The organism is Neobacillus rhizophilus, from assembly GCF_018343535.1.
GTDB classification, from domain to species: Bacteria; Bacillota; Bacilli; order Bacillales; family Cytobacillaceae; genus Neobacillus; species Neobacillus rhizophilus.
In genome coordinates, this window is record NZ_JAGYPF010000003.1 from 230,685 (window position 1) to 670,569 (window position 439,885).

Annotated in this window: 445 protein-coding genes, 6 pseudogenes, 1 riboswitch and 1 other annotated feature (1 of these 453 running past the window's edge); of the genes and pseudogenes, 159 read left to right on the top strand and 292 right to left on the bottom strand. The window is 40.0% G+C overall.

Annotated elements, in window-relative coordinates:
* Positions 1-245 carry the beginning of an asparaginase gene (locus KHA99_RS14580; RefSeq protein ID WP_213118207.1) on the bottom strand. It extends 781 nt beyond the left edge of the window, so the window shows 245 of its 1,026 coding nt (coding positions 1-245); the start codon lies at positions 243-245; its stop codon lies beyond the left edge, outside the window.
* 188 nt (positions 246-433) lie between these two features.
* Here KHA99_RS14580 and KHA99_RS14585 point away from each other — a divergent pair, with 188 nt between their 5' ends.
* Complete coding sequence (locus KHA99_RS14585; RefSeq protein ID WP_213118208.1) at positions 434-604, top strand: hypothetical protein; 171 nt, start codon at positions 434-436, stop codon at positions 602-604.
* Between the two features lie 119 nt (positions 605-723).
* On the opposite strand, the gene KHA99_RS14590 is transcribed toward KHA99_RS14585, so the two are convergent.
* Together KHA99_RS14590 and KHA99_RS14595 are read right to left on the bottom strand one after the other, a co-directional pair.
* Entirely contained in the window at positions 724-2,301 is a 1,578-nt protein-coding gene (locus tag KHA99_RS14590) for a fatty acid--CoA ligase (protein ID WP_213118209.1), read from the bottom strand.
* Between the two features lie 78 nt (positions 2,302-2,379).
* On the bottom strand, positions 2,380-3,525 hold the full coding sequence (locus tag KHA99_RS14595) for an acyl-CoA dehydrogenase family protein (protein ID WP_213118210.1): 1,146 nt from the start codon (positions 3,523-3,525) through the stop codon (positions 2,380-2,382).
* Between the two features lie 236 nt (positions 3,526-3,761).
* On the opposite strand from KHA99_RS14595, the gene KHA99_RS14600 reads away from it, so the two are divergent.
* Both KHA99_RS14600 and KHA99_RS14605 read left to right on the top strand, forming a co-directional pair.
* Complete coding sequence (locus KHA99_RS14600) at positions 3,762-5,033, top strand: GDSL-type esterase/lipase family protein (RefSeq protein WP_213118211.1); 1,272 nt, start codon at positions 3,762-3,764, stop codon at positions 5,031-5,033.
* Between the two features lie 130 nt (positions 5,034-5,163).
* On the top strand, positions 5,164-6,123 hold the full coding sequence (locus KHA99_RS14605) for a D-2-hydroxyacid dehydrogenase (protein ID WP_213118212.1): 960 nt from the start codon (positions 5,164-5,166) through the stop codon (positions 6,121-6,123).
* Positions 6,124-6,210: 87 nt separating this feature from the next.
* Here KHA99_RS14605 and KHA99_RS14610 read toward each other — a convergent pair whose 3' ends face one another.
* The 3 genes from KHA99_RS14610 to KHA99_RS14620 all read right to left on the bottom strand — a co-directional run bounded on the left by KHA99_RS14610 (position 6,211) and on the right by KHA99_RS14620 (position 12,839).
* Positions 6,211-7,440, bottom strand: coding sequence for an RtcB family protein (locus KHA99_RS14610; protein WP_213118213.1), 1,230 nt, complete (start codon positions 7,438-7,440; stop codon positions 6,211-6,213).
* Between the two features lie 765 nt (positions 7,441-8,205).
* Entirely contained in the window at positions 8,206-9,507 is a 1,302-nt protein-coding gene (gene ltrA / locus KHA99_RS14615; protein WP_213116059.1) for a group II intron reverse transcriptase/maturase, read from the bottom strand.
* A 578-nt stretch (positions 9,508-10,085) separates the two neighbouring features.
* Complete coding sequence (locus tag KHA99_RS14620) at positions 10,086-12,839, bottom strand: dynamin family protein (protein WP_213118214.1); 2,754 nt, start codon at positions 12,837-12,839, stop codon at positions 10,086-10,088.
* Positions 12,840-13,106: 267 nt separating this feature from the next.
* Here KHA99_RS14620 and KHA99_RS14625 point away from each other — a divergent pair, with 267 nt between their 5' ends.
* Positions 13,107-13,610 (top strand): hypothetical protein, encoded by a 504-nt coding sequence (locus KHA99_RS14625; RefSeq protein WP_213118215.1) that lies wholly within the window; start codon positions 13,107-13,109, stop codon positions 13,608-13,610.
* 70 nt (positions 13,611-13,680) lie between these two features.
* Here KHA99_RS14625 and KHA99_RS14630 read toward each other — a convergent pair whose 3' ends face one another.
* The 3 genes from KHA99_RS14630 to KHA99_RS14640 all read right to left on the bottom strand — a co-directional run bounded on the left by KHA99_RS14630 (position 13,681) and on the right by KHA99_RS14640 (position 15,971).
* On the bottom strand, positions 13,681-14,403 hold the full coding sequence (locus tag KHA99_RS14630) for an amino acid ABC transporter ATP-binding protein (protein ID WP_213118216.1): 723 nt from the start codon (positions 14,401-14,403) through the stop codon (positions 13,681-13,683).
* Positions 14,400-15,056, bottom strand: a complete 657-nt coding sequence (locus KHA99_RS14635) for an amino acid ABC transporter permease (protein WP_213118217.1) — start codon at positions 15,054-15,056, stop codon at positions 14,400-14,402. Before KHA99_RS14635 ends, KHA99_RS14630 begins: the two co-directional genes overlap by 4 nt.
* A gap of 102 nt (positions 15,057-15,158) precedes the next feature.
* Complete coding sequence (locus tag KHA99_RS14640) at positions 15,159-15,971, bottom strand: basic amino acid ABC transporter substrate-binding protein (protein WP_213118218.1); 813 nt, start codon at positions 15,969-15,971, stop codon at positions 15,159-15,161.
* A gap of 355 nt (positions 15,972-16,326) precedes the next feature.
* Between KHA99_RS14640 and KHA99_RS14645 the strand changes: the two genes are divergently transcribed.
* The 14 genes from KHA99_RS14645 (at position 16,327) to leuD (ending at position 31,588) form a co-directional block, all read left to right on the top strand.
* The gene (locus KHA99_RS14645; protein ID WP_213118219.1) at positions 16,327-16,623 is read left to right on the top strand and encodes a hypothetical protein; all 297 of its coding nucleotides are present in this window, start codon (positions 16,327-16,329) and stop codon (positions 16,621-16,623) included.
* Positions 16,624-16,793: 170 nt separating this feature from the next.
* The gene (gene ykzB / locus KHA99_RS31705; RefSeq protein WP_284037289.1) at positions 16,794-16,931 is read left to right on the top strand and encodes a protein YkzB; all 138 of its coding nucleotides are present in this window, start codon (positions 16,794-16,796) and stop codon (positions 16,929-16,931) included.
* A 150-nt stretch (positions 16,932-17,081) separates the two neighbouring features.
* Positions 17,082-17,420 carry a MerR family transcriptional regulator gene (locus KHA99_RS14650; protein ID WP_213118220.1) on the top strand — a complete coding sequence of 113 codons (339 nt, stop codon included), beginning with the start codon at positions 17,082-17,084 and terminating at the stop codon, positions 17,418-17,420.
* Positions 17,421-17,605: 185 nt separating this feature from the next.
* Positions 17,606-18,865, top strand: a complete 1,260-nt coding sequence (locus tag KHA99_RS14655; protein WP_213118221.1) for an ammonium transporter — start codon at positions 17,606-17,608, stop codon at positions 18,863-18,865.
* Between the two features lie 61 nt (positions 18,866-18,926).
* Positions 18,927-19,913, top strand: coding sequence for a DUF294 nucleotidyltransferase-like domain-containing protein (locus KHA99_RS14660; RefSeq protein ID WP_213118222.1), 987 nt, complete (start codon positions 18,927-18,929; stop codon positions 19,911-19,913).
* Entirely contained in the window at positions 19,900-20,634 is a 735-nt protein-coding gene (locus KHA99_RS14665) for an exonuclease domain-containing protein (RefSeq protein ID WP_213118223.1), read from the top strand. The genes KHA99_RS14660 and KHA99_RS14665 overlap by 14 nt, the downstream gene beginning before the upstream one ends.
* 410 nt (positions 20,635-21,044) lie before the next feature.
* Positions 21,045-22,715 carry a dihydroxy-acid dehydratase gene (ilvD, locus tag KHA99_RS14670; RefSeq protein ID WP_213118224.1) on the top strand — a complete coding sequence of 557 codons (1,671 nt, stop codon included), beginning with the start codon at positions 21,045-21,047 and terminating at the stop codon, positions 22,713-22,715.
* 491 nt (positions 22,716-23,206) lie between these two features.
* Positions 23,207-24,934 carry a biosynthetic-type acetolactate synthase large subunit gene (ilvB, locus tag KHA99_RS14675; RefSeq protein WP_213118225.1) on the top strand — a complete coding sequence of 576 codons (1,728 nt, stop codon included), beginning with the start codon at positions 23,207-23,209 and terminating at the stop codon, positions 24,932-24,934.
* On the top strand, positions 24,931-25,452 hold the full coding sequence (gene ilvN / locus KHA99_RS14680; RefSeq protein WP_213118226.1) for an acetolactate synthase small subunit: 522 nt from the start codon (positions 24,931-24,933) through the stop codon (positions 25,450-25,452). Before ilvB ends, ilvN begins: the two co-directional genes overlap by 4 nt.
* 26 nt (positions 25,453-25,478) lie before the next feature.
* Positions 25,479-26,510, top strand: a complete 1,032-nt coding sequence (ilvC, locus tag KHA99_RS14685; RefSeq protein ID WP_213118227.1) for a ketol-acid reductoisomerase — start codon at positions 25,479-25,481, stop codon at positions 26,508-26,510.
* Positions 26,497-28,041, top strand: a complete 1,545-nt coding sequence (locus KHA99_RS14690) for a 2-isopropylmalate synthase (protein ID WP_213118228.1) — start codon at positions 26,497-26,499, stop codon at positions 28,039-28,041. The genes ilvC and KHA99_RS14690 overlap by 14 nt, the downstream gene beginning before the upstream one ends.
* Positions 28,042-28,141: 100 nt before the next feature.
* Positions 28,142-29,248: a 3-isopropylmalate dehydrogenase gene (gene leuB, locus KHA99_RS14695; protein WP_213118229.1), complete on the top strand. Its 1,107-nt coding sequence runs from the start codon at positions 28,142-28,144 to the stop codon at positions 29,246-29,248.
* A 334-nt stretch (positions 29,249-29,582) separates the two neighbouring features.
* Complete coding sequence (leuC, locus tag KHA99_RS14700) at positions 29,583-31,001, top strand: 3-isopropylmalate dehydratase large subunit (RefSeq protein ID WP_213118230.1); 1,419 nt, start codon at positions 29,583-29,585, stop codon at positions 30,999-31,001.
* Between the two features lie 2 nt (positions 31,002-31,003).
* Positions 31,004-31,588 (top strand): 3-isopropylmalate dehydratase small subunit, encoded by a 585-nt coding sequence (gene leuD / locus KHA99_RS14705; RefSeq protein ID WP_213118231.1) that lies wholly within the window; start codon positions 31,004-31,006, stop codon positions 31,586-31,588.
* A gap of 108 nt (positions 31,589-31,696) precedes the next feature.
* Here the strand turns inward: leuD and KHA99_RS14710 are convergent, their stop codons facing one another.
* Complete coding sequence (locus KHA99_RS14710; protein ID WP_213118232.1) at positions 31,697-32,272, bottom strand: GNAT family N-acetyltransferase; 576 nt, start codon at positions 32,270-32,272, stop codon at positions 31,697-31,699.
* A 117-nt stretch (positions 32,273-32,389) separates the two neighbouring features.
* Positions 32,390-32,704, bottom strand: coding sequence for a DUF3892 domain-containing protein (locus KHA99_RS14715; protein WP_213118233.1), 315 nt, complete (start codon positions 32,702-32,704; stop codon positions 32,390-32,392).
* A gap of 265 nt (positions 32,705-32,969) precedes the next feature.
* On the opposite strand from KHA99_RS14715, the gene KHA99_RS14720 reads away from it, so the two are divergent.
* A complete protein-coding gene (locus tag KHA99_RS14720; RefSeq protein WP_213118234.1) occupies positions 32,970-34,535 on the top strand; it encodes a glycosyl hydrolase family 28-related protein in 1,566 nt (521 codons plus the stop codon).
* 61 nt (positions 34,536-34,596) lie between these two features.
* On the opposite strand, the gene KHA99_RS14725 is transcribed toward KHA99_RS14720, so the two are convergent.
* The 11 genes from KHA99_RS14725 to KHA99_RS14775 form a co-directional block, all read right to left on the bottom strand.
* Positions 34,597-35,451: a MurR/RpiR family transcriptional regulator gene (locus KHA99_RS14725; RefSeq protein WP_213118235.1), complete on the bottom strand. Its 855-nt coding sequence runs from the start codon at positions 35,449-35,451 to the stop codon at positions 34,597-34,599.
* A gap of 12 nt (positions 35,452-35,463) precedes the next feature.
* Complete coding sequence (locus KHA99_RS14730; RefSeq protein WP_213118236.1) at positions 35,464-36,351, bottom strand: ROK family protein; 888 nt, start codon at positions 36,349-36,351, stop codon at positions 35,464-35,466.
* Between the two features lie 87 nt (positions 36,352-36,438).
* On the bottom strand, positions 36,439-37,128 hold the full coding sequence (locus KHA99_RS14735) for an N-acetylmannosamine-6-phosphate 2-epimerase (RefSeq protein ID WP_213118237.1): 690 nt from the start codon (positions 37,126-37,128) through the stop codon (positions 36,439-36,441).
* 24 nt (positions 37,129-37,152) lie between these two features.
* The gene (locus KHA99_RS14740; protein ID WP_213118238.1) at positions 37,153-37,995 is read right to left on the bottom strand and encodes a carbohydrate ABC transporter permease; all 843 of its coding nucleotides are present in this window, start codon (positions 37,993-37,995) and stop codon (positions 37,153-37,155) included.
* An 11-nt stretch (positions 37,996-38,006) separates the two neighbouring features.
* Positions 38,007-38,882 carry a carbohydrate ABC transporter permease gene (locus KHA99_RS14745; protein WP_213118239.1) on the bottom strand — a complete coding sequence of 292 codons (876 nt, stop codon included), beginning with the start codon at positions 38,880-38,882 and terminating at the stop codon, positions 38,007-38,009.
* A 71-nt stretch (positions 38,883-38,953) separates the two neighbouring features.
* Positions 38,954-40,345: an ABC transporter substrate-binding protein gene (locus KHA99_RS14750; RefSeq protein ID WP_213118240.1), complete on the bottom strand. Its 1,392-nt coding sequence runs from the start codon at positions 40,343-40,345 to the stop codon at positions 38,954-38,956.
* A gap of 14 nt (positions 40,346-40,359) precedes the next feature.
* The gene (locus tag KHA99_RS14755; protein ID WP_213118241.1) at positions 40,360-40,998 is read right to left on the bottom strand and encodes an SGNH/GDSL hydrolase family protein; all 639 of its coding nucleotides are present in this window, start codon (positions 40,996-40,998) and stop codon (positions 40,360-40,362) included.
* A 4-nt stretch (positions 40,999-41,002) separates the two neighbouring features.
* The gene (locus tag KHA99_RS14760; protein ID WP_213118242.1) at positions 41,003-41,914 is read right to left on the bottom strand and encodes a dihydrodipicolinate synthase family protein; all 912 of its coding nucleotides are present in this window, start codon (positions 41,912-41,914) and stop codon (positions 41,003-41,005) included.
* Between the two features lie 127 nt (positions 41,915-42,041).
* Positions 42,042-43,724: an FAD-binding protein gene (locus KHA99_RS14765; protein WP_213118243.1), complete on the bottom strand. Its 1,683-nt coding sequence runs from the start codon at positions 43,722-43,724 to the stop codon at positions 42,042-42,044.
* Positions 43,725-43,738: 14 nt separating this feature from the next.
* Positions 43,739-44,191, bottom strand: a complete 453-nt coding sequence (locus KHA99_RS14770) for a NanQ anomerase/TabA/YiaL family protein (RefSeq protein WP_213118244.1) — start codon at positions 44,189-44,191, stop codon at positions 43,739-43,741.
* 153 nt (positions 44,192-44,344) lie between these two features.
* A complete protein-coding gene (locus KHA99_RS14775) occupies positions 44,345-44,938 on the bottom strand; it encodes a DUF1836 domain-containing protein (RefSeq protein WP_213118245.1) in 594 nt (197 codons plus the stop codon).
* A 131-nt stretch (positions 44,939-45,069) separates the two neighbouring features.
* Here KHA99_RS14775 and trhA point away from each other — a divergent pair, with 131 nt between their 5' ends.
* Complete coding sequence (trhA, locus tag KHA99_RS14780) at positions 45,070-45,717, top strand: PAQR family membrane homeostasis protein TrhA (protein ID WP_213118246.1); 648 nt, start codon at positions 45,070-45,072, stop codon at positions 45,715-45,717.
* 329 nt (positions 45,718-46,046) lie between these two features.
* A complete protein-coding gene (locus tag KHA99_RS14785) occupies positions 46,047-46,241 on the top strand; it encodes a hypothetical protein (RefSeq protein WP_213118247.1) in 195 nt (64 codons plus the stop codon).
* Positions 46,242-46,549: 308 nt separating this feature from the next.
* Here KHA99_RS14785 and modA read toward each other — a convergent pair whose 3' ends face one another.
* Genes modA through KHA99_RS14810 form a run of 5 tightly spaced genes read right to left on the bottom strand, consistent with a single transcriptional unit; the run spans position 46,550 to position 49,897 of the window.
* Complete coding sequence (modA, locus tag KHA99_RS14790) at positions 46,550-47,335, bottom strand: molybdate ABC transporter substrate-binding protein (protein WP_213118248.1); 786 nt, start codon at positions 47,333-47,335, stop codon at positions 46,550-46,552.
* Positions 47,332-47,703: a DUF488 domain-containing protein gene (locus KHA99_RS14795; RefSeq protein WP_213118249.1), complete on the bottom strand. Its 372-nt coding sequence runs from the start codon at positions 47,701-47,703 to the stop codon at positions 47,332-47,334. The genes modA and KHA99_RS14795 overlap by 4 nt, the downstream gene beginning before the upstream one ends.
* Positions 47,703-47,933 (bottom strand): excisionase family DNA-binding protein, encoded by a 231-nt coding sequence (locus KHA99_RS14800; protein WP_213118250.1) that lies wholly within the window; start codon positions 47,931-47,933, stop codon positions 47,703-47,705. Before KHA99_RS14800 ends, KHA99_RS14795 begins: the two co-directional genes overlap by 1 nt.
* Complete coding sequence (locus KHA99_RS14805; protein WP_213118251.1) at positions 47,934-48,965, bottom strand: DmpA family aminopeptidase; 1,032 nt, start codon at positions 48,963-48,965, stop codon at positions 47,934-47,936.
* Positions 48,962-49,897, bottom strand: a complete 936-nt coding sequence (locus tag KHA99_RS14810; RefSeq protein WP_213118252.1) for a dipeptidase — start codon at positions 49,895-49,897, stop codon at positions 48,962-48,964. The genes KHA99_RS14805 and KHA99_RS14810 overlap by 4 nt, the downstream gene beginning before the upstream one ends.
* A gap of 200 nt (positions 49,898-50,097) precedes the next feature.
* Here KHA99_RS14810 and ade point away from each other — a divergent pair, with 200 nt between their 5' ends.
* A complete protein-coding gene (gene ade / locus KHA99_RS14815; protein ID WP_372447612.1) occupies positions 50,098-51,843 on the top strand; it encodes an adenine deaminase in 1,746 nt (581 codons plus the stop codon).
* A gap of 592 nt (positions 51,844-52,435) precedes the next feature.
* On the opposite strand, the gene KHA99_RS14820 is transcribed toward ade, so the two are convergent.
* From KHA99_RS14820 to KHA99_RS14840, 5 genes are all read right to left on the bottom strand, one after another.
* Entirely contained in the window at positions 52,436-52,801 is a 366-nt protein-coding gene (locus KHA99_RS14820) for an ArsR/SmtB family transcription factor (protein ID WP_213118254.1), read from the bottom strand.
* Positions 52,802-53,221: an SRPBCC family protein gene (locus tag KHA99_RS14825; protein ID WP_249366688.1), complete on the bottom strand. Its 420-nt coding sequence runs from the start codon at positions 53,219-53,221 to the stop codon at positions 52,802-52,804.
* A 149-nt stretch (positions 53,222-53,370) separates the two neighbouring features.
* The gene (locus KHA99_RS14830) at positions 53,371-54,681 is read right to left on the bottom strand and encodes a purine/pyrimidine permease (protein ID WP_213118255.1); all 1,311 of its coding nucleotides are present in this window, start codon (positions 54,679-54,681) and stop codon (positions 53,371-53,373) included.
* A gap of 17 nt (positions 54,682-54,698) precedes the next feature.
* A complete protein-coding gene (locus KHA99_RS14835) occupies positions 54,699-55,667 on the bottom strand; it encodes a bile acid:sodium symporter family protein (RefSeq protein WP_213118256.1) in 969 nt (322 codons plus the stop codon).
* Between the two features lie 18 nt (positions 55,668-55,685).
* Complete coding sequence (locus KHA99_RS14840) at positions 55,686-56,030, bottom strand: rhodanese-like domain-containing protein (protein ID WP_213118257.1); 345 nt, start codon at positions 56,028-56,030, stop codon at positions 55,686-55,688.
* A gap of 150 nt (positions 56,031-56,180) precedes the next feature.
* Here KHA99_RS14840 and KHA99_RS14845 point away from each other — a divergent pair, with 150 nt between their 5' ends.
* Positions 56,181-57,137 carry a DMT family transporter gene (locus KHA99_RS14845; RefSeq protein ID WP_213118258.1) on the top strand — a complete coding sequence of 319 codons (957 nt, stop codon included), beginning with the start codon at positions 56,181-56,183 and terminating at the stop codon, positions 57,135-57,137.
* 57 nt (positions 57,138-57,194) lie between these two features.
* Here the strand turns inward: KHA99_RS14845 and KHA99_RS14850 are convergent, their stop codons facing one another.
* Complete coding sequence (locus KHA99_RS14850) at positions 57,195-57,410, bottom strand: hypothetical protein (protein ID WP_213118259.1); 216 nt, start codon at positions 57,408-57,410, stop codon at positions 57,195-57,197.
* Between KHA99_RS14850 and KHA99_RS14855 the strand changes: the two genes are divergently transcribed.
* Together KHA99_RS14855 and KHA99_RS14860 are read left to right on the top strand one after the other, a co-directional pair.
* A complete protein-coding gene (locus tag KHA99_RS14855; protein WP_213118260.1) occupies positions 57,401-57,601 on the top strand; it encodes a hypothetical protein in 201 nt (66 codons plus the stop codon). The genes KHA99_RS14850 and KHA99_RS14855 overlap by 10 nt on opposite strands.
* A gap of 217 nt (positions 57,602-57,818) precedes the next feature.
* Positions 57,819-58,208: a YuzC family spore coat inner layer protein gene (locus KHA99_RS14860; protein ID WP_213118261.1), complete on the top strand. Its 390-nt coding sequence runs from the start codon at positions 57,819-57,821 to the stop codon at positions 58,206-58,208.
* 194 nt (positions 58,209-58,402) lie between these two features.
* Here KHA99_RS14860 and KHA99_RS14865 read toward each other — a convergent pair whose 3' ends face one another.
* Positions 58,403-60,634 carry a bifunctional diguanylate cyclase/phosphodiesterase gene (locus tag KHA99_RS14865; protein WP_249366742.1) on the bottom strand — a complete coding sequence of 744 codons (2,232 nt, stop codon included), beginning with the start codon at positions 60,632-60,634 and terminating at the stop codon, positions 58,403-58,405.
* Between the two features lie 271 nt (positions 60,635-60,905).
* On the opposite strand from KHA99_RS14865, the gene KHA99_RS14870 reads away from it, so the two are divergent.
* Complete coding sequence (locus KHA99_RS14870; RefSeq protein WP_213118262.1) at positions 60,906-61,418, top strand: DoxX family membrane protein; 513 nt, start codon at positions 60,906-60,908, stop codon at positions 61,416-61,418.
* A 45-nt stretch (positions 61,419-61,463) separates the two neighbouring features.
* Here the strand turns inward: KHA99_RS14870 and KHA99_RS14875 are convergent, their stop codons facing one another.
* The 8 genes from KHA99_RS14875 to KHA99_RS14910 all read right to left on the bottom strand — a co-directional run bounded on the left by KHA99_RS14875 (position 61,464) and on the right by KHA99_RS14910 (position 70,505).
* Positions 61,464-63,122, bottom strand: a complete 1,659-nt coding sequence (locus tag KHA99_RS14875; protein ID WP_213118263.1) for a glycoside hydrolase family 13 protein — start codon at positions 63,120-63,122, stop codon at positions 61,464-61,466.
* A 43-nt stretch (positions 63,123-63,165) separates the two neighbouring features.
* A complete protein-coding gene (locus KHA99_RS14880; RefSeq protein WP_213118264.1) occupies positions 63,166-64,185 on the bottom strand; it encodes a LacI family DNA-binding transcriptional regulator in 1,020 nt (339 codons plus the stop codon).
* A gap of 51 nt (positions 64,186-64,236) precedes the next feature.
* Positions 64,237-65,049, bottom strand: a complete 813-nt coding sequence (locus KHA99_RS14885) for a carbohydrate ABC transporter permease (protein ID WP_213118265.1) — start codon at positions 65,047-65,049, stop codon at positions 64,237-64,239.
* On the bottom strand, positions 65,049-65,909 hold the full coding sequence (locus KHA99_RS14890; RefSeq protein WP_213118881.1) for a carbohydrate ABC transporter permease: 861 nt from the start codon (positions 65,907-65,909) through the stop codon (positions 65,049-65,051). Before KHA99_RS14890 ends, KHA99_RS14885 begins: the two co-directional genes overlap by 1 nt.
* A 184-nt stretch (positions 65,910-66,093) precedes the next feature.
* On the bottom strand, positions 66,094-67,398 hold the full coding sequence (locus KHA99_RS14895) for an ABC transporter substrate-binding protein (RefSeq protein WP_213118266.1): 1,305 nt from the start codon (positions 67,396-67,398) through the stop codon (positions 66,094-66,096).
* A 455-nt stretch (positions 67,399-67,853) separates the two neighbouring features.
* Positions 67,854-69,521, bottom strand: a complete 1,668-nt coding sequence (locus KHA99_RS14900) for a glycoside hydrolase family 13 protein (protein ID WP_213118267.1) — start codon at positions 69,519-69,521, stop codon at positions 67,854-67,856.
* Positions 69,522-69,856: 335 nt separating this feature from the next.
* Positions 69,857-70,003, bottom strand: coding sequence for a hypothetical protein (locus tag KHA99_RS14905; RefSeq protein ID WP_213118268.1), 147 nt, complete (start codon positions 70,001-70,003; stop codon positions 69,857-69,859).
* A gap of 109 nt (positions 70,004-70,112) precedes the next feature.
* A complete protein-coding gene (locus KHA99_RS14910; protein WP_213118269.1) occupies positions 70,113-70,505 on the bottom strand; it encodes a globin domain-containing protein in 393 nt (130 codons plus the stop codon).
* A gap of 221 nt (positions 70,506-70,726) precedes the next feature.
* Between KHA99_RS14910 and KHA99_RS14915 the strand changes: the two genes are divergently transcribed.
* Both KHA99_RS14915 and KHA99_RS14920 read left to right on the top strand, forming a co-directional pair.
* A complete protein-coding gene (locus KHA99_RS14915) occupies positions 70,727-71,077 on the top strand; it encodes a DMT family transporter (protein ID WP_213118270.1) in 351 nt (116 codons plus the stop codon).
* Position 71,078: 1 nt separating this feature from the next.
* Positions 71,079-71,393, top strand: a complete 315-nt coding sequence (locus tag KHA99_RS14920) for a DMT family transporter (protein ID WP_213118271.1) — start codon at positions 71,079-71,081, stop codon at positions 71,391-71,393.
* Positions 71,394-71,613: 220 nt separating this feature from the next.
* Here the strand turns inward: KHA99_RS14920 and KHA99_RS14925 are convergent, their stop codons facing one another.
* The 5 genes from KHA99_RS14925 to KHA99_RS14945 all read right to left on the bottom strand — a co-directional run bounded on the left by KHA99_RS14925 (position 71,614) and on the right by KHA99_RS14945 (position 78,184).
* Positions 71,614-73,056 carry a glycoside hydrolase family 1 protein gene (locus tag KHA99_RS14925; protein ID WP_213118272.1) on the bottom strand — a complete coding sequence of 481 codons (1,443 nt, stop codon included), beginning with the start codon at positions 73,054-73,056 and terminating at the stop codon, positions 71,614-71,616.
* 137 nt (positions 73,057-73,193) lie between these two features.
* Complete coding sequence (locus KHA99_RS14930; RefSeq protein WP_213118273.1) at positions 73,194-74,606, bottom strand: glycoside hydrolase family 1 protein; 1,413 nt, start codon at positions 74,604-74,606, stop codon at positions 73,194-73,196.
* A 100-nt stretch (positions 74,607-74,706) separates the two neighbouring features.
* Complete coding sequence (locus KHA99_RS14935; RefSeq protein ID WP_213118274.1) at positions 74,707-76,587, bottom strand: beta-glucoside-specific PTS transporter subunit IIABC; 1,881 nt, start codon at positions 76,585-76,587, stop codon at positions 74,707-74,709.
* A gap of 357 nt (positions 76,588-76,944) precedes the next feature.
* Positions 76,945-77,778 carry a BglG family transcription antiterminator LicT gene (gene licT / locus KHA99_RS14940; RefSeq protein WP_213118275.1) on the bottom strand — a complete coding sequence of 278 codons (834 nt, stop codon included), beginning with the start codon at positions 77,776-77,778 and terminating at the stop codon, positions 76,945-76,947.
* A gap of 217 nt (positions 77,779-77,995) precedes the next feature.
* Positions 77,996-78,184 carry a DUF4177 domain-containing protein gene (locus tag KHA99_RS14945; RefSeq protein WP_213118276.1) on the bottom strand — a complete coding sequence of 63 codons (189 nt, stop codon included), beginning with the start codon at positions 78,182-78,184 and terminating at the stop codon, positions 77,996-77,998.
* 102 nt (positions 78,185-78,286) lie between these two features.
* Positions 78,287-78,331, top strand: a riboswitch (PreQ1 riboswitch).
* Positions 78,332-78,355: 24 nt separating this feature from the next.
* Here KHA99_RS14945 and KHA99_RS14950 point away from each other — a divergent pair.
* Complete coding sequence (locus KHA99_RS14950; RefSeq protein ID WP_213118882.1) at positions 78,356-78,883, top strand: QueT transporter family protein; 528 nt, start codon at positions 78,356-78,358, stop codon at positions 78,881-78,883.
* Positions 78,884-79,002: 119 nt separating this feature from the next.
* Positions 79,003-79,527 carry a DinB family protein gene (locus tag KHA99_RS14955; protein ID WP_213118277.1) on the top strand — a complete coding sequence of 175 codons (525 nt, stop codon included), beginning with the start codon at positions 79,003-79,005 and terminating at the stop codon, positions 79,525-79,527.
* A gap of 56 nt (positions 79,528-79,583) precedes the next feature.
* On the opposite strand, the gene KHA99_RS14960 is transcribed toward KHA99_RS14955, so the two are convergent.
* Entirely contained in the window at positions 79,584-80,462 is an 879-nt protein-coding gene (locus KHA99_RS14960; protein ID WP_213118278.1) for a LysR family transcriptional regulator, read from the bottom strand.
* Between the two features lie 107 nt (positions 80,463-80,569).
* On the opposite strand from KHA99_RS14960, the gene KHA99_RS14965 reads away from it, so the two are divergent.
* The 3 genes from KHA99_RS14965 to KHA99_RS14975 all read left to right on the top strand — a co-directional run bounded on the left by KHA99_RS14965 (position 80,570) and on the right by KHA99_RS14975 (position 83,363).
* Positions 80,570-81,658 (top strand): citrate synthase/methylcitrate synthase, encoded by a 1,089-nt coding sequence (locus KHA99_RS14965; protein ID WP_213118279.1) that lies wholly within the window; start codon positions 80,570-80,572, stop codon positions 81,656-81,658.
* A gap of 210 nt (positions 81,659-81,868) precedes the next feature.
* On the top strand, positions 81,869-82,300 hold the full coding sequence (locus KHA99_RS14970) for a VOC family protein (protein WP_213118280.1): 432 nt from the start codon (positions 81,869-81,871) through the stop codon (positions 82,298-82,300).
* A gap of 190 nt (positions 82,301-82,490) precedes the next feature.
* A complete protein-coding gene (locus KHA99_RS14975; protein WP_213118281.1) occupies positions 82,491-83,363 on the top strand; it encodes an SDR family oxidoreductase in 873 nt (290 codons plus the stop codon).
* Positions 83,364-83,460: 97 nt separating this feature from the next.
* Here the strand turns inward: KHA99_RS14975 and KHA99_RS14980 are convergent, their stop codons facing one another.
* Positions 83,461-84,063: an exonuclease domain-containing protein gene (locus KHA99_RS14980; RefSeq protein WP_284037262.1), complete on the bottom strand. Its 603-nt coding sequence runs from the start codon at positions 84,061-84,063 to the stop codon at positions 83,461-83,463.
* Between the two features lie 177 nt (positions 84,064-84,240).
* Between KHA99_RS14980 and KHA99_RS14985 the strand changes: the two genes are divergently transcribed.
* Genes KHA99_RS14985 through KHA99_RS15000 form a run of 4 tightly spaced genes read left to right on the top strand, consistent with a single transcriptional unit; the run spans position 84,241 to position 88,021 of the window.
* A complete protein-coding gene (locus tag KHA99_RS14985; RefSeq protein ID WP_213118282.1) occupies positions 84,241-85,347 on the top strand; it encodes an ABC transporter ATP-binding protein in 1,107 nt (368 codons plus the stop codon).
* The gene (locus KHA99_RS14990; RefSeq protein ID WP_213118283.1) at positions 85,340-86,143 is read left to right on the top strand and encodes an ABC transporter permease; all 804 of its coding nucleotides are present in this window, start codon (positions 85,340-85,342) and stop codon (positions 86,141-86,143) included. Before KHA99_RS14985 ends, KHA99_RS14990 begins: the two co-directional genes overlap by 8 nt.
* Before the next feature lies 1 nt (position 86,144).
* Positions 86,145-86,951, top strand: coding sequence for an ABC transporter permease (locus KHA99_RS14995; RefSeq protein WP_213118284.1), 807 nt, complete (start codon positions 86,145-86,147; stop codon positions 86,949-86,951).
* Positions 86,948-88,021 carry an ABC transporter substrate-binding protein gene (locus tag KHA99_RS15000; protein WP_213118285.1) on the top strand — a complete coding sequence of 358 codons (1,074 nt, stop codon included), beginning with the start codon at positions 86,948-86,950 and terminating at the stop codon, positions 88,019-88,021. The genes KHA99_RS14995 and KHA99_RS15000 overlap by 4 nt, the downstream gene beginning before the upstream one ends.
* A gap of 74 nt (positions 88,022-88,095) precedes the next feature.
* Here the strand turns inward: KHA99_RS15000 and KHA99_RS15005 are convergent, their stop codons facing one another.
* Both KHA99_RS15005 and KHA99_RS15010 read right to left on the bottom strand, forming a co-directional pair.
* On the bottom strand, positions 88,096-88,665 hold the full coding sequence (locus KHA99_RS15005; protein ID WP_213118286.1) for a TetR/AcrR family transcriptional regulator: 570 nt from the start codon (positions 88,663-88,665) through the stop codon (positions 88,096-88,098).
* 1 nt (position 88,666) lies between these two features.
* Positions 88,667-89,386: an MBL fold metallo-hydrolase gene (locus KHA99_RS15010; protein WP_213118287.1), complete on the bottom strand. Its 720-nt coding sequence runs from the start codon at positions 89,384-89,386 to the stop codon at positions 88,667-88,669.
* Positions 89,387-89,630: 244 nt separating this feature from the next.
* On the opposite strand from KHA99_RS15010, the gene KHA99_RS15015 reads away from it, so the two are divergent.
* On the top strand, positions 89,631-90,140 hold the full coding sequence (locus KHA99_RS15015; RefSeq protein WP_213118288.1) for a DoxX family protein: 510 nt from the start codon (positions 89,631-89,633) through the stop codon (positions 90,138-90,140).
* Between the two features lie 152 nt (positions 90,141-90,292).
* On the top strand, positions 90,293-90,802 hold the full coding sequence (locus tag KHA99_RS15020) for a DoxX family membrane protein (RefSeq protein ID WP_213118289.1): 510 nt from the start codon (positions 90,293-90,295) through the stop codon (positions 90,800-90,802).
* Positions 90,803-90,854: 52 nt separating this feature from the next.
* Here the strand turns inward: KHA99_RS15020 and KHA99_RS15025 are convergent, their stop codons facing one another.
* The 5 genes from KHA99_RS15025 to pssA form a co-directional block, all read right to left on the bottom strand.
* Positions 90,855-91,076 (bottom strand): hypothetical protein, encoded by a 222-nt coding sequence (locus KHA99_RS15025; protein ID WP_213118290.1) that lies wholly within the window; start codon positions 91,074-91,076, stop codon positions 90,855-90,857.
* Positions 91,077-91,268: 192 nt separating this feature from the next.
* On the bottom strand, positions 91,269-92,627 hold the full coding sequence (locus KHA99_RS15030; RefSeq protein WP_213118291.1) for a sensor histidine kinase: 1,359 nt from the start codon (positions 92,625-92,627) through the stop codon (positions 91,269-91,271).
* Positions 92,605-93,306, bottom strand: coding sequence for a response regulator transcription factor (locus tag KHA99_RS15035; protein WP_213118292.1), 702 nt, complete (start codon positions 93,304-93,306; stop codon positions 92,605-92,607). Before KHA99_RS15035 ends, KHA99_RS15030 begins: the two co-directional genes overlap by 23 nt.
* A 34-nt stretch (positions 93,307-93,340) precedes the next feature.
* Entirely contained in the window at positions 93,341-94,618 is a 1,278-nt protein-coding gene (locus KHA99_RS15040) for a VTT domain-containing protein (RefSeq protein ID WP_213118293.1), read from the bottom strand.
* 198 nt (positions 94,619-94,816) lie between these two features.
* Entirely contained in the window at positions 94,817-95,308 is a 492-nt protein-coding gene (gene pssA / locus KHA99_RS15045; protein ID WP_213118294.1) for a CDP-diacylglycerol--serine O-phosphatidyltransferase, read from the bottom strand.
* 238 nt (positions 95,309-95,546) lie between these two features.
* On the opposite strand from pssA, the gene KHA99_RS15050 reads away from it, so the two are divergent.
* The gene (locus KHA99_RS15050; protein WP_213118295.1) at positions 95,547-98,666 is read left to right on the top strand and encodes an efflux RND transporter permease subunit; all 3,120 of its coding nucleotides are present in this window, start codon (positions 95,547-95,549) and stop codon (positions 98,664-98,666) included.
* 79 nt (positions 98,667-98,745) lie between these two features.
* Here KHA99_RS15050 and KHA99_RS15055 read toward each other — a convergent pair whose 3' ends face one another.
* Both KHA99_RS15055 and KHA99_RS15060 read right to left on the bottom strand, forming a co-directional pair.
* Complete coding sequence (locus tag KHA99_RS15055; RefSeq protein WP_213118296.1) at positions 98,746-99,234, bottom strand: GNAT family N-acetyltransferase; 489 nt, start codon at positions 99,232-99,234, stop codon at positions 98,746-98,748.
* Positions 99,231-99,893: an HAD family hydrolase gene (locus tag KHA99_RS15060; RefSeq protein ID WP_213118297.1), complete on the bottom strand. Its 663-nt coding sequence runs from the start codon at positions 99,891-99,893 to the stop codon at positions 99,231-99,233. The genes KHA99_RS15055 and KHA99_RS15060 overlap by 4 nt, the downstream gene beginning before the upstream one ends.
* A 284-nt stretch (positions 99,894-100,177) precedes the next feature.
* On the opposite strand from KHA99_RS15060, the gene KHA99_RS15065 reads away from it, so the two are divergent.
* Positions 100,178-100,690, top strand: a complete 513-nt coding sequence (locus KHA99_RS15065; protein WP_213118298.1) for a nucleotidyltransferase family protein — start codon at positions 100,178-100,180, stop codon at positions 100,688-100,690.
* Between the two features lie 216 nt (positions 100,691-100,906).
* Here the strand turns inward: KHA99_RS15065 and bioB are convergent, their stop codons facing one another.
* Positions 100,907-101,920, bottom strand: coding sequence for a biotin synthase BioB (gene bioB / locus KHA99_RS15070; RefSeq protein ID WP_213118299.1), 1,014 nt, complete (start codon positions 101,918-101,920; stop codon positions 100,907-100,909).
* A gap of 412 nt (positions 101,921-102,332) precedes the next feature.
* Here bioB and kynU point away from each other — a divergent pair, with 412 nt between their 5' ends.
* The 4 genes from kynU to metG all read left to right on the top strand — a co-directional run bounded on the left by kynU (position 102,333) and on the right by metG (position 108,065).
* A complete protein-coding gene (gene kynU, locus KHA99_RS15075) occupies positions 102,333-103,619 on the top strand; it encodes a kynureninase (protein WP_213118300.1) in 1,287 nt (428 codons plus the stop codon).
* 45 nt (positions 103,620-103,664) lie between these two features.
* On the top strand, positions 103,665-104,513 hold the full coding sequence (kynA, locus tag KHA99_RS15080) for a tryptophan 2,3-dioxygenase (RefSeq protein ID WP_213118301.1): 849 nt from the start codon (positions 103,665-103,667) through the stop codon (positions 104,511-104,513).
* Positions 104,514-104,551: 38 nt separating this feature from the next.
* Positions 104,552-105,178, top strand: a complete 627-nt coding sequence (gene kynB / locus KHA99_RS15085) for an arylformamidase (protein WP_213118302.1) — start codon at positions 104,552-104,554, stop codon at positions 105,176-105,178.
* A gap of 923 nt (positions 105,179-106,101) precedes the next feature.
* Positions 106,102-106,374, top strand: a binding site (T-box leader).
* Between the two features lie 56 nt (positions 106,375-106,430).
* On the top strand, positions 106,431-108,065 hold the full coding sequence (gene metG, locus KHA99_RS15090; RefSeq protein ID WP_213118303.1) for a methionine--tRNA ligase: 1,635 nt from the start codon (positions 106,431-106,433) through the stop codon (positions 108,063-108,065).
* Positions 108,066-108,090: 25 nt separating this feature from the next.
* On the opposite strand, the gene murG is transcribed toward metG, so the two are convergent.
* Positions 108,091-109,155 (bottom strand): undecaprenyldiphospho-muramoylpentapeptide beta-N-acetylglucosaminyltransferase, encoded by a 1,065-nt coding sequence (murG, locus tag KHA99_RS15095; protein ID WP_213118304.1) that lies wholly within the window; start codon positions 109,153-109,155, stop codon positions 108,091-108,093.
* 189 nt (positions 109,156-109,344) lie between these two features.
* On the opposite strand from murG, the gene KHA99_RS15100 reads away from it, so the two are divergent.
* Positions 109,345-109,422 (top strand): YjcZ family sporulation protein, encoded by a 78-nt coding sequence (locus KHA99_RS15100; protein ID WP_261363809.1) that lies wholly within the window; start codon positions 109,345-109,347, stop codon positions 109,420-109,422.
* A gap of 127 nt (positions 109,423-109,549) precedes the next feature.
* Here the strand turns inward: KHA99_RS15100 and KHA99_RS15105 are convergent, their stop codons facing one another.
* The 4 genes from KHA99_RS15105 to KHA99_RS15120 form a co-directional block, all read right to left on the bottom strand.
* Positions 109,550-109,960 (bottom strand): hypothetical protein, encoded by a 411-nt coding sequence (locus KHA99_RS15105; RefSeq protein WP_213118305.1) that lies wholly within the window; start codon positions 109,958-109,960, stop codon positions 109,550-109,552.
* 357 nt (positions 109,961-110,317) lie between these two features.
* The gene (locus tag KHA99_RS31385; RefSeq protein ID WP_213118306.1) at positions 110,318-110,476 is read right to left on the bottom strand and encodes a hypothetical protein; all 159 of its coding nucleotides are present in this window, start codon (positions 110,474-110,476) and stop codon (positions 110,318-110,320) included.
* 292 nt (positions 110,477-110,768) lie between these two features.
* Positions 110,769-112,016 carry a cation:dicarboxylate symporter family transporter gene (locus tag KHA99_RS15115; RefSeq protein ID WP_213118307.1) on the bottom strand — a complete coding sequence of 416 codons (1,248 nt, stop codon included), beginning with the start codon at positions 112,014-112,016 and terminating at the stop codon, positions 110,769-110,771.
* A 385-nt stretch (positions 112,017-112,401) separates the two neighbouring features.
* On the bottom strand, positions 112,402-113,376 hold the full coding sequence (locus tag KHA99_RS15120; protein ID WP_213118308.1) for an alpha/beta fold hydrolase: 975 nt from the start codon (positions 113,374-113,376) through the stop codon (positions 112,402-112,404).
* A gap of 196 nt (positions 113,377-113,572) precedes the next feature.
* Between KHA99_RS15120 and KHA99_RS15125 the strand changes: the two genes are divergently transcribed.
* Both KHA99_RS15125 and KHA99_RS15130 read left to right on the top strand, forming a co-directional pair.
* On the top strand, positions 113,573-114,304 hold the full coding sequence (locus tag KHA99_RS15125; RefSeq protein WP_249366689.1) for an alpha/beta hydrolase: 732 nt from the start codon (positions 113,573-113,575) through the stop codon (positions 114,302-114,304).
* 17 nt (positions 114,305-114,321) lie between these two features.
* Positions 114,322-114,723 carry a YbaN family protein gene (locus KHA99_RS15130; protein WP_249366690.1) on the top strand — a complete coding sequence of 134 codons (402 nt, stop codon included), beginning with the start codon at positions 114,322-114,324 and terminating at the stop codon, positions 114,721-114,723.
* 39 nt (positions 114,724-114,762) lie between these two features.
* Here KHA99_RS15130 and KHA99_RS15135 read toward each other — a convergent pair whose 3' ends face one another.
* Together KHA99_RS15135 and KHA99_RS15140 are read right to left on the bottom strand one after the other, a co-directional pair.
* The gene (locus KHA99_RS15135; protein WP_213118309.1) at positions 114,763-115,146 is read right to left on the bottom strand and encodes a MazG nucleotide pyrophosphohydrolase domain-containing protein; all 384 of its coding nucleotides are present in this window, start codon (positions 115,144-115,146) and stop codon (positions 114,763-114,765) included.
* Between the two features lie 33 nt (positions 115,147-115,179).
* Positions 115,180-115,620: an NUDIX domain-containing protein gene (locus KHA99_RS15140; RefSeq protein WP_213118310.1), complete on the bottom strand. Its 441-nt coding sequence runs from the start codon at positions 115,618-115,620 to the stop codon at positions 115,180-115,182.
* A gap of 250 nt (positions 115,621-115,870) precedes the next feature.
* Here KHA99_RS15140 and KHA99_RS15145 point away from each other — a divergent pair, with 250 nt between their 5' ends.
* Positions 115,871-117,208: a gluconate:H+ symporter gene (locus KHA99_RS15145; protein WP_213118311.1), complete on the top strand. Its 1,338-nt coding sequence runs from the start codon at positions 115,871-115,873 to the stop codon at positions 117,206-117,208.
* Between the two features lie 213 nt (positions 117,209-117,421).
* On the opposite strand, the gene KHA99_RS15150 is transcribed toward KHA99_RS15145, so the two are convergent.
* Both KHA99_RS15150 and KHA99_RS15155 read right to left on the bottom strand, forming a co-directional pair.
* Entirely contained in the window at positions 117,422-118,048 is a 627-nt protein-coding gene (locus tag KHA99_RS15150; protein ID WP_213118887.1) for a pyridoxamine 5'-phosphate oxidase family protein, read from the bottom strand.
* Between the two features lie 9 nt (positions 118,049-118,057).
* Positions 118,058-118,912: a LysR family transcriptional regulator gene (locus tag KHA99_RS15155; RefSeq protein WP_213118312.1), complete on the bottom strand. Its 855-nt coding sequence runs from the start codon at positions 118,910-118,912 to the stop codon at positions 118,058-118,060.
* A 134-nt stretch (positions 118,913-119,046) separates the two neighbouring features.
* Between KHA99_RS15155 and KHA99_RS15160 the strand changes: the two genes are divergently transcribed.
* Entirely contained in the window at positions 119,047-119,385 is a 339-nt protein-coding gene (locus KHA99_RS15160; RefSeq protein ID WP_213118313.1) for a cupin domain-containing protein, read from the top strand.
* A 35-nt stretch (positions 119,386-119,420) separates the two neighbouring features.
* Here the strand turns inward: KHA99_RS15160 and KHA99_RS15165 are convergent, their stop codons facing one another.
* Both KHA99_RS15165 and KHA99_RS15170 read right to left on the bottom strand, forming a co-directional pair.
* Positions 119,421-120,182, bottom strand: coding sequence for an MBL fold metallo-hydrolase (locus KHA99_RS15165; RefSeq protein WP_372447605.1), 762 nt, complete (start codon positions 120,180-120,182; stop codon positions 119,421-119,423).
* A 12-nt stretch (positions 120,183-120,194) separates the two neighbouring features.
* Positions 120,195-120,989, bottom strand: coding sequence for an MBL fold metallo-hydrolase (locus KHA99_RS15170; RefSeq protein WP_213118315.1), 795 nt, complete (start codon positions 120,987-120,989; stop codon positions 120,195-120,197).
* A gap of 213 nt (positions 120,990-121,202) precedes the next feature.
* Between KHA99_RS15170 and KHA99_RS15175 the strand changes: the two genes are divergently transcribed.
* On the top strand, positions 121,203-121,448 hold the full coding sequence (locus tag KHA99_RS15175; RefSeq protein WP_213118316.1) for a hypothetical protein: 246 nt from the start codon (positions 121,203-121,205) through the stop codon (positions 121,446-121,448).
* Positions 121,449-121,492: 44 nt separating this feature from the next.
* Here KHA99_RS15175 and KHA99_RS15180 read toward each other — a convergent pair whose 3' ends face one another.
* The 3 genes from KHA99_RS15180 to KHA99_RS15190 are packed head-to-tail and all read right to left on the bottom strand — an operon-like array spanning position 121,493 to position 123,096.
* Positions 121,493-121,858, bottom strand: a complete 366-nt coding sequence (locus KHA99_RS15180) for a VOC family protein (protein ID WP_213118317.1) — start codon at positions 121,856-121,858, stop codon at positions 121,493-121,495.
* A 22-nt stretch (positions 121,859-121,880) separates the two neighbouring features.
* Positions 121,881-122,588 (bottom strand): polysaccharide deacetylase family protein, encoded by a 708-nt coding sequence (locus KHA99_RS15185; RefSeq protein ID WP_213118318.1) that lies wholly within the window; start codon positions 122,586-122,588, stop codon positions 121,881-121,883.
* Between the two features lie 55 nt (positions 122,589-122,643).
* Positions 122,644-123,096 (bottom strand): DUF2269 family protein, encoded by a 453-nt coding sequence (locus tag KHA99_RS15190; RefSeq protein WP_213118319.1) that lies wholly within the window; start codon positions 123,094-123,096, stop codon positions 122,644-122,646.
* A 183-nt stretch (positions 123,097-123,279) separates the two neighbouring features.
* On the opposite strand from KHA99_RS15190, the gene KHA99_RS15195 reads away from it, so the two are divergent.
* Positions 123,280-123,483, top strand: a complete 204-nt coding sequence (locus tag KHA99_RS15195; RefSeq protein ID WP_213118320.1) for a hypothetical protein — start codon at positions 123,280-123,282, stop codon at positions 123,481-123,483.
* 57 nt (positions 123,484-123,540) lie between these two features.
* Here KHA99_RS15195 and KHA99_RS15200 read toward each other — a convergent pair whose 3' ends face one another.
* The 4 genes from KHA99_RS15200 to KHA99_RS15215 form a co-directional block, all read right to left on the bottom strand.
* Entirely contained in the window at positions 123,541-124,080 is a 540-nt protein-coding gene (locus KHA99_RS15200) for a GNAT family N-acetyltransferase (protein ID WP_213118321.1), read from the bottom strand.
* Positions 124,081-124,119: 39 nt separating this feature from the next.
* Positions 124,120-124,530, bottom strand: coding sequence for a GNAT family N-acetyltransferase (locus tag KHA99_RS15205; RefSeq protein WP_213118322.1), 411 nt, complete (start codon positions 124,528-124,530; stop codon positions 124,120-124,122).
* 34 nt (positions 124,531-124,564) lie between these two features.
* Positions 124,565-125,074, bottom strand: coding sequence for a GNAT family N-acetyltransferase (locus KHA99_RS15210; protein ID WP_213118323.1), 510 nt, complete (start codon positions 125,072-125,074; stop codon positions 124,565-124,567).
* Between the two features lie 385 nt (positions 125,075-125,459).
* Complete coding sequence (locus KHA99_RS15215; protein WP_213118324.1) at positions 125,460-125,999, bottom strand: HD domain-containing protein; 540 nt, start codon at positions 125,997-125,999, stop codon at positions 125,460-125,462.
* Positions 126,000-126,160: 161 nt separating this feature from the next.
* On the opposite strand from KHA99_RS15215, the gene KHA99_RS15220 reads away from it, so the two are divergent.
* Complete coding sequence (locus KHA99_RS15220) at positions 126,161-126,625, top strand: cupin domain-containing protein (RefSeq protein WP_213118325.1); 465 nt, start codon at positions 126,161-126,163, stop codon at positions 126,623-126,625.
* An 82-nt stretch (positions 126,626-126,707) separates the two neighbouring features.
* Here the strand turns inward: KHA99_RS15220 and KHA99_RS15225 are convergent, their stop codons facing one another.
* Both KHA99_RS15225 and KHA99_RS15230 read right to left on the bottom strand, forming a co-directional pair.
* Complete coding sequence (locus tag KHA99_RS15225) at positions 126,708-127,949, bottom strand: MFS transporter (protein WP_213118326.1); 1,242 nt, start codon at positions 127,947-127,949, stop codon at positions 126,708-126,710.
* A gap of 249 nt (positions 127,950-128,198) precedes the next feature.
* On the bottom strand, positions 128,199-128,663 hold the full coding sequence (locus KHA99_RS15230) for a GNAT family N-acetyltransferase (protein ID WP_213118327.1): 465 nt from the start codon (positions 128,661-128,663) through the stop codon (positions 128,199-128,201).
* 103 nt (positions 128,664-128,766) lie between these two features.
* On the opposite strand from KHA99_RS15230, the gene KHA99_RS15235 reads away from it, so the two are divergent.
* The 3 genes from KHA99_RS15235 to KHA99_RS15245 are packed head-to-tail and all read left to right on the top strand — an operon-like array spanning position 128,767 to position 130,037.
* The gene (locus tag KHA99_RS15235) at positions 128,767-129,126 is read left to right on the top strand and encodes a hypothetical protein (RefSeq protein ID WP_213118328.1); all 360 of its coding nucleotides are present in this window, start codon (positions 128,767-128,769) and stop codon (positions 129,124-129,126) included.
* The gene (locus KHA99_RS15240; RefSeq protein WP_213118329.1) at positions 129,113-129,286 is read left to right on the top strand and encodes an amino acid transporter; all 174 of its coding nucleotides are present in this window, start codon (positions 129,113-129,115) and stop codon (positions 129,284-129,286) included. The genes KHA99_RS15235 and KHA99_RS15240 overlap by 14 nt, the downstream gene beginning before the upstream one ends.
* A gap of 52 nt (positions 129,287-129,338) precedes the next feature.
* Positions 129,339-130,037, top strand: coding sequence for a Type 1 glutamine amidotransferase-like domain-containing protein (locus KHA99_RS15245; RefSeq protein WP_213118330.1), 699 nt, complete (start codon positions 129,339-129,341; stop codon positions 130,035-130,037).
* A 482-nt stretch (positions 130,038-130,519) separates the two neighbouring features.
* Here KHA99_RS15245 and KHA99_RS15250 read toward each other — a convergent pair whose 3' ends face one another.
* The gene (locus KHA99_RS15250) at positions 130,520-131,005 is read right to left on the bottom strand and encodes a hypothetical protein (protein ID WP_213118331.1); all 486 of its coding nucleotides are present in this window, start codon (positions 131,003-131,005) and stop codon (positions 130,520-130,522) included.
* Between the two features lie 127 nt (positions 131,006-131,132).
* Here KHA99_RS15250 and KHA99_RS15255 point away from each other — a divergent pair, with 127 nt between their 5' ends.
* The gene (locus tag KHA99_RS15255) at positions 131,133-131,366 is read left to right on the top strand and encodes a hypothetical protein (protein ID WP_213118332.1); all 234 of its coding nucleotides are present in this window, start codon (positions 131,133-131,135) and stop codon (positions 131,364-131,366) included.
* 23 nt (positions 131,367-131,389) lie between these two features.
* The gene (locus KHA99_RS31210) at positions 131,390-131,515 is read left to right on the top strand and encodes a hypothetical protein (protein ID WP_261363804.1); all 126 of its coding nucleotides are present in this window, start codon (positions 131,390-131,392) and stop codon (positions 131,513-131,515) included.
* A gap of 24 nt (positions 131,516-131,539) precedes the next feature.
* Here KHA99_RS31210 and KHA99_RS15260 read toward each other — a convergent pair whose 3' ends face one another.
* A complete protein-coding gene (locus tag KHA99_RS15260) occupies positions 131,540-132,040 on the bottom strand; it encodes a GNAT family N-acetyltransferase (RefSeq protein WP_213118333.1) in 501 nt (166 codons plus the stop codon).
* 88 nt (positions 132,041-132,128) lie between these two features.
* Here KHA99_RS15260 and KHA99_RS15265 point away from each other — a divergent pair, with 88 nt between their 5' ends.
* On the top strand, positions 132,129-132,470 hold the full coding sequence (locus KHA99_RS15265) for a YqzG/YhdC family protein (RefSeq protein WP_249366692.1): 342 nt from the start codon (positions 132,129-132,131) through the stop codon (positions 132,468-132,470).
* Positions 132,471-132,477: 7 nt separating this feature from the next.
* On the opposite strand, the gene KHA99_RS15270 is transcribed toward KHA99_RS15265, so the two are convergent.
* The 3 genes from KHA99_RS15270 to KHA99_RS15280 form a co-directional block, all read right to left on the bottom strand.
* Positions 132,478-132,690: a DNA-directed RNA polymerase subunit alpha C-terminal domain-containing protein gene (locus KHA99_RS15270; protein WP_213118334.1), complete on the bottom strand. Its 213-nt coding sequence runs from the start codon at positions 132,688-132,690 to the stop codon at positions 132,478-132,480.
* A gap of 19 nt (positions 132,691-132,709) precedes the next feature.
* Complete coding sequence (locus KHA99_RS15275; RefSeq protein WP_213118335.1) at positions 132,710-133,417, bottom strand: YjjG family noncanonical pyrimidine nucleotidase; 708 nt, start codon at positions 133,415-133,417, stop codon at positions 132,710-132,712.
* Between the two features lie 79 nt (positions 133,418-133,496).
* A complete protein-coding gene (locus KHA99_RS15280; RefSeq protein ID WP_213118336.1) occupies positions 133,497-133,790 on the bottom strand; it encodes an antibiotic biosynthesis monooxygenase family protein in 294 nt (97 codons plus the stop codon).
* Between the two features lie 303 nt (positions 133,791-134,093).
* Between KHA99_RS15280 and KHA99_RS15285 the strand changes: the two genes are divergently transcribed.
* Complete coding sequence (locus KHA99_RS15285) at positions 134,094-134,489, top strand: secondary thiamine-phosphate synthase enzyme YjbQ (RefSeq protein ID WP_213118337.1); 396 nt, start codon at positions 134,094-134,096, stop codon at positions 134,487-134,489.
* 7 nt (positions 134,490-134,496) lie between these two features.
* Here the strand turns inward: KHA99_RS15285 and KHA99_RS15290 are convergent, their stop codons facing one another.
* Positions 134,497-134,679: a hypothetical protein gene (locus tag KHA99_RS15290; RefSeq protein WP_213118338.1), complete on the bottom strand. Its 183-nt coding sequence runs from the start codon at positions 134,677-134,679 to the stop codon at positions 134,497-134,499.
* Between the two features lie 114 nt (positions 134,680-134,793).
* On the opposite strand from KHA99_RS15290, the gene KHA99_RS15295 reads away from it, so the two are divergent.
* A complete protein-coding gene (locus KHA99_RS15295; RefSeq protein ID WP_213118339.1) occupies positions 134,794-135,426 on the top strand; it encodes a LysE family translocator in 633 nt (210 codons plus the stop codon).
* A 45-nt stretch (positions 135,427-135,471) separates the two neighbouring features.
* On the opposite strand, the gene solA is transcribed toward KHA99_RS15295, so the two are convergent.
* From solA to KHA99_RS15325, 6 genes are all read right to left on the bottom strand, one after another.
* Complete coding sequence (solA, locus tag KHA99_RS15300; RefSeq protein ID WP_213118340.1) at positions 135,472-136,608, bottom strand: N-methyl-L-tryptophan oxidase; 1,137 nt, start codon at positions 136,606-136,608, stop codon at positions 135,472-135,474.
* 18 nt (positions 136,609-136,626) lie between these two features.
* Positions 136,627-137,244 carry a LysE/ArgO family amino acid transporter gene (locus KHA99_RS15305; protein WP_213118341.1) on the bottom strand — a complete coding sequence of 206 codons (618 nt, stop codon included), beginning with the start codon at positions 137,242-137,244 and terminating at the stop codon, positions 136,627-136,629.
* Positions 137,245-137,368: 124 nt separating this feature from the next.
* Positions 137,369-137,779 carry a VOC family protein gene (locus KHA99_RS15310; protein WP_213118342.1) on the bottom strand — a complete coding sequence of 137 codons (411 nt, stop codon included), beginning with the start codon at positions 137,777-137,779 and terminating at the stop codon, positions 137,369-137,371.
* 69 nt (positions 137,780-137,848) lie between these two features.
* Positions 137,849-138,202: a VOC family protein gene (locus KHA99_RS15315; RefSeq protein WP_213118343.1), complete on the bottom strand. Its 354-nt coding sequence runs from the start codon at positions 138,200-138,202 to the stop codon at positions 137,849-137,851.
* Between the two features lie 16 nt (positions 138,203-138,218).
* Positions 138,219-138,848 (bottom strand): NUDIX hydrolase, encoded by a 630-nt coding sequence (locus tag KHA99_RS15320; RefSeq protein WP_213118344.1) that lies wholly within the window; start codon positions 138,846-138,848, stop codon positions 138,219-138,221.
* A 134-nt stretch (positions 138,849-138,982) separates the two neighbouring features.
* Entirely contained in the window at positions 138,983-140,155 is a 1,173-nt protein-coding gene (locus tag KHA99_RS15325; protein ID WP_213118345.1) for an MFS transporter, read from the bottom strand.
* A 251-nt stretch (positions 140,156-140,406) separates the two neighbouring features.
* Here KHA99_RS15325 and KHA99_RS15330 point away from each other — a divergent pair, with 251 nt between their 5' ends.
* The gene (locus tag KHA99_RS15330; protein ID WP_213118346.1) at positions 140,407-141,156 is read left to right on the top strand and encodes a glucose 1-dehydrogenase; all 750 of its coding nucleotides are present in this window, start codon (positions 140,407-140,409) and stop codon (positions 141,154-141,156) included.
* A 40-nt stretch (positions 141,157-141,196) separates the two neighbouring features.
* On the opposite strand, the gene KHA99_RS15335 is transcribed toward KHA99_RS15330, so the two are convergent.
* The 5 genes from KHA99_RS15335 to KHA99_RS15355 form a co-directional block, all read right to left on the bottom strand.
* On the bottom strand, positions 141,197-142,024 hold the full coding sequence (locus KHA99_RS15335; RefSeq protein WP_213118347.1) for a DUF4362 domain-containing protein: 828 nt from the start codon (positions 142,022-142,024) through the stop codon (positions 141,197-141,199).
* Between the two features lie 25 nt (positions 142,025-142,049).
* Positions 142,050-142,427, bottom strand: a complete 378-nt coding sequence (locus tag KHA99_RS15340) for a YkvA family protein (protein WP_213118348.1) — start codon at positions 142,425-142,427, stop codon at positions 142,050-142,052.
* 32 nt (positions 142,428-142,459) lie between these two features.
* Positions 142,460-143,128: an alpha/beta family hydrolase gene (locus KHA99_RS15345; RefSeq protein WP_213118349.1), complete on the bottom strand. Its 669-nt coding sequence runs from the start codon at positions 143,126-143,128 to the stop codon at positions 142,460-142,462.
* A 32-nt stretch (positions 143,129-143,160) separates the two neighbouring features.
* Complete coding sequence (locus KHA99_RS15350) at positions 143,161-143,973, bottom strand: GNAT family N-acetyltransferase (RefSeq protein WP_213118350.1); 813 nt, start codon at positions 143,971-143,973, stop codon at positions 143,161-143,163.
* A gap of 738 nt (positions 143,974-144,711) precedes the next feature.
* Complete coding sequence (locus tag KHA99_RS15355; protein WP_213118351.1) at positions 144,712-145,419, bottom strand: MOSC domain-containing protein; 708 nt, start codon at positions 145,417-145,419, stop codon at positions 144,712-144,714.
* Positions 145,420-145,636: 217 nt separating this feature from the next.
* Here KHA99_RS15355 and KHA99_RS15360 point away from each other — a divergent pair, with 217 nt between their 5' ends.
* Positions 145,637-145,777, top strand: a complete 141-nt coding sequence (locus tag KHA99_RS15360; RefSeq protein WP_213118352.1) for a hypothetical protein — start codon at positions 145,637-145,639, stop codon at positions 145,775-145,777.
* 104 nt (positions 145,778-145,881) lie between these two features.
* Here KHA99_RS15360 and KHA99_RS15365 read toward each other — a convergent pair whose 3' ends face one another.
* From KHA99_RS15365 to KHA99_RS15390, 6 genes are all read right to left on the bottom strand, one after another.
* Positions 145,882-146,553 (bottom strand): hypothetical protein, encoded by a 672-nt coding sequence (locus KHA99_RS15365; protein WP_213118353.1) that lies wholly within the window; start codon positions 146,551-146,553, stop codon positions 145,882-145,884.
* 226 nt (positions 146,554-146,779) lie between these two features.
* Entirely contained in the window at positions 146,780-147,385 is a 606-nt protein-coding gene (locus KHA99_RS15370; RefSeq protein WP_213118354.1) for a class I SAM-dependent methyltransferase, read from the bottom strand.
* Positions 147,386-147,423: 38 nt separating this feature from the next.
* Entirely contained in the window at positions 147,424-147,924 is a 501-nt protein-coding gene (locus tag KHA99_RS15375) for a GNAT family N-acetyltransferase (protein ID WP_213118355.1), read from the bottom strand.
* Between the two features lie 14 nt (positions 147,925-147,938).
* On the bottom strand, positions 147,939-148,958 hold the full coding sequence (locus KHA99_RS15380; RefSeq protein WP_213118356.1) for a glutathione S-transferase family protein: 1,020 nt from the start codon (positions 148,956-148,958) through the stop codon (positions 147,939-147,941).
* Between the two features lie 173 nt (positions 148,959-149,131).
* Complete coding sequence (locus tag KHA99_RS15385) at positions 149,132-149,743, bottom strand: FMN-binding negative transcriptional regulator (protein ID WP_213118357.1); 612 nt, start codon at positions 149,741-149,743, stop codon at positions 149,132-149,134.
* 28 nt (positions 149,744-149,771) lie between these two features.
* Entirely contained in the window at positions 149,772-151,019 is a 1,248-nt protein-coding gene (locus KHA99_RS15390; protein WP_213118358.1) for an esterase/lipase family protein, read from the bottom strand.
* Between the two features lie 224 nt (positions 151,020-151,243).
* Between KHA99_RS15390 and KHA99_RS15395 the strand changes: the two genes are divergently transcribed.
* Positions 151,244-151,525 carry a YggT family protein gene (locus KHA99_RS15395; RefSeq protein WP_249366693.1) on the top strand — a complete coding sequence of 94 codons (282 nt, stop codon included), beginning with the start codon at positions 151,244-151,246 and terminating at the stop codon, positions 151,523-151,525.
* Positions 151,526-151,532: 7 nt separating this feature from the next.
* Positions 151,533-152,168 carry a pentapeptide repeat-containing protein gene (locus KHA99_RS15400; RefSeq protein ID WP_213118359.1) on the top strand — a complete coding sequence of 212 codons (636 nt, stop codon included), beginning with the start codon at positions 151,533-151,535 and terminating at the stop codon, positions 152,166-152,168.
* Positions 152,169-152,264: 96 nt separating this feature from the next.
* Here the strand turns inward: KHA99_RS15400 and yiaA are convergent, their stop codons facing one another.
* Entirely contained in the window at positions 152,265-152,735 is a 471-nt protein-coding gene (gene yiaA, locus KHA99_RS15405; RefSeq protein WP_213118360.1) for an inner membrane protein YiaA, read from the bottom strand.
* 241 nt (positions 152,736-152,976) lie between these two features.
* On the opposite strand from yiaA, the gene KHA99_RS15410 reads away from it, so the two are divergent.
* Positions 152,977-153,990 (top strand): S66 family peptidase, encoded by a 1,014-nt coding sequence (locus KHA99_RS15410; RefSeq protein WP_213118361.1) that lies wholly within the window; start codon positions 152,977-152,979, stop codon positions 153,988-153,990.
* A 77-nt stretch (positions 153,991-154,067) separates the two neighbouring features.
* On the opposite strand, the gene KHA99_RS15415 is transcribed toward KHA99_RS15410, so the two are convergent.
* The 11 genes from KHA99_RS15415 to KHA99_RS15465 form a co-directional block, all read right to left on the bottom strand.
* Positions 154,068-154,943, bottom strand: coding sequence for a 5-oxoprolinase subunit C family protein (locus tag KHA99_RS15415; protein ID WP_213118362.1), 876 nt, complete (start codon positions 154,941-154,943; stop codon positions 154,068-154,070).
* Positions 154,940-155,707 (bottom strand): LamB/YcsF family protein, encoded by a 768-nt coding sequence (locus tag KHA99_RS15420; protein ID WP_213118363.1) that lies wholly within the window; start codon positions 155,705-155,707, stop codon positions 154,940-154,942. The genes KHA99_RS15415 and KHA99_RS15420 overlap by 4 nt, the downstream gene beginning before the upstream one ends.
* Positions 155,708-155,738: 31 nt before the next feature.
* Entirely contained in the window at positions 155,739-156,482 is a 744-nt protein-coding gene (gene pxpB / locus KHA99_RS15425; RefSeq protein ID WP_213118364.1) for a 5-oxoprolinase subunit PxpB, read from the bottom strand.
* A complete protein-coding gene (gene pcp / locus KHA99_RS15430) occupies positions 156,475-157,086 on the bottom strand; it encodes a pyroglutamyl-peptidase I (protein WP_213118365.1) in 612 nt (203 codons plus the stop codon). The genes pxpB and pcp overlap by 8 nt, the downstream gene beginning before the upstream one ends.
* Positions 157,087-157,304: 218 nt before the next feature.
* The gene (locus tag KHA99_RS15435; RefSeq protein WP_213118366.1) at positions 157,305-160,289 is read right to left on the bottom strand and encodes a M14 family metallopeptidase; all 2,985 of its coding nucleotides are present in this window, start codon (positions 160,287-160,289) and stop codon (positions 157,305-157,307) included.
* Between the two features lie 9 nt (positions 160,290-160,298).
* Positions 160,299-161,213, bottom strand: coding sequence for an ABC transporter permease (locus KHA99_RS15440; protein WP_213118367.1), 915 nt, complete (start codon positions 161,211-161,213; stop codon positions 160,299-160,301).
* Positions 161,210-162,145: a nickel ABC transporter permease gene (gene nikB, locus KHA99_RS15445; protein WP_213118368.1), complete on the bottom strand. Its 936-nt coding sequence runs from the start codon at positions 162,143-162,145 to the stop codon at positions 161,210-161,212. The genes KHA99_RS15440 and nikB overlap by 4 nt, the downstream gene beginning before the upstream one ends.
* Positions 162,146-162,296: 151 nt before the next feature.
* Positions 162,297-163,880 (bottom strand): ABC transporter substrate-binding protein, encoded by a 1,584-nt coding sequence (locus KHA99_RS15450; RefSeq protein ID WP_213118369.1) that lies wholly within the window; start codon positions 163,878-163,880, stop codon positions 162,297-162,299.
* A 12-nt stretch (positions 163,881-163,892) separates the two neighbouring features.
* Positions 163,893-164,705 carry an IclR family transcriptional regulator gene (locus KHA99_RS15455; RefSeq protein WP_213118370.1) on the bottom strand — a complete coding sequence of 271 codons (813 nt, stop codon included), beginning with the start codon at positions 164,703-164,705 and terminating at the stop codon, positions 163,893-163,895.
* Positions 164,702-165,712, bottom strand: coding sequence for an ABC transporter ATP-binding protein (locus KHA99_RS15460; RefSeq protein WP_213118371.1), 1,011 nt, complete (start codon positions 165,710-165,712; stop codon positions 164,702-164,704). Before KHA99_RS15460 ends, KHA99_RS15455 begins: the two co-directional genes overlap by 4 nt.
* On the bottom strand, positions 165,709-166,692 hold the full coding sequence (locus KHA99_RS15465; RefSeq protein ID WP_213118372.1) for an ABC transporter ATP-binding protein: 984 nt from the start codon (positions 166,690-166,692) through the stop codon (positions 165,709-165,711). The genes KHA99_RS15460 and KHA99_RS15465 overlap by 4 nt, the downstream gene beginning before the upstream one ends.
* Positions 166,693-166,945: 253 nt before the next feature.
* Between KHA99_RS15465 and KHA99_RS15470 the strand changes: the two genes are divergently transcribed.
* The 8 genes from KHA99_RS15470 (at position 166,946) to KHA99_RS15505 (ending at position 173,772) form a co-directional block, all read left to right on the top strand.
* Complete coding sequence (locus KHA99_RS15470; protein ID WP_213118373.1) at positions 166,946-167,848, top strand: DMT family transporter; 903 nt, start codon at positions 166,946-166,948, stop codon at positions 167,846-167,848.
* A 42-nt stretch (positions 167,849-167,890) separates the two neighbouring features.
* Positions 167,891-168,805: a phosphotransferase gene (locus tag KHA99_RS15475; protein WP_213118374.1), complete on the top strand. Its 915-nt coding sequence runs from the start codon at positions 167,891-167,893 to the stop codon at positions 168,803-168,805.
* A 322-nt stretch (positions 168,806-169,127) separates the two neighbouring features.
* The gene (locus KHA99_RS15480; protein ID WP_213118375.1) at positions 169,128-169,583 is read left to right on the top strand and encodes an RrF2 family transcriptional regulator; all 456 of its coding nucleotides are present in this window, start codon (positions 169,128-169,130) and stop codon (positions 169,581-169,583) included.
* The gene (locus KHA99_RS15485; protein WP_213118376.1) at positions 169,561-169,755 is read left to right on the top strand and encodes a YezD family protein; all 195 of its coding nucleotides are present in this window, start codon (positions 169,561-169,563) and stop codon (positions 169,753-169,755) included. The genes KHA99_RS15480 and KHA99_RS15485 overlap by 23 nt, the downstream gene beginning before the upstream one ends.
* A 125-nt stretch (positions 169,756-169,880) precedes the next feature.
* Complete coding sequence (locus KHA99_RS15490; protein ID WP_213118377.1) at positions 169,881-170,936, top strand: sulfate ABC transporter substrate-binding protein; 1,056 nt, start codon at positions 169,881-169,883, stop codon at positions 170,934-170,936.
* A 17-nt stretch (positions 170,937-170,953) separates the two neighbouring features.
* Positions 170,954-171,790 (top strand): sulfate ABC transporter permease subunit CysT, encoded by an 837-nt coding sequence (gene cysT, locus KHA99_RS15495; RefSeq protein WP_372447606.1) that lies wholly within the window; start codon positions 170,954-170,956, stop codon positions 171,788-171,790.
* Between the two features lie 15 nt (positions 171,791-171,805).
* On the top strand, positions 171,806-172,657 hold the full coding sequence (gene cysW / locus KHA99_RS15500) for a sulfate ABC transporter permease subunit CysW (RefSeq protein WP_213118379.1): 852 nt from the start codon (positions 171,806-171,808) through the stop codon (positions 172,655-172,657).
* A gap of 20 nt (positions 172,658-172,677) precedes the next feature.
* Entirely contained in the window at positions 172,678-173,772 is a 1,095-nt protein-coding gene (locus tag KHA99_RS15505) for a sulfate/molybdate ABC transporter ATP-binding protein (protein ID WP_213118380.1), read from the top strand.
* A gap of 461 nt (positions 173,773-174,233) precedes the next feature.
* Here KHA99_RS15505 and KHA99_RS15510 read toward each other — a convergent pair whose 3' ends face one another.
* From KHA99_RS15510 to KHA99_RS15545, 8 genes are all read right to left on the bottom strand, one after another.
* Positions 174,234-177,383: a DEAD/DEAH box helicase gene (locus tag KHA99_RS15510; protein WP_213118381.1), complete on the bottom strand. Its 3,150-nt coding sequence runs from the start codon at positions 177,381-177,383 to the stop codon at positions 174,234-174,236.
* A 111-nt stretch (positions 177,384-177,494) separates the two neighbouring features.
* Complete coding sequence (locus tag KHA99_RS15515; RefSeq protein WP_213118382.1) at positions 177,495-178,091, bottom strand: hypothetical protein; 597 nt, start codon at positions 178,089-178,091, stop codon at positions 177,495-177,497.
* A 22-nt stretch (positions 178,092-178,113) separates the two neighbouring features.
* Positions 178,114-178,809, bottom strand: coding sequence for a CPBP family glutamic-type intramembrane protease (locus KHA99_RS15520; RefSeq protein WP_213118383.1), 696 nt, complete (start codon positions 178,807-178,809; stop codon positions 178,114-178,116).
* 365 nt (positions 178,810-179,174) lie between these two features.
* Positions 179,175-180,074 (bottom strand): DUF2971 domain-containing protein, encoded by a 900-nt coding sequence (locus KHA99_RS15525; protein WP_213118384.1) that lies wholly within the window; start codon positions 180,072-180,074, stop codon positions 179,175-179,177.
* 456 nt (positions 180,075-180,530) lie between these two features.
* Positions 180,531-180,989 (bottom strand): DinB family protein, encoded by a 459-nt coding sequence (locus tag KHA99_RS15530; RefSeq protein WP_213118385.1) that lies wholly within the window; start codon positions 180,987-180,989, stop codon positions 180,531-180,533.
* 280 nt (positions 180,990-181,269) lie between these two features.
* Positions 181,270-183,192, bottom strand: a complete 1,923-nt coding sequence (locus KHA99_RS15535) for an FUSC family protein (protein WP_213118386.1) — start codon at positions 183,190-183,192, stop codon at positions 181,270-181,272.
* 176 nt (positions 183,193-183,368) lie between these two features.
* Positions 183,369-183,680: an ABC transporter permease gene (locus KHA99_RS15540; RefSeq protein WP_213118387.1), complete on the bottom strand. Its 312-nt coding sequence runs from the start codon at positions 183,678-183,680 to the stop codon at positions 183,369-183,371.
* A gap of 29 nt (positions 183,681-183,709) precedes the next feature.
* The gene (locus KHA99_RS15545; protein ID WP_213118388.1) at positions 183,710-184,357 is read right to left on the bottom strand and encodes a hypothetical protein; all 648 of its coding nucleotides are present in this window, start codon (positions 184,355-184,357) and stop codon (positions 183,710-183,712) included.
* A gap of 182 nt (positions 184,358-184,539) precedes the next feature.
* Here KHA99_RS15545 and KHA99_RS15550 point away from each other — a divergent pair, with 182 nt between their 5' ends.
* On the top strand, positions 184,540-185,193 hold the full coding sequence (locus tag KHA99_RS15550) for a carboxymuconolactone decarboxylase family protein (protein WP_213118389.1): 654 nt from the start codon (positions 184,540-184,542) through the stop codon (positions 185,191-185,193).
* Positions 185,194-185,364: 171 nt separating this feature from the next.
* Here KHA99_RS15550 and KHA99_RS15555 read toward each other — a convergent pair whose 3' ends face one another.
* Both KHA99_RS15555 and guaD read right to left on the bottom strand, forming a co-directional pair.
* Positions 185,365-186,201 (bottom strand): pentapeptide repeat-containing protein, encoded by an 837-nt coding sequence (locus tag KHA99_RS15555; protein WP_213118390.1) that lies wholly within the window; start codon positions 186,199-186,201, stop codon positions 185,365-185,367.
* Between the two features lie 133 nt (positions 186,202-186,334).
* Positions 186,335-187,699, bottom strand: coding sequence for a guanine deaminase (gene guaD, locus KHA99_RS15560; RefSeq protein ID WP_213118391.1), 1,365 nt, complete (start codon positions 187,697-187,699; stop codon positions 186,335-186,337).
* A 110-nt stretch (positions 187,700-187,809) separates the two neighbouring features.
* Between guaD and KHA99_RS15565 the strand changes: the two genes are divergently transcribed.
* The 3 genes from KHA99_RS15565 (at position 187,810) to KHA99_RS15575 (ending at position 191,933) form a co-directional block, all read left to right on the top strand.
* The gene (locus KHA99_RS15565) at positions 187,810-189,387 is read left to right on the top strand and encodes a spore germination protein (RefSeq protein ID WP_213118392.1); all 1,578 of its coding nucleotides are present in this window, start codon (positions 187,810-187,812) and stop codon (positions 189,385-189,387) included.
* Positions 189,384-190,562: a Ger(x)C family spore germination protein gene (locus KHA99_RS15570; protein WP_213118393.1), complete on the top strand. Its 1,179-nt coding sequence runs from the start codon at positions 189,384-189,386 to the stop codon at positions 190,560-190,562. Before KHA99_RS15565 ends, KHA99_RS15570 begins: the two co-directional genes overlap by 4 nt.
* Before the next feature lie 270 nt (positions 190,563-190,832).
* The gene (locus tag KHA99_RS15575) at positions 190,833-191,933 is read left to right on the top strand and encodes a GerAB/ArcD/ProY family transporter (RefSeq protein ID WP_213118394.1); all 1,101 of its coding nucleotides are present in this window, start codon (positions 190,833-190,835) and stop codon (positions 191,931-191,933) included.
* Between the two features lie 647 nt (positions 191,934-192,580).
* Here KHA99_RS15575 and lsrB read toward each other — a convergent pair.
* Genes lsrB through KHA99_RS15595 form a run of 4 tightly spaced genes read right to left on the bottom strand, consistent with a single transcriptional unit; the run spans position 192,581 to position 197,155 of the window.
* The gene (lsrB, locus tag KHA99_RS15580; protein WP_213118395.1) at positions 192,581-193,654 is read right to left on the bottom strand and encodes an autoinducer 2 ABC transporter substrate-binding protein LsrB; all 1,074 of its coding nucleotides are present in this window, start codon (positions 193,652-193,654) and stop codon (positions 192,581-192,583) included.
* Between the two features lie 15 nt (positions 193,655-193,669).
* Positions 193,670-194,656, bottom strand: coding sequence for an ABC transporter permease (locus tag KHA99_RS15585; RefSeq protein ID WP_213118396.1), 987 nt, complete (start codon positions 194,654-194,656; stop codon positions 193,670-193,672).
* Complete coding sequence (locus tag KHA99_RS15590) at positions 194,640-195,653, bottom strand: ABC transporter permease subunit (RefSeq protein ID WP_213118397.1); 1,014 nt, start codon at positions 195,651-195,653, stop codon at positions 194,640-194,642. The genes KHA99_RS15585 and KHA99_RS15590 overlap by 17 nt, the downstream gene beginning before the upstream one ends.
* Positions 195,650-197,155, bottom strand: a complete 1,506-nt coding sequence (locus tag KHA99_RS15595) for a sugar ABC transporter ATP-binding protein (RefSeq protein ID WP_213118398.1) — start codon at positions 197,153-197,155, stop codon at positions 195,650-195,652. Before KHA99_RS15595 ends, KHA99_RS15590 begins: the two co-directional genes overlap by 4 nt.
* A 250-nt stretch (positions 197,156-197,405) precedes the next feature.
* Between KHA99_RS15595 and KHA99_RS15600 the strand changes: the two genes are divergently transcribed.
* The 5 genes from KHA99_RS15600 to KHA99_RS15620 all read left to right on the top strand — a co-directional run bounded on the left by KHA99_RS15600 (position 197,406) and on the right by KHA99_RS15620 (position 202,075).
* Positions 197,406-198,353: a sugar-binding transcriptional regulator gene (locus KHA99_RS15600; protein WP_213118399.1), complete on the top strand. Its 948-nt coding sequence runs from the start codon at positions 197,406-197,408 to the stop codon at positions 198,351-198,353.
* Entirely contained in the window at positions 198,354-199,919 is a 1,566-nt protein-coding gene (gene lsrK, locus KHA99_RS15605; RefSeq protein WP_213118400.1) for an autoinducer-2 kinase, read from the top strand. It begins immediately after the preceding gene.
* Between the two features lie 24 nt (positions 199,920-199,943).
* Positions 199,944-200,303: a cupin domain-containing protein gene (locus KHA99_RS15610; RefSeq protein WP_213118401.1), complete on the top strand. Its 360-nt coding sequence runs from the start codon at positions 199,944-199,946 to the stop codon at positions 200,301-200,303.
* Positions 200,304-200,311: 8 nt separating this feature from the next.
* Entirely contained in the window at positions 200,312-201,103 is a 792-nt protein-coding gene (lsrF, locus tag KHA99_RS15615; protein WP_213118402.1) for a 3-hydroxy-5-phosphonooxypentane-2,4-dione thiolase, read from the top strand.
* Between the two features lie 372 nt (positions 201,104-201,475).
* Entirely contained in the window at positions 201,476-202,075 is a 600-nt protein-coding gene (locus KHA99_RS15620; protein ID WP_249366694.1) for a M15 family metallopeptidase, read from the top strand.
* A 69-nt stretch (positions 202,076-202,144) separates the two neighbouring features.
* On the opposite strand, the gene KHA99_RS15625 is transcribed toward KHA99_RS15620, so the two are convergent.
* Both KHA99_RS15625 and KHA99_RS15630 read right to left on the bottom strand, forming a co-directional pair.
* On the bottom strand, positions 202,145-202,915 hold the full coding sequence (locus KHA99_RS15625; protein ID WP_213118403.1) for a hypothetical protein: 771 nt from the start codon (positions 202,913-202,915) through the stop codon (positions 202,145-202,147).
* The gene (locus tag KHA99_RS15630) at positions 202,912-203,412 is read right to left on the bottom strand and encodes an RNA polymerase sigma factor (protein WP_213118404.1); all 501 of its coding nucleotides are present in this window, start codon (positions 203,410-203,412) and stop codon (positions 202,912-202,914) included. The genes KHA99_RS15625 and KHA99_RS15630 overlap by 4 nt, the downstream gene beginning before the upstream one ends.
* A 341-nt stretch (positions 203,413-203,753) precedes the next feature.
* Here KHA99_RS15630 and KHA99_RS15635 point away from each other — a divergent pair, with 341 nt between their 5' ends.
* Entirely contained in the window at positions 203,754-205,241 is a 1,488-nt protein-coding gene (locus tag KHA99_RS15635; RefSeq protein WP_213118405.1) for a carboxylesterase/lipase family protein, read from the top strand.
* Between the two features lie 30 nt (positions 205,242-205,271).
* Here the strand turns inward: KHA99_RS15635 and KHA99_RS15640 are convergent, their stop codons facing one another.
* From KHA99_RS15640 to KHA99_RS15700, 13 genes are all read right to left on the bottom strand, one after another.
* Positions 205,272-205,637 carry a ribosomal maturation YjgA family protein gene (locus tag KHA99_RS15640; RefSeq protein ID WP_254124656.1) on the bottom strand — a complete coding sequence of 122 codons (366 nt, stop codon included), beginning with the start codon at positions 205,635-205,637 and terminating at the stop codon, positions 205,272-205,274.
* Positions 205,638-205,816: 179 nt separating this feature from the next.
* A complete protein-coding gene (locus KHA99_RS15645) occupies positions 205,817-207,001 on the bottom strand; it encodes an acyl-CoA dehydrogenase family protein (protein ID WP_213118406.1) in 1,185 nt (394 codons plus the stop codon).
* Positions 207,002-207,067: 66 nt separating this feature from the next.
* Positions 207,068-207,913: an alpha/beta fold hydrolase gene (locus tag KHA99_RS15650; RefSeq protein WP_213118407.1), complete on the bottom strand. Its 846-nt coding sequence runs from the start codon at positions 207,911-207,913 to the stop codon at positions 207,068-207,070.
* Positions 207,914-207,938: 25 nt separating this feature from the next.
* Positions 207,939-208,886, bottom strand: a complete 948-nt coding sequence (locus tag KHA99_RS15655) for a VOC family protein (RefSeq protein ID WP_213118408.1) — start codon at positions 208,884-208,886, stop codon at positions 207,939-207,941.
* Between the two features lie 203 nt (positions 208,887-209,089).
* The gene (locus tag KHA99_RS15660; RefSeq protein WP_213118409.1) at positions 209,090-210,967 is read right to left on the bottom strand and encodes a XylR N-terminal domain-containing protein; all 1,878 of its coding nucleotides are present in this window, start codon (positions 210,965-210,967) and stop codon (positions 209,090-209,092) included.
* A gap of 211 nt (positions 210,968-211,178) precedes the next feature.
* The gene (locus tag KHA99_RS15665) at positions 211,179-212,480 is read right to left on the bottom strand and encodes an MFS transporter (RefSeq protein ID WP_213118410.1); all 1,302 of its coding nucleotides are present in this window, start codon (positions 212,478-212,480) and stop codon (positions 211,179-211,181) included.
* 86 nt (positions 212,481-212,566) lie between these two features.
* The gene (locus KHA99_RS15670) at positions 212,567-213,358 is read right to left on the bottom strand and encodes a 2-keto-4-pentenoate hydratase (protein ID WP_213118411.1); all 792 of its coding nucleotides are present in this window, start codon (positions 213,356-213,358) and stop codon (positions 212,567-212,569) included.
* 99 nt (positions 213,359-213,457) lie between these two features.
* Entirely contained in the window at positions 213,458-214,348 is an 891-nt protein-coding gene (locus tag KHA99_RS15675) for an alpha/beta fold hydrolase (RefSeq protein ID WP_213118412.1), read from the bottom strand.
* A gap of 45 nt (positions 214,349-214,393) precedes the next feature.
* On the bottom strand, positions 214,394-215,377 hold the full coding sequence (locus KHA99_RS15680) for a DODA-type extradiol aromatic ring-opening family dioxygenase (protein ID WP_213118413.1): 984 nt from the start codon (positions 215,375-215,377) through the stop codon (positions 214,394-214,396).
* Positions 215,378-215,407: 30 nt separating this feature from the next.
* On the bottom strand, positions 215,408-216,223 hold the full coding sequence (locus tag KHA99_RS15685; RefSeq protein ID WP_213118414.1) for an FAD synthetase family protein: 816 nt from the start codon (positions 216,221-216,223) through the stop codon (positions 215,408-215,410).
* A 22-nt stretch (positions 216,224-216,245) separates the two neighbouring features.
* On the bottom strand, positions 216,246-216,725 hold the full coding sequence (locus KHA99_RS15690; RefSeq protein ID WP_213118415.1) for a flavin reductase family protein: 480 nt from the start codon (positions 216,723-216,725) through the stop codon (positions 216,246-216,248).
* A gap of 33 nt (positions 216,726-216,758) precedes the next feature.
* On the bottom strand, positions 216,759-217,943 hold the full coding sequence (locus KHA99_RS15695; RefSeq protein WP_213118416.1) for an acyl-CoA dehydrogenase family protein: 1,185 nt from the start codon (positions 217,941-217,943) through the stop codon (positions 216,759-216,761).
* A 912-nt stretch (positions 217,944-218,855) separates the two neighbouring features.
* Positions 218,856-220,724, bottom strand: a complete 1,869-nt coding sequence (locus KHA99_RS15700; RefSeq protein WP_213118417.1) for a V4R domain-containing protein — start codon at positions 220,722-220,724, stop codon at positions 218,856-218,858.
* A gap of 333 nt (positions 220,725-221,057) precedes the next feature.
* On the opposite strand from KHA99_RS15700, the gene KHA99_RS15705 reads away from it, so the two are divergent.
* Entirely contained in the window at positions 221,058-221,621 is a 564-nt protein-coding gene (locus KHA99_RS15705; protein ID WP_249366696.1) for an HAD-IA family hydrolase, read from the top strand.
* A gap of 385 nt (positions 221,622-222,006) precedes the next feature.
* Positions 222,007-223,806: an alpha-hydroxy-acid oxidizing protein gene (locus KHA99_RS15710; protein ID WP_213118418.1), complete on the top strand. Its 1,800-nt coding sequence runs from the start codon at positions 222,007-222,009 to the stop codon at positions 223,804-223,806.
* A gap of 17 nt (positions 223,807-223,823) precedes the next feature.
* On the opposite strand, the gene KHA99_RS15715 is transcribed toward KHA99_RS15710, so the two are convergent.
* Positions 223,824-224,357, bottom strand: a complete 534-nt coding sequence (locus tag KHA99_RS15715; protein WP_372447607.1) for a hypothetical protein — start codon at positions 224,355-224,357, stop codon at positions 223,824-223,826.
* A gap of 228 nt (positions 224,358-224,585) precedes the next feature.
* Between KHA99_RS15715 and KHA99_RS15720 the strand changes: the two genes are divergently transcribed.
* Both KHA99_RS15720 and KHA99_RS15725 read left to right on the top strand, forming a co-directional pair.
* Entirely contained in the window at positions 224,586-225,032 is a 447-nt protein-coding gene (locus KHA99_RS15720; RefSeq protein WP_213118419.1) for a GNAT family N-acetyltransferase, read from the top strand.
* Positions 225,033-225,110: 78 nt separating this feature from the next.
* Complete coding sequence (locus tag KHA99_RS15725; protein ID WP_213118420.1) at positions 225,111-225,992, top strand: PhzF family phenazine biosynthesis protein; 882 nt, start codon at positions 225,111-225,113, stop codon at positions 225,990-225,992.
* A gap of 51 nt (positions 225,993-226,043) precedes the next feature.
* Here KHA99_RS15725 and KHA99_RS15730 read toward each other — a convergent pair whose 3' ends face one another.
* Positions 226,044-227,069 (bottom strand): SDR family oxidoreductase, encoded by a 1,026-nt coding sequence (locus KHA99_RS15730; protein ID WP_213118421.1) that lies wholly within the window; start codon positions 227,067-227,069, stop codon positions 226,044-226,046.
* Positions 227,070-227,471: 402 nt separating this feature from the next.
* Between KHA99_RS15730 and acpP the strand changes: the two genes are divergently transcribed.
* Positions 227,472-227,702 carry an acyl carrier protein gene (gene acpP / locus KHA99_RS15735; RefSeq protein WP_213118422.1) on the top strand — a complete coding sequence of 77 codons (231 nt, stop codon included), beginning with the start codon at positions 227,472-227,474 and terminating at the stop codon, positions 227,700-227,702.
* A gap of 271 nt (positions 227,703-227,973) precedes the next feature.
* Here the strand turns inward: acpP and KHA99_RS15740 are convergent, their stop codons facing one another.
* A complete protein-coding gene (locus KHA99_RS15740) occupies positions 227,974-228,363 on the bottom strand; it encodes a YybH family protein (protein WP_213118423.1) in 390 nt (129 codons plus the stop codon).
* Between the two features lie 78 nt (positions 228,364-228,441).
* Positions 228,442-229,428, bottom strand: coding sequence for an NAD(P)-dependent alcohol dehydrogenase (locus tag KHA99_RS15745; RefSeq protein WP_213118424.1), 987 nt, complete (start codon positions 229,426-229,428; stop codon positions 228,442-228,444).
* Positions 229,429-229,788: 360 nt separating this feature from the next.
* On the opposite strand from KHA99_RS15745, the gene KHA99_RS15750 reads away from it, so the two are divergent.
* Complete coding sequence (locus tag KHA99_RS15750) at positions 229,789-231,147, top strand: Nramp family divalent metal transporter (RefSeq protein WP_249366697.1); 1,359 nt, start codon at positions 229,789-229,791, stop codon at positions 231,145-231,147.
* A gap of 132 nt (positions 231,148-231,279) precedes the next feature.
* On the opposite strand, the gene KHA99_RS15755 is transcribed toward KHA99_RS15750, so the two are convergent.
* The 12 genes from KHA99_RS15755 to KHA99_RS15810 form a co-directional block, all read right to left on the bottom strand.
* On the bottom strand, positions 231,280-231,516 hold the full coding sequence (locus KHA99_RS15755) for a spore germination protein (protein ID WP_213118425.1): 237 nt from the start codon (positions 231,514-231,516) through the stop codon (positions 231,280-231,282).
* A 67-nt stretch (positions 231,517-231,583) separates the two neighbouring features.
* The gene (locus KHA99_RS15760) at positions 231,584-231,817 is read right to left on the bottom strand and encodes a hypothetical protein (protein WP_213118426.1); all 234 of its coding nucleotides are present in this window, start codon (positions 231,815-231,817) and stop codon (positions 231,584-231,586) included.
* Positions 231,818-231,861: 44 nt separating this feature from the next.
* A complete protein-coding gene (locus KHA99_RS15765; protein WP_213118427.1) occupies positions 231,862-232,092 on the bottom strand; it encodes a hypothetical protein in 231 nt (76 codons plus the stop codon).
* A gap of 3 nt (positions 232,093-232,095) precedes the next feature.
* Entirely contained in the window at positions 232,096-232,377 is a 282-nt protein-coding gene (locus KHA99_RS15770) for a hypothetical protein (RefSeq protein ID WP_213118428.1), read from the bottom strand.
* Between the two features lie 207 nt (positions 232,378-232,584).
* Complete coding sequence (gene bacA, locus KHA99_RS15775; RefSeq protein ID WP_213118429.1) at positions 232,585-233,388, bottom strand: undecaprenyl-diphosphate phosphatase; 804 nt, start codon at positions 233,386-233,388, stop codon at positions 232,585-232,587.
* Between the two features lie 144 nt (positions 233,389-233,532).
* On the bottom strand, positions 233,533-234,477 hold the full coding sequence (locus KHA99_RS15780) for a metal ABC transporter substrate-binding protein (RefSeq protein ID WP_213118430.1): 945 nt from the start codon (positions 234,475-234,477) through the stop codon (positions 233,533-233,535).
* A 198-nt stretch (positions 234,478-234,675) separates the two neighbouring features.
* A complete protein-coding gene (locus tag KHA99_RS15785; RefSeq protein ID WP_213118431.1) occupies positions 234,676-235,875 on the bottom strand; it encodes a GTP-binding protein in 1,200 nt (399 codons plus the stop codon).
* 113 nt (positions 235,876-235,988) lie between these two features.
* Positions 235,989-236,138, bottom strand: coding sequence for a 50S ribosomal protein L33 (gene rpmG, locus KHA99_RS15790; RefSeq protein ID WP_213118432.1), 150 nt, complete (start codon positions 236,136-236,138; stop codon positions 235,989-235,991).
* Between the two features lie 135 nt (positions 236,139-236,273).
* Positions 236,274-237,137: a hypothetical protein gene (locus KHA99_RS15795; RefSeq protein ID WP_213118433.1), complete on the bottom strand. Its 864-nt coding sequence runs from the start codon at positions 237,135-237,137 to the stop codon at positions 236,274-236,276.
* 29 nt (positions 237,138-237,166) lie between these two features.
* Positions 237,167-238,111 carry a TIGR03943 family putative permease subunit gene (locus KHA99_RS15800; protein WP_213118434.1) on the bottom strand — a complete coding sequence of 315 codons (945 nt, stop codon included), beginning with the start codon at positions 238,109-238,111 and terminating at the stop codon, positions 237,167-237,169.
* 37 nt (positions 238,112-238,148) lie between these two features.
* Positions 238,149-239,180 carry a permease gene (locus tag KHA99_RS15805; RefSeq protein WP_249366698.1) on the bottom strand — a complete coding sequence of 344 codons (1,032 nt, stop codon included), beginning with the start codon at positions 239,178-239,180 and terminating at the stop codon, positions 238,149-238,151.
* Positions 239,181-239,198: 18 nt separating this feature from the next.
* A complete protein-coding gene (locus KHA99_RS15810; protein ID WP_213118435.1) occupies positions 239,199-240,431 on the bottom strand; it encodes a HupE/UreJ family protein in 1,233 nt (410 codons plus the stop codon).
* Between the two features lie 281 nt (positions 240,432-240,712).
* Here KHA99_RS15810 and KHA99_RS15815 point away from each other — a divergent pair, with 281 nt between their 5' ends.
* Positions 240,713-247,492, top strand: coding sequence for a CehA/McbA family metallohydrolase (locus KHA99_RS15815; RefSeq protein ID WP_213118436.1), 6,780 nt, complete (start codon positions 240,713-240,715; stop codon positions 247,490-247,492).
* An 81-nt stretch (positions 247,493-247,573) separates the two neighbouring features.
* Here KHA99_RS15815 and KHA99_RS15820 read toward each other — a convergent pair.
* From KHA99_RS15820 to KHA99_RS15885, 14 genes are all read right to left on the bottom strand, one after another.
* Positions 247,574-248,736, bottom strand: a protein-coding gene (locus KHA99_RS15820) for an IS3 family transposase (protein ID WP_213117572.1) whose coding sequence is annotated in 2 segments (ribosomal slippage) — positions 247,574-248,457 and positions 248,457-248,736 — 1,164 coding nt in all. Because the reading frame shifts where the segments join, the coding sequence is not laid out codon by codon here.
* A gap of 228 nt (positions 248,737-248,964) precedes the next feature.
* Positions 248,965-249,672 (bottom strand): ABC transporter ATP-binding protein, encoded by a 708-nt coding sequence (locus KHA99_RS15825; RefSeq protein WP_213118437.1) that lies wholly within the window; start codon positions 249,670-249,672, stop codon positions 248,965-248,967.
* Positions 249,665-250,444 (bottom strand): ABC transporter ATP-binding protein, encoded by a 780-nt coding sequence (locus KHA99_RS15830; RefSeq protein WP_213118438.1) that lies wholly within the window; start codon positions 250,442-250,444, stop codon positions 249,665-249,667. Before KHA99_RS15830 ends, KHA99_RS15825 begins: the two co-directional genes overlap by 8 nt.
* Position 250,445: 1 nt before the next feature.
* The gene (locus tag KHA99_RS15835) at positions 250,446-251,381 is read right to left on the bottom strand and encodes a branched-chain amino acid ABC transporter permease (protein WP_213118439.1); all 936 of its coding nucleotides are present in this window, start codon (positions 251,379-251,381) and stop codon (positions 250,446-250,448) included.
* A 10-nt stretch (positions 251,382-251,391) separates the two neighbouring features.
* Positions 251,392-252,270 (bottom strand): branched-chain amino acid ABC transporter permease, encoded by an 879-nt coding sequence (locus KHA99_RS15840; protein ID WP_213118440.1) that lies wholly within the window; start codon positions 252,268-252,270, stop codon positions 251,392-251,394.
* Positions 252,271-252,425: 155 nt separating this feature from the next.
* On the bottom strand, positions 252,426-253,610 hold the full coding sequence (locus tag KHA99_RS15845; RefSeq protein WP_213118441.1) for an ABC transporter substrate-binding protein: 1,185 nt from the start codon (positions 253,608-253,610) through the stop codon (positions 252,426-252,428).
* 360 nt (positions 253,611-253,970) lie between these two features.
* The gene (gene ftsZ / locus KHA99_RS15850) at positions 253,971-255,152 is read right to left on the bottom strand and encodes a cell division protein FtsZ (protein WP_213118442.1); all 1,182 of its coding nucleotides are present in this window, start codon (positions 255,150-255,152) and stop codon (positions 253,971-253,973) included.
* Between the two features lie 1,185 nt (positions 255,153-256,337).
* Entirely contained in the window at positions 256,338-257,123 is a 786-nt protein-coding gene (locus tag KHA99_RS15855) for an ABC transporter permease (RefSeq protein ID WP_213118443.1), read from the bottom strand.
* A complete protein-coding gene (locus tag KHA99_RS15860) occupies positions 257,123-258,055 on the bottom strand; it encodes an ABC transporter permease (RefSeq protein WP_213118444.1) in 933 nt (310 codons plus the stop codon). Before KHA99_RS15860 ends, KHA99_RS15855 begins: the two co-directional genes overlap by 1 nt.
* Positions 258,019-259,128, bottom strand: a complete 1,110-nt coding sequence (locus KHA99_RS15865) for an ABC transporter ATP-binding protein (protein WP_213118445.1) — start codon at positions 259,126-259,128, stop codon at positions 258,019-258,021. Before KHA99_RS15865 ends, KHA99_RS15860 begins: the two co-directional genes overlap by 37 nt.
* Positions 259,129-259,159: 31 nt before the next feature.
* Positions 259,160-260,266, bottom strand: coding sequence for an extracellular solute-binding protein (locus KHA99_RS15870; protein WP_213118446.1), 1,107 nt, complete (start codon positions 260,264-260,266; stop codon positions 259,160-259,162).
* Between the two features lie 104 nt (positions 260,267-260,370).
* Positions 260,371-261,339, bottom strand: coding sequence for an aminopeptidase (locus KHA99_RS15875; protein WP_213118447.1), 969 nt, complete (start codon positions 261,337-261,339; stop codon positions 260,371-260,373).
* Positions 261,340-261,483: 144 nt separating this feature from the next.
* Positions 261,484-262,182, bottom strand: a complete 699-nt coding sequence (locus tag KHA99_RS15880; RefSeq protein WP_213118448.1) for a GntR family transcriptional regulator — start codon at positions 262,180-262,182, stop codon at positions 261,484-261,486.
* A gap of 292 nt (positions 262,183-262,474) precedes the next feature.
* Complete coding sequence (locus tag KHA99_RS15885) at positions 262,475-263,032, bottom strand: DUF4240 domain-containing protein (RefSeq protein WP_213118449.1); 558 nt, start codon at positions 263,030-263,032, stop codon at positions 262,475-262,477.
* Between the two features lie 302 nt (positions 263,033-263,334).
* On the opposite strand from KHA99_RS15885, the gene KHA99_RS31390 reads away from it, so the two are divergent.
* Positions 263,335-264,195 (top strand): polysaccharide deacetylase family protein, encoded by an 861-nt coding sequence (locus KHA99_RS31390; protein ID WP_213118450.1) that lies wholly within the window; start codon positions 263,335-263,337, stop codon positions 264,193-264,195.
* A 468-nt stretch (positions 264,196-264,663) separates the two neighbouring features.
* On the opposite strand, the gene KHA99_RS15895 is transcribed toward KHA99_RS31390, so the two are convergent.
* Entirely contained in the window at positions 264,664-264,975 is a 312-nt protein-coding gene (locus KHA99_RS15895; protein ID WP_213118451.1) for a thioredoxin family protein, read from the bottom strand.
* 15 nt (positions 264,976-264,990) lie between these two features.
* Positions 264,991-265,362 (bottom strand): MerR family transcriptional regulator, encoded by a 372-nt coding sequence (locus KHA99_RS15900; RefSeq protein ID WP_213118452.1) that lies wholly within the window; start codon positions 265,360-265,362, stop codon positions 264,991-264,993.
* Positions 265,363-265,614: 252 nt separating this feature from the next.
* On the opposite strand from KHA99_RS15900, the gene KHA99_RS15905 reads away from it, so the two are divergent.
* Positions 265,615-266,403, top strand: coding sequence for an HAD family hydrolase (locus KHA99_RS15905; RefSeq protein ID WP_213118453.1), 789 nt, complete (start codon positions 265,615-265,617; stop codon positions 266,401-266,403).
* A 476-nt stretch (positions 266,404-266,879) separates the two neighbouring features.
* Here the strand turns inward: KHA99_RS15905 and KHA99_RS15910 are convergent, their stop codons facing one another.
* Positions 266,880-267,767, bottom strand: a complete 888-nt coding sequence (locus KHA99_RS15910) for a YitT family protein (protein ID WP_213118454.1) — start codon at positions 267,765-267,767, stop codon at positions 266,880-266,882.
* Between the two features lie 217 nt (positions 267,768-267,984).
* Here KHA99_RS15910 and KHA99_RS15915 point away from each other — a divergent pair, with 217 nt between their 5' ends.
* On the top strand, positions 267,985-268,200 hold the full coding sequence (locus KHA99_RS15915; RefSeq protein ID WP_213118455.1) for a spore germination protein: 216 nt from the start codon (positions 267,985-267,987) through the stop codon (positions 268,198-268,200).
* A gap of 139 nt (positions 268,201-268,339) precedes the next feature.
* Here the strand turns inward: KHA99_RS15915 and KHA99_RS15920 are convergent, their stop codons facing one another.
* The 5 genes from KHA99_RS15920 to KHA99_RS15940 all read right to left on the bottom strand — a co-directional run bounded on the left by KHA99_RS15920 (position 268,340) and on the right by KHA99_RS15940 (position 272,970).
* Positions 268,340-269,686: an amino acid permease gene (locus KHA99_RS15920; RefSeq protein WP_213118456.1), complete on the bottom strand. Its 1,347-nt coding sequence runs from the start codon at positions 269,684-269,686 to the stop codon at positions 268,340-268,342.
* 287 nt (positions 269,687-269,973) lie between these two features.
* Positions 269,974-270,573 (bottom strand): NADPH-dependent FMN reductase, encoded by a 600-nt coding sequence (locus KHA99_RS15925; protein ID WP_213118896.1) that lies wholly within the window; start codon positions 270,571-270,573, stop codon positions 269,974-269,976.
* Between the two features lie 25 nt (positions 270,574-270,598).
* Positions 270,599-271,663, bottom strand: coding sequence for an LLM class flavin-dependent oxidoreductase (locus KHA99_RS15930; RefSeq protein WP_213118457.1), 1,065 nt, complete (start codon positions 271,661-271,663; stop codon positions 270,599-270,601).
* 35 nt (positions 271,664-271,698) lie between these two features.
* Positions 271,699-272,547, bottom strand: coding sequence for a VOC family protein (locus KHA99_RS15935; RefSeq protein WP_213118458.1), 849 nt, complete (start codon positions 272,545-272,547; stop codon positions 271,699-271,701).
* A 15-nt stretch (positions 272,548-272,562) separates the two neighbouring features.
* A complete protein-coding gene (locus KHA99_RS15940; RefSeq protein WP_213118459.1) occupies positions 272,563-272,970 on the bottom strand; it encodes a DoxX family protein in 408 nt (135 codons plus the stop codon).
* 171 nt (positions 272,971-273,141) lie between these two features.
* Between KHA99_RS15940 and KHA99_RS15945 the strand changes: the two genes are divergently transcribed.
* On the top strand, positions 273,142-273,444 hold the full coding sequence (locus KHA99_RS15945; RefSeq protein WP_284037179.1) for a winged helix-turn-helix transcriptional regulator: 303 nt from the start codon (positions 273,142-273,144) through the stop codon (positions 273,442-273,444).
* A gap of 238 nt (positions 273,445-273,682) precedes the next feature.
* On the opposite strand, the gene KHA99_RS15950 is transcribed toward KHA99_RS15945, so the two are convergent.
* From KHA99_RS15950 to KHA99_RS15960, 3 genes are all read right to left on the bottom strand, one after another.
* Positions 273,683-274,600 carry a ketopantoate reductase family protein gene (locus KHA99_RS15950; RefSeq protein ID WP_213118897.1) on the bottom strand — a complete coding sequence of 306 codons (918 nt, stop codon included), beginning with the start codon at positions 274,598-274,600 and terminating at the stop codon, positions 273,683-273,685.
* A 153-nt stretch (positions 274,601-274,753) separates the two neighbouring features.
* Positions 274,754-275,431 (bottom strand): DUF1129 family protein, encoded by a 678-nt coding sequence (locus KHA99_RS15955; RefSeq protein ID WP_213118461.1) that lies wholly within the window; start codon positions 275,429-275,431, stop codon positions 274,754-274,756.
* Positions 275,421-275,759: a PadR family transcriptional regulator gene (locus KHA99_RS15960; RefSeq protein WP_213118462.1), complete on the bottom strand. Its 339-nt coding sequence runs from the start codon at positions 275,757-275,759 to the stop codon at positions 275,421-275,423. Before KHA99_RS15960 ends, KHA99_RS15955 begins: the two co-directional genes overlap by 11 nt.
* Positions 275,760-276,101: 342 nt before the next feature.
* On the opposite strand from KHA99_RS15960, the gene KHA99_RS15965 reads away from it, so the two are divergent.
* On the top strand, positions 276,102-276,671 hold the full coding sequence (locus tag KHA99_RS15965; protein ID WP_213118463.1) for a sigma-70 family RNA polymerase sigma factor: 570 nt from the start codon (positions 276,102-276,104) through the stop codon (positions 276,669-276,671).
* Positions 276,668-277,684, top strand: coding sequence for a DUF4179 domain-containing protein (locus KHA99_RS15970; protein ID WP_213118464.1), 1,017 nt, complete (start codon positions 276,668-276,670; stop codon positions 277,682-277,684). The genes KHA99_RS15965 and KHA99_RS15970 overlap by 4 nt, the downstream gene beginning before the upstream one ends.
* Positions 277,685-277,747: 63 nt before the next feature.
* Here the strand turns inward: KHA99_RS15970 and KHA99_RS15975 are convergent, their stop codons facing one another.
* Positions 277,748-278,737, bottom strand: a complete 990-nt coding sequence (locus KHA99_RS15975; protein ID WP_213118465.1) for a UCP032817 domain-containing protein — start codon at positions 278,735-278,737, stop codon at positions 277,748-277,750.
* Positions 278,738-279,004: 267 nt separating this feature from the next.
* Here KHA99_RS15975 and KHA99_RS15980 point away from each other — a divergent pair, with 267 nt between their 5' ends.
* Complete coding sequence (locus tag KHA99_RS15980) at positions 279,005-279,499, top strand: CBO0543 family protein (protein ID WP_213118466.1); 495 nt, start codon at positions 279,005-279,007, stop codon at positions 279,497-279,499.
* Positions 279,499-279,957: a CBO0543 family protein gene (locus KHA99_RS15985; RefSeq protein WP_213118467.1), complete on the top strand. Its 459-nt coding sequence runs from the start codon at positions 279,499-279,501 to the stop codon at positions 279,955-279,957. Before KHA99_RS15980 ends, KHA99_RS15985 begins: the two co-directional genes overlap by 1 nt.
* Positions 279,958-280,050: 93 nt before the next feature.
* On the opposite strand, the gene KHA99_RS15990 is transcribed toward KHA99_RS15985, so the two are convergent.
* The 3 genes from KHA99_RS15990 to KHA99_RS16000 all read right to left on the bottom strand — a co-directional run bounded on the left by KHA99_RS15990 (position 280,051) and on the right by KHA99_RS16000 (position 282,985).
* The gene (locus KHA99_RS15990; RefSeq protein WP_213118468.1) at positions 280,051-280,674 is read right to left on the bottom strand and encodes a DUF2306 domain-containing protein; all 624 of its coding nucleotides are present in this window, start codon (positions 280,672-280,674) and stop codon (positions 280,051-280,053) included.
* Positions 280,675-280,848: 174 nt separating this feature from the next.
* Positions 280,849-281,541 carry a response regulator transcription factor gene (locus tag KHA99_RS15995; protein WP_213118469.1) on the bottom strand — a complete coding sequence of 231 codons (693 nt, stop codon included), beginning with the start codon at positions 281,539-281,541 and terminating at the stop codon, positions 280,849-280,851.
* Complete coding sequence (locus KHA99_RS16000; RefSeq protein WP_213118470.1) at positions 281,519-282,985, bottom strand: sensor histidine kinase; 1,467 nt, start codon at positions 282,983-282,985, stop codon at positions 281,519-281,521. Before KHA99_RS16000 ends, KHA99_RS15995 begins: the two co-directional genes overlap by 23 nt.
* A gap of 382 nt (positions 282,986-283,367) precedes the next feature.
* Between KHA99_RS16000 and KHA99_RS16005 the strand changes: the two genes are divergently transcribed.
* From KHA99_RS16005 to KHA99_RS16015, 3 genes are all read left to right on the top strand, one after another.
* Positions 283,368-283,592 (top strand): SHOCT domain-containing protein, encoded by a 225-nt coding sequence (locus tag KHA99_RS16005; protein WP_213118471.1) that lies wholly within the window; start codon positions 283,368-283,370, stop codon positions 283,590-283,592.
* Positions 283,593-283,872: 280 nt separating this feature from the next.
* Positions 283,873-284,889, top strand: a complete 1,017-nt coding sequence (locus KHA99_RS16010) for a DUF3231 family protein (protein WP_213118472.1) — start codon at positions 283,873-283,875, stop codon at positions 284,887-284,889.
* Positions 284,890-285,076: 187 nt separating this feature from the next.
* A complete protein-coding gene (locus KHA99_RS16015; RefSeq protein ID WP_213118473.1) occupies positions 285,077-286,084 on the top strand; it encodes a DUF3231 family protein in 1,008 nt (335 codons plus the stop codon).
* A 189-nt stretch (positions 286,085-286,273) separates the two neighbouring features.
* Here the strand turns inward: KHA99_RS16015 and KHA99_RS16020 are convergent, their stop codons facing one another.
* The 5 genes from KHA99_RS16020 to KHA99_RS31525 form a co-directional block, all read right to left on the bottom strand.
* On the bottom strand, positions 286,274-286,828 hold the full coding sequence (locus KHA99_RS16020) for a GNAT family N-acetyltransferase (RefSeq protein ID WP_213118474.1): 555 nt from the start codon (positions 286,826-286,828) through the stop codon (positions 286,274-286,276).
* 192 nt (positions 286,829-287,020) lie between these two features.
* Positions 287,021-288,196: a GNAT family N-acetyltransferase gene (locus KHA99_RS16025; RefSeq protein WP_213118475.1), complete on the bottom strand. Its 1,176-nt coding sequence runs from the start codon at positions 288,194-288,196 to the stop codon at positions 287,021-287,023.
* 505 nt (positions 288,197-288,701) lie between these two features.
* Positions 288,702-296,051 (bottom strand): glycoside hydrolase family 2 TIM barrel-domain containing protein, encoded by a 7,350-nt coding sequence (locus tag KHA99_RS16030; RefSeq protein WP_213118476.1) that lies wholly within the window; start codon positions 296,049-296,051, stop codon positions 288,702-288,704.
* Between the two features lie 695 nt (positions 296,052-296,746).
* The gene (locus tag KHA99_RS16035) at positions 296,747-296,980 is read right to left on the bottom strand and encodes a hypothetical protein (RefSeq protein WP_213118477.1); all 234 of its coding nucleotides are present in this window, start codon (positions 296,978-296,980) and stop codon (positions 296,747-296,749) included.
* 14 nt (positions 296,981-296,994) lie between these two features.
* Complete coding sequence (locus KHA99_RS31525; protein WP_213118478.1) at positions 296,995-297,228, bottom strand: GNAT family N-acetyltransferase; 234 nt, start codon at positions 297,226-297,228, stop codon at positions 296,995-296,997.
* 320 nt (positions 297,229-297,548) lie between these two features.
* Here KHA99_RS31525 and KHA99_RS16045 point away from each other — a divergent pair, with 320 nt between their 5' ends.
* Positions 297,549-297,821, top strand: coding sequence for a DUF4190 domain-containing protein (locus KHA99_RS16045; protein WP_213118479.1), 273 nt, complete (start codon positions 297,549-297,551; stop codon positions 297,819-297,821).
* Between the two features lie 339 nt (positions 297,822-298,160).
* Positions 298,161-299,378 (top strand): IS110 family RNA-guided transposase, encoded by a 1,218-nt coding sequence (locus KHA99_RS16050; RefSeq protein WP_213118480.1) that lies wholly within the window; start codon positions 298,161-298,163, stop codon positions 299,376-299,378.
* 228 nt (positions 299,379-299,606) lie between these two features.
* Here KHA99_RS16050 and KHA99_RS16055 read toward each other — a convergent pair whose 3' ends face one another.
* Together KHA99_RS16055 and KHA99_RS16060 are read right to left on the bottom strand one after the other, a co-directional pair.
* Positions 299,607-300,392 carry an SDR family oxidoreductase gene (locus KHA99_RS16055; RefSeq protein ID WP_213118481.1) on the bottom strand — a complete coding sequence of 262 codons (786 nt, stop codon included), beginning with the start codon at positions 300,390-300,392 and terminating at the stop codon, positions 299,607-299,609.
* A 122-nt stretch (positions 300,393-300,514) separates the two neighbouring features.
* Entirely contained in the window at positions 300,515-301,252 is a 738-nt protein-coding gene (locus tag KHA99_RS16060; protein ID WP_213118482.1) for an SDR family NAD(P)-dependent oxidoreductase, read from the bottom strand.
* Positions 301,253-301,446: 194 nt separating this feature from the next.
* On the opposite strand from KHA99_RS16060, the gene KHA99_RS16065 reads away from it, so the two are divergent.
* From KHA99_RS16065 to KHA99_RS16080, 4 genes are all read left to right on the top strand, one after another.
* Positions 301,447-302,055 (top strand): TetR/AcrR family transcriptional regulator, encoded by a 609-nt coding sequence (locus KHA99_RS16065; protein ID WP_213118483.1) that lies wholly within the window; start codon positions 301,447-301,449, stop codon positions 302,053-302,055.
* Between the two features lie 151 nt (positions 302,056-302,206).
* Positions 302,207-302,776, top strand: a complete 570-nt coding sequence (locus KHA99_RS16070; protein ID WP_213118484.1) for a histidine phosphatase family protein — start codon at positions 302,207-302,209, stop codon at positions 302,774-302,776.
* 95 nt (positions 302,777-302,871) lie between these two features.
* Entirely contained in the window at positions 302,872-303,468 is a 597-nt protein-coding gene (locus tag KHA99_RS16075; RefSeq protein WP_213118485.1) for a dienelactone hydrolase family protein, read from the top strand.
* Positions 303,469-303,845: 377 nt separating this feature from the next.
* Positions 303,846-304,013 carry a hypothetical protein gene (locus KHA99_RS16080; RefSeq protein WP_213118486.1) on the top strand — a complete coding sequence of 56 codons (168 nt, stop codon included), beginning with the start codon at positions 303,846-303,848 and terminating at the stop codon, positions 304,011-304,013.
* A 161-nt stretch (positions 304,014-304,174) separates the two neighbouring features.
* On the opposite strand, the gene KHA99_RS16085 is transcribed toward KHA99_RS16080, so the two are convergent.
* Positions 304,175-304,354, bottom strand: a complete 180-nt coding sequence (locus KHA99_RS16085; RefSeq protein ID WP_213118487.1) for a hypothetical protein — start codon at positions 304,352-304,354, stop codon at positions 304,175-304,177.
* A 472-nt stretch (positions 304,355-304,826) separates the two neighbouring features.
* Here KHA99_RS16085 and KHA99_RS31710 point away from each other — a divergent pair, with 472 nt between their 5' ends.
* Positions 304,827-305,342, top strand: coding sequence for an alpha-helical endospore appendage domain-containing protein (locus tag KHA99_RS31710; protein WP_504740124.1), 516 nt, complete (start codon positions 304,827-304,829; stop codon positions 305,340-305,342).
* A 214-nt stretch (positions 305,343-305,556) separates the two neighbouring features.
* The gene (locus KHA99_RS16095) at positions 305,557-305,862 is read left to right on the top strand and encodes a heterocycloanthracin/sonorensin family bacteriocin (protein ID WP_213118488.1); all 306 of its coding nucleotides are present in this window, start codon (positions 305,557-305,559) and stop codon (positions 305,860-305,862) included.
* 885 nt (positions 305,863-306,747) lie between these two features.
* Here KHA99_RS16095 and KHA99_RS16100 read toward each other — a convergent pair.
* The 13 genes from KHA99_RS16100 to KHA99_RS31395 all read right to left on the bottom strand — a co-directional run bounded on the left by KHA99_RS16100 (position 306,748) and on the right by KHA99_RS31395 (position 316,936).
* On the bottom strand, positions 306,748-307,134 hold the full coding sequence (locus KHA99_RS16100) for a hypothetical protein (RefSeq protein ID WP_213118489.1): 387 nt from the start codon (positions 307,132-307,134) through the stop codon (positions 306,748-306,750).
* 285 nt (positions 307,135-307,419) lie between these two features.
* Complete coding sequence (locus KHA99_RS31530; RefSeq protein WP_372447608.1) at positions 307,420-307,632, bottom strand: YkvA family protein; 213 nt, start codon at positions 307,630-307,632, stop codon at positions 307,420-307,422.
* A gap of 264 nt (positions 307,633-307,896) precedes the next feature.
* Positions 307,897-308,037 (bottom strand): DUF3934 domain-containing protein, encoded by a 141-nt coding sequence (locus tag KHA99_RS16110; RefSeq protein WP_213118490.1) that lies wholly within the window; start codon positions 308,035-308,037, stop codon positions 307,897-307,899.
* A 290-nt stretch (positions 308,038-308,327) separates the two neighbouring features.
* Complete coding sequence (locus KHA99_RS16115) at positions 308,328-308,528, bottom strand: cold-shock protein (protein ID WP_027322326.1); 201 nt, start codon at positions 308,526-308,528, stop codon at positions 308,328-308,330.
* A 310-nt stretch (positions 308,529-308,838) separates the two neighbouring features.
* The gene (locus KHA99_RS16120; RefSeq protein ID WP_213118491.1) at positions 308,839-310,119 is read right to left on the bottom strand and encodes a TRAP transporter large permease; all 1,281 of its coding nucleotides are present in this window, start codon (positions 310,117-310,119) and stop codon (positions 308,839-308,841) included.
* Positions 310,116-310,622 carry a TRAP transporter small permease gene (locus tag KHA99_RS16125; protein ID WP_213118492.1) on the bottom strand — a complete coding sequence of 169 codons (507 nt, stop codon included), beginning with the start codon at positions 310,620-310,622 and terminating at the stop codon, positions 310,116-310,118. The genes KHA99_RS16120 and KHA99_RS16125 overlap by 4 nt, the downstream gene beginning before the upstream one ends.
* An 87-nt stretch (positions 310,623-310,709) precedes the next feature.
* Complete coding sequence (locus KHA99_RS16130) at positions 310,710-311,768, bottom strand: TRAP transporter substrate-binding protein (protein WP_213118493.1); 1,059 nt, start codon at positions 311,766-311,768, stop codon at positions 310,710-310,712.
* A gap of 144 nt (positions 311,769-311,912) precedes the next feature.
* Positions 311,913-312,812 (bottom strand): hydroxymethylglutaryl-CoA lyase, encoded by a 900-nt coding sequence (locus KHA99_RS16135; protein WP_213118494.1) that lies wholly within the window; start codon positions 312,810-312,812, stop codon positions 311,913-311,915.
* 65 nt (positions 312,813-312,877) lie between these two features.
* A complete protein-coding gene (locus tag KHA99_RS16140; RefSeq protein WP_213118495.1) occupies positions 312,878-314,077 on the bottom strand; it encodes a CaiB/BaiF CoA transferase family protein in 1,200 nt (399 codons plus the stop codon).
* Between the two features lie 49 nt (positions 314,078-314,126).
* Positions 314,127-314,771 carry a GntR family transcriptional regulator gene (locus KHA99_RS16145; RefSeq protein ID WP_213118496.1) on the bottom strand — a complete coding sequence of 215 codons (645 nt, stop codon included), beginning with the start codon at positions 314,769-314,771 and terminating at the stop codon, positions 314,127-314,129.
* A gap of 719 nt (positions 314,772-315,490) precedes the next feature.
* Positions 315,491-315,838, bottom strand: a complete 348-nt coding sequence (locus KHA99_RS16150; RefSeq protein WP_213118898.1) for a VOC family protein — start codon at positions 315,836-315,838, stop codon at positions 315,491-315,493.
* A gap of 223 nt (positions 315,839-316,061) precedes the next feature.
* The gene (locus KHA99_RS16155) at positions 316,062-316,493 is read right to left on the bottom strand and encodes a collagen-like protein (protein ID WP_213118497.1); all 432 of its coding nucleotides are present in this window, start codon (positions 316,491-316,493) and stop codon (positions 316,062-316,064) included.
* Between the two features lie 233 nt (positions 316,494-316,726).
* On the bottom strand, positions 316,727-316,936 hold the full coding sequence (locus tag KHA99_RS31395; RefSeq protein ID WP_213118498.1) for a YjcZ family sporulation protein: 210 nt from the start codon (positions 316,934-316,936) through the stop codon (positions 316,727-316,729).
* 347 nt (positions 316,937-317,283) lie between these two features.
* Between KHA99_RS31395 and KHA99_RS16165 the strand changes: the two genes are divergently transcribed.
* Positions 317,284-317,904 carry an NAD(P)-dependent oxidoreductase gene (locus KHA99_RS16165; RefSeq protein WP_213118499.1) on the top strand — a complete coding sequence of 207 codons (621 nt, stop codon included), beginning with the start codon at positions 317,284-317,286 and terminating at the stop codon, positions 317,902-317,904.
* Positions 317,905-318,169: 265 nt separating this feature from the next.
* Here the strand turns inward: KHA99_RS16165 and KHA99_RS16170 are convergent, their stop codons facing one another.
* Positions 318,170-318,328, bottom strand: coding sequence for a hypothetical protein (locus KHA99_RS16170; RefSeq protein ID WP_213118500.1), 159 nt, complete (start codon positions 318,326-318,328; stop codon positions 318,170-318,172).
* Between the two features lie 331 nt (positions 318,329-318,659).
* On the opposite strand from KHA99_RS16170, the gene KHA99_RS16175 reads away from it, so the two are divergent.
* Positions 318,660-320,726, top strand: coding sequence for a cation:proton antiporter (locus KHA99_RS16175; protein ID WP_213118501.1), 2,067 nt, complete (start codon positions 318,660-318,662; stop codon positions 320,724-320,726).
* Between the two features lie 190 nt (positions 320,727-320,916).
* Here KHA99_RS16175 and KHA99_RS16180 read toward each other — a convergent pair whose 3' ends face one another.
* The 11 genes and pseudogenes from KHA99_RS16180 to KHA99_RS16225 form a co-directional block, all read right to left on the bottom strand.
* Positions 320,917-321,423 (bottom strand): hypothetical protein, encoded by a 507-nt coding sequence (locus KHA99_RS16180; RefSeq protein WP_213118502.1) that lies wholly within the window; start codon positions 321,421-321,423, stop codon positions 320,917-320,919.
* Positions 321,424-321,545: 122 nt separating this feature from the next.
* The gene (locus KHA99_RS16185) at positions 321,546-322,916 is read right to left on the bottom strand and encodes a DJ-1/PfpI family protein (protein ID WP_213118503.1); all 1,371 of its coding nucleotides are present in this window, start codon (positions 322,914-322,916) and stop codon (positions 321,546-321,548) included.
* 286 nt (positions 322,917-323,202) lie between these two features.
* Positions 323,203-323,634 carry a MarR family winged helix-turn-helix transcriptional regulator gene (locus KHA99_RS16190; RefSeq protein WP_213118504.1) on the bottom strand — a complete coding sequence of 144 codons (432 nt, stop codon included), beginning with the start codon at positions 323,632-323,634 and terminating at the stop codon, positions 323,203-323,205.
* Positions 323,635-323,878: 244 nt separating this feature from the next.
* The gene (gene ltrA, locus KHA99_RS16195; RefSeq protein WP_213116059.1) at positions 323,879-325,180 is read right to left on the bottom strand and encodes a group II intron reverse transcriptase/maturase; all 1,302 of its coding nucleotides are present in this window, start codon (positions 325,178-325,180) and stop codon (positions 323,879-323,881) included.
* A 599-nt stretch (positions 325,181-325,779) separates the two neighbouring features.
* Complete coding sequence (locus tag KHA99_RS16200; protein WP_213118505.1) at positions 325,780-326,238, bottom strand: NUDIX hydrolase; 459 nt, start codon at positions 326,236-326,238, stop codon at positions 325,780-325,782.
* A gap of 71 nt (positions 326,239-326,309) precedes the next feature.
* A complete protein-coding gene (locus KHA99_RS16205; protein WP_213118506.1) occupies positions 326,310-326,615 on the bottom strand; it encodes a DUF4870 domain-containing protein in 306 nt (101 codons plus the stop codon).
* 303 nt (positions 326,616-326,918) lie between these two features.
* Positions 326,919-327,245: pseudogene (locus KHA99_RS30820) on the bottom strand (Tn3 family transposase); the annotation flags it as partial.
* Between the two features lie 5 nt (positions 327,246-327,250).
* Positions 327,251-327,475 carry a hypothetical protein gene (locus tag KHA99_RS16210; RefSeq protein ID WP_213118507.1) on the bottom strand — a complete coding sequence of 75 codons (225 nt, stop codon included), beginning with the start codon at positions 327,473-327,475 and terminating at the stop codon, positions 327,251-327,253.
* Positions 327,476-327,495: 20 nt separating this feature from the next.
* On the bottom strand, positions 327,496-328,668 hold the full coding sequence (locus tag KHA99_RS16215; RefSeq protein ID WP_213118508.1) for a Ger(x)C family spore germination protein: 1,173 nt from the start codon (positions 328,666-328,668) through the stop codon (positions 327,496-327,498).
* 35 nt (positions 328,669-328,703) lie between these two features.
* Positions 328,704-330,194 (bottom strand): spore germination protein, encoded by a 1,491-nt coding sequence (locus KHA99_RS16220; RefSeq protein ID WP_249366751.1) that lies wholly within the window; start codon positions 330,192-330,194, stop codon positions 328,704-328,706.
* Between the two features lie 188 nt (positions 330,195-330,382).
* Positions 330,383-331,501 carry a GerAB/ArcD/ProY family transporter gene (locus KHA99_RS16225; protein WP_213118510.1) on the bottom strand — a complete coding sequence of 373 codons (1,119 nt, stop codon included), beginning with the start codon at positions 331,499-331,501 and terminating at the stop codon, positions 330,383-330,385.
* Positions 331,502-331,827: 326 nt separating this feature from the next.
* Here KHA99_RS16225 and KHA99_RS16230 point away from each other — a divergent pair, with 326 nt between their 5' ends.
* Genes KHA99_RS16230 through KHA99_RS16250 form a run of 5 tightly spaced genes read left to right on the top strand, consistent with a single transcriptional unit; the run spans position 331,828 to position 334,143 of the window.
* The gene (locus KHA99_RS16230; protein ID WP_213118511.1) at positions 331,828-332,073 is read left to right on the top strand and encodes a spore gernimation protein GerQ; all 246 of its coding nucleotides are present in this window, start codon (positions 331,828-331,830) and stop codon (positions 332,071-332,073) included.
* Positions 332,074-332,089: 16 nt separating this feature from the next.
* Positions 332,090-332,458 (top strand): spore coat protein, encoded by a 369-nt coding sequence (locus tag KHA99_RS16235; protein WP_213118512.1) that lies wholly within the window; start codon positions 332,090-332,092, stop codon positions 332,456-332,458.
* A gap of 18 nt (positions 332,459-332,476) precedes the next feature.
* Positions 332,477-333,613, top strand: a complete 1,137-nt coding sequence (locus KHA99_RS16240; protein ID WP_213118513.1) for a zinc-dependent alcohol dehydrogenase — start codon at positions 332,477-332,479, stop codon at positions 333,611-333,613.
* A gap of 17 nt (positions 333,614-333,630) precedes the next feature.
* Positions 333,631-333,825, top strand: a complete 195-nt coding sequence (locus KHA99_RS16245) for a hypothetical protein (protein ID WP_213118514.1) — start codon at positions 333,631-333,633, stop codon at positions 333,823-333,825.
* An 18-nt stretch (positions 333,826-333,843) separates the two neighbouring features.
* Positions 333,844-334,143, top strand: coding sequence for a spore coat protein (locus KHA99_RS16250; RefSeq protein ID WP_213118515.1), 300 nt, complete (start codon positions 333,844-333,846; stop codon positions 334,141-334,143).
* Positions 334,144-334,285: 142 nt separating this feature from the next.
* Here the strand turns inward: KHA99_RS16250 and KHA99_RS16255 are convergent, their stop codons facing one another.
* Positions 334,286-335,383, bottom strand: coding sequence for an L-dopachrome tautomerase-related protein (locus KHA99_RS16255; RefSeq protein WP_213118899.1), 1,098 nt, complete (start codon positions 335,381-335,383; stop codon positions 334,286-334,288).
* Positions 335,384-335,564: 181 nt separating this feature from the next.
* Positions 335,565-335,903 (bottom strand): DUF5655 domain-containing protein, encoded by a 339-nt coding sequence (locus KHA99_RS16260; RefSeq protein WP_213118516.1) that lies wholly within the window; start codon positions 335,901-335,903, stop codon positions 335,565-335,567.
* A gap of 289 nt (positions 335,904-336,192) precedes the next feature.
* Between KHA99_RS16260 and KHA99_RS16265 the strand changes: the two genes are divergently transcribed.
* A complete protein-coding gene (locus tag KHA99_RS16265) occupies positions 336,193-336,771 on the top strand; it encodes a CBO0543 family protein (protein WP_213118517.1) in 579 nt (192 codons plus the stop codon).
* A 715-nt stretch (positions 336,772-337,486) separates the two neighbouring features.
* On the opposite strand, the gene KHA99_RS16270 is transcribed toward KHA99_RS16265, so the two are convergent.
* Positions 337,487-337,762: a group II intron maturase-specific domain-containing protein gene (locus KHA99_RS16270; protein WP_261363805.1), complete on the bottom strand. Its 276-nt coding sequence runs from the start codon at positions 337,760-337,762 to the stop codon at positions 337,487-337,489.
* 230 nt (positions 337,763-337,992) lie between these two features.
* Between KHA99_RS16270 and KHA99_RS16275 the strand changes: the two genes are divergently transcribed.
* The gene (locus KHA99_RS16275) at positions 337,993-339,453 is read left to right on the top strand and encodes a S8 family serine peptidase (RefSeq protein WP_213118518.1); all 1,461 of its coding nucleotides are present in this window, start codon (positions 337,993-337,995) and stop codon (positions 339,451-339,453) included.
* Positions 339,454-339,741: 288 nt separating this feature from the next.
* Positions 339,742-340,179 carry a signal peptidase II gene (lspA, locus tag KHA99_RS16280; protein WP_213118519.1) on the top strand — a complete coding sequence of 146 codons (438 nt, stop codon included), beginning with the start codon at positions 339,742-339,744 and terminating at the stop codon, positions 340,177-340,179.
* Positions 340,180-340,719: 540 nt separating this feature from the next.
* Here the strand turns inward: lspA and KHA99_RS16285 are convergent.
* Positions 340,720-341,055 carry a hypothetical protein gene (locus tag KHA99_RS16285; RefSeq protein WP_213118520.1) on the bottom strand — a complete coding sequence of 112 codons (336 nt, stop codon included), beginning with the start codon at positions 341,053-341,055 and terminating at the stop codon, positions 340,720-340,722.
* 229 nt (positions 341,056-341,284) lie between these two features.
* Between KHA99_RS16285 and KHA99_RS16290 the strand changes: the two genes are divergently transcribed.
* Together KHA99_RS16290 and KHA99_RS31215 are read left to right on the top strand one after the other, a co-directional pair.
* Entirely contained in the window at positions 341,285-342,076 is a 792-nt protein-coding gene (locus KHA99_RS16290) for a YwqG family protein (RefSeq protein WP_213118521.1), read from the top strand.
* 160 nt (positions 342,077-342,236) lie between these two features.
* On the top strand, positions 342,237-342,371 hold the full coding sequence (locus tag KHA99_RS31215) for a hypothetical protein (protein WP_261363806.1): 135 nt from the start codon (positions 342,237-342,239) through the stop codon (positions 342,369-342,371).
* A 253-nt stretch (positions 342,372-342,624) separates the two neighbouring features.
* Here KHA99_RS31215 and KHA99_RS16295 read toward each other — a convergent pair whose 3' ends face one another.
* From KHA99_RS16295 to KHA99_RS16310, 4 genes are all read right to left on the bottom strand, one after another.
* Complete coding sequence (locus tag KHA99_RS16295; protein ID WP_213118522.1) at positions 342,625-343,548, bottom strand: RNA polymerase sigma-70 factor; 924 nt, start codon at positions 343,546-343,548, stop codon at positions 342,625-342,627.
* A gap of 360 nt (positions 343,549-343,908) precedes the next feature.
* On the bottom strand, positions 343,909-344,472 hold the full coding sequence (locus tag KHA99_RS16300; RefSeq protein ID WP_213118523.1) for a glycine/sarcosine/betaine reductase selenoprotein B family protein: 564 nt from the start codon (positions 344,470-344,472) through the stop codon (positions 343,909-343,911).
* A 141-nt stretch (positions 344,473-344,613) separates the two neighbouring features.
* On the bottom strand, positions 344,614-345,078 hold the full coding sequence (locus KHA99_RS16305) for a DinB family protein (protein WP_213118524.1): 465 nt from the start codon (positions 345,076-345,078) through the stop codon (positions 344,614-344,616).
* A gap of 126 nt (positions 345,079-345,204) precedes the next feature.
* A complete protein-coding gene (locus KHA99_RS16310; RefSeq protein ID WP_213118525.1) occupies positions 345,205-346,413 on the bottom strand; it encodes an MFS transporter in 1,209 nt (402 codons plus the stop codon).
* Between the two features lie 237 nt (positions 346,414-346,650).
* Here KHA99_RS16310 and KHA99_RS16315 point away from each other — a divergent pair, with 237 nt between their 5' ends.
* The gene (locus KHA99_RS16315) at positions 346,651-347,568 is read left to right on the top strand and encodes a LysR family transcriptional regulator (RefSeq protein WP_213118526.1); all 918 of its coding nucleotides are present in this window, start codon (positions 346,651-346,653) and stop codon (positions 347,566-347,568) included.
* A 220-nt stretch (positions 347,569-347,788) separates the two neighbouring features.
* On the opposite strand, the gene KHA99_RS16320 is transcribed toward KHA99_RS16315, so the two are convergent.
* On the bottom strand, positions 347,789-348,268 hold the full coding sequence (locus KHA99_RS16320; protein ID WP_213118527.1) for a GyrI-like domain-containing protein: 480 nt from the start codon (positions 348,266-348,268) through the stop codon (positions 347,789-347,791).
* Positions 348,269-348,376: 108 nt separating this feature from the next.
* Between KHA99_RS16320 and KHA99_RS16325 the strand changes: the two genes are divergently transcribed.
* The 3 genes from KHA99_RS16325 to KHA99_RS16335 all read left to right on the top strand — a co-directional run bounded on the left by KHA99_RS16325 (position 348,377) and on the right by KHA99_RS16335 (position 351,712).
* Complete coding sequence (locus tag KHA99_RS16325; protein WP_213118528.1) at positions 348,377-349,339, top strand: helix-turn-helix transcriptional regulator; 963 nt, start codon at positions 348,377-348,379, stop codon at positions 349,337-349,339.
* 361 nt (positions 349,340-349,700) lie between these two features.
* Positions 349,701-350,375, top strand: coding sequence for a response regulator transcription factor (locus KHA99_RS16330; protein WP_213118529.1), 675 nt, complete (start codon positions 349,701-349,703; stop codon positions 350,373-350,375).
* Positions 350,372-351,712, top strand: coding sequence for a HAMP domain-containing sensor histidine kinase (locus tag KHA99_RS16335; RefSeq protein WP_213118530.1), 1,341 nt, complete (start codon positions 350,372-350,374; stop codon positions 351,710-351,712). Before KHA99_RS16330 ends, KHA99_RS16335 begins: the two co-directional genes overlap by 4 nt.
* Before the next feature lie 184 nt (positions 351,713-351,896).
* On the opposite strand, the gene KHA99_RS16340 is transcribed toward KHA99_RS16335, so the two are convergent.
* Together KHA99_RS16340 and KHA99_RS16345 are read right to left on the bottom strand one after the other, a co-directional pair.
* Positions 351,897-352,037 carry a YrzI family small protein gene (locus tag KHA99_RS16340; protein WP_213118531.1) on the bottom strand — a complete coding sequence of 47 codons (141 nt, stop codon included), beginning with the start codon at positions 352,035-352,037 and terminating at the stop codon, positions 351,897-351,899.
* 72 nt (positions 352,038-352,109) lie between these two features.
* On the bottom strand, positions 352,110-352,577 hold the full coding sequence (locus tag KHA99_RS16345) for a hypothetical protein (protein WP_213118532.1): 468 nt from the start codon (positions 352,575-352,577) through the stop codon (positions 352,110-352,112).
* A gap of 175 nt (positions 352,578-352,752) precedes the next feature.
* Here KHA99_RS16345 and KHA99_RS16350 point away from each other — a divergent pair, with 175 nt between their 5' ends.
* The 4 genes from KHA99_RS16350 to KHA99_RS16365 all read left to right on the top strand — a co-directional run bounded on the left by KHA99_RS16350 (position 352,753) and on the right by KHA99_RS16365 (position 356,020).
* Positions 352,753-353,376 carry a CGNR zinc finger domain-containing protein gene (locus tag KHA99_RS16350; protein ID WP_213118533.1) on the top strand — a complete coding sequence of 208 codons (624 nt, stop codon included), beginning with the start codon at positions 352,753-352,755 and terminating at the stop codon, positions 353,374-353,376.
* Positions 353,377-353,597: 221 nt separating this feature from the next.
* A complete protein-coding gene (locus KHA99_RS16355; RefSeq protein WP_213118534.1) occupies positions 353,598-354,041 on the top strand; it encodes a hypothetical protein in 444 nt (147 codons plus the stop codon).
* 208 nt (positions 354,042-354,249) lie between these two features.
* The gene (locus KHA99_RS16360; protein ID WP_213118535.1) at positions 354,250-355,338 is read left to right on the top strand and encodes a hypothetical protein; all 1,089 of its coding nucleotides are present in this window, start codon (positions 354,250-354,252) and stop codon (positions 355,336-355,338) included.
* A gap of 19 nt (positions 355,339-355,357) precedes the next feature.
* The gene (locus tag KHA99_RS16365) at positions 355,358-356,020 is read left to right on the top strand and encodes a DUF3995 domain-containing protein (protein WP_213118536.1); all 663 of its coding nucleotides are present in this window, start codon (positions 355,358-355,360) and stop codon (positions 356,018-356,020) included.
* Between the two features lie 315 nt (positions 356,021-356,335).
* Here KHA99_RS16365 and KHA99_RS16370 read toward each other — a convergent pair.
* Positions 356,336-356,661, bottom strand: a pseudogene (locus tag KHA99_RS16370) (GNAT family N-acetyltransferase); the annotation flags it as partial.
* Positions 356,662-357,130: 469 nt separating this feature from the next.
* Positions 357,131-358,015 carry a LysR family transcriptional regulator gene (locus tag KHA99_RS16375; RefSeq protein ID WP_213118537.1) on the bottom strand — a complete coding sequence of 295 codons (885 nt, stop codon included), beginning with the start codon at positions 358,013-358,015 and terminating at the stop codon, positions 357,131-357,133.
* 242 nt (positions 358,016-358,257) lie between these two features.
* Between KHA99_RS16375 and KHA99_RS16380 the strand changes: the two genes are divergently transcribed.
* Entirely contained in the window at positions 358,258-358,596 is a 339-nt protein-coding gene (locus tag KHA99_RS16380; protein ID WP_213118538.1) for a VOC family protein, read from the top strand.
* A gap of 102 nt (positions 358,597-358,698) precedes the next feature.
* Entirely contained in the window at positions 358,699-359,613 is a 915-nt protein-coding gene (locus KHA99_RS16385; RefSeq protein WP_213118901.1) for an NADP-dependent oxidoreductase, read from the top strand.
* 208 nt (positions 359,614-359,821) lie between these two features.
* On the opposite strand, the gene KHA99_RS16390 is transcribed toward KHA99_RS16385, so the two are convergent.
* Positions 359,822-360,043 (bottom strand): cyclase, encoded by a 222-nt coding sequence (locus tag KHA99_RS16390; protein ID WP_213118539.1) that lies wholly within the window; start codon positions 360,041-360,043, stop codon positions 359,822-359,824.
* A gap of 390 nt (positions 360,044-360,433) precedes the next feature.
* Positions 360,434-361,180: an alpha/beta fold hydrolase gene (locus KHA99_RS16395; RefSeq protein ID WP_213118540.1), complete on the bottom strand. Its 747-nt coding sequence runs from the start codon at positions 361,178-361,180 to the stop codon at positions 360,434-360,436.
* Positions 361,181-361,996: 816 nt separating this feature from the next.
* Between KHA99_RS16395 and KHA99_RS16400 the strand changes: the two genes are divergently transcribed.
* The gene (locus KHA99_RS16400; protein ID WP_213118541.1) at positions 361,997-362,176 is read left to right on the top strand and encodes an aspartyl-phosphate phosphatase Spo0E family protein; all 180 of its coding nucleotides are present in this window, start codon (positions 361,997-361,999) and stop codon (positions 362,174-362,176) included.
* Between the two features lie 92 nt (positions 362,177-362,268).
* Here the strand turns inward: KHA99_RS16400 and KHA99_RS16405 are convergent, their stop codons facing one another.
* Positions 362,269-362,640 carry a hypothetical protein gene (locus KHA99_RS16405; protein ID WP_213118542.1) on the bottom strand — a complete coding sequence of 124 codons (372 nt, stop codon included), beginning with the start codon at positions 362,638-362,640 and terminating at the stop codon, positions 362,269-362,271.
* 732 nt (positions 362,641-363,372) lie between these two features.
* Here KHA99_RS16405 and KHA99_RS16410 point away from each other — a divergent pair.
* A complete protein-coding gene (locus KHA99_RS16410; RefSeq protein ID WP_213118902.1) occupies positions 363,373-363,819 on the top strand; it encodes an exosporium protein C in 447 nt (148 codons plus the stop codon).
* Between the two features lie 280 nt (positions 363,820-364,099).
* On the opposite strand, the gene KHA99_RS30830 is transcribed toward KHA99_RS16410, so the two are convergent.
* The gene (locus KHA99_RS30830; RefSeq protein WP_307852077.1) at positions 364,100-364,270 is read right to left on the bottom strand and encodes a group II intron maturase-specific domain-containing protein; all 171 of its coding nucleotides are present in this window, start codon (positions 364,268-364,270) and stop codon (positions 364,100-364,102) included.
* 692 nt (positions 364,271-364,962) lie between these two features.
* On the opposite strand from KHA99_RS30830, the gene KHA99_RS16420 reads away from it, so the two are divergent.
* Positions 364,963-365,538, top strand: a complete 576-nt coding sequence (locus KHA99_RS16420; protein ID WP_213118903.1) for a dihydrofolate reductase family protein — start codon at positions 364,963-364,965, stop codon at positions 365,536-365,538.
* 415 nt (positions 365,539-365,953) lie between these two features.
* Here the strand turns inward: KHA99_RS16420 and KHA99_RS16425 are convergent, their stop codons facing one another.
* Positions 365,954-366,286: a hypothetical protein gene (locus tag KHA99_RS16425; protein ID WP_213118543.1), complete on the bottom strand. Its 333-nt coding sequence runs from the start codon at positions 366,284-366,286 to the stop codon at positions 365,954-365,956.
* Between the two features lie 466 nt (positions 366,287-366,752).
* Between KHA99_RS16425 and KHA99_RS16430 the strand changes: the two genes are divergently transcribed.
* Positions 366,753-368,681 carry a fructose-1,6-bisphosphatase gene (locus tag KHA99_RS16430; protein ID WP_213118544.1) on the top strand — a complete coding sequence of 643 codons (1,929 nt, stop codon included), beginning with the start codon at positions 366,753-366,755 and terminating at the stop codon, positions 368,679-368,681.
* Between the two features lie 422 nt (positions 368,682-369,103).
* On the opposite strand, the gene KHA99_RS16435 is transcribed toward KHA99_RS16430, so the two are convergent.
* On the bottom strand, positions 369,104-369,397 hold the full coding sequence (locus KHA99_RS16435) for a 3-isopropylmalate dehydrogenase (protein ID WP_213118545.1): 294 nt from the start codon (positions 369,395-369,397) through the stop codon (positions 369,104-369,106).
* 422 nt (positions 369,398-369,819) lie between these two features.
* Between KHA99_RS16435 and KHA99_RS16440 the strand changes: the two genes are divergently transcribed.
* Entirely contained in the window at positions 369,820-371,043 is a 1,224-nt protein-coding gene (locus KHA99_RS16440; protein ID WP_213118546.1) for an IS110 family RNA-guided transposase, read from the top strand.
* Between the two features lie 157 nt (positions 371,044-371,200).
* Here the strand turns inward: KHA99_RS16440 and KHA99_RS16445 are convergent, their stop codons facing one another.
* The gene (locus tag KHA99_RS16445; RefSeq protein ID WP_213118547.1) at positions 371,201-371,806 is read right to left on the bottom strand and encodes a hypothetical protein; all 606 of its coding nucleotides are present in this window, start codon (positions 371,804-371,806) and stop codon (positions 371,201-371,203) included.
* Between the two features lie 194 nt (positions 371,807-372,000).
* Positions 372,001-372,393: a hypothetical protein gene (locus KHA99_RS16450; protein WP_213118548.1), complete on the bottom strand. Its 393-nt coding sequence runs from the start codon at positions 372,391-372,393 to the stop codon at positions 372,001-372,003.
* 529 nt (positions 372,394-372,922) lie between these two features.
* On the opposite strand from KHA99_RS16450, the gene KHA99_RS16455 reads away from it, so the two are divergent.
* Positions 372,923-373,507: a DUF6241 domain-containing protein gene (locus KHA99_RS16455; protein ID WP_213118549.1), complete on the top strand. Its 585-nt coding sequence runs from the start codon at positions 372,923-372,925 to the stop codon at positions 373,505-373,507.
* Positions 373,508-373,731: 224 nt separating this feature from the next.
* Here the strand turns inward: KHA99_RS16455 and KHA99_RS16460 are convergent, their stop codons facing one another.
* Positions 373,732-374,136 (bottom strand): VOC family protein, encoded by a 405-nt coding sequence (locus KHA99_RS16460; protein ID WP_213118550.1) that lies wholly within the window; start codon positions 374,134-374,136, stop codon positions 373,732-373,734.
* 369 nt (positions 374,137-374,505) lie between these two features.
* Entirely contained in the window at positions 374,506-374,946 is a 441-nt protein-coding gene (locus tag KHA99_RS16465; RefSeq protein WP_213118551.1) for an SRPBCC family protein, read from the bottom strand.
* 389 nt (positions 374,947-375,335) lie between these two features.
* Here KHA99_RS16465 and KHA99_RS16470 point away from each other — a divergent pair, with 389 nt between their 5' ends.
* Positions 375,336-376,325 (top strand): DUF3231 family protein, encoded by a 990-nt coding sequence (locus KHA99_RS16470; RefSeq protein ID WP_213118552.1) that lies wholly within the window; start codon positions 375,336-375,338, stop codon positions 376,323-376,325.
* Between the two features lie 517 nt (positions 376,326-376,842).
* Here the strand turns inward: KHA99_RS16470 and KHA99_RS16475 are convergent.
* The 4 genes from KHA99_RS16475 to KHA99_RS16490 all read right to left on the bottom strand — a co-directional run bounded on the left by KHA99_RS16475 (position 376,843) and on the right by KHA99_RS16490 (position 379,749).
* Positions 376,843-377,181: a DUF5655 domain-containing protein gene (locus KHA99_RS16475; protein WP_213118553.1), complete on the bottom strand. Its 339-nt coding sequence runs from the start codon at positions 377,179-377,181 to the stop codon at positions 376,843-376,845.
* A 210-nt stretch (positions 377,182-377,391) separates the two neighbouring features.
* Complete coding sequence (locus KHA99_RS16480; protein WP_213118554.1) at positions 377,392-377,832, bottom strand: cell wall hydrolase; 441 nt, start codon at positions 377,830-377,832, stop codon at positions 377,392-377,394.
* Positions 377,833-378,158: 326 nt separating this feature from the next.
* Positions 378,159-378,863 (bottom strand): hypothetical protein, encoded by a 705-nt coding sequence (locus KHA99_RS16485; RefSeq protein WP_213118555.1) that lies wholly within the window; start codon positions 378,861-378,863, stop codon positions 378,159-378,161.
* A gap of 400 nt (positions 378,864-379,263) precedes the next feature.
* The gene (locus KHA99_RS16490) at positions 379,264-379,749 is read right to left on the bottom strand and encodes a DinB family protein (protein WP_213118556.1); all 486 of its coding nucleotides are present in this window, start codon (positions 379,747-379,749) and stop codon (positions 379,264-379,266) included.
* Between the two features lie 264 nt (positions 379,750-380,013).
* On the opposite strand from KHA99_RS16490, the gene KHA99_RS16495 reads away from it, so the two are divergent.
* Positions 380,014-380,346: a hypothetical protein gene (locus KHA99_RS16495; protein ID WP_213118557.1), complete on the top strand. Its 333-nt coding sequence runs from the start codon at positions 380,014-380,016 to the stop codon at positions 380,344-380,346.
* 328 nt (positions 380,347-380,674) lie between these two features.
* Here KHA99_RS16495 and KHA99_RS16500 read toward each other — a convergent pair whose 3' ends face one another.
* The 5 genes from KHA99_RS16500 to KHA99_RS16520 all read right to left on the bottom strand — a co-directional run bounded on the left by KHA99_RS16500 (position 380,675) and on the right by KHA99_RS16520 (position 385,136).
* Positions 380,675-381,838 carry an acyltransferase family protein gene (locus tag KHA99_RS16500; RefSeq protein ID WP_213118558.1) on the bottom strand — a complete coding sequence of 388 codons (1,164 nt, stop codon included), beginning with the start codon at positions 381,836-381,838 and terminating at the stop codon, positions 380,675-380,677.
* 327 nt (positions 381,839-382,165) lie between these two features.
* Entirely contained in the window at positions 382,166-382,762 is a 597-nt protein-coding gene (locus KHA99_RS16505; RefSeq protein ID WP_213118559.1) for a DJ-1/PfpI family protein, read from the bottom strand.
* A 207-nt stretch (positions 382,763-382,969) separates the two neighbouring features.
* Positions 382,970-383,503 (bottom strand): cysteine hydrolase family protein, encoded by a 534-nt coding sequence (locus KHA99_RS16510; protein ID WP_213118560.1) that lies wholly within the window; start codon positions 383,501-383,503, stop codon positions 382,970-382,972.
* A gap of 442 nt (positions 383,504-383,945) precedes the next feature.
* Complete coding sequence (locus KHA99_RS16515; RefSeq protein ID WP_213118561.1) at positions 383,946-384,464, bottom strand: YfiT family bacillithiol transferase; 519 nt, start codon at positions 384,462-384,464, stop codon at positions 383,946-383,948.
* 240 nt (positions 384,465-384,704) lie between these two features.
* Positions 384,705-385,136, bottom strand: coding sequence for an SRPBCC family protein (locus tag KHA99_RS16520; RefSeq protein WP_213118562.1), 432 nt, complete (start codon positions 385,134-385,136; stop codon positions 384,705-384,707).
* 329 nt (positions 385,137-385,465) lie between these two features.
* Here KHA99_RS16520 and KHA99_RS16525 point away from each other — a divergent pair, with 329 nt between their 5' ends.
* The gene (locus KHA99_RS16525; protein ID WP_213118563.1) at positions 385,466-385,933 is read left to right on the top strand and encodes a VOC family protein; all 468 of its coding nucleotides are present in this window, start codon (positions 385,466-385,468) and stop codon (positions 385,931-385,933) included.
* A gap of 280 nt (positions 385,934-386,213) precedes the next feature.
* Here KHA99_RS16525 and KHA99_RS16530 read toward each other — a convergent pair whose 3' ends face one another.
* The 3 genes from KHA99_RS16530 to KHA99_RS16540 all read right to left on the bottom strand — a co-directional run bounded on the left by KHA99_RS16530 (position 386,214) and on the right by KHA99_RS16540 (position 387,976).
* Positions 386,214-386,645: an ester cyclase gene (locus tag KHA99_RS16530; protein WP_213118564.1), complete on the bottom strand. Its 432-nt coding sequence runs from the start codon at positions 386,643-386,645 to the stop codon at positions 386,214-386,216.
* 151 nt (positions 386,646-386,796) lie between these two features.
* Positions 386,797-387,216, bottom strand: coding sequence for a VOC family protein (locus KHA99_RS16535; protein ID WP_213118565.1), 420 nt, complete (start codon positions 387,214-387,216; stop codon positions 386,797-386,799).
* A 259-nt stretch (positions 387,217-387,475) separates the two neighbouring features.
* Positions 387,476-387,976, bottom strand: a complete 501-nt coding sequence (locus tag KHA99_RS16540; RefSeq protein ID WP_213118566.1) for a DinB family protein — start codon at positions 387,974-387,976, stop codon at positions 387,476-387,478.
* 168 nt (positions 387,977-388,144) lie between these two features.
* On the opposite strand from KHA99_RS16540, the pseudogene KHA99_RS16545 reads away from it, so the two are divergent.
* A pseudogene (locus KHA99_RS16545) lies at positions 388,145-388,651 on the top strand (SDR family NAD(P)-dependent oxidoreductase); the annotation flags it as partial.
* A gap of 273 nt (positions 388,652-388,924) precedes the next feature.
* Here KHA99_RS16545 and KHA99_RS16550 read toward each other — a convergent pair.
* The 6 genes from KHA99_RS16550 to KHA99_RS16575 all read right to left on the bottom strand — a co-directional run bounded on the left by KHA99_RS16550 (position 388,925) and on the right by KHA99_RS16575 (position 394,890).
* Positions 388,925-389,257: a cupin domain-containing protein gene (locus KHA99_RS16550; protein ID WP_213118567.1), complete on the bottom strand. Its 333-nt coding sequence runs from the start codon at positions 389,255-389,257 to the stop codon at positions 388,925-388,927.
* A 201-nt stretch (positions 389,258-389,458) separates the two neighbouring features.
* Positions 389,459-389,968, bottom strand: a complete 510-nt coding sequence (locus tag KHA99_RS16555) for a GNAT family N-acetyltransferase (protein WP_213118568.1) — start codon at positions 389,966-389,968, stop codon at positions 389,459-389,461.
* Positions 389,969-390,154: 186 nt separating this feature from the next.
* The gene (locus KHA99_RS30835) at positions 390,155-390,466 is read right to left on the bottom strand and encodes a hypothetical protein (protein WP_249366701.1); all 312 of its coding nucleotides are present in this window, start codon (positions 390,464-390,466) and stop codon (positions 390,155-390,157) included.
* Positions 390,467-391,172: 706 nt separating this feature from the next.
* Entirely contained in the window at positions 391,173-391,823 is a 651-nt protein-coding gene (locus KHA99_RS16565) for a nitroreductase family protein (RefSeq protein ID WP_213118569.1), read from the bottom strand.
* Between the two features lie 68 nt (positions 391,824-391,891).
* A complete protein-coding gene (locus tag KHA99_RS16570) occupies positions 391,892-392,086 on the bottom strand; it encodes a hypothetical protein (protein ID WP_213118570.1) in 195 nt (64 codons plus the stop codon).
* Positions 392,087-392,307: 221 nt separating this feature from the next.
* On the bottom strand, positions 392,308-394,890 hold the full coding sequence (locus KHA99_RS16575) for a penicillin-binding protein 1A (RefSeq protein ID WP_213118571.1): 2,583 nt from the start codon (positions 394,888-394,890) through the stop codon (positions 392,308-392,310).
* Between the two features lie 674 nt (positions 394,891-395,564).
* Here KHA99_RS16575 and KHA99_RS16580 point away from each other — a divergent pair.
* Positions 395,565-395,663, top strand: a pseudogene (locus tag KHA99_RS16580) (transposase); the annotation flags it as partial.
* Between the two features lie 125 nt (positions 395,664-395,788).
* On the opposite strand, the pseudogene KHA99_RS16585 reads toward KHA99_RS16580, so the two are convergent.
* Positions 395,789-396,106: pseudogene (locus tag KHA99_RS16585) on the bottom strand (alcohol dehydrogenase catalytic domain-containing protein); the annotation flags it as partial.
* A 446-nt stretch (positions 396,107-396,552) separates the two neighbouring features.
* Here KHA99_RS16585 and sda point away from each other — a divergent pair.
* Together sda and KHA99_RS16595 are read left to right on the top strand one after the other, a co-directional pair.
* A complete protein-coding gene (sda, locus tag KHA99_RS16590) occupies positions 396,553-396,708 on the top strand; it encodes a sporulation histidine kinase inhibitor Sda (RefSeq protein ID WP_213118573.1) in 156 nt (51 codons plus the stop codon).
* 173 nt (positions 396,709-396,881) lie between these two features.
* Entirely contained in the window at positions 396,882-397,196 is a 315-nt protein-coding gene (locus tag KHA99_RS16595) for a hypothetical protein (RefSeq protein ID WP_213118574.1), read from the top strand.
* A gap of 205 nt (positions 397,197-397,401) precedes the next feature.
* On the opposite strand, the gene KHA99_RS16600 is transcribed toward KHA99_RS16595, so the two are convergent.
* The 5 genes from KHA99_RS16600 to KHA99_RS16620 all read right to left on the bottom strand — a co-directional run bounded on the left by KHA99_RS16600 (position 397,402) and on the right by KHA99_RS16620 (position 400,983).
* Entirely contained in the window at positions 397,402-397,635 is a 234-nt protein-coding gene (locus KHA99_RS16600; protein WP_249366702.1) for a hypothetical protein, read from the bottom strand.
* Between the two features lie 343 nt (positions 397,636-397,978).
* A complete protein-coding gene (locus KHA99_RS16605) occupies positions 397,979-398,752 on the bottom strand; it encodes an alpha/beta fold hydrolase (RefSeq protein ID WP_213118575.1) in 774 nt (257 codons plus the stop codon).
* Between the two features lie 190 nt (positions 398,753-398,942).
* Entirely contained in the window at positions 398,943-399,230 is a 288-nt protein-coding gene (locus KHA99_RS16610) for a DUF4440 domain-containing protein (protein WP_249366703.1), read from the bottom strand.
* Positions 399,231-399,426: 196 nt separating this feature from the next.
* Entirely contained in the window at positions 399,427-399,963 is a 537-nt protein-coding gene (locus tag KHA99_RS16615; protein ID WP_213118576.1) for a GNAT family N-acetyltransferase, read from the bottom strand.
* A 357-nt stretch (positions 399,964-400,320) separates the two neighbouring features.
* Complete coding sequence (locus tag KHA99_RS16620; RefSeq protein WP_213118577.1) at positions 400,321-400,983, bottom strand: MBL fold metallo-hydrolase; 663 nt, start codon at positions 400,981-400,983, stop codon at positions 400,321-400,323.
* A gap of 111 nt (positions 400,984-401,094) precedes the next feature.
* Between KHA99_RS16620 and KHA99_RS16625 the strand changes: the two genes are divergently transcribed.
* On the top strand, positions 401,095-401,439 hold the full coding sequence (locus KHA99_RS16625; RefSeq protein ID WP_302053436.1) for a winged helix-turn-helix transcriptional regulator: 345 nt from the start codon (positions 401,095-401,097) through the stop codon (positions 401,437-401,439).
* Positions 401,440-402,260: 821 nt separating this feature from the next.
* Positions 402,261-402,653: a hypothetical protein gene (locus KHA99_RS16630; RefSeq protein ID WP_213118578.1), complete on the top strand. Its 393-nt coding sequence runs from the start codon at positions 402,261-402,263 to the stop codon at positions 402,651-402,653.
* Positions 402,654-402,909: 256 nt separating this feature from the next.
* Here the strand turns inward: KHA99_RS16630 and KHA99_RS16635 are convergent, their stop codons facing one another.
* A complete protein-coding gene (locus KHA99_RS16635) occupies positions 402,910-403,473 on the bottom strand; it encodes a dihydrofolate reductase family protein (protein WP_213118579.1) in 564 nt (187 codons plus the stop codon).
* A gap of 603 nt (positions 403,474-404,076) precedes the next feature.
* On the opposite strand from KHA99_RS16635, the gene KHA99_RS16640 reads away from it, so the two are divergent.
* Together KHA99_RS16640 and hbs (KHA99_RS16645) are read left to right on the top strand one after the other, a co-directional pair.
* Positions 404,077-404,502, top strand: a complete 426-nt coding sequence (locus KHA99_RS16640; protein WP_213118580.1) for an SRPBCC family protein — start codon at positions 404,077-404,079, stop codon at positions 404,500-404,502.
* A gap of 244 nt (positions 404,503-404,746) precedes the next feature.
* The gene (gene hbs, locus KHA99_RS16645) at positions 404,747-405,025 is read left to right on the top strand and encodes a non-specific DNA-binding protein Hbs (RefSeq protein WP_213118581.1); all 279 of its coding nucleotides are present in this window, start codon (positions 404,747-404,749) and stop codon (positions 405,023-405,025) included.
* Positions 405,026-405,120: 95 nt separating this feature from the next.
* Here the strand turns inward: hbs (KHA99_RS16645) and KHA99_RS16650 are convergent, their stop codons facing one another.
* Positions 405,121-405,507 (bottom strand): VOC family protein, encoded by a 387-nt coding sequence (locus tag KHA99_RS16650; protein ID WP_213118582.1) that lies wholly within the window; start codon positions 405,505-405,507, stop codon positions 405,121-405,123.
* A 626-nt stretch (positions 405,508-406,133) separates the two neighbouring features.
* Here KHA99_RS16650 and KHA99_RS16655 point away from each other — a divergent pair.
* On the top strand, positions 406,134-407,225 hold the full coding sequence (locus tag KHA99_RS16655; protein ID WP_213118583.1) for an LLM class flavin-dependent oxidoreductase: 1,092 nt from the start codon (positions 406,134-406,136) through the stop codon (positions 407,223-407,225).
* Positions 407,226-407,395: 170 nt separating this feature from the next.
* Here KHA99_RS16655 and KHA99_RS16660 read toward each other — a convergent pair whose 3' ends face one another.
* On the bottom strand, positions 407,396-409,270 hold the full coding sequence (locus KHA99_RS16660) for a sigma-54-dependent Fis family transcriptional regulator (RefSeq protein ID WP_213118584.1): 1,875 nt from the start codon (positions 409,268-409,270) through the stop codon (positions 407,396-407,398).
* Positions 409,271-409,785: 515 nt separating this feature from the next.
* Between KHA99_RS16660 and hbs (KHA99_RS16665) the strand changes: the two genes are divergently transcribed.
* Positions 409,786-410,058 carry a non-specific DNA-binding protein Hbs gene (hbs, locus tag KHA99_RS16665; RefSeq protein ID WP_213118585.1) on the top strand — a complete coding sequence of 91 codons (273 nt, stop codon included), beginning with the start codon at positions 409,786-409,788 and terminating at the stop codon, positions 410,056-410,058.
* Positions 410,059-410,339: 281 nt separating this feature from the next.
* Here the strand turns inward: hbs (KHA99_RS16665) and KHA99_RS16670 are convergent, their stop codons facing one another.
* Together KHA99_RS16670 and KHA99_RS16675 are read right to left on the bottom strand one after the other, a co-directional pair.
* Complete coding sequence (locus KHA99_RS16670; RefSeq protein ID WP_213118586.1) at positions 410,340-410,543, bottom strand: cold-shock protein; 204 nt, start codon at positions 410,541-410,543, stop codon at positions 410,340-410,342.
* A gap of 331 nt (positions 410,544-410,874) precedes the next feature.
* A complete protein-coding gene (locus KHA99_RS16675) occupies positions 410,875-411,180 on the bottom strand; it encodes a hypothetical protein (protein WP_213118587.1) in 306 nt (101 codons plus the stop codon).
* A gap of 489 nt (positions 411,181-411,669) precedes the next feature.
* On the opposite strand from KHA99_RS16675, the gene KHA99_RS16680 reads away from it, so the two are divergent.
* Positions 411,670-412,509 (top strand): hypothetical protein, encoded by an 840-nt coding sequence (locus KHA99_RS16680; RefSeq protein WP_213118588.1) that lies wholly within the window; start codon positions 411,670-411,672, stop codon positions 412,507-412,509.
* 13 nt (positions 412,510-412,522) lie between these two features.
* Complete coding sequence (locus tag KHA99_RS16685; RefSeq protein ID WP_213118589.1) at positions 412,523-412,684, top strand: hypothetical protein; 162 nt, start codon at positions 412,523-412,525, stop codon at positions 412,682-412,684.
* A gap of 90 nt (positions 412,685-412,774) precedes the next feature.
* On the opposite strand, the gene KHA99_RS16690 is transcribed toward KHA99_RS16685, so the two are convergent.
* From KHA99_RS16690 to KHA99_RS30840, 7 genes are all read right to left on the bottom strand, one after another.
* On the bottom strand, positions 412,775-413,578 hold the full coding sequence (locus tag KHA99_RS16690) for an endonuclease I family protein (protein WP_213118590.1): 804 nt from the start codon (positions 413,576-413,578) through the stop codon (positions 412,775-412,777).
* Positions 413,575-414,537, bottom strand: a complete 963-nt coding sequence (locus tag KHA99_RS16695) for a S8 family peptidase (protein ID WP_213118591.1) — start codon at positions 414,535-414,537, stop codon at positions 413,575-413,577. The genes KHA99_RS16690 and KHA99_RS16695 overlap by 4 nt, the downstream gene beginning before the upstream one ends.
* Positions 414,538-414,583: 46 nt before the next feature.
* Positions 414,584-414,877 carry a hypothetical protein gene (locus tag KHA99_RS16700; protein ID WP_213118592.1) on the bottom strand — a complete coding sequence of 98 codons (294 nt, stop codon included), beginning with the start codon at positions 414,875-414,877 and terminating at the stop codon, positions 414,584-414,586.
* A gap of 507 nt (positions 414,878-415,384) precedes the next feature.
* Complete coding sequence (locus KHA99_RS16705) at positions 415,385-415,903, bottom strand: hypothetical protein (protein WP_213118593.1); 519 nt, start codon at positions 415,901-415,903, stop codon at positions 415,385-415,387.
* Entirely contained in the window at positions 415,896-418,646 is a 2,751-nt protein-coding gene (locus KHA99_RS16710) for a DUF3289 family protein (RefSeq protein WP_213118594.1), read from the bottom strand. The genes KHA99_RS16705 and KHA99_RS16710 overlap by 8 nt, the downstream gene beginning before the upstream one ends.
* 784 nt (positions 418,647-419,430) lie before the next feature.
* A complete protein-coding gene (locus KHA99_RS16715; protein ID WP_213118595.1) occupies positions 419,431-419,604 on the bottom strand; it encodes a GntR family transcriptional regulator in 174 nt (57 codons plus the stop codon).
* Positions 419,605-420,670: 1,066 nt separating this feature from the next.
* A complete protein-coding gene (locus KHA99_RS30840; RefSeq protein WP_213118907.1) occupies positions 420,671-420,841 on the bottom strand; it encodes a LysR family transcriptional regulator in 171 nt (56 codons plus the stop codon).
* 122 nt (positions 420,842-420,963) lie between these two features.
* Here KHA99_RS30840 and KHA99_RS16725 point away from each other — a divergent pair, with 122 nt between their 5' ends.
* The gene (locus KHA99_RS16725) at positions 420,964-421,809 is read left to right on the top strand and encodes a sulfurtransferase (protein ID WP_213118596.1); all 846 of its coding nucleotides are present in this window, start codon (positions 420,964-420,966) and stop codon (positions 421,807-421,809) included.
* A gap of 80 nt (positions 421,810-421,889) precedes the next feature.
* Here the strand turns inward: KHA99_RS16725 and KHA99_RS16730 are convergent, their stop codons facing one another.
* The 5 genes and pseudogenes from KHA99_RS16730 to KHA99_RS16750 form a co-directional block, all read right to left on the bottom strand.
* A complete protein-coding gene (locus KHA99_RS16730) occupies positions 421,890-422,795 on the bottom strand; it encodes an ABC transporter substrate-binding protein (RefSeq protein ID WP_213118597.1) in 906 nt (301 codons plus the stop codon).
* Positions 422,792-423,427, bottom strand: coding sequence for an ABC transporter permease (locus KHA99_RS16735; protein WP_249366704.1), 636 nt, complete (start codon positions 423,425-423,427; stop codon positions 422,792-422,794). The genes KHA99_RS16730 and KHA99_RS16735 overlap by 4 nt, the downstream gene beginning before the upstream one ends.
* Before the next feature lie 53 nt (positions 423,428-423,480).
* A pseudogene (locus KHA99_RS16740) lies at positions 423,481-424,224 on the bottom strand (ABC transporter ATP-binding protein); the annotation flags it as partial.
* A 279-nt stretch (positions 424,225-424,503) separates the two neighbouring features.
* Entirely contained in the window at positions 424,504-425,346 is an 843-nt protein-coding gene (locus KHA99_RS16745; protein ID WP_213118600.1) for a DUF427 domain-containing protein, read from the bottom strand.
* Positions 425,347-425,602: 256 nt separating this feature from the next.
* On the bottom strand, positions 425,603-426,457 hold the full coding sequence (locus tag KHA99_RS16750; RefSeq protein WP_213118601.1) for an alpha/beta fold hydrolase: 855 nt from the start codon (positions 426,455-426,457) through the stop codon (positions 425,603-425,605).
* A 187-nt stretch (positions 426,458-426,644) separates the two neighbouring features.
* Between KHA99_RS16750 and KHA99_RS16755 the strand changes: the two genes are divergently transcribed.
* Positions 426,645-427,094 carry a MarR family winged helix-turn-helix transcriptional regulator gene (locus KHA99_RS16755; RefSeq protein ID WP_213118602.1) on the top strand — a complete coding sequence of 150 codons (450 nt, stop codon included), beginning with the start codon at positions 426,645-426,647 and terminating at the stop codon, positions 427,092-427,094.
* Positions 427,095-427,304: 210 nt separating this feature from the next.
* Here KHA99_RS16755 and nagZ read toward each other — a convergent pair whose 3' ends face one another.
* The 3 genes from nagZ to KHA99_RS16770 form a co-directional block, all read right to left on the bottom strand.
* A complete protein-coding gene (gene nagZ, locus KHA99_RS16760; protein ID WP_213118603.1) occupies positions 427,305-429,086 on the bottom strand; it encodes a beta-N-acetylhexosaminidase in 1,782 nt (593 codons plus the stop codon).
* A 222-nt stretch (positions 429,087-429,308) separates the two neighbouring features.
* On the bottom strand, positions 429,309-431,093 hold the full coding sequence (locus tag KHA99_RS16765; protein ID WP_213118604.1) for a M56 family metallopeptidase: 1,785 nt from the start codon (positions 431,091-431,093) through the stop codon (positions 429,309-429,311).
* A 17-nt stretch (positions 431,094-431,110) separates the two neighbouring features.
* A complete protein-coding gene (locus KHA99_RS16770) occupies positions 431,111-431,497 on the bottom strand; it encodes a BlaI/MecI/CopY family transcriptional regulator (RefSeq protein WP_213118605.1) in 387 nt (128 codons plus the stop codon).
* A 459-nt stretch (positions 431,498-431,956) separates the two neighbouring features.
* On the opposite strand from KHA99_RS16770, the gene KHA99_RS16775 reads away from it, so the two are divergent.
* Together KHA99_RS16775 and KHA99_RS16780 are read left to right on the top strand one after the other, a co-directional pair.
* Entirely contained in the window at positions 431,957-432,418 is a 462-nt protein-coding gene (locus KHA99_RS16775) for an Rrf2 family transcriptional regulator (protein ID WP_213118606.1), read from the top strand.
* 40 nt (positions 432,419-432,458) lie between these two features.
* The gene (locus tag KHA99_RS16780) at positions 432,459-433,127 is read left to right on the top strand and encodes an NAD(P)H-dependent oxidoreductase (protein WP_213118607.1); all 669 of its coding nucleotides are present in this window, start codon (positions 432,459-432,461) and stop codon (positions 433,125-433,127) included.
* Between the two features lie 713 nt (positions 433,128-433,840).
* Here KHA99_RS16780 and KHA99_RS16785 read toward each other — a convergent pair.
* Positions 433,841-434,332 carry an SRPBCC family protein gene (locus tag KHA99_RS16785; RefSeq protein ID WP_213118608.1) on the bottom strand — a complete coding sequence of 164 codons (492 nt, stop codon included), beginning with the start codon at positions 434,330-434,332 and terminating at the stop codon, positions 433,841-433,843.
* Positions 434,333-435,682: 1,350 nt separating this feature from the next.
* Positions 435,683-436,252: a TetR/AcrR family transcriptional regulator gene (locus KHA99_RS16790; protein WP_213118609.1), complete on the bottom strand. Its 570-nt coding sequence runs from the start codon at positions 436,250-436,252 to the stop codon at positions 435,683-435,685.
* Between the two features lie 117 nt (positions 436,253-436,369).
* Here KHA99_RS16790 and KHA99_RS16795 point away from each other — a divergent pair, with 117 nt between their 5' ends.
* Positions 436,370-437,380 (top strand): NADP-dependent oxidoreductase, encoded by a 1,011-nt coding sequence (locus KHA99_RS16795; protein WP_213118610.1) that lies wholly within the window; start codon positions 436,370-436,372, stop codon positions 437,378-437,380.
* A gap of 132 nt (positions 437,381-437,512) precedes the next feature.
* Complete coding sequence (locus tag KHA99_RS16800; RefSeq protein WP_213118611.1) at positions 437,513-437,812, top strand: putative quinol monooxygenase; 300 nt, start codon at positions 437,513-437,515, stop codon at positions 437,810-437,812.
* Positions 437,813-438,082: 270 nt separating this feature from the next.
* Here KHA99_RS16800 and KHA99_RS30845 read toward each other — a convergent pair whose 3' ends face one another.
* Positions 438,083-438,454, bottom strand: a complete 372-nt coding sequence (locus KHA99_RS30845; RefSeq protein ID WP_249366705.1) for a group II intron maturase-specific domain-containing protein — start codon at positions 438,452-438,454, stop codon at positions 438,083-438,085.
* Between the two features lie 5 nt (positions 438,455-438,459).
* A complete protein-coding gene (gene ltrA / locus KHA99_RS16805) occupies positions 438,460-439,374 on the bottom strand; it encodes a group II intron reverse transcriptase/maturase (RefSeq protein ID WP_249366706.1) in 915 nt (304 codons plus the stop codon).
* Between the last annotated feature and the right edge of the window lie 511 nt (positions 439,375-439,885).

The window sequence follows — 439,885 nt, forward strand, 5'->3', positions numbered from 1 at the left end:
CCATTGTGCGAAGCACAGCATAACGAAAGATCGGCATCGCTGAAGCTATAATGATCAGCAGCTCCTGTTTCTACTACAGGAATTGCCTGAATCGGTTTCATGGAAGAACGGGCGAAGACCACTCCTTCAGGATTGCCTGCATAATAAAGTAAATTCCCCTTGGCATCCACCACTGCAATATGTCCATGGTGAACGCTTTCAATTAAATTACCCCTTGTTACGTTTACTAAGTTGGTAGACTCCAAGTACACTCATCCCTTAAAAAAATTTCTAAATCTTATAACAATTATGTGATAAAAATAGGACTTTCACAACCGATAAAAAAGTTTTAAAAATGTTCAAATTTCACCCCTATTTTATGTGACATACGTCACACAAAGCGAAGAAAACATTGTTTACAATTTAATTAAGTTATTAAAAGGAGGAATTAAGAATGGCAGTCGCTTGGTTAGTTACAATTGGTTCGTTTATTCTTTTTTATTATACAACATCCGTTATTATTGAAGGACTTAGAGAAAGAGAACAATATGAATTATCTATTTTAGATGCTCAAATTCAGAGTAACTTTGCAAATTATTCAGAGATTCAGAAACAAGCAAGTTAGTTTGTGTTTTTAATAAGCCTTACTATTATAAAAACAGACTGCCGGTACTAACACGGCAGTCTTTACTATTTTAATTAGGCTAAATCCCAAATTCCTTTGGTACCGCATCGCTCAAGCTATCACTTATTTGTTGAACCTGGGCTGAAAAGCTCCTCTAATTGTTTACGCAGAATGAATTTCTGGATTTTTCCGCTGGCGTTCCGCGGCAGCGCTTCACAGAAAATGTATTTGCGCGGACGTTTATAGTTTGCTAGGCTGTTGCTGTTTTTGCAATATTCGTCTAGGTCCTGCTCCGTGACATTCGGGTCTTTTTTCACCACGAAGGCCGTGACGGTTTCCCCCCAGCGGTCATCAGGCTGTCCGATGACAGCCACATCAAGCACACCATCATGTGCATGGAGCACGTCTTCCACTTCGCGTGGGTAAATATTTTCACCGCCGCTGATGATCATGTCATCAACCCGGTCATTTACAAAAAGGTAACCTTCTTCATCCATGTAGCCGATGTCGCCTGAATGATACCAGCCTTTATACATCGACTTTTCTGTAGCCTCTTCACGATTGTAATAGCCGAGCATCATACTTGGCCCTCTTACAATAATTTCGCCTGCTTCTCCAGCTAGACAAACATCATCTGGATCGGAAGGTCCATCCTCCCGGGTCCTGACAACTCGAATTTCATGGTTTAATCCCGCCTGTCCTGCAGACCCCGCTTTTCTCAGTTGGTCTTTTTCCGACAGGAAGGTTATGGCAGGGCCCATTTCTGTCATCCCGTAGGCTTGAATTAAGGAGATGCCCAAGCGGTCATGGAGAGCATGAACGAGTGATGGCGCCATCGGAGCCGCACCATATAGGCCCAGCTTTAGGCTTTCGGTATTGTACTTGCTTAAGTCTTCCTGCAGAAGCATATTCCACATTGTAGGTGCTGCAAAGAACTTTGTAATTTTTTCGCTTTCGATTAATGACAGTATTACTTTCGGATTAAATTGATGCAGGACGACGTTTTTCGCCCCTATTTGCACCCTTGGCAGGAAAGCACAGTGCAGTTCGGCACAATGGAACATCGGGGCTGTCACAAGGCCGACATCCTCTTTTTCAAGCTTTTGAGAGGCAATACAGAGCAGGCTTTGGTCGACCATATTACGGTGGCTATGCATGACCCCTTTAGGTCTTCCAGTTGTACCGCTCGTATAAATAAAGGCATAAACATCATTTTCGTTTACTTCGGCTTGGATTGTTTCTGCAGTGGCGGAGGTGAGTTTTTCTTGGTAGCTGGCGGCATAAGCTGGAGTCTCATCATCAATAAACCAGAACGAGATTTTGTCAAAGCGGCTGGCAATAGCCGTGATTACTGGCTCCAATGCCTTTTCAAAAATAACGACCTTAGGTGCGGCATCGGATAAAATAAACGCTACTTCCTCTGACATCAGGCGGAAGTTTATTGGGTTAAAGATGGCGCCAATTTTCGCACAGGCAAAAAAGGCGGTTCCTAGTTCTTCTGTATTAAACATGAATGTAGAGACGCGGTCTCCTTTTTTCACTCCTTGTTTAAGGAGGGCATTTGCCAAGCGATTAACCTGCTCATTCCACTCTTTATAAGAGTAGCGGACATTTTTGCGGACATCATAGAGGGCTTCCTTGTTGGGGTACTTTTGGACTGTTAATTCAAAAATTTTACCGATAGTCGTATTGCTCATTTACTCGCCTCCATTTTATTTGGATTTATAAGGAGGCAATCGGCCAGCGGCCAATTGCCATCATTATCATGAGGTTTTTTATAATCCTAAATTTTTCGCAATTATGGTTTTCATAATTTCGTTGGTACCTGCATAAATGGCTCCTACCTGAATATCACGGAACCGTCTAGCAATCTCGTATTCTTCCATGTAGCCGTAGCCGCCATGTAACTGCATACATTCAGACGCGACCTTTTTGGCAATATCGGTCAGCTTCCATTTTGCCATTGACACCTTGGTCACAACGTTTTTCCCTTCCATATGCTCGGCAATCAATTGATCCAAAAAGGCTCTGCCCATTTCAATATCGGTGGCCATTTCGACAATTTTGAATTGGGTATTTTGGAATTGGCTGACTGGTTTTCCGAACGCTTCACGGCTTTTTACATATTCAATCGTTTTTTGAAGCATTACTTCGGCAGCTGTTTGCGCTCCAATTGCCACTAGCAGGCGTTCCTGCTGGAGTTTTTCCATCAAATATAGGAAGCCTTTTCCCTCTTCTCCTAGAAGGTTTTCCTTTGGCACCCGGCAGTCTTCAAAAATTAATTCTGCCGTGTCCTGGGAATGGAGACCAACCTTGTTCAGCTTGCGGCCCCTCGAAAATCCAGGAGCGCCCCGCTCAATGACCAGCAGGCTGACGCCTTTATGCTTTGGAACTGCCTGCAGATCGGTCTTCACCGCCACCACAATGAGGTCCGATTGAATACCATTGGTGATAAAAGTTTTTTGTCCATTGACAATATAATGGTCCCCATCAAGCTTGGCTGTGGTTTTAATATTGGCAAGGTCAGAACCTGTCCCTGGCTCCGTCATCGCAATCGCGGTAATGATTTCACCGGTGACGCACTTCGGGAGCCAGCGCTGCTTTTGTTCCTCTGTTCCATAAGCGGATATGTAAGGAACGACTATGTCGCTATGAAGTCCAATTCCAATCGTTCCAGTTCCTACTCGTTCAAGTTCTTCATTAATTACAACTGAAAAGCCCCAATCAACTCCACTGCCGCCATATTTTTCATCGATGTCTGGACAAAGGAAGCCTTGCTCACCCATCTTCGTCCAAAAAGAACGGGGAATGAGTCGATTTTCCTCCCATTGCTCATAAAAGGGATATGCTTCCTTTTCTAAAAACTTTCTTAAGGACTGGCGAAAAATTTCATGATCTTCGTTTAAATAAGGGTGTTTCATTCTATAAACCTCTCTTTCTATAGAAAACGCTTTCTTTATATTCTATTTTAACAAATACTGTAACCTTTTTGAATTTTTAAACTGTTTATTTTTAATAAAACGATTAATTCATCTCCTGCTGCCACTATAAAAGACTTAGGTCTTTTGGCGTAATTTGTAGAAATATATTTATTGAATACTCTGGCAATTAAAAACATAATTGTATTTGTCAAATAATATATTGGGAGGGGATTTTTTTGCATTTTAAACGTTTTTCAGTGCTTTTTGCTATTATTCTAGCATTTAGTACGTTCTTTTCATCTTTTGCATTTGCCGAAAGTAACGTAAAACCTAATTTAGTAGCGTTGGGGGATTCTATTACATATGGATGGAACCTTGATGATACGAACGGGAATACAACACCATCCTCAAAAGCTTTTCCATACTTAATTGGAAACGGTAATTATGTTGTTGGGAAGAACATCAGCGGCGGCGGCTGGACCTCTGCTAGGCTATTAACTGAAATTAGCAAACCCGAAAATATTCTGGCAATTAAAAATGCTGATGTTATTACGTTAGATATTGGGAGTAATGATTATTTACAAAATGATTTAATTAAGAAACTTCGTGCTGGGGTGCCTGTTGACCCGACATTACTTCCTGAAGCAATCAAACAGGTTACAGAACAATTATCCCAAAACCTAGGATTAATTATTGGCGGTATTAGGAGCGTAAACACAGATGCCCCTATTATCCTATACAACATTTACAATCCGTTCTGGGATGTTAATGCTCCTTTATATCCTTTAGGCGAACAATTTCTCCCTATTGCTAACTGGGCAATTAAGCAAGTTGCTACAGTTTCCAAATCCTTCTTGGCTGACTCATATACAGCCTTTAATGGTAAACAATCAGATTATATTTTCCCAGGAGGAGATATCCATCCAAATGAAGCAGGCCAGCAAGTTTTAGCCGGGTTAGCTACAACATTATTATCTGCTCTCCCACAAGGGGAAGTAACAATTGGACTAACTGCATCGACGACTGAACCTGCAAAAGATCCGGTGACAATCGATGTCTTAATTAAACCAAGTAAGGTCCTGGTCATCCAATGGCTTAAAGGCGAAAAAACCATAGAGGATTTTGCAACAGTTGGAACTGGAACCGATATCGCTCAGAATCAATTCCAGGTAACGGAAAATGGAACATATACGGTTTACGTCAGAGATGCAAAAGGTGCAAAGGCTGTTAAGAGTATTACTGTCAGCAATATTCAAAAGGATACTCCGCCTGCCAATAACCCTGGCAACAGCAATAATAACCCTGCACCAACTCAGCCGACAACGACTACAACAACACCTACTACTACAACCCAGCCTGCAGCAGCTACTGTAACGAGGACTGCGACTGGACATACATTACCAAATACTGCATCGCCAATGTACAACTATCTTGCCATTGGTTTAGCCTTCATTTTTGCAGGGCTATTTGCAATGAAGCTTCAAAACAGAAAAAGAGAAAATAATTAATTAGCAAAGGCCAGATTCGTAAATTAAATTTACGTTTCTGGCTTTTGTTTTTGTTAAAATCAATTACTATTTTTTCAATATTCATATATCATTATATTAGATACATATTCTATGAACGGAGGTACAACCCATGACGGGAAAAATAGTAATTACTCATAATCTTGAAGAACATCAGCTTAGCCAAATAAAAGAGGTGGTCCCTGATTGGGAATTGATAGCCAGCAAGGAGAAAGAAATCTGGCAAGCTCATGCCAAGGATGCTGAAATCATTGCCGGTTGGAAAAAAGGTCTTGAAGAATATTGCCTTGCTCCAGATTCAAAACTGAAGTGGCTGCAAAGCTGGAGTGCCGGTGTCAATACCTTGCCGCTTGAAAAGCTGGAAGCCCATAATATTCTTTTAACAGGTGCAAGCGGAGTGCATGCCTATCCCATTTCTGAAACAATTTTCGCCTTAATGCTTGGTCTAACCCGAAAAATCCATACATATGTAAGAAACCAGCAAGCCAAAACCTGGCATCATGCCAATATGAAGCTCGAAATCCATGGAAAAACGATTGGCATTATTGGGGTCGGAACAATCGGAAAAGAAACCGCCAAAATTGCCAAAGCCTTTGGAATGAAGGTTCTCGGTGTACGGCATTCGGGCCAGCCGGCTGAGTTTGTCGATGAGATGTACACTACCGATCAATTGGACGCTCTTTTACCACAGTGCGATTATGTTGTAGTCACCTTGCCTTTGACGAAAGAAACACGACGTATGTTTGGCGCCGATCAGTTTAAACTCATGAAATCGACGGCCTTCTTTATCAATATCGGCCGCGGTGAAATTGTGGTTGAAGAGGAAATCGTCAAAGCCTTGCAGGAAGGTGAGATTGCCGGAGCAGGTCTTGATGTTTTCGAAAAAGAGCCATTAAGCCAGGACAGTCAGCTTTGGGAAATGGAAAATGTCATTATCACTCCGCACACCTCCGGCTCCACTGAGCATTATAATGATCGTGTCGTCGAAAATATCTTGATACCGAATTTAAAAAGCTACCTTTCTGGAGAAGCCCCTTCTATTAATCTTGTTGATTTTGCAAAAGGGTATTAACTTGAAAAGAACGGAGACTATCTCAACCATTACGAGATAGTCTCTTTCGTTTCTATTAAAAAAAAGAGACCACATTTGGACACTCTACTATGATTTTTTATATCTTCCTGGAGTGTATTTTTCACTCGCCTTAAAGTTATATACCGGTTTAATAAAGCTTACAATCTCTACGGTTTCTTCCACTTTTTCAAGAATTTCATTGATTGATTTGTAGGCCATTGGCGCTTCATCGAGGGTTTCTTCAGACACCGATGTCGTCCATATGCCCTTCATGGTGTTGTGGAAATCATCCATCCTTAAGGTCTTCATGGCCTGGGTTCGGCTCAAGACACGGCCCGCTCCGTGCGGTGCCGAGTAATTCCACTCGTCGTTACCCTTACCGACTGCTAAAATTGACCCGTCCCTCATATTGATAGGAATAATCAGCCGCTCTCCTTTTTGCGCAGATACTGCGCCCTTTCGCAAAATGAGGTTATCGGTATCGATATAGTTGTGTATTGTATCGAAACGGTCCGCTTCTTCGAACCCCATATTTTCAGTAATCGCTCTGGCGATTTCTTCACGGTTGGCTTTTGCGAATGCCTGGGCCAGTTTCATGTCGTGAATATAGTCATTAAAATCCTCGTACTCCAAATAGGCTAAATCATCCGGAATGATGGGATTTTTTTCTTTGTAGTTTTGAATCATAGCTTGAATTTCCCTTTGGCGCCCCTCAGCCTTTAGTTTTTCAATGATTTCGCTTAAATCATGCTTGCGGAGCTTAGAAATGGCCAGCTTTTGATAATATTGTGCAATCTTTGCCCCCACATAGCGGCTGCCGGTATGGATAGTTAAATAGTGAAATCCGTCAGAGTCAGTCGAAACCTCAATGAAATGATTGCCGCCACCAAGCGTTCCAAGACTATATAAGCTTTTATTCTGACTCAGAATGTGGGCTGCTTTAAATTCTTCCGTGGACGGAAAACTCGTGTTAACGAAACCGACGGTCTCATCCGTATGAATCTCCTGTCCACTAGGGACGTACGTCCGGATCACTTTATCCAGTTTATTAAAATCGACCTTTTTTTCTTGAAGTTTGACGGTTAGAACGCCGCAGCCGACATCAACGCCTACCAGGTTCGGGACCACTTTATCCTTCAACTGAATGGTCGTGCCTATCACGCAGCCTTTCCCAGCATGATAGTCTGGCATGATACTAATTTTGGTATCTTTTAAAAAAGCTTGATTACACAGCTCCTTGATTTGCTCAAGCGCTGATTCCTGCGGGTAATTGGAGAATACCTTTGCCTCCGTCTGTGTTCCCGTTATTTTAATCACGAGTTTTTTCGCCTCCTTTTACAGATATTAACAATAGGCTACCATCGATGACGTAATTAGGCAACGGATATTTGTGCGACAATTTTCATATATCAAGCAATAAGATATTTGAAGAACATTTCGCTACGGTGGTCATTCATTTTTGCCCTTCATCCGGCTTATCAAGGACATTTTGCTACGGACAGCACCGATTTTGTCCTCCATCCAGCTTATCTAGGACATTTCGCTTCTGCCGGCACCTGATTTTGTCCTTCATCCCACTTATCAAGGACATTTTGCTACGGACGGCACCCCATTTTGTCCTTCATCCCGCTTATCAAGGACATTTCGATGCGGGCGACACCTGTTTTTGTCCTTCATCCAGCTTATCAAGGACATTTTACTACGGACGACACCTGTTTTTGTCCTTCATCCGGCTTATCAAGGACATTTCGCTACTCACGGCACCCCATTTTGTCCTTCATCCCGCTTATCAAGGACATTTTGCTACTGCCGGCACTCGATTTTGTCCTTTATCCCGCTTATTAAGGACATTTCACTTCTGCCGGCACCTGTTTTTGTCCTTCATCAAGCTTATCAAGGACATGCCACAACTGCTGGCACCTGATTTTGTCCTTCATCCCCCCGCAGTAGAGTAAGAAACTGATTTCAGAGGGATAGCCTTTCGGCTATCTCTTTTACTTTCAGTTCCTCCTCATCAAACCGTACGTGAAGTTTTCCCTCATACGGCTTTCCGACGTTCTTCTTTCTTTGGCTTTACGGAGACTAACTAGCCAATTTCACTAATAAATGACCAATTTCTTTTCGTACGTCTATTAAATTCCCATGTTTCATACGACTATTTCTTTTCTTGTTATAGAATAATGTTAGGCGTTCTAACACATACCAATCAATCCGATTAAGCCATTTCTTTGCATTAAGTGATATGAGATAGTAATTTTTGAAACCTTGTAGTTTCTTGTTTAATCCGATCACCAAGTCATGAATATCCATGTACAATTTTGCCCTTGGCTCAGTGTATGCCTTAATTTTTGCACGCATTTTCTTCATTGCGTTCTTTTTCGGGATGTGTGACATCACAAATAATGTGTAACCGCCTTTCCGACGGATTGGAAACTTCCTATTATGAAATCCTAAGAAGTCAAAACCCTCTATATCATCCCAAAGATGAACCAATCTTGATTTATCTCGATTAATTGAAAGGTCCAGTTTTCCCATTATTGCTTGAATAACTTTAATGCTTTTAAGTGCATGTTGTTTAGTGTTGCACATGATGACGAAGTCATCCGCATACCTGACCAGTTCACCTAAATGATTAAATCGCTTCTCCCAAATTTTATCCATTGTGTTTAAATAGATATTCGCTAACAGCGGGGAGATAACACCACCTTGCGGTGTTCCAGAAATCGGATTTCTAATCTTACCTTCTTCCATGATGCCCGCCTTCAGCCACTTACGAATTAGCTTTAGAACTCTGCGGTCACTGATACGTTGTTCGACCAATTTCATCAATTTATCTTGGTTGATGTTATCAAAATATCCTTGGATATCGACGTCTACTACCCAAAAACATTTCTTACTCGCTTTTCGTATCTTTGCCATGGCTTGATGAGCATTACGTTTAGGACGAAAACCAAATGAGCAATCATGAAAGTCAGCCTCAAAAATAGGTTCAATAACCATCTTAGTAGCCATTTGTGCAACTCTATCTTTAATGGTTGGGATTCCTAATGGACGTTTCTTCCCGTCATCCTTTGGTATGTAGGTTCTTAGGACTGGATTGGGATGATATCTGTTCTCTTTCAACTCTAGGTAGAGTTCGTTCAAGAACTTCTTCTCTCCGTATTCCTCGACGATATTTACAATCGATTGTCCATCTACGCCCCCACTGCCTTTCTTTCGTTTCACACGTTGCCAGGCTTCCCATAGGATATCAGGACGATAAATTTTGTCATATAAAGCATGAAATCTACGGCTAGTGTTTTCCTTGGCACAAAGATATAACGTCTTCCAGAGTTCTTGAGCTTTTACTTTATTGGTGTAGTTAGCCATTTTCTTGGCATTCACTGACTCTTACCTCCTTCCAACATATGAACGAAGTAGGGTATTGGCTTTTGCCGTCCTTCCCTAGACAATGTTATGTTGTCATTGTCATCATTGGTACTATGACCCCCTCCGACTCCCTCTCATCCATTCACCACTTCGTTTACACTTATAGGTTTCTGCTTTACTTTCGTATGAAAGTGACGAGGAGGGTATCCCCAGTTCCGTTAATTACTTTCCTAACATGTCGCTCCCCTTACCCCGAGAGATTCCTTGGTGCTGCTTTCCCAAGTTCTTCACACCTTCCATGGTCTTCGCCCATATACTCAAGGCTCGACTTCTCTTTAGCCACCGACGGTGGGTTCCTTTGACGAGACGGCAGGATTCACTTAATGTTACAACCTGTTAGTTTGCTCGCACTCTGCTAGAGAGTTACTTTGTCACAGGGCTTCAACCTTAGAGTTTCTTCACCAGTTGCCTGTCAGCTACTGAGCGTCTTGGTACTTACTCAGATTGGACTTTCACCAATTAGCAATTAACGGCTTGCTGGGCACGCAATAAAAAAAGAGATGCCCACCACTGGACATCTCCCAACAAAACTATTAATATATCGTCTGCATTCCTTTCCCAGCCACTGTCATCCACTCGAACTGGCGCAGCCTTACTTCGAACAGCGTCAACGGGTCGCGGAACATTTCCGGATTGGCGTTCAACTTGTTCAGCATCTCGCGGTTTGATGCCGCTTCTCCGCGCGTTTCTTCCACTGCTGATTTTAAGACACCCAGCGGACTCTTGAAAAACCAAGCGACATCCCTCTCCAACGATTTTTCGAATAGCTCGAACGGCTGAAAAAACTGGCGGCAGACCTGTGCAGCAACCTCTGTATAATCCTCGTTTTCCACAAAGGACTTGTATTTGTTATATACCATCGTTTTGTTCTGCGACAAGGCCCCAAACAGCTTCCCGGCACTTTTCAATAAGAACTGCGAAGGTGTCCGCTTCAGCAAAATATTGACAGGCTCAAGCACGAATCGGCTCGTCATTCGGTCGATATCGCGGCGCCAATCATCAAGCACCTTAAAATCACAGTCAAGGGTAAGCCTCTCTTCGCCATACATTTGGTTGAAACCTGCGCCGAGCTCAATTAATAAATCCTGCCCTTGGTCAAATTCCTCCCGGCAGCCCTTAATCCATTCCTGAAGCCTTGTATAGTAATTCGGCATTATCTGCTGCTCCAGATAATCCTGAATGCGGTTGTTCATCTCATGATTAAGGTCCAAATGAATGGTACTGAAATTGCTATCCTCCTCGATCAAGTTCGAGCACTCTGACAGCATTTTGGGAATAGCTTCAAAAATATCCGCTTCAATCGATTCCTTTACAGAGCGGTACAGCTTGGTGATTGTCTTTGTTTTCTGCGAAACTTCATCATTCAATTGATGGACAGCACCACTTAACTTCGTATTCATTTCCTCGTTCCAATGAACCGTTTCAATTAAGCGGTTTTCAACGTCAAGTCGCTTTTGCAAAAGACCGGCAATCGTCGCGCGAATAAAATAAAGCAGTTTAGCAAGACGTTTATCTTCTATGTTTCTTGTATTCCGAATTGAGTCGATAAACACTTGGAGATCGCTTAACTGCTGTACACGGTCATATTGCGAAGAAAAGCCTAATAACTTGGCATCTGGCAAATAAGAATGAATCGCATGCTTCGTTTCCTCATAAACCTGAATGGCATCCTGTTCATTTACAATTGTGTCCAGCTTACTCAACAGAAAATGAATCGGCAGGTCAGGGGCAAGTCCCTGGATTTGCGCCACAACCGCACGCTCTTTTTCCGTAAACGGAGCATTCGCATCCAACACAAACAAAACAGAGTCAGCGAGGTTTAGATACTTCAATACCTCAAAACGGTCGTTTTGGTTCCCTTTTAACCCTGGTGTATCAATTATAGACAAACTATTTTCCAGTAAAAAAGGAGTTGGCTGCTTAAATTCAATGATGGACTCAAGCGCGTTCCGAAGACGATCCATGCGCTCTTGGAAGTCCGTAAATCCAGAAAGCAGCTTAACCTCTCCGTCAGTTATTTCGGTAATATCCACTTCCCCGCCGTTTTTAAACATCACAATGGATGAAGTCGGGCTATCCTGGACGTCCTCACCAAAGATGGTATTTATAAATGTAGACTTTCCGCTGCCTACGAGTCCGGTAACGAACAGATGCTGCGTATCGAAATCAACAAGCTGGTCAACAATCCAATTCACACGGTTGTTTTTCCCCATATCATTAACTTCGGCCCATTTAATAATCGATTCAAACAATGACAAGCACTCTTCCAGTTCATCCATGTCACACTCTATCTTGCTGATTAAATGTTCAGCCTCCTCCACAATGGAGACGCTGAGGCTTGCTGGAAATAGTTCGTTCCAGGACAAAACAGCAGCTGCCGCCGCAACAACATTCCCGCCATCAGCTAACCGAACCCAATTTGTCAGCAAGTCCGGAAGAAAATCGTCAATTTGTTTAATGTAGTACCTACCGCCAATATAGTGAAAATACGTTTCTTTATGCAGTTGTGTAAGATCGCGCAATTGATCTTGGCGATCCAACTCCAGATTCAACAATAATTGATTGATTTCCTTAATCCAAAGCAGATAGGAATTTTCATTCTTATAACTGTTCCATAACGATAAAACAAGCTGCTCAAATTTTTCCTTATTTAAGTCGTACAAAACAAATAGGGCATGTGAAAAATAACTTGGAGACAGTGCCCGCGTCACGCCTTTTTCCACATAGGCCTTCAGAATTTCAAACCACTCAAGCGATTCTGTCCGCTTTGCTTCGTTTACCGCTAGTTCAATGGCATTATCCCAATCCTCCCGCTCTTCAAAAAAAGCGCGGGCTACATTCGTGACATTTGGGTAATCCGGATAAGCAGCAACCGTTCTTTTGATGACCGCAACAGCGGCATCAATTTTGCCGCGCTCAATATAAAGAGCAAATAACTTTAACGCGACCTCAGCATTCAATGTAGGATGGTCGGTTTCAATCACCGTGTATATATCTTCCGCCGCCGACAACAGACCCAGTTCATAATAGGCATCGGCGGTATTTTTTCTGGCCCACGGTTCAAGCTCGTTAATAATATTTTCCCATTTGAAAATTGCAGCTTCGAAATCTTTATGGTGAAAATATACTTCCCCTTGGGCAAACCTTATCCGGGTTAAATCCGGGAGATCCTTTCGGGCTTCCTCCTGAAACGCTTCCCCCAGCACCTTAATGGGGTGTTCATCTTCATGTTCATTAATGAACATTTTATAATAGGTTTTATCCTTTAACTGATCTTCTAATGTCATTTCTATCCCCCCAATTGCCAACACTCTATTGTATATATGGTAAAGAGGCATAATTATTCCTCATACTATTCGAAGCTGATGTGGATTATAAGTCCCTTTTTACCGATTTTACCAAATGTTTTTATGTAAATTATTTCAGTTGTATTTCATTTTCGAGACAAACTGCATACCTTCATTCTGTTTTAAAAAATAAAAATTGGACCATACTTCCTTATTTACCTTCTCAAAAAGTATAATAAGACAAATATTCCAAAGGAGAACTCTATTATGGAAAGGGAGCAGGCTTTATTTTTATCAAAAAAAATCGAAAACTTGAGGTCCGCTGAATACGAGATAAAAAAATTAGAAACCGTTAATGGTACATTACCAAAGTTCCACCAATGGACGAACGGGAAGACTACTTTAGCTGCCTTAGAAGTAAATAGGCCAAGTACTGAAACAGGCTGTTACCTTTTATTTATTGATTGGCACCGGAAGGGCATCTATTACTTAGTTATATATGCTTATGACAAGTCTACTACCTTGGCAGAATTACGGCAGGTTCAGGATATTGACGGAACTCCTCATATTATTTGGAGCTATAAACCTTTTAAGCGGGACGGAAAAAACGATCAACGAAAAGCTTATTTTAAACAGATGTTCGGTTCCACTTCAGTTCAAATTCCCTTCCCGGCTTCCGAAACGGATGTTGATGACTTTTTAGCACAATTATTTAAGCTATGTCAAAATCGAATAAAAGCTGATCAAATTGTAAACGTATTCGAGCTTTAACCGATATTTTTCTTCTTGCGCCAAGCGATACCTAAAGAAAAGGGAGGCATAATCCGCCTCCTTCGTTTTTCTATAGAACTTTACTTAAAAACGCCTTTGTCCGTTCTTCTTGAGGATTTTCAAAAATATCCCTCGGTACCCCTTCTTCGACCACAAAGCCACCATCCATAAAAATCACCCGGTCGCCTACCTCGCGGGCAAAGCCCATTTCGTGGGTCACGACAACCATGGTCATCCCTTCCTTGGCCAGCTGTTTCATAACTTCAAGTACCTCGCCGACCATTTCCGGGTCCAACGCCGAGGTTGGCTCATCAAACAGCATGATTTTCGGCTCCATCGCTAGTGCTCTGGCAATAGCCACCCGCTGCTTCTGCCCGCCTGAAAGCGAATCCGGATAAGCATCTGCTTTTTCTGCCAATCCGACTTTGCGTAAAAGCTCCAATCCTTTTTCCCGTGCTTTTTCCGTTGGGACTTTTCTTACCTTCAGTGGCGCCAGCATGATATTTTCGATAACCGTTTTATGCGGGAACAGGTTAAATTGTTGAAACACCATGCCCACTTCAGTACGGATCGCGTTGATATCCGTTTTCTTATCGGTAATGTCAGTCCCTTCAATCCAAACATGGCCGTCTGTTATAGTTTCTAGCAAATTAAGACAGCGCAAAAAGGTGGATTTGCCAGATCCTGACGGGCCGATGACCACTACTACCTCCTGAGGCTTTACGGATACGTTAATTCCTTTCAATACCTCGTTCTGTCCAAATGTTTTTTTCAGATTCTTTACTTCTATCATTCTGTGGCCAACCTTCTTTCAAGTCGATTTAACAGTAAGCTGAGTGAAAAAGTTAAGACCAAATAAATGAGTGCTGCGGTAATATACGGTTCCCACGCACGATAATACTGTCCCTGCATCGCTTGTCCCCAATACATCAGTTCCTTTACAGCGATAATGGCTGCCAGCGACGAATCCTTGATTAAGACAATAAATTCATTTCCAAGTGGTGGAATCATCCTTTTAATAGCCTGTGGCAGGATGACGAAACGCATTGCCTGAACATGGTTCATCCCAAGCGAGCGGGCGGCTTCCATCTGCCCTTTATCGATCGATTGAATACCAGCGCGGAATATTTCTGCCACATAAGCAGCTGAGTTCAATGAAAGCGCTGTAATTGCAGCAGCAATACCATTTGTTTCACCCATAAAAAGCGGAATTAGTCCAAAGTGAACTAGTAAAATCTGCACTAATAATGGCGTTCCCCGGAAAAACGTAATATAAGCCTTAAACGGGAAAGCAAGCCACTTATTCTGCACCATTTTCCCAAGACCGATAGCTAGTCCGAGGACAGAGCCTATTAAAATACTTACAATGGAGAGGCCAATGGTAAGCAATGTTCCTTTTGCAAAAAATGGAGCATATTCAGCAAGTATGTCCCAACGAATATCCATTCATGAATCCCCCTATTTAAACCTTGTGCTTAACTGTGATGCGTTAAGACAAAAATTGCGTAACTGCTAGTTTGTAAGAGTTACGCAATTCTAGTTTAAAGATTATTTTTGTTTTGCTTTGACTTCGGTAAGGTCCGGATCTACCTTAAACCACTTCTTGTAGATTTTCGCATATTCTCCGTTTTCCATGACTTCTTTAACCGCCTTATCAAAATCAGCTTTTAACTTGCTTCCCTTAGGGAACAACAATCCATAAAACTCTTTATCAAAGGCAGCTTCATCTTCAATGATGACAAAATTTTCTTTCGGATTATTTTTTACATACTCTTCAATGACAGTGTTATCAGCAACAACTGCGTCCGCACCGCCGCCTTTTAACTCCATAATTGCCAGATTGTTATCCTTAAACTTTTTAAGATTTTTACTTTCTGCTCCAAGGAGCTTTTCAACTGCTTCCTGACCAGTTGTGCCATTTTGCACTGCCACGACCTTGTCCTTTAAATCCTCTGCGCTTTTAATCGGACTGTCTTTTGGAATCATGATTTTATTAGTAGATAAGAAGTAAGGCACTGAGAAATCATAGGTTTGTTTGCGTTTGTCGTTTATCGTAATAGCAGAAATTCCGATATCTGCTGTTTTTCCTTTAATTTCTACGAATAATGGATCCCAGCCAACATGTTCAACCTTTACCTTGTAGCCTGCCTGCTTTGCGACTGCGTTAATGAAGTCGATATCAAATCCGACCACTTCCCCTTTATCTTGATACTCGAACGGGGCATATGCGGCATCTGTCACGACTCTTAACGTCTTATCCTTGTCCCCATCGCCCCCGCTTGTTTTGCTTGTTCCGCATGCCGAGAGAATGAACACAAATGCAGCAGCTAAAATAGTTGTGAATAATTTTAATTTCTTCATTTTGGACCTCCCAATATTTTTTAATTTATACCATTTTTTTAATTCTAATAATATTTTGAATATACACTATTGCGTAGATTTTTAAAAGTAGTTTTTCAAAAATATTTATAATATTGAGATAATAAATTTTTATTCCTAATAACGTTTATCTATTCATAGATTTTAATTTATTACTTTATTAATAAGCTAAAATAATATTATTTATATAGTTTTTTAAAGTCTTACATGTCCCTAATTCACTTAGTTCACTTTTTTAGAATATTCAAAGCGGTATCCCCTGGGTATTAGCCGTTGCTCCTCCACTAATACCTACATATTGTATATCACATGCACATAAATAAAGGAGATCAGCCCAATGAATCCATACGGTTATTATCATATCCCGCAATCGCAAGTGGACCATAATGCCTATGTCCCACAAACCCTCCCTCATGGAACCCAAGTTCAGTTTGACCCGAATAGACAACCGCAGCAGCTTGAGCCCAGGGTAAACCAACTCGAAAGAGAAAATAATCGCCAGCAGCAGGAAATCGAGCGGCTTTCTCGTGAAGTTAACCAGCTTTCGCGCCGCCTGCAGCGTGTAAATCAACGCCTTCGTGCTGTTGAAAGAAGATTTAACTTTCCGTTTACTCCATTCGATGGGGAATTTTAATAAAAATGAACCAGGTCCAGCACCTGGTTCATTTTTATTCCCCCGTAAGGTCTCCTTTCAAGTTCTCAAACCTCGTTATAAAAAATATGTTACATAATCTCACAGAATCCCTGACAAAACTCAAAAATTCAGATAAATTTTTCCATATAAAACTTGAGAGGATGATTCATATGAATCAAAAAAATTCTGTTCGATTAGCTAAAACGATTCTTCTTTTAGATCAATTACGGGATGAGTTATATGAAGAACTCATGAAAAACCTGGGTTCAAGGGGACACGAATTATTAAGAAGACTTCAAAACCTTTAAGCGTGGAGGATGTTTCACTATATACCCTGTTAAATTTATTCCCAAATCAAAACAAAATAAATGTCAAATCCAATTACATGTGAGAAAATATAACATAAAAATATATTAAGATGTATTGGACCTTAGAATGGAGTGTGGTGAGAATAAAACATGGGAAATGAATCATCTTACAAAGATAAAAAGGTCATTACCATCGGCATCGTTAGAGAACTTACCGGTTTATCCGAAAGACAGATTCGTTACTATGAAGAGCGGAAACTCATTTTTCCGGAAAGAACCGCCGGCGGCAGCCGGAAATACTCGTTCGCAGACGTGGAACTATTAGTGGAAATCGCAAACAAAATTGAGGACGGTGTCCAGACACACGAAATCAGAAAGGAAATGTTGAAAGCACAAAAGAAACAAAACCAGGAAGAAATTCGCAGAAAGATGATACAAGGCCAGCTAAATGCCCAATTTGGGATACGAAAAGGCCCAGCTTCTCATTAAAGAAGCCGGGCTTTTTTGTTGTCTCTGGGCTGACTCTGATTCAAATTTCAACATCGATGACCTTCTAAGTAGCAAAAACCATGTAAGAATTCCTAACAAGATTGTAGAACTACTAACAAATTAATGTAAAAATACAACTACACCAAACGTTACAAATACTAACATACTTTAAAGGAGGAACAATCATGGATACTTTATTTTTAATGAACAGTCTGTGGGTGATGCTGGGAGCAGTCCTAGTCATCTTGATGATCGGTGGCTTCATCCTCTTGGAAACAGGATCAACTCGAATGAAAAATGCCGGTCATGTGGCCGGGAAAACCATTCTTACCTTTGGTATTGGCTCCATTGTATTTTGGGCCGTTGGCTATGGCCTCATTTTTGGTAAAGGAAATTCGCTTATTGGTTTCTCCGACTTCTTTTACTCAGGATATGAAATTGATGGTTTAGCGCTATCAGGTTCAGTATTCTTCCTATTCCAATTAGCATTTGCAGGCATTTCATTAACAATCGCCCTTGGGGGATTTGCCGAACGCGCTAAATTAGGCGCCTATCTCGTCTTCGCCCTCCTATTTTCCGTTATCGTCTATCCGCCGATTGCCCATTGGATCTGGGGTGGAGGCTGGCTCGCGGAGCATGGTAAACAAGATTTTGCTGGCTCCACTGTTGTTCATTTAACAGGAGCGATGGCGGCATTGGCAGCTACGATTATCTTAAAACCGAGGATCGGCAAATATAATAAGGATGGCTCCGCTAATAATCTTGCCGGTCATAACCAAGTATTTACCGCCCTTAGCGTGTTGCTTTTATGGGTAGGCTGGTTCGGCTTCAACGCCGGCAGCACGTTATCGGTTGACAAAGCCTTTTTCGGTTTTGTTGCCATCAATACCAACTTGGCCGCCGCAGCCGGTACCGTCGCGGCGATGATTATCTCTTGGATGGTTTTAGGAAAAGCCGATGTGCCGATGATGCTTAACGGGGCACTAGCAGGCCTTGTAGCAATTACCGCTTCTTGCGCATTTGTTGAAACTTGGGCTGCAGTGGTGATCGGATTTATTGCAGGAATCCTCGTCTTCTACAGCATTCGTTTTTTTGAAAAAAGAAAAATTGATGATCCGATTGCAGCATTATCCGTTCATGGTACAGCAGGAGTTTGGGGTACCCTGTCAACTGGATTCTTCGCCACAAAAGATTTAGCAACGGTTGGGCAGCCGGGATTATTTTATGGTGGCGGCCTGCACCAACTAGGTGTTCAAGCAATGGGGGTTTTGGTGTGCGGCGCCTTTGCCTTTATTGTCTCTTTTATCCTTCTTAAGATAATGAAAACAGCAATGAACGGACTGAGAGTAACTGAAGAGGAAGAAATTATCGGTCTTGATATGAGCGAACACGGCAGCTACGGCTACCCTGAATTACTGAAATCCGAACAACGGCTTAATGCTTAAATTATTTATTACAAAGAGGCTGTCGAGGACAGCCTCCTCTTTCTAAAAGGGGTGGAAGTTAATGGCGTACTCCTGCTATATGGAAATCCGTAAATTTCGCGATGACAAAATAAAGCAAGCATCTCACGACCACATTAAATTAAATCAACTCCACGATGAAATAATGAAAAAGGTCATCCATTTAGCCTTAAGTCAAACTGCTGAAAAGCTCGGACCTTTGCCCTGTCCATTCTCATTTTTTGTCATGGGTTCAGCCGGCCGGCTTGAACAGTCTATCTGGAGCGACCAAGATCATGGAATTATTTATCAGGATGATCGTGTTGAAACAAAGGTTTATTTCCTTGAACTAGGAAAAGAAATTTCAAAGGGGTTATTCCAAGCCGGATATTCTTATTGTGATGGCGGGGTGATGGCCAGCAATCCGTTGTGGTGCAAATCCTTATATGAATGGCATCATCAATTGATGAAGTGGATTTTTGAGTTCTCATGGGAGTCTGTTCGCTATCTATTAATCTTTATAGACGCGAGAACATTATTGGGAGATGAGGGATTTGTAGATACTTTAAAAAATCAAATCTATCAGACCGCAAATAAAGATCAGCTTGTTAAAAAAATGCTTAACAACACGAAGTATCTCAAAAATGGCATTAACGTATTCGGAAAGTTAGTGACTGAAACACACGGGCCATACGCTGGATTGCTAAACATCAAAGAAATCGGCATCTTACCTTACGTAAATGCCGTCCGTCTCATTGCAATCAAAGAGAATCTGCTCACAACACCAACACTTGAACGACTAGATACACTTTCAGAACTACATTTTTCCGATATCGATATAGATTTTTTCAAAGATCAGTTTATTAGATTATTAAACTTTCGGCTAATCTATTGTAATCAAACAAATTACGATTCTGGTCATTATTTGCCGGTCGCCCACTTATCGAGAGAGCAATCGAAAGAATTAAAAGATATGATCAAAAACGGCTCAGCCCTTTTTCACTCTGTCCGAAAGTTAATTGAAAAGGAAGATTCCCATGCCAATGAATGAAATGATTCAATTCTTCAGACAACTTTCCGGAAAAATCAATTCCAATCTTTACGCTGGCCTGCCGTGGAGCTCTTCACCGCAGCACCACGCATTCCTCAGGTGGCTGCAGAAAGAACTCAAGCAGACTAACACACTGCAAATCCCTCTCCATGAGCTGCCGGTAGTTGTATTTGATATAGAGACAACAGGTTTTTATCCAGAGAAGGGGGATCAGATGATTTCGATTGGAGCGGTCAAAATGATAGGAGCAGAAATGAAAGCGGAGGAAACTTTTTATACTCTCGTAAAGTCAGACCTTCCTCTATCAAAGGAGATTTCTGAACTAACCAGTATTCAAGAGATGGAATTACGTCATGCCCCTAATCCCGCAGATGTACTTGTGGATTTTTTCAAATTTATCAAAAGTAATATTCTTGTCGCCCATCACTCCAATCATGAGCTGAATTTTATGAGAAAGATGACAAGGGATTATCTGCGCTGTAGTTTTGACCACCGTATTGTCGATACATCCTTCCTGCTTCGGCTTGAAGACCCATCCGTTAATCCAAGGCCGCTCGAGGAAATCTGCCAGAACTGCGGCATTGAAATAAAGAACCGGCATCATGCTCTTGGAGATGCGCTTATGACAGCCAAGATTTGGAGTCATTATCTAAATGCTGCAGAAACAAAAGGCTTTAAAAATCTGCAGGAAATATATGAATATCTTTCAAAGCTTAAGTAACGATAACAGTCTGTTGAATAAATATACAAGCCGCTACATTTTTTCTACTATAATTAATGGAAGGAAAAATTAACTTTCTTTCCGTTTATTTCCTCCCCCCCCAATTTAAATTCCCACAATAAATCTGCAAATAAAAAAATTCACAAATTTTTTTATTTTCGTTATATCCCCATGATAAAAGGATTGTAAACGCTCCCAGTTTGTTTAACTAGTTTGAATTGTCAGATTTTTATGTTGACCATGTCTTTAATTGGTTGTATGATAATCGTCAATAAGTACTAAGAAATTTTTCTTGGCGCCTTTATTCAATTCTTTATAAATGAGAACGACAAAGGCTCTTCTTTTTAATAACGGAATGGCTTGTCAATATGAAGAAACAAACCATGACCTGTCAGTTAGGAGATCGTAAAATGAGAAGCGATATGATTAAAAAGGGGATTGATCGTGCTCCCCACCGCAGCTTACTATACGCAACAGGGGTCAAAACGAGTGACCTGGAAAAACCGTTTATCGGTGTTTGTAACTCGTACATTGATATTATCCCTGGTCATAAACACCTTAATCATTTCGGTGAAATAGTCAAGGAAGCCATCCGCGAAGCTGGCGGTATTCCTTTCGAATTTAATACAATCGGTGTCGATGACGGAATTGCTATGGGACATATCGGAATGCGTTATTCGCTTCCAAGCCGTGAAATTATCGCGGACAGTGCCGAAACAGTCATCAATGCCCATTGGTTCGATGGAGTCTTTTACATTCCGAACTGTGACAAGATCACGCCAGGAATGTTGATGGCAGCAGCCCGAACCAATGTACCATCAGTTTTTGTATCAGGCGGTCCGATGGAGGCTGGTGTTTCACCAACAACTGGAAAAAATCTTTCCCTTACTTCAGTTTTTGAAGGTGTTGGTGCTTACCACAATGGTACCATCAGCCAGCAGCAGCTACTTGAAATTGAAACCAATGCTTGCCCTACTTGCGGCTCATGTTCTGGAATGTTCACAGCGAACTCCATGAATTGTTTAATGGAAGTTTTAGGAATGACCGTACCTGGTAACGGTACGATGGTGGCTACTTCTGACGAACGTCATGAACTAATTAGGCAAGCTGCAAGACATTTAATTGAATTAGTAAAAAAAGATATTAAACCTCGTGACATTATAACAAGAGAAGCCATTGATAATGCATTTGCACTTGATATGGCTATGGGCGGATCAACTAATACTGTGTTACACACATTAGCTATCGCCCATGAAGCTGGTATTGAATATGATCTTCGCGACATTAATAAAATCGCTGAAAGAGTTCCATACCTAGCCAAAATTATGCCAGCATCTGATTATTCAATGGACGATGTTCATCGTGCCGGCGGCGTAAGTGCCATCATCAATGAGCTTTATAAAGTAGAAGGCGCATTGCATGATAACTGCCTAACGATTACAGGAAAAACTCTTCAGGAAAATGTGAAGGAAGCAACAATCACCAATGAAGCAGTCATCCGGACAAAAGATAATCCATATAGCCCAGTTGGTGGACTATCCATCCTATATGGAAATATTGCTCCAGATGGCGCAGTAATCAAGGTTGGCGCTGTAGATCCTTCGATTAAAACATTCTTAGGTGAAGCAATTGTGTTTGAATCCCAAGATGAGGCATTAGAAAGCATTCATAACGGGACAGTTAAAGCCGGCCATGTAGTGGTTATCCGCTATGAAGGTCCTAAAGGCGGTCCAGGAATGCCAGAAATGCTAGCTCCTACCTCCGCAATTATGGGCCGGGGCCTAGGTAAAGAAGTTGCCCTTATCACTGATGGACGTTTCTCCGGAGCAAGCCGAGGCATTTCTATCGGCCATATCTCACCGGAAGCAGCCGAAGGCGGTCCAATCGCTTTAGTACAAAATGGCGATAAAATCTTAATTGATCTTGAAGCCCGCTCTATTGAACTTCTTATCGATGATGAAGAGCTTGCTGAAAGACGCCGCAATTGGGTAAAGCCGGAGCCTAAAATCAAATCTGGCTATCTAGCAAAATATGCAAAACTCGTTACTTCAGCCAATACCGGCGGGGTAATGAAAATATAAATTTTAACAATTTCACTGGGAGCCAATTAGTACCCCTCCCCTTCACTCAAGAAGTTAAGGTACTAAAACAAAACCTTTGACAAAAAAATAGTCAAATCGATGACGGGAATAAAGGTGTAGGAATTTGTATTTTCAGAGAGCTGGGGTTGCTGGAAGCCCAGTAATACAACCTACACCGACATCATCCCTGAGTGTTATTCTGAACGGTTTTTAACTCAGTAGGTCTAACCGGGTGTCAACTTAGAGCACCTGTTACAAAAAGAAGCGTTTCTTTTAGATTAGTTGTCGCTTCATGAGGCAGTATTCGTAAGGATACTGTGAAAACCGGGTGGTACCGAGAAAATGAAAGGCCTTTTCTCCCCGAACATTCTGCTTTTGATGTACTTGACTGCAGTTTATTCGGAGAGAACAGGCCTTTTTTACTGTGTTTAAACACAGTTGAAGTTTTAGTTTTTTTAATATTCAATTACCCATAAGGAGGGAACTACGACGTGAAAGCAGAAGCAAAGCTGGAATTCCAAACCAGTACGGCACCAAAAACAGGTGCAGACCTTCTCATCGATCTTTTAATTAAAGAAGGTGTTGATACATTATTCGGGTATCCTGGAGGTGCCGTCCTGCCGATTTATGATGCGATTTATCGGGCACAAAAATCCATTAAGCACGTCCTCTTCCGCCACGAGCAAGGAATGATTCATGCCGCTGAAGGGTATGCCCGAATTACCGGAAAGCCTGGGGTTGTCATCGCTACTTCAGGTCCCGGGGCAACGAACTTGGTTACTGGAATTACAGATGCCATGATGGATTCCTTACCACTTGTGATTTTCACAGGGCAGGTAGCACGGACAGTCATCGGAACAGATGCCTTCCAAGAAGCAGATGTAATGGCGATTACCACGCCCATTACAAAACACAATTATCAAGTGCAATCTGTAACCGACCTGCCGAGAATTGTTAAGGAAGCTTTTCATATTGCTTCTACAGGAAGACCAGGCCCGGTTTTAGTTGATGTACCGAAGGATATCTCTTCTGAAATTTTAACGGTAATCCCAGGAAATGCTGCCATGGACCTGCCAGGCTATCAGCCAACCATCAAACCGAATCCATTGCAAATTCGTAAGCTTGCTGAGGCCCTTCCAAAAGCTAAAAAGCCTGTAATTCTTTCCGGCGCTGGCGTTCTCCATGCAAAAGCCTCCGCAGAATTAACGGCTTTTGCTGAAAAACATAAGATTCCAGTCGTAACCACCCTGCTTGGACTTGGAACCTTTCCAGCAGATAGCCCGCTCTCCTTGGGAATGGGCGGTATGCACGGAACTTATGCAGCTAACATGGCTTTATACGAATCCGATTTGCTCATCAATTTCGGTGCTCGTTTTGATGATAGATTAACAGGAAACTTGAAGCATTTTGCTCCATTTGCGAAAGTCGCGCACATCGACATCGACCCTGCGGAAATTGGCAAGAACGTTCCAACCCAAATTCCAATTGTGGCCGATGCCAAAGTAGCTTTAACACAATTGATTGAAGAAGCAGCGAATTCCCCTTCACATGAGGATTGGCTGGAAACTCTTAATCAAAATAAAAAGGACTTTCCGCTTTGGTATCAGCATGATCCAAACGGCATGAGCCCGCAATGGTTAATCGAAGCAGTTCATAAGGTTACAAATGGTAATGCGATTGTAGCCACAGATGTTGGTCAGCATCAAATGTGGGCTGCACAGTTTTATAACTTCAATCATCCGCACCGCTGGATTACTTCGGGCGGACTTGGAACAATGGGCTTCGGCTTCCCTGCTGCGATTGGGGCGCAGATGGCTGAACCAGACAGTACAGTAGTGGCAATTGTCGGCGATGCCGGGTTCCAAATGACACTGCAGGAATTATCGGTCATTTACGAACGCAACCTGCCAGTTAAAATCATTATTGTTAATAACGGCGCACTTGGGATGGTCCGTCAGTGGCAGGAGCTTCAATATGATAATCGCATTTCCGAATCCCTGCTTCATACTCAGCCTGATTTTGTCAAACTGGCTGAAAGCTATGGAATCCGCGGTGCAAAAATTGATAATCAGGAAGACCTTGTTGCCTCCCTGCCAGAGCTTATGGCCTATGATGGTCCGGTTCTGATTGATGCCCGAGTCCTTCAGAAGGAAAAAGTTTTTCCAATGGTTGCTCCTGGCAAAGGGCTTCATGAAATGATTGGGGTGAAACCAGAATGAAACGCATCATCACATTAACTGTTCAAGACCGCAGCGGTGTTCTAAATCGCGTGACAGGCCTGCTGCAAAGACGTCAATTTAACATTTCCAGCATTTCTGTTGGTCCTACTGAATCCGAAGGCATTTCAAAAATGACTCTTGTGGTTGAAGTGGAAGACGAACAGCGTCTTGAACAGGTGACAAAACAATTAAATAAGCAAATTGATGTTTTAAAAGTTTCTGATATTACCGATAAGGCTATTGTCGCCCGGGAACTTGCCCTGATCAAAGTATCATCTGGTTCACAGCTGCGCAGCGAAATTAACGGGCTCATCGACCCTTTCCGTGCCATTATTGTGGATGTATGTAAAGAAAGCATCACCGTTCAAGTTACAGGCAAACCTGAAAAAATTGATGCCTTAATTGAACTGCTTAAACCTTTTGGCATTAAAGAAATTGCCAGAACAGGCTTGACCGCCTTCTTACGCGGACACCAGCCACAAGTAAATGATTTAGCAGCATACTCACTAACAAAATAACACTTAATTTTGAAAGGATGATTGTAATGGTTAAAGTATTATATAACGGAGATATTCAAGAGGAAGTTTTACAAGGAAAGAAAATCGCAGTAATCGGCTACGGCTCTCAAGGCCATGCCCATGCCCTTAACTTAAAGGAAAGCGGCTTTGATGTAGTAGTTGGTTTACGCGGCGGAAAATCTTGGGATAAAGCTGTTGAAGATGGTGTAGAAGTAAAATCCGTTGCTGATGCAACTGCTGAAGCAGATGTTGTTATGATTCTTCTTCCAGACGAAATGCAGCCAAAAGTATATGAAGAAAGCATCAAGCCTAATCTTCAGGCTGGTAACTCTTTAGTATTTGCACATGGTTTCAATATTCATTTCAGCCAAATCGTTCCTCCTGCTGATGTTGACGTATTCTTAGTGGCACCAAAAGGTCCTGGACATTTAGTTCGCCGTACCTATACAGAAGGTGCTGGAGTTCCTGCACTGTATGCAGTTTACCAAGACTACACTGGCCAGGCTCGCGAGATCGCGCTCGCTTACGCAAAAGGTATCGGCGCTGCCCGTGCAGGTGTATTAGAAACAACATTCCAAGAAGAAACAGAAACTGACCTTTTCGGTGAGCAGGCTGTTCTTTGCGGCGGTACAACTGCTCTTATCAAAGCAGGCTTTGAAACACTTGTTGAAGCAGGTTATCAGCCTGAGGTTGCTTACTTCGAATGTTTACATGAATTGAAATTAATCGTTGACCTTCTATATGAAGGAGGACTTGAGAACATGCGTTACTCCATCTCTGACACTGCTCAATGGGGAGATTTCGTATCAGGTCCGCGCGTTGTAAACGAAGATACAAAAGCACGTATGAAAGAAGTACTAAAAGATATCCAAACAGGCGCATTTGCTAAGGGCTGGATCTTGGAAAACCAAGCTAACCGTCCACAATTCAATGCAATCAACCGTGCTGAAAATAACCATCAAATTGAAGTGGTTGGCCGCGAACTTCGTGCGTTAATGCCGTTTATTAAAAAGCCAGTAAATCAAAAGAAAGAAGTGGTGGTAAATGGTTCACGTTAACATCTTTGATACAACCTTACGCGATGGTGAACAGTCCCCTGGTGTAAATTTAAACCAACTTGAAAAATTGGAAATTGCCAGACAGCTCGAACGGTTTGGCGTTAACATTATGGAGGCCGGCTTCCCGGCTTCCTCTCAAGGAGATTTCGAAGCGGTAAGAGCCATCGCCAGAACGATTAAAAACTCTTCCGTCACAGGTCTGGCCCGTGCCACTAAATCGGACATTGACATTGCGTGGGATGCTTTAAAAGATGCTGCAGAACCAAGATTGCATGTATTCATTGCAACCTCCCCTATCCATATGCAGTACAAACTGATGAAAAAACCTGAGGAAGTCGTGCAGACCGCTGTTGATATGGTGAAATACGCACGGAAAAACTTCCCGCAGGTGGAATGGTCAGCAGAAGACGCTTCACGTTCAGATTTAGATTTTCTTGTCCAAATCATTACGAAGGTAATCGATGCCGGCGCTACCGTCATCAATCTTCCTGACACCGTTGGTTATACCACACCAGCCGAATATGGACGCATGTTCCGCTATATCCGCGAAAATGTGCCTAACATCCATAAAGTAGCATTATCTTGCCACTGTCATGATGACTTGGGGATGGCTGTTGCCAACTCATTGGCTGCTATCGAAAACGGCGTTACTCAGGTCGAGGGCACCATTAATGGAATCGGTGAACGAGCCGGAAACGCAGCGTTAGAAGAATTTGCTGTGGCATTAAATATTCGTCAGGACTTCTATCCGTACACAACGGATCTTGTGTTAAAAGAAATCAAGCGCACCAGTGACTTAGTCAGCCGCTTTACAGGAATGAAGGTCCCTGGCAACAAAGCCGTTGTCGGTAAAAATGCCTTCGCACATGAATCCGGAATTCATCAGGATGGCGTGTTAAAAAATACGTTAACCTATGAAATTATTACACCAGAGCTTGTTGGTGTCGGATCCAATGACCTTGTTCTTGGAAAACACTCAGGACGTCATGCTTTTAAAGACAAAATTGAGCAAATGGGCTTTGAATTAGAGCAGGATAAACTAAATGAAGCATTCCAGTCATTTAAGTCCTTAACAGATAAGAAAAAAGAAGTAACGGATGAAGATTTATTCACGATCCTAACAGACATTCAAACCTCGGGCTTCGATGTGAAAAAATATGAGTTAGTCGCATTCCAGGTTCAATATGCTTCAGCTAACCTGCCTACAGCTACTGTCGCATTAACCACTCCTGACGGTGAAAAAGTGGAAACAGCACGCACTGGCTCCGGAAGTGTAGAAGCACTTTTTAACACGTTAGATGCTCTTATTAAAGAAGAGATTCATCTTACAGATTATAGTTTAAGCTCAGTCGGCCGAGGACGTGATGCCCTGGCTGAAGCAAATGTCAAATTGACCGTAAATGGCGTCAATGTCAGCGGCCGTGGCTCTGCCCAAGACGTTCTTGAAGCATCTGGGAAAGCATTTATCAACGCGGTCAACCGAGTCTTCTTCAACCAAAAAGTCGGTGTTAAAGAACCGGCAGCACTATAAAACAGTTGTAATGCAGGTTTTGGTAATGGTACTGAACCCTGCATTATACAGAAATAAACTAGGAACTAAATTTTTAAAAATAATAAGGAGGTTGCTTCTAGTGAAAAAACGAATTGTCTTACTTCCCGGTGATGGTATCGGCAAGGAAGTTATGCATTCCGCGAAGGAAGTATTAACGGCGATTGCAGAAGAATATAATCATACTTTTAGCTTTGAAAACCATGAAATCGGAGGAGCAGCCATTGACCAATATGGCACTCCCCTGCCGGAAACAACAGTTGATGCCTGTAAGCAGGCTGATGCCGTTCTTTTAGGTGCTGTCGGCGGTCCGAAATGGGATAACAATCCTTCCCACCTGCGTCCTGAACGAGGCCTCTTGGGAATCAGAAAGGCCCTTGATTTATATGCCAACTTACGGCCAATCAAAGGCTTCAAGAATCTTCTTCACGCTTCGCCGCTTAAAGAAGAAATTGTTTCTGGAAGCGACCTCCTTATTGTCCGTGAATTAACTGGCGGTATTTACTTTGGTACTCCAAGTGAACGGCGTGATAACGGCGAATCGGTTGTCGATACTCTAGCTTATACTCGCCGCGAGATTGAAAGAATCGTAGATAAGGCATTCCAAGCAGCTCAAGGGCGCCGCGGCAAGCTTACTTCGGTTGACAAGGCGAATGTACTTGAATCCAGCAAGATGTGGCGTGAAATCGTCGAGGAGAAAAAAGCACAGTACCCTGAAGTGTCTGTTGAGCATGTATTGGTCGATGCTGCAGCAATGAAGCTAATCACCAACCCTGCTTCTTTCGATGTTGTTGTCACTGAGAACATGTTTGGCGACATCTTAAGCGATGAAGCATCTGTTTTAACAGGCTCCCTGGGTATGCTTCCTTCTGCCAGCTTAAATGAATCTGGCGTCGGACTTTATGAACCGGTTCACGGCTCAGCTCCTGACATTGCTGGAAAAGGCCTAGCCAACCCGGTTGCGATGATTTTATCCGCTGCCTTGATGCTTAGGTATTCCTTCGAACTGGAGGACGAAGCCAAAATTATCGAAGATGCTGTCCAGTCTGTACTCGATGCCGGCTATCATACTGCTGATTTGCAGATTCCAAACGGCCGCCAAGTGGGCACCGAAGAAATGACAAAATTAATCGTCGACTATATCCGTACATTAAACGCATCTAAGTGTATCGCAAGCTGTTACTATTAAATCTTTGGGCGCGCCAGGCCGTGGCAGGATTGGGCCTGGCGTTTTCTTCTAAAAAGAAGGTTCCTTTATCAATCGGCACGTCGAATTTGTTGGCTTTAGTATCGTATTTGTCCTATAAAGTGGATTCGCTGATATATTTTAAAATTCGCCGATATATTCCTAGAATTCGCTGATATATCTTAAAATTCGCCGATATCATGAGTAAATTCGCTGATATATTCCAAAAATCCGCTGATAAAATTTGTTTTATTAAAACCATACGAATTTTTCTTACCTATTTTCCTTGTTTACCAGCCATTTGAGGAAAAAATCTATTCAAGTGAGGAAGGAAGCTATGCAAACACCAAAAAATATCATTCAAAAAATTTGGGAACGGCATGTTGTCCATCAAGAAGAAGGAAAACCGGATTTACTTTATATTGATTTGCATCTCGTTCATGAAGTTACCTCTCCTCAGGCATTTGAGGGCTTACGCATGACCGGACGCAAGGTTCGCCGCACTGACCTTACTTATGCAACAATGGACCATAACATCCCAACCCGCCAGCGTCTTGTAATCAATGACCCTATTTCCAAAAAACAAGTCGATACATTACAGCAAAACTGTGAGGAATTCGGTATTACGCTTGCAGACCTTCACCACCCGGATAATGGAATCGTCCATGTTATCGGTCCTGAACTAGGTTTGACCCAGCCTGGAAAAACCATCGTCTGCGGCGACAGCCATACCTCCACACACGGTGCATTCGGTGCCCTTGCTTTTGGTATCGGTACAAGTGAAGTCGAGCATGTTCTAGCCACACAAACCCTTTGGCAGGCACCGCCGAAAACGATGAACGTCAAAGTCAATGGCAAGCTTGGGACAGGCGTCACCGCAAAGGACTTAATCCTTGCGATTATCGGAAAGTTCGGCGTCAAATTTGGAACTGGCTATGTCATCGAATATACCGGGGAAACCATCCGTGGATTTTCCATGGAAGAGCGCATGACCGTCTGCAACATGTCAATTGAGGGTGGTGCAAGAGCAGGACTTATCTCCCCAGATGATACAACGGTTGAATATTTACGCGGCAGAAGACACGTTCCGCAAGGTGAAGCTTTCGATGAAGCCGCTGCTGACTGGAAGTCCCTTGCAACAGACGAAGGCGCCACTTACGATACAGTTGTTGAAATCGAAGCTTCAGAAGTAGAACCTCAGGTAACTTGGGGAACGAATCCTGGGATGTGTATTCCGGTAACAGCAAATGTGCCAAGCCCGGATGACACAGATAAACCAAGTGATAAAGACGAAATTCAGCGTGCACTTGAGTATATGGGTCTTGAAGCTGGCCAGCCGATTTCCAGCGTAACAATCGACCATGTCTTCATTGGTTCTTGTACCAATTCACGTCTAAGCGACCTGCGTAAAGCAGCTAACATCGTCCGCGGCAAGAAGGTAAACCCTTCGGTTACTGCGATTGTCGTTCCAGGTTCCTTCAGCGTCAAGCTTGCAGCTGAAAAAGAAGGCTTGGATCAAGTCTTTAAAGAAGCAGGCTTTGAATGGCGCGAAGCGGGCTGCAGTATGTGTCTCGGAATGAACGACGATATCATTCCATCTGGTGAGCGCTGTGCTTCCACATCCAACCGGAACTTTGAAGGACGTCAAGGTAAAGGTGCCCGCACTCATCTTGTCAGCCCTGAAATGGCGGCTGCAGCAGCTATTGCTGGCCATTTCGTCGATGTCCGCAAGTTCACTGCTCAGGAGGTTATGTAGAAATGGAACCATTACGCATACATCAAGGTCTTGTCTGTCCAATTAACCGCTCAAACATTGATACAGACCAAATTATTCCGAAGCAATTTTTAAAGCGGATTGAACGCAGCGGCTTTGGCCAATTCCTATTTTATAACTGGCGTTTTGACGATGACGGTAATCCAAATCCGAATTTCGAATTAAATCAACCGCAATATAAGGGTGCTTCTATCCTGGTTGCCGGTGAAAACTTCGGCTGCGGCTCCTCCCGCGAGCATGCCCCTTGGTCAGTTCAGGACTTTGGCTTTAAGGTTATCATCGCTCCTAGCTATGCAGATATTTTTAAAAATAACTGTGTAAAGAACGGGATCCTTGCCATCGCTGCAACTGAAGAGCAAGTCCAAACTATTATGAAAAAAGCAGAAGCTGATGGCTATTCGCTTACAGTAAACCTTGAAGAACAAAAGGTTTATGACAACGATGGTTTTGAATTGACTTTCGAAATCGCTCCTTACCCAAAGGAAATGCTCCTAAATGGTTGGGACGAAATTGGCGTTACTTTAACCTATGAAGATAAGATTAATGAATATGAACTTGCCCATAAATAAACATAAAGAAATGAGCCTGAAAATCAGGCTCATTTCTTTATTTGGCTGCTTCTGCAACTTCGTTGTTTTTATTGCGGTTCTGAAAGACATTAGGAGTAAAGCTTACTCTTAAAGATGATCCAATATATTTTGACTATCTGGTTCTTCATTAAAGGTCAACACCTCATCAGCCGGCTGATAGGATTCCCCATAAAAATGTTCATCCTTATAGGTATGAATCAAATTATATGTTTTTTTCATAGCTTCAAAAATCATTTCCTCCGACTCTTGATGCGGCGCCCAATAGAGTATTTCCATCTTATTTACTTCATTTGTTGCCAAGGATCTTCGCTCGTACCCAATTGACTCCGCATGCTCAAAGCCTTCACGCTTATAATAGCGCAGTCTCTTTTCCGTATCGCTGTCCTTGTAATTAACCGGCTCCACTTCGAGGATAATTGGCTTCCCTTTTTGCTTCATTTTTTCCATTAGCTTATGTCCAAGTCCCTGGCCCCGAGCATTGCTTGAAACAAACAGATAATCAATAAAGACAAAATTATCAAATTCAGCATACATCAACACATGATTGGGTCCTTCATCCTTATGATATATATTGGGCCGCTCCCGAAGCAGGGTTTCCATATGTTCCCTCGACTTCATTTCCTCAACCGGAAAGTATTGATTCAACTTTTCATACCAATGCATTAACATGGCTCCTTTTTTAAAGTATATATTGATTTTCCGCATATCGTGACTGGTTTATTCCGAACTTTAAGAACGTAAAAAACTGCGCAGGAACTTCACTGCCCAGTTTTTCTAAAATTAAAACTCCGGTAAATTATCCAGATTATTTTCTTTAATACCATCTGGTTCGCTGCGGATAATGTCTCTCCCGTATTTATGAAAAACATCAATATGGGCGATTCTTCCTGACTTTGCTTCATCCAAGGCCTGCAGATAATCCAGTTCCCGGCCAGTGTTTGTCTTAAAAGCAATGATGTCTCCATCATCGTTTTTCTTAACAGCAACAAACTCTTCCCTTCCATCGGGATCAGTTTTCCCTGCCTCAGCCTGGGCTTGTTGCTCCCCTTGCTGCTTGTATTGTTCATAAACTTTTTCAAAATCCTTTTGTTCCATCGAAACCACCTCCGAACACTTGTTAGTATTTTTCCTTTCAAAGAAATTATCCCTTGATTTAATAATTGTCAAAAAAGCACTGCCAGAATGCTTGTTGTCAGCATAATCCCTATTGGATTATTAATAGCAGGATTGGTTATTTAGGACATTCCAGCAGGGCCCTGTTTGGTTTCACTTTTTTTAAAAATAATAGTCCAAAATGTGGTTTTTTTGGAAAAGGGCTATAATACTTATATCATGCCATCAATTCTCGGAGTGAACAACGATGTTATATTTAAAGAAAACTCATGATCCACGCAGCAATAATGAGCTACTTGCCCAAATTTCAGGAAGACGCTTAGACATTAAAAAGGTCCTTAATGAAACAGAACAGCTTTTTCAGCCGTTTTATAAAAAAAATAGCGCCTTCAAGCCTAGAAATCCCTCAATTCCTTTTAAGCAAAAAATCATAGAAAGGCTTTTTCGGCTTCTAGCAAAACCATCAGCACGCTTGGAACCAACAAGACTTTCTGTTGATTCAGAAGGGAATGTCATTCCTAACTGGAAGGATAGTTTGGATCAGGAATTTACTAAGCTGATGGGGTGCATAAAGTTGGAAGTCAATGTTGAAGATTTCGGGGCAGTTGGAGACGGATTCACTGATAATACTTCAGCTTTTAAAAAGGCAATTGGAAATGGCCGAGTAAAAGTCATCGTCCCGCCAGGCGTATACAACATAACAAAAGGAATTCGCATCCCATCATGGACATGCCTTATTGGGGCAGGTAAAGGGGTTACGACCATCCGGTTGCACGACTCTGCACCAAAAGGGATGAGGCTTGTAACCAATACAAACCATTGGCGAGGAAATCACCATATCTTCGTACAAGGCCTTAGCCTGGACTGGAATGTCGAAAGACTTGGGGATACTGCCAAAACAAGTACATGGGGGAACCATTCTAGCTGCCTAACCTATGCAAATGTAACCTATGGGTGGGTAAAGGACGTAGAAGCCATTAATCCTGGACTCCATTGCTTTGATATTACTTCCACCCTGTACAATTATGCTGGAGATGGCTTTCGGGCCCGCGGAGGCAGCAAGTATGTCTGGCTAGATAATTTAAACGGGCATGGCTTTGGTGATGACGGAATCACCACCCACCATAGTGATTATATTTGGATTTCAAATTCACATATGTGCGATCCGAGCGGTCGCGCCCACCAGATAGGATTTTCAAACTCGAATGGGATTGAGGTGGATGATGGGTCGAGGAATGTCCTCCTCGTCAATAATTCCACGGCCAGGTGCTTTGGAGGAGTGGAAATCAAGGCGCATCAAAATTCTTCGGCGGCATCCAACGTGCAAATCGTCGGGCACATTTCCCTGAACGATAACCGGTCCTTTAACTTCCGGCATATCGGCCATCACAAAAGCACGGACATGGAGTCGCAGTCTGCCTATAATATTCTCGCGATAAACCTGGCTAGCATCGCACCTATTTTTACAGATTTGTATAAAGAATCCACGCCGCGTGGCTTAGTGGTTTCCGCCTATAAGAATGTGGTGCTGAATTATGTAACTTTTATTGGCGATCCCGGCTATGACTATAAAGGAAATCCAATCGTTGCCATTCAATATCGGGCAAGAAATGTTGCCCTAAACAATGTTTCATTTAAAAATTTTAAAACTGCAGGTGCCGGAATAAAAGTGTTTGGGGGAGATAACCGGGCCGATGGAGTCCAGATTCGGGATGTCGTCATTCAGGATTCCACTGTAAAAGCAGTTCAAATAGGAGCCAGCATTCAAGACGTAAATCTGCATAATATTAAAGAACTCAAGCCGCAAACATAATAAAAGGCCTCCCAAAAAACATAAGTGCTTCATCACTTTATGGTTTTTGAAGGCCTCCCTATTAAAGCATTTTCTCAATGACAGCTTTAGCTGTACTGTCTTTATTAACAGTCGATTCTTTGTGGGTTCTTTTGAAATATTCAGCATAGAGCAAATCCAGCAAGTAAAGCTGAGAAAGCTTGGCCGAAAGGCTGCCGCCTTGAAGGGGTCCTTCATTTGCTCCGCAAAGCAGGGTAATATCCGCATAACTCGTTAAAGGGGACTTTGCAAAACGAGTTATCGCAATAATCTTTGCTCCTCTTTCTTTTACCACCCTTGCCACTTCAATCGTGTCCTTTGTTGAACCGGAGTAAGAGATCAGAACAGCGACATCTTTATCCGTCATCAAAGCAGCCGACATTATTTGCAGGTGAGTATCAATGGAACATTCTGTTTTATTGGTAACCCTCATAAACTTGTTCTTAGCTTCCATAGCAGTCATTAATGAGGCACCAACTCCAAAAAAGTGAACTCTATCTGCAGCTATGATGTAGTCTATCGCTGTTGAAATATCGCCCTCATTAATTAGGTTAAACGTGTCTGTAAGAGCACTTACATTCGTTGTCAAAATCTTGGAGGCAAGTTCCCCAATCGTATCCTGCATCGTAATTTGACCTGATATCTGAGGCGTTTCTTCTCCTTGTGAAATGCTATGGGCTAATGCAATCTTAAATTCTTGATACCCTTTAAGATTCATAGTTTTGCAAAACCGAAAAACGCTTGATTCGCCTACATCGCAGGCGTCAGCCAAGTCGGTAATCGACATATAGATGACATCCTTAATATTTTCAAGGACGTAATCCGCCACCTTTTTTTCAGTATTTGTAAATGAATTATATCTTGACCGTATAAGTGAAAAGATATCTACCGTTGTCATAAAGCACCCCTTCTATTTCCCGCTTGTTAAATGAAGTGAAACGGCACCCAGCATGCCCGCTTTATTTCCCAAAGAAGCCTTGATGATTTTCACATCAGAAAAGCTTTCCATAATCAACTCTTTTACTTTACCAGAAACCATTTCAACTAAAAATTCCTGCTCCATGACGCCGCCGCCGATAATAATGGCAGGAGGGTTGAATATATGGATTAATGAAGCCAAGCCAAGTCCAGCTTCATGAGCCCAAGATTCGACTATCTTCAACAACCGTTGTTCACCATGGTTTATTTTATCAAAAATAATCTTACCATTTACACATTCTTGGTCAATCCCAGATGCCATTCTTACTAACGCAGTAGTAGAAGCATATGTTTCATAACATCCTCTTCCACCGCAATTGCAATGATTTCCTCCAGGATGGGTAATAATATGGCCGAATTCAGCTGCAATTCCTTTATGACCCTTGTAAACCTTGGAATCAGCTATAATGGCACCGCCAATTCCTGTTCCATATGTCAAGCAAAGGAAATCATTAAACCCTCGGCCGGCACCAAAATATTTTTCACCTAATGCTGCCGAATTTACATCATTTTCTACTTTAACGGGAACTTTAAATTTTTCCTCAAAAATCTTTTTTAAATGTGTACCTGTATAATTCGGAATATTATCATTGGCAAAAATAATGTACCCTTCTTCACTGTTAACCTGCCCTGCCGTGCTGATGCCAATAGCATCAAAACCGGCAAATTCTGAAATAATCTGAATCAGTTTTTCAACTAAATATGGCCCGCCCTTTTTACCTTCCGAATCATATTCTCTAAATACCTTTATATTACCTTTTTCGTCGGAGAGGCCTAACTTGATGGATGTCCCTCCAATATCGACAGCTAATATTTCCACAATTCCCACTCCCCGTCAATATCTACCTAAGAAGACATTAATCCCGCGAGAAACTCGGGGGATTAATGTTGGAAAAAATTTTCTCCATTATTGAATAACGTGAACAAATCTTTTGGTAATTTCCATCGGTCTTGTGATAGCAGTTCCAACTACCGCGGTATGAATACCAAGCTCAAAAACAGTTTTTAATTGCTCAGGTGTCCAGATACCCCCCTCAGCAATTACCGGAATGGGCAGTTCACGAACTAAGTTCTCTATTAAATCCGTATCCGGCAGGCTCGTTCCTTTTGTATATTCTGTATACCCGCTTAAGGTGGTACCAACACAATCGAAACCTAATTTATAGGCTGTCATACCTTCCTCATAAGTAGAACAATCCGCCATAAAGAGTTGATCTTTATATTTTTCTCTTATTTTAGGAAATACCTCTTCAATGGTCATGCCATCAGGTCTGACTCTTTTTGTTGCATCTAAAGCAATGATGTCCACACCTTCCCGGTAAAGAAGGTCAATTTCCTCCATTGTGGGTGTGATAAATACATCAGACCCTTCGTAGTCCCGTTTAATAATTCCTATGATCGGCAAATCAACTGTTTTTTTAATTTCCTTAATATCCTCTACACTATTAGCGCGGATGCCGCACGCTCCACCTAGCTTGGCTGCATACGCCATTCTCCCCATAATGTATGGACTGTGCAGCGGCTCCTCCGGAAGAGCTTGACACGAAACGATTAATTTACCTTTAACTTGTTCAAAAATTTTATCCTTATTATCCATTTAAAAGCATCTCCAAGTTGAATTTTATCCCTTTTCTGCCCCAATTGCTAAGCCTTTGGTAAAGTATTTTTGGAAGAAAATAAAGATTAATAGCATTGGAACTGCAGCCACGGTAGCTCCCGCCATCTTGTAAGCAAAGTTTGGATTTAGGTCCTGCATTAATGAAGCAATACCAACCATTAATGTTTTCGATTCTTCACTCTGGCCAACCACCAGCTGCCATAGGTAATCGTTCCATACCTGAACAAAATTTAGAATAAATAATGCTCCAATACCCGGTTTTACAATTGGCAGAATAATTTTGTAGAAGGTATATAATTCACCAGCACCGTCAATTCTGGCTGCTTCGCGTAATGAGTCAGGTATCGAATCAAAGAATCCCTTTAACAGGAATACACCAAAAGCAGTTGCCACGTTCGGCCAAATCATGCCATTTAGCGAATTGACCATACCTAAGTCTTGAATAATTCTGAACAAAGGAACAATCATAACCTCTTTTGGAATCATTAAGCTTGAAATAAAGATAATGTAAATAACATTTTTTCCTTTAAATTGCAGCTTTGAAAAAGCATAGGCTGCCAGGGAACTGACTACGATAACCGCAATGGTTGAAATAAGTGATACAAAAATACTATTAAATGTCCATCTTAATGCCGGCTGATTTTGGAACACATCCACATAATTGTTGAAGGATATGGTTTTTGGAAACCAATCTGGCGGCATTTTGATTACATCTGAACTATTTTTTAAAGAACTGGTAAATAACCAGTAAAGCGGAAATAGATTTAGGATTGCGAAGAAAAGAATAATCACGTTTGCAACTACGTCAACGGTTTCTCTTTTTCTTTTATTTTTATTTTTCAACATACTCAGTCACCTCAATCCTTCTTAAACATTGCTCTTAATTGTGGAATCGACAACACTAATGTAATTAAGAACATAATGACACCAACAGCGGAAGCAATTCCAAGTTGATTGAACTTAAACGCGTTATTATATAAGAAATACATCAGCGTAGTAGAAGCATTATTTGGTCCGCCGCCCGTTAAGAGTTGGATGACAACGAATATTTTTAATACGGCAATTATATTCATGATAATAATGTAGATGGTAGTTGGCTTGACCATTGGAATTAGGATCTTAAAGATGATTGTCGTACGGCTGGCACCGTCAACCTCTGCCGCCTCGAATAAATCCTTTGGAACTCCAATCATCGACGCTATATAAAGTATGATCGCTTGACCAACGTTAGTTGCAAAGGTTACAAAAATGATGACCGGCAATACGGTTTTAGGGTTGCCCAAGAAATTGATTGATGACATTTCCATCTGTTTTGCAATATAAGGAATGAGACCGTTAGCTGGATTTAGTAAGAAGCTCCAAACCATACTCATGACGACCATTGAAACCATTACAGGGATGTAATAGCTTCCTCTAATAAAAGAAACATATTTCGCATTTTTATCAAAAACAGCCGCAGAAACGAATAGGGCAAAAATAACAGTTAAAGCAACGATAAAAATAACAAATACGACAGTATTTATAGTTGATTTTACAAAGACCGGATTCAGAAATAACTTTTGATAGTTTTCAAAACCAACAAAAACTTCATTCGTATAGTTAATCCGATATAAGCTTAAGCGAATTCCTTCAATAATTGGGTAAACGAGAAATACCAAGAAGAGTATAAGCTGTGGAGCAATAAACAGGTATCCCGTCAAATTCTCTTTTAAAGCATGCTTGTTGAAATTCATAAGAAGCCTCAACCTTTCTAAAACTTAAGCCCCAATATCGGGGCTTAAGCTTTTATTTATAACGCTGAAGGTTATTTAATCACCGAGTTTTCTTTTGCATCCTTAATTACTTGATTACCATTCTTCTGATAATCTTTGATTGCCTGTTCAGGTGATTTTTGACCAGTATAGAGGGCTTGAAGTTCAGGGAATAATACCTGTCTTAACTGGCTGTAACCTGGAACGCTTCCTGTAAAGTTGAATAAATACTGAGCGTTTTTGTCATATGCTGCGAATAATGGATTTTGTGATTTGAACTCATTTGCCACTGAAGTTCTAACAGGAACACCATTTTTAGATGCTTTTACTAGCTCAGGATCAGTTGAGAAGAATTTTACAAAATCCTTACTTACTTTAATTCTAGTTTCATCTTGTGTGTTAAATACGGCAGCACCTGATACATAAGTAAATGTTAATGGGTCGCCGCTTTCAGAAGGAATGTTTGCAAGTCTGATATCGAACTTAGGAGCCTTGCCTTGTTCCATTTCAGCTTTTGTGTTGTTAAATAGTACTGAGTTAGTGAAGGCAATAGCAATCTTTTGGTTCTTAAACATAGCTAGGACGTCGTTAGAAGAAACTGATTCGGCACCAGGGTTGGTTAAACCAGCATCATAGGTTTTCTTTAACCATTCTGCAGCTTTCACACCTTTAGCATCATCCAGCACGATATTTCCCTTTTTATCAAAGAACTGATTGCCAAACATTCTTAGATACGCTAGGTTCCAAGTATCCGCTTGGTTGTTAAGAGCATATAATCCCATTGGATAGGCATTTGGATATTTATCTTTTGGCAAGTCCTTCTTAAGGGAATTTAAAATTGTTTCATATTCTTCTAAAGTCCACGTTTTAATTTCATTCTCGCCGCCGATATATTTTTCAAGTCCGGCTGCCTTTAACATATCAGCGTTGTAAGCAAATGTCCCTGGCATATGGGAGAATGGATAGAAGTAAATATCTTTTCCAAATGTAACAGTATCCCAGTAGTTCTGATCAATATCTTTCTTTGCTGCATCATCGACAATATCATTTAATGGTACTAATGCACCGCGATGAGCGTAGTCACCCATAGCAAACGTATTTTCAAAGAAGATATCTGGCGGGGTGCCGCCGTTTAACTTAACGTTTAACAGTTCGTCCCGTTGTTCACTGGCAACGACTTCAACCTTAACCTTTACGTCATAGTCCTTATATTGCTTTGAAAATTTATCTGCTGCATACTTGAAGAAGCTGTCGTAATCAGCCCCTTGTTCAGTTGCATCCATAACACCCTTCCATTGCGGTGTTAACATCAGGGATAATTCTACGGTCTTTTTGTCTTTGGATCCTCCGGCCGGTTTGCTTGATTCTTTGTCCGAACAACCAGCTAATGCTGATAGGGCCAGTACACCTGATAAAGCAGTTGCAAGAAAACGCTTCTTGAACATATGTTTCTCCCCTTTTATACAAAAGTTTGTAATTTATTGAAGACAAGCTCTGCAAGAAGCCTGTGTCCTTCCTCATCGAGATGCATATAATCAATGTGATTCATAGGAACGATTCCTTTAGTATCAAGAAATTCAGTTTTCTGAATCCACATCAATTCTTCCAAATGGGCAGAAAGTTCCGTTGATTTGATGTCACAGTCTTTTCCCATGGATTTTCCTACTTCTGTTTCGTAGTACTCTATCCCAATTGGCGGCGGTGCAATTACTAATACTTCAGGGAAATCCCCCTTGACGCCAGCTGGTGAGCTTTTTGCCTTTTGTGAGAGTCTTGCTATGCCTTGGGCAATGTTATAAGAGGTTAAATGGAACCTCTCTTTCGTATCATTTGTCCCAAGCATTATGATTACTAGCTCTAGCGGAGAATGACTCATCAAACATGGATGAATATAATCGTATCCATTTAGCCCTTCAAATAGGGGGTCATCCACTACAGATGTCCTGCCTGATAGTCCTTCTTCGACCACTTGAAACTCTTCCCCCAAAAGGTCTGCCAGAATGCTGGTCCACCTGATACCTTCCGGGAATCTTCCCAATGTTTTGGCATCATAGCCCCATGTGTTGGAATCTCCAAAGCACACTATTCTTCTTTTCATCCTTCTACCTGCCGTATTTAAGGATAGCTTGATCAATCATATTCTTGATTTCTTCAACCTTGTTCAAATCCTCGCCGGTTACAGGCTCAAGCGGTCCTCTTACACTTCCAACATTGACCCCTCGTAATTTTAGAAGTTCCTTAATCGTAGAGTACATATGGCCATTTAGAGAACATAAAGCAATAATGATATCGTTAATATCCCGTTGAATATTTTTCGCTTGTTCAAAATTCCCTGATGACACGAACTCTTCCGCTTTTAAAAGCAGTTCAGGCATTGCCGCATACGTACCGCCGATTCCACTGTCAGCGCCAATTACTCTGCCAGAAACATACTGTTCATCAGGACCATTAAAGACGATGAAATCTTCTCCTGCTGCTGCCTTAAAGCGTTCGATATCCATTACCGGCATTGATGAATTCTTTACGCCGATTACCTTTTTATTTTCAATCAATTTCTTAAAGGCCTGCAGCGAAAGATTGTATCCTGTTGTTTGCGGAATGTTGTAGATAATAAACGGCAGTTTAGTAGATTCCATGATTTCTGTCCAATACTTAATAACAGAGCTGTCTGGAAGTTTAAAATAGATTGGCGGAATGGCAGAAAGTGCATCATAGCCAAGCTCTTCTGCGTATTTAGCCAAGGCGACGCTTTCCCGCGTTGATGGTGCGCCGACATGTGCGATTAATGTCAGCTTCCCTTTGACCGCTTCGGCAACATATTTTAAGGTTGCTTTTCTTTCCTCAAGATTTTGGTAAATGCATTCTCCTGAGCTCCCGCCGACATAAAGCCCCTTTACCCCTTTTTCATAAAGATAGTTGCAGAGGTCTTTTGTTCTCATTTCCGATACTTCACCTGCATCATCATAACAGGCATAAAATGCAGGAATGATCCCTTTAAACTTTTCTAAATTCATGTATATCCCCACCTGAGTGAAAGTAATGTTAGCGTTTACAGTCAAAATATATCATAAAATTTCTTGTGTGTAAATAATTTTCTTCACATTTTATTTTTTTGAAAAAAATCTCCACTTTTTTCTCGAACTAAACAGACATCCTATCTGCTTCAAAGTCCAGCTTAATATCATTATCTATTCGTGATATTACTAACCTTTTGCTATAGGCTTCATCCTCAAACGGATAGTCCTCGCGATAATGAGCGCCCCTGCTTTCCTTTCTTTGGAGCATTGCCTTTAGAAGCAGGTCGGAAAGAATCAGGAAGTTTCGTGCTTTAAAGGCACTTTTTCGCTCTTTTATAGTATTTGTAAAAATCCCCATATTAAAAGAAGCTTTCAATTCCTTAATTTCATTCAAGGCCGTTTGGAGATTTTTTTCATTGCGAATGACGTTACCCTGGAACCACATGATTTCTCTGACTGCGTCCATTACATCATGTGGAGTCATTGTATTTTGGGTATCTGCTGAAAAGGCATGAATCTCCTGTGTCAACTGCGTTGTCACCTGATGTGGATTGATTTCTAGCCGCTCGATGCTTTCTGCATATTCAAGGCAATTTTGGGCAGCGCGTTTTCCGAACACCATGCAAGCTCCGGTAGAATTCCCCCCCAAACGGTTGGCACCCTCAATCCCGCCGGCCAGCTCTCCTATTGCATATAGCCCGGGTACGCCTGTCCTGCCATAGCTGTCAATTTTGACGCCCCCGTTGCTGGCATGGGCAAACGGAGCAATCTTCATCTTATCCTTGATTAGGTTTATGCCGCGTTCTTCCAGCCAATTTAAATAGATCGTATAGAAATCACTTTTATTCTTGTAAATTTCCGGATCGTAAAGTAACTCAAAACCATCTTCACTTTTCGTTCTGAAAATTTCTTTCATCATCGCAATATCAAAATATTTGGATGGCAGGGAGTTTGTAAACGGACCATGGGTACTGCGGATTATAAGGCATTCTTGCTTGGAAAGACCTTCCGGGAGCACACTATCTAAAATGCTGTTCCCGTCCTCATCCACAAAATCCTTGCAATAATTTAACGTGTGTTCGCCCCATAATGTCTTGTATTTTGGTGAGGTAAAGCCCGGGATAAATTGAATAAACTCCATATTAACCAGACTCGCGCCTGCTTCAAGCGCCAGAATATGGCCCGAGCCATCAACATCATTTGGGTTCAAATTATGCTTATAGATATTCCCAAATCCCCCGGAAGCAAGGACAACGGCTTTACAATTAATCATGATAAAGTCATTATCCCGGTTCAACAGAATCGCCCCAGCCACTCTACCATCCTGCTTTACCAAGGAAATGACTGCAGTTCTCTCCATGAGGGTAATATTAGGGTAATGATCGATGATTTCAGTAACATTTTCCCTGATTTTATTCCAATCCTTCAGCATATAAATAGTTCTGCCATGGTTGGCAAAACAGGCCTTTCGGTCATCAGAAAGCTTATAAGGCTCAATTCCGATTTCGGGAAACTCCTCGACCCTGTCCCGAATCTCATCAATATAGATTCTTGCCATCTCCCGGTCTTGCATATGATGGCTGACGGCATCAATATCCTCCAAAAACACACCCTTATCTTCATCGTTTTTTGTCACTTGTGTCCCTAAAGAAGCCTTTAAGGGAAAAAAACTTGATCCGGAACAAAGCTGTGTTTTTGTCGACATGATGATGCTTTGTCCGGCTTTGGCTAGTTCCATGCTTACCTTAAGCCCGGCAATCCCGCTGCCAACGACCAAAACATCCGTTGTCATAAGCTCTTTAATCATCTGTTCCGCACATCCTAAATAAGAATTTTAAAAACTACTTTTCTGACCCTTTCCGCTCCGTCTACTTTGATACCCGTCATATGAACATCTTTCGGATATAGGAGCATGAAATTGCCCTGTTCTAGCTTCACTTTAGACTGTACTTTTCCTTCCAGCAGGAAAAAATCGTCCTGTTCATCGTAGTCCTGTTTTACCGACATTCTTTCAAATAGCTCATAAGCGACAAACTCTTTTCCCTCAAGTATATAGTGAAGGTCGATATATTTTTTATGGGATTCCCAGAACCGTTCCTCGGCTTCTTTCGTGTCATATTCTATTAAATTGAAAAAAAGTTCTTCCCCATAAACTTCATGCATGCCTGTTTGAAGACTTGAAAAATCGTGTGTTTGAATATAATGAATGGCACGATTCACTCTTTCGTTTATCCCTTTATATAACTCAGAGTTACTAATGTGATCGGCAATCATCTTTCTCGGCTCCTTCATAAATTGGATTCTTAGTGTTAAACGCTTTCAAACAAAATATAGCATAATCAAAAAGTTTCGTAAATTATTTTCTTTTTTAAAAGTAAAAACGGAAGAAATTTTCACCAAATAGGTATACAAAAAAAACAGAGACCGTTATGATCTCTGGCGCTTTCCTTCTTTATCAATCACGATGCCATCAACGAGCTTCTCAGCCGCTTTTCGATATAAGTTACTCATATGGACAAGGGACGAAATCATCAGGACCCGTTCCAGATAGGGCGACGTATCCTCCTGCCCTTCAGCGATTTCTTCCTTTACCTCCAACCCTCTTCTAGTCATTTCTTCTTTGAAATCGGAGACATTTTGGGCAGTCAAATTTAGATAACTGTTATAGAAAGAGTCTAAATCGATATCTTCCTTCATAATTCTTTTATTAAGCCCATCAAGAGTCGTTTTGATATCGTTAATTGATAGTGCACCTTTCAGTTGATAGATTAAACTAATAAGGATGAGATGCTCTTTGGAGTATTTTTTATTTTTAATAGGAAAAATAAGCTTTCCTTTGGCGTAATTGTTAATCATTGTTTTCGTAAGAATTTTTTCCTCATCGTTCCGCTTCGATTCCGCAAATTTATTTTCAAAAAGCTGGATGACCTGGTCCATATATAAATCTATCTTTGGAATCTCATCCAACGGCAAATTCGCTTCCAAATCAAGTTCTTCAATGATTTGATTGATTTTTTCCATTAATGTTAACCCCGTTCACTTCATAATATTTTTTATTATACCTGAAGATATAGTCATTGACTAGATTCTGATATACTTGTATCATTATATATAGTTATTAAAACTACGTGGTGGAATAGGAGTGTTACATAATGAATGCGTATATTCGGGAGCCCATTAACGGACTCACTCATTTGACGGGAGCGATTCTGTCTTTTGTCGGATTGTTGGCGATGGTGATCAAAGCCTCACTGACTTCCCATTCGCCCCTTGCCATTGCCGCTGTCATCATTTTTGGTATCAGCATGATTCTTCTTTATTCAGCCTCGGCAACCTACCATATGGTAATTGCGCGGGCTAAAGTGATTGCTTTTTTAAGAAAACTTGACCATTCGATGATTTTTATCCTGATTGCCGGTACGTACACTCCATTCTGTTTTATCAGCTTAAATGGAAAAACAGGTGCTGTTCTCTTTTCGATTATTGCAGCAGTGGCCATCTGCGGCGTTGTTTTTAAAATGGTTTGGTTTCACTGCCCGCGCTGGATTTCAACCGCGTTGTATATTGTGATGGGATGGATGGTGGTTTTTGTTTTCTCGCCGCTGGCAGGCAGCATCAATCCAAACGGCTTGTTTCTGCTCATACTTGGCGGTGTTTTCTACACGGTTGGCGGTGTCATTTATGGAGCAAAGCCTAAGTTTTTGCAAGTTAAAAATTGGGGTTTCCATGAAATTTTCCATATCTTCATTATGCTCGGAAGCTTAGCCCATTTTATGTGCGTGTTTTTATATGTCATCTAATAAAAAAAGTGCTTGGTCTTCCAAGCTTAGGCTGTCGAGAATCTTTCGATAGCCTTTATTTAATTATTCAATTTAGGGCTGTGCAACAAGTCTGTTGATTGGCGCTCCAGACACTTCGCGCACCTTAGGGCGTGCCGGGGAGCCTCCTCGTCGCTTCGCTCCTGCGGGGTCTCCCCTGCCCCGTACTCCCGCAGGAGTCTTCTTGCCTTCCGCGCCAATCAACAGGTGTATCAAAAAGACCATCAACTCCAATAAATAATGAAAATAAGTTGTAAATTCAATGTTTATGTCCGCTATCCAGCTCCATTATTAAGCTGATGAAGGACAAAATGAAAGGATTCCAAGAAGGAAATGTCCCTCATAAGGCTGATGAAGGACAAAAACGAAGAAATCGAGAAGAAAATGTCCCTCATAAAGCCGATGAAGGACAAAATGGAAGGATTCAAGAAGTAAATGTCCCTCATAAAGCCAATGAAGGACAAAATCGAAGAAATCGAGAAGGAAATGTCCCTAATACGAACTAGTTGGGTAAGAAAAAAGTGTGTTGCTATAATTAAGTGGATTTGCCTCCCTGTTGATTGGAGCGGAGGGCACTCGACTCCTGCGGGATATAGAGGTCACTGGAGACCCCGCAGGCGCCATAGCGCCGAGGAGGCTCTAGGACCTCCCCAACGGAAAGCAAGTGCCCGGAGTGGAAATCAACAGACCTATCAGCATAGCCATATCTAATAATAAAAATCGAAATTTTGGATCCTAACAAAAATTAAAAATTGCCGAGAAAAATACACCTTCTTGACAATCTGAGCTTGGTCTTCCAGGCTCTTTTTCATGCTTAATGTATTTTTTTAAATCCGTATTTTTTAAAAATGTCCATTGATGTTTGATTTTGAAGATATTCGAGAAACAGCTCGGCTTCTTTTGGATGTGCCGTTTCTTTTACAACACCTACCGGATAGATGATGGGGGTATGTGTGTTGTCCTCTGCCGTTGCTGCTATTTTAACCTTATTGGAGGTTAAAGCATCGGTTTTATAGACTACTCCCGCATCCACATTTCCGGTTTCAACATAGGTAAGGACTTGGCGGACGTCTTTTGCGTAGACTACTTTACCTTGAAGGGAATTCCAAATATTCAATGCATCGAATGTTTCCTGCGCATATTTTCCGGCAGGCACCGATTCCGGGGTACCAACCGAAATGGTTTCCGCGCGCGAAACATCTTTAAAATTATTAATACTTTTCCTATTATCCTTCGGAACAACTAACACCAGGTCATTTCCCACAAGATTAACACTTTTTTTCTGTTCAATGTCGCCTTTTTGGACCAATAAATTGAATTTATCCTCTGCAGCGGAAAAGAACAAATCTACAGGCGCTCCTTGGGAAATTTGCTGCTGCAGCGCTCCAGAAGCACCAAAGTTATAATTTATTTGTACATTGGGATGGGCTTTTTCAAAGCTTGCTTTAATATCATTCAAGGAATCTTGCAGACTTGCGGCAGCAGAAATGGTTAATTCCACTTTCGCGTCTTTCTTATCTGGTTTATTGGCTTGATCATTTGAAGAACATCCGGATAGGACTAACACTAACAGCAGTGCTGTGAAAAATATTTTTTTCACCCGATGTCCCCTCTTCCCATTAACTCCTCATACAAAACCACCGCATGGTTATAGACCGTGTCCTTCGCACCGTATAAAAGCGTTACGTTTTGAGAAGCTGCCATCTCGAATATTTGATTAGTTAATTGAAGTTTTTCCTCATTAGTACGGAGTTCTTGAATATAACGGCTTCGAAACTCATCAAACAGCTCCGGTTTATGGCAAAACCACTTTCTAAGATCTGGGCTTGGCGCGATCTCTTTATACCAATGATCGAGCCTTGCCGCATCCTTCGAAATCCCCCTCGGCCAGAGCCGATCCACCAAAATCCGGCACCCATCCGATTCATCGTAAGGCTCATATACTCGCTTTAAATAAATGTTTGCCATTAATCCTCATCCTTTACGTCCAAGTCTTCAGGTATGGGTTCACTCAAGATTTCTTCTACAAGCTGTTTGTATTTTTCCATTTGTTTTAAATGGGTGTTGAATTGTTCTTTGTTGATTAGGTAATCACTGCCGTCAAAAAGAGCGCGGATCTTTTTCTGCTGGATGAACTTTTTAACGTCAGCTTCTGAGATGGATAAAAACTCTGCTGTTTCTTTTATTGAAAGATACATTTAATTTCCTTCTTTCCTTAAGCAAATAGCTTCGACAACATGGCCTTCCCTTCCCTGTGTGGTTACGGCCTGGGTCAAGGAATTAAGAATCGCTTCCTCCGCCGCTTCAGCTGCTGCGGCAAATAGCTGATTCATAATGGGATGGTCTTCGCGAAGCTGTGTCCGTATTTCAGCCGTCTCATCTAAAAAATGAGGAATTTTATGAGCGGTTGAAAAGGCAATCACAATATCGCCGCTGCCGTGACTGAAATGACTACCAGTCCGCCCAAGACCAATCCCGCAACGCTTCGCCACCCGTTTTAGCTGCCGATCGCTCAACGGGGCATCTGTCGCCAAAACGATAATAATGGAACCGTCAGCAGTTTCAGAAAGTCCGCCTCCTGTTTCATATTGGAAGCCGCGGAAATCTTCTTTTCTGCCAAAATTACTGAGTACCATGCATCCCACTGTATAGTCTGTTGCTACTCGGGATGATGAGCCAATTCCGCCTTTGTAGCCAAAGCAGACCATGCCTTTTCCGGCACCAACGGCCCCTTCGTCAGCTTGTTGATTCGAGGCCTTTTTAATCGCTTCAATGGCATGCTTGGGTTTAACTGGAAACTTACGAATTGAGTTTAAATAGCTGTCATTGCATTCCCCAACCACAATATTGATGGTTCCGGTCGTATCACCGATTTCCGGATTTTCCTCTAGCATATATTCAAGCGTGCCTTGAGTCACCGCCGAGACCCCAAAGGTGTTTGTTAACATAATCGGCGATTCAAGAACACCTAATTCATTTACCTGTACTAGTCCGATTGTTTTGCCAAAACCATTCAGGACACAGCTTGCCGCCGTCACTTTTTCTTTAAACATGTTTCCGCTATGGGGTAAAATGGCGGTTACTCCCGTACAGGCATAGTCGGTGCCTGTTTCGTTTAAAGGATAATCTAGTGTCACGTGCCCAACCATTACTCCTGGGACATCTGTTAGGCAGTTTTTTTCGCCAGTGGTAAGCTTTCCAATGGCCATACCCATTTCGCGAATTTTCATCGTACTGCACCCGGCCGGTGGTCAAGGAAGTTTTGTGAGGCAAAGCCACTAACCTCTTCTTCACTGTAATGTTTTAAAAGTTCATTGATCAGGTTTTGCGATTTGGCAGCATTCTCTAAATCAATGATAAATTGGGAGATTCCATCAAAATCTGACCCTAGGCCAATTTGCTTTACCCCGCCAAGGGAGCAGAAATGGTCAATATGCTTGATGAGGTCACTTATGTGTGCATCCCCAGATTCATTAATAAATGGCGGATTATAGACGACATGGATCAGTCCGCCCTTTTGGAACATTGCCGCAGCTTGCTCATCAGTTAAATTGCGCGGGTGGTTACAAAGGGATTTGGCATTGGAGTGGCTCGCAATCGGGTAATCTGCGAGTTCCATGACATCCCAGAATGCTTTTTCGCACAAATGAGAAACATCCGTCAAGACTTGATTCTCATTGTTTAATTGCACGATTTCCTTACCAAATAGTGTAAGCCCCGCCCCGCGCGGCTCGCCGGCACCGTCAGCCGCCAAATTGGCGTTATTCCAGGTAAGGCCGACAGAACGGACACCTAATCGGAACAATGTACGCAACTTCATAAGGTCGTTGCCAATCGCGTCGACACCTTCAAGCGTCAGCATCGCACCAATCTGGCCAATTTTGAGCTGGTCAAAATCAGCCCAATTCTTTATATGAACCATGTCGGGATTTTCCCCCAAGACTTCCTTGTAAAAATAATCAACTTGCTCCAGCGCTGCCTGGAATTTTCGATCGGATGGGATATCCGGTTCGATAAAGATTGCAAAGCACTGAGCTTTGATTTTGCCTTGCTGCAGGCGAGCTTTGTTTGTCTCTAATTCCGGGGCATCGGCAAAACGCAGCTTACCTTTACCTTCCGAAAGCTTAAGTAATGCATCACAATGCAGGTCAATGATATTCATGTTGGCCGACTCCTTTTTTAAGAAAATTGTATCATAAAAAAGCTAGGGGGTTATAACCTAGCTTTTAATCGCTTATATTCAATTTTCAGCAAACCGCTTTATTTTTGGAAGGACTTATCCAAACCCTGTAATAATTACGTACACTTACAGAATACTAGTATGGAAAGAATATATGTCAGATATAGAGTTTAGGGGGGATGGTGCGCATGGAAAGACGACAATTGGCAAGAAGAATTTCGGTTGCATCCGGCAAAGAACCTGCGGATGCAGTTATTAAAAGCGCAAAAATTATCGATGTTTTTAATGGGGAAATTATTGAAGGGGACATTGCGATTGCAGATGGTTACTTTGCCGGCATTGGCACATATGAGGGGAAACAGGTGATTGATGCAAATGGGGCTTATTTAACTCCAGCCTTCATCGATGGTCATGTTCATATCGAGTCATCCATCGTCACACCTTCCGAATTTGCCAAAGTTCTTCTCCTGCATGGTGTAACGACTGTAATCGCAGATCCACATGAAATTGCCAACGTTCTAGGTACCGAAGGAATCCAATATATGCTTGATGCTTCCGAAAACCTACCGTTTGACTTTTACTTTATGCTCCCTTCCTGTGTCCCTGCGACTGAGTTCGAACATTCCGGTGCTGTTTTAAAAGCCGAACATTTAAAACAATTTTTTCAGCAGCCAAAAGTTCTAGGATTGGCTGAAGTCATGAATTTTCCTGCAGTTGTTAACTGTGACAAGGATATGCTCGAAAAGATTGCTGCTTCCAAAGCCTTTGGGAAAAAAATTGATGGCCATGCTGCAGGTCTTTCCGCAAATGATATAAATGTGTACATGGCTGCCGGCATCCGAACCGATCACGAGTGTACAAACGCAGTAGAAGCAAAAGAACGTCTCAATCGGGGGATGTATGTGATGATCCGCGAAGGGACTGTGGCCAAGGATTTACGTCAATTGATCCCCGTCGTAAATGAGCGTAATGCCCGCCGCTGCTTATTCGTGACAGATGATAAACATCTTGACGACCTGCTTCATGAAGGAAGCATTGATCACAATGTTAGGCTGGCGGTCGCATCGGGTATCTCCCCAATAACCGCTATTCAAATGGCAACGATCAACGCGGCAGAATGTTTTGGACTTGAGGAAAAGGGGGCTATCGCTCCCGGATATAAAGCAGATTTCATCATCATGGAAGATCTTGAAAGTTTTAAAATTGTCGATGTTTATAAGGACGGGACAGCTGTTGTCAAAAAAGGAGCCATTGTACACTTTCCAGAAAGCAGCCAGCCGGATATACCAAGCTCATTAACCCAAACCGTTCATTTCCTTGAAATTTCCGAGGATGAATTTCAAATTCCGGTTCAATCCCACAAGGCGAACATTATCGAAATCATTCCAAATAGCCTGGTGACACGCCATATCGTTGAACAGGTGGAAACAAATGAGTCCGGTTTCTTTCAATGCTCTTTGGATAAAGACCAGCTAAAACTGGCCGTGATTGAACGCCATCACCAGACTGGTTTTATCGGTTTGGGAATTGTCAATGGTCTAGGGCTTAAATCAGGTGCCATAGCGACTACAATCGCCCATGATTCCCATAATCTTGTTATCGCCGGCACAAACGATCATGATATGGTGATGGCCGCCAAAACAATTAAGGAGATGCAAGGCGGGATGGTGGTTATAAAAGACGGCAAGGTCCTTGCAGCATTGAAGCTTTCCATCGCGGGATTGATGTCGGACCGCTCCTATCAAGAGGTTTACGCCAATCTGAACAATATCCATGGTGCACTAAACCAGTTAAGAGCAAATCGCCAGTTCAACCCATTTTTAACTCTTTCCTTTTTAACACTGCCGGTGATACCTGAATTAAAGCTAACCGACAAAGGCTTGTTTCAGGTTTCCAAGTTTCAGCATATTTCTATTGATGCAGGGTAAAATTAGCTTTGTTCAAGTGTAAAAAAGACCCTTTTCATAAGATTGTTGCTTTGTCATTTAAAAAACGAGCTTTAAGAAGCAATGAATATCTTATTGCTTTGTATTGGTGCCCATAGCCAAGAATAATCCGCTAGTTGGGTAACCAATAAAGAGTATGGGTGCCCGAAACCCCAAAAATTCCGCTGGTTTGGTAACCAATAAAGAATATGGGTGCCCGAAACCGACAAAATTCCGCTGGTTCGGTAACCAATAAAGGATATGGGTGCCCGAAACCGACAAAATTCCGCCGGTTCGGTAACCAATAAAGGGTATGGGTGCCCGAAACCAAAAGAAATACCTCGGTTCGGTAACCAATAAAGAATATGGGTGCCCGAAACCGACAAAATTCCGATGGTTCGGTAACCAATAAAGGATATGGGTGCCCGAAACCGACAAAATTCCGCCGGTTCGGTAACCAATAAAGGATATGGGTGCCCGAAACCGACAAAATTCCGCTGGTTCGGTAACCAATAGGTACCCAAGGATAAAGGGAAATTTATCAAATTGGGAAGCAATCTTAAAGCCACAATATTTACGAAAAAAAAAGAACCGGTTAAGGTTCTTTTTTTTCTGTCTCTGATGGAATCAATTTCAGGCCGCTGTTTTCCCCGCCCGTTTCCACTATATGCTTTAGAACAGAAAGCCTATTGCTCCAGAATTGGTCATAAAACTGCTTTAGCTCAGATAGAGGTTCGGGATGGAGCCGGTATATTTTTTCCCGTCCTTCCTTTCGTCCGCTTACTAATTCCGCTTCAGAGAGAATTTTCAAATGCTTGGCAATAGCCGTCCTGCTGATTGAAAAATGTGATGTGATTTCCGAAATCGGCAATTCTCTTTCAGAGAGAAGCTTTAGCACTTCTCTCCTTGTGGGGTCTGCTATTGCTTGAAACACATCATGCTTTTGTGCTGAGGCTGACACTTAGCCCTCCACAATCCTTTTTAATTTTTCGATAATGCCATTCCAGCCGCCAGACATGTGTTCGCGAATGACACCAGACTTTTGACCGGCTTTACCGATGATTTCATCCGCAGGCTTCCAGCCGCCATGAATTAAAGTAAACTCCGTTTTCCCACCTAAATCTTTCAAAATAAAGGATGCAAACCATCCCTCTGTATCCCATTTGAAGGAAAGACGGTTTGGAGGGTCGAATTCGGTTACTTTGCAAGGAGATGGACCGAACGGAGATTGCAAGTGAAATTCATGGCCCACTTCCGGTTTGAAGTCGTTTGGCATGAACCATTCTCCAATCGCTTCAGCGGTAGAAACATGCTCCCAAACCTTTTCAATTGGTGCCTCGATGACGATCGATTTCTTGATATCTTCTAGAGTATTTACCATTATAATTCGCCTGCTTTCTCAAAAAGTATACAACCATTTGGTTTCACATTTTTGATTATATAAAACCTTTTGGTTTCATGTCAACATAAATTTCCTTTTTACTTTCCCCAAAAACGCAAATAAAAAATCCCTTCCATAAATAGAAGGGATTACGCAGTCTGCTCGATTTGCTTTTTTCGAAATACAACGTGCTCTAATATGAAACATAAAATGAGGCCTACGAGCAGTCCATTGGACACAATGTTCCGCAGCCAAGGAGCGATATTTTCAAAGGCTTCTGGCGGTAAAAACATGATGCCGATTCCTGTCATTAAGGAAATCCCTATCACCATCAGGTTCCGTCCCGTCGGCTCCTGCCCCATTAAATCGCGGATACCAAACCCAAGCAACTGTGTAAACATGGTAAAGAGGGAAGCATAAGCAACTTCTAATGGCAAGGTTGCCAAAAATCCGCCTATATATGGAAAAAATCCAGATACCGTGATTAAAACAGCCCCTATGATGAGCGGGAACAATTTTTTTATGCCAGTCGTCATGATGAATCCAGCGGAAATAGCTAACGGGATTACGCCCACAACAGAAAAGAGGCCAGAGAAGATTAAACCCACCCCATTACCAAAAATCCCCTTTTGATACTGATTAGGCTTTATCCTTTTTTCTAAAGCTATTCCAACTACCAGAACGCTGGAGATAACATTGGAAATAAGGACAATCGAGGTAAGGAGCGTGGTAACTGCAATCCCAATATCAAACTTCGGAGTTCCCCAAGCAAAAATCTTCGGAATGCTAAACCATCTGGAGGGCTCGTAGGATTGATTTGTATCAATCAAACCGAAAAAATGAAACATGGCCCAGCCAACAATTATCCCAGCTAGCGGCCCTAAACTTTTTAAAATGCCATTGGCTTTTAATGATATGAATAAAATGATGAAAATAACAAGAAAACAAATAAGAGCAATTTTCCCATTTAAATGGCCGGTGGCGGTGAAGCCTAGCATGCTTTTTAAAAACGAGCCGCTCAATTGACTGACCAGTAAAATTAAGTAAACGCCAGTAACTATCGGTGTAAATAGGAGGCGTATTTTTTCAATAATCGGCAAAAATCCGATGATGGCCAACAATATTCCGGCGATGATTAATCCCATTTCTAATTGCTGAAGCACATTTCCTTGATTGGCCGGGGTACTCATAGACCCAAGCAAAATAAAAATGGCCCACCACATTCCTGCTGCCCCTTCCACCAGTGGAAGACGGTGGCCGAAAAAAATCTGAATTAGGGTAGCAATTCCGGTTACAAAAAGCATGCGTTGCATAAAGTCCGCGATTTCTGCCGGGGCCATATGAAAGGCTGCTCCGACAACAACCGGTACTGCAATAACATTCGTCAACATAAAAACAGCCCACTGAATCCCCTGTATGCCAACAATCAGCCCGCTATCTTTGTTCGTTTGATTTTCCATGGTGAAATTCCTTCTTTCTACACAGCAACTGTATCCTGCTTTTCCTCGCCTTTTTGGTAGTATTTTGCGATAAAATGTCCATTTAAAGACGCTAATATTTGTTGGAAAAGCATCCCGACGACAACTGGCACCGCTACCGCCGGCGGGAAATAGGTAACACTAATGACAGCCCCGGCACTGATATTTCTCATTCCTCCAGAAAAAGTCAAGGTGATGGCCGTGTCCCGGTCGCCGATCAAAATCCTCCCAAGGAAAAAAGAAAGCAAATATCCGCACAATGCAATAATAAAGACTGTAACCATGATGCCGACTAGTTTAAGGTCAATATTTCTTAGATAGGGAGCAACAACCGCTCCATTCAGCATCACAACAAACCCCATACTGATTTTTGAAAATGGGGCAAGCTTTACCCCTAATTGTTGATTTATTTTTCCTTTTGTCCACTGATTTAACAGCATGCCGATAATGGATGGGATCACGACCATTCCGAATAAACCTTTCATTATATCGACATAATCCATTTCAATTTTTTGTCCCATAAAAACCGAGAGAGAATACGGAACAATAATCGGAGATAACAAGGTATCGAGTAAAATGATCGATAACACAAGCGGGATATTTCCTTTATAAATAGAAACCCAAACAAAGCTCGTAATGCCTGTTGGAATTACCATACCTAAAATTAAACCCGTAATGGTATAGGCATCATTTGGGAAAGTGATATGCCCCACTCCCCATGCAAACAGCGGCATGAGAAGATGGAGAATCAGCATTGCTATAAAAATCGGAAAAGGGTGAAGCATCGCGTCTTTCAACGATTTAAAATTAGAGTTTAAGCTTCCGGCAAAGGTCATAAAGGCGAAAATCCACGGGATTAAAAAGGAAAAATCCTTTATATAAGCACTTAAGATAACCCCGGTTATAACACTAACCGGGGTAATAAATGGCATAATTTTCTCTAGTTTTTTATTCAATTTTTGCAGCATAAAGGGTCTCTCCCTTTTTTAATCTTCAAGTGACTTTAAGAAGTCCTTCCAGGCTGTAACGCCGCCTTCCAATAGCGTGACCTGGTAATTTTTCCGGTCAAAGATATTCGCGCATTTTGCAGCCGAATTCCCGGTCGTGCAGGTAACGATGACCTCTCTGTCTTTCGGTAAGGTAAGCTGTTTGTCCATGTTTTCGTCAAGTTCAAATATTTCCGTTTTTGGAATATTGCGGCTTTCTACATGGGAATCTTCTATGTGAAACTTGTTATATTTCTCGTTTGCACGGACATCTAAAATCATAACATTTTCTCGTGCCTGCAATCTTTCATGAAGCTCTTTAGCTGTAATTTTTTTCACTGACATTACAAACACCCCCCAACCAAAAGAATAACACAATTTTATTACTTGGGGAGGTAATATCTTTCGTTAGCCGAAAAAAAGCTGAACAAAAATGACTGCCATTGTTGTATAATGTTGGCATTATATTTTATGGAAAAAGAAAGAAGTGGGGATATGGCAAAAGCGCAAAAATTCCAGATGTATGTTCTACTCGTTATGGTGATGGCAGCATGGGGTTTTAATGTTGTCGGCATCAAAGTGATTGTCTCGCATTTTCCTATCGTTACGATAACGTCATTACGGATTTTCAGCGCAGCAATATCTGTCTTTACTATTCTTGCCTTTTTAAAGAAGGTCCGGATACCGACTAGAAAGGAACTCCGTTATATCGCTGCGGCTGGATTTTTCAACGTGGTCTGTCACCATTTCTTTTTGTCGATTGGTTTAGCCAAAACCACTGCTTCAAACGGTGGACTTATTCTAGGGCTGGGACCGCTCTTGTCGGCCATTCTTGCATTTATTTTTTTAAAGAGCAGAGTAACGTTAGTAAAAGTTTTGGGAATCATCTTAGGCTTTACTGGGGTTGCCTTTATTGTTTTGGCAGGACATGGCGGTTTGTCCCTAAGCAGCATTTCACTTGGGGATCTGTACATCTTTTTATCGATTCTTACACAGGCATATAGTTTTGTGCTAATAAAGAAAGTTTCCGATACATTGGACCCCCGCTTATTGACGGGATACATGATGCTTTTCGGGTCGATTGTATTATTTTTTCTAAGTTTAGTTATGGAGCCAGGCGGGTTAAGGGAATTATCTAACGGGTCCTTCGGTATTTGGATGATTTTTCTCGCTTCCGCCGTAATCGCCACTGCGATTGGTCATATGATTTACAATTATGCGGTAAGCATGGTTGGCGTAACGGAAGCAGCCATCTTCATCAACTTCGAGCCCGTCTTTACCTTAGTCGGCGCGGTGACGTTTCTCGGAGAAAATATATCCGTGGCGCAAATCCTTGGGTTCCTCCTTATTTTATTTGGGGTGTTATTTGGCTCTGGGGCGCTCGAGGAATTCCTTCATCAGTCGCGGAGGAATAAGAAAACGGTGTATGGCGGAAAAGCAAAGCATTTATAGTTTCTAAAAAATCGTGGGCGCTTGAAAAGTCATTTTTCAAGCGCCTTCTGAATTGAATTAGTAAAAACTTTTCCTGTCTCCGTGCGGCCTAATCTCTTTAAGGCCGGAAACCGTCACAACTGCTCTTCCACCTAAATAAATCCTTGCCTCGCTGACAATCGCAAACAGGGCGGTTCCAATAGCAAGATGAAGGACTGCCCATGAGATGGCAATCGAATTTTCAATAACGGCCGCACCAATGACCAGTTGAAGCAGGACGGTTAATGTACCCAATCATAAGCGTTTCTGAAGACTCCCTGCCCAGTTTTTTGAAAAAGACCAGTATGTCAAAAATAGGATGTAAGCTGCGGAAATACCGGCAAGACCGCGGTGGAGAGTTTGCAGCAACTCAGGTGTGCTTGAAGGAAAAAATGTTTGTCGGCAGCCAAGCCACCCGCAAGCCATACCAAACGATTCATGTTTAATATAGGCTCCAAATGCAAGTGTACATGTCAGAAGAATGAGTAATATGTTCAAGTGGATAGTAGCGGTTTTAGTCTTTTCAGTAAATCTATTTACAATTTAACAAAAACGGACAATCATTTCGGTGATATGCATCACGATTCTGCCGCTAGGAACCAAATTTCTGCCTTAAACATACCGTATACTGCTATGCTGTTTTGCTATTAAAGGAGTGTTATGATGTATTACAACCCTTTTCATCATCCTGTAAATCCGCCAATGACGTATTATCCTGCCTACACCATACACTTTCCTCCGCCAAGGGCCTACCCGCCAGTGGATACGAAAATATTTGAACAATCCATCAAGACTTTCCGTGTTTTAATGAGGCAGGGCAGCATGTTGCTAGATCGGCTTAGTGATGTCGGATTTGCCCGTAAAATCATGAACGCCGCTCAGCAAGGGAAGCATGCCGAGGTTGACATCCTCATTAAATCGATTGGACTCACCATTCCTGTTAGCACAAGGTTTACGCCATCAGGTGTGGCTTTCATCCTCACTACACCAGCGACTCAGGCTCAGCCTGCAGACTGCTGCACTTTATCTATTAACATGAAATGGGGGCAATGAATTACCCTAATCGCCATCTTCATATAAATTCCTTCCGAGCAGCGGCCGGTGGTATTTTTCTAAAGAAAACTCGCCGACTGGCGAGCCCCTAAGGGCGGTTCATGAGGCGTAGTTGCACTTATGCGTTAAGAAAGTATAAAGCCTTCGACAGAAGGTTTATACTTTCTTATTAGCCAAATAAAAAGTGGTACCCATTAAAAACGGATACCACTTTTATTGCGTTCAAGATACCTTTCAATCTGGTCTGCCGGTAATGGTTTAGTGAATAAATAGCCTTGGCCGACAGCGCATTCATTTTGCCGCAGAAACTCCAATTGATGCTCGGTTTCAATGCCTTCTGCGATGACTATATAATTTAGGTTTAACCCCATATCAATAATTGTTTTTACCAGCATTTCTTGGCTTGCAAGGAAAGGTACTTCCTGAACAAAGGACTTATCGATTTTAATTTTTTGAATCGGTAATCGGTTCAAATAACTAAGCGAGGAATAGCCCGTCCCGAAATCGTCGATTGCTAAAAGCACCCCCATCCCTTCCAATTGATGAAGGATGTAAGACGATCTTTGCAGGTTCTGCATGATGCTTTCCGTGATTTCCAATTCAAGAAGCCCTGCATCGAGATCCATTTCTTCCAAAACCGCTGCAATATATTCGATAAAATGGTCATCTTCGAATTGGCGGACTGATACATTAACAGCGATTGGAAAATCCGCTATTCCCGCTTTGCTCCAATTCTTCCTTTGTCTGCAGGCTTCCCTTAGAACCCACTTGCCAATTGGTACAATCAGCCCCGTCTCCTCAGCAAGCGGAATAAATTCAGATGGTGGGACAAAGCCGTGTTCAGGGTGATCCCAACGGATTAACGCCTCCATTCCCACAATCTCCCCGGTTGTCAAGGAACATTGCGGCTGATAATAGAGCATCAGTTGATTGAATTCCAATGCTTTACGCAGACCATTTTCCAATTCCATCTTTCGGACGGATATTCCATTTAAGCTGGATGAATAAAATTGAAAGTTGTTGCCGCGCTCTTTTGCCTTATACATGGCAGTATCGGCATTTTTTATTAAGCTTTCCTCATCCGCGCCATCTTCTGGATAAAGACTAATTCCTATACTTGTTGAGACAAAGAATTCCTGATTATTTACGTAGAAGGGCTTGGAAAAGGCATTTAGGATTTTTTCGGCTATATAGGTCACTTGCTCCTTATTGGTGTTTTCTAGTAAAATGATAAATTCATCTCCACCCTGCCGTGAAACAATCCCATTCTGTTGCACTGCCCCTTGCAGTCTGCCTGCTGCCATTTGCAGGATTATATCCCCAATAGAATGGCCTTTCGTATCGTTAATAATCTTAAAGCGATCCAAGTCTAAAAATAACACAGCCGGTTTTTGGTGTTGGTGATTTGTTACTGCCTCTGTTAAGTGGGCCTTAAAGCTGTTTCGATTTGGCAAGCCAGTTAAGGCGTCATAATAAGCCATTGTTTTAATCGTTTGCTCTGCCCTTTTCCTTTCCGTAATATCCCTGCCGACAATTTGCACAGCAAATCTGCCTTCGAAAAGAATTGGAGTTGAAGCCATTTCGACATCTATTTTTTCACCATCGAGCCGTTTTACCTGGAATTCGAAACTTACTCTTTCCTGAATAGGGTTATCATAGGATCCAACCCTCCTTCGAATTGTCCGGATAATATTATTGGGAACATAATTTAATGGTGACTTGCCAATTAGTTCCTCCGGATGGGCTGCGCCCATCAGCCTCCATCCAGCCTCATTAATATATTCAATTTTCTCCTCACTAACTACAGCTATGATGTCAGGGGACATTTCTACTAAACTGCGATAGCGGTCCTCACTTTCTTTCCGATCGGTAATATCAAATAGTACACTACTAAAATAAACAAAGTTTCCTTTTGAATCCAAAGTCGGGAAACCTCTGTCATAAATCCAGCGCACCTCACCGTTGGGCCGGATAATTCGATACTCACTTGTAACTGTTTCCCCAAGTACTATTTTCTGCTCACGTTCAGATATGATGGGTAAATCATCCGAAAAAATGACCTTTTTCCATAAAGCATGGTCATGATAAAAGTCTTCTAACGATACTCCATACAATTTTTCAATCCCTTGGGTAATGAAAAGCTGATTGGTTTTGAGGTCATGGGACCAAATCGCTACATCTAGGGAATCATAAATATTTTTTAACTTTTCTTCATTTTTTTCATATTCTACTGATTTTTTCCCCATTTCCTTAAAAGTGACCAGGAGAAAAGGGATGGCACATACAATCACAGCAATTGTTGTAAAGTGAAATAGTTTAATAGATGGAAAATTGAAAGAAACAAATAAATCAAGTAGCTCTGAAAAAACAAGTAAACAAATGATGATAATCCACTTTATTCGAAAATTTGCCAATTTCATTCCCATCAACGTTCTTTCCCCTTTTTCGTTTCGAAAATCATTAATTTTAAAATAACAAAAAACATCTAACTTTACAATTGTTGTCACGGCAAGAATGGCAGTGTTTTCAACATTAAAAAATACGAGCATACGCTTTGAATTTTTCACCGTTCAAAGAACTGTCAAAACATTTCGAACAAACTTTGAACTTATTACTATATCCATGTTTTTTACAAAAAAATCCTATATATTGAAATTAGAAAGAGAAACAAATAAATGTTTGAAAGGGGAATGTAAGATGTTTAACAAATTTTTAAGAGAGAATAAAATTTCCGCTGCCATCCTACTGGTTATCCGTTTATACCTTGGTTATTCTTGGTTCACAGCAGGTTTTCATAAATTAACAGGCGGCTTTGATGCAGCAGGATTCCTAAAAGGAGTAACAGCAAATCCGGTCAAAGGTCCAGATGGCGCCGTTGTTTACGGCTGGTATGTAGAATTCTTAAAAGGTGTGGCCCTGCCAAATGTCGATCTTTTCAACTTTATCGTCCCTTGGGGTGAAACATTAATCGGTCTTGGCTTACTTCTCGGATGCTTAACAACAGCTGCCATGTTCTTTGGTCTCGTAATGAACTTCTCTTTCTTCTTAGCAGGAACTGTATCTCATAACCCTACTGACATCTTCCTTGGCTTCATCATCCTGGCAGCAGGCTACAACGCCGGCAGATTTGGCTTAGATTATTGGGTAGTACCTTTCCTTAGAAAGATTGGCAAAAAGAATGCAGCTGATAAACCAAAAGTAACAGTGTAACAACTCTAGCAAAAAGACGATTCGGTTTCCCCGAATCGTCTTTCTTTATTTCAGCCGGTATACTCTTGTTTCGTATGGTCTTAAAATCTGCTCTGACATCTTGGAAACTTCATAATTATGAAGCAGCAAAGAACTATTTTCAAAGCTCACACCTTTTACCTCAGCCTTTCGGTCTGAAAGATTCGCAATCACCAGCACTTTTTCTCCGTCAAGTGTTCTCGTGTAGGCAAAACCCTGCGGATCTTCCGGCAATAGTAAATCGTACGTACCGTACGTAAACACTTCATTCGCCTTTTTCAACCGAATCAGTTTTTTGTAGAAATTCAGGACGGAATCTGGGTCTTGTTCCTGTGCTTCGACATTGATTTGGCGATAGTTTGGGTTGACCTTTAACCATGGGATTCCCCTGGTAAACCCAGCATTCCCTTCATTTGACCACTGCATCGGCGTCCGGGAATTATCGCGGCCGCTCGCCCAGATCATCTCCATGATTTCCTCATGTGGGACACCATCCGCTCGTTTCAAGCGGTACATATTTTTTGCCGACACATCATCATAATCCTCAATGGAATCAAAGCGGACGTTGGTCATGCCGATTTCCTGCCCTTGATAAATAAATGGCGTCCCCTGCATCAAAAAATAAATCGCAGCAAAGGCAGTGGCGCTTTCCCGCCAGTATTCCTTATCATTTCCCCAGGTGGAGACTACGCGGGCCTTGTCGTGATTTTCAATAAAAAGGGCATTCCAGCCGTTCCCTTCCAGCCCTTTCTGCCAGCGCGATAGGACATCCTTAAATTCTACTATATCCAATTCTTTTTTTACCTCAGCATCCCAAAGGGCAAGGTGCTCGAATTGAAAAATCATGTTGAATTTGCCCTGCTGTTCCCCGACCCAAAGCTCAACGTCCTCTTCATCATCGGCGGTGACACCATTTGCTTCACCAACCGTCATAATGTCATACTTGGAGAACGTCTCTTCCTTTAATTCCTGAAGAAAATCGTGTATCCCGGTCACATTCATCATTTTTTCAAAGCATGGAACAAAGGGAAGCCCCTTTGGATTCGGCATGTCTGGGAGGCCAGTTTCCTTTTTGATATGGCTGATGGCATCAACACGGAAGCCGTCAATCCCTTTATCAAGCCACCAATTCACTGTTTGATAGAGGGCTTGGCGGACTTCTTCGTTTTCCCAATTAAGGTCAGGCTGTTTTTTTGAGAAAAGATGCATGTAATATTGGTCAGTTGATTCATCATATTCCCATGCTGGCCCAGAAAAAATGCTTTCCCAGTTATTAGGTTCCTTTCCGCCCTTACCGTCGCGCCAAATATACCAGTCGCGCTTCGGATGGTCCTTAGATGAGCGGGATTCAACAAACCATGGGTGTTCATCGCTCGTGTGGTTGATGACTAAATCAAGGATTAGCTTCATCCCTCGGCGGTGGGTTTCTTGTAAAAGAAAATCAAAATCCGCCATCGTTCCAAACTCTTTCATGATTTCCTGATAATTGCTGATATCGTACCCGTTATCATCATTCGGCGACTCGAACATTGGGCAGACCCAGATGACGTCGATTCCTAAATCCTTAAGGTAATCAAGCTTCGTGATGATCCCCTGGATATCGCCAATCCCGTCTCCATTCGAGTCCATAAAGCTGCGTGGGTATATTTGATAGGCCACCGCTTCTTTCCACCATAATTTACTCATATCTTCCTCACTGACTTTCTATTTGTTAGTCCATTGTTAGTACTTACCTTTTTGGGGCGCATGATTTTCGTTCAATCAGCTTCGTCGGGATCGTAATTCGTTTTGGCAGGGTGTCAAGATGCTCAATTTTTTCAATTAAACATTGCGTTGCCACCTGGCCTAGTTGAAAGGTACCGATATCCACTGATGTTAATGGAGGCTTCGAATGCTCCGATAATGAAAGGTTATTAAAGCTGACAATCGAAATATCCTCTGGAACTCTAATGTTCAAAGCATCCAAGTGGCTGATGATTTCATACGCCATTAAATCGTCCTGGGTGACAAATGCAGTTGGCGGCACTTCCAAATTGATCAAAGATTGGATGGCATCCCGTCCATTATCATTAACAAAGCTTTCATGAACCAAATAAGCTTCATTTACGGGAAGACCCGCTTCTGTTAAAGCCATCCGATAACCGTTTAAACGGTCATGGGCGACAACAAATTCCAAATTCCCGCCCACGAAGGCAATATTTTTATGACCAAGGTCAATCAAATATTTTGTCACCTGGTTGGTAATAAAAATATTATCGTTGTCAACATACGTAATTCTTTCTTCATATGTGCTTGGCCGGCCTACTACGGTAAATGGGAAGTCTATTTCCGCAAGGTACTGCATGGTGCGGTCATTGACCCGTGAATATAACATGACAATCCCATCGACACGTCTCCCATTTACCATCGACAGCACTTCCTCGTGAATCTCCTCCTCCGTTGAACCCGTGGAAAGGTAAATCCCGTATCTGCTGTCATGGGCATTCATACTGATTCCTCGTAAGACTTCAGGGAAGAACGGGTTGCGGAAAGCATGATAGGCTGAGTTCGGCATAATGACACCGATCGTTTGAGTGCTTTTGGCGGCCAGACTTCTTGCTTGTAAATTAGGATAGTATCCTAAATCCTCCATGACCTCTTTCACACGCCTCTTAGTCTTCTCACTGATTCTCGGATTGTTGGCAATCACCCGAGAAACCGTTGAGGGCGCCACATTAGCTGCCTTTGCTACATCCTTAATCGTTACCACATTGCTTCCCCCTAAGCCAATAAAGTTTGCTTCTATTATATAGTAAATTTGTTATTTAACTGCACCTTCGGAAATCCCTTTAATAATTTCACGCTGGGCAAAGAAATAAGCGATGATGACTGGAATAATCGCAATGGTAAGTCCAGCAAGGGCCAGATGCCACTGCTTCGTATACTCTCCAAAGAAGAAGAACATCTTGAGCGGAATCGTCTCCATTCCTTCTTGGTTAATAACCAGGGACGGCAATAGGTAGTCATTCCAAATCCAGATCGTATTTAAAATCGCAACGGTGACCGTAATCGGTTTTAACATCGGGAAGATGATATGCCAAAAGATTTGGAATCGGTTTGCCCCGTCAATGGTTGCCGCTTCATCCAAAGATTTTGGAATCCCATTTAATGTACCATGATATAAGAAGATCGATAAACTTGCGCCAAATCCGAGGTACATAAAGATAATGCCGGCGCTGTTCAACATTTCTAATTTACCAAATATCGTAACCAACGGAATCATCACCGATTGGAACGGAATTAGCATTGCTGCAACAAACAGGAAGAATATAAAACTACTGATTTTGCTTTTATTCCGCGATAAAGCATAAGCTGCCATCGATGAAAAAACAATGATAACAAGTACGCTGACCACGGTAATCAACACGGAATTCATGAAAGTTTGAAGAAAATTCAACTCTGTAAAGGCTTCGATATAGTTATCGAAGTTAAAGCCTGCCGGAAGCTTTAGTGTATCCTCAAACATTTCACGCTTTGTTTTAAAGGAGTTCACAATCATTAAGTAAAAGGGAGACAGCCATATTATTCCTAAAATAATACCTAGGATTTCAATGGGCCATTTATGTTTCCTCATTACATTTCAACCTCCCTTTTCTTATTGATATATACCTGCGTCAAAGAAATGACCGCCACAATCACAAAGAAAATAACTGCTTTGGCCTGTGCATATGCCATTTCACTTTCAGTAAAGGCCGTCTTAAAAATTTCCATTGCCACCATTTGCGTGGAGTTATACGGCCCCCCGCCTGTCAACGACAGGTTCTGGTCGTAAAGTTTAAATGTATTGGACAAAGTAAGGAACATGCTGACCGTAAAAGCTGGAGCAACCAATGGGAAAATGATATAGCGAAGACGCTGGAACGGACTTGCACCATCAATTTCTGCTGCCTCAATCAACTCACCAGGGACGCCTTCTAAATAGGCAATGTAGATGACCATAATGTATCCGGACATTTGCCAGCTCATCAAAATGACAAGTCCCCAGAATCCTGTTTGTGTAGTAGAAAGCCATCCTTCTAAACTTTGTATTCCAAACACTGAACCAATTCCGGCGAAAACTTTAATAAAAATAAACTGCCAGATAAAACCAAGAATCAACCCGCCAATTAAGTTTGGCATAAAGAAAATCGTTCTTAAGAACTTATTGGATTTAATTTTTGAAGTCACAATAAGGGCCAAAGATAAGCCAAAAAAGTTAATCAGAATAATGGAAACCACGGAAAATTTCACGGTAAACCACATGGAATCTAAAAATTCCTTATCATCCAAAATGGCTAAATAATTTTTAAGGCCGACAAAACTACCGACTTCAATTCCATTCCAGTTAGTAAAGGAATAATAAATACCAAATACCAGCGGGATGATCACAACCATGGATAAGGCTAAAAGAACCGGGGCCAAAAATAGCCAATAGGATAAATCCCGAGTACGCATCATGGTAAAAAACCTCCAAGCAATAATCTAGAGTCTCTCGTTTATGATGAGAGAAAAGGGGCTGATTGATAAGGTGAAGCTTCCTTACGAACCAGCCGCTTGCCTCTCTTAATAATAATGGGTCCTTTTTATTGAAAGGACCCATTATAAATTTGTATTAGGCCAACGCATTTGCCTTCATTGATTATTTATTTCTGGATTTCTCCCAGGCTGCTTGAGTAGTTTTCACAACATCTTCCCACTTAGCTTCTTTGCTCAAGTATTTCTGGATTTGCACTCCAAGCTCGTTCTGTCCCCAGCCAGTTGGGTAGCCCATGAAGGTCCAGCCGATAGTTTTGCCATCTTGAGCATATTGATAAATTTCTTTTGAAAGCGGGTCACTGATTTTTGATGCATCAAAGCCATCATAAGCAGGGATAAATTTAAAGTCGTTGATAACGGCTTCTTTACCTTCGTCAGAAGTATATAGCCAGTCTAAGAATTTCTTTGCTTCAGTAACAGTTGCTTTGTCCTTGTTGCTGTTTACGCCCCAGTACATTGGAATCCCTACAGGAATTGCATCTTCTTTATAGCCTTCAACAGGGATTGGCAGGATGCCGATGCCCTTTTGGGCAAATTCTTTGTCAATGCCTTCGATGGAGCCATATACCCAGTTACCTTGCTGGATCAACGCTACTTTTTGCAGTGAGAACAATTCTTCAACCTGCTTAGAGTAATCTAAGCTTACAGTTGGCTGAACAGAATAGTCGTTTTGCAGATCAAGCACTTTCTTGAATGCATCGCCATATTTGAAATCAACCTTCTTAGCGTTATAAGCGTTTAATACGTTGTTATCAAATTCCGGAGCAAGGAAGGCATTGGATAAGTGCAGTCCAGTTACCCATGTTTCCTTACCAGGAAGCGCGAATACTGCTTCAAGACCAAGATCTTTTTTCTTTGAGTCTAGAGTTTTAACTGCCTTTTCAAGGTCGGCATAGCTCTTGATAGATTTTGCATCAATGCCGGCTTTTTCAAAAACAGCCTTGTTGTAAATCAAACCATAACCTTCTTGGTTGTATGGCAATCCAAGAATTTTACCGTCCTTGCTTACCCCATCAAGAGTACCTTTTAGAGCAGCTTTTGATGCTTCTGTATCAGAAAGGTCAGCCAGTTTCTTTTGCCAATCTTCTACGTCCTGCGGACCGCCGATATTATAGATCGCTGGTTCTTTGCCGGAAGCAAATTTGGATTTTAGGGCCGCACCGTAATCTTCACCGCCGCCAACAGTCGTGATGTTGATTTTTACACCCTTGTGTTCTTGCTCATATTTCTTAGCAACTGTTTCAAATTGCTTTTTAAATTCAACCTTAAATTGGAAAACATCAATTGTCACATTGCCTTTTGAACTTTCGTTGGAAGAGCCCTTATCAGCGTTTCCACAGCCAGTTAAAAGAAGGCTTAGCGATAAAATCCCTGCACCTATGCCGGAAAATAACTTTTTCTTGTTCATCATTTACCCCCATGCTTTGCATAATAATTTTTGGTACACCATCTTTTGCGCAGCTACCATATTGACAGAGATGTAGGTAGTATTGACAGATACGACTTCTAATACTCTATTAAAGATTTGCGAAATCGTTTGCACAATTCCGTATAGTAAAAAATCTAACTATTTTGTTAAAGGAAAGTAGAAATTGTCTTCTATCAAAATACTATTTTGTGAAACCGTTTGCGCAAAAGTGCAAAAAAACATAATAAATCTAGCAGGCAACAATTCAATTTAACTGCGTTAACAGCCTTTGTCTATTTAGACCCCCTATCTCATTATGTAACAATTAGTGAAAACGTTTGCACTAATCGGTAGATTCATAGTAACACTTCTGGGCTAAATGTGCAAACATTTTTTTGCAGAGCCTGGATCCGCACTCTTTAATCAGGATAGTTCGGGTTCAGGCCCCTAGTTAATTAGCGTGTTAAAACGACTGCTTCAAATGGTCGGAGTTTTTCTATGCTTGAACTTGGGTAATTTGAAAGAATGGCGTTGTAATCAGAAATTCTAGTCAAAAGTTCATTATCCATATCCACGTCCTTATCCCCAAAATTGCAAATAACGATCAGGCTTTCTTCTTGCCATTTACGCTTATAAGCAAACAATTGAGGGTGGTCTTGAAGCAGCAACTGAAAATCACCTTCGACAATGATGTCCAGTTCCTTTCTTAAGGCGATCAATTTTTGATAAAAATAAAAAATAGAATTCTTATCTTCCAGAGCACTCTTCACATTTACTTCATGGTACCTCGGGTTCACTTTAATCCAAGGGGTTCCTGTGGTGAAACCTGCATGTTCCTCATCATCCCATTGCATCGGGGTTCGGGCATTGTCCCTTCCCTTTGCATAAATCGAGGCCATGATTTCCTCATGGGAATATCCTTGAGATTTTCGTTCTTTGTACATATTAATCGTTTCAATATCGCGATATTCGTCGAGCGCGCTAAATTTAACATTGGTCATGCCGATTTCTTCACCTTGGTAAATATACGGTGTTCCCTGCATGAAATGCAGGCAGGCTGCGAGCATTGTTGCAGATTCCACTCGGTACTCTTCGTCATTGCCAAAGCGTGAGACAATCCGAGGCTGATCGTGATTGTTCCAGTACAAGCTATTCCAGCCCTTGTTATGTAAAGCTGTTTGCCATTTAGCCAAGTTCTCTTTTAAATCGAGAAGATATAAAGGCTTTAGATTCCATTTTCCGCCAGGTGCGCTGTCAAGGTCCATATGCTCAAACGTAAAAATCATGTTCACTTCATGGCGTTCCGGATTTGTATAAAGAATGGCATCCTCCGGAGTGGTTCCAGGCATTTCCCCGACTGTGATGGTTGGGTACTGGGACAAAACTTCTTTATTCATTTCTTGTAAAAACTCATGTATTCTAGGGCCATTCATAAAATTAGGTGCACCGTCACCAAATAATTGCCCGCTATGCTGCTCTCCGTCCGGCAGCCCTGGAGCTTTGGAAATCATATTGATGACATCCATCCGGAAGCCGTCAACCCCCTTTTCCAGCCAAAATTTCATCATCTGATAAATCTCTTGGCGAACCTTTGGGTTTTCCCAATTCAGGTCGGGCTGTTTTTTCGAAAAAATGTGCAAATAATATTCATTCGTCGCCTCATCGTATTCCCAGGCCGGGCCGCTAAAAAAGGAACCCCAGTTATTCGGTGCTTTTCCGTCCTTGCCTTCCCGCCAAATATAGTAATCACGATAAGGATTGTCCTTAGATTGTTTCGATTGGACAAACCACTCATGTTCATCAGAAGTATGATTGACGACTAAGTCCATCATTAACTTCATATCCCGCTTATGAATTTCTTCAAGAAGCTGGTCAAAATCAGCCATAGTTCCAAATTCGTTCATGATTTCCTGATAGTTACGGATATCATAGCCGTTATCATCGTTTGGCGAATCATAGATCGGACTCAGCCAGATGATATCGACACCTAATAATTTTAGATAATCCAGTTTTTCAATAATCCCCGGAAGGTCCCCAATTCCATCCCCGTTCGAATCATGGAAGCTGCGCGGATAGATTTGATAAACGACGCTTTTTTTCCACCATTGGTCAGTTGTATTCATTTTTACTGCTCCTTCCCTTCAATAACACCTACATCATAACACAACGGCCACATTTTGAAAGGGCTGCCAAAATAAATGAAAACTCGCCGATTGGCGAGTCCGATAGGACGAAGACAGAGGCGTAGTTGAATTTATGCGTGAAGAAAGTATAAAGCTTTCGACAGAAAGTTTATACTTTCTTATTAGCTAAATGAAAACTCGCCGATTGGCGAGTCCGATAGGACGGTTCATGAGGCGTAGTTGAATTTATGCGTTAGGAAAGTATAAATTTGTGAAAGTTTATACTTTCCTATTAGCTAAAATAAAAGCAACCCGAAATGGTTGCTTTTACCCTGTTAATCCTGTTGCTCCGTTGATTTTTGTTCCGCAGTACTGCCTTTCATTGTTTCAGCAATTTTTTCGTTCATTTCTATTTGCTCATTATCTAATTTGGTATCCCAAATACTATATGGAATTGAATTGGGTGCGTTTTTCTTTGACATTTTTTCATACACCTCCAATTCATATCATTTCTTTTTAAAAATTAAAATATGCAGCAATGACGGTTGGGCATCAAAAAAGATCCTCAATTTTGGCTGAGGATCTTTTGCATTATTCACGGTCTGGGCTATTCACCATAATGCCGGCCACTTGTGTTAAGCGTTCATAGAATGCCTTTCCTGCCGGATTCTGGTCAAGGCCGATTTCTCGAAATGCTTCTTTCATGCAGCGAAGCCAGCATTTCGCCCGTTTTGGTGTCACTTCGAACGGGAGATGGCGGTGTTGCATTGCAGGTGGGCCAAATTCCTGGCTGTAGAGTGCCGGACCGCCTGTAAATTGCGGCAGGAACATTTTCTGCTTCCGTTTGATTTCTTCCATATCGCCTTCAAATAATGGAGCTAAATCAGGATCGGCATAGACGCGCGGATAGAAAGCTTCCACCAGCCTATCAATCGTCTCCTGGCCGCCGATTTCCGAATAAAGTGTTTTTAGTTGGTATTCCATACTTCTTCACCATCCTCTGCAAAGTTTTCCCTGTTTTAATCATTATACTGATTTACCTGATGGTGTTTCGTGATTTATATCACACTTTCCAAAGATTACACAATTTCCCATAGTGTTTAATTCAGGTTGAAACAATTTTTTTTGCGCTTGTGATATCCTAATATACTATAGGGTAAAGCTGGCTTGTTAAAATGGCTTGCCAGCATCATGAGGTGAGATAATTGAAAAAAGCTTGGTTATTTGTAGCTTTAACTTGTTTATTTGAATTAATGTGGGTATATGGATTTAATGTTGCTGAAACCTGGTGGCAGTGGGCCATCGTGATCGCGATTATCTTTACGGATTTTCACTTTCTGCCTGAAGCCTGCAAAGGGCTGCCAACCGGAACGGTTTATGCTGTTTTTTCAGGAGTTGGCACGATCGGCACCGTCTTGATGGATGTGTTCCTTTTTGGGGAAGGGTTCAATAGCGGCAAGCTTTTGTTTATTGCCATTATTGTATTAGGGGTCATCGGTTTAAATCTGGCAGACAACAAACACAGCAAAAAAGAAACGGCAAAGGAGGCTGCCTAGCATGGGCTGGTTATTTGTCCTATTGGCAAGTGTTAGTGAGATTATCGGGGCGGCAGGGCTGAAATTATACAGCCAAGGGAAAACCTTGAGAAATGGCGCACTCTATATTGGCGGTTTCAGTGCCTCCTTTGGCTTTTTATATACCTCTTTTCAATATTTGCAGGTCAGCATCGCTTATGCGGTTTGGATTGGGATTGGTACAGCTGGGGCGGTTTTGATAAATATGTTTTTGTTCGATGAATCGAAAAACATCGGGAGGTTTGTCAGTGTCGGTTTGATAATTGCGGGGGTTATCGGGCTTCGTTCGGTATCGTAATGCGGCTTGATACATGCATTTTTACATAGCGGAAAAATTTATCTGCGAATTTTTTGAAGTTATCTGCGGATTTTCATTTTATCTGCGAATTTCTGATTTTATCTGCGGATTTTTCAATATATCTGCGGATTTTCAATTATATCTGCGAATCCAAAAATAACGCCACTGCTACATACAAATAGAAAAATCGGTACCTAATAAGATACCGATTTTTTTATTGTTATAATTGCTCCCCATTGGTAGCAATGACATTTTTATACCAATAGAAGGACTTTTTTGGTTTGCGCTCTAATGTACCGCTGCCATCATCTTGTTTGTCCACGTAGATAAATCCATAACGCTTGGACATTTCGCCAGTAGACATACTGACTAAATCAATACAGCCCCAGCTCGTATAGCCCATTAGCTCAACACCATCTGCAATAGCCTCTTCCATAGCTTTGATATGTTCACGGAGGTAATCAATCCGATGATCATCGTTGATGGTACCGTCTTCCTCTACTTGGTCATATGCCCCTAACCCATTTTCCACCACAAAAAGCGGCACCTGATACCTGCCGTATAGCTTGTTTAAGCTGATCCGCAAACCGACAGGGTCGATTTCCCAGCCCCAATCACTTGCTTTCAGGAATGGGTTTTTCACTCCCCCAACAATATTGCCATTTGCCTTTTCCTCTTCGGCCTTAACTTTTTTATCTGTACGAGACATGTAATAGCTTAGGCCGATATAATCTACCGTTCCTTCTTTGATTAATTCCAAGTCCCCATCCTGAATCTCAAGTTCAACACTATGCTCTTTAAAGAAGCGCTGAATGAACGTTGGGTACACGCCGCGCACATGAACATCCGCGCAAAAGTAATTGAACAGTTCCTCTTCTTTTAAGGCATATAGGACGTTTTCCGGATTACTATCGTACGAATAAACAGGTGCAAACAGGATCATGCAGCCAATCTGTGCATCTGGAATGATTTGCTTACAGGTTTTTACGGCCATCGCACTGGCCACAAATTGATGGTGAAAAGCCTGGAAGGTCTGCTGGTATCGGACTTCTTCGTTTTGGGGTGAGAAGCCCATACTCATGATTGGCATCTTCAAGGCACCATTAATTTCATTAAAGGTCATCCAATACTTCACTTTATCCTTATAACGGTTAAAAATCGATGTAGCATATCTTTCAAAGAAAGTAACCACCTGACGGCTTCTCCAGCCGCCATATTCTTTCACCAAATGCAGCGGCATTTCATAGTGAGAGATGGTCACAACGGGCTCTATTCCGTACTTATGTAATTCATCAAAGACCCGGTCATAAAAAGCCAGACCTTCTTCATTCGGCTCTAACTCATCACCATTGGGAAAAATTCTTGTCCAAGCAATCGACATCCGAAATACTTTGAAGCCCATTTCCGCAAACAAGGCAATATCTTCCTTATAACGATGATAAAAATCAATCGCTTCATGGTTCGGGTACCTATATTTCTCATTGTCAATTTCAAAGTTAAAGCCAGGCGACATCAATATTTTAAGTCGCTCTTTCCCGCCCGGTAAAACATCTGAGATATTCAAACCTTTATTGCCTTCGCGAAATCCACCTTCTATTTGATTGGCAGCGGTTGCCCCGCCCCATAGAAATCCTTCGGGGAATCCATGTTGGTTATGTTCCATTCAAAAATCATCCTTTTCTTTAAATATCAATTATGTACTTTCTTTATTATTCTTTTTTTTGCCTGAAAGATGTCTATCAGAGGAAAATATAAGCAAAGGGCTGACACAAAGTTTCCACGTCAGCCCTATTAGTTTGATTACAATTTCTCTCCGTTGCTTGCAATGACTTCCTTATACCAATAGAAGCTTTGTTTTGGGATCCGGCGCAATTCTTTTAAGTCAAATTCCTCGCGATCCACAAAAATAAAGCCGTAGCGTTTCTTCGCACCCTGGTGTGTGGAAATCAAGTCAATCGCTGACCAAGGGCAGTAGCCAAACACCTCTACGCCATCCGTAATCGCGAGCTGCATTTGTTCAAGGTGCTTTTTCAAATAATCAATCCGGTACGGGTCACGAACGGTGCCGTCTTCTTCTACCTTATCAAAGGCACCAAGTCCGTTTTCGGTAATGATGATTGGCAACTGGTAGCGGTCATATACTTCACGAAGCGTTGTGCGGAAGCCAATCGGGTCAATTTCCCAGCCGAATTCGTTTTTCGGCAGATTCGGGTTGTTGTGCCCCTTATAAACACCTGCTTCACCAATGACAATTTCTTGGTCGCCAGTGTTATTTTTATCATTACCTTCCCCATTGCTTGCTTCTACCGTTTTAGATGTGTAATAGTTGAACGCAATAAAGTCAGGCTTAGCATTTTTTAAGATTTCCATATCACCTTCGACAATGGTTGGAACATAGCCCTTTTCTTCTAAGAAGCTCCAAGCTGTCTTATTGTAACGTCCATATACGGCTGCATCTAAGTACAGCCAGTTGCGGATCGAATTGAAGCTTTGCGCTGCCAAAATATCTTCCGGCTTCGAACTGGCAGGGTAAATATAGGAAATATTGGGAGCGGGTCCAATTAATGCTTGCGGCAGCATCTGGTGACAAACGTCCATAGCTTTTGCTTGCGCTACTAACATATGATGGTTCTGCTGATAAAGCTCACGGTCCGGGTCTTCTAAGTTTGGGTCCAGTGTGCCTAGCGCCTTCCCATGCATAATCATCATATTTTGTTCGTTAATCGTCAGCCAATATTTAACACGGTCACCATAGTTATCAAACAGCACTTTGGCATACTTCACAAAGGCATCAATCGTTTCACGATTCGACCAGCCTCCGCGAGCTTGAAGCGCATATGGCAAATCAAAGTGATACATCGTTACAATAGGCTCAATCTTATTTTCAATAAGCTCGTTAATTAAATTGTTGTAGAATTCAAGACCTTTTGGATTCACTTCACCTGTTCCGTTAGGGATAATTCGTGTCCAGGCGATGGAAAAGCGATAAGCTTTAAAACCCATCTCTGCCATTAATCTAACATCCTCTTGATAAAGGTGATAATGGTCGCTTGCTACCTTATAATCCGTCGTACGCTCTGGGTATTTCTCACGCATATCAATGACAGACGGACCTTTACCGTCCTCATTCCATGCTCCTTCTACTTGGTATGCAGAGGTCGAAGCCCCCCAAAAAAAATCCTTCGGAAATGGTTTTAGCTGTGTGTGTTTCATGATTTATTCCTCTCCTTCAAAAAAATATATGGTTTTAGCTATAGCCAAAACCATATATCTTATTAAGTTTTTAATCTATGAAGCAGTAAGTAGTGACTACCTACGCAATACTTTCTTTTGTATGGATATCCAGGATTAAGATTGGTTCCTTTTCGCCAATATCCCCTTGTCTTGCTGCTGTTACTTCTGTATAGATACTGGAGTTCGTAACAATCACAGGTGTTGTTACCTCGTAGCCAGCTTGTTTGATTTTTTCAATATCGAATTCTACTAATAAATCGCCAACTGAAACTTTATCGCCTTGTTTAACATGTGAGGTGAAGTATTTTCCATCCAATTGGACAGTATCGATCCCAACATGAATTAAGATTTCTGCACCTTGCTCGGAAACAAGGCCGATCGCATGCTTCGTCTTAAAAGCAACTGTTACAACTCCATTTACAGGCGATACAACTCGGCCAACAGATGGTTCAATCGCAATTCCTTTTCCCATCGATTCTGAAGCAAATACTGGGTCAGATACATCAGATAAGTTAACTACTTTACCTGTAATAGGACTGGCAATTTGTTCACTGCTAGCTGCTTTGCCTGTTTCTGGAGCAGTTATTTCTTCTTCAACTGGATCTTCAAAACCTAATACATAAGTAAGACCTGCAGATACTAAGAATGCCACTACAATACCGATAATTAGACCGGTGAACCCTTGGCCGCCTGGTCCGTAGAAGATTGGTAAAGTCAATAATCCAGGAGCACCAGAAGCAAATGCGTTCGTTCCAGCGTAACCAATGATTCCTCCACCGATTGCCGCACCAATGATTCCAGCAATGAATGGTTTTTTAAGCGGTAATGTTACGCCGTAAATTCCTGGTTCTGTAATACCAAAAAGACCTGTGATCGCAGCCGAACCTGCTAATGTTTTTAACTTTTTATTTTTCGTTTTTAACATAACCCCGACCATTGCACCAGTTTGAGCAAATACAGAAGCGGTTGCGGCCGGCTTTACACCGTCTTTTCCGTGAACGGCAATATTGTTAATGAATACTGGCACCAAGCCCCAGTGAATACCGAACATGACGAGTAACTGCCAGCTTGCCCCCATGATGGCGCCAGCTAAAATTGGGTTGAATGCGAATGCGGCGACCATCGCTTTTGCTACGGCATTACCTGCATTTACACCGATTGGACCAAATACCAACAATGTTAATGGAAGCATAATCACTAATAACAATAACGGAGTAACGAAGTTTTTAACGCTTTCGTGAATCTTTTTATTAAAGTAAATATCAAGCTTGCTCATGACGAAGATCGAAAGAATGATTGGAACAACCGTTGATGAGTAGCTCATCATGGTAACAGGAATGCTAAAGAAATGGATTCCGCCCTCAGGTGGAGTCGCTTTAAGCGCCACAATGGACGGATAGAGCAGCGCACCTGCAATGGTTACGGCGACAAAGATATTTCCGCCAAACTTACGTGCGGTTGTGATGGCTAACAATACTGGCAGGAAGTAGAACATCGCATCTGCAGCCGCGTATAAAATCGTATAAGTCGTATCAGTATTGACCAGCCAGCCGAAATTCACAGCAATTAACAATAACCCTTTAAGGATACCGGCCCCTGCCATTAAACCAAGGAGCGGTGCAAAAATACTGGAAACGACATCTACCGCTTTCCCCAAGAAATTTCCTTTTTCTCCACTATCTTTAGCGGCAGCATGTTTTGAATCTTTTGTGATGTTTGAGATTTTTCCGATTTCCGCATACACTTCCGGAACATTGTTTCCTACAACCACTTGGAACTGTCCGCCGCTTTCTTTAACAGTAATGACCCCATCGGTTTTTTCTAACTTCGCTTTATTGGCTTTTGATTTATCCTTTAATCCGAAACGCAGTCTCGTTGCACAGTGAACAAGTGAATTTACATTCTCTTCTCCGCCAACTAGCTGAAGAATTTCTTTAGCTAATCTTTCGTTTTTCGACATCTTTATCACCTCTAGTATTTTGGTAAAAAAAATACCTAAGCCATTAAGAAGCCGGAGACATAGCGTCCCTGAAACATTCTTTATGACTTAGGTTTTGCCTGCATGACCAGTAACAATCCTGTTTTTATATTTACTTTTTGATTTTACTTTTGCTGTGTTTCCTGTCCGGACCAGGATGGCACACCTTTAAGAAAATAAAAAAAACCTAAACTGCACGCCATAAACATAAGTATGGTTTGCAATTTAGGTTTTGCCTGCATAATCAGTAACAATCCTAATAAATTAATATTAATTTGTATTCACATAATAGCATTCGCTTTCATTAGGTGTCAACGCTTTCTTACCATAAAAAATTTACTAGTTTCGATTCACGACACGATGTATATGAATGGCAAGGTAGCCCATTTCTTCCTTTGTGATCTCATGCTGATGCGCTTTTTTAATATAATCTTTAATCTTTTGCGCACAAGCAAATGCTTCTTTATGTTTTTCCTTTACCAGGTTATAAAGAAAATCATCCTCGCTGTGTAAATGCGAACCGCTGAAAAGACGTTGCGCAAAAAATTTAAGATGGGTAAGGAACCGGAAATAATTTAAGGATTCCTCATCAAGTTCAATCTTGAAATGATACTTGACGATGTTTAAAATATCCTGAATGAGTTTGGTTATGTTGACAAGGTTTGGCATCTCATCGTTTAATTCCGCATTCACGATATGCATCGCAATAAAGCCCGCTTCATCCTCTGGAAGCGTAATACCAAGCTTGTTTTGAATCATTTTTAACGCTTCCCGACCAATGGAGAATTCGTCTTGATAAATCTTTTTAATCTCCCAAAGGAGCGCATTCGAGATATTGATTCCTTTTTGATGCCTTTCAATCGCAAAATGAATATGGTCGGTTAAGGAGACATAGATGCTGTCATTTAGCTTCTTCCCTAGTTTTACTTTCGCATAGTTGATGATTTCTTCGGAAACAGCCATATATTCTAATGGAATCTCATACAATAGCGTTTTAAACTTTTCGGAAACATCCTTGTTTTCGAGTCTAAAAACCTTTTCGATTTTACTCTCATCCACTACGTCACCCGGCCGTTTTTGAAACGCGATTCCTCTTCCCATAATGACCAATTCTTTATTTTGCTCGTCAATGACGCTGATTACATTGTTATTGATTACCTTTGCGATTTTCATATAAATCACCTATTTGTGGAATATTTGTGATAAAAAGGGAAATAAAAAAACCTAAAACTAATGCAATAAAAACATTAGTCATAGGTTTTGCCTGATTAGCCAGTAACAATCCTAAAAATTTGAAGTTATTTGGTTAGATTCTATCATTCTTTTAATTTTGGCGCAATTCTTATCGTGGGTCTTTGATGGATAATGTTCAGTTATTATTAGTATTTCTTTAATCTACTTTTCTTTCAAATATGGCTTCATAATAAGCTGCAGACCCATATGCCGCAATTCCCGGCGCAAAAATCTGGACCAGTCTCCAGCCGTTTTTGGCATTTTGTTGAATGATTTCATGGTAATCTTCCTTAGGTTTTCCGCTTAACTTGCTTAATTCAATTCTTTCAAATTTATATTCGTACATGGTTCCCCTCCGACATTATGTTTTGTATATTCTTATTATCCCAAAAACTGTAATTGACTGCCAATTTTTTATGTATTAATATAATAGTTTGTTAGTATATTACTTTAAGTGGTTCGAGAGCCTCCCACTTTAAAAAACTAAGGAGAAGTGAATATGGAAAAAACAACAAACATGCTGGACGCCCAGTACACCACGGGCACATCGAGCAGCAAGGTACGGGAAATTGTTGTAAACGGTATTGTCGCTGCTTTGTACATCGCGGTTTCGGCGCTAATTCAGCCATTTGGGTTTACACAGGTTCAATTCCGCGTTTCAGAGATGTTCAACCATCTCGTCGTTTTCAACAAGAAGTATCTATACGGGATTATTTTAGGGGTATTTTTAACGAATTTATTCTTCTCACCAATGAAGGCGTATGACCTTATTTTCGGTGTGGGGCAGTCATTGATTGCTTTAGCCATTACGATTTTATGCGCGCGGTTTATTAAAGGAATCTGGGCACGGATGATTGTGAATACGTTGGTGTTCACCTTTACGATGTTCCTCATTGCGATTGAACTGCATTTGGCGTTCGATCTGCCATTCCTGTTTACATGGTTAACAACGGCAGTTGGGGAATTCGTTGTGATGGCTGTCGGCATGCCAGTCATGTATTTCATTAACAAGCGCGTTCATTTTGATAAAATGTTTAAATTTTAAGAGCTGTTGCCTTTAGGGGACTACCCAAGGCGGCAGCTCTTTTTTTATGGTATTTAATTGAAAAAAATTCTAAAATGAAGATAGTTATTTTTTCAGAATCTTTGAAAGGGGTTTTTCGAATGTTGCAGCGTCCTAATAACAATGAGTTTCCAGATTATTATGTACCGTATGTTCAGTTAGTTCCAGAAGGAGATTTATTGCAGATTCTTAAGGAAAGTCTTGAAAAAGTGGTTACTCTTTTCGAAGGGATTTCAGAGGAAGATGCGCAATTCCGCTATGAACCTGGTAAATGGAGGATCAAAGAAGTACTTGGCCATATGGCAGATACCGAGAGGATCATGAGCTACCGCCTGCTTCGAGTTGGCCGCGGCGACAAAACTCCATTGGCAGGGTTTAACGAAAATGATTATGTGGCTGGAGCACAAATGGGCGAGTTGCCGCTGCAATCTATTCTTTCTGACTTCATTGCAGTCAGAAAAGCATCAATCACTCTGGTCGAGAACATGCCGGAGTCAGCCTGGACAAATGTCGGCAACGCCAATGGCATGGAGGTCACCGCCCGTGCCATCGCCTACATCATCGCCGGCCATGCAATCCACCACCGCAGCATCGTGACAGAACGATACTTATCTAAATTGAAATAACGAGCGGCGCCTGACACCAATCGTGGACAGTGTCTGCCTCAGGCGGACACTGTTTTTTAAATCCGATAGTTTGAGATAAACTCGAGAAATTCTTTTTGTTTGGAGTGGTCGTATTTCATGATTGCGTAAGTGTTGGCTTCGGGCAGGTGGATGGTTTGGCAGTCTACTTCTATAAGCCTCCCTTCTAGCAGTTCCCTTCTGACCGTTGATGTCGGAAGGAAAGAGACACCCAGCCCTTCAACGATGAATCTTTTTGTAATGTGTACCTGTGATACTTTCATCATTTTTACTTTTGGATATTTGGTTTTTACTGCATGACAAAGACCATCCCAGTAACCTGGGTGATTATGGGTTAACAAATAGTTCGATGTTAAAACCTCTTCTTCGTCTAACGGAGGTGCTGTTTCGGAATCTCTCCCATCATGAGGCGCTACCAGCATAACATTATCTTTATATAAGAGTTCACTAATTAATTGAGGGTGAAGACTATTTAAACATGACAGCCCGATATCAACTTCTTCCCTTAATACCGCATCTTCGATACCAACGGATTCGATAATTTTAACCGAAATCTCTACCTCAGGATGCTTGTTTGTATAGCTTTTTAAGACATATGGCAGGATGGTATCCGCGATCAAAGGCGAAATGGCAATAGAAAATTTGGTCGAGTATCCTTGACTAAAAGAGTGAATGTCCTCGAGCCCCCCTTGATAAACCTCTAACAATCTCTTTGCATGAACTAAATATCTTCTCCCCGCTTCGGTCAGTTTTACTTTTTTCCCTTCCCGATCAAATAACTGAATTCCAAGTTCTTGTTCTAATTGTTTTATATGAACGGTAACAGAAGGCTGTGAAATATAAAGGATTTCCGCCGTTCTGCGGAAATTCCCACAATCAGCAGCCGTAATAAATGTGTTGAGCCATTGGAATTCCATATTCTCCTCCTTATTAAAAATATTAATCATTTCATTTAAAATTATTTAATTTCATTAATCGAACTCATTATATACACTATTAGTAAATAAAGGAAGGAGAGATTTTTATGATCCAAAAGGGTTTAAAAGGAATTGTCGCTGCCGAAACATTAATCAGTCATATTGATGGTGAAAAGGGAGAGCTTATTTACCGGGGATATGAAATTGGGAAGCTTACTAATCGATACTCTTTTGAAGAAGTTGCCTACTTGCTCTGGCATGGCTATTTACCTGATGAAGTACAGTTACGAGCTTTGAAAAATGAGTTAATGAGCAACCGTGATCTACCGGAAAATATGAAAAAATTAATCGACCTGCTCCCTTCTGGTATGGATCTAATGAGTGTGATGAGAACAGCCATTTCAGCTGAAGGCGGGAATTTCAATTATGGCTGGAAGCCGACTGTGTCACAGGCTATTCGTATCACCGCCCTCGCCCCGACAATCATTGCTTACCGGAAAAGACAGCTGGAGAGTAAAGAATTTGTTCCACCGTTGAATGAATTGGATCATGTGGCAAATTACCTTTATATGCTTAATGGTTCGGTCCCATTAGATGCCCATGTAGAGGTACTCGAAACCTATATGATTTTAACTCTTGAACATGGCATGAATGCCTCAACCTTTTCAGCAAGGGTTACGGCATCTACTGAATCTGATTTAGTATCAGCCGTTTCATCAGCTATTGGAACGATGAAAGGACCGCTTCATGGCGGCGCCCCTTCAGGAGTAATTGAACTTTTGGATGAGATTGCGGCGGTTGGAGATGCTGAAAAGGTGATGCGTGATAAAATATCGAAGGGTGAAAGATTAATGGGATTTGGGCATCGGGTGTACAAAACCCACGACCCGCGTGCCATTGCCTTAAAGGCCAAATTATGGGAGCTAGTTGGTCAAGATGCATGGCTTGATCTTGCTATGGACGCAGAAAAAACCGCAGTAAGGGTGTTAGAGGAGTTAAAACCCGGCCGCTCCCTTTATACAAATGTAGAATTCTATGCCGCAGCTATCATGAAAGCCATTAACATGGAGGCAGACCTTTTCACACCAACCTTCACCGCTAGCAGAATCGTTGGCTGGACAGCCCACATCCTGGAACAATCAGAAAACAACACCATCTACCGGCCGCAATCCAAATACATTGGAACACTCAAATAAACCATAACACACTAATTATGGCTGTTTTCCCTTTCTCGCAGGCGGCATCACTTTTTTAAAAATAATTGACGAACGTTTGTTCCGTGTCTTATAATGAAATTATTGGTTAATAATAGAAATTGTGTTGTTTTCAATGGCTATTGGCCAATGGAGGCCTCATTACTAAAATGTTAACTAATAAATTTTGATGGATTCGAGGAGTGAATGTTCATGTCAGTAAAATTAATTCCCTATTTCGTGATGAACGGTACAGCTAAGGAAGCGATCCAGTTCTATCAACAGGCATTGGATGCACAGGTTTTATTCTCTCAAAGTTTTGGTGAAATGCCTGAAAACCCGGAATACCCTCTTCCTGCTGAAGCCAAGGATTTGGTAAGTCATGCGACCATTAAAATTGGTGAGTCAGAAGTTATGTTTTCCGACACCTTCCCTGGACAGGAGCATCATAGTGGAAATCAAGTGACGATTTGTATTTCAACCAATGATGCAGACCAAGCAAGAAAAATGTTTGAGGGACTTTCCCAAGGCGGTCAAGTTGGATTGCCTTTACAGGAAACTTTCTTTAGCCCTGCCTATGGCCAAGTAACAGATAAATTCGGCATAACCTTCCAAATTTTCACAGAAGGAAAACCACACCAATAATATCCTTTCTTAAAACAAAATGGCTCTGTTCGCAGCAATGGAACAGAGCCTTTATTTGTTTGTTTGATTTTCAATATCTTCAATGAAGCCCCAATCAACAACCCTATTACATTCGTTCCCTTTTCCCATCATAAATTTTCCTCATTTTTCTAAAACTAACGAGAGATGAAAATTAATGGAGGGTTAGAAAATGAGCAGCAATAAAAGCAAAAAAAAGCAGACGTTTCCGCCACAGCATCAGAACCATCAGCCGGGAACTGAGAGTGAAATGAACCCAAAGCCGATTTCCATTGATTCCAACTATAAGCCAGCCGGAAAATTATCCGGAAAAACTGCGATTATTACTGGCGGTGACAGCGGAATTGGAAAATCAGTTGCGATTTATTTTGCTAAAGAGGGTGCAGATGTAGCAATTGTATACCTAGAAGAACATCAGGATGCTGAGGAAACCAAAGGAATCATAGAAGCTGAAGGACGAAGATGCCTTCTCTTTTCTGGCGATATTGGCAATGAGGACTATTGCAAAGAGGTTGTGAAGAAAACAATTGATGAGTTCGGGAGATTGGATATTTTGGTTAACAACGCGGCGGAGCAGCACCCGCAGCCAAGTATTTTAAATATCACTTCAGCACAGCTGGAAAAAACATTCAGGACCAATATTTTCTCCTATTTTTATATGACGAAAATGGCTCTTCCTTTTTTAAAGAAAGGGGCATCAATCATAAATACGGCTTCCATAACAGCCTACCATGGAAATGAACAATTGCTCGATTACTCGGCCACAAAAGGAGCGATAGTCACCTATACTCGTTCGTTGTCCCTTTCATTAGCGAAGCAGGGAATCCGAGTAAACGGGGTTGCCCCTGGTCCAATCTGGACTCCGCTCATTCCATCGACCTTTACGGCAGACCAGGTCGCCACTTTCGGATCAGATACTCCAATGGGACGTGCGGGACAGCCTTATGAACTGGCGGCAAGCTATGTTTTCTTAGCCTCAGAGGATTCGTCTTATATGAGTGGACAAATGATTCATGTTAATGGAGGGACGATTATTAATGGGTAGAAAAAACGCACCGGATTACCGATGCGTTTTTTCTAAAGCTCTGGCGCCTGACCGTTACACTTGATTTTTTTATAGTTTGGGCGCCAATAGGATACAACTACCCCATCTTCGCTCTTGATGCAGCCGGCTGATACTTTCTCATCGGTCCGAATTCAAGAACTTCTTGAAGATATAGATTGCCTTTTGGACTTGTCCGCTTAAGCAGTTCCATTAGGTATGTAATATCATCCATCGCTCTATGTGTTTGATAGTTTGTGATTTCATGGGCTTCCAAAAGGGTAAGCAGCTTACCATTTGGAAAGCCGTACTGTTTCCAAGGCACATTCCTCATTGTGCAAAACCACTGCAAGTCATTCACTTCCGGATACATGTGGTAAAGGAAACTGCGGTCAAAGGAAGCATTATGTGCAAAAACAGAATCAGCACGATGAAAATATGTTTTAATCTTCACATCATAAAAGCTCTTTCCCTGAACCATGTCAAATGGGATGCCATGAACCCGGAATGCCCTGTCATAGTTCCGGCGAGCCGAACCTGAAAGGGGTTCTCTTAAAAAGGAATCTTCCTCCAAAACCTCGATTATTTCACCGGTTTCGGTTGAATAGGAAAATAACTTTAGAGCCAGTTCAATAACCTCATCCGTTGTTGGCCCTAAACCTGTCGTTTCTACATCCAGCACCAATCCTAATTGTTTTTGCACAGCAATCTCATCCTTTTAATCAAATATTGATTTCATTATAACAAAGGCTTGACCATTAACGCACATCAAAAAGCATCCAACTTCTTCCACACAGACATAAAATCAAACTAACATTGAATTTTTACCCATTAACGGTATAATTGTTCCCAAAACCTACTTTCTAAGGGGGTGTCTACCATGACAAATACTTCCATTATCCAATTCAAAAATGTAACAAAGCAATATGATCAGGATCCGCCTGTACTTGATGATGTAAGTTTCGAGATTGAGCAGGGGAAATTTTATACACTTCTTGGCCCATCCGGCTGCGGTAAAACAACCATATTAAGATTAATAGCTGGATTTATTGAGCCAAGCAAAGGTGAGATCTATTTTAAAGAAAAAAAAATCAATAATATTCCTGCCAATAAACGGCAGGTTAATACCGTATTTCAGGATTATGCTCTGTTCCCTCATTTAAATGTGTTTGAAAATGTGGCATTTGGTCTGCGCATCAAGAAACTAAAAAAGGAGGTAATCCAAGCCAAAGTAAAGGAAGCGCTGAGCTTTGTCAATCTCAGCGGGTTCGAAAACCGGGAGATACGTGAGATGTCCGGGGGACAAAAGCAGCGTGTTGCCATCGCTCGGGCGATTGTTAACGAACCGGAAGTCATCTTGCTTGATGAGCCTCTTTCTGCCCTCGATTTAAAGCTGCGCACCGAAATGCAATATGAGCTCCGCGAACTGCAGCAGCGATTGGGGATTACGTTTATATTTGTCACCCACGACCAGGAAGAAGCACTGGCCATGTCCGATGAAATCTTTGTTCTTAACAAAGGGAAAATTCAACAAAGCGGAACGCCGACAGATATTTATGATGAACCGGTTAATCGCTTTGTTGCCGACTTTATCGGGGAGTCTAATATTGTAACCGGAAAAATGATTAGAGATTATCTGGTAGAATTCGGGGGCACTGAATTTGACTGTGTCGACAAGGGCTTTCGTGAGGGAGAGCAGGTGGAAATAGTCATTCGGCCTGAGGACCTTGAGATTACGACCGTCGAGCGAGGCAAACTGAAGGTCCTAGTCGATTCCCAGCTGTTCCGCGGCGTTCATTATGAGATTAGCTGCTATGATAAAGACAAGAATGAGTGGCTTGTCCATTCGACGAAAAAGGCGATGGTCGGAGCTGAAATTGGACTCCATTTTGACCCGGAAGCCATTCATATCATGAAGCCGGGCGAAACGGAGGAAGAGTTCGACAGGCGCTTGGAAACTTATACGGGTGGGAACCGCCATGGATAGGAAGCTGACCGGCAATTTATTTAAAATCCCTTATTATCTTTGGATTATTCTGTTTGTCGTTGGTCCTATTTTGTTAGTCCTTTACTATTCATTTTTTGATATTGAAGGTCATTTTTCACTCACGAACTATCAGAAATTTTTTACGCCCGTCTATTTAAAAATGACCTTTAGTTCATTTTGGTATGCATTTTTAATTACGGCCATTACACTGTTGATTTCGTATCCGGTCGCTTACCTTTTGACGAAAACAAAGCACAAGCAATTGTGGCTGCTGTTAATCATTGTGCCGTCCTGGATCAACCTTTTATTAAAAGCTTATGCCTTTCTTGGCATTTTTGGGACATACGGTGCGGCCAACAGCTTTTTAAAAATCATCGGGATTGGCCAGAAGCAAATTTTATTTACCGACTTCAGCTTTGTGTTTGTATCGGTTTATATCTTTATTCCTTTTATGATATTGCCCATTTTTAACGCTCTAGACGAATTGAACCCTGCCTTGATTGATGCTGCCAATGACTTGGGAGCCTCAAAGTGGACAACCTTTCGAAGGGTTATTTTCCCATTAACGATTGACGGGGTGAAATCCGGCTGTCAGGTGACGTTTATACCGGCACTTTCCCTGTTTATGCTGACCAGATTAATCGCAGGGAATCGTGTCATCACACTTGGCACAGCCATTGAGCAGCACTTTCTGGTCACCCAGGACTGGGGGATGGGCTCAACAATCGCAGTCTTTTTAATCATTGCTATGTTTTTGATTATGGTTATGACCAATACTCGAAAGCGAGGTGTGTAACTTGGAAAGAAGAATATCGCCATTTTCTAAGCTATTTTTGGCCATCATTTTTTTCGTCCTTTATGCACCCATCTTTTTTCTCGTCTTTTACTCCTTTAACAGCGGAGAAACGATGTATAACTTTGAAGGCTTTACCTTGGATTGGTACCGGGAACTGTTTGGTGATACAAGACTGTTAATTATTGTGCTGAATACTGTTGTCGTTGCCCTATTGTCGGCATTATTTTCGACCATCATCGGCATAATCGGAGCTTTGGCCATTTATATGGCAAAAAGAAAGCAAACGAAACATACATTATTGGCAATGAACAATGTCCTGATTGTCAGCCCGGATGTAATTATTGGAGCCTCTTTTTTAATTTTATTTACCACTGCAGGAATCAAGCTAGGTTTTTATTCGGTACTTTTATCGCATATCGCCTTTTGCATTCCGATTGTGGTTTTAATGGTGCTGCCAAAATTAATGGAAATGAGCCCGTCTTTGATTGATGCGGCGCGCGACCTTGGGGCAAATCACTGGGATGTCATGACAAAGGTAATCATCCCTTATATTTCTCCTGGCATTTTGGCAGGTTTTTTCATGGCGCTAACGTATTCCTTCGACGACTTTGCTGTGACATTTTTTGTTACCGGCAATGGGTTCTCAACGCTGTCGGTTGAAATTTATTCATTGGCCCGCCGCGGAATTTCCTTAAGCATCAATGCGTTGTCGGCTTTGCTATTCCTATTTACGATGATACTGGTAGTCATCTATTACTTTATTGTCCAAAACAATAAAGTAAACGGAGCGGGGGTGCGTAAACGATGAAAAATCTGGTTAGATTTTTCCTGGTTATCGCCGTTTCCTCCGCCCTGATTTTAATTGCCATATCCAGCTTGAATTCCTCACAAGGCTATTCAGGCGGGAACACTTTAACTGTCTATAACTGGGGGGATTATATTGACCCCGCGCTGATTAAGAAATTCGAAAAAGAAACAGGCATTAAAGTCATCTATGAAACGTTTGATTCAAATGAGGCGATGATGACCAAAATCCAGCAGGGCGGCACTACTTATGATGTTGCTGTTCCTTCTGAGTATACGATTGACAAAATGCGCCATGAGAATTTGCTGATTCCATTAGATTATACCAAGCTTCCAAATTTAAAGAATATTGATAAACGGTTTATGGACCTCCCATTTGATCCCGACAATCAATATTCAGTTCCATATTTTTGGGGAACCGTCGGAATCGTCTATAATCCAAGCAAGCTTAACGGAAAGAAAATAACCAGCTGGAATGACCTTTGGGCCCCCGATTTAAAAAATGAAATCCTATTAATTGACGGTGCCCGCGAGGTAATGGGGATGGGGCTGAACAGCCTGGGATATTCTCTTAATGACACGAACAAGGAACACCTGCTGGAAGCAAAAAATAAACTTGATACATTAACCCCTAATGTCAAGGCGATTGTCGGTGATGAAATCAAGATGCTCATGGCCAATGAAGAAGCCTCGATTGGGTTGGTATGGTCTGGAGACGCTTCAGAAATTATGTCAGAAAATGAGCACTTGGATTATGTTGTCCCAAAGGAAGGGTCCAACTTGTGGTTTGATAACATGGTCATTCCAAAAACAGCAAAAAATATCGATGGTGCGCAAAAGTTCATTAATTTCATGCTTGACCCAAAAGTTGCCGCGCAAAACACCGAATATGTCGGCTACTCGACGCCAAATAAAGCGGCCCTTAAATTTCTGCCAAAAGATGTTGTCAATGATAAACGGTTCTACCCGTCACCTGAACTGACAAAGAAGCTGGAAGTCTATGAAAACCTGGGCAAGAAGAACTTGGCCTACTATAATGAGCTATTTTTGCAATTCAAAATGCATCGGAAATGAAAGCCATGCGGCTTCATAAACGAAAAAACTCCCCAAAACAGCAGAGTAATCGTGTTTTGATGAGTTTTTTCTGTTTATCGGCCCTTCCGGATTCCCTCGATAAACGCCGTTATGATGATCTCCAAACTCTTATCCAAGTCCAAAGCCATTTTGAATCCACCTCTTTGCTCAAGGGAGGAGAATCCATGGAGGATGCTGCGCAGCCCCCTCACGGCATGCAGAGCCATGTCGCCCTCTAGCTTATAGGCCTGCAAAACCCGGACGGAAAGATCGACTATTTTGGCACCCGCCTGCTGAACGTCAACATCCTCCGGGTCCGGTGCCATTAAGGTGGCCTCATAGATTCCTGGATGCGTTCTGGCAAACCCCACATAAGCCTTGCTAATCGCTAGCAGCGCTTCTGCTCCAGACACCCCGATAGCCGCTGGGGCTAATTCGTCATACAACAGATTGAGCCCATATATGGCTAGCTTTTTCCTTAGTCCCGGGAGGCCATCAAAATGATTATAAAGAGACGGCGGGCGGATATTTAGCTCTTTCGCCAGGTTTGCCAAGGTAACTTCCTGAAGACCATATTGGTCGGCAAGCTCCCCCGCCACTTCCAGAATTTCGGTTAATTCAAGTCCAACTTTCGGTCTAGCCATTTTATTTCTCCTTTTTGCGTAATTTCTTTTCCATTTTATTGATAGCCATCTTCATAGCCTCTGCAGGGTTTTCCACCATTTCCCCATGGCCGATGGCAAGCAAACTTGGATTCACTGCGGCTAATTTCCTGGCGCTTGTTAAAGCGGTTTGTTTGCTCCATGTCCCGAAGGCCGGGAATGGAAAAAATGGTCTGAAATCCCCCGCAATCGCTATGCCGCCTCTTGTTTGGAATGCATCCCCTGCCACTAAGGCTTGGGTCCTCATATCTAAAAAGGACATAGACCCAGGAGTGTGACCTGGCGATTCGAAGGCTTTTAACGATCCAACGATATCCCCTTCCTTCAATAAAACATTGGCTCTTGTTTTCAATTTCTTAGGGACACCGCCTTTTATCGGGGTCTGATCCTCATGAGAATCCAGGGAGCGGTCGCCGTTCATTAATCGGTTATCCCTCACCGAAATATAAACAGATACATCTGGCAGTCTTTCCTTTAACAAATCCAGTGCTCCAACATGATCCTCATGGGCATGGGTTAAGACAATCTTTGTAATAGGTTTTCCAATTCTCTCGGCTGCCTGCAATATTCCCTTTGCAACAAACCCTAAAGCCGCATCAATTAGTGTTAAACCGTCCTCTTCTTCCACCAAATAGCAATTTACTGGAAACACATTCGCCATAAACGTTACCTGATACAAATATCCCTTTTGGATCATTCTCATTATGACCAACCCCTTAACTATTATCGTTAGTTTTATTTTAACTAATAACATTAGTTTTATCAAGTGGTTTTTTGAAAAAATTTCCTACAGTATCTTCCCTTCCAGTATGTAACAAATTGTTCAAAGCTTTTTTACGAATATGTGAATTAGTGAACAAAAAGCCCTCGATTCAAACTAAATTTGCTATATTTACAGTGTAGTAATTATTTAAAACTTATATAAATCTTTTAAGGAGATGTTTCAAATGTTTGCTCGTTGGTTAAGAGAAAACAAAATTGCTGCTGGTATTTTAACTGTCTTACGTTTATATCTTGGGTATTCTTGGTTTACCGCAGGTTTTCATAAATTGACTGGAGGCTTTGATGCTGCTGGATTTTTAAAAGGAGTAACTGCGAACCCTGTAAAAGGTCCGGATGGCGCCGTTGTGTATGGCTGGTATGTTGAATTCTTAAAAGGCTTCGCCATTCCAAACGTCGATATCTTTAACTTTATCGTTCCTTGGGGAGAAACTTTAGTCGGCTTAGGATTAATTTTAGGCTGCTTAACAACTGCCGCTGCATTCTTTGCTTTAGTCATGAACTTTGCGTTCTTCCTTGTTGGAACTGTATCTCACATTCCGACTGACATTTTCCTTGGCATGATTATTCTTATTGCAGGCTACAATGCAGGACACTTTGGTTTAGACCGCTGGGTTGTTCCTTTCTTCCGTAAGGCTGTTTTCAAAGGAAAAGAACCCATTAGACAAAATGCTTAACTAAATAAAATGTCATGTAACAAATTGTTCAAAGCTTTTTTACGAATATGTGAATTAGCGAACAAAGAGCTCTCAGTTCAAATTAAATTTGCTATATTTACAGTGTAGAAATTATTTAAAACTTATATAAACCTTTTAAGGAGATGTTTCAAATGTTTGCAAATTGGTTGAGAGAAAACAAGATCGCCGCTGGAATTTTAACCGTCTTACGTTTATATCTCGGATATTCTTGGTTCACTGCCGGTTTTCATAAATTAACTGGAGGATTTGATGCAGCAGGATTTTTAAAAGGAGTTACTGCCAATCCTGTAAAAGGTCCAGATGGGGCGGTTGTTTATGGCTGGTATGTTGAATTCTTAAAAGGCTTCGCCCTTCCTAACGTTGATATCTTTAACTTTATTGTTCCTTGGGGAGAAGTTTTAGTCGGCTTAGGATTAATGTTAGGCTGCTTGACAACTGCCGCTGCATTCTTTGCCTTAGTCATGAACTTTGCGTTCTTCCTTGCTGGAACCGTATCTCACATTCCTACTGACATTTTCCTTGGCGTGATTATCTTAGCCGCAGGCTACAACGCAGGCCGCATCGGTTTAGACCGCTGGGTTGTTCCTTTCTTCCGCAAAACAGTTTTAAAAGCAAATGATCCGGTGAAACGCACTGCATAACCAAAAAACACCTCTATCTCAGCCTTGAGATGGAGGTGTTTGTTTTTGCAGATTAATAGCTGTTATCTTCCTTGAAACTCTGTCTGTTAACGTACCAATTTGTAACCTGTGTCAGGATGGCAAAAACAACGAAGAAATTCATCGCCCAAACGTTAATGAACGGTTTAAGGCCGCCGAATTCAATCGTAGCGTAGCCTTTAAACTTCATGACAATCATGGACTCTATAAAAATTAAAATGAAACCAACAACACCCGCAACTGCCGCCCTAATCATTTCTAATCCCCCCGATAAATTTTTGCTATATACTCAAATGGAATTTTGACAATTTCGTGAACATGTTACTCCCATTATATAGCAAGTCGGAAAGATTCAAAAGCAAAACTACCTCGTCTTTTAAAAAATAATCTTTCGGAAATAATGATTTCCACAGTGTTAATATTAGTGTTAGTTGCGTGAAATTCTGCTTCATTTAGGCAAAAGTAATTTTACAGTAGTCCCCGATCCTTCATTGCACTCTATTTCTATTTCACCTTTGTGCAATTTCATAATACTTTTGGCGATATGCAGACCTAATCCAGTCCCCCCGGTTTCTCTGCTCCTCGCTTTATCAACACGATAAAACCGCTCAAAAATATTATGGATCTCCTCCTGCGGGATTCCAATCCCATAATCTTTTACACGAATAATGGCAAATTGTTCTTTCTGCTCTAAGAAAACCTCAATTTTTTCCTGACTGTATTTCATGGCATTGTCCAGCAAAATGATAATAACCTGTTTAAGCTTTAATTCATCTGCATGAACAATGAGAGAAGACGTGTCATATTCCAAGGTTATTTCTCGTTTATATACTTGTTTTAGTTGCTTCAAAATATTTTGGCAAAAAGAAACCAGGTTTACTTCATGGATTTCTAATTCTGATTCTCGTTCAAGAGTGGCTAAGTCTAAAAAAGTATCTGTCATTTTTTGTATCCTAGTTGCCTCAGAATGAATAGCTTGAATGGCTTCGTCAGCCATTTCTTTATTTTCAAGCCCGTGCCTTCTCAGCAGATTTGCATAGCTTTTAATGACCGTTAACGGGGTTTTTAATTCATGAGAGGCATCCGAAATAAACTGCGATTGCTTTGCTAAGTTCTCTTGAAGTCTATCTATCATTCGATTAAATGTTTTAGCCAAAGTTTGCAGCTCATCTTTTGCCCTATTTTGAATGGTGATAGTCTTCGGAACACCACTCTTTTCAATTTCCTCCATGGTAGTAATCATATTGGAAATCGGCCTCATGATCATATTCGACAGCCATCTTCCTCCGAGTAAGGATATTATAGCAGCTAGGATAGTACTAAATATTAAAATGGCTCTAAGAATCTCTTTCCTTGCTTCTAAACCCTGTAATCGTTCTCCAATTTCCAGACTTTCTTTAAATTGTTTACCAGTATGAATTGGATCATGCACAACCAATACTTGCTCTTCTCCATTTTTCCCAGAAATTAAATAAGTTTGGGACTGTTGATTTTCTGCATATCTCCCTTTAATCTTTGTGGATAATACCTTATCATTCGAAACTTCGTAGATGATTTTGTTCCCGGGACCGATGATTCGGATATAGGAGTATTCTGATAAAAACCCTTTTAATTTATCCTCAACGTTACGAGAGGATTGACTGTTATCAATCTGTTTTTCGATATCTGCAGCCTTTTTAAAAAGCATATCCTTTTCCATATTGATGGTTGTTTTCATGAATAAGAAGAAGACGACAACATTAACGAGTATTAAAATGCAAAGCATCCAGGCTGTGGTTAAAAGGTTAATTTTTGTCGTGATCTTCATCCGTTTTCTCCTTTATCGTAAAACCAATCCCTCTGACTGTTGTAATTAACGGGACAGAAAAGCCCTCGTCAACCTTTTTTCGCAGATGTCTGATAAAAACATCGATTACGTTGGTCTCTCCCTCGTATTCATAGCCCCATACATTAAGGATGATGTTCTCACGTGTGACGACCTTATTTTTATTCATGACTAAATAGACCAAGAAGTCATATTCCTTCGGTGTTAATGAAATGGGTTTTCCGTCCCTTTTCACTTCTCTTGATTCCTTATTAATAATAAGATCCTCTACAATCAATTGAGATTTTTCCCCATTCGGGCGATTCCGCAGACACGCGCGAATACGGGCAAGGAGTTCTTCAATTTCAAAAGGCTTTGTGACATAATCATTAGCACCATGATCTAGCCCTGATACTTTGTCAAAAGTTGAATTCCGTGCTGTCAAAAGAATGACAGGAGTGACTGTGTTTTCCCTTCTAAATCTCCTTAATACTTCCATTCCGCTGAGCTCTGGCAGCATGACATCCAATAAAATTAAATCCGTTTCTGTTTGTAAGGCCGTTTCTAATCCTGCCTTCCCAGTGTGTTCAACTGTTACCTGATACCCTTCATACTCAAGCTCCATCTTTAAGACACGAGCAATTTGCGTCTCATCCTCAATGACTAAAATATGTGTTTTCACGAAACCTTCGCCCTTCCAAAGACATTTTATTAACTTAATTTTTTTCCAATACAAGCCGGAACATTTCAAACATCAAGAAGTTAAAAAAGATCCAGACTGCACCATATACATATCCTCCAGCAATGTCGCTTGGAAGTACTTCCGTTGAAGCTATATTTGCTATCGCAATTACTATTAATAAGATTACACCAAATAGAGAACCAAAGAGATGTATAAAATTATTTTTCGAATGTCGGACTAACAAAAATAAGCAAGTCCCATAAATGATAATTGTTAAAGTACTCAGTAAATCAGGAAAATTACTTGAATGAATTTTCCCTACAAACCCGATTGATTCAAGGAAGGAAAAAAGCTGAAGGACTGATTCATGAAACAACCTTGCCCCCAAAATAGGAACAAAAAGTAATAGAAACTCAAGTACCCTGTTCTTTCCTTTTCTCCAAATGCGGATGATGGTAATTCCGATCATAGCACCGAAGGCATATGGAAATTGGAAAACAAGAAAAGCTTTCATCCAGTTCCTATAAATTGCAGATTCAACCATATATTCAGTAATTTCATTGAACTGACTAAACTCACCATATAAATAGTCTTGAGCCATTCCCAGCATCAAGGTCACCATACCTATTAAAACGAAAGTGAGGAAAATAAGAAAGATTTCCGTCTTTCTAACGGTTTTTAGATAACTCAATAACCCCTGTATGAAATGAATAAGAAAGTCCTTAATTTGATTTTTATAATAACGATATACCAAATAGCCTGCTAACAATACAGCCAAAACAATTATAAAGATAACGAAGTATTTACTTGCCGCGTGATGAAAAACCTCCCAGCGGGGCCCCAAGACCTTTCCTAAAGTAATAAAGCAAAGACCCCATAAAAAAGATCCTAAGTAAGCAGGAATGATGAATTTTTTAAACGGCATTTTTGAAATCCCGGATATATAACCAGTGAAATGCCTAATTCCAGGTATAAAATAGGCAAAAATCAACAATTTACTACCATACCGTTCAAACCAAGCAGCTGTTTTTTTATACCGCTCAGGTCCAAGATGAATATATTTCCCGTATTTTTCTATAAGTTTATATCCTCCCGCTTTTCCAATCCAGTACGTTGCGGTTATTCCTGCGCCACCCGATAAAAAAACTGTCAGAAGTGCTAAAATATAATTCATTTTTCCCTGATAGACAAAATAGCCAGCATAGCTCATTAAAAATTCGCCTGAAATAGGCAGAGCCATTAATTCTAGAAAAATCCCCATAAATAGTATCAGATAACTATGCTGTTCAAATAAAGTAATTAAATGTGACATATACATGCCTCCAAAATTTATAAAAAGAAAAACAAAAGGATCAACTATCGTTCTAAAAACAATGTAGCACGATAAATCCATATATTTACTATTTTAATGAATTCTTAATCCTTTATTAAGAAAACAAAAAGGCGAATGGATAAAATAAAAAAGCTATGAATATGAAGGTTCCTAGCTTTTTTAAAAAGGAAAATTTAATTAAATTTTTTTAACTCTAATTGGACTTACCATTAAGAGGGCTAGGATTAACGTAATCCATGCATTGCTATATGAGAAGAATCCCATACCAGCCAGTGGCAGGCCGGCCGCTGGAATGGGCAGTCCTTTAAAATAGCCGATCGTTGGCTTGACGCTAAACCTGGCTAATCTTAATGCCCCCATCATCGGAAAAAGGATAAATGCCAAAGAAGTTAATATAGATGGTGCAGCAATTGAATGGAATAAAAGAGCAGGGGCAACCCCAAAACTCACAATATCGGCCAAGGAGTCCAGTTCTACGCCCAATTCACTGTTCACTTTTAATTTCCTCGCAATCCTTCCGTCAAGAAGATCAAAAACAGCTGAAAAAAAGATAAAAATGGCGGCAGCTTCGATAAAGCCACTCATATTCAAGGTTATAGAAAGAACACCGCACAATAAATTTCCTAGTGTAAATAAATTAGGAATCGCTTTTATTAAATGTTTGAACAAGGTTGTCCCCCCTGACTTTTAAATCCCCCATTTATTTAGCTTTTTCTATATATTCTTCCGTTATTCTTAAAATGATTTTTCCATCTTAATGAAATATTAATCTTTTATTAAGTGAACAAACAGGTTCGTTTTATATACTTTGAAGTGCCCAATTTTATTGTAAGTCCATTCATGAATTCACAGCAGAAACGATCATGTTTTGGGTTATATCATATATGGAGTAATGGGAGGAAAAACAATGAAAAAGTTAGTAGAGGCAACCATGCAAAGAGCCATTCTTATGATTGTGTGTGTTGCCATAATCTTGTCCTGGGGAGGTATTTCTGCTTACCAGATGCAAAGAGATTATTTACCTGGGATTAATAACACCACCCTTTCAGTTAGTATGAGAGTACCTGGTTATCAAGCGGCTCAGGTGAAACAACAGGTTACTGATAACCTTGCAAGTGCCGTCAAAACCGTGGATGGTTTGTCCAATGTCGAAACCACTTCATATGACGGCGGCTTATTTATGAGTTTGTATTTTCCGATGAATACAGATATGAAGCTAGCCGAGGACCAAGTAAATAAAGCCTTGGCCAATGCCGACCTTCCGTCAACGCTTACAAGCACTCCTTCCGTGACTCGATTAACAACAAGCTCATTTCCAATTTTGACTTACAGTGTAACAAGTTCAAAATTGGATGAACAAACACTTCGTTCCACTGCAACACAGGAAATAATCAAACAATTAAAATCCGTTCCTGGAGTAGCGGATGTATCCGCAATCGGGGGAGCAAAAGATGGATATGTATTAACTGTCCGCATGAAAGACCTTGTGAAAAATGGATTAACATTAGATGATGTGAATAAATCGTTTGCTATGGCTGTTCCATCGATGCCGCAAGGGAATATTGTAAACAACCAATTATCAATTCCAGTTTCCTTTGATGGTTTACCATTAACCGAGCAGCAAATGGAAAACGCAACAATTAAGAATAAGGAAGGAAAAGTCATTCCTGTATCGGCATTCGGTACCATTACACATTCCTTAAATGACGTAAAGACTGTCTCAAGAACAAATGGAGCGCCAAGTGTTACTTTAAATGTGATTAAAACACCATCGGCCAATATTACTGATGTTGCTGAACAAGTTAAAGACCGTGTTTCTCATCTTCACTTGGATACAGTAAATCCAAAAGATGTTTCATTCCAAGTTTTACTTGATAGGGAAAAAGAATTAAACAGTTCTCTTTTCGGTTTAATTCGAGAAGGTTTGCTTGGCTGTTTATTCTCGATGATCTGTGTGTTCTTCTTTTTCCGAAATGTAAGATCAACTTTATTAATAGCTATTTCACTACCAATTTCCTTATTAGCGACAACGGCTTTTTTAAAGTCAATGGGTATCACGTTAAACATCCTAACGGTTTCCGGTTTGATCGTAGCGATGGGACGTATTGTCGATGATTCGATTGTTATCTTAGACAACATGTATCGGAAACGGGAAGAATCGAAAGATAAACCGCTGCTTTCCATTCTTGCTTCATCTGTTGTTGAAATGATTCCAGCGATTTTAGGCTCTACCTTAACGACTATTGCAGTCTATATACCAATCGCCTTTGTTGGCGGCGTCATTAGTGCATCATACAGCGGATTCGCTTGGTCTGTCGTGATTGCACTCGTCATTTCATTCTTTGTTGCCATGCTTGTCATTCCTGCTCTTGCGTTTATGGGATGGAAAGGCGGAAACGGAGAAAAACAAACGGTCAAACTCGATTCGAAAATGAAACCAATTTTACAATCTGCATTCAAGCACAAAAAAGCGATGATTATTGTTTCGATCTTAGTCTTTTTAGGTGCCGGCATCTATTCTGCGTTCCTTCCGGTAAGTCTATTGCCTAGTGGAAAAATCGGACAAATTGCCATAAAAGCAGAATTACCTAAAGGAAGCACCTTAATCCAGGTAGATTCTGAAGTGCAAAAAATTGAAAAAACATTAAAAGAAAATCCAAAGGTGGATGCCTATTCTGCCAATTTTGGTTCAACCATGACACCTCAAAGTGACGACGTGTTTGACCAAGGCGGCGGCTTTATCACCTATCCGAATGTTGCTAACCTTTCAGTTGTTTTGAAGAACGACAAGGATGCAGATTCCGTCATTAAAGAGCTGCAAAAACAGCTTCCGACCTTAGCGAAAGATGTAACTTATACAGTAACAAGCCAGAACATTTCTGGTGATGATTCACAAATGCGTATTTTGTTCACTGGTTCCGACCAAGCGACATTGGATCAGGTAGCGCAGGAAGCACGAACAAACCTATCGAAAATTGCAGACTTGAGTGTCGATGGAAAAGTTGATTTAACAAACGGTGCTCCTAAGTACAAGGTGACGTTTGACCAAAAGGCAATTCAGGATAAGGGGGTTAAAGTGGCGGACATTTTGACCGTTGTAAATCGTTATATGTCTGCATCGAAGGATGCTACAATTATGGTGGATCATAAGGCCCTTCCTGTGGACCAATTTTTAGATCAAATTGCTTCAGGTGACAACTCAAATATTACATTAGAGGCTTCTGCTGATGATGTTTTAGCATCTCTTGCTGCTGAAACGTTTAGCGGGAATAATGGTGAAGTGGTCCGATTTGACCAAATCGCTAAAATCTCGAAAGACCAGTCCCCATCAACTATTAGCGAACGGGATGGTCAGCCATTCTCTCTGGTGACAGCACAGATTACATCCAATGATATTGGTAAAGTGTCAAGCCAAGCAGAGAAAGCTCTAAGCAGCATGAAACTTCCTAGCGATGTAACGTACTCATTGGGAGGAATCTCTGAGCAAGTAAAAGACATGATTTTTGATATGTCTGTTGCAGTAGCATTTTCTATCCTTTTAGTATTACTGATTACTTCATCCATTTTCAAAGGCTGGAGAGCTCCATTATCAGTGCTATTAAGCATTCCGCTGGCATTAAGCGGCGTGGTTATCGCGTTAATTTTATTCCATGGTGAATGGAATCTAGCAGCATTGATTGGAATTCTCATGCTTACAGGTATAGTGGTAACCAATGGTATTGTGTTAATTGACAAAATCGAAAGAAATCGAAAAGAAGGCATGCCTGTTGAGGAAGCGGTATTGAATGGCAGCCTTTCAAGGATTAGACCAATCTTGATGACAGCAGCAGCAACTGTACTTACATTATTGCCATTGGCATTTTCTCATAATGCCGATACCGTTATATCGCAGACACTCGGCATTGTCGTGATTGGCGGTATGGTCACTTCGACCATCAACAGCTTTATTATCATTCCGATTATTTATGAATGGCTGCATAAAAAGGCTTCAAAAAATATATCGATGAATGCAAAAAGTATCAGCTAAAAAGCTTATAGAAATGGCTTGGAGTAATGATAAAAAAGGTGATTGACACATTTTGTGCCATCACCTTTTCTTTTTTACATTAGAATGTCACCAGCATATCCCAAGATGTTCCATCAACACCTATCTTTTTAAAGCCAAATCTTTTGTATAACTGCAGGGCAGGATTAGTTGGGTCGACGCTTAAAGAAATCCCTTTATATCCGAATTCTTTTGTGGTTCTTAGTATTTCGCCAAGCAAAACAGTCCCTATCCCCTTTCCCCGATATTCCGGCATAAGCGCCATACCCAATAGAGGGGTTTGACTATCGACAAAGCCGTAGGTTTTATTGGATTCATCGAACAATCGAACCCAAACCGCCCCGATAGGTTGATGATCATGATCCTCCGCAATAATGGCCGTGTCCCCGTTTCTGCCCCAGTCAATTAGAGATTTTTCAATATGCGGTTCGTTCAAAATATCCCTGGTTGGCCGCGGCTGACCTTCTGGTATATAGATAGCTTGATATAGCATTTCCCATAAAAATTGTTCATCTTTGGTGGTACCGAGCCTAATATTATATCCGTTCATTCGTTTCCCCCCTTAATTTTTTGCAATAATTGCTTCAAGTTTATCTCTTCCATTGAAGACAGCCTGTGGCTATGGCCATGAAACTCTAAATGCGATGTAACTTGGTTTGGCACTACTACGCAATGAATTCCTGCTTCTCTTGCCGCTCTGAGACCATTCAAAGAATCTTCAAAGGCAACCGCTTCGGATGGTTTGATGCCTAGTGCTTTGACAGCTTGAATATATAATTCTGGGTTCGGTTTCACTTTAGAAACATCGTCCCGTGTTTTTATGACATTAAAGTACTTGAAAATATGGAGCTTTTTTAAAAAACCTTCCACCCACTCACGGCTTGAGCTGGTGGCCAAGCCAATTTTCAATCCTAATTCTTTTGCTTCTTTAAGGTACTCCTCCACGCCTTCCCGTGCGGCAGGCTCCTTCATTTTTTCTAAAACTATTTGTTTGACAGAGTTTTCAATGACTTCGGAATTTATTGGTGTCGACAGGTTTTCTTGGATATAAGCAAATAGTTCGGTGTCGTCCGTTCCTATGACTTTGGAAAACTGCTGCAGCGTAAGGTTTATTCCATAGCCTTTTTCTAGGACTTCCTTATAAGCCTCGAACCAGATGGTTTCCGTATCCACAATTAATCCATCAAAATCAAATATGATTGCCTTCAATTATGTATCACCTCTTTTAATTTAGACGAAAGTTTTTGGAAAAGGTTTTACCGGGTCGGAATGTTTTGCTGGGGTGAAAATTCATAACGATCGGGGCATCGGTTTTTTATGCTGTCCAGGTGTTATAGATTTTCAAAGAATTACGGGACCCTATAGGAAAAATATGTTAGATTTTATTTAAGCCGTACTTCATATGGACTACATTATTTAAAAATAGCTAAGGAGTGTTAAAAATTATTAAAAATCAGGAAGATATTATTCAAGTTATCAGAGAAGATATCTGGATGATGGAAATTTTAAAAATAGCAAAAACCATGAATCTGCCTGATTGGTGGATATGCGCAGGGTTTGTCCGCTCAAAAATATGGGATGTATTGCATGGATTTACCACCAGGACCCCTCTTCAGGATATCGATGTAATTTATTTTAATCCGGAAAATATAGATGAGTATGATGAAAAGAAGCGTGAAGAAAAACTAAAAATCCTGAGGCCTGACATTCCATGGTCGATAAAAAATCAGGCCAGAATGCATGTTATTAACAAACTTGCTCCCTACTCTTCGGCTGTGGATGGTATTTCGAAATTTCCCGAAACAGCAACAGCGGTTGGAGTGAAACTCGATGAAAAAGACAACTTAGTAATTTCTTCCCCATGGGGAATCGAGGATTTGATTCATATGGAAGTTAAACCGACCCCATTATTTTTGGCAAATATGGAGCTTAATAAAGTTTATTTTAATCGGGTTAAAACAAAGAAATGGGAAGAAACATGGAATCAATTAAAGATATCAACCTAATTTTCGGATAACAAAAATCTTCATAACTTCCACGTAAGTTCTCTATAAGTTCTACACAAGAATCTAATAATATAAAAGTAACTTAATTAGGAAATAAGTTCATTGAACTCATTTCTTAAAACTTCCCATAATTTTGATTGGTGCTTACACCAATCTATTTTTTTGCCATTTAAAAATTATCCCCCCACCATTCAGCGAGCAGTGAGGGGGCTTTCTTTAATAGGTTTCCGCAAATGTCTGGCTTTCTGTTTCAAATGGGTTATCTTCAATTTCGAAGCCCAGGTCTTTAATGAGTTGATAGTCTTCCTCTGCTCCTTGGCCTGCGGTTGTCAGGTAATCGCCGACGAAAATGGAGTTGGCCATAAACAGCCCCAGATTCTGAAGTGAACGAAGGTTGAATTCACGGCCGCCCGAGATGCGGATTTCTTTTGTCGGATTGATGAAGCGGAACAGCGCCAAAATTTTGAGGCAACGGATTGGTGTCAATTCGTTTAGATCCTCTAGCTTCGTTCCTTTGACCGGATGAAGGAAATTAACCGGAATGGAATCAGCATCCAGTTCCCTTAAGGCAAATGCCATCTCAACGATATCATCATCGGTTTCCCCCATTCCGCAAATGACGCCGGAACAAGGAGAAATCCCCGCTTTCTTCACATTTTCAATCGTTTCGACACGGTCGTCATAATCATGTGTGGTGGTGATATTAGCATGGTGATTGGCACTTGTATTGATATTGTGATTGAAGCGGTCTACTCCTGCTGCTTTCAATTTGTAAGCTTGCTCCTCACTGACCAATCCCATACAAGCGCAAATCTTGATTTGCTCGACCTCGCTCTTAATCTCTTGAACTGCAGAAATGACGGTATCAACTTCGTTATTGGTCGGTTTCCGTCCGCTCATGACGATACAGTATGTACCGATTTTGTTTTTCTTTGCTTCCTTGGCGCCCTCCACAATGGTCTGCTTGCTGATGAGGGTATACCGATCGATTTCCGTTTTTGCTTTAATGGACTGCGCACAATATCCGCAATCCTCTGGACATAGACCGCTTTTGGCGTTAATGATTAAATTTAACTTTACCTTCTTACCATAATAATGTCTGCGGATTTCATAGGCGGCATTGACTAGAGACAAGATATCGTCGTCTTTAGAGTGCAAAATTTCCTTGGCTTGTTCTTTTGTTAGAACGTATCCTTCGAGCACTTCATTTGCTAGTTTTGACCAACTCACATTATCACCTCAATTTTATTTGTTAACTAAAACAACAAATAGGTTAACATATAAAATTATAAAACAAGTAAACTGTAAATTAAACCATTTTGTACCAAAGTTTTTGGAAAGGCGATTTACGAATTAGCAGACGGCTTCTTAAAATAAGGTGCCAAGTATAATCTTCACAACTTCCACACATCTTCCCCCTAACTTCTACATAACTTTTCCCTATTATAAAGGTAACTTAATTAAGAAATAAGTTCGTCGAACTCATTTCTTAAAACTTCCCATAATCTTGATTGGTGCTGTCACCAATCTATTTTTTTTGCCTCCTTTTCACAAGTGTCCACGAGCGGTGCCTGACACCCATTTCCTATACATTGTTACGTTGCAGTTGGAATATATATTTTATAAGAAAAGGAGGAGACCGATGAACGTAGAAGATTTTGTGCCAACGCTGGATTTTGCCAGAAAATTGGACAATGAAGATGCTCTTTCGGGATTTCGTGATGAGTTTTTCATCAAGCCGGATTCCATTTATATGGACGGAAACTCTCTAGGTTTGCTTTCCAAACGGGCGGAACGGGCCCTTCTCGATACTATCGAAGCTTGGAAGGAATATGGAATCGATGGCTGGACAAAAGGAAAGCAGCCATGGTTTTTCCTATCAGAAAAATTGGGAGAAATGACGGCACCCCTTATTGGAGCAGCTCGGGAGGAGGTAATTGCCTGCAGTTCCACAACTACTAATCTCCATCAGCTCATTGCTACTTTTTATAAACCAACAGGATCCCGCACGAAAATATTAGCCGATGGATTAAACTTTCCTAGTGATATTTATGCATTAAAAAGCCAGCTACAGCTTCATGGTCATGATCCGGATGCCCACCTTATATGCGTGAGGAGCCGCGATGGTAGATTCATAGAAGAGGACGATATTATCGAAGCGATGACCGATGACGTTGCCTTGGTCATCCTTCCGACAGTATTGTACCGGAGCGGGCAAGTACTGGATATGAAACGGTTAACGGCGGAAGCACATAAGAGGAATATTTTAATAGGTTTTGATGCCTGCCATTCAATTGGCGCCATCCCTCATTCCTTCAGCGAATGGGATGTTGATTTTGCCTATTGGTGCAATTACAAATATTTAAACGGCGGGCCTGGGGCAGTCGGTGGTTTGTATGTGAATCGGAAACATTTTGAGGTATCCCCTGGTTTAGCTGGATGGTTTGGCTCGAACAAAGAGAAGCAATTTGATTTGGAGCATACCTTTACACCGGCGGAAACAGCGGCCGCTTATCAAATTGGCACACCACATGTTTTGAGCCTCGCCCCTCTTATTGGCTCCCTGGAGATGTTCGCTGAAGCCGGGATTGAGAATATTCGATTAAAATCCCTTCAACTTACCCGCTATTTGATGAAATTAATTGAACATGAGTTGACTGATTTAGATTTCGTGGTTGGAAATCCTCAAGAGGATTCTCGCCGCGGTGGACATGTCAGTCTTGAGCATGATGAGGCGGCCCGCATTTGCAAAGCATTAAAAGAAAATGGGATCGTTCCAGATTTCCGAGCTCCTAATATCATCCGGCTGGCTCCGGTTGCTCTTTACAACACCTTTGAAGAAGTTTGGAAGGTTGTTCAAGTTCTGAAGGTGATTATGTCGGAGAAGCAGTATGAGAAGTTTGCCAATGAGCGGGATATCGTCGCGTAGCATTAGGTCTTTTTTAAAAAAAATTTAATAAAGGAGCCTAAATGTATGGAAAGCGATGCGCAAGACCAAAACTTTGGTTTAGATAAGGAAATTCAGACTGACTTTCAAAAAGAAATGTCCTACGGGGATTATCTTCATCTCGATAACATCCTATCGAGCCAGCGGCTGTTATCCGACCACCACGATGAAATGCTGTTTATCATCATCCACCAGACGAGCGAGCTATGGATGAAGCTAATTCTGCACGAAGTGAACGCAGCCATCCAATGTATTCTCCGAAACGATTTGGAGCCCTCGTTTAAGATGCTGTCTCGTGTTTCCAAGATTCAGCAGCAGTTAATCCAGTCGTGGAATGTTCTCACGACCTTGACGCCTGCTGATTACATGCAATTTCGCCATAAACTTGGACGTTCTTCCGGGTTCCAATCGTATCAAAATAGGTTGATTGAGTTTGCGTTAGGTCAGAAAAACCCAGGGAAATTGGCTGTTTATCGGCATCAGGCTGATCTATATAAAAAGATGTGCGATGCTCTTGGCGAGCCTAGCATTTATGATGCAGCCATCTCCGCCCTTGCAGCTAATGGATTACCTGTTGATGGAGTTGTGCTGAAACGAGATTGGTCGGTGTGTTATGAGCCAAATAACAGTGTCGAGGAGGCGTGGCTGGCTGTATACCGCAATACTGATAAATACTGGGACCTCTACGAACTGGCTGAAAAGCTGGTCGACATCGGCAATCAGCAGCAGCTCTGGCGGTTTCATCACTTGACGACCGTGGAGAGAATTATTGGCCATAAAAAAGGAACTGGCGGATCTTCCGGTGTCCCATATTTAAAAAAGGTCATTGACCACCAATTCTTCCCGGAGCTCTTGAGCCTAAGGACAAAGCTGTAATACACTTAGGCTATAAATGTGTTGGAGGCGGTATTTGAATGAATAAATGGATAGATATTTCGCAGCGGCTGGATAACAATATTGTCGTTTGGCCGGGGGATACCCCTTTCTCATATAAGGTAAGCTGGAGCATGGAGGAAAGCGGCTCCTGCAATGTCGGCGAAATCACAATGAGTGCCCACACCGGCACCCACATTGATGCTCCATTCCATTTTGATAATGATGGAAAAAGGGTTATTGATTTGGATATTAATTTGTATATTGGCCCGGCGCGGGTTGTTCATTTGCCGAATGTGGCGAAAATAGGAGGTAAGGAGCTTAATGGTGTGGATTTGGGAGGCGTTGAGCGACTTTTAATTCGGACTGATGCTTGGTCAGATCGTCGTGCGTTTCCTAGTTCAATTCCCCCGGTAGAGCCTGGGTTGGCGGCGTATCTTTCTGAGCGGGGTGTACGACTGCTTGGACTCGATTTACCATCCGTGGACGCTATTGATAGTAAAGAGCTTTCCGCTCACCATGAGCTTACTCGCTGCGGGATTCATATTTTAGAGGGATTGGTCTTGGATGAGGTGGAGCCAGGGGATTATGAGTTGGCTGCTCTGCCGCTGCCATTGGTGGAGGCAGATGGAAGTCCGGTGCGGGCTGTGATTCGGAAATTAAGATAAGAAGAATCCCTGCCGTTTGGCAGGGTCTTTTCTTTTATGTGAGCAGGGTTGCGGTATTTTTACCCGTAACAGTCTTATTTTTGTTAAAAGGTAAAAATAGAAGGTTTATTTTTACCGTTCCATCCTCCATTTTCAAGGTTCGGGCAAAATACCGGGCTTATTCTTCCCGTTCTAGCCTCTATTTTCAAGGTTCGGGCAAAATACCGGGCTTTATTTTCCTGTTCCATCATCCATTTTCAGGTTTTGGGCAAAATAGCAGGCTATATTTTTACCGTTCTACTCAAAATTTTCATGTTTCGGGCAAAATAGCGGCCTTATTTTTACCGTTCCACTCAAAATTTTCATGTTTCGGGCAAAATAGCGGCCTTATTTTTACCGTTCTACTCAAAATTTTCATGTTTCGGTCAAAATAGCGGCCTTATTTTTACCGTTCCACTCAAAATTTTCATGCTTCGGGCAAAATAGATGCCTTATTTTTACCGTTCCACTCAAAATTTTCATGTTTCGGGCAAAATAGCGGCCTTATTTTTACCGTTCTACTCAAAATTTTCATGTTTCGGGCAAAATAGATGCCTTATTTTTACCGTTCCACTCAAAATTTCATGCTTCGGGCAAAATAGATGCCTTATTTTTACCGTTCCACTCAAAATTTTCATGTTTCGGGCAAAATAGCGGCCTTATTTTTACCGTTCTACTCAAAATTTTCATGTTTCGGGCAAAATAGCGGCCTTATTTTTACCGTTCCACTCAAAATTTTCATGCTTCGGGCAAAATAGAGGCCTTATTTTTACCGTTCCACTCAAAAATTTCACGTTTCGGGCAAAATAGCAGGCTTTGTTTTTCCCGTTCAATACTTAAAGCCCATTTTCAAATATTCATTGATTTTGAAAAATTTACCCTTTATAATAAATCCAATATATTCATCATAAGCGATGATGAGGAAAAGTAAAATGACGATACTTTCACCAGAGAGCTTCGGGAGCTGAAAAGAAGCAAAGTGACTCATTTGAACAATGGCCTCTGAGCTCCGTCCTGAACGTTACTCCCTGTAACTAGTAGGCTACGGCGAGAGTTGGTACTCGTTATCAAAACCACAGTATCGAACATCAACGTTCCGTACTTGCAGAGACTGATTGCGTGAGCAGTTAGTAAATTAAGGTGGTACCACGGGATATTAATATAACCCCGTCCTTATCTATTTTCTATGGATAAGGGCGGGGTTTTTTGTTTTTCAAAAAAGGAGGTAATTGAAATGAATGTATTTATTGGAGGAGCATGGCCGTATGCGAATGGATCGCTGCATCTCGGTCATATCGCAAGCCTTTTGCCGGGCGATATTTTGGCCCGTTACTATCGGCAACGAGGAGAAAATGTATTGTACGTTTCTGGAAGTGACTGCAACGGGACACCGATTGCTATCCGCGCCAAACAGGAAGGTGTTTCCCCAAAGGAAATTGCCGACCGCTACCATAACGAGTTCGACGACAATTTTAAAAGGCTAGGATTTTCATACGATTGCTACACGAGAACAGATTCAGAGCACCACCATAAAACGGTTCAGCAAATTTTCTTGGATCTCATCAACAATGGCTATATTTATAAAAAAGAAATCGAGCAAACGTATTGTGAATCCTGCGAGCAGTTTCTTCCTGACCGATACGTCGAGGGGATTTGTCCCAATTGCGGTCAGCCATCACGCGGCGACCAATGTGATTATTGCTCCACCATGCTGGACCCAATCGACCTATTAGAGAAAAAGTGCAAGCTATGCGGGAATACTCCGGCCATCAGGCAAACGGAGCACTTCTATTTTTCATTAACAAAATTCAAAGAACCGCTCACAAACTTGGTTTCCAGAGCTAAAAAGAATGCTGCCTGGCGGCAGAATGCTATCCAATTAACAGAAAGATATATCAACGAAGGACTGCAAGACCGGGCTGTATCCAGAGATTTACCTGTGGGAATCAGCGTACCCGTAAAAGGATATGAAGAGAAAAAAATCTATGTTTGGATTGAGGCAGTCTCGGGGTATTATTCCGCCAGCAAAAAATGGGCCTTGGATTCCGGAAAAAACGATTCAAAATTTTGGAGTGAGGACGCCATTTCTTATTATGTGCACGGAAAAGATAATATTCCTTTTCATAGCATCATTTGGCCAGCGATTTTACTAGGCATTCAAAACAAAAAGCTTCCTGACCATATTGTTTCGAATGAATATTTAACGCTTGAAAAGAAAAAGATTTCGACCAGCCGCAATTGGGCTGTTTGGGTGCCGGACATATTGGAAAAATACCATCCCGATTCGCTTCGTTATTTTTTAACAATAAACGCCCCTGAGAATCGGGATACTGATTTTTCTTGGAGGGAATTTATTTATAGCCACAACTCCGAGTTGCTTGGCGGGTATGGGAACCTGGTCAATAGGACGTTGAAGTTTATTGAAAAATATTACGGAGGCCATATACCAATTGGTTCTATTAAACCTGATATTCACGCCAAAATAAAAAAGGCCTATCAGACGGTTGGTAAGAGTATTGAAGGCGGGCATTTCAAACAGGCATTAGAAGAGGTTTTCAGTCTCGTCCGATTAACGAATAAATATTTTGACGAACAAAAGCCATGGAAACAAATTGCTGAAAATAAAAGCGAATGCGACCAAACCATTTTCAATTGTACGATCGTCATATTGAATTTAGCGCAATTATTAGCACCGTTTTTGCCGTTCTCCAGCAAAGAGATCAATCAGATGTTTGCTCGTTCCGAGTTTACATGGGAATCTACCGACTCTGTCCCGGACAAAATTACTGGAGTGAAGCCATTATTTGAACGAATTGACGTGAAGGCAATTCAAGATGAATTAGAAAAATTAAATACCCAATCCAATTAAAAAAGCTAGCCTTCGCTAGCTTTTTTTATCTATATTTATTGATTTCCGTAACCAGCGTCTGCAGGGCTTCCCCTTGCTGTGAACGCTTCATATTCTGGCGGATCTCCGCACTTTTTTGGTCAAGCTCTTCCAGATGTTTCAAAAGCGATTCACTAGTTAATTGTTCTTCTTCAAGGGTGAATGAGAATCCTTTTTGCGCAAAGGCTTTTGCATTTAAAATCTGGTCGCCCCTGCTTTGCTGCAGACCGAGTGGAATAATTAACATCGGGATATTTAATGCCAAAAATTCAAAAATGGCATTGGAGCCTCCCCTTGTAATTACCAGGTCTGTTGCTGCTAAAATATCCGAGAGCTCTTCATGTACATATTCAAATTGCTTGTACCCTGGAACGCCTTCAAGGCTGGGATCAAGATTATTTTTCCCACACAAATGAGCAATTTGGTACTTTACCGTCAGCTCTTTTAGCGAGCCTCTTACTGCCTCATTGATCTTTCTTGCCCCCAGGCTTCCACCCATAATGGTCAGAATCGGCCGGCCGCTATGGAATCCTAGGGAGCGTTTCCCCTTGTCCGCCGAGCCCTCTAAAATTTCCTTCCTTATTGGTGAGCCAATGGCCTTCACTTTACCTTTCGGAAAATATTTTTCCGTCTCTTCAAAGGATGTAAAGATTTTGTTCGCAAACCGTTGGGAAATCTTATTCGCCAGACCCGGAGTCATATCACTTTCATGGATAAAGATCGGGATTTTTAAAGAACTGGCTGCAATTATGACCGGAACAGACACAAATCCACCTTTCGAAAACACCAAATCGGGCTTTAATTTTTTCAAAACCCTTCTTGCCTCTAGGCAGCCCTTCAACACTCGGAAGATATCCTTAACATTTTCAAAATCAATATACCTTCTCAGCTTCCCGCTGCTTATTCCATAATACGGGACTCCGATTTTTTCAATTAATTCCTTTTCAATGCCCTTTTTGGAGCCAATATATTTTATATCCCAGTCATCTCTTATCTCACTGATGATGGCGAGATTTGGTGTAACATGGCCTGCGGTACCCCCGCCTGTAAAAACAATCGTCTTTTTCGACATTTCTGCCTCCTACAATCTTTGCATAATAGAATAATTATATGAAATTGTTGAAGGCAATACCATCTTTTAGAATTTTATTTTTTCAACAGATAAAGATATTTCGGTATAATTCCATACTTGTCCAGTTCAAAAAATAAACCCTTTGAATACATTGTAGTACCTGAAAAAGGAGGTGAGGTTATGTACGGCATGGGCAACAGTTTCGTATTGATTGTCGTTCTGTTCATCCTTTTGATTATTGTAGGAACAAGCTTCATGGGATACTAATTCTGTTTGGACAACCCTCCTAAACATCCAACCGTTTTGAAGCGTGGCAGCCACCACGCTCCTTTTTTCATTTTATTAGGATAAGGACGAAAAAGACCAAACCTGGGATTTGGTCTTTTTAACGATTTTAGGCCACTTTAATTGCTTTGCCAAACGGCACTCTTGGAAGGAATACGCCCGGTACAAGCCAAAACATTTCATAATCGAACTTTTCTATGTCTTCGGAAAAAAAGCCGGTGACATCGGTAATATAAAACAGCGTATCAATTTGTTCTTGCTTCGCCCACTCAAGAACTAATGTATAGGAGGATTTCCCGTGAGAATACCATTTAATCGTGTCGCTCTTCACCGGAGAAATGCTCCTTATTTTAAAATCTGCTTGAACCAAAATCGTATCGGGTTTGACTGTTTCAAACAGTTTGACTATGTTATTGATGAGAATCGTTGGGGCATCATTACTGGAAGTGTCCACTGCCAAGGCCACCTTTTTATCCTGACGCTCCTGAATCATCGAAAGAATCCGCTTATGCCATTTCATACCGTTTCCCCCTTTGCAATATTCAAGCGACCGCTATTATTTTCGGTAATCGAGAATCGGTTTATGATTGGATAAATACGGCAGTAACTTGCATAATGGCGCAGATTTCAGGCGAAAAATTATACCCATCATTTAAATTTTTTTGTCGATTATTTGAGAGGCTTAATGGCGAAAATACTTCATGAACATGTTTTCAATCTCGAGATTCATACCGTTCGCGACAGGTAAATGAGGTTTTCATCTTCATAAAATCATACATTAGCGCCGCTTTTCTTCCTTTATCTGTATGTCGATTTCGTTTGTGGCGCAGGCAATCCATGAATCCAAAATCACAGTGACATGGGTCAATTCCACGTTTTAGGCAATTGTCATGCCACTGACAACATTCATCAACATCATTAATGGGGGCACCCGGCCCGCTGCAACCTGGACCTCACCAGCGGTAACCAGGGAATATACATAAGCCAAATGGATTTCTTCGTCCGCCGTTATGCAAAAAATTTGCACCTCCCTCAAAAGGTTGTCCTATAATACTAAAATATGTGTAACCATTGAAAAGGTATTGGCGCATTTACTACTATTTTACATTTTCAGAGATTGCAAAAAAACGCCTGGAGCTTCTTCCAGGCGATTTTTTGTCAAAATATTAACAATGTTTTACAAACCTCACAATTGTAGTTTTACCTTAATTCTTGGTAATTTTTTCAGACTAATCTAATTAAACAAGGACCTATTTTTTCAAAGTTCGCCATAATAAAAAGGCGCCTGACACCATAAAAGTATCAGACACCTTGATTTATTATTACCACTATGCCACTAATTCTTTTACCTCGTCATCAACCTTATGGCCTTCCCATCTTGAGATTACGATGGCAGCCAAAGAGTTGCCGACGATATTGACGCAAGTCCGTGCCATGTCTAGAATACGGTCAATCCCGGCGATGAAGGCAAGACCTTCTACTGGGATACCCACCGTTCCCAAAGTGGCAAGAAGAACAACGAATGATACACCTGGAACCCCGGCAATCCCTTTAGAGGTAATCATCAATACCAGCACCAACGTAATTTGGTGGCCGATGCTCATATGGATTCCGTACATTTGTGCAATAAACAACGCCGCAATAGCTTGGTACAAGGTAGAACCATCGAGATTAAAGGAATAGCCCGTTGGTATAACGAAGGAGGTAATCGCCTTTGGACAGCCGAGTTTCTCCATTTTTTCCATAATTTTTGGAAGAACCGTTTCCGAGCTTGCTGTAGAATAACCTAATAATAGTTCGTCTTTCAAATATTTCAATAGCTTAAAGATATTAAAACCGACTATTTTAGCTGTTAATCCTAAGACCACTAAAATAAAGAACGCCATGGCACCGTACACAACGATGACCAATTTCCCTAAAGGAATTAGCGAAGATAACCCAAATTTTGAAACCGTTACACCAATTAAGGCAAATACACCAATTGGAGCAACCTTCATAATTTGATTGGTCACATAGAACATAGCATCAGCTGTTCCCTTGAAGAAATTGATTATCGGGGTTCCTTTTTCCCCAATAGCGGCAACGCCCAATCCGAACATGACGGAGAAGAAGATGATCGCTAACATATCACCGTTCGCTAATGACTGCATGATATTGGTCGGAACAATATTGACAAAAGTATCAACCATTGAATGGGTTTCTGTTGTTTTGGCAGTTTCCACATACGTGTTAATGTCAGTTTTAGTTAAGTGAGAACGGTCAACGCCAGTCCCTGGATGGAAGATGTTACCGGCCAAAAGACCAACAACAATGGCAATTGTCGTAATGATTTCAAAATATAGCAGCGTTTTGCCGCCGAGTTTCCCTAAAGATTTCATATCACCGGTACCGGCAACCCCTACTATGATACTCGAAACCACAATTGGTACAACAATCATTTTAATTAACCGAATAAAAACGTTTCCAATTGGCTGTAAGTAATCAGCAATATGCGGGTTTCCATAGAAAATGGCACCAACAATAATACCAAGCACTAAACCAATGAAGATTTGCCAAGCCAAGCTAATTCTTTTCATAACATGCACCTCTCCTTGTTGAAATTAAAACTGCATAGAGGAATTTTTCATTTTACCTCTTTACTTTCAAAAAACAAATGAAGATAATCACAATTCCTTCGCCTAATATAATTTTATTTTTAAATTGTATTTAAATCAATGGCAAAGTGATACCATTTTTATCTAAACCATTTGGACTATTTTGAAAATATAACTATTTCACAATATCAATTAACTATGTAAATTGAACTATAACATAAATGAAAACTCGCCGATTGGCGAGTCCGATAGGACGAAGACAGAGGCGTAGTTGAATTTATGCGTTAGTAAAGTATAAATTTGTGAAAATTTATACTTTACTATTAGCCAAAAAAGAACTCTGTTGCCAGAGTTCCGTTCAGTTTATTTATGACAGCCTTTGTTTAATATTTATACATTCCTGAAAAAATTTTTCAGGCTCTTCAAAGTTCAGCAGATGGGCCGAGTTTTCAAACCAAACGAATTCTTTCTGCGGGCATTGCAGTACATCAAAATATTGCTTGGCCAGCTGCGATGGTGTTTGATAATCCTGCCTGCCGGCAAAAATGTAAACCGGCACCTCCAACTTCGCCGCATTCGTTATGAAATCTACCGCCAAAAGCTCTTCCCACATGGTCTCCAAACAAAATCTTCCCGCTTTTATATAAGAAAACCAGTCCTTCAGTGTATATTCCTTGGCAAACAGCATGTTGGAATAAATCAAATTAAATTCATTGACCCCGATATAGGAGCCCCCAAACTTTGTCAGCCATTTCCTTTGGACATTTAAGTAGTCCATGTCAGCAGGATTATAAACAAGCCCTTCTAGTTCCTTAAGAGCTTTCACATTTTTTAGTTCACGGGCCTTGTTCAATGTATATTCATATGATAGCTTTTCCCCCGCACGCATATCGGCCACCTGGCCAATGCCGATATAGCTAGAGATATATTGCGAACACTTCTGAACAGCCAATATACCAAGGACCGTACCCCATGAATGTCCTACGAGGATCAGCTTTTCCTTTTTGAAACGTTTGAGGAGATATTCGATTAATTGAATAGTGTCGCTTAAAATGATATCAACGGTCAGTTCCTCTTTTCTGACATCGGGAGAGTAAGATAATCCTGCCCCTCTTTGGTCCCAATTGACGATTAAGAACTCCTTTTCAAGGTCATTTTGAAATTTGGGAGCGAATCCAATTTGCGCTGTGCCCGGTCCGCCGTGCAAAAACAGCATAATAGGCTGGTCAACATTTTCCCCTCTGAATAGGACCCATTGCTTTCTGCCGCCAATCATCACCTCTTCCAAGGATGCAATGGATTCCGTTTGGCTCTGTATCTTTTTCGTTTTCCTTGCGAGCATTTCGCACCACTCCAATAGTCTGGAATTTTTTCCATATCAAACCATATTATAAATCCTGTTAACTTCTTTTTATATAAAAATTTAGGCAAAAATTGGTGTTTATGATAAATTTAAGTTTAGGAGATTGCATGATTGGAAGTGGTTCATTGTGTTGGAAAAATTCACCCTTTATATGACATCATTTCAGCAGGATAGAATGATTCGTGTTTTTTTGCCAGAATCCTATCAGAACGGACTGAAACGGTATCCCGTTCTCTATATGCACGACGGGCAGAATGTGTTTGAGGATGAAGGTGCTATTAACGGAACTTCATTAGGTTTGAAAAAGTTTTTAGAGGAATCTGATCTTGAAATTATCGTGGTTGGGATGGATTTGAATACTGAGGGCGAGGGTCGGATAGACGAATACTGCCCGTGGAAACAAGGAAAGTTAAGTGAGGAAATATTAGGCTATGCCAGTCCTTCAGGCGGGAAGGGCGAGGACTATTTGGATTTTATTGTCCACGAATTGAAGCCTTTCATCGACCGTAAATACCGGACACTTGAGCATGAATCAGCGATGGCTGGGATTTCGTTAGGAGCGATCATTTCCACTTATGCAGCCTGTTGTTATCCGCAGATATTCAGAAAAATCGCCGTACTTTCGCCGGGCTTTTATCGGAACCAAGAAACCTTGGAGGAATTTATTAAACACAGTGACTTATCTGGAATTGAGAAGTTTTACATGGATATTGGTACGAAAGAAGTTCCGGATGATCCACAGGCAAGCAAGATGTTCTTCGGCCTTGCCAGACAGGTCTATGACCTTTTAAGCAGCCAGATTGGCGATACACGCTTTGTAAGTGTGGAAGATGCCGAACACCATTATCGTTTCTTCCGGGAGAGAATGCCGGAGATTCTAGCTTACCTATTTTCTGATAGGGTATAATGAAGGAAAAACTAGATTTGAGTTCGAGGACAATGATTAGTCAAAACCGTATTATTAAGTTTATTTTCATAGTGATTGGCTTTATTTCGCTTGGCTTGGGGATTATAGGGATTGTTTTACCCGTGGTGCCAACAACACCTTTGCTGCTCTTGGCATCCTTTTGCTTCATGAAAGGGTCAGCACGGTTTGAGCGCTGGTTTAAGGGGACAAACCTCTATAAACGCCATTTGGAAAGCTTCGTCCGGGAACGGTCGATGACCCTAAAGCAGAAGCTGTCGATTTTGTTGTTTGCGGATGCGATGATTGCGATTCCTTTTTTCCTTCATCCTAGCTATATCGTGAAAAGCGTGCTGCTGTTAATTGTCATTTATAAGTATTATTATTTTATTTTTAAAATAAAAACCGTTCGGTCAGATTAAGGCTTAAACGAAGAAAGACAGGAATGCGCTTCCTGTCTTTTATTTTTTTGCTGGCACAACATCCTTGTTACGCCGGTTCTTGACTTCCTCCATTTTTGCGTAAAAGGTTTCCTCAAGGTCGAGGCCGAAATAATTATAAAATTTGAGCATGTAGGCTAGGCAGTCAGCCAATTCTTTGCCGATGTCTTCTTTTATAAAATCCTTAGACATTTCGAAGGCCTTCCCTTCCTCCATGCCTTCATGGACTAGAGTCCTTGTCATGTTAAAGGCTTTTCTCAGTTCCTCCGCGACCTCCGCCACTTCTGTTGTCAGCAGCATGTAGTTATTTAAAAGAGAAGCCCTAGCTTCCTCAAAGCTTTCATTGCTGATTTCCCAGTTCATTTCTTTATGGAATTGTTTGGCGAATTCCTGGATTTCTTTCATGGCTGCGTCCTCCGATTTCATTTTTTCTACTGTTTAAAACGAGGCAATTCCCTTATATTCGTTTTGAGCAAATTGTAGGAAATAAGCGATATTCCCGTCCCCTGCCATTTTCGGGTTGGAGGCATCCAGTAAATGGTTGTTTTTTATATGCAGCCATTCTAACGTGCCTTCATCCATTGTTTTCTTTGTGGAATAGGGTTCAATGTTCCTGTTCAATACGAAGTAATAGACATGTAGTTTTACTCCTGCCTTAAATTCCAGCGTGGTTAAATGACTAGATATTTGAATATCAGACTTTTTTAAACCCGTTTCCTCCTGAAGTTCCTGAAACATGGCTTGCACCGGATCCTCGCCAATTTCTATTTTTCCACCTACACCATTGTAAAGATATTGGTAAGGCGGCTTGCTTCTTTTTAACATTAAGACGCGATCCATTGTGTAATTAAATGCAAAGCCGACTACGTACTGCTTCATTTTTGATAACTTCCTTTAACATTTATATATGCTTGCTTAACTTTATCAGAAAAAGGTTCTTCTTTCATTTATTCTATACCCAAATTAAGCCAAGAAAGCGTTTGACAAGGATGGAAAATTTATCTTATTATAAGATAGTTAATTTGTTTAGTGAACTAATTAATTTGTAATTTGAAAAGGATTACACCTTGTAGTGGGAAGTATCAACATTAGTTGATTCTATATAAATGTTTTAAGGAGGAAGTTAATTTTGGAATGGTTACAAAATTCACTGCCGATTATCTGGGTAGCGGTGGGAGTAGCATTGCTTTTAGTTTTAAATATGAAATTTAAGCTGAACGGCGCTCTTGCCCTGTTAATTGCGGCAATATTTGTCGGCATCATGAATGGCTTATCACTACCTGAAGTAGTAGATACCATTAAAAAAGGCCTTGGCGGCACACTTGGAAGCTTAACTCTTATCATTGGATTTGGGGCCGTGCTAGGTAAATTGATGGTAGACTCTGGTGCTGCCCAGCGGGTTGCATCGACACTGCTAAACAAATTTGGTGTAAAAAATGTTCAGTGGGCTATTTTGCTTGTTGGTGCCATTTTCGGTGTTTCTGTTTTCTATGAGGTAGCCTTCATCATCCTGGCTCCGCTTGTTATTAGTATCGCTGTTGAGGCAAAAACGCCTTACTTACGTCTTGGAGTCACAATGGTTGCAGCCGCTACAATGGCTCATAGCATCTTCCCGCCGCAGCCTGGTCCGGTTGCCCTGATTTCTGCTTATGGTGCGGATATGGGAATGGTTTATCTTTTAGGACTTGTAGTGGTCATTCCAGCTGTTATTTGCTCTGGTATCATTTTTCCGAAATTAATGAAAAATGTGGATCGTCCTGTTCCTCCTTTATTGAAAAAAACAAAAGAGTTTACGGATGATGAAATGCCAGGATTTGCTGTAAGTTTGATTGTACCGTTAATTCCTGCAATCATTATTACTGCCGCAACCATTCTTAATTTCTTTATTAAAAAGGACTCAACCGCCTATCAAATTATCAACTTCTTCGGAAGTGCGGAAATCAGTATGATGGTTGCGGTTTTAATAGCGATTTATGTATTTGGAATCCGCGTCGGCCGCACAATGCCGGAAATTATGAAATCGTTCTCGGGCGCCATCGAAGGCATTGCGATGATTATCTTTATTGTGGGTGCGGGCGGTGCGTTTAAACAGATTATTCTTGACTCTGGTGTCGGCGATTATATTGCCAAAATGATGGAACACACAAGCATTTCTCCGCTTATCATGGCATGGTTTATTACAGCACTGATTCGCCTTGCTACCGGTACAGGCGTGGTGTCCGCGATTACAGCTGCGGGGATTGTCGGGCCACTAATGCATCAGTTTGATGTTAACCCAGCTTTAATGGTATTGGCTACGGCTGCCGGAAGTAACACGATTACACACGTGAACGATGCATCGTTCTGGTTGTTTAAGGAATATTTTAATCTTTCCATTAAGGATACTTTGAAATCATGGGGGCTTTTATTGTTCATTAACTCCATTGTTGGTCTTGCGATTGTTTTAATTTTGGATATCTTTATTTAGTAGTGTAATAGATTTTTTAGTTTTCTGTCCTCATAGGTTGCTATGAGGACAGTTTTTTTATAGTGTTGGCAGCGCCAGTCCTCAGACGGCTCCCAACGAGGACACTTTTGAGGTTTTTCTGCGTCGTCTTTGCCTTTGGAATCCTCTCTTCGGACAGTTCTCCTATTCTGCATAGCAGTTTTGTCCCCTAATCCCATCCCAAATTTCTATTAATCAATACATCCTCTTAGCATAGCTTTCCTCGAGACTTTTTTGAATGGTATCAACACTGGAGCCAGGGAGTTTAGCGTGTTCAAACAGAATATTTGCCGCAGATGGGAGATTTTCTTTTTCAAGCCAGGACTCTGTATCCCATAGCCCTGAGCGTTTTAGGGCTTTTGCGCAATGAATGAAACACTCTTCTACTTCCACCCCAATCCCTAAAAGAGGCTTCCGCCCGGCAACCGCCATCTTCTCAAGCAGCTCGTCATCTCTGACTATACAAGCTTTCCCATTTACCCTTAGTGTCTCTCCCAACCCCGGTATGAAAAACTGCAGTCCAACTCTGGGATTGGATAAAATATTTCGCAAAGAATCTACCCTTTTGTTGCCTGGCCGCTCCGGTATCACGAACTGTTTTTCATTTAAGACATGGACAAACCCGTGCCGGTCTCCACGTGGGGAAACATCACAAAACCCCTCCTTGTCAGCAGTAGCCATCACCAAAAATGGCGATTTTGAAAGAAATTCCACGCAATGATAGTCTAGATGGTGAATGACCTTTTTGGAAGCCAGTTCACTCGGTGTTCCCAGTAATGACCGCAGTTCTGCCTCAGTTTCTATAATATCTTTAAACAAAATTTCATCCCCTTAACGTTTTTTAAAAAATGGATATAATGCTTTTCCAGTTGTGATCGAATTTGCAATCAGCGAAATTGTCCGTTTGGCTAAAGAGTGGTTTAAGGGTATGGCTTTAACAAATGAGTTCCCCAGATTCTTGATACTCATTTCTGGTACCACAGTAATCCCAGACCCTGCCGCAACGTATCCGATTAAAAAATCACCAAAATCTATCTCTCTAATAATCTTAAGCTCCTTCTCCTGTTCATGGAACATCCTGCTGACACTCTCCCTAATCGTGCAAAACGGAGGATACAATACAAACTCTTCGTCACTAATCTCTTCAATTTGAACGGACTGTTTTCCAGAAAGTTGATGAGAAGTGCGCAGGATCGCATATAAAGGCTCTTCAAAAATTTCCTTTTGCCAATAAGATTTATTGACCGGCATTTCTTCAATGATGGCGGCATCGATTTCCCCATTTTTTAGGAGTTCAAATACTTCTTGAGAGGCATTCTTTATAACAACCTCCACTTGAATCCCATTCTCCTTCAATTTTAAGATTCGGGACGGGATATAATTGCCGGCCAAACTTGGCAAGGTTCCAATTCTATAACTTCTTATTTCCTTCAAACAGTTAAGATCATTTTGAAGAATCGATAGATCACCAAGAATTTGCGGCAGCCTTTTGTAAACTAACTCTCCTGCCTCGGTAAGAACGACTCCTGATGTGGACCGCACTAATAACGGCGCATCAAAGAAATCTTCTAATTTTCGAATTTGCTTGCTTAATGCCGGCTGCGATATATTAAGACGCTCACTTGCCTTGGATAGACTTTTTTGATTGACCGTTTCTACAAAACTTCGAAAGTAATCAATATTCATATAGCGCGCTCATCCTTTTTTAGCCCTTTTGAACATTTTACCATTTTAGATAAACATCGGAAATTATCAAACTATCTGTCTAATGAAAGGTAGTATAATGTATGTACAAGTAGTGGTGAATGGAGGTAGAAACAATGAAACGAAGCAAATCTAATGCGGAACACTACATTTGGGGACAAAAATGTGACGGCTGGCATTTGGTGAAGGATGCAAATTTGAGTATTATTCATGAACGCATGCCTCCCAATACTGCTGAAGAAAGACATTACCATGTTCATGCTTGGCAATTCTTTTTCATTTTGTCCGGAACCGCCACCCTTGAAGTTGATGGAAAACGAGTGATTCTCGAACAAATGGAAGGTTATGAGGTGCCGCCAATGGTGCCTCATCAAATTTTCAACGAGACAGACAATGACATTGAATTTCTAGTCACTTCCCAGCCCAATAGCCGGGGAGACAGAATTTCATTGTAAAAAAAGTCACGAGTGATTTACTCGTGACTTTACCTTTAAAACCCAAAAATCTCTCCGTTAGACGGGACCGTTACATTAGCTAAGCCATTTTTTGCAATATATCCCCTCAATTCTTCCCTGCTCAACAGGCAATGGTTCCACGACTCCATGTGAACCACAATAATTTTGGAGGACGGGGCCTCTTTACTTACTCTTTCAATATCATTGATTCCCATAGTAATCGGATCACCTGTCAAAAACTGCGCCTCCCCGCCATTTAAAATGATGATTTCAGGCGAGCGTTCCTTCAAGGCCTCCTGAACTTCATCGCACCAAATGGTGTCTCCGGCAATATACAGGGAAGGCTCTCCCGCAGACTCCATAATAAACCCGGATACAGGTCCCATCTGATTGCCTAATTCACCAGTTCCGTGCTGCCCTCCCGTTCTAGTAAAGCGGATCCCGTTCCAGTTCTCTTCTTCCTTAATGTTTGTTACGTTGGAAAAACCAAACCCACGCAGCTTTTCTTCATCTTCGGGCTGGCAAAAAATCTTTAAATCCTTCGGAATGGTTTTGATTGCGGCATCATCAAAGTGGTCGCGATGGGAATGAGTCAGTATGACCGCATCAATGCCTTCAAGGATGTTTTCGATGGGGAACGGTAATTCTACTAAGGGATTTTTGCAAGTATTGGCTGCATTCGCTACCGGGTCCATTTCTCCTTTAGAACTGAACATCGGGTCCACTAAGAAATGATATTCATTCATGTTGATTTTAACCGTCGCATGCCTGATTAATTGAATTTTCAAAGGTATCACTCCTGTTTGTTTTTATTTGGCAGATTGTTTTATCGTGTCTCCAAGAAAATGGGATTCATTTGGACGTAATATTTTTATATTAACACCTAGTTCATTGCCTCGTTGTATTAACCTTTCCACCACATTTTCTGCTTCGATATAAAATGGAGGATTATTAAACGTCCCATAATGAATCGGAACCAGATATTCAGCACTTAATATTTTTGCTGCTTCAACTGCCTCCTCAGGCGTCAAACAGGCTGGCAAACTGCTTTGTGCTTTCAAACCAGCAACATGGAGGATGGGGCCGTTTACCGGAAGGCATGCAACATGGATTGGTCCATATTGCTGCTCCATCCGCCACCAAAACCCATGCCACTGTGTATCCCCGCAGTGGACAATCGTATGGACTCCGTCATTTACAATCCACGAAACCTGCGGGGAACCAAACCCATCAACTGAATAAAAGGCCGAAACCTTTACATGATTTACGATAAAATCCTCATTTGGACTGACTCCGATTACGTTTTTAAATCCACATTTAGCAGCATAACTCTCAGATTCCTTTGGAAGATAAAGTTGAACATCATCACCAAAGCTATCCAAGACCGATTGATAATCAAAATGATCCGGATGGAAATGGGTAACCAAAATAGCATCGGGCCTTTTGATGGTCCATAGTGAAACTAAAGGCTCTAATGGTTCGCCTAATTTAGCAGCGAGCGGCCGGTCCTGTCCCTTAATTGGCGCCCCTAGCGGATCAAAAAGGATTGAAGTTCCATTTGATTCCATTACCACCGTTGCCCATGACAGTTTTTTTAACTCCATAAAAGTAACCCCCTAAATCTATATTATCTTTATGTTACACCGTTGCATTATCTGGAAGAAAATACAAATCTGTTATAGGGTTATAACTTTTCATTATTGGGTTTAATTGTATAGAACGGACTAAATAGGGCTTTTTCTTTAGATGGCACGGTGAATCTTTCTTTTATCTTTAGAACAGAATGATACGAGAGGCATTCCAAGGGAGGTGGTCATTTGAACAAGATTATCTTACCATTAATAACCATTATCATCTTTTGGTTTTTCCTGTTCGGAATACGGCTGCTTGGTTATTTTGCGTCCATCTCTGAAAAAGGATTTCGCGCTACGGAATGCGGATCCGACGGCTGTAGTGATGCGGTTTTCTTACTTGGTACCATTTGGACCTTTTCATTTTTTATTGTCATTCCTCTTATCCTTCCAGTTGCTCTTGTTATTTATTGGGGTTATAAAAAGCATTAAAAAATGCTTTACCTCATTTAGAAGTAAAGCATTTTCACGCGTCCTTATTTCTGATAGTTCAGCAGCCAGCCAATTCCAAATCGGTCAACCAGATTGGCATGCAACGCACCCCAGAACGTTTCTTGTAAAGCAAAGGTAACTCTTCCTTCGTTGCTAAGGGAGTCATATACTCTTCTAATTTCCTCTTCACTCTCACACTCCAACGTAATTCTCACGTTATCTCCTACATGTACTTTACTAAAGGTATCAGAGAAGTGGATGATGCTATCACCTAAATGAAGCTCAGCATGCAGACACTTGCCATCTTCCGTTTGTTGGATGTTTTTAATGTCTCCACCAAACAAACCTTGATAATACTCCATTACGTTCAGGCAATTATCAACAAAAACATATGGATTTGCACTTTTCAAAACGAATTCCTCCCTAAATAGATTACTTACCTGCTGATTCTTGCAGCTCATTAACGGTTACAAATTTATAGCCTTTGTCAGTTAAGGATTGTAAGATTCCCTCCACCGCCTTTAGCTCTTCAGCGGATCCGCTGTACCAAGGGTGCAGCAATATGATGGACCCAGGCTCTATGTTTTTCCTGACATACTCCACTTTGTCTGAAGCGGTGGTGTAATAACTGTCCGGCTCTAGGTTCCAGGTAATCGTGTCTCTATCATGTTTGCTCAGGTAATAGGGCAGACCGACCAGCTTTTTTCCATTTGGCGGGCGGACATCGATTTCACCTTGGTAGCCCGCTTCATGTATTAACTGATCGGTGGATTCAATTTCCTTTTTAATATAAGACGGTGATTTAAAAATCATTCGCTCATGGGAATATGTATGGTTGCCAAGCTGGTGGCCGGCCTCCGCCAGCTCCTTCGCTACCTCCGGATTTTTCTTAATTTCATTGCCGATAAGAAAAAAGGTTGCCTTTGCATTGTATTTATCCAATAACGGCAAAAGCTCCGGAATATTTTCCGAAGGGCCATCGTCAAACGTCAACGCCACGAGCTTCTGATTTGTATCTACCTTATACGTTAGGTCCCCAAATAACTGGTACGTTCGTGAATTCATTAATTTGTAGGTGCCAAATAGCAGTAGAAAAACAAGCAGAACTCCAGTGCCTGTATAGGCTAATTTCTTTTTCATAAAACACTCCTACATAACAAAGCGCAAAACCGCAGGGCTTTGCACTTTTTTTTTCCTAAAAAGGTTTAAGTATCATAAGAGTAATGATAATGATAAAAATAAAGTTTTCCAAGTTTTCACAGAAGAAGAGTTCTTTAGATAACTTCCAGTACTCCTCCGGTATATCGTCGCCTTTATGAGACTTCAACATCTCTTTAATCGGTCTTGACCTTGGCGACAAGACAAGCGGGCCGATTGCCAGGGCAGCCAAAAAGAGAATGAGACTTATGAGATACCATCCTTGACGGAACAGTGCAGTATTAAACAAACCAAGTCCCAATCCTGTCACGAGTAGTAACACACCGCCAATCATGACATAGATATGCAGCTTGTTTCGAATGGCATAGGAATGGCGCAATTCGGTCATTGTTTTCCCTGATTTAACTACCGTTGTTAAAATAAACCCCGGTCCCATTCCGATTATGGCAGAAAAAATGTGTATGAAAACTAGAGCTTTGTAGAAAGTCATCGTCAGCTACCTCCATTCTCTACAGGACAATTTTATCATAAACAAGATTATTAATATAAGGAGGTTTGTTACATATTTTCGTAGATTTCAACTGATACAGTTTTAATAATAAGAATGTTTGTCCAAGCCTTTTTTTGATAATAGCATATTTTAATAAATAAAGGTGGAAAGGGGGAGGTCTGCTTGTATAGTGGTTGGAGAGATGATGAAAAAGTAGAAATTGAAGTAGAAGGCTTAACGAGCCGCCATCGTAATAACAGGAGAAAGTTTGTGATTGATGCCGACCAAGTCATTATCCGTGCTAATAAGGTGACCATCATCAAGGAAGAAGAAAAAGAGAAACATCATGATCTTTTCGATGATTTTAGGAAGTTTTTTTGGATTTAGTGACAGCGGGAGCTGCTTGAAACCGGCATAGCCAATCGAGGCTAGCCGGTTTTTAATCTATTCATCTTTGGGATTTATGATCGCCAGCACCTGGTGGTCTTCCCATTTTCCGTTGATTTTGACATTTTTAATAGCGATTCCTTCCTTATGGAAGCCCGCTTTTTCCAACACACGGATAGAGCCAATATTATGCGGCATCACGCCGGCTTCGATGCGGTGCAGATTTAACTCTTTAAATGCATATTCGACGATGAGTTTGGCAGCCTCAGTGGTGTAGCCTTGCCCGTTATGCTTTTGATCTAAAAAGTATCCGATGAAGGCACTTTGAAGGGAGCTTCTGAGAACCTGGAATAGATTGATTGTGCCGATTAAAGCGTCATCCTTTGTAAAAATTCCGAAGGTATACGCCTGATCAGCTTGCCAATCCTTTGCAAACTCTTTGATTCTGTTTTGCTGGACCTCTAATGTGTAAAAATCGTTGGTGCGCTCATAGGAGAACTTTTCGAAAAAACGTCGGTTCTCTTTTTGCAATTTGAGCAGGGATGCTGCATCGTCTTCAGTAAAGGGTCTTATGTAGATGTTTTTGCTTTTGAGCATTCGGGCCTCCCCCTTTTAATATGACTCGATAAACTGTATCTAGTACATCTTATACATTCCATGAGATTTTGGATAGGTATATTGAAATCCAAACTTTTCATAGAGTCTATTAGCCGGATCATCCGCAATTAGACTTACATACGAGCCCGGATAAGTGTTCTTTTCTAGATAATTCATTATTTCCTTCATGATTACTTTTCCGAGTCCTTGACCTTGGTAACTAGGTTTGACAACAATGTCCACGATATGAAAAACAGTACCTCCGTCGCCGACTACCCGGCCTAATCCTATTAAGGTGCTTTGATCATAAATACAAACAGAAAACAAAGTGTTGTTTAGGCCGATTGTTGCAGCCTCAAGCGACTTTCTGCTAAGGCCTCCCTCAACTCTCAACTCAATGTATTCTATTGGGGAAGGCGAGGCATGGTTTATTTTAAAACTAATATTCATTTTTCAAAAACCTACCTTTTTCTAATTTTCTTATTTAAGGTTTTAGGTGTAAAACCATATACTCCTCATCGAAATATTCACCATTCACAATTAATGCCTTTTCTTCATAACCAAATGATTTAAAACCTAGTTTGGTATAAAGCTTCTTGGCTTTTTCATTGCTTGCTGTGACGGTTAGATTGATTTTCTCAATAGTTTGGATTGTTTTTGCTTTTTCAATGGCGGCTGTAAGTAAGGCAGTCCCGACTCCGGAAACACGTTTATTAGACGTCACGAACATTGCAAAAATGTTGGCTCTGTGGCGGATTTTGCTTGGTTTCTCGTGCATTAAGGTGACGACACCAATGAGGTCTTGATTATGGAAGGCCCCGAATGTATAGGTTCCTTCTGCTGATAGATTTTGCGCGGTCTGTTCCACTGGGTTTTCTCGTTTGATGGAATCTTCGTAGCTTGTTAAAAATGCCTCCGGATTTTGCTGCAAGGCTTCTAGCCTTAGCTGCCAATAGCTGGCGGCATCATTCGAGTTTAATAGTCTTATTTCCATACTTATCTCCCTTGTTAAAATTTTTGGGTTATACTGGGGTGGTTTGTCTATTGGACGGATTATATGTGCCCCCCGTTTTTTGATGAAGGACATAATCGGGTGGGTATCGGTTCAAAATGTCCTTCATAAGCTTGATGAAGACCAAATCCGTGGGGTCCTTGGTTCAAAATGTCCTTCATTGGCTTGATGAAGACCAAATTCATGCTGTCCTCGGTTCAAAATGTCCTTCATAGACTCGATGAAGACCAAATCCATGCGGCTCATCGTTTAAAATGTCCTTCATTGGCTTGATGAAGACCAAATTCATGCTGTCCTCATTTCAAAATGTCCTTCATTCTCTATTAAAGTAATGCCCGAAGACTAAAAATTTGGAGCGTCAAAAATTCTAACGCTTAAACAACCTGATTACCTCTTTCTCAAGTTCCTCTACCAAACTAAACGACCCCTGGTGTCTGAGGCTCTCGACCAAATTGGTATAATACCACTCCTGCTGCTCCTTGCCTCGGTTAAACCTTTGCCAGACCTCATCGCCATCCCGCTCATAATCTTTAATAATCGACCGGATATTGTGAAGTTTATCGGCACAGGCAACTGCACGGATATCGCTGGAGGCGTTTTTCAAAAATTCGATTGTGTGCTCCTTCCGATCCTCCCAAGAAAGCGACTTATCTGGTTCGGAACATCCCGCCACGATTTCAGCTATCTCTTCACCAAAGTCATGTTTGATGTCTTTTAGTTTGTAATCGGTATCTTCATCAGTATCATGTAGAATTCCCGCTGCTACGACTTCATCGCGATAACCGGCCTTCATCAATAGCATTCCTACAGCAACCGGATGTGCGATATACGGGATGTCCGTTCCTTTCCGATACTGGCGTTGATGCGCTTTACTGGCAATTTGAAGTGCTTTTTCAATTACATCCATCATTGAATTCCTCCAAAATCTTAGTATGATTATTTTACCATTTTTATCCTCGAGCATAAAAAATATATTTTTAACCAGTCATAATAACAAGAATGTACAACAGACATAATTCGTGGGTCGAATTGCATATTATTATGTGGTAAAAGATTGGGGGCGAGATTTTGGATAAGCCATTTATTCGTCAATCTTCTAAGGATAACACTTTCATGTTTTTGGGAAATATAGTTTCTTTTTTAGTAAATGGGGATGATACAAAAGGTCGATACGCTACTATTTTGACAGAGGAACGAAGAGGTTTTGAACCTCCTCCACATATTCATACGAGAGAAGACGAAACTTTTTTCATTCTTGAAGGGGAAATTACCTACTACGTAGGCGATACAATGATCAAAGCCACGCCTGGAACGTATGTTTATGCTCCAAGAGGAGTTTCACATACCTTCAAAGTGAACACGGAAACGGCTAGAGTATTATTATCTGTATATCCCTCTGGATTTGAGCAATTCATGAAGGAACTAAGTGTACCTGTTCCCAATAAATTGCCGACACCACCAGATGGTCCTCCCAGCCCGCAAGATGTTCAAAAGCTGGTTTCTACTGCTTTGAAATATGGAATAAAGATATAGGTTGATTAACATTTGTTATAGAGTTTTTGTTAAAGATTGATAATAATAGGCCCAGTTCAACATGAACTGAGCCTTATTTTAATTAAACCTCTTCACTTTTTTTCAATACAGCCGCCCCTTTGAAAAGCGGAACTAGGAATAACACCCCGATGATAAATAACAGCGCAGTCGTTTCATACATCGCCACAAGCGAAAACTTTTCCTTGAGCCAGCCGCTTGCCGTCATGGTAATGACCATCGTTCCCATAAACATCGGATTCAAAATCCCGTTTACCCTGCCGATAAAGTCTGCCTCTGTATTTTTCAAAATCATCGTATTGATTCCAATATGGATACATGGCATAAATAAACCAGCGATAAATTGAACCGTTAAAGTCAGCCAGAACACCTCGGAAAATCCCAGCATCATAAAAACAATTGCATTTATGGCCATTCCTAGTGCTAGCAGAATTTGCGGCGGGGTCTTTTTGGCCAATCCTACAGTAAGGCCGCCACCTAAAATCATCCCTGCTCCAAATGCTGCCATCAGCCACTGCAGCTGCTCTTTTGGCAGGCCGAGCTTTTCTGTAACAAGAAATACTGCCAGCGGCTGCGTCAGTCCCAGCGCCAACCCGGCCGCCGCGAAACATCCGCCAAGCATCGTCAATGGACGACTGTTCAAAACGTAACTGAACCCTGCTTTCATTTCCTGCGTGATGGTTGTTTTTTCAGCCTTCTCCTCCACCTCATAATCGGCTGGAAGTAAAAATAGAATTCCCGCCGACAGTAAAAAGGCAACACCCATGATAGCAATCGCGGCATCAATTCCGTAGCGTTGATACACAAACGTCCCAATAACAGGACCGAGAATCATGAACAACGCAAACAAGGTTTGGTAGATAGACATCCCCATTTGGATGAGTTCTTCCCTCACATGCAACTTGAACAACTTCATCCCCGACGGCTGTGAAAACTGGGAAAGAATAGAGGATACGAGAGTCGCAAAGAAAATAGCTTTCCAGCTTCCAAAAACAAGTGCCAACAGCACAACAAAGATCGATATAGCACTAAGGAAATCACACCATATCATCGTCCTTTTTGGCCGCCAGCGGTCGGCAAATGTTCCGCCAATAAAGGAAAATAGAAAGATTGGGGCAAATTCCGCCACCGAAATGAGCGACACGGCTACTGCATTTTCATTTGTTTTTTCTACTACGAATAGTAAAATCGAGTAATTTCGGACCCAAATCCCGATTTGCAGGAAAAAAGTTGAAAGCAGGATTGTTTGAATCACCCGATTTCGAAACAATGCTCCAAGGGTCATGTCTGATTTTGTTGTTTCCATAAAAAAACCTCCTTATCCGATCAATGGATAGGAGGTTTTTCAGGCGCAAAAAGTCATAGTACACCAAGTACCATTTAAACCTTTTTATAAAAAAGCCCATACCAATCCTATCCAGAATTATGTTCGTTATTACGAATTATTTCTAAAAATAGGATTAGTTATTCATTGGCTTAATGTTCACCCTTCCGAATTTGAGTAATTTTCATTTTACTGGATTTGTTTTTAAGTTTCAAGCAAAATTATGTTAGTTTATGGTAAATTTTTCTCGAACAACACCATATCCAAAGCCCTAATGCCATTTTCATATATTGGATCAGGGTATTTTTTGAAAAAATCCTTTTTAATTTCCGACATTCGAAAACCGGCTTTTTGATAAAAGGCGAGGTTGGCAATGCTGGAATTGGCGGTGCCGACAATCATTTTGTTGAATCCTCTAGACCGATAAACTTCAAAGGACTTCTTTATGGCCATTTTGCCAATTCCCATTCCCTGATACTTTTCTGATATAGCCATGTTCTTAATTTCCACAACGTGGTCCGGATGGAAGGTGAATAACATAACGCCAGCAGTGGCCCCTTCATATTTGATGGAGTACATTTCACCTTCAAGTATATATTTGTTAACGATTTCTTCGCTTTCATCTGCTAAAAGAAGCAAATCAAAAAAAGACAATCTTTGATCCCATTCAACGGGCTTTAAAACAACCTTTTTCATAAAAATAACCCCTGCTTATGTTTTCTTTATTTTATCAAAGATTTGGAAAAAGAAGGTTATTTGGGTCTAATATTCGAATATAAAGAAATGAGGGGGGATGGCCTTGAATATAGCAAGACTTTTGGGGGTGCTTGGCTCTTTAGGCGGACTTCTTTTCTGCATATACTTTTTATTTAATAATCCTTACGTTGGAGGTCCTCCGCCTGAAGATGTTCTTGCATCCTTTTCACTTTCGTATTTTCTTCCAATGATTATAGGTCTTTATGCAAGCCGCTCTTTTAAACCTATCTTATTATTGATTTGCGCAATCTGGTCCTTCCCGTTAACTTTATATTTGGCGGCAACACCTGGAGTGTTTAAATGGCTAGTTATTTCCCCGGTTTTATTAATGGCAGCTGCTATTATCATGTTTAGAAAAAGAAAACATTCTCATAACGAGGTGAGTCTGAATGACGAAAAATAAACCATTTAATGATGTCATTGATCATTATGATAAAATCGAAGGCAATGCCGCAAACGGAAGTTTAAAGAAACTGCCAAAGTTAAGATATTTCGGATACTTTTTTATTAGTTTTTTTGCTTTAGGGATTATGTTGTTGATTATTTTAAATATATTGCTATAGTTTTTTTAAAAAAGCAAAAGGATATCAATAATTTTGGAAAGGACTGAATCGAATGAAGCAAATTATTGCGCTGGGCGGCGGCGGATTCTCGATGGAACCGGAGAACCCGTTATTAGATACATATATCCTGCAACAATCTAGGAAAACCAATCCAAAAATCTGTTTTGTCCCGACTGCCAGCGGGGATTCAGACAGTTATGTAAGCGATTTTTATCGTTTTTTTGAAAAAATGCCTTGTGAACCTTCGCATCTATCATTGTTCAGACCTCCGACTAGAGATTTGGAAAGCTTTGTTTTAGAAAAAGACATCATTTATGTCGGCGGTGGCAACACCAAAAACTTATTGGTGCTTTGGAAAGAATGGGGCTTGGATAAAATTTTGAAAAAGGCTTGGAATCAAAGCATCGTTTTGGCAGGAATCAGTGCTGGTTCGATTTGCTGGTTTGAAGAAGGTGTCACTGATTCCTTTGGCGGCGGCCTTGAACCAATTAAAGCCTTGGGATTTTTGAAAGGCAGCAATTGTCCGCATTATGATGGCGAAGAGGACAGACGACCGGCTTACCATCGGCTTGTTGGTACGGGAGCACTTGGAGGCGGGATTGCCGCAGATGATGGGGTGGCGATTCATTTCATTGATCAGGATGTTCATAAAATTGTTAGTTCCAGGCCGAATGCAAAGGCCTACTCCCTCTCTTTTGATAATAAGGTAATTGAGACGGAGCTTAGGACGGAGTATTTGGGGGATATTTAGCTGTTATTGGTCTGTTATAACGCTAGGGGTGCGGATTTTGGATGTCTTCGGTGTTATAAGCCTTTCATAACTACCCAGGCGCTGTTTCTTTCTTCGGTTTGGGTGTTATAAGCCTTTCATAACTACCCAGGCACCGACTCTTTCTTCGGATCGGGCGTTATAACCCTTTCATAACGACCCGGGCACTGTTTTTTTCTATGGATCGGGTGTTATGAGACCTTTCATAACGACCGGACCACCGACTCTCTCTACAGTTCGGGTGTTATAAGCCCCTTCATAACGACCGGGACACTGACTCTTACTACGGATCGGGCGTTATAAGCCTTTCATAACGACCGGGACACTGGCTCTTACTATGGATCGGGCGTTATAAGCCTTTCATAACGACCGGGACACTGACTCTTACTACGGATCGGGTGTTATAAGCCTTTCATAACGACCCGCCCACTTATATTCCAGACGGTTCGGGCGTTATGACCTCTTCAATTACCAATTTCCCTTTGCCCGCAATTTTTATAAATTTCCCTCAATGTTATGTATCGTCCACGAACTTTACTTTTTTCAACCACTTCCCACTTTTCAGGACCACGCTTTATTTTTATAAGGACATTTAACCCATTAATCTCTTTATAAAAAATGTACCCAGTAAATGAGTTCCCCCATTTTTCACTATATTTTCCGCTTGTTATGATTAACCTTTTTTCACCAATGTTCGTTCCGCTAAATAAGGAAATCATGGAATCCAAATGGGAGTCTTTTTTGCCAATTGGCAGCCCCATCTTAATTAGGTCTTCATAATCATAATTCCAGGCATTATCCTTTTTCATTAGATTCTTTAAAAATGGATAACTGGTTTGAATGTCCTCCTGCACTTTTTTGTTAAGCAAATCATAACAAGCCGAATTGGCCGTAACAGGAAAACATGTTGCCTGAAATACCAAAAGCAGGACAAAGAATTTTTTAATCATGACTCCCTCCTATTGCTATCTTCCCAATTTATATAGGTATTTACTCCAAAAATTGAAATGAATACAGACAGAGTGCGATTGGAAATCTAAATTTGTAGCCAAGTATGCAAAAAACGGGGTGTTTTTTATGGCAGATAGTTTGGACTCAAAGGATTACGAAACAGGGTCAGCCATTCGGACATTTAATATTATTGAGACGAGTGTTGGGCCCGAAGGATATGAGGTTCTTTTAGAGATGGATTTGGACAGTGGATATGATCTGGAAAGCGTAAGAATGAAAATTTCCCATGAGGAAATGGTGGCATACGAAACAAGCGATATTCATGAAGCTGTAAAGTATGCTTTAGGATTCTTTGAATAGACTCTTATCGGGAGGCAATCGATTTGAAAAAACAAAATAAAAAACGCCAGCCTGCACAGGGGAATACTCAAAGCCAGGAAGTTAAAACACTAAAAACAAATGATAATATAAAGGATTACAGCCGTGCATGGGAGGACGACCGCCTATAAACGGCGTCTTCCCCTTTCTTCCGTTCACTGCAGCAGTTTGGCCATGTAGTATTCATCAACGAATTCACCTGCAATTAGCAGGGAACGTTTCTTTGTTCCTTCAATCTCGAAGCCCATTTTTTTATATAGGGCTACTCCGACTTCGTTACGGGTGACAACCGTTAATTCCAAACGGTGAATCTTATGTCTAACCGCCCACTGATTAAGTCTTTCAAACAGTTTAGTCCCGATACCTTGCCCACGATAATCCTTTAAAATACCGACAACAAGATAGACAGAGTGTTTGGTTCTTCTTGCTGTCCCGCCGATTACAAACATATAACCGACCAATGTCCCGCTATTCTCTGCAACTAATATTGTTGAGTTTTCGCTCGTCTTCATCGATTCAATTCTTTTGCGATGCTGTTCGGCCGTCGTTCTTCTTTCGCCCGCTTCCATCAGCATAAACGCAGATTCAGCTTCGACCTGTTGGATAAGACTCGCAAGGTTTTCCGCTTCGTTAACTTCTATCTCTCTTATAACCATTCAATAACATCCTTTTACTTCCACAGATTTGTTAACATAATTCCGTTTCAAAATCGCCATCCTAATCGTAAACAAAGGGGGAATTAAGTTGAGAAAGATACTAGTCAGCTTCCTAACCGCAACAGCTCTTGTGTCTGTCAGCAGCCTTCCAACGGTTTTAACACATTATACGAATGCGCAGCAGAAACCCATTCCACCCTATGCCAAATGGGGAAGGATTGCAATGGAAAGAACACATAAGAAGTATCCGAATGCCCAAATTGTCGATTATCTCCACATTGGAAGAACGACTGGTGCTAATTCCTCAGTAGAAAAATTCAAGCTGTGGTTAAAAGAAGGACAAAGAGAATTTGGTGTATTTATCGATATTCAATTTGAAAACAAAACGGAAAAGATTCAAAAAGTGACGTTCAAAGAATCCACATGGTAAGCCAAAATTAATCGGCGAAGGAAAGTCCCTTTGCAGCTAACGCTTCCCGTATTTGTTCCACCGCTTTTGGACCCATGCCATGCAATTTTAATATCTCTGCCTCACTTAACTTTGATAACTGGTCCAGCCGGAAAATACCCGCTCCTGTTAGCGCCCTAAGTGCAGGCTTGGCCAATTTCTCCGGCAGGTCACTTTTTTCAATGTCCAAATTCTTTCCCATTTCCTCTCACCCCGATGGCTTATTTAATCAGCATTGCTTGTTTGTGCTCAACAATTTTAAAAAGGTCCGTCAGTTCACAAATTTCATAAGTCGGCTTGATACCAATATTGTTATCTTTAAAATTGGGATTAAACCAGCAAGTATGAATCCCGTAATTAATTCCGCCCTGGATATCTGAAGTCAGGGAATCGCCCACCATTAAAACCCGCTCTTTGTCTGTTATTTGAAGTTTGGAAAAAGCATAATCAAAGATTCCTTTGTGAGGCTTTTGGTATCCTGCTTCTTCAGAAATTATGATCTCCTCAAATGCATGAGAGAGTGGCGAGCCTGCGATTCTAGACTTCTGAACCTGGCCAAATCCGTTTGTGATGACAGCAAGCTTACAGCCAGTCAAATTGCTGCACACTTCAAATGCACCTGGAACTAGATGACTTCCTTCTCCCAAATACTCTAGATAAGTACGATTAAAGCGCTCTGCATCTATCTCGAGGTTATATTCCACAAACAAGCGTCTAAACCTCTCCACGCCCAATTCGGCTAATGTTGTACGTCCTTGTTCTAAATCTCCCCACAAAACTTTGCTTATCTCTTTATAGCGCGGACGATAATCCTGCACTCCTGACGGCAGACCGAAGTCTGAAAATACCTTATGAAGTGCATTCTGTTCTGTTTTCCCAAAATCAAACAAGGTGTCATCTATATCAAAAAAAATCGTATCGTATCTCATCGCTGCCTCCATTAATCTATTAAGCTAGTTTTCTCTATTTTATCATTTTTCACAATGGACAGCTGATAAAGACGACCGTTTAAAGTTCCACTTTTTTGAAATGCTCCACCGTTGGGAATGGATCATAGAAATGATGCAGCAGCTTTTTCCAATCTTGGTATTCCAGTGACTCTCTAAAGCCAACTGTATGGTCTTCTAATGTTTCCCATTGTACCAGCAGCAAGTATTTCCCCTCCACTTCCAGACAGCGCTGCAGTTCGTGGATGATATAGCCTTTCATTGATGAAATAATCGTGGATGCTTTTCGGAATGCTCCCTCAAATTCCTGTTCCATTCCTGGTTTTACTTGGAGCATAGCGGCTTCTAAAATCATAATATTTTCTCCTTTTCTTTAACATAAGTTGGTTACTTTAGAGAAAACCTGTTCTCTCCGAATATACTCATATTGTTAAGATTTATCTGCCATTTGACGGAATCACCTTAAATGGAAAAACAGAAATAAAGGCAGTTGATACAATCGTTCTTGCTGTTAATACTGATTTTATTGCTTTTGCAAATAGCAACAATCCTCACTTAATTGTAAAATCCGTTAAACTGATTGATTATTATCATAAGGATATGAAAAATTAACAGCTCAATCTTTGTTGGGCTTTTATTTTTTGAAAGGAAGAGGAGCATGCTCAAAAAATTCACTTTGAAAACCGGCAAACGGGATGAAATGATTGAAGTCACCAAACAGGTGCAGGATTTTGTAATTGAACAAGGGCTTGTTGATGGAGCGGTAATTATTTATTGCCCTCATACAACGGCTGGAATCACCATTAATGAAAATGCTGACCCGGACGTAAAACTGGATATGATGCGTCGCTTTGATGAGGTGTATCCTTGGAACCATAAACTGGATCGCCACATGGAAGGCAATACTGCTGCACATATGAAAGCAAGTACAGTTGGTGCCTCACAGCATGTTATTGTTTCTGATGGCCGGCTGCTTCTTGGCATATGGCAGGGCATCTATTTTTGCGAGTTTGATGGGCCTAGGACGCGGACGTTTTATGTAAAGGCATTATAGATTGTCGCTATTCACAAGATACAGTCCAATTAATACCTAATAATCCTTGTTCGACTTCAGGTGTCTTATTGTTTTCAACACAAGTTCTTTTTGTATTATCAAGAGAGTAATAATTGGAAACAACAGCCACTGCAAAAAACGATAAAACAATTCCTGCGGAAATAATAAATTTATTTCTTTTTATTATCATCTGACAAACTCCTTAAGTTCGAAATGTATAAGCATCATTTATTAAGAATATCCCACTATTCAGAAAATTTATGGTAAATTTATTTTAACAGTTTTTCAGCAAGGGGGATAATACATGGAGAACTTTTATTTGTTCGTGATTATGTGTGTTTTGCTCATTATTTTGCCTGGACCGGATACAGCGATTGCCACTAAAAACACCTTAACAGTTGGCCGGGCAGGTGGTTATAAAACAGTTTTCGGTACTTGCTGTGCTCTTTTCATCCACACAACAGCTGCCGTAGTTGGACTTTCCGCCATTATTGTAAAATCGGCTTTATTGTTCTCTATCTTCAAATACGTCGGTGCAGTGTACCTTGTGTATCTGGGCGCCAAAACATTATGGGCCCTAAAGAACAAGGAAGCAGCTGCCGCTGCCGAAATCCCGGTTGAGAGCAAGTTTGAAAGCAAATCCTGCTTTAAACAAGGCTTCCTTACCAACCTACTCAATCCGAAGGTGGCGGTATTTTTCCTAACGTTCTTGCCTCAATTCGTTCATTCCGGAACCAAGACCTTTATTCCCTTTCTCATCATGGGAATTACGTATACTGTATTAACGGCTATTTGGTTTTTGTTCTACATTTATTTGTTGAATCAGATAAGCGCCTTTATGAAAAAACCACGGACCCAGAGAGTTTTTGAAGGACTTACAGGTACAGTGCTGATTGGGTTTGGGATAAAGCTCGCTCTTGAAAAAGCGCATCATTAGACTCATGTTTAACCCCTTGGATTAGATTCTAAGGGGCTTTGTCTTCTAGTTAAATCGATTGATGGAAAAGAGAGAAATATCCTGTTCTGTCTTCCCTAATATAATTAATTCGGCTAAATTCTTTCCAACCGCACTGCTAAATTTAAAGCCATGGCCAGAAAAACCTGATGCGATGGCTATATTTGAATATTTTGGGTGCAAATCAATAATAAAGTTTTCATCAGGTGTCAGCGTATAGATACATGTTTTACCGTACTTCAATTGCTGGCTATGCGGCATAAACGCATTCAAAAATTGTATCAAATCAGCTTCATCTTCAGGCAGCTCTCCAAATCCGGGGATTTGATTATCTGGGTTTATTTTTTCCCCGCCATCATGCCGGCCCACTTTCAAACCTGATCCATCGATACTCGGAAATCCGTAATATAGTCCTTGAATTGTCTCAAATGCAAAGGCTGGAAAATCTTTATGGTTATACAATTTTTCAGCGGCATCAAACCAGGCAAAAGTTTTTCTGACCGGCTCGAGAGGAAGATTCAAATCCAACTGTGAAAGGAGCTCTTTTGACCATGCTCCCGCCGAAACAATTAAGGACTCGGACTGAAACGTCTGATCATCTGTCTTGATTGTTACTCGGTTATCATGAATATTGATTTCTTTAACTCTACTATTTGTTAAAATTTCAGCCCCATGCTTAATGGCGAGTACTCGGTAAGCCTCGATGCACTCCTCACATTTCAGGACACCTGATGTTGGTTCAAAGCAGCCTATGTATTCGTTAGATAATGAGATTCCTGGCCAACGGCTGTTTACCTCTCTTGAATATAAAACATCCAGCGGCAAAGAGTAAGTCTCTGAACTAGAAATGATATTTTGGATAAAGTCCGATTGTTCTGGACCAACATTGAGAACCCCGGTTTGAAGAAACAATTGTTTTCCCGTTGCTTTCTCTAAATCATTCCATAATTCTTGGGCTTTAAGGGCAAACGGAACGTATTCCGCACCTTCCCCATACGCATATCGTATAATTCTCGTATCTTCGTGATGGCTGCCCTTGTTATGCGGCGGGTTGAAGGAATCTAATAACAGCGTACTTTTTCCGCTCTTTGCTAAAAAATAGCCCGCTGCCATTCCCATTGAACCTGCTCCAATGACAATGACATCATAAATTTTCTGTTCCATAATTTTTCCACCGCCAACCTAAAATTTTTGAAAAAGCTGAATGGCTATGTAAATGGCTACTCCCCAGATAATGAGAGCGGATAGTTTATTTATCATTTTTAGGAATTTGCCTTGAGAGTCGACATTCCCTACTATTCTACCGGCTACAGCAAGCCCGGAGAACCAAATCCATGATACGATGATACAGGCAGCCGTGAATGCCGCTTTTTCTGTACCGGAATAGCTTAGTGAACTCGTTCCAATCACGCCAATTGTGTCAAGGATAGCGTGAGGATTCAACAGTGAAACCGACATCGCGAACATGATTTGTTTTTTGGGCGGCATAGAGGCTTCCTTGCGGGATAGGTCTGATGGATCACTTTTCCAAATGGACCAGCCCATATAAATTAAGAATAATATTCCAATAGAAAATAGAACGGTTTGCAATACTGGCACTGTTAATACAATGACTGAAACCCCTAATACGGCTAATAAAATTAGCAGTGTATCACAAAGTGATGCTGTAATAATGACTGGAATAGTCCCTCTAAACTTTGGCTGTGACGCCCCCTGATTAAAGACAAATACGTTTTGGGCACCAAGAGGAAGAATTAACCCAAAGGCTAATACAATTCCATGAAGTAGTGCTGCTAGCATTGATGTTCCCCCTCATTTTGTAAAAATATTAAACTATTAGTATTCTGTATAGGGAGCCCTGTTTCCTTCTCACCTAATGAAAATAGACGTCCCTACCTACTGTAGTGACGCCCTAAAATGGAATTTAAGCTTTCGGCATTTTGCTCATATCCATATACAACGCATTCCAGCGATGACCATCCGGATCCGCGATTCCGCAGCCATACAGCCAGCCCTGGTTCTCCCCAGGCTCAGCAAAGACTGTACCTCCTGACGCAACTGCCTTTTTTGCCATGTCATCGACTTCTTCTCTGCTCTCTGCACCAATGGAAAACAAAACTTCGGCAGACTGCTTTGTATCGGTTATTGTCGACCTGGTGAAATTTTTAAAAATAGAATCTTGAAAGAGCATGACGTTGACCTGATTATCCCCAACGATGACTTTGGCTTGATTGCTATTGGGTTGTGTGTCGACGGGAAATCCAAGACCTTTATAAAACTCAACTGCTCTATTCATGTCTTTTACTGGGAGGTTGACCCACAGGTAATTTGGCATGTGCATTCTCCTCTTCATTGGGTATATTCATGATTCACTTTAATTTCAAGAATAATACATTACGTTTCCCTACTTCTTTTGAATAAGCCCAAATCCAATTCCGGTTGGATCAACTAAGTATGCTAGAAAAAACTCATCAAATTCCATTTTGTCCCGGACTATCATTGCTCCACCTTGTTTTGCTTTTGCAATGGCTTCTTCAATAGAAACAACCTCAATTTGAATACGTGTTCCATGCGGATAATCACTCGGTCCTTTGCTAATTCCGCCATTCATTCCGGGCTCCCCGCTTCCTTTATCCGTGGTAACCGGCCAATAATCCCAGTGTGGTTCGGAAATCTTCCATCCAAAAACTTCTGAATAAAATTTTGCCGCTTTTTCCGGCTCCTGGCTATTTAATTCAAAACTAATAACCTTCCCCATCGCGAAACCTCTCATCCTAATTTGATTTAATTTTTTCAGCAATCCTTTCAATAACTGTTTCATAATATGAAAGTTGATGCATGACAAATTGATCCTTTCCTGCCATTTGTTCAATATGAATTTTATTGCCCTCATCGTCCATTTTAAAACCTTCAATATGGATGGTTTCCTTTCCCCCCAGCCAAAAGTCAGCAAAGTCATCAAACTTAACTTTTATGATTCCAGAAACCTCGTCCTCTTGAAGTTTGAAATCTTCAAATCCGCCCGACATTTTATATAAAAATATGTTTGCAATTTCTTTATCTATGAAATTTCCTTTGGTCACGCAGTAATCAATTACAACCAACGGCTCCAGTTCATCAAAAGAAACATCGATGCCCAGCTCTTCGCTTACCTCTCTGACGCCATCCATAACAGATTCATCTGCCAGCAAATGTCCCGCGGCGGTAATATCAAATAGACCAGGATAGTCCATTTTCGCTTCACTGCGGAGCTGCAGATAAATATAGTCGGTATCCTCTTCCTTAAGAACAAACCAACAATGAAAAACTTCATGCCAATAACCGGCTTTATGTACTTCTTCCCTGGTTGCAATACCTATTTGATTTCTGTCATCATCAAAAATTTTTAAATGTTCACTTTCCATCAATCTTCTCCTATTAAACGACTTTGTCAATTTATTTTACCATGAAATCCCATTAGCAAGTTTAATCAAAAGAGGAATTGCCCCGATGCAATTCCTCTTTTGATTTAAAAATTTATCTCTTTCTTCATGAATAACTATCTTTTTTTATAGGCCAGCATTCCCACACCTAAAAGCAGGGCACCCGAAAGAAGGAAGACACTTTGCACTCCAAAGTAATCTGAAACCAACCCCATTATTAATGAGGAGACCCCAAAGACTCCCGTAGAAATGGTGCCAATAGCCGCGTAAACCGTGGCCAATTGTTCTTTTGGGACGCTAGTCTGGAGCACCGTCTGCTGGGGAATATTTTTTAACTGGCCGAAGAAACCAATCAATCCAGATAAAACCAAGGCTATCAGCGGTAAACTTGTTAAACCGAAAAGCATGGTTAATAGGCAAGTTGAAAAGACTCCGAAAACAATGAATCTATTGCGATTGCCATCAACGAACGTGGAAAACCGCACACATAATAGACTTCCTACAACTAAACCGATGAAATAGGCACTGTTGATGAAGCCCCACCATTGCTCTCCCACATGTAATACCTGTTTAACATAAACTAGCAATATCGCGGCAATCCAAACCGAACCTGCAATCGTTTCTAAAAATTCCATTTTTACGAGGATTTTTAAAACAGGTGTCACCTTAATGGTTTGCCAGCCTTTGGTCAACTTTGACCAGGTGTTTCCCTGTTTTTTCGATCGGTGTTCCACTTTTTCCAAAAGGCACAAAAGGAGGCTGGAAATGACAAACAGTGCGGCAACCAGCCAGATAAGCTGGATTGGAGTAAATACCATCAACAGCAAACTGCCAATAAGCCACGTTCCTATTTGAATAGATTGCGTAATCGTTTCGGCGATGCCATTCGCCTTTAACAGCCGCTCCTCCGCTGCGTAATACGGAACCAATGCCTGCCTGACCGGGTTGGCGCAGCCGTCAAACAGAGCAATAACGGCTATGACGATAAAAATCAAATACAGGTTTTGTTCCAGCGTTAACATCGCACCTAATCCGAACATTAAAACAGTTTTAGCCGCTTGTGACCATGTCAATAATTGTTTTAATGGAAACCGTTCAATGAAGATTGGTGTAAAAGTTCCTGAAATAAACATCGAAGAAGTAATGGTAAACGGAACGAAGGCTGATGCTGCGGCAGAGTTGGTCGCATCATAAATAACGCTGATGACAGCCACGATGTACAAGACATCGCCAATATTGGCAAGCGACTGCCCCAGCATCAGATATAAAAAATTCCGATTATTTTTCAAAAATTCTCCCCCACTTTTTGATTTAATTCTCGAAGTGTGGGTGAGTTTAAATTGGAGTATAGGACATTTTGCTTTGCTCCTTGTAAGAATGCATCTTGATAAAGCCTTCGGGGGAGCCAGACTTAATCTTATTGCATCCAATTTTTTCATCTTTTATTTGAAATGGTATATTTAATTTAATTTAATTTATAACTTTAGAATACCATAGCCACTGATGTTCGTGGATTTTTAAAAATAGGGGTGTGAATTTCATGGATTTTTCTAATAAAACAGTGATTGTTACGGGAGCAGGTAACGGAATTGGGAAAGGTATCGCGCTGCTTTATGCCGAAAAAGGCGCCAATATCGTTTTGGCAGATATGGATGAGAAAGCAGGTTCTCAAACAGCCAGAGAGATAAATGAGCAAGGCGGCGAAGCTCTTTTTGTAAAAACTGACGTGAGACTGGAATCAGACATTGTCCGGTTAATGGAAACTGCCCATCAAACCTACGGCCAAATTGATATATTAATCAATAACGCCGGAAAAGGATTATTCAAGTCCCCTTTTGATGTATCGGTCGAAGAATGGGAAGATGTCATCAACACGAACTTAAGAAGCGTGTTCTTGGGCTCGCGGGAAGCAGCTAAATATATGCGGCAGAACAAGGAAGGCGGTTCAATTGTGAATATGGCCTCCACAAGAGCCATCATGTCCGAGCCGAATTCAGAAGGCTATGCTGCCACAAAAGGAGGAATCCTCGCCATAACGCATGCGCTTGCAGCATCCCTTAGTGAATATAGGATCACAGTCAACGCCATTTCCCCAGGCTGGATTGAAACAGGAGATTATTCAGCGTTGAGCAAGGTTGATCATGAACAGCATTTTTCAAAGCGAGTCGGAATGCCGGATGACATTGCCCGGGCCTGCCTTTATTTAACCGCCAATGAAAATAATTTTGTGACAGGAATCAACCTTGTCGTCGACGGTGGTATGACGCGGAAAATGATTTATGAGGAATAACGGAAAGAGGGCGGTTTCCCCTGTAGGGACCGCTCTCATTTTATTCGAAACTGCCTTTCACTTCTGGAAGCGACTGGTAGGTGTGGTTGTTTTTTAAGATAGCAACAATATCCTGAACAAGCCTGGTCATTACTTCGCCATCCTTGCTTTTATCACATTCAGACCAGTTATATTGGCGTTCAGCACTGTTAATCCAAACCTTCAATTCGTAGCTTTCGTAAGTTTTCTTGTTACATTCAGCAAATAGTTTTTTTTCATTAAGATAGTTGGATAAAATCATTAGTTTATAAATTTGATTTATTTCTTGTTTGGTAAATTGAAAGTCGCTTACCTGTACTGTCTCCCCATTTTGCAAATCCTTAATAAGCTTTTGATCTTTTGTATTGATGGCATTTTTCAGTCCCACCCCGTATTTTAACTCAAAGGCAAAAAAGTCCTCTTTATCGACGTCATGGGAAATAACTAACAGCTCGTTCATATCCTGCTGCGGGCACCCCGTTAACATGTATTTCGTTTCTGTCTCGGATTCTTGTTTCTGGATACTTTCACAAGTAGTTGTGGTGACTTCTCCCTGACCAAACTTATCCCCGGTTGTATCCAAGGTAAACTTTAAATTAGAGCCATCATAGGCTAGATCATGAAAAATCCGATCCCCTTCAATGGTGTAACGGATAAGCCGAACTTTATCTTTCTTGTTATTCTGGACATGTTTCACAAACTGGTCCAGTCTTTGAAAATTTTCCAAGCCACCATGTGTCTCAACCACATCATTTTTTCCGGGTTTCACTTTAGTTGGTGGAGCACTGGTGGATTGGCAGCCTGACAGCAATAAACAAATCAATAGGAACAGAACGGTTCTGTTTAACACAATATTCACGCCTTTTTAGGAATTGTTATCGAAAATAAATCATTTTCAATATCCAAATAAGGATCAAGAACCAGATAACCAAAATAATAGAACCCGCAATCCAGTTCTTAGGCTTTCCTTTGCTCATCATTTCCTGCGCTTTCATTTCACATTCTGCAATAACATCCTTCGGGATCATTTTTAATGCTAGCATGATTCCTAATGGGACAAGGATGATATCGTCAAGGTAGCCAAGGATGGGGATAAAGTCGGGAATGAGGTCGATGGGACTGAAGGCATACGCGACTACACAAATCGTAAATACTTTGGCATACCAAGGTACTCTTGGGTCTTTATATGCCAAATACAGGACGTATATATTTTTTTTCAAACCTTTTGCCCAAGTTTTTATTTGATTAAACATGCTATTTCTCCAGTTTGAGAGTGTCTTTTCTTCTATTCCTTATGTTTTTTCACAAATTCATGAATCTGTTTCATAGCTATCTTCAAGGCATCTATCGTGGCAAAAACATCCCCTTTTACTTCTATGCTGTGTTCAGTATTTGGTATTACAACTGTATCTACCAGATGATTAGTTGTAATGACTGAAATCCGTTCCTCGTTATAATGATGGTCCTGGTCTCCGATTACACAAAGTGAAGGAAGTTCGGTGTTTAAAAGAGCCTGATAAACATTATCCATTTTGATAAGCGGTGTTAACCAAATGCCCATAGCATTACGGATGAAATTCCTTTGTGTCCACTCTATCGCCATTGGAATCGTGCCAATCGATTTGCTTAACAGAAAACATTGATCGTAGGAACGTTCCTTTAATACTTCATCCACAACTGCGTTTACATCGTCATACATCCATTGCTCTTGCTCTGGCTTAGGAAGTTTTTTAAAATGTTCATTATTTGCAAACTGGTAGTTTATGTGAAGAACATCTATGTTTTGATTTAAACAAATTCCAGTTGTATAATGGAATAGCGGCCGCTGTGTGGTGTAACCAAGCCCCGGCAGCATGATACAGATGCTTTTTGTTGGTTCTTTGCTGCGAATCCATGTGTAGGGGACCGCGGAAAATTCAGCTCTTACCACTTGCCCTTCTACTAGCTCATACATTATTCATTTCACCTCAATAGTTGTTTTATCGACTAGAAAAACTTGATTTCCTCAATCAGCCCGCATTTTTGGAATCCGATATTTTGATACACCTTATTGGAGTCAGGATTCTTAACATCTGCATAGAGCATCGGAATTCGATTCTCTGACTCTATTATTTTACAAAGTTCTGCAACCAGTGCACTAGCATAGCCGTGTTTTCGGTGTTGGGTAGGGGTAAACACGGCGTTGATTCTGGCATGTCTTGGGGAACGATGGGAAATGTTTGCCTGCGCTACTGGGTGTCCGTTGACGATCCAAAGATACAACCCGCCAGCAGCAATCATCGTCGCCGCCCTCGTCTGCTGGGATGATGGTTCTACCTGTGTCCCAAATGCATCCCTCATAAAGCCCGCGAGATAGTCTGCTACAACGTCAACATGCTCATCCGTTGCTTTAAGAATTTCACCTTTTACCCCTTGAGGCTTTATGAGCGTTGGGCAATGGTAGGCTTCCATGGTCATTTCAGTTTCGTATCGAAGGTTATTTATTTTTGAAAAAATTCCAGCAAACATCTGTGCCGTCTGGGGATCCCCAGTAATTCCTGGCAAGGATACTCGTGTGAGGTGATTTATAAGTTCATGTATTAAGGATGTTTGTTCTGTGGCTAGGATATCGTTCGAAATCCATAGCCAGCCCTTATGCCCGGGTGTCTGGGCAAAAATCACTTTTTCGTCTGGTGTTTTGAGACATAGGGAGTTACGGTCTTCACTGATTCGATGGATTAGATTGTATTGGACTTCATCTATGGTAAATGGACTTCCTGCGGCGATTGCCGGATCATTGGGAACAAGCTTGGAAAACATCTCTTAGCCTCCTAAATACATATTTGTATATAGGTCTATTCTAGACTCGTTCTACGTGACCATGAACTGCATTTTTTCTCCTTTTCGGTCACGTAGACTCGTTCTACGTGACCATGAACTGCACTTTTTCTTTTTTTCGGGCACGTAGACTCGTTCTACGTGACCATGAACTGCATTTTTTCTTTTTTTCGGTCACGTAGACTCCCTCTTCGTGACCTTGAACAGCATTTTTTCTCCTTTTCGATCACGTAGACTCGTTCTACGTGACCATGAACTGCATTTTTTCTCCTTTTCTATCACGTAGACTCGTTCTACGTGACCATGAACTGCACTTTTTCTTTTTTTCGGGCACGTAGACTCGTTCTACGTGACCATGAACTGCATTTTTTCTTTTTTTCGGTCACGTAGACTCCCTCTTCGTGAGCTTGAACAGCATTTTTTCTCCTTTTCGATCACGTAGACTCGTTCTACGTGACCATGAACTGCATTTTTTCTTTTTTTCGGTCACGTAGACTCCCTCTTCGTGACCTTGAATACAGTTTTTTCTCCTTTTCGGGCACGTAGACTCGTTCTACATGACCATGAATTGCATTTTTTCTCCTTTTCGGTCACGTAGACTCCCTCTTCGTGACCATGAATACAGTTTTTTCTTTTTTTCGGGCACGTAGACTCCCTCTTCGTGACCATGAACTGCATTTTTTCTCTTTTTCGTGTAAGTAGACTCGTTTTCCAAATGTATCACTCATTCCGTCCGTAGACCCTTTTTGTAATATCCGGTATTTCCCTTTTCTTAATTCTTTCCCCTAAAGTGGTTCTCAGACCAGGCGCTAACAGTTCACAGTGAGCAAGTTCACGCATTTCTTCAAAATTCGGCTTCCTTGCATGGATAATCTCATTGCATTTCTGAATAGTCCACTGCGGATAAGGGCGCTCCAAAAGAGTAAAGCTTTGCCCAGCTTCAACGAAACCCTCTTTTAGCACCCGAAAATACCAGCCGGTCCGTCCGGTATTTTGGATAAGCAGCGCGAGGGTTTTGATTTTAAAACGGCGGGCCGGCTTCCAGCATGGCTGCCGTGGCTGGGATACCTGAACCACAGCCCCGCCAATTTGATAAACATCGCCAATTGAAATCAGATCCTCTGTTACATTTTCCATAAGAAAGTTCTCACCCATAGCCCCTGCACCAATATGACTGTTACCCAATTCCTTCTGCCAATCCAAATAATGTTCCGAAGCATAGGCAAACACAGCTTTCTCCGGGCCGCCGTGGTGTTCAGTATCAAATACACCGTCTCCAGTCATACCTGTTTTACCAGCCCAGACCGAACCTTCAACGAGTTCTTTAAAAATCGCACTCGTCCACTCCCGGTCCATTAAATTGGCAGCGTCTTTTTCCCCAACTGTTTTCGGCTGACCGACAAAAATTTTATTTAATAGAAACTCCATCCTGACCCCTCCTAATTCCGAAATCATCATCTGATAAACATCCTTTTTATTTATATGCTCTCGTGGTATGAATTTATTTTTTTAAACTTTTGTGTTTACGATATTCAAATTCTATCACAGCAATTTGCCAATATTAACAAAAATCCGAATAAGGACTATTTATTTTGAAACCTTCATAAGGTATAGACGTAATAAAATCTACAGGGGGGATATTTAAATGGAATTTAAGATGAAAGAGAAAAAGAAGAAAAAGAAGGGGGAGCGCTGGGAATTCATTGATTTGGGCTTTGATCTTATAGAACCTATATACCTGCTTATCAGATGGGGTGTCCGGGTCATAATAAAAATCTGGAATTAACCAGGTATGTTTTTTCATGGGCGTATTAGATGGGCCGTCCAGGAAACTCTGAACTTTAAGTTGGAATAAAAATAGCCCGGTATATTAACCAGGCTAACTAAATCCTATTCTTTCCTTGTTATTCCGCGCCTTACTTCCCCATAACTCCGTACCGCATTCCTCCACATCAGGAAGCCAGTTTCCATTAACGACATTGTCAGCCCCGTCCAGAAAAACAAACAGGAAAGGGGATAGCTTTCCAATTCCTTTGAAAAATCATCGTCTTTCACGGGAGCCGCCGGTTTAGAAGCTTCAAAGGGTTCTTTCTTGACTTCCTCTACTTTTGGAGATGTTTCTTTTTCCGGAGCTTGTATTTTGCTTTCAACAGGTTTCCGTTTTGCATCCTTGACTGCCTTAATACTGACTACTTTTTTCCTCGGCGTCGTCCTAACAGTTTTCAATGGACCCTGTGCCTGTAAAAACGCATCTACTTCGATGGCCAGCCCGGACATGGACTTCATGGCCTCAACAATGACAGTTATTAACTCAGCCTTGGTAAAATCTCTTACCGAAATCCAGCCGCGCGGGTCAACCGTGTAGTTGTTTTTCCTAATGACTTCTTCAGACATGTACTTGCCCAGCACATAGCCATTGCCGCTTTGCTGCAATTCCCTTGCCAAAACCAGCCCTCTTTGCTTGCTCTCGGGATAGTTAAAGTTCACCCGGCCGTTGCTGATTTCCTTCTCCTCCAATTTGAAAGTGCGGAAAATCTCCTTTTTTTCCTCAAATGATAACATTCGTTTTAGACTCCCCTTCCCCCATAAATTTTCTATCATGTATTCATATTTCAATGTTGCTTTCCGAATATACTTTTCTAGTAATAGACTTCTCGATTTATGCCTTTTTTCCTGCAAGGGTTTTCAAGAGTTGCAAAAAAAGCACTTCCCAGGTTTGCCTATTGGCAAAGAAAAAAGGTATTGGGTTTATGCTATGACCAATACCTTTTATCACTAATTTTCCATTTTATTTTTTCGGCTTTGCCCAAATCAGATGAACCATGTTTACCCAGTAGCTTTCTGATTTTTCAACAGTCATTCCGGACTCCCTGATTATTTCTAAGATGTTCCGTGTGTGATGGCATCCATAAAATCGGTATAAAAGCGGGTTCAGTGTTTTTTGGAGAATAGAGACTGCAAAGTTTGTACTGATGCCATGCTCCATCAGCAGGATCTTTCCGCTCGGTTTGCACCAGTGATTGATTTTTTCCAGTACCGCTAAGGGGTTGTTGTAACTGCAAAAGGATAATGTCGAAACAATGGTATCAAAGGAATCATTCGGAAATTCCATCTTTTCAATATCCCCGCTGACAAAATCAGCCTGAATGCCATAGTTTTTTGCCGCCTGCTTTGCTTTCTCAAGCATTGCGCTGCTAAAATCCGTGGCAGTCACTTTAACACCGGGAGTATAGTAGGGGAAATTTGCTCCAGCTCCAACCGCCAGTTCCAGCACTTCGCCCTCTGCATGGCTTAAAAGTTTTTGCCGCCATCGTTTTTGGCTCAGGTCTTCTCGTCTTTTGTCATATTTTCCTGCCTGCTTATTAAAAATCTTTATTAGCTTCTGCTTCTCCACTGAATTCACCGCCTTTTACCTATTTAGGGGTCTTTTTTTTAAAAACTCATCCGGTAGGCCCTTACGATTATGCCATCATTGGCTGGTTCAAAATCAAATTGGGGCAGCCGTTCGAAGCCGAGGCGTTCGTACAATCGCATCGCACTCTCCATAAATTGGCCGGTATGAAGACCTATCGAAGAGTACCCCTGCACCTTTGCCCGTTGGATGCATTCCGCGACCAAGGAGGCAGCGACACCTTTTCCCCTCGCTGCCGGTGCGACGGCAAGCATGCGGATTTCCGGATAGTCCAGTTCCTCTACTTCTCCCTCATAGGCATCCGACTTTGCCGGAAACAAGATCACACTACCGACGATATCTCCATTTATTTCAGCTACAATCCGTTCCACTCCCTGCTGTAAGTCCGCCTCCGAAGAAATAGCTTTTTTCAATGCTTCCCAATGCCCAGCGGGAATTTTTAGGGCATGCTCTTCGTACGCACTGACTCGCTGCTCACGAATAAACGGTAATTCCTCCAAATTCGCATCTCGTATCAACACAGCTTGCTCAACTCCTACTTTTTCAAAAATTTCTCCGCTCGATTGCTTAATCGCTCTCGGTGATGTTCGCTAGTAAGGCCAGATAAATCCGGGCCCTTTGGTAAAATATGAAAGCTCTTCTGATCATCGCTGGCGATATGATTCGATAAATGATAATGCACTTTGATGGCATGGAAATCCGTTGTATCACCAAAGCCAGGCGTCTGGTATAGGTCACGCAAATAGCCCCAAAGATTCGGAAAATCAACAATCCGGTTTCGATTGGCTTTGAAGGCGGAGTAATACGCTGCATCAAATCTGATGAGTGTCGCATAAAGTCGGACATCCGAATCCGTAATATAATCGCCGAATAAAAAGCGATTAGTTGAAAGCCGATCCTCCAATTCATCCAATCTGGCGAACAGCGTGTCATAGGCCTTTTCGTAGGCTTCCTGCGACTGGGCAAAGCCGCATTTATAGACCCCATTGTTCACATCGTGGAAGATGACGTCGTTTAAGTCATCAATCTCATCCCGTAATCGTTCAGGATACAAATCCGGAGCATTTTCCTTATGAAACGGCGCCCAAACTGTTTCAAGATAGTTTGTTAGTTTAAAATAATCGTTGTTGACGACCTTTTGTTCCTTTATATCCACCAATGCCGGCACTGTCGGACGACCTGAATAATCGGAATCGGACTTTTTATAAATTTCGCTCATATAGCGAATGCCCAGAACAGGGTCGACGCCATTCTCGTCTAAGGAAAACTCCCAATCGACATGGGGGAGTTTGGGACGCATTGGACTGGCGGTGCCCAGGCTGATGACCTTTTCTAATCCTAGAATTCTACGAACGATTACGGAGCGATGTGCCCAGGGACAAACAGCCGACCATAGGAGTCGATATCTTCCTGCCTCCACCGGAAGTTCGCCTTCCTTGCTTCCAAATGGAGTAGTAAATCTATTGGTCTGGCGTTTAAATGACCCGTCTGTTGTAATTTCGGCAAAGGCTTTTGGAGCTTTTAAGTTGTTATTTTGTTGTTCACTTTGCTGCATTAAAAACACCTCTTAAAAGTTTTTTTAAAATAAATCCTATTAATACTATGGAAATTCTCTATTTATTTGCAGTAAGTGATCCTTTAAACGAATCGGTTGCAATAACAATCTTCAATGTGTTTTCCCCTTTTTTCTACAATATTCCACTTGTCCTTTTAAGTCAGCTTTAAAAGTTATTTTTTAAGGTTATTTCTCATCAGGTCAGCTATAAGTCTATCATTTTGGTCGGATGAGCTTTCTAGCTGATTGATAACCAATTCTTGACGTTCAACTGGGTGGTTTTGACTAAGTTTTGCTTTTCCCTCAATTTTAGTAATATTGATCCGAAAACCTACAATACCTTTCGCCATTCCTTCAATGAAACCAGGATCAACATCCTTTAACTGATAGGAACTATCGGGCTTTTCATATGTACTTACCATTTCTACTAGCGAGTCGTATAATTCCTGAGGATCTTCAACAATCTCCAATTGGCCATATACATGAACGGCAATATAATTCCAGGTTGGCACAGCCTTATTGGTTTCATACCATGAAGGGGAGATGTAACAGTGCGGGCCTTGAAAAATGGCTAGAACCTTTTGATTTTCAATATCTTTCCACTGTCCGTTTGGATGAGCAAAATGGCCATATAAAATACCTTCCTTTTTATGAAAGGTTAATGGAAGGTGAGTGGCATATGGTTCCCCATTATGCTGCGAAACCAATGTGGCAAAGCTGTTTTTCTCCATAAATTCATAGAGGATTTCTTCATTATCTATTTTGAAATGGTTTGGAATATACATTTTTAATACCCCTTATTCTGAAAAAATTTTATTCAGGCAACCCTTGCAGGTTGTCCGCAATTCCTTTATAAAAACTGTAGATATCTTTTAAGGCAAGATTATCTTCAGATCCGATCCCGATAAAATCAAAATGATCCCAGCCTGGCTGCACAGCAAAGTGATTCCATACTCCTTTTTCAACGTAGCCATCATACCCCTTATGAGCATGACCGAGCGGGTATTTCGAAGAGACTACATTTACAATCCCGTCATTCGGCCACCAGGCAGAATCAATCACAGGCTCGGGGCTTTTTCTCGAATAAGCTCCCATAAACATGCTGGAACCTTTCATTAATGGATTCATGTTAAACATCGGATACGCACGGCCGGTCAGAACGCCTTTATAGGTGGCATCCCCAGTATAAGAAAAATAGTAAACATTCTGATGCGTCTTCACCCAATGATTTAGCTTAGCCGCTCCATAAGTAGTTAAATCATTTAGACTGCTGTCCTTGCTTGTCCAAATTGCACTATTGAATACGCTGTCGACATATTCCAGGTAGGACTCTCCCTCTTCCCGCTTTAGTCCCCATTGGTCAAGTTTATAATCATAGACGATGTTTTCATCACTTGCTCCTGATAAACTCCCAGCGTAAAAGACCATCTGATTCAACCATGGTGTCATTTCTTCTTCGTCCGCAACCGTTGAGCCATTGTGGGGAGTCGCAAGGGTTGTTACACTATGGACCCAGCTTTTTCCGCCTTTAAACAAATCGGATAATCCATCTTCAGGATGCTGCTCGAAGTATTCTCTTTCAGCAGCACTTCCATTTTCCAGCAGTTCAACCAAGGTTCTGATGGTTTGTCCACCCATACTATGCCCGACAAGGTGAATTTTCTTGGTGGCATCCCATTGGCTGTATATCCCAGGGTAGGTTCTGCCAAACCGTTCATGCCCGTGCTCTTTAGCATGGGCCGCCCCATAGTCTACCTTTCCGCCTTTGATGTACGCATAAAGCTCAACGGCCCGGTCCCAGTTGCTTGAAACAGGTCCCACTGTAGCTGTATAGGTTTTATGTCCTTTTTCATTTAAGTACTCTTCGAGGTCGCGGACTCCACCCCAATATTTAATACCTCCCATTTCATCCCTGCCCCAGCCGGTTAATCCATGGACAAGGATAATCGGGAAATCATTCAATTTTTGTGAAGGTTTCGTTTTGGTCTTTCCTGACAGCTGCATGAAAAATAAGCTCGTTAACGGACATAGGCTTGGAAACATTTTTAAACTTCCCGACATTAGAAGGACATCTCCCTGTTTACTGAATTTTCACAATAGTTTTCTTCATTATATCAACTGTTCGAAACAGCTTCAATTTATTAGAAGTGTTCAGATACATGCACCAAGTCTTTTCTGCTTTTTTAATGGTCAATTTTCTTCCCTTTTGGTGAAACTTTATATAGACTAATACGTAATACATGTTTGTACCATTCTAAATATTATGATAGGCAGGAGATATAAAATTGGGTTCTTATATTATGCTAATTGGACAGTATGCTTTTGAGGCATATTATTGGTTAATTTTAATATCGATTTTTGGTTCTTGGTTCCCGCGTTTTCAAGCAACAAAAGTGGGCGAGTGGATTTATAAGCTGGTTGAACCTTATTTAAGTGTCTTTAGGAAATTCATTCCTCCTTTAGGTCCAATCGATTTCTCGCCAATCATCGCCTTATTTGTGTATCGATACATCGGCGGGTTTGCACTTGAGGGACTGCGCTCATCTATTAATTTTATTGGGGTCTAAAAAACATATGAAAATAGACGCGCCTAAAATTCCTGACGAGTTACGTGACAGGAATTTCCACGAAATTTTTTATGAAGAAGATCCGGAATTAGAAATGTGCGTGATTAGCGACTCCGTTTTTGAAAATGAAGCCGCTGTTCGTGTCCGGCTTTACAATGTGGTGTTGAAGAATTGCCGGTTCACCAATACTGATTTTCAAAAAATGGACCTAACGGATGTAATCTTTGAAAACTGCGATTTATCGAATGCCAATTTAAGCAAATCTTCGATTCACAGGGTCATCTTTAAGGATTGCAAATTATTAGGGGTAAATTTTGAAGACTCCCGATTTGGAAACGTCCAGATTATTAATTCCATCTTAAACTTAACGGCATTGGCCAGTTCTAAGTTTGAAAAAGTACTTTTTCAAGATAGTTCATTAAAGAGTACCGATTTTTATGACTGTAAATTCAAAAGTACCGAATTTCAATTTTGTAATCTTGATGGAGCCAGCTTTGACCACACATCCCTAAAAGGCGTAGATATCAGTTCCTCGAATTTTAATACACTGACCGTCGCTATTGAAGATTTAAAAGGATGCAAAGTTTCAACGCATCAGGCTTTGCAATTTTCTACTCTGATGGGGTTAATTATTAAAGATTAATTTAAAAAAAGGAGTTCTGAACCAAGTTTGGTTTCAGAACTCCTTTTTAGTTACCTATGCTTGTTCGTTTCTTTCCATTCTGCGATGCTGCCGAAATCAATCTCTTTCTCTAACCCTCTGTGTATCTCTAATATTCTTTTGAACCGTTATAGCGGCAAATAAACTAAGAACAAATGCCATACCATAAAATCCCTTTTCGCTTAAATCAATACTTCCCGCATTGTATAAACCAATGGCCATTAATGAAATAGATACAATAAGTGCAAACCAACTAATGCCATAATAAATATTAGTAACTGGTATTCCCTCATCTTTATCTCTTACTGCTTTTTGTAAAGATACCGCTGAATAGAGTCCGAATATTAAAACGGCAAAGTAATATCCCTTTTCGTTGAGTTGCATCGCTGCGTTATATAAGCCGATAAGATAAGCGATAACACCTACTAATAGCGCTGCCCAAGAAGCCCCTTTGAAAGCTGAAGTCGGCTCTCCCTCTTTCCTTTCCATTTTTATTTTTGGATCATTTTGATTTCCTTTATCTAATAAAACCTCATTATCGTTAGACATAATGTTTCGCCTCCATCTCACCCTATTATCCAACATCTTTATTATATGAAGAAACAGGGTGCTAAGTAAACATTTTCCATTAATGGTAGTACTTATTATTTTCCTTTGATTTCTGCTGACAGGTCTATCGTTTTAATAATTTATAAATTTAATTTAACGTTTGAAAAGTTTTTTGAAGATAATAGTTTATAAGATATATGTAATTTGGTAAAATTATCAAAATTAGCCGAGGGGGATTTTCATGATTACCTATCCTTTTTTGAAAAAAGGTGCCGCGATTGGAGTGACAGCACCATCGTCGGGCATACCTGCTGGATTGCATGGCTTAATCAAGCTTGCCTGCAGCCGACTGGAACAGAAGGGCTATCGAACTGTATGTGGAGACACCGTTTGGACGCAGAAAAAAGCCAAATCAGCCCCTGCTGTTAAACGGGCAGCCGAATTCAACTCGATGATGGCTGATTCTGAAATTGACATCATGATTCCCCCATGGGGCGGAGAATTGTTAGTTGAAATTCTCGAATATATAGACTTTGAAAATATGAAAACCAAATGGGTGATGGGATACTCGGATACCAGCGCGTTGCTGCTGGCTATTACCTTAAAAACAGGGATCGCAACGGCTCACGGGACGAACCTTATTGATTTAAGGGGAGAATATTGGGACGAAACCACTGCAATGTGGGAGACCGTCTTATCGACAGCAAGCGGCGGGTCTGTCCTTCAGCACTCCTCTCCCCTTTATCAAAAGGAATGGCAGCACGATAACCCATCCCCTTGTGTATTTCATTTAACCGAGGAGACCCGGTGGAAAACCACTTCTAGTAGTACTGTTAAAATTAGTGGGCGCCTGCTCGGCGGGTGTGTGGACATCATCAGACATCTTATCGGTACACCATATGATGACATTCAAAGCTTTAGAAGACAGCACATCTCTGGAGAACCGATCATTTGGTACTTAGAGAATTGCGAATTAGGTACGACTGATTTACGGAGGTCATTAGTGCAAATGAAGCTCGCTGGCTGGTTTGACAATTGTTCCGGTCTGCTGTTCGGTCGGAGTCCGGCGAATATGCCGGTAGAGAACTATACAATTGAGGATGTTTACCAGGACCTTGCTGACGAGCTGCAAATACCGATTGTATATGATATCGACTGCGGCCATGTTCCGCCGCAGGTTACTTTTATCAACGGGGCTTTTGCGGAGGTAGAAGTTACGGATGGCAAGGGGACAGTCCTACAAATATTTAAATAATGCGTCAAAGGGCCGGTCCCTGTTCGCTTCAGTACCCCCATAAAAGTAAAGGGTCAGGCTCCCGCTTCACTTTCCTGTTAAAGCGATAGGACCTGACCTCTAATTTTAAAACGGATTTTTCCGCCCGGTCGAAGCTGGGCGATTTTCCCTATATCCTCTTTAGCAATTTTTCCGATTGTGGCATAGCCGCCGATCGTTTGGGCGTCGGCCATTAGGATGAGGGGCTGACCGCTGTTAGGAACTTGGATGGTCCCAAATTGAGTGGCTTCCGAGAGGATATCTCCTCCGTTTTTAAACCTTAGCTCAGGACCTTTTAGAAGGTATCCCATCCGGTCCCCGCTCCTCATCGTATACAGAGTTTGGAAAAATTCCTCTAAGCTTTCTGGTACAAACATCTCTATATGTGGACTAGGCCAGACACTAACCTCAACCTCGTTTAAATAATCTGGGATTTCACTTGGAATCAATCCTCGATGGAACCCAGCCCATTTCTCTTTATTTGCGTAAAGGACTCCATCCTTCTTAAGGGAACTCCCCAGAAGCCCTTTTGGATATACCGATGCGCTGCCAAGCAGTTCTTCTGAATGAAATCCACCTTCAGGAAACACATACGCGATACTTCCTTTATTTGGGCTAGTAAACTTTAATGTCTGTCCTTGATGTATCGAAAAGGTTTTCCAGAGCGGAACAGCTTTTCCGTCCACCTTGGCCCCTAGATCCGCTCCTGTGATGACGATTCGGTGATCTGACAAAACCTCAAATTCTTGCCCGCCTAAAAACACTTCCAGCGCCGGACTGCCGGCAGGATTCCCCAAAATGTAATTTCCTATCTCGTAAGCATAGGCGTCCATAGGTCCAGATACAGGAACGCCAAACCGCTGAAAGCCGAACCTTCCTTTATCCTGAATGGAGCCATAAACTCCTGCCTTTCGAACCTTCAATAAAGGAATCATGCAAGTGCTCCGATCGATTGGACAAGAACATTTTCCTGTTCTAAAGCTTTGCGAATCAGAGCGGTATGTTCAACCACATTTGCTCCATCCCCATGAAAACAAATCGTGTCTGCCTGCAAAGGAATCCAGCCTCCTGAAATACCCTTCACCCGCTTATGGAAAATAATCTCTTTCACCTGTTGCAAAATCTCATCATGGTTTTTCAAAACAGCATTTGGCAAAAGCCTTGAACAGAGCCGTCCGTCATCCGTATATTGCCGATCGGCAAACGCTTCGGAAGCTGTTTTCAAGCCTGCTTCTTTTCCAGCCTTCACAAGTTCACTATTGCACAACCCAAATAAATAAGCATCCGGAACCGTATCATACACAGCTTCAGCGATGGCTTTTGCCACTGCCGGATTCTCAGCCGCCGTATTGTATAAGGCCCCATGAGGCTTTACATGCTGAATAGCCAACCCCTGAACCTGTGCAAACATTTTTAGTGCCCCAATTTGATAGACTAAGCAATTATAAATTTCCCGCGGTGTCATCTGCAGGTTTCTCCGGCCAAATCCTTGAAGGTCCGGATACCCGGGGTGGGCGCCAATCGCCACGCCGTTTTCCTTCGCTTTTCTAACCGTATCATTCATTACGTTAAAATCTCCTGCATGAAAGCCGCAGGCGATATTTGCAGATGTAATATGTTGAAAAAGATTCTGATCATCCCCAATGGTGTAGGCGCCGAAGCTTTCTCCCACATCGGCATTTATATCGATTCTCATCATAAAGCCCCTCCCTTCTAAAAATCCCCTTTTACTAATTCTCTTTGATAAACTCACAAATAGATTCAGGATGCTTTACTAATTGCGTTTGGATGGCACTAAATTCAGCTTGCGAGATGGCAACAAACCGAAGGGTGTCCCCCGTACGGATAAAAAACGGTTCCTCCCGGTCAGGCCGATAAATTTCAAGCGGTGTTTTTCCGATAATATTCCATCCGCCAGGACATTCAATTGGATAAATCCCCGTCTGGCTGCCACCAATGCCAACCGTCCCCTTTGGAACTTTTGCCCGCGGGTTCGGAAGCCTAGGTGTCGCTAATTTTGGATTTAGCTCTCCTAAATACGGAAATCCCGGTAAAAACCCTATCATATAGGTGGTATACACGGTTTGGGAGTGAAGCGTGATAATCTCACTGTTCCGCAATCCGGTATGCTCCATCACTCTTTCCATGTCCAGAGCAAACTCTTCATGATAACAAACAGGAATTTGCAGTTTTCTGGAGTTCCAATCAGGTTCCCCTTTTGATTGCTGTTCCCATTTTGCCAGTACCGATTGAATGAAGGGTTCTATTTTTTCCAAATCCTTCTTCAAGTAAACTGTTACCGTGTGGTAGCTTGGGACCACTTCTTCAATTAAAAAAGATTCTTTTTCCAACATGTGACAGAAGCTTTGCACCTGGTTAAAGATTTCTTTCCCGACCTGATTGCTGAAGGCAAAGCGAATGCTGCGTTCCCCCGTGATGTTTACTTTTGGAAAAATAACTTTTGTGCTACTCATGTTCTGCTAACACTTGAATGCAAGTGTAGATCCCCCGTTTTAAATCCTCATGCGACCAGCTTGGGATTTTTCCGTGTTGAATCGCTAGCTCATGGGAAGCAGGAATATGAATAAAACCGGAAGGCATTTTCTTGTTATGTGTTTTTGCATAATGCAGACTTTGATACATGACATGATTGCATAAATACGTTCCTGCCGTGTTAGAGATTTCAGCCGGCAGACCAGCTTCCTTCAATTGGTTAACCATGGCCCGAATCGGCAGGGTTGACATATACCCGTCCGCACCTTCAGGCTGAATCGCTTCATCAACAGGTGTGTTGCCGCTATTGTCTGGTTCTCCGTCATTGACATTGATAGCGATTCGTTCCGGTGTCATTTTAAAGCGGCCGCCCGCTAAGCCTAAGGAAATCACAGCGTCCGGCTTGATTGTTTCTAGGTGTTCCAACAGCTGTTTCCCTGCTTTCTTAAAATCTACCGATAAGATTTCACCCTGGATCTTGTAGCCGCCAATTTCCTGGCCGTTCAGTTCTTCCACAATTCGCATTGTTGGATTAATCGTAAAGGATAGAAACGGCTCAAAGCCTGTTAGTAAAAGTGTTTTCATTGGAAAAACCCTCCCCCTGGTTTTATTAAAAGTGTTTTTGTAAAAGATATCCGGCTATATCAGCGAATTTCCCCAAGATATCAGCGGATTGCTTTAATTTATCCGCGAATCTCCAAAAGATATCAGCGGATTTTTCAATATATCAGCGAATTTCCAAACATATCAGCGAATCGTTAAATGATTAGTTTCTTGCAAATACAATTGCAGTGACATTTACTTTACAATCGAATCGGCCTGTTCCGTTCCAAAGTGAAACCGTCTTGGTCGTCACGCTTGACCTCGATTGCAGCTTTTTGAAGAGCCTCCAAAATCGCTAAATCAAAGACTATGTGCGCTTCGACGCAGCTTTGAAGCACTTCACCGTATACAACTTCATCGGCTGCTTCAGAAATGATCTCGGCCGCAATCCACTCTGGGTACCTCGAGATTCCAATTGTTCTATAAGACGGTGCCACCGAAGCGGAGCGGTAAAAATGAATCCCCGGCGCCTCTTCAATTGGAAAAACATTTGGAAGCCACTGGTTTCCGTACTTTATAAAACGCCCCTGCCAATAACCATTCTCTTCCTCAATCCGCGTCCCACGAATCCGGATGCTGACCTGACCAACAATTTTATCTACATTATCTTCATGCAGAGTACGATACTCTCCGTTCGATAACCGAGCGATGCCGTAGATTTTCGCACTTGGCAAAAAGTAAGAAACCGGGAAACGCGGCGGACTGTTATAACCTGCAAATGGCTGCACCCACTCATGTGAAGGGATGCCGTGATCATCAATGATGACATCAGGAGCCCATCTCTTCAGCACTTCCGGATAAATATTGGCTTCTCCAAAAACTGTTTCATGGAAGCGAACCAAGGAATATTCCAACCCTACCGCGTTGTACCTGGCCGCATGATGCTTCCATTCCGGATGCTCTTCAGTCAGCTTGGTCAGCAATTCATATCCATCTGGGTTTGCCAATGGAAGGATCACCACGTTGACTTCCTTCAGCCAGTTTTCATATTCAGCCCCGGCACGATTCATAAACTGAAAGATCGCAGGTGTACTGGATACCTCATTCGAATGATGTCCTGCTTCTATGAACACAGTCTTTTTAAAAAGAGACATTTTCAAAGGAGAATAGAACTCTTCACCAGCATCCAAGAAACACTCGATCACCGGAATCGCCTTCCCTAGATAGGAGTAGTCCGGATAGACAATACGATATGGTGAGGGCGTGTTCAGCCACTGCTGGACATCAGGATGTATATGCTGGGTAGGTCTGTCAAAGTTCTTAATTTCAAGGGTTACGTCCACTTCCCCATTTGACATAACGGCTTCTGAGAACCTGCCATCATCCGTAAAGGAAATCGCTTTTGTCACCAGGTTTTCCAGCGGCTTATCTTCCCATTTGTACACGCGAATCTGAGCTTCCGGCTTTTCGCCGACTCTTACATGCATAAATGGATGAACGCCCCCAGGTGCATCAAACGACTTGCCTTCCAGTTCTTCTCCCATATAGGCAAAGTAATCGAGCGTATTAAAATAAAGATCTTCGTGGAGAGCTTCCAGTGAAGAAATACGTTCCTCGTCCACCCCAAGCTTCTGTTCCTCTTCACTCATCCAGACATCGATTTCAATCCGGTCGAATAATGGACGGTTGCGGCCCTGGCCGGGATTGTACTTTGAAACTTCTTTCCTAAGCTTCGGCAGCACTTCTTCGACATAATAACAGTAAAAGCGTTCTCGGTCCGTTTGAATGAGATGTTCTTCTTTACGTCCTCCATCCCCATTAATGCGAACGGCACTTGAAACAGGATAAACGTAACGCTGATGATCCAGGTAAGGCAACTTGGATACAGGGACATCCAGACAGCCTGCAAGCTGCTTTTCCTCTTTCTCATTCCATATATGGACCTCATATGTATGGACAAGGTCCTTCACCAGCTTGAATTGGACACAATCTGCCTTCAGACCCAGCCTCTCTTCCAGGCAACGGTCCACAGGATACAGCTCCTGAATCCAGCGAATCGGAAGCTCGAGCCCCATCTCCCCTTGTTCCTCCCGCACATAAATATCCATTCTTGCAATCGTCTCCCCTGCAGTTTGCAAGGAAGGCAGAACCTCTTCCATAATCCAATGAAAACCAGGCTTAAAGGCAGAGCGAATGGATAGGGAGTGAATAGCTGGAAAAATTGCTATCCACTCAGCCATCAGACGGTTTCTGACATCTAATGGTTCCGATAAGAAAATCTCAACATTCGCTGCCTCAAGATTCTTGGATTCTTCTAATACCTTAAATGCCAAATCCACTTCCCGGTCGCCTGACCATACCGATTCAAACAAAAGCGGAGCTTCTTTTTTCTGGGATAATAGATGTTCCTGTTCCCAATAGCCAAATGCTCCTCCTTCACTCCAATGCTTAGCTTTCGCCAATTCATTCAGAGCGGCAGGCAGTGCTTCCTTCTTCCCAGTTAAGCGGAGTTGGTTTGAATCTAAAAGCTCAAGCACCGCTGAATCAGATCCCTCTTTTATATCAAACTGAAACCTGGCAGCCTTATTCCCCGTAATCGGAAAAACAATACTCGTAGAATACATGGCAGCTCTAGCTGCAAAATAACAAATTTCACGTAATACACTTGTTGTCACTAATGGTTTCTCAACTGATATATTTAAGTTTAGTAACTTCGAAGGAGAGGCTTCCTGATTTTTGCCAAACCCGGAAAAACTCCAAATATGGCTTAGGCTGTGGATATCAGAATAAACTTTAGGTTCTGATTCAGCCCCGGTTTGGCTCACCTCTTCCCAGCCCCAGTTCACCGCAACCAAGTCGGTACCTGCATATAAGTGGCCGTCTCTTAATTCAACAACCGGACTTTCCATCCCGGCTTCCGGCTTCATCGCTGCCAAAAACTGAAGGAACAATGACAATTCCGATTCATTTTTATAAGAAATAGTAATTTCTCCGTTTTCCCATCGTGCTTCTGTTTTTGAACTTGAACCAGCAAAACGGATATTCACAGCCTCATCACTTGGTTCAAAAAACGAAAATGATAGAGAAGTAGTTTCATATCCCAGACGGGCACTGAAATCGATTAAGCCAGCCGGTGCAAGCCCCTCCGGCAAATCGATAAAAACAGAAACTCCGTCCACCACACCATCGCCATTTTTATCCCGAAGAAGTCCTTCCTTCGTCCAAATCGCCAGGATATTATTCAAGATCATCACCTACATTTTCATATTCGGGTCAAATTTGTCACGTAGCCAGTCCCCAAGTAAATTGAATCCTAAAACAGTCAACATAATCGCGATCCCTGGGAAGGTTGCTGTCCACCAGGCTGTTGTGACATAGTTACGGCTATCAGCCAGCATGCCTCCCCATGATGGTACCGTCGGGTCAACGCCTAATCCTAAGAAAGTTAAGGAAGCTTCTAGTAAAATAAACTCCGCAATATACATCGTTCCCAGAACGAGAATGGATGACATGACATTCGGCAAAATATGCTTACGAATAATCCTGAACTGAGTGCCGCCAATCGCTTTTGCTGCCTGAATATATTCCTGCTCCTTCAGCGAAATAACCTGTCCTCTGATGAGACGGGCAAAACCGACCCAATACGTTAATCCTAGAATAAGGATAATTTTCCAAATCCCCGTTCCGAGGACACTCATGATGACAATCGCAAACAGGATAAACGGAAAGGCTAACTGAATATCGGCTACCCTCATGATTAAATCATCCATCCATTTTCCAAAGTAACCAGAAATCAGGCCAAGGATGGTTCCAATAATCATCGAAATCAATACGCCGAAAAAGCCGACCATTAATGAAATCTTCGCACCATAAATAATTCTGCTTAATAAATCCCGGCCCACCTGGTCAGCCCCGAGGAGAAACACGGATTTGCCAGTATCATCTGCCCAGGACGGCGGTGAAAGTCGTGAGGATAAACTTGCTTTACCCGGATCTAGTGGCGCAATCCATTGGGAAAAAAGAGCACAGCTTACACTTAAAAGGACTAGTAAAATTCCGATGAAGCCGGCCGGATTCTTTTTCACAAAACGCCAAAAGCTTTGAAGAAAGGTTCTTTTTTTCGGAAGAATGGCAACCTCCTCCTGAACCTGCTGTTGTAAGGTTGTCATGCTCGTCCACTCCCTCCGGTCTTAATTCTTGGATCAATCAATGAATAACTTAAGTCGACAATTAAATTCACTACCACCATGATGACAGCTAGGAAAATAACGCCGCCTTGAATAACGGGATAGTCACGCTGGTTAATGGCATCGATGATCAAACGGCCGATCCCAGGCCATGAGAAAATCGTTTCCACGATGACCGTTCCGCCGAGTAAGGAGCCAAATTGCAGACCAAGGAATGTGATGGTCGGCAGCAAGGCATTACGGAAAGCGTGCTTGATGATAACCGCCCAATCGCTAATTCCCTTTGACTTTGCTGTTGACACATATTGCTGATTCATGACCTCGAGCATGGAAGAGCGGACGAGTCTTGCCAATATACCGGACAAAATCATCCCCAATGTAATCGAAGGCAAAATCAGATGCTGCGGTCCTTCAAAGCCTGAGGAAGGCAGCCACTTCAAATTAACGGCAAATATCAAAATCAGCATGATTCCTAGCCAGAAGTTAGGAAAAGAAATACCAATCAAGGAAAAAATACGCCCGAAGAAATCGACAATGGAACCGCGCTTCACGGCTGAAATAATTCCGACCGGAAAGGCGATTAAGATGGAAACGATTGTTCCGCCGATGGCAAGCGCTAATGTGGCACCCGCTCTTTCCATAATTAAATCCATGACCGGCATATGGCTGCGGAAAGATTCGCCAAAGTCAAATGTTACAAGTCCTTTTAAAAAGATTAAATATTGCACATAAAGCGGCTGGTCGAGCCCGAGATTTCTTCTTACTTCTTCTATTGCTTCTTTCGTTGGTTCACCTGCGGAAAACATTACCGTCACCGGGTCCCCCGTCAGGCGGATAGAAAAGAAGATTAATAATGATATCGCAAATACAACTAAAACCGTATGAAGTAATCTTCGAATCACGTAAGCTATCATGTTATTCCTCCGTCCTCTTTGATAAAGAAAGAGATAGCATGAGGACCATACTATCTCTTTTTTAAGCCAATCAGAATTTGTATCCAACCATTAAACACATCGCGTTTAGCATCCCATAAGGAGGCCGGAGTGTTAAGCGGGCAGTATTTTTTTACTTAACTGATACTTCTTCCAAGCGCATACGGTCCTCGTGTGGCGGTTGGAAGTTTTGAACTCGCTTATTAACGGCATATAAATCTACTGCTTGGTACAGATTAAGCTCTGGAGCCAAATCATATAATACTTCTGTCAATTCTTTAAAGATTTTTTCACGTTCTTTTTGGTCAACAGTCGAACGTTCGGCAGCCAACAATTCTGCTACTTTTGCATCTTTAAAGGAAGGATTCCATTTCTGGCCTTCGCTGTACATTAGGTACGCAGTGTTATCAAAGTCAAGCGTCCATCCGCCCCAGCCTTGGCGGTACATATGACCAGCCTTGCCGTTTGGAATCAAATCGGAAATTAATGTTGTGCTATCTACGCTATTGATATTTAACTTTAAGCCAACTTCTTCTAAATAGAAGGAAACAGCCTGAGCAATTTCTTTAAATGTTGCATCGTTACCAGGAATGAACAGATCAATTTGTGTCCCTTCTTTCACTCCTGCTTCTTTTAACAATTTTTTAGCTTTTTCCGGATCATATTTATATGGCTTCAGATCTGGGTTGTTACCAAATGATAGCTCACTTTGGTATGTGCTGATTGATTTTCCATAGCCAGATAGGATGTCCTTAATAATGGCATCTTTATCCACAGCGTAGTTTATAGCCTGTCTGACCTGCTTGTTGTCAAACGGTTTTTTGGCTGTATCAAAACGCATGGAATAAACAGTTGGTGTACCTACATCTTTCAATTCAAGGAAACTTGATTCTTTAACAGTTTTCGACTGGGCCACTTCGACACGTTTCATGATATCGATTTTTCCAGTTTGAAGTTCTGCTAATCTTGTAGAAGATTCCGGAATGACTTTAAAGGTAACTTTATCTAACTTCGGTAATCCTTTTTTCCAATAATTCGGGTTCTTTTCCAACACGATTTCTTGGTCGCGCTTATAGCCTGTCATTTTGAATGGTCCTGTACCAACAGGGTTGTTGTTGAAGAACTCATCGCCTTTTTCCTGAACGTATTTAGGTGGTACAATAACCGCACCATAGCCCGCAAGTTTTGTTAAAAGAACAGGATCCTTAGATTTCAATTTAAGATTAACGGTATATTCGTCAACAATTTCTACATGATCAATCGAATTGTAGTTGGCATACTGAGGACCTTTTTGACCTTCTGGCCCTAATAAACGATCAAACGTAAATTTAACAGCGTCTGCATTAAACGGCTCGCCGTCATGGAATTGAACACCTTTACGCAATTTAAATTGGAGTGTGTTATCGTCCAGGTATTCCCAGCTTTCAGCTAGACCCGGTTGCAATTTTAAATCTAATGTACGGTCTACCAAACCTTCAAATACAGAAGTAGCGACTGTGCTCCAATCAAGCAAGAACGTATCAATTGGATCCCAGTTTTGAGGTTCTGCGGTAACACCAATAACAATTTCATTCCCGCGGTCTTTGACAGGATTCTCCTCTTTCCCTTTTTCAGAAGAGCCTGCACTTGATTTTTCGCTCTTGCCTGAAGAGCAAGCGGATAAAACAAGTGTGAAGCTTAGTAACAGCGCAAACAGTATTGACAATTTTTTCTTCATTCTTTTTCCCCCTTATGTTTGTTTCATTGCTATGGGTTTTCCATATGGATATGGATGGTTATAGCCTAATTTTTTGGAAATTTCAGCAGCTGCCTCCCAAAGCGGTCCAACAAAATGATCCGCCATAGCCCTTGGCAAGCTGGTCGAAAAACTGGCAACGCTTAGTGCGTACTGGACAGCTCCGCTGCTATTAAAAATTGGTACGCCAATCGACGCGGTTCCTTCTTCTAGTTCCGAGTCGCTGTACGAATAGCCGCTTTCCCTTATTTGCTTGATTAAGAGAAGAACATCCTCTTTCGTTAGTGGCGTCTGGCTAGCATACTTCGTCATAGGCTTGTCCAAAATCTCTTGTATTTTTCCTTCAGGCAAATAGGCGAGAATAGCACGCGGGCATGCTCCCGCATATAACGGAGCGTGCCTTCCCACTTTTGTGTACAGCCGAACTGGCAGAGTACTTTCTACCTTTTCAATATACACACCTTCGTCCTGCTCACGGGTAATCAATTGGATAGCCTCATTGAACTGCTCTTGAAGCTTTTTCATATAAGGATAAGCAATCGGACGGATATCGAACCTTCCTGCTACCCGTTCTCCCATTTCAAGAAATTTTAATCCCAACCCGTAGCTTTCTCCGTCAATCACGAGCCCTTCCTGCTGGAAGGTCATCTTTTTTAAATAACCGAGTTCTACAAAAGTTCTTAGCAGACGCAAACAGGTTGGTTTAGGGACACCTGTAAAGGTAGAAATCTCATCCAGCTTCCAGTAAGGTTTCTGTTCCGTAAAAATATCAAGAAGCTGCAAAGCTTTTTTAACTGTTTTACTCATCGCGATTCACCTGTGGCAATCTGTTCCTTGGCGCCTTGATATAAATGGCAGGAAACGAGATGGTCCTCATGAACCGGCTGCAAGCTTGGTTGTTCAGTTTTACAAACATCTAAGCACTTAAAGCAGCGCGGATGAAAGGTACAGCCGCTTGGTGGATTGGAAGGACTTGGGACATCCCCCTGAAGAATAATCCGTTGCTTCTTCTGAAGCGGATGGGAACTTGGTAATGCCGAAAGAAGGGCTTCCGCATATGGATGAAGCGGAGTATCATACAAGCTGTTTTTATCCGCGACCTCCACCATTTTCCCGAGATACATAACACCAATTCGGTCACAAAAATGCTTCACGACGCTTAAGTCATGGGAGATAAAAATATACGTTAGTCCAAACTCTTTCTGTAAATCTCTCATTAGGTTAAGAACCTGTGACTGAATGGACACGTCAAGGGCCGAAACCGGCTCATCAGCAATAATCAGCTTTGGCTTTGAAATCAGTGCCCGGGCAATCCCGATCCGCTGACGCTGCCCTCCGGAAAATTCATGCGGGAATCTGGAAAGCTGTGCCTTCGTTAGGCCTACTTGTTCAGCCACTTCCAATACTCGTTTTTCCCGTTCATTTCTGTCGGTCACCCCGAAATTAATCAGAGGTTCCTCAATCGTCTCTTGGATTTTCATTCTTGGGTTCAACGAAGCAAACGGATCCTGAAAGATAATCTGAATATCTTTTCTCAGCTTTCGCATGTCGTTTTTTGAAAGCTCGGCAATATCTCTTCCCTGAAAAAGAATCTTCCCTTCAGTCGGTTCTAGTAATCTAAGAATCGTCCGTCCGGTCGTACTCTTCCCGCAGCCTGACTCACCGACGATTCCAAAGGTTTCCCCTTCAAATACATCGAACGAAACACCGTCTACGGCTTTGACTTGCTTTAGGGTCTTCTTGCCGAAAACCCCGCCCTTTATGGGGAAGTACTTCTTTAAGTCTTGAACTTGTAAAATTGGATTTTGTGTCACAGTACCGCCTCCGAATCACCATTTTCATAGAGCCAGCATTTTACTTTTGAACCGTTCACCTCGAATAATGGCGGTGTGTTCTTGCAGCGTTCGTGGGCAAAACTGCAGCGTGCGGCAAAGCGGCAGCCGGCCGGCATTTTCCCTGGTGCCGGTACCACACCCGGAATCGAAGATAGATATTCCTTTTCTTCATTCACATCCGGCAGGGAGGATAATAAGCCCTTCGTGTAAGGATGCCTTGGACGATCAAACAGTTCAACCACCTGTGCTTCTTCCACGATTTCTCCCGCATACATGACGATGACGCGGTCGCACATTTCAGCCACAACACCGAGATCGTGTGTGATTAGCACAATCGACATATTTAATTGTTCCTGCAGCTTTTTCATTAACTCAAGGATTTGCGCTTGAATCGTTACATCCAAAGCCGTTGTTGGTTCATCGGCAATCAGGATTTCAGGATTACACGATAAAGCGATGGCTATCATGACCCTCTGCCGCATCCCGCCGGATAGCTGGTAAGGATATTCATCAAGCACCTGCTCCGGTCTTGGAATTCCGACAAGCTTCAGCATTTCTAGCGCACGTTCTCTCGCCTGTTTCTTCGAAATGTTCTCATGGCTTAAAATCATCTCCATGATTTGCTTGCCAATTGTGTAAACCGGATTCAGGGAACTCATCGGCTCCTGAAAAATCATCGCGATTCTTTTCCCTCTGATTTTCCGCCAATCCTTCTTCTTGAAGTCCTTAAAATGAAGGCTTTCCGTTTTGATATCGCCATCGAGCCACTCGACGCCTGGCGGCAGAAGCCCCATTAACGATAGCGACGTCATACTCTTCCCGCACCCGGATTCTCCTACGATTCCAAGAGTTTCACCTTTTTGCAGTGAGAAGCTAATTCCGTTCACAATCGCAATTTTATTCCCATCATCATTAATACCGACTTTTAACTTATCAATCTCTAACACTTTTTGAACCATTATGACACTCCTAACGGTTTCATTTTGTGAAATGCAATTTCATTTTATGATTTTTATAATATAAAATAATCGGAATATTTTCAATAGTAATTGATAAAAAATTATTCAAAAATGTCGAAATTATCAATAGATTGGTAAAAATTGTCGGATTTTGACCTTTCCCCATTCTATTTACATGGGGGTCTTCCATTCAAATAGATGTTGAGAAATTAGCTAGTTTGTGGTTGGATTAAAATATCTGGGAGGGTTTTACATGAATGTGAAATTAAGATTAATCATGACGATGCTCATCTTTGGCAGCATCGGGGTGTTTGTTAAGAAGATTGATTTGAGTTCAAGTGAGATTGCTTTTTTACGCGGGGTGATTGGCAGTCTATTCCTGCTTTTAGCTAGTTTTCTAGTCAAGCACAAACCGTCTATGAAGGCGCTGAAAGAAAACGCGGTACTGCTCCTTTTATCAGGCGGGGCAATTGGTCTTAACTGGATTTTTTTATTTGAGTCTTATCGGTATACAACAATATCCAATGCCACAATCAGCTATTACTTTGCACCAATCTTTGTGATGATTTTAGCCCCTTGGATTCTGAAGGAAAAACTGACGGGTATGAAAGTCGGCTGTATTGTGATGGCCATGGTTGGCTTATTTCTAATCGTGCAAAATGGCGCTGGCTCGACAAACGGCTCACACAATCATGCTTTAGGGATTTTCTATGGCCTTTTGGCTGCCTCTCTATATGCCAGCGTGATTTTAATGAACAAATTTATTAAAAATCTATCTGGTTTTGAAATGACGTTAGTTCAATTAATGGCGGGAGCGCTGGTGCTGCTTCCTTACGTGTTATGGCAGGGGCAGCTTAGTTTCGCGGGATTAAACTCAAATTCTATCATTTATATATTAATACTGGGTATCGTTCATACCGGGTTGGCCTATTTCTTATATTTCACCTCTATCCAAAAACTTAAAGGGCAAACGATTGCGGTTCTTAGCTATATTGACCCGATTTCCGCGGTTATAATCGCGGCGGTTTTCTTAGGCGAAAGTATGACATGGGTCCAAATGATTGGCGGCGCCCTCGTATTGGGCTCGACATTTTTAAGCGAAAAACTAGAATTAAAGATCGAGAAAAACGGGCAGACTCCTACTACTTCTCCGTAATAGGAGTTTGTTTTTTCTAAATTGGAATTGGAGGTTTAACGAATGAGTTCGCCATGGTCTCCTGAGAGGGTTATCTCGAATGAAAAAGCGGTTATGATGATTGAAAAACAGTTTCCGCAGTTAAAACCTGTAAGTATACAGGTATTTGGTGAAGGATTTGACAATTCCGTCTTTCTCGTCAATGAGCAATTTGTGTTTCGATTTCCTAGGCGTGAAATAGCAGTAAATTTACTTAGAGTTGAGAACCGGCTGCTTCCGGTCGCGGCCCCTTTACTGCCAATCCCAGTACCGGATCCGATTTTTCAAGGCAATCAAGAAGAAGGTTATCCGTGGCCTTTTGCCGGGTACAAACTGTTAAGCGGAAAGCCCCTGTCCTGCTTAACTCCTGAACAGCGAATGCTGTCAGTAGAACCATTAGCTAAATTTTTAAAAACACTGCACGCTTTTCCGATAAACGAAGCGGAAAAGCTCGGCGTTCCTTATGATGAGCTTGGTCGGACTGATATTTTTAAAAGGAAGCCTATGCTGGAAGCGAACATCGAAAAAGCAAAGGAACTAGGTTTAATTGGAGAACAAGAACAGGAGCGTCTTCATTTATTTCTTTCGACGGTTTGGAAACCTTTTGAGGATGATAGTAAAACATTAGTACATGGTGATTTTCATATTCGAAATATGCTGGTCGATGACAGCGGCAGAGTGTCAGCGGTGATTGACTGGGGAGATGCCCATATTGGAAGCCCGGCGATTGATTTATCGATTGTGTACAGTTTTATTCCGGCAGAAGGCAGAGATTACTTTTTTCAGTTATATGGTAATGTTACGCCTGAAATAAAAATGATCGCTCGCTTTAGGGCGGTCTACTCGCTAATCATGCTGCTTTTGTATGGGGATAGTCAGAAGGATGAACGGTTAGTTAACGAAGGCCGGACTGCATTGGGTTTGGCACTAGACAATTAATCATAACTTTAACGCTTAGAGTGATAAATTCTCTAGGCTTTTTTTTTATCCAGGGAAAATTCAAAAAGTTCTTGATTTATTAAATAAAGCATATTAATATTTTTAAATAAGTAATCCTATAGTTATTATCGGAATTTATTTTCAGCATCTTAAAATGGGCTGACTTTAGAGGAATTGGATAAGTGCCCTCCGCTTCCTCTTTGCATATATTTATTAAAAGCTAATACCGGTTCGTAACATTCCTGTCCCAGCAATCCATTTAGGGATTTATTTTTAGCAGTGAATGTTGACTGAAATACTCAACATTAAGGAGAGGAATTACATGAAGGTATCCAGTAAAGGTGAATATGCCTTAAGGGCCTTGCTCCTGCTTGGAGGTCATCAAGGCAATGTCCTCGGCATCCAGGAAATTGCCGACAAGACCCTGGTAACCACTAATTACCTTGAACAAATCCTGCTTCAATTAAAAAAACTAGGCTATGTAACTAGTAAACGAGGGGCAAAAGGCGGCTATATGCTGCTAAAAGAGCCCCAGGAAATCAATATCGGAGAAATCATCCGAGAATTAGAGGGGCCTCTATCTCCAATGGCATGTGCATCCATTACGAAGTATGAACCATGTCCATTAGAGGAGGGCTGTCAGTTAAAGCCGCTATGGTCCTTAGTCAGAGATACGATTGCCTATGTCCTTGACCGGACGACACTTGAAGATTTGTTAGAAAACAAAATAAGTCTATTAAAAGGAGAGGATTTAGTTGTCATCAAAAATACACCTTAATCAGCAAGTGCTGGAAAAACTCGAAAGTTTGTTAGAAGGATTAGAATTTGGAACCGTTCAAATCACCGTTCACGATTCACAAATCACGCAAATCGACCGGTTAGAAAGACACCGGCTGCCACTTCAGAAAAAGACCACCCAAGTAGCGAACAACAGGAAAAACGAAAGATGAATAGCTGCCGATCGGACCGCCGAAGGCCCTTTAGTTAGATGTACATGACGATGTACATGCAAATACTAATGGGCTTTTTTTGTTGAAAAAAAGCCCCGACAATACAAAAAAAAGGGGAGTTAAAAATGCTCAAAAAAATCTTAATAACGTTAATTTCACTTATGTTTCTTGTAGGGGCGGCCGGTTGCTCGAGCCAAACTTCTACTGAATCGGCAAAAAAAGAACCTGCTGCAAAGGAAACGAACAAGAAACCGATTGAATTATTAAATGTATCCTATGATCCAACCCGTGAACTTTACGAGGAATATAACAAAAGCTTTGCTGCCTATTGGGAGAAGAAAACCGGTCAAAAAGTGACGATTAACCAATCTCATGGCGGTTCCGGCAAGCAGTCCCGCTCTGTCATAGACGGTTTGGAGGCCGATGTCGTGACGCTGGCCCTTGCTTATGATATAGATGCAATTGCAGGAGCAGGCAAGCTTGCGGAGAACTGGCAGGAGCGGCTGGCTGACAACAGTTCACCGTACACATCAACGATTGTCTTCCTGGTGCGGAAAGGGAATCCAAAAGGAATCAAGGACTGGGATGACTTGGTAAAAAAAGATGTATCCGTCATTACTCCGAATCCAAAAACCTCCGGCGGTGCACGTTGGAATTACTTGGCGGCTTGGGGCTATGCACTCGAGCAGAATAACGGAGATGAACAAAAAGCAAAAGATTTTGTAGCAAAGCTCTTTAAAAATGTACCGGTATTGGACTCCGGAGCCCGCGGCTCGACGACTACCTTCGTGGAAAGAGGAATCGGCGATGTATTGATTGCATGGGAAAACGAGGCTTATCTTGCACTTAAGGAATTTGGCGAAGACAAATTTGAAGTAGTCAATCCATCTGTCAGCATTTTGGCTGAACCTCCTGTTTCCGTTGTCGATACAGTAGCGAAAAAGCATGGGACCGAAGAAGTGGCAAAAGCTTATCTTGACTATTTATATACAGTTGAAGGACAGGAAATTGCCGCGAAGAATTTTTACCGCCCGCGCAATAAAGACGTAGCTGAAAAATATGCCAGCCAATTCCCTGATATCAAACTATTTACGATAGATGAAGTTTTTGGCGGCTGGAAGAAAGCGCAAAAGACACACTTTGATGATGGGGGCATCTTCGACCAAATCTATAAACCGTAATGAATGGAGGCTTTCACGTGGTTAAACAATCCAAACGCCGCCGGGTACTCCCGGGGTTCGGACTTTCAATGGGGTATACGGTCATTTATCTCAGTCTGATTGTCCTAATCCCGATTGCGGTTTTATTTTTAAAAGCAACTACCATAAGCTTGGCCGAATTTTGGGAGACTATAACGGATGAGAGAGTCGTAGCTTCCTATAAACTGACCTTCTATACCTCCTTCGTTGCTGCAATGGTTAATGTTCTATTTGGAACGCTTATTGCCTGGGTATTAGTAAGATATGACTTTGTCGGGAAGCGATTCGTTGATGCGCTTGTCGACCTGCCGTTTGCCCTGCCCACTGCAGTGGCCGGTATCGCACTTACCGCCATCTATGCTCCGAATGGGTGGATTGGTCAATATTTCGAAGCTGCCGGAGTGAAGATTGCCTATACACAGTATGGCATCATGATTGCGTTGACGTTTATCGGGCTCCCCTTTGTGGTCCGGTCTGTCCAGCCTGTCTTGCAGGAGTTGGATCAACAGTACGAAGAAGCAGCCGCTACACTTGGTGCCAATTCGGCCCAGATTTTTTTCAAAATTATTTTTCCAGCCATTTTCCCCGCCGTGCTAACTGGCTTTGGCCTCGCCTTTGCAAGGGCCTTGGGGGAATATGGTTCGGTTGTGTTCATTTCCGGCAACATGCCGATGAAAACGGAAATTGTTCCCCTGCTCATCATTACAAAATTGGAGCAATACAACTACGGGGGTGCCGCCGCCATTGCCGCCGTCATGCTCGTCATCTCTTTCCTTCTATTATTCTTGATTAATTTTTGGCAATGGAGAACGGCAAGGAAACATCAAGTGACCTAGAGGAGTTTGAAAAATATGATTGCTAGAGAACATGTCCATCTAAAAAGTCCAGGAGCCAGCCGTTTTGCCCTGGCTCCGATAAAAAAATGGCTGCTGATTGGAACGGCCCTGGGATTCTTAGGAATTTTTATCCTCATCCCCCTCATCGCGGTTTTTACTGAGGCTTTGAAAAAAGGAATCGAGTTATACTTTGCGGCCATCACGGAGCCTGATGCTCTTTCGGCGATTAAGCTTACGCTCATTACCGCGGCTATTGCCGTTCCCTTGAATACCATCTTCGGCGTCATTGCCGCTTGGGGAATCGCGAAATTTAATTTTAAGGGGAAGAATATCCTGATTACCCTGATTGATATTCCTTTTGCTGTTTCCCCTGTCATTGCAGGTCTCGTGTTTGTGTTGTTGTATGGTTCAAATGGGGTGTTAGGGCCCTTTATTGAAGCGAATAATTTAAAAATCATATTCAGTGTACCGGGGATTGTTCTTGCCACTACTTTTGTCACCTTTCCGTTTGTAGTTCGCGAGTTAATCCCAATTATGCAGGAACAGGGCACGGAGGAGGAGCAGGCAGCGATTACGCTCGGTGCAAGCGGCTGGCAAATGTTTTTTCGAGTGACTCTACCGAATATTAAATGGGGATTGCTTTATGGAGTCATTCTTTGTAATGCCCGGGCGATGGGTGAGTTTGGCGCCGTTTCGGTTGTGTCCGGTCACATCAGAGGGCTTACCAATACCCTCCCTCTTCATGTTGAAATTTTGTATAACGAATACAACTTTACCGCCTCCTTTGCCGTCGCTTCCCTGCTGGCACTGCTTGCCCTGCTTACGTTAGTTTTTAAAAGTTTTTTGGAATGGAAAACAAAGAAATAGTGGAGAGGGAGATTTTCGAAATGGGGATTACAATCACTGGCGTTACGAAAAAATTTGGTGCTTACCCGGCGGTTAAAGATATCAATCTAGAAATACCAACCGGGGATTTTGTGGCATTACTTGGTCCATCTGGTTCTGGGAAGACCACCCTTCTTAGACTGATTGCAGGACTGGAGGGACTCGATACAGGTTCGATCATTTTCAACGGTGTTGATTTCTCTTTCAAAAACGTGAAAGAACGCAAAGTTGGTTTTGTATTTCAGCATTATGCTTTGTTTAAACATATGACAATTTTTGAAAATGTGGCCTTTGGATTGAAGGTAAGGCCGCGCAAATTACGTCCTTCCAGGAGTGAAATCAAGGATAAAGTACTGGAGTTATTAAGGCTGGTACAGCTTGAGCACCTTGCCGACCGGTATCCTTCCCAGCTTTCAGGTGGGCAGAGGCAAAGGATTGCGCTAGCACGGGCGCTTGCCGTGGAACCTGAGGTGCTTCTTCTCGACGAACCATTCGGAGCGTTGGATGCAAAGGTTCGGCAGGAGCTGCGCCATTGGTTACGGGAAATCCATCGAAAGCTTAATATTACGACTGTTTTTGTGACGCATGATCAGGAAGAAGCACTTGAAATGGCAGATACTGTAGTGGTGATGAATCATGGAAAAATTGAACAAATTGGTTCACCTGCGGAAGTTTATGAAAGACCTGCAAATGCTTTTGTTTATAGCTTTTTGGGTCGGGTGAACGAATTCCGTGGGGCTGCTTTGTATAATGATGTTGCAATTGCGAGGGATTCGGCGGTTGAAGCAGTCGGATATATCCGCCCCCATGAGATTGGGCTGAGCAGGTTTTCCAATGGGGTTGGCATACCAGCGGAAGCCTCACATGTCAATGCGGTTGGATCTACTGTTCGGGTTGTTCTGAAACGACTTGATACGGAAGATTATTTCGAAGCTGAATTGACGAGTGGCAATTTTCGGGAACTTGGTCCGTTTCATAAAGGTGATATTCTTTATGCTGATTTTACAAATATCGTCGTGTTTGAGGCAATAACGGATTCTGAGCATTCCAAGGAAAGGGAGAAAGTAACTGTTGGGGCTTTTTCGGCGTTTACCTAGGTTCTAATTCAAATTTATATGGAGACCGGTCGCCAATAATTCCCATTGGTGACCGGAGCTCTTGATTTTTCCGCCGTTCGAGCGCCAATAGCCTCTATTGGTGACTGAAACTCTTGATTTTTACACTGTCCGGGCGCCAATAGCCTCTATTGGTGACCGAAACTCTTGATTTTTACACTGTCCGGGCGTCAAATGCCTCTATTGGTGACCGAAACTCTTGATTTTTACACTGTCCGGGCGTCAATAGCCTCTATTGGTGACCGAAACTCTTGACTTTTACACTGTCCGGGCGCCAATAGCCTCTATTGGTGACCGAAACTCTTGATTTTTACACTGTCCGGGCGCCAATAGCCTCTATTGGTGACCGAAACTCTTGATTTTTACACTGACCGGGTACCAATAGCCTCTATTGGTGACCGAAACTCTTGATTTTTCAGCTGTCCGGGCGCCCATAAAGGTTATTAAATCATCAATATCTCCCGAATATCATCTTCCGTAAGAGTCCCCATCTCCTTCTCATCCGAATCAATAATTTCCTCAATTAAAAGCCTCTTTTTGTCTTGCAGTTCATTAATCTTTTCCTCGATGGTGCCACGAGAAACAAGCTTGATAACCTGAACCTCATTTTGCTGGCCCATCCGGTGGGCACGGTCCGCGGCTTGTTCCTCAACAGCAGGATTCCACCAAGTGTCATATAAAATAACGGTATCTGCCCCCATCAGATTAAGGCCGGTTCCCCCTGCTTTCAAGGAAATTAGGAAAAGGTCGCGTTCACCGTGATTAAACCGTTCGCAAATTTCCACCCGCTCTTCAGATGGAGTCTGCCCATCAAGGTAAAAGTATGGCTGTCCTTTTGCCGTTAACCGCCGTCCAATCAACGCCAGCATTTTCGTAAACTGTGAAAAAATTAACACCCGTCTCCCAGAAAGCCGTGATTCCTCTAATATTTCCATGAGCTGTTCAAATTTTGCCGACCCGCCTTGATAGCCGTCTACGAACAAGCCCGGATGACAGCAAATCTGCCGCAGGCGTGTCAACCCTGCTAAAATCTTGATACGATTTTTTCGAATCGTGTCTTTGTCCAGATGCTTTAATGTATCATGCCGAAGCTTGGCCAAATAAGCTGCGTACAACCTCTTTTGTTCGGGCAGCAGTTCAACTGATTCAAGCGATTCGATTTTTCCAGGCAGTTCGGATAAGACATCCTCCTTCATCCTGCGCAGCAAGAATGGCCGGATTCTGCAAGCGATTTGTTTTCGGGTCAGCTGGCTGAATTCCTTTAGCCCAAGGAAAAGCTCCGGAAAGACGACATGAAAAATCGACCACAGCTCTTCCGATGAGTTCTCAACTGGTGTGCCTGTCAGCGCAAAACGATGTTGGGCCTGCAGCTTTTTTACCGCCCGCGCTGTTTGCGTCAACGGATTTTTAAAGGCCTGGGCCTCGTCAAAAAACACAGTATGAAAGGTTTGTTTTTCAAACCAAAGGATGTCCTTACGGAGCAAAGGGTAGGAAGTGACAATGACATCGACATCGGAAAGATCCTGAAGCTGCTTGTTTCGCTCCTCCTTCGAACCATCAATGACCACCGCCCTAAGCTGGGATGTCCCGGTAAATTTCCTAAACTCACTAAGCCAGTTATAGGTTAGAGAGGATGGACAGACAACGAGGACTGGCTGCTTTTGTCCGCGAATTTCCGGAAGCACCGACACAATAAACGCTATGCTTTGAATCGTCTTTCCCAGTCCCATATCATCGGCCAAGATCCCCCCAAAGCCAAAGTGAGCGAGTGTTTTCATCCATTTAAAGCCGTGCTTTTGGTAATCTTTAAGGAAGGAAGCCAAGCTAGTCGGCAACTCGAAGTCCAAGCTGCCCGGGTTTCGGAGCTGTTCCATAAACTGGCGGAAGGATTCCTCTAGCTTGAAGGTGTCGCTCACCTCCACCGTATCCAGCAGCTGCAGACACTGTTCGATAGGCAAGGCCAGTCCATTTTTCAAGTCACCGGCTTTCATAAGTGGTGAATGAAGAAACTGCTGAATCTCCTCGAATTCCCTTGTTTGCAAGGATAGCAGAGAGCCATTCGGCAATCTATAATACTTCCGTTTTTCCTCTAGCGCCTCCAAGACATCGCGAATCTGATTGTCGGAAATACCGTCCATTTCAAACTTGAATTCCAACCAATTGGTCCGCTCCTTCTTTACCTTCACCCTGATTTTCGGAAAAACATTTTCTCGAAAAATTCGACTGCGGACAGCCGTGGTCGCATAAATTTGGGCGAGCTTTTGCAGCCGAGGTACGACATGGACTAGAAATTCGTACTCAAGATCCTCATTATGCAAAAAATAACCGCCATCCGTCTTGGCGAATGAGCTGTCCTCCATGATTTGCAAGATTTCCGCTTCCTTCTCGACATCCCTTACAATCATCGAGCCTGCCGGAAGTTCCCTTCCCTCAAGCGGATTGATCATCATATGTTCATAGTGAAACTCGATTCCTGCAAGGAGTCGGTTTTTCACCCGATCCAAGTAGAGCATGGCCTTCAACGGTGTTTTCATCCAGGTTTTTGTGATGGAATCGGCAATCTGCACCTGTCCCAGCTCTTTCAATCCCGGGGCGACTTTTTCAAGAAAAAACGGAATTTGTTCGTGCGGGATAGGGATTTTGTTGGTCCTGGGACCATGGAGCATTCGTTTTAGTTCCAATAACCTCTGGAAATCCTGATTCTTCAATTGTGTTATTTTCTCCTCGTAAAGAACGGAGCGATAGGTTTCGAGAATCAGTATTTGATCGAATCCTTCAACCACCAGTAGATTTTCCGTAAATGCAAACTGTAATGGCAGTGAACCATCTGACAGATGGAGTTCTTCATAGGTTTGGCCATTGTACTCTATTTTGACCCTAGGAGCCTTTATAAGTAATGGCAGGAGCCTATCCCATAAGGATGCCGAAATCGGCAGGACTTGCGGATCCAAAGCTTCCTTTCCATACGCCTGTTCATCTCGAACCATGTTAATCAGCTGCTGAATGACGGCATCGGTTTCTTTCTGAAAGCAATGAAGGCTTGGGTCGTAGGTAAAGGGCTCCGAAACAATAAATGGATTTCCATTGCTGACCTTGTCCAAAAACTCTCTGATTTTCTGCACCTTGTTCTCTTCCACGTCCATCTCAATGCCGAGTATAAGCCGGCCTTCGCCTGCCGCGACTGGTTTACAGGTAAACCCGGCATCAAGCACGGTTCTTTTTTCAAAATAATTCTGGTGGCCGCTGGACGGGACAGGCTTATGATCGAAAATGGTCAGCAGGCCGGTGGTCAGTTCCTGATTTGGTGTGGTTCCTTGCTGCTGATGGTCGTAAATCGCCAATAAAACAGCCGCAATATGCTGGCAATCCTTTTGAAAAGAAGCGAGCTTCGGGCAGCTGCAACTAGTGCGGAACTCACCTTCTGCTTCACTCACAACGGTCACATGGAAATCCCCATCAACCATTGCTTGGCAGCGATCCAGACCATATTCGGTGAAGGTCACTTTATTTGTCCGATAAAAATAATCTCCTCTTTTGAAGGAGACCGCGCCACACATATCTGAGATGATTTTATAAGTTAACTCTATGTTCATTTTGATGGTTCCTTCCTTGAGTGTGTGATGCATTCCGGGCGTAATTTATAAATACGATTGTACCATAAGGAAGTGCCATATCATACATATGCAAACAGCCAGAAACATTTTTCAATCAAACGTTTGATTAGTTTTTATAGACGCATCTTGAACTTTTTTTAGGGCATGAATTCCCACTGCAATAAATCCGATTCCTGTAAAAACGGATCCGATGACCTCTATAAGTGATTGGTGATTAACAAACACACTGGCGAGGGCGAATATAATAGTGCCCGCCAATAGAAGATAGCCAGAGTATGCAGGCAGCACCTTTCCGCGAATAATGGAAATTCCTAACAAGATCATCCCTAAGACGAATGATAATGGTCCGAATGTATAGATTGGCTGTGTCGCAGGTGTGTTGAATACCTTACTGAAATCGCCCGCCGAGGCCTGGGCAATTTCCACAAAGACAACGGCCGTGACTATAATGTTTCCTAAAACTCCTGAAATCATGGCTAACAAACCAAGCAGGCCATTTCTTCCTGCCTGAAAAGCAAAAATGCCAAAAAAGGTAAATACCAAAAGAGCATGTGCTTTAAAAACCAATAGGTTCCCTATTACTGTTCCATATTCTCCGGAACCATAGTTTAATAGATGAGCAATGATAAGAAGGATACCTGCTAAAATACCAGTCCAGGATAACAAGCGATTACTCATATTATTCATTTCTATCCACTCCCTTTAAAAGTTAAAAGTAAAACGAAATAGCGGAAAAAATGTCTGATAAGACATGGACAAGGATGAGGGGGACTAAACGACGTGACCTTAAATAATAGATTGGAATGATGACCATAGGGATAACTGTTAAAAATCGATATAGAGAATAGTCCATATCAAGTGTGACAGGAAGTGCGATGTGCTGCAGTGCCCAGAAAAACATGACGGCCGAAACTGCGAAAACTTTGCTTTTAAAAACTTTCTCTAGCCTAGGCAGGCAATACCCCATATAAACAAGCTGTTCCATAATCGCCCAGCCAATCGGCCAGATGATTACACTGTATAAAGCCGCCCATAACGGAAGCGGTCCGGCCACGATGGGTGCGGCTGCTTTCCCAAACAAAAGATAGGAAATCGTCGCTCCCCAAAACATCGTGATCGGCAATAATATTACGAGAATGATTCCCGCCTGCTTTACATCACTTTTAATCAATTCGGGAGAAAAACCGATAAGAGATTTAAAATTCGTTCCCCCTCTTCTGACTACCCAAAACATCAGTGCTAAGCAGCCCAGGTCAATTAAGGACCCATAAACAGTCCACCATCTCCCAGCTTCCAAATAATCCAATGTTGAACTTAAAGCAAAGATCCCTTGAAAAATAACAGCAAATATCGTCCGGCTCAGCAATAATAATAAAATGATCCAAAGCCCATTCTGATTCTTCATGCTCCACCTCCTTTATCTATGACTTTTCTTATAGGAAAATTTTCCCACTACTCAAAATATATGACTCCATACAATTTTTGTAAAGGTAAATTTATCGTTGTGTAAAATTGACAATAAATTTACAATCCCTCAAAACAGAATTAATAAATTTTTCCTATACTGAGTTTAACAAAGTCAGATTCTAAAGGAGTTTTGAGAATGATTGATTTCTTGATTCGTCTTGTTATATTGATACCTATTTGCACTTTGATGTAACACGAAAGCTATACACCACAGCACCTCACTCTTCCCTCTACACAGCAAATCCCTTAATTAACTCGTACACGGCAAAAAGCGAACAGCCCCAGTCGCTGTTCGCTTTTTTATTAAAATCTTAATGGCGTTCTAGAAGTACACAATTCAATCCCTTCCAGCTTTTTAACCGACAAATAAAATTCTAATCCTGATTTCACAATGTCCAATTTCGTCCGCGGTCCGATGGTTATTTTTCGGACTAGCAGTTTGTCTTCGCCTGTTTCTGCATTGTGTTCCACCACCGGGACTTTAATAAATGGAATAAAGGCGCCTCTTGAGACACGAAAATGGATATGCTCATCGGATTTTGGGATGAAGATGAATCTGAATTCTTCTTCGGAAACAAAGGCAGGATGCTTTATAAAACAGCCTAATGTCCCAAAGGTGAACAATATCGCTCTGGAAAAACTCTCTTCCGATAGATTTTCCGCCCTCACCAATTGTAGAAGTCTTGTAATCACTTCTTTTACAATTTGCCTTTGTTTTTCCTCATCATACACCACTTTGCCTACAAAGGTAATTTGCGAATTAAATGATTGTCCAAAAAATTTCGAGGCGTCAATCCCGATATTGCAACCCTCATTCGCCCCGTAGTTATACCATAGCGGCAGAGAATCAGGGTTTTCCGTTAATGAAAACGCGAAGATATTTAAGTCCTTATAATAACTCTCGGTAGAGGCAAAATCTTTGTATAAATGAATAAAGGTATCTTTTTCTTTGCTTTTTTCAATCTCTCCAATGATAGCTTGAACAACTTCGGTCACATAGGCGACTTCTTTGTAATCGTTCATAAAATCCACTCGGGTTATCCAAAAGCACTTTTCCCGGTCAAGGATATTATTTAATGCTTCCATGGACGTATAGTGATACAGCATTGGACCTTTCATAATCTTGTCTAGGTTGTCAAAAATATGCTCTTTAAAGTATTCCGCCATTTCTTGGCTGAAATCGTCTAAAATGACTTGTCCCAAGGGCTGCTCCTCCTCCAAATCTTTCTTATAGTATTTCTATTCTTTGGAGGGAACATTTCGGTTTGGGTCAGTTTTTTGGAAAAACTTCTGAATTCCAAAATAAAAGCGTGGCCGCTTCAAGACTAAACCGTTCTCTTTTGGAGTACCCGCACCTATAAAAACATATATAAAAGCAACCCATTTCGCAGAGTAATTTGCAATGGAATTTTCTCCACCTTTTATTGATTTATTAAGGTTTATTAAGGAAATTAGGGTTAAAATCACACCTTAAATCACATACCCATTGGAATACACCATAATAAAAATTATGGTTTTGCGTTTTCGTGTGCGATTTCATACGCTAATAGTATTTTCATCAAAATCAAAAAATTAGGGAACTTCCAATGAAGTTCCCACATTTATGTCACTTTGTTCTTATGCTAAAGCACTCCGTTAGTTAAAGAGGCAGTATCACTATTAGGCGTTATTTTTAATAAGGATTTGGTTGTTAATATGATGTTCCATATGTTTAAGATAATCTTTTATGAGCCACTCTAATGTTTTTTGTTGATTATTTCCTATATCACAAAGATTTGATAATTTCTCTTTTGGAATATTCGATATAGTATTTATGATTTGCTTATTTAATGCTAAAAAAAGGTTTAATATCTCATCAAGTGGTCTTTCTTGATAATTTTGAAGTATTACCCATTGGTTTTGATTATATGATTGGATAACAAATGGTTGTTCTTCGTACTGAATCTTTATAAACCTATTAATATTATTTATTGCAGAGTCGCATAGATGTCCTAAAATCTCTTTTTTGGACCATTTATTTGGTAATGGGCGATTTGATATTTCTGTTTCTGACATTGAGTTATATACCTTCGGTAATGTTTGTATCCATTGGTTTATTCCATTAATTATATTCTCCACACGCCTTCACCCCTTCAATATGTATCAAAAAACAATATTCGTCTAAAGACATTAATATCCCTTCTTATACTAAACTGCCTAGTTAGTTGAAGTAACCACTTAAATTTTTTTTACATAATCGTCCTATAAACGTGCTAAAAGCAGTGTGATTTCATATGAGAAACACACTGCTTTTGTAGTTGTTTTTATATTTGTTTTTTCCTATGCGGGTACCTCAAAAGAGAACGGCTTACTTCAAGACCACGCTTAGCTTTTTGGGACGAATTTTACGAAACCGCACCTATAAAGGAACTCCTTCATTATTTTGAAGCGCTTTTTGTAAATAACGGAGCTCTTTTGGGATACTCAGGAATGATTCGATTCCAGGAATCGGTTTTAGGGGCGGTATTTTTTTCAAATGGGCCGCAATCGCCATCGTTTCACACGCTAAGAGCAGCTGAGCAAGTTCATCATCAGCCAGAATCGGGCGGCTGCTTAGTTTAGCTGTATTCTCCAGCAGATAACCTAGATGTTCAATAGAATGGACTACCGGCCAGTAATAATCCAAGACTCCCCTATTAACCGGAATCTCACCTGAAGCTGTATTGTACAGGATTTTTAAATTCAAAATATTCGTTCTCATTTTCTTTAACTCTGTGCTTTGTCTAGCATTAAACCTTTTTCCTTGGTCAGAGAAAAGAACAAATAAAAATTGCGACTGACTGCGTATAGTTTTGCTGATTAAGTGCGGAAGGCGGCTTGAGGCGGACCTCCTCCCGACCAGCCATACTCCTATTAGACCAATGATACTGCCGATTAAAACATCCATCATCCTTGCAGAAGCAAAATAGGCAAAGCTAAAGCTCCCGTGGCTTGTGCTTTCTGCCATGAGCAACGCATTAGGGGTGAAAAATAATGCCGCTAACGCATAATTTTTCACGATATACAGCTCAGTAATGAACGTAAACAGTAAAACTAATAAAGCGATTATGTATCCATCAGGATGAATCGAAAGAATCAAGCTGGCAATCAGAATCCCAAGTAATGTACCTATTCCTCTTTGAATGGCACGATGGAACGTGGCGACAATAGAGTAGCCTGACATGACGGCCACGCAGGACAACGGGACCCAAAAGGAACGGGCAAATCCGACCTCAAACGCGAAGATAGCAGCAATGATTGTGATGATCCCAAACCTCATAGCAGCAATAAAAATAATCGAGTTTTTATCAAAGGCACCGCCAAAAACAGTCTTAAGTGGCAACTTTGAGAATTCAACCTCTTGATTGATTTTGGAAGTGGGTTCATTCATTACTGCATCTGCATCATAAATCAATTTAAATAAATGAGCGACCGACGGTTCCATCTCTTCGGGCTGTAAAATTACTTCGGAAGCAGAGTCACTTTTATTTTTTTTGCCTAACGAGTTTGCTATTTTTCGGACAGACTGCGCAGCTTCTGGCGGTAGTGGTGCTCGGTGTTCTGGAAAATCTTCAAGTAAATAAGTAAAAATATTATGAGCCGAATTGTTTAATACATATAAACGTTTGAAATAGTTCGTTTGCCTGATAGGCGTTTGCCCTGATGCCAATGTTTCGTCCGCATCCATTAAGGCTGACATGACACGGTGCCGCGACTCGTGGAATCGGTCTGTCCCTACTGAATCAAGCAATGCTGCGAGCTCTAACAGGCCCCTTTTAACTACTCCTGTTTCAGGTCCATGGGGATCAGAAAACCAGCCAAGCATAGCCAAAATCCACGATAGACTCCCGCCTAAGAAGACTAAGCCTGCTCTTAATGGAGCAAGCTCCGGTGCTTGGGGCATTCCTGTTACCATTGAAAAAACGAGGACCAGGAAGATGGCAGCAGGCCCCGCAATCCTTAATGCTCCGAAAATAAAGATTGCGGCAGCTCCGATGATTCCCATAAAAATCGCTACCATAATGGGATAAGGGGCCACCAGTGTACCTAACGCGGTAAGGGAAGTGAGGGCAATGACAATCCAAAAGATCTTTTTCGCTCTTTGAGCGTATGGAACATTAAACACATATAGATATGTAAATCCGCCCAATCCGGCAACTAATCCATATTCCAGGTTGCCAAATAACAAGCCAATCAAAATCGGCAGTGCTGCGGCCAGTCCTGCAGTAAAGGCCTTTAGCCACGGAAATGGCTTCCTATTGACTGTCAAAGCTTGTTTTAATATAGATGGTGATTTCTCCATACCGACCACTTCTTTCTAAAACTTAAGTCACAAAATACATTTTAAACCAAATATTTTTTCAAGGAGGAAATAATGCTTATATTATCGGAATAGAAAAGCCTAAATCACAGGATGATTTAGGCTTTTTTATTATTTCCTATATTGCTCAATAGTAACCGAGTAATGGATTGACCTAATTAGGCTGAATTCCCTTTTATTAACGAAACTATTTTTACAAACATTCCAATGAAAACATAAAGAATCCCGTTGCCGACGATCATTAAACCAATAAAAGCTGCGCCAATTGCTCCGCCCTCACCTGTGCTGCCTTCACTATGGGCCATCTTCCAAAATAGTGCCCCGATTAAAAAGGCAATGATGGGGCCAAGAATTCCGATAATAATCCCGGACCAAAAAAAGTGCAATTTTTTATTATTATGAAAAGAAATAGCTCCCCAGTTGAATAGCGTGAGCAGCAGCAAGATCAACAGCCAAATTACCGCATCCATCTAAACACCTCCGTTAATCTCATTCAACCTTATAATTTGCGGCTTTTCCCGCCTGACTTGATGATTATATTCACGCCATTTACGTCGCCACTATCAATGTGGCTTTTCATTTTTGATACATCGATATCAGCCTCGAGCATCACTCGCTTACTTTCCTTGCCGCCAAGCCTTACTGTGTAAGGAGCATTGGCGTTCATCAATGTGACTATTTCATCATCAGATTGGTCGTAAAATTCTAAGGTGAAATGAACATTTTCACTGCTGTAGTTTTCAAAAGGAAGTACACATTCGCCGTGCAATGTTTTCTCATCCGCCATTTCAAAATGGCACCTGGCTTCATTATGATTATAGGCAACCGAGTAAATGCCTGTTGCAAAGTATTTTTGAATAGAAGCAGCCAGAAATGTTGGGATAAAACTTACCGCCAAAAAAGCAATGACTATGAATCTCGTTTTAAATCTTTCCAATGATTTCGATAGAAAATAAAGGCTTAGGATAAATAAAACAAATAGAGAAATGCCAAAATAATGCAAACCATTTGCGGACCTTACAGGAATATTTAACTTTGCTGCCAGGGTCTCGCCAAGGGGACTTTCATTCGGGAAAGGAAGGTTCAAAATGATTACGGCTAAATAAAGAATGATAGAAATAGATAAGGATTTTTTATCCTTGATCAAAGGGACCACTCTTTTCTATAAGTTCATACTTTAAGTTTACCATCAACTCTTACATTTTTGGAAAAATTTGATAATCCTATTATTAATTTAGATCATTATGGTTTGTATAGTTGGTTTGATTGGATATTCTATAAACCTTTAAGGATAAACTAATCATAAAAAGTTCAAAAGGAGTTTTGAAAATGTCAACAAATCTATATGCGAAAGAAAACACTCAAAATCTGGCTCAATTAAAGGATTTAGCACCAGAACAATTAAAAGCTTTTAACGATTTTAATGTTGAAGTATTTAAAGAAGGTGCTCTTACTGTTAAAGAGAAAGAAATCGTTGCTGTGGCAATTGCTCATATTACTCAGTGTCCGTATTGCATTGATGCTCATACTAGGAAGGCAAAAAGCGCAGGGGCGTCATTAGAAGAATTAGTTGAAGCTGCATTTGTTTCCGCGGCTGTGGAAGCAGGTGGTGCGGTCACTCATAGTACACATGTACATAATGCAAAAAATGAAGATGCATCAGATGTTCTTTATGCCCGTTCCAATTTGAAAAATTTAAGCAAGCTTGGTAAATTTGCTCATGTAGGATTCAGAGGCTATACAGCGTTTAGTGCAGCCGCCACTAAAGAAGGCAAACTCTCTGCTAAATTTAAAGAAATAATCGCAACTGCTTCTGGGATAGCCAGTCAATGTCCATATTGCATCGACGTTCATACGAAAAAAGCCGAAAAACTCGGTGCAACAAGTGAGGAACTTGCAGAAGCTATTATGGTTGCTTCCGCATTACGCGCTGGCGGTTCCTATGTACACATGGCTAATATGATTCAAAGTTATCAAGACTGAGGTTGTTATATTATTTCTTTCAAAAAACAGGAAATTATACGAATATCCTGAGAGATAATGACCTCATAAGGGAACCAAACGAGATCAGTCAGCGATATTATGGCAGCCCATGACAAGCAACTTCGACATAAAAAACGGCCTAGAATGCTAAGCCGTTTTTTTCCTATTATTTTATTTGCGATGTGCCCAATGCTCAGGGGTCTTTAATGCGGCCGGCAATTTCGTGTAACGGTCGCCCTTTGTTGCGTTCACTTGTGCCTGCGTAAGAAAGATACTCCCTGAAAGATTTGCCCCACATAAGTCTGCGTCCCTTAAATCAGCGCCGATAAAGTCGACTGCTCTTAGGTCCGCTTCCCGTAGGTCCGCCGCAATCAACAAAGCACCCCTTAAATTTGCTCCTCTTAGGTCGGAGCCTCTTAATCTAGCCCCAATCAAGTCACTGCCTTTGCGGATTTTGTTGCTATTTTTTCCAGGTGAAATCTTTGCGCGGACTAGTTCACTGGTACGTAAAAATAACTTATTTACCTTTGACCGGTGTGATGGTACATCAAGATTCAAGATTTCCTTCGTGGTTAAATTGGTCAAGCTTTCTGTTTCTTCAAAAGCCTCATGCAGTTCATGATGAATGGCTTTCGTTTCTTCATAACTCATTGCCTCATTTAAGTAATAAAGCATTTCGTGAAGCTGCTGCATGATTGGAAATACATTAAACATTTCCTTAGCTGACTCCTGGTTCTCGCGCCAATCTCTTCCCCCATATGTATTTTGGGAAACCTTTTGGCCAGCCCCAAAGCATTCATAGGCAGAACAGCCGCGAAATCCTTTATCTCTAAGATTTTGATGGATCATGCAGCGGAAATCGGATTGCAGGTTCTTGCAAGGAGTTCCGCTATCTTTATCAAACGCAAAATCGGCCGACTTGGCATAAGGCAGCGCCACACAACATAAAGCAAAACAATTTTCACAGTCGGCCTTTAAATTTTTTAAAATAACACTCTGATTAGGCAATCCTTACACGTCCTTTTAAAATAAAAAAATACTATTTCCAATTCGATTATTTTTTCGAAAATTCCTTTGTCAATTAGTAAAAAATATTTAAAACAGCAAAACCCTGCCAGCTTTTAGCAGGGTAATTATTATTTTACCGCACGTGGACCTTTTCCCCTTGGATCCAAACTTCTCGAATATTTTCCGGCCGGGCGAGATACATGATTTTCTGGAAGATATCATGCAGTTTCTCCTCTGCATCATAGACTGGCAGCCAGGCCGTCTCTATAGTAGTATCAATGATTTGGACATCCCAAGCAAAGTTTTCCTCGAGGCGGCCGATTGGCAGGCTTAGGCTATCGCCTCCTCCGGCAGTGGCCAAATAGAATGCTTCATCTATGGTGATACGGGAATTCGGGACTCCTCGTTCTTTAGCCGGAAGAGCCGGATTCACTCCATCTTCGAGCATCCTTGAGGACATCACTGCTTGTCTTACATTGTCGAACAAACTTGGCGAGAAACCTCCGGAAATATCCGATCCTAAGCCAATTTCGACCCCTTTTTCCTGAAAGCTGGCGATTGGAATAACGCTATTGGCGAAGTAAGCATTGGAAATAGGACAATGAGCGATTGCCGTCCCTGTTTCTGCGAATAAACCTGCATCATCGTCACTTAAAAAATTGCAATGCGCCATAACAGACTTTTCACGCAACAAGCCGAAATCATTTAAAGCAAAGGCATCGTTTTTACCGAAGCGTTCCTGCACATAACCATGGGCCCAATCGCTTTCACTGCAATGCGACTGGACATGCGCATCATACTTAGCCGCCAATTCACCTAACCCTTTTAGAGCTTCGTCAGTGCAGCTTGGAATAAAGCGCGGTGTTACGACTGGGTAGACGCCCTGTTTTGCTCGCTTTGCCACTTCTTTCACCGCTTGGATGAATTCCTCTGTATCCGACAAGGCGGTTGCTGTGTCAGCGTCCCGATAATACTCTGGTGTTTGGTCAGGGTTATCCATTACGACTTTCCCGACTAGACCGCGCTGCCCTTTTTCCGCACATATTTCCGCCAGCAGGATGCTCGCCTCTTTATGTACAGTCGCGAAATAAAGGGCCGTTGTTGTGCCGTTTGCAAGCAAGGTGCTGACGACATCTTGATATACCTTTTTGGCAAAATCCAAATCCGAAAACTTTGCCTCAATTGGAAAGGTGTATGTATTTAACCAATCATAGAGCGGGATATCTAGCGCCGTTCCAGATTGAGCCCACTGCGGCGCGTGCACGTGCAAATCGACGAAGCCTGGCAGGATGTACTGTCCCTCTGCTAAACGATGAAAATTTGCTTCGTCTTGATATTCTATTAGCAAAGATTGATAGTCGGTGTCGTCTGGGGAGACGACTTTTTCTATTACTCCGGCTGCGTTAATGCAGAACAGATGGTCTTTTTGAATTTGTACTTCTTTTGGGGATTTGCTTGAGAACGCGGTCCCTTGGAAAATTTGCGAATATTTCTTCATGTTAGTCCACCTTTTTATTTATTACATAGATTCAACTGGTTTAGAAACTAGCATAATCATCAAAAAATTGCAAAGAATACATGTAAATATGTATCAAGGGGAACAAGGTGATGAAATTTTTAGGGAATGGGAAAAAGAAATTTGATTTTCCGAGTAAACAATTGAATGAATCGCTCGATACGTTACCGGAAATTCCTCTTGAACCGGAATTAAATAAAAATATCCAAATACTAAAATCAGCCTATAAAGATTGCTCTGATGTGGTATTTCGAGAATTTATTATCAGTAGCAATATTAATGCTCTTCTTCTTTACATAGATGGTCTATCGAATACTGAAGAGATCGACCAACATGTACTTAAGCCGCTTATTCAGATGAAAAGCTATGATCTAGGTGCAATATTTGAGAACACAAAAAAGGAAATATCGGTTTCTGATGTCAAAGAAATCTACGCGATTACTGATATTTTTAAACAAATTTCAATTGGTAACCCGATTATTCTGATTGATAAACAAACGAGGGGAATATCGATTGGGCTGCCGAAGTGGGAAAAACGCAGTATTAAGGAGCCAGACGCGGAATCAGTCATTCGTGGCCCTAGGGAAGGTTTTATTGAAACATTAAGAGTAAATACCTCCCTTTTACGCAGAAAAATTCGTCATCCGTTATTAAAAATGAAACAAATTGATATTGGCCGCTACACGGAAACACAAGTCATCGTTGCCTATATCGAAGGAGTCGCAAACAGCTTTTTAGTTGATGAGGTTACCAGCAGATTAAAGCGAATAAAGATTGATGGGATTTTAGAAAGTGGGTATATCGAGGAAATGATTCAAGATTATCCATTTTCTCCATTTCCGCAAGTTTTAACAACTGAACGGCCGGATGTAGCCTCAGCCAGCCTTTTGGAAGGGCGTGTAGTCATTTTGATTGACGGTACCCCTATTACGCTTATTGCTCCTTGTACATTTGCAAGTCTCCTGCAGGCACCCGAAGATTACTATAATCATTTTTATATCAGTACATTTATCCGCTGGCTGCGCTATTTATTCTTTTTTATCGCTTTACTTGCGCCCTCAGCGTATGTGGCAATTTTAACATTTCATCAAGAAATGCTTCCAACCTCACTGCTCTTAACGATCGCTGAAAGCCGTGAACAAATTCCTTTTCCGGCATTGGTTGAAGCGTTTATCATGGAAATCACGTTTGAGGCACTGAGGGAAGCAGGTGTGAGATTGCCAAAACAAGTGGGAGCTGCTGTTAGTATCGTCGGAGCCCTGGTCATTGGACAAGCCGCGACTGCGGCGGGGCTGGTCTCCTCACCGATGGTTATGGTGGTCGCCATTACAGGAGTCGCATCGTTCTTAATGCCAAGATATGCGACCGGCATCTCGATTCGAATCCTGCGCTTCCCGATCATGATTTTATCAGGTGTGTTAGGCTTATTAGGCGTTATGCTGGGAATTACCGCTATTGTCGCACATTTGTGTACCCTAAAATCCTTTGGTGTGCCCTATTTCAATTCGACGGCTCCGCTTAAAATTCACAATTTGAAGGATGTCCTTATTCGGGCTCCGTGGTGGGCCATGGATACTCGTCCCGACTTTTTTTCACAAGATACTAGTTACTTAAGGCGTGAGTCCAGTACCCAAAAGCCTGGTCCCAGCAAAGGTGGCGACGGAAGTTGAGTTGTTTGATTCGATCTGTAAAGAAAACTTTTACTTTAATCCTGCTTGTTTGCTTAACCTCCATTTTCCTAACAGGATGCTGGGACCGAGCTGAGGTAAATGATTTAGCACTCATTTTGGCAGCAGGTATAGATAAAGGCAAAAAAAATAATATCGAACTCTCAGCTCAAATATTTATTCCAAAGCCATCACAAAGCGGACAACAATCTGAAATGTCCGCCGGGGGCAGCAGCGGACAGTCTTTTGTGAGATCAGCTGAGGGAGAAACCATTGCGGATGCGATGGCACGACTCCAGGAAGAACTTACGAGAGAAATTTTTTGGGGGCAAAACGAGGTGCTCATTATTGGCGAAAAATTAGCAAAAGAAGGAATAATCGACCAAATTGATTTTTGGATGCGACACTCTGAACCTCGCATCCGTGCTGACGTGTTTGTTTCAAAAGGAAGGTCAAAGACTGTTTTGAAGGCAATGCCTGAATTAGAAAATGACACCTCAAAACAACTTCGCAAAATCGTCAAAACACATATAGGAGTGAAAGTAACGGCGAAGGATTTGTCGCAGATGCTATCAGGTGAATCCGATGCCGCCGTCCTCCCTTGGGTGGAATACCTTGACCCATCAATGATGGATTCAAAAAAGGCCATTCCCATTATCAATGGGGCAGCTATTTTTAAGAAAGGAAAAATGGTAGGAAGATTAGATGATAAAAAAACAAGAGGGATTCTTTGGCCAAGGAATGAGATTAAATCAGGTGTAATTACGATTTCTTTTAAAAACGAAAAAGGCTACATCTCCTTAAAACTATTACAAAGCCATAATGAATTGATCCCTTCTTTAAAAAATGGCAAATGGAGCATGCACATTAAAACAAGTGCAGACATGGAAGTCATTCAAAATACAACAAAACGAAACTTATTCAATCCAAAGGTCATAAAAGAAGCTCAGCAAAAGATTGAATTTGAAATTGAACAAAGAGAACGGTTAGCATTTTCGGAAGTACAGAAAAAGTTAAATGCGGATATATTTGGGTTTGCTGATGAATTTGAGAGAAAATATCCACAAGAATGGAAACAAAAGAAGGCTGAGTGGAATGAAATTTTCCCGCAGGTAGCCGTTACTTTTGACACGAAGGTAACGATCAAAAGAACCGGTTTAGGAACTGAAAAACAATAGAGGTGAAAAACGATGAAGACTGGAGGGATATTAGGGGTAACAGTTATACTTGTGCTTATCTTTTTGTCACAATGGCCTAAGTTGAGAAAAAATGAAAGAAAGGTAAAAATGGCTTTTTTTTCGTTAATGGTGGCGAACTGGGTCCTAGCTGTTTTACTTGTCCTCTTTCCAGAAATGCCGGGACCTGGACAATTCATTGATTTCCTTTATAAGTCCTTCAAACCGTTTTGGTAAATAAATAGACTCCTTTTAGAAAAGGAATGAACAAACATGATAGAAAAAGGTAGAATTTCTCACTTAGAACTAGCCCTTATAATGTATGCAATGGTTGTTGCAACAGCCATTCTATACATCCCATATGTCACCGCACAGCATGCAAAACGTGATTTATGGCTGTCACCCATTTGGGGTTCATTGAGCGGCTTTCTCATCGTCTTGATTATTGTCAAGCTTTCAAAGCTTTTTCCAGGGAAAACTCTCATTGAATATTGTGATCTTATTCTTGGCCGGGCCTTTGGAAAGATCATTGCGTTCATTTACTTGTTCTTTCTATTACATGATACGGCAATCGCTTTTAGAGAATACGGTGAGTTCATTGAAAGTGCCTTTTTACATAAAACGCCGATGATTTTTGTGACAGCCAGTATTGCCCTTTCCTGCGCAATTGCTGTTCATGGCGGCATTGAAACGATTGGACGATGTGCGATAATTTTTTTACCAATTGTATTAGCCCTTTATATATTGATTTATGTCTTTCTAATTCCCGATTTGAATGTGAAAAATATTTTACCGATCATGCAAGAAGGGGTAATGCCGTCTATCCAAGGTTCTCTTGCACCACATGCCTGGTTAAGTCAATTTTCATTGATGTCGTTCCTGCTTCCGTTTTTAACGAAACAACAAAAGGTCATGAAATGGGGAATGTTTTCTGTCATTGCCAGTGTCTTGACGATGGTTTTCATTAATCTTGGAAATCTTTTTTTATTCGGCGGAATTATCATCAATCTTCAATTTCCAGTGTTTGAGGCAGCCAGATTCATTAGTATCGGTTCTTTTTTTGAACATATTGAATCGATTGTGATTGCCATATGGGTACTTGGCGGTTTCGTTCAGTTGTCCGCCTTTTTTTATATGCTCGTTCTTGGTACTTCCCAATGGCTGACATTGCCTAGTTATAAACCATTTGTTTTGCCAATTGGTTTTTTAATTATTCTATTTTCAATCTGGTCCGTCCGGTCGTTTGAGGACATGATTCGGGGGATGGGTACAACCGTCCCTTATTATTTCCTAACGGTTCAGCTGCTGATTCCCATTTTCCTTTTGTGTGTTGCAGTCATACGCAGGAAAAGTGTGAAATCGGGCTTGAGCTAATTTATTACAGAAGCTATATGTTACCAGTTCGCTTATTTTTTCAAGTGTTGGGGCTCATAGAATGGCTATATACTACCGGTTCGCTTATTTTTTCGCGCGTTGGGGCTCATAGAATGGCTATATGTTACCGGTTCGCTTATTCTTTCGCTCGTTGGGGCTCATAGACAGGCTATATGCTACCGGTTCGCTCATTTTTTCGCTCGTTGGGGCTCATAGAATGGCTATATGCTACCGGTTCGCTTATTCTTTCGCGCGTTGGGGCTCATAGACAGGCTATATGCTACCGGTTCGCTCATTTTTTCGCGCGTTGGGGCTCATAGAATGCTATATGCTACCGGTTCGCTCACTTTTTCAAGTATTTGGGCTCATAGATAGGCTATATGGGGCCGGTTCGCTCATTTTTTCAAGTATTGGGGCTCATAGATAGGCTATATGCTACCGGTTCGCTTATTTTTTCGCGCGTTGGGGCTCATAGAATGGCTCTATGCTACCGAACCGCTCATTTTTTCGATTATAGGGGCGCTTACAACGAGGAAATAAGTTATTCCTTCTTACTTGAATTCGGAAAGCAACAATCTTTAAGAAAAAAGCCAGCATAAAAGAAAACTGCCCCACTCGAAAGGCAGTTTTCTAACCATATCCCTCAATTAAAAATCATATTTATCAATATTATCCTTCGTAAACACAACCCGCTCTGGCAATAAGATAATACCACTGCGATCATCGGTATAATCATAGCCCTGAATGGTATTCGGCTCAATTTTCACATGTCCGATATTCGGCACATCAAACTCGTCACCGACCTTTAAGTCCTTGCCTTCAACTGTCATCAGATAGGCAACATAAGCAGCCAGTGCCCCCTGCTTTTTGACATCCCACAGCCCGAATTGCTTAACCGTGCCGCGCTTCACAAAGTCGCGCATAACGTTTGGTGTCGAGAATCCGGTAATCGCAATTTTGCCTGCTGCGCCAAGGTTCTCTGCCGCTTGAGCCATCGCTGGCAGCGCAGTAGCATCCGGACAGATAACAGCGTCGATATCAGGATACGTATTAATGATGTTTTGACCAACAGTCAGAGATTTCTGGGCATCATTTTCGCCAAATTGGGTCGTTACAATCTCCCAGCCTGGGTGCTCAGCTTTAATTTTTGCCTTGGCAGCTTCAACCCATTGGTTTTGGTCTGTTACCGTCGGGCTAGAGTAAAAGAATGCAACCTTCGCCTTGTCGCCGACCTGATCAGCCGTCATGTCAATTAGCATGCCGCCCAATTGGTCCGGAGTCCCTTGGTTAATATAGAAGGAACGATGTTTCGGGTTGACGTCGGAGTCCCAGGTTAGGATTTTAACACCGCGGTCCTTCGCACGGTCCAATGCTTGGTTCAAGCCATCGACCGAGGTGGAAGACACCATTAAAGCCTTGTAGCCCTGGTTAACAAAATTATTAATATACTTAACTTGCCCGGCAACAGAAGCTTCACTTGGTCCATCATAGGTTAAATCCACACCAAGTTCTTTGGCCATTTCCTTGGCCCCTTCACCGCCGGAGGTAAAAAAGCCGACACCGGTTAATTTAGGGATAAAGGCAAGCTTCACATTCTTTTTGTCGGTTTTCCCGCCGCCGTCCCCGCCGGACGACTTCTCCCCGCTGCTATTGCAAGCGGCCAGGACCAGCAGTGCCGATAAAATAATGGTGAACAGTTTCAGATAACCAGATTTTCTCATTACGCTACACTCCTTTTAAGGCTCTTTCACTGCAGCCTTTTTAGTATGAAACTTTTTTAAAAGCCCCCAATTGGTTAAACGGAGTAACACGGCAATGATTAACAAAAATCCAATAACCACACTTGTTTCTTGGCTGGTCATACTCATCATCTGTAAGCCATACTGCATCATCCCAATTACAATACTGGCAATTCCTGTACCGACCACTGTTCCTTTGCCCCCTGTAATGCTCGTTCCCCCCAAAACAACCGCCGTAATGACCGGCAGCACAGCTTCCGTTCCAAGGTCTGACCTGGCGGAGCTAAAGTAGGATGTCAGAATTAGCCCACTCACACCACCTCCCAAACCGGCTATGATATAAGACCAAATTATGATTGATTTCACTCGAATCCCGCTGTAACGGGCTGACTTAGGATTGATTCCCACCAGAAAAACCTGCCGGCCAAACCTAGTAAGATTTAACATCACCGCAAAGAAAATCATAATTCCAAAGAAAAACAAAATTGGATTCGGCAGCCCGAAAGTTTCACCATTGGCCAATTGTACAAACGCATCTGGAAAGCCGCTGATCCCTTCATAGCCGGAAGCACTGCTGCCGCCGGAAATGACCAAAGCAATCCCGGAAAAAAGAAACATCGTCCCAAGCGTCACCACTAATGGCTGGACATTCGTAGTCGCTACGACCGTCCCGTTAACCGCCCCTGCACAGGCACTAATCAAAAGCGCAATCAGCACGGCCAGCCAAACGTTGAGCCCATTCATCCAAAGAACTCCAATAATAATGGAAGTCAGGCCAATCGTGGAACCCACCGAAACATCGATTCCCCCTGTAATAATCACGTAGGTCATCGGAATCGCGGCTAGTCCAATGTAGACATAGTCATTCATGCTAAAAATCAAGTTTGTCAAATTTAAAAAGTCGGGGTTCATCAATCCAAAGAAAATGAGTTCAAGGATGAGAAAAATGACAAGTGCGCCCTCCCATCTAAAGAGTAGCTTCATCGCCCTGACCCCCTCCTTCCGCTTCAGCCGTTTCCTTCTTTTTAAATTGGCTATTCGCTAAAAAGCTTTGGAACCTAGAGTCGCTGATGACAATGACGAGCAATAAAAACCCGGAAATGGCGTTATTCCAGTACGCGGGAATTTTTAAATAGATTAACGAGCTATTGATGGCTGTCAAAAAAATCGCCCCCAGCCCTGCCCCCAGCACCGTCCCGAGACCGCCGTTTAAGCTGACACCGCCTAATACCGCCGCCGCGATGACCTGCAGCTCCATTCCGCTGCCGGTTTGGTTCGGGACAAAGCCAATATTTATGACAAAAATCAGCCCGGCAACCGAAGCAGATAGACCTGAAAGTACGAAGGCTAAAACCCTAACCTTGGAAACAGGAATCCCAATCAGCCTTGCCCCATCGGCATTATCACCGACAGCATAGAAGTATCGGCCAAACTTGGTCAGCCTCAAAACCAAATAGGCTGCAACGAGAATCACCAGTCCAATCCAAACCGGCAGGGGCAAGCCAATAAAATCCGTTCCGGACAGTTTTTTAAAATAGTTTGGGATGTCCTCGATCCACTTTCCGCCTGTTAAAATAATCATGAAACCTCGTAAAATTCCTAAAGTCCCTAATGTCATAATGATGGCGGGAATCCGTAAATAGGCAACTCCGAGACCATTAAACAGGCCGGCCAGCACACCAACGGCAAGCACCGCAAGAGCCGAAACCCAGCCCGAAACCCCGCTGGTCAACAGCAGGCCGCAGACCGCCGCTGATAGCCCCATCGTCGCCCCGACCGAAACATCTATTTCTCTCGTTAACAGAACGAAGGATTGACCGACCGCCAGGATAAGCAAAATAATCGCGCTCTCCACTAACAAAAGCAAACTTTTCCCTGTTACAAACTTGCTATTCACCATCCCTACAATTGCTATAAACACAACAATCAGAACCACAATCGAGATTTCCCGCTGCTTCATTATTTTGGATAGGAGATTCATAGCGTCTTCAACTCCTTCTGGATCCCGAATGCGGCTGTGGTGATGGAATCGATGGTTAAATCCTCTTTGGCAATCGTCGTCGTCATCCTTCCTTCATGCATGACAAGCACCCGGTCGCTGAGTTGGACGATTTCTTCGGTATCGGAGGAGATGAGAATCACAGCCAAACCCGTGTGCTTCAAGTCGTCGATCATCTTGTAAATATCTCCGCGAGCTCCGGCATCAATGCCTCGTGTCGGTTCATCCAAGATGATAACTTTCGGACCGGTTTCCAGATATTTTGAGAGAACAATTTTTTGCTGATTGCCTCCAGATAGATTGCTGATGAATTGGCTGGGGCCTGTTGTGACGACCTTTAAACTGTTGATGGCTTGAGCGGCGATGTCTTGTTCTTTTTTAAAAGGGATGAATAAACTGCGAAATTTGGGAAGGATGGTGGATGTGATGTTCATTTTTAAGGAGGCAATAGAGAATAGCCCGTGCTGGTGGCGGTCCTCAGGGACATAAACTAAGCCACGGTTAATGCGTTCACGCAAAGAATACTTCTTAATACTTTCCCGGTCTAAAAAAATCTCTCCAGAATTTGATGGCTCAAGGCCAAAGATTGATGTAGCGAGCTCAGTTCTGCCTGCACCGACCACGCCGGCAATTCCTAGAATTTCACCGGGGTATAGGTCAAAGCTGATGTTTTGAAACCGGTAGCCGGATAAATTTTTCACGGAAAGAATTGGTTCGCGATGCTGCCCGGCTGAAGGCTTCGCCTCCGTTCTTTCCAGCTGTGGAGCCAAAACTTCTATTTTTTCCGGCATTAAACCTTCCAGCAATTTCTCATAGGTAAAATCGCGGACTGGCCCTTTGGCCGAGATGACTCCATCCCGCAGGACAGCAACGGTATCAGCCAGTTCAAAAATCTCGGTAAGTCGGTGGGTAATATAAAACACGCCAAGGCCTTCGCTTGTTAATTTTTTGATGGTGGAAAAGAGAGAATTGATTTCACTAAAGGTTAGGGTGGAGGTTGGTTCGTCTAGAATCAGAATCTTGGCATTTCGGATTAACCCTCTAAGCAGTTCAACCAGCTGCTGCTCCGCAATCGATAGGCTAAGGCCTCTGCGGTTTAAATCCAAATTCCAGCCTAGGACGGAGAGATAATGCTGAATCCGCCTCGCGCATTCGGCTTTATTCTCATGCAAACCAATGGTTACGTTTTCGCGAATCGTCATATTGGGGAAGATTAGTGGTTCCTGTGGGACTAGATAGATTCCATGTTTGTGGGCATCGGATGGCTGGTGAAACAATACTTCGCTGCCCTCCACCACCATTTGCCCTTGATCGGGTCGATATAATCCCGTTATGATTTTCATTAAGGTTGATTTACCAGCACCGTTTCCGCCAACAATCGCAAAGACTTCTCCCTTATAAAGGGTCAAATCTACACCCTTTAATACGGGGTTCCCTGCAAATTGCTTGTATATTTGCCGGATATGAAGCAGCTGGTCATCCATTCCAATCACCCGCCTTGTCCGGTTATCACACTAGTAATCTAACATTTTTTTATGACGGCAACTTTTGTATCAGCTCATTAAAACGCTTACAACCCAAATATTAAATGACAAAATACCCAGAGTCAATACACTAATTTGAAATTATCTAAATTTTTAGAAATTAATTGACTTTCCATTTCTAGCCCCCTATACTCAGTATCAGAGTGAACATTTGTTACGTGAATGATTTTTTGTTGAAAGGTTGAGGAACATGACGAACAATGATGCGTTCACTGTAAACCTCCTCGTAAAGGTCGCCTGGTTTTATTACAAGGATAATCTCACCCAGACCGAAATCGCAGAACGGCTCCAATTATCAAGAAACAAAGTTGTTCGTTTGCTCGAGCGCGCCCGTGCCGAAAATATCGTGCAATTTCATATCCAAGGTCACGGGGTCCACTGTCTGGAAATTGAACGTGATCTAGTCTCCGCCTTTAAGCTGCAGCAAGCCTTTATCATTCCTACTCCTACTCAAAACCTTAGTCGTTCACTGTCAAAAGCAGCCGCACAGTACCTGGAAAACAGTATTTCAAATAATGATTTGATAGGATTCGGATGGGGTGAGGCAGTATCGAGAACCATCGAATCTTTGTCAATCGATCCTGCAATCGAGGTGTCTATGGTCACTCTGACTGGCGGTGTTAACTACTATTTTCACAAGCGCGATTACTCCATGGAAGGCGGACTCGATAAATTCAAAGGCGGCATTTATGTCATTCCGGCGCCGTTTCTCGCCTCCTCGGAGAGAATGGCGAAAAATATGTTATCAGAACCTTCGGTGGAAAATATACTTGATTTGGCAAGTTTGTGCCATCACGCCGTCGTCGGGATTGGCGGTTTGTCCTCCGATTCGACGATCATCAAAGAAGAAAAGATGACCCTTAACGAGCTGCTTTATATTAAAAATCAAAATGCTGTCGGCGATATTCTGGGCCAATTTTTTGATGCTAATGGTGAGCTGCTGGAATTGCCGCACCACAACCGGTTAATCGGCACCCATCTTCATACATTGAAAAAATTAAAGAATGTCATTGGCGTGGCCGGCGGTCCGCATAAAGTGGAGGCCATCTTTGGTGCGTTGAAAGGAGGTTACATCAATACTCTGATTACCGATGAAGAAACCGCTGCTTCACTACTTAAAAAGGAGGCTGCTTTTTAAATGGAGTATATCCTGGTTTTTGATGCCGGCACTGGCAGTGTGAGAGCTGTTCTTTTTAACAAAGCGGGCAAGCAAGTGGCCGTCTCGCAATATGAATGGACGCACTTGGAAGACCCGCGCTACCCGGGCTCGATGGATTTTGATGTAAACCGAAATTGGGAGATTATCCAAACCTGCATCTCCGAGGTGTTAGAGCGGTCCGGCGTTCCCCCAAGCAGCATTAAAGCCATCAGTTCCACGAGCATGCGCGAGGGCTTTGTCCTTTACGACGAAAACGGAAAGGAAATTTGGGCCTGCTCCAATGTCGATGCAAGAGCGATGGCAGAAGCCAAAGAGCTTAAAAACGGCGATCCCTTGCTGGAGAAACGACTCTATGAATTATCCGGACAAACATTTGCCCTAGGCGCCCTCCCCCGTCTGCTATGGATTAAAAACAACCAACCGGAAATCTATGAAAAAATCGCCTGCCTAACCATGATCAATGATTGGATTCTCTTTAAACTCACCAACAAACTTCAAGTAGACCCCTCCAACGGCTGTACCACCGGACTTTTTGATTTAAACAATCGTACTTGGACACCAGCCATTGCCGAAGCCTGTCAGCTGAAAAACAACATCTTCCCTCCCGTAAACGAAGCAGGAATTCTACTCGGAACCATTCCCGAATCTATCGCTCATTCTACTGGACTAGCAAAAGGCACGCTCGTTTTTAGCGGCGGTGGTGACGCCCAGCTTGCATCCGTCGGTGTCGGCGCTATTGGTGACGGCCAGACCTTTATTTGCGGCGGCAGCTTCTGGCAGCAGGAAATCAACATCAAAGAAGCGATGATTGACCCTGACTGCCGAATCCGTGTGAATTGTCACGCTGTCCCGGATTTATGGCAAATTGAAACAATTGCCTTCTTCCCCGGACTTGTGATGAGATGGTTCCGCGATGCTTTTTGTGAACTGGAAAAAATGGAAGCCGCGCAAACGGGACGCGATGCCTATGAAATTTTAGAAGAAAAGGCAAAGGACGTTCCTGTCGGTTCAAACGGCATTATTCCGATATTCTCAGACGTCATGGATTATATTTCATGGCGGCACGCAGCCCCCTCCTTCCTTAATCTCACTATTGATTCCAACAAAACCGGCAAGAAAGAAATGTTTAAGTCGATACAGGAAAACGCCTGCCTCGTGACCTATGGCAACCTGAAGATTGTTGAGGAGGTCACCGGGCACTACCCTACGGAGGCTATTTTTGCTGGAGGTGCTTCCAAAGGCAAGCTTTGGAGCCAAACACTGGCGGATGTTCTTGGCATTCCGGTTAAGATACCTGTTGAAAAAGAAGCTGCAGCCCTTGGTACTGCTATTATGGCTGGGTTGGGGGCTGGGTTGTACCTTGACCTGGAAACGGCCATTTCTGAGCTGGTGGGGTGGGAACGGGTCCACTATCCTGACATGGATAACCATAGGCGGTATCTATTACTATATGAAAATTGGCGGGCGGTTTATGCCGAGCAGCTGCGATTAGCCGATTTAGGAAAAACCAACCACATGTGGATGGCACCCGGGTTGAGTGTTTAATTTTTGAAAGGGGGTGAAACGGCAATGTTTCACGTGAACGAAGAAAATCTGGAATACCGTTATGGCACCCACGGGCCGAAGTACTTACGAAAAGGACCAAATGTCGATATTGGCGTGGTGTTGTTAAAACCGGGCGATGACCATGAAAATCACTATCATACTACCTGCGAAGAAATTTTCTATATCCTTGAAGGGGAAATGGATATTTATATAGACGGCGAGCCTGTACATGTCAAACCTGGCGACATGCTGCAGGTGCGGCCATTCGAAACCCATTATCTTAAAAATACTTCCTTGGTTGATTTTAAAGCTGTGTTTATTAAATCACCGCATATCAGCGAAAGGGATACGGTCATCGTAGAAAATCCGAAGATAAAGGAGTGATTTTTGAAATGAATTGGGGATTTAAAAATAGAATGAGTCAGATTTTTCCGGGTGGCAAAGCGGTCATGCTGGCGATTGACCACGGCTATTTCCTCGGCCCTATTCACGGCTTGGAAAAACCGGGGGAAACTGTGCGCAGCCTGCTGCCGCATACGGATTCGTTATTTGTGACGAGGGGGACACTCGATTCCTGCATCCCTGCCGATGTCAATAAACCGATGCTGCTGCGGGTATCTGGCGGTCCGAGTGTGCTGAGCGACCTTTCCAATGAGACGATTGTGACGCCGATTAAGGAAGCAATTCGTCATAATGTGGTTGGTGTTGGGGTCTCGATGTTTATCGGGTCTAAATATGAAACCCAAACGGTGGCGAATTTGGCAAATGTCGTTACCGAGGCCCATGAGTATGGGATTCCTGTTTTGGCGATAACCGCCGTCGGCCACGAACTGGAGAAGCGGGACGCCCGTTTCTTGGGGTTGGCTTCCCGGATTGCCGCCGAAATGGGAGCGGATATTGTTAAAACCTATTACTGTGATGGGTTTGAAAAAGTTACGGGGACCTGTCCAGTGCCGATTGTGATTGCGGGCGGACCTAAATTGGAGACCATTAAGGATGCGCTGGAGCTTACCTTTAATGCGATGAACCAGGGTGCAGCGGGCGTTGATATGGGTCGCAATATCTGGCAATCGGAGTATCCGGAAGCGATGATTCAGGCGATTAACGGGATTGTGCATAAGGGACTGAAGGTTGGTGAGGCGCTAGAGTTATATGGGCAGTTGACTGGGGTGAAGGTGGGGTAAAATTGTTGCATTTATTGGTTTGGAGGGCAAAATCTGGCCCTCCCTTTTTATTTGGTATATTTCTACTACATAGTTTGTGCCTCTCACAACATAATTTATGGATCTCACTTCATAATTTCCTGTCCTCACGACATTTTTTAGGAATAAATAGGTAACTCTTTAAACTTAATCTATTCTCTCTACATAATTTGAACCTCTCACTACATAATTCCAGCATTTCACTACTTAATTTCCGGTCCTCACGACATTTTGGAATAAATCGCGTTAAAATACCCTATTTTTCCATTTACTGATTATATGAAACTATTAGACTCGTCATTTCGTCTTTTATAGTGATATAATTTTTCAAAAACAAGAAAGGAATTTCGAGCTTTGAAACGAAAAAGAAAAAGAATACGAATAAAACGAGTATTACCTTTATTAGTTCTCGTGATTACCATAGTGGTTATCTTTTATAATAAAACGAATTCTGATACTCCGAAACCAGCGATAGCAAAGGATGGTCCAATGCCGACTGATCTTCATCCTGTCGTGAAGGAGCGGGCCAATCTGCTAATCCAGCAGGCTGCCAAAAAAGGGATTGTCGTTGTTATTACAGACGGTTTTCGCAGTGCCGAGGAGCAAGACAGTCTTTATGAACAAGGCCGTACCACAGAGGGAGCCGTTGTAACCCATGCAAAGGGAGGCGAATCTTATCACAATTACGGACTGGCGATTGATTTTGCGCTGAAGACGCCTTCGGGAGATGTGGTGTGGGATCGGGAATATGATCGGAATGGAAACTCGAAATCCGATTGGACCGAGGTCGTCCAAATGGCGAAAAAGCTGGGGTTTGAATGGGGCGGAGATTGGGCCAAATTTAAGGATTATCCTCACCTTGAAATGAATTTTGGCTTAACGATTGCTGACCTGCAGAATGGGGAACGACCAGATTCCTCCTTGGTTGCGGGACCCAATCCAGGCGAACAGTGATTTTCACTATTCGCCTGCGGGTTGTTTTGGGCAAATTTTTACGAAAACAGATTTTAGTAGTACTGGTGCTCATTTATTATTATTGGATAGATTTTTCGTTAGAAGTGGATGGTTTTGTAATATGCTTTCTACTTCTTCATATCCCTCTAGAAATGCAAAGTTATATCTAGCTGGCAGCGCAAAAACATATTTATTATTTTCTCCCAACTTTGTTGGACCAATAGGTGCAGCTCCAATATGAAATTCCCCTTTTTCAAGTGAGGCCCATTGATCAAGCGTAAAAATCATAATAGGGATATCCTGTCTCGGGTTCGCCTCCGTCCAACCTGGGTGTCTAATTAAAAGGATTTTGCCACTCTCAATTATTTTATTTTGTTCAGTTGAAATACCTTCCCAAGTATCCGTTACAATCTGGTAACCCTCCCAACCCTTCGGTAACGCAAAGGTGAATCCATATTCTGTATTTTCATAAAGATTAGTTTCTGTTGATTTTTGATCAGCTGGGTTCTTATTATCATTTTCCTCTTTGTTTTTATCTATTGTCACAGGTTCTTTCGTTTGTTCCCCTTGCTTATTTGAATTAGAACTTGATAGTTTATCCTCAATTAACGGAATGGCTAGAACGGCGAATAACATGAAGGCAGCAACACTAGCCAAACCTACTAAGATCTTTTTCATTATTGCAGCTCCCCTTTTCTTGTTATCATATGAACTTGCAAATTGTAATAGGTTTTCATGGATTTTATCTTGGGTATCTTTTGTAAAATTTTTATCATAATCGGGTTCTGGTAATGAGTGAATTTTTCTCTCTACATCATAAAATTTCTCATCATTTTTCATAGAGAGTATCCTCCAATACTTTTTTGTAGTGTCTTTAACGCACGATGATAGGTTATTCGAACCTTATTTTCATTCCAATTCAATATGGTTGCTGTTTCAGATACAGAAAGTTCTTTAATCCCTCTCAAGAGAATGACATCTCGATAATTTGTTTTTAAAGATTGGATTGCTTGATAAAGCAACCTATTATTTTCATTTAATTGGAGAATTTCCTCCGGTGTTTCCTTATCCTTTTGCTCCTCCGAGAACCAAATCATTTGCTTCGTCCTTGAACGTTTCCTTTTCCTAATTTCATCTATTCCCACATGGCGCGCAATCGAAAAAAGCCAGGTTTTAGGACTTGATTTTCCCTGATAAGTATCAAAGCCTTTAATGGCTCGGATAAAAACTTCCTGCACCAGATCTTCTACATCACTTGACCCGATGTAATAAACTAAAAAATGGTATATATCTTTGTTATACAAGTAAAACCACTCCGAAATTGTGTTGCTAATCATCAGCTGGTCAACTCCATTTTTCCTCCGATTTTTTAATCCCGCAAATTAGTCGAATTAGCGCAATATTTATTTCACTTCTCACAATATTTATTTTGTATTAAGTTAACACGAAAACCTACGCGCCGGGTTAGTGAAAAAATATTTTATTTAACTATGTAAATGAAAACTTGCCGATTGGCGAGTCCGTTAGGACGGTTCATGAGGCGTAGTTGAATTTATGCGTAAGAAAATATAAAATTTGGAAAAATTTTATATTTTCTTATTAGCTAAATAAAAGGAAAACCCCTCCTACATCTCGAATAAAATTAACAGTATGATTATCGTTTGAAAGGAGATCGTTCATGTCCAATACAATCGTTGAAAGCGTTTACGGTAAATTACAGGGAGAACAGATTGATGGAGTTTATTCGTGGAAAGGGATTCCCTTTGCAAAGCCGCCAGTCGGTCCGCTTCGGTTCCGCGCTCCAGAGCTGCCTGATTCTTGGGAAGGTGTTCGGGATGCAACCTCCTTTTCACCGGTTGCAGCGCAAACTCAAAAAGAAATAATGGAGTTTTTCGGGAATGACGTCTCGAATGTGAGTGAGGATTGCCTATACCTAAATGTATGGTCACCGGGAGCAGATGATAAAAAACGTCCCGTGATGGTTTGGATTCACGGTGGTGCTTATGTTACTGGATCTGGATCTGGCCATTGGTATGATGGAGCTTCGTTTGCTACTAAAGGCGATGTTGTCGTCGTGACAATTAATTACCGGCTGGGGGTATTTGGTTTCCTTCACCTTGGCGAAATTGGCGGTGAGGAATATGCCACTTCCGGGAACTGCGGTATCCTTGATCAGGTAGCAGCACTGCATTGGGTGCAGGAGAATATTGCGGCTTTCGGCGGCGATCCGAATAACGTAACTATTTTTGGAGAATCGGCAGGGGCCATGAGTGTTGGTGTATTGCTAGGATTCCCTTCAGCTCAAGGTCTTTTCCAAAAAGCAATCCTGCAAAGCGGCGCGGCAGCAAACGTTCATCCTCCTGCAACCGCAACAAAGGTGGCAGGCGCCATTCTAGCGGCTTTACAAATAGAAGCATCCAATCTATCAAAATTGGAGGAATTGCCAGTTGAACAGTTGCTTCAAGCTGCTGATGTTCTCCCGTCAATGAGCTTGGGACCGGTTATTGATGGCGTATCCCTGCCAAAACATCCACAATTGGCGATAGCCGAAGGTTCAGCAAAAGATATCCCGGTTTTAATTGGTACCAACAAGGATGAATTTAATATTTTCAGTGTCTTTGACCCTGAGTGGAAGGATGCAGATGAGGCAAAGGTCAAGGCGATATTTGAAAAAACCTTTGGACCGCTTGTGCCTCTTATTGCAAACTTTAATCCTGAACCACTAAGCCAAGATCTATTCAATAAACTGCTGACCATTCATATTTTTACATACCCTGCGCAAAAACTGGCAGAATTGCAGGGTAATCAGGGTGCGCCGGTTTGGATGTATCGCTTTGATTGGGAGACACCGGTATTTGACGGCGCCCTTAAGGCAACACATGCGTTAGAGATTCCATTTGTCTGGAACACATTGGATAAACCGAATACGACAAACTTCACGGGCACCTCTCCTGAGCGGCAGCAGGTAGCGGATCAAATGCATCAGGCCTGGATTAATTTTGCACGTAACGGTAACCCAAATACCGACGCCCTTCCTTCGTGGCCAAAGTATGATTTGAATTTCCGGCCAACGATGATTTTCAACCTGGAGAGTGCTGTCGTCAATGACCCTAACCGGGCAGAACGGATGATTTGGGAACAAGCAGCAATGGTGATGAAATCATAATAAATAAGGTCTAGCCGGATCGAAAACCGGCTAGACCTTATTTATTTTTAGAGCAATCCTATCAATCAGACTTCCAATCAGAATGCCTGTTAGGTATCGCAACAGATCCACAGCAAGAAAACCATGCCCCAACACCAGCGCTCCGAGCACCGTACCTCGAATCCGATTAATCCAGTCGGCCTGATATAGTTGGCTGAATTCAATTCCGAAACTAAAGATTAAGCTGAGCACCACAGCGGAGCGGATGCTTTTTCCTATTAGCAAAAAACGCCAGCCAAAATATACCATCATCGCCCACAGTGCATCCCCGGCATTTTCTGCCACAAACAGCGGCAGGAAATGGTTGTATTTTCTAGAGGCAAGCCCTAATAATATAACGACTACAATCGATACCAAATAGATAGCTCTAATACTTTTTTTAGTATTCAATGGAATCACTCTTTAACATGTTTATATAAGTATTAAATACTAGAAGTAAATTTTCGTAAAGAATTTGGGAGGGGAAAATGCCTTTATGAATACTGAAGTTGTCAAGAAAATAGCCTTCTCACAATAGTGAGAAGACTAACAAACTCTTATCCCAATGTTTCACCATTAAAACCGAATAGTTCTTTTCCGTAAGATGCAACGGCATCTTCATATAATGACGTTTTATGTGTAGCTACAGAAATTAAATCTCTTAAAATTAATTCGATTGGGCCACCCTTATAAAGAGCCGCACCTCCAAGTGTAAGGAGAAGGCGTACAACAATATCTACACACGATTTGATTATTTTCGTCCGAATGGCAAAGAATTCTGCCGGTCCTGGTGTCGGCTCGTCTTCATTTTCATAGTTTTCCAGCATATGAATATATTTCTCCATTAGGGCTTCAACAGCATGGAACTCAGTTGTGGCTTCAGCAATTACCCTTTGACTACGCGGTGACTCACTTTCCCTTGTTCCATCCATTAACCGGACCCGTTTTTCGGTAAGCTGTTTAAATTCAGCCAGTGCCCGTTCAGCTCCCCCGAGGGCAATGTTAGCAAATCCAATATAGAATGCCGAGAAAAATGGCACATGGTAGAATGGGTATTCTTTATCATAATCTTTCTCAGGGGGTCTTCTTGTTGAATCCATGACTTCTAACCGAAGAATCCGGTCAAGCGGGACGTAAACATTGTCCGCAATCACTTGATTGCTGCCTGTACCTCTTAATCCAAATGTATCCCAGTTTTTCACAACCGTAACCTCAGAAATCGGGATGATTGGCATACAAAATTCCGGACGGCCGCTATCTGGGTGTTCCATAATCACCCCTAGGCCTACCCAGTCACTAAATAGTACACCGCTGGCAAAATTATAGGTTCCTGAAATTCGGAAGCCCTCTCCATCTTTTTCTGCTTTTCCAACTGGTGCAAATACATCACAGATCAGTCCGCCTTGATTTACGACTTCGTCTCTGGTCTTAGGCGGAAGAAAGGATGGCAGTGTATTATGAAGCGGGAATAGATAAGTTAGCCATCCAGCTGAAACGTTATAAAAAGATACGGTTCTGATCACCTTTGCAAAGGTTCTTAAATCAACTTGCGGACCACCGTATTTATTTGGAAGCAGCATTCTTGTAATTTGTGTTTCTTTTAAAAGGTTTACTACATTGTCAGAAATACTGGCATTTTTCTCGGCTTCTTGTGCTTCCATTTCCGCCAGTCGACCAACTTTTACAGCCCCATCTGTTAGCTGCTTAATTAGCTCTGTTTTTTCTAAAGTATTATTAGCCATCATTACACTCCTTCTAGGACAAACTATTTTTTTTGCCACACCGAACTATAGTCCGACGTATTCCCATCACATATCTCCTGCTAAAAACCGGACTAACATTTTTAAAAAGCTTTCCCGTTTCTCAATCTGCACCCAATGACCGCAGCCCTTGAAGAGGTGGAGTTGGGCATTGGGCAGATGCTGCAACAAAGAAAGACTGCTTTCTTTGGAAACAAAACGATCCTCTATCCCATGCAATAGTAAAAATGGCTGTTCCATCCGTTTTAGTGCCGATGGCGGAATGATGTTTTCACCAGGTCCCATTGGAAACATATTGCTAATGTAAGATTTTCGGACCTCTGGACGCATAATCATTTCGTAGCGCTCCCGCAGCACAGATTCTAACTCCCCACCAAGACTTTTCTCGTCATAAACAAACCACTTCGTTAAATTTTTCAACGCAGCATAAGTAGGGTTGCGATAAAATCCCACCATCCTGCCAATCTCCGGAGTGGGTGGGGCTTCTCCGCCAGCACTCCCCATTAAGAGGATTTTTCCAAAACGTTCTGGAGCTGTCATCACCAGATTGAGAGAAACATAGCCTCCCATCGAATTTCCTACTAAGTTAGCTTTTTCTATTTTTAATAAATCCATTAATGTAAGAACCTGTTCCACACGGCAATTTGTCCATTCCCAAAAACTCTTAGGCGGGTCCTCTGGATGGTCCGTGTTTCCGAAGCCGTACATATCAGGCGCTATCACATGATAGCGGTCCGTTAATTCCGGAAGAATATTTCTCCAGTTTGTTTCAGACGTAGCTCCAGGACCTGAACCATGAAGAAAAATAATTGTCTCTGAATTCGATTCTCCGCCTTCACAATAAAAGGTATGAAAATTCCCTGTCGTGATTGTCTTTGTTTTATATGAACTCATTTTTCTATAAAACTCCTTCCTCAATCTAAGCTTCGGTTGTGTCTTCATTCCCGGCGACGGCATTTTCGCCCCAGAAGGTAAGGCCAAGTTCCATTTCTTCCGGCGTCCATTCAATGGGCTCCCAGTCCGGTTCAAAAATTAAATAACCATTCGTAAATAGCTCCACTCTGTGGCCGCTCCCAGGGTCCTTCACATAGATATACATCGCTTGAGAAATCCCATGTTTACCAGGTCCGACAAATTTAATGGCTTCTTCACTTAAAATATCTGCAGCACGCAATAAGTCCTGTGCATTATCAAGCCAATACGCGAGATGGTGGAGGCGATTGGGACCTGAGTTTGTGGTGTCACCCATTACAGCCACATCATGAACAAGAGGGGTGACACTCATCCATCCTGAAACAACTGGACCATTGGGAATTTTAATGTATTCCCGCATTTTGAAGCCAAGATTTTCTGCCAGCCAAGCGTGTATCCCGCCTGGATCCATATTGGTTGCCAAATTCACATGGTCGATACGGCGCGGAGAAACTCCTTTTCTCCATGATTTGTAGGTCTGGTTTTTCAAAGCTGATTTTAAGCCTTCTGGAGCTTTTGGCTTTTCCACGTCATAATAAATTTCAAATGGATGCTTGCTTGGCAGCTGGAAACGAATGGCTCTTCCCTGGCCTGCTTCAACGCCCGCTTCTATCCATTGCACAGCGGTTCCTGCTTTTTCAAGCAGTGCTGCAAAAGCTTCCACATCTTCAGGACGCTTTGTGCGCCAGCCAATATGATCGACTCGGGCACGGTCACCTGCTGTTAACGAAAGCGTATGATGCTCAAAGTCGCCCCATGCCCGTAAATAATGCGTTCCATCTCTTTCCTCTGTTTCCTCTAGACCAATAACATTACAGAAAAACCAAAGTGATTTTTCTAAATCTGGTGTGACTAATGCAATATGTCCTAATTTTGCAATTTCTGGTACTACCATTTTTCTAGATCCTCCTAATTTTAAAATGGAAATGCAATGCGTTGGAATCGCTTACATTTGATTAAATTTTATTTAATTTCGAATTTTCAGAACAGAGCGTTGTTTATCTGTATTTTTTTAAAACTTTGATTAATGTTTGTTCTTGACAATTTGATATAAATATTTATAAAAATAACCAGCCTTTTTTGGCTGGTTTTTGGCTTTCAAACAATAACGAATTCACCTAAGGCAATTAATGCTTTTAAGACTGTAAGCAACTGATGATTATAGTCGGGATTGCGAAGATCTTTATCAAGTACGTTCTCGATTTTTTCCAGTCTGTGTCTCAAACCACTCATTGATAAAGAAAGATCACTCATCGTTTGTTTTAAATTCCCGCCATTTAAAAGATAAAAATAAAGTGTTTTAAGGTGCTCGATATTTTTTAAATCGTTCAGTGGATAAAAAGGCTTAAGCTGCTTTTTAGCCATTTTGTAAATCTTTTCTTTATTTTGTTGGTTAATCATCATTCCGACTATGCCCAAGGAATCATATAATCCTATATTTGTTTTCCCGCTTAGCCTTAATGCAATTAATGCTTCTTCATAATAATCCTGGATATTATTTATCCCATTAGCTTCGCTGCTGATTCCAAATTTAAACAGTATGCCGGGGTGAACCTTTTTTAATTCTTCATGAAAAATTTTTATCATTTCATCGATTTTTGTTTTAATTAGACTTTCAGTAGAGATAAACAAAACGATGTTTCCATTCTTTTGGCCAATCAATAAATTCTGATTGTAATCAGAAAAGAAACGGAACGTGGTTTTCATAAGCTTTTGTTGTAATAGAAACTCCTCTTCAAATGACACTTTGCTGCTTTTGGAATCTAATATAGTAATAAAATATGGTTTTGCAATGTCTACACCGGTATATTTTCCTCTTTCCTTGAGTTCTTTGTCAGAAAGCTGTCCATCGAGCAGCTGTTCTAGAAAATTTCCTTTCATTCTCTCGAAAGACTCAAACTTTGTCTTTTCATTTAATAAAATAAGTGAAGCAGCATGGGCAAACCGTTCCAGGAACAAAATATCTTGTTCCGTTGGACGGGTTTTGCCACCGAAATAAATAAAGTGACAGTAACCGACAACTTCTTTTTGAACGAGAATAGGGGTAATCAGCCGCTCCTGTAGGCGCGTCTTAATTTTCTTTTTCCGAAATGGCAGCTGTTGCTTTTGTCTTCGGCCAATCTGATTTGAGATATTCTCCTGAATATATACATCCATATCTGTACTCAGTTCTTTAAATAATTCTTCTGTCATACCTGAATAACTTAAGGTTCGGAAATTAATATCATCCACGACTGCTGGGATCCCAGCCATCTGATGGACGAGGTCAACGACCAACTGCAATTCACAGCCGTTTACGATTTCTTCCGTTAATTTTTTCTGAAAATCGGCTAATTGCATAATGAAATTCTTCTGCTCAAGCAGTTGTTCATAGGTATACTCCAGTTCCTTAACAATTGGGGTTTCATGTAGGATAGCCCCTTCGTCGATGCCCTCTTCATCCCACTCTTTTTGTGCCCGAACAATCCAGCGGCACTCAGAATCCCCTTTTCCAATACATGATACTTCCTTAACAAGGACACGCTGTCCGCAGACGGTTGACATAAAACCGCTGGAATAACCGACCAGCGTGTGGCATACGGGCGTAGTCGATTGGCCTAATAGTCTAATATGTTCCAATGCTTCATAGGAATCAATCCATATGCCCGTGCCGTGGGTTGAGATCAAATTATGATTTTCATCGAACTCCGCATATCCTTCATATTCTGTACCAAGAAAATGTCCATTTGCTCCATGAAGAACTGGCCCGTTCTTGATAAAATATTCCACAGACTCATCCGTCTTCATGATTTCTTTTGCATCGTTCACCCCTAACTCCCAGCCAAATCGAAATAGGAAACCCTTGATTCTCTCAATGCCGATATTCTTAACCAACTGCTCGCGAAGAATCCCAATGGCTGTAGATGATGTTACAATCTTGCGGTCATATACTGGTAGAGTACGATTATAGTTTTGTTCCGAAAAATGAATTTTCAATTTTAATCACACCCCTTAATTGTAAGGATTTTGAAGAGGACATAAAGAGTTACTTTACTTTCAGGCTAACAGCTATAATTTAAGTAAAATAAAATAGCGAACAGTATCTTTTACTGTTCGCCATCGTCAGGCTTATAAACACACTGGCTTTTTACTTCCTAGCACCACTTTATATTCGTTCGGTCCTAAATCTCTATTCTATCCTCTTATTTTACACAACATTGGATGTATTTGCATTTAAGGTTTCTGACTTTTCAAGGTTCTTTGGACGAACGGCTAGCCACACCAAACCGCCGAACACAAGCAGAATCAACCCGCATACCTGGAATGCATGATGGAAACCTGCTGCTTGACTGGCTGAATGTCCAATCAGCCACCCTGTTACATACGGACCGGCAATGCCGCCCAGTGAGGTCAAAGCCATAAACCATCCTTGAATTTTCCCTTGGTGTCTAGGTGAAACCAAATCAACTAAAATAGCTGGTCCCATTACAAGCGTGATACATCCGAACGTTAAACCTAGTGATAATAAGGCAATCGCTAAAATATTTGAGCTGACTAATGTCCCTAGGAAGTAGCAGACAGCCCCTGCCGCCATAACAGGTCCAAGGACAAAGATCCGGCCCTTTACCATGCTGTTCGTCTTATGATAAATACGGTCCGAAATGGATGAAAACGTGATTTGCGACAATGTAATCATAATCCACGGCAGAGCTACCACGATACTTAAGGTTTCTTTACTTAGATGGCGGACATTTTCCAGATAGTTTGGAAGCCAGTTTAGTCCAATCGTAAATGACCAATAAGTCGCAAACCCGCATAGAGCAACAAAGATAAAGTTTTTCGAAAATAGCACAGAGGTGAATTTTGTTTCGTTCTGGGCGGTACCGGCAGCAGCTTTACCTTTGGCTGGGAATGGCTCGTCTTGTGTAACCGCTTTCTCCTTTGCGCTAAATAACCACGCAATAATCCAAATAAACCCGACTGCCCCTGTCGCAATAAATGCTGAACGCCAGCCAAAGTTCATGATAAGATGCATTAAAACCGGTGCTGAAATTGCGACTCCAAGCGGGCCGCCGACTGAAACAAGTGTTAAACCGATCCCCAATTTTTCCTTAGGCAAATACTTTGAAGCCGCTGTCATCGCCAGCGAATAGGATGGACCTTCCCCAGCCCCCAAAATAATTCTTGTTACCAACAAATAAGTAAAACTGCTGACAAAGATGGTGGAGAATTGAACAATGGACCAAACGGCAACCATACCGGCAATGACCTTTTTAGCACCGATTTTATCTGCCAAGGTGCCTCCCAAAACAGCTGCAAGTGAATATAGCAGGAAGAACACACTGCCCACAATCCCCCACTGCTCTGGAGACAGTCCCAGTTCCTTCATAATCGGAACCGAGGCAAACCCAATAATTGCCTTATCCGCATTACTAATCACCGTTAACAAAAATAATAGAAAAATAATAACCCATGTTTTTTTCGAAACTCCACTTTTCTTTTGCTCCATATACGGACCTCCTTAAATTTCTCCCATATTAAAGTGCTTTACAAGGACCCTTCCACCCCCTCAAATGGAAAGGTCCTTTCCCCTTTTTACTTAAATGAAACTTCTACTTTCCCGATATGCGAAAATCCAGCCGTGAACCGATCCCCTTTTTCGGCCACAACAGCTGCGGATAGTGCACCAGATAAAATGACTTCTCCCGCTTTCAAAACGACATTGTACTCGGATAATTTATTGGCCAGCCAGGCGACACATTCGGCGGGATGGCCCAATACGTCCGAGCCATATCCTGTATTGACCAGCTCGCCATTTTTAAATAGATTCATTTCAATCGACCGCAGGTCAATATCCGATAAGGCATAGCGATCATCGCCAATCACAAACAACCCGCTCGACGCGTTATCGGCAACCGTGTCCGCCAAGGTAATCTTCCAATCGGTAATCCGGCTGTCGACAATCTCCAAAGCAGGAGCGATGTACGCTGTCGCTGCCAGAACATCCTCTACCGTAACATTTGGTCCTGTTAAATCCTTGTTCAGGATAAAAGCAATCTCACCTTCCACTTTTGGCTGGAACAAATCATTTAACGTGATGGTCCCTTGATTGCTTACTTCCATTGTATCCAGCAAATGGCCGTAATCCGGCTGATCGACACCCAGAAGCTGCTGCATGGCAACAGAGGTTAAGCCAATCTTCTTTCCGACGATTTTCTGCCCTGCTTGGACCTTCTCGCCAATCATTTGCAACTGGACTTGATAGGCCTCATCAATCGTCAAATCGGGATACAATTCAGTTAGTGGTGCAATGGATTTCTTGGACTCTTCTGCCTGCTTTAACTGCTCGTATACATACTGAACACGATGAATGACTTGATTGCTCATTGAAAAAACCCCTTTTATAAAAAATAGAGCACTATTTGTTAGATTCAAAATCCTGTGAAACTATGAATCAACTCAATAGTGCTCTCAAATGTTGTCAGATTATTTTGCTGCTACCGCCGAGTCTTCCTGCTTGGCTGCTTCATTGTTGTTTTTTAATAAAAAGTCTGTTAAAACAGCGTTAAACTCTTCAGGTTTCTCCCATTGCGGCCAGTGTCCTGCATCTTTGATGACAACCAATTCACTGTTTGGAATCATATCCTGGATTGGTTTAGCTTCCTCAACAGTTGAAGTTGGGTCGTGATCTGTCCAGGCCAGCAATGTCGGTACATTGATTTTCCCGCACCATGACGGATCCCAGCTGTATAGCTTCCTTACCTCGATATCCTGCAGGCAGACGATATGATGAACCGCTTCTTGATAACTAGGCTGTGTATAAATTTTGTACCGGGACTCGATTAGTTCCTCAGTTACTTGGCTTTTATCGTACATTAACCACTCAAGTCTCGTTTTCACATTTTCATAGTTTGCTTCTAGAACTGCTTTTAACGTAGAATCCTTCAACCGCTGCATGACTTCAGGCTTGTTGTTGACGTTGCCTGGCGTGTTCAGTACCATCGCCTTCACATATTCCGGATGCTCAGCCGCAAACCAGGCTGCCACCCAGCCGCCTAACGACTCCCCTGAAAGATATACTTCTGATAAGCCTAATGCTTGAATCACGCCTAATAAATGCTCGCTGTAAAAATCAATCCCGTATTGGCGGTCTGGCTTCGCAGTGTAACCGTGTCCTACCATATCAATGACAATGACACGGAAGTTTTCTCGTAAGCCTCTGATATTTCGTGCATAGGCCTCGATATGACCGCCGGTGCCATGCAGGAGAATCAACGGCTCCCCATTTCCGGATTCCAGCACTCTTGTTTTAATTCCATTAGCGTCTACATAATAGAGCTTATATTCTAAATCTGCTAATTCTGTCCAGATTGTCATTTCAATTTCCCCTTTTGTAGTAAATTGGCATGATAACTATAGCTATTAAACTCCGACTTCTTGCTGGCCTGATGTGTCAGGTTGTTTCTGGTCAACCGGCTGGCTGAATTGAACAATCGCCATCCCTGTTACCCATTCTGGAATTGGCTCATAGCAGGCCACACTTGCATCAAAGTTCTGCAGCACACCAAGCAGCACAAGCCAGTTGTGGATTTCCTGACCGCCGTTGCCTAAGTTCTCCTCGATAAAAGCAGCACTCCAGTTTCTTAATGTGGAGTAGTCCTTTTCGGTCACCAGTCGTAAAAATTCGCGGTCAACCTGTTCGTTAACAGGACCTGATTTAAGTTTAGTTACATTGGTTTCCCGCAGCTTTAAATACTGGTCAAGCTGGTCAATTTCCTGGCGCCCATTTTTTAAAACATTCACCAGGAATTGATCTTCCGGCTTTTCGCTCTCGATTTTCGGAATTGGCACCCAGTGCGATAAACCGCCTGATGCGACAATCGCCACCTTCAAATCCTGATCCCATGACTCAATCGCTTTGCGGACAACTTCGCCGATTTGGAAACAGCGGTCCATCGTTGGCAGCGGCGGTGCTGACGTATTGACCGCAATCGGAACAACTGGAATTTGCAAATCCGGATTTAAGAAATAAATTCCTTGCGTATGCCCGTGGTCGACCTTCATTTTTAAGGTAAACGCGAAATCAACGTTGTTTTCTAGGCTAGTGTGAAGAATGTGCTTCGCTAATTCCTGCTGAACCGGTATTTGGTACTTAGGAATCTGCCAGTCTCCCCAGCCTTCACATTCGCCGATCCCAATCGTAAAGGATGGCATATGGTCATAGAAATAACTGTTAAAATGGTCGTCAGATATTAAGACAATCACATCTGCACCAGATTGTTCGAGGTACTTTCTCATTTCGGCTGCCGTATTGATGAAACGCTGCCCTTTCTCGCCGCCTCCTGCTTCATTGGTCATAATCATCGGGCTATGCGACATCGCGACACCTGCAACAATTTTAGCCATTTGCTTCCGCTCCTTTTCGTTTCATTATTTTTAAGAAATTCGTAATTTCCTAGATTGTGTGATTTCCTGCTGCCAGACAATCGAAAGCTTTCCTTTGAAAAATAAAGGAATCTCATCTGTAGGTTTGATTGTTGTTCCATCAGCCATGACGGTCACTTCCCGATGGACCGTACCGCTGTTATTTTTTAATACGACCTGATAGCAGCCGGGACACGGGAGGGTGTAATGCGTTTGCACCGTGAAGGCCGCTCCATTCCATTCACACTGTGTTTCATAGAATCGGCCAAGAAACTCTGGAAGTTCTGCCACCCGGCCGCCTAACAGCCGCTCCCGAATGCAGGTCGAACTGATTTTTTCGCCCCGCAGCTCTACTTTTGCTACCTTCGTAACGTCAATCCGGCCGCCGGAGTCTTGTTTCAAACGATCCAAATTGCCGGCACCGCGGGAGCCATAGGAAAAATCAAATCCGGCCACGGCATGAATAATCTGAAGACCATTCAAATATTCCGATACAAACTTCTCCGGTGAAAGCCCCGCGAACTCTTCACTAAATTCCACTATATAAAAAGTATCGACGCCCATTTCCTGAAGCATTGCCTGTTTTTCCGAAAGCGGCATTAGATAATGCACATGAACTTTTCCCTTTGAAATCACTGTTTTTGGATGGGGAAAGAAGCTCATGACGGAAAGCCGCACTTGTTGTTCTTTCGCCTTTTGATAGGCAGCATTAATCACTGCACAATGGCCTTGATGGAGACCATCGAAACAGCCAAGTGCCATAACGTTCGGACTCGCCTTTTTCTGCCATTCTGCCAAATTACGCTCATTCAAATGAATTGTTTCCATAAATGGTCTCCTCTCAAGGTTTCTAGATGGTTACTGGCTGTTCAGCCACTAATGAACGGTACTTGCCGCTGTAGAATATCAACGGCTCTTTGTCTTCAAGGTGAATATCAGTTACTCTGCCAATAAACAAGGTGTGGTCGCCTTCCACATGTTCTGCAGAAACCTCGCAGGCCACCTGTGCCACAGCCCCGTCCAATACTGGCTTTCCATCAAGGCGTCCAAAGGCAACTTCCTTATGCTCTTTTAACTGTCCGGCAAAAATCATGGATAGCTCCTGCTGATCGGCTGCTAGGATATTAACGGTAAAAATCTTGCTTTCCTTGATTTTGCTCAAGATTTTTGCTTTTTCTCCGATGGAAACAACGACGAGCTTTGGATCTAGCGATACAGACATGAACGCATTTGCTGTCATTCCGTGAGTATCTCCTTCTACCTCTGTTGCAATCACGGTCACCCCTGTTGCAAACTTGCCCATTGCTGTACGAAATTGACGATCATCCATTTTAAAATCCTCCTTTTAAATGTCCTAGAAAAATTATCCCCTTACGCCGCTTTCAAAACCAAACAGGTCTTTGCCGTACGCAGCGACAGCATCTTCGTAAAGTGAAGTTTTATGTGTAGCAACAGCCATGATATCCCGCAAGAACAATTCCATTGGGCCGCCTTTATACAATGCGCCACCGCCAAGTGTCAGCAATGATCTAACGGCAATATCGACACATAGCTTAATGGCTTTCGTACGAATCGCGAAGAATTCTGAAGGCGGTGTTTGGCAGCCGTCTTTTTCATAATTGACAAGCAGATTAATATATTTATCCATTAAGCTTTCAGCAACATGGAAATCAGTTGTCATTTCAGCAAGTACCCGCTGGCTTCTTGGTGACTCACTTTCCCTTACACCATCCATTAAGCGGACGCGTTTTTCCGTCAAGGTCTTAAACTCCTTCAGCATCCGCTCTGCTCCGCCAAGTGCCATGTAACCAAATCCAATATAGAAGGATGGGAAGAATGGAATATGATAGAAAGGATATTCTGTATCATAGTCATCTAAAGGCGGTCTCCTATTCTGCTCGGCCTGATCCAGCCTTAAGATGCGCTCCATTGGCACATATACATTATCGGCAATGATTTGGTTGCTGCCCGAACCTCTGAGTCCGAATGTATCCCAGTTCTGGACAATTTCTACTTCAGATGTTTTTAACATTGGCAGGCAGTAGACTGGTTTTTCCGTCTCTGGGAACTGAATCATGACCCCGACACCGACCCAGTCACTATAGTTAATCCCGCTGACAAAGCTCCACTTACCGCTGATCCGGTAACCGTCACCGTCTCGTTCTGCTTTTCCTAGTGCCGCAAAGATATCGGCAATTAATCCGCCCGAATTGATGATTTCGTCTGCGCTTTTTTCAGGAAGAAATGCCGGCAGCATGTTGTGAAGCGGGTACAGATACGTCAGCCATGCGGCAGAAATATTATAGTTGGCCACCTTACGGACAACTTTTGCGAACGTTTTCAAATCTGCCTGTGGGCCGCCGTATTTTTTTGGAAGCATCATCCGTGCAATTTGTGTTTCTTTCATCAGGTCCACCACGTTTTGCGAAATGGTGGCGTTTTTCTCCGCTTCGGCTGCCTCCTGTTCAGCTAGTTGGCCGATTCGTTCCGCGCCAGCTAGTAAATCCTCCACAGTAAGGGATTCTCCTTTTAATAATTGACTTGCCATTTTTCTACACCCCTTTATATTTTTTTAAAAATTTAATTATGGACCGTGTCCGTTGGTAAATAAAATTTGGCATCGCTTACATTTGTAATTCGACAAAGTTTTTACTATTGGCAACTTATAAATAAAGTTTAATACAATTTCAAATATTCCGACTAGAACAACAATTGCTCATGTTTTTGATTTAAATAGACAAAAATTGTTCATTAGCGATAAGGCAGCAATTTGAGTAAAACAGAGCATGGAATTTTTACCGTACTGACCTTGGCTATGGTCACCCAACCCCTTTATTGGTTACCCGACTGACAGATTTTTCTTCGCTTGGGGCATCCATTCCCTTTATTGATTACCGTACCGACGGGTATTGCTTCGCTTCGGGCATCCATTCCCCTTATTGGTTACCGTACCGACGGGTTTTGCTTCGCTTCGGGCATCCATTCCCCTTATGGGTTACCGCACCAACGGACTTTGCTTCGCTTCGGGCATCCATTCCCCTTATTGGTTACCGTACCGACGGGTTTTGCTTCGCTTCGGGCATCCATTCCCCTTATTGGTTACCGCACCAACGGACTTTGCTTCGCTTCGGGCATCCATTCCCCTTATGGGTTACCGCACCGACGGGTTTTGCTTCGCTTTGGTCACCCATACCCCTTATTGGTTACCGTACCGACGGGTTTTGCTTCGCTTGGGGCATCCATTCCCTTTATTGATTACCGTACCGACGGGTTTTGCTTCGCTTCGGGCACCCATTCCCCTTATTGGTTACCGCACCGCCTGATTCCTCATGACTATGGGCACCCGTACAAAGCAATAAAACTATTCGTTCCTTTTTAAAGCGGTGAAGCGACAATCTAATAGGAAACAGCCTAAAATTAGAACGTAAAAAAACCATCCGGCATTGAGCCGGATGGCATTTTAGTCAAATGTAATTTCCCCTATTGCGATTAATGACTTTATGATTAGAAGCAGTTGATGCATTTCATGGGGTTCTCTAATATCCTTTTCTAGCAAGTTTTCAATTCGGCTGATACGATGCCGGAGACCGCTCATCGACAAGGCCAGGTCTTGCATTGTTTGCTCAAGCTTACCTCCGTTCAGCAGAAAGCTATACAATGTTTTCAGTAGTTCCAGCATTTTAGGGTCCTCAAAACGATAAAGCGGACCAAGCTCCTGCTCGGCAATCATTTTGATCCCGCTGATATTCTTTGAGTTAATCAGCACCCCTACGATCCCTAATGACTGGAACTGCACAATCTTCTTCTTAACTGCTAGTCTTATAGCTATAGCCGCTTCCTCATAACATCTGGACGCTTGGCCAATATCCTCTCCTCGGCGGCTGATGCCCAGTTTAAAATGACCTTGGGGAAATTTCTGATTCATATAATTGAAGTATTGTTGCATGACGTCATCGATTGTCTTGTTTTGGAGGGTCTCCGTTGTGATTAGTAAAACCATGCTGCCGTCCCGGTGTCCAGCCAAGATATTTTGCTTTTTATTTTTAAAATAACGGAATGTCGATTCGAAAATTTGTTCCTCTAAAAGAAAGTCATCTTCAATCGAGCCTTGCGTTTTCCCATATTCCATTACGGCTATATAATAGTGTTTCTCGAGGTTTACACCAGTATATTTCCCCCGCTTGATCATCTCACTGGCAGGAAGTCTCCCCTCCAGGATTTGTTCGAGGAAACTGCCTTTCATTCTTTCAAATGTCTCAAACTTCGTTTTTTCATTTAAGAGAATCAGTGAGGATGCATTGGCAAACCGGTCTAAAAACAAATAATCTTCTTCTTGATAATGATTGTTGATATCTTCATAGAGAAAGGAACAATAACCGATGACTTCTTTTTGTAATAGAATCGGCGTAATCAGACGTTCTTGAATGGATGTTTTAATGATTTTTTTTCTAAAAGGCAATAACGGGTTTGTGTGAAATTGTGTTTTTTGAAGGTAATTTTCCATATCAGTTTTTAAAAGTAAATGTTGTTCTTGTTCCAAGCCTGAATAGGTAATCGTGCTATGGACTGCATCTTCAACAATAATCGGGATTTTTACCGTCTCATAGACCATGTCGGCAATGGTTTGCAAGTCAGTGCCGTTGATAATTTCTTCAGTTAACTGATTTTGGAAATGGGCTAAACGGGTGACGATATTTTTCTGGTCAAGCAATTGATCATAGGTCAACTCAAGTTCTTTTACAATTGGGGTTTCATTGTAAAAATCGAGTGCATCCTCTTCCTGAAGTTCCTGTTCCCATTCTTTCTTTGGCTTTATCACCCAGCGGCACTCTGAATCTCCCTTACCTACACATGTGGTCTCTCTCGCCAAAAGTGTCTCCCCAAATATCGTTGACATAAAACCGCTCGCAAAACCAATCAGTGTATGACACACGGGACCATTTGACTTTCCGATTCCTTTTAGATGCTCGACAGCCTCATAGGAATCGTACCAAGTTCCATAGGAATAAAAATTCTTGATTCTCTTATTTTTATCTAATTCATAGGTGCAATCATGTTTAATCCCGCTAATATGGCCATTTTGGATATGAATAATCGGTCCATGTTTAATGAGATATTCCAACGATGATCCGGATTCGAGGGCTTCTTTCGCCACTTTGACACCCATTTCCCAGCCATAATGAAACAAGAATCCCTTAATCCGTTTAATGCCAATATTTTTTGCAAGCTGCTTCCTAAGGATCCCAAAGACAGACGCAGATGTGATAATCTTGCGGTCTTCTATAACGGCCTCTTGGCTATAATTTTCTGCTGAAATTCTAACGCTCATGCCATCACATCCTGTTTGATAATAAAGTGAACATTTCATTAAAAAAGGAAATTGTGACTTGCCTATTATTTGCCCGCTAATTACAAAACTTAGGATTGTAAGCGCAAACATATACCATTATTCTATTAGAAAAATTCGAATATATCAAAATAATTATACCTGGAAGTTTAATATTGCCTTTACTATGAACTTGGAATATTCCAACACCATAAAGAGGAAAATAATGAAAAAACGTTAATAGAGTATTGTAATGACCCTTTTGTTCCACTTTAAAGGGTCATATGGTACTCTCTGTAGAGACAGTGATTAGAAAGAGGGATCATTATTAACATTTTGTGGGATTTCGACGGAACGCTTTTTGACACCTATCCAGCACTGGTCGAAGGATTTGTTCAGTTGGCCCAGCAGGAACTTGACCGCGGTGAGGTATTAAAATGGCTAAAAAAGGATTCTAAAACGGCCTTTAAACATTATGGAATTGATGAGAGCCGGAGGGGTGAGTACCAAACGTCTTTTAATTATTTTTCCAAAAGGATCAGCAGGCCATTTGATGGCGTTGAGGATGCTTTAGCAGCTGTTGAGAACAATGTAATTGTGACTCACCGCGATAAGGAATCCACCATTTATCTACTGGAGAAATTTCATTTATTAAAATACTTTAAGGACATTGTTTCCGTTGAAGAACAGGGCTTTACTAGAAAACCTCATCGCTCGTCATATGAATATGTCCTTAAAAGCCATCACATTGATTTGGTAGTTGGAGACCGGGAACTGGATTTAATTCCTGCAAGAGAGTTACAGATCAAAACTGTCGCCTTTCAGAATCGAAACATTGAAGCGGATTTTCATATTGAGAGCTATGCGGATTTTATTCCGATGGTTCTCAATAGGCTGTAGGAAAACGAATTCTGTTCATATTTTTTTAATGCAGGTTTAACAATTTGCTAACATCTATAACACTGTTTATTAACATCGGACCGTTATAGTATTCAGTAGAGGGGATGGCATGCGTGGCCATCACGGTATTTGGCGTAGGTGGAGCCGATACTTTACTGTTTCTGTCTTCCCTTGTGATAACGTAGAAAAAGCTATCCTTAAATGAAATTTGACCTCAAACTTTACAGTCTTTTTTTTGTAAAAGCAAATGGCTCAGTCGACTGGGCCATTTGCTTTTTTTCTTTTCCCCAAAAAAGCTAAATTATCATTAAACCCAACCTCAAACCCCTGGAAATATAGTAAAATTTAGGTAATAACTTACTGCTTGAAAGGAGGAAACTCCACCATGCCAGATTGGTCGTATCACACCATCTTCAAGCCGATTCTTCAAAAACTTCCGCCGTCGTTCAGCCGGGAGTTTATTCACCGCGGAATGAGCCTGTTATCGTCCTCAAGAATAGGTGAAGCATTGATAGAATTTCTTGGCCACATGGCCACTTCAAAAAAACTGGAGAAAACATTGTTCGGTGTTCAAATTGCTTCGCCTGTTGGTCTAAGCGGCCAAATCGATCCCCAATTATCGGGACTGAAGGCTTTTCAGAACCTTGGCTTTGGCTTCATTGAGATTGGCCCGGTTTCGATACAGGGTTCAGCAAGTTCAGAAGAACTTCATATTGACCTAAAACAGAAACAAATATCGAGAAATCCTGACTTATCGATAATGTTAACTACAGTTAAGAAGCAGCTACACTCTGTTAAGAAAAAGAAGGTACCTTTTTTTATAAGAGCTGATGGGAACTCTACAGAGATAGAGCAGATATGCGAAGAACTCCTCCCTTATAGCAATGCCTTTATTATCAACTGCCATACGTTTGAATCAGCCAACCAATATGAACTTTTTCAAAAAAAATTTAATAAACCCGTTATACTGTCTTGTTCAGCGGAACAAATCGAAAAACTAACATACTACCAACCTAGCGGAATACTACTTGAAGGTTTTCCTTCACTTGATGCACTTGCTGCTATAAGGAAAACAGTTGGTGACAACGTGCCGATTATCACCTCAGGCGGGATCCGCGAGCCGGCAGATGCGGTTACATTATTGGAAAACGGTGCTTCCCTTGTCATGTTAGGCTATGAATATGTATTTGCTGGACCCGGTCTCCCTAAGCGGATTAATGAAGTGTACTCCCACACGTTACCGAAAGAATCAGTGCAGATTCATGGATGGCTTTGGTATTGGCTATTTGGTTTGGCCATTACCATTGCAGGGTTCATTGCCCTATTTTTCAGTATGACAGCAATTATCCTTCCATATGATGAAGGCTTTTTAGGCATCATGAGAAGCGACATTTTAAATTTCAATCCTGCCATTTTATACTTCATGGCGCACGACCGGATGACTCTTTCCGGGACCATGATATCGGGCGGAATCATCTACATGCAGCTGGCGAGGCATGGCATAAGAAACGGCCTGCATTGGGCCAGAAAAGCTGTGAATATTGCGGGGATTATTGGTTTCCTTGGAATTTTTCTATTTATCGGCTACGGGTATTTCGATTGGCTTCATGGATTGTTTTGGCTGATTTTATTGCCGTTATTTATTTTGGGATATATAAAATCAAGAAATGCCAAAGAAGCGCCATCCAGCACCAACCTTTTCAATCATCGAGACTGGAGGTGGAGCTTAATCGGGCAGCTTTCCTTTATCATATTAGGGTTTGCTTTAACGGTTGGTGGATTGGTCATCTCCGTAATCGGCGCATCCAGTGTCTTTGTGCCGACTGATCTTGAATATATATGCCTTACGCCAGATTTGCTGAATGAATTTAATGAACGGTTAATCCCTGTTATCGCCCATGACCGGGCTGGGTTTGGCAGTGCCCTGCTAAGTGTGGGACTGCTTGTATTGATGCTTGCCCTGTGGGGAATTCGCGAAGGGGAACGCTGGGTCTGGTGGACCTTCACCATCGGGGCCATCCCCGCCTTTTTATCCGGGTTGATCACTCATTTTATTATTGGCTATACCGATTTTGTCCACTTATTACCTGCATATATTGCAGTTATTCTTTACATGCTAGGAGTCATTTGCACTGCTCCGTTTTTATTGATGCACCGGGACGGTTCTCATGCTTCTGATGCATGAGAACCGTCCCCATGTGTCTAAACGCAAGTAAACGATTGAATTTGCCGTAGGTTTATTCCGAAATACATCCATCTAAATCCAGTCCATCTGTACCCTGCGACTGAGTTACGTCCGACAAATATTGGATAGAACCAAAATTGCTCAAAACCTCTTAGCCATATATAGGTGTATCTGAACAAACATCTTCTAATACCGCCTGGATCAACTGCAAATGCTTCAACTTGCTGTTGTGTCTGTGTGGGAACAAAGGATGGCGGTGGTGACGCTGGCGGTCCAACTTGCGGGACTTGCCCTGGTGGTCCCATGGGCGGTCCTGCTCCTGGGCCTTGACCCGGTGGGGCCGTAGGCGGTCCCGCTCCTGGACCTTGACCGGGTGGGGCAAATGGTGGTGAAAAGCCAGGTGCCCCTGATGGTGGTCCCATTGGTGGGCCAAATTGTCTTTCATAAGGGTTCATTTGGTAATAATACTCCTCTGGAAATGGAGTTGAATACACATGAATTTCATGAGCATATGGATTGCTATTATACTGAGTTATAGAATTAGGATACATAAAATGCACTCCTTTCTTTAAAGACCTACATCATCATATTCTTTAGTCATTGACCTATCAACTTGTTCTCTCAAAAATGGGCATCACCTATAAAAATGTTATTCATTCCTACGATATTTGTCCCAATCAGTAATCTCACAGAAAAAGACATCCTATGTTAAAATTTATTTAAGAGACATCTTTTTCCAATGCGTTTCTACCTTTTTGAAAAATGAAGGAGGTACACCAATGAATACATGGATAAAAAACGGATTTTCTATATCTACTAATAAAGACTATTTAGATATTGATGCCATTCACAAATTTTTAAGCGAAGAAGCATACTGGGCATTGGGCAGGCCAAAGGAAACTATAAAAAAGTCCATTGACAATACAACCTTATGTTTTGGCGTCTATAAAGGGGATGTCAGCAAAGGCGATGTAGAGCAGGTTGGCTTTGCAAGGGTCGTATCAGATTTAACGATATTTGCGTATCTTGCAGATGTGTTCATTGTGCCTGAATACCGGAAATTAGGTTTGTCCAAATGGTTAATGGAAGTGATCACCAACCACCCAGACCTGCAAAACGTCCGCAGGTTTATGTTAGTCACAAATGATGCCCACACCCTGTATAGCCAATTCGGTTTCAAAGCGATTGATCACCCAGAACGGTTTATGGAAAAATTTCGTGGATGACACATGGGGACGGTTCTCGTGCATCAGATGCACGAGAACCGTCCCCATGATTCAATTTTAATAGAATAGGAGATTTCTATGGACAAAATAAATTTTTCAATCGTGGATGTTTTTTCACAGGGGAAATATACAGGAAACCAGCTTGCTGTTTTCAAAAATGCGGGACATCTTTCAGACCGGGAAATGCAGCAAATCGCGAAGGAAATGAATTATTCGGAGTCTACTTTTATTCTATCTGACCAAACAAAAGACGGTGGCTACGATGTTCGCATCTTCACCCCCAATGAAGAGGTGCCTTTTGCCGGTCATCCGACGCTGGGAACTGCCTATGTTATCCAACATGAGCTATTAAAGGAACCTGCAGAATCGCTTACGCTAAATTATAAGGCTGGCCCGATTCCCGTCTCGTTTGTTGCAAACGAAGGCCTTATTTCGATGAAACAAAATAAACCTGTCTTCGGAAAGATATTAGAGACCGACCCAGTTTGTGGTGTCTTACAGATTGAGAAGGATGCGATTGATGAGCGATTCCCCATCCAAGAGGTTTCCACTGGGCTTCCTGTCATTCTTGTCCCTTTAAAAAATCTGGACGCTGTCAAAAGAGTAAAGATTAATTTAGAAAAATATTATGAGTTGATTGAGAATACGGAGGCAAAAGCGATTATGGTATTTGCTCCTGAAACGTATCATCCAGAAAATCAGGTAAATGTTCGTGACTTTGCAGATTATTTTGGGGCGCCGGAAGATGCTGCTACGGGCAGTGCAAATGGATGCTTGGCTGCCTACCTGGTAAAATACCGATTTTTCCAAACAAGCGAAATCAATATACGGGTCGAACAGGGATATGAAATGGACAGACCCTCTTTATTGTTTTTAAAGGCGGATGAGCAAAACGGCGAAATCAACATTTCTGTTGGAGGAAAGGTTGAAAAAATCGCCCAGGGTGAATGGCTGCTTTGATGCACGGGGACGGTTCTCATGCATCAGATGCACGAGAACCGTCCCTACGTATCATTTTTCAGCCCACGCCTCTAATAGTTCCTGCTCTCTATCTAGTGAAATTCCTGCTTTTAAGTTGGCAGCCTTGTGCGCCTGCAACCATTCATAAACCTCTTTAATCGTCTCTTCCAGAGCTCGGAAGGTAAGGCCCTCGTTTACTGCTTTTTCGATATTGATAGAAAAAGAGCCTTTCCAAGGTTCTGTTTCTCCCTCCAGCGGGAAGTGTTCAGGTACCCACAGCGGCATTTCCGTCCATGGCTGCACATTACGCTCCAGCAAAAATTGTTCATCTGCCCATACCCATTCACACTCGCTATTAGCGGCAGCTTTACAGGTATCCAACAGTTCTTCCATCGTCAATTTTTCGTTTGGACCTGTCACATTAAACGTTCCTGCCTTTCTGTTTTCCGCCATATCAAACACCCATTTGGCGATATCTTTGATATCAATCAGTTGAACAAGACGGTCCGGACGCCCGGGTACCAATACTTTTCCGCCTTGAGCCACACGCTGGACCCAGTACGGAAGACGGTCCGTGTAGTCAAACGGTCCGACAAGCTGCCCTGCTCGTATATTCAACACACGCCCCGGCCAGTGCTTTTCTGCTTCCGCCTCACAGAGAACCTTCAACGCTCCGTAATGCTCATAAGGGGAAGTGCTTCCTTCCTCAACAGCTCTCAATTGATCCAGGGACAAAGTTTGTAGGTGGTAGTCTTCGGCAATATGGAGCGGAATCCAATCTCTATAAACAGAGATACTTGAAATATACGTATAATGTTCGATTTGTTCCCCAAGTGCCTCCGCAATTTTTTTAATCTGCCCTGGAGTAAACCCGCATGTATCCATCACCACATCCCACTTACGGTTTTTCAAAAGGGATACATCACCATCCCTATCACCGACAAGCTGCTCCAACTCAGGAAATGCATCTTTATTGGTTCCACGATTAAATAAGGTGATTTCGTGGCCTCTTTTCAATCCTTCCTCCACCAACGCCCTTCCTAAAAAACGAGTCCCGCCTAATACAAGAACCTTCATCCTTCTCCCCCATTTCGATTAACTTTCTTAACTTATATAACGATTAATTTTTATAAAAAGATACGGGGGAAAAGAGAAAAAATGACGCACGGGGACGGTTCTCATGCATCAGATATACGAGAACCGTCCCCGTGATTTACTCGTTATGGTAGTTTCCAAAGCAGGTTTTATAATCGATGAGTCAAAATTCCTCTACATAGAGGCTATACTCACAGCAAATCTTCTGATAAGATGCCCCCTTATAAATGAGGATTACTCCGAACTGTTTAGTGCCCTAACTGAGAGTAAAAACGATTCTATTTGGTTAAATGTTCGCCGAATATTGGAAATACTTTTATGTTTTACGTTCGGAATCAGGTTGTTATAATGGTGGGTATGAAACGTGAGGAAGGAGATGCCGCAATGACCACATTTGAAAAGTTAAAGCCGATTATTGCAGATCAACTGGGGGTTAAAATGGAGGAGGTCAGACTTGATGCATCATTCAAGGATGACTTCGAAGCTGATTCACTTGATATGGTGGACCTGACGATGGAAATTGAAGACGAATTTGCCATTGAAATTAGTGATAAAGTGGCGCCGACGTTGCAAACTGTCGGAGATGTCGTAAACTTTATTGAAAAAAATCGTTAACAAATAAGGCGGATAGCCCACGCAGACGGACACTTGAACGTATGGCAGATGGCGTCCGCTTTTTCCATATTTATAAAATTGCTGTTTGGAAACCTTTCGATTTTTAAAAAAAAGCAGCCCTCAAGACTATTCGAAACAATCCTCGAGGGCTTCCAGATATAATATAAAAGGGGGGTCTTGAAAAAGACTGTCTTAATAGTAGCTCATTATTCTTAATAAATTCTTAACTCCTGCATTGCAGGGGAGTTTTTTTAGATTTACCGTTCCTTCTTTATTTATTAATTAATTCCGTACCATACGAGTTATCGATCGCACAAAGCCATTTCCCTTGTGAATTTTTCCTAAACACATAGGTTGCCCGTCTTTCCATTGAATAGTCATTATCATTTTTATCAGCGTCAAGCAGAGTTTGGGAAATAAACAAGGCTGTGTCTCCGGCTTCTAAAAAAATCATTTCTCCCTGTGTTGGCACAAGGGTGTTATTGAAGTATTTTGCTATCGCTATAAAAGCTTTTTTGATTTCCTCTTTCCCTCGTGCAATAGTTCCAGGTTTCACAACTAAATTGGCGTTGTTTGTATAGTAATTCATCAGTGTATCAAAATCCTCTTGCTTAATGGCAAGATCACACTTCTTAATAACCTCTTTCAACTCGTGCTCCATCTAAAATCCTCCTGTAAAACCTTTTACAAAGTGTATAGCACGCCTCTAGTCTGTTGAGTTGTAAAAAATGGAAATATATTATTCCTTAATGGTAGGATCCACATTTATGACGACATTTCCCTTCTTGTGTCCTTTCTCAACATACCTATGCGCCTCAACGATCTCTTCAAACTCATAATATCTATCAATGGCCACTTTTAACTTTCCCATCTCCACAAGTTCTTTAAGGAAGTCTAATGCTTCAGGAGTTTCAGGGGAATTTCTACTCAATAATAATTTCTTACGGCTCGTCAATTGAGTCCAAAGCATTCGACCACTTGGCAGTGGGTCAGTGACATTGATATAGGTTCCATCCCTTTTTAACAATTTCATACAATCTGAAAAAGAGCTCTTGTTGACCGCTTCAAATATCACATCATAGGTCTCGCCTATCCTCGAAAAATCCCCCGCCGTATAATCAATGACCTGGTCAGCTCCCAGAGATTTAACCAACTCTAAATTTGCGGTGCTGCATACCCCTGTAACGGCTGCTCCGAAATACTTGGCAAGTTGAACGGCATAACTTCCTACACTACCAGAAGCACCATAAACTAGAACCTTTTGGCCGCTCTGTATATTTGCTTTTTTAAGAAAAAACAAGGCTGTACGTGCTCCAAGTGGTATGGCGGCGGCTTCTGCAAAGGTTAAATTGGAAGGTTTAATAGATACAGGGCCATCTTCCGGCAGACACTTATATTCGGCATAAGCGCCAAAACTCGCCAAGGATGCGGCAAAAACCTCGTCGCCTTCCTTAAACCTTTTGACATCTTTCCCAACGGACTCCACTACTCCAGTTAACTCCATCCCTAATATCTCTTTTTTCGGTTGCTTGAAACCAAGGGCTATTCGGGCAGGCAGCCAAAAAGCGGGAGGAACGATAAAACCCCGTGCACGAATATCCGCCACTGTTACGGTTGTCGCTTTTACTTTTACCAAAATTTCATTTTCTTTTGGAATAGGCTTTTCAACCTCTTTCAGTTGAAGAACATCAGGGGGACCGTACTTTGTGTATACAATAGCTCTCATCAATCCTCCTCCAATTCGTTTGTTTTATTAAATCATACGAATCATATTGATAAATAGAACAAAAGACACATGGGGACGGTTCTCATGCCTTTGATGCATGAGAACAGTCCCCGTTTATTTTGTCTGCTACAAGCCGTTATCGACACCTGGAAAGTACCTAGAACCACTTGGAGGTCTGGCAACAGAAAATTTTATCGAAAGTTTATCCAATCCCAAAAAGTTGCACGTGTGCAAAAAATGTTTACAAGGACAAAAAACTGCAGTAAAATAATTACATAAATTATTTAGTGGCCTTTTAATCAAAAAATTGCCCTCAGGAAAATTATTTAACTTAGCGCATATTTAAGGGGGGGATATTTGATGAATAATCAACCAGAATATGTGGGGGAAGAGCATGGAAGGTTAAAGCAAAGCTCTAATATAAGCTTAGAAGAGGTAAATAATACAGTAAGTGTTCCAAGTAAAGGAGGTTTTTGGCGTAAGCTATTAGCCTTTATGGGCCCTGGCTCATTAGTGGCAGTTGGCTATGTAGACCCAGGAAACTGGGCAACTTCCATTGCAGGCGGAGCCCGTTTTGGTTACACGCTGTTGATTGTCATTTTACTATCCAATTTAATTGCTATGCTGCTACAAGCATTATCATCAAAACTTGGAATCGTCACAGGAAGGGATCTTGCCCAGGCCACTAGGGATGCAACTGGGAAGAAAACAGCCTTCGTTCTTTGGATATTAACAGAATTAGCCATTATTGCCACAGATTTAGCTGAGGTAATTGGTTCAGCCATTGCTTTAAATTTATTATTTGGTATTCCCTTATTATTAGGTATTGCCATAACAACATTAGATGTGCTTTTATTACTTTATTTGCAAAAGAAAAGCTTCCGTATTATTGAATCGATTGTCATTGTTTTAATGGTTACGATCTTTATCGTATTTGCATTTGAAGTCATTGTTTCAAAACCGGAAATTGCCGCTTTATTCGGTGGGTTTGTTCCTAAACCAGAAATTGTCACAAATCCACAAATGCTCTTTATTTCTTTAGGCATATTAGGGGCAACGGTGATGCCGCACAATTTATATTTGCATTCGTCCATCGTGCAAAGTAGACAATATAAGCGGACAACAGAGGGAAAAAGAGAAGCCATTAAATTCTCCCTCATTGATTCAACCTTTTCGTTAACCGTGGCTTTTCTTATTAACTCCGCCATTTTGATTTTGGGAGCGGCCGCTTTTTATGGAACGAATTTAGATGTAACCGAAATCGAAGCAGCCTATGAATTACTTAGTCCAACGCTTGGAGTAGGGATAGCTAGTACTTTATTTGCGGTTGCCTTACTTGCTTCCGGTCAAAATGCGACCATTACTGGAACGATTAGCGGTCAAATTGTTATGGAAGGATTTATCAACCTGCGAATATCACCATGGCTTCGGCGCTTGATTACACGTTTACTAGCGGTCATACCTGCTTTTATCGTGACCTGGCTGGCTGGATCCAAAGGAACAGGTGAATTGCTGCTATGGAGTCAAGTCGTCTTAAGCTTGGCGCTTCCATCTGCCGTCATTCCTTTAGTTATATTTACTAGTGATAAAAAGAAAATGGGCGAATTTGCAAACAAACTGCCAGTGAAAATAGCAGCATGGGTCTGTACCATTGTGATCGTCTTATTGAATATATTCTTAATTGGATATATTGTTGTTACGGGTCAAGATTTAGGGTAACTGCAAAAAGTAAGTAACCAAAAAATAAAACGGTCGCCAACACCATTTGGCGACCGTTTCTATTTATTCTGGGGATACCTGCATGCATCCCCCCTAACATGAAGCAGAAGAACCGTCCCCATGCTTCATGCTTTATATCACGCTATTTTTGGCGGATGTGCTGTCGACGATGTCTGGGTCGATGACACTGCTTATTGGGATGTTGATTGGTGAGAAGTCTCCGTTTTGTTCTCCGACAGCTTGGTTTCGTTTGTAGGATACAAACTGGTCAACGTAAGCGACGGGACCAATATTAATAACGGAGGAATTATCGATGGCATTGACTTTAAAAGCTAATAGATTTACGGCTAAGGGTGTAAAAAAGACCATTTTACCACTCCTTTAATTTTTTCCGTTTTATCGAATATGAGCGACCACCGGAATGCGTTTTCTTCGCTTATAACAAACTATTTTTAACGGAAGGACTATCACTTATATCATTATCAAAGACATTAGAATTGGTCAGCAGTATGGGGGATAAGTCGCCATTTTGTTCACCAATGCCCTGACTCCGCTTATAGGATACAAATATATCAATATGTTTACTTGGACCTAAATTAATAATTCCGGAATGGTCGATGGCATTGACTTTAAAGGATAATAGATTAATATTCACCGGTCCAAAATACATCTGTCCGCCTCCCCCAAAAATATGGATCTATTGTCCAACATGACTTACTTGTTAAATTTTGCTGAAAATTGATCGATCACATCATCATCTAAAACATAATGAGAATTAAAAGTTCGAACACAATAGTCTGCATGTTGTTGGCCATACCCTTGTGTTTTTTTAGCACAAACATTTCTTCCGACTTTCACAGTTGTTCCAAAGGAAATAGAACTCAAATGGTCCAAGTTGTTCACCTTAAAATCGTCAATAGTTACATTTATTGGTTTAAAAAACATGGCTTACTCATCCCCTCTATGGATAATATCCGGCATGGGAAGCCATTCCGATTCAAAGGTTGAAGCTGAGTCGATCTGATCCCGGTCGTCTACCATACTTCTCGTTCCTACAAAACAGCTGCCGTCCCCCATATTCTGTCCTAGTCCCATATTTTTCTTATCAGAATTATGCCATTCAGCCAATAAATTGTTACCGACATTTATGGCAGAGGCATTTTCAAAAGAATTCACTTTGATAATATGAATATTAATATTAAACTGAGCAGGGATTGGTATTCGAACCATCATCAACCTCTCCTTTCACCTTTATTATTGTTATGTGTAAATAGACGAAATTATGTACAATGGATGAAGATACATAATAAAAGACACCCGAATGACATATTCAGATGCCTTTTGTCTACAATCTGGAGTGCATTAAATGGCTAATAAACGAAACACAGGGACGGCTCTCATGCATCTGATGCATGAGAACCGTCCCCATGATTTACCTTATAGGATAATAAACGCAAAGACGATTGCAAGGATTATGCGGTAGTAGGCGAATGTTGATAGCCTTACTTTGTCGAGCAGTTTTAGGAATCCGATACAGGATAGCAATGCGACTACAAAGGCTGTTACAAAACCGATGACAAAGGTTGTGATGTCTCCTGAAGTGATGGCGTCCATATTTTTCAATAAGTCTAATCCTGTTGCTCCTACCATAATAGGCAATGCCAGAATGAAGGAAAATTCGGCAGCTGTTTTTTGGCTAGCACCCACTAGTAATCCTCCAGAAATGGTAGAGCCGGCTCGTGAAAATCCTGGCCAAACAGCTAGACATTGAAACAGACCAATATATAAGGCTTGCTTATAAGATAATTGATCAATGGTGTGTGCCGTAACCGTTGTTTTCTTCTTGTCAGCATAAATTAATAAAAAGGCCCCGACTACTAAAGCAACCAAAACCACTGTTGTAGAAAACAGTACATTTTTTATAAAATCGTGGAGGACGAAGCCTACAATCACGGCAGGCAGCACCCCTAAAAATACGTGAAGAAGATTCAGTTTTGTTCTGTTGTTGTCCTTTATATTTAAACTCTTAAAGTCTAAAAGTGAAAAAAATCTTCTCCAATATAAAACCACAATCGCTAGGATCGATCCTAATTGAATGACAACTTCAAATGTTTTCGCCCGATCTCCCTCGAACCCTAATAGATGACCTGCTAAGATGAGATGTCCTGTTGATGAAACGGGAAGATATTCTGTTAGCCCTTCTACGATTCCCATTATAAAAGCTATTACGTGCTCACTCATAAAAATATTTCCTCCTAATTAAATGCTACCTTTTAATAATACCCGTTAATGACCAAAAAGCAGTATTAATTTTTCGTTAATATTTTAACATAAAACATAGGGACGGTTCTCATGCTCCTGATGCAAGAGAACCGTCCCTATGTTTCACTTTATTGATAATTTTAATGTCTCTAGATTTTTTTTCATGACGCCTATGTAGTCCAGGCCTTGTTTTTGTTCTTCTTTTGTTAGTCCTTCTAATGGATTTAATACGGCTGTTTCAGCGCCGATTTCTTTAGCTAGTGTATCAGCTACTTTTGATGAGGTTAGTTCCTCAAAATAAATGATCTTAATATTTTTCTTCTTGGTTAAATCCGTTAATTCAGCCAATTTGCCTAATGTAGGCTCGACATCCGGAGATAAGCCGGCAATAGGGATTTGCGTTAAACCGTATTGTTTGGCCAAATATCCAAATGCAGCGTGCTGGGTTACAAATTCTTTATTCTTTGCTTGATCAATGTTTTCTTTAAATTCGCGGTCTAATTTGGCAAGCTGAGAATTCAAATCAGCGGCATTTTTCTCATACTGATCTTTATTGTTTGGGTCTACCTCTCCTAAAGCCTTCGCTATTGTATCCACCTCTTGCTGGGCTAACACAGGAGAAAGCCAAACATGCGGATCTTTAGAAGACGAATGTTCTGAATGGTCATGGTCTGCCTCTTCGCCTGCTTCGAGTGCATCCATCAATTCGATTCCATCAGAGGCCTCGACAACCTTTAATTTGGAAGCATCAATGCTCTTGAGCACTTTTTCAGTCCAAGTTTCAAAGTAATGACTATTATAAATAAACACATCAGCATCTTGAATTTTCATCATATCTTTTGTAGTTGGGTCCCAATCATGTGGCTCTACACCATTTGGTATCAATAGTTCAACGTTGGCTGAATTCCCCGCCACCTTCTGCGCAAAATAATAGATGGGATAAAAAGTAGTGACAATTTTCAGCTTTTTGGCCCCATCACTCTGTTTTTCACTTTTAGTTGAAGCTGCTTTGGAGCAGCCACTTACCATCAGTAGTAAAATTATTACTAGACCTATAAGCCTTTTCATTCTCCCTTTACCTCCATTGCTATCCGTACTTAGGAATCATTACGATTTAACACGGATATTTATCTGTATTTTAAAAGCTTTTTTTGGGTTTATAAATCGAAATTATTACGATTTAAATGGTATAACGATTTATTATTTCTGTCAGCATACAATTTTTAACCAAAAGAACTGACCTTATTGCACTTTTTAAAAGAATTGTTATCCTGCTGCTGTAATGGTCCAAACAAATGGATCCTTCATTTTATTCCAATCTTGTACCATCTCCTCTTCGGTCAACAAACAGCGATCTAAAGAGGCTTTCACAAGATCTTTATCCATATCGATTCCTATTAGAACAAGTTCATTCTTCCGATCACCGAATTGTTCATCCCAGTCATCTTTTAAATCAGGATTTCCCATAAAATACTGTGCTTGCTGCTCGGAAGGCAGGGAGGCTACCCAATAAGAAACAGGGTCTACTTGTACCGATGGACCTGCTTGTGAGAATAATAAAGCAAGATCATTCCTAGTTGCACACCATACGATTCCCTTCGCCCTTACGATTTCTGCAGGCATTCCTTTTATCCAGTGATTAAACCTTTCAGAATGGAATGGAATCGAACTTCTATAAACAAAGGACCCAATCCCATACTCTTCCGTTTCTGGCGTATGCTCAGGTGCTTCCAGTTCTTTTAACCAACCGGCTGATTCACTTGCTGTTTCGAAATCAAATAAATCCGTATTTAAAATCTCTGCAGCAGGTATTTTCCCCTTAACCGTCCTGTGAAATTTTGCTGCCGGCTGCAGTTTTCTTAAAAATACCTCCAGCTGATTTAATTGTTCTTCTTCCAATAAATCGCATTTATTAAGAAGTAAAACATCACAAAACTCAATTTGGTCAATCAATAAGTCCGCAACCGAGCGATCGTCCTCTTCACCTAAAGCCTGGCTTCTTTCCAAAAGTAAATCCCCCGAAGAAAAATCATGCCAAAACCTATTTGCATCCACTACCGTCACCATGGTATCCAGCCTGCAGTATTTTGTCAGGTCGATCCCCAATTCTTCATCTATGTAAGAAAATGTTTGCGCCACTGGTACTGGTTCACTAATACCTGTTGATTCAATCAAAATGTAGTCAATATTTCCTTTCTTGACCAAACGTTCCACTTCTATTAAAAGATCTTCTCTTAGCGTACAGCAAATGCACCCATTCGATAATTCAACTAGTTTTTCTTCGGCCCTATTTAGCCCGCCCCCTTGTTTCACCAATTCGGCATCTACATTGATTTCGCTCATGTCATTGACAATGACTGCAACTCTTAACCCATCGCGGTTTTGAAGAATATGATTTAATAATGTTGTCTTACCTGCTCCTAAATAGCCGCTTAATACGGTTACTGGAATCTTAGTATCATTCATGCGAATTCTTCCTTCCTTTTCAAATCAAAATCATTACGATTTAAAGATTATGCTTAAACATGAATAAATAGAACATTCAGGATGTTCCTTAGTTTTGATGACTTTCGATAAAACTACTTCGTTTCTCTATGCAGAGTATATCGTTTCAATCTAGGGGAATATTTTCGCAATTCCAGCCTGTCAGGATTATTTCTTTTGTTTTTAGTAGTGATGTAATTTCGATCACCTGTTTCCGTACATTGCAGGGTTATTTTTACTCGCATATCATTTCCTCCTTTTTAACAAATCGTAATCATTACGTTTTGTATTTTACAGTAGTCCTTTTTATCATGTCAAGTCCATAACGAAACACGGGGACGGTTCTCAGGCATCTGATGCATGAGAACCGTCCCCATGTTTCACTTTTTAATGGTAAATGTTCCGGTTGCATTGGTCGGTTCTATTGTTAGTTGGTATTTTCCTTCTATCGGATTATCCATTAGGAGGATGTTTTTTCCGTTTTTTAAATTCATATTAAGCTTTAAGTCTTCGGATTTTAATCTTATCTGGGAGCCTTTGGGAATCGAAGCTTCAAAATTAACCTTTATCATTTTATGAGCTTGAAAGGTTGTATTTTTAGGGTTAAAGCCTGAAGCGGTAACTCGGATTGTCGCCACCTGCATATCATTTTCTTCATCAATGGAGGCTGTTTGAGTTTGCGGCTGGCCAATAACCCCGACCTTTATTTGGTTCACATTTAGCCCAAGTACAACAATGATAACAATCAAAATGGCTGAAAGTGATATAGTCGATACATTTGAAGCTTGTTTCTGATTCTTTTTTTTCGAACGATTCTCTGTTGATTTTGAAGCAAGCTGTCGATCAAAATACATTAAAGCAATGTAGGTGATGACGATAAAAGCAATATCAATGACTAGAAATGGTTTATTTGAAATAAACGTCGAATACCCCAGTACTGACCCAATTAAAGCGCCAATTAGACCGGAAAGAATATCATTCATTCCTTTTTCCGGAGGGAATAATCGGCGAACCAACAAGCCGTTACCCATTGTATAGACCAGACAAACTAACGTTGTGATTAGAACTTGATAATTTGTGGCTAACATCAATAAAAAGCCGATCGCAGCGGATGAAATGCCAATCATTAGTGCTGTTATAATTCCGATTACTCCCGAAAACCGATCTTTGTTCCGATAAAAATGGTAAATACAATAGATTTTAATTAGAAGTACTAACAAAAGACTTCCAATCTTTAATAACATGAATACACCTCTTTTACATTGCGATATTACTACAGTTTGGAACCAAATTTCCAATCAGGATATACATATGGCACGCTTGGAGAAACAGCCGGCTCCGCTTTTTCTACTTCGATTTTTATAACATTTTGCCCATTGAAATTGGTTTTGCTAATCCTTCCAGTGATCATAAACCATGAATCATTGGCAAATTGGTCTGGATTATCCGCTTCAGCAATAATACCGAATGGTGAAATATCAGCAATACAGTGGGTCATACCCATTCGGGCAATAATAAATTGGTTATTTGAAAGTCCTGGTTCACGATAAATAAAACCCTTTATTTTTATTTCTTTACTTTGAAAATTATCCACAAAGGTGTTCATTGATTGCAGCTTTTCAATGAACCATTCATCCTTCATTTCAATCACATTTTGCTTATATAACTTCATTCCGAGTTTTGCGTAATCTTTGTCATACACATTGGTCTTAAACAATTTTTTTAGGGCAGGATCTGCATTTCCGTCTACTTCAACAACTGCTCCTTTGTCACCATTTTTGGAGGATATCCCACCTAGATTCATCCCTTTATTTTCAACTAGCGAACTAGAAAGTGTGTTATTCGGCAATACGAATCCAAGTAATAGAGGTAACAGAAATAAACCGTATATAAGAATATTCTTACCGATTGAATTCTTTAATAAATGATGATGTTCGTGGCCGAAAACGGAATCGTGATCATGACTATGATCATGGTCATGGCCGCAGTCGCAAATAATAACCTGCTTTTTTAAGGATAGAAAAGCAATATAAAATTGAAAAGCTGCCACAATGATCAAGAATCCAGCTGCGATTTTAATATAGATAACCAGCTGCGGGACAACAAATTGCAGAATGTCACCTGAAAAGGTTAACCAAAAAATATAAATGGAAAATCCAATTAAAATGGCTGCTTTCAAAAAATGATGCATGCTGGCAGAATTGAGTCTATGCCCCATCGAATCACTACCTTACGTAATTTTTCAAGTCAAGATATTAAAGGATAAACTGTAATACGAGCGTTCCGGCAAACACGAGAACGAAAACCAATGTGCAAAGCAACAAAACAAATTTCGTTCGAAAAACGGCTAGCATCATGAGAACGCCCTTTATATTGATCATCGGTCCAAAAACCATGAAGCCAACCAATGAGCTCTTTGAAAAAACAGATTGTAAGCTTTGAGCTACAAAAGCATCGGAAGTAGAACATAAAGAAAGCACAAACCCCATCCCCATCATGGCTAAATTGGCAAAGGGGCCGCTATTTCCAATGGCAATTAGACTATTTTGCGAAACATATACCTGGAGTAATGCTACAATCATCGAACCAAACAGCAAATACTTCCCCATATCAAAAAACTCGCTGACGGTATGGCCCATGACCTCAATTACTTTATTCTTCACTTGTTTTTCTGAATGATGCTCATGGGTGTGGTGATGATGATTTTTCTCTTGCTTTAACTCTTCTCTTAATTGATTTGTTTTGACGAATTGAAAAACAATCAGGCCAATCACAAGAGCTGCCAGAAATGCCAGCCCCATCCGGCTGAATGTGACACTAGGCTGATTTTGAAAGGCTGTAAATGTCGATAAAAAGACAATTGGATTTAAAATAGGGCCAACTAATATAAACGTTGTTGCTACATATAAAGGCATTCCTTTTTTAATCAGCTTCCGTATGGCTGGGACCATACCGCATTCGCAAATAGGAAAAATGATGCCCAGCACACTTGCTGTAATGATTCCCAAAATCGGATTTTGGGGGATAAATTTACGCATCATTTGATCAGTCACGAAAACCTGAAGCAGCGCCGAGATAAACACACCGATTAAGATAAAGGGCATTGCCTCAATAATGATGCTGATAAAGACCATTTTAAAAACCTGTACTTTTTGACTGCTAATAATAGCACTATAACCATAAGTAGAAGCAATATATAAGAGAATAACGAAAATCAAACTTCCTAATATGATTAGATGGCGATTTGAACCTACAGGCGAGCTTTTCTGTACCGCAGCATTCCGCAAAGAAGTCCTCCCCCTTTTTTAAGCCACTATTCGTTCGATCAACCAAAAGCTGCCTAACACAAAAGCTATTGTCGAAACGCTAATAACGGCCTTCCTTGATATGTTTGAACGGTGTAAAAGTGTTAATAATGGCAAAAGAATCACAACGATGATGAGCTGAATGATTTCAATGCCAATATTAAAGCTCGCTAAATCAATGGCAAGCTCCCCTTTTGGAATCTTCATTTCAGTTAATAAATCCGCAAATCCCATTCCATGAATAAGACCAAATATAAACGTCAAGGCCCAGCGATGGCTGACCGATTTCCTAAAAATATTTTCGATGGCCACATAACAAATACTCAGTGCGATAGCCGGCTCAACAATACTCGCAGGGACTGATATAATGCCCAATACGGTTAACGTTAAGGTTAAACTGTGAGCAATCGTAAACGCAGTAATGACTTTGACAAACTGTTTGAAGCTTTGTCTTGCAATCAACAGTGCCAGCAAAAACAGCAAATGGTCATAGCCCTCAAGAATGTGAGTCATCCCTAGCTTTAAAAATGTGATCCAGCCGGATGGTGAAGAAGTTTGAGGTGTTTTTGCCTCTTGTTGTTTTGTTGTATCACTTGTTGTCCTGGCTTGCTTGTTTTCACCGGTTTGTACACCCGTATCGTCTGATTTTAACCCGGCATATTCAGATTCACTTAAAATCATCGACCAAGTTCGGTCTTTACCTGATAATGCCGAAGTACTGTTTTGTTTTCCATAATTAACCTTTAATAGATTCACATAGTTTGTGATTATATCATCCTGATAAAGGTTGTCAGTTAATGAAATAGATTGTGACGGTGTTAAGGGTGGATACTCAACCTTAAGCACGAGCTGGGTTGCATCCCCTTTTCGGTTTAAGTTCATTTCAAGTAATTTGGACCAATCCTTATGCTCGCCGTCAATTTTAACCCCTACATTTTCTTTAATGGTCGTTTCGATTTTATTTTTGATTGCTTCGAATTCGTCCGAATCCAGCATCCCGTTTTGGTTAACGTCTCCATGGGTTAATTCGATGACAGAAACCTCATCTAATGCAAACGTCATGATGATTTTGCTTTTTAAAAGATTTATAGTGGTAAAACTGGCACTATAGGCATGTGCTTGTGCTGATTGAATGGAAGAAAAAAAGATAACTAATGGGAGCAACAAAATAATAAATTTTTGTCTATTTAAAAAGAAATTTGTTAAAAATTTTGATGGGAATATTCTGCTCATTGTAGCCTCCATGTGGTGCGAAGTCATAGTTTCCTAAAGAATCAGGTTAAATATATCATAAGTCTTGTAACATCCGTGTAAAATTCATGTAAAAAATCGAGAATTTTGTAGAATATTGACGAATCACATACTAAGATTATATTAGGTCCATTTTATCAATTAAAAGGGGAGATAAAAGGAACCTTAGGATTTTTTTACCATTATTCAAATGGAGGTGCTTAGCTATAAAATAGGGAAGTAAGCGCTTCATCAAAAATGACTAAAGGGGAGGAATTTCGTAGGTGTACGGAATTGTGAGAAAACACAAGAAATGGGTTGGCCTATTTTTAACAGCGCTAATGTTGTTATCACTGGTCAATCCCAATATGGCAAAAGCTGTTTCAGAACCTGTTTCATTGGCAAAATGGGATTTTAGTAATGGGAATAGCCTAACAGCCACTGGTGGTTTGAATGTTAATCTTGACAAGCAATTATCCATAACAGGTGCAACAATGACTGGCTATAATGCCGGACCTACTTCAGGTATTAGTGTTCCTAACGCAAATACTTGGACAAACAACCCATCATACTGGGAAGTTTCCTTATCAACTAAAGGCTATCAATCTATTGCGGTATCATCTAAACAATATGGTTCTAGTACAGGCCCAAGAGATTTTAAGCTTCAATACAGCTTGGATCATAGCAATTGGGCGGATGTTGCCGGTGGAGATATTACCGTAGCGACTAACTGGACCAGCGGTGTTATAACGAATGTAGCACTGCCAAGTGATGCGGCTGATCAAGATCTCATCTATGTTAGATGGCTCAAAGCTTCTGATACGTCAATAGGTGGCAGCACGGTAGCAGGAACTGGTACAAGCCGTTTCGGAGAAATCTCATTTACAGGTGTACCTTCCGGGTCGACTGTAGATCCAGATCCAAACCCTAATCCAGATCCAAATCCGGATCCAGTAATTGAAAAAACAGCAGCACCGGCCGCTACTAAAATCACGTATGCTTCCTATACACAAGTAACAGGAGCGCCAGGTGCAGCAGCCAATAATTCACAAGTATCATTATATTTTGACGCTAACACAGTGGTTGCGACTGCTCCTGCAGGTGCAGATGGATCGTTTAGTATCTCATTTGCTAACCCACAATCAAAACCAGTCGTGAATCTTACAGCACAAGAGACTGGGAAAGAACCTAGTGATAAAGTAGCGATTAACTACACTGGTTCCAACTCAAGCTCAGCAGTTAAGCCTGGTGACGTAGTATTTAGCCAAATCTACGTAAACGGCGGAAACAGCGGAGCGTTTTACAAAACAAAGTTTTTCGAACTTTATAACAATACAGATAAAGATATCGATTTAAAAGATTGGTCAATCGCTTACACATCAGCCTCCACCATGAAATTTGGCGCTGGCCAAGCCCTATCTGGCATCATTAAAGCTCATGGCTATTATCTGATTACTGGCAACACAGGCGCGACAGGACAAGATTTACCTGTACAACCAGATGCCAAAACCACATTAAATCCAAGTGGTTCAACAGGCGGAGCCTTAGTATTAGCCAAGAAGAAAACAGCAGTTACTGGAGCAGATGACCCAGACGCAATCGATTTATTAGCGTACACAGATGGTACAGCCAAGTTTGCAAATCCATTATACTGGGGCGAGCCGATTTCCGATGCTACCATGAAAGCTGGGACTTTCTTACGTAAAACAAATATCGGATCAGACCCGCTGACTTCCTTCGGAATGGGCAATGGCTGGTTTACAAAGAATCCAGCTAACGATTTCGTGTTTAATAAACCATCAGGTGGAGAAACTCCAGAAGAGATGGTTGTTCATAATTCAAAATTCATGCTTCAACCGGATGCTTCAAAAATCGAGTATAAAAATGACGGTGGTGCGGCAACGGTTTCGGGGCAGCCTGGTTCTGTACCAGCTTCAGCTACTGTAAAAGCTTATGTGGAGAAGGCTGGCGTTTTAACGAAAGTACAAGAAGCTGCAGCTGCGGCTGACGGTTCTTTTTCACTAAACTTCCAGAATTCTAGTTCAGTAGTTTACTTGACTCATACTGATTCATCACAGCCTGTTTCATTAGAAAGCAGCTACACAAAAATCAATGTTTCCGGGACAGCTAAGACGATTACATCATTGGATGAATTGCGTAAGAATGATGCAAAGGGCTTCCCTATTAATCTTGGATATACAACAACGATTGAAGGAACAGCTACAACTGGCAATACCCCAGATGGCAGCGTAACAACGAATTTCTTTATTAAGGACGCTTCTGGTGCAATTAACGTAGTGAATAGCCTTAATCCGTCTCTTCCTATTGAATCTGGCAATAAGTATCGGATCGATGGACGGGTTGTTTTTACAGCAGGTATGACACAGTTTGTTCCTACCTCTATTAAAAACGCAGGACCTGATACTTTACCGACACCTGAGTCCATTGCTATCACTGGGCTAAACGAAGCAAATGAGAGTAATTTAGTTTCATTTACCGGCAAGGTGACAAACATACCGGCAAATGGTCCAGATTATGATGTTACTGTAAGTGATGAATCAGGTGACAATTTAGCGATTGTCCGTATTCAAGGAGAGCTTGGCGATCTTGAGAAAGGTTCTAGCTATACTTTCACCGGAATTGTTCATCAATCCAAGAAAATAGCACCTTTTACAAACGGATACTATCTATTGCCAAGAAGCACGGCTGATATTAAAGGCCAATTAGTGCTGACACATACTCCGTTAAAGAAAGCTTATATTGGAGTCGATGTCGCTTTCACTGCGATGGCGAAAAATGCCGATTCCGTTACTCTTTACTACAAAGGTGAAGCTGATTCAGCATACAAAACAGTGATCATGAATTCGGCTGATGCTAGAAATTATAATGGAAAAATTGTTAGGGCAGATGTGCCGACAGGGAAATTACTCTATTATATTGAAGCCGTTTCTGGTGACGACAAACAATCGGAAGGATCCGCTGCGAAACCAATCACAATTGATGTAGTAGAAGATACCGATGGCCCTGCATTTATGAATGAGCTTCCGGGGAATGGAGAAATCGTCAATTCCAGATACCCATCGATATCTGTTAAACTGGATGACCCGAATGGAGTAAAAACTTCAGCAGTATCGATTAAAATTGATGGAAAAGATTTCACTCCAAAAGCAGTCATTAGCGAAACAGAAATTAAATTGGTGCTTACAAAAAGTGATGAGTTAACTGAAGATGAACATACGGTAACTGTAACTGCCAAAGATAAATTGGATAATCCTTCTACGTTCACATGGAAATTTACAGTGGCGAAAAGATTTACTGGCGGAAATCATTACCGGGGAACAACTCATAACCATACAAACATCTCTCATGATGCTGCCGGTACACCTGAGCAAGCACTAAAAGATGCACAAAAATATCACTATGATTACTTTGCTTTTTCTGATCATTCCCATGACATCGATTCAAGTCTTGTCAATAAGGATACGGTTGATCACAACGGAATGAAAGAAAGAACGGGCGGATCTGATTGGCAATTAACGAAAGATTTAGCAAAACAATATACTCAGGATGGAAAATTTGTTGTATTCCCTGCTTTTGAAATGACATCTACTACGTGGGGACACTCAAATGTATTTGGAACAGACAACTTTATTGATCGTGTTGTGGATGGAGGAGCATACCAAAAGCTTCAAAACTATTATGCCTGGACGTTAACATACGACAATATTGTTGCTCAATTTAACCATCCGAAAATGTCGGCTAATGCTTTTGATAATTTTATCCCATATGATAAAAATGTTGATAAGCTATTCACGATGCTAGAAGTAGGAAATGGCTCCGGGAAGTATTCCTATGCGAATGCAGAAGATAAATACTATAGTGCACTCGACTTAGGCTGGCATGTTGCACCTACTTATGGTGAGGACAACCATGATGCTACTTGGGGGCAAACGAAAAAGCGGACTGTAATCGTTGCAAAAGATCTAACTCAAGAATCACTTCTTGATGCCATGAAAAATATGCGCGTGTATATGAGTGAAGATCCAAACTTCCAGTTAGATGTGTCTGCAAGCGGCTTTTACATGGGAGCAACAGTAGATACAGATACATTGGACTTTACGATTACTGGTAAGGATCCAGTGTCAGAAGACCCATCAAATCCAGATTATAGTTATATAAAAACTCCTTCAAACGATGCGATTGCCAAAGTGGAACTGATTACCAACCACGGCAAGGTAATTGAATCATATGTACCTAAAGATGATTCTCCTTCGTTAACATGGGAGCCAAGTGTAACAGTAGCCGGCGGGCAGCAATGGTTTGTTGTAAAGGTTACCCAAAAAGACGGTGATCAAATTTATTCCGCACCTATCTGGTCTCCAGCTAAGGATTTGGCTGTGAGTGTAAGTAATGTCAGCACACCTGATGGCGCCATTATCGGTGGTGTTTCTACAACTCTAACTGCTGGTGTTACAAATCTAGGATCTGTAAATGTAAGTAAGGTAAAAGCACAATTCTATTATGATAGCATTGATGCGGACCACTTTATTGGAGAATCTGTCATTGATTCACTTCCTGCCAACAATTCGGCAAATGCCAGTGTCACATGGGCAAATCCGGCTGCGGGTACGCATAATATCATTGTCCTGCTTTCCGCGGATGACGGACATGATCTCGGCAGCAATAAGTTTGAACAAAGCTTTGTGATTAAAGCGCCATTAGGAAAAACAATCTTGATAGATACAACACATGGCAATGAAAATACGACAGGTGATCCAGGCAAATACGCTGATAACCTTAAGCTATTTACAACATTAATGAAGAAACAAGGTTACACGATTGCAGAGAATAAAGTTACACTTTCTGCTGACGTGCTAAAAAATGTAAGTGTGTTGATGTTAACCCACCCTACTACAGCCTATTCGCCAACTGAAATCGAAGCAATCAAGAATTTTGTTGCGAATGGCGGTTCATTATTAGCAACTGAAAAGAGTAACTTTGGCGGCACCAATCAAAATTTAAACGATGTTTTATCCAGTGTTGGATCTAGTATTCTTGTAAACAACGATGGAGTCTTTGATGAAACAAAAGAAGGAAACTTCTGGGGTACACCACTACCTTCTAATTTCGCAGTTAGACTGCATCCAACACCTGTTAAAAATGCACTAACAGATTTTGTATCAACAATCGAATATTATAGTGGTTCAAGTCTGGCCAAAAATGATGGAACTGGTAAGAAAGCAGCATTGACAGACAGCAGTACAGTCACAGTTCTCGCTTGGGGAAATGAGTCAACATTCCAAGACACTCCAACGATCAAATCGGATTCTGCATCTTATAATGTCCGTACTTCAGACGGTAAAACACCGCTTGAAGGTGTAACAGGCGGTTCAGTCATTCCGATGATTGCATCAGAACAGATTGGAAAAGGCAGAGTCATTGTCTCCGGGATGAATATCTTTAATGACAAGCAGATCGACCAAACTTTCAGTCCGAAAGGCAATGAAAGATTTGGTATAAACGCGGTCAACTGGTTAGCTCATCTCGAGCCGCAAATCATCTCGATTGGCGATGCGCGTAAACTGGCTGAAGAAACAAATGCTGTGGTCGAAGGTACCGTTACAGCTACTCAGTTCTTTGATTCGGCATATATTCAAGATGAGACTGGCGGTATAATGGCCTTTAATGAGGTCCCGGCAGGCAGCCTAAAGATTGGCGACAAAGTTCGGATTTACGGACACATTAAAATTTTTGAAAATAACTTTGAATTAGAATTCGGAAGCTTCGCCGACAGTGTTGTGAAGCTTGGCACTGGAACACCAGTCGAACCTAAATTAGTAAGTACAAAGGATTCAGTCGCTGACGAAAACCAAGGTCTTCTTGTGAAAGTAAAAGGAAAAGTATTGTCCAAGTATGATGATAACTCCTATATCATCGACGATGGTTCTGGCCCTACCTTGGTATTTACGGATGGCTATATTGTTAATCAAAGCGGACCTGTCCCTGATTTAAAAGCAGGTGACACATTGGAAGCTGTTGGGCTTTCAGGTAAATTCTCTGAAGGTGAGCGCATCCGTGTCAGAGACACAAGAGAACTGATTGGCACTGTCAATACAGACCCAGGTCAACAACCGGGAGATAACAATGGCGGCGATCAAGGCTCTCAACCGGGAGATAACAACGGCGGGGACCAAGGCTCTCAACCAGGAGATAACAACGGCGGCGATCAAGGCTCTCAACCAGGAGATAACAACGGCGGCGATCAAGGCTCTCAACCGGGAGATAACAACGGCGGCGATCAAGGCTCTCAACCTGGAAATAGCAACGGCGGGAATGGTTCAAAACCTGGTAACGACGGTTCTAAACAAATTGTCGTGACACTACCGGCTAAGGCCAAAAATGGAAAAGTAATAACCATTGATAAAAAAGAATTTGAAGCAGCGATTGTCAAAATTTCTAATAATGGTGAACTTTCTATTGACCTTGGAAATGAACATGATTCTGAGCTGAAGCTAACAAAAGAGCAAATTGAACTTTTGAAAGCGAAAAATATTCCGCTCACCGTTCAAAATGATGAGGTAAAATTGTCAATCCCTTCAAGTATCTTTACTAAAGGAAATGCAGATATTGTCTTAAAACCAATGGAAATCATTAACAGCGCTAAAAGTCCGGTTTATGATTTTACTATCATCGTTGATGGAAAAGTAATCCATCAATTTACTGAACCGATTACGCTGACATTTGATATCGATATGAACAAAGTGAAAAACAGTAGTAATTTGAAAGTCTTCTATTACAATGAGAAAACTAAAAAATGGGAATTGATGCCAGGTTCAATTTATGCAAACGGCAAGGTAACAGTGAAAACCAATCACTTCAGTACTTTTACCGTATTCGAGGTAGCTGGAGACAAAGCACCGAATGACGCAAAGGCTCCTAACGCACTAAAAGAAAATGGCTTGCCAAATACAGCTACAAATTCCTTTAATATTTTGGCTGTGGGATTACTGCTACTGTTACTAGGTTCCGTATGGTTCTTAGCAAAAAGAAGGAAACAAGCATAATTATCGCAAAATGGTTCAATAACAAAAGAGCTAGGGATATTGAACTGACCTATTAAAATGAGACAACGAAAAAGCACCAATTTATGCTGCCTGTTCCCTAAACTCAATAGGGGACAGGTAGTTTAATTTTGCCTGAAGTCGTGTTTGATTATAATGATTGATGAACTTCTCAACTCTTTCGATTACAATAGAATTTGTAAGAAACTCTCTTCCTTGAGAGTAGAATTCTTCCGACTTTATGGTGGAGTGGAAGGATTCAATAACGGCATTATCCAAGCAATTGCCTTTCCTGGACATGCTTGTGGTAATGCCTTTTTCTTTTGCTATTCTTTGAAATGAATGGGACGTATACTGAGCTCCCTGATCGCTATGTAATATTAAGCCACTCGTATCACGGCCTTCTACAGCGTCTTTTAATGTGTTTACCACTAAAGACACATCTTGGCTGGTACTAATTCGGTATGCGATTATTTCATTATTAAATAAATCCATGATTGTACTTAAATACAACATAGATTGGCCGAATGGCAGATAAGTAATATCTGTAACCCATTTTTCATTTGGTTTAGAAGAAGTAAAATTTCTATTTAAATGGTTAGGGACTACTATCTTAATTTCTCCAGCTATATTATTCTTACGTTTAGGCTTCACCTGGCATTGGAGATTATATTTTTGCATAATACGTTGGACAGTATTTCGGTTAACTTTCCTTTTATAATCACGTAATAACCAGGCTTTAACTGTCCGATGACCAATTAAAAATTTATGACGTTTACAAATTTCAGTGATTTGTATTTCGAGTTCAGTTTTACCTTTTGGACCTTGATTCCTCCATCTATAGTAAGTTGATTTCGGGATACCTAGGCACCTACAAAGAAAGGTTACAGAATATTTTTCCTTTAATTTTTCAACTAAGGTAACTACAGCTTCTGGAACCAACTCCTCTCGATTTCTTGGTACTTTTTTAAAATTTCTAATTGTGCCTTTAAATACTCATTTTCTCTCTTTAATTTTTCCATATCAGATAATTCTTCGGGACCCTTCCCATAACTGTACTGTTTACCAATCCCCTGTGCCAAACGATATTTTTGTCCTTCACGATACCACTGCATCCACCTTTTGACCTGAGTAACATTTGTTATTCCAAATTTGTCCATAATCTCACGGTTTGAATACTCACCACTTAATTTCATCTCAATAACAGCCATTTTAACTTCTTCTGAGTAAGCATTTTTCTTCCCCATAAGAAAACACCTCCTGAGTTACGTATTATTTAAATACGATCCAGGGGGTGCTTTTTCCTTTGTCTTATTTAACTAGGTCTCTTCATATTTCCTAGCTCTTTGTTTTGTATTTGCTTTTGTATAACTTGGTTGGAAGTATGTTTAAGCAATCTGCTAATTCGGAAATAATTTTGGGAATTTCACTAAAATTAGTTTTTTTGATGCATAAGAACCGTCCCCATGCCTCACCTAATGTCCCCCAAGGTAGGCTTTTTTGATTTCTTCGCTTGCTTGGAGTTCGGCTGCGGTGCCTGAGATTTGGATGCGGCCGGTTTCGATGACGTAGGCCCGGTCGGCAACTGATAAGGCCATGTTTGCGTTTTGTTCGACGAGCAGGACGGTCGTTCCTTCCTTATTAATCTGCTCGATAATGTTAAAAATTTGTTTAACGATCAGCGGCGCCAAGCCCATCGAAGGCTCGTCAAGCAGCAGCAGCTTTGGCTTCGCCATGATGGCGCGTCCCATTGCCAGCATTTGCTGTTCTCCGCCAGAAAGTGTTCCAGATAGCTGCTTGCGGCGTTCCAGCAGCCGTGGAAACAGATCATAGACTTTTTCCATATCCTTGCGAATTCCGCTGGTGTCCTTTCTTGTAAAAGCGCCAAGCTCCAAATTTTCCTCGACTGACATATTGGAGAACACGCGTCGACCTTCTGGAACATGAGAAATGCCGGCCTTGACTATCGCTTGCGGTGCTTTGGTGGAGATCGTCTCACCTAAATATTCAATCGTCCCTGATTTTGGCTTTTGCAGTCCGGATAAGGTTTTCAGAAGCGTACTTTTCCCCGCTCCATTTGCCCCAATTAAGGTTACTATTTCCCCTTCCTTCACTTCTAATGAAATGCCTTTAAGCGCCTGAATGTTTCCATAAAATACATTAATATCATTGACCTTAAGCATGTTCGTTAGAAACCTCCTCTCCCAAGTAAGCCTCGATGACCTTCGGATGGCTCCGGATTTCCTCTGGTGTACCTTCCGCAATCAGTTGGCCATGGTCGAGGACATAAATCCGTTCACAGATACCCATGACAAGTTGCATGTCATGTTCAATTAATAAAATCGTCAGGTCAAACTGTTCACGAATAAAGGCAATCAGTTCCATTAATTCATGGGTCTCCTGCGGGTTCATCCCCGCTGCCGGTTCATCCAGCAGCAATAGTTTCGGACCGGCAGCTAACGCCCGGGCGATTTCCAATCTCCGCTGCTGGCCATATGGTAAATTTTTCGCCTTTTCATCTTTAAATCTTTCCAAGTTGAAAATTTTTAAAAACTCTAGCGCTTTTTCTTCCATGTTTTTCTCCTCAGAAAAATGGGAGGGAAGACGGAAAATGGAGCTCAAGATCGAGTTTTTTGCTAACGAATGATAGGCAACCTTTACATTGTCTAACACGGATAATTCACTAAACAGGCGAATATTTTGGAAGGTACGGCTGATCCCGCTTTGCGTCACTTTGTAGGGAGGCAGTCCGTTCAGACGCTTTCCGTTAAACAAAATCTCACCTTCGGTGGGAACATAGACGCCTGTTAACAAGTTAAAGCTTGTGGTTTTTCCAGCACCATTCGGCCCAATCAGGCCGGCCAGTTCTCCTTGATTTAGTCTCATATTAAAGCCGGAAACAGCCTTTAATCCGCCAAACTGAATGCCGGCATTTTTCACTTCAAGTAATGCCATCTTAATTGCCTCCTTTAGCCGGTTTCCACTTGAATAAATCTGTGACTTCACGTGTGCCCATCAAGCCTTGAGGACGGTAAAGCATCACAATGACCAAAACTAAGCTATAGATAATCATCCGTGTTTCAGGATATTGCGCCAAAAATGCTGATATAACGGTTAACAAAATAGCCGAAATCACGGACCCGGTAAGGCTGCCAAGGCCGCCTAAGACAACAAAGATGAGGATATCAAATGATTTTAAGAAACCGAAATTTCCCGGCTGGATGATATAGAAATTATGTGAAAATAGCCCGCCGGCAATTCCGGCAAAAAATGATCCAATTGCAAAAGCAAGAACTTTATAAAACGTGGTGTTGATTCCCATCGCATCAGCAGCAATTTCATTTTCCCGCACGGCAATACACGCCCGGCCGTGCCTAGAATTCGTAAAGTTCGTAATCACCAGGATCGTAATGACCAGACAGACAAATGTGACGGTCCAAGTCGTCAAATGAGACACCTGCATACCAGCGGCCCCGCCTACATAGTCAATATTAAATAACGCGATTCGAATGATTTCTGCAAAACCAAGAGTGGCAATCGCCAAATAGTCACCGCGCAACCTTAGGGTCGGAATGCCGACAATCAGACCGGCCAAAGCGGCAATAACCCCGCCAATCACAACGGCTAGAATAAATGGCAGCTCTAATTTCATCGTGGCAATCGCCGAAATATAAGCCCCAACTGCCAGGAAACCAGCGTGGCCGATTGAGAACTGACCGGTGATGCCAATGACCAAATGGAGGCTCACTGCCAAAATAATATTAATGGCAATTGTAATTAACAAATTACTATAATATATATTTATTAATCCTGAGCCGATGAAAAATTGGACGACTACGTACACAACCGCCGCTAGAATCAGAAATGCCCAAAATGATTTTGATTTCTTCATTATTTTTCACCTATACTTTCTCTCTTGTATTTTTCCCAAAGATGCCCGATGGTCTGAAAATAAGGATGAGAATCAAAATGACAAAGGCGGCTGCATCTCTCCATAAAGAAAATCCTGCGGCACTGACAATAGATTCGATGACACCGAGGAAAATCCCGCCAACCATCGCTCCCGGTATACTGCCGATGCCCCCTAATACGGCGGCAACGAACGCTTTTAACCCAGGAATCACACCCATCAGCGGTTCAATTTTTGTATAATAAACACCAAACACGACCCCTGCTGCTCCTGCTAATGCCGACCCAATGGCAAACGTGAAGGAAATCGTTTTGTCAACGCTTATTCCCATTAAGCGGGCAGCGTCCATATCAAGAGAAACAGCGCGCATCGCTTTCCCCATTTTCGTACGTTGAACAATAAATTGTAAAATAATCATTAAAATAATCGATGTTAATAGGATAAATAATGACTGGCTGTTAATATGGACACCCAAAAAATTGATGGCCTTATTTGGCAATACGTCAGCAGGATACGCTTCCGGCTGAGCGCCGCGTATATAAATCATTCCGTATTCAATCAACAAAGACATACCAATCGCTGTAATCAAGGCAGCGATTCTCGTAGCATTCCGAAGCCGTTTATAGGCAATCCGTTCAATTAATACGCCAAATACCGCACAGAAAGCCATTGAAATGATGAGTGCAGGCAAGAAGCTTAATCCCCATCCCTTAATCGCATAGAACCCAATAAAGGCACCTACCATAAATACATCGCCGTGTGCAAAGTTGATCAATTTAATAATCCCATACACCATGGTGTATCCTAATGCGATTAAGGCATAGATGCTGCCGAGTGAAATTCCATTAATCAGCTGTTGTAACCAATCCATACGTTTTTGCTCCTTTTTCATAAGGCTGTGTTAGACTTATCTGTTCATTTTTCGCTTCTATAAATATAGTGTGCAAACCAACAATTATTTTTAACAAGCCTTTTTCTAAAAAAGTAAAATGGAAGGATAATCCTTCCATTTTACTGGTCTAAATATTAAGGATTAATTTTTGAGTTAAATACTTGTTTACCGTCTTTGTATTCTAGAACTGTTGCAGATTTAATTGGGTGATGATTTTTATCAATCGATAATACTCCAGTTACAAGTGATAAATCTTTAGTTTTTGCTAATTCTTGCTGAATCTTGACAGAGTCTGTGCTGCCTGCACGTTTAATGGCATCTGCTAAGAAATAAACGGTGTCATAACCAAGGGCATTGAAAGCGTTAGGTGCATCGCCATTGTTCTTGTCTTTGAATGCTTTAACAAAGTCTTGAACCTTTTGATCAGGATCTTCAGTTGAATAGTGGTTGATTAGGTACGTGTTATTTAATGCGTCTGCACCTGCTAAATCAACTAACTTTGGTGAATCCCATCCGTCAGCACCCATTAAAGGAGCAGTGATGCCAAGCTCGCGTGCTTGCTTAACAATTAAGCCAACTTCTTCATAATATCCAGGGATAAAAATAAAGGATGGATTTTTCGCCTTAATACGAGTTAATGTGGCACGGAAGTCAGTATCCTTACCTACATAAGACTCTTCTGCAACGATTTTGCCGCCAGCTTTTTCAAATGTTTTCTTGAAAGCATCGGATAACCCTTTTGCATAGTCACTTGAGCTGTCGGAAAAAATGGCTGCATCTTTTACTTTCAAATTATTGGAGGCAAAGTTGGCAGCAACTGTGCCTTGGAATGGATCAATAAATGATGTACGGAAAACGAATTCTCTTACTTTTCCTTTTTCATCTACAGTAACAGTCGGGCTTGTTCCGCCTGGTGCGATTAGAACGGTTTTCGTATCATTGGCAATTTGTGCTTGGGCAACGGTATTTCCGCTTGTTGCTGCACCGATCACCGCATTTACTTTATCTTGGCTTGTCAGCTTAATAATTCCGTTTGTTGCTTCAGCTGCTTCCGATTTATTGTCATTTTTAATAACTTCGATTTTTTTGCCCTCAACACCGCCAGCTTTGTTAATCTCAGCTACGGCCATTTCAATCCCTTTCGTCATGGATTCACCGTAGGAAGCAACGTTACCGGATAGCTCCATGTTTACTCCAAGTTTGAAGGCATCTGAATTGCCTCCTCCGCCGCTGGCGCTTTGGTTTCCTGTCCCACAGCCGGCAAGGATTCCAGCAGCTAATGCTGATACCATAAATACCTTACTAAATTTCTTTTTCATCTCTAGGTTCCCCCTCTGTTGTTTTCTCTTTTTTGATTTTTCTGACATTATCAACCGAATATGAGTATCGGGAAATGATAGTTAGAAATCTTTTAACTATTAGTATATTAAAACAATTTTTTATTTTCGTCTAGTATATTATTTTAATATTTCAGAAACTTGCGTATTCTATGGAAATGATAGTGCTTTCATACGAAAAAACATAAGAAAAGTGAGGGCATCTTCCATAAATTACTTAAATTAGAATAATAAAATTTTAGATAAAAATTATCAAAAAATTCAAAATCGAATAACAAAAAAAGGGGACAGTTCTTTTGACCATTACGGCCGCTAGAACTGTCCCCCCTGGTTATCCTTTATTTATCGATTTCTCCGTCTGCGCAGGAACGATGGAATATCCAGAGATTCTTCTTCTGGCTGTTCATAGTATCGTTCTTGTTCATGTTGTTCTGGTTCGTGAACCGGCTCCTCGCGTTTTATTGGAGTGCGCCCGAAACTCTCTTCTCGTATTATCGGCGTGCGGTGAAAACTCTCTTCCCGCTGAAAGGTCCTTGTTGGCTGAGGGGCAGGCTGTTGAACTTCAGGCACTTGCTCATCGAATCCTGTCGCAATGACCGTTACAATGATTTCATCCTTCAGGCTTTCGTTAATAACCGATCCAAAAATCATATTTAATTCCTCATGAGAAGCAGAAGCAACTAAATCGGCTGCCTCTTGAACTTCAAAAAGGCTTAAATTGGCTCCTCCGGTAATGTTCATGATCACACCTTGCGCACCATTGATAGACGTTTCCAAGAGCGGACTATTTAAGGCCTTCTTGGCAGCTTCCGCAGCGCGATTATCCCCTTTTGCTACACCAATTCCCATGAGGGCAGTGCCTTTATGGGACATGACTGTTTTCACGTCGGCAAAATCAAGATTGATTAAACCCGGAACAGCGATTAAGTCGGAAATCCCCTGAACCCCCTGCCTAAGCACGTTATCCGCTTCACGGAATGCTTCTATCATCGGTGTTTTTTTATCGACGATTTCCAACAAGCGGTCGTTTGGGATAATAATTAACGTGTCCACCGCGTCTCTCATGGCGCTAATTCCATTCAGAGCATTTACGGAGCGCTTGTGTCCTTCAAACTTGAACGGACGCGTGACAACTCCAACAGTCAGGGCACCGATTTTTCGAGCAATCTTCGCAATTTCAGGCGCTGCCCCAGTGCCTGTCCCGCCGCCCATTCCGGCTGTAACGAAAACCATGTCTGCACCTGACAGCACGTCTTCAATCTGCTGTCTGCTTTCTTCCACTGCTCTTTTGCCGATTTCCGGATTGGCCCCCGCTCCTAAGCCTCTTGTCAAGGATGATCCAATTTGCATCGTAACCTCTGCTCTTGATTGGTGGAGTGCTTGTGCATCCGTATTTACAGCTATAAATTCTACACCGCCAACGCCATCCTCAATCATTCGGTTCACAGCATTGTTCCCTCCGCCGCCGACACCGATGACTTTAATCCTAGCAAATTGGTCCAAGTTTGGTTCAAAGTTAAACATTTTTATTCCTCCTCATTCATCCAATTTCCCTTGCTTCATACTAATCATGGCTACCCAAAGGGCTCCTATGTAATTGTCAGATCGATCTTTATTCTGTGTATATTTAATAGATTAGGAGGCTGATATTGCAGCAGTTTTCTAGCATCCTCAAGAAAAAAAGAAATCAGAGAGTAAAAACTAGTAAAAAAACTTCCAGCAGACTCCAAATAGATTATTTAATAGTCTACTTAACCATAATCTTATTGTCCAGTTAAGAATAGCCTATTTTCGTTAAAAAGCTTGAGACATGGGGACGGTTCGAGACCACTGAAAATACATCCTAAGAAGCCGGAACTCTATTTATCTAGGGCTCATAGCATTATTGCTGGATTATCTTTACCGGTGCGACTCCTTGCGCTCACGGGCAAAATAGGCGGCTTATTTTTACCGGTACCACACTTTTCTTGCGCTCACGGGCAAAATAGGCGGCTTATTTTTACCGGTGACACACTTTTCTTGCGCCCACGGGCAAAATAGGCGGCTTATTTTTACCGGTGACACACTTTTCTTGCGCCCACGGGCAAAATAGGCGGCTTATTTTTACCGGTGACACACTTTTCTTGCGCCCACGGGCAAAATAGGCAGCTTATTTTTACCGGTGACACACTTTTCTTGCGCCCACGGGCAAAATAGGCGGCTTATTTTTACCAGTGACACACTTTTCTTGCGCTCACGGGCAAAATAGGCGGCTTATTTTTACCGGTGACACACTTTTCTTGCGCTTACGGGCAAAATAGGCGGCTTATTTTTACCGGTACCACACTTTTCTTGAGCTCACGGGCAAAATAGGCGGCTTATTTTTACCGGTGTCGCACTTTTCTTGAGCCCACGGGCAAAAAAGAATGGTTTATTAAAGACATTTTCTCCCTTAGCTAAGGCTATTTTGTCTTTAATAAACCCAATCAAAGACATTTTGACCTTCTGCTGGGGCGGTTTTGTCTTTAATAAGCAAAACTAATAGTGTTTTCAGTAGTCTAGGATGGTTCTCGTGTGTCATTCCTGTGGTGTCCCATTTTCAGGATCCGTGCCTGGTGCATAATTCCACGGATATTTCTAAAAACCTTAAAATTGATGCATAAGAACCGTCCCCATGCATCAATAAAAGAACCCTGGGCTAAAAAGCACCCAAGGTTCTTTTCAAATTTGTTAATGCGACCCGCCAAACAGTTTTCCGACTCCATAGATTTTTTCAAATATCACTATAAATATCACAGATATGAAGATAACAATACTTGATACGGAGGCGACCATTGGATCATAGGAATCCTGCATATGGAAGAATAGTTCAAGCGGCAGGGTTCTCATATCGGTTGATACCATGAATAGCGAGACGGTGACGTTGTCAAACGAAATCAGGAAGGCAAACATCGCACCGGACAAAATCGCAGGCCGGATAATCGGCAGCGTGATTTTCCAAAATACCACGAACGGATTAGCGCCAAGCACCGCCCCCGCCCGCTCCAGCGTATAATCAAAGCCGCTCAACCCTGTTAACACAAACCGTATTGCATAGGGCACACAAATGACAATATGGGCAATCAGAAAGCCAGTCGGCTTGCCCGCCAGCAGCATCGGCGTGAAATAAATCAACAACGCTGCTCCCAGGACCAAGTGCGGGATCGTCAACGGCGATGTCAACAGAGATACGATAAAGGTTTTACCCGGCACATCATATTTGGCCAATGCCAGGCCTGCAATGGTACCAAGCAGCACAGAAAAGAACGCCGCTAGGAAAGCAAACTTGACACTATTGAAAAAGGCATCCATGTATTCAGGTCGGTCCAATATTTTTTCATACCACTGCAGGGAAAAGCCTTTTGGCGGAAACGTCGGGTAGCCTGCGGTGGTAAACGATGCTCCAATGGTCACAATGAGAGGGATCAACAGAAAAATCAAACCGATTATGGTAACAGTAATCCTTACGCCCTTCATTATCGGAACACCTCCTTGAACTTCCTTTCAAAAATCCTTGAAAAAATCGTCACAGAAATTAACGTAACCCCGAGTAAGATATAAGAGATCGCCGAACCAAACGTCCACCGGAATAACGTATTGATTTGCTCATAAATCACGATCGGAAGAACCGGCACATTAGCGCCACCCATCAGCGCAGGCGTTACGTATGAGCTCATCGACATACTAAAAACAAGAACTATTCCGGCCACAACACCCGGCAGACTTAGCGGCAGCGTCACCGTGAAAAAGGTTCTTAACGGACTTGCGCCAATAATACTGCTTGCTTTTTCTAAAGATGGGTCGATATTATACAGGCTTGTGGCAATCGACAGAACCATGAACGGCAGGAACGAATTGGCTAAGCCGATAACGACCCCTGGTACAGAAAACAGAAGTTTTAACGGGGAATCTGTAATTCCAATCCCCATTAAAAATTGGTCAATGACTCCATTCGGCACAAGGAGCAAGTACCAGCCAAAGTTGCGGACCACCACGCTAATCAATAAAGGTGACGCCACAAGCAGTGTGAGGTAGCCTCTCACCCGGGCTGAGCTTTTCGCCATTGTCAAAGCAATGGGGTAGCCTAGGATAAGAGCGATGATAACCGCATAGACGCTCACCTTAATCGTCATCCAAAGCGATCTTAAAAAATAGGGGTCTGTAAAAAACGTCAGATAGTTGCCAATGCTGTAACTGGCATTGGAGACATCGAGCCCTTCCACCTCGATAAAGCTTAAATAAAACACGTAAATCATCGGAACGACAAAGAATGCAAGGATAAATAAGAGCAGTGGTGCAAGAAGCAGCATCGCTGCCATGTATTTTCGAAAAACGTTAACTTTTCTTTTTGGCGCCAGTTTAAAACCTGTGCTCATCTTTTGGTCAGGCGAATATCCGAGGTTTTCCATTCCACCAACACCTCCGTCCCTACCGACCAGGAATTCTCAATCGTTGGTCCGATAATTTGCACATGGTGCTGCCCCTTAACGGATACCTCAATTTCCCATTGCGAACCGAGATAATTCATTTGCTTGATGACGGCCTTTTGCTGGACGAGTTCTGAATCGACCGCCCCAAGCCCCTGGTCAACTGACTTTATCGAAATTAATTCCGGCCTAATATACAGATTGACGACATCGTGAGCATGGAATGTTCGGTCCTTGCCGATGACATTATCTTTTTTCGTTTTGATGACCCAGCCTTCCTCAATTTCGATATCGGTATGGTCAGCGTCAGCCTCTACCACCAATCCTTCAAAACGATTCGACTTCCCGATAAACTGGAAGACAAATTCGGACTGTGGATTTTGATAGATTTCGGTCGGTGTGCCAATTTGCTCAATCTTTCCCTGGTTCATGACAACGATCCGGTCTGACATCGATAGGGCCTCATCCTGGTCATGCGTTACAAAAATCGTGGTGACGCCGACCTCTTTTTGCAAACGCTTAATTTCCGCCCGAAGCTCGTGGCGCAGTTTGGCATCTAGGTTACTGAGCGGCTCATCCAACAGCAATAACTCTGGTTCCACAACCAACGCACGGGCAATCGCCACCCGTTGCCGCTGCCCGCCTGATAACTCCCGTGGATACCGCTTTTCTAAGCCTGTCAATTTTACCAATTCTAGTGCTCTTTTAATTCTGCTTTCCATTTCATCCTTTTTTAACTTACGCAGCTTAAGACCAAACACAAGATTTTCGTGCACGGTCATGTGCGGAAACAAAGAATACGTTTGAAACACCATCCCAAGGTCCCGTTTATAGGGAGGGACGCCATTCATCTTTTTTCCTTTTATATATAGTTCTCCCTCGTCCGGATCAAGGAACCCTGCAATGGCATTTAAAGTCGTAGTTTTGCCGCAGCCGGAGGGGCCAAGCAAGGTAAGAAGCTCACCTTGCTTGATATCCAAGTCAATATTTTGCAAAACGACATTTGTTCCAAATCTTTTACTGACACCGCGAATCGTCACATCACTTGTAGTCATTACTAAACCCTCCTATGTTCGTTGATGCTAATTACTTCTTCACCTTTTTCCCAAGCTCAGGAGTCACTTCCTTCGTCCACTTTTCGGTCCATTCCGGTTGAATTTTGGCGATGCCGGCGAAATCGGGTTTATAGACAGGATCGCTATCTTTAAAACCGATAATAGAATCGTAGTTTTCAGGGAGTTTTACATTTTTCACTACCGGATAGAAGGCAATTTCAGCGATTTTCTTCTGAGAATCCTCTGTTACCATGAAATTAATGAAATCTTCAGCAGCCTTTTTATTCTTAGAATTCTTTACGACTGTCGCGACGATCGCTTGCAATGGAGCCCCTTCTTTTGGGATCACCATTTTGACCGGAACACCCGCATCATGTAAGCCTGCGATTGTATAGCTGGCTTGTACCGTCACGGCCGCACCCTGCTGCATAGCCGGTTGAATCTGTGTTGAGTTTTTATAGAACGTATCGGAATAGGCAGCTAATTCCTTCCCTTTATCCATTCCAGGCTGCATATTGTCAATGCCGCCGCCATTTGCTTTTGCCATGCTCAAAAACATGGTAAATCCTGAATTGCTGGATACATCAGGGAAAGCTGTCATCCCTTTATAATCAGAGCTGATTAGGTCATTCCAGGAACTGATTGCTTTCCAGCCTTTCTCTTTAAAAATATCCGTGTTATAGCCGACCGCAACGGAGTAGCCTAAGACAGGAACACTATGTTCATCAATTAAATAACGTTCATCAATACTATCTAAGCCTTTAATGCTTTCCTTCGCAATGGCCTCAGTCAAGCCTTCTTCTTCAGCACGAACCGCTACAGGGGAATCATACATGGCGATATTGATTTGCGGGTTATCCTTTTGCAGCTGGACTTTTGTTAAAATTTCATTGGAAGAACCGGCTACAAAATTAATCGTAATGCCATACTTTTCTTTAAACTTTGGCGCCAAATTATCTCGGATTAACTTTTCAATTTTTCCACCATTGGCTGCAATCGTAATTTCTTTCGTCTCTGTTTGCGGTTCTGATTTCGTACCGCTTTCCTTGCTTGTTTCTTTAGAAGAAGGGTTTGGAACACCACAGGCTGCCAGCATCATGACCATTAAAAGAATAACTACACTAAACATTCTTTTCATCGTAAATTTCCCCCTATATCAGTTCTAATTTGAAAAATTCATCCCGTTTCCAATAGGCAGCGAACGCTTACAAAAGTCAGTCCCTTCAAAAGATTCCGACTTTTTTAAACAAGAACTTCCCCATTCTTTAAAATTACTTTCCCGTCTGCTACTACTGTCGGTTTGGTCATAATGAGGTCGTAATGGCAAGCCGCTTTTACATTTCCCCCTAACGTAATATTGGTGCCAATCCCGATATGCACGGAACCGAATACCCCTTCATCTTCAAGCATTGAGCCAATGAATTTACAGTTAGGGTTGAGGCCCACGCCGATTTCCGCGATGTTATAAACATTCGGATCATTTTTTGAAGCAAGATTTTCAGCCAGCATGTCGGCCTGTTTACCTCCTGAAATGGAAACAATCATTCCATCTTCTACTTTTACTGTCACCGGTTCATCAAGCAATCCAATCCCTATGTAAGGAATACTGGCATCTGCCACAATGACGCCGTGAGCGGATCCTTCGATTGGTGACACATTCGCTTCAACCGTTGGCACTGGAGCAAATTCACCCGGCTTGACCATACATGGCATGGCGTTTGAGCGTCTTCCTGTCGCGGAAAGGGTAAGGTCTGTACCATGCGGAGTGGTAAGCCTGATTTCGTTGGCTCCTTCAAGGGCGTTGGCTACTGCTCGGCAAATCGGTTCAACTGCTTTAAAATCAGCATGAACCCCGCCTTCAATCAACATTTCATCATGAAACTGGGTCAGCATGATTCCTCTTGAGCCTGCATCTACAGCATTGCGGACTGCACTAGTATGGGTAATAGAGGTATAGACTGCACTGATAAACACATCACTAGCTTCCATGGCGGCGGCGATTGGTGCCGGCGGCTCCTGCCCATCTGAGGTCCGCGGCGGCATCATGGCCATTGTCGGCTCTGCCCCTGCAGCGACAACGGCTGCGGAAATGCTCTTGGCAATATTCATCATTTTTGGTTCTGTCACGATCAATACTTGTTCATTTGGTTGGACACCCGCGCACACTTCTACAATCGTTCGGGCCCCTTTGCTCATCAAAATCGTTTTCATCTGATTCTTCTCCCCTTTTTTCTGGTTGGATTGATAAAATTTTCCGCTTTTCTATATTCTATAGAATTTGTACTTAAAAAAATATATTCTATAGAATCTATATTTAATAAAAAGTGAGAGGTTGGTACTTCTCACGATTTCCCCTTATTCTGGAGACTTGGTCCCCTTCTTTTTTGACAAGTTTTCTTGATTGATATATTCGAGTCCATTCTGAATATGAACTCTCATCGCTTGTTCCGCTTTGTCCGCATTTTTCTCTTTCAGAGCATGGAAGATTTCTAAATGCTCGGCATTGATCTTTTCTCTTCGGCTTGAATTATAGGCAGAAATATTGCGGTCATGATAAATCACGTCACTGACCAAACCCAAGAGCATCTTTAATTTCGCATTTCGTGCGTAGTCAATGATGACCGAGTGGATTTCGGAATTTAACCGGACTATTTCGGTTTCATTTTCAGCCTCGAAAGATTGTTCGAGCAATACCCGCACCCTTTCAATCCCCTCTTCATCGATATTCTCGACCGCAAGCCTAATCGCCAGTGTCTCCAATGCTTCCCGGCATTGATACGATTCCTTCACTTCCTCATCGGAAAAGCTTTGGATGACGACCCCCTTCCAAGGGACGATTTTCACCAACCCTTCTGCGGCCAAGCGGCGAAATGCTTCACGAACTGGCGTTGGACTTACCTTCATTTGTTTCGCCACTTCTGTCTCGGTTAATCTGCTGCCTGCCTGCAAATCCCCTTTTATGATAGCGGACTTCAAATTCTCATAGATCCTAACATTTAAAGGCTGCCTTTCAACTGATTCTACTTTCGAAAGATCCAAGTAACCCTGGCTCAACTGCTTCACCTCTCTGTATGTATCCGTTTTCAGATAATTCTTAAATACATTATTATTTTTGGGCCTATATTTTGTCAATACAATATTCTATAGAATATTGAATATTTTTTATTTTTATTATTTTATAAAAATAACACATTTACTCACTATATTATTTTACAATAAAAACCGTCTCTGAAAAAATATTTTGAAGCCCTTTGTAAATTTGAAATGTATCCTCTTTTATCCTTCAAAGAGCAGCTGGGATAGTCCAGCCGCCAGCCAAAACGAAAAGTTTTTTCGTTTCATTTTTTTAACCTAATGGATTTTCTCCGAAACGCTCCCATAATAGCGGGAACATCTCCATTAAATCATCCTCATCTTCCCAATCAAATTCAATGTCACTATTACGGTCCAGACCTCTTTCAACCAGCAAGTCTAACATTTCGTCATACAACTCCCCGTCCCAGTCCTCCAGATCCCCTTCCTTTTTCAAGGTGTAGGCATCAAATCCAACATTCAGAATATCCTCATTTTCCGGAACGCCTTCTTCTCCCAAATTTTCATCGGAGATATAGTCTGCCAAGAACTCAGGATTTTCCAGTGTTTGTTCAAAAACAAATCTGCCCTGCGAAATAAGCCAGCCTCGAAAATAATCGAAAGCATCATCTGAACATCCTCCCATAATGAGGTAGGCCGCTCCCCAAAGTCGTGATTGATAGCTTTCATTCATGTAGCTTCGGAAAATAAACTCATAATCCAGTATTTCGTCCTCTTCTTTATTGCTTAATGCCTCTGACATCCATTGTACCTGGTCTTCTTCATACGTCTTTGATTGCTCTAGTAAATTCCAAAATTGTATTTTATCCATTTCAATCCCTCCAAATCGAATAGCTATCAAAGGTTGTATTCTTGGCGGCAGCAATGAAATCCTGCTCGTTTTTACTCCTTCTTAAGGACACCCACGCCTGATTTTTGCTAGGTTTGTCCTTTAGACCGCTCCTTATGGACATTTCCTCCTGATTTTTTATAGAAGGTTATATTCGAAGATAGATTCATAGTAAAAAGGATGGACAATTTTAAAACATTTTGGAAGAATAATGGTATTATGACATATAGAATTTGATTACATAAAAATAAACAGCAGATTTTTTTATAAAAAAGGAGTACCTTGTGAAAAGATTTATTTTGTTCCTTTTAGCGGCGTTATTAATAGCATTTTTTGTTATAAAGTTCGGTATTAACCATGATAATTCGCCAGTGGAAGCACATGAAAATTTAAGCGGACAAGGTTGTGCAGTTCTGACCTACCACAGGATTAATAAAGATAGTTTTTTTGACAAGTTTAATGGATTTATTACTAATGACCCTCAGCTTACAACATACAATATATATAAAAGTGACTTTGATCAACAGATGAAAGATTTAAAACGTAATAACGTGGAATTTATTACACCGCAATTTTTACAAGAATATATGACTAAAAAGAAGACTTTACCTTCAAACCGCAAATGTGTACTTATCACATTTGATGATGTAGATGAATCTGTCTATCAGAATGCATTCCCTATTTTAAAAAATTATCAAATCCCTTTTACTGTTTTCCTAATAATGGGGCAGGTGGGAAACAAAGATTATAATGGAGTAAGTTTGGCTGATTGGAAACAAATCGAGGAAATGCAAAAGTCGGGATTGGCGACAGTTGGAACCCATACCTATGACTTGCATTATTTAAAATCTAATGGCCGTCCCCCATTCTTAGTAAATAAGAACATTAATGCTTTTCAAAAGGATGCACGATCATCCATAAAAAAATATGAGAAGCATTTTGGGTCTAAACCAGATTACTTTGCCTATCCTTACGGGTTTGGAACACCTCGAACAGACAAAGTATTAATGGATGATGGATATAAACTTATCTTTTCATTACGATATGGACTAAATAAACCAAACGACCCAACTTTTTTTGTGAAAAGAATACTTTTAACTTACAAGGATTGGGATGACGTTAAAAATTGGATTCAATCAAAATGATGCATGGGGACGGTTCTCTTGCATCATTTTGCGGTGCCGGACCTGGCCCGTGTTAGCAGTAAAACAAATTACTTCACCCACGCGCTTTTTTTACAGTGTGTTGCTTAAAAGATGGCTTTATTTCATTCCATCACCTATATATTGTTTCAACTCTTCCCCGCCCTTACTACAACCAAGGATATCACAAGAAGAAATGCAATAATTTTATTGTAATTCTAAACTTTTTCTCTTATTTTTGGAATGATTCCCAAGCCTTCGGTTGTTTTATGCAGTAAGTGCAATTTATCTGCAGCGGCTAGACCATCTCATCTATCCTGCTTTCGTTTGCTCAATCAGAAAAAGCTGTCAAATCGACAGCTCCGACCTTAAACTCTTTCCCCCGTTCATCAAAAAAGTTGACTTTGCTTGCCCAGCAGATTTTCAATTCAATCACCAGTAAGTATTATCCTGTTAAACTGTCCTCTCGGTTTAAAGTACCCTACTTATTTTTGATTTTATTTGTTCTATATAATGGAGTCCTCGAAGAGAATCTACTTTTTTACCGTCTTTAAATATCACAAGTGTGGGAATTCCTTGAACTTCATATTTCGCTGCCAGGTCCGATTCTTTATCTGTGTCAACCTTTGCGATTGAAATGTTGTCTCCCCACTCCAATGATAACTCCTCTAGAATAGGCTCCTGGATACGGCATGGCGGACACCATTTAGCACCAAACTCAACCAGTGTAATCCCTTTTTCAATTTCTTTATAAAAATTATGAAATTCTAATTCTTTAATCAACTGTAAAACCTCCCTCTAATTTCCACCATCAATACGGGTACGTTCTTCCTTTATTGAGGTTATCCGTTCAATTAAATTAGAGCGAATCATCGTAAGCAAACGAATTTGATGATCCAGCTCCTGCAGTTTTTCTTCGTAGATAGGGAGAATTTCATTACAGAAAGCTTCTTTGTTCTTCAGGACGCAATTCAAAAACCCAGAAATTTGCTCAATCGTGAGTCCCAAATTTAAATAAAACTTAATGGTGTTCACTTGTTCTACTGCCAAATCATGATATTCGCGATATCCGTTTGGCAAGCGCATTGGGATTAGAATTCCTTGTTCTTCGTAATACCGTAATGAACGAACACTCACCCCAGTTAGCCTGGATAACTCACTAATTTTCATTGGGGAACCCCCCTTCTTAATGATGTTATGGTTATTATAAACCCTCACATTAATGTTAAGGTCAATGGTTTTTTAAGAAAAAAACATAAAAATTTTTAAGGAAAGCACCCGTTAATGGAATGCTATTATGATTCTTGCATAGAACCATCCCTAGTCTCCCAATAAACTTCATTTAAACTATACACTGAGTTTACAAGGATTTAATAATCAGATGTTATGATTGGTTTATCAACGAATGAGGAGGCAGAATAAATGAATGTGCGTGCGATGTTTATTGATATGGATGGAACACTACTAAAAGCCTCAAACAACATTTCCCAACGAAATATGGAAGCCATTTATAGGCTCATGAATCAGGGAATCAAGGTTTTTCTAGCTACTGGTCGACACTTTGAAGTAACCGCACCCTACCATAAAGAAATTGGATTACGAACTCCGATGATTTGTTTGAATGGTGCCTCTATTCACGATGCAGAGACTGGAAGACCTATGCAAATGAAAACCGTCCGAGTAAACGAAGAACGATTCCACCATCTGACCGCTGATAATCCTTGTAATGTTATTATCCATACAGCAGATGGACTTTATTGTAAGGAAACAAATGAAGAAATCGAATATTGGACAAATGTTGGGCAAATCCCGCCACGGTATATTGGAGATTTAAGACAGGCAGATTATCAAGATGTTCTTAAATATAGTGTACTAACAGGTGCACCAAGCCCGAAAATTTCAGCTTTGTTTAAAAAGGAAGCAGAAGTCATCGATTGGAATAATGGATTTGAACTGCTTGCTCCTAATGTTTCCAAATGGTCCGCTATAAAAAGCTTACTTCGCGCTTATCGAATTAGTCCAAAAGAAGCTGTAGCGATTGGAGACGGGCCGAATGATATAGAGATGCTTCGTCAAGTCGGTACTGGTGTGGCAATGGGGAACGCTGGTGAAGAGGTTAAAGCAGCTGCTGATTTTGTTACTGGACACCACGAAAATGATGGATTAGCTGAGTTTATAGAACGTTATCTTTATAAATCAAATGTGGTTTAGGATTATTTTAAAATAACGATCCCTCACATTTTTTTTTGTCAAAAAAATAGAAAGTTAATCACCGCAACCTTTTGTATTCAAGCTTTCCTTGCACTTTGTTCCAAGTTTTTAACAAAAATCATTTTTACCTCTACTATATCCTTCAATATCTTTAGGGAACTCATTAGCAAGACGTACCTTCAACTTTCCATAATAATTCCTGCCAGATAAAATATATATTTTCTCTTTAAATCCCTACCACTATTTAGAAATCCTCATTTAAACGGTACTACTTAATGACTATCAACTACCAGTTTCTCGATCTGGTGCCACAAGGTCGACAGGACGACCGTCCCCATGCATCATATTCAATATTGATGAATGGGGACGGTTCTCCTGCCTCACCTTCGGTTCCTGTTCAGATTCCGTAACGCTGCATCGTTACACTTATTTCTGAAAAAAACGCTTGAATGACGCAGAACCGTCCCCATGCTTCATTAGTGTATGTCTTTTTTCTTAAATCGGCCGCCATGTACTGCCGAGACGTCTGTGGCAATGATGAATGCTTGGGGATCTATTTCTCTAATGATGTCTTTCATTTTTGTTTCTTCCAGCCTTGTGAAGACGCATAGAATAACGCGTTTGTCCTCGCCGCTATAAGACCCCTCTCCGTGCAGATAGGTCACTCCCCGGCCTAGCCGCTCAGTGATAGCTTCTGCCATCTCATCGGTATTGTCACTTATGATATACACGGATTTCATGTCATCCAACCCTTTAACCACAACGTCAATGGTCCGGAAAGCAATATAGTATGTAAGCATTGAAAATAAAGCATTTTCGATAGAGAATACAAAGGCTGCAACCGAGAAGATAATCACGTTTACAAACATGATAATTTCGCCCACAGTAAATGGTACCCTCTTCTCAATTAAGATGGCCAATGTTTCTGTACCATCTAAGACCCCACCATTTCTTATGGTCAAACCTACTCCTAATCCTAAAATTAAACCGCCGAAAACTACAGCCAGCAATTCATTATTTACAATCGGTTTGACATGATGCATAAAAGAAGTCGCCACAGATAGAGCAATAATCCCATACAACATACTAACAGCAAAGGTTTTACCAATCTGCTTATACCCTAAGAAAAAGAAAGGTAAGTTTAAAACCACTAAAAATATACTAAGATTAAATGTTGTCACGTGACTCAATAACATAGACAAGCCCGTTACCCCGCCGTCAATCATATTGTTTGGAATAAGCACGGCTTCCAGCCCATATGCCATAATAACGGCTCCAAGCGTAATAAACAAAAACCTTCTAACAATATTACTAAGCGTTAATCCTTTATGATTTAATTTCTTTTTTTCTACAGATGTATCCATATGATTCCTCCCTATTTCATTGTTTTCCTTATATTAATATACCAAAAGAAATGAGATTTTTTCCAAAACAAACCTCTCATTAGCACAAAAAAAGGCAGCAAAATAAAAAGCCGCCTTTCTATTTGTAACATAATATTCCCTTGTCGGACTAATTCTAGGCACGTGGACAATCACAACCCTTCCCTCAAAATAAAATGAAGCAAGGAAGGTGATTGAAATGTCGTCCTCAATCAATATCGGCCGATTTAAGGTACAAGCACTCTCAAATAATGCAAACATTAATTTTGAAGGAACCACCCAAAACAGCCATACCTCCAACAACACCATAATCGGCGGCAATTTCAGCTTCGGAGATGGTTCCTCAAGCACATTCACAAATATAAATAACGGCACCATTACCGTTTCAAACGAAAACTCAGGCCAGGATTCCTAGTGGTACATTGGGTGATGCATGGGGACGGTTCTCATGCTCTATTTCTACGATGCCGGCTCATGGTCCATGTTCATTCATGGTGCCGCAGATTCCTAAAACGCCTAAATTGATGCACGAGAACCGTCCCTCTGCACCATTATTAAATCCTATATCCGATATAAAGACTCAGAAACCAGATGGGTGCGACGAATAATGCGATTCGCATTTCTGGGATGAATGCCATTAAGACGATGATAAGTGCTAGGAACGTCAATGATAAATAGGTGGAGATTGGATATAACGGCATTTTAAATGCTAGTTTTTCTTTTTCTATTTTTGTTTTGGATTTCCTGAACTTTAATTGCGTAATCAGGATGATTGTCCAACTTGTAATTACCGCAACTGTGGCAACGGATGAAATGTACAGAAACACTTTTTCAGGAACAATATAGTTCAATACTACTGCCACTAGTAAAAACATGGACGAGAACAGAATTCCGCGTCTTGGGCTGCCATTATTGCTAAGCTTTCCGAAATATTTCGGGCCGTTATTTTGGAGTGATAAATTGTAAAGCATTCTTCCCGAACTGAATAACCCACTATTAAAAGCCGATAGTGCTGCTGTTATGACTACGAAGTTAATGATATGGGCAGCACCCGGGATTCCAACCTTATCGAAAATTAACACAAAGGGGCTTCCCTTCGTGCCTACCTCATTCCAAGGGTATAAAATCATCATGATTCCTAATGCGCCAATATAAAAAATCAAAATCCTCCAGACTACATTGTTGATGGCTGAGGGAATGGACTTTTGGGGATTTTTTGCCTCCCCTGCCGTAATTCCGACTAATTCTACACCGCCAAATGAAAACATCACGAGAACTAGGGACATTAATATTCCTTTGATTCCATTTGGGACGAATCCTCCATGCGTCCAAAGATTGTCAAAACCAATCGGATGACCGCCATTCCCGATTCCTATGAAAATGATTCCTAATCCAAGAAGGATCATCCCGATAATCGCTACAACCTTTATCAGCGCAAACCAAAACTCAAACTCGCCAAAAGCTTTTACATTAGCAAGATTTATGATCGTAATCACGACAAGTACAGACAGTGCTGTCAGCCATTGCGGAATATCCGGAAACCAGTAATTCACATAAACACCAACCACCGTTATTTCCGCCATTCCGACGACAACCCACATAAACCAATAAGTCCACCCGGTAAAGAAACCTGCAAACGGACCTAGATATTTGTTTGCATATGAACTGAATGAACCTGAAACCGGTTCATCTACAGCCATTTCCCCCAGCGCTCTCATTATCGTGAAAATGACCAGGCCTCCGACTAAATATGACAACAGAACAGACGGACCAGCCATTTGAATCGTGGCACTTGAGCCATAAAACAGCCCAACCCCAATCGCACCTCCAAGTGCAATTAACTGGATATGCCTATTATCTAAACCTCGCTGCAACTTCTCACTTTGATGATTTTTCCCCAACCATTACTCCTCCTGCCTTTATGCCTCTACTAATTTGCTTCTATTACCTTATTTAAGAGATTATAATTACATAAGAATTTTCAAGCAATGAAGCAAATTAACGCTTTACTGTATTAAATGATGCATAGGGACGGTTCTTTTGCCTCATCCAGTGCCTGCTAAAGCCCCGTGTTCGAACATAGTACCGCATTCTGAAAAAAAAAGAATTGATGCATGAGAACCGTCCCCATGCCTCAAAAAAATAGAGGCTGCTCAAGTTGAGTCAGCCTCTTTGGTGATTTTCTATTTTATCGTAATGTTTTTAAAGCTCCGCTCCACGCATTAACTTCTTCAAGCATGGCATTTACGTTATTGAGATGTAGTTCTTGTGGTTTAAATTCAGATCCATTTACAAAGTCTGTGAATAGGCTTAAAGTTGGATGTGTGCGAACATCTGCTACTTTTTGTTCGGCAAGAATTCCACGCAAATGTTCAGCTGCACGAGCACCGCCAGTTGAGCCATAGCTTACTATACCAGCAGCTTTGTTATACCAAGCTTCACGAGCAAAATCGATCGCGTTTTTTAACGCACCCGTAATACTGTGGTTGTATTCTTGAACGATGAACACAAATCCATCAAGGCTTGCCAGTTTCTCATTCCAAGCTGCAATGCCTGGCTCTGAACCATCTGTTGTACCTAAGAATGGAAGATTAAAGTCCGCAATATCGACGATTTCATAGTTGGCATCCCCACGTTTATCGGCAATTCCTTTAACCCATTCGCCGACTTGTGGGCTTACACGCCCTTGGCGTGTGCTCCCTAAAATGATTCCAATATTTAATTTTTCTGTAGTCATAGCAACTTCCTCCTTAGATTCTTTCCCAAATAGTTTACCTATAAAGCCCATCTTAATTACACCGCCTATAAATTTTTTATTTACTTGTTTCTCTCCGAACAATTGGCGCAACTTCTGTCGCTAATAATTCAATTCCTTCAGCTATTTTCTTAAATGGAATACCACCTATATCAATCTGAGCCATAAACCGCTGATGTCCAAACAGTTCGTGTTGTCGAAGGATTTTCTCCACAATCTGTTGTGGGCTTCCCACAAATAAGGCGGTATCTGGACCTGTCATATATTCAAAATCCGATTTTGATATTTTTTCACCTGTCATCCCACGCTGGAGGTTTACAGAATACCAGTAGTTTGAATAGTAAGGATAAAATTCATCCTTGGCCTGCTGGGTTGTCTTTGAAATATACCCGTGGCCTGTAACGCCTACCTTTAATTTTTCCAAATCATGCCCCGCTGCAGTGCCCGCATTACGGTACAGTTCTACCAGTGGCTTGAATCGTACTGGGTCGCCGCCAAGTATTGCCAAAGCCATCCCAACGCCTAACCTTCCAGCACGGGCCGCACTTTGCGGCGTTCCCCCTACTCCCACCCAAACAGGAATCTGATTTTGCAGAGGCCGCGGGGCAATTTCTGCATTTTTTAAAGATGAACGAAAGTTGCCCTCCCAAGTAATTCGTTCGTTTTCATTTAGCTTTAAAAATAATTCGATATTCTCAGAGAACAAAGCGTCATAGTCATTTATGTCATACCCGAATAGAGGGAAGGATTCTATGAATGCCCCGCGGCCTGCCATGATTTCTGCCCTTCCATCTGAAAGCAAATCCAGCGTAGCAAAATCTTCAAACAGGCGAACAGGATCAACCGTGCTTAATACAGTCGTGGTACTTGTCAATTTAATTCGTTTAGTTTTTTGGGCAATGGCGGACAATACGACCGGAACGGAAGACGTGGCATAGTCTAAGCGGTGATGTTCACCCACTCCAAACACATCAAGTCCAGCTTCGTCAGCGAGTGTTGCCGCAGCCATTATTTCCTTTATTCTTTGTCCTGCACTGACCGTTTGACCAGTAGTAGGATCTACACATATATCTCCAAGTGTATAGAGGCCAATTTCTATTCCAGTATTTCTTTCCTGTCCCATAACAGCTAATTCCTCCAGTTATGATGAATAATTTTTCATACTTTCAGGATAATGCGGTTACCTGAAGGATCAGAAGTAATGAACGAACCATTTTCTTCAGCAAGGGATGCTCCAATACTCTTCAGTTGAATTATTATATTATTTCTCTTTTCCTCATTTGCCAGCATGAGTGTAAATGTTTCAAGCCCAACACTATTAGGAGAAGGTGCAGGCGCTCCTACCCCATTCCAAGTATTTAAACCAATATGGTGATGGTATTTGCCATCAGAAATGAAAAGTGCCTGACTTCCAAATCGGTTTACCACTTCAAATCCAAGACCTTTTATATAAAACTCTTCTGTCTTTTTTAATTCGGAAACATGTAAATGGATATGTCCCATCACCGTGCCCGCAGGCAGCCCTTCCCATGCTGGCTGTTTCCCGCCAGAAAGCAGGTCGGAGAAATTCAACGGGTCAACGGCCATTGCCACCTCTCCCTTATTCCAATTCCATAAGGAAGGGTCACGGTCGATATAAATTTCAATTCCATTTCCATCAGGGTCAGATAAATAAAGAGCTTCGCTCACAAGATGATCGGATGAACCGAACCGCAAGCCGATTTCTGCAAAATGCTGCACGATTCTTGCTAAATCAGAACGTTTCGGAAGTAGCAGGGCATAGTGATACAATCCGGTTGTTTTTCCCTGCTTAGGTACCACGTTCGTTGGTTGCTCGATGGATAATAAAACGGTCTTTCCATCAGCAGTAAGGCTAGCGGACCTTTCAGATTGTTCCAATACCTTAAAACCAATCACCTGTTGATAAAAAGCTAATGAACGTTGTAAATTTTCTACCTTTAGGTTCACTTGGCCTACAAATGTAATAGGTTCACGATGAAAGTTCATTTTTGTTACCTCCTTTTAGGCTTTCTCAGAGCGAAACAGGACGTTATCCAAAGCTAGAACAGATTTGTTTGCTGCAGCAAGATAGATAGAAATTGCCATTAAAGCTAAGTCAAGCTCGTAGCCTGCCATTTGACCATTGCCAAGAAATCCGACAGCAATTTTTACTTTTACAATGGCAACAGCTAAAACAATCGCAAATAGTATCGAAATTACCCTTGTTCCTATTCCTAAAATAACCGCGATGCCACCAATCAATTCAATTAGAGCAACCACATACGCTGAAAAGCCTGGAAGACCTAAACTTTCAAAAAAGCCAGCCGTATTTTCAATGCCGCCTTGGAATTTTGCAACCCCATGTATTAAGAAGGTTGCCCCCAAAAATACTCGTAAGATAGTTGTTACCACTTCATTTTTTATTGCCATTTACTATGCACTCCTTTGATTTTGTTTTTGTTTTAAAAACAATTTGTTAGTTAGTTACTTTATGTAAGTAAGTATATTGTGATAAGTTAGTAGTGTCAAGTATGTAATTTGTAAAAAACAATTTAATTATTTATAAATATGTTTATAATAATTAATAAGGAGTTGATTCAATTGGATAAATCGATTTGTCCTCGCTTTGAAAAAGCCATGGGGTTTCTGAGCCAAAGATGGACTGGTATGATTATTTACCAACTTTTATCTGGTCCGCAGCGGTTTTGCACGATTGAATCTTCAATTGGTGTAAGCGGCAGAGTGCTCTCAGAAAGGTTAAAGGATTTGGAAAATGAGGGAATCGTAAAACGGGAAGTCTTCCCGGAAACTCCAGTCCGAATCGAGTATTCATTAACCGACAAAGGCCTGGCACTAAAACCGCTCATGAACAGCATAGAAGACTGGTCACAAAACTGGTTGTGATGCATGGGGACGGTTCTTTTGCCTCAAATATTTTTTTCGAAATATCAAAGTTGAACCCTATAAACAAAGGGCAGACTTCCACTTTATTATAATGGGAGTCTGCCCTATTTTTTGAGGCATGGGGACGGTTCTTTTGCCTCAAATACTTTTCGAAAATATCAGAGTTGAAACCTATAAACAAAGGGGCAGACTTCCGCTACTTCATAGTAATGGGAGTCCACCCCTTTGTGTTTACTAATTAATACTCACTTTCCATCAATTTAATCCGCTCGTAAAGCTCACTGTTGACAGGCGTAGGAATTCCAAATTTCTTCCCTAATTCCAAAACCGTGCCTGAGAATAAATCGACTTCACTGAATCGTTTTGCTTCGACATCTTGAGCCATTGACGGCTTTCCTTCAGGGCTCAATGTGCCCAGCACGATTAACCAATAGTCTAAATCTGCCTCCGTTAAATGGACTCCTTCTTTCTCAGCCAGTGCAATGACCTCACGCATAGCAGCAATCATCGTATCTCTTGCTTGTCCTTCCCGCTGGATTTCACCATAGTCGCTCCCGTAAACAGCAACGGTCTGATTCACACCGACGTTGAGCATAAATTTGCCCCATAATCTCTTCTTCATATCTGTGTCTACCTGATAAGGGAGTTCCATTTTTTCAAAAAATGCCGCTACACTCTTGACCTTATCTGAAATCTCTCCAAATTCCCGGTCCCCAAAACAAATCATTCCCTTATTGGCATAAGTTAGATCATTTCCAATCTTAACGGCGTCCATGCCTTGGGCGACACTATATAGGATTTTATCCATTCCAAAAGCTTCGCCAATTACTGCTTCACTGCTAATGCCATTTAGCAGTGATAAAATGATTGTGTTTTCTCCGACATGATTTCTTGCAGCTTGGATCGAGTCCTCCAACCCATCATATTTCACAGCAAAAATCAATAGATCAGCAGGTTCGCATTTTTCCTCAGGTGTTACATAATGAAATTCACAGCGTTCGCCATTACAATAAACCCCGTCAGTTTGATACCTCACAATTCGAGCCTGATCGGCAATAATCCTTACATCATTCTTTGCCATTTTCCTGGTCAAATGATGGCCAAACAAAATCCCTAAAGCTCCTAATCCAATAATCGATACCTTTTTTATTTCCATAACAACCTTAATTCCTTTCTTGTGATGCATGGGGACGGTTCTTCTGCCTCATTCCACGGTCGGGCTCAAGGTCCGCATTCGGTATATATTGCAGCATACTTCCGAACGAAATCCACTGAATTGATGCATAAGAACCGTCCCCTTGCCTCAATTTTATTTTGTAATACAATATTTGCGGTCTAACCATTTGGAGATGCTGAGTGTTGCGACTCCGGCAATTAGGTATATAAAGCCTCCAACTTCTATTACATATCCAAAGTTAGGAAGCAGTCTAGGCAGAAAAATCATACCGAGTATAGATAGTGTCATAATGAAAGAAAGTAAGACAAAATCTTTTACTTTATTTGATACTTTGTAAACAGATTGTTGCAGCCATTTTAAGATTACAACCACATCAAGAAAAATGATACAAGCAACGATTATAAACGTAACAATGGCTGTCCCGACATATACAGTCTGATCGTTATCTTTAAAATAGTGGATAATGATGTCTCCTATCCCATTGACTACAGCTATTAAGCCTGCCAGCTTCACTAACAAAAAGACTATAAAATAGGCTGTGCTTTTCCCCGATTCTTTAGGTAACTGCTTGATCATTTCATCACAATAAGCTGATGGATTCTCTCCAAATATATCCACAGCTCGTTTTCCTTCTTTCTGTGCCTCAATGATATGATCTAAAAGCTCCATTAATAATTCTTCTGATTGCTGCTCCGAAACGGCCATACTCGCTCGAATATAAACGAGCATATTACCGTAATATTCTTCATTTTCTTTCGTCAATTCTTTTCGTTTTCGATTATTTAGTTCAATCAACTCTTTAGCGTTCATCATTAAACCCCCTATTTAACAATTTATCTACAGGTTTCTGAATATTTTCCCATTCTTCTCGAAATTCAGCTATTGCCTTTTCCCCTTCGATGGTAAGTTGGTAGTATTTCCGTTTAGGACCTGTTGGGGAAGCGCGCATTTCACCTTTAATTAATCCCTCCTTTTGGAGCCGAAGCAAAATGGGATAAATGGATCCTTCACTTACATCATTCAAGCCAAATTGTTGAAGCTTCTGTGATAGTTCATAACCATAAACCGTTTCTTTTTCAATGATTGATAGAATACATCCTTCCAAAATCCCTTTTAATAATTGGCTTCTCAGTGACATAAACGTTTCGTCCTTATCGGTATCTTGTAATACAAGATACTATGTTTTAATTTAGCTACCTTGCAAAACAAGATAGCTTATTATACCCAGCATAACCCATTTTTGGAAATCGGTCAAGTCTTGATGCATGGAGTGGGAACATCCACGGGACACTTCTCCCGCCCCATATCGCGTCCGGCCCAAGGTCCGTATTCGGTACCTGATGCAACATATTTTTGATGCAAAAGAACCGTCCCCATGCCTCATTATTGTAAAATAAATTCAAAATAGTTGAGAATATGCCGATGGTTGCTTCGTTATAGTTAGTGAAAAAGCTTTTTCAAAAAATGAAGGAGATAAAATATGGCCGTTTCTAACAAGAATTTTATTAAACGTTTAAAAAAGCAAAAAGAGGATGCCTTAGAGTATGTCATTGATGAATATTTGCCCTTTGTTAAAGCCATTTCACTAAAAATATTACAGCCGCTTAGCAAACGTGATGCCGTAGATGATTGCATAAATGATGTGTTTTTAGAGGTTTGGAGAAACAGCCACCAATTTAATGGAGATACGGCAGATTTCAAAAAGTGGATTGGCACCATCACAAAGTATAAAGCAATCGATTACTATCGAATCTTTGAAAAACAGACTGCACGCGAGGCTCCTCCCGTTGAACTTGAACAAATTAGTTCACCTACGAGTTTACAAAAGTCCGTATTAGATCGGGAACAAAAAAATGAGCTGCTTTTTGAACTATGCAAGCTAGCTGAACTGGATCGCGATATTTTTATCATGAAATACTTTTTAGAGATGAGTAATAGTGAAATTGCCGATTCCTTGCATTTATCAAAAGCTGCAGTCGATAATCGATTGTATCGTGGGAAGAAAAAATTAGCGGAAAATATGAAATTGAAGGAGCAATTCATTATATGAATGACTATATAAAGTTAGCAGATATCGATATTGAAGGAATCGAACCTGTGGAAGTCAGTGAAATGGAAAAAAAACGCGTGAAACAGCATGTAATGGGATCAAAGAAGAAAATTAAGGTTTTTAAATATATGGCAGTGGCAGCAACGATTGTACTTGGGGCCACGATTGGTGCTAGTTTTGCCGTACCATCACTCGCATCCCAGATTCCATTTATGAATAATATTATGAGTTACTTTCAAGATGAAAACTCTTATACTAGCAACTATTCGAAATTCGCAACAAACATTTCACAAACCCAGTCAAGTAATGGTGTATCCATCATGATTGAGGATGCTGTATTCGATGGATCTTCGATTACTGTTTCTTATGCGATTGAAACCGATAAAGATTTAGGAACAAATCCTGGCACGTCATCAGCATTTAACGTAAAGGGAGCCGAGGCAATTGGGTCAACTGGTACGATGAAAAAAGTGAATGCCACCACTTATGTAGGGACGGAAAAAATAACACCAACGTTTCGTGGGAACAAACGCGACCGTATTGAAATCAGCTGGGAACCGACTGCATTCGTCAATCTTGAAACAAAAGAATCTGTTGCAGGGGATTGGCATTTCGCTTTTGAAGTGTCCGCTTTGGAAAACAAAACGAAACTTGTGAATCGGTCCGTTACCAATCATGGTGTGACAGTTAACATTAAGTCCATTGAAACGAATGGTTTGTCGACAGTGATCCACTACGAACAGGTTGTAGATCCCCGTATTCTAGACAAATGGCCGCATGTGACCGCAGACATTAAAAATGTACAAGATGATTTAGGCAACAGCTACAGCGCCGATGGAAACGGCGGTGTTAGCCGTGACAACGGGAGATCCTTTGAATGGAGCAGTACAATCAAATCCATCAATCCAAACGCAAAATCACTAACACTTGTACCAGTCATCTACTATTCCCTTGGCTCAGGAAAAGGATTAGAAACAAAAGAAATGGACCCCTTCACTATCGAGCTAAAGTGATGCAGAGGGACGGTTCTTGTGCCTCATTTTTTTGAGGCACAAGAACCGTCACCATGCTTCATCTTAAGAAGAACATCCGCTTCCGCAGCTCGAGCAGGATGAGCAGCTGCTTCCCCCGCCATCTCCTCCTCCACTGTCCCCGCCGCAATTCCCGGAATGATTCCCAGAGTCGTCCGAAGAGGCGGATCCGCAGAAAACAGCGGTGGTGCAGCCGCTTGTATACTTTGCCGCTTCAGCAAAGGCAATCGTTCTCATGTAGTCCCAATAATGATCAAAATAAAAATACGAGAAAAAAACCATCCCCAGCGCGAGTGGAGCCATATCGCCATATGTCCGCTGCTTCGAAAATGAACCTTTCGGGTTAGCACGATACATATTATCAGCTTCGCTTAATTGCTTTTTCAGCCGATTAACCAAATATTCAAGAAGATCCTTGTTTTCCTCGCTCCGCTGAAAATATTTTTCTATCAAGGCTTCCGTACTATTTTCCTTAAATTCCTTTAAAACTGCGCTTTCCATTGGGTACTTGAAAAAACTCCCCCACGTTTTCCAGCTGAACTGATTAATTTCAAACAGCTGTGAAAAAATCCAGTCAAAAAAGGCTCTTTCCTGTGGTGCCGGTTCAGGATTGGTGTTCGGCGTATGATGCAGCATTTTTCCTAAGAATTTCTCGGAAAACGCCTGATAATTTTTTGTAAAAAGAATCATTTCATGCCAGATTTCATCGACGTCTTCACTAAACATCGGCGCCTTCTTTAAAATATTGGCCACGATGAAATACCGCTTTAATTCAAACAGCAGCCATTCAAATTCATCTTCACTCCGATTCGGAAAATCCTTTAAAAAGCGCTGTTTTACCTGCTGTATGTAGTCATCGTCTAGTGCGGTGTTCAATTGATCAATTAAAGGCTGTATCGGGACATGACTTAGTACACCTAGGTTGGCCGGGATGTTCTCTTTGGCTAATTTTGGCCGCCTTTTATCCGCCGACAAACTATATAGGCCGATAACACCTATTACGATTACCCCTGCTATAATCACACCCGCAGTCATTCCAATCCCCCCTCATGGATGTCCTGTTTGGAAAAATTTCCTAACCAATAAAAATTATAATACAAAGATAATATAGTTTTAAGGTTTTTTCAGAAAATTTACCCAAACTTAACAATCCTTGTTGATGCATGGGGACGGTTCTCTTGCCTCATCCTGCGGTGCCGAATCAGGGTTCCTATTTAGTGAATAACCTTGAAATGATGCATAAGAACCGTCCCCATGCATCATTCTAAAATTATCCTACACGAGAGATGGAGTTTCTTAGACATGCAGATGGAGCGTTTGATCTTGGCTGCAATGTGGCTGTTCGGCTTTGCTGGCTTTCTTTTGTTTATTCCACGAAAAGATTGGCGCAAGGGAATCTTGGCCTTCATGATGTTTCAAGCCATCATCTGGCTTTGCGATATGCCTTCGTTTCAACTTGGTTTGTTAAGTGCGCCTGTTCGGGAGTTCCCTAAAGCGAGCCATCTCCCCATTACAATCGATTATTGGTTTTATCCAATTTTGTTTTCCCTATATTACGTGCATAAGAAAGTGAAGGGCAGCCGATGGCCCAGATTTACATACTTTTTGGTTTGGGTCTCTGCCATCACGTTGTCTGATATTACCCTCGAGAGATTTACTGATTTATTAGAATATAAATGGTTGACTTGGTGGGGGATGTGGATTTACATTTGGTTTCTCTTTTACGTGAGTCAAGTCTTGTGCAATTGGTTCTTTAAAGACAAAGCTGTGTTTCAAACAGAACGGCGGGGTATCTGATGAGAATGGAATGGTGGATCTTAATTTCCGTCTACGCAGTGTCAACAGGGATACTTTTCTTCATACCGAAAAATAAATTTCGCCTTGCCGTCGTGGCTATATTGTTCAAACAGGTTATTACCTTTCTTATAGGTTTAGTAGTCGTGGAGCTTGGACTGCTTGAATATCCTGTTCGATTATTTCCTTCTGTCAATCGGACGAGCTTCACATATGAGTACTTTGCTTTTCCGGTCATATGTGCCGCCTTTAATGTCTGGTATCCCAATAACCGAAGTACTATTTTTCAATTGGCTTATTATGTAGGCTTTACCTCCGTGTTGACGATCGGCGAAATTATTATCGAAAAATACACCGACCTCATTACATACATACACTGGGCCTGGTATATATCTTGGATTTCCATTTGCCTTGCGTTCTATATATCACGTTTATTTTGTAACTGGTTTTTCGCAAAATGATGCATGGGGACGGTTCTCTTGCCTCATCCGTAGTGTCGGTCCAGATTCCATGATGGTTGCATGGAGCTGTGCGGAAGCCTCATGCATCATCCATCATTCCTTGAGTATCCTCCACTCAATAACGATGAAATTAACAATGATACCAACCCATATATTCACGTTCAGCACCTTTTCTACCATTGCCTCCCTGCCTTCCGGAAGAGAGAAGCCTTTTAAAATGCCATAGGTTAATAGCAATACCGGTACGACAAGGCGTCCGCTTACTGCTACTAGCGTGATACCAAAACTGCGAATCATCCATTTGCGATGCTCGTCAAAGTCTTTCCTCACAGCGGTTCGATAACCTTTCCAGCAGGTGAAAAGCCATAAAAGTGCTAATACTGAGAAGGAAGTAGCTTTTGAAAAATCCTCAACGTAAAAGGTGTATACCAAAGCGAGAATCGCGCTAATGAAAACACTGCCTACATACACTCTTCCAAGATAACGATGGACCTTAGGTGCCTTTATTCGAATCGGCTCCAGAAATTGAAAAAAGCCCGATAGCAGTGCAACACATGCTGTAATAATATGAGCAACTAATAAAGGAAATTGTATGGCCGCCGCTGTGAAAGAAACACGGCTATTTGCGGGATTAAATGTCAAATAGGGAGCCGCAAAGGGAATGATGACTCCCAAGGATAAAATGACTAAAATCCACCAGCTTTTTTTAGGTTTCAATCTAATTCACACTCCAATTTTGTTACTATCTCCTGTAGTAATGGTAATGGATGTGTCTAAATGGATTCTAAACGAAATCTAAAAAAAGTATAAAAATAATATCACTCAAACTTCTAATAAAAAAACGACTAAAATGATGCATGAGAACCGTCCCCATGCATCACCATGCATCATTTAAACATTAAACCGGTATCCGACGCCCCAAATGGTTTCGATATATTGCGGCTTGGATGGGTTCGGTTCGATTTTTTCGCGCAGTTTGCCGATAAACACGGTTACCGTGGCGTTATCACCCAGAGAATCCAGTCCCCATATTTTTTCGAACAGTTCGTCTTTGCTGAAAACCCTGTTCGGGTGCATCGCCAGAAACAAGAGCAGGTCATACTCTTTCAAGGTAAACGAGACTTCCTTTTCATTCAAAAATACCTTACGGGACAGCTTATCAATGCGAATCCCCCGGATACGGATTTCGTCTTTTTGTCTCATCAGGTTATCTGTCATCAATCGATCATATCTAGCAAGATGGGCTTTGACCCGTGCCACCAGCTCGCCGACACTGAATGGTTTGGTCATGTAATCGTCTGCGCCGAGTCCGAGACCGCGGATTTTATCGATTTCTTCCTTTTTGGCAGAAAGCATTAAGATAGGAATGTTTTTCTCCCGGCGGACTTGCCGGCAGATTTCAAATCCGTCCGTATTTGGAAGCATGAGATCGAGGATGATTAGGTCATACTCCTCTTCAAGTGCCTTTTTAAGACCGGCATCTCCGCTTGTGGCAATTTCCACGTCGAACCCGCTTGCCTCCAAATAATCTTTTTCTACTTCAACAATGACCTCGTCGTCCTCAATGATCAGAATTCGTTTCAATCGTCTTCACCCTCATTAGCGTAAAATAAATGCCGGTCCCTTCACCTAATTGGCTTTCCACCCAAACGGTTCCACCTTGTCCTTCTACGATTTGTTTGACAATCGCAAGACCAAGGCCGGACCCTCCCGTTTCCGTATTCCGAGACGGGTCTGCTCGGTAGAAACGGTCGAAAATATGCTGCTGCGCTTCACTGTCAATTCCCAGTCCGTTATCCCGAATATGAACCGTCGCTTTCTCCTCATCCGCAAACAATTCCACCAGGATTTCCATTTCTTGTTTATCCATATATTTCAGGCTGTTGCCGATAATATTCACCATCACCCTGCTCAACTTTTCACGGTCGGCCATTACAGGAACTGGATTATCATTGGAGGTGGAAAACGTAAGCTTGATGCCTTTCATTCGCGGGTCGATACGCAGCTCTTCGACATAATCCCGTAAGAACGAGCGAATATCCAACGGTTCCAAATGAAATGGCAGCCGATTTAAATCCAGCTTGGAATACAGCATTAATTCATCTATCAAAACATCCATATCTTCGGCTTTTTTCGCAATCATCTTCATATATTTATCCTGTTTGGCGGCCGTATCCACAATACCATCTTGGATGCCCTGAACACATGCTTTTATCCCAGTAATCGGTGTCTTTAAGTCATGCGAAATATTAGAGATGAGTTCTTTGCGGTTCTCTTCGTATTGCAGCTGGAGATGTATGGATTCATGCAAGCGGGCACGCATTTCTTCAAACGCCGCCCCCAACTCCCCGATTTCGTCTTTTCGTTTTAACTTAACTTCATGATCCAAGTTTCCTTCCTTAAAGTGATTCGCAGCTTTTTTTAACATGTACAATGGTTGGATAAAGCTGCGGGAAACTAAATAGGTAAGGAATCCGTTCGTTAGCCCAATGACCAATAGCAGCGATAAAAAAAGCAACGGAAAAAACTTTCTAGCTTCGGCGAAAAACGATTTCAAATCGGAAACGAAATATACCGTCCCAGAAGTTCCATCACTGAATGCTATATCGTACTTTTCCACTGAAAAACGACTCTTTTCCCGGCGATTTTGGGTCCAGCTCGTTTTCATCTCTTGGATTGGCTGTTTAAGTTCAAGGTTTTCCACGAAAGGAGATGTGTATGATACCCGATTATTATTTAAGACCACGAGTCCCGTCTGCAAACGATTCAATTGTTCGTCTGTTTTTTTCAAAAAGTCACGGTCCATGAAACGCTCAGGTTCTGTTTGAGCCATAAATTTCACCCCGGCAATCAGGTCGCGGCGCTGAGCAGACTCCTCCCAAAAGGCCGGCATCCCCTTCCTTCCCCCTGTTCCCGCCATATCTGTGTAGAAGGCTGAGAACAGTGCTGTTGCAATCAAGGCAAACAAGACGATGGGAATAAAGGTCATCGCGATATAGGAAAGCAATAGTCTCTTCTTGATAGACATGGGCACATCTCCTTAGAGCTGTTTTTTCTCAAACAAATCAAGCCGGCTTTAAACATTATGATAACAGGAGTAGGAACGTATTGATAAGTTTCACAAGTGTTTGAAAAACTTCCCCCAATTCTATACACCAGCGAATTCAGCTTGCCGAAGCTTTCTATAATTCATCCTACTCCATATGTCTAAAACACTTCTAAATCAATTCTAAAAAAAGTATAAAATTCAAAAAAGGTACTTTAAATATCATTTGGTAAAGCTTTTTCTATATCCACATTCCAATTCTTCACAGAACTTTTTATCAATATTTTAGGTTTTGTTCAAAGTTTGATTAGAAACGGAATGTATTCTGAACATGTAACGAATTTACCTAAAGGAGACGATGTTTATGCATTGGGGCTATTTTCACCCATTTGGTTTTATCTTCTTTTTATTATTACTTGGATTGATTTTTGCCAATTTCAGATTATGGCGAGGTAAAAGAGGTTTCTGTTATCAGGACAGGCATCATCATGATCCCCTGCTTATTTTAGATAAGCGATTGGCCTCGGGAGAAATCACAATTGAAGAATACACAAAGCTGAAGGATTTCTTGAGCGGGAAACAGAAGTAAACGTTGGGATAGTTCATTAAATGGGGGCTACAGTTGTCTTTTTTTATAAAAGCTGACAAGCCCGTCTACTACAAAAAACCTCAGTTCGGTTGTCTGGAACTGAGGTTTTTTGATTATTCACCAATAATGCTGGATCATTACCGGAAACGAAACTAAACTGGACCTTGGAATGATGCAAAAGAACCGTCCCCATGCATCAACTTCAATTTATCTGTATACTTCATATTCAATACCATAAAATAATCTCAGGATAATAAATGGAAAAACTGGAGGTATTTTGTTGGGGATTTTTAAGCAGAAATCGGCAAATAAATTAACCGCAGCAGAAGTATCCGCTCTTTGGCTTCAGTATATGGGCGATAGTATGGCGATCTGTGTTTACAAATATTTTCTTATAATTGTTGAAAATAATAAGATTAAACCTATCTTAGAATTCTCTTTACAGTTATCTGAGAGTCATATTGCGAAAATCACCGAATTCTTGAAAAGTGCAAATTTCCAAGTCCCAATCGGATTTACAGAGAATGACGTGAATATTAATGCCCCACGTCTGTTTTCTGATCAATTTTTACTATTTTACTCCTATATTATGACCATTCATGGGTTAACCGCTTATAGCTTAGCGATTACAAATACAGAACGAGAAGACATTCAAAATTATTTTTTTAAATGTACGGAAGAATCTAAGGAATTGTTTCAAAAAATAGTGAAATTGGCTAAAAGTGATCCAAAATATTCAAGTGTCCCCTCCATCCCTTCGCCTCCTTGGGCGGAATTCATGGAAACACCGGGATTCATTTCAAATTTAATTGGAGAAAAACGTCCACTAAATAGCTCGGAAGTCAGCACCCTTTTCTTTAATTCAACGAAAACTGGATTTATCAGTTCATTAAGTTTGGCTTTTAGTCAGGTAGCAGTGCATGAAGATGTTCGTAATTTTATGTTAAAAAACGTTAAATTAGCAGGGAAAGATGCTGAAAGCTTTGACACTATATTGCAAGAGGATCATTTGCCAATACCTGAGAAATGGGATGCAGAGATTACCGATTCTACTGTAAGTCCATTTTCTGACAAATTGATTATGTTTCACGCAGGCTTTTTAGTAAATGCAGCCCTTACTTATTATGGTGCATCATTAGGTTCCAGCTTTAGATCGGATATAATCGTAAACTATACTAAAGTATTTACCCACGCTTTGGAGGCTGGTGCAATTTCATACAATATTATGGTTAAACATGGATGGTTAGAAAAACAACCTGAAGCGATTGACAGGGATCATCTGATGCAAGATTCGTGATCTGAGGCCGCCAAATGTACGTTAAAACGCTTTTTTCATTATAAAAAATTAACGGAATTTCCTTTTCTCTAACTAAGCTGACCCCTGTTTTCTTTCGCAGCTGTCTTTACATCTGCTACATATATCAGGGTGTATTGGGGAAATTGATATTAGAGAATTTTTGTCTAAATTTACTGGAGGTTAGATTATGGAGATTGGAAATCAGGTGAGACTTACCTCAGCAGAGATTACATCTTTATGGGCTTCATATATCAATGACACCGCTATTTCATGCAAGTTCAAGTATTTTTTATCCATAGTAGAGGATGAAGAGATTAAACCAATCCTTAAAAGGGCCTTTGATATTGCCCAAGGAAATCTTAAAACTCTAACTGAAATTTTCAATAAAGAAAAGTATCCGATCCCCTATGGTTTTAAACTCGATGAAGATGTAAATATATCTGCTCCTAGATTGTATTCAGATTCATATGTGTTACATTACCTCCATCAATCGTCTCAAATCGCTCTTCAAGGTTATAGCATGAATCTGACCTTATCTGTCAGGGGAGATGTTTATAGTCATTTTAATGAGTGTATTTCACAATTAACAACATTTCTAAGAGAGGTAAAAGAACTCTTATTATCAAAAGGTCTTTATATTCGGTCTCCCTATTTACCAATACCAGATGAAATTGATTTTGTTAAAAGGAAAAGTTTTTTAAAGGGTTTTTTTGGAGAAAAGAGACCTTTAATAGGTACAGAAGTTACAAACCTCTTTGCCAACTTTCAAAGAAATGCTTTTGGGGTGGCAACCTTGCTGGGATTTAGTCAGGTCGCTCAGTCAAAAGAGGTTGCCGAGTATTTGGTTAGGGGAAAGGACATTGCTAAAAAACACTGTGAACTATTTGGTTCCATTCTAACTGAGGGTGACCTCCCTACGCCTATGTCGTGGGGTACCGAAGTAACTGATTCAACCGCATCTACCTTTTCTGATAAACTGATGATGTTTTATACTACGACACTAATCGCCCTTAGCATTGGATTTTATGGAACAAGTATGGCAATGAGCCCTAGGAAGGATTTAGGCCTGCACTATGTCAGGCTTTCTGCAGAAATAGCAAAGTATGCAGAAGAAGGAGCAAACATTATGATCAAAAACGGTTGGTTAGAACAACCCCCTATGGCTGCTGATAGGGATGAGTTATCAAAAAAATGAGGCATGGGGACGGTTCTTCTGCCTCATTCTGCCTGCTGGCCCTTGGACCTTGTTGGGTGCATGAAAAGGCTGAAATTGATGCATAAGAGCCATCCGCTTGTTTCTTGAGAGAATTGCCGGATTATCCGAGAGTATTTCTGCCCTAACCGAGAGTATTTCAGAGCCTTGAAATTATGTTCTTATTGCTTCTCACCCTAAATCTCCGCTCAATTCACTGACCTTGATTCTCCAAATCATATGATCATTTCCTGTTCCCCAATAGTCCTTTAACAAATAAGTAGGTTCTCCGAATTTCTTTATCCAGATCTTTTGTGCACGAGTATATCCGCTATCTAAACAAAAAACTTCTATGCCCTTCTTCTTCATTGTAATATACATGGCATTCAACAACAAATTCCCTACCCCCATTCTCTGGAAGTCAGGGTGTACAAAAACTGTACCCACCTCAATTAGCCCTTTGAAAGCGTTGTTTGTACAATTACAGATAAGATCACTTGCAGGACCAAATTCTATTGAACCAATAATTTTATCTCCATCTAAAGCAATCAAGAAATATCGATGATCACCATTGCTTTCAAAATCACTTGCTAAATATTTTTCCTTCGCTTCGATTTCATCCTTAATATCTTTCTGCCTATCTGCTAATCCTTCTTTCATGAACGTATCAGTAATCACGGTTTTAAAAAATAAGTGTAACTCTTTTGTGTCCTCAAGGTTTGGCCTTCTTATCTCCACTTTAAGCACCCCAAAACTCTTCCTTATTCCTAGTTCACTTCTCCAACATACTTCTGTTATCCTTCTCAAGCATCTTGTATAACAACAAAAAAACATCCAACATTGTTCATTTGGATGCCTTTTGTCTTCAACCCGCGGCGAACACCCATAGGATCTTCGAAGTAGAGGCTAAAAATGATGCACAAGAACCGTCCCCATGCATCAAAAGAAGTCAAAAAATGCTGATTTGATTGGCGGGATTTTCTTCTCAAAAAGTTTAATCTCATTCTTGGAGCCTTTTAAGTAGCCCATTTCATAAAGTTCCATTGGCCTTTTGTAGCCAAATAGGATGGCTGATAGGGCATTGATGTTCAGTTGAATTCCTTTTTTAGGGGGATGAACACATTGGCCGCCTGTTTTTTCTTTAAACACCTTTATTTCTCCGTTTCCGAGTAAATAGCTGCCATTATTCCACGGTGCGTGTGAATCTTCGAGATGCAAGAAAAGGGACTCATTTTCATGCAGGAACGGAAATCTCTTTAAGCATTCCTCAGCATCCACGACCCTTGCCATAAAATAAGGAACTATCTCCTGCTTCACATTGGGCTGCAACAGGAAATATGAGAAAGGATCCTGGCTGGCAAGTTCCATCGTCACGGTATTAACCATGGAATCATGCTGGCAGATAAAATTCCATAGCCCGATTCTCGCTTCATGGTCAATCACAACGAACTCCTGAACCTCCATCTTATGTTCCTTCACCTCGTACAGCATATAACCTAAAGCCTCGTTTTTGGAACGGTAATAGACAGCAAGCTGGGAATGATCATCATACACGCTCCGCTTCCACCAATCGGTCTCACGCTTCAGCATCCCTGTATACTGACTGCAAAACTGCTGATAAATCCTTTCTATCTCCTCATTATGGGTATCTTTTGAATATCTTTTTATAAAACCCTGCTGTGGTTCGAGGAACTTAAGGTTGATTTTTTCAATCGTCACCCTTTTCTTATCACTTAATATCTCCCACCCATATTTTCGATAAAAACCGATATCAAACGGGTGTAAAAGAGATACGATCTGATTATCATCATACATCTGTTTTAAGGATTCGATCATGAGTGATTTGACGTAACCGGTTCTTCGGTATTCTGGGTAGGTGGCCACTCCGGCAATGCCGCCCATTTTCCATACAGCATCCTTCATATAAATGCTTAGCGGGATAATATGTAGTTTGGCAGCAAGGGTGTTCTCATCCCATATTCCTAAAACTTTGTGGTTTTTCAATGCTTCTTCTCGAGCAGGTATGCTTTCCACCGGAACCTTGTATTGGAATGCGTATTCTGATAGTTTCATAGATTCTAGGTATTCAGCTTCGGTCACTTCTCTTACTAACATTTGGCCAACCCCTTTTTGTTCATTGCATGTATTGCTTAGAAAAATGACTCCTTTCATAATTTTACCAAAAGTTAGCAAACCTTGCACAGAATACCTTGACCGTTCACCTGGCAGATTCTTTTCAAAATATCAATTGGTTATTTGATAAAAGTCCTGACCCATCTCTCATCATCAATAAGCAAAATCGAATGCATCATAACCCCCCACTGTAAAACCTTTCTAAATACTTATTTAAAGTTGAATTTTGATGGAGTCTCATCTTTTTCCTTCTTTTTGAGCCTCTATATTAAAATAGTATCCTACACACAACAAAAATTTCTATTTTAATAAGGATAATATTTCCCGAAAATTCAACCAATGATTTTATATATAAAACGAAATATTGACTGAGTTTTCACAAACATGAAGAAAAGCACTAAACCTTTTAGAGTATTTAGTGCTTTTCAATTTCTATTTTTATGGTTTTCCTATTTTTACGATAAGTTGATTGTTCTCATAGGTTGGGTTAGTTGATAGGTGTCAATCTAAAGTAACCTATGTTTACATCATATAAACTGCTGCCGCTGCCTGAAGGATTATTCGTTTGATTATAACCAGTTACCAAGAATCTAAAGGTATGATTCCCAGCCCCTGTAATTGTCACCGTTCCTGCCTTAATGGAATCATAGACAGTCGCTGATCCTGAAACCGACTCATCAATGGGATTAAGGGTTGGCTGTGTTTCGCCATCAACATATAATGTCATAGTGCCTCTAGCCGCTTTTTTCTTCGAGGTAACCTCAACTGAATAGGTACCTTCTGGAATATTTTTCAGTTCATATTCCAAATAAGAACCTGGAGCGGTAGCACCTGTTATTTGTTGGAATATACCAAATCCCATTAATGGGTTACTATCTGTAGATGTACTAGCTTTGCCGGAAACAGCAAAAGTTTTCAAACCGACAAATTGAAGATTTGGCGAATTACTGCCTTCTCCTTGAATAGTGGTTTGGATAACAATTTTATATTCGGTCGTTTTGGAATGGTCCTCAGATGTTACCAACAATAAATCTCCAGATTTCAAGACACCAGATTTTTTATTATGGCTGCTGTCTGTAAACTCATAAATTTGTTGTGAACCATTGTCAGCAGCTGTAATTTCATTTTTAAGATCCGTATCAGTTGTTCCAACTATTGCTGTAATGGTACGATTTGTTAAATCAATCGCCGATTGACCAGTATCAACATTAACAAGATGTTCATGATCACTGGCTTCCTTAATTTCTGTTGAAGACTTATCACCTGAAGCAGGTGCTGGTGCAGGATATACTACGCGATTCACTTGTGAGTTTGTAATGTTAACCGCCGGACTGACATCAGGAATTGCTACTTCCATTCCTTCTCCAGTCTTATACTTGACGTTTGTAAATTCGAAATTATTCGTCTTCATTACAGCGATAGAAGCAGCGCTAGGGTCACTCCCCTTTTCTAAAGACGCGTTATGAATAGAAACTTTATCCGACTCATCAACATAAACCGCATACCTGTCATCATTATTCTGGAACTCGGTCGTCAGATTATTGACAACCACATTCGTTGCATATTTTACAAGCAGACCATAAACAGGTGAGCCATTGTTAAAATATCCGCCCGGATCGTAGTTATTGCCTAACTCATATTTTGGGACAATGGAGGTATTACTGTATGGCTGGCCGCCTTTCTGAATAAATTTAATATTATTCAGTGTGATATCCCGTACTGAAGATGCATTTTTATATCCCACTACAACTGCCGGACCCATATTATTTATATGTGTCCCGACTAGTCCGAAATAGTCTTGACCAATATGTGTCACATTATTTACCCGAACGTTTTTGATGCTGCCGATTGGACGCGTGGATGCTTTCCCTGAGTCGCCTCCGTTTCGATTTCTTCCGGTTAGATTGATCGAAATCGGAATACTTGTATTTGTAAAAATAGCACCATCTAAAGTGACATTTGATATGGTAGCACCATCGTTTTCATTTATGTTAAATCCTGCTTTATAAACACCATAACCATGTAAATTTGTAACATGGATATCTGATGTGTCTGCTGCTGTTTCTGAACCGATCTTGAAAAGATTACATTCTGTACGGCCAACAATATTATCGACAAGAAAATCTGAGCTTGCTCTTCTAAAACCTAACGAAAAGTCTGAGCCCAATTTTACAATATCGTCTGTTTGTACAGCAGTATAGATGTTTTTAACTGTTACATGATTATCTGACATTAAGTCAAATAAATCCCTTTGTCTTTGGCCATAGCTTAGCGCACTTTCAATCCCATTCTTATTCTTCGCAGTTCCATTCAGGTAATAAATATCGTGAAGATTCATATGATCAACACCTGTTGCAAGAAGGACAAAATGCCCGCCCCGTCTAAAATGAAGGGCATCAGGAATCCCTTTCGGATCTGAGTTTAGATTAGGATTATAGTTCGCATATGGTATGACCGGATTATTCGTATCCCCTTCGTCATAATACTTTCCTGTCTGCGGGTTAATAGTAGGTCCATCATTTGTAATATCATCCGGCAAATTATTAGTCGGATTTTCGATATGTCCACCCAATTCAAAATTGGTTGATAGTTTTAAAGATATTAATTTATCACCAAGATCGAAGGATTCGTTAAAATTGTTAACCGTATTTTGGTTCACATCAATAATTGGTGTATCGCCCTTATTCGCATCCTGGGCTGTAATCGCACCATTACCATCGATGACACCTGAGCCCAAAATCTTAAAGTTATCAATTCTTAATCCGACAAACAACGCATCATTGAAGAAAGAATGTCCGATGTCTTGTGCATTATTATTTCCTCCATATGGGCCAGATTTGGAATTATCCGGTGTATATGGAATATAAGGGCTGGCTAGATAATACGGCTCCGGCGTATCGATTCCATGTAATTTTGCGAGAATGGTAGCATCTGAATCCAGATATAGGTACACATTGCTTCGTAGATGTATGGTGCCGGTTAAATAATCGCCTTTACTAAAGAGAACCATGCCTCCGCCCGTAGCTGCAGCATCATCTATACTTTTTTGAATGGCTTTCGTATCATCTGTTTCACCATCCCCAGCTGCATGTCCATACGTTTTTACATCAAACTTTCCTGTATAAAATTTGGCAATATTTGAATCACCAGCGTTCGTTCCGCCTGTCACAACTAACTTAAACTGATACAGTTTATTTGACGGCAAATTGCTGATATGTGCACTTGTAGAAGATGCTGTAATAGGTTTATCGAGAACAGCATCCGTCCAATTAATGCCGTCGGTTGTTTGTTTAATCGCTACACCTTTTGCTCCTGCAGGTGCAGTCCAGTTAAGAGAAAGGCTATTGTAGGTTTCGCCCGTTTCTTTATAAGTGAGACTCGTATCAATTACCCTGTGGAAATCGGTAACGGTCTTGACGGAATGAAACGGTGCATTTTTTAAGACCACTCGATTCCTTCCATTAGGTGTATAGGAGGCACTAAATTCATAGTCTCCGAAAGAAGGAACCACTTTATTTTTCAGGAAAAGCTGAATATCCACACCGTTGTTTGGCAAAAGATCCAGTCCTGTAAAGGTGATGGTTTGCCCGCCATTGCTAATGACCGCTGTTGGAGCGCTTTTACTCGCACCTACCACATCGGTGCCATTCTTTTTGATGGTTTCAAAACCGGCAGTATCATTTAATTTGATGCGGTCCTGTCCAATAATACTTACTTCATCATCCCCATTTGCGGATATTCCTTTTGGCAGGTTAATGGTAACAGACGTATTTCTTATTCCGTCTGTATTTGCATCATTTGGCCTTTTATCCTCGGGATTAATGGAAAAATCAACTTCCAAATCGCGCGTAGTTCCTTCCGTCATCGTATCATTAAGCACTGCAAAAGGGCCATCACCCTGAATCACACGCTGAACATTGACTTCACAGGCTGCTGTTTTGTTTTGATCAACAGAAGTTACCGTGATGACTGCCTTCCCCTCACCTACAGCTTCAATTAGACCATTCTTCACCTTAACAATCGATTCATCACTGGAAGACCATGTTAAATCTTTATTTGTCGCAAATGACGGAGTTACAGCAGCTGTCAGCTGCTTTGTATCACCGACATTAAGTGTTACCTTTTCAGCGTCCAATGTAACTTTTTCAACAGGGATGGTTGAACCATCGACATAGATTACATAATTGACGCTGCTGCCATTATAATCGGTAATTTCAAGGATGCTGCCATTCGTTAAAAGATCTGTCCCTATAAGAGCTTTTCCTTGATCCGTAAATGCAATACCTTTTACATTTCCGGTGATTGAAATATTCGATAAGGCCTTGTTTACAGTTGTGGAGGACGGAACTTTAATGGCCTTTGTCTCTCGGTCAATCGGATAAGAAGTAGTTAGCTTATAACCGTAGACCTCAATCTCGCGAATCCCCGGCTGTGTTTTTGTAGGTGCGGAACTTCCGTCCATCTTCGTCATGACGACCTTAATATAACGAGCGGTCACCGGAGCTGCTGAAGAAAATTGATCGACATACAAACCGGACTTATCGGTATTGGAATCTTTATCCACGATCAGTGTTCCGCCGTCTTTTAAGTCTAACTCCGAGCTTTCATCCTTCCAATCCTTACCATTCAATTCGTTTCCGGCATATATTTTGTATCCAAAGGACTTTCCGTTTTCAACAAAATAATTTTTAATCGCGGAAAGATTGTACACATCACCTAAATCGATGATCACCCACGAAGGAAAGCTGTAATTGCTGCTTGCATCTCTAAATGGTGCCCATACGCCAGTTGCGGTATTATTATCGGTTATTCCATCAGTGACAAAAGAGCCGTATTGGCTGCCGCCTTTTACACTGCTTGCACTGACAGGTTTTAATAAAGCGATGTTACGGATAAAGAGATTATAGACCCGCTTATTTTTTCCATCTTCAGATGTAACAACTAACTTCATATCAGGTGCAATTGGTGTATCTTTACTTACAAGAGTTACACCATCTTTTTGATAAAGTTTTACAGTGGATCCAAATGGAAGATTAATATTTTTTAGATATTCAGCTAAGGTGGCAGCTTCTCCTGGTGCTTCAATTTTAGAATCTGGCATAGGACTATGTGGTTTTCCTTTAGAATCAAATGGAGATGATTCTAAAACCAAATATTTTTCGGATGTAACTCTTGTATCGTTGCCAAGAATGCCGTTCCATTTTGCTTTATCCGAAACGGTTTTGCCGTTTTTAGTACCTTCTACACGGATTGTATGCTCACCTAATCCGATATCAACATTTGACCAGGTAAATACCGTATCATTTTGCGAATCTTTAAGTGATGACCTCTTAACCGTACCTTTCTTAACTCCATCTACATACAGAGTAACTTCATCGCAGTTACTGTATGCCTTTACTACAGGAATACTGTGCGGTCTATTTTCAAATCCTTCTGAAGTTAATTTTATCATTGGCTTATCGGTCCAAACGGATTGGTAAAAATAATAAGCGTCTTTCTTCGTTTGACGATCTCGGGTTACCATACCCTTATCGTTAATCCCAATCTGGCCTCCTTCGTCTTTTTTATAAGAAGCGAAGTCAAAAATATTCCAAATGAACTTACCCCAAATTTCCGGTCGCTTTTTCATCTGTGCCCAATCGCCTTCATGTACCAATGACTGATATTCCATCGGATGCCAACCGCTTGTTGACGGCAATACGTCAGTGTTTGTCGGGTTATCCATATGCTGGAACGCATTAGCGCCTGCCCCGTATTCACTGACACCAAGCGGTGAAGTAGAAACCGCATTTCTGCCATTGTAATACGAAGTAAACTCGTTAATATCAGATACATACCAACCACTGTAATGGTTAATGGCCTTTAGATCTGTTGGGACTTGATAATATAAATCGTTACTTCCTTGGTCCGTCGCAAGGGTTGTCAGTCTGGTCGGATCCAATTGATGGGCAAGATTGCTCAGCGTCGTCATTAAAATTCCGCCTAAATAATTGCCCGCACTATCCGTATCATAATTTGGCATCTCATTACTCATACCCCAGAACATAATCGAAGGGTGGTTGTAATGCTGGAGGACCATTTCCGTTAATTGCTGTTTAATATTTTCTTCAAAGGCGGGATCAATATTTTTCTTGTCCGCAGTCTCCGTAAATTGTTTTACGAGAGGAATTTCGGTCCAGACAGCATAACCTAATTCATCGGTTGTGTCATATTCCCACGCAGCATGTGGATAATGAACCATCCTTACGGCATTAACCCCCATGTTTTTCATGATGCCAGTATAATCAGACTTTCGGTCTTGTTCAGTGCTTGCCCAACCGATTCCATTCACATAGTCTTGATGGTAACCTACTCCATGCAAGTCAAGATATTTTCCGTTTAAGAAAAATCCATCATTTTTGTCAACACGATAGTAACGGAATCCCAAATTTTGTGTGACAAAATCTAATTTTGTCTTCCCTTTATCATCTGTAACCTGAACATCGACATGGTACAAATAAGGGTCCGCTAATCCATTCCAAAGGTGAGGATTTTTCACAGTTGTATTTTTATCAAATTGATAACTTCCGTTCGCAGGGACGTTAGCAGAATCTTCAATTGTATTAACGATGTTTCCGTTTGCGTCTTTAAGCATTGCTGTTACTTTAATAGGCTTATCTGCATTCGAGTTATTTACAATTTTTGTTTTTACATTAAGGCTTGCACTGTCTTGTGAAACATTCGTGGCAGTCAAATATACACCGGGAGAAGCATGGTCCATTGTATCGATATGAATCGGATTGGTTGCAATAATCGATACATCCCTATACAAACCGCCTTGCAGCGAGAAATCAAAACTTCCGGAATCAAGAGGAGCTATAGCCGGATCATTTGCGTTATTGACCTTAACAGAAATGACAGTTGGAACATCAAAAGTAATCAAAGATGTAATATCAAATCGAAATGCTCCAAATCCTCCAAGATGCTCACCAGCATGAACACCATTTACATACACATCGGCTCTAGTTGAAGCCGCTCCAAATTCAAGATAAATCTGCTTGCCTGAATAAGTTGCGCTGTCAAAGTCAATCGTTTTGCGGTACCAGCCGATGCCGCGCTTATAATTGGCAGATGCAGCATCGTCAGCATTCCATGTATGCGGCAGGTTAATATTCTGCCAAGCAGAATCATCAAATGATCCAGCTTCTGCACCAGCAACATTTCCATAATTAAACTTCCAGCTGCTGTCTATATTTGTAACAGTTCGGCCTGCACCCAGTGCTGACAGATACCCCACTAAATCTCTCAATATTTTTGCCTGTTCTGCAGTTAACATCTTCCCTTCCTGGGCACTTACTTCATTAACAAATGCTCCAAGCGTGCCTTCTTTTGCATTCGTATCGCCCTTGGCATCTGCAGCTTTAGCGGCCTGCAGTTTAGAGGTTAACGAATTGGCCACTCCTTTATTGCTGATAAATTGCTCCGTTAACTTCATAAGACCATCATAGGTGACAGTAACGGTAAAGTTTGTAGAACCGTTTCCGATATTGCCTTCCTTATCTACAGCCACAGCGGAAAACTTGTTATAGCCAATTTTAAAAGTATAAGCATTTCCAACAATATCTTTGCACGTATTAGATACCAGTTCCGCACCAGATTTAACGTCACATTTAATGTTCACTTTTCTGTCCACTGTATAAGTTTCAGCATTTCCTGTATAAGTGATTCTCGGTGGTGCCATACTTTGCGATAATCCTTGCGTTCCTGACGTTTGGGCGAATGCACCGGAAGCCAGGGTTGATGAAAATAAGACAAACGCAAGCATTATGGAAATAACCCTTTTAAACTTGTAAAACATGAAATCATTCCTCCTCTCATACCGATAAAAAAGGTGAGAAGACACAACAAGAATACACTCTTAAATGGTCGCTTTGTCTTGTTGGTCTTTTTTGTTATTTATTTGTTTGTGTTTGTTTATCAAGTAGATTTTTCCTATAATCCTTCAGCTGTTGAACTTTTGGTGCTTAATTCCCCTTTTACTGAATTGGAAATATTGTTCTTCCATGCATTAGTGCCTTCTACCGATGCTATCCGACTGCTGATTGTTTGACCGTCAATAGATTGACAGTCGATAAAAAACAGCACCGGAGCAAGCATGGTTCGGACAAAAAAGCGCTTTCATTTTTTTTCACTCCTCCCTCATATATTTTTAAATTTCCGTGAAAAGCCTTACTCACCCTCCCTCTAGTTGCTATGCAAACTAGCAGCCCATTTTGTTTTCATTCAAACCGCAATAGTTAAACGCTTATAGAATGAATTCATAAAAATTCTAGCACATTTGTAAATTTGTAGTTATCTATTGATTTTAGAATATTTTGCAAATTCTTTAGTTTTTTTACACTTAATTGTGAAATGAATAGAGGTCCCGCAATGGAAATTTCATTAATCCGACACGGTAGATCCTTGTGGACTGAAAATAATCCAATTACTTGTAAAGAATTTTAAAAATGGGTGGAACAGTATGATTGCAGTGCCTTAAGCATTCCTCGGTATTCACGACTCTTGCCATAAAATAAGGGCACCGTGACAATGGAACTTCCAAAGAATGATCGTCATAAATTTGCTGCTTCCCCACCAATTGGTATCGCGCTTCAGCATCCCTGTATATTGACTGCAAACTACCATTAAACCCTTTCTATCTCTTCCGTTATGGGAGTCTTTTGAGCATCGTCTTATAAAACCTTGCTGTGGTTCGAGGAACTTAAGGTTGATTTTTTCAATCGTCATTTTTTTCTTATCACTTAAATCTCCCACCCATATTTCCGATAAAAGCCAATATCAAATGGGTGCAAAAGGGATACTATCTGAACATTGTCCCGCATCTGTTTTAAGGATTCGAGAATAAATGATTTCACATAACCGGTTCGTCTATATTCGGGATAGGTGGCGGCTCCGGCTATACCGCCCATATTCCATTCTGCATCCTTTATGTATATGCTTAGCGGGATAATATGAAGTTTGGCTGCTTCTGCCAATCAGGATATGTATTATAGGCCTACTTTCCCCCTTTAATTCGACAAATTTCCAGGGAAATGCCCTTAACCAAACGTTTGTATAAAACCGGCTAATTCACAGGTCCTCTCCTTGTACTTAAGGAAAAATTTGCCGAAGGATGTATTAAGCACAGTATGTATTATTAGAGCCCAAATATTATTACCATAGAGGAAGTTAGAAAAGTAGTCCTAGCGGCATACTGCTTTAGTATAAAAAAAACGTTCCAGTTTGGGATAGAGAATATTTTATATCTAAGAAAAATAACTAATGGTAAAATTATCAAAAAAAGGGGAGGAAGAGAATGTCTGAAAAAAATCAAACAAACAATAGTTCAGTAATTTCTATAACTGCCGGTATTTTATCATTATTTATTCCTTTTATTGGTTTAATCTTAGGTATTATTGGAATAGTATTTTCAAGAATAGCTATAAAACAGATTAAAAAAACAAATGAAAATGGTAGAGGATTGGCAACCGCAGGTTTAATTTGTAGTATTGTTGGAGTCATTCTGCAACTTTTAATGATTCTGGGGTATGTTGCCTTTTTCTCAGTATCTAGTTATATAACCAACTAAAGAATGATGCGTGGGGACGGTTCTCATGTCCCATTCTGCTGTGCAAGTCCTGATTCTAGGATTGATACATGGGCTGAAAACGACTGAAAATGATGCACAAACATACTAAGATTAGTAGCACAAACCAAGGCCATGGTTTGTGCTACTATTTTTTTATAGTAGAAGTGAAGAATAGCCCGAGGACGGTTCCGGAACCTCGAGTTCGTTGTCACAAACTGGGCTACTTCACTGCCCTTATAGAATCAGTTTCAGTATGTTGGATCCTCGAGATCGTGTATAAGAAAAGGGAATCGATAAGGTGATGTGAAGACTTCTACATAAAAATTAAGGAGGGATATTATGCCGAGTGTAATTGCTTTTGATGTAAGTATGGGTAAAAGTTACATGGTTATTTATAACGCTGTACGCACTTGTATTTTTGAAGGGGAAATCATTCATAATAGGCCACATTTTGAAGAGCTAAATAAATTAATTGTTGAATTAATTCGCAAAGATGGACAAGCACCGGACATTGTATTTGAAGCTACTGGAGTATACTCAAGACAATTAGAGCGCTTTATGAATGATTACGGTTTTTCCTATTCCCTGTTAAATCCACTCGAATCGAAGCTTCAAACGGCCTCGATGCGCATCCATAAGACTGATAAAAGTGATGCACATCGACTAGCCCAAACTCACTTTACAAATGAAAGACGCACAAAAAAGCGACAAGAAAATTATTACAATCAAATGAGGGCTCTTTCTCGATACTATGAAGAATTGGATGATGAACGGACTTTGGTCCGAGGTCGAATGCATTCATTACTGCAGTTGACATTTCCGGAACTGGAAAAACTTTTTACACAAAAATCTGAGTTATTCTTAAACATCGTACAGTTATTTCCACATCCGGATTCCGTTAAGCATCTATCAAAAACTGTTGTACGTAATAGGATAATAGCTAATACAGACAAAAGATTAGCTCCAAAGGCAGCTGAGAAAAAAGCTATACAGTTATTAGAAGCAGCACAGGACTCCTATCCTGCAGTGGATATGAATGATATACGGTGTGAGCAGCTAAAAGACTATGCAAATCGGTATTTAGCGTTATTAAGAAAACAAAAGGAATTAATCGACCTGATGGTCGAACTTTCGAAGGAACGAAAGGAATATCGAATATTATTAAGTCTCCCAGGAATAGGAGAAAATACGGCCGTTCGTTTAATTGGTGAGTTGGGGGATATTTCACGGTTTGACAATAACAAGCAATTAAACGCCTACACAGGAATTGACATAAGGCGTTTTCAATCAGGCCTCTTCTTTTACAAGGATGCGATCAATAAGCGTGGAAACAGCCATTTGCGTAAGATATTGTATTTTACAATTCAAAATATGATCCGCCACCGCCGTTTAGGAAACAATCATTTTGTGGATTATTACGACAAATTAAAAACGCAACCTTATAACAAATGTCATAAAGTTGCGTCCATCGCGTGTGTGAATAAGTTACTGAAATGCCTATTCCACCTTATTACACACAATCTCCATTACGATTACCAGTTGGCCGCTGGCAAGTAATGCTTGATTAATTATATCACAAACTGCCCCTAGCTAAAAATTGGAAATAGCTAGGCTTCTTAACTATGCTCAAAAATCCTCAATGAAAAACATTTAGAATCAAATTTCATAAAAACCCTTGACTAATCGTAAGAAGAACCGTCCCCATGCATCACAAATTAGGCGCATTTCTTCTTAGTAGAAATGCGCCTAATATTAGGTGAAGCAGGAGAATGATCTCCACACTTCTTAGTATTTATATGATTGTCCGCCATCAATTGGAATGACGGTTGCGTTGATGAAGTTGGCTTGATCTGATAATAAGAATGCTACTAAATAACCTACTTCTTCTGGTTTACCGAAACGTTTCATTGGGTTTGGCTGAACAAATTGTTTTCCTACCTCTTCCCAGTTATCTGGATCCATTTGTTTTAATGAACCTTCGACCATCGGAGTCATGATTGCACCTGGTGCAATGGCTTTGATGCTGATTCCGTATTGACCGTATTCAATTCCAGAGTTTCTTGTTAAGCCGACCACGCCGTGTTTACTAGCTGCATAACCAGATTGATTTCCTACTCCTCGAATACCGCCAACAGAAGCAGTATTAACAATAGAGCCAAAGCCTTGTTCTCTCATGACTTTCAATACGTGTTTCATACCATAAAACACACCATTTAAATTGACGCCAACTACTTTTTGGAATTCCTCAATGCCAAAATCCTCTGTAAGGTTTTGTTTTCCTTCGATTCCTGCGTTGTTGAAGAAACCATCGATTTTACCAAATTTCTTAACTGTTTCATTTACATAGTTTTCAACGGCTTGTTCATCTGCCACATTCGCAGTGATCAGCAACACTTCTGCGTTTGGTGCAACTTCTAACACTTTGCCTTTTGTTTCTTCTAATGAAGCAGCATTTAAATCAACAAGTGAAAGTTTTGCTCCTTCTTTTGCAACTTGCAGGGCAGAGGCTTGACCTAAACCAGAACCTGCACCTGTAATTAAGACTACTTTCCCATCAAAACGATTACTCATTAGTAATTCCTCCCTTTAAGTCTAAAGCATATTTTTAAAAAATATTTTTAATTAAAATATCTCACATTAAGGATATATGCACCTTTGAAAGGGGATCTTTTCTACATAATCCCCTTGATTTATTATTGCGCTGTATACCCGCCGTCAACAGTCAAACTATTACCAGTCATGAATGAAGAATCATCAGAAGCCATGAATAACACTGCTTTTGCCATTTCTTCTGCTTTCCCCAGACGTTTCATCGGTGTGACAGCAGCTAAAGCCTGCTTGCTTTCTTCAGGGATAATTGGTGTATCAATAAAACCTGGGCATAATGAATTAATACGAATATTTTGTTCAGCATATTCAAGTGCAAGGGAACGAGTTAAGTTAATCACGCCGCCTTTTGCCGCGTTATAGGCTGCTGAACCTGGTGACCCAACCCAACCGTACATAGATGCTGTATTCACAATCGTACCGCCGCCTGTTTTTAGCATTTCACGGATGGATTCACGTGCTACCAAGAAGACGCCATCTAAGTCAACATTTACAGTGTTGCGCCATTCTGAGTATTCTAATTCATGTGAAGGATGAACACGGCCAATACCGGCATTGTTGAAGACCACATCCACTTTGCCGAATGTTTCAACGGTTTGTTTAAAGATATTTGCGACTTCTTCTTCACTCGTAATATTGGCTTTTATAAAAAGAGCCTCCGCATTAAGCGTTTTCAATTCTGCTTCAAAAGCTTTACCTTTTTCCTCATTTAAATCAACAAGAACCACTTTGGCTCCTTCTGAAACGAATAAACGTGCTGTTGCTGCCCCAATACCAGATGCTCCACCGGTAATCACAGCTACTTTGCCTTGTAATTTACCCATACTAAATCCTCCTCGTATTAAGAATTCTTTAGCACATTATTGAGAAAAATAATAGATATATCTATTATCTGTGCTTTTTTGTTCACAATTAAATTGTACTATTTTGTTCACATTATACAATCATTAAGATATCATTAAGTGTCTACTAGCTAGACACTTATGCTAAATCTGTCTATATTGAGGGAGTTTTTTTCATGAATAATGAACAAAATACAACATCTCAACGGCAAAATCGGACAAAAGCACATTTAAAGCACGCATTAATTGAACTCATAAAAGAAAAGGGGTACCATTCCGTTACAGTAAAAGACATTGTCGATCATGCCGCCTATAATCGCAGCACCTTTTATATCCATTACATAGATAAAGTGGAATTGGCTGAGGATTTACTTGTTTCCATGCTTGAGGGATTGGAGGATTCCGTAGGCAAAGCATATGTAACTGGACAAAAGGTTCAGACAGCCAAGCTAAATGCCCCATCTTTTAATATCGTTTCTTATATCTACAAAAATCAGAATTTTTTCACATTGATCAATTACGATGACACGTTACCAGGATTGCATACACGGTTCCCTCAAACAATCATAAAAATCTATAAGGAACAATTTATTTTCGAAACCATCAACAATATCCCAGTGAATATGGATTATTTTAAACGTTACACAGCCTACGGCTTTTACGGGCTCCTCCAAAATTGGATCGAAAATGGCTTCAAAGAACCGCCAGAACATTTTATCCAAGAAGCCATTGAACTAACGAAAACTCATATTTACTCATTTCAATATATTGGACATAACAAATAAATGATGCATGGGGACGGTTCTCATGCATCATTTTGCGATTGCCGGTTTCAGGTTCCATCATTGTGTTTATCAGGCTAACTTCAATTGAAATGTTATACAAGGACCGTTCGAGACCATTAGAATTATAATGAAATGAATAGGAGTCCCCGCAATGGAAATTTCATTAATCAGACACGGCAGATCTTTATGGACTGAAAATAATCCAATGACATGTAAGGAATTTAAAAAATGGGTGGAACAGTATGATGGCAGTGGGGTATATTCGGAAAACTCCTATCCATCTGAAACTCTAAGATTGATGTCTGCTGCAAATATTGTCATTACAAGCGACTTAAAAAGGTCTATCGAGTCTGCAAGTTATTTAAACTCAAACATAAAAACAATCTCCGCCCCGTTGTTTCGCGAAACAGAACTTCCTTCTCTTTCAAAAAATTTTGGGGGCTTAAAGCTCAAACCAAATATTTGGACAGTTTTTTTGAGATGTCTTTGGTTCAGTGGCTATTCCATAGAGTGCGAATCTCTTAGTGATGCAAAAAACAGAGCGAAGGCAGCATCTGAACGTTTAATAGAATTTGCGAAAGAAAAGGACGTTGTAGCGCTAGTCGGACACGGATTTTTTAATATGTTGATAGCAAAAGAACTTTTAAAATCAGGTTGGATAGGTAAAGCAAAAACAAGTTCTAAGCACTGGCATTCAACCACTTATTCATTTAATAAATAATTGGCAATCTGATTACCGTCACTGCCGTCAATCGTTATGGTGCAGTGTTCTGATTATTTTTCATGTTTTTATATGGACACTTTATGGGGGATAAAATGCTTCAAATACTGAAGAATTCAAGTCATTTGATTATTGTCATACACGAAATCTATGGCATTAATCAACATATGGAGAACTTTTGTGAATTATTATCAAAACAGGATTTTGATGTAATCTGCCCGAACTTAATAGAGCGGGAACAACCTTTTACTTATTCTGAAGAGGAGATTGCTTACCATCATTTTATGAACAATGTAGGGTTTTCCGAAGCTGTACACAAAATAAAGAATCTATTGTTAGAGGTTAAAAATAATTACGAAAAAATATATTTGATTGGATTCAGCGTTGGCGCAACTGTTGCTTGGCTGTGCAGTGAGGAAGATAGTCTGGATGGGGTCGTTGCCTATTATGGTTCGAGAATTCGAAATTACCTACAGATTGTCCCTCAATGCCCTGTGGTTTTATTCTTTCCAGAAGAGGAACAATCCTTTAATGTCGATCAGTTAATTTCAATTCTTGATAAAAAAAATATCGAAATACATAAATTTAATGGACAGCACGGATTTAGCGACCCTTACTCTGCTAAATTTAATAAAAAATCGTTTCAAAATGCCCTCAACGAAATGTTAAACTTTTTAAAGAAACATCAATGATAAAATGGGTGAATCAATCCTTAATATATAACAAGTTTCCATCTGTAGTTACACGAGAAAATTGCCGTAGAATGTCAAATGATGCACAAGGACGGTTCTCTTGTACCATTCCGCGGTGCCGGTTCAGATTCCATCTCCGGCATATCCCCAAAGAAAATATTTAAATTGTAGAAGCAACTACGTAAATTTTTCATATGCATAATATAGGACATGAAGAAGTTTCTTTTAATTGAAGCGCCTTAAGACGCTTCTTTTTTTACTTCGCTATTTAGGTAAATAAGGATAACTTTTGCTTTAAATTATTCATCTTCTTTTAGGTATTTTTTATTGTTTAAAAGAAAATAATTACATCAATACCTATAGAAGGAGATGATTAAATGACAAACAGCAATGGCATCCGAAGCATATTAGGTATAGATGTACGGGCTCGTTCCTCTGTTAATGATAGTGAGGAATATGATCCTTTTAAAAACCCAATCATTCATAAACAAATAAACGGACGAGTTATAGTACCACTTAATACCACAAGACTATGGGGGAGATAACTCCCCCCTGCTTCGCAATTTTTTGTCAAGTGCAACGTTAATCATTAATTGATTCTTCAAAACTGCCCTGTTAGCACGATAAGAAAACGGGATCGCCGCAGACATCCCATCTTTAACATAATTTTGCAATTATTTTTTGCGTCTTGTTACTAAACATTTGCTTAAAAATTCAAACCATCTCTAACAGCAACCATGATGGAATGGATAGCCGCCATACCCGTGATGGAATGGGTAACCGCCAAATCCGTGATGGAATGGGTATCCTCCATATCCCATACCGTAACCATGATATCCTCCATATCCCATACCATAACCAGGATATCCTCCATATCCCATACCATAACCAGGGTATCCTCCATATCCCATACCATAACCCATACCGGTTCCAAAGAATTGTCTTTCCATTTTATATCTCCTCCTCAAATTGTTTCAAAAATAGTGTATGTGTCCATATTTACAGAGGAATAGATATTTGCCTATTTATTAAACTATTCTTCATTGTATTTGTATTAAGCAAAAGTCTAGAATTTTACTTCCTTCTTGTTATACTAAACAGGCCTGTTTCCTTACTGGCAGCTTCTGATCTTCAACTAAAGCACCCGTTTGTTTAAGTGAAAACTTTCACAATATTGAACAAATAAATTTCCCCCTCATTACAAGGAAGTTTTTCCTGTTCATCTTCAAAACGAGGCAAGAACATTTCCACTGCACCCATATATTTCCTACAGGAACAGGAATACAGGCTCCACTTAATAGTAAAATGAATAAATTGTACCGACTAACGACTTACAAATTTTAAGGAGTTGAATAATATTGTCAAATCCCACCATACCAAATATTACGCCTACTATTTCGCTTAGCACCGCTCAAACTATACCGTTGCTATTGTCTTCCATCGCACTTGAGGAAATAGCTCTCGCTCACCTGATAAATGCAGAAGCAGAGAAACTTCAATTTGTTTTAGGTACATTACCCCATACAAAAACTAAGTTTTCCCCTGCAACTGTTTCTTTGTCAGATCTTATTGCTATTAATGAAAGTGTTCAAAGAACTCTTCGTGACGTCATCAAGAAAGAAATGCTGCTTGAGTTCAAGTTTGAAAACGTTCTGGATTTAATCGCACTTAGTCCTTCCGTAAAGCATCGTTCGCATCGTTCGCATCGTTCGTCTGGTTCGTCTGGTTCGTCTGGTTCGTCTGGTTCGTCTGGTTCGTCTGGTTCGCATCGTTCGCATCGTTCGCATCGTTCGCATCGTTCGCATGGTTCGTCTGGTTCGTCTGGTTCGTCTGGTTCTCATGGTTCGTCTGGTTCGTCTGGTTCGTTTGGTTAGCCAGCTACCGAACAGTTACCTTGAGCAGTGGTACAGACGTATTATGTTCTTTAGGAACAGGCGCTGGTACTACGCCTCTTACTATTAAATCGGTAACAGCGACCTAAAAGGAATCATAACTTGTTGTAGAGAGTACACGTAATCATTAAAAATTTTGTTCACACAAATCTGACAAATTACCATGCCCGACTCTCTATTCATATGTTGAATTAAAGTGATTATTAGATACATGGTGAGGGTAAAAACGCAGAATCTTCAAAACCAACTACAAACGTTGGGAATGGATAAATTTCAAGTGGGTGCGTTAATTCCTATTGATCCAAACCTCAATGATCCTCGTCATTTTGAAGGTATGCGATGTGGTGGTGGAATGCGATGTGGCGGCTTCCGTTGCGGAGGATTCCGATGTTTCGGTTGCTTCGGCTGTGTAGGTTGTGGCGGTTGTGGTGGCTGTGGTGGCTATTATGGTTATGATTATGGTTATGGCTATGGTTATAATGATACAGTCATTGTTATATAAAAAGAAGTGCCCCTGCATTGTGTGTTGTAGGGCACTTCCTTACTGGTGATCATAATTGACAAAAAGTCGTACATAAACTAAAAATGCACAATCTTAACGGTTGAAATTCGTTGCTTCAATTAGTCGAGTAGAATGGAGACTTTCTACCTTTCGGTAGATTGTACTCCACCCCCTTACAGAACCGTGCTTGCACTATTAATGCACACGGCTCCTCCTAGTTACCATTCACATTTCTGCTATCCTTAATAGTTTTGTTTCCATCATTATTCCTACCTCAGAGTGTAGTAAATGTGTCCCTATTAAGGTTGATAACTGGTAGCTAGCCTTTCCTCCATCGGCATTACTCAACTTCACTGGTACTACGCTGCTATCCGACTCCCTATTCGGCATTTGGCTTCCTTGCTTGTTATCGCTTGTACACCATACTCTTCCATTAAGAAAAGACCAATAGAGTCTCCCGAGTTGCCGTATCATATCAATGTGTAACGTGCCAAGGTCTCTGACTCCAGAGAGGTTTTATCCATCTTGCCTTAAACGATGGATAAAATGTAGCTTTCTGTTGCAGGTAAAACATCAGCCCTCTCGTTTTACTAACATTATGGAGCTCAATCCCTTCAACCAATTGGCTTTCGGCCCGCCACCTAACTGTCTACGCTTAAAGACTAAAGTTACCTTTGGTCCTCCAAGACTCGCTACGAGCGAATGGCAAGTTCTTACTCGACGGGAATCCCACCCGTTATATGATACGACCTAGGCTCGGCCGCACACCTGCCCCGTTGAATAAGAAAAGGAGCTGCCGAACAGCCCCTGTTATTCAAGTAAAGCCCCCGTAGTACAATAAGAAAACGGGATCGCTTTAGCAATCCCGTTTTTTAACCATCAAGGTTAGACGGTTTCTCGCGGGAAGAAATATCTAAAAGGTAGCATCAATCCCAGGAGAGATACAACAATGAAAACAACTTGATGGATATGATCATTCCCTGGCGGCAGTCCGCCAACCAAGTGCAAAGTCCAAAAGGTGGGATAATACCAGAGTGTAAGCCACGCCCATCTTTCTTTTCTTCTGTACGACGTAAGAGTTATCACGGTACCGAAAAAACCCATTCCTGTCGTTGCAACACCAAGAGCTCGAAGCAATCCTAAATCATATGGACCAGCAATCCTTGGATACGTTACAACTAATATTCCAAAGATCAAGATCCCAATTCCGTTAAATAGAAGGAACATCCAGCTGATTCTTAGAAGAACAGTCTGCTCTTTAAATTTTGCCAAATCCGAACACCCTTTGCCCGTTTTTAGTTCATTAATTTTTAACATAGTCTGTTTATTAGAGTCTACTATGTCTAATTAACTATTATAACTTGGGACATTTGCTCTATAACAAAAATGACCGCCGTAGCAATCTTGCTTAATATAAGCACACATTAGCTGAAAAGTGGATAAATTTTTATAACAGCCCATACCGTAATTACGCCCCGAATCAATATTATTATTAAACCGCCTTTCCAATTCTTCGGCTTACCATTTCTCATTAGTTCTTCTGCCTTAACCTCACAGTCAGATAATACATCTTTTGGTATCATCTTCAACCAACATTATCCCAAACGGAAGAAGAACTACCTCATCTAAATAGCCAAGAATGGGAATGAAATCTGGAATTAGGTCAATCGGACTGAACGCATAAGCGACAATACTAGCAGTAAATACTTTTGCAAACCAAGGTACTCGGTGATCTGAATAAATATCTGTCGTTTTAAATTTTTCGCCCAAGCCTTAATTTTTTTAAACATTTTATCTCCTAAAACAATTAAAGATTTTGCTTTTATTATAACAAAAGGGATTTTTTTTATTGAACTAACCTCCGTTAGTTCAATAAAAAAAGCCGACTCGATTAGCAATCTTTAAGGAAAGCACCCGTTAGCTGAAAAAGGAAAAAAGCGAACTCCTTTAAAGGAGCTCGCACACGTTGAATAATTGCGTTTATTCAGTATTCGCTTTATTTCGGATAAGTGACTTTAACTATTGCTCGTGGGGTCATTCAACATCCGTTTTTTTTGTACCTTTACTTATATAAGGTTTTGCACTCTTTTTTTTGTTTGTACTAGCTTGCCAACGATTCCAACCCTTCTTGTCTGTTCCTCTCCCTGTTCCACCTTTTCCTTTAGCTTTACTCATAAAATCACCCCATTATTATCTAGTCAAGTTACCTATCTGGTTAGTTTTAGTCATTTTACTCGGTTATTAACCAAGCATATTGCAATAAATGTTGCCAACAGAGTCTTTCTCTTTCTAAAAAAATAAAAAGAAGAAATTAGGTAATCCACAATTTATATGCTACACTTGGTTTACCATTTGATTTACTGTTTTCAAGTACCCTGCTCATTACCTGAGTGGGGTTATTTGTTTTTCTAAGAAAAATAAAAAACAGACTCTAAAAAAGAGTCTGTCCATGTTTGGCACTATTATTAAGCCTTACGAACGTTAGCTGCTTGTGCTCCACGTTGACCTTGCTCAACATCAAAAGTCACTTCTTGACCTTCTTCTAATGTTTTGTACCCTTCGCCTTGGATAGCTGAGAAATGAACGAATACGTCTTCTCCACCTTCACGTTCGATGAATCCGAAGCCTTTTTCACCATTAAACCATTTTACTTTACCTTTTTCCATGTTTGTTGCCTCCTAGTGTGTTAGCACACACAATGTATTACTATCCTTGCTCTCAGTGATCATCAAGACGAAAAGTTTTACTAATGCTATCCTTTACACCGAACAAAAATAATTCATAATCAGAATAACATTTTTTGAAATTATTTGCAAGGAACCATAATTCTTTAACTAAAGCACCCGATCGTTTAAGTGCAATCCTTCACAATCTTTAGTTTTAAACGTAGGAAAATGACCTTCAATAGATTAATCCAAGCGACTGCGCATCGCGCAAAAACCGGCATCCTAAAGATACCGGTCAAGTGTTGTTTTGCTATTTTATATTTCCGGTATTAGTAAGGAATGTGACTATTTCTGGGAATAACGCAAGCAGTCCGATGAATACTATCATGATAATCGCATATGGAAAAACACCTTTAACAATTTCTGACATGGAGGCAGATTTGTCTACTCCCTTTAATACGAATAAATTTAATCCGACAGGTGGTGTAATTAATGCTAATTCCATATTAACAACCAAAATAATAGCGAACCAGATTGGATCAAAACCTAAAGATGTAATAATTGGATATAAAATTGGAACAGTAATCACGATAATGGAAACCGTCTCCAAGAAACACCCTAGAATCAACAATACTATATTTATTAATATAAAAATGACCCAAGGGGAAACATCCCATGATGTAGTCATTTCAGTAATAGTTTGTGGGATTCTTAGAACCGTTAAAATAAAGCCAAGCAGCATGGCACCAACAATAATGAAAAGAATCATTGCATTTGTTTGAACGGTTGAAAATAAGATTTCTTTCATATTTTTATACGTTAAATTTCTATAGGCTAACCCAGCGACTAATAAGCTAAAGACTACCCCCACTGCCGCAGCTTCAGTTGGTGTAAACAGGCCTGAATAAATACCGCCGATAATGATAATTGGCAGGACTAGCCCCCATACAGCCTTTTTGGAGGCTTCGAATCTTTCCCCCCATGTAGCAGGCTCTTCCTTAATATGTCTTGTCTGCCAGGAGGCAAAAATGGTGAAAAGTAATGTAAGGATTATTCCAGGTACAATACCTGCAATGAAAAGTTTACCTACAGATTCTCCAGTGATATTTCCATAAAGAATCATCGGAACGCTAGGCGGGATCAAAATCCCTAATGTACCGCCTGCTGCTACTAAACCTAAAACATATTTTTTCGTATAGCCTCGTTTAACCATTTCTGGAAGAGCCACTGAACCAACCGTTATAGCTGTTGCGACACTAGAGCCTGAAATAGCAGCAAAAATGGCACAGCAGAAAATAGTTCCAATAGCAAGCCCGCCAGGCAAATGTCTGAACCATTTGCTTGCCATTTCATATAAATCTTTCCCTACACCGCAAACTAATAAAATCTGGCTCATTAATACATATAATGGAAGAGCCGTTAGCTCAAATGAATCCAATGCCTTATATGAAATAATCGGTATTTGATTGAAAGCTAGTGTTCCGCCATTAAAGAAATACATTCCGCCTATCGTAAGTAAACCTAGAGTAAAGGCAACGGGCAGACCAATTAATAGGAGAGTCCCCATTCCTCCAAGGAAAAATATATTCATGTGTGAGTCTCTCCTTTCCGGCTTAAACCATCAATGATTTGTAAGATAAATGCCATGCAAAGCAATACCCCGCCGATAGGAAGCATCATTTCTGGTATATACATCGGCACCCTTAATAGTGATGAGGATGTTGTTCCGATTGTATAAGTCCCTTGTACATGCAGGATTGCGTAATATGTGAAAATGACACTAAAAAGGAGCCCTAAAATATTGGAGATAACCTCCAAAATATTTTTTACTTTTAATGGTACCGCATTTGTTACAAGATCCACGGTAATATGTGAAAAGGTTCTTAACGCGTATCCACTTCCGATAAAACAGCTTCCAATCAACGAATAAATGGATAATTCTGTCGCAAATATTGTTGGGGAATTGAAAATAGCACGAGACACTATCTCATAAAAGATCATTACTGTCATAAGCACTACGAATAGGCCTGAAATGATTCCCCCAAGACGAATGATTCTATCTATGAATTTATAAAGCGTCTTAAATAAATCCATTTTTGCCTCCAAACTATGTCAGAAACGACATTATTAAAATTCACCCGGGAGACACGTCCTCCCAGGTGATGATATAATTCTACTAATTTAGTTTTGTTTTTCAGCAAGGTCTAAAAGTTCCTTACCAAGATCTCCGGCTTGTTTTTCGAAAATATCATATACTGGTTTAGCCGCGTCCTTCCAAACTTTTAGATCTTCTTTAGGAACAACGTAAACTTCTACACCCTTCTTTTCTAGTTCTTTAGCAGTTCTCGCATCTTCAGCCTTTGCTTTTTCACGAATCGAGTGTTCTGTTTCTGCAGCAGTTTCCTCAATTAACTTTTGTGTTTTGGCAGGAAGCTTATCCCAATAGCCTTTATTTACGGCTAAAATAAACTCCAAATATGCATAATTGTTAATGGTTAAATATTTAACCACTTCATCATATTTTCTTTGTAGCATCGCAGTTGTTCCAGATGTTGCACCATCAACTGTATTACGCTGTAATGCCATATAAACTTCCCCGGCGCCCATAAACACTGGAGAAGCTCCATATGCTTTAATTAATTCTGATGGAATTTCGCCAATACTTCTGATCTTTAAGCCTTTAAAATCTCCAGGTGATTTAAGCGGTCTAACATTATTAGCAAATTGAGCGTAACCATAGTCAGCAAATAATAATACCTTTGCACCCTTTTGTTCCATAGCAGACTTTAGTTTGTTACCCATTTCACCTGAAAGTGCTTTACCAGCAGCGTCATAATCATGAAAAACATAAGGGACGTCAAAGATACCCATGGAAGGAACGGTTGAAGCCCAAAGTGTTGACGAGTTTAAACCCATCTCTACCCCGCCTGTCAGAATCGACTGGTTCATTTCCTTATCGCTTAATAACTGTCCAGCTGGATATACTTGCACTTTTACCTTACCGCCAGATTTTTCAGTAACCTTTTTTGCAAATTCTTCAATACCCACAGAAATGTGATGGTCTTGAGGAAGATTGTACGCTAAACGAATGGTAGCTTCTTCGTACCCGTCTCCGCCGCTGTTGCTTTCGGCTTTTTCCCCTTTTGTAGAGGCTGCTTGATTTGTTGCCTTTCCTCCACAAGCTGTCAAAATTCCCATTAATAAAATTAAGGCTAGAAAACTTGAAATTACCTTCTTCATTTTAAATCCCTTCCCCCAATTATTTTTCTTTTCTGCAAAACCTGCTTAATCCAATAGAGATATCCTATTAAACATTTAAACTAATCCCGTATTGTGCATCCCTCGTAAGCTTGCTAAGAACAACTCAAAAGGTTATTGTGTTCCTCATTGGAAACCTTTTACTTTATGAAGATGACCCGTCAATTCGCGATTTGTAAATGGTTTCAGTAATTCGATGCAAGCTAGAAGCTGCCCGAGGTCAATTCCCGTATCAATGCCCATTTCATGCAGCATGAAAACAAGATCCTCTGTTGCCGCATTGCCAGCTGCACCTGGAGCAAATGGGCACCCGCCAAGACCGCCGATAGAAGCATCAAAACGAGTGATCCCCGCTTCTAATGCAGCCATTACATTTCCCAGTGCCATGCCATATGTATCGTGAAAATGAGCCGAAATACTTGACTTTGTTTTTAATGAAAGGGCAGCCTGAAATAACTCAAACACCTGCTTTGGATTCGCTCTTCCTATGGTGTCGGCAAGAACAATTTCATCTGCACCGAGCATTTCTGCTTCCTCGACCATTTTGAGAACCAGGTCAGCATCTACTTTTCCCTCAAACGGGCACCAAAAAGCAGTTGCAATACTATAGCGGATAAAAATATCATTTGCTTTTGCTTTCTCTATTACCGTTGCAAGATTAGTAATAGATTGCTCCCGGCTCATTTTTACATTTTTTAAATTAAAGCTGTCACTTGCACCTACTACCAGTGATAGTGAATTGACGCCGCTCTCTATCGCCCGGTCATACCCCTTCTTATTAGGAATCAACGCCATATATTGAACGGAAGGGCTTTTTTCTATGCCGTTTAGAACTTCATTTGCGTCCTTCATTTGCGGCACATATTTCGGATGAACGAAAGAAACTGCTTCCATCCGTTTGATTCCAGTTTTGCTAAGTGCATTGATTAGCTCTATTTTCTTTTCGGTCGGGATAAAATTAAATTCATTCTGAATCCCGTCCCTGGGTCCGACTTCTATTATTTCTACTTTATCCGGAAGGCTCATAAGACATCCCCTCTTTTATTTTAAGAAATTCCAAACTTTATCAATTGGATGGGATCGTTTTTCTCTTAAATAACCCCTTTTGCTTTTAGATCCTCTATTTGCTCTTCAGTCATGCCAAGCTTCCCGCCGAGAACATCATCGGTGTGCTGCCCCAATTCTGGTCCTGCCCACTGGATTTCACCAGGGGTTTCACTCATCTTTGGTACAATTCCAGGCATCTTCAACATGCCAAGACCATCAACGGCTACTTCCTGAATCATTTTCCTGGCTTGATAATGCGGGTCATTTACTATATCCTCCACAGAATAAATGGAACCCGCCGGGACCCCCGCTTTATCCAAACTCTCCTTTACTACCGCGAATGGCAAACTTTTAGTCCATTCTTCGATAAGACCGTCTAAGAATACAGCATGTTCAGATCGTTTGGCATTGTTATCAAAGCGCGGATCCTCGGCAATGTCCTCTCGTCCCATTGCATACATAAGCCTTTTAAAAATGGCATCTCCATTCGCACCAATAACGATATACGTACCATCCGCACAAACATATGTATTCGATGGTGTAATTCCCGGCAGCATGCTTCCCGACCTTTCACGAATCAATCCTGCACGGTCGTATTCAGGAAGAACACTTTCCAATAAACTAAACACCGATTCATATAGGGCAACGTCTATTACCTGCCCCTCACCTGTACCATTCACATCACGATGGTAAACCGCCATTAATGCACCTATCACAGCATAAAGCGATGACAAGGAATCTCCAAGACTTACACCTACTCGTACCGGCGGACGATCTTGATATCCCGTGATATAGCGAAGACCTCCCATTGCTTCCCCAATCGATCCAAAACCCGGTTTATCTTTGTACGGACCATCTTGGCCATACCCGGACACCCGAATCATAACCAGACCTGGGTTAATTTTTTTTAATTCCTCGTATCCGAGACCCCACTTTTCCAATGTTCCAGGGCGAAAATTCTCTATTAAAATATCAATTTCTTTCACCAGCCCGCGTATCAGCTCTTGTCCTTCAGGGTGCTTCAGGTCGATTGTAATGGACTTTTTATTTCTGGATTGAACATACCACCATAGACTTGTACCGTTTTCCATAACCCGCCATGTTCGGATTGGATCACCCTTAGCTGGAGGTTCGACTTTTATAACCTCAGCACCAAATTCAGCTAATAACCGAGAGGCAAATGGACCGGCAATTAGCTGTCCCATTTCCAGCACTCTTAAACCTTCCAATGCTTTTTTTCCCATTTGTATTCAGCTCCCATAATCTAAACCTATTTAACGTTAAAGAAGAATTCTACTTATAGAGTGATATAAGTGCCAATAAATCATGCTCAATGTGTTCAAGCATTACCTTTGCAGCTTTATCCCCATTCCTTTCTTTAAGTGCTGACAGGATGCGTGAATGTTCTTCGATAGGACTCTCATCTCGCATGGCTTCTTTAACAACACTGTTCCTTAGATAGGTAACTTTATCCCGAATCATATTTGTTAATGAAATCAGCTGGCGGTTACCGGATGCCTTCAGGATAATCTCATGAAATTTGATACTCAATTCCACTACTTGATTTTTATCCTGTTTTAACCATGCTGTTTTAGTTTCTTCAACGATCTTTTCAAGCATTTTTAATTCTGAAGATTCAATTTTTTGAGCAGCTAATTTAGCTGCGAGCGATTCCATTTGCTGCCGAACTTGATAAATATCAATCATATCGGATGTTGAAGGGCTAAACACATGTATTGCGTTCCCCTTTTGCACAAGCAACTCATCTTGAATAAGGATTTTTAAAGCTTCACGCACCGGTCCGCGGCTAGTACCGAATTCTTCCGCAAGTTTTGCTTCTACCAATCTATCACCAGGAAAGTAGTCACCTTCCAATAAACGTTTTTTTAATATTTGATAGATTTGGGTATTTAGTGTATCTCTAACAATCGATTCCAATGAAAGCGCCTCCTTTTCCGAACACTTTTCAAGCGTTTTATCAAACTATTTTTAATAGTAGGATAATTGCAGTTAACTGTCAACGGTTAACAATCAGTTTATTTAATATCTTCTGAATATTTTTTCCGGAAATAAACCTACAAAGTTTATATAAATACTCCCAATATCGAAACTGGCTAATGCCAGGAATGCAGAATATATCTATAATTACAAAAAAAATAAGCGTAAATAATCCCTATCCTGATTATAGGAGGAGATCATTTGCGCTTATTCTTTAACTTTTAATAAACCAATTGTTGCAAGATGATGCATAGGGACGGTTCTCTTGTCCCATTCCGCGGTATCAGTTCAGGTCTCACCGCACCCATTAGTTGAAATTTATTTTTTATCTTAATTGGACTTTTTTAGATCATGTTTAAGATTTGAACAAATAATGATACACACAGACTTATCAAGAAGGTTATGAGCCAATTTAATTTTTTGGTGGTCTTTAATAATATATTTAGTACCGAACCAATAGCCATACAAACTATAAAAGCGACTAAAATCATAACAAATTCCAAAAAATCCCTCCTATCACTTAAATTTTACCACAAACAACCCAATTCGTTAATGAAGTATTCAGCATGCAACGTTAGTGGAACAAGAAAAAGGAGCCGCAACTACAGCTCCTTGTTTCACATCCGTTTATTCAAGAAAATATGAATAATTCCAACCCTTTATCTCTCCCATAGCTCAACCAGTCTACCTTCAGGATCTTTAATCCAAATAAACTTACCAAATTCACTAATCTCTTTTTCCTTAGCAAGAGGTACACCAATCTTTTCAAGATGCTTAATAGTCTCTTCTATATTATAAACTTGGAAATTTAACATCACTTGCTGCTCTGTCGGGAAGTAAGGGTCATCTTCAGTAAAGAAAGAAAAGATCGTTTCATTTCCTGAATCGGGTTTAATAATAGTCCCATTCCACTCATCAATTTCAATCTTTAACACTTCACTGTACCATTTTTTTATAGCATCTAGATTTTTAGTCCTCCAAAATATTCCCCCGAAACCTTTTATTATCATAATAACCTCGCTCCCTTCTCTAATTTCTATTATTTTTTCTATTAAATTAGAAATTCAAGAAATAAAAATAAATTCCTTCTTCAACCAGCTTTCGTTAGTAAAAAGGCGTCTCCACTATTGTAGAAACGCCCTCGTTATGTAATTCTTCACAATCGATTTATAATCAAACAAGCCAAAGGAGATGCCCTTATTCAAGCATCGCCCTCGAAAATTATTGTTTTTAATAACACGTAAACGAAATAATTCTCCTTGTATCAATACCAAAAATCGTCCAGGACCAACCATTCCATCTGAAACCAGCAACAGATCTTGGACCTACTAAAATGGGATAAAACCAAAACGCTTCTCCATTGTTGAGCCATATAAAAGTATTACGAAACTGGCACAATCTAATTGCTCCTGGATCAACAGCATATGGTGTAGCAGCTACTTGTTGAGGAATAAATGACGGAGGGGGAGTAGTCGGGGCTTGTGGAATTTGTGAGCCGGGTAGACCTGGTAATCCTGTTGGTCCCCCAAACTCAGGTCCTGGTAAACCTGATAAACTTGATAAACCTGATAATCCTGGGAACGATGGCACTGGTAAACTTGGAAATTGACGCTCCAATTGCTGATCATAATTTATATAGGAGTATACTGTCTGATTATACATTTAATAGATCACCACCTTATCTTAAATAAATCTCTAAAGTATTAGTATGTTATAGTGTTCTTTTGTGAAGCTTATTCACAGTCTAATTTACTTCCCATTTGCTTTCGAAAAATATTGTATTTGGCAATAAAAAAATGTTGTTTATGGCAGTATGTTATTTGCATAAGTTTAAAGAAAAATAATCCTCATCCGTAGTAAAGATGAGGATTATTAATAAATACAGTCATATCTTTTTAACCACAGAAACAAACTGCACCAACAATGATTAATAAAATAAACAACACCACTATGAGTATAAATTCACCGCACCCATGTACAGGAAAACAACCTGCATAAACAGGAGCTGCATAGGAGTAAGACAATGGCTGGGGAAGAGGAGTAATCGGCAAGGCATTCGGTAAGGCATTTGGTAAGGCATTTGAAATCGGGAAGGCATTATTCATTTTTTACACTTCCTTTCGAATGTATGGCGAGCTAAAATGACATTACACTATATATTACACTCAGAGAGGAAATTGGAGCCCGTCTATATTATATATAGGCATGACATAGTGACGATCACTTTTTAGTAATGAAAATACCATATGGCGGCAGGCAATTGATTTCAAAAGAAGAAGATTAAAGCCAAAGGAAATAACTAGAGTGTCATCCTTTGTAAAAAGTGTGCTTTTTTCTTCAGATATTCTTCAACTGCTTCGTTAGCTCAATAATTAAAGGAGCTGCCGCTGCACCCCCTTGTATAACTCAAGCCCCTGTTAGTTGAACAAGACACAAAAGGAGCCTCATTCTTATGAATATTTTAATTTTAGGTGCAACTGGACGAGTTGGAAGTCAAATAGTGACTTATGCCCTTCATGACAGACATCATGTTACTGTATTAGTTCGCACTCCAGAGAAGTTTCAAATAAATAATGAAAATTTAACCATTTTTCAAGGGAATGTTTTAAACAAAGATGATATCGTACGTGTAATGCACGGGATTGATGTAGTTATTAGTGCATTAAATACTGATGGCACAACTACTCTATCAGAAAGTATGCCATTTATTATCGAAGCAATGGAAAACGAAGGTATAAAACGAATCATAACTATAGGAACTGCGGGTATTTTGCAAAGCAGAACCACGCCAAATTCTCTGCGTTATCAATCAATCGAATCGAAGCGGAAGTCAACCCGTGCAGCGATAGAACATCATAAAGTGTACGATATGCTCAAACAATCAACCCTCGATTGGACGATTGTCTGTCCTACGTACTTGCCGGATGGAGAAAGGGTAGGCAAATATCGAATAGAGCGAAACTTTTTGCCGGAGGGTGGAGCTGAAATATCCGTACCGGATACAGCAGAATTTACCTTTAAACAGATAAATGCAAGCGATTATATAAAATCACGTGTAGGTATCGCCTATTAATATTATTCTTATACTATTTTCATATTGGATTAACTGGTTTATTGACAAAGAAAAGGGGATGCAGCAATAATCCCCCCTCTTTAAGAAAATTATAGGTTATTTATGCAAATCCATAAGTTTACCTTTTGAACTAAAGTGAAGTTACTTCAAAAAGAAAAGACCGCCGCAGCGATCATTAGGTTACTTTCCCGCACCAAATTGAACTTAAGCATCCGTTTAAGTACAATCCTTCACATTGTCTTTGAAATGTTGTATTTGAATCATTTTAAGGTCCAAAATAGGGTCCGAAAGGATTTTCCGGTGGATATTCCTCTAACTTATCAGCTGTTCTTTCATCTGGTGATGTCGCCCCAGATTTTTTATCAAAATAGATGGCTATTCCAGCCAATATAATGACAGGTATAAATATATAAATCCAAATCATCATAACACCTCCAAAATAACCAATGAGTTACTAATATTATATTACAAATTTAACCTTTTTTTACAATATTTTAAAACAAAACTACAACGTTAGCTCCGCAAGAAAATAGATCGCCACAGCGATCCCATCTTTTAACTCTTGCCCCCGTTCGTAAGTACATACCTTCACAATGTGCCCTTTTGATCAAAATCCTTCCACTTTAAGTAAACCGCTCGTTACAAAGTTAAAAAAGTCAGCTATTGAATTTTCACGAATGATACCAGTGGTTTTCTAATAGGTTTATAAATATCCAATAAAAACAGCTGATGTTTGACGAAAGTGAGGAGGATTTATGCTGCATATACCACTGAAGGAGCCAGTTCTCATATTTGGTTTAGCCGTGTTAATTTTTTTGCTGTTTCCTATACTCATGGGAAAATTAAAAGTACCTGCTATTATCGGTCCCATTATAGCGGGAATTATTATCGGACCAAACGGGCTGGAAATATTGGCACGTGATTCAACAATCCAATTGCTTGGAACAGTCGGATTATTGTTTATTATGTTTATAGCAGGACTTGAGCTGGATCTAGATGGTTTCAAAAGGTACAGAAATCGCAGTATTTTATTTGGCTTACTCACGTTTTCAATCCCGTTAATTCTTGGAGTCATATTAGGTTTATGGCTGAATCTCAGTATACTATCGGCCATTTTATTTGGCACCATTTTTTCCTCACATACGCCTTTAGGGTACCCCGCCATAAGCCGGCTTGGTATTGCGAAAAACAAAGCTGTTACAACAGTGGTAGGCGGTACATTATTAACAGATAGTCTAGCTATGCTTTTTCTTGCTGTCATAACAGGGGCAGCTGAAGGAAATTTAACACTTGGATTTTGGATGTACTTGATTATTGCAACAACGGTCTTTGCTGTAGTTGTTCTCATTTTCACCCCTCACCTGACAAAGTGGTTCTTTAAACGCTCCAATAATGAAGGAACGATAGAATTTAACTTTGTCCTGGCCATTTTATTCGTCGCCGGGGCCATATCATTATTTGTGGGCTTGGAACCAATTATTGGCGCATTCTTGGCCGGTCTAGCCCTTAATCGATACATTTATGATCATGGTCCATTAATGAACAGAATCAGATTTACGGCAAATGCATTGTTTATTCCATTCTTCTTGTTATCCGTGGGTATGCTAATGGATCTTAGTGTTCTTGTATCCAGCTCCAATGCATTACTACTAACCTTGTTAATCCCCATAGTAGCGATAGGCAGTAAACTGTTTGCCAGTTGGACAACAGGTAAAGTATATGGTTATTCCAAAGCGGAAAGGAAGGTAATGTTTGGGCTTTCTACATCACATGCGGCAGCAACATTAGCCATAACACTTGTTGGATATCGCCTTGGTTTATTTGACCAGCAAATCATAAATGCTGTCATTATTATTATTTTAGTTACTTGTATTATGGGCCCCTACTTCTGCGAAAAATATGGCAGAAAATTAGCCATTGCACAAGAGGATACGATAATGGATGAAACACTTCCTGAACGCATATTAATCCCGATGGCGAATCCACATACAATGGAATCCCTGCTGGATTTAGGATTTGTCGTAAAAAAGGCAATAAAGACTGATGAGCCGCTTTACCCATTATCAGTCGTTCAAAAAGATTTAAAACAAGCAAACAATGGAGTAGCTCAAGCAGAAAGAAAGCTTGAGCGCTCCGTCATCTATGCGTCAGGGGCAGATGTTTCTGTTAAGCTGTTGACACGGGTGGATTATAATATTGGAAGGGGGATAGAACGCGCTGCTACGGAAGAACGAAGCACATCAATCATTGTGGGGTGGGATGGAGAAAGCGAAGGCGGCCGAAAAATTTTCGGGAAAGTAATTGATAATTTCCTTGAACATACGTATCAACGCTCGTTTATAACCCATATCAAGCAACCGTTAAATACGTTGGAAAGGGTCATTCTTATATTGCCAAATAATATCGTGCACAAACCGGGTTTTGGCGATTCCATATCCATTATTAAGAGCATTGCCTCACAGCTCAGTGCTACAATGACGGGTCTTGTCATTCGTGATAATTTAGACATGTACGAAAAGACATCTAAGCAAGTACACCCTAATTTAAGAATCGAGTTCCAATCAATAGATAGCTGGAATTCCTTATATGAAAGTCATTTAAATCATGTTAAATCAACTGATCTTGTGATTGTATTAAGTGCCAGAAGGGGGACCGTAGCATGGCACCCACAACTAGAGGCTTTACCAAAAAAAATAGCTTCAATGAATCTTGAAAACTTCATCGTGTTCTACCCAACAGAAATGAAGGAAACAGACATTCGTGGTTCTCGGGGTACTGAGGTCCCAAAGGAATTACTCTTTAAAAAAGATTATGATGATTAAATGATACTTTTAATATTGGATTTACTGAAAAAAACCGATAACAATACCATGATTAAAATACCAATTACAATACAGGGAACCTTAAAATGCAGTTCAATTTGCACCGTATTTGCGGTGCTTTTTGTTTACAAAAAAATAGCCCAAATTCTTATGAACTTAGGCTGTACGCCTTAAATGGAAGGCATATATTTCATTTTTTCAATTGAGTACCCTTTGTAATGAGGGCAAGTTTCTTTTTATTTGTTATGATTCCTAATCCAAGCATAAGTGTGAAAAATAACAGCAGCCAAGAAATATAAGCAGGCAAGGATGTAATCATAATGGCAATCCAAGCAAAAAATAAGGATGCAGGGCTTATGACTTTCAGTATTCGATAAATGATTTTGCTGACTTCTGCTTTATATAATGGAGTGGCTTCTAATAAAAAAATAAACGGGTTACAAAACGTTCCAAATGCTAAAGGAATAACCATATATATAGGCAACTCAATATTCATAGTAAATTCTAATAGCAAGACCAAACCTATCGAAAATGATTGCATTATATAATCCAAATGTGCCGCTTTAAGTTTTCTCGGATTCGTAAAAAAATCGTTAAGTTGACTATTTTTCAAGTAAAATACCGCTCCAAGTGGCAAAGATAGTATAAGACCAGCCATAAAAATAAATATTGCCCAATTCAAAAGAAAAGAATTCATAAGAAACCCTCCCAGTATTTATGCGCAATAAGATTTCAGAAAACTTTGAGAGATAAAAAATAGTACCTACACAAACCAATGTACCAACATTAAGATACATAAAAAGCGAAGATTTCGACTGATCAAAGTGCTAATGATTGACGCCCTTTCTTCTCTTTTCGAATGAATCTTCTATCAATAAAGAAAGCTGTAAGTATTGCAGCTAAACTGATTAAAACTGGTATCCCGAAAGATTCATAGGAAAACGGACTGCCTTGGAATTTTAGATTTTCAGCACGATATTCTATTCGCTTGGCACCATATTTAGCGGTTAGGACGTCCTCTTGCTTCGCTAAATCTTCGAGTGTCACATCAAACATAAATCTGTCTGAGTAGCCGCTGTGAATAAACTCGAGGTTTACTTTGTTACCCCTTACGTTCCAATCCTTGACTTCTTCTGCAGCTAAAGACTTCGCTTCTTCCCCCGGAACGAACATTCGATCTAGCTTCGGCACATTCCACATGTGATATCGAGTAACTAGGTTAAGGTGATACTTCGTAACAATAGGCTGCTTAGCATTTGAGACGGTGTAGATTTTTGTTGTTCCTGAATTTGCATACGTATCAAAAATCGTGGTAAGTGCCCCCTCATCCATCCCATCATACAACAATACCCCTGCTGTTTTTTTGTGCCATTGGAATGCTGTGTTGAACGTATAAATCAATTCACTTCCATCCACATAATATGGATCTACCTTTGGATTTTTCACGAAATGATATGAAGGGTAATGGATCTTATTTGCTATTTTCTCCGCCATTGGTTCGCCTAATTGCTTTGAAATCACATAGAGGACGGCATCGATTCCAGAAGTAATTGCAGCTGAAGAAACCATGTTCCCGTCTACAACATAACGCAAATCCCTTCTCCACTTTGTATCAGGATATTTATTAACTTCTTGATAATCAAAACTTTTCCAGTCAGTTGTTGCTTCTTTCCCTTTTAATAGACCTGTATCCGCCAGATTCAACCCTCCAGCGCAAATGCTTAACAACTCTGTATCAGAATGTTTTCGAATCCATTCCCGGACAGGTTTATACTTTACTTCGTCAACTATAGGCATGGCGGGGATTACAATAAGGTCTGGACTTTTTCCTAATAATCGATCCAGTTCATCAAAAGAATAGTGCGGAATCAGATCCAAGCCCCCAGAGAGGGTTTTCATATTTTTGTCCGGAGCAACTGCATACACGTTATAGGATTCAGTCATCGCAAACATTTCATAAGGAACCATAAAATCAAACACTTCGGTGGTCTGATTGGATAAAATCACAGCTACAGTTGGTTTTTTTGGATTATGTTCAGGCACACTCACGCGTTGTAAATCAGGGATTGGTGATTGTCGAGTAGGATTCCAATATTCCTGATTGGTGCGAATATATCCATACACACCAATCCCTCCAAAAAATATAACGAACGTCATTATATAGACAACTACACGTAATAATAACTTCATTTTGATTCTCCTCTATTTAATATTTTTTTATTTTTTCACTAAGAAAAACTACTCCATCTAAATAAACACCCGCCTTTTCAAGACAATATGATGCCAGACTAGACCAATTTTATTATAACCAAGATCATTTATTTAATTGCTTAATAATAAATATTGTATATATACAAATATAAAACATTTTTATCCATTGTCAATACACAATTATTGTATTTATACAATTATTTATATAAAAACGGCTGCCTGAAAATTAAACTTCGGTTCAATATCCAGGCAGCCGTTCTATTTTTTAATGCTTAACGTTTGTCTTCTTGATAATCTCCAACAAAATAGCCACACTTTCATCTACTTGCTTTCGCTTGTTTTCCGGAACTTGTTTTATAATGTCCGCAAACAACTGATGATGTTTCTCATGAGCATTCGCTACTGCTTCCAAGCCCTTTCCGGTAAGTTTGATTAGTACTTCCCTTCTATTGTCCAGGTTGTGCTGCCTTTCCACCAGGTCGGATTTCACAAGTGGATCCAGTGTCCTTGTCAACGTGGAAGGCTCCACACCAAGAATGCCAGCCAAATCTCCGTGACGATAAGTATTGGAGCCTATTTCCATTAAAAGATGCAATTGTTTTGGGGTCAGCCCTTCAACAAAAGACTTATCACCACCAAGTACACCCGACATTTTAATAATAGACAATAAGAATTCCCCAAATATTTCCTGACTCATTTTTCATCACCTGTTCCTTATGTTCTATAACTGGTATAACAAAACTATTGTACTTTTGCAATAGTTGTAACTTACCACAGACATAAGAAAATTTGGTTTATAGTTGTAGTAGAGTAAGAAACTGATTTCAGAGGGATAGCCTTTCGGCTATCTCTTTTACTTTCAGTTCCTCCTCATCAAACCGTACGTGAAGTTTTCCCTCATACGGCTTTCCGACGTTCTTCTTTCTTTGGCTTTACGGAGACTAACTAGCCAATTTCACTAATAAATGACCAATTTCTTTTCGTACGTCTATTAAATTCCCATGTTTCATACGACTATTTCTTTTCTTGTTATAGAATAATGTTAGGCGTTCTAACACATACCAATCAATCCGATTAAGCCATTTCTTTGCATTAAGTGATATGAGATAGTAATTTTTGAAACCTTGTAGTTTCTTGTTTAATCCGATCACCAAGTCATGAATATCCATGTACAATTTTGCCCTTGGCTCAGTGTATGCCTTAATTTTTGCACGCATTTTCTTCATTGCGTTCTTTTTCGGGATGTGTGACATCACAAATAATGTGTAACCGCCTTTCCGACGGATTGGAAACTTCCTATTATGAAATCCTAAGAAGTCAAAACCCTCTATATCATCCCAAAGATGAACCAATCTTGATTTATCTCGATTAATTGAAAGGTCCAGTTTTCCCATTATTGCTTGAATAACTTTAATGCTTTTAAGTGCATGTTGTTTAGTGTTGCACATGATGACGAAGTCATCCGCATACCTGACCAGTTCACCTAAATGATTAAATCGCTTCTCCCAAATTTTATCCATTGTGTTTAAATAGATATTCGCTAACAGCGGGGAGATAACACCACCTTGCGGTGTTCCAGAAATCGGATTTCTAATCTTACCTTCTTCCATGATGCCCGCCTTCAGCCACTTACGAATTAGCTTTAGAACTCTGCGGTCACTGATACGTTGTTCGACCAATTTCATCAATTTATCTTGGTTGATGTTATCAAAATATCCTTGGATATCGACGTCTACTACCCAAAAACATTTCTTACTCGCTTTTCGTATCTTTGCCATGGCTTGATGAGCATTACGTTTAGGACGAAAACCAAATGAGCAATCATGAAAGTCAGCCTCAAAAATAGGTTCAATAACCATCTTAGTAGCCATTTGTGCAACTCTATCTTTAATGGTTGGGATTCCTAATGGACGTTTCTTCCCGTCATCCTTTGGTATGTAGGTTCTTAGGACTGGATTGGGATGATATCTGTTCTCTTTCAACTCTAGGTAGAGTTCGTTCAAGAACTTCTTCTCTCCGTATTCCTCGACGATATTTACAATCGATTGTCCATCTACGCCCCCACTGCCTTTCTTTCGTTTCACACGTTGCCAGGCTTCCCATAGGATATCAGGACGATAAATTTTGTCATATAAAGCATGAAATCTACGGCTAGTGTTTTCCTTGGCACAAAGATATAACGTCTTCCAGAGTTCTTGAGCTTTTACTTTATTGGTGTAGTTAGCCATTTTCTTGGCATTCACTGACTCTTACCTCCTTCCAACATATGAACGAAGTAGGGTATTGGCTTTTGCCGTCCTTCCCTAGACAATGTTATGTTGTCATTGTCATCATTGGTACTATGACCCCCTCCGACTCCCTCTCATCCATTCACCACTTCGTTTACACTTATAGGTTTCTGCTTTACTTTCGTATGAAAGTGACGAGGAGGGTATCCCCAGTTCCGTTAATTACTTTCCTAACATGTCGCTCCCCTTACCCCGAGAGATTCCTTGGTGCTGCTTTCCCAAGTTCTTCACACCTTCCATGGTCTTCGCCCATATACTCAAGGCTCGACTTCTCTTTAGCCACCGACGGTGGGTTCCTTTGACGAGACGGCAGGATTCACTTAATGTTACAACCTGTTAGTTTGCTCGCACTCTGCTAGAGAGTTACTTTGTCACAGGGCTTCAACCTTAGAGTTTCTTCACCAGTTGCCTGTCAGCTACTGAGCGTCTTGGTACTTACTCAGATTGGACTTTCACCAATTAGCAATTAACGGCTTGCTGGGCACGCAATACTTAAAGGACCGCCTGTAGCGATCCCATCTTCAACTCTTGCACCCGTTAGAGCTCAATAAAAACTATTTAATAAGTTGCTCATTATACACACTAATCGAGTGTAGATTCTCTTTTAATAGGTTATCGATTATTTGCTTTATTACATTCGGTTCTCTTAAGTCTTCGTTTTCAAATGTTACAAGGTCATTTACTTTTATCCACTTGCTGTCGGAAATCTCACCTTCTTCGAGATTTAATGAACCTCCAGTAACTTCACCAATAAAATGAAATAAAATAACTTGATTGTTCGTACTACTGATAAAATTATATACACCAGTAGTGCCAATCAATTTTACGTCCAACCCCGTTTCCTCTTTAACTTCCCTTCTAGCTGAATAGAGAATGTCCTCACCATATTCGATACGTCCACTCGGAAAGTTCCACTTATCAACAGCAGTTGGTTTATTCTCTCTAATAATCAAGACTTTTTCATCACTAAAGATTGACACACTTGCTACTAAAACAATTCCATTTTGCGACATCCATTCCTCCTCAATTCTCTTTGGAGATTAATTTACCTCTATTTAACACGATTAGATTCGTTTAGATTTAATCAAAACCATGATCCAATAATAGGATATCGAAAAGGACGCCCATTAAATGCTTTAACAATTCCAACAATCGGAGCTATTATAGCAATGAGTCCAAAAATAATGAGGAATGGAATCCCGATTAATATCCAAGAAAAAAAAGCAGACACTGAGATTAAAATACCAATCACAATATGAAATACCAAAGCCTGTAAGGATAAGCTTTTAATTTCTCGATCTGAAATAATAAAATATGTGATAATGGGAACTAGTATAGGTGCAAACCAAGTACTAGCATGAATCAATATTTTGAATCCCTTATTTTCCATTTAACATTTACTCCTCTTTGTATCGTAATATTTACCAAACCTTTATTCATTAATCATTATAAAGTTTTGGTTAGAATATTACATCAGGCTATGAACTAAATCGTTATACGACTTTGGTCGTAGTCCAAATCAAAATTCCAGTATGCGAACTATTCTTTTACATTTTTTCAGCTACTGAGATTACTCCACTATATGCCCCGATTGTGGAACAAGTTAAAAATTTTTTCTTCAACTTAACTGCCGCGTTAGCACAAAAAGAAAAGAGATCGCAGCTGCCGCTCAGAATTTAACTAGAGGAAGTTCAAGCCGATTATGATGGGAACCAGTTTCTAACCATTTTTCTTTTGGAATTAGATACTCTTCAAAATCTTTATTTGTTTACTGCCTCGAACAGATACATCTCCTGACCGAATATGATTTCGTCATTCAGTTAATGCTGCCATTTCATAATAATGACGATTGATACTTCCATCATCGTCATATACATGTTTCTACTCCCGATTAGAGACAAAACTAAGAGGAGCTCCTTCTGGACCCCTTCCGTTTACCGGTATCATTCATATTTTTAATAATATCTAGTGCTTCCATCAATGACTTGGCTGATTGGATAGATTGATATTCTAGTGATTGATATTTTATTTAAGCATCCTCCCTAGCGGGAAAAAGAGGGAACTAATCATTTGAGTTGGACCCGGAATTTCTGGAAAGTAAAGAAGTAAGATAGCAACTAGCAAGCTTATTCCTGTTAAGGTCACAAGTATTATTTTTTCTTTTTTTTGATTTGGATATAACTTCCGCCATTCAAGTAAGAGGATCAGAAAAACTAATATGGATATTCCTATAAGCTCAAATATCTTCATTTTTTTGCTCCTTTTTCATTTCACTCCAAAGTAGTGGTCGACAACCCAGGCTCTAGTACATGTACCTTAACTTTCGTTTCTACATAGATATCTGGAAGAACAACTTCCCAGTGATCTTTTACTTTTTCCCATTCTTTTGGGTATTTACGATGAAAAGCAGTAGCAAATCCAAAGGGATCCACCTTCATTCCATCTTTTACCTGCTTAAGGGCTTTCTCTATGGAATTAGAAACGTCTTTTTCTATATAATTTTCTACTCTTTTTGTATTTTTCTTACTCATAATATTTATTTTGCTTCCATTTTGAACAATCATCCCTTCCTTTGATATATTTATAGTGACACTCCATTTTCCGTTTTCAATTTTTGGAACCAGATTTGTCTTTGTTCTTTTCAGATATAGTGAAATGGTTTGCCCTTTTTTGGGATACCCTGTTATTTCAGGTAATTCATTTTGATTTCTTACCCATAATAATCCTTTTGATTCAACTTCATTAATTCTCCCAATCATTTTATCTCTCATAAAAATAGCTGTGCCACCAATAATGGGAGAGACATTCATTTTCCTATCATCATTATTTGGATGCTTGATTTTAATAAGCGGTAATAGTGCACCTCCTCCTTCACTTGTAACCATCAGTTCAAAATCTTTCAATGTCATATTTGCACCAACATGCATTTCCGACATCTTTCTAAGCACATCTCCTACATATTTTTCTAATGAAGCTGATAGCTGTAAAATGTCAGATGCCTTTCCATCACTGACATATAAGTGAGAATCCTCGCGAGGCTCTGGGTGACGGTCTATGAAGTCTATTTGTCTTCCGAGGTTCCCTTTTTCAGAGAGGGATCGGCCAAAAATATATGTTTTACAATGTCCCCAAAAAAGTTTGCGTGAATATTCCCGTTGAAGATTGGATGCAGCATCAGCCAGGTTTGTTCCAACAGCTGATTTGATCTCTACTTGGGCCTTACCAGAACTACTTTGTTGGCCACCACTTTGTGATTGAGGAAGGAAGACTTGAACAGTTAATTTAATTTTATTATTTTTGTCTTTATCGATGGCTGCTCCTACTATGATGGCTAATTGATTTAGTTCCTTATTGTCCCAGCAACCAGTTAGCAAAACACACTGTGAAAGAACAAGAAAGAAGGAAAGAATAGCTTTCATTATTCGAAACAAAGTATCATTCATTCTTTCAATTCCCTTCCTTTTAATTTCAGTAAGTTTCATCTATTTTTTGGTTTTGGTTGCTGATTGGGAGCCTGTCTGTACTTATTAATTCTTCCAGTTAAATGTTGTCGTGTATTTAACATCCACCAAGGAGAACGTATAAAAGCATCCTTCATATCTCGTCCTATTGTTGGGGCTATTGGTGAAAGATATGGAACACCGAAAGAGCGTAATTTACATAAATGGATGACTATCGCAATAAAACCAAGCGCTAATCCATATAGCCCCATCGTTCCAGCAAGCATCATGATGGGAAAGCGAATCAATCTTAAAGCAATTCCTTCTGAGTAGCGAGGAATCATAAAAGAAGCAATGCCTGTAATCGCCACAACAATTACCATGAGAGGAGAAACAAGGCCTGCTTGAACAGCAGCTTGCCCGATAACTAATGCCCCTACAATGCTTACTGCAGCTCCGACTTGTTTAGGTAGACGGAGCCCTGCTTCACGAAGCGCTTCGAAAACAATCTCCATTATTACTGCCTCTATCAAGGCAGTAAATGGGACACTTTCCCGTAACGATGCCATACTTAATATCAAGGTTGTAGGTACCATCTCCTGATGGAAGCTGGAAACTGCGACATAGAGCGAAGGTAAGAATACAGAAATTAACATAAAGAAAAGACGCATTATTCTTATAACAGAACTAATCAAATAACGTTGGTAATAGTCATCAGGTGCCTGAAAAAAAGAAAAAAAGCTTACAGGAGCAATTAGAACGAAAGGAGTACCATCTACTAATATGACGACACGTCCTTCCAATAGGTTAGCTGAGGCGACATCTGGTCGTTCCGTATCAAGTAACTGCGGAAACGGTGAAAAAACATTATCCTCTATCAATTCCTCGATATATCCGCTTTCCAAAACACTGTCGATTTCGACTTTCTGTAGTCTGTTTTGAACCTCATCTATTAATGACTGATTAGCAATTCCCTCTATATAAGCAATGATTATACTTGTATCAGAATAACTCCCGATATTCATTTTAATCATTTTTAGGTTAGGACTTCTGATTTTTCGCCGAAGCATGGAAATATTGACTCCCAAAGTTTCCACAAATCCTTCTCTTGGTCCCCGGATTACGCTTTCGGAATCAGGTTCTTTAATGGACCTCTTATCCCATTTGGCTAGTCCTAAAGCCGCTCCTTGTTCCTCATGTTCCATTAAAAGGATAGGGTTTCCATTAGAAATGTTCTTTATACAATCATCATATGTCTTGACCACTCGTATATTTGATAATTGTATATTTTCACATGTCTCTTGAAGGTTAATCGATTTATCAATTGTTTTAGACATTAAAGGAGCAAGGACGCTAGAATCTATTTGTTCTGTATCAGATAAGCCATCAATATATACAAGGAGTGCTTTTGTTTTTCCGGCAATTAAAAAAGGATGATAGATTACATCGATGCAACCCTTATAAATGGATTTTAGAATTTGAAGATTTTTATCCAACTCTGTTGACAGAGGAAGATTTCGGTTACTCATTTCTTCAATAGGATGTTGTTTTTGAGGACGTTTTTTTAAAATTCGAAACAAGTTGAACAAGTCCTTTCTGTTAGCGAATTTCCTATTTATTAAAACATCATTTTTTATTTGACTGATTGATTTTCGATCAAAAAGATCAAAAAAGAAAAGGAAGGGTCTGAGATAAAATATTTGAAAATCAACCTTTTCTAATAATTGGATATACGTGGTGGCTCTTTCTTCATAGTATTTCTTGTCCGTATCTTAGCAATAATCAATAATATTGTTGGTAGAACAGTTAACATAAATGGAACATAAAACGGGAAGATGAACTTTGAAAATTCAAACTGTTCCTGTAAATTTGCGAATTCCCAAATAGCAAATAGAGATATTAATAAACCGAATGGTAAAACGATTGGCTTGAAGTCTGAAAGGTTCAACCATTGTGCGTTACCCAAAACTAATGCATAATAGAAGACTGTAATTTTGATATACGCACCTAAAATCCAAATAGTGATAATTCCCGCTTCTAAATGTTCAAAAAAATCAGAAAGACTGATAAACCGTACAGCCTTGAAAACAGGAAAAGTGTAACTAGCAGTCATCTCTCCAAATAGGAAAATAGTCAGTAAATTTAAACTAACAAGACTAAGCATAACCGCAAATACTGAGATAAAACTCCATTTCAATCCTTTTTCAGGATCTTTTAAAAAGGGAAGAAACATAGATATAAGGAATACCTCACTGAACCAAGCCTGTGGGGCAGCGGCACCTTGGAGCACAGGTAACAAACCATGTTCCAAGATCGGTAGAACATTCTTTGGATCAAAGTCTTTAAGAAGCATGATTGTAAATATCGGTATAGGGAGAATGAAAATAGGAATGAATAGTTGGGAAGCTCTCCCAAGCACCTCTACTCCCCCAGTTATAGCGAGGGATGCCATAATAACAACGCTTCCTATAATTGCAATCATTGGAGTTTTTGGTAAAAGGGAAATTCCAATGAAAAAATAATACTCCTTTAAAATGAACCCACACATAAACAAGAAAAAGAACAGGTAGGATAATCCAAGTATTTTACTTAGAAAGGGTCCAATAATATGTTTACTATATTGAATAAGTGATTCATTTGGATACATCTTATGTAATTTATAAAGGACATAAGCAGTAAAAAATCCATTTAAGGAACCTAAAATGGGTGCTGCCCAACTATCGCGTCCCACATATTGTCCTGTAATTTCTGGAACCATTAGAACAGCTGTGGCATAAATGGTTGGATATATCATCAGTGCCATTTGATAGGCTGTAATCCTCCCTTTATCGTGCATAACTCTTACCTCTTTATTTATTTTTATATAGTATCTCTTTAAAAAAATAAAAAATGCAGGTTGTAAAAAACTAATTAGATGAAAATAACAAAGTTTTCATTTTCTTTTCCTAAGTTGTATGGGTTAAACCTATGCCCTTTTAATCAAAAAATATATCGAGTATTTATTAGCGATACCTTATGAATGAATTTTCACTACAATATGATTATTCCAGCCCATTTAATCAGCGTTTTTCCCACCTCTTAAAAAAACTATTAAAGAATGATTCATTAAAAATTTGGAATAATACCTTTGTATTATAGCTAGTCAAAAAGGAGGAAACCAAAATGGATATTCAAAAATTAGCCGATCATGAGTCTTTGGATCTACATGAGGTTATTAATTTTAAAACCCTATGCTTAGCGAAATCAAAACTAATGCAAGGACTCGTATTTGATCATGATTTGAGAGCATTAATGCAAAAAGATGTTGAACAATCCATGCAAGCGCTTGGAGAATTACAGGCAGTTTATCAACGCGCACCTTTTGAAGCTCCAGTTCCTCAAAACCGGCCAACACCAATAATAAATTGAAAAGGAGGCAAATTCATTGAACCAGGACTATTTAGACCCTATAAACTCGCTACACGTACCAGAGCTAGCAGATACGACCTTTGCGATGGATTTACTTCTTCGTGCCAAAGAAGGTGTGCGCAATATTGCGGTTGCATTAACGGAGTCAGCATCACCTGATGTTAGAACCCTTTTACGAAACCAGTTAATGCAAGGGATTGCCATGCACCAAGAAATTACAGAATTAATGATTAATAAAAAATGGTTCCATCCATACGAACTAAGTGAACAGTATAAACTAGATCAACTCTCTGCCAACAATACTTTGATGATTGGCAAAATGAATCTATTCCCTGTTGAGACCAATAGAAAAGGTATGTTTGATCGGACACCTGATGAACACTAACACTGGAGGCTGTAACCAATGAAGGCAGTAACGTATCAAGGTATTAAAAATGTTGTAGTCAAAGAAGTTCCAGATCCAAAGATTGAAAAACCAGATGACATGATTATTAAAGTAACGAGTACAGCTATATGTGGGTCTGATTTACATTTAATTCATGGTATGATTCCTAACCTGCAGGAAAACTATGTTATTGGCCATGAACCAATGGGAATCGTCGAAGAAGTTGGTCCAGGAGTGACTAAAGTAAAAAAGGGAGATCGAGTAATTATTCCCTTTAATATAGCATGCGGTGAATGCCAGTACTGTAAAAACCATTTGGAAAGCCAATGTGATAATTCAAATGATAATGGTGATATGGGTGCCTATTTCGGATATTCTGGTACGACGGGTGGCTATCCAGGTGGGCAAGCTGAATATTTAAGAGTGCCATTTGCCAACTTTACTCATTTCAAAATTCCGGAGACTTGTGAAGAACCAGATGAAAAGTTAGCAGTTATTGCCGATGCGATGACTACTGGTTTTTGGAGTGTTGACAATGCAGGTGTAAAGGATGGAGATACAGTTATTGTTCTTGGCTGTGGTCCGGTTGGTCTTTTTGCTCAAAAATTCTGTTGGTTAAAAGGGGCAAAGCGAGTCATTGCCGTTGATTATGTCAATTATCGCCTGCAGCACGCCAAGCGCACCAACAAAGTAGAAATTGTTAACTTTGAGGACCATGAGAATGTCGGAAGTTACCTGAAGGAAATCACCAAAGGCGGCGCTGATGTTGTCATTGATGCAGTTGGTATGGACGGTAAAATGACTGATATGGAGTTCCTTGCAAGCGGAATGAAGCTTCATGGCGGAGCATTAAGTGCGGTTATCATGGCTTCACAAGCAGTGCGTAAAGGCGGGACAATTCAAGTTACTGGCGTTTACGGCGGCAGATATAATGGTTTCCCTCTTGGAGATATTATGCAGCGAAATATCAATATCCGCTCCGGTCAAGCACCTGTCATCCACTATATGCCATATATGTTTGAATTAGTTTCGACCGGAAAAATTGATCCAGGAGATGTCGTAAGTCATGTCCTTCCACTTAGTGAAGCAAAGCGTGGCTATGAGATTTTTGACACAAAAATGGATGATTGTATAAAAGTCGTGTTGAAACCTTGAGGAAGGAGGTATAAAAAATGAACTACGCCTTACATGAAGTTCTTGAGGTCCATGAGATGGCTGCATTTAAGACCACTTGTTTAACTAAATCAAAAACGATGAAAGCGTTAGTTACAGATCAGCTATTAAAAGATATTATGCAGCAAGACATTGATGTATCTACGAAACAATTACAAGAATATGCTTCTATCCTTTCCAACGCTAAGCAGTAAATTAGGAGATGAATGAACATGAATCCAATCATTGAAAATTTAACGGGCATGGACGGACTATCGGATCAAGTCGTTGCAATGGATCTACTCATTTCAGCCAAAAGTGGAATTAGAAATTATGCCATGGCAGCTACGGAGGCAGGAACACCGGAAATTAAAGAAATGCTCACTCGCCATTTAGTGGAAGCTCTTGATATGCATGAACAAATATCCACATATATGGTAGAAAAAGGATGGTACCATGCTTGGGATACAAACGAACAGATCAGTTTGGATTTAAATAATATCAATACAGCATTGAACTTACCGACATTATAAAAAATTTCTAGGAACAGTTTAACAAACTGTTCCTTTTAAACCATTATGAGTTTATTTGGCGGAAGTAAATAAAGTTAATACTTCTTGCTTACTCGTGTTTGTTTTACAATATATAATGAAAACAATTAATTGACTATTTTTATTATGAAAAGGTCGGAGCAGGAAATTCATCAATTTTGATACGAAGTAAACTATAAGGTTTCTGTCGTAAGTCTTTTCCATAATGAAATCTAGGCTGTCGATGTAATTGGTTCACAATGACATACAAATATTGATCCGGACCAATTGAAAAAGTATCCGGCCACAAAATTCTCGGATCATGTGCGATAGTTTCCATTATGCCATTTGGCAATATCTTACGGATACTGTTGTTTTCATAATCTCCAGCATAAACAGTTCCCTTTGCATCGGTGATCATTCCATCAGACGCACCTTTTTCTCCCCAATACTCCACATGATAAGGTAAATCTATGTCCGGTATCGTTATGTCTCTCAGGGCTTCTGTTGAGATCGAGAACAAATGACGACTGGTTAGTGGAGCAAAAAATAATATCTTTCCATCGGGAGAAATCGCAAGACTATCAGACGCCAATCTAAATGGAGAAGTTGAACCGTCTTTGTTTCGATTCATTAAAATTTGACCTTCTACTTTCGGTAAAAAATAGGGATCGGGTGAAGTTGAATTTGCCCCATTTAGCCGTCTAAACGCGTTTCCATTTGATAAATCTACGACGATAATAGCTCCTGGGCCTCTTGAAGAAGAATCCGTTATATAGGCATAACCTGCTTTTCCAACACGAAAATCAAAACGGACATCATTCAGATAAGTTGTAGGCAGGACAACATCTTCTGTAAAGGTATATACTTTTCTTATTGTATTAGTTTCTAAATCAACAGCGACTAATTTTGCCCCCCCTTTAATAGGTTCAGAAAAATTAGGTGCCGCTGTATCTAATATCCAAAGCGTTCCCCTTCCATCAGCAACTACACTTTGGACACTGATGAAAGTCATTGTGATATTCGCGGGGTTAACCATATTGGTTTGTAAATTAGGATAAGGCTGCAATTTATCCTCAACAATTTCCGCCACCGTAAATCTAACATCGTCTCCCCATTTCGGAAAGCAAATGAAAATACGACCGGTTTCTGAAACAGTAACACCTGTAGGCATAGCCCCATAAAATGCATAAACTAATTCTAAATTACCGAAATATTTTTCACTAGGTAACATAGGTTTCATATTCATAATATCCTCCTCAAGCATTCAAACGGGATATCACCTATATATGATTTATATTTTTTCTAGTGCATGTTTCTTAATAAGTTTTTCTATACGAAAAGATGATTGAATGGATTGTTTTCGAAATTTAATAAGTCTGTCAGAAGAAAGGAAACATTTTAATTTAAAGGTCTCCTGTTAACTAACTCATTAATTGATATGATTCTTTTAAAAGAACTAAAAACTCCTGATTTAGTTCGTCTTCACTATGAAATCTAAAGTTATTGTGAAATCTGTTTTTTGAAACTTGTTCAATTTTAGTAATCTTCTCGTGTTCAATTTGATGGTTTGTTACTAAATTAAAATCTAACCATTTCTTTTTTGGATGAACTCCTCCGAAGGAAGATTTATTCAAAAGATGTATAGAAGTCTTTTTAAACTCAATTTCAAAAGGTCCAATTTCTTTCAATAAATAGAGTATTTTTGAATATATTTCATAAACATTAGATGCCTTATTTGAGAATAATTCATCTTCTGACATATCACCATCTCCTGCTTTCACTTTAACATATTAAACTTTATTACCTTTATTTTGCCTCTTTTTACATCCTTTTACCATTTCTTTATTCACTAACCTTCCACGTTAACGCAATAACGGCTGCCTGTTTTTCAAGCAGCCGATCTTGAAGGATTGCCCCCGATAGCTTAAGTACATTTCTTCACAATATCATCAAATGCGAAATAATTATCTTCTTAATTTAATTACTAATAAACTAAATATATTAGGTTATTCTAACTGTATAATTGGCAAACATTAGGGAGGAAGTTTAATGGAACGTTTACATGAATTTGACAAGATTCTATACGGTAGAAAAGAGAATACCGATTCTTTAATTAATTATTGGACAGACTATTCTAACCCTTCTACGTGGCAGTTTTGGGTTTTAATCGCTATTCTTTTAGTCCCATTGGTTATTCTTTATATTAAGATTGACCGAAGTAAAGTATTTCTAATTGGTTTTTATGGATATAACGTTCATGTTTTTTTTACATTTATCGATTTATACGGTATAAATAGAGGGTATTGGCATTACCCTTATCAGATTATCCCTGCACTGCCAAGCATCTCATTGGACACTTCCATGGTCCCTGTGGCCTTCATGCTCATTTACCAATGGACATTAAATAATCATAAAAATTATTACCTATATGCTATAATAACTGCTGCTATATTTGCATTTATTTTAAAGCCTATTTTAGTAAGTACTGGTCTTTTTAGAATGTACGGTGAAATTAATTATTTTCACTTATTTTTTGGATACGTATTTGTACTTTTGATAGCAAAAGTTATAACCTGGTTATTTCATATATTACATAAACCTAAATTCTCAGCTCAGAATAGACAATAGTAAAGTACTCACAAAATATGGGTGCTTTTTCTATATTTTTCAGTTCATACACTTAATACGTAATAATAGTCTATTATCAGTCCAACATAAGCGAAGGGCCATATCCTATATTCCTGTTCATCCTCTTCACACTTATCAGTCCGATTATGGTCTTTCCAATAACCGAACTCAAGAAAGCATAGTTTGAAGTATAGAATGTCACTATTAACATACTTTTCTTTATCATTTTTCAAAAGCATCTAAACGACTTCATTTTCCGTTACAATTTTCAAACATTCAGTCACCTTCTTGCTTCTCATTTTGAGTCAAATACGCATTATTAGTTTTTCTTCTCAACTAAACTCCCGTTACTTTAAGTACGTTTTTTCACAAACTTGACCCGCACTTTCATTGATTACAGGGATGCTCCCCCGTTTGTAAAAAAGCGACTGTTCTTATTTTCAAACGCCCTCGTTAGCTCTATTTTGACTAATCACTTCACCAAATGTTCCCTATAAAGCGAATTATCATTCTTGGTATAAACATTAAGATGTTCCAAACCACTTCAAATATAAATTCAATTAGGGTATCTTAAAAAAAGCCGTCTCTATTTCTTTTGTTATTTTTCATCTTATAACTCCCAATTAATCAATATTTGTTTAACTATTCTGACTTGGAATAACAAATTTAATTCCTTTTAATAGATTCTAACTTTATTTTCTATTTCCTTCTTCCGCTAGTCGATCCCTTTTCTTAGGTCATATATGTTAATCTTAACTCTTGCGTAAGGTAATGGGTATTTATTGAGAAAGAGTCTAAATTTACCCCTAGTAAATGATTTCCTCTGACTTCTTCTATTGAGCCATTTAAACAGTAAATATCCGATTTTGTCTCTGAATTTGTTTACACTTTGGGTATTATCTGTGATGCAATAATAATTGCAATAACCTATCAGTGAGCGTCTAAATCTATCCATAATTATATGAATATCTTTATTTCTATTAATCTTCAACCATTCCTTATAAACATCACAAAAGAACCATTTTTCTATTACTGTTTTGGCTGCTTCCGTTGGAAGTGCTTGTCCCCCAAAAACATCCTCCTATCCAATAAGCAATTTCACCTATTTTGCATTGTTGATTGATGCGTCTAATACAATTTATTTCCAAAACTAGAATAACAATGGTAAATTAATATGGTGATAGGTAAGGAAATATATTCCATAACAAAAGGAGGATTATCATGAAGAAAGTTTTAGTAAAAACCATGCTTTCCGTTACAGTAGGGTTCGGAATTGTGGCAGGAGGTGCAGCACCTAGCCTGGCTGCTGAAAACCAATTATCGAAATCAGAAGGAAAAAGCCTGTATGTGATTGCATTTAAAAACGAGCTGCCAAAGGGCTACGAAGAAGCAATCAAAAAAGCAGGCGGCCGAGTGGTAAAAGCACTCCCGGAAGTGGGAGGAATCGAAGCACAGTCCGATAATCCTGCATTTCTAAGTAATCTCAAAAAAGTACCTTCCATTGAGGTTGCTAGTAAAGAGATACCACTTGCATTAAACCAGCCGGCGATGATTCAAAACACTGCCCAAACAACAGCTCTCAACCAACAAGGAAGTCTTTGGGAGGAGCAGTGGGACACCCAACGGGTAACGAACAATGGGAAATCATATGAAATTGAAACCGGCGGATATGAAAATGAAAAAGGAGAAACTGTACATAAAGCGGTGGTAGGGGTTATTGATACTGGGATTGACCCAACACATCCAGATTTACAGAAGAATCTTATTGGCGGACGGAATCTGGTCCCTGCCGGAATGGATGAAACAGAAACTGGTGACCCAAATGACATTGTGGATCGTAACGGTCACGGAACACATGTGTCTGGTATCATTGCAGCAAATGGAAATGTTAAAGGTGTAGGACCAGACCTAGGAATTCGCACCTATCGTGTATTCTTTTCGGACCAAGCTCTTACTCTCCCATCCTTTATCATTGATGGCATCATAGAAGCTGCGAATGATAAGGTAGACGTCATTAATATGTCTCTAAGACTCTATAATACTTCGAAAACAATCATTGAAGGAGAAACCTATAAAACAACGGCCGATACGTTATTGTGGAAGCGCGCGATCCAATACGCTCTGAAGAACGACGTAACCGTAGTAGCGGGTAGTGGAAATGAAAGCTTGAACCTGGATGACAAGAATGAGGTTACTAATTACTTAAACTCGCTTTATGAACCATATGGAATCTCACTTAAAGGACCAACTACAGTTGTACCTGCACAAATGCCTGGAGTGATCAATGTATCGGCCTCAAACAAATGGTCTAAAGCAGAACTTGCCTTTTACTCCAATTATGGAAACAGTGCGATTGATGTAGCAGCTCCTGGAGGGGACTTTGGTTCGAAATATGCCGAAACCTTTGATCCAGTCACGGCGGATTTTTCTAACTTAATCCTAAGCACATGGCCAACCTACTTAGGTACGCCATACAATTATAATGCAGGTACTTCAATGGCAACTCCTCAAGTCGCTGGGATTGCCGGCGTTATTAAAGCTGCACACCCTGAGTTAAAGCCTTCGCAAGTATCAGCGGTCATTAAACAAACAGCGATTGACTACGGAAAACCAGGCCAAGATGCCTTCTATGGTTCTGGGGAAGCCAATGCTTATCGGGCATTGATGAATCTAAAAAAATAGGGAAAGTAGTACAAAGAATACTCTATCTCATAAACGGGGGCATTATTTCATTAACAAGGAGATGTGCCCGTTTTTTTGTTCTTTAACTATTGGCATATAAGTCTCTCCGTACTGCCACAAAGCATTTAAACCATCATTACTCAGGACAATGAATATTGCGCGGTTCTGAAGGTGAAAATCAGAAGTTTTACGCGTAAAAAGGCGAGCTTCATAATAGTATAGAAAAAAGCTTCCCATTATAATGATGATTAGGATGCAGGTTATTCTGCAAGAGAGAAGGACTTTTATATGCTATTTTATGTAATTGCAATCCTCGTTATTGTGATGGACCAGCTTTCTAAATATCTAATTCGGGCCTACATTGATATCAATGAAACATTTACATTGTGGGGAGTACATCTCACACATATCGAAAATAGCGGGATGGCAGGAGGTTTATTTCAAGGCAATGCACGGCTTTTCGGAGTTGTGGCTGTGTTTTTCGTAATAGGTGTTTTATATTTTCGCAGAACCGGAGAAATGAAGGGTTCTCTCATCGATTGCAGTTTTGGATTCCTGGTCGGAGGAGCAATTGGAAATGGGATTGATAGACTTTTGTTCGGGCAAGTGACAGATTTTATCATTCGCACTGGCGGAATTCTAAACTTTGCCGACCATGCTATCGAAATAGGGGTGTTCCTGCTTATTATTTATGGGGTCGTTAGATGGTTTAAAAATAAGCACTAGATTTTCCTACAAATACATTTCTTTCCCCTTCTAGCTGATATTGACCAATCATAAATCGTTGACGGTCAACTGCCAACACATAAGATTTTTTTGTCTCGAAGAGAAGAATTTTTTTAAAATAATTTTCTTATTTTCCATGCTTGTCCAATCTTCTTTATTCTCTTTACATATTCTAACATAGAGAGACGGAAATCTCTCACCGCCACGCCTCCTGCACATAGGTCACTCCCACCTCCAAAGAAGCGTATCGTTCGTTTGATACGCTTCTCTTTATTTCATCAGACCTAAGTACGGTCAGAGGCATTGATATGAAACTTTGAAATAATGAATTTTGGAAAAGAGCCCTGTTAAAGGCTCTTTCTATAGTTAAGTTATTTGGGTATATACACATAAGTAGATGAATATAAAAAAATAGGGAAAGTGGTACGAAAAATACTCTATCCCATAAACAGGGGCATTATTTCCTTAACAAGGAGATGTGCCCGTTTTTGTAATTTTTAACTATTTGCATAGAACTCCCTCCATATTGCTTAAAAGCATTTAAACCAATACTTTAGTAGCATGAGCAATTAATGCAAAAATGTAAGCCGTATTCTGTGACTTTCTGGAGACCTCCTGCCGAACACCGGTTTCGCCTTTTTGCCAGCGCTCATAAAACCCGTGAACAAACTCAAAGTCTTTAAAGCTAATCCTTCTGTCATTTGAAAGATTGACACTTGGGCTATTAGACCTTGCTTTACTTATTACTAAATAGCTTCCTTGGCCCCCGACCTGAAACCACAAAGGGGTACTACTATTTTGCGGAACAGTATGTATTTCGAACTCTGTTACTCTAGCTTTATTAATAAGCTTCTCCCATAATGTTTTTGCGTCCATATTCCCATCTCCTTTAAAGCATAAATTTTCCAATTATAGTATTATTATAGCAAATAGCTTGATATATGTATCAGATGGATTAGTTCATAGGACGTATATACTTCAACAGTTTTCATCATTTACCATATCTTAACAAACGAGCTTTGAATTTTTTTATATAATAGCTTTAAAGCAGGTTTTTTTGTTTGGTTGGTGTAAAAAAACGGCAAAAAAAGGGGGATTCTGTTTTATGCAGCACATTGACAATTTACTTCGCGAACATGAGTTGTACCATAAAAAAGCAGATATTATCTCAGCTTTGAAGAATTCTATTAAAATAGAAAAAATAAAGGTAAACCAAGAGTATATTCCAATTGGTTCTTCGAAATTAGGCGGTTTGCCAGATATGCCTGATGAAATGGAATTTCCCAAATATGATAACGGCTATTTAACGTTCATCGGGCAATTTAAACTGAAAGAAATGAAACCATATGATAAAGATGGTTTGCTTCCAAACAGCGGGATCTTGTATCTTTTTTATGATGTCGTTGAGCAGCCTTGGGGCTTTGAAGAGGAAGAGGGATGCTTTAAGGTACTTTATTTTGATGGCGATTTGGCCACATTGAAAAGAAAAGAGTATCCGGAGATCAGCGATAACTATTATCCATTAAATGCATACCAGGTGAATTTCAAGAACATCTCTACGATATCTGAAAATCCTGCTAATCTTACATTTGAAAACGAAGACGAAGAAGAGAACTTTTGGAACTTTCGCCAAGAATTAATGGAGCTGGAAGATGAAGAAGGTAACACCTCCCCCTCCCACTATATGCTCGGAGAACCATTTAATGTGCAAAACGATGTGTTTGAAGAGCTATATAACGATGAAAAGGAACCGATATTACTGTTTCAAATCGACTCCGATGAAGAGGATTTAGGGGTCATGTGGGGCGATTGCGGGCTGCTTTACTTCTGCATAGATAAAGAGGAATTAGCGAATAAGCAATTTGATAAAGTAAGGTTCACCTTGCAGTGTTTTTAAAACTAGATGCATAGGGACGGTTCTCTTGTCTCATTCCGCGGTGCCGGTTCAGGTTCCATCTTAGCTTAGGTGCATGGGCTGAAAACGACTGAAATGATGCATAAGAACCGTCCCCATGCATCATAACGAATCTGGCCATATTCCAAAGAAGGCTGCGAATATGTTCGTTGACTTCTACGCTGCTGCTTATTCATCACTTGGTCTATATAATGAGGAAGTACAGATCAAGATTGAGGATGCAGTAGATAAGATCATGGATACGATTAGAAAATGTGTGGATGTACCGGGTTTTTAATTGAAGAAGCTGTCAAAAACAAAGAAAACTCGTCCTTAGTGGGGCACTAAAAAAAGGATTATAGGCAGAAGTTGCCATGATGATTGCATTTGCGTCATTCATACTCTGACCTTCGAGGGTATTTAGCCATCCATATTCCAACAAATAGAGCGCTATCCTTGTTCAAGGATAGCACCCGATAGTTGAAGAATAAAATTAAAGCCTCTCCCCAGGTGGTCAAACCACCCTATAAAGATTCACTCCCACTGTCATTTCAGCTTTTTTTCAAATGCTTCAGTTTATCTGGATTAACTATGTTGTATAGAGCAGAAAGTTTATCGTCATCGAACTGAAATGCCAATACATAAAAAATTTGATCGTCCGCCTTCATAATCATTCCCGGTTGTCCGTTCACATCCGCTTCCATGACAATCAAATTGGATGGAATTCTACTGTTGACACCCTTTAAAGCGGCGACGGCTCGTTTAATTCCAAAGATAGGACGCAAGTTTGCTTTTACTTTACCTCCTCCGTCGGAATAAATAGTGAAGTCATCTAATAAAATGGACAAAAGTTTTTCGGTGTTGTTGCTTTGAACTGCCTCCATAAAGTCACGCACAGTTTCTTCTTTTTTACTCCTATCTCCCCCCTCTTTGGGGGATAAATCGCCGACTTTTTGTTTCGCTCTGCTTTGTATTTTTCGGCTGTTATCAGGAGATTTACCTATTAATTGCGCAATCTCATTGTAAGAATAAGAGTAAACTTCCCGCAGAAGGAACACCGCTCTTTCCACCGGATTTAAGTTTTCAAGTAGATGTAAAAAAGCGATGGATAACTCCTCATTGGCAATCACCCGGTCTGCCGGATCCGCCCCCTTTCCGTTAATGATCGGTTCCGGTAACCAAGAGCCGACATACACTTCTCTCCTCTTTCGGGCAGAACGCAGAAAGTCAATGCTAAGGTTTGTTGTGACCTTCCATAAATAACTTTTCACATGATGAATCGAATGCAAAGAAACTTGATTCAAATTCAAAAAAGCTTCTTGCACGATGTCTTCTGCATCGGTCACACTTCCCAACATACGATAAGCAAGCGAAAAAAGAGCCGATTTATAAGAAGAGTAAACTTCGGTCATATAAGCCATATTGGTCATATCATCATCAGGTGGAAGATGTTTAGATTTAGAACCGTCCGGCATTCAAAGCACACCCTTTTGTTTGTGAGCACCCTGCATTACACTCTTTTCTATATTTTACCATAAATTTCAGACCAATAGGGCTATTCTGTCCGTTGGGACGAGTTTGTTTCATCTCGTCCCGGTGATCATCTCCCCTTTTTTTGCTTTGCCCAATGCATCCAAACATTGTAACAAAGCAGAGTACTGTTCCTCCTTTTTGTTGGCACGACCGATCGGACTCCCCAGTTTGTTGGGGAAATAAATCGATCGGGGTACTCCCAAAGCATTTGTCGTTTCTGGTAACAGGGTTACTGTGATTGTCGCTATTCCCTGCTTTTCCAATTCTCGTGCGATCAGTCCCACGGACCGATGACAGTGGCTTCAGGCAGGGGTCAGAATGGCCAAATCCACCTGGTCCTTCACAAGACTGCGCGCAACTTCCGGTCCTGTTTTTTCAACCAACGGAGAGGGATCATGAATTCCTCCCTGAAAACTGAAGTGACGCGGGGCGATACTCCCTACTTTACCTTCCCGTTGCAAGCGGTGTAGAGTGGCTAAAGGAAACATAATTTCCAAATCAACCTTTACATCGCTATGATCATAAAATAAATGACTGATCACCGTTTCACTTGAGGGTGTATCTGAGGGAATCACACGATAGGAGCAATCCCCCTTGGAATCGTTCAAGTCAAATGGGGGTTGGCTTTTCAGGATGATGCCTCCCGTGGTAATGAGTGCCACCCGACTTTCCTCAATCGGCCTTTTTAATGGAGTCCAGGGAACATCTTCACTTCTTTCACTGCCCAATTTCATACTTTTCATACTGATTCGATCAATAAATTTGGGGTATTTCTCCATCAATTTACCCATCAATTTCGATTGAGCAAGCTTGAATACTACCTTTCTACCAAAGCCAACCTTGGAAGATGAATGAATATTTGCCATCAAATATGCCTCCTTTTCATTTTCAACCTGTTTTATCTTTCACACATAGGGACGAAATAGGAGGGGGATTTGTGACATGGCTATAAGGATTTATTAAAAAAACCGATCATCAGATAGGTAACTCTTTAAGAGCCTTATACATTATACACTCACATGTTCAATGACTCGATTCATTGCCTGAATCTGTCCCATGTGGGCTGCTTCATGCATCAGTGTTAAACCTGCCAGCTCTCCAAAGGTTTTACATCCCATGAATGGTGTTTCCAAGGAATTGTTTAGTTGTTCAGCTGGAATTTGCTGAAGACGATCCAATTGATCTTTTAGCTGTACCATAAGCTCATCCATAGTAGGTACATTCCCCGTCCAATCAGCTGGTTTAGTACCCTTCCCGAACAATTCGATATAGATTGGGGGAAGATGTGTTGTTGCCTGAGGAAAACCAAACATAGTTTGTTCAGTAACTGTCAAAACGTGACCTGTATGCCAGTGAATTGTGTTGTTGAAACCATCTGGCTGGACATCAGTTTGGCCCTTAGGAACAGACCCTATGATCTTAATGAAGTACTCTCTTGTCATTTCAAATTGCTTGAACACAAGTTTGTTCATTTCTTTCTCTCCTCTCACTGATACAATCGTCCATTTTATAATATTAATAAATAGCAAGGAATATAATTAAGGCACCTCTTGCTTTGCAAAATAAAAGTTGTTTATTTTATGGATGAGTCTACCTCTTTATTTAATTAAACCAGTTAATCCCTCTGCTTCATTTATCCCCTTTTGCTCAAAAGTTTTATCATTAGTTATCTTGCTCTTTATGAAAAGAAAAATGGATAAGAGAAACATAAGCGATGCAAATAAACTGACCGAGAAAAAACCATTCAATGTGCTATATAATACACCTGCCATTCCCGTTCCAATCATTGAACCAAAATATTGGCAAGAGTTAGATAATGCCGCAACCGTTCCTCTTTGCGTACTAGAAATAGTTTGTAGGGAACTAAGGATAACCGAAATTAAGACACCACCGATGGCAGCGATCGTAAAAAGCAATACTTCAACATACAAAACCGTTTTCGACATAGGCAGAATAATGTACAAAATAGACATCATTACAGCCCCAATATTTAATGTATGGAAACGGGTCAACTTTGTCACCAAAGGACTGCCAAACAGACTGCCGATTAAACTGCCTAATCCGAAAAAAAGAAACACCATCCCTGCAGTTTTTACATCAAGCTGAAAACGATCAGCAAGCCACTTGCCAAAAAAGGTGAAAGTTGCATAATAACCGATGGCAAAGACCAAGTAAGCCAAAAAACCAAAGCGTGCTTTGCTCGATTTCAATAGTTGACGATAAGGCTCGACAAATGGGTTCGGCTTCTTTTCAACCGATGGCGGGGGTAAACTAGGAATCAACCAAATAAGCAATATAATGATTACTATCGCTTCAAGGGAGAGCACAAAATAAGGAATCGACCAACTTATGCTTGCTAAAAAACTTCCGAGAGGGAGTCCTAACACTTGGGCTGCTGACACACCTCCTATTACAACCCCCATCCCCATAACTAAACGATCAGGAGGAATTAGTATAGTGATAGATGCCCACACTTGTGGAGTAATCAAAGCAGCAAATAAACCAGCTATGGCTTGATATAGGATTATTTCTAACCAACTAGAGGAAAATCCACATAAGAAAATAGCCATTGCATAACCAACCAGACCATACATCATTACCTTCTTGCGATTCCATTTGTCTGAGATAGGACCAAATAACAAAGAGAAAACAGCATAAGTTAAAGCATAGGAGCTAATCATCCAGCCAGCCTGCACGGTTGTAATCTGAAATTCAATCTGTAAAACGGGCAAAAGCGGTGATAAGAGAAATGAGTTAGATGCGATTAAAAACATCAATAAGAAAAATATGGTTAATTTAGTGTACACTTTTCCACCTCCATGTTTATTAGTTAGATAACAATTTAATAAAGATTCAAGCAGACATGGATAAATTCGCTAAATATTTCTCAATTACAACATGAGAAAACCTCTTTTCCTTTTATTTACTGCGCGCGCTTAATGTCAAAATAAGTTTACCTCTTGTAAAAAATTCCAACAATCATGTATTTCCGATTATAATGATAAGTAAAAGTGATGATGATTACCGTTGGGGGGGATGTATACATGGAGCTAAGACAATTGGAGTATTTTATTGCCATTTGTGAAGAGATGCATTTTTCAAGGGCATCTGAGAAACTTTTTACCACACAGTCCAATCTCAGCCAACAGATTAAATTTTTGGAGAAGGAGTTAGGGGTTCCTTTATTTGATCGCATGGGAAAACGTATTACCTTGACAGATGCCGGAAAAGTGTTGTTAGAACAGAGTAAACATGTTTTTTCACATATTAAATACGCTCGTGATGCTATTGCTGATATGAAAAATATTCAAGGTGGAACGCTTACGATCGGTGTCTTGCCAGGAGATGCGGATTTGTTATTTAATGCTTTGCTCGTAGAATTTCACCGAACCTACCCTAAATTATCTTTATCAGTAATAGAAACAACCGAAGTGACAGAACAAGTCATAAAGGGAAATATCGATATCGGCGTAACCACTTCCTCCTTTCATGATGATCGAATTGTGCAAATTCCTCTATTTAATGAAGAGTTTTCTTTAGCTGTTGCAATAGAGAGTTCCTTTGCAAATAAAAGGACTGTACAACTAAAAGATCTACAATTCATGGAAACCGTGATGTTTCCTTCTAATCATCAGTGTCGTAAATTAGTTGATAAATTTTGCATGGAACTAGGATTTCATCTACATCCAAAGATCGAAACTACAACAATATCCTCTCTGATTAACATGGTACAGCAAGGAATTGGGATAAGTGTTCTGCCAAAATTGTTACTTGAAAATCTTGATAACAAAAATATTAAAATTATTAAGTTAACTAATCCCACACCGAGTCAAAATATTTGTATAGTTTATCGCACTGAAAAGTACTTGGGATTTGCAGCCCGAGCGTTTATCGACACTTTGAATACCTATATCGAAACAGCGATAAATCATGCAGAAGTAATCAATGATCACACGAACTGAAAAGTAAAGTCAAAATTTTAAACCACTTTATTGTCATTCAATACTCAGCGTTTTATATACGGATTTACAGCGTTAAGGATATTCAAAAATTAAAAATCCCAATCTCTCAGTGATATAAATGAGAAATTGGGATTCATTTATTCAACAATTACGCCCATTTGTTGAATAGCCATATATAATTTATAGTGGTTTTACTTTTGATCTCCCTATGGTTATCTCTTTATTTTCTAACAACCGGAATCCACATTTCACCGAATACTGAGCCGTTTCGTTGCCCCATGATAACCGCTGTATTTGGCCCGCCAACATAGGCAAAATCCTTTGCTTCAGGCAATACTTGACCAAAGGCAATGCCAGTAACCATATTACTCAACGCTTCAGCCGTCTCCGCTTCCCCTTTTACAACGAGGTATTCACTTTTAGGAAATTGAATCACTCTGGATGCTTCTGGTAAAGATTGCTCTGTCATTACGCCGGCATAATGCATCATCTTGTTATTCACTGCTTCATTCACGACAAAAATGTAGTCATTTGTGGCAACGGCTTTTAACTTGGCAAGCCTTCCATCTTGATTGACGTCCGACCAAAAGTCTGCCTTTTCTTTGGTTATGCCAGCATAGTCTGTGTAGTGGCTCGTAAGCTCTGTTCCAATACCTAAAACGGTGAAGCTTTCTTTTTCTTCTAACGTATAATTTGTCATATTCAAACCATCCTTTTTTTTAAATTTATCAAATGATTTATCTTTTCAATTGATAAGTTTATAATAATCTTTAATCATGTCAAAAAATGAAACTGTTTAGGAGTCCCGATGAAAAAAGTTGAACGGATTAACACCATCATGCGGTATATCAACAACCGCTCCCACTTTACCATTTCTGAGATCATGCAGGAATTTAACATCTCTCGTTCGACCGCGATTCGAGATATTCGAGAAATTGAAGCCATGGGGATGCCGCTTGTCGCTGAAGTTGGAAGGGATGGCGGTTATTTTGTCATGAACAATTCGGTCCTGCCCACCGTCCGCTTTACCGATAATGAGATTAAAGCTCTCTTTATTGCCTTTATGGCCACAAGAAATCAACAACTCCCTTATCTAAAGAGCCGTCAGTCTTTAGCTGAAAAATTACTAGGCCTTATTTCAGAAAACCAGCAAGATGACCTGGTTCTATTAAATCAAATCCTGCTTTTTGAAGGGACCAATCCCAATAATCCCGACCTGCTTGAACTGTCAGACCTTCCCCATCCGATGTTAGAAAAACTTATTCAAATCCTGCTTTTGGATAGCTATTTATTGATTACCATTAAAGAAGGCAAGGTCATAAAGTCTTATCCAATTTTTCTTTTACACCTTTATCATGAAAAAGGCCTTTGGCTGATTGAAGGCTTTAACTTAAAGGAGGAAAAGAGACAAATTTTCCCTGTCGACAACCTCACCGATGTACAACCATATTCCACGGAAAAAAGACTAAGTAAGAAAAAGATTTTAGAAAAACTAAGGAAACAGGAAGAAGTAATCAACCTTGTCCTTGAACTTGGTCCAAAGGCGATTGCCCAGTTCAAAAAATACCATCCTTTAAAAGTTTCAATTTCCTTTACGAATCCTTACCAAACCACAGCCATCCTAAAGACTTTTATCAATGTTAATCATTCAGAAGAATTGACCGAAATAACAAATTGGCTGCTTTTCCTAGGTGGGGATATCAAGATCAGGGAAGTTCCCGAAGAAGTCTTGGAAGTTTTACAAGAAAGAGTATTTCTATTCTGCACTTAAGCAGTGCCCGTTAAACCTTATATAGGCTGCGTTACGGTAACCGTATCACAAATCCGATATGGCGTTTTGCATCTCTCCACCGAACGCACTCAAGAAAAGCACCCGATTGTTGAATTTTCATCTTTCATGCTGTTAACTACTAGAATGCTATTTATCTAATTTAGTAATACTCGAAACTGTTTTTTTACCATTCATTAAAGAGCGTATTAGTCGACGAAGAAGGAAAATCAAACTTAAGAGTGGAATGGATAACTTATGGGTAAAATCGACGAAAAAGCTGGACGAAATATCTTTATCTGTGACAGATGAGGCTATAATCGTTCACTTAATCCTTTTAAAAAAAATCCATTAGGTGGGGAACATGAAAAATAAACTTTTGTACATTGAAGACGATAAGGAAATCGGCTCATGGGTCAGCGAAGATTTAACTAGAAGGGGCTATGATGTGACCTGGCTTACCTCGGGGGATCATGCGTCCCATTATATGGAGGGCTACGACCTCGTCATCCTTGACATCATGCTTCCTGGATTGGACGGATTCTCGATCGGCCAGCGGTTAAAAAAAGAATATCCAGAGACACCGATTCTTCTACTTTCTGCTAGAACCTCTATTGACGATAAATTGCAAGGTCTTCATTTTGCCGACGATTATGTAACGAAACCCTTTCATCCCGATGAATTGACGGCACGTGTAGAAGTGCTGTTAAGACGATTTGGGAAGATGTCACAACCACTCATTCAACTATCTCATCTTAGCATTTATTTAGACCAAAACCGTATTATCGATACAAGATTGAATACAGAAATCGCCCTAACGGCAAAGCAATTTCAAATTTTCACGTATTTGCTTCGTCATCCAAACCAAATTCTGACAAAGGAACAAATCTACGAAGCGGTATGGGAAACTCCTTATATTGTTGGGGATAAAACGTTGATGGTCCATATTCGTCATTTACGCGAAAAAATAGAGGAAAATCCGAGCCAGCCGCAAATTATTGAAACGATCCGGGGAATCGGATACAGGGTGAAGCAATGAAGTTTCGACATTCACTGTTGGCGAAATATTTACTGATCATTATCGTAGCCCTTATCATATGGCCGTTTGTTTTACCTGCCTATTACATACCCTCCTATTTTCTGAACAAGGATTTTCCACAAAGAGCTCAGTATATGGATACGAACAAATTAAAGAAAATGTGGCATCATGAGGCGGCAAAGCTGGATGGAGCCACTCCAGAGCAGGTAAATCAGAAGCTTCACACAGTAAGGGAACAATATCCGCTTGCTTGGATGTTCTGGGTGGACGGGACGGGGAAAACCAAACTAATACTTTCCGAGCAAAAGAATATTCCAGCACAGTGGACCTTAGAGAACAGTATTGAGTTTATGAATCAAAGTGATGAAGATCCGATTACCTTTGTGTCTTTTATTGGCGGAAAACAGAGCAACGGATTTATGGTTTTCCAAATACCGCCCTCCGTTACAAAACTTCCGACCCTTTCCATTATAGATAACAAGTTGCTGGCGCTATATGCCTTTCTCGTATTCGGTCTCTTTCTCTTTGTCTCTTGGTTATTTTTCTTCAAGATCCGGAAACGGCTCATTCATCTCCAAACCGCCATGACGGAAACGCAGGAAAACGGGATTCCCGAAAAGATCGTTATCAACAAAAAAGACGAAATCAGTGAATTGGGCAAAGCGTTTAATCATATGATCGATGAACTGATAAAGAGCAGGCATCACGAACAAGAAGAAGAAGCGCTGCGCAAACAGCTGATTGCCAATATATCCCACGATTTACGAACACCGCTCACAGCCATTCGCTGGCATGCCTATTCATTGCAAAAAGAACCTTTATCGTCCAAAGGGAAAGATTCGCTTCATTTAATTGAAAACAAGGTAGATCTCTTAAGCCATCTGCTGGAAAATCTCCTTTCCTACACGCTATTATCAGCCGGAAAATACACATTACAAAGAAAAGAAACGGACATCATTCGATTCATCCGGGAATCCATGGCAGGATGGTATCCGGTATTTGAGAAAGAAGGCTTTAAAATAGATGTTAGTCTGCCCGAAAAGGCTTTAAGTTGGAATATCGATCCCCATTGGTTCATGCGCATCCTAGATAATCTCTACCAAAACGTGATCAGACACGCTAAGTCGGGGCAGTATGTCGGTGTCAGAATCGTGGATTATGAAGGGAGAACAGCGATTCTGATTGAAGACAAAGGCCCTGGATTGGATGTAACAACAGACAAAAAAGGGGCCGGCATCGGCCTCTCCATCGTGTCACTCATGCTTCAGGAAATGCAATTGGGGTGGAACATAACAAGTTCACCAAAGGGCACGGCCATCTATCTTTACGAAAAATGATAATAGGCAATGAAATACCATACTTGACAAAAGATTTTAACACTGAAAGACAAAAATTATACCAATGGATGACAGACTGTTTACCGTTATTTTCCGAGGTGAAAATCCCCCGAAATACGCTGAAATGGCTGAATATCGGGGGAATTGATTTGGGCTGCTTCTTGAAACCCTGAAAATTATGAAGTTACATATAACGATACAAAGCTATTTGCCGATCCTTGATTTCCTCATAAAGCTTCTCAACTTGCTCTTGATGGATAGCCGCTTCCAAATTCGCTTCCCTTTTTCTAATTTCAATAGTAAAAAATATAATATTAAAGATCATCGCTAACCTCCCTAAGCACATTTACGTCTACTTGTACCAATACTCGGCTAATGATCAGACTTTATGTCAAAGTTACACCTTGACTACTTTTAACATTTGTCGAATGGCTCCAAGATGATAGGCTGAATGAGCCAAGGAAGACAACACCTCATTGGCCAGTAGTTCATTCCATTCAATAGCGTCAATCGATTCCAAAAGTGTGAAGTATTCATTTCGCAATCCTTCCTGATTTCGGTTCCATTGTTGTGCATCTACCGAATGAATATCCCAACTCTTTCCCCAATCCATTTCCGGTTGTTTCCCTTTTTTTAAGATTTCATTGGTTCCCCACATGTGATAGCGGATGTGATCAGTATGTGCAGCCAATGTTGTTCCATGAACTGACATGGAGGCTTGGTCGTAAGACATCCCCTCTAGTACACCGAAAATTCCAGAATTCGATTCAGAATTTGTGAACCAACTTCCTTTTCCAGGAACTAGGGGTCCTTCGAATGTTTCCCTTAGCATCGTTTTAACCGAGTTTCTTAACGTTTCATTCATGTTTAGCCCCTCCAATAAATTTTTATTATGCATACGTCTGTTTTTGTATATAACCTTCTATAATTGTTTTGATGGTTATATTATGATGTGGTTGATTCTAACTGTCAATACCTTTTATAATGGTTATAGGAAAATTTCAAAATTATATGGCCCGGACTGTCAAAGGAGAAGTCACATGTCTGATATAAATAAAGATGTACACAAGCATGATTTGCTCGGCGGACGTTTGTGTTTGGATTTTGCCAATACAGTAAGCTGGCACGATAGCAGTGAGGAATCACAGGAGTTGCTGACGAGTTACGAGAAGCTGGTAAACTGGAGTTTGCATGCCAATATTCTTAATAAACAACAATCGCTTTCACTACTAAAAAAAGCAGAAGATCAACCCGCTAAGGCAATAGAAGTTCTCCAACAAGCTATTGAGCTGCGGGAATCGATTTACCAAATTTTTAGTCTAGTAACAAAAAATGAAACACCAGCCTCTAAAGATCTTGCTATTTTGAATGAAGCCCTAAGCAATGCTTACGGGAAGATGCGAGTAGTGCTTGGTGAAAATAAATTTTCATTGGAATTTTTGAATGGTGAAGAAACATTAGACGGAATGCTTCCACCGATTGTTCAATCTGCTATAGACATTCTTACTTCTGAAAAAGAACTAAGCAGGGTGAAAAAGTGTGAAGGGCATCCGTGTGGTTGGCTGTTTTTGGATACAAGCCGCAATCGCAGCAGACGTTGGTGTTCGATGGCAGACTGCGGGAATCGTGCAAAAGCAAAGCGATTTTATCGTAATAAAAAATAATAGCTCTTAACACGGAGTTATTTTGCTCAAAATGGCACAATGCCAACATCTTTTCAAACATGGGCTTCACCTAGCCTTTAAGCAACTGGTGATTTCGTATTTTTCAATATTCTACATTCGGGTGCCTTTCTTAAACAAAAGGTGTCTTCTTTTATTAGGTATAAAATTACATATAATTTGTAAACTAAATTTACCTACATAAAGATTGAGGAATTGATGATATGATCCAAGATAAGGTGTTAAAAATTGGTTTATTAGGTGTTCTGTCAACAATACCAGGAGAGATTGCTTCGCGGATATTTGTTTATTTTGGTATTGGTAAGTATGCTATTTATGAATTAGCAAGCCTTATTGTTACATTTAACAGGCCTGTATTTACCATAGGATTAATTGTAGATTTTTTAGTTGGTAGCTTTTTTGCAATCTTCATTTGCTTTATATTTAAAAAGATTGGTTCATGCCATTTAGTTATTAAAACGACTTTATGCAGTTTACTGGCCTGGTTAGTATGTGAAGTTTTATTCTCAGCATTAATAGAAGGCCAGTATATACCTATTAGGCCCATAAATGATTATTACTCTCATATTATCAGTGCCATCATTTTTGGTATTACATTAGGACTGTTGATAAAGAAATTTATATTCAAGGAGTTAAAATCAGGATAAATAGGGCCGGATTGTGGAATATCGTTAGTCTAATTCCTCGGTAAAAATGCTGAGGAATTAGACTTTTTTTATCTCTCAATTATTTTGTAAATCCATTTCACGAAAAAAAGGAAATAGAAAAGGAAAGCCCCGAATTAAACAAAATTTAAACGAAACCTCACCTTCATTTTAACCTTTACGGATTAGGATGAAAGTGAGGTTATTTTTTTTGAATAATAAAGAAAGGATGATTACGTTGAATGTCACATCGCCTGTACTGAATAAAGAGGCTAAAACAAAACGGAACCGGTGGCCCTCATGGATCGGTTATACCGCCATGCTATGGTCGGCGCTGTACGGAGCATTACATCTTTACTGGTTATTGGGTGGAGCTGGATATCCTTTTAAAAATGAGGGTATGGGATTGTTCGCCGCCATGGTTACCAATCTTCCGGTACAAATTGGCGGTATTGTTTTTGTCACTCTATGTCTCATGGGCATTGGAATAGGTCTTGTCATGCAGAAACCACATTATAGGGCTTTTTCTCGGCGGTTTGCCATTGCCTATTCATGGGGGTTCTCAGTTGCTCTGCTCCTGTTTATTCCTGATACCAGGTTAATTGCCGCTATGGCTTACGCTTTTTTATTTAAATTCGACTTTAACTGGGAAATGTTGAACCAAATTATTTGTATTATCGGAGCCCTTTTTTGGATGATGGCCGCTGTTGTTTATCAAAGAAAAACTCGTCATGCACGTGAATATTGCGGACGTACCGATGACGGAGAAACATCTTTATTGATTCGTTGGGGAAGATGGATGACCATGATCGCAGTATTGGCTCCCATTCCTTATGCCTTAATACGCTTCTCGTGGGCACTCGATATCCCTTTAGGGATTGATCCGCAATTCCTTAAGGATTTCTCGACCGCTAATCCGATGGCTCGTCTGACGGAATGGGTTTTTGGATCTGTATGTATAATCGGAAGTCTCCTTACACTTGGTTTAATCCAAAAATGGGGTGAAGTCTTTCCGCGCTGGTTCCCGTTCATTGGTGGAAAAAGAGTTCCCATCATGCTAGCAGTGATTCCTGCTTCCATTGTGGCCATAGCTGTAACCGCAGCAGGTTTTGTCTTTACATTCGGTATCATTGCCACGGCACTTCATCTCGGGCCGATGGATAATATTTTACACAGTCAGGGCTGGGGTGCTATGGGACCGATGATCTTTTGGGTGCCATGGGGAGTGGCACTTGGGCTAGCTGCGATTGCCTATTATTATCGTCGGCGCAGCCGATGTTCCCGCTGTGGAAGAGGTTAAAAAGGAGGACTGCGTGACCATGAATGAAAAAACAAACAATGTGAAAGCTCAACCGGCAAGGCTAACTGCCTTTGAGCAATGGACGAAGGAAGCGGTATGGCCAGCATACCTCGGTTGCTTTTGGGCAGTCATGTATGCTGTTTTCGTCCGATTTTATCAAGCTGCAGGCGGGACGATAGGTCTCCCCGGGCAGCTGGAGAGTCCTAAAGTGATGTACATGGCAAGTTACCTTGCGGGCGTCTTGATCATGACCTGTGGGTTCATTTTAATTGCCCTTGTCAAGCCATGGGGACGAGTAGTCCCAGCATGGGTGCCGTTCATTGGAGGGAAAAACATCCACCGTGTCATCATCTTAACCCCTACCCTTTCCTGTACTGCTTATTTACTTGCACATGGAATCAGCGGGATCATTACAAAAGCCCTCCTTCTGGCTAATGTCATTACTTTACAATTCAATGGCTGGATTTCACTTGATGTTCACAGCCTGGCGTTATGGTCTCTTTTGTTTTATGAGCCGTGGTTTGTGATCATGGGCATTTTGTCCGGCTTAACCGCCTCCCATTACGCGCAAGCTTCCGGCATTTCACTTTCTGCATTTAGACGAAGCCTGGCCATCTATTTCATTTTCGTTTTTCTATTAACGATGTTTTGTGTATTCTATATCATTTTTAAACTCGCATAAATGGGATGTATTTCTTGCCCTGCTTCTAACAATCGGGATATTATTAGCGTCACTTGGCGGAGGTTTAGGAGGCGTACAAAAGCTTTGCCCATATGTTGCCTGTGGAAAAATTGTGGTGTTTGGTGTAATGCGCATTACGTTCCCTAGTACATGTTCAGGAATGTAAAAACTGGGTCAGCCCCCCAATCAGGTAAAGCCTTAAAATATCGGGGACTGACCCTAAAAACAAGCAATGTATAAAAACTTGCATATTTGCTCATTAATTTTTTTTCACAATGTAGAAAAGCATTCGTAAAAAAAGCTAATTTAATGCATCTAAACTAATTTATACATTAGAATATCATCCACATATTTATTATCATTAAATTTAAATTCATTAATTTTTCGTCCCTCTTCAATGAACCCCATCTTTTTGTATAAGGATATTGTTCTATGATTTGTTGAAAAAACCCCTAGACTTACTTTCTCAACTAATGGATTCTTTTCTGCCACTCTAATAATGCTTGGAGCAGCATTTTACCAATCCCAATTCCTCTGTAATTGTTTCTGATTAACATTCCGAATGAACCCGTATGTGACAATCGTTTCCTATTTTGGGTACTTTCAAATACAATCCAACCAACAACTTGACCGTCTTTTTGTTTTAAAGGACAATTTGTCCAAAAAAGCCCCCCCATTCTATTAAAACTCTGCTTTTAGCGTTAACTAACGGTATCAGCTGTTCTCCATTCCATCATAGTGACCATAAGAATACTCCGTTCAATAATCGTTTCTTTGACTGAAAATTATATGATTACCTGTTTATCTGCAGCAGAAATTAGGACAAAGATGTAAGCAGTTTTCTGGGATTTAAGTACTGCCTTTTGTCGGACTCCAGCCTCACCCTTTAACCATCAATCATAGTAACAACTTTACTATTTTAACGAATCTATTAAAGAATAAGTTTTAAAAAAACTGGTTTAATAAGGTTAATATCAGGGTAAATCGCATAAATTTAGACAACAAAATCACACACAAAAACGCAGAGGTTTTAGCATCCTCTGCGTTTTTTTTAGTATTTTGCCTTTTACATTAAACAAACAGTAATAAAACAAATCCATTCTAAACTTCTCAACTGATCGGTAAATCAGTAAAGCTCCGGACAAAGAAATCTCGAAACTTACGATCCACCTTGGACATATATCTTCCTTCAAGCCATGCGATTTGATAAGTACGCTGACAAATAGGATTATCAATATGCAATAAATGAAATGAAGTCTCTATATTTCCAATTAGGGTGTCCGGAATAAAAGCAACACCAATTCCCATACTCATGAAGTGAACTACAGCAGTATGTTCGTCGACCTCACAAATTATATTCGGAGTAAACCCTGCTAGTTGACAAAATTCATCCGTCATTTCTCTGAATGGATTACCTTTCTTTATACAAATGAAAGGATCATCAGCCACTTCACTCAAGTCTATGTTTCTCCGATTAGCAAAGCGATGTGTATGAGGAACAGCAAGATAAATTTTTTCAGTGAGAAAGGACAATCCCTCTATTCCTGACTGCTCAATGGGAGGGAAAGTGATACAAAAATCGATTTCACCATTTCGAAGCTGTTGTATCTTTTCCCTTTTTGAAGCTTGAGTGATTTGAAGTTTGACATCAGGGTGTAAGGATATAAAAGAACCTATTACATCAGAAAAACATTTATGAGTGGTTGTCGCTAAAAAAACACGCCCTCTTTCATATCCCGCAAGATCTTCAACTTCTCTTCGACCTTCATCAAGCAACATGAGTGCCTTTTCTACTTTCTTCAGATACACTTTTCCAAACGAATTGAGTCGAATGTTTCTTCCTTTACGATCAAATAACGGTACACCCAAATCCTCTTCCAGCCTTGCGATGGTTTTGCTGAGAGCTGGCTGAGCGATGCGCAGTTCTTGCGCCGCCCTTGTCATATGTTCCAACTTAGCAACTTTTAGAAAATATCGTAGTTGCAGTAGTTCCAAGTTCGTCACTCCTTCATTCATATACCAGAGTATATATAGTGATATATAAATATGTCTTTTTATATATTAATAATTAAATATAGAATATTAATTGAAAGTAAAAAATGCTTTCAAAAACTGAATAAGATTGCATATTCTGGTTGTGAATATTGTTGCTTAAAAACCCTCAGTTTCAAGAGATCATTTATTAAAAGTGAATTAAGGTATTAAAAAATGATTAGTAAAGAAAGGATGTGTAACCTTTGAAACTAAATCATATCAATCTAACTGTGACTGACGTTAGCGCTGCTCGTGAGTTTTTAGAAACATATTTTGGCCTACAAACCAAGAGTACACATGATGATTCATTCGCTGTATTGTTAGACGAAGATGGATTGTTGCTGGCATTGATGAAAGGTACCCAAGTCAATTACCCTAAGACCTTTCATATAGGTTTTTCACAGAAGAACGAAGAACAGGTGAACGATATCTATCTACACTTGAAGAATGATGGATTTGATGTAAAACCTCCAAAAAGGGCTCATCGTTGGACTTTCTATGTTAAAGCACCGGGTGGATTTACAATCGAGGTTTTTTGTTGAATGCAAACATACAATTATCATTAAAAACAAAAATGTTAATTTGTAATTCTAGGATTAAATATAATCAATATGAAGGGACAAATAATAATGATTAAAGATCACATGAAAGCCGCTGCCATTACTACTTTTGGTCCTCCAGATGTTTTGCAAGTAATGGAATTTGATAAACCCCATGCAGGTGCAGGGCAGGTTCGGGTCAGAGTCAAGGCTGCTGGTATCCAGCCGTTCGACTTGGCTGTGCGTAGTAGTGGCTGGGCGCCACCAGGTATGGAGGTACGGTATCCACAGATACTCGGTAACGAATTCGCTGGAATTATTGATCAAGTCGGTGATAAGGTAACAAATTTCTCTGTCGGCAATGAAGTACTAGGATGGGCTTTACTGGCCTGCTATGCCGAATATGTGGTGGTTAGCGTTGACCAGATTGTGCATAAACCAAAGAACATGCCTTGGGAGGAGGCAGGTGTAATAACAGCCTCTGGTCAAACCGCACACACCGCGTTACAGGAACTTGGCGTTGACAAGGGAGACACCATCTTGATTCACGCTGCAGCTGGTGGAGTTGGTACATTCGCAGTACAACTGGCTCAGGCATGGGGAGCAACTGTCATCGGAACCGCTAGTAAATGCAACCATGAATACCTTCGAAAGCTCGGTGCCATTCCAGTCACTTATGGTGACGATCTTGCCAACAGAGTCAGTGCGTTAGCACCTAATGGCGTGGACGTAGCATTCGATGCCGCTGGGGATGAAGCTCTACACGCATCATTGGAACTTGTCGAAAATAAAAATCGAATTGGCACAATTGTTGCGTTCGATCTTGCAGAAAAACTTGGTGTTCGTCCTATACGCAGCCAGAGGTCCGTGAATCGGCTTACTGAAATAGTAGAACTATACTCGCAAGGTAAATTGCAGATCCTTATCAGAAAGGCATTTCCATTACACCAAGCCCCAGACGCCCATCGAGAGATCGAGAGTGGCCATGGTCGAGGAAAAGTGGTTCTTACAATAGGATAGAACATACTATTGTAATGGATTTAGGTAATTTATAAAGAGGTTACTCCTCCCATTATTTTGGAGGTTGCCTCTTTTTATTTAAATTATTCTCATTCTTACATCTTCTAAGTAAGGATGGAATAGCTTACTCTCTGAAGTAATGTCTATCTCATTTTCAACTTTACCCAAACGTATTTTAAAACAAATTATTGTTTTTCTCTAGGGGTTATTACTGATCAACAGATTTTCGTTTATGTTTTTCATTGATTATTTTTTTGTTTAGTATCCTGACTTCCCCAACCATTAGTAACCTCATATCCTCTACTATACACTTTGCTAAATCTTCATCAGAAATGTCATCTCCATAAATATCAAGACGAAAATCCTGTCCCTGCAATCCACCGCCATTGGTAAACTCTATTTCAAAATCAAACTGGACTCTTTTATCCATTTTAAAATCCACCTTATATATTGTTTTGGGTCGATATTGGCTATGGTGCCTGGCCCCCCCAAATCTTGTCGGGGAGAATTCGACAAATTGTGGGTAGGACAGGCACTTGCCTTATCGAAATTCTTTTTCGCACGCTTTTGCATTCTATTCGGAATAATATATTGCATATTTTCATAAATCATTTGATGGGTTCTTTGGTTTTTCATAAATAAAATATCTGTGCACTACTTTTCATTAATTTAATTCATTGTTGCGTTAAACTGCTGATAGTTTAATAATGTGTACTCCAAAGTATTGTTATATCAATATGGAAAAAGTGGGTTCATCGAAGGTCAGTATATTATCTAGAAAGCGTTCATTCTCTTCCAAAGCCATTGCATAGTAGGCTTTTCATTCCTCCATAAAATCAGTAATTTGACGATACAGCTTCTCAGGGTGGGTGAGATTAGCCATATGGTCAGCACCCGGAATTTCTATGATTCTAGCATCTGAGTGCATTCGAAAGTAATTGGCAACACGAAGGTTGTCGGGTGAATCTTCCTTGCCGATTATCAATAATGTTTTGTCCGTCAATTCTCCTAATCTTTCGATGGCCGGTGGTTGCGGCCAAATCAATTTAACAGGAGGCCATTCAAACATTCGGTTCATATGGTGCCGAAGCATTTGAACCATCAAATCCCGGTGCGGACTCACCGTTACAACACGATTCGATGGATCACAGAGCAAAAGCTCAATCATCTTTTCGATATCGGGGGCAGCTTCATGAATCTTCTTCATTCTCTCTCCAAATTCCTTCGAATAGCTAAACCCAGATAAACCTGGCGCAAGCAAAATTAGTTTAGAAACCCTCTCAGGATAATTCAGAGCGAATTCAGTGGCAATTTGGCCGCCCATTGAGTGACCGATGAGCGTTGCCTGATTGATTTCTAGATGATCAAGCAGTGACAACAAATCTTCAACAGGATTGACATCTTCTAAAGGAGACGGTGATTTCCCGGTACCACGTCCGTCAAAAGCAACGACCTTATAGTGTTTCGCTAAAAGAGGTGCGACAAATGTCCAATTTCGTACATCAGCCCCACCAGTGAGGAGGACCACAGGTTGACCACCCCCATAAACTTCGTAATACAAATCCATTGATATTCCCCCACCTAACATAATTTAATATTTCATTTGAACGTGCGATAGGATTACCGAAAAATAACCATGAAGTTAAGTTTTCACTCACACCCTCCCCCAATCCTACACACATTACATATTTTACCACATAGAAGTAAAGTAAATGCTGAATTTTCAAAAAAGAGACCCTTTGTTTCAGCTATTTAACTTCCTTAATTCAAATAGCTTACTCCAATAAATGGCTCATGTTGAATAAAAGCTAATAAAGATTATTCAACTTAACTGCCAAGTCAATTGTTATATAATCACCATTCATATCATCGCCAGTTATGTACCAATTTGAAGATAGATCATATTCAGCTCTTTCACCGATAATTACCGGGTTTGCTAATACCAGATGGAATAAGCATCTTTCAAGCTTACAAGATCCATATAGCCAGTTCTATTGATCCTCCCCCTCCTCTAAAACAACTTTTGCTCTGTATTCACTCGAAAACTTAACTATACAAAAAACCCCCCTAAGTTGGATTGTTTAATCCAACTCAAGGGAGTCACTCCAATTAGCGAGCTTTTTTATTAAAAATACCGGATCCTTATTAAATTAAAACACCCGTTGAATAAGAATCTTTCTTTTTAGCCCTCGTTAATTACCCATAATCTATTTTGTTTTCCCATCCAAGAACTAGCATCACGCCACTTTAGACTCTTGGCAGAAATCCAGCTATTAGTGCCAAGTATATAATTTTCGGGACAATTATATTTTCTAATACATAATAGCCATGCATTAACGGCACAATGTATAATGTTTAGATTTATCACATAGTTGGTGCAAAAATGGATGAGAAATTTGATAAAGAGAAAGAACTTTGGAATAAAATCTACCTACTTCGTGAAGAAATGGTTAGAACAGCTTACAATAAGAAGTTAGATTTTCTTGATGATGAAGTTTTATCATTGAGTCAAGCTTTAAACAAACTTTTAAACGAATATGAAAAATTATTACACAGAAAATAAGGGAAATATCACCTCTAGAATGTGAATACATCCAACGCTGCAGCAACCCCATGTTCAACTCAAGCACTCTGATAGTTTAAGAAGCATATAGATTATTCTCTCGATTTTGTGATGGAATTGTATATATCGTGAAGGTACTCATTACTCTCTTCATTTATCAACTTTTTTTCTCCGTCTTTATTAAAAAATAGTTTAAAAACCCCTTTATTCTCTGTATCTTCAATAGTTCTAACACCATCAATAACAGCAAATATGCCAAATAAACTTGCATCTACGACTTCATATAGTGCTTTTTTTATCATTTCTTTATTAGTTATGGACTGTTCGTTATACCATTCTGAAAGTTCTATAACCTTTTTTCTTGGTCTTCTTCCTGGCGGTTCTTCCATTAGACTTAACGTATCGTTAACCGCAGAATCTCTTACACTCGAAACTATTCCTTTTACGAAATACTCACTATCCATATTTGTCCACCTAACCTTCAAGCTTTTTAAGTCTATTTTGGCGAAGTTCCTTATTAAACTGTCCATTAGTGAATAAGCGTCCCAGCTTATCGCCGAACGCCCTTAAGCTTTATAATAGGAACTGCCTTAAGTTAAATCGATTGTACTCCATCCAGTAGCAGCAATAGTTTCTCTAAACTGTTTAAATGTATTTTTTGAATCAAATTCAATTCGCGTAAAGGTTCTTGTAAAAAACTCAAAATAGGGTAGATTTGCATCACTATCCCTTTGTCCAATGGTTTTGTCTTTCCTTATAACATCTTGTATTTCATTATCCTTTAGGTTCTCAGTTCTGCTTCTATACTGTATCCAGTTTTGATTGCATTCCCTAAAATCAATAAACCTAGATTCCCCTGATTCGCCAAAATACCTGACTCCCTCAACACTAATACCCGTTAGCGGAACAAAAAAGAGCCGCCACCGCAGCCCCTTGGTTGAACTCTTGCACCCGTTGGTTTAAGTACATTCCTTCACATATAGATATTTGGCAAACAATTATCAATCTACCTTAACATTAGCCTTCGTTACAATTTGGGCTTATCTTTTTGTGACATCGACAAAAAAATTTTTGGAAAAGGAAGTATTTTATCCTTTAAGGTAATAAACCTTTTTAAAATTAAAAGGTGGTCCAAACTAAATTTCTCTTTACTGCATACTTTATAACATAACAAACAAGGGAGTGATTTAATGAAAATGGTTCGTCTTATTGATTATCAAGCATCAGAACCTATTAGTATGGTTAACAATAATAACCCAATTGCTATTCCTCATACTCCGAGTCTTACAGTACTTGCAACCATTCATATAACTATACCTCGAAAGAATGCAAAAAAAAATCATGTTGAATTAATTGCGACAATAGGCGTCCGTGGGGTAAGTGGTACATCACAAATTTTATTTAAAATCTTTCGTGATGGAAAACAAATCTTTACTGCTCAAGAGGGAGTGGAATCGGATCCTACATCAGAGGTTAATTATATTGCGACATTCCAAGCTATTGATACGAATTTAGCAAAAGGATCACATTTTTATGAATTGACCGCTGAAAATATTACAAATGGCACAGAAGCAGCTGTTGTAGGGCCAATCTCGTTTAGTGGTTTAGCCGTAGCTCATGATGACAGTAAAAGTGATTTATAGATTCAAACAGAAACAGATCTTAGACTTCTAATAATCGAAGGACTCCTATACCCCTTATTGTTGAGGGGTATATTTTTTTTACTTAGTCGAGTAGAAGGGAGCCTTTATACCTTGCGGTAAATTGTTCTCCTCTCCCCTCACAGAACCGTGCTTGCGCTATTAACGCACACGGCTCCTCCTAGTTCATTTACAAAATATAGCTAATTTCTTTTCTTAAGTCGTATATATTAACCTTAACTCTTGCGTAAAGTAATGGATATTTATTAAGAAAGAGTCTGAATTAATCCCAAGTAAATGATTTCCTTTGACTTCTTCTATTGAGCCATTTAAACAGTAAGTACCCGATTTTGTCTCTGAATTTGTTTACACTTTGGGTATTATCTGTGATGCAATAATAGTTGTAATAACCTACTAGTGAGCGTTGCAAATTGGAATATATGGGGAAATGCAACCTGATGCCTTTTATTCAAAAATTATCTTAGCATCGGTGTTTTCCGCATTTCTGTTGGTAGACCTCTATAATAAATCAAATGAGTCATACTGGAAATACAATCCAACCTGTGGCCCATTTTTACACGTATCTCGGCTGTACCCCATGCCCATCAAGTTAACAGTACTGCAAAAAAAATATAATAAAATAGAGTTTTTTTCCCTAAACTTCCGGTATTCAACATGATTATTAGACATATTCAAATAAGCCTTCGCAGGCTTTATTTTTTAAAAATTTCATCTTCTACGCTGCAGCACGAGATTTCTGAGCACAGTCATATGCCACACCCAGAGCTAAATTGCACATGGAGTTGATTAAAGTACATTTCTACTTGTATTTGGAAATTAAAAAATGAAGCATGTTTTATGAATTTAAAAAAGCCTAAAATATGCATGTAATGTATAAAAACTTGCATATTTTAGGCTAATTATTTTTATTCCTTATTGTGGTAAAGCACCCGTTTGTTTAAGTGTAGTTCTTCACAATCTTCACTTTAACAAAACAAAACGGGACTGATGCTAGCACCGTCCCATTTTATTTTAATTGGTGTAACTTATGGAACTATTTACTGAATTTTATAAAAAATGGTTATACTTACATTGGAGGTAAAGAAGTATGAAAATAATATCCCTCATGAACAAAGGAGACTAAAAATGAGAAAACTCGTTCTATTTCTGCACGCATCGCTTGACGGTTTTGTAGAAGGTCCGAACGGTGAAATGGACATTGGCTGGGTTTCATACGATGCTGACTTGGAGAAACACGCGAAAGAAATTCTGAGTACTGCCGACACTGTCATATGGGGACGTGAAACTTATCAGATGATGCACAGTTACTGGACATCTGTGCCTTCTGACCCCTCAGCTTCGCAGCATGAACGGAATCATGCCGAGTGGATTGAAAAGACACCCAAAATCGTCTTTTCCACGACGTTGGAGAAAGTCGAATGGAACAATTCCAGACTGGTGAAAGAAGATGTCGAGGAAGAAATCAAGAACCTCAAACAGCAGCCAGGCAAGGATATGGTCATCCTCGGCAGTCCTAGGTTAGCACACTACCTTATGCAGCTTGATTTAATAGATGAGTATAAAATTACGGTTTCTCCCGTCCTGATCGGCAGCGGGTTGCCGTTATTTCAAGGTCTCAAGGAGAAGATCAATCTTAAACTGATTGAAAACAAGACATTTGATTCTGGAGCCATAGCCCTCGTTTACCAGACGGTTAGATGACCTTTTCTCCTAAAGCAGATTACGACGGATACGATAGCTCAATAAGCCGCCTCTTCAACGAGGCGGTTTTCTTATCGTAAACATCAACATCAGGATTTAATATAGCCTAAATCTAAGATGATGATACAAAATTAAGTAAATCATACCGGTAAAACAATTTGGGTTAAGGATCCCTAAAAAAATGCAAAATCAAGCAATCAAAAGCTAATGAAAAAAAGAGTGAAATGAAAAATTGGTATAGAATTATTACTTTAACCTTAAAGTTTGAGAAAATACAATCTTTAAGAAAATGAGAACAGCACAAAAAAAGACCACATTTAGGTCCGGAAATTCAGTTTCTTCAAGTAAAGCTACCCGTTAGCTTAAGTACAATTCTTCACATAATATATATAAATGCCTAAAATACAGATTATCCTTAAAGATATTTTTGATAGAAGCCATAGTTCGTCCAATACTCAATTTTCTCTACAATTTCTTTTGTATTCCTACTTTCAAAATACTCTAATGGTTTTTCCCAATTAAAATCCTTAATCAAGAATAGTTTATATGTACCGTTTTTATCGCTATCTGGATACCAACCCACGTCGAGAACAAGTTTATGTTTACTATTGGTAAGTTGCAATAAATCTTCAACAAAATATTCTCCAAAATCATTGCAATTATCAGGTTCGCATTCATAAAAGTTATTAAATTCTACTGTCCATCCTCCCAGTAATCTTAGTGGTTGAATTTCAAATGGCCTATTCATTAACTCACCTCTGTTATATAAATTTCACCTCGTAGTTGATATTTCCTTCTTTCACTAAACTGACCGTTACTTCAATAAGGAAAAAAGCTATACCAATGGTTTAATAATGATTTTTAACAGCGAAAGTTAAGTTACTTAAATAATCACAAATATAACAGGTAACAATTTGCCCATTCACTTTAAAGTGTTAAATTGTCACCGTGTTGTTAGACAATCTTTCTTTTAGTGTTACTCCTTAGCCAAAGAAGCACAAATTACATATAGTGGTTTGCGCTTTTTGTTTTTATAGAAACCATAATACCTACCATAATGCCTCCTTCCCGGAACCCAACCAAAAAAGAACCCTTGTAGCTGAGCCCTCTGAATAGACATTATTGAGTTGTTAAGCATTCAAGATGGAAATAAAACGTTTTTATTGTGGAATAATGGAAAATAAATGATGAATTTTGGAAGGGGATACATAATTTTGAACACAAAATATCTAGATTTGCTTGCCCAAAAGTATGATAGCGAAGAAAAAGTGGTAACTGAACTTATAAATCTTGAGGCCACCCTTAATCTCCCCAAGGGGACGGAACATTTTGTCAGTGATTTACATGGGGAGTATCAAGCCTTTCAACATGTGTTAAGAAATGGTTCAGGGAATGTAAAGGAGAAAATCAAAGACCTTTTTAAAAATGTGTTATCTGAGAAAGAAATTAATGAATTTGCTACATTAGTTTATTATCCTAAAGAAAAATTATCGTTGATTAAGGCTAACTGCAGAAATAAACAAGAACTCTATCAATGGTATATAGAAATCATTGATCATATGATTCATCTGATTTCGTATTCTTCCTCTAAATATACACGCTCTAAATTACGTAAAGCATTGCCCGATCAGTTTGTTTATATTATTGAAGAACTGCTATACAAAACGGATGAATTCACAAATAAGGAACAGTATTATGCAAAAATTGTTCAGCAAATTATTTCTTTAAATCAGGCTGATAACCTCATTATAGGCCTTGCTTATACGACGCAGAGATTGGTTGTGGACCATCTGCATGTAGTGGGGGATATTTATGATCGTGGACCTGAACCTGATAAAATTATGGATACTCTAATCAATTATCATTCCGTTGATATTCAATGGGGAAATCATGATGTACTATGGTTAGGTGCATTTGCTGGTTCAAAGGTGTGTCTTGCTAATATTATTCGTATTTGTGCTAGATATAACAATTTGGATATTATTGAAGATGTATATGGCATCAATCTTATACCTCTACTTAATCTTGCGGAGAAATACTATGATGACAATCCAGTCTTTAGACCAAAAATAAGTTCAGATGAAAACTTATCTGATCATGAACGAACGCAGATTACGAAAATTCATCAAGCCATTGCCATGATTCAGTTCAAACTTGAAATGCCGATCATCAAAAGACGTCCTTACTTTAATATGTCGGAAAGGCTGTTACTTGAGAAAATTGATTATGACAAAAACGAAATATCGATACATGGGGAAACGTATCCATTAGAAAATAGCTGCTTTGCAACGGTTAATCCATTGCAGCCGGATCAATTATTAGAGGAAGAAGAGCAGGTGATGGAAAGGTTATTACTGGCTGTGCAGCACTCGGAAAAGCTAGCTAGACACATGAACTTTCTTATGAAGAAAGGAAGCCTTTATTTAAAATATAACGGGAACTTATTAATACATGGCTGCATTCCTTTAGATAAAGAAGGAAATATGGAAAAAATGGTGATTGAAGATAAAACCTATGCAGGAAGTAATTTACTTGATGTTTTTGAAGAATATCTGCGCTATGCTTTTGCACATCCAGAAGTGACAGATGATCTTGCAACAGATATGGTCTGGTATTTATGGACAGGAGAATATTCATCACTCTTTGGGAAAAGAGCAATGACAACTTTCGAGAGGTATTTCATTAAAAATAAGGAAACCCATAAAGAGAAAAAGAACCCATATTATCATTTACGTGAAAATGAGGAAATTTGCCGTAAAATCCTAGCTGAATTTAATCTTAATCCTGATCAAGGTCATATTATAAATGGTCATACACCCGTTAAGGAAATTGAAGGAGAAAATCCAATCAAAGCAAATGGAAAGATGATAGTTATTGACGGTGGTTTTTCAAAAGCGTATCAATCCAAAACAGGTATAGCTGGATACACGTTATTATATAATTCTTGCGGTATGCTACTAGTTGCTCATAAACATTTTAATTCAAAAGAAAATATCCTCTTAAACGGAACAGATGTGTTATCAGTTAAAAGAGTGGTGGATAGAGAACTGGAGAGAAAAAAGGTTCTGGAAACCAATGTTGGAGAGAAATTATTACAGGAAATCTCTATTTTGAATGATCTGAGGAAATATCGCTACAGCTAAAGTGCGGAAGCCTTGGGCTACCAATAAAAGCGAACAAGATTTAGAAGAATATCGAAAAAAGAAAAATTCTATAAGTATGGATGGGAAAGTTTCACTAACAAGTGAGATACATAAATAGCTCCTTTTTTATGCAGCACGTATGAGCAAAATCTCGAAACGTTGATAAATCAACAATGTATAAAAAGCTGTATAAAAGATAAATTTAGTTTAGTTCAACAGCGGGGGTTGCTGCGGCAGCCTTTTTCTTATTCCACTAACGGTGCAGGCAAAATAAGAAAAACGGGATAGCCGCAGCCATCCCGTTTTTGAACATAAGCCCCCGGTAGTTGAATACGAAAATAAAATTTAAAAAGAACAAACTATTTCTATTCTTTAGTTCTCCGAACAAATTTCTTTCTCTTTAAAAAATGGTTTTTTAACCGCTACAAGAGTTTGGAAAATTTTATAATACTTACAGCTACTGCGATTAGGAGAACAATTATACTATTTATTAATAGATAAGGCCCCACGAGATTCAATCCGAAAAAAAATCCAAAAGCATCGTCAAGAATGATCATTGCAAAGAAGCCTTCAACAATTGCTAAAACTCCTGCAGATATAAGTATAATAAATGCAGAGAAGTATATATTTTTCGTTATTCGATAGTAAAAAAATGCTATTAAATTTACAGATAATATTGAAATTATCAGTATTAACATAAGAAGTAGTTTCGTCATGTAATCCTCCTTGTGTACATAATTTTTATTATCAATTAGTAAATTCCAATTTTACATATCCATATTTTACCATATGAATTAAGGAGATTATTTAATAATTATTTTTAGGAACACAAAAAGACTGCCGAAGCAGTCCATACTTGTTGAACTAACGCACCCGTTAGCCATTCATGAAGCGCAAAAATCAGCGCTTCACCACAGAGAATGAAAATAGTTTTAAACCGTCAATACTGATTCTACGGCTGGGAGAGGAAGGTCGATGAACTATGGTGCGTTAGAGCCCATCCGTTAGTCTGACTCCAACGACCACGGTGCACCACTGACTGTCGCTCCCTTACGGGAAGCACACATGGTAGATTAATCCTATTCTGGTTGATGCACCAGCCTCTAATATTATGTGAGCCGTAGAAAGGATGATTTCAATGGAAATAGTCATTGAAAGAGCATGCGGTATGGATGTCCATAAGGACAATATTACTGCCTGTATTTTGACACCTGAAGGAAAGGAGATTCAAACGTTCTCTACTAAAACTGTATTTCTTTTACAGTTGGTTGACTGGATTAAACAACATAATTGTACCCATGTCGCCATGGAGAGCACGAGTGTTTATTGGAAGCCTATTGTGAATTTACTAGAAGCTGAGGATATTGAGTTTTTAGTGGTTAATGCCCAACATATGAAGGCCGTTCCAGGACGAAAGACAGATGTGAAGGATGCAGAATGGATTGCCAAACTTCTTCGCCACGGACTACTTAAAGCCAGTTATATTCCTGACCGGAATCAACGTGAATTGCGTGAACTCGTTCGCTATCGTAGAAGTGTTATTGAAGAACGTGCCAGACAACATAATCGAATCCAAAAAGTGTTAGAAGGAGCGAACATTAAGTTGGGGTCAGTTGTTTCAGATGTGTTGGGCGTTTCAGCACGGGATATGCTTCATGCCATTGCCGACGGTGAAGAGGATCCTGAAAAACTAGCAAACTTTGCACGCCGCACTATGAAAAAGAAGAAAGAAGAATTGGAACTCGCCCTAAAAGGCTATATAAGGTCACATCAACGCCTTATGTTAAAAACCATTTTAGGTCATATCGACTTTTTAACTGAGCAAATCGAGATGCTTGATAAGGAAGTTGCGGACAGAGTCAGTTCTCATCAAGAAGATATAGCACGATTAGATTCGATTCCAGGTATAGCGACCAGAATGGCTGAACAAATCTTATCTGAAATTGGGACTGATGTGAAGAAACAATTCCCCACTGCAGCTCATATGTGTTCTTGGGCAGGATTAGTTCCTGGGCAAAACGAAAGTGCAGGAAAAAGAAAATCAGCAAAAACTAAAAAAGGAAATAAGTATTTAAGATCGGCGTTAACCGAAGCAGCTCATTCAGTCAGAGGATCCAAAAACTATCTTGGAGCACTGTATAGGCGTACAGCATCCCGAAAGGGTAAGAAACGTGCTGGTATTGTAGTCGCTCACGCAATGTTACGTATCTCCTATTATCTCTTAACTCGAAAAGAAATGTATGTAGACTTAGGCGAAGACTACTTTGATAAGCAGAGACAACAGTCAATTGTTCGACATTCTCTGAGACGACTCGAAAGCTTAGGATATACCGTTAAGTTGGAAGAACCTAAAGTCTCTTAATCCAGTCCACCTTATTACCATAAATCCATGAAATTGGCGCTCTCCCCTTTTTTGAAAATCGAATGAGCTGCGTCCTCTTTAGTATTGCCTTTTTCTGTGAATTACAGAAGGTAATTTTCATGGTAGCTTAAGTACATTTATTCAAAAGGTTGTCTATCTATATGACAAATTCAACACCCGTCGGTTTATTAAAGAATGGCGGCTTATATTTCTTAAAAACCAATTTGATTTCAGAAAGATCATCGGGTAATGCTGGTGATACGATGAATGTATAAGATTCGTGTCCTCCCGACCCTCCCCCTCCTTCGTTTCGGCAGTTAAAATCAGCCTCTTTACCTTCAATAGATAGATCAAAAAGGATAGGTTCTCGTATCCTTCTAGGCACTTCATCATCAGAATCTTCTCTATCAATATTAAAATGAACGACACTGGCATTTTCGTACTGACGTACAAATGTTACCGAATAGAATACATCATCTTTTTCAAAGGACTTTAATATTGGGATATTTTTAAGAAATCCTTTTGGCTCTACAACAGGTTTATACATATCTTCGTTTAAAAAACTTGTAAATACACTATTTAAGAATTCTTCATATAAATTATATTTTTCTGACCAGGTAGTTATAAGTTTTTTAGTTGGAAAGCCAGGGTTATTATTTGTAATATCCTTCCGTTGATTTATCAAATTACAAATATGTTCATCTATTGCTTCAATTCGTTGATCATAGTGTTTTATTGGTGGTTCGAATGGCAATCGTCTCATAGTTCGCCTCCAAAGATAAAGTAGTTAATTTATTTTAACATCAACTGGAAATAAAATCCTTATTGCACTAAACTGCCCCGTTTGAAATAAGAAAAATGCCGCCAAAAATGGCAGCTGGCTCTTATACTCTTGCCCCCGTTAGCCACCCATGCAACAGAATTGCTATAAAGACTGGAATGTTACTTTTTTGAACTTCATTTCTCCTTTATTACTAAATAACCTAATAAAAAATACAAGATACTTAAACATAGAATCAGAAATTCATACGTTGTTCCTATGGCTCCTCTTGAAATAAAAAAAGTGAATAGTAGTACGACACCAATTAACATACAAAAACCAATGTAAATGTATCTCCATCCTTTAAATTTGATTCCAAAAGAACCTGCTCCTGTTATTACACTACCTAAGCCAATGCTAAATAAAATTACAAAAGTGAACTGATTTCTGGCTGTTGTCTCCATTTCGGAACCGAGAGCTTTCCCTAAAGAGGTTCCTAGTAAATATAGGAGTCCATACCCCAAGGTAGCTACTATCATTATTGTCCCTAAAATCATTCCAATCGTTTTAGACATTTTATATTTACCCATGTTTCCCCCTTAGGATCAATATCATTGCCTCGAAATCACAATTTCCTCTAAGGCATAGTTAGAATACAATCACTCAATGTATACAGTAATTTCCCTCTAAATACTTGTAGAATCTGTCGAATAATTAAATTAATTTTTTCAACAAATCTTAAACTAAACTGCACCGCTAGTACAACAAGAAAAAGGATCGCCGCAGCGGTCCCCTTCTTTAACTCTTGCCCCCTTTAGCTTAAGAACAATATTTCACAATCTTCCTTTCTCTATCTCTTTATAGTAGCCAAAACACAAGTCCTACTACTGTTAAAAAGAAAAGTAACGGAATTGTACAACCAACTCCTAAACAACCGGAAAGCCAATTATAAATAAACCACCGAGTTTTTTCTCCCTTGGTCGATTTTTCTTCAAACACTATAGGTGTATATGTCCTATTCTTTTTCATCATTAAAAACATTCCCAGAGGAATCATATGGTAAACTTAATAAAAAATGACTTTCCAAAGAAAGTTGAATACATTTATGGGGGAGCAGCAATGAAGAAGATTTTAATTGTAGCAGGGTTTGGATTAGCATTAGTGATTGGAGGTTCGTATGCAATCCTTTCCTACGAGGGGGATAAAATAGAAGCAGCAACAACTACTAAACATTTAGTCACTCAACCAGTACATAAAGTAAGCCAAGCTGAATTAGATGAAGCAGCTAAAAACTTTTATGAAATTGAGATTAATGTGAAGGGTGATGACATCTTTTACTACGGAATGATAACGATGGCTATTCAGAAGCTTGAGTTCAAAGGAGAAGAAAATTACCATCTACCAAATACTCCTGATAGTATCAAAAGAATTCAGTTTGATCGAGCGAACCTTCAATATTTGAAAAACAGGGCAGTTGATTTAAAAGCTTCCGAACCGTATCAGAAAATCTTAGACAAATGGTTAAAAGGAGACTTTTCTAATTTAGAAAATGATTATCTGACAATTAGGAACCTAAAAAGTGACCCCACACAACCAAGCGAAAGCCCAGTATTAAAAGTAAGAACTACTGAAGAGGAACAGAAATACATCCAGCACTTCTTTGGTGAAAATGGATTACAAATTAATAAAAAAGATTGGCAATAAGACATATAGATAGGCTCTGGGTCCTCCCAGGGCTTATTTTATTGCTTTATAAATCAATATTTCATTGTTCATATAACAAAAAAAAGTCCCTTATCGGTCCCGAAACAATTTCTTAAACAAACTAGCACCCTATAGTTTAAGTACGTTTCTTCACAAACTATTTGGTAACAGGGAATGTTTATTTTCCAATTAATTTCTTGAATAGAAACTATCTGTATAATTGGTTATATTCCTCTATTATCCCTTAGTTCAACTATTGTACCTTCAGGTGCAATTAATTTACACAAACAGCCATTTTCCACTTGATAAATTTCTTCTCCATTTTTCAGTATGAATTCATAACCCAATTGTTTAATAGTTTGGACTTCTTTTACTAAGTCATCGACCCAAAGACAAAAATGAATGATTCCTTGTGTGGTTGGCTTTACACTATTAAGTTTCTCACCTACTTTACCAGTTTGAAGCTCTATATAGAATGCACCCAATTTTAACCAAGAGTTATAATAACGATTATGGAAATTAGGAAATTCTTCGATTAATTCAAAACCAAGAATATCCCTATAAAATTTTAAGGATTCTTCGTAATTATTTGCTTGGATACAAATATGGTGAACAAATTTTGTTGTCATTTTTCTCTCCTTTAGTTTACTACTTCTATCAAGGATAACACTTTATTTCCAGTTTTCTTCTGAAATTATTCTGCCCCGTTACTTGAAAAGAAAAAACTTTACTCTTTATTGAAGTAAAGCGGCAGATAGTTTAAGTAAAAATCTTCATATTCTTTTTTACCTTAACAAAATCTAATTTCTTAATGTGTACGGGCATATCAAAAAGACGCCTTCATACTAATGAAAAGCGCCCTTTAATTGAATTAATCTTTTACTGTTTCACCCACTGATTAGTACTCTTTTTAAGTATTATTTATTAAGTTTATTAACCAGAGATAGCTGTTGTAGAAAAGTCAGCAACATATCCCAAAACAGCAAAATTGAATACAACTATGAGAATACTGCAATTTTACGTGCGATAGATTCTGTTAAACGTGATGCTACTTTGGGAACAGCCCATTTAATAATTGGCGTTAACACCGCACCCGATAATCCGCCTGCATGGACTTCCACCCTACAAGTCATTGTTGTTTTACCATAAACATCTTCTGCAGTAAAGTGACCGCTTCCTGTAAAATTATCTGATAAACCTTTTAGTTCAAACTTAATATTTGAAGGTTCATTCCATTCGGTAATATCTACCTGCGCTTGTATTGTTTTTTTAATACCTTTCACACTACCTTCAAATGTCCAAATAGATTGCTTGTCATTTATGATTTCATGTTCTTTATAGGCTGGTACTGTCGTTGCCCATTTTTCAAGATCACTGACATAATCCCAAACTGCTTGTACATCTACTGGAATTTCTACTGTATGTATTCCCGTTGCCATTATGATTCCCACTTTCACTACGTATGAATGTAAATTTATATTTCTATATAATTATTACATATAAGACATAAACTTACATCACTAATTACACATAGCTTTCTTTCTTCTAATAATCTTATTATTTGAAGATCTGAATTTTACCAAGCCTCCACAATCTGGCCCGATGGCTGAAGAACAAGATAATGAACACGATTGTTGCCTCTAGCATGTTGAACTAAAGCACCCGTTTGTTAAAGTATATTACTTCACATAATTGTGTACAATATGTCCTGTCAATAAAGCAAGTAGCCGTAAATTAATACCTATAAAAGCTAATAAAAAAGTGCAAAATAAATTGGTTTTTATCATGGCTTTGATAGGGTTAAAAATATTATTTTGGAGGCATAGCAATGATTAAAAAAATCGTAGAACTGGATGTATCGAATCTTTGGACCCCCTATCTCACCAACGCGATGGCACGGTGCGTCAATTCCTATGCTTTAAAAACCATTATGGATTCCGACATCTATTCCATTTTTGAAAAAGCACAACAACTGTCCAATCATCTCCTTCAAATGATCACTGAGATTTTCCAAAAAGAACAGTTTCCGATTCCGCATGGATTTACGGAGAAAGATGTCCATCTTGATGCTCCTCGCTTATTTTCTGATGAATTTTGGCTGTTTTATCTTCACGGAATGACTACCCATGGATTAACCGCTTATTCACTCGGAATAACAATATCTCACAGGCTGGACGTACGAAGATTTTATTTAGAAGCATTCAAAGGCGCTTCTGAGATATATGATACGACCTTAGAAATGTTAAAATCTAAGGGACTATCGGATCGGGTTCCTACCATCTCCTTGCCAGAAGAAGTGGAATTTGCTAAAAAACAAAGTTTTCTTGCCGGTTGGTTAGGGGACCATCGACCCTTGAACGTTATTGAAATCAGCAGTCTTTATTTTAATTTACAGAAGAGTACACTCGCAAAAGATTTAATCTTAGGTTTTAGCCAAACTGCTGAGTCGAAAGAAATTCGGACATTTTTCCAACGGGTGGTGGAACAGACAGAAGAGCATCTTTCGATTTTTCGTTCAATCCTGCAAGAGGACTTTATCAGTTCGTCGATTTCCTGGGATACCCATATCACCGATTCCGAGACAGCACCTTTTTCCGATAAATTGATGATTTTCCATTGTGCCTTTCTTATTCAATCTGCCATGGCATATTATGGAACTGCCATGTCCGGTTCCATGCGGCGCGATCTAGGACTCAAATATGCTTCTGCAATTAAAAATGATGTCAAACTCGCGGAAGACTGTGCGGAAATCATGATTGCTAATGAATGGTTCGAGAAACCACCGCATTCGGTTGATCGTAGGGAATTATCTAATTGATAAAGTTTCACTGAAAACCATCCAATATTGGGTTGGTTTTTATTATTGTTTTTCAACAAACCCGCTTCGTTAGCTCAATAAGAAAAAAAGCCATCAAGGTGGATTGAGTAAATATCCGGAAGTTTTAAAAAAATTCACTTCTTCCAATGCATTCTTCATTCTAAACTCTGCCATTTCTTTAGCTTGTTCGGGAGTGCTCCCGTAACAATTCCAGGCAGATATCTTTCCTGTTGATGCCCATGCCTTATATGCGCTCCCGTACTCGTATACTTGAATTTTAACTTTACCATGCCGATATTACCAAGGCTAATTAACAACCCTATTAAAATTCCTTTGGTCCAACCATACATAGGAAGAACAGTTACTGTTATTAAGAATCCAATCGTAAAACGATTAATAATTGAACCAATAATAGCAGTACGGGGAGCATTATTAGTACAGATAATAAACCAAATATTACACCAGAAATAATTCCTAAGAAAATGCTGTTCATTGGTAATAAATTTGATTTCTCTAACTAACCCATCAATTGATATGGTTGTTTTAAAAGAATTAAAAACTTTTGATTGAGGTCATCTACACTATCGAATCTAAAGTTATTGTGAAATCTGTTTTTGGAAACTTGTTCAATTTTAGTAATCTTCTCGTGTTCAATGTGATGGTTTGATACTAAATTAAAATCTAACCATTTCTTTTTTGGATGAACTCCTCCAAAGGAAGATTTATTCAAAAGATGAATAGAAGTCTTTTTTAACTCAATTTCAAATGGTCCTATTTCTTTTAATAAATCGAGGATTTTTGAATATATTTCATAAACATTAGGTGCCTTTTTTAAGAATAATTCATCTTCTGACATATTGCCATTACCTACTTTCACCTTAACATTTAAAATTGCATTACCATTATTTTTCCTCTTTTCACATCATTTTACCATTACCTTTATTCAACTAACCCGTTAGCTTAAGTACAATATTTCACAATCTTGTTTTCGTGTATAAAACTATTACTAAAGGTTTATTTTGTGTAAATATTCCGAACATGAAAAAAGCTTACTCAAAGAGTAAGCTTAACCGCTATAAACACTATCACATGTTCCAGGTTTTGGTTCATAAAAACAATGTTCTTTAAACTGACCAGAATGAGGTTGACCGTACCATGTTGGAGGACATGGACCATGTGGATTAAAATACCATAGTGCAAATTTCGCTGGGTGATCTCTCCAATAATTCAAATTTTGTTTTGCTAATCTTTTTTCAGATGTTCTTGCTCTTTGATAAAAAACATTTCCTTTTTGAACTGCTTCAAAAGAATAATTTCCACCTTGTACTTGAAATATTACATCATGAATAGTTCTTACATCTTTGAAGTCTAAACAGGTTGCTACACACCGATTTACTATTACATTCCCAACATATAACATTCCTTGCTTTCCTTCACCTTCAGCTTCTGCTCTCATCATCCTTGCCATTTCGTCCACTTCATAACTTCGATAATTTACTCTTGGCATTTTATCACCCCAAAAATATAGTTATGAAAAAAAGCCTACATTCATGTTTTTTTTATATAAAAAGAATGCTTAGTTTTTATAGCATACAGTTTTTTAGTAAAATGAAAACTATTGCATTCTTTTTATACCTTTATTCAACTATACTGCCCCGTTAGTTCAACAAGAAAAAAATGACCGCCGCAGCGATCATCATCCTGAACAAAAGCCCCCGTTACTTGAATAAAAAGTAAGTATAATCAAGCCCCCACTCTAGTTAAAAAAAGACATTTCCAAAAGAGTAATCATAAAAACCAATATACCTAAAGAAGTCGCTTCATTATAGCTACCTATAACCGTGGTCCTTTATTAGTTATACCTAAGTGTGGTCTAGCGATGATGACCGCAATTACGGTAGCCACAATTCCTAAAACAAGTGGAGGTATTCCATGTTCAGGCTCCCCTCGATACAACGGAGTCAGGATGTTAGCGACAATTCCGCTCACTATTAATGCTGCAACGTTAATACCAATTCGCCCTTGGCGACCTGGTACTCGGTATTTGGATTTTCTGGTCCAATCATTTGCAATTAGACCAGAAGCCTTACGAATATAGGCGAAAATATGGACAGCCAGTAACGGCAACCATAAAATTACACTAATAGCATGGATTTTAAGAAATAATCCCTCATGGACATGTCCGCCCAATACGAGTCCAAACCCACTTACCATTACCATAACGGTAATGACAACAAGGAACGGGGCTAAGAGTCGAAGTAATATAATTGGTGGACCTGCTTTTACAAAATCAGGAGATTTTGTATAGTAACGAAAAAATCGGTAACTGATACTACACATTTTGACCACAAGGGGTCCAGCTATTAAGATACCGACATAAATATGGTAAGAAATCAGTTCAACTAGGTTCGCCATAGTGACAAACTCCGCTATGATGAGAACAAAAAGAACAGTAGCAGCAATTGCCGTCAGCCGTTTGTTTCGTTCAATTGGAAAACGTTCATTCACATCAGCATTGATTTTTTTTCGATTAAACATTCACTTCCACCTTCATTCTTCAATTGTAATCCCTAGACGGGTATTTTTCTTATGTAATTAAGTTCAAAGTCGCTTTTTGGAAACCATTCCATTGTTCATACATATGTTTATTTCTAATATTCAACATACCAGAAGTATCATAATATTGATACAAAGCGTACTACCCACCATCTAACTTTCTAAATTGTATATTTTTTTATCAAAACCATCAGGTATAGTAAAAGGTATTACAACCATTCCCTAATTTAGAGTAAATATTTGTATCCCAATTCTGGTAATTCCAAAAGTGAAATGCTCCCATAGAATATCCTAAACACGTTCGACTTTATCTTCGGTCCAACTTCTGATTAGCTAAAAAAACAGACCCATGAGTCATTCATGAGCCTGCATAAGTATTACTTTAAAAAGAATTGTTGGAACCTTCAATTGCCCGTTGAATCGCATAAATAACTCCCGTATGCATTCCTTCATGGTGTAAACTAAACGAGAGAATTTCTCCGATTGTTTCCATCTTAAAACCAAGCCGTACAAAGGGTTTTATAGCTTTTTCCTGCAGACGGTTGCCTAGAGATTCCTTTATGTACGCAGTTTGCTTTTTTAATTCATAGGATAAGGTTTGCAACGTTGGAGGTTCTACTTGCCATTCGCTTGGTCTCGTCCGATTGCCAAATAGGGTGACAAATTCTAGAGAAAGCTGTTGCGGTAATCCTGCAAAGTTCGAAGCAAGCTGATCCTGAACAATTAAAATATGACCAACGTTCCAACGAATCGTATTGTTAAATCCCTTAGGCATAATATCAGCTACATCTTCTGTGATAGATTCCACCTTTTGGAGAGTAATGGCTCGAACCACTTCCACTTGTCTCAGCAACATATCGTTCGTCATAATACCCCACCTCCTATGAAAGATACGCTTTTAGCTGCTCGTCCCGGACTAATCGTTTTTCCATGTGGGAGAATGGTTTCGTCAATATCTAAAATTACAACCTTTGATGCCATACAAATAAACTCCTTCATCATTATGTAAATGATTTATATCACATGTTAACTAAAAAAACTAATCAAAGACAACCTTCTTATCATAATGTTTTGCTACAAGTTTAAATATAATTAACCATGACCTTATTTTAAAAGAAAAGAGGGTTATGGGATGAAATGTAAAATATATCGGTGTAATTGTCGAAAGGTTTGGTCTATACAGAATCGAAAAAGGAAGATAACGGCTAAATCTATTTTGCTTAACGGCAATTGGACGACAGAAGTAAAACCTGATCGAAGATTAGACCCAAAAGGATTTGTCATTACTAACGACACTCAGGACATCACCACAAATCCCCCGATGGAATTACTAAAGCAATTTAAAAAAGTATCAAAGTTAATTTATAATAAAAATACCGTTGAGTTTAATATTAAACTTGGAGAATTTTTATGGTTTGCGGAAGATGGAAGCTGTTATTTGTTAAATAAGATGGATGAGATGTAGCTGGGCAAGCCCTGCTGCATTTTCACTTTATTTAGAGCATCTAAATATTTTAATATTACATTATAATACGTTTGAAACTAATGATAATAAATGATTCGATTGAAAGAAAGACCATCCTTACCCACCACTTCCCATTAACCTTCTTAAAGTAAACTCCCGTTAGCTCAATAAGGAGGAAGCCTTTTAGTTAGACATAAACGACTTTAGCAAATTAGCATGACCTTCCTCGTTTTACTTATCCGTCCCGATTATAATTATCATAATTATAAAAATAACTTTGTATATTTCCTTTATATACAACTGAGAGTATGACATGACATTACAAGGGTTAATTTTTTAGACTCGTTCTTATTTTTTCTGTCATAATTTTATTTTCTTTGGCTATTCTTAAACCGAACATAACTCTTAACAAATTAAATCTTCGAATGATAAAGTGATATAAAATCATAATGATCGTAAATGCTACAGGGACTAAAAATACCACTTTAACAGGAACTGCCCATTCTAAGTTATAGATGAAAAATCCCAACATAATAATGATAGGTTGGTGAAGCACGTAAAAAGGCATGGATGCTTCGCTTGTATATTTTAACGTGCTATTAATGAAGTTTAAGTATTTATCACCTAGATATAAGATAAAGAAAAGAACGTTCCACACCAAAATAACTCGAAGTATCATAAAAATACCCCAATTTAACGAGACATTCATTGGAAACCCAATATACATAGCCCAGAATATATACCCGGCTGTACTAATTGCACTTAAATACCCAGCAAAAACTCCTACTCTACGTACAAATTCCCTTAAAGATTCTCTTGAAAAGAAATAGTAGCCATAAATAAATAAAATTAAATAAAAGATAATTCCCCAACTAGCTAAATTCACAATGTTGTTGGCAGTCAAAGCCACTATCATTAAAGGGATTGGCATAACTAAGTAGTGAAAAGTCCCAAAGGCTTTATGTCCTACACCTTTTTTGACATTCAGGAAGAAAGGTAATGTGATCATTGAAAAAAGTAATAACTCCAATAGATACCAAAGATGATGTCCGAAAAATGCAAAATTACCTGTTCCGCCGATTTCTAAATATAACCCATCAAAATAATGAGGAAAAAATTTAAAGAATGAGCCGTCAAATTGATTGTTAGTTATTCTTTCAATATATACTTGAGGGGGTGACAAAATAAAAATTCCTAGAAGTAAAGGGATTCCAAGACGGACAAGCCTTTCCTTTACAAACCTTTGAGAATTTCTTTTTTGTAAGGCATAATATGTACTAATTCCTGAAATCATAAAGAATATGGGCATAATCCAATTTCCGACAAAGAGGGAAAAAAAGTCAATGTAAGACCGATTAATGACGTTATTCTTTATGTGCCAATCAAAAGGATTAAAGAACATTGAACAATGATAAAGAAACACAGTTAAAGTAGCCAATACCTTTATCCAATCTAAATCGTACTGTCTTATAAATTGATTGTTATTCTTCATAAATTTCCTCCATCGGAATAATTTCTGTTAAATTATACAACATTTTCCAAGATAACCATATATTTTTTAAAATGCCTGCCCCTTCTAAAACTGTTGAGATTTTAACGAATATCGGAATAGTCTCAGTAGCCTTTAGCTAAATAAGTTCCACAAAAAGAGCGTTAATCCTTCTTGGATCAATGCCCCCGTTAGTACAAGAAAAAAGGAATCGCCGTAGCCATCCCAATCTTTAACTCTTGCACCCGTTAGTTTAAGTGTATTTCTTCACAAACTTTTTAAAATGTATACATTTAGCTCATAAAAAAGTTCGCCAAAACGGACATTTTTTTAAATAATAATATCGTATTCCATTCGCTTAGCGGTTCCTTGTGCAACTTGAGGACCCACCAATCGTTTCACAATATGAAAAGTCATATTTATACCTGCTGAGATTCCACCTGATGTAATAACATTACCTTCATCTACAAATTTAACATCCCTCTGAACTTCAACTTCTGGAAATTCTTTTTCTAATCTTTCATAGCTTGCCCAATGGGTTGTTGCCATTTTATCTTTAAGTAAACCTGCTTTTGCTAACAGAAGGGCACCCGTACAAACAGAAGTCATTAATTGTACATTTTTCATTTGACTTTCAATCCAGGTTATTACTTTATCATTATTTATTTCTCGTTCCCTAGCACCTGGACCACCAGGAATAACCAATATATCAAATTTTGGCATAGTATCAAAACTGAAATCTGGTTGAACCTTCAATCCATTACGAGCATATATCATTGTTCCTTTTTCTGATACCGTTTCAACTACAAATGGTTTTTGACCATTCTCTAATGCTGCGACAGAAAAAACTTCAAAAGGACCTGCAAAATCCAAAACCTCTACGTCGTTAAACAAAAATATTCCCACTCTCCACTGTTTGGCATTCATAAACGTTCCTCCTTAGTGATTATTTTTTCTAACCTTGTGATTTTATAGAAATTTTACCATATTTGAACATATCTTTGTTTAACTAACCCCCTTTAGTTGTTGAACAGGAAAAAGGGCTGCCGTAGCAACCCATTTTTCAACTAAAGCACCCCGTTAGTGAAATAAGGACATTGTGACTTTATTAAATCTATTTAACCCAAAAATAATTTACCTAAACAAAATTTTGCTAACTTCATCAACAGATAGAACTTTGGCAAAACGGTTATTCCATATTTTATAATTATAAAACTCATAAAGTTTTTCACCGGATAGATACTCATTATCAAAAGTTGTATTTGTTTGTTCTGGAATAATTACACTATATCCATTATCAAATGCACTTTTCAAAGTTGCATCAATACAATATTCTGTTTGAAGTCCTGTCAAAATAATAGTATCTATTTTTTTACTCTCCAAATATTCCTTTAAGCCAGTTTTGAAAAATGCACTATTACATTTTTTTTCAAAAACCCTTTCATCCTTATTAGGTGCTATTTCATGATAAATCTGCCATCCATCAGTACCATATTCTAATTCTTCACCTATACCATCATCGTGCCGAACATATAACACTTCTTTATTAGAATCTCTTGCAATAGAGATAAGTTTTTTGATATTCCCAATTACCTTTTTCTCATTATATGGATGTTCTTTAATCAAAGCTGTTTGAACATCAACAACTAACAAAACACTACTACTCATAAAATATCGTCCCTTCACATTTTCTTCTTTGTGTTCTTTCTATTTTCTTTCGGTTTTCTCATTAGCGTCAATAATGCTATAACAAAACAAATCAATAGAATTATATTTAGGACCCAACCGAAACTATCAATATACTGCACTACCCTTCCTCCTCAGAAATGTTTTGTTCACTTTAGCATGATTAAGGTATTAGTTGGTTGTTTTCTACAAAAGAAGATAAAACATTACAATTTTTTCCGTCAAGATCCATTTGCTGTAATTCCCATAATAAAACACCACCCTTCCCTTATTACAAAATGTAGAGAAAGGACGGTGCTTAGCTTTCATTATTTATTTTCGTCAAGGTAAGTTAATGTAGCAACACCAATGTTTTAGCTACAATTAGCATCCCTTATTAAAGGAAGGCACCCGTTACTTTAAGCGTAATCCTTCACAAAGTACGTTACCAGCCCTTACGCTTACACAAAGAAGTAATATGTGCAAGATGATGTCGCCCGTGCCAAGCGTAAATTCCTATATTTTTACCCACTGAAACTTCACCTGAATCTGGGTGGATAAATGTCTTTTCCAAATCAGCCCTACTTAGACTACGTAAAAGGTTTGTCCAGCGTTTGTGCAATGATTCGAGCAGGGATAGTGAAATATCAATTGGTAATTTATAATCAGAAAGTTCCGCCCATTCCGTTTCGTCATATGGCTTTATTACAGGTTTTTCTTCTGTTAGAGCCAATTTAAAGCGAACGTATGCATTCATATGACTATCCGCAAGGTGATGTATTACTTGTCGAACAGTCCACCCTTCTGAACGATAAGGTGTATCAAGCTGTTCATTATCTAAGTCTTTTACAGCATCTTGTAATAATCTTGGTAACTCTTCAATCTCATTTATCCAATCCTTTGTAATGATGTTGGTAATCTCACCATTAAATTGAAATTTTCCAATTGGATAATTCATATCCATCTACTATTCCTCCCATAAAATCACTTGTACTTTTTTGGCTAACTAAATTAAAGGTCTAAAAATATGTAATTCTTCATCTTTTCCTTTAAGTCCTTTACACCTATATTTTTTTTCAACTAAACTGCCCCTGTAGTTCAATAAAAAAAAGACCACCTCAATGGTAGTCCGATCTTCAAGGAACGCACCCGTTAGTTTAAGTTCAATTCTTCACAATCTTACAGTCAAAGGAATAAGGAAAGACTAATGAAGCAATGAAGCTCTCAAATTAACACCATATTCCAAATAACCCTTTAAACAAGTCAACATATAGACCCAACCCTCTTTATTATCTAACATCTGACTTATTATATTTTCATCATTTTCATTAAAACCTTCTTCAGCGATTTCAATGATGCTTTCTGAATTACCTAATTCATTCAGGGTAATCGTAACCCTATGCCCTTCTGCATTTGCACCCCAGTGGAACACTATTTTCTTATTTAACTCGATTTCATTTATTTTTATATCGCCTTTTGCATCATATTCATCATATCTCAGTGTAATCGTCTTACCTTGTTCCCATCTTTCAGAACTCGTTGAAAACCAAAAATTCCCTATTTTTGAAGGGTCAACGAAGGCTTCAAACACTTCATTAACTGGCTTCAATATTTTCATTTTCGTAATATTGTTCATAAAATTCTCACCTTCCACTTATTTAGTAATTAATGTTGTCCTATTCGTTCATAGTATTTCTATTTTCTTTTAAAGAAACAAATTGTCTTGTTCAACTATTCTGTGTTTCTGAAATTTAGATGTTGTAGATTTTGGTAGTATGTTTATTAATCATTTTGAATCATAACTTAATGCAAACCTGCATAAACACTTATGTTTATGCATAATTGTAAAGCTGAACTTATTGTATTAACGGGGCAACTTAGTTGAAAAGTTTTTAATAATAATTATAATTTTATTATAATTTTATTATAATTATTATTATTTTGATTTAGAAGGGAGAATACATAGTGATTAAAGGATTATACGAAGCTCACTTACCTGTTAGTAACTTACAAAATTCAATTGAGTTTTATCAGAAATTAGGTTTGAAATTAGCTTGGCGTAATGAAGACACTGCATTCTTTTGGATAGAAGAAGGAAAAAGTTGGTTGGGATTGTGGGAAGGAAAGGAATACCAAACTCCATACCATCCTTCTTTAAGGCATGTTGCATTTAGAGTCACATATCAAGATTTAAAAGAATCTATAAAATGGCTTGAATCCATCAAAGTTGAACCTGTACCGTTTGGAAGAAGAACATCAATTGAACCATTTATAAGACCAAATCAAGGAAATGCTTCGGTATATTTTAATGACCCAGATGGCAATAGTTTAGAATTGATGTGCTATGTTGATGTTCCAAATGAATTAAAAAATATTACGGAAAAGTTGTCATTTGAGAAATGGGAGAACTTAGTTAATAGTAAATTAAAATAATCAAACCCTTTCCTTCAGATTGCGAAGGAATTTACTTAAACTTTCGGGGCTTTAACGCAATTAAGAATTAAATTAAAGAGCCTAAAATATGTAAGTTTTTATGCACGACATGCGTATTTTGGCTCTTTTTACATTCAAAAAAGATACAGCCATTTATAGCATTTCTTAATTGCCAAATACACTATTCTGCCCCATTACTTCAATAACAAAAGGCGATTACTGTTGTTTAGCAATCGCACCAGTTAGTTGAACAAGAGTTTATTAATTAATACATTGAAAATTAAACACTTTTAATATTTTTATTGTACTCTAATTGTTTTTTAATACCTAACCTATCAATCTGAATCCAATACTCTGAAATTTTTCCATTTTCTATTCTATACACCGCACTTGCCATTTGTATTACTGGGAGCCCTGTAGGTTGGTATCCATTGATTTCTCCTACGTGCGTACCTTTTTGTTTCCATCGTACATATACTTTATTTCCGTCTACTAAAAATTCTTGAATTTCTAATGAAAAATTACCATATGCTTCAATCATTTCTCTTACGTGTTCAGCATAATCTTTAGGTGTCCTCAACACTGTTTGTTCTTCTTCAGATACAATTTGATGTGCCAATACTTGTTCTTCCATTAATTGATTTGAGTATTCAGGATTATTACCTGATCGTACTTCTTCAAAAAATTCTCTAACAATTTGTTCTGGTGTCATTTAAAAACCCCCTTATAATAAATCCAATACTATCATAGTATAGGTGATTTTATTAAACTAACTTGCCCCGTTAGTACAACTAGAAAAAAGGACTGCAACCCTTTTTTAAACTCAAGCACCCTTTAGCACGACAATTAAAAATAATACTTGATTATTTTGAGACTAAATATTTTTCTTTGAAAATTGGACTAAGTTCACTCCATACATCGAATTTATTCCCATCTAAATCATAAAAAACAAAATTCCTTCCAGAATGTCCTCTGTTTTCAATATCTCCAACTCTTATCTCATTTTCTATAAAATCCTTATGTAGTGCTTCCAAAGCATCTAACCCATTTACTTCAAAAGTTAAAGAAAAACGTTCTTCACCATAAATATCAATAAAATTAGAAGTTTGACTTTCATTTGACTTCACAAGAAAAATACTTTGGTTTGCAAGGTTTAAAATCGCCTTGTCTTCATCTTTATAAGATAAATCTGCAGCTAATTTATTTACGTACCATTCAGATGAAAGCTCTACATTTGTCACTGGAATATAAGTAGTTCCAACCCTCAATAATTTTTCACTCATTTTAAAAACTCCTTCCAAATTCTGATATATTAAACAATTCCCTTGTTATATACCTCTCTCCTCCATTGAATTAAACTGCCCCGTTGGTCGAATAAGAAAAGGCCACCAATATGGTAGCTCCAATCTTTAACTCTTGCCCCCGTTTGTTTAAGTGTAATTCTTCACAATCTTATTTTTATATACGTTATCTCTTTTAGATTAAATAAGAACAGGAATGTATAATAACCCTGTTCTTATTACCAATGTTCAATAATTACAATCACATTTCAGGAGCTTCCATACCCATCTCAGCCCATTCCTCTTTTGATGGACCATAAAGACCCGGAACCGATAAACCAGCTTGACGCATAAGAATAGTCATTTGTCCTCGATGATGAATTTGGTGTTGTATTAAAAAAAATAATAGTTCTCCCTTGGTGATTTTCTGTCCATAGATGTCCAATTCTTCTCTAAGGTTTTTGTCAGCTAACTGATTTTTTACTGCCTGAACTAATGCATCACTTGCTTGTTGATAACTGTTAGATATGAATTCTGAGGAAGAAGGAACAGGATAATCATTAGTTGGTGCGTCAAAAGAAAGACCTATTCGGGATGATATAATCCCAATAGCCGTTACAGTATGCCAAGCAATTCGTCCCAATGTCCAATTTTGAGAGGTAACTTCTTGTGGTAGTGATTCATCCGTAAGTTGATTTAAAAGTTTCTGAGTAGCAGCGGCTTCAAATTCCCATAATTTTAAAAAATCTACTATTTGAAACATACTCATCCTCCTTACTTAAATACTCCACAATTATATTCTATAATTCCAGTTAAATTACCTATAAGTTTACAAAAAATAACAATATTAATTGAATCTATAAACGCTACCTCTTGTTGAAACTAAGCTGCCCGTTACTTCAATAAGAATAAGCGATCCTTCGCTATTGAAGACAACGCAGGAATCCAACAAAGTTTTAACGTGTTAACGTCGGACTCAAAGGATTGGCGTTATTTTAGTAAAGAAATCACAACCAATCTTGAAGCGCCGATCCAACTCTCTATGTTATTCGCACCATTTTTTGCAACTAGAGAAGAAGCAACTATTATTAACGTGACATCTGGATTAGCTTTTACTCCATTTGTAATTGCACCTATCTATTCAGCAACTAAAGCAGCTCTTCATTCCTTTACACTGAGTCTCAGACACCAACTTTCTAATACATCTATAGAAGTCATTGAAGTTGCTCCACCAGCGGTGAAAACAGATTTTTTAGACGGTGCAGGTCTGCCTGGAGAACCATTAGATGCATTCGCAGATGGCATTTTCAAAGGATTAGAAGAGGGTAAAAAGGAAATTGGATATGGTACCTCTGTGAATCGATTACGTATGTCACGGGATGAAATCGACGATTACGTCGAAAAAATGTACCAAGCAACGAAGAACTTAATTGAGTAATCATCAACTGTGAAAAGTTACTAAATTGTTTAAATCCTTATCAGAAATTATTTATTAAGAAAACAGCAGTCGTTTGATATCAGGGAATTCAAAAGAAAACTCGCCGCATGTGGCGAGTTTTCTTTTGAAAGATATCCAACTTCTTCTTTAACTGACCGTTAGTTCAATCAAGAAAAAGTGCGGCAACCGTTCTTCAACTCTTGCCCCCGTTAGTTGAAGAAAACAAGGCTGTTTCGACAGCCTTGTTAATGGAATAGATTATTGTCTAATTAGCTATCCGTTTATATCATTATTGGTTTTTTCAAAACATATATTAACTGTGCGTTCGTTTGAACGAGTTCGATGCATTGTATTGGCAGGAATAGTAAATATTTCACCCGGTTTCAGAGAAACTGTTTCATTGTTCTCTAAGTCTATAAAAAGTTCACCTTCTAGTACATAAAATAATTCATCGCAATCCTCGTGTTTATGCCAGTGGAATTCCCCATTTATAACGGCTATTCTAAGAGCGTGATCATTAACTTCGCTTACGATAAAATTGGTATAATCCGTTTGGTCTTGAATTAATTTATGTAGGTTATAAACTTCTAATTGACCTTTTTTCATACTCTTTCCCCTTTAGAAATTTAATTGTTATTTAGACTAAATTCGACAACAATTTCAAATAATCCTTCTTCAGCTAAACTGCCCCTTTAGCTCATAAGAAAAAACGCTGCCGAAACAACGTTTTGTTCAACTCTTGCACCCGTCAGCTTAAGTACATTTCTTCACAAATTTTTTAAAAATTAAGAACTGAAAATTCAGCTATTATCCAATTAAGTTATAACGCCAATTATTACACCGCATAAAGCTTCCTGGAGGGTATTCAAATTCGCATTCAGAGATAAACTGAAAGTCAAGCTTCCGACAAATTGCATTAGAAGCAGGATTATCAATCGATGGGAATGCGTGGATGTATTTATATTTGTCTTCACTAGATGCTTCTTCAATTGCTAACTTTACCGCTTTTGTAGCTATTCCTTTCCCTTGAAAAGAGGGTAGAACGCTCCATCCAGTTTCATATACACTCTCATTATTCCAAGTAGTTTGCCAATACCCCACAGAACCTACTGGTTCTAATTCTGGTAAGAATTTAATGCTGAACATACGTCCTCTATTTCCCAGCTCAAGATAACGTTTATGTCGATTCAAAATCTGCTCTTTACTCTCTGAACCTCCAAGATGCTGCATCATTTCTGGAGCGTTTATAAGAAAAAGTAAATCAAGGTCATTATCCTCCCAAGGCTTTATCTGAATGATTTGGTTACTTGCTTCCAAATTCCCCTCATCCCCTCACCACTTATTGTTTACTCTTTCTTTAAGAAAGCTAAAAATCCTCTTATTATCATATTGTTGTTTACTAAACTGTCCCGTTAGTTCGACAAGAAAAAATGACCGCCGCAGCGACCATCATCCTTAACAAAAGCACACGTTACTTCAATAACTATAATTGAGATCCCCAATTTATATAGGATCGATTCTACTTTTTTCGGCCTCTATATAGTCATAAACATTCAATATTTCTTTGTCATAGTCGTTTTCGATTTCAAAATACCTAACACCTGCTTGTAAACATTGTGCTTTAAATTCTTTATGTTCCTTGATTAGTTCTTTTATCGTTCTTTCTTCCGGCCAATTACGGAATTCAACAGCATTCCTATGTTTCGCTATTCTTGTTTCGAAGTTTTCTTGAATATAATTCGTTGAAAAACCTAAGAATACTGGAATAATTTTTTCTGAATAATTTATGCCAAAATCCTTTATATAGTGAGGCAATATATAGCATCCTTCAATAATATATGTTGTTCATTCTCGATATTTGTCATAATAATCCCTTTTAATATTGGCCAGAGTTTATCTCCAATGACTTCGGTACTATCTAGTGGTGTGAATCCACAATTCTTATCTCCTCTGTACAAGCCCATTTTTATATGGTCTATAGAGAGATAAGAAATTATGGTATTTTTCTAGTAACTTTTGAGCCATAAAGGTTTTACCTGTACTACTTACAGCACTTATTAAAATTACCATATATTAATCCGTTCTGTTTTATTTGTAATTTAAACGATGATTATTACACTAACCTCCCTCCGTTAGCTCAACAAGGAATGACCGCCGCAGCCACATCATTTTTTTACCCACCAATATGTAATAAGATAAAATGTGATTGTCGCCCATTAAAAAACTTGTAAGCCCATGGGGACTTACCTAATTTTAGATAGAATTATAAAGCTGCTTCATCCACCTTTTATCGTGAAAATTCTTATATATTTTAGACGTATAATTTCAGGAAAATGTTACACTATTTACCTCTAATTACAAAAGACACCATAAAGAGACTAAGATATTTTTCTCGTTCCTTTTAGTAAGTCTCTTTATTCTTATAAACATTAGCAAATCTGAATGTAAAATGAATGGTTTGATTTTAGCATCTATCGTGGTTTTTGTAACAACAAAAAAATAAGGCTCGCAACTGCGAACCTTATTCGATAATGATAGAAATCTCACTTACTTCTTTCCGTGCTATTCTCTTCGGCGTTTCCTGCGGATATCCTAGTGCAATTACCATGTTTATTTCTTTCTCACCCTCTATCCCCAAATATGCCCGTATTTTATCTTGGGCTAATAATACCGGACCTGTCATTGGGCATGTTCCCAAACCCTTCGCGTATGCTGCGAGCATCAGATTCTGCGATGCTAAACAACTCGATTTAATTCCTTCTTCACGCCAGACGGACTCGTCCACGAGTCCGATGGGCTCGAATATTTTTTCTTTGAACTTTGAATTGTATGGTGTAGCCAAACAAATAATCAGCACCGGCGCGCCTGAAAAGGCGGTGGCGTAAGGACCGAATGAACGAAGCAAAAGCTTTGATTCTTTTTCAAGCCCTTTTTCCTCCGCTTCGCCCGCCCGCTCGCGAAGTGCATCCCACGTCATTTCTTCTATCTTTTTGATTTTCTCCCTGTCTTTTATGACAATGAACTCCCAGGTCTGTGAGTTTGTATCACTCGGTGCGTATCGTGCACAATCGAGGACATCTATGATGTCCTCGTTGGATACGTCGATGTCTTTATATTTACGGATGCTTCTTCGATTTTGGATCAATTCTTTTACTTCTAAAAAACTAGTCATTTTTATCTCCCTTTTGAACCATTTAAAATTGTAAATATATTATAACAGAAGAAAAAGAACTCGACTTTTTATTTTATAATTTTCGTTTCTTTTAAAAGTTGGTTGTATAGTTTGTATAGTTCATATAGTTCTTCATCTTCTTTGAATTCCACAGCGTTTAAACGACCAGATTCATCCATGACAAGATGCGTGTAATGATGTTCTTCGCTTTTTTCCAGTTTATCACTAATTTTTAATTTCCCATCCTGAAACTTAGTATTCATATAGGACCTATCGCTGGCTGGTTTTCCATTCTCAATGCAAAAGAGCGGCAATTTTGTTGGATTTGTATTTCAAAAAAAAACAATGTTGAAACGTATCCCACAGCCGGATATAAAAGGCACAACTAGCTAAGAACCACTAGATGTGCCTTTTTGCACGCAAAACTTCCGATTGCCCCCGTTAAGAACCGTCCCTGTGGTGTTTCTCGTTACTACTTTCAGTATTAGTATTCAACTGTAACTGAAGTAGCGGCCGGGGCACTGGTACCTGCATCATTTGATGCTGTAACAGAAATGACATAAGTTTGACCTTGTTTAGGCTTACTTAACGTTGCATGTGTTTCTGAGATGGGCCTCAATCTATACGGACTGCCATTCACAGTAAACCAAACGGTAAATTTGACATTTTGAGTTATGGCATTATTGTTGTCCCAGCTAATAACAATATTATTAGAGTTTTTATCAAAGTAAGCTTGCAAATTGGTTGGACTGTTTGGCACTTCTGTTTTTTCTTCAACTGTTATTGAAACAGATGCTGGATCACTTTTTATCTCTTCAGAAATGGCAACGATTGTAAGTGTATATGATTTTCCTTTCTCCGGGCTTTGAAGTACTGCTTGGCTTTCATTTGTGGATGTTAGTTTTGTTGTAATTCCATCCACTGTATAAGAAACATCAAAGGTCGTTTCTGAACTGGTTTCAGAAGCATAATTCCATGATAATTGAATGCTATCTGAAGCTTCATCATATTTCGCCTGAGCATTGGTTGGTTTATCAATCTTAGATGCTGCTGGCTTTTCTCCGCCTTGTACATAGTATTCCTTGCCTAATTTCCCAACACTGCTTGGTTGTATAAATCCTTCCGTGCTGGTAGCTGCTCGTGACATAATCTCTTTAAACGCTAATTTAGAGAAGTGCTCACTTTTGCTTCCTAAATAGTCATCTGAAGAAGTAGTTTCTGTGTAGCCTGTCCAAACAGCACCTGTGTACTGCGGTGTATATCCTACAAACCATGCATCTCTTGTCGCATTATTAGGTAAACCGTATTTCTTTATTGCTGATTGATCGAAGCTGGTTGTTCCTGTTTTTCCAGCTATATCAAGACTGCTAACATTTGCCATGGTTCCAGTACCTGAATCCACCACTGTACGTAACATATCTGTGATGAGGAAGGCAGTAGAGTCTTCCATTACTTTCTTTTTACTTGAAGCTAAGTTCTTTTCCGTTCCATCGGGATAGATTATTTTGGAAACAGTAAATGGTTCTGCATAGTAACCTCCATTCCCGAAAGCTGCATACGCTCCAGCCATATTTAAAGGAGATGCTGCATCAATGGCGCCTATTGCATTCGATTCATTTGCTTTTTGAGATTCTGTAATAGGAAAACCAAGGCTATTGGCAAAATCAGTGGCATAGTCTGCTCCTACTTCCTGATATGTTTTTAATGCAGGAATATTACGTGACCAGGCCAGATGATCTCTAATCGTTTTATCTCCTGCATAGGTATGACTTGCATTTCGAATAGGGGCTCCATTTGAGTATTGATACTTCTCATCTTTTATTATGTGTCCAGTTGACCATTTGAATTTTTCAATGGCTGGCCCGTAGTCAAGAATTGGTTTAATCGTAGAACCAGGATGACGTTTAATCCTTGTTGCATAGTTGTATTTGCCGGTTTGATAATTTCTTCCTCCGCCAACGGCTTTAATGGCTCCAGTCTGGGTCTCGGCAATGATAACAGCTGTTTGCAGCTTATCATTATCTGGATAGTTGATATAATCATTTGTTGAAAGAACATTTTCCGTTATTTGTTGGATTTTTGGGTCAATGGTTGTGTATATTTCCAATCCATCTTCAAAAATATTTGCTTTTGTTTTTTCTTGTACTTCTGTTATGGCAGTATCAACGAAGGCCTGATATTTATTTGTGGTTGGTTTTTGAATATTTAATGTATCTTCAATGGGTTTGCTTTGTGCTTTCTTCATTCCTGATTTGGAAAGATATCCATGCCTGTTCATATAATAAAGAACCATATTTCTGCGTTTTTCTGCTGCAATAAGATTACTTTCAACAGTAGGCGTATAGTTATTAGGACTTTGTGGAATCCCCGCCAGGAGTGCAGCTTGTTCCGGTGTTAATTTATCCAACTCATCAGGACCAAGTCCGAAGAATCTTTGGGCCGCCTTTGCGACACCATAAACATCATTGCCATATAAATTTTTGTTAAAATACATTTCCAAAATTTGATCTTTCGAGAACCTTCTTTCTAATTGAATGGCTAAATACCATTCCTGCACTTTTCTTGTAGGGGTTTTTTCTATGGTTAAGAAAGAATTTTTCACCACCTGCTGTGTAATCGTACTTCCTCCTTGAGAAGAACCAGTCGTAATATTCGTCCAAATGGCGACGAGTGTACGTTTCACATCGATACCATGATGCTGATAAAAACGGGCATCCTCTGTTGCCAAAACAGCATTTTTTAAGAATCCAGGTATTTGCTTAATATTAATTTCATCCCGTTTCTCTTTACCGATCTCGGCTATGACGGTTTTGCTATCACTAGCATAAAATTTGGAAGATAAAGGATCTTTTAATAGCGTTTCATCAAACTTCGGAGCGTCTTTAATGATCCAGAAAAAAGCGCCCACTCCAAACAAGATCATAACAATTCCAAGTGTAAGGCAAATAAATAAAAATTTTTTCCAAAATCCTCTTCTTGGCATCTTGTTCTCATCCTGTTTTGAAGAACTTTGTTGCTCTTGTATGTTTTTTCTCCGCTCAGACCGAGACCGATCATTTTCTGACATGTTCCTTTCTCCTACCTTTCAAGACCATGGACAAGACTGTGGCCCGATTTGAACAAGGCGAACCGTTCCTGTGGTGTTTTTAAAATAAAAGTTGCTATCATCCAAGAACTTTCAATGAGTGAGAAAACCGTAAAAAAATTAGCTGAAACCTTTTGATATATCTTTACTAGTTTTTACTAAGCACTTGAAGGTCTTAGAAAATGCAGGGTTAGTTTCCTTCAGAAAAGCGGGAAGGTATAAGTATTATTATCCCAACCCCGACACTATTTATGGGGTTGCCAGCTGGCTAAATTAATTACAGTCATTATGGGAAAGTCAATTTCAAGTATGGAAAAATATTCATTAAATGAAGAGGCAACCGGAGAAAATAATAATGATTATAATGAATAGCGTCCATAATTTTACTTTGCAATTAAAGCACGTATCCTGTGAAAAATGAGCGAGTTTTCAGTGCAGGGTAAAGTCGGAAGAGTTGAAAAAATGTTGTGGCCCTGAGGGATTCGCGACGACTATTGATGGGAAGAACGTAGAGAACTTATAGGTTCAACATGCATGCTCCAAACGGGAATACACATGTCCTTACAGAGCAGTATCTAGAAATTCCTAAATGAAAAAATTAATCTTTACATGGAAATGGGAAAATGGAAAAGGTGATTTTCCATCTTGATGTTAAAAACCAATTTCCAACTGCGGCACATCTTTGTTCCTGGGCAGCTCTCGTACCTGGACATAATGAAAGTGCTGCAAAAAGAAAATCAACTAAATCCCAAAAAAGGAAATAAGTATGTATGATCTGCATTAACTGAGTATTTATCAATAGGCGTTATTGTATTCCATTTATACATTGACCGTAAATGTTCAAAAGAGTGTTCCATCCATATCAAAAATTAGCGACAGTAGCAAAGGTACCGACACCACCAGCCCCAGCTTGTATGAAAATCTTTTGCCCCTTTTGTAATTGCAATATGTCTGTTAGGGCTTGATAGGAGGTTAACCCAACCAACGGGATCGATGCTGCTTCTTCAAAGCTCAAATTTTTAGGTTTTAAGGCGATGTCATCTTCATGAATTGCGATATATTCAGCAAAAGTACCGATTTTACTCTTACGTGGACGTGCATATATTTCGTCACCAACTTTAAAACGAGTCACTTTTGCGCCAACCTTTGCAACGACACCAGAAAAGTCATTCCCTAAGATAAGAGGCATTTTATATTGTCTTCATGAACTGATCAATATCCGTCACAAGCGTTCTTAATAAACCTAATTCTTACGTACATTCATATAATAAAAGTTTTTTGTCCCTTCTTTACGCATTAAAATAACACCGGTATCTCGTATTAAAAAATGCTATAAATGGCAGTATCTTTTTTGTATGTAAAAAGAGCCAAAATACGCAAGAAATGGATAAAAACTTGCATATTTTAGGCTCTTTAATTTTGTTCCTTATTGTATTAAAGCCCCCGTTAGTTTAAGTACAAATATTTCACATTGTTGCTTTTGGAATAATAAAAAGGGGTAGACTTCTCTTTAATTTAACAAAGAAATTTAAAAAACTTCTAGAATTACCCTATAATAAAGCAGATGTTGTTCGAAATCTTTTTTAAAAGGTTAGTGTGGAAAATTTATGTAATAAAATTGGATTGAATAACAAGGAGATAGTAATGCGATTTAAAACACTGTCTAATGAAGAGTTAATTGATAGTTATTTAAGGGCCTATGAACAAAAAATAAATGCTTCTTTTTTAAAAATGTTGTTAGACGAAATTGTGGAAAGAGACATATACGACTTATTACTTGAGACTAGTTTACAATCCTAGTCTTATTTTTTTAGCCTTTTGAGTCGATTACGATATAATGGAGTAATTTCTCACCTTCCATTAACCTGCTCCGTTAGTAAAGTAACTTAAATGTAAACAGATTGTTACGCCAATAACATTGATGTGGTGGACCTCAATGTATACAATAGATACTCGTTGAGGAGTGATAGAGGATGAAAACCGTAACAGTAAATAAATTACAATTAAAGAAACATTTATCGTTAATTGAACAAATCACACTAAAAGAATTTCTGTATACCTGGGTAGGTAGCTCAACAAAAGGATTGGATGATTTTTTTCACCTTGAATACACAGAAGATGTCTTTGCTAAAATGGAGAAAACGTCGAATGACACTGATTTGTTGATTTCTGATGATGATTATTTTAGATACATAACAGTGACGGAAGATAATCAAATTGTAATAGGTGTTTTAGATATGAATTCAGAATTAAAACATAGAATCATTTCACCAGATGACATTAAATAATTCTTCCTTTTCTTTATGAACATATAAAAAGAGGCAGCGTTGGTATAATGTCTCTTTTTGGTTTACTATATGTTTATACGAAGTTATTGAACTATCCTTCCCCATTAGCACAACAAGAAAAAGCTGCCGAAACGACAGCCCTGTTCTTCAACTCTTGCACCCGTTACTTTAAGTGTAATTCTTCCCAATGTTTATTTACTTAATTTCACTTATTTTGTTTATCTCTAAAAATACTAATACCAGATACTACACACAGCAATAACAGTAATAATAATCTTAACCAATCCATAGCAAGCCAAAAGTCGCCTCCATTAACAATATCAGGGCTTAAACCATACTCATCAACAAAAATACCTAAATTCCAAAATAATTTAACCGAAATTAGTGATGAAAAAAGACTTATTATAAATACTGTAATTGATAATTTCCTTTTTCCCAATTGTAATATCCCCTTTTTGAACAAAATTTTTTACTGAATCTTTTCTAACTTTACCACAAAAAACCAAAATCCTTATTGAAGTATTCTGCCCCTCTAATTGAATAACAAAAAAGCTACCAATGATGGCAGCTGGATATTAAAGTAACGCACCCTTTAGTTTAAGTACATTTCTTCACAAATTTTTTAGAATTTCAGTTATTACAGGTATGCTGCCTCTTTAGCACAAGAAAACATTTCGAAAAAAGGCATCAATCCTACTTGGATCAACGCCTTCTTTACTTTAAGGTCATTTTTCAATATAGCTTCAAAATAAAATGTTACTAAATATTTTTTATAAAAGCCCTCAATGCTTACGCTGTGCAACATTTCCTATTATGGTTGCAAGCTCTTTCGGACGAGACCACATTGGCCAGTGATGTGTTGCTAGATCAATGTATGTGACATCTTGAAGTTCCGAAAGACCTCTTATCCACGTATAGCCTTCTCTAACAACTGATTTCAATTCATCAGATGAGTGAGACGTGCAAACAACTGTACTCGGTACAACCAACCGCCTATCGTTAACCAATACAGGTGTCTCGCGTACAACATTACCCGGAACGGGAATTGCCCGTTGTTTCAAGAGGTTGCGGTGTTCGTCACTCATCCCGCGGATGTCTGCCTCATCTAGTTCCTCCCACGAAGGAAGTGGCATCTCGTTGGCGTCGAACTCCGGATTCATTGCATCTTTTGCAGGGAATGTGTCTACATATACCATAGCTGCAATTTGTTCAGGGATGCGATCACTCACCGCGTATCCAGAGATCGCTGCTGCACTGTGTACAACAAGTACCACAGGTTCCTTGGCTGCCTTCACAGCTTCGCAAATGGAGTCAACATGATCAGATAGTGTAATGGTGGAACGGTCTACGTTTACTGATTCAAGGCCAGGAAGAGTTAGAGAACTAACATTATAACCACTTGAACGGAGAATTCCTGCAACTTCTTCCCAAGCCCACGCACCTAGCCAGAATCCAGGCACTAGAATGATTGGTAAATGATCCGACTTCCTAATACTTTTTAATAATTCATTATCCATTAATGTTTCTCCTTCTGATTGAAGTGTTACGCGTTCCACTCTCTGCTTTCAGGAATATTCTCTAAAAGTATTCTATAATTAATGAATTTATCCTTTTTTAAGTTTTAAATTTATTCTATAATCTTTTAATAGAGTTTCTTCTTAAACAAACCTCACCCGTTCAATAAAGTTCAATAAAAAGAAGCGTTAATCCTTCTTGGATCAACGCCCCTGTTAGTGAAAGAAGAATCTACCTTTCCAACTCAATATATTCTCTCAATAATTTCCACTCATTATCTTCATTTCTCCATACAAACATACATTGAGCAGTAAAAGGTTTACTATTTATTAAGTTAGTTTCTCTTCCTAAAATTAAATATTCTTCTCCATTTTTACGTTCAGTGATTGAAACAACTTCAAAACTTTTTTCAGCATTGTCCATTTGTCTCAATACACTATTGAGGTCATAGTCATAATAGTACGGTTCAGGTTTATCTATATTTGAATGAGCCCAATATCCTACAAAACTCTTTGACATATAAGCTCTAATTCCATCACCATTCTTGCTAATGAATCCTTCATTCCAAGCGATAAAATAGCCATTTAATATTTCCTTTATAATGTTTAATTTTCATTCCTCCCTATCATTTAATGGTACCTATAATAATAATCTCTGCTACTAAGAACACATATTTTAAAGTAAACTGCTCCGTAAGTTAAACAACAGAAGGTTTCTAGTCAAGAACCCTACATTCGATTACGGTATTAAATTGCATATCATAAGTTTCAAGCTTCAAAATAAATTCTTCAACATCCTTGCCTCTTGCGTTGGAAAAACCCTTATCTTCAGAAATGATTTTAAACCCACACTTTTCCAATACTCTGAGAGAGGCTAGGTTATCTTTAGCGGCACGAGCATAGAGCGGTCTTACCTTAATATACTCCAGAAAATCTGACAACGCTTTAGTTGCAATACCTTGACCCCAATATTCCTTCCCAATCCAGTAGCTTACTTCGAGTTCGCCAAACTGTTCAAAGTTCGAGACGTGTCCAGTGACAATTCCATTGAATAATATGGTCTTTATTATGATGGTCTCGTCAGCGATAATTTTTGTCCAATGTTCAAAAAATGCGTCCTTATCAGTGGGGTCTTTAGCTGTAAATGCAGCCATATAGTTCGCCGTTGAATCAAGTTGTTGTTCGAAAAAAATAGGAAGATCTTCCTCAGTGATATCTCGTAGCTTCACTTCGCTTTTACTAATGGATTCCATATAATTCACAAGCTCCTAGACATATTTTTAAATACAAATTCTTCTAAGTTTAAAGAAACTCCTTCTTCAACCATCCTGCCCCGTTACTACAATAAGGAAAAGAACCGCAGCATTTACGATCCTTCTTAAACTCTAGCACCCATTACTTTAAGTATTTTTATTCCAAACTTAATAAATCTTTAATTAAAAAATATACCTTTAAATATTAATGCAACAGAAAAAAGAGTTCTTGTTTTTCAAAAACACAATTGATTGATTCGGTATTTGAAGAATTCCTAGTTCGGTAGTGTTTAATTCCCTACTTGGGTTACACTTACCGTTTGATTGTTTTATTTTTGAATTATCTGTGACTCTTCTTTAGTCTCTATACCTTAATACATATTTTTTATATAAATCTTTATTGTAGAGAAGATCTTGTCCATGAGAAGAGCTGATTAGAGTTGGCTTGATTTCATCTATTATTGCTCCACTATCTATGTTCTCATTCATATCAACGCTAAATTTTCTAATGGGTGGATGTAAATCATCTTTACTTGTGATAAAAAGGTCCCCTGATAATAGGATGTTATCAAGTTCGTGATGGTAGACGACATGCCCTGGAGAATGCCCGGGTGTTAAATAGTATTGTACAGGCAAGTGTTGAAGTGTTTGCTCTGTTAATGGTTGAACAATATTTGCTACACCTGTTTTTTCAAGAATATTTTTGTTCGGATAGGGGGCTTCTCCATTGATATAAATCAGTTCCTTATGATGTGCATAAATGGGAATGTTAAAGTTCTCTAACCACTTTGCAGCACCTCGTATATGATCACTGTGACCATGGGTAAGTAAAATGGCTTTTGGATTTCCTATTGCTAAGGCTGCCTTCATTTGATCATCTACTAATTTTTCTATACCTGTATCAATGAGATAAACATCATCGTTATCCTTAATGAACCAAATGTTAACTGGAATATGGATGGGTACATCGATTTCAAATTCACATTTAAATACATGTTGAGATAGTTGAATCAGGTTCATGTAAAAGCACTTCCTTTAGACTGGTTTAGAATATCTGATAAACTTACTATATTAAAAAATAGTTAGTAATGTAATTACGCACATTTTTGTAACTTAAATGAGGTGACTAAATTGGGTAACCGTTTAAATGGGTTTGGAGCCTGTAGTACAGAAGTAAAAAAGGCTTGTCCTATAGAAATGACTTTACACATTATAGGTGGAAAATGGAAAGGAATTATAATCGATATCCTATCTAATAATTCTGTCAGGTTTAATGAACTTAAAAGATTAATACCAGGTATTTCACAAAGGATGTTGACGTTACAACTAAGGGAACTCGAAGCAGATGGAATTGTGAAGCGCAAAGTAGAAAATACAATACCAAAGAAGGTGGAATATTCTCTTACTGAACAAGGTGAAAAGTTATCTCCTATTATTGCATCTATGAGAATTTGGGGAATTCAATATATGGGTTAAAATCTCATTTTTTTGTTCAAATGATCAATCTATGCAACTTAAACTAAACTGCATCCTATAGTTGAATAAACAAAAAGGCTGCCATTAGCAGCCGGATCTTCAAGTAATGCACCCATTAGTTTAACTACACTTTTTCACAATCAGCTTTTACCTTGAAAAAATCCTACAAAAAAGTGCGTAATTCCTACTTGGAACGCACCTGTTATTGATGAAAATAACTTATTATTTTCCCCTAATTAGCTGATTAGAGACTTTTTTGTAAATATACCAATTAGGATGATGATAATACCGTTTACAGCAAATAAAAAACTATATGATACCATTAACATTCCAGTTCCGAATCCACCTGGGTCGAACGGACTTACACTTATCCCTGTAACAAAGAAGACTAAAGGAGTTAAAAGCAAGATAATTATTCCAGCCCAAATTCTTTTCTTTTTGTTTTTTCCAGAAATTTTGAAAGCGATGAAGTTTGTTAGGCATAAGGCAATCACGATTATTAAAAGTAATATAACCTCTATTTAAACCACACCTTTTTCTAAATTTTAACATATTTTTATTTACTTTTAACTTTTTATTGAAATAACCTGCACTTTAGCATTCCTGTAGATCGTTATTTTTCGATTTTGAAAAAATAGGGCTACTCAGTAAGATATGAGTATAGACACCACTCCAACTCACAACTTTAGGAGGAACCTTACTATGAAGTTAGCTTGCCTAACTCTTACAAGCTTAGTGAGACTAACAGCAAGCTATTTTGCAATTTCTAATTGGTGTATAATAGTGTGAAGAAATTGTACTTTAACGGGGTGGTAATGAAAATGAAGATTTTGTTTGATGAAACTTACACTTCAAAAGACGGAAAGCGAACAAGCAGGAATATTTGGTACGGAGATGCTGATATAACTGTTGATGGTGAATTTGGAAAAAACATGAATCTTAATGAAGATTTTATGGCTAATTTATGCGATATAATAAAAAATGATTTATCTAAAAATGCAGCAAATAAGCCTACTGAAACTAACTGGTATATTTATGGAAGTGGTGTAACTCAGGACGCTATTGGAGACAATATCCGTCCGACAATTATGGTTCGTGAGAGGTCTGACGAATTTATAACTAATTTTAATATCAGTGACCACGATTTTGCTGTAAATATTGATGCTATTCTGTTGTTTAAGGCGGATTTTGAAAAACGTTTAGCTAGTCATTGAGGAGTAATATCACTATAAGCAGTTTCAAACTATTTTAGGGGATGATTTCATAATGAATTCATTTCCTTTTTCATGTGGTGGGAGTCTTTTGGTGTGGAGAAAAGGACATTTAATAATACAGATTGTGAATAATTACACTTAAATTAAACTGCCCTATAGTTGAATGGAAGACGCTCATAACTTCCGGCTTTCGTAATTTCACTTGATTTTAGTAAGCTCGATAGCGTATCTCCTGAATCTCACTCTAGCGTCGCGGTCAGACGATCACGCGGTAGTGAAGATGAGCAACGCCGCTTCGTAAGCAACGCTCACCGATCAGCTCGAGCCGCATGCGGAGGTTGTCCGTCAATGCTCGCTTACCTCCACCCAAGACGATCGGATTAACAAGCAGATGACACTCATCGATCAGTCCCGCACTCATCACCTGCCCAGCAAGCTCGGGGCCGCCAATCGTAATGTCGGCTTCTGAAGACTCTTTCAGCCTCCGAATCGCATCAAGATCGAATTCGCGCTCGATCCTAGTCCTGGCGCTTGAAACCGCCTGAAGCGTCCGGGAATACACGATCTTCTCAGTAGCTCGCCAGATCTGCGCGAATTCCCGCATTACCTCCGGTTGATCGCCTTTTTTGGCGCTCGCCGTTTCCCAGTACACCATCGACTCGTACATTCGACGCCCGTATAGGTAGGTGCCAATAGGGCGATGGAAGTCAGTCCAGAACGCAAACACCTCGTCATCGGAGATCGTCCACTCGATATTGCCACGCTCGTCCTCCATGTAACCGTCCAAAGATATGTTAATAGGGTAGATCAATTTAGCCATTTTAATAACGCCCTCCAATCTTCAGTTTCCAAAGCAACCAATGCATGCCCCTTCTGAAGTTGAACAAAGAAAAATCAATTTTTATATTAACACATATTAGAAGTATTCTGTCTGTTAGTTTAAGTGTAATTCTTCACAAACTTTTCTATCCTTTCCCATCACTTAACGAATATAGAAATCAATAAACTAATTGCAAAGAAGATATATGCTATCTGAATGGTTGTACACATTATAAATTCAAAGGCTGAAAGTTTCCTTTGTTTTTTGGTTTTTACCAAATGCCGAAGATAGAAAGAAGAACAAATCATAAGTATTACTATGGAAATTGTACGTAGGGCTTCTGCGTAAATTACCAAGACTTATTCAACTCCTTATTTTATTATTATTCCTTAACTTGTTCCGGTAGCAAAAAAGCGACTACCCTTGTTGAACAATCGCACCCTTTAGTTTAAGCACATTTCTTCACAATGAACATATAAATCTTACCCATCCATTAACTAATTGTCAGAATAGATTTTTTTTTCAAAATATATTATAATATAACAAGGTAACTTTTAGAAACAAATCGCTTAAATTATTTATTTTAAAAGGAGGCAGATAACAATGGAAGCATTTAAGGAAATTATAGTAGAAACCACTGTTCAAGCACCCGTTGAAAAGGTATGGGAATATTGGACAGAACCAACTCATATGACAAAATGGAACTTTGCTTCAGATGAATGGCACTCCCCTTTTGCTGAAAATGATTTAAGAGAGGGCGGGAAATTCATTTCCCGAATGGAAGCCAAAGATGGTAGTTTTGGTTTCGATTTTGGAGGAGTTTATGATGAAATAAAACTACATAAGTTAATTGCTTATACAATGGACGATGGAAGAAAAGTTAAAATCACCTTTAACAACCGAGGAAACGAAACCGAAGTAATTGAAATTTTTGATGCCGAGACTACGAATTCAATTGAGTTACAACAACAAGGGTGGCAGGCGATATTAAATAATTTTAAAAAATACGTCGAGCAAACAAACAATTAAAAAGTTTCTTCGTTTAATCATTATTATAAGTCATCAAAATAATAGGCGGCTTTTCTGTGGATATTCAATAACCACAGAAACCGCCATTTTTTAAATTTTTACTAACCTGCCACGTTAGTTAAAGTATTGTTCTAGCAAAAAGTAACAAGATACAAAATATTTATATCTTGCGAACTTATGTACGATATGGTAAAAATGATGTACGCCCATTAAGGGTTCAGTGTATTTTAAAGGAGTGTTATCAATGAATAAAACAGATCTTGTGAGTCAAGTGGCTCAAACTTCCGAACTAACACAGAAAGATGCTAGTAAAGCTGTAGATGCAATTTTCAATTCTATTTCGCAAGCATTAAAAAATGGAGATAAAGTCCAATTAATTGGTTTCGGTAACTTCGAAGTTCGTGAACGTGCTGCTCGTAAAGGACGAAACCCACAAACTGGAGAGGAAATTGAAATCCAAGGTGGAAAAATACCTGCATTTAAGCCTGGAAAGCAATTAAAGGATGCTGTAGCAGGTAAATAAGTACAATTATACTACATAACAAAAAAAGTGATGGTCTTGATCCATCACTTTTTTTTCGGGCTCTACATTGTTAATCTACTAAAGCACCCTTTTACTTATTTTTTTCTTTTACAAACGATTTGTATAGGGTTTCCATCAGGGTCTTGTACCCAACCCGACCTTAGATCATTTAAAAAATTATGAGGATGAGATAACATAGTAGCACCATTTTCAATTAAATACTGGATGGCTGAATCAGTGTCTTCTGTCCATACAGCAATTTCGCAACCCATATTTTGACCAGGGTTTAACCCGTGAATTTCTTTTGCAGATTCTTTAGAGGCTATTCCTAACTTGAAACCATCCAATATTAATTCATAATGTACTGGCTTACCATCAATTTCTGCTACAAAGGTTTGTGCAAAGCCCAGGTTCTGATAAAATCCTTTTGATTTCTCTAAATTATCAACATATAGATTAATTTGTGGAGAATTAAAGTTCATGAACGCCCCCTTCCGTAATTTTTCTGATTTAAAAATGATATTGCCACACACCTTACTCCTTAAAGTTTAATAAGAAGATTAAACAAAGAAAGTATTAATCCTCCTTGGTCTATGCTCCCATTAGGTAATTTGCCTTGTTCAACTAAGTTCCTTACTTGAAAAAGAAAAAAGCATTAACACTGTCGCTTCTGGTCCGATACCGCCAACAATTCCAACCTTTTTCATCCTATCAGTCTTTAACTTTTAGTTTATGTTAATTTGATTTTTCATTAGAGTCAATTTTTCGTGATGCATGGGGACGGTTCTCTTGCCTCATTTTGCAGAATCGTTTCAGGTTCCAATGATGTGGGGGGCATGGGCCGAAAACGACTGAAATGATGCACAAGAACCGTCCCCACGCATCTTCCCACGCATCTTGAGAAAAGTGAGAAAAGTGAGAAGCTGAGAAATAGAATAGAATTTGAGATTTAATGACTGCGATGAGAAAAATGAGAAATTTCTAGCCATAATATTACGGCTGAATTTTTGAAAATATGGATAGGATCAGCACATTTCTACTTTTTTTAAGTTGGCACGAAATTTGCACTATGAATAAGTGTACATGTATTTAAAAAGGAGATGAATGTATGGAATTAGGTTTATTTTTAATGCCCTCACACCCACCGGAAAGAAGTTTATATGATGCAACGCAATGGGATTTAGAGATGATTCAGTATGCTGATACGCTTGGATATCAAGAGGCTTGGATCGGAGAGCATTTTACTGCACCATGGGAACCTATTCCAGCTCCGGATTTAATGATTGCTCAGGCTTTAACGTCAACTAAGCAGATTAAACTTGCACCAGGCGCTCATTTACTGCCATACCATCATCCTGTTGAGCTCGCTCATAGAGTGGCGTATCTTGATCATCTCTCACAAGGACGTTTAATGCTGGGAGTTGGAGCGGGAGGCCTGCTGACAGATAGTGAAACCTTTGGTGTTGATGCTGCAATTGGCGAGAATCGAACCATGATGTCAGAAGCTTTAGAAATCATGCTGAAACTTTGGAATGAGAAAGAGCCTTTCCAATTTGAAGGAGCTTACTGGAAGGCAAATAAAATTGAAGGCAATCCATTTGCAAGCTACCATATTTATCCTTATCAACAGCCACACCCGCCAATTGGTGTGACCGGATTAAGTCCTGGTTCAGAAACATTAAAAACCGCTGGTGAAAAAGGATTTATTCCAATGAGTCTTGGAGCTAACAATGAATATATAGCCGGTCATTGGAAATCTGTTGAGGAAGGTGCAAAAAGAAGCGGCAGAACTCCATCGAGATCTGACTGGAGGATTACACGTGATGTGTTTGTAGCAGATACGGATGAGGAAGCCATTGAAGGATCACTAAATTCAATGATGGGAAGGCAGCATAGCGAGTATTGGATTCCCCTTTTCCGAAGCCTTCGTGCAGTATCTGTATTCAAGCACGAAGAATCTGTTGATGAATCACAAATCACTCCTGAATATGTTGCCAAACACAATTGGTTTGTTGGCTCTCCAGAAACTGTAGCAAACAAAATCGTCAATCTTTATGAAACGGTTGGCGGATTTGGGGCCTTACTCGTAACAGGCTATGATTATAGCGAGACACCCGATATTTGGAAGAAATCAATGAGGTTACTTCAAGAAGAGGTTATGCCAAGAGTGAACCACAAAATAGCTAAAGTGAAAATATAGGCAATACCTTTATTGTTTTAAAAAACCGATACACGAAATATATATGCTACCCTATTCATGTGTTAACTCTGTACACAAAAAGAAAAGGGCCAGATTGGGCCTTTTCTTTTTGGATCGTCTTATCACCAAAAACAATCTGTATTGACTTTTGCTATGAAACATATTTTTCATTAGATATTAAACTTTTTCATTTTACGGTAAAACGTACTTAAAGGCATTCCAATTAACGAGGCAGCTTCTCTTATATTGCCATTCGTACTCTGTAGAGCTTTTATCATTTTTTCCTTTTGAAGCTTATGATTGTTTGAAAAGAATCCCCCCTCTAAATTTTTTGTTGACTCTACTCTAGGATCTATCGGTGTGCTGGGATTGTCATTGCTTTCTTTAATATAAGAAGGCAAGTGTGAAAGCTTCAAAGATTTTCCTTCAGATAAGATCATCATTTTTTCCAAGACATTAAATAATTCCCGGATATTCCCGGGCCAGGAATACGCCGTCAATTTATCCATAATAGTTGAAGAGATAGTAAGATTTATATTTTTAGTCTTAAAAAAATACTTCACCAGCTCAGGTATATCCTGTTTCCTTTCACTTAGTGGCGGTATTTTAAGATCAAATACATGGATACGATAATATAAATCTTGTCTAAATTCACCACGCCTAACTAGTTCTTCTAATTTTTTATTGGTCGCTGTGATAATTCTTACATCAACAGGTATAGGCTTTTCCGAACCAATTGGTACCACTTCTTTCTCTTGAAGGACTCTTAATAAGGCTATCTGCATGGAATATGGCATTTCTCCAATTTCATCTAAAAATATGGTTCCTCTATTGGCCTGAACAAATTTTCCTTCGTACCCTTTTTTTCTAGCCCCTGTAAAAGCACCTTCTACATAACCAAATAATTCACTTTCTAATAATTCCTTTGGAATAGCTCCACAATTAACGGCAACAAAGGGCTTGTCCTTTCTGTCGCTATTTACATGAATCGACTTAGCCACCACTTCTTTCCCTGTTCCGCTTTCTCCATAAATAGAGACCGTAACATTGGATTTTGCCGCTTTTTTCATCTCACATAGAATCTTTCCAAAAGCGATACTATTTCCTTGTTCCCCCATAAATGTAAAGTTTTCTACTGCAGAAAAATAATGATTAGAATTCTCATTTACATGCTTCACAAAATGTTTGAATCCAATTAATCGATGATCCCCTGAGTAAAGAGGCTGCTTAGTTAAAATTTTTATTCCAAAATCTTTCAGGTTTTTCACTTCAAAATCATGAGGGTTATTACCATCTCTAATGATTTTCATGATGGAATCACTAGCGGTAACCAAATAACCATTTATATCTGAGATCATCATTTGTTCATTGTCCTTTTGTTTAAACTGTAGAAATAGTTCTACCAGAGCTATACGATCTCTTTGCTCCTGCAGTTTCCACTCAGATTCAATGGCATATGCTGTCGATACAGTGAGACTATAAATATCGAATTCGTAATAAGGCTGGTTCTTAGATATATCCAGAACCCCAATTAACTCACCACGTGAGTTTTTAATCGGTGCAGCTGAACAAGTCCAGTTTTGTGATAGGAGTGAATAGTGTTCTTTCCCGACGACATGAATGGGTTCCTCTATTGCCAGTGCAGTTCCAATTGCATTCGTCCCGACTTCCTTTTCGGTCCACTTTACACCCTCAATTAGGTTTAATTGGTTACAGATCGGATCGATTATGCTATCTCTTATAACCTTTAAAACATAACCGTTAGCATCAGTAAGCATAATAATTCTAGATTTTTCTTTGATGGACCGCCATAACGATTGAATATAAGGAGTGGCTATTTTTAATAGCGTTTCATTTTCTGATACTTTACTGAAATATTCGTCACCGAACAAGACTGTCTTGCCTTTGACTAAATAGGGATCTACGTTACTCTCTTTACATCTGTACCAAGATTCAAGAATTTGTTTAGAAATTCTGCTCGAATCCAATACATCTTCTTTCACAAATCTCTCCCAAGTGCGATTCAAAAGAATAGTATGATCCATCTTAGGCTCCCCTCCCCCTTTCTAAGCGGAAAACAACTACCATTTAATTTTGACAACGCTTACAACAAACGGAAAATGAATTGGAATAGTAAAAACCAATGTTATAGGGTGCATTTTTTCTCACTTCTATTAAAGTGAAATTAGCATTTGTATCACGTTAATAAAGAGCTTAACCACTAAATAATGCTGTCTCTTTTACTTTAACAAGATACAGTTGTCTGGTAAAGAGAATTTTCATAATTATCTGTATTTAATATTAGGAGATTCATTTATCGGATGCGTGGGGACGGTTCTCTTGCATCAATTTGCGAATGCCGGTTTTTGTTCCATGCTTGGGTACATGAGGATAACAAAAAATGAAATGATACAAAAAAGCCGTTGCAATGGTAATATACATACGTTAATACCCAAGTTCAATAAATAAAGAAAATAAGGCTTACAGTTGTGAATTTATGTACGCTATGTTACAACTAAGGTACGTTCCATACGGATTGTATAAAGGAGTGTTTATAAAAATGAATAAAACAGAATTAGTTAATCAAGTAGCTACATCCGCAGAACTTACACAAAAAGAAGCATCCAAAGCAGTAGATGCCATTTTTAATACCGTTTCAGAAGCATTGAAAAATGGCGACAACGTTCAATTGATTGGATTCGGTAGCTTTGAGGTTCGTGAACGGGCTGCGCGTACAGGGCGAAACCCACAAACTGGAGAAGAAATTCAGATAGCTGCTGGAAAAGTTCCTGCCTTCAAGCCAGGTAAAGCGTTAAAAGATGCAGTTAAATGAGTTTTTAAAAGAGTTAAAAAGAAATTAGGACATCATCACTTTGATAGTCGATTAGAATCGAAGCAGAAAATATCCTTTAAGGATCTTATAAAAATAAGAGTCATTTTATAAGCCACTCTCATTAAATTAGGATAATCCATAATTATATGCTACACTTGGTTTACCATTTGATTTACTGTTTTCATGTCCCCTACTCCTTTACGAGTGGGGGGTTCTTTGTTTCACAGGAAAAAAGAAAAGCAGGCTCCCATAAAAGAGCCTGCCTTCCCTGTTTTGTAAAATTAAGCAACTTTACGTACGTTTGAAGCTTGAGGTCCACGTTGACCTTTCTCCACGTCAAAAGTCACTGCTTGACCTTCTTCTAAAGTTTTGTAACCTTCGCCTTGAATCGCTGAGAAATGAACGAATACATCTTCTCCACCTTCACGTTCGATGAATCCGAAGCCTTTTTCGCCATTAAACCATTTTACTTTACCTTGTTCCATTTGTATTGCCTCCTAGTGTGTAAACACACACAATGTAATACTATCCTTGCTCTCAGTGATCATCAAGATGAAAAGTTACAAATCCTTTACACCGAACAAAAATAATTCTTTTTAATCATAACATTTTTTGTAAAAAGTGGCAAGATGCAGAAAAATCCATTGAGCTCACTACTTCATTATGATAATCATTGCCGGATATTTTGTATCAGGATTCACTCCATATTCTGTGTGCTCGCATACAGCAAGAGGAACAGCGCCTCAACACGTCAATAATTTACAATCGTTGTCACTCCGCGTTCTGTTAATAATGTCCGATGGTTCAATTCATCTATTAGCCATAATTCCCGTACCTAATCACACCAATAATTAATAACAACGCTAATGCCAAAATGCCTATTGTTCCGATTGAAGTAAGGAACTCCGATATTAGATTTCGCAATCGAAACCGCTGCTTATGATAATTATAACTATTTGAAGGATAAATACCCCAAAAACTTATTTTGTATTTTGTTTGGAAAGCGTAATTTTTGTTTGCAAGAAGAATAATATACCCAAACCCTTCAAACTCCATAGCTCCTGAAGCAGCTTGAGTTTCAAAAGTTATTCCACCATGTTGAATTAATTTTTCTCCGTGCATAAGTGGTACACCTTCCACAATATTCACAGTATAAACGACTATCGAAGAAAGAGTGTGCCTGTGTCACCACCCGAATCTTGTCGAGGAGAATTCGACAAATTGTGGGTAGTTGTGGGTAGTGACAGGCACAAACTTAGTATAGACTAGAGGGCCAACTATTGGAGTGTATACAAGGAGTATCCATTAATCTGCAGCCCAACTTGAATAATCTGTTCTATGTAGGGAAAATGAACAATATATATTGCCAATGGAAAGGAGTAGTGGGATGACATATTTCTACATCAGAAGACTTTTATACATTGACATCGAAGTTACACTTTCAAGGGAGAGTGTGGAAACCCTTAGCAATGGGGTAAAGGTATTCTGTACTACTTTAAAAAGATCTAGACCAATCAATACTGGTAAATAATAACTAAAATTCCTAAAATATCTTGTAAAATCAAAATTACTTTTGTAAAATATGAGCCAAATAAGGGGGGCGGTGCTTATTTGGCTTGGAAAGAGAGGTTTAAAAAATTTGGCGTACCTGGCTTAATTTTATTTCTATTAATCACGTTATTTTCTTTCTACTTTATGTCGAATGACGCCGAAATAATGAAGGATCTCCACAGAAAAATGTCGATTCTCCTTACTGCTGATTTTTTAAAGTATCGTACAAAAAATAGCCCTTTACTGCAGGCCTTACAATTTATTCTTTTAATTTTTATATATGGTTTATTTACCGTGGGTTTCGTAAATGCTTTTTTAATAGTGAAAAAGGTCATTTTTCAAAAGCCTTCCGCACTGATTGCCTGTACCATTCATGATTACGATTCCTATTTAAATCTTGAGGACAAGTTAGGGGATGTATTGACAGCACTTGATCAGCACTCTCCTCTTAGAGTCATCGACGAGAAAGTGACGATCTTCATGATTAGTCATCAGACAGAGATCCAGCGGATTTTCGGTCTTAAAGAACGGCAAATTGAATTTGTTTGGTACTTCGAAGGAAAAGACAACGACGTCGAACTAGTTTACTTAAACCCACCGGCTGACATGGACGGAGTAGCAAAGCTGCTGAACTCTTCATTAGACATGCCTTACGTTCGGGTAAAAGAACCTGCGGTCAATAGCAGAATGGAATTGTGGGAAAGTCCCATTAAACAGTTTATTACGGTTCGAAATTACGGGAATTTGAAATTAGGTTTAGGTGTATTTATACTAAAAGATAATATCTTTACTGCTGAAAACTTGAAGGAATTTACCTACTACACATCGAAAATGATTTTATTAGGAACGAATAGCCGATTTTTGCGGCAAATCAGAAGGAAAAAGAATATAGGAAACTAGGAGAAAAGGATTTATGGAAGAACCAGTTCAAGAAAAAACCTTTGGTTCATGCACCATTAAACGAAATGGTTCCATTGTTAAAGGGACCAGAGGTAATAGGATTGCCAAACTTGGCAATCCTAAGAGTCATAAGAGCACAAAAGAACATAAAAAAGAGGCAAAAGATCATGCCTAAAAAGAAAAACAGCACGAATGAACGTGCTGTTTTTCCTATTTGAACTATTTAAATACAGCTGGCAGAGAAAAATTCACCTGAAGACATTATTTATTTCCTAATCCATTGTTCCGCCATTTCCGGAAAATCAATGAACGGATTCCGGTTCCCTTGCAGCTCAAAGATAGCCAAGTTCCGGTGTTTTTCGTAAAGAGACACGGGGAACTGCATATGCCAATCCATTAATACCTGCAGATTAACAAGATTATTACTTATGATCCCTGGATATCGGGTTAAAAAATAAAAGGTAGCTCTTGCAACAATTCCCTTGCCATATTCAGGCTCAAACTTCCCTTCATCGGCCATACCGCAGCCTTCCTTCAATCCTAAAGCATGGCTTTTCGGGACATAGTCGGGAAAATCATCATAAGGATTGTTTCCTCGGCGGCTGTTACATGCAGGATCACAGGCAAATAAATGGTGCAAATCCCCCTTCATTGGCTCATGCTTATGAAACCATGACTGTGGAACGACATGCTCACAATTCAATGTGATTTCATCAGCTAAACTTGTCATACTGCCGCTTGATATGGTTTCTAGAATATGAATATCCTCCTCAATAACAGTAAGAGGATCCATCTCCTTCCCTGAATAGATGCTTTTGAGTTTGCCATTCTCATGAAGATCCACCCATGGATAAACATATCGATGTGGAGCGTAATTAAGCTTATTCCTGTGTGTCGTTTCTATTAATTGATGGATACTGTCTTTTTCAAGTGAAGTATTTTTATAATAGTTTTGCTGGATTTCTATATCTTTTTGTTCCTCATAGTAGCTGTGGTTATTGCTGTATTCCAAATAGGCTGACTTTGCTGCCTCCCGTTCTGTCGTCAACAGTTCGAGACTGTTTCTCATAATTTCACTTCTTCAGGAACGACTTGATTTTTTAAGATTTCCGATAATTGGTCGGTTACCGTTAAATAGACGATTCCATTGCCTTCAAGCTTTGGCGAATTTCCTAATGGTACCGTTCTTTTAATTAATTGAGCATAAAGTTCGAGCTCTGTAAGCTTCCGTTCAAAGCTTTTATTGGCAAGGTTTTTTACCAGCGCCATCGCTCCGGATACATGTGGTGTGGCCATTGAAGTTCCGCTTAAAACGGCATATTTTCCATTTAAATAGGTTGATAGAATTTTCTCCCCGGGAGCCACTAAGTCTACTTCATTATTTGAATTGGAGAACCTTGAAGGGCTTCTCGCCAAATCAACGGCCCCCACGCTAATTACTTCATTATATGAACCCGGATAATCGAATTCATCTGTTGAAGCATTGCCGTCACCCCCGTTTCCTGCGGCACAAACCACAAGAATGTTATTGGCAACCGCTTCTTGTATCGCTTCATGCAGTTCAGGGACATCCTCCGGGCCGCCAAGCGACATGGAGATAATATCTGCCTTTTGTTCGATGGCATAATAAATCCCATTAATAATCCATTCATATTGTCCTGAACCATTCTTGTCCAGTACCTTGATAATAAGTAGATTTGCTTCAGGAGCTGCACCTACAACCCCGCTATTATTTTGTATAGCGGCAATTGTCCCGGCAACATGGGTGCCATGTCCATTGTAATCCCGATAGACATCAGGGTTTCCGTTATCATCATTCGTGAAGTTTCTTCCGCCGGCAATTCGTTCTTTTAAGTCCGGATGGGTTAAATCACAGCCGGTGTCCAAAATGGCAATTGTTATTCCTTCTCCCTTTGTTTGGTTCCAGGTTTTCGGCGCTTGGATCATTTCGATCCCTTTGGGAATTTCGTTGACTTTTTCTACTTGTTCTACCACTTGAAACGGAATCACTTGTACTTTTCGCTCCATTTTCTTCCCTCCTATAGGATTAAATTGAAGCCAACCCGTGATGTTGTTAATAGTTTAACAATTGCGACTTTATTTTAATAGATACTTTTGGAGTGTTTTCGGTTGAGCCGTTATGCTTTATCTCAGTTTTGATGACTACTATGGCAGTTGTATCTATTTGATCGTTTTTACTAACTGAACCAGCAAAAGGGATTAAGTTGATTCCCCTAAAATCCGTGAAATGACGCAAGTCTTGAAATGAAAAATGCATTTTAAAGAGGATCATCCATGTTAATACAAATAAATATACAGCCACCAAGCCAGCAGTTATTTTAATTTGATTATTTTTTGATTTTTCCATATAAATCCCCAATTCCTACTTACAATCTAAGCTTTTATCCTAATGAAAGCAACTTTAGTATTCCACTTGATCCGTTAAATAAAATAAACACTAGATAAGTAATCTAGTGTGATTACGGCCATAGGAATGTACCACTCTGCCATGTTTTTTCCCGCCGATTGCCACAAGATTCACCACTTGGGGCCAACGTGTTTACCAATGGTGTAATGTAAAAAAAGTATGGATTTACAACGTTAGGGATATAGAGAGATAAAAAAAGTCTAATTCCTCTGCATTTTTTCCAAGGAATTAGACTAATGAACTTCAACACGCCCTTTAACGGAACAAAGAAAAAATTATATTAGCTGGTATTAGGGAATATTAAAGTTTTAATAGGGTATGGAAACGATTCGAGTAATGAGGGCCACTATGGGAAACATTCATAGTGATCCCTAGTCTATCATGTAGTGTTCCTGTTGTAGTTTCTAACAATTTCCATTTCTTTATTTTTTAGTGTATGATAGTGTATCACTCAACAAGCTGATCCTCAATAAAACGCATCCGCTTAATTTTTCCTTCTTTACTTTCACCATAAACATTGTATTCTTTTTGTGGTTCAGCATCAGACCAAATTATAGATGCAATTAGATTAGCCTTATGGTGTTCTATCCGATCTGTATTCATGTAACCTTCATCAGGCTGCCAGTCTCTCGGCAAATCGTCACTTTCCCTATAGAAGGACATATAAAAAGTCCTGTTTTTTCCTTCTATTACTTTCATTTCTCCTTCAACTGGATGATCCTTACTGTATTTTTCAACTAATTCTTTCAATTCTATTAAATCTTTTGGTGGATTTAGAATCATATAATGCTTTCTAAGAGTCACCACTCCTTCATCCTTTTTACCAATGACCTCTTCTGTATTGGCAATTTCGAAAATCTTTGTTTCCCCGCTTGATTCCTCATTCTTGGTACATCCCATTAAGTTTAGTGAAATGAAGAGTATACAAATCATCAAAACGATTATTTTTACATTAACTTTAATCACTCAAATCTCCTTCAAATGGTATATCCATTTCCATTACAGTAACAAAGGGCTTATATTTACTATTATATTCATCATAATGCTGTAGGACAAACCAGGAGCGGAATCCTGCTAAGTTCTTATACACCTTCTCTACATCTGGCTGATCCAACCCAAAATGATCATATAAACGAACATGCATGACTCCTTTAAAGTGATTCTTCTCTACTGAAAAATCTTTTACGGATACCGTATTTCCCCAAGTATCATTTACTGTAATGGTAAGTCCGCCTATTCGATCACTCCAAGTGCTAAACGTCGGGTAACTAGCTTTATCCTGTATATATTGATAAAATTGATTAGTTTCCTTTGTACTTTTATCAAACTGAAGTGCTGCCAAATTACCTCCATTTTTCTTTAGCTCATCCACTAAGGCCGTTTTGACAAATTCAACATAAGCTTTCGTTGTTTCATGCTCACTTGCTTCTTTTGTTAAAGTCTGGTTTCTGTACTCTGTTCCAGTTCCATCTCTAAAATGATTGATCATATCTAAAATTACATCTTCCATATCTCCCATGGCAAACAAGCTTGTTGACATATCCTCGAACTCATAAAAGAGAATATTTGGGAAAGAAGATTCAAGTAATTGGAGTCTGAACATCCAGCTAAGGTCTTTGATTTCATCTTCTGTGTAATCATTTGTTTTCATATCATTCGCTACATTTCCATTTGCATCATAGCCTTCTGGCCGAGCTGATTGGAAAATGACTGTATCGGAAAAATTAGCGTCCAACGGTCTTGAATCCACATTATCTAACTTTCCATCTCCGTCACTATCTTTTCGGTCAGGAAAACTCGTTGGAAAGAAACCTTCAAAATGAATCGTAACGCCAAAAATGGTTGCCGTGAATGATTTGAACGGACCCATTTCTTCCCCATCGGTTAATCCATCTCCATCAGTATCTTTCTTGTTAGGATCTGAGTAGATGATACCGTATGGTGTTTTCATTCCGTTAATTTCATAGATATCGTATAGGCCATCCCCATCGGAATCTGTTGTATCGATCCCTCCATCACCTGGATCATCGCTAGCGACAAACTCATTCAACTTATCATTGCTTGCAGCTTGATCATTCTTTCCATGCGTCCTTGAGTAGTCTATTTCCCTGCTCCAAAGCTCCAGCCATTTTTTCTTATCAACCACCAGAAATTCGCCAAAGTGATCAGCTTCCACACTTATTGTATTTTTACTTGCATCTAACACAGCGTTAAGGCCTTCATACATTTCCTTCTCTTCATTGTACCAAATGATGCCTAAATCATTTTCCGCTGTGTCTCCTAGCTTCGCTTCATCATAAGTAAACGTAATACTTGCTTTCTCAAATTCTGATTTGGTTGTGATGCTTACAGGAGAACCAATAATACCGTGTAAATTAGTTGTTTTAACGTTGTTTGTGCTGCTAATTCTAGTGGTATTATTAATATTACCCTTTGCACTAAACTCAACTTCTACGCTTTTAATTTCTGATTTATCAGGCTGAATCAATGATTTACTAATCGATTGTTTATAGAGTTTTTGTGAATCCTCGATTCCGTCATTGTCACTGTCTGCAGCATTCGGATTTGTCTTTAACGCATATTCATCTCCATCACTTAATCCATCGCCATCTGTATCATACTTAGTAGGTAATGATTTAAACTGATGTACTTCAAATCCGTCCGTTAAACCATCTTGGTCTGAATCTCCTTTCATCAAATTTGTTTGATTAGCTTGCTCGTCTTTATTACTCAGGCCGTCTTTATCGATATCTTCATCTGCATCACTTATGCCATTACCATCTGTATCATATTTTGTCGGGGAAATAAATGATTTAACTTCATATTCAATATTGTCCTTTAATCCATCACCATCTGTATCCTTTTTAAATGGATTCATTCCCTCTAGGAATTCTATTCCATCTGTTATCGTGTCACCATCCGTGTCAGAGGTAGAATCAAAGAATTCTGTGTTAAATGAATAGCCTGCTTTTTCAAGTCCGAATAACGCTTGTTTATATGCATTTTGATAGGATTTTGCTGCAGGGATAGCTAGATCCTTTTCTAGAAACTCATTCCCTTTTTCAGTCATTTTTACTGCGTTATTCAAATGAGCTTTTATTCTATTTCCTTGGTCATCTGATTGATCGGCGATATCCTTTAAGATGCCAATCGCATTTTTATTGACAATTTTATCCGATAAATAAAAATTAAAGAGTATATCCGCAAGTAATACTTCAGTTGGTTTATTAAAATCGTTTTTTGAGATATACCCCCATAGATATACTGTTAAACTATGTTTGATTTCCAAGAGCAGATCACTTTTAAGAACCACTTCTTTTATATACTCCTCTTGAACTGCTTGTTCATATTGGTTAATCAATTGTTCAAACCTATCAAGGTCATTCATACCTGTTTGCTTTAAGTCACCGGTTTTATCAAATTCTCCTCTTAGTGCATTTGAATCAAACTTAGCATTCGTATCTTTTATTACTTTTGTGAAACGCTTTAATTCATTTATTGCCACCTTATCATAGATTTTTCCATCTCTGGTATCTTCATAGAATTCATATTCACTTAACCACTGTTTTACATTTTCCTCACTAGAATTCTTTTGTTGGCCTTGATTAGCATCGTTAATACCCTTAGCCACCACTGTTTGCCCAATTCCGCCGAAAACAATTGCAAAGCTCAATAAAATACTCAGCATACTTTTTATTTTATTCTTCAAAATAAAAATCTCCTCTATAAAAATATTAATTTAACCTATAAAAATATAACGATATTGAGAGAAGCTGCATGCATTTACTATGCTGGATACTAATAAAACTTATTTGGTTTAATGATCGAGACATACGAAATAATGGTTCCCATCCAAATATATATTGTCAAAATCCTTGAGATAATGTCATTAAATCGCCTCCTTTACAAGTGTTATTTTTCTATTAGCGACTAGGTGGTACCTATCACAAGTAAATGATGGTAATATATCCTAAACAATATATAGACCGAATTTTCCGAAAATATATCAAATCAGAAAGACACCTAATATTTAAGTTTCTTGTCTTTTTAAATTTACCGAAAATAAATGAATCTTTGACACAATATATTTTCTGCCTGTAAACCAATGAATGAATCCCGTTTCGCTCCCCAACCGTTAATATGAAACGTGTTAGGGGGATGATGCTTTTTGGTCTTAGACTGTGGCGAAAATGAAAAAAGCATTGAAGAGCATAAAATAAACAGAAACAGCTCTTATAGATCCTTGAGGGATAAATTCATTTTTTTCCTTTTTCTCCCTAAAAAATGATCTTATCAACTACGTATTAGTTTACAGATTAAAAATATGGATTATAAGGTAAAAATTTCCTATTTATTTTTATCAGACTTATGAATTAAATCTGTGGTTTTAACTCATTCTCCATTCTTTGTTCTATTGGAATTATATCAATAGGTGAAAAATAATAACCTTTTCCTTTTATAGAATATAAATATCCTTGATTTTCAAGTTGAGATTATGATTTTTGTACTGTATTCGGGTTAATCATAATTTCCTTTGATAGCGCTCTAATTGACGGCATTTTCTCATCCGATTTTATTACTTTACTAAAAATCAAATCTTTTATTTCTTCAACTAGCTGCTCGTATTTCGGGATTCTACTTCGCTCATCTAATTTAATTTTAATCATATAACCTTTCCATTATCTTGATTATTGGGGGTGGCTGTTTAAACGGTACTTGATCAAAAGCAATATTTTTCGATTATTTAAGTTGCTCTAAATTATAATTTCGAATTCTAAACACATGCTGGCAGAGAATCTCTATATCCTCATTATTATGGCTGTTAATATAATGGTTTTTCCTTCTTCATTTAAAGTTTTAAGCAGCTTTCTGATGTTTTGGCTTTTGTTTTATCAAGGGCACAGATAAAAGATTCTTTTCAAAAACATGAAACCGTCCATCTTCCAATAGTTCCATTAATTTTAAATGAATGGGACCGTTCTTCCACTAAATATCGATCCGCATATTGCAAAAATAATAAGAAAGACGATTATCAGTGATAGCTTTTTTACCGTTCTCTTTCTAGCGTGATTTCTTCGTTTATCCATTTATCTAATATGTTCTCCTTTCTAAAAAGTGACTAGACTTTTATGTTGCCTTCAGTATATCTGCATAAAATGACTCTACGGTGACTGCCGGGTGACAATTTAGGCACTTGAAACATGCAAAATATCTCTTGTTAAACAGGAACCTGATCTTTAGCAAAAATAGCGATTCTACCGATGTCTAGAACATCTCCGTACTATGGCTTCTGCTGACTTCTCACGATAAATCTTGTTTCAACAAGCTTCATACTCTGAGGAGAACCATTTAATGTTCAAAACGATGTGTTTGAAGATCTATTTGTCGACGAAAAGGAACCGTTAATATTGTTCAAAATCGACTCCGATGAAGAGGATTTAGGGGTTATGTGAGGCGATTGCGGGCTGCTTTAGTTTTGCTAATAAGCGGAGATTTTCCGGTTAGACAGCAGAATAAAGCTCGGTTCGGGGGATATAAGCGGAGGTTTTCCGATTAAGCAAAGCAAAATTATCCATTTTGAATCAATAGTCGGAATCCTTCCGTCTATTTAAGGTATTTTCAGTGCGATTTCCAAATTAAGAGAAATTTCTCCGCTTATTTCGTGACCAAAAACAGCTTTCTTCAACTAGAATTTTTTCCATCCTCTTCTTCATTATTCTGCTTCCTACCCAACTAAAAAAAGCGAACCCTCACGGACCCAGGCCCGACCCGATCAAACAGTTTCATATTCAAGGATTTTTCTAATGATTGTATAGGCGTGCTTATGGTGGATTGACTCAAGAATAGATCCTCTGCTGCCTTGTGTTTTTGGCCAAGGGCAGCCCCATGGCAGTGATTTCTGATTAATAAATTTGCACCGTTTTATACGTTTGGATATGATTGTTTAAAGGGTTTTGTTAGTTTAATTTAGAAAAGCCTGCTTTTATCGTATAGCGATCAAGCTACTATTCAGAGGTGAGTTTTACATGCCATATAAAAATCAACATAAGATACTTTCACCAGTGGAGCTTAAGGAACTTATCAATGATCCTAAATATCAATCTAACCAAAAGTTAATTATGGTCTTTGTTGAGTTTGGTCAACAGTCTGAATATAGGGATGGATTTATTCCAGGTTCACTGTATTTAGATATAAATTCGATAGAAGATGGGCCTTTATGGAATCTTGTTTCCAACGAACAATTAGAAAAGGTTATAAATGAATTGGGAATAAGTTATGAAACAACCGTTATTGTTTACGGAAAAAAAATAATGGCCGCTGCTCGAGCAGCATGGGCATTCATGTATGCAGGTATAGAAGATGTTCGTTTACTTAATGGAGGAATCGATGCTTGGAAAGCTCTTGGTTATAGCATAGAAGAGCATCCTTCAAATTTACAAGAATGCCAGGATAATTTTAAACTTTTTCTACCAAAAGCAAACTATCTTTCGACAATGAATGATCTTGAAAAATATATTCAAGATCAAAACACCATTGTGGTTGATGTTCGTTCTTGGAATGAATTTTCTGGTAAAACTGCTGGTTATGCTTATATGAAAGAGAAGGGCCGTATCCCCAATTCGGTATGGGGCTATGCTGGTTCTGATCCCCACCACATGGAAGATTATGAGGAAAATGGAGTTCTCAAAGACCTTGACATAATTGAAAACTTGTGGGGAGAGTCAGGAATTACCTCAGAGAAAAAAGTTATTTTTTATTGTGGTACCGGATGGAGAGCCAGCGAAGCATTCTTTATTGCGCATCTGTTGGGATGGCCAAATATTAGTGTATATGATGGCGGATGGATGGAATGGAGTCAATCAAATAAATAATGCAAGCTCCATCGGCTAGTATTGAGATCCCAATAATATCAAAGAAGATAGGCAAATGCCTATCTTCTTATTGGCCGTTCTTATTTAATAAGACCTTTTGCTTTTAACCAATCTTGTGCTACTTTTGCCGGATCTTCCTTATCGATATCAACCTTTGCATTCAATTTCTGCATTTCTTTTTCATTAATTTTGCCGGCTAATTCATTGACTGCCTTTTCCAATCCAGGATGATCTTTAAGCACTTTCTCTTTAAAAATCGGTACTGCATCGTAAGGAGGGAATAAATGCTTATCATCTTTAAGCAGAACTAAATCATATTTAGCAATCATCCCATCTGTTGAGTAAGGGATAATCACGTCCACTTTTTTATTTAAAATGGAAGGATACCATAATCCATAATCCATGGTGACAACCTTTTTAAAGGATACATGATACGTATTTTCAAAAGCAGGGAAGCCATCCTTGCGTCCAAGCCATTCTTGGCCCGTACCAAATATTAATTGATCTGATTTCGCTGCTAAATCGGAAACTGTCTTGATACCCAATTGGTCAGCCTGGTCTTTACGCATTGTCACGACGTACGTATTATTAAATCCCAGCGGCTTTAGCCATTTAATTTCGTACTGTTTAGGAAATTCTTTCGCTACGATGTTATAGGCTTGTTTTGAATCGGTTACAGGCGCTTGTTTTAAAATATTAATGAGTCCTGTACCTGTATACTCTACATAGCCATCAATATCTCCTTTTTTTAAGGCCTCCCAAGTGATATTGGCCGCAAGCCCGGTCTTTAATTTAACCTTTACATCCGTGTTATTTTCAATTAATAGTTTCATCATATTGGAAAGAATCTTGGATTCAGCAAAATCTTTTCCGCCAATCGTAATTGTATCTGATTTAGTACTGCATCCGGCAATACTAAAAAGCAGGGCTAATCCAGCTATCGCCACAAATATATGGCGAGTGAATTTTGAAAGGTTTCTTTTCATTGTTTCATTCTCCTCAAATTCTTTTTACGTAACCCTTTAGGGGTTAATTTCTCATCAATATAGAGAAGGAATCGATCTAAAAATATGGCGAGTAAAGCAGTTGGAATCGCACCGATTAAAATGGTTGTATTGTCAAGCGTTCCGATTCCTCTCATAATGATATCGCCTAATCCACCGGCTCCAATAAAAGTGGCAATCGTGGCTATACTAATGGTTTGAACAGCAGCCATTCGGATACCTGCTAAAATGACGCTTCTTGCCATCGGTAATTGGACTAACCAAAGAATCTGTCTCTTTGTCATCCCCATACCTTTTCCAATTTCAATAAGCGACTTGTCTACATCAAGAATTCCAGTAAAGGTATTTTGGAGAACTGGTAATAGGGAGTAGAGGATTAACGCGATGATCGCCGGCAGTGTCCCAATACCAAAAATAGGGACCATAAACCCTAATAAAGCTAGACTGGGAATAGTTTGAATCACCTGTACAACTCTAATTACCGGGGTTGCAAGACGGTCGTGATTCGCAAAATAAATTCCCAATGGAATCGCAATGAAACAAGCCATCAAGAGTGCCGTAAAAGATAAATAAAGATGTTCTCCGGTTTTGGCTAAAATTTCTACCCAATTCATCATTGTGCACCCTCGTTAGGGTCTAGTGAATTCATTTGTTGGATAAAGGAATCTTTGAAGTGTTTTTCTCCAATAAATTCGCGGACAAATTCATTTTTTGGATGGCGAAGCAGGTTTATTGGTGTATCACTTTGAATACATTCACCATCTTTAAGTAAAACCATTTGATTCGAGATTTTTAATGCTTCATCCATATCGTGAGTAACAAAAATAATCGTCTTTTTCACCTTTTTTTGTAAGTGAATAAGCTCATCTTGTAATTGGATACGACTAATGGGATCAAGAGCACTGAAGGGTTCATCCATTAAGATGATAGAGGGATCGGCACAGAGTGCTCTGGCTACTCCGATCCTTTGCTGCTGGCCTCCGCTCAGTTCATGTGGATAGCGATCTCGATATTCTTCGGCCTCAAGGTCAATTAGATTTAAAAGTTCAGTCACTTTATTTTTCATTTTTTCGTCTTTTTTTTCACCTTTTAAACGAAGAACCAGTGAAACATTTTCTTCAATCGTCATATGAGGAAAAAGTCCAATTTGCTGAATGACATATCCTATATTTCTTCGAAGGTTCACAGAATCCATTTGACTGATATCCTGTCCATTAATAAGGATTTTTCCTTCACTGGGTTCAATCAGCTTGTTAATCATTTTCAGTGTGGTTGATTTCCCGCATCCGGACGGTCCGATAATGGTTGTAATTTTTTCTTTTGGCAGAGTTAAATTTAAATTTTTTATGGCATACCTAGATTCAAATAATTTACTGATATTAACAAACTCCACCGCCGCTGTGCTCTTCATATTTACATAATATCCTCTCATTTGAATTAACCATTATTTTTACTGACAAAGCGCTACAATTCGTTTAATTCAAAAATTTCTTACATGCATTTTAAATTTTACCATTAACCTTATGGATTGTTCCATTCAATCTATCTAACCAATCGAAAGGTTTCTATCTATTTTTTGAATGTTAAACCTTCCTGTTGTACCTTATTCGGGTAGTAAAAAAACTGCCGAAGCAGTTTTTAGGATTTATGGGCATACTTATAATCGTTTCTATTTCAAGCCTAACTATTATTACTCGATCTTTTTATAGGGTAAGCTTTTAGTTTCAGGCAGCTCCCATTTTTCCCCATCAATGTATAAGGCATCAATTCGCTCACTATAAAAACATAAAAGACCTTTAATTTCTTGAACCGCTGGAAGTGGGTCTTTATAGGTCCAAATGATATCTTCAAATAGCTCATCGCCAATTTTCACAGAATAATAATTGGCAATTCCCTTATAAGGACAGTGTGTTTCAGTTTCAGATGGCAATAAAACATCTTGATTTATATCTTCAAAAGGAAGATAGTAACGTGTAACTAAGCCCGTTTCGAAAACAAGTACAGGACGGTGACTATCAGCAACCACTTCACCACCTACAAGAGCTTGTACATGACGGGAGCTTGGGATTGCATCCACGCGCCAGTAAGGATCACGGGCATGGACAAAAACTTCTGTCTCTTCTTCAAACCAAGCATCTGTTTTACTCCAGTAAAATGAGATGTATCCTTTGATATCTTGCGCCACAGGTTTAGGAATTAAATAACTCCATGCTGCATTTTCGGAAATATTATCCCCTACTTTTATAGACCAATAGGAGGCCGTACCTTTATGCGAACAAACCGTTTGATTATCAGATGCTACCAACAAATCCATTCGGACATCTTCTTGGGGAAAATAATAAACGGGAAACCTTCCAGCTTCAAAGGCCAACACTGCCCGTTTGCTGTCCACAATGGTTTCCCCTCCGAACTTAACCCTTACCCATCTAGGAGATGGTTCCACTCGAAAATGCCAATCAGTTCCGGGAATTTCACAAGCCTTAGAATCCATGTCATCTGTCATTCTCTTCACCCTTTTTGAATAAATTTGCATAAGTATAAACCTCATTTTCTTTAGGTAATGACATTGAGCCACCCCTAGGAAAAAGACTATTTGTATATTTTACCAAAAATAAGAATTAAAAAAAGGACCTAAATTTTAAAATAAGTATGTAACAGATAACTTAATACACATAAAAACGCAAAAAAACCCAAAACACAAAGATGAATACATCTATGTATTTTGAGGCTATACATTTTGATATAAATGAAGGCACGCAATTTGATACCTTCATTTATATTAAAATTTATTATTTAGAATCTGATTCCGTAGTATTCAAAAATTGAATCAGTTCCGCATTGAACTCCTCGGCGTGCGTCACATTAAACCCATGAGGTCCACTTTTAATTACCACAAGCTGACTGTTCGGAATGCGTTCATGCGCCTTTTGCCCGCTAACTTCCAATGGAACGATGGCATCTGAATCACCGTGAATAACTAGTGTTGGTACGTTGAACTTATCTAAATCACCACGGAAGTCTGTTTTACTAAACGCTGCGATACAGTCAAGCGTGCCCTTTGGTGAAGCAAATGCTGCAATGTCACGATTGTATAATCGGAATTCTTCGCTCACTAAATCCGTTTTGTCCCCAGATGCGAAGAAGTTCGTCGTAAAGTTATCGAGGAATGCAATTCGATCTGCCTTTACTCCATCTTGTAAGCCTTTGATTAATGCATCGTCAAATCCGCCGTCCGGATTATCCTCAGTTTTGTAAAGATACGGAGGTACTGCCCCTGCTAGTACAGCTCTTGATACACGCTCTGTTCCGTAAGTACCAATGTAACGAGAAACCTCGCCTCCACCCATCGAGAAGCCAACCAATGTTACGTCACGAAGATCAAGATGCTCCAGTATTTTGTGTAGGTCTGCCGCAAACGTATCATATTCATACCCATTCCATGGCTGTGAAGACTGACCGAATCCACGACGATCATACGTAATTACTCGGTAACCAGCCTCAACTAATGCTGGTACTTGTTTTTCCCAAGATCTCCCACTAAGTGGCCAACCATGGATTAACACTACTGGTTTTCCAGATCCTACATCCTCAATGTGAAGCTCAATCGGTGCACCATTTTCAAATCCTACTGTAAGTTTACTCATTTTAAATTCCTCCATTATTTTTATTTTAAGTTTCGCAAAATTGTATTGCGCAAAACTTAATTTGTAAGTTCATCTTACCTTCATTTTAAAATATTGTCAACAATTAAATTTTGCAAAATACTTTTTCTTATTCAGAAGGTATGTTAAATTATTAATGAGAGAAATACTTATTATTAGAGGTGTAACCATGGAAACTAACCCACATAATCTTAAATTAGAGGACCACTTATGTTTCTCATTGTATGCCTGTTCACGGGCCATCTTACGACTTTATCGCCCTTACCTAGATGAACTTCAGCTCACTTATCCTCAGTATCTAGTCTTAGTTACCCTGTGGGAGAAGCCACAAAGAACAATTAAAGAGCTGGGTGAAGTGCTTGATCTTGATACAGGTACACTGACTCCCCTACTCAAACGTATGGAAGCTGCCGGTCTCATCGAGCGTCGTCGTGACACAGTGGACGAGCGCGTCATGAACATTTTTATAACGCAAGCTGGTAAAGCCCTACAGGAAAAGGCATCGTGTGTTCCACAATCCTTATTCGGCGCTACTGGCATGAATAAAAAGGAATTGGATGAAATAAACGAAACAATCATGCGCCTGTTACATCAACTGAATAAAACCTCGGAGAAATAGAGGCAATAGAAAAAATCCACTCTAATCACTAAGAGTGGATTTTTTCTACGTACGATGTAATAACTATTTTGATACCTTAAAAACAATTACACTTCTTCTTAAAGAAACCTGCTCCATTAGTTAAATAACTTCAACAAAAAAGTGCATTAATCCTTCTTGGATCAACGCACCGTTCGTATTATAAGGTTAACCACAAACCAATATGAATAATTAATGTAAATAATTATTCAGAAGATTATTGATTGAGTGATTTATTTCATTTATGTTAGGATTTCCTACTTTCGTATCGTTAATGCTATAGTTTCCTTTTAGTTGTATAATTCTTTCTATACTTTCATTTAATCTTTGTTCTGAAATTTCCCCATTTTGAACAGCAGTTTTTAAAGAAGAGATAATCTTTACAACATTATTATAGTCATGCCCTACTAAAATAATATCGCTTCCTGCCTTTACTGATTCTACCGATGCTTTACCAATATCAAAATGTTCTGTTATCGCTCCCATTGTCATATCGTCCGTTATGATTACACCTGTAAAACCAAGTTGTTTTCTAAGAAGATCCGTCATGACAGCTTTTGACATGGTCCCTGGATTCGTTTTATCTAATTGAGGCAATAAGATATGAGCGACCATCACAACATCTCCACCTTGATTAATCGCACGTTCAAACGGTATTAACTCTAGTTCTTTAAGTTCCTTAAGGCTTTTATTTACAATTGGAAGGTCCAGATGGGAATCAACCGATGTATCTCCGTGACCAGGAAAATGCTTAATTGTCGTGATAACGTTCTGAGACTGTATCCCTTTCATCGTTTGAACCCCAAGTTTACTTACTATTTCCGCATTGTTCCCAAAGGATCGATCCCCGATTACTGGGTTATTCGGATTGCTGTTAATATCGAGAACAGGTGCAAAATCGAGATTTAAACCAAATTCTTTTAATTCTTGCCCTAAAAGTGTTCCGACTTTAAAAGAAAAATCAGGATTATTTACTTGTCCAATCTGTTTATTTGGAGGAAAGGTAACAAGTCCACCCGGCAATCTTGTCACACGTCCACCCTCTTGGTCAACACCTAGTAAAAGCGGTAGACTTGAACTATTTCCAGCTTTCAGTTGATTCACAAATTGAACGGCTTGTGCAGGGGTTTCAAAATTATTTTTGTAAAAAATAATTCCTCCGACATGGATTTGGCTTATTAATTGTTTTGCGCTTGCATCCATTGTAGTCCCGGAAACCCCAGCAAGAATCATCTGCCCTATTTTATCTTCTAAACTCATTTTAGAAATTACTTCTGAAATGGTTTGGTTTTCTTGTTGATTCGGCTTTTTTGCTTGTTGATTTGGTGTTTTTTCAAGCTGTGTAAAGAGTGAAATATGGTCAACTTTAGGATTGGGCTCCTGTTCTGTTTTTACTGGTAAAACCCATAATAAATCAGTAGAAGACGTTGCATGATAGACAAGTATCATTTGGTCAACAGTTGAACTTTTATAGTATCGAATGGCATCGGGTTGTCCAACAGTTTTCTTAATTTCATTTAACGAGATATTTTGCAGTTCAGAATCATATGACCGTATATCATTTACAGTCTGATCGGCATAGCCGATTGTAGCATGATGACTTTTGTATTCCTCATACCTGCCTTTAGCCGTTTCCGAAATATGATCTGATTTTCCCCACTCTTTGTTTACTTCCTTCCATTCTGTTTTACCGGAAACAAAGGGAATATTCTGAACCATACCTTCCTTAGATAAGGAAAACGTTTCCTCTACTAATTTCTCAAGATTTGAATTCTGATCATTCTTCGAATCCACTTTTCCGGAAGATTGAGTTTCGGAGGGTTGGGTTATAATTGGACTTTCTTTACCTTTCGTCGTCTGTTCGCTACTATTTTCTTTGGTTGCATAATAATAAACGCCAATGATTAAGGCTAAAATTAAAAGTGGAATCGTAAAAATAAGTAGTTTATTTCGTGATTTCCTATGTCTTTTCATACTCCAATTCCCCTTTCTAACTTTTCGTTTTTAGCTTTTATGACGTTTTTTCGAGTTCATCATCCGCTATTTATTTCTTGTTTTTAAACCATTCATGAAAGTCTTTAACAATCAAGAGGATGAAATCATGATCATTTCATCCTCTATTTAAGTTTTTAATTATAATGTTTGCACCTATAACAGAACTCGTCCGCAGTCGTTGCTTTTTTGTTTCATATTTTATCACCATTGTCTTCCCGGATCATTTGACATATTATTAACCGTACCCTTAGGGTAAAGCACAGAGTAGTGGTCCATTACCGGGTCCGGATTACTATTTGAAGTCTTAGGAAATACTAACAAAATGTTGTATTCCGAATTTGCAACATACCCTATAATTTCCTCATCCTTACTTTTCACGTCATATGCTGGAATTCCAAATACTTTCTTTACCATAGAGAGTGATAATTCATTTAATTTCTTATCAAAGGATCTCGCCTCAAAAATTCGTGACCCTTTGTTGAATCCAAATACCACATTGTATTTCGAAAATACAGCATAATTCCCTTTAGCATTAGGTACCCAATCAACCTTATCCGGATTTCCTAGCTTTGTCTCTACGTCTTCTATAACAGTAGTTTTAACAGGAAACTCTGAGTTTATGATTTTACCCTGCTTTGCCAATTGCATGATACTTGACAGAAGCTTTCTCTGAGTATCCCCATTAGATGATGAAGTAGCGGTATTGTTATTCGATGCTGTCGCTTTGCTTGTGATGACTTGTGTTGAATTGCTTTGTGATGCTTGGCTTATATTGCCTTGCGTTGAATTGCTTTGTGATGCTTGGCTTATATTGCCTTGCGTTGAATTGCTTTGTGATGCTTGGCTTATATTGCCTTGCGTTGTATTACTAGGTGATGCTTCATCTTGAGATTTTTTTTCCACTGACAGAGAAGAACTTTTTGTATCACTGGTTTCATTTGGGATAACATCTGAACTACCTGGTTTAATGGTGCTTGAGCAGCCTACCATAATTGTAAGAGATACAGCTAAAACTGCAGATATTGCCGAACTTTTTTTAAATCGTGTAATCATAATAATTCTCCGTTTATTGTATTTATTTGCATATCCTAGTGTGCCAGTAGTACTCCTTTTTTCTGAGAATAATCTAAGCATATTGATCATAGTCTGACCGTATTTTTTGACTTCTTCTTTCTTTAAAGTGCTGAGGACAGCTGCATCACAAGCCACTTCACAGTCTTGTTTTACTTGATTAAGTGAATACCAAATTAACGGATTGAACCAATAGATTGCCTTAACAATCAAAAGCAGGGTGTTTACCGCTAAATCCTTATTCCTAATATGATTTAACTCATGGCTTATCACAAACTTAAACTCTTCTGGGGTTAATTTGTCTATAAGCTCCTCTGAAATTAATATTTTAGGACGGATTATCCCGTAAACTGCAGGCGATTTCGAGTAATTACTATAAATAATTTTTATCTTTGAATTTATTTTAAGTCTTGTTTTTTCTGCTTCTAAAATTTCAAGTAGGTCTTCTCTATCACAGGCTGAACACTTTTTCAATTTAGCCATCATCAAGATATTTAGACATAGAATATACAGTAAAATTGATGAAACACCTATTATCCACAGCACCGCTGCAGTATCATAACTAAAAATAGCACTTATAATTCCTGGATCAGCTAATGCGTTACTTTCTTCTATAGACGGTGTATTTCCGGTTGTGATAGTACTGTTTGGTATTATGTTAGGAACATATTGTTCTGCTATAAAATGAGGATCAAGTTCCTTTTGTTCAATCGGAATAAAGTTCATAAAGCTTATATGACTTTGAATGTCTATTGGCACTATTAGCCTAAGTACAAGCAAAATCCAAATATAATAATGAAGCTTTGCACTAAGCCTTTGTCTAAAAATCGCCTTTACGGCAAGTATCCCCAATGCAAGAATACTACCCATAAGTGACAGTAATAAGACTTCTTTAAATACTGCAGATAAAACCATGTCCCATTACCTGCCTTTTAATCGTTATTTTTTTTATGAAGCAATCTTTCCAGTTCTTCTATTTCCTTCTCAGAAATCTTCTCTTCTTTTATAAAATTGGCGAGCATAAGGTGGATAGAACCATCGTATACCTTTTGAATAAACGACCTTGTTTCTTCCAGTACACAGTCTCTTTTATCTACCAAAGGATAATACTCATAAAGAGGCATCTCCTTATTTACACCTATAGCACCTTTCTTTACCAGTCTACTTATTAATGAATGAATTGTTTTGGGACTCCATTTCTTATTAGAACTTACAGCCTCTACTATCTTCGCAGAAGTTAATGGAGATGGAGTTTCTTCCCATAGCACCTTCATTACAATCCACTCTGCATCAGATATATTGCACTCTGCTTTCTTCATCTTTCTCCTCCATCCTACAAGTGTAATCTACAATAAAGACTACACTTGTAGGACGGAGTTGTCAACGTCCCTTTTTTTACTCATCATAAAAATTAATCGAACCTTCCAACTTAGCCAGTTTATTTTGCCTTTAACACTACTCAGCACGCACACTTTTAGTGCGTATTTTTTGAAGAAATAATTATTCTTATTAAACTAACGTAGTAAAGCGTTCCAAAAGATGCAGCAAACTCTGCAAACTCGCTGCAATGGGTAGTAATCGTTCCAAGGCTGCTGCTGTTTCTAATTTGGGTCATAAAAGACAGGGTGAATAACGATATAATGTAAAAAAACCAATTCCTTTTTTATTTCCGCACTTTTTTCTTTACTTTTTTATTATTGTTTTATAAAATACGATAAACAGGATAATCATTATCCTGTTTATCGTATTTTATTCGTTATAGAAAAGAGGAGGTTGTTATGCAAATTAAAAATGGATTCGAACAAAGTGTATATGCCATATGTTTACTTAGTATGTTACCTGCTAAGTCCGTTTTGCCAGGCGAAGCAATAAGTAACCAGATAGGAGCTTCTCCGACTTATTTTCAAAAAATATTAAGGAAGCTTTCAGATTCTGATCTAATTGCTTCAGTTCCTGGTAAAAAAGGGGGATTTAAACTAAAAAAGTCCCCTAGTGAAATAAGGATATATGATATTTTCCTAGCAATCGAGGGACAACAAGCATTGTACTATTCCAATAATGTTTTAGGAGAAATGGTTCCAAAGAAGGACAAAGAAGCATGTGTGCTAAGTGACTTAATGGAAAGAGCGGAAACTTCTTGGATAACAGTCTTAAAAAGTGAGACTATTTCCTCTCTATTTACAGAGTTGCATAAAGAAAAAGAATTGCAAGATTGGGTAAATCAAAATTTAGTCCAATAAACCAACAACCAGAATTAACCATAGAATGGAGAAAATAATCATGAATACAGATTTTCTAGTAAAAGAACAAGTAATTAATGCTTTACAGTTTAGACATGCAACTAAAAATTTCGATAACAGCAAAAAAATTTCAGAAGAGGATTTTAACTTTATACTTGAAGCGGGAAGGTTATCTCCAAGCTCATTAGGTTTTGAACCTTGGAAATTTTTAATTGTGCAAAATGCTGAATTAAGGGAACGACTCAAAGAAGTTTCTTTGGGTGCAGTAAGTCAACTTGATACCGCAAGTCATTTTATAATCATACTAAGTCGCACTGATGTTAGATATGACTCTGATTATATTTTTAAACATATGAAAGACATTCAAAAGATGCCAGATGAAATTATGGAGTTTATATCCAATGCTCTAAAAGATACGCAAGACGCCCGTGGAATTATAAACAACGAACGAGCATTATACGATTGGTCTTCTAAACAAAGTTATATTGCTATGGCTAATATGATGACATCTGCTGCTCTTATTGGAATAGATTCTTGTCCAATGGAAGGCTTTAATTATGATGAAGTGGAAAATATCCTAAAAGAACAAAAATTAATAAAAGGAGAAAATTGGAAGCCTTCAGTAATGGTAGCTTTTGGCTATAGAAAGGAAGATCCCAAACGCGCTAAAACCAGAAGAAATTTAGATGAAATTATAGAATTTGTATAAAGAATAACTATAAAAAGATAGCTAAAGATTAAGGTAACTCCATTTTTGAGTTACCTTAATTATTTTTTTATAAATAATCAGTTTTTTCTATATCTTCCGTTGCAATTACTGCATGTAGCTTTATTACACATTTTGAGATTGTTCATTTTAAGTATACATATAAAAGGCATGGTTAAAGATTTCAAATAAATATTGATTAAAAACTCCATTCTTTCCATATACAACAGCTGTATTAAAAACCGTTATTTTAAAAAATAGATTGATCAAAATGACGGTTCCTGTCTGATTAAATATCAATTTTTCATAATAAAGTTTTATCCTTTTTTATTAAACTATTGCTCCCTTTTGTTTTAATGAAAATCCTCACAATCTCTTCACCTTTAACGATTTTTTCTAATGAGTTATACAACAATCTGGCCCTTTAAAGGAATAACTAAGATATGTCTGAATCCTAAAATCACTTAATTGTTCTTCCACTAACGCCCCCATTACTTTAAGTAAAATATTTCACAACCCTTCTTGTTGATTAGGAATAACAATCCCCCGCCTGTTTACCGTAAATAAGACGAAAAACTCATTTGGTAATCCCTGACAATTCATTCAATAAACGCCGAAGAGCTGCGCTCTGCAGCTCTTTGTCCATATGCAAAAAATTCCGATTTTTATAGAAAATGCACGGACTGGCTACCTTTTCACCGCTAACGGTACAACCATCAGTTAGCCGCCTCAGCAGTTTTCTTGAGAGCCGCAAGCCAGGCTTTGAGTGAGGCAGTTAGTTGTGCTTTCATCCCATCCGGGTCTGCCTCCACGGGAGGACCGTCCCAAGACTCAGTGGTATTCACAACGGTTCCTTTAGGAGTAAATTCAAAAGCCCACACGTGAACGCCGTCTATTCCAAGTGCGGGGCCGCCCCAGACGATTCGTCGGAGGGGATCAACCTGACTAATAGTGGAATCGATTTGTAGCCCGTGAGTCACCCACTTGAAGGTACTGCCTTCCGCGAGTGGACCGAACAACTGCGCCTGTGTGATGTCTTGCTGCCAGGAAGGCCACTGGTTGATGTCGGTTTGTAAACTCCATACGGTTTGCAGCGGTGCATCAATTACGGTGGTCAGATCTACGATGACTTGAGCGTTACGGTCGACATCGACATTTTTCAGTCGTAGATTATTAGAAAGACCCAAATTTTTATTTACATTTTCCATTAGGATCACCTCATTAAATGTTGTAATACAATATACTAATGGGATCAAAATCGCCCAAAACTTATAATTTAACAATTCCCCATCATATATACATATAATGATGAAGGTGCTGCTTTAAATAATTTCTAAATTTGTTTCGTTTGTTAGTGATTAATCAATAACTAACTGTAGCTTTGGAATAAAGTTTGATTAAAAGTAGGATGTAAACGTTGATTATATAATAGAAGTAATTTTTACTTTTGGAAAAAAGTTTGATCAAAATACTAGTCACTTATATTATTTATAAATATCTTTTTATAAAAAAGTTTGATAAAAGTAAATTGAACTGAACCCCGAATAGTGGATACTTTAAAAAAGCATCGGTATCACTCCCTGCTCAGCATTGATCTAAAGTTTCCATTAGCTTAATACTTTCTCACAACGTTTCCGTATTCATAACCCTCACCGACTGAAGCCCTGAAGAGGCGATTGCGATGTGTTTAGGAACATAAGAACCGAGTAAGTTAACACTTCGATCTCTCGTTTCTAGATAACTGGTAAAATATTCAATCCAACAATTTCAAATCTGCAGTTATTTCTACCGACATTCCTTCATGTGTAATATTTAAATATTTTCGAATTGATTAAGCCATTCTGTCCTTTCCTTCAATATTAGTCTATTCAATAACGCCTCAAATTTCCATACAAAAAAGGAAAAGAGCCTCAAGGCTCCTAAAAGTATCGCCTATCAGAAAGATGTGGTGTTATTAGATTTTGGCTAATCAAATATTTGCTGAAATCGGAATGAATATAAAGAAATGTTTCCCTCTTTGATAAGCAGAGACTGCAATCCACTGTTCTGCATTCTTTACGACGACTAGAAGGTTAGGATACACAGTTACGTTACAAGAACCAAAAGTCTATTCAACTCGAATCTAAAAATCCAAAATCAGGCGCTCTCCCCATTTTTAAAAACGATTGGGCCACGTCCTATTTAGTATTGCTTTTTTACGGGGTTACCGAAGGTAATTTTCATGGTAGTTTAAATGAAAATCTTCACAATAATTGTTTTTTTCACTAATTATAATAAGAATTATTCTTTTACTATCTTTTAGGGGGCACCTCACGAAACGGAAAAAATCGTACGCTAAGCAATGCGTTGCAGAAAAAACCGGACCCTTACAAGGGAATCCGGTTCTCGTCATAGCAGCAAGTGAAGTTGAACTATCGTATCCCGTTAGCCATCCATGAAGTACAGCTTCACCACAAAGGATGGAATTTTAAACCGTTCTTCCATGGTAGTTCAATCTTTTGTAAGCTAAGCATGATATCGTTGTGCTAGAGTCCCCTATTAGGGTAGTACTACTTTAGCTACGCCCTGAAATTGCTGCTCGATCGATTCGTCAAGATCGCGCTCGCGATAATGCTGAAGAGATGCTCAGCCCGTGGCGCGGACGAGGGCTGGTTGCTGAGCCACCCAAGCGCAGCAGCTAGCGAGAACAGGTCATCACCATCCATGTCGGTACGCGCCAGACCCTCGACCTGAGCGCGAGCGAGAAGTCGCGTGCCTGCCGTGCGCATCGTGACGCATGAAGTGTGGAGTGCGGACTCTGTGTCCTCCTTGGCTGCCATCATCGCGTCCACAACACCTTGATACTTGCCCGTGAATGCAACGACGTCGCGTAGCCACGACACGAGTGCATCATCGGGTGAACTCGCAGTTTCGAGCTCACGTGCCTTTGTCGTAAACTCGTCGAAGCTTGCGCGGAGCAAAGCTTCGAGCAGCGCCTCTCTCGTCGGGAAATGACGATACAGTGTGCCGAGCCCGACACCAGCTCTGCGAGCTATTTCGCGCAGCGATGCATCGACGCCTTGCTCGGTTACAACGACGCTCGCGACTGCGAGTATGTGCTCATAGTTTTTCTTCGCATCGGCTCGCATAAGATTCCTCCTTGACAATCGGAGCGGCGCTCCGTATAATAATAAATGGAACAGTGTTCCGTTTAAGTGGAGCACTGCTCTTATAAGGATAACACATTTGTGTGAAAGGAGAAAGCGATGTCTACAAATACAATGAAGGCGATTCGGCTGCACGAATTCGGCGGCCCTAATGTACTGCGTTACGAGGAGGCCCCGCTTCCAGAACTGAAACCGGGTGAGGTGCTTGTCCGCGTTCACGCGGTTGGCATCAACCCCCCCGACTGGTACCTGCGCGAGGGGTATAAGGATCTTCCTCCTGAGTGGCGGCCGCAGGTGCCCTTTCCCGTCATTTTGGGGTCGGACGTGTCGGGAGTCGTCGAGGCGGTAGCCACGGATGTGCTGGGCTTCTCCGTCGGCGATGAAGTTTTCGGCATGGTTCGCTTTCCTAGCTTTGGGGAGAGCGCTGCTTATGCCGAGTACGTCGCCGCGCCAGCATCGGACCTTGCACTCAAGCCGGCAGGCATCGATCACGTGCACGCCGCAGGGTCGCCGATGGCAGGCCTCACCGCGTGGCAGTTCCTGATCGAGCTGGGGCACAGTGAACCGAACCCGCTTCAACCGGAGATGCATCTCCCGGTGCCGCTCAACGGCAAGACGGTGCTCATAAATGGTGCCGCGGGCGGCGTGGGGCACTTCGCGGTGCAGCTGGCTAAATGGAAGGGTGCGCACGTCATCGCGGTGGCATCGGGGAAGCATGAGTCGTTCCTGCGCGAGCTCGGTGCCGACGAATTCATCGACTACACCAAGAGCCCTCCAGAGGACGCCGCGCATGACGTTGATCTCGTCCTCGATACCCTTGGCGGTCCCACCACTGGTCGTTTCTTGCGTATTCTTAAGCGTGGCGGCGCTTTGTTCCCGGTGTTCTTAGGCTTCTCCGACGCCGAGGAGGCCGCGAAACTGGGCGTAACGGTCTCAATGACCCAAGTGCGCTCGAACGGCCCACAGCTGACGGAATTAGGGCGCTTGCTTGATGCCGGGACGGTTCGCGTCGCCATCGACAGCACGTTTCCACTTGCCGATGCTCGCAAGGCGCATGAACGAGCCGTCGGTGGGCACATTCAAGGCAAGATTGTGCTCACGGTCGTGTAAGGACGACAGCTCGAATGATTATCGCACTCCTCTTGGAACGTCGCAAAACTTTGCGACGTTCCAAGAGTGAGGACCGCGAATGAGCTTTGAAGAAATTTGCTAACTTAATTAAGAAAAAAAGGATGAACAACAATGATTATACTCATGGGTTACGTTCACCTAAAACCGTCTGATGTGAATGAGTTCACTGCAGACGTTCAGGCTGTCGTTTCCAGCACGAGAGCTGAAAAGGGATGCCTCTTTTATGCCTTTACTTTGGAAGATGCGCGCGCCGGACGCATGCTGACTGTCCAGCGGTGGCAAGATCAAGAATCGCTGACGGCCCATGTTGAAAGACATGAGTCGGCGCCGTTTTTAAAAAAGTGGGGAAACAGGATGAGAATGGACATTCTAAAATACGATATCTCTAACGAGCGCTCGTTCATGGAGTAAAAGAGGTCTCTCAAAGAACAGACCGTGAAGGTCTCCCTTCATTCGGCTCTTGTTATCCAATCGCGTAGTAGCCCTATTTGCCTCTAGTAAAAGAGATAAGGGCTGCTCTTGGCAACAGAAGTAAGAAGGATCCGCCGAGGCGGATCCTTCTGCTTTGTATTGAACTAAAGTATCGGCTCATTGAACTTAACTTTTGCTCAATAGAGTAGGAGGGGAATTTTAGTCCCCGACCTCTCACACCACCGTACGTACGGTTCCGTATACGGCGGTTCAATCTTTTAAGTATCGTAACTCATAAAGTTGGGAGATATCTTTCAATCCCCACTTTGTGAGTTTTTCTTTTGTTATCGCTCGGTGCAGGATTTCATTTCTTGATGTTCGCCAATATCCCTTACGGGAATTAGCTAGTTTCCTTGCATCTTCATGGTTGATTCCATATTTTCTAAGCATCCTGTATCTAGTCTTGGGCTTTTTCCATCTTTTCCAGATGAGTTGCCTAAGTCGGTGATTTAACCATTGTTGGGTTTTTATGATAAATCTCTTCATTCGTGTTATCCCATAGTAGTTAATCCATCCAGTGGTTACTTGGTTTAATTTTTTGATGATTTCCTCAAAAGTTCCTGGCTGTTTACGACTAGTCAACTTTCTTAATTTATCCTTAAATCGTAGTTTTGCCGACTCGCTTGGTCGGCACCCGACTTTCCCAAGAGATTATGTAAGTTGAATCCAAGGAATGTAGCTGAGGTTGCACCACAGATATTGCTTTTCCTTTGGTTAATAATTAAACCAAGGTCATTTTCGATGTAACCAGTGATACTAGCCATTACCCTTTCGCCCGCTCGTTTACTTTTGACATAGATGACGAAGTCATCCGCATATCTAATAAAACGGTGTCCTCTCTTTTCTAGTTCTCTATCCAGTTTGTTTAGATATACATTTGCTAAAATGGGCGATAATGGACCACCTTGCGGTGCACCTTCTTTGGTTTCAATATAAATATCTTTGTCGAGAATGCCTGAACGAAGAAATTTCCAAATCAGTTTAAGGACAATTTTATCCGAAATGAACTCCTCCAAATACGCTCTAACTCTTTGGTGGTGAATTGTGTCAAAATAACTTTTCAAGTCGCAGTCCACTACTACTCTGTATCCTTCTTGATAATACTTTTCGGCAAGTTGGATTGCCTGGTGAGCATTCCTGCCTTTACGAAAACCAAAGCTATTCTCAGAGAAGTATGGGTCTATGATTGGTTCAATTACTTGGAGAATGGCTTGCTGTACCACTCTATCCAATACACAAGGTATTCCCAGATATCTTTTGGAACCATCTGGTTTTGGAATTGCAACCCTTTTGACCGGTTGGGGCTGGTAAGTCCCCTCCATAAGTTTCTGTTTAAGAGGTTGAAAGTATTTTTCCATATGTGATTTCAATTGATATACGGTAATTCCATCAATCCCGGGAGCGCCTTTGTTACTTCTCACTTTTTCATATGCATTCCAAAGATTCTCGTTTGCGATAACTTTGTTGATCAATTTGATACCATCTTGTTCTTTCATACCCATGTTGGCATCCCTACGCACTCCTATGAATCATTCGGTTTCCAACCTATTTCATCATAGGTAGCCATCTTTTGGTGTATACCGCGATGTTTTCCGCGATTAGGCGGGGTGCCTACACCTCCTTGTTTCCCAAGATTTAAGATTGTTCAGTCCTTCATTTCCATAGGAAACTACTATGACCTCTGCTGACTTCTCACGATAAATCTTGTTTCAACCGAGCGAGTTTGCTCGTCCGTGAGACCTCCCCGGGTAAGGGCGATAACCTTCTTCTCATGTAACTGCTATATTTACTGTATGGGACTCGGGCAGTATTGGACTTTATCTTGCTATGCAGATTCATCCGCCCCAATTCAGCCTTGTATATAGTTTCTGTTCGTCAGTTCGAGAATTTGCCTCCAGCTTCCTTCAGATTCCACCTCACGGTGGACACCCTTGCTATTGGCTAACAGTTCCTACTGCCAAGCCTGTAGTGGACTTTCACCACCAAGTTATCGCCCATGCCGGGCGCACATAA

What these genes read in the sequence shown, in the direction of transcription:
- KHA99_RS14585 (WP_213118208.1), top strand. Translation starts at nt 434, where the DNA reads ATGGCAGTCGCTTGGTTAGTTACAATTGGTTCGTTTATTCTTTTTTAT.
- KHA99_RS14590 (WP_213118209.1), bottom strand. Translation starts at nt 2,301, where the DNA reads ATGAGCAATACGACTATCGGTAAAATTTTTGAATTAACAGTCCAAAAG.
- KHA99_RS14595 (WP_213118210.1), bottom strand. Translation starts at nt 3,525, where the DNA reads ATGAAACACCCTTATTTAAACGAAGATCATGAAATTTTTCGCCAGTCC.
- KHA99_RS14605 (WP_213118212.1), top strand. Translation starts at nt 5,164, where the DNA reads ATGACGGGAAAAATAGTAATTACTCATAATCTTGAAGAACATCAGCTT.
- KHA99_RS14620 (WP_213118214.1), bottom strand. Translation starts at nt 12,839, where the DNA reads ATGACATTAGAAGATCAGTTAAAGGATAAAACCTATTATAAAATGTTC.
- KHA99_RS14625 (WP_213118215.1), top strand. Translation starts at nt 13,107, where the DNA reads ATGGAAAGGGAGCAGGCTTTATTTTTATCAAAAAAAATCGAAAACTTG.
- KHA99_RS14630 (WP_213118216.1), bottom strand. Translation starts at nt 14,403, where the DNA reads ATGATAGAAGTAAAGAATCTGAAAAAAACATTTGGACAGAACGAGGTA.
- KHA99_RS14635 (WP_213118217.1), bottom strand. Translation starts at nt 15,056, where the DNA reads ATGGATATTCGTTGGGACATACTTGCTGAATATGCTCCATTTTTTGCA.
- KHA99_RS14640 (WP_213118218.1), bottom strand. Translation starts at nt 15,971, where the DNA reads ATGAAGAAATTAAAATTATTCACAACTATTTTAGCTGCTGCATTTGTG.
- KHA99_RS14645 (WP_213118219.1), top strand. Translation starts at nt 16,327, where the DNA reads ATGAATCCATACGGTTATTATCATATCCCGCAATCGCAAGTGGACCAT.
- ykzB (WP_284037289.1), top strand. Translation starts at nt 16,794, where the DNA reads ATGAATCAAAAAAATTCTGTTCGATTAGCTAAAACGATTCTTCTTTTA.
- KHA99_RS14650 (WP_213118220.1), top strand. Translation starts at nt 17,082, where the DNA reads ATGGGAAATGAATCATCTTACAAAGATAAAAAGGTCATTACCATCGGC.
- KHA99_RS14655 (WP_213118221.1), top strand. Translation starts at nt 17,606, where the DNA reads ATGGATACTTTATTTTTAATGAACAGTCTGTGGGTGATGCTGGGAGCA.
- KHA99_RS14660 (WP_213118222.1), top strand. Translation starts at nt 18,927, where the DNA reads ATGGCGTACTCCTGCTATATGGAAATCCGTAAATTTCGCGATGACAAA.
- KHA99_RS14665 (WP_213118223.1), top strand. Translation starts at nt 19,900, where the DNA reads ATGCCAATGAATGAAATGATTCAATTCTTCAGACAACTTTCCGGAAAA.
- ilvD (WP_213118224.1), top strand. Translation starts at nt 21,045, where the DNA reads ATGAGAAGCGATATGATTAAAAAGGGGATTGATCGTGCTCCCCACCGC.
- ilvN (WP_213118226.1), top strand. Translation starts at nt 24,931, where the DNA reads ATGAAACGCATCATCACATTAACTGTTCAAGACCGCAGCGGTGTTCTA.
- ilvC (WP_213118227.1), top strand. Translation starts at nt 25,479, where the DNA reads ATGGTTAAAGTATTATATAACGGAGATATTCAAGAGGAAGTTTTACAA.
- KHA99_RS14690 (WP_213118228.1), top strand. Translation starts at nt 26,497, where the DNA reads ATGGTTCACGTTAACATCTTTGATACAACCTTACGCGATGGTGAACAG.
- leuC (WP_213118230.1), top strand. Translation starts at nt 29,583, where the DNA reads ATGCAAACACCAAAAAATATCATTCAAAAAATTTGGGAACGGCATGTT.
- leuD (WP_213118231.1), top strand. Translation starts at nt 31,004, where the DNA reads ATGGAACCATTACGCATACATCAAGGTCTTGTCTGTCCAATTAACCGC.
- KHA99_RS14710 (WP_213118232.1), bottom strand. Translation starts at nt 32,272, where the DNA reads ATGCATTGGTATGAAAAGTTGAATCAATACTTTCCGGTTGAGGAAATG.
- KHA99_RS14715 (WP_213118233.1), bottom strand. Translation starts at nt 32,704, where the DNA reads ATGGAACAAAAGGATTTTGAAAAAGTTTATGAACAATACAAGCAGCAA.
- KHA99_RS14720 (WP_213118234.1), top strand. Translation starts at nt 32,970, where the DNA reads ATGTTATATTTAAAGAAAACTCATGATCCACGCAGCAATAATGAGCTA.
- KHA99_RS14725 (WP_213118235.1), bottom strand. Translation starts at nt 35,451, where the DNA reads ATGACAACGGTAGATATCTTTTCACTTATACGGTCAAGATATAATTCA.
- KHA99_RS14735 (WP_213118237.1), bottom strand. Translation starts at nt 37,128, where the DNA reads ATGGATAATAAGGATAAAATTTTTGAACAAGTTAAAGGTAAATTAATC.
- KHA99_RS14740 (WP_213118238.1), bottom strand. Translation starts at nt 37,995, where the DNA reads ATGTTGAAAAATAAAAATAAAAGAAAAAGAGAAACCGTTGACGTAGTT.
- KHA99_RS14745 (WP_213118239.1), bottom strand. Translation starts at nt 38,882, where the DNA reads ATGAATTTCAACAAGCATGCTTTAAAAGAGAATTTGACGGGATACCTG.
- KHA99_RS14750 (WP_213118240.1), bottom strand. Translation starts at nt 40,345, where the DNA reads ATGTTCAAGAAGCGTTTTCTTGCAACTGCTTTATCAGGTGTACTGGCC.
- KHA99_RS14755 (WP_213118241.1), bottom strand. Translation starts at nt 40,998, where the DNA reads ATGAAAAGAAGAATAGTGTGCTTTGGAGATTCCAACACATGGGGCTAT.
- KHA99_RS14760 (WP_213118242.1), bottom strand. Translation starts at nt 41,914, where the DNA reads ATGAATTTAGAAAAGTTTAAAGGGATCATTCCTGCATTTTATGCCTGT.
- KHA99_RS14765 (WP_213118243.1), bottom strand. Translation starts at nt 43,724, where the DNA reads ATGATTAAAGAGCTTATGACAACGGATGTTTTGGTCGTTGGCAGCGGG.
- KHA99_RS14770 (WP_213118244.1), bottom strand. Translation starts at nt 44,191, where the DNA reads ATGATTGCCGATCACATTAGTAACTCTGAGTTATATAAAGGGATAAAC.
- KHA99_RS14775 (WP_213118245.1), bottom strand. Translation starts at nt 44,938, where the DNA reads ATGGAAAAAATCAATCAAATCATTGAAGAACTTGATTTGGAAGCGAAT.
- trhA (WP_213118246.1), top strand. Translation starts at nt 45,070, where the DNA reads ATGAATGCGTATATTCGGGAGCCCATTAACGGACTCACTCATTTGACG.
- KHA99_RS14785 (WP_213118247.1), top strand. Translation starts at nt 46,047, where the DNA reads ATGAAAGGATTCCAAGAAGGAAATGTCCCTCATAAGGCTGATGAAGGA.
- KHA99_RS14795 (WP_213118249.1), bottom strand. Translation starts at nt 47,703, where the DNA reads ATGGCAAACATTTATTTAAAGCGAGTATATGAGCCTTACGATGAATCG.
- KHA99_RS14800 (WP_213118250.1), bottom strand. Translation starts at nt 47,933, where the DNA reads ATGTATCTTTCAATAAAAGAAACAGCAGAGTTTTTATCCATCTCAGAA.
- KHA99_RS14805 (WP_213118251.1), bottom strand. Translation starts at nt 48,965, where the DNA reads ATGAAAATTCGCGAAATGGGTATGGCCATTGGAAAGCTTACCACTGGC.
- KHA99_RS14810 (WP_213118252.1), bottom strand. Translation starts at nt 49,897, where the DNA reads ATGAATATCATTGACCTGCATTGTGATGCATTACTTAAGCTTTCGGAA.
- KHA99_RS14825 (WP_249366688.1), bottom strand. Translation starts at nt 53,221, where the DNA reads ATGGTAAATACTCTAGAAGATATCAAGAAATCGATCGTCATCGAGGCA.
- KHA99_RS14830 (WP_213118255.1), bottom strand. Translation starts at nt 54,681, where the DNA reads ATGGAAAATCAAACGAACAAAGATAGCGGGCTGATTGTTGGCATACAG.
- KHA99_RS14835 (WP_213118256.1), bottom strand. Translation starts at nt 55,667, where the DNA reads ATGCTGCAAAAATTGAATAAAAAACTAGAGAAAATTATGCCATTTATT.
- KHA99_RS14840 (WP_213118257.1), bottom strand. Translation starts at nt 56,030, where the DNA reads ATGTCAGTGAAAAAAATTACAGCTAAAGAGCTTCATGAAAGATTGCAG.
- KHA99_RS14845 (WP_213118258.1), top strand. Translation starts at nt 56,181, where the DNA reads ATGGCAAAAGCGCAAAAATTCCAGATGTATGTTCTACTCGTTATGGTG.
- KHA99_RS14855 (WP_213118260.1), top strand. Translation starts at nt 57,401, where the DNA reads ATGTACCCAATCATAAGCGTTTCTGAAGACTCCCTGCCCAGTTTTTTG.
- KHA99_RS14860 (WP_213118261.1), top strand. Translation starts at nt 57,819, where the DNA reads ATGTATTACAACCCTTTTCATCATCCTGTAAATCCGCCAATGACGTAT.
- KHA99_RS14865 (WP_249366742.1), bottom strand. Translation starts at nt 60,634, where the DNA reads ATGGGAATGAAATTGGCAAATTTTCGAATAAAGTGGATTATCATCATT.
- KHA99_RS14870 (WP_213118262.1), top strand. Translation starts at nt 60,906, where the DNA reads ATGTTTAACAAATTTTTAAGAGAGAATAAAATTTCCGCTGCCATCCTA.
- KHA99_RS14875 (WP_213118263.1), bottom strand. Translation starts at nt 63,122, where the DNA reads ATGAGTAAATTATGGTGGAAAGAAGCGGTGGCCTATCAAATATACCCA.
- KHA99_RS14885 (WP_213118265.1), bottom strand. Translation starts at nt 65,049, where the DNA reads ATGAGGAAACATAAATGGCCCATTGAAATCCTAGGTATTATTTTAGGA.
- KHA99_RS14890 (WP_213118881.1), bottom strand. Translation starts at nt 65,909, where the DNA reads ATGCGTACTCGGGATTTATCCTATTGGCTATTTTTGGCCCCGGTTCTT.
- KHA99_RS14895 (WP_213118266.1), bottom strand. Translation starts at nt 67,398, where the DNA reads ATGAACAAGAAAAAGTTATTTTCCGGCATAGGTGCAGGGATTTTATCG.
- KHA99_RS14900 (WP_213118267.1), bottom strand. Translation starts at nt 69,521, where the DNA reads ATGAATACAACTGACCAATGGTGGAAAAAAAGCGTCGTTTATCAAATC.
- KHA99_RS14905 (WP_213118268.1), bottom strand. Translation starts at nt 70,003, where the DNA reads ATGTCAAAGAAAAACGCACCCAATTCAATTCCATATAGTATTTGGGAT.
- KHA99_RS14910 (WP_213118269.1), bottom strand. Translation starts at nt 70,505, where the DNA reads ATGGAATACCAACTAAAAACACTTTATTCGGAAATCGGCGGCCAGGAG.
- KHA99_RS14920 (WP_213118271.1), top strand. Translation starts at nt 71,079, where the DNA reads ATGGGCTGGTTATTTGTCCTATTGGCAAGTGTTAGTGAGATTATCGGG.
- KHA99_RS14925 (WP_213118272.1), bottom strand. Translation starts at nt 73,056, where the DNA reads ATGGAACATAACCAACATGGATTCCCCGAAGGATTTCTATGGGGCGGG.
- KHA99_RS14930 (WP_213118273.1), bottom strand. Translation starts at nt 74,606, where the DNA reads ATGAAACACACACAGCTAAAACCATTTCCGAAGGATTTTTTTTGGGGG.
- KHA99_RS14935 (WP_213118274.1), bottom strand. Translation starts at nt 76,587, where the DNA reads ATGTCGAAAAACGAAAGATTAGCTAAAGAAATTCTTCAGCTAGTTGGC.
- licT (WP_213118275.1), bottom strand. Translation starts at nt 77,778, where the DNA reads ATGAAAATCGCAAAGGTAATCAATAACAATGTAATCAGCGTCATTGAC.
- KHA99_RS14945 (WP_213118276.1), bottom strand. Translation starts at nt 78,184, where the DNA reads ATGTACGAATATAAATTTGAAAGAATTGAATTAAGCAAGTTAAGCGGA.
- KHA99_RS14950 (WP_213118882.1), top strand. Translation starts at nt 78,356, where the DNA reads ATGCTGGACGCCCAGTACACCACGGGCACATCGAGCAGCAAGGTACGG.
- KHA99_RS14955 (WP_213118277.1), top strand. Translation starts at nt 79,003, where the DNA reads ATGTTGCAGCGTCCTAATAACAATGAGTTTCCAGATTATTATGTACCG.
- KHA99_RS14960 (WP_213118278.1), bottom strand. Translation starts at nt 80,462, where the DNA reads ATGGAATTCCAATGGCTCAACACATTTATTACGGCTGCTGATTGTGGG.
- KHA99_RS14965 (WP_213118279.1), top strand. Translation starts at nt 80,570, where the DNA reads ATGATCCAAAAGGGTTTAAAAGGAATTGTCGCTGCCGAAACATTAATC.
- KHA99_RS14970 (WP_213118280.1), top strand. Translation starts at nt 81,869, where the DNA reads ATGTCAGTAAAATTAATTCCCTATTTCGTGATGAACGGTACAGCTAAG.
- KHA99_RS14975 (WP_213118281.1), top strand. Translation starts at nt 82,491, where the DNA reads ATGAGCAGCAATAAAAGCAAAAAAAAGCAGACGTTTCCGCCACAGCAT.
- KHA99_RS14985 (WP_213118282.1), top strand. Translation starts at nt 84,241, where the DNA reads ATGACAAATACTTCCATTATCCAATTCAAAAATGTAACAAAGCAATAT.
- KHA99_RS14990 (WP_213118283.1), top strand. Translation starts at nt 85,340, where the DNA reads ATGGATAGGAAGCTGACCGGCAATTTATTTAAAATCCCTTATTATCTT.
- KHA99_RS15000 (WP_213118285.1), top strand. Translation starts at nt 86,948, where the DNA reads ATGAAAAATCTGGTTAGATTTTTCCTGGTTATCGCCGTTTCCTCCGCC.
- KHA99_RS15005 (WP_213118286.1), bottom strand. Translation starts at nt 88,665, where the DNA reads ATGGCTAGACCGAAAGTTGGACTTGAATTAACCGAAATTCTGGAAGTG.
- KHA99_RS15010 (WP_213118287.1), bottom strand. Translation starts at nt 89,386, where the DNA reads ATGAGAATGATCCAAAAGGGATATTTGTATCAGGTAACGTTTATGGCG.
- KHA99_RS15015 (WP_213118288.1), top strand. Translation starts at nt 89,631, where the DNA reads ATGTTTGCTCGTTGGTTAAGAGAAAACAAAATTGCTGCTGGTATTTTA.
- KHA99_RS15020 (WP_213118289.1), top strand. Translation starts at nt 90,293, where the DNA reads ATGTTTGCAAATTGGTTGAGAGAAAACAAGATCGCCGCTGGAATTTTA.
- KHA99_RS15025 (WP_213118290.1), bottom strand. Translation starts at nt 91,076, where the DNA reads ATGATTAGGGCGGCAGTTGCGGGTGTTGTTGGTTTCATTTTAATTTTT.
- KHA99_RS15030 (WP_213118291.1), bottom strand. Translation starts at nt 92,627, where the DNA reads ATGAAGATCACGACAAAAATTAACCTTTTAACCACAGCCTGGATGCTT.
- KHA99_RS15040 (WP_213118293.1), bottom strand. Translation starts at nt 94,618, where the DNA reads ATGTCACATTTAATTACTTTATTTGAACAGCATAGTTATCTGATACTA.
- KHA99_RS15050 (WP_213118295.1), top strand. Translation starts at nt 95,547, where the DNA reads ATGAAAAAGTTAGTAGAGGCAACCATGCAAAGAGCCATTCTTATGATT.
- KHA99_RS15055 (WP_213118296.1), bottom strand. Translation starts at nt 99,234, where the DNA reads ATGAACGGATATAATATTAGGCTCGGTACCACCAAAGATGAACAATTT.
- KHA99_RS15065 (WP_213118298.1), top strand. Translation starts at nt 100,178, where the DNA reads ATGATGGAAATTTTAAAAATAGCAAAAACCATGAATCTGCCTGATTGG.
- kynU (WP_213118300.1), top strand. Translation starts at nt 102,333, where the DNA reads ATGAACGTAGAAGATTTTGTGCCAACGCTGGATTTTGCCAGAAAATTG.
- kynA (WP_213118301.1), top strand. Translation starts at nt 103,665, where the DNA reads ATGGAAAGCGATGCGCAAGACCAAAACTTTGGTTTAGATAAGGAAATT.
- kynB (WP_213118302.1), top strand. Translation starts at nt 104,552, where the DNA reads ATGAATAAATGGATAGATATTTCGCAGCGGCTGGATAACAATATTGTC.
- metG (WP_213118303.1), top strand. Translation starts at nt 106,431, where the DNA reads ATGAATGTATTTATTGGAGGAGCATGGCCGTATGCGAATGGATCGCTG.
- murG (WP_213118304.1), bottom strand. Translation starts at nt 109,155, where the DNA reads ATGTCGAAAAAGACGATTGTTTTTACAGGCGGGGGTACCGCAGGCCAT.
- KHA99_RS15100 (WP_261363809.1), top strand. Translation starts at nt 109,345, where the DNA reads ATGGGCAACAGTTTCGTATTGATTGTCGTTCTGTTCATCCTTTTGATT.
- KHA99_RS15105 (WP_213118305.1), bottom strand. Translation starts at nt 109,960, where the DNA reads ATGAAATGGCATAAGCGGATTCTTTCGATGATTCAGGAGCGTCAGGAT.
- KHA99_RS15115 (WP_213118307.1), bottom strand. Translation starts at nt 112,016, where the DNA reads ATGAAAAGAATTAGCTTGGCTTGGCAAATCTTCATTGGTTTAGTGCTT.
- KHA99_RS15120 (WP_213118308.1), bottom strand. Translation starts at nt 113,376, where the DNA reads ATGCTCGCAAGGAAAACGAAAAAGATACAGAGCCAAACGGAATCCATT.
- KHA99_RS15125 (WP_249366689.1), top strand. Translation starts at nt 113,573, where the DNA reads ATGATTCGTGTTTTTTTGCCAGAATCCTATCAGAACGGACTGAAACGG.
- KHA99_RS15135 (WP_213118309.1), bottom strand. Translation starts at nt 115,146, where the DNA reads ATGAAAGAAATCCAGGAATTCGCCAAACAATTCCATAAAGAAATGAAC.
- KHA99_RS15140 (WP_213118310.1), bottom strand. Translation starts at nt 115,620, where the DNA reads ATGAAGCAGTACGTAGTCGGCTTTGCATTTAATTACACAATGGATCGC.
- KHA99_RS15155 (WP_213118312.1), bottom strand. Translation starts at nt 118,912, where the DNA reads ATGAATATTGATTACTTTCGAAGTTTTGTAGAAACGGTCAATCAAAAA.
- KHA99_RS15160 (WP_213118313.1), top strand. Translation starts at nt 119,047, where the DNA reads ATGAAACGAAGCAAATCTAATGCGGAACACTACATTTGGGGACAAAAA.
- KHA99_RS15170 (WP_213118315.1), bottom strand. Translation starts at nt 120,989, where the DNA reads ATGGAGTTAAAAAAACTGTCATGGGCAACGGTGGTAATGGAATCAAAT.
- KHA99_RS15185 (WP_213118318.1), bottom strand. Translation starts at nt 122,588, where the DNA reads ATGAAAAAGAAATTAGCCTATACAGGCACTGGAGTTCTGCTTGTTTTT.
- KHA99_RS15190 (WP_213118319.1), bottom strand. Translation starts at nt 123,096, where the DNA reads ATGACTTTCTACAAAGCTCTAGTTTTCATACACATTTTTTCTGCCATA.
- KHA99_RS15200 (WP_213118321.1), bottom strand. Translation starts at nt 124,080, where the DNA reads ATGCTCAAAAGCAAAAACATCTACATAAGACCCTTTACTGAAGACGAT.
- KHA99_RS15205 (WP_213118322.1), bottom strand. Translation starts at nt 124,530, where the DNA reads ATGAATATTAGTTTTAAAATAAACCATGCCTCGCCTTCCCCAATAGAA.
- KHA99_RS15210 (WP_213118323.1), bottom strand. Translation starts at nt 125,074, where the DNA reads ATGGAAATAAGACTATTAAACTCGAATGATGCCGCCAGCTATTGGCAG.
- KHA99_RS15215 (WP_213118324.1), bottom strand. Translation starts at nt 125,999, where the DNA reads ATGGATGTAATTGAAAAAGCACTTCAAATTGCCAGTAAAGCGCATCAA.
- KHA99_RS15225 (WP_213118326.1), bottom strand. Translation starts at nt 127,949, where the DNA reads ATGGAAACAACAAAATCAGACATGACCCTTGGAGCATTGTTTCGAAAT.
- KHA99_RS15230 (WP_213118327.1), bottom strand. Translation starts at nt 128,663, where the DNA reads ATGAAAAAGGTTGTTTTAAAGCCCGTTGAATGGGATCAAAGATTGTCT.
- KHA99_RS15240 (WP_213118329.1), top strand. Translation starts at nt 129,113, where the DNA reads ATGACGAAAAATAAACCATTTAATGATGTCATTGATCATTATGATAAA.
- KHA99_RS15245 (WP_213118330.1), top strand. Translation starts at nt 129,339, where the DNA reads ATGAAGCAAATTATTGCGCTGGGCGGCGGCGGATTCTCGATGGAACCG.
- KHA99_RS15250 (WP_213118331.1), bottom strand. Translation starts at nt 131,005, where the DNA reads ATGATTAAAAAATTCTTTGTCCTGCTTTTGGTATTTCAGGCAACATGT.
- KHA99_RS15255 (WP_213118332.1), top strand. Translation starts at nt 131,133, where the DNA reads ATGGCAGATAGTTTGGACTCAAAGGATTACGAAACAGGGTCAGCCATT.
- KHA99_RS15260 (WP_213118333.1), bottom strand. Translation starts at nt 132,040, where the DNA reads ATGGTTATAAGAGAGATAGAAGTTAACGAAGCGGAAAACCTTGCGAGT.
- KHA99_RS15270 (WP_213118334.1), bottom strand. Translation starts at nt 132,690, where the DNA reads ATGGGAAAGAATTTGGACATTGAAAAAAGTGACCTGCCGGAGAAATTG.
- KHA99_RS15275 (WP_213118335.1), bottom strand. Translation starts at nt 133,417, where the DNA reads ATGAGATACGATACGATTTTTTTTGATATAGATGACACCTTGTTTGAT.
- KHA99_RS15280 (WP_213118336.1), bottom strand. Translation starts at nt 133,790, where the DNA reads ATGATTTTAGAAGCCGCTATGCTCCAAGTAAAACCAGGAATGGAACAG.
- KHA99_RS15285 (WP_213118337.1), top strand. Translation starts at nt 134,094, where the DNA reads ATGCTCAAAAAATTCACTTTGAAAACCGGCAAACGGGATGAAATGATT.
- KHA99_RS15290 (WP_213118338.1), bottom strand. Translation starts at nt 134,679, where the DNA reads ATGATAATAAAAAGAAATAAATTTATTATTTCCGCAGGAATTGTTTTA.
- KHA99_RS15295 (WP_213118339.1), top strand. Translation starts at nt 134,794, where the DNA reads ATGGAGAACTTTTATTTGTTCGTGATTATGTGTGTTTTGCTCATTATT.
- solA (WP_213118340.1), bottom strand. Translation starts at nt 136,608, where the DNA reads ATGGAACAGAAAATTTATGATGTCATTGTCATTGGAGCAGGTTCAATG.
- KHA99_RS15305 (WP_213118341.1), bottom strand. Translation starts at nt 137,244, where the DNA reads ATGCTAGCAGCACTACTTCATGGAATTGTATTAGCCTTTGGGTTAATT.
- KHA99_RS15310 (WP_213118342.1), bottom strand. Translation starts at nt 137,779, where the DNA reads ATGCCAAATTACCTGTGGGTCAACCTCCCAGTAAAAGACATGAATAGA.
- KHA99_RS15315 (WP_213118343.1), bottom strand. Translation starts at nt 138,202, where the DNA reads ATGGGGAAGGTTATTAGTTTTGAATTAAATAGCCAGGAGCCGGAAAAA.
- KHA99_RS15320 (WP_213118344.1), bottom strand. Translation starts at nt 138,848, where the DNA reads ATGGAAAGTGAACATTTAAAAATTTTTGATGATGACAGAAATCAAATA.
- KHA99_RS15330 (WP_213118346.1), top strand. Translation starts at nt 140,407, where the DNA reads ATGGATTTTTCTAATAAAACAGTGATTGTTACGGGAGCAGGTAACGGA.
- KHA99_RS15340 (WP_213118348.1), bottom strand. Translation starts at nt 142,427, where the DNA reads ATGTTTAATCAAATAAAAACTTGGGCAAAAGGTTTGAAAAAAAATATA.
- KHA99_RS15345 (WP_213118349.1), bottom strand. Translation starts at nt 143,128, where the DNA reads ATGTATGAGCTAGTAGAAGGGCAAGTGGTAAGAGCTGAATTTTCCGCG.
- KHA99_RS15350 (WP_213118350.1), bottom strand. Translation starts at nt 143,973, where the DNA reads ATGTTTTCCAAGCTTGTTCCCAATGATCCGGCAATCGCCGCAGGAAGT.
- KHA99_RS15355 (WP_213118351.1), bottom strand. Translation starts at nt 145,419, where the DNA reads ATGGAGTTTCTATTAAATAAAATTTTTGTCGGTCAGCCGAAAACAGTT.
- KHA99_RS15360 (WP_213118352.1), top strand. Translation starts at nt 145,637, where the DNA reads ATGGAATTTAAGATGAAAGAGAAAAAGAAGAAAAAGAAGGGGGAGCGC.
- KHA99_RS15365 (WP_213118353.1), bottom strand. Translation starts at nt 146,553, where the DNA reads ATGTTATCATTTGAGGAAAAAAAGGAGATTTTCCGCACTTTCAAATTG.
- KHA99_RS15380 (WP_213118356.1), bottom strand. Translation starts at nt 148,958, where the DNA reads ATGCAGCAAAGTGAACAACAAAATAACAACTTAAAAGCTCCAAAAGCC.
- KHA99_RS15385 (WP_213118357.1), bottom strand. Translation starts at nt 149,743, where the DNA reads ATGTATATTCCAAACCATTTCAAAATAGATAATGAAGAAATCCTCTAT.
- KHA99_RS15390 (WP_213118358.1), bottom strand. Translation starts at nt 151,019, where the DNA reads ATGTCGGGAAGTTTAAAAATGTTTCCAAGCCTATGTCCGTTAACGAGC.
- KHA99_RS15400 (WP_213118359.1), top strand. Translation starts at nt 151,533, where the DNA reads ATGAAAATAGACGCGCCTAAAATTCCTGACGAGTTACGTGACAGGAAT.
- yiaA (WP_213118360.1), bottom strand. Translation starts at nt 152,735, where the DNA reads ATGTCTAACGATAATGAGGTTTTATTAGATAAAGGAAATCAAAATGAT.
- KHA99_RS15410 (WP_213118361.1), top strand. Translation starts at nt 152,977, where the DNA reads ATGATTACCTATCCTTTTTTGAAAAAAGGTGCCGCGATTGGAGTGACA.
- KHA99_RS15415 (WP_213118362.1), bottom strand. Translation starts at nt 154,943, where the DNA reads ATGATTCCTTTATTGAAGGTTCGAAAGGCAGGAGTTTATGGCTCCATT.
- KHA99_RS15420 (WP_213118363.1), bottom strand. Translation starts at nt 155,707, where the DNA reads ATGATGAGAATCGATATAAATGCCGATGTGGGAGAAAGCTTCGGCGCC.
- pxpB (WP_213118364.1), bottom strand. Translation starts at nt 156,482, where the DNA reads ATGAGTAGCACAAAAGTTATTTTTCCAAAAGTAAACATCACGGGGGAA.
- pcp (WP_213118365.1), bottom strand. Translation starts at nt 157,086, where the DNA reads ATGAAAACACTTTTACTAACAGGCTTTGAGCCGTTTCTATCCTTTACG.
- KHA99_RS15440 (WP_213118367.1), bottom strand. Translation starts at nt 161,213, where the DNA reads ATGACAACCTTACAACAGCAGGTTCAGGAGGAGGTTGCCATTCTTCCG.
- nikB (WP_213118368.1), bottom strand. Translation starts at nt 162,145, where the DNA reads ATGATAGCTTACGTGATTCGAAGATTACTTCATACGGTTTTAGTTGTA.
- KHA99_RS15450 (WP_213118369.1), bottom strand. Translation starts at nt 163,880, where the DNA reads ATGAAGAAAAAATTGTCAATACTGTTTGCGCTGTTACTAAGCTTCACA.
- KHA99_RS15455 (WP_213118370.1), bottom strand. Translation starts at nt 164,705, where the DNA reads ATGAGTAAAACAGTTAAAAAAGCTTTGCAGCTTCTTGATATTTTTACG.
- KHA99_RS15465 (WP_213118372.1), bottom strand. Translation starts at nt 166,692, where the DNA reads ATGGTTCAAAAAGTGTTAGAGATTGATAAGTTAAAAGTCGGTATTAAT.
- KHA99_RS15470 (WP_213118373.1), top strand. Translation starts at nt 166,946, where the DNA reads ATGAATGTGAAATTAAGATTAATCATGACGATGCTCATCTTTGGCAGC.
- KHA99_RS15475 (WP_213118374.1), top strand. Translation starts at nt 167,891, where the DNA reads ATGAGTTCGCCATGGTCTCCTGAGAGGGTTATCTCGAATGAAAAAGCG.
- KHA99_RS15480 (WP_213118375.1), top strand. Translation starts at nt 169,128, where the DNA reads ATGAAGGTATCCAGTAAAGGTGAATATGCCTTAAGGGCCTTGCTCCTG.
- KHA99_RS15490 (WP_213118377.1), top strand. Translation starts at nt 169,881, where the DNA reads ATGCTCAAAAAAATCTTAATAACGTTAATTTCACTTATGTTTCTTGTA.
- cysW (WP_213118379.1), top strand. Translation starts at nt 171,806, where the DNA reads ATGATTGCTAGAGAACATGTCCATCTAAAAAGTCCAGGAGCCAGCCGT.
- KHA99_RS15505 (WP_213118380.1), top strand. Translation starts at nt 172,678, where the DNA reads ATGGGGATTACAATCACTGGCGTTACGAAAAAATTTGGTGCTTACCCG.
- KHA99_RS15510 (WP_213118381.1), bottom strand. Translation starts at nt 177,383, where the DNA reads ATGAACATAGAGTTAACTTATAAAATCATCTCAGATATGTGTGGCGCG.
- KHA99_RS15515 (WP_213118382.1), bottom strand. Translation starts at nt 178,091, where the DNA reads ATGAATAATATGAGTAATCGCTTGTTATCCTGGACTGGTATTTTAGCA.
- KHA99_RS15520 (WP_213118383.1), bottom strand. Translation starts at nt 178,809, where the DNA reads ATGAAGAATCAGAATGGGCTTTGGATCATTTTATTATTATTGCTGAGC.
- KHA99_RS15535 (WP_213118386.1), bottom strand. Translation starts at nt 183,192, where the DNA reads ATGGAGAAATCACCATCTATATTAAAACAAGCTTTGACAGTCAATAGG.
- KHA99_RS15540 (WP_213118387.1), bottom strand. Translation starts at nt 183,680, where the DNA reads ATGGATGCGGTAATTTGGCTGTTGATCTTGCTGCTGCTCACGCTATTC.
- KHA99_RS15550 (WP_213118389.1), top strand. Translation starts at nt 184,540, where the DNA reads ATGTCAACAAATCTATATGCGAAAGAAAACACTCAAAATCTGGCTCAA.
- guaD (WP_213118391.1), bottom strand. Translation starts at nt 187,699, where the DNA reads ATGAAGAAATATTCGCAAATTTTCCAAGGGACCGCGTTCTCAAGCAAA.
- KHA99_RS15565 (WP_213118392.1), top strand. Translation starts at nt 187,810, where the DNA reads ATGAAATTTTTAGGGAATGGGAAAAAGAAATTTGATTTTCCGAGTAAA.
- KHA99_RS15575 (WP_213118394.1), top strand. Translation starts at nt 190,833, where the DNA reads ATGATAGAAAAAGGTAGAATTTCTCACTTAGAACTAGCCCTTATAATG.
- lsrB (WP_213118395.1), bottom strand. Translation starts at nt 193,654, where the DNA reads ATGAGAAAATCTGGTTATCTGAAACTGTTCACCATTATTTTATCGGCA.
- KHA99_RS15585 (WP_213118396.1), bottom strand. Translation starts at nt 194,656, where the DNA reads ATGAAGCTACTCTTTAGATGGGAGGGCGCACTTGTCATTTTTCTCATC.
- KHA99_RS15590 (WP_213118397.1), bottom strand. Translation starts at nt 195,653, where the DNA reads ATGAATCTCCTATCCAAAATAATGAAGCAGCGGGAAATCTCGATTGTG.
- KHA99_RS15595 (WP_213118398.1), bottom strand. Translation starts at nt 197,155, where the DNA reads ATGGATGACCAGCTGCTTCATATCCGGCAAATATACAAGCAATTTGCA.
- KHA99_RS15600 (WP_213118399.1), top strand. Translation starts at nt 197,406, where the DNA reads ATGACGAACAATGATGCGTTCACTGTAAACCTCCTCGTAAAGGTCGCC.
- lsrK (WP_213118400.1), top strand. Translation starts at nt 198,354, where the DNA reads ATGGAGTATATCCTGGTTTTTGATGCCGGCACTGGCAGTGTGAGAGCT.
- KHA99_RS15610 (WP_213118401.1), top strand. Translation starts at nt 199,944, where the DNA reads ATGTTTCACGTGAACGAAGAAAATCTGGAATACCGTTATGGCACCCAC.
- lsrF (WP_213118402.1), top strand. Translation starts at nt 200,312, where the DNA reads ATGAATTGGGGATTTAAAAATAGAATGAGTCAGATTTTTCCGGGTGGC.
- KHA99_RS15625 (WP_213118403.1), bottom strand. Translation starts at nt 202,915, where the DNA reads ATGAAAAATGATGAGAAATTTTATGATGTAGAGAGAAAAATTCACTCA.
- KHA99_RS15630 (WP_213118404.1), bottom strand. Translation starts at nt 203,412, where the DNA reads ATGATTAGCAACACAATTTCGGAGTGGTTTTACTTGTATAACAAAGAT.
- KHA99_RS15635 (WP_213118405.1), top strand. Translation starts at nt 203,754, where the DNA reads ATGTCCAATACAATCGTTGAAAGCGTTTACGGTAAATTACAGGGAGAA.
- KHA99_RS15645 (WP_213118406.1), bottom strand. Translation starts at nt 207,001, where the DNA reads ATGGCTAATAATACTTTAGAAAAAACAGAGCTAATTAAGCAGCTAACA.
- KHA99_RS15650 (WP_213118407.1), bottom strand. Translation starts at nt 207,913, where the DNA reads ATGAGTTCATATAAAACAAAGACAATCACGACAGGGAATTTTCATACC.
- KHA99_RS15655 (WP_213118408.1), bottom strand. Translation starts at nt 208,886, where the DNA reads ATGGTAGTACCAGAAATTGCAAAATTAGGACATATTGCATTAGTCACA.
- KHA99_RS15665 (WP_213118410.1), bottom strand. Translation starts at nt 212,480, where the DNA reads ATGGAGCAAAAGAAAAGTGGAGTTTCGAAAAAAACATGGGTTATTATT.
- KHA99_RS15670 (WP_213118411.1), bottom strand. Translation starts at nt 213,358, where the DNA reads ATGAGCAATCAAGTCATTCATCGTGTTCAGTATGTATACGAGCAGTTA.
- KHA99_RS15675 (WP_213118412.1), bottom strand. Translation starts at nt 214,348, where the DNA reads ATGACAATCTGGACAGAATTAGCAGATTTAGAATATAAGCTCTATTAT.
- KHA99_RS15680 (WP_213118413.1), bottom strand. Translation starts at nt 215,377, where the DNA reads ATGGCTAAAATTGTTGCAGGTGTCGCGATGTCGCATAGCCCGATGATT.
- KHA99_RS15685 (WP_213118414.1), bottom strand. Translation starts at nt 216,223, where the DNA reads ATGGAAACAATTCATTTGAATGAGCGTAATTTGGCAGAATGGCAGAAA.
- KHA99_RS15690 (WP_213118415.1), bottom strand. Translation starts at nt 216,725, where the DNA reads ATGGATGATCGTCAATTTCGTACAGCAATGGGCAAGTTTGCAACAGGG.
- KHA99_RS15695 (WP_213118416.1), bottom strand. Translation starts at nt 217,943, where the DNA reads ATGGCAAGTCAATTATTAAAAGGAGAATCCCTTACTGTGGAGGATTTA.
- KHA99_RS15700 (WP_213118417.1), bottom strand. Translation starts at nt 220,724, where the DNA reads ATGAGCGTTAGAATTTCAGCAGAAAATTATAGCCAAGAGGCCGTTATA.
- KHA99_RS15710 (WP_213118418.1), top strand. Translation starts at nt 222,007, where the DNA reads ATGCCAGATTGGTCGTATCACACCATCTTCAAGCCGATTCTTCAAAAA.
- KHA99_RS15715 (WP_372447607.1), bottom strand. Translation starts at nt 224,357, where the DNA reads ATGTATCCTAATTCTATAACTCAGTATAATAGCAATCCATATGCTCAT.
- KHA99_RS15720 (WP_213118419.1), top strand. Translation starts at nt 224,586, where the DNA reads ATGAATACATGGATAAAAAACGGATTTTCTATATCTACTAATAAAGAC.
- KHA99_RS15725 (WP_213118420.1), top strand. Translation starts at nt 225,111, where the DNA reads ATGGACAAAATAAATTTTTCAATCGTGGATGTTTTTTCACAGGGGAAA.
- KHA99_RS15730 (WP_213118421.1), bottom strand. Translation starts at nt 227,069, where the DNA reads ATGAAGGTTCTTGTATTAGGCGGGACTCGTTTTTTAGGAAGGGCGTTG.
- acpP (WP_213118422.1), top strand. Translation starts at nt 227,472, where the DNA reads ATGACCACATTTGAAAAGTTAAAGCCGATTATTGCAGATCAACTGGGG.
- KHA99_RS15740 (WP_213118423.1), bottom strand. Translation starts at nt 228,363, where the DNA reads ATGGAGCACGAGTTGAAAGAGGTTATTAAGAAGTGTGATCTTGCCATT.
- KHA99_RS15745 (WP_213118424.1), bottom strand. Translation starts at nt 229,428, where the DNA reads ATGAGAGCTATTGTATACACAAAGTACGGTCCCCCTGATGTTCTTCAA.
- KHA99_RS15750 (WP_249366697.1), top strand. Translation starts at nt 229,789, where the DNA reads ATGAATAATCAACCAGAATATGTGGGGGAAGAGCATGGAAGGTTAAAG.
- KHA99_RS15755 (WP_213118425.1), bottom strand. Translation starts at nt 231,516, where the DNA reads ATGGTCTTTTTTACACCCTTAGCCGTAAATCTATTAGCTTTTAAAGTC.
- KHA99_RS15760 (WP_213118426.1), bottom strand. Translation starts at nt 231,817, where the DNA reads ATGTATTTTGGACCGGTGAATATTAATCTATTATCCTTTAAAGTCAAT.
- KHA99_RS15765 (WP_213118427.1), bottom strand. Translation starts at nt 232,092, where the DNA reads ATGTTTTTTAAACCAATAAATGTAACTATTGACGATTTTAAGGTGAAC.
- KHA99_RS15770 (WP_213118428.1), bottom strand. Translation starts at nt 232,377, where the DNA reads ATGGTTCGAATACCAATCCCTGCTCAGTTTAATATTAATATTCATATT.
- bacA (WP_213118429.1), bottom strand. Translation starts at nt 233,388, where the DNA reads ATGAGTGAGCACGTAATAGCTTTTATAATGGGAATCGTAGAAGGGCTA.
- KHA99_RS15780 (WP_213118430.1), bottom strand. Translation starts at nt 234,477, where the DNA reads ATGAAAAGGCTTATAGGTCTAGTAATAATTTTACTACTGATGGTAAGT.
- KHA99_RS15785 (WP_213118431.1), bottom strand. Translation starts at nt 235,875, where the DNA reads ATGAATGATACTAAGATTCCAGTAACCGTATTAAGCGGCTATTTAGGA.
- rpmG (WP_213118432.1), bottom strand. Translation starts at nt 236,138, where the DNA reads ATGCGAGTAAAAATAACCCTGCAATGTACGGAAACAGGTGATCGAAAT.
- KHA99_RS15795 (WP_213118433.1), bottom strand. Translation starts at nt 237,137, where the DNA reads ATGTTATTAAAGATTGGAAGTCTTTTGTTAGTACTTCTAATTAAAATC.
- KHA99_RS15800 (WP_213118434.1), bottom strand. Translation starts at nt 238,111, where the DNA reads ATGGGGCATAGACTCAATTCTGCCAGCATGCATCATTTTTTGAAAGCA.
- KHA99_RS15810 (WP_213118435.1), bottom strand. Translation starts at nt 240,431, where the DNA reads ATGAGCAGAATATTCCCATCAAAATTTTTAACAAATTTCTTTTTAAAT.
- KHA99_RS15825 (WP_213118437.1), bottom strand. Translation starts at nt 249,672, where the DNA reads ATGCTTAAGGTCAATGATATTAATGTATTTTATGGAAACATTCAGGCG.
- KHA99_RS15830 (WP_213118438.1), bottom strand. Translation starts at nt 250,444, where the DNA reads ATGGCATTACTTGAAGTGAAAAATGCCGGCATTCAGTTTGGCGGATTA.
- KHA99_RS15835 (WP_213118439.1), bottom strand. Translation starts at nt 251,381, where the DNA reads ATGAAGAAATCAAAATCATTTTGGGCATTTCTGATTCTAGCGGCGGTT.
- KHA99_RS15840 (WP_213118440.1), bottom strand. Translation starts at nt 252,270, where the DNA reads ATGGATTGGTTACAACAGCTGATTAATGGAATTTCACTCGGCAGCATC.
- KHA99_RS15845 (WP_213118441.1), bottom strand. Translation starts at nt 253,610, where the DNA reads ATGAAAAAGAAATTTAGTAAGGTATTTATGGTATCAGCATTAGCTGCT.
- ftsZ (WP_213118442.1), bottom strand. Translation starts at nt 255,152, where the DNA reads ATGTTTAACTTTGAACCAAACTTGGACCAATTTGCTAGGATTAAAGTC.
- KHA99_RS15855 (WP_213118443.1), bottom strand. Translation starts at nt 257,123, where the DNA reads ATGAAGGGCGTAAGGATTACTGTTACCATAATCGGTTTGATTTTTCTG.
- KHA99_RS15860 (WP_213118444.1), bottom strand. Translation starts at nt 258,055, where the DNA reads ATGGAAAACCTCGGATATTCGCCTGACCAAAAGATGAGCACAGGTTTT.
- KHA99_RS15865 (WP_213118445.1), bottom strand. Translation starts at nt 259,128, where the DNA reads ATGACTACAAGTGATGTGACGATTCGCGGTGTCAGTAAAAGATTTGGA.
- KHA99_RS15870 (WP_213118446.1), bottom strand. Translation starts at nt 260,266, where the DNA reads ATGAAAAGAATGTTTAGTGTAGTTATTCTTTTAATGGTCATGATGCTG.
- KHA99_RS15875 (WP_213118447.1), bottom strand. Translation starts at nt 261,339, where the DNA reads ATGAAAACGATTTTGATGAGCAAAGGGGCCCGAACGATTGTAGAAGTG.
- KHA99_RS15885 (WP_213118449.1), bottom strand. Translation starts at nt 263,032, where the DNA reads ATGGATAAAATACAATTTTGGAATTTACTAGAGCAATCAAAGACGTAT.
- KHA99_RS15900 (WP_213118452.1), bottom strand. Translation starts at nt 265,362, where the DNA reads ATGAAAATTAGTGAGTTATCCAGGCTAACTGGGGTGAGTGTTCGTTCA.
- KHA99_RS15905 (WP_213118453.1), top strand. Translation starts at nt 265,615, where the DNA reads ATGAATGTGCGTGCGATGTTTATTGATATGGATGGAACACTACTAAAA.
- KHA99_RS15910 (WP_213118454.1), bottom strand. Translation starts at nt 267,767, where the DNA reads ATGGATACATCTGTAGAAAAAAAGAAATTAAATCATAAAGGATTAACG.
- KHA99_RS15915 (WP_213118455.1), top strand. Translation starts at nt 267,985, where the DNA reads ATGTCGTCCTCAATCAATATCGGCCGATTTAAGGTACAAGCACTCTCA.
- KHA99_RS15925 (WP_213118896.1), bottom strand. Translation starts at nt 270,573, where the DNA reads ATGGGCTTTATAGGTAAACTATTTGGGAAAGAATCTAAGGAGGAAGTT.
- KHA99_RS15930 (WP_213118457.1), bottom strand. Translation starts at nt 271,663, where the DNA reads ATGGGACAGGAAAGAAATACTGGAATAGAAATTGGCCTCTATACACTT.
- KHA99_RS15935 (WP_213118458.1), bottom strand. Translation starts at nt 272,547, where the DNA reads ATGAACTTTCATCGTGAACCTATTACATTTGTAGGCCAAGTGAACCTA.
- KHA99_RS15940 (WP_213118459.1), bottom strand. Translation starts at nt 272,970, where the DNA reads ATGGCAATAAAAAATGAAGTGGTAACAACTATCTTACGAGTATTTTTG.
- KHA99_RS15950 (WP_213118897.1), bottom strand. Translation starts at nt 274,600, where the DNA reads ATGGAAATAAAAAAGGTATCGATTATTGGATTAGGAGCTTTAGGGATT.
- KHA99_RS15955 (WP_213118461.1), bottom strand. Translation starts at nt 275,431, where the DNA reads ATGAACGCTAAAGAGTTGATTGAACTAAATAATCGAAAACGAAAAGAA.
- KHA99_RS15960 (WP_213118462.1), bottom strand. Translation starts at nt 275,759, where the DNA reads ATGTCACTGAGAAGCCAATTATTAAAAGGGATTTTGGAAGGATGTATT.
- KHA99_RS15965 (WP_213118463.1), top strand. Translation starts at nt 276,102, where the DNA reads ATGGCCGTTTCTAACAAGAATTTTATTAAACGTTTAAAAAAGCAAAAA.
- KHA99_RS15970 (WP_213118464.1), top strand. Translation starts at nt 276,668, where the DNA reads ATGAATGACTATATAAAGTTAGCAGATATCGATATTGAAGGAATCGAA.
- KHA99_RS15975 (WP_213118465.1), bottom strand. Translation starts at nt 278,737, where the DNA reads ATGACTGCGGGTGTGATTATAGCAGGGGTAATCGTAATAGGTGTTATC.
- KHA99_RS15980 (WP_213118466.1), top strand. Translation starts at nt 279,005, where the DNA reads ATGCAGATGGAGCGTTTGATCTTGGCTGCAATGTGGCTGTTCGGCTTT.
- KHA99_RS15985 (WP_213118467.1), top strand. Translation starts at nt 279,499, where the DNA reads ATGAGAATGGAATGGTGGATCTTAATTTCCGTCTACGCAGTGTCAACA.
- KHA99_RS16000 (WP_213118470.1), bottom strand. Translation starts at nt 282,985, where the DNA reads ATGTCTATCAAGAAGAGACTATTGCTTTCCTATATCGCGATGACCTTT.
- KHA99_RS16005 (WP_213118471.1), top strand. Translation starts at nt 283,368, where the DNA reads ATGCATTGGGGCTATTTTCACCCATTTGGTTTTATCTTCTTTTTATTA.
- KHA99_RS16015 (WP_213118473.1), top strand. Translation starts at nt 285,077, where the DNA reads ATGGAGATTGGAAATCAGGTGAGACTTACCTCAGCAGAGATTACATCT.
- KHA99_RS16025 (WP_213118475.1), bottom strand. Translation starts at nt 288,196, where the DNA reads ATGTTAGTAAGAGAAGTGACCGAAGCTGAATACCTAGAATCTATGAAA.
- KHA99_RS16030 (WP_213118476.1), bottom strand. Translation starts at nt 296,051, where the DNA reads ATGTTTTACAAGTTTAAAAGGGTTATTTCCATAATGCTTGCGTTTGTC.
- KHA99_RS16035 (WP_213118477.1), bottom strand. Translation starts at nt 296,980, where the DNA reads ATGACGATTGAAAAAATCAACCTTAAGTTCCTCGAACCACAGCAAGGT.
- KHA99_RS16045 (WP_213118479.1), top strand. Translation starts at nt 297,549, where the DNA reads ATGTCTGAAAAAAATCAAACAAACAATAGTTCAGTAATTTCTATAACT.
- KHA99_RS16050 (WP_213118480.1), top strand. Translation starts at nt 298,161, where the DNA reads ATGCCGAGTGTAATTGCTTTTGATGTAAGTATGGGTAAAAGTTACATG.
- KHA99_RS16055 (WP_213118481.1), bottom strand. Translation starts at nt 300,392, where the DNA reads ATGAGTAATCGTTTTGATGGGAAAGTAGTCTTAATTACAGGTGCAGGT.
- KHA99_RS16060 (WP_213118482.1), bottom strand. Translation starts at nt 301,252, where the DNA reads ATGGGTAAATTACAAGGCAAAGTAGCTGTGATTACCGGTGGAGCATCT.
- KHA99_RS16065 (WP_213118483.1), top strand. Translation starts at nt 301,447, where the DNA reads ATGAATAATGAACAAAATACAACATCTCAACGGCAAAATCGGACAAAA.
- KHA99_RS16070 (WP_213118484.1), top strand. Translation starts at nt 302,207, where the DNA reads ATGGAAATTTCATTAATCAGACACGGCAGATCTTTATGGACTGAAAAT.
- KHA99_RS16075 (WP_213118485.1), top strand. Translation starts at nt 302,872, where the DNA reads ATGCTTCAAATACTGAAGAATTCAAGTCATTTGATTATTGTCATACAC.
- KHA99_RS16080 (WP_213118486.1), top strand. Translation starts at nt 303,846, where the DNA reads ATGACAAACAGCAATGGCATCCGAAGCATATTAGGTATAGATGTACGG.
- KHA99_RS16085 (WP_213118487.1), bottom strand. Translation starts at nt 304,354, where the DNA reads ATGGTATGGGATATGGAGGATATCCTGGTTATGGTATGGGATATGGAG.
- KHA99_RS16110 (WP_213118490.1), bottom strand. Translation starts at nt 308,037, where the DNA reads ATGAGTAAAGCTAAAGGAAAAGGTGGAACAGGGAGAGGAACAGACAAG.
- KHA99_RS16115 (WP_027322326.1), bottom strand. Translation starts at nt 308,528, where the DNA reads ATGGAAAAAGGTAAAGTAAAATGGTTTAATGGTGAAAAAGGCTTCGGA.
- KHA99_RS16120 (WP_213118491.1), bottom strand. Translation starts at nt 310,119, where the DNA reads ATGAATATATTTTTCCTTGGAGGAATGGGGACTCTCCTATTAATTGGT.
- KHA99_RS16125 (WP_213118492.1), bottom strand. Translation starts at nt 310,622, where the DNA reads ATGGATTTATTTAAGACGCTTTATAAATTCATAGATAGAATCATTCGT.
- KHA99_RS16130 (WP_213118493.1), bottom strand. Translation starts at nt 311,768, where the DNA reads ATGAAGAAGGTAATTTCAAGTTTTCTAGCCTTAATTTTATTAATGGGA.
- KHA99_RS16135 (WP_213118494.1), bottom strand. Translation starts at nt 312,812, where the DNA reads ATGAGCCTTCCGGATAAAGTAGAAATAATAGAAGTCGGACCCAGGGAC.
- KHA99_RS16140 (WP_213118495.1), bottom strand. Translation starts at nt 314,077, where the DNA reads ATGGGAAAAAAAGCATTGGAAGGTTTAAGAGTGCTGGAAATGGGACAG.
- KHA99_RS16155 (WP_213118497.1), bottom strand. Translation starts at nt 316,493, where the DNA reads ATGTATAATCAGACAGTATACTCCTATATAAATTATGATCAGCAATTG.
- KHA99_RS31395 (WP_213118498.1), bottom strand. Translation starts at nt 316,936, where the DNA reads ATGAATAATGCCTTCCCGATTTCAAATGCCTTACCAAATGCCTTACCG.
- KHA99_RS16165 (WP_213118499.1), top strand. Translation starts at nt 317,284, where the DNA reads ATGAATATTTTAATTTTAGGTGCAACTGGACGAGTTGGAAGTCAAATA.
- KHA99_RS16170 (WP_213118500.1), bottom strand. Translation starts at nt 318,328, where the DNA reads ATGATTTGGATTTATATATTTATACCTGTCATTATATTGGCTGGAATA.
- KHA99_RS16175 (WP_213118501.1), top strand. Translation starts at nt 318,660, where the DNA reads ATGCTGCATATACCACTGAAGGAGCCAGTTCTCATATTTGGTTTAGCC.
- KHA99_RS16180 (WP_213118502.1), bottom strand. Translation starts at nt 321,423, where the DNA reads ATGAATTCTTTTCTTTTGAATTGGGCAATATTTATTTTTATGGCTGGT.
- KHA99_RS16185 (WP_213118503.1), bottom strand. Translation starts at nt 322,916, where the DNA reads ATGAAGTTATTATTACGTGTAGTTGTCTATATAATGACGTTCGTTATA.
- KHA99_RS16190 (WP_213118504.1), bottom strand. Translation starts at nt 323,634, where the DNA reads ATGAGTCAGGAAATATTTGGGGAATTCTTATTGTCTATTATTAAAATG.
- KHA99_RS16200 (WP_213118505.1), bottom strand. Translation starts at nt 326,238, where the DNA reads ATGTCGCAAAATGGAATTGTTTTAGTAGCAAGTGTGTCAATCTTTAGT.
- KHA99_RS16205 (WP_213118506.1), bottom strand. Translation starts at nt 326,615, where the DNA reads ATGGAAAATAAGGGATTCAAAATATTGATTCATGCTAGTACTTGGTTT.
- KHA99_RS16210 (WP_213118507.1), bottom strand. Translation starts at nt 327,475, where the DNA reads ATGAAGATATTTGAGCTTATAGGAATATCCATATTAGTTTTTCTGATC.
- KHA99_RS16215 (WP_213118508.1), bottom strand. Translation starts at nt 328,668, where the DNA reads ATGAATGATACTTTGTTTCGAATAATGAAAGCTATTCTTTCCTTCTTT.
- KHA99_RS16220 (WP_249366751.1), bottom strand. Translation starts at nt 330,194, where the DNA reads ATGAGTAACCGAAATCTTCCTCTGTCAACAGAGTTGGATAAAAATCTT.
- KHA99_RS16225 (WP_213118510.1), bottom strand. Translation starts at nt 331,501, where the DNA reads ATGCACGATAAAGGGAGGATTACAGCCTATCAAATGGCACTGATGATA.
- KHA99_RS16230 (WP_213118511.1), top strand. Translation starts at nt 331,828, where the DNA reads ATGGATATTCAAAAATTAGCCGATCATGAGTCTTTGGATCTACATGAG.
- KHA99_RS16240 (WP_213118513.1), top strand. Translation starts at nt 332,477, where the DNA reads ATGAAGGCAGTAACGTATCAAGGTATTAAAAATGTTGTAGTCAAAGAA.
- KHA99_RS16245 (WP_213118514.1), top strand. Translation starts at nt 333,631, where the DNA reads ATGAACTACGCCTTACATGAAGTTCTTGAGGTCCATGAGATGGCTGCA.
- KHA99_RS16250 (WP_213118515.1), top strand. Translation starts at nt 333,844, where the DNA reads ATGAATCCAATCATTGAAAATTTAACGGGCATGGACGGACTATCGGAT.
- KHA99_RS16255 (WP_213118899.1), bottom strand. Translation starts at nt 335,383, where the DNA reads ATGAAACCTATGTTACCTAGTGAAAAATATTTCGGTAATTTAGAATTA.
- KHA99_RS16260 (WP_213118516.1), bottom strand. Translation starts at nt 335,903, where the DNA reads ATGTCAGAAGATGAATTATTCTCAAATAAGGCATCTAATGTTTATGAA.
- KHA99_RS16265 (WP_213118517.1), top strand. Translation starts at nt 336,193, where the DNA reads ATGGAACGTTTACATGAATTTGACAAGATTCTATACGGTAGAAAAGAG.
- KHA99_RS16275 (WP_213118518.1), top strand. Translation starts at nt 337,993, where the DNA reads ATGAAGAAAGTTTTAGTAAAAACCATGCTTTCCGTTACAGTAGGGTTC.
- lspA (WP_213118519.1), top strand. Translation starts at nt 339,742, where the DNA reads ATGCTATTTTATGTAATTGCAATCCTCGTTATTGTGATGGACCAGCTT.
- KHA99_RS16285 (WP_213118520.1), bottom strand. Translation starts at nt 341,055, where the DNA reads ATGGACGCAAAAACATTATGGGAGAAGCTTATTAATAAAGCTAGAGTA.
- KHA99_RS16290 (WP_213118521.1), top strand. Translation starts at nt 341,285, where the DNA reads ATGCAGCACATTGACAATTTACTTCGCGAACATGAGTTGTACCATAAA.
- KHA99_RS31215 (WP_261363806.1), top strand. Translation starts at nt 342,237, where the DNA reads ATGTTCGTTGACTTCTACGCTGCTGCTTATTCATCACTTGGTCTATAT.
- KHA99_RS16295 (WP_213118522.1), bottom strand. Translation starts at nt 343,548, where the DNA reads ATGCCGGACGGTTCTAAATCTAAACATCTTCCACCTGATGATGATATG.
- KHA99_RS16300 (WP_213118523.1), bottom strand. Translation starts at nt 344,472, where the DNA reads ATGGCAAATATTCATTCATCTTCCAAGGTTGGCTTTGGTAGAAAGGTA.
- KHA99_RS16305 (WP_213118524.1), bottom strand. Translation starts at nt 345,078, where the DNA reads ATGAACAAACTTGTGTTCAAGCAATTTGAAATGACAAGAGAGTACTTC.
- KHA99_RS16315 (WP_213118526.1), top strand. Translation starts at nt 346,651, where the DNA reads ATGGAGCTAAGACAATTGGAGTATTTTATTGCCATTTGTGAAGAGATG.
- KHA99_RS16320 (WP_213118527.1), bottom strand. Translation starts at nt 348,268, where the DNA reads ATGACAAATTATACGTTAGAAGAAAAAGAAAGCTTCACCGTTTTAGGT.
- KHA99_RS16325 (WP_213118528.1), top strand. Translation starts at nt 348,377, where the DNA reads ATGAAAAAAGTTGAACGGATTAACACCATCATGCGGTATATCAACAAC.
- KHA99_RS16330 (WP_213118529.1), top strand. Translation starts at nt 349,701, where the DNA reads ATGAAAAATAAACTTTTGTACATTGAAGACGATAAGGAAATCGGCTCA.
- KHA99_RS16335 (WP_213118530.1), top strand. Translation starts at nt 350,372, where the DNA reads ATGAAGTTTCGACATTCACTGTTGGCGAAATATTTACTGATCATTATC.
- KHA99_RS16340 (WP_213118531.1), bottom strand. Translation starts at nt 352,037, where the DNA reads ATGATCTTTAATATTATATTTTTTACTATTGAAATTAGAAAAAGGGAA.
- KHA99_RS16345 (WP_213118532.1), bottom strand. Translation starts at nt 352,577, where the DNA reads ATGAATGAAACGTTAAGAAACTCGGTTAAAACGATGCTAAGGGAAACA.
- KHA99_RS16350 (WP_213118533.1), top strand. Translation starts at nt 352,753, where the DNA reads ATGTCTGATATAAATAAAGATGTACACAAGCATGATTTGCTCGGCGGA.
- KHA99_RS16355 (WP_213118534.1), top strand. Translation starts at nt 353,598, where the DNA reads ATGATCCAAGATAAGGTGTTAAAAATTGGTTTATTAGGTGTTCTGTCA.
- KHA99_RS16365 (WP_213118536.1), top strand. Translation starts at nt 355,358, where the DNA reads ATGAATGAAAAAACAAACAATGTGAAAGCTCAACCGGCAAGGCTAACT.
- KHA99_RS16385 (WP_213118901.1), top strand. Translation starts at nt 358,699, where the DNA reads ATGAAAGCCGCTGCCATTACTACTTTTGGTCCTCCAGATGTTTTGCAA.
- KHA99_RS16390 (WP_213118539.1), bottom strand. Translation starts at nt 360,043, where the DNA reads ATGGATAAAAGAGTCCAGTTTGATTTTGAAATAGAGTTTACCAATGGC.
- KHA99_RS16395 (WP_213118540.1), bottom strand. Translation starts at nt 361,180, where the DNA reads ATGGATTTGTATTACGAAGTTTATGGGGGTGGTCAACCTGTGGTCCTC.
- KHA99_RS16400 (WP_213118541.1), top strand. Translation starts at nt 361,997, where the DNA reads ATGGATGAGAAATTTGATAAAGAGAAAGAACTTTGGAATAAAATCTAC.
- KHA99_RS16405 (WP_213118542.1), bottom strand. Translation starts at nt 362,640, where the DNA reads ATGGATAGTGAGTATTTCGTAAAAGGAATAGTTTCGAGTGTAAGAGAT.
- KHA99_RS16410 (WP_213118902.1), top strand. Translation starts at nt 363,373, where the DNA reads ATGGTTCGTCTTATTGATTATCAAGCATCAGAACCTATTAGTATGGTT.
- KHA99_RS16420 (WP_213118903.1), top strand. Translation starts at nt 364,963, where the DNA reads ATGAGAAAACTCGTTCTATTTCTGCACGCATCGCTTGACGGTTTTGTA.
- KHA99_RS16425 (WP_213118543.1), bottom strand. Translation starts at nt 366,286, where the DNA reads ATGAATAGGCCATTTGAAATTCAACCACTAAGATTACTGGGAGGATGG.
- KHA99_RS16435 (WP_213118545.1), bottom strand. Translation starts at nt 369,397, where the DNA reads ATGACGAAACTACTTCTTATGTTAATACTGATAATTTCAATATTATCT.
- KHA99_RS16440 (WP_213118546.1), top strand. Translation starts at nt 369,820, where the DNA reads ATGGAAATAGTCATTGAAAGAGCATGCGGTATGGATGTCCATAAGGAC.
- KHA99_RS16445 (WP_213118547.1), bottom strand. Translation starts at nt 371,806, where the DNA reads ATGAGACGATTGCCATTCGAACCACCAATAAAACACTATGATCAACGA.
- KHA99_RS16450 (WP_213118548.1), bottom strand. Translation starts at nt 372,393, where the DNA reads ATGGGTAAATATAAAATGTCTAAAACGATTGGAATGATTTTAGGGACA.
- KHA99_RS16455 (WP_213118549.1), top strand. Translation starts at nt 372,923, where the DNA reads ATGAAGAAGATTTTAATTGTAGCAGGGTTTGGATTAGCATTAGTGATT.
- KHA99_RS16460 (WP_213118550.1), bottom strand. Translation starts at nt 374,136, where the DNA reads ATGACAACAAAATTTGTTCACCATATTTGTATCCAAGCAAATAATTAC.
- KHA99_RS16465 (WP_213118551.1), bottom strand. Translation starts at nt 374,946, where the DNA reads ATGGCAACGGGAATACATACAGTAGAAATTCCAGTAGATGTACAAGCA.
- KHA99_RS16470 (WP_213118552.1), top strand. Translation starts at nt 375,336, where the DNA reads ATGATTAAAAAAATCGTAGAACTGGATGTATCGAATCTTTGGACCCCC.
- KHA99_RS16475 (WP_213118553.1), bottom strand. Translation starts at nt 377,181, where the DNA reads ATGTCAGAAGATGAATTATTCTTAAAAAAGGCACCTAATGTTTATGAA.
- KHA99_RS16480 (WP_213118554.1), bottom strand. Translation starts at nt 377,832, where the DNA reads ATGCCAAGAGTAAATTATCGAAGTTATGAAGTGGACGAAATGGCAAGG.
- KHA99_RS16485 (WP_213118555.1), bottom strand. Translation starts at nt 378,863, where the DNA reads ATGTTTAATCGAAAAAAAATCAATGCTGATGTGAATGAACGTTTTCCA.
- KHA99_RS16490 (WP_213118556.1), bottom strand. Translation starts at nt 379,749, where the DNA reads ATGACGAACGATATGTTGCTGAGACAAGTGGAAGTGGTTCGAGCCATT.
- KHA99_RS16495 (WP_213118557.1), top strand. Translation starts at nt 380,014, where the DNA reads ATGAAATGTAAAATATATCGGTGTAATTGTCGAAAGGTTTGGTCTATA.
- KHA99_RS16500 (WP_213118558.1), bottom strand. Translation starts at nt 381,838, where the DNA reads ATGAAGAATAACAATCAATTTATAAGACAGTACGATTTAGATTGGATA.
- KHA99_RS16505 (WP_213118559.1), bottom strand. Translation starts at nt 382,762, where the DNA reads ATGAATGCCAAACAGTGGAGAGTGGGAATATTTTTGTTTAACGACGTA.
- KHA99_RS16510 (WP_213118560.1), bottom strand. Translation starts at nt 383,503, where the DNA reads ATGAGTAGTAGTGTTTTGTTAGTTGTTGATGTTCAAACAGCTTTGATT.
- KHA99_RS16515 (WP_213118561.1), bottom strand. Translation starts at nt 384,464, where the DNA reads ATGGATATGAATTATCCAATTGGAAAATTTCAATTTAATGGTGAGATT.
- KHA99_RS16520 (WP_213118562.1), bottom strand. Translation starts at nt 385,136, where the DNA reads ATGAACAATATTACGAAAATGAAAATATTGAAGCCAGTTAATGAAGTG.
- KHA99_RS16530 (WP_213118564.1), bottom strand. Translation starts at nt 386,645, where the DNA reads ATGACACCAGAACAAATTGTTAGAGAATTTTTTGAAGAAGTACGATCA.
- KHA99_RS16535 (WP_213118565.1), bottom strand. Translation starts at nt 387,216, where the DNA reads ATGAGTGAAAAATTATTGAGGGTTGGAACTACTTATATTCCAGTGACA.
- KHA99_RS16540 (WP_213118566.1), bottom strand. Translation starts at nt 387,976, where the DNA reads ATGTTTCAAATAGTAGATTTTTTAAAATTATGGGAATTTGAAGCCGCT.
- KHA99_RS16550 (WP_213118567.1), bottom strand. Translation starts at nt 389,257, where the DNA reads ATGAAAAAAGGTCAATTAGAAGTTTATAACCTACATAAATTAATTCAA.
- KHA99_RS16565 (WP_213118569.1), bottom strand. Translation starts at nt 391,823, where the DNA reads ATGACTAGTTTTTTAGAAGTAAAAGAATTGATCCAAAATCGAAGAAGC.
- KHA99_RS16570 (WP_213118570.1), bottom strand. Translation starts at nt 392,086, where the DNA reads ATGAATACTAAGTTTCAGGATGGGAAATTAAAAATTAGTGATAAACTG.
- KHA99_RS16575 (WP_213118571.1), bottom strand. Translation starts at nt 394,890, where the DNA reads ATGTCAGAAAATGATCGGTCTCGGTCTGAGCGGAGAAAAAACATACAA.
- sda (WP_213118573.1), top strand. Translation starts at nt 396,553, where the DNA reads ATGCGATTTAAAACACTGTCTAATGAAGAGTTAATTGATAGTTATTTA.
- KHA99_RS16595 (WP_213118574.1), top strand. Translation starts at nt 396,882, where the DNA reads ATGAAAACCGTAACAGTAAATAAATTACAATTAAAGAAACATTTATCG.
- KHA99_RS16610 (WP_249366703.1), bottom strand. Translation starts at nt 399,230, where the DNA reads ATGTCAAAGAGTTTTGTAGGATATTGGGCTCATTCAAATATAGATAAA.
- KHA99_RS16615 (WP_213118576.1), bottom strand. Translation starts at nt 399,963, where the DNA reads ATGGAATCCATTAGTAAAAGCGAAGTGAAGCTACGAGATATCACTGAG.
- KHA99_RS16620 (WP_213118577.1), bottom strand. Translation starts at nt 400,983, where the DNA reads ATGAACCTGATTCAACTATCTCAACATGTATTTAAATGTGAATTTGAA.
- KHA99_RS16630 (WP_213118578.1), top strand. Translation starts at nt 402,261, where the DNA reads ATGAAGATTTTGTTTGATGAAACTTACACTTCAAAAGACGGAAAGCGA.
- KHA99_RS16635 (WP_213118579.1), bottom strand. Translation starts at nt 403,473, where the DNA reads ATGGCTAAATTGATCTACCCTATTAACATATCTTTGGACGGTTACATG.
- KHA99_RS16640 (WP_213118580.1), top strand. Translation starts at nt 404,077, where the DNA reads ATGGAAGCATTTAAGGAAATTATAGTAGAAACCACTGTTCAAGCACCC.
- hbs (WP_213118581.1), top strand. Translation starts at nt 404,747, where the DNA reads ATGAATAAAACAGATCTTGTGAGTCAAGTGGCTCAAACTTCCGAACTA.
- KHA99_RS16650 (WP_213118582.1), bottom strand. Translation starts at nt 405,507, where the DNA reads ATGAACTTTAATTCTCCACAAATTAATCTATATGTTGATAATTTAGAG.
- KHA99_RS16655 (WP_213118583.1), top strand. Translation starts at nt 406,134, where the DNA reads ATGGAATTAGGTTTATTTTTAATGCCCTCACACCCACCGGAAAGAAGT.
- KHA99_RS16660 (WP_213118584.1), bottom strand. Translation starts at nt 409,270, where the DNA reads ATGGATCATACTATTCTTTTGAATCGCACTTGGGAGAGATTTGTGAAA.
- hbs (WP_213118585.1), top strand. Translation starts at nt 409,786, where the DNA reads ATGAATAAAACAGAATTAGTTAATCAAGTAGCTACATCCGCAGAACTT.
- KHA99_RS16670 (WP_213118586.1), bottom strand. Translation starts at nt 410,543, where the DNA reads ATGGAACAAGGTAAAGTAAAATGGTTTAATGGCGAAAAAGGCTTCGGA.
- KHA99_RS16675 (WP_213118587.1), bottom strand. Translation starts at nt 411,180, where the DNA reads ATGCACGGAGAAAAATTAATTCAACATGGTGGAATAACTTTTGAAACT.
- KHA99_RS16685 (WP_213118589.1), top strand. Translation starts at nt 412,523, where the DNA reads ATGGAAGAACCAGTTCAAGAAAAAACCTTTGGTTCATGCACCATTAAA.
- KHA99_RS16690 (WP_213118590.1), bottom strand. Translation starts at nt 413,578, where the DNA reads ATGAGAAACAGTCTCGAACTGTTGACGACAGAACGGGAGGCAGCAAAG.
- KHA99_RS16695 (WP_213118591.1), bottom strand. Translation starts at nt 414,537, where the DNA reads ATGGAGCGAAAAGTACAAGTGATTCCGTTTCAAGTGGTAGAACAAGTA.
- KHA99_RS16700 (WP_213118592.1), bottom strand. Translation starts at nt 414,877, where the DNA reads ATGGAAAAATCAAAAAATAATCAAATTAAAATAACTGCTGGCTTGGTG.
- KHA99_RS16715 (WP_213118595.1), bottom strand. Translation starts at nt 419,604, where the DNA reads ATGATTAAAATTAAATTAGATGAGCGAAGTAGAATCCCGAAATACGAG.
- KHA99_RS16725 (WP_213118596.1), top strand. Translation starts at nt 420,964, where the DNA reads ATGCCATATAAAAATCAACATAAGATACTTTCACCAGTGGAGCTTAAG.
- KHA99_RS16730 (WP_213118597.1), bottom strand. Translation starts at nt 422,795, where the DNA reads ATGAAAAGAAACCTTTCAAAATTCACTCGCCATATATTTGTGGCGATA.
- KHA99_RS16735 (WP_249366704.1), bottom strand. Translation starts at nt 423,427, where the DNA reads ATGAATTGGGTAGAAATTTTAGCCAAAACCGGAGAACATCTTTATTTA.
- KHA99_RS16745 (WP_213118600.1), bottom strand. Translation starts at nt 425,346, where the DNA reads ATGCAAATTTATTCAAAAAGGGTGAAGAGAATGACAGATGACATGGAT.
- KHA99_RS16750 (WP_213118601.1), bottom strand. Translation starts at nt 426,457, where the DNA reads ATGAGTAAACTTACAGTAGGATTTGAAAATGGTGCACCGATTGAGCTT.
- KHA99_RS16755 (WP_213118602.1), top strand. Translation starts at nt 426,645, where the DNA reads ATGGAAACTAACCCACATAATCTTAAATTAGAGGACCACTTATGTTTC.
- nagZ (WP_213118603.1), bottom strand. Translation starts at nt 429,086, where the DNA reads ATGAAAAGACATAGGAAATCACGAAATAAACTACTTATTTTTACGATT.
- KHA99_RS16765 (WP_213118604.1), bottom strand. Translation starts at nt 431,093, where the DNA reads ATGGTTTTATCTGCAGTATTTAAAGAAGTCTTATTACTGTCACTTATG.
- KHA99_RS16770 (WP_213118605.1), bottom strand. Translation starts at nt 431,497, where the DNA reads ATGAAGAAAGCAGAGTGCAATATATCTGATGCAGAGTGGATTGTAATG.
- KHA99_RS16775 (WP_213118606.1), top strand. Translation starts at nt 431,957, where the DNA reads ATGCAAATTAAAAATGGATTCGAACAAAGTGTATATGCCATATGTTTA.
- KHA99_RS16780 (WP_213118607.1), top strand. Translation starts at nt 432,459, where the DNA reads ATGAATACAGATTTTCTAGTAAAAGAACAAGTAATTAATGCTTTACAG.
- KHA99_RS16785 (WP_213118608.1), bottom strand. Translation starts at nt 434,332, where the DNA reads ATGGAAAATGTAAATAAAAATTTGGGTCTTTCTAATAATCTACGACTG.
- KHA99_RS16790 (WP_213118609.1), bottom strand. Translation starts at nt 436,252, where the DNA reads ATGCGAGCCGATGCGAAGAAAAACTATGAGCACATACTCGCAGTCGCG.
- KHA99_RS16795 (WP_213118610.1), top strand. Translation starts at nt 436,370, where the DNA reads ATGTCTACAAATACAATGAAGGCGATTCGGCTGCACGAATTCGGCGGC.
- KHA99_RS16800 (WP_213118611.1), top strand. Translation starts at nt 437,513, where the DNA reads ATGATTATACTCATGGGTTACGTTCACCTAAAACCGTCTGATGTGAAT.
- ltrA (WP_249366706.1), bottom strand. Translation starts at nt 439,374, where the DNA reads ATGGGTATGAAAGAACAAGATGGTATCAAATTGATCAACAAAGTTATC.